We start from the raw sequence: 461,373 nt of genomic DNA on the forward strand, positions 1-461,373 counted from the left end.
GTCCCCCATATGTATCAATATAGGCATAAGCATATTGTAATACAAATGTGCAGAATTTGTCATCAATCGAGTATTTCTTTTACAAAGAGGCGAATTTTTACCTGTTACGATCACATTATGTTATCATTCGAAAGTAATGTTTATGTTTAAGAGGAAATGGTACAAAAATCATGGTAAACTAAATAATGCTAAAATAATAGTAAATAAAATAATAATAAAATAGAATGGATACAGGGAGGGAATCCGTTGCGCAGCAGGGCACTAGGCATCATGATGATGTTGGTTCTTCTGTTTTTATTGCCTTATGAAAAACAGGCGTCCGTGAATCAAAAAATATTTATTCGAACCACCGGTCCATCTATTCAAACCATCGGTCCATCGGCCCCCGTGTATGCATATGTGGCAGATGAGCTTCAGGAGGTAGGAAAAATATATCATGGACAAGCCTTTGAAGTAGTCGGAGAAAACGAAACCTATTATTTCATTCAATACGGCTTTGTAAAAGGGATGGTGAAAAAGCAAGACGTAAAACTTGGTCCGCCATCGGAGTTTACGAAACTAGCAGACCGCTTAAAAAGAAGCGTGATTGGAACGAAAGATTTGCAAGTGTATATGTTCCAAAATGGAAATAAACAGTCGATTGGGGAGATTCATGCAGGCGTTCGTTATCCAGTAAAGGAGGAGACGAAACAGTTTTATGTTGTGGAGTTGGGAGGACGAGACGGGTATATTTATAAACATATAACGGAGAAAGACCCAGGAGTTCCGGTTTTGTTATATCATCATATTTTGGAAGATAAAGATGAGCGGATTTTCCGGGCTACGACAACCGTCCCGTTAAGCCAATTTACGAATGAAATGAATTACTTAAAGGAGCAGCATTATACGACGATTACTCCGCAGCAACTGTTGGCGTACGTCAAGAAGGAGCAGCTGCTTCCGCCAAAATCGGTATTGATTACATTTGATGATGGGTTGAAATCGAATGATGTGTACGCATATCCGGTATTGAAACGGTTGAATTTTAAAGCGACGATCTTTATGATTACAGGGCGGATGCGACCGGCTCCGCAGCCGTTTGACCCGAGCGGCTTGCAGTTTTTAAGCAAGCAGGAAGTAGCAAAAATGCAGGATGTGTTTACATTTGAAAGCCACACGAATCATTTTCATTTATTTGATAAAAAGAACGGGCCTTATTTATTGTTTAAACCGTATCACGAAATTATGGACGATTTAAAAGCGAGCATCGCCAAAGTAAATGCGACGGCTATCGCGTATCCGTTCGGTGCGTACGACAAACGGACGATTCAAATCGTGAAAGATGCGGGGTTTACGATGGCGTTTACGACGAAAAAAGGCACGGTTTATCCAGGTGATCCGGTTTTTGAGTTAAAACGGCAATGGGTATATCCTCACATTACATTGCAGCAGTTTGAGCAGTTATTATCTCCATAATACAAAACATCTCCTTTCATGTTTGGATTGACCCGCTTATTTGGGACATTGCCTGTTTCCGAAACTTAACAGGAGGCAGGCAATTTCATTTTGCCTTTTTACAGTTGCGCTAGGGAAATAACTATTTTTCTTGGGAATACAATGTTTTAAAAAAATTCTATTTACGGCATGATGATGACAGTTCTCTTTCATTTTGTGCCTGTCACGCTTCACTACACGAAAGCAACGTATTATATGGATGCCGTTCATGTTGGTGAAAAAAGTGTTTCGCAAGCGAAGAGCGAATCACAAAACCCCCACGGAAACTCCGTGGGGGTTGTATAAAAAGGATTGGTGACTGAAACAACTATGTTTTTATGAAATTCATAGAGAGTAAAGGGATAAAGCAGGCATCAATGCCTTGCCGCCACTAAGTTAGCGACGAGGATATACCGCTTTGGTGCCGCACCAATGTAGTGAAACGGATAGCAGGTGGAGACGGTTAATGTAGCTTTTGGCTTGGGCACAATCACGGTTCTGTCATCGGCATCTACAATTCGCACTTTGCGGACTTTATAGGTAAACTCTCCAGCGATCGTTTTGACAATCAGCAAGTCTCCTTTTCCCACCTCGCCCAGTCTGCGAAAGACGGTGTCGCGATGTCCTGCAAGGACGCAGTTATCTGGCTCTCCTGGCAGGACGCTTCCAGCGTAATGACCGACTCCTTTTTCTAACTCCTCTTCATTGGTGCCATGATAAATCGGAAGACTGGCGTTCAGTTTCGGAATGATGAGCTCCCCAATATTTTCGCCCACTTTTGGTTGGCGCGGGTAAATCGCTGCTGCAGTCTTTGGCGGTGTAGAGGCTGCTTTCGTTGCTGTTTCCGTTGGCGCCGGTTTTGCGGCGTTGATCCCCTTTGCGTATTGGTAGCCGTTGAGCAAGACGAGAGCGAAGCCAACTACCATCAAGCTAATGCCAAGAAAGCGAACGATTCGTTGTTTTTGCATTTTATTTTGCTCCTAATCCTTTTCTCACACGGAATAGGAACGCTCCCAAAGCGATGAATACAACGCCCATAAGCACATTCGATACATATGGGGAAGCTGTTTTTGGAAGTTTTGCTCCTTTTACCGTTCTTTTTACCGGTTTTAGTTTTACCTTTTTCTCAATCTTTTTCTCTATCTTTGCGACTTTTCCAGCTTTCTCTAAATCTTTGCCTACGTTTTCAAATAAATCAGAGTTGAACATGTCCGCTGTCAATATGAAGTCGGCAAGCAGTTCGCCTTGTTTGTTATAAATTTCGATCAAGAGGTCATAGCCGTTGGTGGATTCCATCGTTAGCAGCGTGGCTAGGCTTAATGGCTTTTTCTCCCCGTTTTTCGTCAAATAAAATTTCACATCCAATTGGAAAATGTCAAGCATGTCGTGTATCACATCGGCAATTTCCGCTATTTGTGCCGGGGACAACTCTGTTACCCCTTCAAAATCGTACGAACTAATGGCTTCCAGCCGCCGGCCGAGTTCTTCCATTTGGCTCGCAAATTGCGGATCTTCCATATTCAGTGATTGGAAGTGATGATACAATTTTTCGAGTTCAGCGTTCGTCAGACCAAGCTCTTCTAAATCAGGAAGCATATAATCGACAATGGCTTCTGATAGTTCTTCCACTGTCGTATAGTTATCTAACGAATCGTGGTTTGCCGCAAGCAACTCTTCCAATTGTTGTCGTGTAAGTCCGAGTGTGTCTAAAAGTTCGTTCAATGTTTCTTCCGTAAGCGGAGTTAAGCTTTGATAATAATCAATCGCATCAGCCAATTCGCCGATGGAGCTGTAATCTTTTAATGATTCATGATGGCTGCTAAGGAGTGCAAGTAATTGTTCTTTCGTCATATTCCGCTGTTGCAAGAAATCGGCAAGCGTTTCTTCGGTAATCGGTGTTGAATAGGATTGTTCAAAAAGGAGGAACTCTTCTAAGTCGTTATAAAACTTAAACGCTTCCGTAATTTCTTCGTTTGGTTCTAGTTCACCGTTATCGATAAGAAGTTGTTTTAATTCCTCTTTCGTTAAGCCGTAATCTTCAAGCAATTGTTCTAAATTTTCTTCTGTCAATACATCGCCAAGCTCGTTGCGAAGATCGTTGACATCTTTAAAATCTTCTAATGTGTAGCCATCGTAGCTTAAATATTCTTCTAGTTCTTCTTGTGTCATACCGATCTCATTTAAGTAGGTTTGAAGCTCAGGATCATTAGGACTAATCGCAAAAGCAGAAGCAGGCAATGTTGCGATTGCAAGAGATGCCGCGATAGTAAAAATAATCAATTTTTTCATAAAATAACCCCCATAGTAAAATAATACTTGTTTATACTTGTTTAGTATAAATCAAAACGAAAGATAAAGAAAATACTAAATTTATGGAATTAGTGTAATAAAAGTGAAAGAGGAACATTGGGAACAAAGTAGACATTTCTTCCAAAAGATCATTGAAGCGGAAAAAGTATTTCTAGATTTGGGAAGGGATCAAAGTGGAGAACGATCAAAAAATTAGCCGGCCGCAAAGAAAAACACAATTTAGACAGGAGGGGAAGGCGGCGAACCGAAATCAAATTCTCGCTGCATCCCATCAAGGTTCGGACGCTGTTCATCCATTAGTGGAAATATGATGTTGCCGAATCGAAGAGCAAGAGAAACAGATTCCGTAGCTTTAATCGCGGATTCGACAACTAGAAATTTGCCTGAAAACAAGTGATCTACGGTTGGAGTTAAAGCGGCAATCGGTGTACTCCAGCATGACGTTGCGGATGTTCCAACCATGATGAACACCAGGACAAAATAAGGACAAAACCTCCCCTTAAACAATGAGGTTTAAGAGGAGGTTGCTTTTTTGCGGAAAAACATGCGTGCAATGGCTGAAACGAGCAGGCCGATATATAAAAACAAAAGCGGCATTAACGGAAGGTTGTATCTCGGGTAGGCAAAAAACACGTTGTTTAAAATGGTAAAGTACGCGATGATGAAAGTAAAAAACAACAGTTCTTTTCGGTGGCGCTTGAACAAAAACAAGGTGAGCGCCACGGATGCAAACGCCAGTGATACGATCCATTGGTGTAAGGAAACCACGGCGGCTTTCGGTACGCCTAGGATTTCAATCCAGTAAAAAGGTTGTTCCCATTGTGTTTTTGCCTTTTTTGTTGTGTAGCTTTCGATGAATTGTTTCGGATTTGCATGATACCATTTTTTTATTCGCTCTATCGCTATTTGTTTTTCCAGTTTTTGTTTTTCGTAATTGCTTATATGTGGGTATTGTTCATTGATTTTTTGAATGACTTCTTTATAAGGCTCGCCATATCGGTATCCATATCCTTGATAAGTGCCTAACAGAAGCGGATCACCGGAACCGCCGGTTAATGGAATGAATTCTTTATAGTGAACATAGTTGCGCACCCACCATGGTCCAAGTACGATCAGCACGAGCAGGACAGCTACTCCTAGTTGCTTCCATGCGAGGCGAAGCGGATATTGGATAAGCAGCAAGTAGCCAAGAAGCGCGAATGGAATCAACGCAAAGGTAGCTCGAAACAACAGGCAGAACAAGTAGGAAAACATCAGCCAATAGAAAGTAGACATGTTATGATTTCGTCCAAGTTGGATAGCGAAATGAATGAAAAGAAGAAATCCGAATAGAAAAGGCGGTTCGGTTAACGTTAAATTGTCCGTTTCGATAAGCGGAACAAATAGCGCAGTGAAAAATCCAGCGATGATGCCAGCCCATTCTTGGTGGATATCTTTTCCGATTACATAGATGAGATAGACGCTGGCTGTGCCGAATAAAATCATCACCACTTTTGCGGCGTACAATCCGACGCTACCGGTGCCAAAAATAAAAAAAACAGCTGCCAGCAATACCGGCATCCCCGGCATGATATGAACGGTCGGTTCATTCATATTATGGTAAATGAGCATGCCTTTCTCTAAAAGAATTTTGCCGCTTCTTACATATCCCATGTCATCACTGTGCAGGGTAAGGGACAATCCGTATTTCCATAAAACAAAAAGGCGGAAGACAAGCGCGGTTAACAGCATGCTGGCAATGATGATGTTTCTCTTTTTATTGGACAGCACCATGATATTCACTCCAATATTTTATTGAGTATTAGGTGATATTCCGATGAGGGAAACACCCAATATAATGAGAATGACCCCGATGATTTTTGTCGGCGAAAGGGGCTCATGAAAGACAAAATAGGCGCCAAATACGGCGAGCACATACGCAATGCTTTGCACAGGATAGGCGACGCTTAATGGAACGCGCGATAAAATAAAAAGCCATAAAATGGTGGCGAAACCGTACATCACTAATCCGGAAAAAATGAACGGTGAAAACAATATTTTGATAATAGAAAGAGGATCCAGTTTAAACGTTGTTTTCATCATGCCATATTTCCACAAAAACTGACCTGCGACGAGAATGACCGTATTTAATAAAATCAATACAAAATTAACAAGACTCATCTTTCTCTTCCTTACGTTGATCATTTTGTAATTCGTGTTTGATATAAGCGATTTCTTGGACGAGCGTTTTTATTTTTTCTTGGTGATCGGAAAGCGTAATCGATTGGTAAATGAGCGCGTTTAGGACGACTAAAAACGCGATGGTAAAGATGAGGGTAGGCATGTAAGAAACACCGAGCACCGCGGCAACTTTATTCAGCGGTTCGAGAAAGATGGCGATAAAAAGACCGATTACCGCCAGCAAAAACCAAAGAAATGCCTGCTTGTCCCTCAATTTATTGCGAGTCGAATAATAAATGACTTGGATGAGGAAAAGAGAAGCGAACATAATGGTTATTAGCTGTACTTTGTTCATCCGAACCCTTCCCCCCCTTTTTTAAAAAATAGACCGAATCAAAGAAGTAAAGGTTACTTTGGTCATATAGTATAGCGATTTTAACGGGGTGATCGATGATCTTCCGCCTTGTCTTGCGTTCATTTCCACCTTGATTTCTTTAATTTTATACCCTTTTTTCGCTAATTTCGCGATGACTTCGACTTCAGGATAATCGACAGGGTAATAATTCGCGAATTCGCGCATCACGTTTCTGTTTACGATGCGGTATCCCGAGGTCGGATCGGTGATTTTCACTCCAGAAAGAAAATAGAGCAGATAGTAAAAATAAAGAATCCCCATTCTTCGAAAAGGGCTGCCTTTGTAATTCGTTTTCTCTACGAATCGAGAGCCAATGACCATATCGCAGCCAGATTGTTTGATTTCCGCAACAAGCTTTTCTAGGTCTTTTGGATCGTGCTGACCGTCCGCGTCTAATTGAATCGCGTATTGATATCCCTTTCTAAGTGCGTAACGATAGCCCGTCTGCATCGCGCCGCCGATTCCTAAATTAACCGGTAAATCTAAATAATGAAATCGGTTCTCTTTTAAAATATCCAATGTTCGGTCGGTGGAGCCATCGTTGATCACAATATAATCATATGGACACGTTTGGATTAAATTCATGACCGTCTTTTTTATGGTCGCTTCTTCATTATAAGCAGGGATAATGACGAGAATATCCACTACCGATCCTCCCTTGATATACTCCATCCTAAAAATGAAATGTCTTTCAAATGGTTAGTATAGCACTTTTCCCAAGTAATGTCACTTTGTTGTCTATGGATTATATCCCTGTGGAGATGGATTTCGAAGATGTGATTGCGGTAACGATGTGGAAGTTCTGTTGATACAAATATTTGGTCCCATCTGCATGAGTAAGAAAGCATGGTGCCATCAAGAGGTGGCATCATGTTTCTTTTTTCTTTTTCAATAGTTTCTGCAGACAAAAAAAGCGCCAGCCACGGAAACCGTGGACTGGCTTATCAACCTAAATCCTATCGATGTCATTCTATAATATTCGACAAAGTTTGTCGACAAGTAATTTTTTCACATAAAGTGTCATATTTGAAATAGGAGTTAAGCAAGGGATGATTTTCAAAAAAATAACAAAACATCCTATAATAGATTCACATTTCATAACAATGGCTAATTTGGTATACTATATTAGAATTAGTCATAAAGGAGCGTAATTCAGAATGCTTTCACTCTTAAAAAAAACAATCGGAGATGCCAGTGAACGGCGGTTAAGAAAATATAGACAGCTGGTTGAACAAATCAATCAGCTCGAACCACAAATGGAAAAGCTCACGAATGAGGAACTGCGGGCAAAAACAGAATATTTTAAAGAACAATTGGCTTTGGGAAAGTCCGTTGACGATATTAAGGTGGAAGCGTTCGCGGTGGTGAGAGAAGCAGCGAAACGGGTGCTTGGCATGCGGCATTTCGACGTCCAGCTTATGGGCGGGCTTGTCCTTGCTGAAGGAAATATCGCTGAAATGGCCACTGGGGAAGGGAAAACGCTTGTCGCGTCGCTTCCAAGCTATTTGCGCGCGCTGGAAGGAAAAGGCGTGCATGTGATCACGGTCAATGACTACTTAGCAAAACGCGACAGAAATTTAATCGGCCAAATTCATGAATTTCTTGGTCTTACCGTCGGCTTGAATCTTCCAATGATGTCTCCTTCGGAAAAGAAAAAAGCGTATCAAGCCGATATTACATACGGAATTGGCACAGAGTTTGGATTCGACTATTTACGGGATAACATGGTGTACGATCTTTCCGATAAAGTGCAACGCCCTTATCATTACGCCATTATCGATGAAATCGACAGCGTCTTAATCGATGAAGCGAAAACGCCTCTCATTATTGCGGGAAAAACGAGATCAAGCTCGGAACTTCATTATATCGCGGCACGTTTAGTCAAGAGGTTTGAGCGTGACGTTGACTATATATATGATGAAGAAATGAAAACAACGAATTTAACGGAAAAAGGAATCGAAAAAGTGGAAAAAGCGTTCGGCATTGACAACTTGTATGACTTGCAGCACCAAATTTTATACCATTACGTCATTCAGGCGTTGCGGGCGCATGTGATTTTCAAGAGAGATGTTGACTACATCGTCCGGGACGGAAAAGTAATGCTGGTCGATATGTTTACAGGCCGCGTAATGGAAGGGCGTTCGTTAAGCGATGGGCTTCATCAAGCCATTGAAGCGAAAGAGGGTTTGGAAATTACCGAAGAAAACAAAACGCAAGCTTCTATTACGATTCAAAACTATTTCCGTATGTATCCGATTTTATCAGGGATGACAGGAACAGCGAAAACGGAAGAAAAAGAATTCCAGCACGTTTACGGAATGGATGTCATCCCGATTCCGACGAACCGGCCGAAAATTCGTGTGGATATGCCGGATAACGTGTACATGACAAGACATGACAAATATGTGGCAGTTGCGAAAGAAGTAAAACGCCGTCATGAAAAAGGACAGCCGGTTTTAATAGGGACGACTTCGATTTTGCAGTCAGAGGAAGTAGCTAAATATTTAGATAAAGAAAATTTGCCGTATGAGCTGTTGAACGCGAAAACGGTCGAGCAGGAAGCGGAGGTCATTGCCAAAGCCGGGCAGCGCGGCCGCATCACGATTGCTACGAATATTGCCGGCCGGGGAACAGACATTTTGTTAGGCGAAGGAGTTGCTGAACTTGGCGGTTTGCACGTCATCGGAACAGAGCGGCATGAAAGCCGAAGAATTGACAACCAGCTGAAAGGAAGAGCGGGCCGCCAAGGGGATCCGGGTTCGAGTCAGTTTTTCATTTCCCTTGAAGATGATATGTTTCGCCGCTTTGCGAAGGAAGAAACGGAAAAATTAAAACCGAAACTAAAAACAGATGAAACAGGACGAATTATAAACAGCAACATTCATGAGTTTGTGGATAAAGTACAACGAATTATAGAAGGCCTTAATTTCTCGATTAGGGAATACAATTTAAAGCTGGATGACGTCATTAATGAGCAGCGAAACGTTGTTTACCATATACGTGATAAAGTATTAAAAGTAGAAGACAGGATTTCTCTTATCGTTCCGATGGTTCAATCCGCGTGCAACAACATTGTCGAAAAATACTGTCTGCCAGAGCTTATTCCAGAAGAATGGGATGTTAAAACGATGACCGAGGAGTTAAACCGTCTTCTCTACCCGCAGCAAGTTTCCTTTGAACATTCATTAGAAGATATGGAAGATGTGAAACAGAAAGTGAAGGAAGCGGTAGATTCCTATATTCAGTATCTTGAAACATGGAAAAACAACCTATCGCTTCAGACAGCATTAAAAAATATCATGTTAACGGTGATTGATCAAAATTGGATGAAGCATTTAGAAAATATGGCGCTTTTAAAAGAAGGAATCGGGCTGCGCCATTACCAGCAAGAAGATCCAATGCGATTATATCAAAAGGACGGATTCGAATTATTCACGATGATGTACGCAACGATCGAAAAAGAAATGAGTTTGCATCTTTCCCAGTTGTTGCAATCATTCCAACATACTTCGGACGAATAAGGAGGAATAAACGTTGTTTCCCTTTTTAAAGAAAAAGAAAAAAAGCGGCGGAGATACCGCCGTTTCTGCGCAAGATGTCATTCAAGAAACGGATGATGCCGGCGACGAAGACGTTTATACAGAGCTTTCCTTGCATCCATCGTGGAATTTACCGCTTGAAGAGCAATATGTGCTGCGCTTTTTAAACAATGAACTACCGCCGTTAAAACCAAACCAAATTTCCCTATCTGGCATTAGTTTAAGAAGGGAAGCTGATGGCGTGGTTGTATCCGCGTTCGTGCGCCATAGTTTATCCAAGCCGATTCAAATTGGAAAAGCAACGCTTTTATTGTTAAGCGCAGACGATGGGATCATTGCGCGGAAAGAGTTCGATTTAGAGGAGATGGGGGAACTTCCGGCAAAAAGCAGCCGGCCATGGCACTTTCTTTTCGAAAACGCGACATTAAAAATGGATGATATTCCAAGCGAAGGATGGAAGCTTGCTTTCGAATTAAAATCAAAGCATCGCTTGGAATTGGAGGAAAGCTGGGAAAAAGCGCTTCCTGAAGAAGAAAAGGAAAAATTACGGCAATTCGTGGATCAACTTGAGCCGCCAAAGCCAGGGGAAGTCAATTTCTTTGGTCTTCAGGCAAAACTAACGGAGGAACATGGATTGCACATCACCGTGTTAATTCGTAACGGCAGCGACCGAACTATTTATCTTGAGCAGCTTCCGCTTCAAGTAGAAGACGCGGCAGGTGAGGTGGTCGCACGCGGAGGATTCGTCCTTGACCGTTTGGAAGTAAAAGCAAACACGACAAAACCGTGGACATTTATTTTTCCGAAAGAGCTCATCCAAAAGTCTGCGCCAGATTTGAGTAAATGGAAAATATCCACTGTAAAATAAGAAAATATTCACTGTTAAAATCATCATAGATCGTCTGTCTGTTTAAGCTAATATTCAACGTTTCAACAACGTTGAATATTAGCTTTTTTAAATAAAAAAAGATATCCACCTATTCGTGGATATCTTTCCTGGCCTCAACCCGTCCATCGCACTCTCGATCTATATCCTGATACAAAACGGAAGACGGTCCTTACTTTTATTGTACCATAACCCACATGGTAGACAAGCAAAAATGTGAAAATATTATACAAAATGCATGAATTATCCTACATAACCATTACCTACCTCAAAAATTTGACATCCATCCATAGCAAACATTTTTTCAACATATCTATCCGTTTATGCAAAGTAAAAGACTAGTATAAACGATAGCGTTGTTCTGATTACTTCTAAACCATTTTTGTCCTCATTCCCCTTATAGGAATTGCTTTTTTCGAATGATATATAAAGAAACAAGTTATGAAACAAGTAGTGTGTAAAATTAATTGTTTAATAGTTTGTATGTCTATGTTATAATCCTCATTGGTAGTCAAAATGTCTTTTTTTATACTATGTCCGGATTGACACCAATGATACATAGTGATTTTATGTTATTTTTCCCAATATTTTGATGGGAATGCAAAATCATGATGACAAGAAAAAAGAATGAGTGGTTATGATAAAGTTAAGGAGGATTTTTTATGGCTTATTTTATTACCTTGTTGATTTGCTTTATGACCTCCGTGCTTATAACACCGCTTGTCAAAAAGTTGGCGTTTAAAATTGGCGCAACTGATCGTCCAAATCAACGGAAAGTGCATCAGAAAATAATGCCGCGTTTAGGCGGATTGGCGATATATATCGCGTTTATGGTAGGAGTTGTGTTTTTAGATCCGGATAATGTGTTTGAGGTCCCGATTTTATTAGGAAGCGTCATCATTATTATTACCGGATTTTTGGATGATTTATTTGAACTTTCTCCAAAAGTGAAATTAGCGGGACAGCTGTTAGCTGCCTTTGTCGTTGTTGTATTTGGTGGAGTGCAAGTGGAATACATTAATTTGCCGTTTGGCTCGCAATTGCATTTCGGCTTTTTAAGCATTCCATTAACGATTCTTTGGATTGTAGGGATTACCAATGCCATTAATTTGATTGACGGGCTGGATGGGCTAGCTGCTGGAGTTTCTGCCATTGCGCTAGTAACCATTTCCTGGATGGCCATTTTAAAAGGTGACATGTTTGTCACAGGCATGGGTTTTATTTTGCTCGGCAGCATTTTAGGGTTTTTGATTTATAATTTTCATCCTGCTAAAATTTTCATGGGAGATACAGGAGCTCTGTTTTTAGGATATATGATTTCTGTTCTCTCCTTGCTTGGGTTTAAAAACGTCACAGCGATTTCGTTTATTATTCCTGTTATTATTTTGGGTGTGCCAATTTCAGATACGTTTTTTGCGATTATTCGCCGTCTTCTTAAAAGACAGCCATTGTCAGCGCCAGATAAGTCGCATCTGCACCATTGTTTGCTTCGGCTTGGATATAGCCATCGCCAAACCGTTCTCATTATTTACGGCATGAGCGCTTTGTTTGGACTGGTGGCCATCATTTTGTCCAAAGCTGCCGCATGGGTATCTATGGTTATATTGGCCATTGTCGTGCTCGCGCTGGAGTTAGTCGCTGAAAAAATCGGATTAGTTGGTCACAATTACCGTCCAATTTTAAAAATTGTGCGAGGCATTCGCTATGCAAATGAGAAAATGAAATAAAAAGGTCATCTCGTCTGTATCGAGATGACCTTTTTTATCCATCCGCTATTCATCCGATGACTCTAACTGTTTTCGAAGCGTATTTGCTACTTCTTGCACAGACTCCTCATCTAACTGGTAGTAATAAACCCCGTCATTTTGGTCTGTCCCTTTGAGTTGGAGTGATTCGATATGGATATTTTTTCTGCTTGTGACATAATAAATTAATGACTTAATGTCATCAAATGTGAGGTTTGTTTTCATATTGTTTCCAACCGCTTCGATGACATCGTCGTATTTTGTAATGGAGCTGGCCTTGCTTGCTTTTTTCAAAATGGCTTTTAAAATTTCTTGCTGGCGTTTCCCGCGTTCGATATCGTTATCTTTTTTTCGGGTCCTCGCAAGGGCGAGCGCTTCTTCGCCGTTTAACGTATGCACTCCTTTTTTCAGTACAATCGCGTTACGATGGTCTTCGGAATCTTTTTCCTTAATGTCATAAGGCACTTCGACCTTGATTCCCCCTAGTGCATCCACCACATCCATGAAGGCATAGAAATTCATTTTGACGTAATAATCGATATGAATATCAAACAAATCTTCAATGGATTCGACCGTACATTTTACGCCTCCATAAGCATGTGCGTGTGTAATTTTATCGTATTTGTCTTTGCACGGAATATATACGTACGAATCCCGCGGAATGCTCACCATTTTCACCGACTTGTCTTTCGCGTTAAACGTGGCAAGGAGAAGCGCATCGGATCGGGTATCGCTTTTAAAATTGCGGGACTTGCTATCGTCAATGCCGATAAACAGTACAGAGAAATTATCCTTTTTTGGGTCCAGATGCTTTCCATTATCGTTTCTGATCTCTTCATACGATTTGTTAATCACCGATTCGGCTTTATGCATTAAAAATGAAGCATATCCTAAGCAGCTAACTAACAATAATAAACTGAAAACAAATAGCCCAAATAATATGCGTCTTCTTCGTTTTTTCTTTTTTATCTTTTTAAGCCGTTTTCTTTCATTTACCATCATAAAAACTCCTTTTCATCGTTTTGACTGTGCGCCCGCTTTAAGAGACGTCCGTTTCGAGATATTCCGTTTCCCCTTCGGCGATTTCCGCCCTTCCATTGGTAAGTTCCGTCATCCATTCGATGAATGTTTGTTTTTTTGTTTCATCAACGAAAATTTCCAGCTCGACATTTTCTGAATAATGGATGTCCTTAATTATATATATCGAAGAGCGCAACTCATTTTCGACTTTTCCAAGCCATGTGTAGTCAATGGTAACATGCATGACGCGCGCAAGGCGGCGTTCGACAATGCCCGCGGCTTTCAACCCTTCGGATACCGCTTTGCCATAAGCGCGGACAAGACCGCCAGCGCCAAGCTTGATGCCGCCAAAATAGCGGGTGACGACGGCAACCGTGTCTTTTAGCCCTTTTTTCTTCAGCACCTCGAGCATAGGAATGCCTGCCGTTCCGCTCGGTTCGCCGTCATCGTTTGCTTTTTGAATTTGATCGTGCTCGCCGATGATATAAGCGGAACAGTTGTGGGTCGCATCCCAATGCTTCTTTTTGATTTTTTGAATAAACTGAACGGCCTCTTCTTCCGTTGTGGCTCTATTGATATAACAGATAAAACGGGATTTTTCGATAATAATCTCGTTTTCTCCGTACCCCTTTACGGTATAATACTTTTGCAACAAAACAAAAATCACCTCGCTGGAAGAGAAAAGAGCTGTAATTTTCGATAAAAGTTTGCCTAATTTCTAACAAAAACATGTTATACTAATTTTAAATAGATTGATAAAGTAGATGCTTTTCTTATTATAAATCGACAACATTTTTCCTTCAAATAAATTTTTTTGGCGCTGGAATATAAAACCTGGCAGCGACAGAACCAGGAGTTTACGGGGGATTTGGCATGTCTGCAGACAAACATTTCGATACAAAACAATTGGATCAAATTGTCGAAAAAATGATCAACACGGTTCAACATAGCAAGAATGAAATTTTCCAAATTGGCGAACAATCGCGCCAGGAACACGAGCGGCTGCTGCGGGAGCTTATCGAAATTAAACGGCTGACGAAGCAGACGATTGACGAAGCGGACGAGCTTGAAGTAAAAGCGCGCCTTTCCCGCCGCCACCTTTCCGAAGTGAGCCAGAATTTTTCCTCCCATTCCGAAGAACAGATTCGCGAGGCATACGAAAAGGCGCATGCATTGCACATGGAATTGGCGATGGTTCGCGAACGGGAAAAACAGCTGCGGCTGCGGCGCGATGAGCTTGAGCGGCGCTTAGCCGGATTGAAAGAGATCATTGAACGCGCGGAGCATTTAGTCGGGCAAATTACCGTTGTGCTTCATTACTTGGACAGCGATTTCCGCCAAGTTGGAGAATTTATTGAAGGAGCGAAACAAAAGCAAGAGTTTGGTCTTAAAATTATTGAAGCGCAAGAAGAGGAGCGAAAACGATTGTCGCGCGAGATTCATGACGGTCCCGCACAAACGCTGGCCCATGTCATGATTCGTTCCGACCTGCTAGAGAAAGTATTAAAAGACCGCGGCATCGACGCAGCGATTGCCGAAATCCGCGATTTTAAAAAAATGGTTCGTTCCGCCCTTTCCGAAGTGCGCAGGATTATTTATGATTTAAGACCAATGGCTCTTGACGATTTAGGTTTAGTGCCTACACTTAAAAAATACCTACAAACTATCGAAGACTATAGTAAAGGGGTTACCGTCTCCTTTGTGCACGTCGGCGAAGAAATGAGACTGCCGTCCCGTATGGAAGCAGCCGTGTTTCGACTCGTTCAAGAATCAGTACAAAATGCCCTTAAACACGCGGAAGCGACGCACATTGAAGTAAAGATGGAGATCAATAGCGATCAGCTGCTTGTGATGGTAAAAGATAACGGCAAAGGATTTGACACCACTGTCAAAAAAGAAAATGCCTTTGGGCTGATCGGCATGAAAGAACGAGTCGAATTGCTGGAAGGAACGTTAACGATTCGTTCCAAAGTGGGATTCGGTACGGCGGTGTTTATTCGCATTCCACTGAACATTCCAATGCAGGATGAAAAAGGGAGGAGAGGCATAAATGAAAACTCGCATTGCAATCATTGATGATCATCAACTATTTCGGGAAGGGATTAAACGCATTTTAGAATTTGAGGAAGAATTTGAAGTCGTCGCCGATGGCGCGGATGGCAGTGAAGTGCTTTCCATTGTCGAACAATATCGTCCAGACATCGTTTTGATGGATATTAACATGCCAAATATAAACGGGGTCGAGGCGACGAAACAGTTGGTGGAAACGTATCCTGAGACGAAAGTTGTCGTGCTTTCCATTCATGATGATGAAAATTATGTGATGCGCGCGCTGCAAACAGGGGCGACAGGCTATTTATTAAAAGAGATGGACGCCGATACATTAATTGAAGCGGTAAAAGTCGTCGCAGAAGGCGGGTCGTACTTGCATCCGAAAGTGGCCCATAATTTAATTCGCGAATACCGGCGTTTGGCCTCGGGCAAAGACGAAAGCAAAATCAGAAAACAGGAAGTGCGCCGGCCGCTCCATCTGTTAACTCGCCGCGAATGCGAGGTATTGCAGCTGCTAGCGGATGGAAAAAGTAACCGTGGAATTGGCGAAGCGCTGTACATCAGCGAAAAAACGGTGAAAAATCATGTAAGCAATATTTTGCAAAAACTAAATGTCAACGATCGTACACAAGCGGTTGTCGTAGCGATTAAAAACGGATGGGTCGAAGTGCGCTGATACATTCATTCTTGGCATTGTCGGCGCCTGTCGGATTTGGTAAGCATTCGGCAAAGATGGCCTCGTATTTGTTGCCAAACAATTAATGAAATTCGTTCCATTTTTCGCTATAATAGGTATTAAAGACTATATAGGCGAGGAAGGTAGGAACGAATGAAAACTGCTGTTGTCACCGATAGCACGGCTTATATTCCGAAAGAAGTACGAGATAGGTACAAGATTCATATGATTCCGCTCAGCGTTACGTTTGGCGCAGAGACGTACCGCGAGGAAATCGATATTACGGCCGAGCAGTTTTATGAAGAAGTGAGGCAACAAAAAGAGCTGCCGACCACGTCCCAGCCCCCGGTTGGCGAGTTTGTCGAATTATTTACATCACTCCGTGATGAAGGCTACGACGCGGTCGTAAGCATCCATCTCTCAAGCGGCATTAGCGGCACGTATCAAGGAGCGCTGACGGCGGCGAATATGGTCGATGGCCTGAAGGTGTATGCGTACGATTCGGAAATCAGCTGCATGGCCCAAGGTTTTTACACGATCGAAGCGGCGAAAATGGCGCTTGATGGGAAGACGCCGGAAGAGATCATCGCACGAATGGATGAAATGAAAAAAACGCTGCGCGCTTACTTTATGGTGGACGATTTATCGCATTTGCAGCGCGGCGGCAGGCTGACGGGAGCGCAGGCGTTTATCGGCGGGCTTTTGCAAATTAAGCCGCTGCTTTGCTTTGAAAACAAAGTGATTGTTCCGCTTGAAAAAATTCGCACGCGCAAAAAAGCAGTAAAACGCATTGAAGAATTGTTTGCCGAAGACGCTGCCAAAGGAGTGCCGCTCAAAGCGGCGATTATTCACGCCAACCGCCCTGATGATGCCAAACAGTGGAAACAAGAGCTGGCAAGCCAGTATCCGCATGTCGATTTTATGATCAGCTACTTCGGCCCTGTCATCGGCACCCATCTTGGCGAAGGCGCGTTAGGACTAACATGGTATCAGCCATAGTGTTGCTTTCCCTATGCCGCAAGCCTTATGCGGCATAGGGATGGACCATCTGAAAATGGAGGGAACGTATGCGTTTTATCGTGAGTGAAGGAAGATTGATCCCAGAAGTATTGGCAAAAGCCAATGATCCAGCTGCTAAACCGATTAGCCATATCGATTCCATGCCTTCTATCCCGATGCACCCCGAGTTTCCTTACTCCCCAGAACTCCTTTCTTTTCTTGAAGGAAAACAGCTTCTCCTTGAGGAACTTCCATTTCCTCTCGATCTCATTCAAGCGCACTACGAACACGGCTATCTTTCTTACGAAAAAGGGATGATGAAAACAAAGCATGGATGGCGCTGCATGAGGTGCGGAAACGAGGAGCATCATTTTTTCGCATCGTTTCCTTGTGCCCGCTGCCAAACCGTTTGTACGTATTGCCGCAAATGCATCATGATGGGACGTGTCAGCGCATGCACCCCGCTCGTCGTATCCCGCTTTTCTTTCCCCCAGGACCGCTATCTTTCCCCGCTCTCTTGGAACGGAACGTTATCCGAAGGCCAGCAGCGGGCCGCCGATGCGGTAACGGACGCGATCGTGCACAATGGCGAATTGCTCGTATGGGCGGTGTGCGGCGCCGGCAAAACAGAGGTATTGTTTCCGGGTATCGCGCGGGCGCTGGAAATGGGAAAGCGCGTATGCATCGCCACACCAAGAACCGACGTTGTGCGCGAGCTTTTCCCTCGTTTGCAACAAGCATTTCCAAGCGTCCCATTGATCGCCTTGTACGGCGGCAGCGACGACCGCGGCAAATTCGCCCCGCTTGTCCTTTCTACCACCCATCAGCTTTTACGGTTTTCCCGCGCTTTTGATGTGATGGTGATTGACGAAGTTGACGCCTTCCCGTATTCGGTCGAACCGATGCTGGAATATGCCGCCGCCAAAGCGCGCAAAGAGGCATCGAGTCTGATTTATTTAACCGCCACTCCTCATCCAGCCTGGCAAAAGGAAATCAAGCACGGCAAACGAAAAGGGGTCACCATTCCCGCCCGCTACCACGGTTTTCCCCTTCCTGTCCCATCTTTCGAATGGTGCGGCAACTGGCGCAGGCAGTTAAAGCATAGACGCCTTCCCCGCAATGTCCTCGCCTGGGTCCAATCCCGCATCAACACGGCAAAACAAGCGTTTTTATTCGTTCCCCATATTGATGTGCTCGAACAAGTTGTTTGCATCCTCAAGCAATGGGATCAGCGGATCGAAGGCGTTCACGCGGAAGATCCGCAGCGCGCCGAGAAAGTGCAGGCGTTTCGCGACGGACGCATTCCGCTTCTTGTCACTACGACGATTTTGGAACGCGGCGTGACCGTTCCAAACATCGATGTCGCCGTGCTTGGCGCCGAAGACGGCATTTTTACGGAAAGCGCGCTCGTGCAAATCGCCGGCCGCGTCGGCCGAAGCGCCCAATATCCAAGCGGTGACATCCGTTTTTTCCATTACGGAAAAACGCGGCAAATGATCGCGGCAAAACGGCAGATGGAGAGAATGAATAAGGAAGCGTACGAACGGGGGATGATCCGCCGATGAAATGTTTGCTTTGTCATGAAACATTTTATCCGCCGTTTACGTTTCGCTATTTTTTAACTTTGCAACAGGAAGATCCCGTCTGCCCGCGCTGCCGCCAGCGCTTTTCGCTCATCGAAGAACCAATTTGCGAGCGTTGCGGCCGTCCATATCGAGAGCCATTGTGCGAGGATTGCAAAACATGGAAGACGATTGGCAATGCGTTAGAGAAAAATCGTTCTGTTTACCAGTACAATGAGTGGATGCAAGAAGTATTTGCCCGCTTTAAATTTCGCGGTGATTACGTGATTGCTGAAGCGTTCCGAGCGGACTTTACAAACGCGTTTTTTCGCCATTTTTCCCGAAATGTCTTGCTTGTTCCGATTCCTTTAAGCAAGGAGCGCCTCATCGAACGAGGGTTTAACCAAGCCGAAGCGCTTGCATCGTTTCTTCCGCTCCCTTTATGGAACGCGCTTGAGCGTCGCGATCATGAAAAACAGTCGAAAAAACAGAAAAGAGAACGGCTTACCGCTCCGCAATTTTATGTCAAAGATAGCAAACAAATTGAGGGAAAAGACATTGTCTTAATCGATGACATTTACACCACAGGCGCAACCGTTTATCATGCCGCAACGCAGCTTCGTCGGTATGGAGCGAGTTCTGTATCGTCTTTTACGTTAATTCGCGCGTGACTGGTAAGAAAGTCCAATTTATAGATTGACGATTCGTGTCGATATATAAAGTAGAAGATAAAGAGCGGAGTGAGAAACGATGGAGATTAAAGGCTATAGCAGCAGTCAAGGAATGGTGTTTCCAACAGGCAATCCAGCAGTGTTGAAACAAGGAGACATTTATGAAGCAGCGATAAAAGAAAAAATAAATGAACACGAAGCCATCATGCAGGTACGCGGGATGGAGGTGCATGTGCGCGTCGATCAACGCATTCCAAACGAAGGAAAAATCATGTTGGAAATCCATCATGTGCAAGACGGCGTGGTAGAGGGGCGCATCGTCGCGAAACCGCCAAGCGCATCATCTCCAAAGCCAGAAACGCCAGAGCTTCGTCAAGCCGTAGCGGTGCTCGCGGCAAAAAACATTCCGTTAACCGAAGAAACGCTTGAAGCGTTGCGGACATTTTTCCAGAAAGGAACAGGAACGATCGAGCAAAAATTTGAAACGATTCAAGCGGCGGCAAATAAACGAATCGCCATCCGCCTCCCAGAGTTAACCGCGATCCATGAAGCGCTGCACGGAAAACCAATCGGCGCGGTGCTAGAAGATATTGCAAAACGACTAAATTTACCTGTTTCACAAACGGTAAACCAAGGCCGCGCTCCTATGATGCAGGAAGTTGTTTCGCTTGAGCGGATGAGTGAGCATCAGGAACGGAATGAAGTGCAGGAAAGAAGCAATCTAGGGAATCTGCTTTCCTATATCCGCCGTCAAGTAGAGAGTGCACCAAATGTGCGTCAAGTGCAAGAAGCTGTGCGTGCAGCGGCGCAAGAACTTCCCGCTGAGCTGGGCGAAAAGGTATTGCAAGCATTAGATCAAGCTTTGCGGTTAGAAACGTTAGGGTTGGCTCAATCGGCCCGCCTGCGGCTCATGCAAGCATTATCCTCGCTCGAAAAGGATTTGGAGCAGTTTATTCATCGTTTCAAACCATCCTTGCAAACAGGCGGCACAGATACAGGGATGAACTCAGTAGCAGCCGCTGTATCGATTGATGCATTAGAGGCGTTTTCGGACCAAGGGACAACAGAGCAGTCAATGATGAATGGCAAAGAAGAAATTGCTTTGCTTCGCGACCTCATTCAGCGTGTTCTGAAAGCCATACAGCGAGAGCCTGATCTCATGAAGGCACTTGATATGGTAGAAACAGAAATCGTTCCGCATCTAAAAGACGATGATCAAAAACAACACCTAATGCAAGTGCTTTCGGAAGCTAAACAGCTTTCCGAAAAAGGACACGAAATAAAGGCGCGGCAAAGGGCATTTGCGGAGCTGGAAAGCATCGAAGCTGCGCTGCCAAAAGACGCGCCAGCGATGGACATTGACGGAATGATGTCGATACAACTCAACTCGAAAGATATCATGGTGCAAACGGTAACGAAACGAATGGCCGAAGCAGCGCTTGAGTTTCAGCGAGCGAAGCGGGATATGCTGCGCAATTTGAATACAGCAGAATATTTGATTGAACAGTACCGCCAGTCCGCCCGCCCGCAGGCAAAACAGCTGCTGGAATCAACGATCAAAATGCTGGATCAAACGATATTAAAAAGCGATATGATGCTGTTTGCTGACATGATGACAGAGAAACGGCTTCTGCAAGCAAGTTCGCAGCTTTCGGAGGCGAAAAAACTTCTCGATAAAGGAGATTACGAACAAGCGAGAAAAATCGTGCAAGAAGTGAAAGAGATGCTCGCAAAGCTGCAATGGAAACCGTCCGATGTAAAAGTCAAGCATTTTGTTTCTCAAGAAAACTTGAAGCTTCATGATCCAGTGCAAGCCTTTTTCAGCGAATGGAACAAAACGATTCAGCCGGAGCCGTCCGCACGCCACGTATTGGAAATGCTTCGCCGCCTAGGGCTTACATATGAATCAGATGTAGCCAATTCGCTTGTATTTAAAAATGGACAACAGGGAGAGGCAAAGCAAACGGTGAAAGAATGGTTGTTGAAATTGACGCAGACGGAAGGAAATCCTGTCGCGAAACAAGCGGAGCAGGCAGCGATGAGCGTAACGGGGCAGCAGCTGTTAAACAAATGGGACGGGGCAAGTGCCATGCAGACGCTCTTTTTTACGATTCCGATTTTGTTTCATCAGGAAGTGAAAGATGTTAAAATCCACGTCAACGCGCGCAACGACGGAAAACGAATGGACTGGGAAAATTGCAGTTTATACTTTTTGTTGGAAACGCGGAAATTAGGCGACATCGGTATTTTATTAAGTGCCAATGAAAGGAATTTATCCATTACGTTCCGCAATGACCACCAAGATTTTTCTGAAAAGGTATCTCCGTTTTTAGAAACGGTGAAGCAAAATATGGAAGAGATCGGATACCACATTCAATCGATTCAATTTACGACATGGAACGAAGCAAAAGAAGAAAAACAGACGATGAAAGCGAAACGAGCAACATTTACAGAGGAAGGGTATGATTTTATCATATGATGTACTTTAATCAAAAACGACGGAAAGAACTGAACGGACCATCGGCGGCTGTCATTCGCTATGAAGAAGGGAGTCGCGCCCCAACGGTAGTGGCCCATGGACGTGGGTACATCGCTGAAAAAATTATTGAACTAGCAAAGCAAAATCATATTCCGATTGAAGAAGACGTTTCCCTCGTCCAACATTTATTAGATGTCGATTTAGGAGACAACGTTCCACCGCAGTTGTATGCGGTAATTGCCGAGATTTTGATTTTAATAGAAAAAATAGAAAAAAACTATTAAACCATAACAAAAATATGTCGATAAATAAAATAGGTAAACGTTGGAGGAGAGGGAAAAATGGATTTTCTTACCGAAGAATTGGTATATCAAAAAACACCGCAACAGTTAACATCGCTTTTATATGAAGCATTAATAGATAGCATCCAATTAGCGATTACCTATACACAACAAAAAGATTATGCGCGGGCAAATAAACGATTACAGAAGGCAAACGATATTTTACACCGCCTTGGTGCCGGCTTGAAATATGATGCAGGAATTATCGCACACCAGTTGGACGCTCTATATAACTATATGGCGGAACAATTAATTGAAGCAAACATAAAAAAAGACGTGTTGATCATGGAAACGGTGTTAAAGATTGCGACGGAAATCGCCAATGCTTGGAATGAAGCGATGAAAAAACAAACTTCTGCCCAGCCTTCTTCGACATGGATGAAAAAGGTATCAGTGTATGAACAATTTATTGCGGCTTACGAAGAATAATAGAAAGGGAGAGGCAGTAAATGAAAATCAATCATAATATTCAGGCTTTAAACGCCTATCGCAACTTAGCGGCAAACCAATTAAGCATCTCTAAAAACTTAGAAAGATTATCATCTGGTTTGCGCATTAACCGCGCGGCAGACGATGCGGCGGGACTCGCGATTTCTGAGAAAATGCGTTCGCAAATCCGCGGGTTGGAAATGGCGGAGCGCAATGCGTTAGACGCCATCTCCTTGATCCAAACGGCGGAAGGGGCTTTAAACGAAGTTCACAGCATTTTGCAGCGCATGCGGGAATTGGCGGTGCAGGCATCGAATGGTACGAATCAAGATACGGACCGTGAAGCTCTTGACAGTGAGTTTCAACAGTTGATAGAAGAAATAGATCGTATTGGTAAAGACACTCAGTTTAATAAAACGAATGTGCTTGCTGCTGATCAAACGATCAATATTCAACTCGGGGCGAATAATGGACAAACATTGACATTGTCGTGGAAAAAGCAATTAAAAGATTCTCTTGGAGAAGACGGTACAAACATAAGTACTTTAAATATTAAAGATGTTGCCAATGCGCAGAACGCTATTAGTACATTAGACAGTGCAATTATTTCTGTTTCTAAATCCCGCTCCAAGATGGGTGCCTATCAAAACCGCCTCGAACACACCATTAACAACTTAAAAACGGCAAACGAAAACTTAACGTCTGCGGAATCGCGTATTCGCGATACCGACATGGCGATGGAGATGACCGAGTTTACGAAAAACAACATCTTAACCCAAGCAGCACAGGCGATGCTCGCGCAATCGAACCAGCTGCCGCAAGGAATTTTGCAACTGTTGAAAAGCTAATACGCTTCGTTGATGAAGGGGTGGGTCAACAAGACCTCGCCCTTTTTTTGTAGTTGTGCGATAATGGTGGTAACAAGGGGTGACCGCGATGGAAGTGCAAAAAGTAACAAGGGCAAGCGTATCGAACGTCGGCCGTAAAGAAGAAGCGGCGATGGAATCGGTGTCATTTACCGAAGTGATGGCGAAAAAGCGGAATGACATTGTCTGGGAACGCGTGCAGCAACAAGTCCAGCAAATCGAAGAACAAGGGAAAAAGCTCGCCGAATCGCGCACGGTCGAGGACTTGAAAAAATATAAACGGCTTGTAAAACAATTTTTGGATGACGCCGTCAAAAACGGGCTGCAGCTCGAGGAACAGCGTGGATTCAGCCGCGGCGGGCGGGCGCGCATTTATAAAATTGTTAAAGAAGTAGATCGGAAATTAATTGAATTAACGAATGAAGTGCTGCAAAAAGAACAAAAAAGTTTGGACATCTTGCGGCTTGTCGGCGAAATTCAAGGGCTGATCATTAACATTTACACATAAGCGGCAGGGGGGAGAATTCGGTGGCGGAACTTGCCAATTGCCCAAAATGCGGGCGGCTGTTTGTCAAGCAGTCGTCTATTCGTGACGTGTGTGACCAGTGTTACAAGGAAGAAGAGAAATTGTTTGAAAAAGTATATTCGTTTCTCCGTAAACGCGAAAACCGCACCGCGACAATGGCGCAAGTGGTTGAAGCGACGGGAGTAAGCGAGTCGCTGATCACGAAGTGGATTAAAATGGGGCGGATCCAGCTCGTTCTTTTTCCGAATCTTGGCTATCCGTGTGAATCATGCGGCACCATGATCCGCGAAGGGCATCTTTGCCCGAAATGCCGAACGAAGCTGCAAACAGAGTTGAATTGGCTTGAGAAAGAAAAACAGCGGGAGCGGTCAAAATTTACGACTTATTATACACAAAAAGAGGAAGAACGCTAAACATTCACGATCCTGTTCCGATATAAAAAATAGGCAAAGGCAGAACGTTGGCTTGAAAAAGCGAGGTGAAAGCGATGAAAGTTCATCATGTCGGTCCGATGAACGTCAATCCGTATGAGCGGCAGTTCAATAAAGTGGAGCGGCAAGTTTCGTCCGCACGGAAAAAAGATCGGGTTGAAATTTCCGAAGCGGCGAAAGAACTGCAGGAAGCGGCCAAATGGGAGAGCGCGCGCCAGGAAAAAGTGGAAAAGCTAAAGCAGCAAGTGCAAAACGGCACCTATACGATTGATCCAAAAGCAATCGCCAAAAGCATGATTCAGTATTATCGAAACCGATAAATATGGAGCGAACGATGATGAGATTCGCGGAGCTTATTTCGATCTTGCAGGCGCACGTCAAGCTGCACGAAAGTTTATACAAGCTTGCCGAGCGGAAAACGGAAGCGTTGAAAAAAAACGATATCGATGCATTGTCGACGTTAATGAAGGATGAACAAAAACACATTTTCGCCATTCGGCAATTGGAAGAACAGCGCATCGGCTGGCTGAAAAAAACATTTCCAAACGAAACGGTGACAATCACACGCTGTTTGGAGCTGGCTGATGAAACGGAGCGGGAACAACTTCGCCAATGGCACGGGCGGCTGACCGAGGCGATTACGCGACTAAAGCAAGTCAATGAGCTAAATAAGCAGCTGCTCGAGCAGTCTTTGCAGTTTGTCACCGCAATGCTCGATGTCATGATGCCATCGGCCCAGCCGATTGCTTACAATAAAGCGAACGAATATGAAGCGCCGCCAAACCGTTCGATCTTTGAGTCCAAGGCGTAAGGAGGTATAAGCAGTTTGATAAACATCTATAAAAATGGATGAAATCATGTAAATATCTCCTGTTATTGGACGTAAAGAGGTGGATGTTCTCCATCTTTTCCATCGTCTCCGGTCTTAGGATAAAAAATCATCTCCCCCTTCCCTCATGTAAAAAGGAAAGGAAGACGATTTAGCGAATATATGTTCTTAAGGATTCAAACAAGGGGGAAGGCAAGGGGATGAAAACGGTTCGAGTGATGAAAATCGTTTCTCCTGATGAATCACAACTTCGTTCATTAGATGAGTTGATGCGCGTCTTTTGTTCCGCGAAGCGCTACGCGTTCCACCGTTTGCTGGAGGGAAGGAACGCAAAAGACATCATCAAGCACCTTCCGCGCCAATTTCGGCTCAACAAACGGTATGCCGAAGACGCGGTCCTGCTTGCTCAATCGCTGATTTCTTTCCAACGTGAGTTGCTTCCAATAAGGCTGGAGGATGTGCAAGCGAAAATCGAAAAAACCGAAAAGAAAATCGATGAGTACCAACATGGAAGAAAAACACCGAAGAACGTCGATCTTCCAACATGTCTAGGTGGATTGCACCAACGGTTAGAGAAGCTCAAAGCGAAAGAAGCCGAGCTAAAGCACCATCTCGACCATGGGACGATTCCACGTGTGATTTTTGGCGGAAAACAAAACTTTTACAAGCGCTTGAAAGGAAAAATTACGAACGAAGAATGGAAAGACTTACGCTCGAATCAGTTGTACGCCAGAGGCGATAAAAGCAAAAAAGGAAATTTAAATATTCGCCTCCTGTATGACGATCACACTGATGAATGTTATGTAGAAATTGCGAATCCACTTGGACAACAAGAAGGAAAACACGCTCCCCGTTTACGATTTCCTGTGTCTGTTCCTGAAAAATATGAAGAGGAAATCATCGATGTCGTCATGGGAGAACAAGTCGGAGTAAGCGCAAAAGGCAAGCCGATAATCGAATATCAACCATACACCGTCGAAATCCAACGCAAAAACGGGGAATATTATGTCCAACTCATCTATGAAGAAGAGGTATATGGCCGTAAGCATTGTTTCGAAACAAGGAAACTTCATCCAATCGAAAGTATTTTACTGTCATGAACTCGAATATGTGCGGGCGAATAAACGAAACAACATCGTTGGAGAAACCGTACGAGATGTATATGATTGGCTGCTTCAAGAGAATGTTGGGGCAGTGGTCATCGAAAACATCCAACTCAGACAGCGGCACGATACGGACAAACGATTCAATCGCTTGGCACACCATTTCAAAAAGAAAAAACTGACTGACACCATCCTTCGCCGGGGGATGCGGCTTGGGTTTCGCGTCAAAAAAGTGAATCCGGCGTACACAAGTGTCATCGGGCGTTTTAAGTATATGAAGAAATACGGTTTATCCGTTCATGAAAGCGCCGCTTTGGTGATTGGCAGACGGGGATTAGGGTATCAGGAACGATTGCCAAAAGAACTCATGGACACCATAAAAACGAAAGTGAAACGCCATTTGGTTGCTGTGTTAGGGTCGATGGAAGAATCCTACAAGCAATCAAAAAGTGGAACAAAACAACGACAATATCTAGGTATGATGTTAAAAAAGATAGAGAACTTCAAAGAGGAACATGAATGGTCATTATGGAACATTCTGCACAAATTCTGCTGGCTGAACCAGTACCAAATTCAACTGAGGGAGGTGTAAACCTGGTTACTAAAATCGTTGTCGTGTACTGACCGATGGAAGGAATGGTGCACGGCAGGCGCCGTCGCTAACAGCGATCCACGGGGTGTCTTTCACAGCAGGTGAATGACAAGGGAAATTCCCTTCCCGATGGAACTCGGTTAGAATCCGAGCGGCAAGCGGTGTTTCCTGGTTCCATCGCGATGAGTCGATTTTTATAGATTTTAGTAACCAGGAGAACGATGCTTTCGACATTTCACGGACTAGAAGCCGCCAAGCGCGGCATGATGACCCAGCAGGCCGCACTTTATGTGACTGGGCATAACGTCGCGAACGCGAACACGCCTGGATATACAAGACAGCGCGTCAATTTTGTGACAACGGAGCCATTTCCCGCCCCTGGTCTGAATCGCCCGCAAATCCCTGGGCAAATGGGGACAGGGGTGACCGCAGGATCCATTGAACGTGTACGTGAATATTTTTTAGACATACAATATCGCGGGGAAAACAACAAGCTCGGTTATTGGGAAGCGCGCGCGGACGCGGTCGCGAAGATGGAGGACATTATGAATGAGCCGTCGGACAGCGGATTGGCGAAAACGATGGATCAGTTTTGGCAAGCGTTGCAGGATTTAAGCGTCAATCCTGAAAATGAAGGAGCGCGGTCTGTCGTACGCCAGCGCGGGCTTGCGGTGGTGGAAACATTTCATTATTTAGCAAACTCGCTATCGCAAATTCAAACGGACATTGGCACGCAAATCGGTGTAACGGTGACGCAAATCAACTCGCTTGCCAAGCAAATTAGCGAACTTAACCAACAAATTGCGAGCGTCGAACCGAACGGCTATTTGCCAAATGATCTGTATGATGAGCGCGACCGTCTGATCGACGAGCTTTCCAAGCTGATTAACGTGCAAGTCGAAAAACACCAAACCGGCGGCAACGCGCCAGCAACGGCGGAAGGGACGTATGATATTTATTTCCTCAATGGAAACGAAAAAGTATATCTTGTCCAAGGCGGGAATTTTCAATCCATTTCATTTCCAGATGGTCAAGATGTGGACGGGGACAAAGACCACATTCAGGAAATGCCCCCGGCTGCGGGAGTGACAATATTGCAAGCGGGCGGCACGTCCGTTTCCTTTACCAGCAACAATCAAGCCACGTTTCCGATGGGCAAACTGCGCGGGCTCATCGAAGCGTATGGCTACGTCGTGCAAGACAGCAACAATCAGCCAATCGTGACCGGCATTTATCCAGATATGTTAAATAACTTGGATAAGCTTGCTTATACGTTTGGCAAATTGTTTAATGCCGTTCACGAAAAAGGATACGGGCTCAACGGCGAAACGGGTGTTTCCTTTTTCGATGGGCTTGACCAAGTGAAAGGTGCGGCAAAAACGATCGATCTATCCGATGATATTATTAACGACCTTGCCAACATCGCCGCATCTATGGAAAAGGATAAGCCAGGCAACGGAAACAATGCGATCAACCTTGCTAATGTCGGCGGCATGCCGCTTTCCGCGGATACGGTCAGTTTAATTGGTACAGCCAACACGATCCAGATCAGCACGCTTAATCTGCCGTTAACCTCTGGCACGGTCCAGACGAATTACCAAGGCTGGATCGGGAAACTCGGCGTTGATGGCGAACAAGCGAACCGAATGAAAAACAATAGCGACGTCCTGCGCCAATCGGTAGAGGAGCGCCGCCAATCAGTGAGTTCCGTATCCCTTGATGAAGAAATGATGAACATGATTAAATTCCAGCACGCCTATAACGCGGCGGCACGGCAAATTACCGTCGTCGATGAAATGCTCGATAAAATCATCAACGGAATGGGTATCGTCGGAAGGTAGGTGAGAAAACATGCGCGTGACACAAAGCATGCTGGCAAATAATATGCTAAAACATTTAAGCGCCAGCTATGCGAACTTAGGAAAATATCAAGAACAGCTTTCCACAGGGAAGAAAATTAACCGCCCATCGGACGACCCCGTCGTGGCGATGAAAGGAATCGCGTATCGCACGAATTTAACGGAAGTCGAGCAGTTTAAACGCAACTTTTCCGAAGCGTACAACTGGATTGAAAATTCGGATGCGGCGCTCGATAAAGCGACACAGGCGTTGCAGCGCATTCGCGAACTTGTCGTGCAGGCGAGCAATGACACGTACGAAGCGACGCAGCGCCAAGCGATCTCGCAAGAAATTAAGCAGCTGACCGACCAGTTGGTGATGATCGCCAATACGAAAGTCGGCGACAAATATATTTTTAACGGCACCAACACGCTCGAGCCGCCTGTGCAAATGGTGAACGGCTCCATTACCACGTCGAGCAATGCAGAAGAAGTAAAAATCGAATTGGCGAAAGGCATTTATATTGCCGTCAACGTCAATCCGACGAAAGTGTTCCATTATGACGCTTCACAAAAAGGAAAAGGGTTGTTCAGTGATTTGCAGTCGCTTGCTAACGATTTGGACGACCCGACCAAGACGGGAAAAGATATTAACGAATACCTTGGCTATATTGATCAGCATATTACGAACTTACTAGGCGTCCGCGCCGAGTTAGGGGCACGCATGAACCGCATCGAATTAATGGAAGACCGCATCGATTCCCAACAAGTCATTGCGGAAAAAATGCTGGCCGATAATGAAGACGTCGATATGGAAAAGGTCATCACCGACTTAAAAACGCAAGAAAGCGTGCATCGCGCCGCGCTGGCGGTCGGCGCGCGCATCATCCAGCCGACGCTGGTCGACTTTTTGCGATAAGCTAGCTTTTTAGCTGGCTTTTTTCTTATCATGTTCCGATTCCGCCCGCCATGACGCGGCGGTTTCGTCAAGGAGGAGCTGTTGATGCGCATTCCGCAGCTTCGTATGGAAGCGACATTCGCGAAATTGGCGATTTCGACTGAACCCGCGCAACTGGAAATCACCCAGCCGCCAGCTGAGGTGACGATCGAACAGCCACATCCAGAATTGGAGATCAACGTCATTCGTCCGCGGCTGACGATCGACCAGTCGCAGGCGTGGGCAGAGATGAATTTAAAACATGTGTTTCGGCTGATCGAGGATGCGGCAAAAGATGGATATGAAACATGGCTGGCGTACGTAGAGACCGTTTCTGCGCAGGGAGACGAACTGATGAAAATCGAAAACGGCGGCGACGTGATTGCCGAGCAGGCACAAGCAAACAGCGAAGGTCCGCCGTTGGAGTTTAACGTCGGCCTGGTGCCGTCGCCGTTCAGTGTGAAAATCGACTACGAACCGGGCAAGCTAATGATCGATTGGAAAATTCATAAGCCGATGATTGACGTAAAACCGCACCAGCCAATTATCCGTTATAAACAAGGAGCGGTGCACATCGATTTGGCGCAGCGCAACTCGCTGCGTATCGACGTTGTCACGTAAATACGAATCGAGGGATGAACAAATGAAAATCGCGACAAAATATCATGGAGACATCGAAATTCAAGAGAAGGACATCGTTCGTTTTGAACAAGGAATTCCAGGATTTTTAGAGGAAAAACAGTTTGTCTTATTGCCGCTCGAAGACACGCCGTTTGTTATTTTACAATCGGTGAACACACCCGTGCTTGGTTTTGTTCTAATTGAGCCGTTTTTGTATTTTCCAACGTACGAAATCGAGCTTGATGACAACACGCTCGAGCAGTTGCAAATTACTGGCGAGCAAGACGTGGCCTTATACGTCATTTTAACCGTCGCCGATCCGTTCGATGACACGACGGCGAACTTGCAGGCGCCGATTGTCATTAACGTAAACAAGCGCCTCGGCAAACAAGTCATTTTAACCAACACCAACTACAAAACAAAACATCGCCTCTTTCCCGAAAAAGTGGCGAAATAAAGGAGGCGGCAAACATGCTTGTACTCACGCGCAAACTAAAAGAAGCGATTCAAATCGGCGATGACATCGAAATCACCATCCTTGCCATCCAAGGCGATCAAGTGAAACTTGGTATCACTGCACCGAAACATGTCGAAATTCATCGGAAAGAAGTCTATCTCGCCATCCAAGCTGAAAACAGCGCCGCCTCCCTCGCCTCGAAAACATCGCTGGAGCGGTTGAACGAGCAATTGAAACACTGGAAAGGGGGGAAACAAGCATGAGCGTTAGCATCGGCGGAGTGCCAGTTCAAGGCATTGTCGCCCGCATTGTGCAAGATAATAAGGCCATTGCCGAACAAGCCTTAAACGAAATCATTAACAAACATAAAGACGACCCAGCCCATATCATCAAAGAAATCCAGCAGCCTTCGCCATTTTCCCAATTTCTCGACATCAAAATCTAAAAAATTTGTGCCAACCTATTAAACTTCCAAAAAACAAACCGATATAAAAAATGAACGCGGCATAGCGAAGAAAGGCGGCCGACTTTCTTCCTATCCGCAAATCATCATTCCACAAGGATGTGGAAGAAAAAATTTCAAGGAGGAAGGGAAGAATATGAGAATTAACCACAACATTGCGGCGTTGAATACGTATCGCCAATTAACTGCTGGTACGAACGCTGCATCCAAATCAATGGAGAAATTATCTTCTGGTCTTCGCATCAACCGCGCTGGTGACGATGCAGCTGGTCTTGCGATTTCTGAGAAAATGCGCGGGCAAATTCGTGGTTTAGAGCAAGCTTCTCGAAATTCCCAGGACGCAATCTCGCTCATTCAGACGGCGGAGGGAGCTTTGAACGAAACGCATGCGATTCTTCAACGTATGAAAGAGCTTGCAACACAAGCTGCTAACGGTACTAATACAGATTCTGACCGTGCTGAAATTCAAAAAGAAATTAACCAATTGACTTCTGAAATTAACCGTATTGGTAATACAACTGAGTTTAACACTCAGAAACTATTAGATGGTGGAGCATCTGCAAATGGGATTAGTGCAGGTACTACTGATGCAAAGGGAGTAGCTGCTACAGGTGCACAAATTAGGGGATTACAGGCGATAGATTTAACAGCTGATTTTACCTCAGGCGGTACAGAAACACTTTCTGTTATTATAGGCGGTTCAACTTATTCCATTTCGCAAGACACTATGAAAGTGCTTTGGGGAAACGGTACAGGCAAAACTAAAGATGATTTAATCAATATTTTAAGCAACTATATGGTTGATAGTAGTAATAGTAAACTTGGAGATGTTGCTACAATTTCTATCTCTGACTCAGGGATTTTTACAATTACAAATAAAACTGCTGGTACAGGTCAAACTATTCAACTCCAAACGTCAAACAGTAATACAGGTTTTGGACAATTAATAGGAATTTCTGATACAACAGCAGCTGTAGATATTACTGCTGATGGAACTGACCAAATTGAAGCAGTAATTACGGGTTCAAAAACAGTTGCACTTACTGACTCTATTAATGCATCAGATTGGGCAGGTAAATCGTTTACAGTTGAAGTGAATGGTAGAACAGCAACTGTAACAATTGCAAATGATTTTACAGGTACACAATTATCAGATTTGGTAAATGCGTTCAATGCTGCTTTTGATGCAACTTTTGAAGATGGAGCAGTAGTAGCAGCAGTTACTGGCGGTAAATTTACTTTTACAACGGATTCTACTGCGTTTACTTCTGACGTAGGAGATGGGGTACAGCCTTCATTAAGAATTTCAGGAGATAACTTAGATAAAATTTTAGGTTCAGTAGCTGCAGGTTCTTCTGAAGTTGGTGGAACTTATACTCAACGGTTCCAAATTGGCGCAAACCAAGGTCAAAGTTTTGAAATCCAAATCGAAGATATGCGTGCGCAAGCATTAGGTATTTCAGGAACAGTTGCAGGCGGAAACCAAGGTACAGTAGATGGTGCGAAATTTACAACCGTTAAAGGTGCTACAAACGGTACTGACAGCGTTGGTACAGAGTATGCGTTAGATGTATCTACTTTTGAAACTGCATCTGCAGCAATCAAGGTCTTAGACAATGCTATTCAAAAAGTTTCTGCTCAACGTTCACAACTTGGTGCATACCAAAATCGTTTAGAGCACACTATCAATAACCTTGGAACTGCAGCTGAGAATTTAACAGCAGCAGAATCCCGCATCCGCGACGTAGATTATGCCTTAGCCGCTTAATGGCGACAGGCACAGTCGTCCTAGCTGGAAACGGCTAGGATTATCACCGGGTGAATTGCTGGAAACCCCTTAGAGCCTTTGGCGCCACAACGTAGCTGGAAACGGCAAGCGTGATGGCTAGAAAAGTCAAAGGATTGGGCAACCAGCAGCCAAGCTCCTGTCCTGAAAGGGTGGAGAAGGTTCAACGACTAGGGCATACCGCCTAAGGCGAGAAGCTATGGCGATGAAGTCCGTAGGGTGAACAGGATTCCTCCATCGTCCTGTATCATCTGAAGCGCCCGGCCCCTAACAGGTGAAGCTGAGGGTGAAGATGTAGTCTTGTCCCGTCACGAAAGTGAGGGTGGCACGATGGCCAAAGAAATGATGGAGTTCACAAAGAACAATATCCTAACACAAGCAGCACAAGCAATGTTGGCTCAATCTAGTCAAATTCCGCAAGCGGTGTTGCAACTGCTTCGGTAATTTGATTGGAAGGGCGTCTTAGCTGGAAACGGCTAAGAGGATCACTGGGTGAATTGCTGGGAAGCCCTAAAGCTTTCCTTGCCACAACGTAGCTGGAAACGGCAGGCGTGACGGCTGGAAAAAAGGAAAGATGTAACAATGGGCAATCAGCAGCCAAGCTCCTGTCCCGAAAGGGTGGAGAAGGTTCAACGACTAGGACATACCACCTAAGGCAAAATGCTATGGTGATGAAGTCCGTAGGGGAGGCAAGATCGCCGAACCGAAGTGCCCAGCCCCTAACAGGTGAAGCTGAGGGTGAAGAGATAGTCTACACAACGGTCGAAAGACGTTGCGGCATGGCAAGCCAACCAACAACCACAAGCAGTATTGCAATTGCTTCGTTAATCATAACGAAACGCAAAGAGACCTTAGGTTACCTAGGGTCTCTTTTTCATGAACACCTTATTTATTTTTTATCTCTCTCCATTTATACACAACGGACCAATAGCTTCTTTGCAACGAGTCGGCGATTTCTTGAATCGTAGCTCCTTCTTGCTTCATTTTTTTCAGTAGCCGTATTTCTTCAGTGGAATACGGTTTCACGCGCTCGGAGTTGCTTGTCAACAATTCAAAATCAGGAAATCTATTTTTCCATTTCTGCTTTTCTATGTTGAATCGCTCGTTCCAGTTAGTTTTATAATACATTGACGGACAGGTATAGGTGACAGGGACGATAGTGTCTAAGAAAAGAAATGTATCTTTGACTGATGTCGTTTTTAAAATATTGCCTTGACCATCGGGGTGTTTGCTTAAGCGAAACGTAATGCCAAAATGAGTAAAAATGTGGTTCTGTAATTGTTGCAGTTCGTGGGGTGGGTAACATTGCAAGTAGAGATAAATATGAGGAGTTAAATAAATACGTTTCTTTCGCCGATTTACTTGGGAAGAAATGCAGAGTGAGCCATCGTCCATATACAAAACGGAAAGAAAATGCGGCAGCGTACAATATGGTAACAAGGAAAGCGGTATGTGCTTAGAACCGTCATCGTGATAAAAATGAGGATATAACTTTGTAAACAATGGCAGTGATGGTGAACGGACGCATTGACTTTTACGTGTAATATATAAAAGGTCGTTAAAAAATGAAACTTTCCATCTTCGATATTTCTCTTGATCGATGCCGAAATGTTCCCGATAACTATGATTTTTCCTTCTACTATTTTTATAGAGTTTTGTAATTTCTCCATCGCCAATAATGCTGGCAATCAAGATGTTTTGCTGTACGGGAGTTAACTGTAAGAAATCGTGCATTTATTTCACCTCTTTATGGAACGTATGTTCGATATATATTTATTATAATGTATCCCACATGTTTTTGAAAGGTTTAGATGGCATTTTGACTAATTTTATGGAGTAGCGTTTTAGTCGTTATATAAGCTATGTGTAACGGAATGATAGATTTTTTAAGGAAAGTCGAGCAATTTTTAAAAAATTTACGAATATAATAAGATTGCTCTAAAATGTCTATGGGGATAGCTACTATTTATCAGTAACTAAAAATAAGAATATTTTACAAATTAATTGATGACTATTTACAATAAGGATGGTGTTGCAAAACTAGAGTAAAAACTCGAAGTTATGCATAAGGATGCAACATAACACATGCAGTAAATATCGATGAAATCCATACCATCGTGGCTGTTCCACCCCGTCACTTTTTAACGCATTAAATACCCGTTCAATCTCGCGGCAAAGCCTAAACAGCCATTGACCAAACCTCGTTTTCAAAAAGACAGGGAGAACCCGGCCATAGGCATCTTTTCGTTCCTTGCTATTGCGGCGGTTGATGGGGGGAGATCCCTGCTTGCTCAGCAGTTTGTCGAATCTTTTCGCTGTCATACGCGGCATCCCCTAACATGAACTCAATATCCCATTGCCCCAAAGAAGCAAGCAATTCTGGTGCCACTGCCGCATTATTTCGATTCGCTGTGGTCAACACGTGAGATAAGATGATTCCCTCGGTAGTGGTGCAGAGATGGAGTTTATATCTTTTAAACCAGTGGTATCGGGTGGACACTCCCCACTTTGCCTGTGAATCGTAAAGACTGCTTCGAAGGGCCGTGCTGTCGATCAGCACGATTTGGGGATACCGTACTTCTAGATCTTGGAGCAGCTGTGCGTGAAAAACAGGAAATCCCTGTTCCCGAAACCACTTTGCCGCACGGGAAAACGTAGATAGATGTGGGACTTCATCAAGCCCACAAGCCCGTTGAAAACAGCGAAAACGCTGCAGAATACGTACTAATTTTCGCAAGGAATCAATGGAAAAATAGGTTTTCAAAAAGAAACATTTCAATAAAGATTTTTTCGACACCGGCGGTCTTCCTGTCACATACGGTGTTTCTGGCAATGATAGCGAGTCAATATACCGAAATAATGCTTCTAAAATTGGATCAATTTCATAAGTCCATGCATGTTGGCTGCTCAAATTGGAAATCATGATAGTGTCCACCCCTTGGTAGTTGGTTTTGGTCACTGTATATGATTTCCAAGGTGGTGGATTTTTTATGTGCATTTATGCATCTATGCGTTTTGCAACATGTTCTTAATCATAAAGAAATTGAGAAATTTAATAAAAAATTTAGTAAAAAACGTCCATGAGCAAGTTTTGCTCGCCACCCAGCATGAAAATAACCGTTCATGGATCCGTTATTTTCACAGAAAAGAATGCCAAAATTGATAGGGAAGGAGATTATAAATGAATGATACTCGATATGTCGCATTTATCGATATTCTTGGATTTAAAAATATTGTAAATAACTTTAATGATCCCAAAGCTTTAGGTGCTCAATTATTAATTAATTTTAATAGCGCTTTAGCTGTGGCTATTAATGAAAAAAGTACAAGTATCGATATTAGTCAAAATAAATTTCCTAAAGTACAAAGCAAAGAAATTTCTTTTTATCAATTTTCTGATTCAATAATTCTTTATTCAAATGATAATAAGATACACTCATTAGAGAAAATGGTAAGAACGCTAAATATATTCATGGCAAAATCACTTTTGAAGGGTTTTCCTTTGAGGGGAGCGTTAGTGAAAGATTCATTATTTTCGAATCCTCCTATTATTGTTGGTAAGTCCATTATTCGAGCAGTAAAATTAGAATCTGCACAGGAATGGTCTGGTATAGTTATTGATTCGTCATGCTTCGATAATTCAGAGGAAAAGGAATTGTTACAATTTTTGTTAACAAAAAAGCTAGTTTGTGAAACAGATGTTCCTATCAAAGGCAAAGATAGAAATGAAATAGAGTTTCAGAAACATATAGTAATTAATTGGCCACAATTTATAGGTATGTATATATCTTCCTTTACAGAAGTGGAGCAATGTTTTACTAAATATTCTGGAAAACCAGATAAAAATGCTTTATCGAAAATTAAATTTACAATAGATTTTCTAAAAAATAATCTTGGGACGAAACGATTACCACCATTTGTGTACTCAGCAACAATTATAGATAATTTTACCTCTAACTTTAAAGAAAATATTGAATTTGAATTATATCATGACGAGTAGTTTGATGATGTATAAAATTTTGTGTAAAGCATTTTACTAGATCAAAAGAAAAAAGGTAGGGTATTCTCTGATTTGGACCACAACACATTCCAGAGAAAGGAGAACCCTACCCATGTCTAAAAGTATATCGAATGTCGACTGGGCAAATCAACTGGAAAGTGTTATTCGTCAGTTTGTGAAAGAAAAATTAGAACTGATCATGCGGGAAGAAATCAAACATTTCCTCGAAATCGAACGGGCGGAAACATCCAATATGAGAAACGGCTACTATCAACGAAATCTAGATACACAATATGGTCGTATTGAAGGGCTTTTGGTGTAAATTAGCACATTGTTTCAGAATCCCTTTTGCAAATTATTTCGGACGAATTCGGAAATAATGTGCAAAATATTTGCGAATTATCCCGAATTTTGCAGATTATTTCCGAACGTTTGCACATTATTTCAGATGATCCATCGAGATGAGGATGGAACACGGAAGGGGCCGGTCGCCCCCTTCCATGTCAGTATCCCATTTCCTCCGCTGCCATTCGCACGATTTCTTCGTCAATGGCGTCTTTTTTCAACTGATAACCGTATAACAGGCAGGTAGTGGCCAACGTGTTGATGATCCGCGGCCACCCTTGGGACTGCAGGGCGATGGCTTCCAAGGCGGCCGGGGTGAATATCGTGTGTTTAGCCCCGGCCTGCTTCAGGCGGTGTTCGATATACCGAGCCACCTCTTCCTTGGCCAGCGGCCCCATCCGGTATCGCATGATGATCCGCTGATGGAGTGGGCGATGGTGATTCAAACGAAGCCGCGTCTGTAAATGGGGCAACCCCGCCAAAATCAAGACAAACGGATTCGTTGAGTCCATGTGAAAGTTGAACAGGATCGTGATATCCTGCAGAAAGGCATCCTTCGCTAAATGCATTTCATCGAGGATGAATACTGACGTTACCCGCTGTTCATGATACAAGCGCTCGATCCCTTGTTGGATCTGATGAAACAAGTCGACCTTGCGGTACTTCGGCTCTTCCCCGAGTCCGAAGGCAAGCCCGCAATAAAAGTCCATCACGCTTCCCGTTGACAGTGGAAAATAAACGACGTGATACAGTGACGGATTCAGGGATTCCTTAAACGCCCGAAGGGCGAATGTCTTGCCGGCTCCAGGTTCGCCAATCAAAAGACCGATCCCTCTCGTTCGTTTCACGTAATCCAAAGCGGCGAGGGCCTCTTGATACGAGGCTCCTCGATAAGCCTCTGGTGGATTCGTTTCCTTCGAAAACGGCTCCCGGGAGAGGGAATAAAATGTTTTATACATCGTTTTCACCTCCCTCTACCGGAACCGTCGCAAACGGTGACCGATGGCGTTTCACATAGGCATTGTCCTCGAGGCGGACAAGGACCGCTTCGGCGACCCGTTGGCCGTCTTCGTACACATACACGCCTTGTTCATCATAACGGAGTTCGATCGATTGTCCGATGAACCGGGGCGGCACTTCATACAGCTGCTTGTTCAACGTGATCGTACCATCTGCCTTCACTTTACGATATTCGCGTTTCAAAAAGATCGCGTCGAGCCAATCGGAATCCTCGACGAACGACACCAAATGCACTTGTGATTGAAACACCTCATGTGGCGTCTTCCCGTTCAACGAGGCATGCGGTTTTCGATGGTAATCTTTCTCCAACCACTTCCAAAATCGCTCGTTTAGCTCTTCGAGCGACTTCGGTGGATTCATCTTGAGCAACGGATAAAACCGCGTCTGTACGGTGCGGAAAAATCGTTCGATTTTTCCTTTGCTTTGCGGGTCGTACGGCTGGGTATGGATCAAAGTGATCCCTAACTCCGCGCAGGCGTACTGCAAGGGTTCCGCCCGATAAATCTTGCCGTTGTCCGAATAAATTCGTTTTGGCTTCCCATATCGAAGCAGCGCTTCTTTGGTCACGATCCGCAACCCGTCAAATTTCTCGGAAGAGAAAAACTGAGCGTACGGCACGACCTGCGAGCAGTCATCGATGTAGGCAATCAAAAATGTTTTTTGCGTTTTGCCATTCACGCGAATCAACGGGCCATGGGACAAATCCCCTTGCCAGAGCTCATTGACCTGATCGTACGCGAATCGTTTTCGTTCAGGAATGGGTAAAATTTCTTTCCCCACAAGGTTGTATTTTTTTAAAAGTCGGTATATAGTGAAATAAGAGATGGATTGGATTTCCCCCTGCTCGATAAGGTGTTGGTAAAACACCGTCACGGGCATGTGGGGATATTTTTTTTCTTAGGGACAAAATGTGATCTTCGTCTTCGGGTGACAGCCTCCGGGAATGGCCACGGTCCGACCGTCGTTTCGGCTTCAGCGCCTCAAAGCCTCCTTTTTTGTACTGCGTGCACCAGTCGAGAATCGTTTTGGCAGCGATGCGTTTCTCTCCATGGTGGGGAACTGGATGGATCCGTTCCGCTACTTCCTTCAGGTACGTTTTGGGATCGACTTGTCCATTCACCAATGGAGCGATCAATCCATACCGAAATAAAGCGATCTCCTGTCTCATCGACTCATCCATTTAGATCTCCTCCTTCCTTCATCCCATTCTAGGACCTTATCGGTCCATCCTGTCTCTATCCTATCGGATCATTCCTCCGACCGTCGAGATGAAAGGTTTGTGGAATCTATAAATGATTCCATGTAAGGGAATATAAGTAAAATTAGGAACTGAATATACGTGCAAAAAGATGTGTCGATCGGTGCTCCCATATTTCTTGGATGACGGAAAAGAGGCCAAGCTTCTCGATGGCCTGAACCCACCATAGGGCTCGTTCTCTCGCTTGGACGATGGCAGGGCCAATTTTCCTCCACCGTTCCGCAAAAAACCAATGGAGGTGATTCAAATTTCGGAATAAACGTCGGACATAAAATAAAACCCCTTCTTCTGTAGGAAAGAGTGAAACCTCCCCCATCCCCGCTTCAGAGCCAAACCCAACCGTTCTTTCATCACTTTCCATATGGTGGGCAACGTGTACTGAAAATAGGGGAGAAGAAATGAAGGCAACACAGTCACCGTCCCCCAGCACTCCGGGCAGCGATACCGAGCGATCCAAATGCGATAAGACTGATGCGGCGTCACGGCATTTCGTTCGTAGTACCCATGGCGATAAAGAGGTCGTTTGGCCTGGCAATGAGGGCAACGCTTAAGAAGGGGAAAGTCGTTTTGTTTTCCCCGCTGGGCATATGTCTGGACATCGACCTGAAAGTCATGAAACCGAATCACGCCCTCGTCCCCCTCTGAAAATCAACCATGCCCCATTCCGAAATAATTCACAAAAAATTTAGCACATTCTTTCGGAAAAGAGGAGAGGGATATTCCGAAGGAATGTGCAAAAAAGAGTCTTTTTTGAGCGGAAATAAAGTGAAAATTTACAACAGAATGGGAAAAATATTGTAAGAATGCTGGGTACATTAAACAAGAGTTAAGAAATTTAGCGGATAAAGCAAGTGCCAAGTAGGAAAACGAATCCATCATCACTATCATGATTTCGAGTTTTAATAGCGAAAACGAGGAGTCTACTGATTAGTAGGCTCTATTTCTTTAAATTTTATAGAACATATGTTTGTATTTATGTTATAATAAACGTAGAGGTGATCATATGGATTATCCAGATTACTATAGAAGTGTTAGACACTCCGAGTTGTCACAATTACCAGTTGTGAACCTCTATAAGGAGCTCATCAGCGGAAAAAGAAAGGCACTTCCTTCAGGTACATGGGAAAAAGACGAAAATGTGATTATTATTGTTCGTTATGCATTAGAAGTGCATCTTGGCTTGAAAAAGGAACAAATCCCTAAGATCAACCGAGCCGTCATAAAGGAACAGAAGCTTTGGGGAGCTTTAAACCGTTTTAAATCTATTCGTAAATTAATTCAATTTGTATATCTTGGCCGATACAATGAATTTGATTTCAGTCGGGTGCCGGTTAATTACTGGAACAATATTCAAAATATACGTGATCGATTAGAATGGCATTTGCGCAGGGAAGGAATAAGGATTGCGGAGATACCGCGAAAGGTGAATTACGATTTGCTCGTTGAGTGGGGATTTTCCAACCCTTTGAAGCGACACGGCCATTCTCCATACCGCTTCATGAATGCCCTATACCCTGGCCGTTTTAAAGAAACGGATTTTAAAAAAATTCCTCAAGGTTATGCAACGAACCGCGAATTTTTAAAAGAGCAATTTATGGACATGCTTCGTCAGGAAAAGATTCGGTTTGAAGACGTGCCGAAGAAAGTGACGCTGCAAATGCTGATGAAGCATCGTTTTAGTGCGGCTTTAAAACATCACCGTAATTCGCCTCTAGAGTTTATACAATACCTTTTCCCCAATCAGTTTTCACTCGATGATTTTCGTACCAAACCAAATGGCTACTGGAAAGATATTGACAATGTGAAACGGGAGATTATGGATTTGATTAACAGGGAGAAAGTAGCCGAGCAGGATGTCCCGCGCTTTATGACGAAACAGCGGCTGGTGGAGGAAGGGTTGACAGGTTTGTTGCATGAATATCACGGTTCGCCGATTGAGATTATAGAGGCGGTGTTTCCGGGTAAGTATGATGTGACAGAGTTTCAGCGTGTGCCGAACCAACATTGGCATTCTCCGCAAAACCGGGTGCAGGCGCTGCGGACGTTTTGTGCCAAGCGGGGGATCGGCCGCGAGGAGTTGCCGCGGTTAAACCGGGCGTATTTTCGCAAGCATTTCCCGCGGTTTATCAGCATGGTCGATCGCCATTACGACAGCAAATTTTACCGTTGGATTATGGAATCCTATCCGGAATACACGTTTTCCCCCGAGGAGTTTCGCTTGCTTGTAGGCGTAGACGGACAATTGTGCGATTCAAAAGAAGAACTAGAAATCCATAACTTTTTGATTCGCGCGGTCGTTGATGGGAAAGTGGAAAGAGAAGGATGTCGTTTTGTGAACCACGAATATGACGAAGTATACATCCCTGACTGGGTGATCGAGCAAAACGACAGAAAGTGGATTGTCGAGTATTTCGGACTATATAGTTCGACGCGTCACAAGTGGTATACGGAGAAGGCAGGCCGAAAAATGCAGTTTTACCATTCGCTCGCCGATTATACGTTGATTGCGATCATGCCTGATGATTTTCGGGAAAAAGGGTTTCGCAAAATTGTGTCCCTTTTGATTAGTAATGGGATACAGCTTCATGTTCATTGCTCCCATTGTTACTGAAGGAGATGATGCAATGATCATTCTAAAACAAGGAAAATATTGGAAGGTGAAGCAGAAGCTTTGGTGAACACGGTCAATTGTGTCGATGTGCTGAGGAAAGGAATTACCTTGCAATTTATAGAAATCGCTTTCATATTGATTCATTCACACTTTGGAAAGTTCTTGTATATGTTATCTCCTATATGCCATAATTAAGTCAACAATATTTTTTGTTATCGGAGGTTTTTACCTATGAGTAGCAGTAAGAAAACGGTAAATTTCAAATATGTGTTTGCTGATGATTACAATCCTGTATATGTTAATGGGGCACATGGTGGTATATCTCCCCAAGGGGAAATTGTGATTAATTTTTATTTTGAACGTAGACCCCTCCCATACGAGGAAATTTATAAATTTGATGAAAAAGGACAGCCAACGGGTGAAATCGAGGTAAAACCGTCCAATCACAATGAAAACATTATTCGATACGTTTCAACGGGCATTGTCATGAATCTAGAATCAGCTAAAATATTCCATGAATGGCTTCGTGAACATATTATTATGTTAGAGCAAATAAGAAATGAGGGGGCGAAGTCATGATATTAAATATAACTCCCTCTTCATATGGTGGGGTAGGTGAATACTTTAACATACCTATACAAAAATCTGTTAGTATCGGCAAATTTGTCACAAAAATATATAATTCAGAAGCGGATGTAGTAAACAGATTCAAAGAATTTGGATTATTTAAAGAAAATGCGACACAAATTTATAAATCCTTAAAAATGTTGAATGCAGGTGAATATTCTGTACGAAGAATAACCCCTTTTATCCATGAAAACATGAGAAAAGCACAAAACATTGAAAAGCTGAAGATTATCAGTAAACTTGATGCAGATTGGAATGGAAACGGCGCTGCCCCTTTTTCATCTGAATTAATCGCAAAGGCTTTTGGAGTTATAAATAAAATTATTAAACAACCAAAGATATTTCCAACAGCAAGGGATAGTATTCAGCTGGAGTTTGAAAACGAAAATGGAGATTATTTAGAATTCGAACTCTTTATTGATGGAGTAAAAATATTCATTCTATATGAAGATGGACGGGAAAGCGAGAAATTCATCCCATACAATATAGAGCTGATTAACAAAAAAATTGCTGAGTTTTATGAATCCAAATATTGAACCGAGTGAAAAATTATTTAGAGCTGTATTTCCTAGTATTGTATGGGATGATGAAAACAATCGTCCATCCTCTGCCTTATTTAAGGATAAAAGGGGTGTTTCTGTAGATCGAGATGGCGGGAGAACAGTAGACTCCATTATTTCCACTTTTAAAAACAGGTTTGGCGATGATAAACTAAAAGGTGTAGTATATGTCAATGCAGGATTTTGCATGGATATAGGCACTCATTTGGTTTATTGTCCGTCTAGGAATAATAAATATCATTCTGAAATACACGATTCTCAAAGCAAAGTCCTTTTGTCGAGTGCTAAGGCAAGAAAATTGGCATTGAACTGTATAGTGGTTTATCATGTGTGAATACGCCCCGTAATAGATCGGGGCTTTTACTTTTTAACTTACTTCCCTATTTATATAATATCCGTAGCCCATTATGTTTCCACTTGCTGGTTAATGTGCAGACACATGAGGAAATAGTATGGAACATGTCTATCACCTTATCATGCAGAAAATTTCATCGTTGTCCCCTTCACAATCCCCTCCCGCCATCCGATATAAAACATAGATAGTATCCATGCAAAGGAGCGGGCGTTTATGTCGGTGGAACGGGTTTCTTCACATTCTCTATCTTCTTTCTATGAACGTATTCGCAATGAAAAGGAAACCAGTGTGATAGAATCGCAAAAACAGAACCAAGCCAGCACTTTAGAAACACCGCAGCAAGACCTCCCGAAAGAAAAACTGGAAGAAGTCGTAAAAGGCTTAAACGAATTCTTGCAGCCAAGCCATACATCCATTAAGTTTGAGCTGCATGACGAGCTGAAGGAGTATTACGTGCAAATTGTTGATGAACAGACACATGAAGTGATTCGCGAAATTCCGCCGAAAAAGCTGTTGGATATGTACGCGGCGATGATGGAATTTGTCGGTTTGATTGTCGATAAAAAAATTTAACGGTGGTGAGTGAAATTGGCAAGCAACATGCGCATTGGCGGTTTGGCAAGCGGCATGGATATCGACCAAATCGTCAGCGATTTAATGAAAGCGGAACGGATGCCGCTGGATAAGTTAAAGCAAAAGAAACAAATATTAGAATGGCAGCGCGATGATTACCGCGAGATGAACAAATTACTGCAAGATCTTGATACGCTTGTTTTCGATGGAATCTATCGTCAAAGCACTTTTATGAAAAAAACGGTGACGAGTTCGGACGAAAGTGTAGTGACCGCTGTTGCGACGAGTGTGACAGCGAACCAAACCGTCGAAATTGGAAATATTACTCAGTTGGCGTCGGCGGCACGTTGGACGTCAGCAACGATTACTACGACTAGCGGCAGCGTCGATCCAAACGCAAAGTTACAAGATGTAACGTTTACGACTGGTGGAGGAAATTTTCAATTTACCAGTCCTATTACGTTAACATTAAATGTGACAAAGCCGGGAAGCACGACAGCGGAAACGGTAGACATTTCGATTGATCCGCAAAATGACAGTTTAAATTCCATTATTACAAAGCTGAATCAAAACACGAATCTAGGAGTCAGCGTGTTTTATGATGAGTTTACGAAAAAAATGGTCATGACGAAAAATGAGACAGGAAGCGGGGCGTCTATTGAAGTCGTATCTGGCGGCGACCTGCTTAAGGCGCTTGGTTTTGCGATCGATAGCGGCACCAACATGCTTCAGCAAGACCCTGGTTCAGGGACAAACGCAAAATTTACAATTAACGGGCTAGAGACAGAACGTACGACGAACACGTTTACGATCAACGGCATGACTTATACGCTCAAAAATACAACCGCAGACAAGGTGACGATTTCTACCGCCACCGATACGGATGCGATTTTCAATTCCATTAAAGCATTCGTCGACAAATACAACGAAACCATCGACAAAATCAACGCCGAGCTGAAAGAAGAACGCTACCGCGATTATCCGCCGCTTACCGATGAACAAAAGCAAGCGATGACGGACAAGCAAATCGAGCTTTGGGAAGAAAAAGCGCGGAGCGGGATGCTGCGCGGCGATTCGATTTTGTCAAGCGGTTTAAGCAAGATGCGGATGGACCTTTATACGAAAGTAGAAGGCTCTAATATTACGAGCGGGTTTTCCCAGCTTGCGGAAATCGGCATTACTACCTCTCCTAACTATCTGGATGGCGGCAAACTCATTATTGACGAAACGAAGCTTCGCGAGAAAATTCAAGAAAATCCGGATGCGGTTTATCGCTTATTTAATAATGATAGCACCAATTACTCCGAAAAAGGCATTGCCCGCCGGTTAAGAGATACGATTAAAGATACGATCGGCAAAATCGAGCAGAAGGCGGGAAAAACGATTTGGACGAACCAGCAGTTTGCGATTGGCCGTGATTTAAATGATATAAACGACCAAATTAAACGTTTTGAAGACCATCTCAAAGAAGTCGAGGACCGCTATTGGCGACAGTTTACGGCGATGGAGGAAGCGATCCAGCGCGCCAATCAGCAAAGCATGTACTTAATGAACGCCTTTGGCGGGGGAATGCAGGGATAACGAAAAAAGCTGGATGAATGCTTGCGCTGCATAATGCCTCGCTTCTTGAAGCGTGTGATTCCATCATGACCGAAAAAGGAGTGACCGAGATGACCATGAACAATCCGTATCAAAACTATCAGATGAACGCCGTGCAGACAGCGTCGCCAGGAGAGCTGACGCTGATGCTGTATAACGGCTGCTTAAAGTTTATTAAACTGGCGCGCAAGGCAATCGAAGAAAACAATATTCCCGCAAGGAACGAAAACTTGATCAAGGTGCAAAACATTATTCGCGAGCTGATGGTGACGCTGAATATGGAATATGACGTAGCGAAGTCGATGATGACGATGTACGATTACATTTACCGCCGCCTTGTCGAGGCGAACGTGAAAAACGATGCGGCGATTTTGGATGAAGTCGAAGGGTATGTGACCGAGTTTCGCGATACGTGGAAGCAAGTAATCCAAATCAACCGGCAGCGGCAGTACGCGCAAGGCGGGCAGGCGTAATGAGAGTCGTTCGCGAGATATGGGCGGTGACAAAAGGGCTTCGGGACCTTGTCGCTATGCCGATAACAGCGGAAGCGCGCGACGAAAAGATCGCCGCCATCGAGCGGCTGCTTGCCGAGCGGGAAAAGCTCATGGCCGAGCTTCGCCCGCCGTATAGCGAGGAAGAACAGCGGCTTGGGCGGCAAATTGTTGCATGGAATCGGGAGATTGAAGAACACTTGCAGGCGATCAAGCGGCAAATTCAGCACGATTTAGCAATGATGCGTCAGAAGAAAATAGCGAATCATCATTACATCCATCCATATGAGCATTCTTTGGTAATGGACGGAATGTTTTACGATAAAAAACGATAGGTTGTGATAAGATGACTGTGTTAACGACTCCGCAAATTGAAATGGTGCAAAAATACGTGGAGCTTCTTGATACGATCGAGGAAGGGTTTGCCTATGTCGAAGAAAGCTTTGTCAATTACGAGCGGACGCAAGGGGATGTTGTGCTAGCCGATATTTTTGCGGCGTTTGCCCAGATTGGCAAGACGAACGTCCATTTATGCCAGCTGTTTGCTGAGGAAACGGACATCGTCTATCACTTGCGGCTGTTTTCCGATGTGCTGGAAGAAGCGTATCAATTAGATGGAAATCTTGGCGATACGAACATCAAGCAGCGTATTATCGAGCAGCATCTTTCCCCCGCGTTTCAAGCGTGGAAGATGACCACCACCCAGCTGTTAAAACGGTATGTGGAGCAATGAAAACACCGGGCTCCATGGCGTGGGGCCTGGTGTTTTTATTTCTTTTATTCTTTTCTTTGCCCTTTCACAAAATTTTCAAAAAAACATTTTTCCGATTCAGGCAGGGGTTTTATGGGTATTGTAGAATATAGAAACCATAGTTTAATTTAAAGGGGGATCAGCAATGATCTATAACGTTCGCGGGGAAAACATCGAAGTAACTCCGGCATTGCGTGAGTATGTAGAGAAAAAAATCGGGAAATTGGAAAGATATTTAGATCACACGGAAGATGTACATGTCCATGTGAATTTAAAAGTATATAATGATAAACAAGGAAAAATTGAAGTGACGATTCCAATGACGAATTTGTTATTGCGGGCGGAAGAACGCCATGACGATATGTATGCGGCCATTGATTTAGTTGCCGATAAATTAGAAAGACAAATCCGCAAGCATAAAACGAAAGTAAACCGCAAATTGCGCGATCGCGATAAAGAGGCAAAACAAGCAGTTGCCGCGCCTAACCATGCGGCCGCGGAGAATGAAGAAGAATTTGAAATTGTCCGCACCAAACATTTCAGCTTAAAACCAATGAACAGCGAAGAAGCGATTTTGCAAATGAACTTGCTTGGGCATAACTTCTTCATCTTTACAAATGCGGAAACAAACCGTACGAACATCGTGTATCGCCGCAAAGACGGGAAATACGGCTTAATTGAAGCGAACTGACCCCCTCCCCTGCCAACTTTTGGCAGGGGATGTTCCATCCGCTAACGACATAGTTTGATTTCATGTTTCTGTTTCCTCGGTTTCCCTGTCCGCTTTCCCCGCGTCTTAGTTGTCACCCATTCGTGTACATGATATGATGTAAATTAGTGACTCTATCGAATAAGGAGCGTTTTTCTATGCTTGGAGTATTAAAAAAGGTGTTTGATCCAAACAAACGCCAACTGAATCGTTTAGAAAAAATCGCCGATCAGGTCGATGCGCTCGGCCCGGAGATGGCAAAATTGTCGGATGAGCAGCTGCGGCAAAAAACCGAAGAGTTTAAAGCCCGCTATCAACAAGGAGAGTCGCTCGATGATCTTCTTGTTGAGGCGTTTGCCGTCGTGCGCGAAGGGGCGAAGCGCGTCCTTGGCTTATATCCATATAAAGTGCAAATCATGGGCGGCATTGTCCTCCATGAAGGAAATATCGCCGAAATGAAAACAGGGGAAGGGAAAACGCTGACGGCGACGATGCCGGTTTATTTAAACGCCTTGACAGGACGGGGCGTGCATGTGGTGACGGTCAACGAATATTTGGCGACCCGCGATGCGACGGAGATGGGCAAGCTGTACGAGTTTTTAGGATTGACCGTCGGTTTGAACTTAAGCGGCATGTCGCGCGAAGAAAAGCAGGCGGCGTATAATGCCGATATTACGTATGGAACCAACAACGAATTTGGCTTTGACTATTTGCGCGATAACATGGTGCTTTATAAAGAGCACATTGTGCAGCGGCCGCTTCACTACGCAATCATTGACGAGGTTGACTCGATTTTGATTGACGAAGCGCGGACGCCGCTGATTATTTCCGGTACGGCGAAAAAATCGACGAAGCTGTATATTCAGGCCAATGCGTTTGTGCGCACGCTGAAAAAAGATGTCGACTATACGTACGATGAAAAAACGAAAAGCGTGCAGCTGACCGAAGAAGGCATTAACAAAGCGGAAAAAGCGTTTGGCATTGATAACCTGTTCGACTTAAAGCATGTGACGCTAAATCATCATATTAACTTGGCGCTAAGAGCGCATGTCACGATGCATCGCGATGTCGATTATGTCGTCGAAGACGGAAAAGTCATTATCGTCGACCCGTTTACCGGCCGCTTAATGCATGGCCGCCGCTACAGCGACGGGCTGCATCAGGCGATCGAGGCAAAAGAAGGACTGGAAATTCAAAACGAATCGATGACGCTCGCGACGATCACGTTCCAAAACTATTTCCGCATGTACGAAAAGCTGGCGGGAATGACAGGGACGGCGAAAACGGAAGAAGAAGAATTCCGCAATATTTATAACATGCAAGTCGTCGTCATTCCGACAAACAAGCCGGTGATCCGCGAAGACCGTCCAGACTTGATTTTCCGGACGATGGAAGGCAAATTCCGCGCCGTGGTGGAAGATATCGCCCAGCGCCATGCAAAAGGGCAGCCGGTGCTCGTTGGGACGGTGGCGATTGAAACGTCGGAATTGCTTTCGAATATGTTAAAAAAACGGGGCATTCCGCATAATGTATTGAACGCGAAAAACCATGCGAAAGAAGCGGAGATCATCGCCCAAGCCGGCCAAAAAGGCGCCGTTACGATCGCAACGAACATGGCTGGACGCGGTACCGACATTAAGCTCGGTGAAGGAGTGAAAGAGCTCGGCGGGTTGGCGGTCATTGGTACGGAGCGCCATGAAAGCCGGCGGATCGATAACCAGTTGCGCGGCCGTGCCGGACGTCAAGGCGACCCGGGGGTATCGCAATTTTATCTGTCGCTTGAAGACGAACTTATGCGCCGCTTTGGTTCGGAAAGCTTAATGGCGATGATGGACCGCTTAGGCATGGATGACTCGCAGCCGATCCAAAGCAAAATGGTGACCAAAGCGGTGGAATCGGCGCAAAAACGGGTCGAAGGCAACAACTTCGATGCGCGCAAACAGCTGCTTCAATATGATGATGTATTGCGCGAGCAGCGCGAAATTATTTATCGCCAGCGTTATGAAGTGCTCGATTCCGACAACCTCCGCGGCATTATCGAAAAAATGATTCAGTCGGTCATTGAGCGCGTGGTGAACACGCATACGCCGAAAGAGGAACTTCCGGAAGAGTGGAACTTAAAAGGAATTATCGATTACGTGAACGCAAACTTGTTGCCGGAAGGCGATGTGACCGTTAACGATCTGCGCGGAAAAGAGCCGGAAGAAATGATCGAGCTCATTTGGGAAAAGGTCAAAGCGCGCTATGATGAAAAAGAGCAGCAAATTCCGCCGGAACACATGCGCGAATTTGAACGCGTCATCGTCCTTCGCGCCGTCGATATGAAATGGATGGATCATATCGATGCGATGGAGCAGCTGCGCCAGGGCATCCATTTGCGCGCGTACGGACAAATCGATCCGCTTCGCGAATATCAAATGGAAGGATATGTGATGTTTGAAAACATGATCGCTTCCATTGAAGAAGAAGTGGCAAGATATATTATGAAAGCGGAAATCCATAGCAATCTCGAACGCCAGGAAGTGGCGAAAGGCGAAGCGGTTCATCCAAAAGAGGGAGAAGGAGAAACGAAGCGCAAACCGTACCGCAAGGCGGTGCATATCGGCCGCAACGACCCTTGCATTTGCGGCAGCGGTAAGAAGTATAAGCATTGCTGCGGGAAAAACGCATAATTGAAATGGCAAAGTGGGGGGATTTCCTCTCACTTTGTTTTGCGAGAAAACGGGGCATGACCCCATTGGCGAAGATGAAAAATTTCAGTACAATAAAGTAACGAGGTGAAGGCATCATGATTGATTTAATTGAAATTAAACACGAACTGGAAAAAATGGCTAAGCGATTAGCGGAAATAAGGGGGTCTCTTTGACCTCGAAGCAAAGCAGGCGCGCATTCGTGAGCTAGAAGAACAAATGGCCGCGCCAAACTTTTGGGACGATCAAAAAGCAGCGCAAACGGTGATTGCGGAGGCCAATGCGCTGAAAGACTTAGTGAGCGAATTTGAAACATTGCAAGAGCGCTTTGAAAACTTAGAAGTGACGTACGAATTAATCAAAGAAGAGCCGGATGAAGATTTGCAGGAGGAGCTGATCGCGGAAGCGAAAAAATTGACGAAAGACTTTAGCGAATTTGAACTTCAGCTCTTATTAAACGAGCCGTATGATAAAAACAATGCGATTTTAGAGCTCCATCCGGGCGCAGGCGGTACGGAATCGCAAGACTGGGCTTCGATGCTGCTGAGAATGTATACGCGCTGGGCGGAGAAAAAAGGGTTTAAAGTCGAAACGCTGGACTACTTGCCTGGGGAAGAAGCAGGCATTAAAAGCGTCACGCTTTTAATTAAAGGGCATAACGCCTACGGCTATTTAAAAGCGGAAAAAGGCGTGCACCGGCTCGTGCGGATTTCGCCGTTTGACGCGTCGGGGCGCCGCCACACGTCGTTCGTTTCTTGTGAAGTCATGCCGGAGTTGGATGATGATATTGAAATTGAAATCCGCCCGGAAGAGATTAAAGTCGACACGTACCGCTCCAGCGGCGCCGGAGGGCAGCACGTCAATACGACCGATTCGGCGGTGCGCATCACCCACCTTCCGACCGGTATTGTCGTGACATGTCAATCGGAGCGCTCGCAGATTAAAAACCGCGAAAAAGCGATGAACATGCTAAAAGCGAAGCTTTATCAGAAGAAACTCGAAGAACAGCAAGCCGAGCTTGCCGAAATTCGCGGCGAACAAAAAGAAATCGGCTGGGGGAACCAAATTCGTTCGTATGTGTTCCATCCTTACTCGCTGGTCAAAGACCATCGCACCAACGTCGAGGTCGGAAACGTGCAAGCGGTGATGGATGGCGAGATCGATATCTTTATTGATGCGTATTTGCGTTCGAAACTAAAATAAGATAAAAAGGCATCTATTATCGCTCGTTCGATAGTAGATGCCTTTTTTTTGTGCAAACTAACTTTACTGCGTTACTGCTTTATTTCGCTGTCATTTACTTGCAGGAATGGTCGTGCTATACTCTCATGGGAGGTTTGGCGAATGGGAAGAAGAAATCGGTCTAGACATCCAAAAATAGAACTTGTCATGGAATATGTGTACATATTGATTGGCTCTGCCATCGTCGCGGTAGCGTTCAACGTCTTTTTATTGCCAAACCGCGTCGCTTCTGGCGGGGTAAGCGGCATTAGCACGATCATGTATGCGCTGTTTGGCTGGCAGCCGGCGTATGTCCAGTGGGCGCTCAACATTCCGTTATTTATTGCCGGCGTCGTGCTGCTGGGCCGGCAGTTTGGCATCAAAACGCTTGTCGGAACGGTGTTTTTGCCATTTGTCGTGTATGTAACGAAAGGAATTGAACCAGCCACTCATAACCCGTTATTGGGCGCGCTGTTTGGCGGCATTGGCGTTGGCCTTGGTCTTGGCATTGTCTTTCGCGGCCGGGCATCGACAGGCGGAACGGATTTAGCGGCGCAAATTATCCATAAATATACAGGGCTGTCGCTTGGAATGTGCGTCATTTTGATTGATGGGCTGATCGTTTTAACGGCGGCGTTTGTGTTTGATATTGAACGGGCGCTTTATGCGCTCATCGGTCTTTATGTGACAAGCAAAACGATCGATTTGGTCCAAGTCGGCCTCGGCTATTCAAAAATGGCGCTGATTATTACGAACGAGGAAGAAAAGGTGCGCCAGGCGATTTTACATGAAATTGACCGCGGGGTGACAAAGCTGCCGGCCTATGGAGGCTATACGGATCACGAGCGCCCGATGCTGATGTGCGTCGTGCAGCAATCGGAGTTCACAAAATTGAAACAATTGGTCAAAAGCATTGATCCATCAGCGTTTGTCGTGGTGACGAATGCGTCGGAAGTACTCGGCGAGGGATTTAGGCGTACATAATTTTTGGTGAAATCGGTTATAATAAACATGCATTATTTTTAATAGGGGGAGTTCATCAATGAAATGGAAACTTGCTACTGTATTTCTTGGCGCTTCGTTAGCGCTCGCGGCCTGTGGCGGCAACAACAATGCAACGGATAACAACAATGGCAATAATGGTGGAGGGGATACTGCCGCAGCAGCAGAGCAAATTTTCCAACAAAACTGCTCTTCTTGTCACGGAAAAGATTTATCAGGCGGCGTCGGTCCAAACTTGCAAAAAGTCGGAAGCAAATATTCGAAAGATGAGATTAAAAAGATTATTGAAAATGGACGCGGGGGCATGCCAGCCGGTGTGATTAAAGGCGAAGATGCAGACAAAGTCGCACAATGGCTTGCGTCCAAAAAATAATGACCAAAGTCCGGTTCCCTGTCGGGGCCGGGCTTTAGTTTGTGTAATGTATTTGAAATATAAATGTAAAATTACAGCTTTCGAAATAATGTTATAATAAACCTTGCAGAATTTTGTATAATATGTTCGAATTGGCACGAAACACCTCGAGGCATGGCAACAAAGACAATGAGACTAGGTGATTAAAAATGATTGAAATGCAGAATGTATATAAAACATATCCGAATGGGGTAGTAGCCCTAAATGACGTTAGTGTCCGCATAAAACAGGGGGAATTTGTCTATGTCGTTGGACCTAGCGGCGCAGGAAAATCAACGTTTATCAAAATGATGTACCGCGAAGAAAAACCGACAAGCGGCACGATTATGGTCCATGGGGTTAATCTGGAAAAATTAAAAGACAGCAAAGTTCCATTATTGCGCCGGAACATTGGCGTCGTATTCCAGGACTTCAAATTGCTTCCTAAGCTAACGGTATATGAAAATGTAGCGTTCGCTTTGGAAGTAATTGAGGAGTCGCCGAAAGTGATCCGCCAAAAAGTGATGGAAGTACTGGAATTAGTCGGCTTAAAGCATAAAGTCCGCTCCTATCCAAGCGAGCTTTCCGGCGGGGAGCAGCAGCGCGTTTCCATCGCACGCTCGATTGTCAACTCGCCGAAAATTGTCATTGCCGATGAGCCAACTGGGAATTTAGACCCAGAAACATCATGGGGGATTATGGAACTATTCGAGAAAATTAACAGCCGCGGCACGACGATCGTTATGGCGACGCACAATCGCGAAATTGTGAATACGATTCGCCGACGTGTTATCGCGATGGAAAATGGAAAAATTGTCCGTGACGAGGCGAAAGGGGAATACGGCTATGAGGCTTAGTACCCTGCAGCGCCATATGCGCGAGAGTGTGAAAAGCCTTGGCCGCAATGGCTGGATGACGTTTGCTTCCATCAGTGCGGTGACGGTCACATTATTGCTAGTCGGCGTGTTTTTAGTAGTCATGTTTAACATGAATCATTTTGCGAAAAAAATCGAAAACGATGTCGAAATCCGCGTTCATATTGATGTCACGGCGAACAATCAAGATAAACAAGCGCTTCGCGCGCAGATCGAGAAGATTCCTCAAGTGAAGGAAATCCGTTATTCCTCGAAGGACGAAGAACTGAAACGATTAATTAAAAGCTTCGGTGAGGAAGGATCCTCATTCCGTTTGTTTGAGCAGGACAATCCGTTAAGCGACGTATATGTAGTGAAAACGGCAAATCCGGTCGATACGATCAAAGCAGCGAAGAAAATTGAAAAATTTCCGTTTGTCCATAAAGTGAATTACGGCCAAGGCCAAGTGGAAAAATTATTCAGCACGTTGAAGATAGCGCGCAATATTGGGCTTGTGCTGATCATCGGCCTGTTGTTTACCGCGATGTTTCTCATTTCCAATACCATTAAAATCACGATTTTTGCGCGGCGGCGCGAGATTGAGATTATGAGATTAGTAGGAGCGACGAACGGGTTTATCCGCTGGCCATTCTTTTTGGAAGGGCTATGGCTTGGGGTCATCGGTGCGATTTTTCCGATCGCTGCCGTTTCTGTCGTTTATTATAATATTTACAAATTTTTTGAGCCGAAAATTACGATTCCATTTTTCGAGCTTCTTCCGTTTAACCCGTTTATGTGGCAGATTAGTTTGCTTTTATTGCTTATTGGGGCATGCATCGGCGTTTGGGGAAGCATGATGTCGGTCCGCAAGTTTTTGAAAATCTAATAGAAAAAAAGATTTATGGGAGAGGGGAATGAATTAATGAAAAACAAGAAAGTGCTGGCGCTTGTTGCGGCAACGGCGCTGAGTTTCAGTGCTTTTCCGCATTTTGCAGGTGCGGTAAGCGATCGCGCTATTCAAGAAAAACGGAATGAGATCTACGACATTCGTGCAAAGCAGTCTACCGTTCAAGAAAAAATCAATCATGCCGATCAAGCAATTAAAAAACTGCAATCCCAACAAAAAGAGCTTTCCGAAGAAATTAAAAAGCTGGATTTAGCGGTCGAAGAAACGAGCGGGAAAATCCGCAATGTAACAGCGGATATTGACCAAACGGAACAAGATATCGAGCAGTTGAAAAAGGAGATTGCCGAAGTACAAGCGCGTATTGAAAAACGAAATGAGATTTTAAAAGAACGCGTCCGCTCTTTGCAGGAAAGCGGCGGAGTGATCAGCTATTTAGAAGTGTTGCTTGGATCGCAAAGCTTCAGCGACTTTATTGACCGCATGAGCGCGGTGACGACGCTTTTCGAAGCCGATAAGCAAATTATTCGCGAACAGCAGGCGGATAAAGCGTTAAAAGAGAAAAAAGAGAACGAACTTACGGAAAAACGGAATCGTCTGCAAAAAAATTTAGAAGAACTAAAACAGCTGCAACAACAATTAAATAAACAGATGGATGAGAAAAACCGCTTAATGGCTAATTTGAAGCAAAAAGAAGAAGAACATCATAGTCACAAAATGGCGCTCAAAGAAGAACAGGAATTGTTGAAAAAGCAGGAAGCAGCCGTAAAAATGCAGCTCCAGCAGCTGGAGGAGCAAAAACGTGCTGAAGAAGAAGCGAGACGAAGAGCAGCCGTTCAGCCAAAACATACATCTCAGCCACAACGTACATATTCTGCTCCTGCATCTGTCAGAAGCACGCATGATGATGGCGGCGATTCCGCTAGTTCGAACGTCCCGCCAGCTACAAGCGGTGCGTTTATGAGACCGGCAAACGGTCCGATTACATCCGGATTCGGCTATCGTAGTTTTGATCACGAGTTCCATCCGGGAATCGATATTGGTAAAACTGCTCCTGTTGTTCCTGTGGTGGCAGCGGCAGACGGATATGTGTTCCGTTCCTATTTCTCTAGCAGCTACGGAAATGTGATTTTCATTACGCATGTCATCAACGGCCAAGTATACACAACGGTATATGCGCACCTCGACGCACGCCTCGTCGGTGAAGGGCAACGTGTTCATAAAGGACAAGTCATCGGCTATATGGGCAATACTGGTGAGTCGACAGGACCGCACCTTCACTTCGAACTGCATCGTGGACAATGGAATCCGGCAAAATCCAATGCGGTCAATCCGCTTAATTATATTAATTAATGGTTATACGCCGAGCAGTGAAACACTGCTCGGTTTTTTTGTTGACAGTAAATACATCACTATTTTATAATTATCTTGAATTCGAGAATTATTAAATAGAGATAAAAAAGAAAGGGGTATGTGATATGATGGCAAGTATCGGATTATTATTAATCCGTTTCGTTTTCGGACTTACATTTGCAGGGCATGGTGCGCAAAAGTTGTTTGGCTGGTTTGGCGGACATGGGCTGCAAGGAACGGCAGGCTGGATGGAATCCATCGGATTAAAACCAGGAAAGGCGATGGCGTTTGCGGCAGGGGCAAGCGAACTAGTCGGCGGTATTTTATTTGCCCTTGGTTTATGGACTCCGCTTGCTGCTTTATTCATGGTTGTGCCGATGATGGTGGCTATTGTCAAAGTGCATGGTCCAAACGGATATTGGATGACCCAAAATGGCTATGAGTATAATCTTGCCATTATTGCGGTGGCTATTGGCGTTGCGCTGATCGGTCCAGGACAATATGCGCTAGATGCCATCCTTTTCGGTAAATGATCCATGAAAGGAGAGATGGCTGAATGATCAAGGTTTATCCTGCCGAATCCCGTTATCATGCCGATTACGGGTGGCTAAAAACGTATCATAGCTTTTCTTTTGGTGAATATTACGATCCAAACAATATTCAGTTTGGGCCATTGCGTGTCTTAAATGACGATTTTGTAGCGCCGCTGCGCGGATTTGGTGCGCACCCTCATCAGGAAATGGAAATTGTTTCGATTGTACTGAAAGGACATTTGAAACATGAAGACAGCGCAGGACATACTGCGACGACAACGTTTGGCGGCGTGCAGCGGATGTCGGCGGGCACGGGCATTATTCATTCGGAAGTGAATCCGTCGGCAACAGAAGAGGTGAACTTTTTGCAGCTTTGGTTTTTGCCGGAGGTAAACGGGTTAACCCCTTCTTATGAGCGGACGACATTTGATGTGACGAAAATGAAAAACGCGCTGCTTCCGATTGTGGCAAACCGCCCTTCTTCACGGGAAATTGCCCATATCCATCAAGATTTAACGATTTACCTTTCTGACTTGGAAGCAGGAAAAGAGATTACATTTACACAGCCGGAAGGGAGAAGAATTTTTCTATTTGTCATTGAAGGCGAGCTGACATTGAACGGGGAAACAACATTGCATCGGCGCGATTCCGCACGCATTACCGAAACTCCTACCCTTGGCATCGCGTCCAAGCAAGGAACGCGTTTTATGCTGATTGATTTGCCGTGATTCAACAGGCATCACCTGCCATTTGGCGGGTGGTGCCTGTTTTTCTGCACCCATATGAGTTGAGAAAATGACGGTGAGCGTGTAAACTAGTAGCAGAGAACGCAAATATAATCATACTAGGTACAAGCCTGTCATATGATGAAAATAAAAGGCATCGCACGGCCTACTGTGTGGTGCCTTTCCTGTATGGCATAGGGTGAGGAGGAGACAATGTGAAGAAACAAACAACGGCAATATTAATGGTTTTATCAATGCTGGTTGGTGCTGGCGGAACATACGCGGGGATGCAGCTTGCCCAGCCGGATGCGAAAAGCGATGTTTCTCTCGTGATTCCTAATAAAGAAACAGCGTCTGCAAGCGACGAAGAGATGAAAAAAGTGCAGCAAGCGTATGAGCTCATTAAAAGCCGCTACGTTGAAAAAGTCGATGGCGATAAATTAATTGAAGGCGCGATTCAAGGAATGATTAGCACCCTAAACGACCCGTATTCCGTCTATATGGACGAAGAAACAAGCCAGCAATTTACGCAGTCGCTTGACTCTTCGTTTGAAGGAATCGGCGCCGAAGTCAGCATGATTGATGGAAAAGTGACGATTGTCGCACCGATTAAAAACTCGCCAGCGGAAAAGGCAGGATTAAAGCCAAATGATCAAATTTTAAAAGTAAATGGAGAAAGTTTAGAGGGGCTTGATTTATATGAAGCCGTGCTGAAAATCCGCGGCAAAAAAGGAACGACCGTACAATTGGATATTCTTCGTCCCGGCGTAAAAGAAGTGATTAAAGTGAAAGTGGTCCGCGACGAAATTCCGATTGAAACGGTGTATGATTCTGTCGAAGCGTATAACGGCAAAAAAGTCGGCTATTTGGAAGTAACGTCGTTCTCCGAAAATACGGCGCAAGATTTTAAAAAGAAATTGGCGAAATTAGAAGCAGAGCATATTGATGGATTAATTATTGATGTGCGCGGCAATCCGGGCGGCTATTTGCAAAGCGTGGAGGAAATTTTAAAACAATTCATCCCGAAAGATAAACCATATGTGCAAATTGAAGAACGCGATGGCGATAAGCAGCGTTTTTATTCCGATTTAACCAAGAAAAAACCGTATCCTATCGCTGTGTTAATTGATAAAGGCAGCGCCTCCGCCTCGGAAATTTTAGCCGGCGCCATGAAAGAAGCGGGAGGATATAAGCTCGTCGGCGAAACATCGTTCGGGAAAGGAACGGTGCAGCAGGCGATTCCAATGGGCGATGGCAGCAACATTAAATTAACGCTGTATAAATGGCTGACGCCAGATGGCCACTGGATTCATAAAAAAGGAATTAAGCCGGATGTTGAAGTCAAGCAGCCAGATTATTTCCATGTCAGTCCGCTTCATATTGAAAAAACGCTGGCGTTTGATATGAACAATGAGCAAATCAAAAATGCCCAGCAAATGTTAAAAGGGCTTGGCTTTGATCCAGGCCGCACGGACGGGTATTTCAGCAAAAAAACAGAGGCGGCAGTCAAAGCGTTCCAAAAAGCGAATAAACTTCCACAAACCGGAAAAATCGATAAAAACACCGCCGAAGTGCTGCAAGCCAAAGTAATGGATGCCATCCGCAACAAAGATCATGATGTACAATTAAAAACGGCGATGAAAGTGTTATTTCAATAAAACAAAGCGGGCAACGCCAAGGGCGCTGCCCGCTTTGTTTTGCATGAAACATCATATAAAATCCCGTACCAGGCAACCGATAAGGAAAAATCGGTTTATAACTGCACCTTTTCTTTTTTCGGTAGCGTCGAAACTGACGGGGAGCGCAACACTTTTTCAATCGTAAACCGCGGCCGCCGCTTTACTTCTTGATAAATTTTGCCGATATACTCCCCGATGAGGCCGATTCCGATCAGCAGCAAGCCCCCGATAAACCAAACGGAAATCATCAGCGACGTCCAGCCCAATTCAGCATGGCCGAGCAACTTCACGATGAGCGCGTATATGCCGGCGGCGCTGCTGAGAAGGAAGGAGAGAAAACCGATGAACGTGATCCAGCGAATCGGCGCGATGCTAAATGACGTAATGCCATCAAAAGCAAACGCCAGCATTTTCTTTAATGGATATTTCGATTCTCCCGCAAAACGTTTTTTACGGTCATAAAATACTTGCGTCGACCGAAAACCAAGCATCGGCACCATTCCGCGCAAGAAAATATTGACTTCCGTATAGCGGCTTAATTCTTCGAGCGCCCGCTTGCTCATTAAGCGGAAATCCGCATGGTTGTATACTAGCTGGACGCCTAACTTTTGCATGAAACGATAAAACCATTGTGCGGTTGCCCGTTTAAACCATGTATCGGTATCCCGGCTGCGCCGCACACCGTAAACGATGTCATATCCTTCTTGGTATTTTATGACAAATTCGCGAATGACGGAAATATCATCTTGCAGATCGGCGTCGATGGAAATGACGCAGTCGGAGTCTTGTTTTGCTGTTTCCAGTCCGGCGAGCAGCGCTTTTTGATGGCCAAAGTTGCGCGACAGCTTAATGCCGGTGACAAACGGGTTCCGTTTGCTTTCTTGTTCAATCAACTCCCACGTACGGTCACTGCTGCCATCATCGACAAACATGATTTTGCTTCCGAGTGCGATTAACTCGTCTTCCAATAAATTTTCCAGCACGTTTGTCAACTCTTTTGCCGTTTCCGGCAAGACTTCTTCTTCGTTATAACAAGGAACGACAATCGTCAAAATCGGCTTGTTCATCGTCTCTTCCTCCTCTCATTCCACTTCGTATAAATAAATTTTCCAAGCGGATTGTTTGTCGCTAAACGTTTTTAATAAACGAAGATGAATTTGTTTCGCGTTCATGATCGGGACGGAAGAGAAAATATAGCGTCCTCCCATCTGCTTAAACACTTTCGTATTGATATCGAAATGATGAATTTTTTTATGAGACGTTTTGCGGAACATATAATGTTTCCCAAGTTCCGCAGAAAACAGATAGACGCGGTTGCCCCAATGGTCAAAGTAATCTTTTAGGACAGGACTTTTATCGAGCTCTTTGGCGATGATTTTACGAAATTGATATTTGTAAGATAACGGATAAAAATTGTTATACGTATCGAGCGTGTAAAACCCGTTATATTGCGCGATCGCCGGATGAAGTCCGACACTGGCGACACGGTAGGACGACGGCGGTTTCCCGATATAGTCTTTGATTTGTTGAAACAAATGTTCCGCGTAAAATTCTTTAAACGACGGTGTCCCAATGAGGCGGTAGCGAATCTCTTCGTTAAAACCGCCAAGAATCAATAGCTGCAGCGCCAGGGCGACGGGGACAACGCGCCGCCACTTTATTCCCCGCTGCCAAAGAATTTGCAGCGCTAACGCAAAATCTAAATAGATCACCATTGGCCGCAAAAAGTGAAACCGGGCGAAATTAAACGTATTTAATAGAGAAAAGCGCTCTTTTAGCGGCTGCCATCCTTTGTAAAACCAAAACGCATACCATGTCGACAAGACAAAATTGAGCACGAATAGGAAAAGAAATTGTTTTTCCAGCGTTTCGTTTCGTTTAGCCAAAGCAAAAAAGAAAGCGATCCATAAGATAGGCAGAATGACAAAGGTATGAACGGTCATCACATGCGTATGGCCAAGCAAGTAGTTTTTGAACGTCAGCCGCACGCAATGGAAGAAACTCAGCCTCGAAGAAAGAAATTCGTTTCGGCTCGTTGGTTCTTCGCCAAATACAAGCGAGTAAACGAGCCGGTATTCAATCGCCAAGAAGATGCTTGTCATCAATGCGATCGCGCCAAAAAACGGCCAGTTCCATTGTTTGCGGACGAGAACGTCACGCAACCACAGCAGCGCCATGGCGGTAAGGAAAAAGAAAAAGCCAAGCACGAAACTCGCGTAAAACGGCAAGAGCACAAGGACAAGCCATTCTTTCCATGTCGCTTCGCCTTTGCGGATCGTTAAAAATGCCCATAGCGCCAGCGGCATGCCAAGAGTGCTTAACATTCCGGACGGCCAAAACGGAGTGAGCGCGAATGTCAATGATGCACCGACGCGAATGAGATAGGACTCTTTCGCAGGCAGGAAATGCCTCTTTAACAATAAATACATGCCAATGAAAGCAAAAACGCGGGTAATCGTCTGGCTAAGCGCATACGCTACCATCGAAGGAAACAGCGCATGAAGCCAAACGATGCCGCTGAATTCGGTGCCAAACGCGTTGCGCGGAAGGCCGTTAATCACTTGAGGAATGGTTGCGTTAATCGGGCCGAACAGCTCTCCGCTTCGCGTCAGCACTTTATACCAGGCGATGTTCGAATCCATGTTGTCATGAACTCGGATATGCGCATTTTCTCCTAGCACATAAAGCGGGGAAAGGTAAATAGCTAAAAGAAGCATAGCAATTCCTATAGCAACTCGCTCGTTCCTCTCCATGTTCTTCCGCTCCTTTTTGATGTAAAGCATCGTTCATTATAAATCACTATCATTAAAAAATAATAAAAAACAAGTGAAGAAGATGTTAAGGAAGTTTTTTCAAAAAAAAGCTCCTTCTCTCTTTTTACTTGGAAAAGGGAAAAGAGAGAAGGAGGGGGATCATGCAAATAGACTCATAATGCGGCTGAGACCACGGCGTTTCTTTTTTTGCGCTGCATTTTCCGTTTTACTCGCTTGTTCCTTATTCGTTCTTTCCTCTAAGCGGGCAATGCGTTGTTCGAGTGAGCGAAGATGGGTGACTAGTTCTTCAATTTCTCGGCGATGATGCAAAAGCTGCACGGAAACGATATCGTCGGCTTTTTGGTCGAGTTTGTTCTCGATTTTTTGGAGGCGGGAGGCGAACTGGTCAAGATGCGGTTCGACATATGCTTGAAACAACGCGTCGGCGGAGAACTCATTATTTTGCAGCTTTTCGTTTTGCTCACGTCGAGCATCCGCTTCTAGTGTGGCACTTTGTTCAAATTTAATCCGTTCGAGCAAGGCGATGGCTTCAGCATCGAAGACGTAATGGCCTGATTCATTTTTGCGGTATGGAACATTATATTTACGGACCCAGCGCTGAATCGTTTTTGGCGATACGCCAAGACGTGCGGCGACGCTACTTGTTTTTAATTCCATTTTCACGATTCCTCCTTTTTCGTCTTGTTATATATTTTTTCCATTGCAAAACAAATTCCTTTCTCCTTGACAAAACTAGTGTCGATTCGGCAAAGAAAGTGGTTATACGGAAGAATCCGCCAGTGGTCGGCAAAAGATATTGAAAAAAATATGCATGTCAGCATAGGATTTATCCAGGCGATTTGGTAGAATAGTAGATAAAAGAATTGCGAGCATAGCGAGGTGATGGCGGCATGTCAGTATGGGCATGGGAGGCGCTCCGCGGCATTGGGAGTCTATTGATGCAGCCGTTGTTTTACTACGGGATCGCGCTGGCGCTTGTTGTCGGATGGCGTCGAGTAAAACGGGAAAGAAGCCATTTTTATATTCGCGTCTATGACATGTTTCAGGAAAGCAAATTTTTTTGGCGAAACGGCCCCGCCGCCGGAGCGGTGTTGTCGCTGGCAGCAGTGATAGCCGGCATGGCGGTTCCGCGCGACACGATTTTGCTCGTTGCGCTTGTGACGATCGTCATTGGCTTGACGATGCAAATGCGGCTGCTTTCCCCGGCGTATACGATCGGGATTTCCTTTTTCATCATCAGCCTGTTTGGCCATCATTCCACTTTACAGCGGTTTTTTCCGGAGCTAGGCCGGACAAATATGGCGGCGCTTGTGATTTTGCTTGCGTTATTGCTGTTGGTAGAGGGATGGCTTATTTTACGCAACGGTGCGGCGAAAACATCGCCGCAGCTGGCAACAAGCAAACGCGGGTTAGTGGTTGGAGAACATTGGGCTCAGCGGCTTTGGTTTGTTCCGGTGCTGCTGCCGGTGACGGGGGAGCTTCCGTCTCCGCTTTCCTGGTGGCCGTTGTTTCCAGCAGGAGATGATGCTTATTCGTTTATGCTTGTTCCGTTTTTGCTCGGATTTTCCCAGCGCATGCAAGGGATGCTGCCGCATGCGTCGGTGCGCCTGGCCGGGCAGAGGGTGCTGCTTTTGGCTGCTGTGGTTGGTGTATTGGCCATCATTAGCTGCTGGTATGCACCGTTTTCTTGGATAGCGGCTGCGCTTGCGTTGCTGGGAAGGGAATGGCTGGCGTTTCTCCAGCACCGCCAAGACCGTTCGCAGCCTCCATATTTTGCGAAACGGGAACAAGGGCTTGTCATTTTAGGCATTCTTCCGCAATCGAAGGCCGAAAAAATGGGGCTGCAAATCGGTGAAGTGATTGTGAAAGCAAATGGAATACCGGTAAAAACAGAAAACGAGTTTTACGAAGCGGTGCAACGAAACCGCGCGTTTTGTAAATTAGAAGTAGCCGATGAAGAGGGAGAAGTCCGCTTCGTCCAAGGAGCGCTCTATGAGGATGAACATCATGAACTTGGCTTGCTGTTTGTGAAAGAACGAGAAAATCGGGCATCGAAAGCCGTCTAATAAGGGGTTCTTCATATGTGGTTTATTGTCGCGTTAATCGTACCATGTTTACTTGTCTTATTATTCACCCGCGTGACGTACAACCATTATATTGGAACGTTATTGACCGTCGCCCTGCTTGTTGCCTCCTATTTTAAAGGGTATACCGATGAGCTGCATGAAATTTTAGCTGATATTGTTTCAACGACGGTTGGTTTTTTATACGCGGAGAAAATGGTGAAACGGTTAAAAAATAGGCATAAGGGAGATGGCGAATGGCATTAGTGCTGTTCGCCATTTTCTGTTGGAAATGGTTTGTTTTTTTGGAACGAATATAGGTTCGCATTTTTTATGCATCTTTGTTGGCAATATGCTACAATGGAATAAGATGAAAGAAACAGGAGGTCTAGTCGGTGGGAGACCGTTTTGAGTTGGTATCAGCATATCAGCCGCAAGGAGATCAGCCGCAGGCGATTGCCAAACTGGTCGAAGGCATTCGCAAAGGAGTAAAGCACCAAACGCTGTTAGGGGCAACGGGAACGGGAAAGACGTTTACGATTTCGAACGTGATTAAAGAGGTAAACAAACCGACGCTTGTCATTGCCCATAATAAAACGCTGGCAGGGCAATTGTACAGCGAGTTGAAGGAATTTTTCCCGAACAACGCCGTTGAATATTTTGTCAGCTATTATGATTATTATCAGCCGGAAGCGTATGTGCCGCAGACGGATACGTATATTGAAAAAGACGCGAAGATTAATGATGAAATTGATAAATTGCGGCACTCGGCCACATCGGCGCTGTTTGAGCGGCGCGACGTTATTATTGTCGCCAGCGTGTCATGCATTTACGGCCTAGGTTCGCCGGAAGAATACCGCGAGCTTGTCGTATCGCTGCGCGTCGGCATGGAAATCGAGCGAAATACTTTGCTGCGCCGCTTAGTCGACATCCAATATGAGCGAAACGACATTGATTTTCAACGCGGAACGTTCCGCGTCCGCGGCGATGTCGTCGAAATTTTTCCAGCTTCACGGGACGAGCATTGCATCCGTGTCGAGTTTTTTGGCGATGAAATTGACCGCATTCGCGAGGTGGACGCCCTAACAGGCGAAGTGATCGCCGAGAGGGAGCATGTCGCTATTTTTCCGGCATCCCACTTCGTCACGCGGGAAGAAAAAATGCGCATTGCCATTGAAAATATTGAAAAAGAGTTAGAAGAACGGCTGCGCGAATTGAGAGAGCAGGGGAAATTGCTGGAAGCGCAGCGGCTCGAGCAGCGGACGCGCTATGATTTGGAAATGATGCGGGAAATGGGCTTTTGCTCAGGAATTGAAAACTACTCCCGCCATTTGGCGCTCCGTCCGCCAGGTTCGACGCCATATACGCTGCTTGATTACTTTCCTGACGATTTTTTGATTATTGTGGATGAGTCCCATGTGACCTTGCCGCAACTCCGCGGCATGTATAACGGGGACCGGGCGCGCAAGCAAGTGCTTGTCGACCACGGCTTTCGTCTGCCGTCTGCGCTCGATAACCGCCCGTTAACGTTTGAGGAGTTTGAACAAAAAATCAATCAAATTATTTATGTTTCCGCCACTCCTGGTCCGTATGAGCTCGAACATAGCCCGGAAGTCGTCGAGCAAATTATTCGCCCGACCGGGCTTTTGGATCCGACAATTGACGTCCGCCCGATCAAAGGGCAAATCGACGATTTAATCGGTGAAATTCAGGAGCGCGTGAAGCGAAATGAACGGACGCTTGTGACGACGCTGACGAAAAAAATGGCCGAAGATTTAACAGATTACTTGAAAGAAGTCGGCATTAAAGTGGCGTATTTGCATTCGGAAATTAAAACGCTCGAGCGCATTGAAATCATTCGTGATTTGCGGCTCGGCAAATATGATGTGCTTGTTGGAATTAACTTGTTAAGAGAAGGGCTGGATATTCCGGAAGTATCGCTTGTCGCCATTTTGGATGCGGACAAAGAAGGCTTTTTGCGCTCCGAACGTTCGCTGATCCAAACGATTGGCCGCGCGGCAAGAAACGCGAATGGCCATGTTATTATGTACGCCGATACGATTACGAAATCGATGGAAATTGCGATTAATGAAACCAAACGGCGCCGTGCGATTCAAGAGGCGTATAACCGTGAGCACGGCATCGTACCGCAGACGGTGAAGAAAGAAATTCGCGATGTCATCCGCGCGACATACGCTGCGGAAGAAAAAGAAACATACGACGCGAAACCGTCTTACAGCAAGATGACGAAGAAAGAGCGGGAAAAACTGATTGCCGATTTGGAGAAAGAAATGAAAGAGGCGGCCAAAGCGTTGGATTTCGAACGGGCTGCCCAACTTCGCGACATTATTTTCGAGTTAAAAGCGGAAGGATGATTATCTGTCTATGGCAACCGATAAAATCATCGTCAAAGGAGCAAGAGCTCATAATTTAAAAAATATTGACGTCGAAATTCCCCGTGACAAGCTCGTCGTTTTGACGGGGCTTTCCGGTTCGGGGAAATCGTCGCTTGCCTTTGATACGATTTACGCGGAAGGCCAGCGGCGCTATGTCGAATCGCTGTCGGCGTATGCCCGGCAATTTTTAGGGCAAATGGATAAGCCGGATGTTGACGCGATTGAAGGGCTGTCGCCGGCGATTTCGATCGACCAGAAAACGACAAGCCGCAATCCGCGTTCGACTGTCGGAACGGTGACGGAAATTTACGATTATTTGCGGCTTTTGTTTGCCCGCATCGGCCGCCCGGTTTGTCCGGAGCACGGCATTGAAATTACGTCACAAACGATCGAACAGATGGTCGACCGCCTTCTTGCCTATCCGGAGCGGACAAAAATGCAAATTCTCGCTCCGATTGTTTCCGGACGCAAAGGGACGCACGCTAAAACGCTGGAAGATATCCGCAAACAAGGATATGTACGCGTGCGCGTCGACGGAGAAATGCGGGAGCTGACCGAAAACATTGAGTTGGAAAAAAACAAAAAGCATTCGATTGAAGTGGTAGTAGACCGCATCGTGATGAAAGAAGGCATTGCTCCGCGGCTGGCCGATTCGTTGGAGACTGCGCTAAAGCTGGCTGATGGAAAGGTGCTGATCGATGTCATTGGGCAGGAGGAACTGCTATTTAGCGAAAAACACGCCTGCCCATACTGCGGTTTTTCGATTGGCGAACTCGAGCCGCGCCTGTTTTCGTTTAACAGTCCGTATGGCGCCTGCCCGGACTGTGACGGTCTCGGTGCCAAACTTGAAGTTGACCCGGATTTGGTCATCCCTAATGACGAATTGACACTGCGTGAACATGCGATTGCCCCGTGGGAGCCGCAAAGCTCGCAATATTATCCGCAGCTGTTAGAGGCGGTGTGCCACCATTACGGCATTGACATGGATGTGCCAGTAAAAGATTTGCCGAAAGAGCAGCTTGATAAAATTTTATACGGAAGCGACGGCGAGACGATCTACTTCCGCTACCAGACCGATTTCGGGCAAATCCGCGAGCAATATATCGTTTTTGAAGGCGTTATTCCGAACATTGAGCGCCGTTACCGCGAAACAAGCTCCGAGTACATCCGCGAGCAAATGGAAAAATATATGGCACAGCAGCCATGTCCGACGTGCAAAGGCAACCGCTTGAAAAAAGAAAGCCTCGCCGTGCTCGTTGGCGGCAAACATATCGGCGAAGTGACGGCGTTGTCGGTTACGGAGGCGCTCGAGTTTTTCGCTAATTTGAAGCTGAGCGAAAAAGAACAAAAAATCGCCCATCTCATTTTGCGCGAAATTACCGAGCGGCTCGGCTTTTTAAAAAACGTCGGCCTCGATTACTTGACGCTGAATCGTTCCGCCGGGACGCTTTCCGGCGGAGAGGCGCAGCGCATTCGCTTGGCGACGCAGATCGGCTCGCGGCTAACAGGGGTGCTGTATGTGTTGGACGAACCGTCGATCGGCCTGCATCAGCGCGACAACGACCGCCTGATCGCGACGCTCAAAAGCATGCGCGATCTTGGCAATACGCTGATCGTCGTCGAGCATGACGAAGATACGATGCTGGCTGCCGATTATTTAATCGATATCGGGCCGGGCGCGGGCATTCACGGCGGCAAAGTCGTCGCCGCCGGGACGCCGCAAGAGGTGATGAATAATCCAAATTCGCTGACCGGACAATATTTGTCAGGGAAAAAGTTTATTCCGGTTCCGACCGAACGGCGCAAGCCGGATGGACGATGGTTAGAGATTGTCGGTGCGAAAGAAAATAATTTAAAAAACGTGTCGGTGAAAATTCCGCTTGGCACGTTTGTCGCGGTCACCGGCGTGTCCGGTTCGGGAAAAAGCACGCTCGTCAACGAAATTTTGTACAAGGCGCTGGCGCAAAAACTGCAGCGCGCCAAAGCAAAACCGGGTGAACATAAAGCGATCAAAGGACTGGAGCATTTAGAAAAAGTGATCGACATCGACCAGTCGCCGATCGGACGGACGCCGCGCTCGAACCCGGCGACCTATACCGGCGTGTTTGACGATATCCGCGAAGTATTTGCCGCCACGAACGAAGCAAAAGTGCGCGGCTACAAAAAAGGCCGCTTCAGCTTTAACGTGAAAGGCGGGCGATGTGAAGCGTGCCATGGCGACGGCATTATTAAAATTGAAATGCACTTTCTGCCGGATGTGTACGTCCCGTGCGAAGTATGCCATGGCAAGCGGTACAATCGCGAAACGCTTGAAGTGACGTACAAAGGCAAAAATATTGCCGAAGTGCTGGAGATGACGGTGGAAGATGCGCTCGAGTTTTTCGCCAATATCCCGAGAATTAAACGGAAACTGCAGACGCTCTACGATGTCGGGCTCGGATATATGAAGCTTGGACAGCCGGCGACGACATTATCCGGCGGGGAAGCGCAGCGCGTCAAATTGGCGGCGGAGCTGCATCGCCGCTCGAACGGGCGCACGCTTTATATTTTGGACGAGCCGACGACCGGCCTTCACGTCGATGACATTGCCCGTTTATTGAAAGTATTGCAGCGTTTGGTTGATAACGGAGATACCGTTCTTGTCATTGAACACAATCTCGATGTCATTAAAACAGCGGACTACATTATCGACCTTGGCCCGGAAGGCGGCGAGCATGGCGGGCAGATTGTTGCAACGGGAACGCCGGAAGAGGTGGCGGAAGCAGAAAACTCCTACACCGGCCGCTATTTAAAACCGATATTGGAACGCGACCGCGAGCGTATGCGGGCGCTGTATGAAACGGCAAGGGCATAAGCCTTTGCCGTTTTTTTTACCATATGCCCGGCGAAACTTTTCTGCATGGCTGCCGTATATAAATTATATAGAACAAAAGGAGGAATTTGTTGGTGAATTCCAATAAAGTGCTTGCATCCTTATGTTACTTCAGCATTTTCTTTGCCGGATTCATCTTTCCGATTGTCGTTTACTTTGTCACCGATCATCCGGAAGTAAAACGCCATGCAAAAAAAGCGTTGCTTTCCCATTTGATTCCAGCTCTGACCATTTTGTTGTTTATCGTCAGCGCTATTTTTGCTGGATGGACAGGGAGAGGCAGCGACGTGTCATTTTGGGTTGGCGGCGGCCTAGTATGGATTGGTTTTATTGCGGCAGGGATCGTTAACTTGGTTGTGGTCATTTGGAATATTATTAGGGGGATTCAAGTGTTAAAATAAATAATGAAAGGAGAGCGCCCCATGGAGGAAAAAAAGCGCATACTTAACATGGTCAAAGAAGGAAAACTGACGGTGGAAGAAGCGTTGATGCTGCTGGAACAGTTAGACCAAAAAAAGAGCGATAACGGTTTTTCATCATCGTCTTATGCGTCCGGACCGTATGCGGACGCCAAGCAGCATTCGGTCAAAATGGCCTCTCTCAAAGAAAAACTGGTGGACTTTTTCGATATGGCTGTCAAAAAGGTAAAAGAATTTGATTTCCAATTTGCCAACGCATTTGAAATAAAACATGTTTTCCATCAAAGCGATGCAAAGCTGCAAGAAATGGATGTATATATTGCCAATGGAAATATAAAGATGATACCATGGGACCAAGCGGATGTCCGCATTGAATGCGAAGCAAAAGTGTACCGTTCGGAATCGGCGGATGCAGCGCGCCGCGCCTTTACCGAAGAGGCGGTATTTTCCGCGCGGGATGGTTGTTTGCACTTTTCCGTTTCCAAGCCGTTTATGAAAACCGATGCCGTTATTTATATTCCGAAAACATCGCTTCAAGACGCAAAATTTCGCTTGCTTAATGGCAATATAAATATAGAAGACGTCCACATGGATAAGCTGCACATTAAAAACGTGAATGGGAGTATGATGCTGCACCGTCTTGTCGGTAAAGAGGCGGAGTTGGAAACGGCCAATGGGTCGATCGTGCTTGAACACAGCACATTCGAGGAAGTCGAAGCGGAAACGATTCATGGAGAAGTCAAGCTCGATGGCCATTATCGTTATGCGCGGCTGCGGACGTTTAGCGGCGGAATTACGTACGCGACGGAAAGAGAAGATGGAGTCGTGACGGGAAAAACGGTGACGGGAAACATTACGTTGCTTTTGCCGCGCGATATATGCTTGGAAGGAGAAATGAGAACGAACCTAGGTGGATTAGTGTACCGTCATCCGAATGCATTTTTAGTGGAAGAAAAGCAAGAAACCGCGCAAAAAGCAATTCGTTTTCAATGTCAAAATAGCGCAAAGCCGCCGTTTCATATTTATGTGGATTCCAAAGCGGGCTCTGTTTCCCTACATGTGGCTGAAGACGGCGACAAGTAGCCGAAAGTGATCATAAAAAGATGGTGATAAGATGCTCAACTGGTTAATTGGCGTATTTGTGAATACGGTATTATTGGTGGCGATTGATGGATATTTTGATTCCATTCGATTCAGCGGCATCGGCGCCGCTTTTATCGCCAGCATGATTTTAGCGATATTAAATGCGGTAGTGCGTCCGATTTTAATTTTGCTTACGCTGCCGGTGACGATTTTAACGCTCGGATTATTTTTGTTCGTGATTAATGCGATTACATTGAAGATGACCGCGGCGCTGATGGGAGATGCGTTTGAAATCAACGGGTTTGGCACCGCGCTGTTGGCTTCGATCGTTCTTTCCTTTTTCCATTTGCTTATTCAAAAAGCGATTATTGAGCCGCTGCGGCAAAAATAGGCGATTAGGGGCGGAACAAAGAGAGGTTTCCGCCTCTTTTTGTTTGCAGCGATGTTTTTCATTCAATGAAATTAAGAAAAGTGCTAAAATGGAAAAAGACAAGGAAAGGGGAGAAATGCCGACATGCCGAAAGTGCGTACGAAAGACATTATCGAAAAATTTCAGTTAGAGTTAGTCAGCGGTGCGGAAGGCATTTACCGCCCGATTACGACAAGTGACCTATCCCGTCCTGGCATTGAAATGGCAGGCTATTTTGCTTATTATCCGGCTGAGCGCATTCAGTTGTTGGGCAAAACAGAACTGTCATTTTATGAAACGTTAAGTCCGGAAGAGAAAAGAACGAGAATGGAGAGACTTTGCACCGATATTACTCCTGGAATTATTATTTCCCGCGGATTGGAAGTGCCGCCGGAACTGATCGAAGCTTCCGAGCGGCAGTCGGTGCCGGTGATGCGTTCGACAATGAAAACGACCCGTCTTTCGAGCCGGTTGACGAATTATTTGGAGAGCAAACTCGCCCCGACAACGGCGGTGCACGGCGTGTTGGTCGACGTTTACGGTGTCGGGGTATTAATTACTGGGAAAAGCGGGGTCGGCAAAAGTGAAACGGCTCTGGAACTAGTCAAGCGCGGCCATCGCCTTGTCGCGGACGACTGTGTCGAAATCCGCCAGGAAGATGAAGATATGTTGGTTGGCAGCGCGCCGGAGTTAATTGAGCATTTGCTGGAGATTCGCGGGTTAGGCATTATTAATATGATGACATTATTTGGCGCCGGTGCGGTGCGGACGCATAAACGCATTTCACTAGTGATTGATTTGGAACTTTGGGATCCGAATAAACAATATGATCGTCTTGGCCTCGAAGAAGAAAAAGTAAAAATTTTGGATACGGAATTGCCGAAATTGACAATACCGGTTCGTCCAGGAAGAAACCTTGCCGTCATTGTCGAGGTCGCTGCGATGAATTTTCGTTTGAAGAGGATGGGAGTCAACGCCGCAGAGGAGTTTTCCGCGCGTTTGACCGATGCAATTGAAGACGGGGAGCACGATTACGAATAATAGTTAGGAGGAGAATGGATGGAGTCGACGATTCAGCCGCTAGACCGTGTCTTTTTGCATCTTGGTCCGATCACCATTTACTGGTACGGGGTGATTATCGGAACGGGAGTATTAATCGGGCTATGGCTTGCGACAAGAGAAGGAGTGCGGCGCGGACTGCCGAAAGAAACGTTTGTCGATCTTGTTTTGTTCGCCGTGCCCATTGCGATTTTGTGTGCGCGCGCCTATTACGTGATTTTTGAGTGGAATTATTATTCGAAACATATATCGGAAATCCCGAAAATTTGGGAAGGCGGCCTTGCCATTCATGGAGGATTGATCGGCGCAGTCGCGACAGGGATCGTCTTTGCGAAGGCGCGGGGGCTTTCGTTTTGGAAGCTGGCGGATATTGCGGCGCCAAGCATTATTTTAGGACAGGCGATCGGGCGCTGGGGCAATTTTATGAACCAAGAGGCACATGGCGGTCCGGTGACGCGGGAGTTTCTTGAAAGCTTGCATTTACCGGATTTTATTATTAACCAAATGTACATTAACGGCCAATATTACCATCCGACGTTTTTATATGAATCACTTTGGGATTTTGCCGGCTTTTTGCTGCTATTGTGGCTGCGGCGCGTCAATTTGCGGCGCGGAGAACTATTTCTCAGCTATTTAATTTGGTATTCGATCGGCCGGTTTTACATTGAAGGGATGCGCACCGATAGTTTGATGCTGACAAGTCATCTTCGCATCGCGCAAGTCGTTTCCGTTGCGCTCATTATACTTTCGGTATGTTTATGGGTATACCGCAGAATGAAAGGGTTAGCCAAGGAACGTTATCGAGATTAGCAAAGGAGAGAAGAGAGATGGCTGGCATATTGCGGCGCGGGTTTTTCGTCGGTTTGCAAACGACGTGGACGCTTGGAAAAGTGATTTTTCCGATTACGTTAATCGTATCGATTTTGCAGCATACACCGGTATTGCAATGGGTTATTCAGCTTGTCACTCCGTTCATGAAATGGATTGGCTTGCCGGGGGATGCGGCGATACCGCTTGTGCTTGGCAACTTATTAAACTTGTACGCCGGAATTGGCGCGATTTTAACATTGGACTTAACGGTAAAAGAAGTATTAATTTTGGCGATCATGCTTTCGTTTTCTCATAACTTGCTCATCGAGTCGACCGTCGCGTCGCGCACCGGCATGAGCATTGCGCTAATGATTATTGTTCGCATCGGGCTCGCGCTTGTTTCCGCTCTATTGATTCATTATCTTTGGCATGGGGGGAGCGAAACAGCACAATACGGTTTTGTTTCGAATTCTCCAGAGCAGTTGACAAGCTGGGGCGCGATTTTGTTTGACGGGGTGAAAAAAGCGTGTCTTGGGATCGTGCAGTTGGCGGTGATCGTGATTCCACTTATGCTTGGAATTCAAATATTAAAAGAGTTAAAATGGATCCATATTTTTTCGCGTTGGATGGCGCCGGTGACAAAAGTGCTTGGCATGAAAGAAAACACCTCTTTGACATTGGCAGCTGGGCTCGTGTTCGGTTTAGCGTACGGCGCGGGGGTGATGATTCAGGCGGTAAAAGAAGACGGCGTATCGAAACGTGATTTAACATTGGCCTTTATTTTTCTTGTGTCATGTCACGCCGTTGTGGAAGATACGCTCGTATTTGTTCCACTTGGAATTCCGGTATGGCCGCTGCTTCTCATCCGGCTGGCCACCGCTATTTTATTAACTATGCTTATCAGTTTTATTTGGAATCGTGTTGGAGAAACAAAAAGAAAGGAAGCCGCATAATGACGATTCGCACCATTTTATTTGATCTCGATGGAACCTTAATTGATACGAATGAACTCATTATTCAATCCTTTTTGCATACGTTGGAAATCTACTATCCCGGCAAATACAAACGTGAGGATGTATTGCCATTTATCGGCCCATCGCTGCATGAAACGTTCAGCGCATTGGATCCGTTGCGCACGCAAGAAATGGTTGATACGTATCGCTCATTCAATCTTGCGCATCATGACGCGCTCATCCGCGAATTTGAAACGGTGTATGAAACGATCGAAACGTTGCACCAGCACGGGTTCCGTCTCGGCGTTGTGACGACAAAAATTCATCAGACGGCAGTGATGGGACTGCAAAAAACGCGGCTTGCGCCGTTTTTTGATTGCGTCATCGGCCTCGATGATGTCAAGCGCCCGAAACCGGATCCGGAGCCGATTTATAAAGCGCTGGACTTGCTGCAATCAACGCCGGATGAAGCGTTAATGGTCGGTGATAATTATCACGATATTTTGGCAGGAAAAAACGCTGGCACAAAAACAGCGGGAGTAGCGTGGACGATTAAAGGTCGGGAGTATTTGGAACAATATGAACCGGATTTTATGCTGGAAAAAATGAGCGACTTATTGGCGATTGTAGGAGTGGAATAATAGGTGAGACGGACGACAAAATATCCGGTATCAGGAGCAAATTCTCTATGGCAAATTTATAAAACCGTGTCGTTTTGGAAAGTGCTCAAAAACGTGATCGTCATTCAAATCGGCCGCTACACGCCGTTTTTAGCGGTGAAAAACTGGCTGTACCGCACGTTTTTGCGCATGAAAATCGGCGAAAAAACGGCGCTTGCCTTTATGGTCATGCCGGATATTATGTTTCCGGAAAAAATTCAAATCGGCCGCAATTGCATCATTGGCTACAATACGACGATTTTGGCGCATGAATACTTAATTGATGAATACCGCCTTGGCGATGTGATTATCGGAGATGAAGTGATGATTGGCGCCAACTCGACGGTGCTTCCCGGAGTGGTCATCGGCGACCGCGCCGTCGTCGCCGCCGGCACGGTCGTCCATAAAGATGTCCCAGCCGGAGCGTTTGTCGCCGGCAATCCGATGCGAATCATTTATACAAAAGAAGAGATGGAGCGAAGAAAAGGTCATTCCAATGAATGAGTCTCCCACCTGCATTTATGTAGAGGCGGGAGACCGGTTTCTCCTTCATCCAGCGAGCTTGGCAGTTCCCAAGGTTCATTTGGCAGATTTTTAGCACTCAGATTCCTTCTTCACATCCATTCCTTTCTCACTTTCGTCCAATTTGCAAAGGAACTCTAATCTCTTTATTTTTGAGATAGATTTGTACGTTTTGGCTTCCGCTGTTTCTGTACATACGCCGTTCGGAAATGAGACTTATTCCAGCTTGCCCATAATTCGAATCATTTTGGTGATCGCATAGTCCAAGTCCATCAAGTCATCCTCGCTGAGTTTCCCTAACTTGTCACAAAATAGATGATAAATTTCCTCCCAGCGCTTTTTTACGATGTCTTTCCCTTTTTCCGTCAGCATGAGTATAACAACTCGCCGATCAGTAGAATCTTGCGCTTTTATTACATAGTCTTTCTCCTCCAATTTTCGAATTAGAGGGGTCAACTGCTGTTTGGAAATTCTTAAGTGTTGGGCCAACTCCGTCATCGAGATCCCTGTCTTTGCATGGAACAAAGTTTCCAAAATGTGAAACTGCAAATGAGTTAAATCCGATTTTTTTTTCGGAATCGGGGTAGCCTGGATGATCGGTTTGAAAACTTTGTTATCAAACAGAGGAAGAAGTTGAGCAAAGCTTTCGGCGATTTTTTGAATCCTTGTCATTTGCATGCATCCTTTCCTTTTTTCAAAAGTGCATTGATATAGTAAATAATTATTTGTTTATTTATTTGGGTTTTAGGTGATTTATTTGTGATTTTTATTAAATTCCCGGAGATAAAGGTAAATATTTATTAAATACTTTTGGGGTTATAGAAAATATTTATTTACTAAAGTTAGTTTATCGTGATGCGAATTCCAATGCAATTTCATTTGTCGCCAAGGCAAGTTGCAAAATAATACAAACCTAACCGGTTGGTTGTATGATTTCTCAAAAATAAGGAAGAGAGGGTTTTATGATTCCGTTTGGTTTAATCTATTAATGATCTGTTCCATCAATTTGGTATTATGCGGGATGATTATACTTCGAAACCGGCGTTTTATACATTTCAGCGTTTCATACAGGAGTTTGGTATTTAATAGGAGGATAGATAGAATCATCTGTGGGGGTTCTTTTTGCCGTATTCATCTCATTTTTTCAAGCTGGGTGAACTTCCAAAAAATATAAGCATAAAATACAATCCTGCAAGTAAAATTACAATCCCTATCATTAAATAAGGCAATCCCTCCATTTTTATTATTCCGGATTTTGTATTATTATGTTATTTCTCTCTATTTCCTCTGTGGTCAATAGCAACAATTTTTTTAGAAAAAAGAGTTGTCAAACCGCGTCCTTTCCCCGATGTTTCAGCGGGGAAAGGACGTTTCGTTTTTCTTAACAGTGGCTGTGATAGTGAAAAAGTCTGCATCCATAGCGAAATCTGCTTTATCTTCTGTTGTTGATGTGAGGTTGGGCAGTTATATAATTTGTAAATAAGGTAAAATTTGGTTGGTTCTTTGTCGAAATTTGTTTGTCAAAATATGTTGTTTACACTCCCCCCATCCCATAAAATTTTTTTAATCAAGAAAAAAGGGTGATTATATGAAACAAGCTTGTTGGAAAAAGTGGTTTGTCTGGATTTTGGTTTGTTTACTAGTTTTCTCTAGTGTTCCTCTCGAAGGACTTGCGGAAACGTTTCCTTCTCAGGAGACGAACCATGAGGAAAAGAATCAACGCTCATTAGAAGTGCCGGAAGCACCATCTATGAATCTGCAGAAAGGGGAAATCATAGAAGAAAGGACCGAGAATACAAAGGTTTACTACAACGGCGATGGCACGTTTACCAAGAAGATCTACTTTGAGCCTATTCATGTGAAGAAAAAGGGACAAAAAATATTTGAGGAAGTATCTTCTAGTTTAACGGATAGTACCAATAATACGAATTACGTTGAAACAGAGAATACCATTTTGGAGACAAACTTTTATAAAAAGATGGTCGATGGAGAATACGCCACTTTCCATTACAATGGATATTCGATTTCCTACTCTATTTTGGAGGCATCAGGTAATGACGTACAACCGATAAAGGCGAAGGATGTTGCCGCTACCTATAAGAAAAAAGACAACAAAATTCTTCATAAAAACATTTTTCCGAGCATAGACCTACAAAATATTACATTTAACGAGTCGACGAAAGAAGATTTAGTTCTTCATTCTTTTACTGGCTATCATATTTTCAAATTCCGTCTGAAAACGGATTTACATGCAGAGATTCAAGACGATGGCTCCATTTTATTTACAAATAAAGAAAATGAAAAGGTTTTTGAACTGCCGAAGCCGTTTATGGTGGATTCGAATGTCGATGAACACTCTGGTGAAGTGCAACGCTCAGAGAATGTAACGTATGAATTACAACATGGTGACCAGGGATATATTTTAACGGTCAAAGCCGACCCGGAGTGGCTGAAGGATCCTAAACGTGTATACCCTGTTTATATTGATCCGAGTACTTCTATTAATGTGTCTAACGACGCATTTGTCATGAGTGCCTATCCGACAACGAACTATAGTTCTTCATCAAGTAAATGGGATGCTGGGCAAGGGCAATACGTGTTAAAAGTGGGCTATTACGACGGAACGACCGGCACATGTTACGGTTTTTTAAACCCGGATCTATCCGCCATCCGGAATATGAATGTGACGAGTGCGACATTCCATGTCTATGTCACCCATTCGTACTATGCAACGACACCAACAGGGTTATGGCTAGATGCTGTCAACGGCCCATGGTCAGCGAGTACGTTAACATGGAATAATAAACCTTCCTCCACCAACATTGGCAAGGTCGATGTCGCAAGAGACCAATGGGCGCAATTTGATGTAACGAATACGGTAAAAGAATGGGCATCCGGCACAAAACCGAATTACGGATTTAAACTTCATACGAATGGCAATGGACAAACGTATTGGAAAAAAGTTGTTTCCACTACTAATAGTAATTATAAACCATATTTGTCTGTTACGTATACGATACCAGTTCCAAATACGCCGACAGGAACGGCCTTTAGTAATGGGGATGGTACAGGATATATAAATTTATCATGGGATCCGGTTCCCGGCGCTACGGGTTATAAAGTTTGGATTTATAACGGGAAATCGTATGAAGCGTTTGATGTAGGAAATGTCACTTCCTGGAGTACAAAAGGGAAAAAAATCTGGCCGACCCCTTCTGAAATTAGTGCCGGAAGATATGACCTGCACCAAGATCAGTTAGGGACGGAACTTGCTGTCGATCCTTCCCCGGTCTATCGAAATTCAGGCGGAAGTTATCCGAATAGCAAGAACTACTGGTTTCGAGTCAGCGCCATTTTCCCCCAAGGCGAAAGCGCCATGTCCGGTGCCTACATGCCAACCATTCCGAATTTGGCAAAACCATCTGCTCCGACGGGGGTAAGTTATACAAACGGAAATGGAACAGGATATATCGATTTCAAATGGAATCCTGTGAGTGGAGCGACGGGATATAAAATCTGGATTTTTAATGGCTCCTACTATGAATCGCTAGATGTCGGGAACGTCACTTCTTGGACAACGAAAAACAAAAAGTATTGGCCAACATCCACGGAAATTAGTGCAGGTAGATATAAGTTGCATTTAAACGATGGTCTTGGCGCAGAATTAGCCGTTGACCCGTCTCCGGTCTATGCCAATGCAGGAACAAAATACGCAACGGCTACCAACTACTGGATTCGAGTAAGTGCCTATAACTCTCAAGGGGAAACCGTCTTTTCGGATGCGTATATGCCTAGTATTCCGGATTTGCCAGTGCCGCCAGCGCCTTCGGGGTTTGCTTACAGCAACCAATTAGGAAGCAACTCGGGTTATGTCATGTTAGACTGGGGGAAAATCCCTGGTGCAACAGGATACAAAGTATGGATTTTCAATGGACTTTACTATGAAGCATTTGATGTAGGAGACGTGGACCATTGGACCACACAAAACAAAGGAATTTGGCCAACTCCGGAGGAAATCCAACAAGGGAACTCTAGTACCTTAACGTTGCATCATGATGGACAAGGATTGGAACTCCCGAAAGATCCTTCCCCAATGTATGCGAAAATGGGGACAAAATACGCCACAAGCACCAATTACTACTTCCGACTCAGCGCATACAACGCGGATGGAGAAACGGTATTTTCCAGCAATGCATTGACAGTGAAAATTCCGGGGGCGAATGAATATTTAGGAAAAGAGGAGTACTGGTCCATCATTGATGTTCCGTATGGCAGCGTGAATGCCGCCACCGGTAATCTCATTATAGACGAAGACGATGTGTCCATTTCCGGAAGAGGACCGGGGCTTGAAATTACGAGAACCTACAATAGTTTATCCACATCAGTTGGATTGTTTGGAAAAGGATGGCATAGCGATGCGGAAATGAACATCGTTGCTCAAGGAAATGAAGCGAGATTTACGGATGAAGATGGCACGCTCCATATATTCACGAAATTATCCGATGGAACTTATAAAGCCCCGACAGGTGTTTACCTGGAGTTAAGCGAAACAGCCGATGAATATATACTGACGACAAAAGATCAAACGAAAATCCACTTTCAAAAAAGTGATGGCAAGTTAACGAAAATCGTGGATGGACATGGGAATGCCACTACCTATAGTTATTCTAACGGAAAGCTAGTGTCCATTACCGATGCATCAGGCAGAAAACTGAGTATTGAGTATAACGCAAGCGGAAGAATCCAGAAAATTACCGACCCAATGAATCGGATGATCCAGTATGAATATGACAATGATTTATTAACCAAAGTGACTCAGACGGGCGGGGAAGTAACGAGATACGAATATAATGAACTTGGTCGGTTAGAGAAAGTATTTGAACCGACACATACGGAAGAAAAACCGGTCGTTAATCAGTTCATTTATAATGGCGACAGGCTAAGCCAAGCGATTGATCCTGAAAACCGCATCTATACGATGAACTATGACCAAACAAAACGACAACTCGTCGTAACGCAACCGAATGGCCGTAAAATTCAGTATACCTTTAATGAAGCGGCGAATCCTATTCAAATCATTGAGGACGTAGATGGCTTAAACATTAAGACAAGCTACGTTTATGAGGGAAATAATTTAGTAGAATCCAGAGATCCGAATGATCAAAATGCAGCGAATCCTACTGAATCATATACGTATGATGCCAATGGGAATGTGTTAACGGCGAAAGATAGTTATGGTACGGAAACATACGAGTATAACAAAAATAATGATGTCATCTCCATGACAGATACGGAAGGCGATACAACCACGATTGCCTACGATGGCTTAAATCCTGTATCTGAAACCGATCAATCGGGAAAAACGTCTTCTGTATCGAAGTACGATGCCTATGGGAATATCATTGAAGAAAGCGATACATTAGGCAGTGCCACGAATTTATTATCCAATAGCGGCTTTGAACAAGGAATCACAGCTTGGAATCTGCTCAGTCATTATGATACTGGGCAATTACAGGAAGACACGAATGTCTATAATGGATTGACAGGGAGAAAAACATTAAAAATTGTCGCTGACTCTACTTCGCCTAGCACGGAACTTGGCTATGTGGCGGCTACCCAAGAAATCGCGGTGAAATCAAATACCACGTACACGTTAAGTGGGAAGATCAAAACGAATTTAACTAAAGCCAATGCCTTTTTCAATGTTCAATTCATGAATAGTCAAAATCAAACGATTTCTTGGGCGGATAATCGTTATAGCCAACTCACAGGCACAAGACCTTGGACAGAACGACAATTAACGTTTACCACTCCTGATAATACAGCCAAAATTCGCGTCTATTTGGAGGTAGATCATAAGTCTCCAGATGCTTCGGGAGAAGCTTGGTTTGATAATGTTCAATTGGAAGAAGCGCAGGTTTCTTCTAGCTATAACCCGGTGTTAAATAGCAGTTTTGAAGGAAACGTTGCGAATTGGAGCGGAACAGGCGGAAGCGTAGATAATGCAGAATCGTTTGATGGGGCTTACTCTCTCAAAGTATCGAGAACAAGTACCACGCAGTCGGCTAGTGAATATAAGCAGACCATCATCGTTGGCCAAACATCTGGTGATGCACCAATTAACCTTACGCTTACTGGGGTTTCGAAAGCTGAAAATGTAAAAGCCAATGGCACAGTGAGCGCAAGCGATTATTCCATTACGGCTAAAGTATACTTTGTGGATGGAACGACCCAAACGTATACCGCCGATTTCCCTACTGGCAATCAAGATTGGAACCGTGCCGCCGTTTCGATTCAACCTTCCAAGCCAATTGATAAAATCGACATATCCGCTGTCTTCCGTGGCAATTACACGGGAACGGTATGGTTTGACGCGATCCGTTTAATGGAAGGAAACGTGGTGACGAAAAACAAGTATGATGCAAGCGGAAATTATGTCACGGAAGAAGTGGATGAAGAAGGCTATGTGGCGAAAAAGAATTATGATGCCGTAGGAAATCTGTTAAGCGAATACGATAAGAAAGGAAATAAGAAAGAGTACAAGTATGACGCATCAAATCGTTTAAAACAGCTCCTATTGGCGAATGGAACGTCCGTCAACTATGATTATGACTTGAACGGCAACATGACTTCCAAAGTCATTCAAACTAGTGGCGGTCAGTCACAAGGATTTAGTTATTCTTATGATAAGACTGGAAAACTCATTAAAACGGTTGGTCCGCTCAATGATGTGACAACAAATGAATATGACGCGAACGGCAATAAAATTAAAACCGTCTTGCCGAAAGGAAACACGATTCAATGGACGTATGACGGAACGGAAAGGGTCAAAACGATTTCTTACAACAACGTTCCGTATTACGAATTTAGTTACGACAAAAACGGAAACGAACTTTCTGTACAATATTTAAAAGACGGTACGACCAAGACAAGAAAATTTGATTCCGCGAATCGTGTCATTGAACAATCCGACCGCGGAGGATTACAAAAGTGGACCTATCCGACGACATCGGATAAATTACAACAGTTTATGTTCTCCCATGGATCGTTTAGCCAAACAGTCACATACCAATACAATGCCTTGGATCAAAATACGGCCGTCCAAGATGGAACGTATACGTACCGCTTTGACTATGACGAGAGAGGAAACGTTCGCACCTTCACGACAGGAAATGGAGCTGGTTCGACCTTTACGTATGATGACCGTGGCTTAGTGGAAAGCGTTTCGGTCGGTACGGCGGACGGAAAAGAAATTTTATCGGAAACATACCGTTACGATGAAAACGGCAACCGGACGAAAGTGTCATCCCCAACGGGGGAAACGACCGTCTACCGTTACGATGACTTAGACCAATTATTGGAAGAGCAGCTTCCAGATGGCACGAAAATCGAGTATGCCTATGACGGATTCGGAAACCGGAAGCAAATCGTGAAAACGAAAGATGGGCAGTCGACGACGACAAATGCCGATTATAATGCCGCCAATCAGTTGGTTCGTTTTGGAACAGAGACAATCTCTTATGATGCCAACGGCAACCGTCTCGAAGATGGAAAGTATCAATACGAATGGAATGAAGCGGACCAATTGGTTTCTATTACGAGAAAAGGAGAAAGCACGCCGTTTGTCACATACAAATATGATGAAGACGGCCGACGCATCCAAAAGAATGTGAATGGGGTTATTACGAACTACCATTACCAAGGCGACGGCCTAAATGTTCTGTACGAAACCGATGCGAGCGGAAATGTGGTAAGATCGTATATATACGGAGAAAACGGTCAGCTTCTTGCCATGAAAAAAGGCAATGCAACGTACTTTTATCACTATAACGCCCATGGAGATGTCATCGCCCTGACGGATGCGTAAGGAAACATCGTCGCGCGCTATCAATACGATGCGTGGGGGAACATTCTTTCCCAATCCGGCCAGATGGCAGCCGAAAACCCATACCGATATGCGGGATACCAATATGACCAAGAAACGGGTCTCTATTACCTAATTGCCCGGTACTATCATCCAACGCATGGCGTGTTCCTTTCTTTGGATCCAGACCCAGGGGATGCGGACGATATCCTCACACAAAACGGCTATACGTACGCGAACAACAATCCAGTGATGTTGGTGGATCCAGATGGGCATTGGGTCTGGCTGGCCATCAATGCGGGGTTTGCGGTTTATGATGGATATAAGGCATTTAAAAAAGGTGGATGGAAGGCTGCGGCAATTGCTGTAGGTGTAGGGATTGTTGGCGGTGTTGCATTCAAAGGTGTGAAAATCGCTTATGGTGCCTATAAATTAGGTAAGTTTTCAAGAACTTATAGGCTGGCGAAAAAAGTGTCAAAAAAATTTGGGGGAACTTTAGGAAGAACTAAAGGCGATGGATGGAAGGTAACTATTCCAGACGGTAAAAAACCCCTAGTTGTAAGAGTTATGAATAAAGGCGGAATACGTAATAAACCGTACTTTAGAATAAGTAAAGATGGACGCGGCTCTTTGACGTTAGATGGTGAATGGTCTAATCGTCGGGAGCTCACACATATTAATGTATCGAGAAGATCCTATAAACAAATTGTGAGAATGATTAATAAATACAGAGGAGAGATTAGGTGAGTGATTAGTATGAATCAAAAAAAATTAGTTGCTTTATTAAATGAAATGTGGGCTACCGTAGTCAAAAGTTTTCATATTGATATTTTATCTCATACGATTAGTCTAAATGTGAAAGTAGTTGATAATGAGAAATATTATAAGATTGTGTTCAAAGGTGTTTCCTCTTTTTATTTCGTAGAAAACTCTGGAGATTCCCGCTTGAACCCAGTTGATCCAGAAGATGGAGATTACATTGAGCTAACTTCAATTGATTATTATAAGAATGGTATAGGTAAAATTCATATCAGTTCGTCAAAAGAAATTTGGGTTGGTGAATACTTTTCTTCAGCTAACTTTGTACTTGAGTTTTGGGAGGCACTATTATTTATTGAAGCTAAAAGTATAGTGATCAATGGAGAGGAGTTTCTAGTAGATTATCCAGTTAAAGTGCAAAGTTAAAAAATTTTTGATTGATTAATATTGCAAAATGGGCTGTCACATCTATATAGGCAGCCCTTTGAAAATGCATAAAAGAATTTCCTGAAAATTAAGATATAGGTACTTTTACCACTATAATACACATGGAGATGTCATCGCCCTAACGGATGAGCAAGGAAATATGTGAGTTCCGGAAATTACAAGTATAAAGAATATCAGTTAACAGTTGTATATAATAAGAGAACCAAACGGGTACGTCATTTCCACTATGAGCCATATAAGTAACCAATATAACTGGTAGAAAGGATGCAAAGCATGAAAGTATTTGTATGTGAGGAAGACGCAGATCGAAGCCTAGAGCTAATTATCACGGACTTTGAAAATGAAGGGGATCCGTTTTTTGGTGGATGCTACTTTACAGGAAAAGTAAAGCTAAAAGGTAGTGGCTTTATAGCTGAAACGGTTCACTTTCATTTTGACAATCATGATATCTTTCATTTCTATGAAAGTTTAAAGAAAATATACAGAGAACAAGAAGGTAAAGCAGTTTTTCATTCAGAATCTAAGGAACTAAATGTTGTAGTGCAAATCTACAATAGTGGAGGAGGAATTGTTCAGGTTCAGTTTAAGGATTTACACAGCGAGGATTTTTTTAGTAGCAGTCTGCATATATACATTTCTACATTACCGTATATGCTTGACCAACTGCGGCACCATCTAGATATTTTTAAATACTGCTCATAGTTACTTATGTCATATAGACTCAAAATCAGTTAAGATGGTTTGAGTATCAGACTGTTGTAGACAAAACAGAATTCAGACACCCAGCTTGAAACCTATTTTGCTTTAATGGCACGTACTGTATTAAATTATTTCAAATTTAACAAGTAAAGGGGGGGATCTTTATATTATCTAATAAGGATAAAATGGTCGGTGCTTTAAAGAAAATAGTAGTCCCAGAATTAAGAAACAGGGGATTTAAAGGGGCTTTTCCTCATTTTAGGAAGCAAGAAGGTCAGTTAGGTTATTTGCTATCGTTTCAATTTGATAAATGGGGAGGAGGATTTATAATAGAAGCTGGAGTAGCAAGGGTTAATGAGGAAGAAAACGTGGTAGTTGATGGTATCGTTCGACCATTTCAAAAGATGAACGCTTTTCACTTAAACAATCGTTTTAGAATAATGAATAATAAAAATGGAGATAAGGATTGGTTTAAATTCGATAACGAAAACGAAAATTTAGAGGAAGCAGAATTTATTCGAATAGCTAAGAATGTTTTACCATATTTGGATATTGCAGAAAATTGGTTTGAAAAAATAAAGCAAAAGCAAACAGTACGATAGAACCAATCTAGGCGACCTGCTTGCTTTATAGCAGTGTCGTCTTTTTTATAACAATTTAGATAAGCTATTGACTCAAGAAAAAGTAGTAATAAGATGGTATGGTTGGTGATACAATGTCATTTTGGGAAAGCATAAAGAACAAGGAAACAGTTGTTTTAAGTGATGATGCAATCGATTTGTTCAGTGATACGCTCTTAGAAATCAAAAAAATTTATCAAGAAGATTTAGAAAGAATGCCAACGGTAGCTGAATTAGAAGCATTAATTTTGAAGGCTTTACAACTTGATTCAAATATTAATGAACAATTAGGGGAAATGGAAATCGTCGATGTAAATTTTAAATTGAAAAAGAAAAGAAAGACGCCTAATATTGAACCAGGTATTGTATTCGCAATCCCGCTTAAAGAAATTGAAAAATATGCTTATGGTTTAGTAGTAAAAGGAAAAGGATTAAAGGATGACATCTATATACAATATTTCGATATCTTTACTAATGAAATATTAGATATAAAAAACTTTAGTAATCAATTTGAAAAACTTTCTGTTCTATATACTATTAACAGTGGAATATATGGAATCGTTAATAAAGAATGGAAAATTATTGGGAAATTGTCTAAAGGGAAATTCAACCCTGCAAAATATGAGTTACCTGATTTTGTGTTTTACAATGGCAAGGAATATTTTGTGAGTCGAGGGGATGCGAATACACCAATAGCAGAATTAGAGCCTATTTCTAAAGAGGAAGGGGAAAAAATAAAAAATCCAATTGGTCTGATTGGTAGTAATAATATAGTGGAAATGCTTATTAATTCTTACTACGAGAAACAAAATCAAAAATGTATTTAGCCTTTTTAAGGTTATCCCGTGATTTAAGGGATAACCTTTTTATTGTACAGTGAAGACAGCGGGCGCATCCAAAAGAATGTGAATGACGTCATTACGAATTACCATTACTAAGGCGACAGCTTAAACGTCCTGTATGAAACGGACGCAAGTGGAAATGTGGTAAGATCGTATATATACGGAGAAAACGGGCAACTCCTCGCCATGAAAAAAGGCAATGCGACGTATTTTTACCACTATAACGCGCATGGGGATGTCATCGCCCTGACGGATGAACAAGGAAACATCGTGGCCCGTTACCAATACGATGCGTGGGGCAACCTTCTGTCAAAATCGGGCGCTGTGGCGGATGAAAATCCATACCGCTATGCGGGATACCAATATGACAACGAAACGGGTTTCTATTACTTAATTGCCCGGTACTATCATCCAACGCATGGCGTGTTCCTATCTTTAGACCCAGACCTAGGGGATGTGGACGATATCCTCACGCAGAATGGGTATGCGTATGCGAACAACAATCCGGTGATGTTAACCGACCCAGATGGAGAGAATCCTTATATAATTATCTTGGTCTCCGTTGGTGGAAGGATTGTTGCTAAAAAAGTAGCCAAATCCTTAATAAAAAAAGCAGTAAAACGAACCGTTAAGAAAGCTGCTAAACGATATACAAAGTCAAATTTAAAATTAGGACGACAAATGCATAAATCATATAAAGCTAATAAGGTACTTAAAGGGGTAAGAGAAAAGGAATTTCGTTTACCAAGTGGAAAAAGAATTGATTTTATTGATTTCGAGAAGAAAATTATATATGAACTTAAACCAAATAACCCACGAGCAATAAAAAAAGGCCTAAAACAATTAAAAGCTTATAAAAAAAATTTATGGTAAAGGCTGGAGAACAGTATTAGAAGTTTATTGAGGAGGTAGAGCGATGGAAAGGAAAGAGTTTAAAAAGATTGTTAGTGACTGTTTATTAGCAAACGGTTTCTCGAAAAAAGGCAAATATTATTATAAGGAAAGCCCTGAGGTAATATGTTGCCTTGGATTGCAGAAATCAAATTACTCTAATTGTTATTATGTAAATGTAGGTATAGTGATTAAGGAAATAAATAAAAGGCTAGAGCTTCCACGAGATGTTGACGGTGATATTAGATGTAGGTTCTATTTCAAAGTTGAAGGTAAGGAAGTTGACTGTCTTGACCTTGATAGAATAAATGAAAGTAGTGTTATTGTTTCATCATTAGAAGCGAACATTTCAGAAATAATAAATCCATCATTAGAACTCGAAGGTCTTAAAGAACTATTAAAGAAGAAACCCGTTCTCTTATACCAAACAACAATTAATGCGAAACAATATTTAGGTATAGATGAATAAGATTTAGCCATAGGGGAGATCTCCTCTATGGCTATTTTGGTTTGGGAGCGTAGTGCCGAATTGTTTAATGCAAAATAAAACTTTAGCAAAATGCAAGATAAAAATTAAGCACTAAATTGGAAACAAAACAGGTCAGTTTTCTCACAAAATATAATTTCAGAGACACGGCTTTACATGGAGTGGCGTGCATGGTAGGCTGGTTGCCTCTGCGAACTCCTTTTGTGCTGCGGCCTTCGCAAAAGAATCCATGCACGTAGAGGCTCCATGTCAAGCCTTATAGGGTAAGATAATTTATATTGGTATATGGATTATATTTACTTTTATGGAACATAGGGTGCTAAACTTTTTCATTGCATTTCACTTAAATTTTTAGTTGCAGAAAACATGCCGAATAAACACAGCTTTTAGTACAATCTATATAAATTCAGTTTGAAATTCCGACATGTTTAATCAACATCTATTCTTGTCTATACTGCTCCTAAACGGGTTAATCAAAGGAGCGTATGAATGATGAAAAAAAAAGGATTACAAATTACGAACGACCAAGGTTGGACCATCGAACGTCTTCAAGAATAGGAACGCCGAATGAAAAAGGCGAACATGGCGAAACGAATTGCGGTGATTCGTCTTATTATGCAAGGCTACTTAGGAATCCAAGTCGCTGAGCTTTTGAACATCCATCGTGAAACTGTAATGCATATTTATCATAGACTAAGTTCTTCGGATAAGAAAGAAAATGCAAGAATCATGGAGTTATTAGATTTTGATCTTTCTATACCTGACGAAGATAGAAAGAATGAACTAAAAAAGTTTATTGAAAGAGAGATATTTGGAATGTTCAACAAGATTCATACTGAAGAGGATCTGTTAATGGAATTAAAGAAACGTGATCATTTAAATGACATTCCATTATGCGTGAAAAAATATTTTAAGTTAGAAGATGTCGATGAATGTTAAGAGTGTTTTATTTCGAGTTAGAACGAAGTAACAGATGTATTTTAGCTTCCCAACCTTAGGAGAGTATATGCCTCTCTTAAGGTTTTTTTCTTTTTAGGAGAGGCTTTCCAAAACCGAGCTTAAGAAAGAAAATCTGCGGGTGGCAAACAATCGCATTGTTGTTAAAAATGAAATTTATAATTTAGAAGAAGTGGAAAAGAGTTGATTCGACGATTTCGGATCAATGACAACAGTTCATGTTCTCTCACGGATCCTTTAGCCAAACGATCAATTACCAATACAATGCCTTGGATCAAAATACGGCCGTCCAAGATGGAACGTATACGTACCGCTTTGACTATGACGAGAGAGGAAACGTTCGCACCTTCACGACAGGAAATGGAGCCGGCTCAACCTTTACGTATGATGACCGCGGTCTCGTGGAAAGTCTTTCGGTCGGTACGGCGGACGGAAAAGAAATTTTAACGGAAACGTACCGTTACGATGAAAACGGCAACCGGACGAAAGTGGAATCCCCAACGGGGGAAACGACCGTCTACCGTTACGATGACTTAGACCAATTATTGGAAGAGCAGCTTCCAGATGGCACGAAAATCGAGTATGCCTATGACGGATTCGGAAACCGGAAGCAAATCGTGAAAACGAAGGATGGGCAGTCGACGACGACCAATGCCGATTATAACGCTGCCAATCAGCTCATTCGTTTTGGAAACGAATCGATCACATATGATGCCAACGGCAACCGTCTCGAAGATGGAAAATATCAATACGAATGGAACGAAGCGGACCAATTGGTTTCCATTACGAGAAAAGGAGAAAGCACTCCTTTTGTGACGTACAAATATGATGAAGACGGCCGGCGCATCCAAAAGAATGTAAATGGCGTCATTACGAACTACCATTACCAAGGGGATAGCCTAAACGTTCTGTATGAAACCGATGCGAGCGGAAATGTGGTAAGATCGTATATATACGGAGAAAACGGGCAACTCCTTGCTATGAAAAAAGGCAATGCGACGTACTTTTATCACTATAACGCGCATGGAGATGTCATTGCCCTGACGGATGAGCAAGGAAACATTGTTGCCCGCTATCAATACGATGCGTGGGGGAATATTCTTTCCCAATCCGGTGCCTTGGCGGACGAAAACCCATACCGATATGCGGGGTACCAATATGACAACGAAACGGGTCTCTATTACTTAATTGCCCGGTACTATCATCCAACGCATGGCGTGTTCCTTTCTTTGGATCCAGACCCAGGGGATGCGGACGATATCCTCACACAAAACGGCTATACGTACGCGAACAACAATCCAGTGATGTTGGTGGATCCAGATGGGCATTGGGTCTGGCTGGCCATCAATGCAGGGGTTGCGGCTTATAGTGCGTATAAGGCATACAAGTCAGGAAAAGGATGGAAAGGTGCCGCAGCTGCGGCGGCTATCAATTTTGTTGGTTTTGGTGGCAAGTTCAAAGCTGCTAGTAAAATTATTAAAGCTGTGCATGGTAATAGTCGATTCTCAAAGAGGATTCATCATGGGTATGAAATTTATGAAATAGTTAACGGTAAAAAACGTATAGTTAAAGTAGGTATTAGTGGTGCTAAGCTAAACAAAAACGGTACATCACCTAGGGCTAACCGTCAGGTCAATAAGTGGAATAAAAAAGCGGGGTATCAAAGATACTATGCTCGGATTGTTAAGAGAAATATTTATGGAAGAGAGAAAGCTCTAAAGTGGGAGAGAGGAAGAGCTTATGCAGTGAGAAAAGCTGGGGGTAATATGTATCTTCATGTCAGACCGTGATAACATAAAGAAAGGGGTAAGCTATGTTACTGAAAACATTTCTATTATTAGGAGAAGAAGGGATATCCGACGTTAAAAAAAGTTTTTCTTTTCAAACTAGATGTATTACCAAATTGTATGAACGGGTCTTTGATAAAAAATATAAAACCGCTGATTGTAGGCAGTTAAATTTCCATTGTGGTAATTACTCCGAGATGAAACTATTAGGATGTTTTGATGGTTTTTGTCAAGTCTTAGTGCCATATAATATTCAAGAATTTCTAGAGTATCCAGATAACAAAAAAAAAATAGAGATCCTAGAACTGTTGAAAAATAGCCTCGATTTTGTTATTAGAGAAAAAAATTGGGATCCTAATCCTTTTCAAGAAGCTTATGAGAGAGTAAAGGAGTTAAACTATATTAATGAGTTTATTTGGAACAAGCCTAAATTAAGTCCAAATAAAAAATACAAAGCTGAGGTACATTGTAATCACGATCTGTATGATTTTACAATAAAGATGGTGATTAAAGATAGAAAAGATAAAGTATTACTTGAAAAAAAAATAGTGTCAACTGAACCCGATGAACTTATTTACGATAGGTTTTTAGGTCATTTAATGTGGATAAGTGATGATGAAATAGCGCTTTACGAGAAAAATTCAAAGCGTTATACCTCTGTAAAATTAAGAGAGGCATAATGAATAGCTCTAAAATATTATCAAAGTTGAATCATTTTTCACCAGATTGACAGTTTAAAATTTTTCTTCAGAAGGACGCAAATTCGTCCTTCTGTTTTTTTATCCTATGGGGTTCCGTTAAGCAGCTTTCTTATTGTCTAGGGCACGGTGTGTTCCCTTCCTTGGATCCAGACTCAGGGGATGCGGGTGATATTCCCACGCAGAATGGGTATGCGTATGCGAACAACAATCTGGTGATGTTGGTGGATCCGGATGGGCATTGGGTATGGCTGGCCATCAATGCAGGGTTTGCAGCTTATGATGCGTATAAGGCATACAAAGTCGGGAAAGGGATGGAAAGGTGTCGCAGCTGCTGCGGCGTTAGGACTTATAGGTGGGGGACGGATTAAAGTTGCTAAGAAAATATCACATAGTGTTTATGTATTGACTAAGAACGGGAAGGTTGTATATGTGGGAAGAACAAAAAATATTGTTAGTCGGAGAAACGCACATAAATGGGGGAAACATCGCGATGCAACGTTTAATGTTGTAAAAACGAATCTGACTTATGCAGAAGCTAGAGGATTAGAACACAAGTTATATCTAAAATATGGTGGGAAAAAGAAACTAAGAAATATTATTAGGCCGATAAGTCGTAAGAATAAGAAGTATAAATATTATATGAGTGTATCTAGAAATGCGTATAGGTCATTAAAGTAAGCTGGGGGTATTACAATGAATGAAAAAATACTTAAATTACATGAATTGCTTACTTCTAATTTTAAAGAAATTAACGATGTTGCGTTAAAAGAAATTGAGGATAGAATAATGAAGGCTATAAATTTTGACCAAAGAAAAATACGTGATATAACAATATTAGAAGTAAAAATAAAGTTTAAAAAAAACAGGTTAAAATATTTTAAAGAAATCAGTCAAGGGGATATTTTTGAAATTTATTTGCGAGATATTGGTAAATATGCATATGGTATTGTTGTATCTGGAGAAATAAAAGGAAATAAAGATGAAGAAATTTTAATTGGTTATCTGAACAAATTCTCTTCCACGGCACTTCCAATAGATGAAATTTTTCAGTTAGTAAAACAAAAACAATTTCTATTCATCGCAAACACAGGAATAACCGGTATAAAAAAACTTAAGTGGAGATTCATTACTAATTATTCTGATAAAGTATTTAGTGATGAAAACCTAAGCCAGATACCATATAAAGTCTATTTTATGGGTAAGTATTATAAAAGTGTCGGAGACAGTGTAAAAGAAATTGCAGAATGTGAAGTTATTTCTAAAGAAGAAGCAGATAAGATTCCTAATCCTCTTGGAATCGTCGGTGAGGAAGAAATTGAGAATTTATTAATTGAAAAATTCCAAAATAATATTTGAGCATTTTTGACTAGTCACTTTTAATAAGCAATGGGATAGAGTGTGTGAACATTATTTCTAGGAAAAGAAAAAATCATATTCAAATACAAAGGAGAAGCCATATTATGGGTTTCTCCTTTGTATTTTAGGAGAACTGGGTGGCCCAAACGTATATTGCAGAATTCAATAGGTATTCAAGATTGGAACAATGCACTGTTTTGATACAACATTCTAAGCCGGTCGATAAAATCTGCATATCCAATATTTTCAACAATGGTGTGGTTTGACGAAATCTGGCTCATGGAAGGAAATCTGCGGGTGACAAACAATCACATTGTTGTTGAAAATGAAATTTATAATTTAGAAAAAGTGGAAAAGAATTTATCTGACGACATCGGATAAATTACAGCAATTGATACTCTCACATGGGTCGTTTAGCCAAACGATCAATCACCAATATAATGCATTGGACCAAAATACGGTCATCAAAGATGGAATGTATACGTACCGCTTTGACTATGACGAAAGAGGAAACGTTCGCACCTTCACGACAGGAAACGGAGCCGGCTCGACCTTTACGTACGATGACTGCGGCTTAGCGGAAAGCGTTTCGGTCGGTACGGCGGACGGAAAAGAAATTTTATCGGAAACGTACCGTTACGATGAAAACGGCAACCGGACGAAAGTGGTGAAAACAAAGGATGGGCAGTCAACCACGACAAATGCCGATTATAATGCCGCCAATCAGTTGGTTCGTTTCGGTGACGAAACAATCACGTACGATGCGAACGGTAACCGATTGGAAGACGGTCAGTATCGATATGAATGGAACGAAGCGGACCAGCTCGTTTCGGTTACGAGAAAAGGCGAAAGCACGCCGTTTGTGACGTACAAATACGATGAAGACGGCCGACGCATCCAAAAGAATGTGAATGGCGTCGTTACGAACTATCATTACCAAGGCGACAGCCTCAACGTTCTGTATGAAACCGATGCGGATGGAAATGTGGTAAGATCATATATATACGGAGAAAACGGCCAGCTGTTGGCGATGAAAAAAGGTGGTGCCACGTACTTCTACCACTATAACGCGCATGGCGATGTCATCGCCCTGACGGATGAACAAGGAAACATCGTTGCCCGTTATCAATATGATGCATGGGGGAATATTCTCTCTCAATCCGGTGCCTTGGCGGATGAAAACCCATACCGATATGCGGGATACCAATATGACCAAGAAACGGGTCTTTATTACCTGATTGCCCGGTACTACCGCCCAGAACAAGGTGTGTTCCTATCCTTGGATCCAGACCCAGGTGATGAGGACGATATCCTCACACAAAACGGCTATACGTACGCGAACAACAATCCGGTGATGTTGGTGGATTTGGATGGGCATTATGCTCATATTGTTATTATAGCTGGAGTGGGGGCTTATAGAGTTTATAAGATTTATAAGGTCTACAAGAAATATAGAAAGATTTCAAAAAAATATCATTCGAATAGTAAAAGAAATCCTGCGATACATCATGGATATGAAATTTATGATAAAAAAACTAATAAAGTAGTCAAAGTTGGTATTAGTGATGGAAGGATTTCTAAAAAGGGAAAATCATATCGCGCTGAAAGGCAAGTTAGAAAGTGGCATAAGCGATACAAGACAGATCGGTATGCTTCACGAATAGTAAAAACTAACATACGTGGTAGGTATAATGCACTGAGATGGAAAAAAAGGCATACGGAATACATTAATAGAATCCAGCCTAACAACAAATTATCACCTCCATTTCACTATCGCCCATAAATTTAATAAAAGGAAGTGAAAAAATGACTGTTATAAGGGATATTCAACTTTCTATTCCAAGTGATATAAACTATTTTGATCATACTGTAATAGTTGACTATGATACTGGTGAGACAAGCCCCTTTACCGATTATAGGCAAAGCAAGTCCGCCATCTTTCATTATGAAACAAGATGTATTACATCACTTTATACTCGTCTTTTGCCCGAAATTCATACAGATGGGGAAAAGGGAGTTATCATTCAATGCGTACCGGATCTATCTAAATTAAGCGAGAAAGAAATTGAAATGGAAATGGTACCCGATTTTATTACTGTTTATGTTGAAATGGATTATAATCAATACTTCTCTCTTACGGATGACTTGGAAAAAAAGAAAATGGCATTAGAAGTGTTACAAAAGGGTATGGAAAAACTTGCTGATGAGCGAGGATGGGATAAGCAAATTTTTCGTGAAATATACAACAAGATAAAAGAATTAAATTACAAAAATACATTTATCTATAAGAAAAAGAGCAGTTCTAATCGTAGATATATATGTAGCATTATATGTGAACACGAAGTCTCTTATGTAGATATATATTTAGAAATAAAACGTCAAAAAGGAAATAAGGTTTTAAAGAAAGAAAGATTAGTAAGAGTAGACAGACCACACGAATCTTTTTATTGGAGATATTTAGGTGATTTAACATGGACACTAAATCATAAGGTGACATTTACTGATCGTTTACATCATTTCGGGTGGGTTGTAACTTTTTTAGAAAAAGAAAACGAAACACAGATTATATGGAAAGTAAATAAAGTGTCTTATCTTTCTTCATAAACTCAATGAAAAACAGGAAAACATTGTGATAAAATATTGATTAAGGTGAAGGAAATCAGACATATTAAATAAAATATTGATTAGATAGGTCGGATTATTTTTGTAATTGTAGAACCTTAGGAGAAACGCTCTCTCCTAAGGCATTTTTTTATAATTAAAACTTTGAAAACCCTTATTAATATTAAGGGTTTTGTCTTACTTTCTGTAAGAATAAATCAGACAAGCTCGACTGTTAAGGGATGAGGCAGCGTATTTCCCTGCTCCGGTTGGAAGTAAGGCAACTCATGCATGTATATTTTTGAACTTCTATTAAGCGGATATTTCTCATTACCCGGTACTATCACCCGGAGCATGGCGTGTCCCTTTTCTTGGATCCAGACTCAGGGGATGCGGATGATATTCCCACGCAGAATGGGTATGCGTATGCGAACAACAACCCAGTGATGTTGGTGAATCCGGATGGGAACCTTCCTTGGTTGTTAATTAATGCAGGGTTTGCGGCGTATGATGGGTATAAAGCCTTTAAAAAAGGCGGTTGGAAGGCCGCAGTGATTGCTGTAGGTGTAGGGCTTGTTGGCGGTGCGGCTTTTAAAGCGTATAGAATTTATAAAGCGGGAGAAACAGCCAAGATTATGAAGATTTTATTGGCGGCTAAGCATGGAAAAGGTAACACTACTATAGAAGTAGGGAGAGTAAGTAAGAGACTAGCAAAAAAGGCTGGGAAAGCATGGGTTGGATCAGGGGCTAAGCCACTCTACAAAAATGGTAAATGGATAGGATATAGAAGTAAAGATAAATCTAAAGTATTTAGAATGCAGTATAAGAAAACAAGAAGGGTATATCAAGTGAATTTTGAGGAATTTTATAAGAGTCCTATCAACAAAAAGACATATAAGTTACGAAATGCACACCTGAATTTTTAGCATGGAGGGAGCCATATAAATGATAATTCCTGAATTATTTTGTTTAACGATAATGGATGAAGACTGGGGAGAGGAGACTGATGATTTTTGGATAGAAATTGAAGCGGATATTGGTATCAAGGGGGACTCAGATTCTGCTGAAGTATTTACTATTTATGTTACAAGTCCAAAAAGGTTAGGGAATATGGTGGAAAAGTCAGGATTGGAGATAGCTAGGGGATTGTTTATAATGAAAGACTTTAATATAAAAAGTGTAGAGGATCGTCTCAAAAAAATACTTGCCCATTGTTCAAGAAAAACCTGGAACGAAACAGCTTTAGCTATTAGTCGGTACGCTATTTGGGAGTATGAAAACTAAATCAAAGTATACACGACAGGAAATGGAGCCGGTTCGACCTTTACGTATGATGACCGCGGCTTAGTGGAAAGCGTTTCGGTCGGTACGGCGGACGGAAAAGAAATTTTAGACGTTGAATTAAAACCAAAAGATTCTTGGAAAAGAAGCAATGTAAAAAGGCAACTCAAGAATTATAAGAAAGCCGGCGCATGGATTATAATTAGGGCAAGTTATTAAAGATATTTTGGGCCACACACTCAGAGTGTGTCCCTCTTTGATAGTTTTAGGGGTGAAAAATATGAATCAATATGAGGGGACGGTTAGAAATTTAGTTAATAATTTCAATGAGCATAATATAGATATAGTTGCTCAAGATTTAGCTAAGATGGGAAGAGACATAATTACTATCCTACAAAAATACTTTTATAAAGTAGATCCTACTGGCAAGATTGGTATATTAGAAACATTGAAATTATTAAATGACAGTAGTGTAATCCCTTTTCTGAAAACTATTCTTGAAGATGAGACAGAGATATTTTTTGTTAAAGCTTATGCAGAAAGTGTATTGGATTTTTTAGAGGGTAAGGAAACTCAATTAAAAAGAAAGATTCACAATTTATCTAAAAAAAGTGGCACGGATTTAATCGCAGATATAGCTATGATAGGAGTAATTGGCGATTATAACGCTATAAGAGAATTAGACAAAATCAAGACGGATAACAAAGAGGTACTGGAACAAATCAAGGTAGCAAAATTACAAATAATGTGTGGAATAGAAGAAATAATCAAGGAGTACAGAAAACCAGATTCCCGTTATTCTCATAAAGCATTAGCAGAGGCTATTTATCATTCATTTGATTATCCAGAAGCATCAAAAGTTATAATAGAAGATCTCTTTAGTGAGGAATTTGAGCGTATTTTTAGTGCCGTTACTCTACTTGCTTTCGCGGAAAAATTTCCTAAGGACAAAGTTACCAGGGATGTAGTAAATAAGTTCTTTGAAATTTTAACGGGTGATTTTAATACAACACTAAAGAATCATGCCATACTTGCAATAGGTAGATATGGAAATACTGATGATGCATCAAGGCTTGAAAGAATTGTTGAGGAAAAAAAGTATTTAACAAAAAAGAAATTTTGGAAATGGCTAAGTGAAAGCGCACTATTAGACGATATCAAAATCACAATAAAGAAATTGAAACGAAAGAAATAGACGATTCACACTCTAAATGAGCAACAAGGAAACATTGTGTTCCGTTACCAATATGATGCGTGGGGGAACATTCTTTCCCAGTTTGGCGCCTTGGCGGATGAAAACCCATACCGATATGCGGGGTACCAATATGACCAAGAAACGGGTCTTTATTACCTGATTGCCCGGTACTACCACCCAGAGCATGGAGTGTTCCTTTCCTTGGATCCAGACCCAGGGGATGCGGATGATATCCTTACACAAAACGGATATACGTATGCGAACAACAACCCAGTGATGTTGGTGGATCCGGATGGGAAGTTTGCGTATGCTGTAGGGCTTTATTTTGTTCCTGGTGTTGGACAAGTAATGTTAATTGGTACTGCTGCTGTTGTCGGGGCCTATGGAGCGTGGTATTTAGGAAAGAAAGTAAAAAGTTTGACTAGTAAAGGTTCTTTACCTCTAACAGGCCCTAGAAAAGGAAGCTTAACTTTAAGGGATGAGAGAGGAAAAGTAATACAACGAAGATATTATGATAGTGCGGGAAGAGCGAAAAAAGACATGGACTATAGCGATCACGGAAATCCGAAACATCATCCTTGGGGACCACATCGACATAAATGGAAATGGGATGGGAAAAAACCTAAAAGAGGGAAAGCAGAACCAATGAATAAAGGTAGAAGAAAGTAGGAAGATAAAATATGAGTTTAGAAAAATTAATAGAGCTTATAGAGATTGGACATGATATAGAATTTATCTATAAGGGTGAACGTTATTCAATAACTAATACTCAAGTAGGCATTTGCCTTACAAAGTACTATAATTTAAATCATCAAGAATATACAAATGTAAGTGACTTTATAAATAATGCGTTGATTGGTGAAGAAAAATTAAAAGACATTGTATCTCAAATTCAAATTACCGGTATTTTTTAAATATCGAACATTCATATCTCATATGATGATAAAAATGCCTGTATACAGTGTTTCTGAAGATGCTCTGCATACTTTGGAAGTACAAATGTTTAATAGAGGCATACGCAAAAAGAGGATGTCTCAAAAGTGTTCGCATAGCGTTCGCTTTTGGGACACTTTTTTGGATAAAAAAGAAGAAAACCGTTCCTCTTTTGGTATAATAGAGTCACCACAACCCTACCAAAGAAAGGACGGTTTTCTTATGTACATTTATTATAACCGAGATCAACTCATTTTGCCAATGGATCTTGAAATTTTCATTCCCAAACATCATCTTTGCCGGATTGTGGATCTGGCAGTGGAAAAAATGGATCCGGCTCTGTTCGTTTCCCTCTATCCTGGCGGAGGCCGCCCAGCCTATCATCCGAAAATGATGTTGAAAGTCATCCTGTATGCCTACGCCAATCGGATCTACTCCTCTCGCCAAATCGCCAAGCAGTTGAAAGAAAACATTTACTTTATGTGGCTATCCGGCCATCAAACACCGGATTTTCGCACGATCAACCGATTTCGGGTCGGAACGGATGAAGGATGTCATTTACGAAACGTTTTTCTCTATTGTCGATCTTCTGCGTCAAGAAGGGCTGGTCAAGTTAGAGGATTATTTTCTGGATGGAACGAAAATCGAAGCCAATGCCAACCGATATACATTCGTTTGGCGCAAATCAGCGGAAAAGTACGATCAGAAACTGGAGGACAAATTCCGGAAAATCGTTGCCTCGATCGAAAAGGTGACGAAAGAAGATGAAGAGGCGGAACAAGAGGGGGATTTTCAAGAAAAGCTGGAAGCTTCACCGATCACGTCCGAAAGGATCGAAGCCGTCATCGAACAAGTGGAGGAGCGCCTCAAGAAAGATCCGAAGAACCGTACGTTAAAGAAAGCCAAACGGCAATTGGGACAAGATCTTCTCCCCCGTAAGAAAAAATATGAAGAATACAAAGAAAGATTAGGCGAACGGAACAGTTTTTCGAAAATGGATCCGGATGCCACGTTTATGCGGATGAAGGACGACCATATGAAAAACGGCCAGCTCAAACCGGGGTACAATGTGCAGATTGGGACAGAGAACCAATTCATCACTGGATTTAGCGTGCATCAACGGGCAGGGGATGCCGGATGTTTCATTCCGCATTTGGAGCAATTGGCCGCCTATGGACGCCCCATGCCTAAACAAGCCATTGCGGATTCCGCCTATGGGAGTGAGGAGAACTACACGTACTGTGAGAAAAAGGAGATAGTCGCCCTGATCAAGTACAACACGTTGGATCGGGAACAAACGAAAGCGTGGGCGAAGGAGATCGGCCGAATCGAGAACATGACGTATGATGAGGAGCTGGATGAGTGGATTTGCGCCAAAGGGGAACGGTTGGTGTTTGTGTATGAACGGAAGGAAACGACCGACAACGGGTACGTTACCGTCAAACGGACGTATCGTTGTACGGCTTGTGCCGGATGCCCGTTTCAAACGGCATGTGCCAAAGGCAAAGACACGAAAACCATCCGCGTTTCCTTGAGAAATCAACAACAACGGCAAGAGATCCGTAAACGGCTGTCCACGGAAGAAGGGGCGGCGACGTACCGAAAACGACAAATCGGAAACGAGCCGGTGTTTGGGCAAATCAAGCATAACCAGCAATTCCAGCGCTTTTTGTTAAGGGGGCTCCCAAAAATTACCTTGGAATGGGGGCTTATTTGTGCTGCTCACAATTTGAGAAAGTGGGCGGCCACAACCGATCCAACAAAGAAAAAACAGGATAAAATTCAGAAATAAGGAGAAATTCTCGTTTCAAAAAAGGAATAAATAACCAAATAGTAAAGAAAAGAAACAGAGGCTGTCCCCAAAAGGTCGGTTTAACGACCTTTTGGTATTATCCCCTTATAGTAGACAGTGCAAAAAAAGGCTATACTGTCTAACTATGGAGGGGATTTTTTATGGAAAAAAAGAGAAAAACGTATTCTGCAGAATTTAAAATGGACATTGTTCATAAGTACCTTCATGAAGGTTGGAGTCAAAGTGAACTTTTAAAACACTTTCGTATTCATAACTCGATGTTACAGAGATGGGTGAATCAGTACCAAAGAGAAGGAATAGAGGGCCTGAAAGAAAAACGAGGAAAAACGATAGGAACGAATAAGGGAAGACTGCGTAAAAATCCGTCAAGTCCAGAGGAGAAAATGAAACGCTTAGAAGCAGAAAATGCCTACTTAAAAAAGCTCTTGGCAGTGAGAAAGGAGTTGATACGACAAAAGAAAAATCTTTAGTGTTTACGATCATTCATGAATTAAGAACTCAATTTCCGGTTGTCCTATTATGTGAGATTGCAGGGGTTTCTACAGCTGGATATTACAAATGGGTGAAACGTCAGACAGAACCATCGAAAAAACAATTAGAAGATCAATGGATTATGGATAAAATAATGGAGTGTGAAACAGACAAGGAAATCAATTGGAGTTATGGCTATCTAAGGGTGAAAACGTGGTTCCAACGTGAGTACAACATAAACATCAATCATAAGCGTATCTATCGATTAATGAAAAAGATGGGAATCCAAGCCAAAATCAGAAGGAAAAAGTGGAAGTATTTCGGCAGAAAAGAAGCGTATGTGGTTTCAAAAAATCATTTAAACCGAGAGTTTACAGCTGAAAGACCGAACCAAAAATGGGTGACTGATATTACATATCTAATTTTCCATGGACAACGCTTATATTTATCTGCCATTTTAGACCTCTACAATAATGAGATCGTAGGGTATGAAATCAGTGAAAGAAATGATCTTTCACTTGTAATAAACACGGTAAAAAAAGCCATAAAAAAACGAGATGTAAATGGTCTCCTCCTCCATAGTGATCAAGGATACCAATACATCTCCCAAAAATATCACCAATTATTACAAGAATACAACATAAAAGCAAGCATGTCTAGAAAAGGGAATTGTTTCGATAATGCCTGTATCGAAAGCTTTTTTAGCCACTTTAAGACCGAGTGTTTTTATCGCTATCGCTTTCAAACCCCAATGGAGGTACGGAAAGCTGTAGAACGGTATATCACGTTTTATAATCATAAACGATTTCAAAAGAAACTAAACAACCTTACCCCGATCGAATTTAGGGGTAAGGCTGCTTAGTGAATCATTCTTTTTTATTACTGTCTACTTGACAGGGGTAAGACCATTTTGAGTCAGCCTCTTTTTATTTTTATATGAAAAAATGAATAGAAAACAAAGAAAAAATTAGGTATATAGGTTGTAATAAAGAATTTCCGATCTCCATGTCCCGTCTTTATCACCTGACAAGCTGGCACGGTGACAAGAAGAGCGAACAGTGCCATGTAAAACAAAATTGCAACTTATATAGTTTCTCATCACAAAAAAGTACTTCCATGTATTTTTATCACTATAACGCCCATGGCGATGTCATCGCCCTGACGGATGAACAAGGAAACATCGTTGCCCGTTATCAATATGATGCATGGGGGAACATTCTTTCCTAATCTGGCGACTTGGCTGACGAAAACTCATATCGATACGCAGGATACCAATATGACCAAGAAACGGGTCTCTATTACCTAATTACCCAGTACTACCATCCAACGCATGGAGTGTTCCTTTCCTTGGATCCAGATCCGGGGGATGCGAATGACATTCTTACGCAGAATGGCTATGCGTATGTGAACAAACAGCCCGATGATAGTCCGGATGGGGGATTCGTGTATACTGTAGGGCTTTATTTTGTTCGTATGAGTAAAAGGTTTGTTAGGGAAAATCCGTTCCCTTCTTCATCGGAGGAGATGGGGGAAAAGCGAATCACATAAAAAGGACTCCCTTCTTGTAAGATGGCAAAAAACAAACAGGGGGTAACAGATGCCTATGCAAAAAGATAATACCGTTCTCCGCCTGTCGCCAAGCCTAAAAGAATTAAGAAGGGGAATTGTTCCGGTTATTGCGGAAATGCTTCGCAAAATGAATGGAGATGGGGATCATTTGGCGTGGTTTAGCGTGGTACTGGTGAGGGAAAACGCTTGACTAAATCTGTAAATAACATTTCCTTCAAAAATTTTCCTCCAACATTTTGAATCAGTCGGCATAAAGTTTATGGTTGACTCACGGACAAATGAGGAGTAAACTACTAGTAACTTCACTTCTCTACCATATTAGCAAACTAAAGCATTTATCATAAAGGACGTGTGAACATGTCAAAAAAGTTGTTTATGTTTGAAAAACCGTTAGGCATGCGCGATACGTTGCCGTTCTTATATGAAATGAAAAAACGTGTCCGCCAAGCGATGGCGGATGAAATCGAAAAGTGGGGATATGAGTTTATTGAAACGCCGACGCTGGAGTATTACGAAACAGTCGGTTCGGTTTCGGCGATCGCGGACCATCGGCTGTTTAAACTGCTCGATCAGCAAGGGCATACGCTGGTGCTTCGCCCGGATATGACGGCGCCGATCGCAAGGCTGGCCGCTTCCCGGCTTTACAAAGATGGCAATCCGCTCCGCCTTGCGTATAACGCCAACGTGTTCCGCGCCCAGCAGCACGAGGGAGGGCGTCCGGCGGAGTTTGAACAAATCGGTGTTGAATGCATCGGGGATGGGACGATCGCGGCCGATGCGGAAGTGATTAGCTTAATGATTGCCATGCTTAAACGCGCCGGACTGCAGCATTTTACTGTTACGATCGGCCATATTGGCTATGTCAACGCTTTATTTTTAGAGATTTTAGGAAATGAAGAGCGGGCTAGCGTGTTGCGACGCTTCTTATATGAAAAAAATTATGTTGGCTATCGCGAACACGTCCAATCACTGCCGCTTTCCTCGATTGATCAAAAACGCCTGCTTCAGCTTCTTTCGCTGCGTGGCAGCGGCATGATGCTGGAAGAGGCGAAAGAAGTGATCCATTGCGAAGAAGGGAAGCGCGCCGCCGAAGAGCTCGCTGCGCTGCTTCGCGCGCTGGACATGTACAGAGTCGCCGATGTGGTGAAATTCGATTTGACGCTCGTCAGCCATATGAGCTATTACACGGGTATTTTATTTGAAGTGTACGCCGAACAGGTCGGCTTTCCGATCGGAAATGGCGGCCGCTATGACGACCTGTTGGAGAAGTTTGCCCGCAAAGCTCCGGCGACTGGATTCGGCATTCGCGTCGATCGACTAATCGAAGCACTTGGGGAATCAGAAGCGGAGCCGAACATCGAGTGCATTGTATTTAGCCAGGAGCGGTTTGCTGAGGCGATTGAATTGGCTGACGCCAAGCGCCGTGAGGGAAAACGCGTCGTTTTGCAGCACATTTCCGGGATTCGGGATATTGATGCCTACAGCAAACGGTATCCGTCGATGACGTATTTGCTTGGCAGCAAAGAAAAAGAGTAATCCGGCGCGCTGATTGCCAACAAAAACAGTTGCCATTGGTCGATACTAGCTTTTCTGCCGGAGTCGGCAAGCATTGGCTTGCCGACTGGGCATGCGAAGCATGCCCATCCCCAACGGTGAACGCCTTGCGGACAAATTTGATTTGTCCGCCAGCGTTTCCGTTGGGGAATTACGGCAGAAAAGCTGAGTTCATTCTTTGTTAGGCTTATTGCTACACTATTATACCTTCATAATGGATAATCAACACTCATGAGGAGTGACAAACGATGCTCACTGTTGCGATGCCGAAAGGGCGTATTTTTGAAGAAGCGGTCGAGCTGCTGCGTAAAGCGGACTACACGCTTCCGCAGGAATTTGCCGAATCAAGAAAGCTCGTGATTGAGGTGCCGGAAGAACAGATGCGTTTTATTCTCGCCAAGCCGATGGATGTCGTCACCTATGTTGAGCACGGGGTGGCGGATTTAGGCATTGCGGGCAAAGACGTGATGATGGAAGAAGAGCGCGATGTGTATGAGCTGCTCGATTTAAAGATCAGCAAATGCCATTTAGCGGTGGCAGGGCTGCCGGGTGTGCGCATGAACCAAATCGCCCCGCGCGTGGCGACGAAATACCCGAATATTGCCTCGAGCTATTTTCGCGAACAAGGCGAGCAAGTCGAGATCATCCGGCTTAACGGCTCCATCGAGCTGGCGCCGTTAATCGGGCTTGCGGACCGTATTGTCGATATTGTTTCGACCGGACGGACGCTGAAAGAAAATGGATTGGTGGAATTCGAGAAAATTGCGGATGTAACGTCGCGTTTAATCGTCAACCCGGTCAGCTACCGCATGAAAGATGAAGCGATTGATCGCCTTGTCGAGCGATTATCCGCAGTCATTCCACAATAAAGGGGAGAGCCGATGTGAAAATCGAACGAGTGACAAAACACTTGTCGCTGCGCCGCACGATTGAATCGGGAACGGAAGAGCAGCGCCGGGCGGTGCTAGAAATCATCGCCGATGTGCGCACACGCGGTGACGAAGCGCTGAAAGAGTATACGGAAAAATTTGATCAGGTGCGCCTTGCGTCGCTGCGTATAACAGAAAAGGAAATGGAACAGGCGTATCAACAAGTCAGCGCAGAGATGCTGGCGATTATCCGCGAAGCGGCGGCAAACATTCGCGATTATCATGAGCGGCAAAAGCGGGAATCGTGGATTACCGCCAAAGAGGATGGTACGATCCTCGGTCAAAAAATAACGCCGCTCGATGCGGTCGGGCTTTATGTTCCTGGAGGGACAGCCGCCTACCCATCCTCTGTATTGATGAACGTCATTCCTGCTCAAGTCGCAGGGGTGAAGCGAATTGTGATCGTATCTCCACCAAATCAAGACGGGACGCTTCCGGCAGGCGTGTTAGTGGCGGCGAACGAATTAGGGGTAAGCGAAATCTATAAAGTCGGCGGCGCACAGGCGATTGCCGCGCTGGCGTACGGAACGGAGACGATTCAGCCCGTCGATAAAATTTTCGGGCCAGGCAATATTTATGTAGCGCTTGCTAAACGCGAGGTGTTTGGACAAGTGGCGATTGACATGATTGCCGGGCCGAGCGAAATCGTTGTGCTGGCCGATGAAACAGCCAATGCGGATGAAATTGCCGCTGATTTGTTGTCACAAGCCGAGCACGATGAGCGCGCTTCCGCGATTCTCGTCACGCCATCGATGAAATTGGCGCTTGCCGTTGCCAGCGAAGTCGAAAAACAGCTTGAAACGCTGCCGCGCAAAGCGATTGCCGCTTCGTCACTGGAAAACTATGGAGCGATTTACGTGACGGAAACGCTGGACGAAGCAGTGAGAGTCGTCAATGAATTGGCGCCGGAACATTTGGAAGTGATGACGGCTGAGCCGCTGCAACTCCTTGGCCAAATCCGTCATGCAGGAGCGATTTTTTTAGGTCGATTTAGCTCGGAGCCGGTCGGCGATTATTTCGCCGGCCCAAACCACGTGCTGCCGACCAATGGCACGGCGCGGTTTTCGAGCGGGCTAAGCGTCGACGAGTTTGTGAAAAAATCGAGCATCATTGTTTACAGCGAAACGGCGTTGAAACAAAATGCTGAAAAAATTGCTGCGTTTGCCCGCCTCGAAGGGCTCGAAGCGCATGCGCGCGCGGTAGAGGCGCGTTTCAAAAAATAAGGAGGATCTGGTCATGGCAAGACATGCATCGATTTCGCGAACGACAAAGGAGACGGATATTCAGCTGGAGTTTGTCATTGACGGGGAAGGAAAGGCGGAATTGGATACGGGCGTGCCGTTTTTGACCCATATGCTTGATTTATTTACGAAGCACGGACATTTTAATTTAACGGTCAAGGCGAAAGGCGACACGGAAGTGGATGACCATCATACGACCGAAGATATTGGGATTTGCCTCGGGCAAGCGCTGCGCGAGGCCCTTGGCGATAAAAAAGGGATTAAACGTTACGGAAACGCGTTTGTCCCGATGGACGAGGCGCTTGCCCAAGTCGTTGTCGATTTAAGCAACCGTCCGCATTTTGAGTTCCGCGGACAGTTTCCAAGCCAAAAAGTCGGAACGTTTGATGTCGAGCTCGTGCATGAATTTTTATGGAAATTGGCGCTTGAAGCGCGCATGAATTTGCATGTTATCGTCCATTACGGGCGCAACACGCATCATATGATTGAAGCGGTATTTAAAGCGTTAGGGCGCGCGCTCGATGAAGCAACGATGATCGACCCGCGCGTCAAAGGCGTTCCATCAACGAAAGGGATGTTGTGACGATGATTGGCATTATTGACTATGGAATGGGAAACTTATACAGCGTCAGCAAAGCGCTGGAGCGTCTTGATTATCCGTATATGATTTCTGGTCATCCGAATGAATTAAAACAGGCGCGGGGGCTCATTTTGCCAGGTGTCGGTTCGTTTAAAGACGCGATGCATATTTTGCAGGAAACCGGTTTGGCCGGCTTCATCCGCACTGCTGCGGAGAACGGCACCCCGCTGCTTGGCATTTGCCTTGGCATGCAGCTGCTGTTTGAAGAGAGCGAAGAAAACGGATTAACAAAAGGATTGGGACTGTTGTCTGGCCGCGTCGTCCGCATCCCTGGGGAGGCGGCAAGCAGCGAACGCTATAAAGTGCCGCATATGGGCTGGAACCGGCTAAAGTTTCATCATCCTTCGCCGCTGCTTGACAATATAGAAGAAGGGCATGTTTATTTTGTTCATTCCTACTATGTCGTGACAGACGATGCAAAGACGGTGCTGGCAAGCAGTTCGTATAATGTCGAAGTACCGGCCGTGGTCGGCAAAGAAAACGTATTCGGCACCCAGTTTCATCCGGAAAAAAGCGGCGAGGTAGGCATGAAAATATTGCAAAACTATTTGGCGATCGTAGAAGGAAAGGGGAACGGATGATGGCGGGGTTTACGGTTTATCCAGCGGTTGATATGCGCGGCGGCAAATGTGTCCGCCTTTTGCAAGGCGATTATGGGAAAGAGACGGTATACGGTGATTCGCCGGTTGAAATGGCGGCGTTGTTCGCCGCGCAAGGCGCCGAATGGATTCATATGGTCGATCTTGACGGCGCAAAAGAAGGGAAGCGTGTCAATGATCGTTTCGTCGTCGAAGTGGCAAAACAGCTGCCGGTGAAAGTGCAAATTGGCGGCGGCATCCGGACGGAAGAGGATATTGTGTATTATTTAGAAAACGGTGTGGCGCGCGTCATTTTAGGGAGCGCTGCCATTGCTGATCCGCCGTTTGTCAGAGAAATGTTGAAAAAATACGGCGAGCGCATTGCCATCGGCATTGATGCGAGAGACGGGTTTGTCGCGACGGAAGGATGGCTTCACACTTCCAATGTCAAAGCGGCAGACCTTGGAAAAGAGCTCGCTGCAGCCGGGGCGCAAACGTTTATTTTTACCGATATCGCTACCGACGGAACGCTGTCAGGCCCAAATGTCGCGGCAGTCGTTGAAATGGCGCGGGCAACCGGAAAACAGGTCATTGCTTCCGGTGGCGTCAGCTCGCTCGCCGATCTTTTATCGCTGCGAACATACGCCAAGGAAGGCGTGGTCGGTGCGATTGTCGGCAAAGCGCTCTATACGAAGCAATTTACCGTCGCTGAGGCGCTTGAGGCGGTGAAAGACGAATGATTACGAAACGGATTATTCCCTGCTTGGATGTCAAAGACGGGCGCGTTGTGAAAGGCGTGCAGTTCGTTCAGCTTCGCGACGCCGGCGATCCGGTCGAGCTGGCGAAGTTTTATGATGAACAAGGAGCGGATGAGCTTGTCTTTTTAGATATTTCCGCTTCGCACGAGGGACGGAAAACGATGGTCGAAGTTGTCGAGAAAGTTGCTGCACAATTAGCGATTCCGTTTACGGTCGGCGGCGGCATTCATTCGTTGGAGGATATGAAAACGATCTTGCGCGCTGGTGCCGATAAAGTGTCGCTGAATACGGCCGCCGTCCGCAATCCGCAGCTGATTACGGAAGGCGCGGACTTTTTTGGTTCGCAATGCATCGTCGTGGCGATTGATGCGAAATACGACGAAGCGATCGGTTCGTGGCGCGTTTATACGCATGGCGGGCGCAACGCAACCGATTTTGAAGTTGTCGAATGGGCAAAAGAAGCGGTCCGCCGCGGCGCGGGAGAAATTTTATTGACCAGCATGGATTGCGATGGCGAAAAAAATGGATTTGATATCGAATTGACGAGGAAAGTAAGCGAAGCGGTGTCGGTTCCGGTCATTGCTTCCGGTGGAGCCGGGAAGGCGGAGCATTTCCTTGAAGTGTTTGAAAAAGGGAAAGCAGACGCCGCACTTGCCGCTTCGATTTTCCACTATAAAGAAACATCGGTGAAAGAAGTAAAAGCGTATTTAAAAGAAAGAGGGGTAAATGTACGATGAACCTCGCAAATATCCGCTTTGATGAAAAAGGGCTCGTTCCCGCGATTGTCCAAGATGCGCAAAGCAAAGAAGTATTGATGCTGGCCTATATGAATAGAGAGTCGCTACAAAAATCGCTAGAAACGGGGGAAACCTGGTTTTACAGCCGCTCGCGCCAGGAGCTTTGGCATAAAGGCGCTACTTCTGGCCATACGCAGCGCATCGTCGATATGCGCTATGACTGTGACAGCGATGCGCTTTTGGTGCTTGTCGAGCCCGCCGGGCCCGCTTGCCATACAGGAAGCTATTCGTGTTTTTCAAACCGTATGAACGGAGAAAAACATGAAGCTTCGCCAAATCGGTTTGCGATTATTAATAAGTTAGAGGAAATCATCGCCAAGAGGGATGCGGAACGTCCGGAGGGCGCATATACGACGTATTTGTTCGAAAAAGGCATCGATAAAATTTTAAAGAAAGTCGGAGAAGAAGCGGCGGAGGTTATTATCGCCGCAAAAAACCGCAGCCATGATGAGTTGAAATGGGAAGTGGCCGATTTATTGTATCATTTGCTGGTGCTGCTTCGCGAGCAAAAGCTGCCGCTTGATGCGGTGCTGGAAGTGCTGACGGAGCGGCATGACGCGAAATCATGATTACGGGCTGGCTTTTTTGCGCCGCCCGCTTATTTTTTGTCCGTTTTCCCGAAGAATATGGTATACTTTTTTCGGTCAACTACCTAACGGCTAAAGCCGTGGGCTTCCGGCAGATGTTTTCGTGAATTCAACAAAAGATGGAGGGTTCAATGAAAAAACAACTAAAGCCAACGCGGCAAAAAGCAACGATTGTGCCATTTATCCAAAGCGGAGAATACTTTTTTAAAAAAGGAATGAAGGCGTATCAGCTCGGCGATTTATATAAAGCGAAAAAATATTTCGAACGCGCCGTCCAATACGATGAAAAAGATGCTTCCTTTGCCCTGCAGCTTGCCTTGGTGCTGGCGGAGCTTGGGGAGTATCAGTTCTCCAATCAATGGCTGTTTAAAATTATCCATGAATTGGACGAAACGATGTATGAATGTTTTTATTTTTTAGCGAATAACTTTGCCTATCTCGGTTTATTCCGCGAAGCCATAAAATATGCAGAGCTATATTTAAAGCATGAACCAAACGGCGATTTTGCTGAAGATCTAGCCGATTTATTGGAATTGTTAAAAATGGACCACGAAGAAGAGGCGGATGAACACGAAAATTTAATTGCCATGCAGGAACGGGCTCGCTATTTATTGGAAAAAGAAAAATTTGACGAAGCGATCGTTTTATTAGAAACGATGGTCGACAGCTACCCTGAATTTTGGTCCGCTTATAACAACTTAGCGCTCGCCTATTTTTACAATGGAAATGTACAAAAAGCCCAGGAGATCGTCACACAAGTACTGGAGCGCAATCCAGGCAATCTGCATGCACTTTGCAATCAGCTGGCTTTCCACTATTATTTGCGTGATGGACGCCAGGTCAATGAGCTTTGTGAAACGTTGTCGCGCGTATATCCATTTTTTATCGAACACCGCTATAAGCTTGGGGCGACATTTGCCCTTGTCGGTCGTTTTGATCTTGCGTTTCGCTGGCTATACCATTTATATAAAATCGGTTACGACGGCGATGAAGCTTTTTATTATTGGCTTGCGCATGCCGCTTATTATACTGGGCATGAGCCGTTCGCAAAACACATTTGGGAAAAAGTCGTCACTTTAAATCCGGATAAACAAGGGGAGGAACCGTGGGTTTTCTCCGCTCCGCCGCTTGATGAAGAACTTCAACGCATTATCCGCTGGTTTTATCGCAAAAACACGGCTGAAATATTATATGGGCTGTATTTGTTTAGTCAATCGCCGTATAAAAGCGATATTGCGGTTTCGTTAGTGCTTCGCCGCTATTTGCCTGCCCATCCGCTCCTTCGCCCATTTATTGATTATTTTCTATTTCGTATGGAAGAAATGTTGCCTCCTTATGTCGCCAATATCGACCGGATTGCAAAGACGCTCATGGCGAACAATGAGGAAATGGAGGAAACATTATATATTTCATGGTTTTCTGTAGCCATTAACGCCATTAGAGACAATGAGCCGTTTACGAACCATCCGGCTTGGGCGGCAGCCATGGAATATGTATGGCGCAAGCAGCAAGGAATGAGCGTCACGCAAAAATCGGTAGCTGCAAAATATCATGTTTCGCTGTCAACTGTGCAAAAATATGTAAAAAGAGTGAGAAGCTTATTGTCTTGAGCAAATCAATAGACGCTAATTTAGAACTTCTATACGATAATGGTGGAAAGATTAATCGATGAAGGAGTGGAAACAACGTGTCAGAAGAAAAAATTTATGACGTCATTATCGCGGGGGCCGGACCAGCAGGAATGACTGCTGCTGTCTATACATCTCGCGCTAATTTGTCAACGCTGATGATTGAACGTGGTGTTCCGGGCGGGCAAATGGTCAACACAGAAGATGTCGAGAACTATCCAGGCTTTGAAAATATTTTAGGTCCGGAACTGGCGACAAAAATGTTTGAACACGCCAAAAAATTTGGCGCCGAATATGCGTATGGCGATGTGAAAGAAATTATCGATGGCGAAGAATATAAAACGGTCGTCGTTGGCGATAAGCAATATAAAGCGCGTGCGGTCATCATTGCGACCGGAGCGGAATATAAGAAGCTTGGCGTACCTGGTGAAGCGGAACTTGGCGGCCGCGGTGTTTCTTATTGTGCTGTCTGTGATGGGGCGTTCTTTAAAGGAAAAGACCTTGTTGTCGTCGGCGGCGGCGATTCTGCGGTTGAAGAAGGAGTATATTTAACCCGCTTTGCCAATAAAGTGACGATCGTTCACCGCCGCGATCAGCTGCGTGCGCAAAAAATATTGCAAGACCGCGCGTTTGCGAACGAAAAAATCGACTTTATCTGGAATCATACGGTGAAGCGTATTAATGAGAAAGACGGGAAAGTCGGCAGTGTGACGCTCGTTCATACGCAGACGGGAGAAGAGCGCGAGTTTCCGTGCGACGGCGTATTTATTTACATCGGCATGCTTCCGTTATCGAAGCCGTTTGCAAACCTTGGTATTACGAACGAAAACGGGTATATTGAGACCAACGAACGGATGGAAACAAAAGTACCAGGCATTTTTGCCGCCGGCGATGTCCGTGAAAAATCGCTGCGGCAAATCGTAACGGCAACCGGCGACGGAAGCATTGCCGCACAAAGCGCACAACATTATGTGGAAGAGCTAAAAGAAAGATTAAACATAAAGTAATCAAATCGTAACGGATGTTTAATCCGCCTGTAACACATATGAAACATTTTTTTTGTATGCTAAAGGTAAGTAATTGACCCCCTTTTATATAGATCTTTTTTCATTAGCACGGGCACCCTTTCCCGTGCTCTTTTTTTGTAAATACGTGAAGATGGGACGATCGTCTCTTTGTTTGGGAAATATATGAATTTTTGGGGCAAAAGAACTTTGGATGGGAAAGGGGCAGTTTCTGCAGCCCAAAAAGGACCGTTCGGCTGCGTGCCCTCCCGCTGCTTTTCTTCATTGTAGCGAATTGGGAGAAATAGTATAATAAATATAGATGGAATTGCAACAACTTTTGCATGAAGCAATGTTGAGGTGAGCGTGTTGCAGCGCGTAACGAACTGCGTTTTGCTAAAAGACGGAAAAGTACTGTTATTGCAAAAGCCAAAGCGGGGATGGTGGGTAGCCCCGGGCGGAAAGATGGAACAAGGAGAATCAGTCCGTGAAGCGTGTATTCGCGAATATCGTGAAGAAACGGGGATTTACTTAAAAAACCCAAAGCTTAAAGGGGTTTTTACGATTGTGATGAAAGCCGGGGAACAAATCGTCTCCGAATGGATGATGTTTACGTTTTTTGCTGAACAATTCGATGGGGAAAACGTTCCGTATTGCGAAGAAGGCAAGTTAGAGTGGCACCCGGTGGAAGCCATCCATGAACTGCCGATGGCACCGGGGGATTATCATATTTTAGAATATGCTTTAAAGGGATCGGGCGTGATGTACGGGACGTTTATATATACGGAAGACTTCGAGCTGCTTTCCTACCGGTTAGATCCCAGTTGACAGAAAGGAGGGGGGAAAGGATGGAACAAGGTTCGGCAAATAACCAAATTCAAATGGTGATTATTACCGGAATGTCCGGAGCGGGGAAAACGGTTGCGATTCAAAGCTTTGAAGATTTAGGTTTTTTTTGTGTCGATAATTTGCCGCCGACGCTGCTTCCAAAATTTTTGGAGCTAATGAAAGAGTCAGGGAATAAAATGAATAAAGTAGCATTAGTGATGGATTTGCGGAGCCGCGACTTTTTCGACAGCCTGTTTACGGCGCTAGACGAGCTGGCCGAGCAATCATGGGTGACGCCGCAAATTTTATTTTTAGACGCCAAAGACTCGACGCTGGTGGCGCGCTATAAAGAAACGAGACGGACGCATCCGCTCGCGCCAAACGGCCTGCCGCTGGAAGGGATTCGCTTGGAGCGGGAATTGCTCGAGGAACTGAAGGGGCGCGCGCAAATTATTTATGATACATCTGATTTAAAGCCGCGGGAGCTGCGCGAAAAAATTTTACAGCAATTTTCTTCCCACGCGCAACAAACATTTACGGTCAATGTCATGTCGTTTGGTTTTAAATACGGCATTCCGATTGACGCCGATCTAGTGTTTGACGTGCGCTTTTTGCCGAATCCGCACTATATTGATCATATGCGGCCGAAAACGGGATTGGATGAAGAAGTGGCTTCGTATGTGCTAAAGTGGGGAGAAACGCAAAAATTTCTTGAAAAATTGATCGATTTATTGACCTTTATGCTTCCGCATTACAAACGGGAGGGTAAAAGCCAGCTTGTCATCGCCATCGGCTGCACGGGAGGACAGCACCGTTCGGTGGCGATCGCTGAATATATCGCTCGTCATTTTTCCGCTGATTATAAAACGATTGTGTCCCACCGTGACATGGAGAGGAGAAAGGAAAAGCATAAATGAAAGAGAAAATGCAACCAAAAATGGTCATCATTGGCGGCGGCACAGGGCTCCCTGTATTATTGCGCGGGTTGAAGCATCATGATATTGATATTACGGCGATTGTCACTGTCGCCGATGATGGGGGCAGTTCAGGGAGATTGCGCGATGAATTGCGAATTCCGCCGCCGGGGGATGTGCGCAACGTGTTGGCGGCGCTGTCAGATGTCGAACCGCTTATCGTTGAATTGTTCCAGCATCGTTTTCAAAACGGCAATGGATTGTCAGGTCATTCATTGGGAAATTTAATCTTGGCAGCGCTGACGTCGATTACGGGAGATTTTGTCAAGGCGATCCGTGAGATGAGCAAGGTGTTGAACGTACACGGGCAAGTGTTGCCGGCAGCGAATAAAAGCGTTGTCCTTCATGCGGAAATGGAAGACGGCGCCATTGTTTCTGGGGAGTCAAAAATCCCTTATTCCGGAAAAAAAATTAAAAGAGTGTTTTTGACCCCGGAAGATATTGAACCGCTTCCGGAAACGATTGAAGCGATTCGTCAGGCCGATTTAATCGTTGTTGGCCCGGGGAGTTTATATACGAGCATTTTGCCGAACTTGCTCGTGCCGAAAATTGGCCAGGAAGTTTGCCAGGCGAAGGCAAAAAAAGTGTATATATGCAACATTATGACCCAGGCGGGAGAAACGCTGCATTATACGGTCAGCGATCATGTCAAAGCCCTGCATGACCATATGGGATGTTTCTTTCTTGATGTGGTCGTTGTCAATAACGGCCAAATTCCGGAAGACATTCAACAACGCTATGCACAAGAGCTGGCGGAACCGGTGCAAGATGACAGCGACCGGCTTGCGGAATTAGGGATTCGCGTGATCCGCGATCATATCGTCAGCTATGAGGATCAAGTCATCCGTCATGATACGAAAAAAGTGGCGTCATTGCTTCTTTCGCTGATTACAGCACCTCCTTCTTCCTAATGGCGCGCGTTGAACTAATGGAGGTGACGATACATGTCGTTTGCGTCAGAGACAAAAAAAGAGCTGACCAATTTAGAAGTCAAGCCGTGCTGCTTAAAGGCAGAATTGTCCGCCCTTCTCCGCATGAACGGCTCCTTGTCGTTTTCCAACCGGAAAATGATTGTCGATGTACAAACGGAAAACGCTGCCATTGCGCGGAGAATTTACACTTTGCTAAAGAAAGGGTATAACGTCACGGTAGAACTATTCGTCCGCAAAAAAATGCGCTTGAAAAAAAATAATGTGTACATTGTCCGCGTTATTGATGGCGCGCATGAGCTTTTAAAAGATTTGAAAATATTGAAGGAGGATTTTTCACTAATTCACGCGATTTCGCCGGAATTAGTGAAAAAAAAGTGCTGTAAGCGTTCTTATTTGCGAGGCGCGTTTCTTGCCGGCGGATCGGTCAACAATCCAGAAACGTCCTCGTACCATTTAGAGATTTTTTCCCTTTATGAAGAACATAACAATTCATTATGTGAATTAATGAACAGTCATTTTTTTCTGAATGCGAAAACGTTGGAACGAAAAAAAGGGTTTATTACTTATTTAAAAGAGGCAGAAAAAATTGCCGAGTTTTTAAATATTATCGGCGCCCATCAAGCGCTGCTGCGCTTTGAAGATATTCGCATTGTGCGCGATATGAGAAATTCGGTCAACCGGCTTGTCAACTGCGAAACGGCCAATCTCAATAAAACGATTGGCGCTGCGCTCCGTCAAGTCGAAAACATTCGCTACATTGACGAAACGATCGGATTAAGCTCCCTCCCGGATAAGCTGAGGGAAATTGCCGAATTGCGGATGAAGCATCAAGATGTGACGCTAAAAGAATTAGGCGAATTAGTATCCGGGGGCAAGATCAGCAAATCGGGGATTAACCACCGCTTGCGCAAAATCGATGAAATTGCCGAACGGCTGCGGGCTGGAAAGCCTGTTGATTTTCATAAATCATTATAAATAAAAGGGGAGATGGAGAATGATCGAGAAACAAGTAGAAGTCAAATTAAAAACGGGGTTGCAGGCGCGCCCTGCTGCGTTGTTTGTGCAAGAAGCGAATCGCTTTTCTTCTGATATTTTTGTGGAAAAGGACGGAAAGCGAGTAAACGCCAAAAGCATTATGGGACTAATGAGTCTAGCGATTAGCAGCGGTTCTGTCATTACGTTGATCGCGGACGGACCCGACGAAAAGGCAGCGATTGAAAAGCTGGCCAGCTATGTGCAAAAAGAGAAATAAAAAAGCGGCTGCTTCACACGATAGCGAAGCAGCCTTTTTATTTTACTTTTCATCCGAGCGCGTTAATACGCGGTCAATGATTCCGTATTCTTGCGCTTTTTGCGCCGTCATAAAGTTGTCACGATCGGTATCGCGTTCAATCACTTCAATCGGCTGACCCGTATTTTCAGAGAGAATGCGATTTAACTTATCACGCAAGAAAAGGATGCGTTTAGCGGCAATTTCGATTTCCGTTGCTTGACCTTGAGCGCCGCCAAGCGGTTGATGGATCATGATTTCGCTGTTTGGCAAAGCGAATCGTTTTCCTTTGGCGCCGCCAGCGAGCAAAAATGCTCCCATAGATGCAGCCATGCCGATGCAGATCGTCGAAACGTCCGGCTTAATAAATTGCATCGTATCGTAAATCGCTAAGCCGGCCGTAATCGAACCGCCTGGGCTGTTAATATAAAGCGAAATGTCTTTTTCCGGATCTTCCGCGGCTAAAAATAACAGCTGAGAGACGATCGAGTTCGCTACTTGATCATCAATCGGAGTGCCGAGAAAAATGATGCGGTCCTTTAATAAGCGGGAATAAATGTCATACGCACGTTCTCCGCGGTTGGTTTGTTCGATAACGGTAGGGATTAAATACATGAAGTTTCCTCCTTTGCCATTGACTAATCATATGTATTTTTATCATACCTTAATGGTCAATGAAGGTCAAACGAAACACCTTCGACCTTACATTTATAATTATTCGTGAACGATGTCAAACATCCCTCTTTTCATCATAACCTCTTTTCCATTTTTTAAACACATTTTCCCTCTTGCAATTTAGAGAAGTTTCTACTATAATTGAACATGCAACTGAACATGATGCCCTCGTAGTGTAGTGGATAGCACGAGAGATTCCGGTTCTCTTAGCGTGGGTTCGAATCCTGCCGAGGGCGTATCAATGCAAAACCTGCCGCAATTGCGGCAGGTTTTAGTCTGTTGACCAAATCGCTTTTCAACGGTTTGAAACAACCTTCAAGCTTATAGAGTTGTTTTTTCAGATAGACCTCCATATCGTGCTTACGGCACCAGCAAATGATGAAATACTAATTTTCGGGATAGTTCAACAAACTTTTGGATTGCTTATTATTACTCCAACTTTTTCTAGTTTCATGGTACTTCCTTCTATTTTCCATGCTCATCACTTTATGGAAAAGTAAACAGAAAAAGGGTTAGTCTTGGGAAGCTTATATTTTTTACAAGGAATACTATTTTCTCTTTGTGTAAAACACTCAATTAAGGTAAAAACCCTTTTTGGCTCAAATAGACTTGTTCATCGGGGAATACTTTTTTTAGTCTGTCATACACGATACGATATGCTGAAGGATCATACCATTCTTCCAAACCCAATTTTTCGTACATAGAAAAAATACTAAAGTTCTTTGCACAGTAAATCTGCCGATTTCTTTTTTATGTCTACCCAGGTCCCCCATTCCTCCTTACGGAACATCGAAACAGGCATTTGACGCACATAGCAGTATGAACAACCAAATGCACAACCAGCATACGGATTTAAAGAATAGCTATATCCAGAAAGAAACCCTGTTCCTTTATTTAGCAGTGTCTTCGGGTATTTGTAAAAAAATTCGACTTTCATGTGAAATCCTCCAAAGGTTCTACAGTAACATTAATCCAATGAAGCAATGTGCTTCGTGATACTATTAGGCATGCAGGTATCTCTCTCCTATAAGCGAACTTTCATTTTCTAACTGTAACAGTTGTTTCTTCATTTCCAAACCGCCCCGATATCCTGTCAGTGTTCCATTTTTACCGATCACACGATGGCAAGGTACGATAATTAAAACTGGATTGGCGCCAATAGCGGCTCCAACTGCACGTACCGAAAACGGTTTTTGAATATGATTCGCAATTTCCGAGTAAGACCGCGTGTGCCCGTACGGAATTTTGCGCAATGCGTTCCACACGGATAATTGAAATGGTGTACCGTATAAATCAAGAGGCTGTACAAAGGTCTTGCGCTGCCCCCAGAAATACTCTGTTAATTCGGCTGTATAAGGCTGCAATTTTTCATCATCTTGCATTAAAACGCTATTCGGTAAGTGTTTCTTTACCCAATTGGACAGCTCGTCAAATGGCTTATTCGGAGAACCCACGTAACAAAGCCCATTTGATGTCGCAGCTATATACATTTTCCATTGTTCATACACAAACAAAGTCCAATAAACCGTTAGATTATTTTTTGACACCATTATTTAACGCCTCCATCGTTATTTTATTGCTAATTAATTGGCGATAATCTGCCGGCGTATAACCCGTTTCTTTTTTAAACAAAGTGATAAAGTATGCTGTATTAGGAATGCCAACTGCCAAAGAAATTTCTGTAATGGTTTTATCCGAAGTGGCAAGATATTGAATTGTTTTGGAAATTCTTACCTTTCGGATATATTCGGCTGGGGTAATCCCCTTGATCCGTTTAAACGTACGGTGCAAATGGTAAGGGCTTCCATGGCACATATCCGCCAATATTTTTAAATTTAAAGGTTCGCTGTAATTCGTTTCAATGCATTGTGTGATTTGGTCCACCCAATCTTCATCTGGCAAACGCTCTCCAGTTGGTTTGCATCGTTTGCTTGGGCGAAAGTTTTCCGATAGGGCTTGCTGGGCACTGCGAAAAATGAGAATGTTTTCTTTTTTTGGAGCACGGGATTTGCAAGAAGGCCGGCAAAAGATACCCGTACTCTTTACAGCATAGAAAAATTTATCGTCATAGGATGAATCGTTTGAAACAATGGCTTGCCATATTTCATCTGTCAAATTTTCCACAATGGCACCTGTTTCATTCGCGTGATGAGGTACACGTTGAATATCCCCTTGTTTTCGTTGTGTTTTCATTTTCATTTCGTTTACCTCCATCGATGGTAGATTACCTATAGTATACCTTGAAACCAGATCGTATGTACGGTTTTACAATATAAAAGCAAGATTTCAAAATCAAACTGTAAAAGCGATATTTTGCTGCAAAAAGCAGTCAGTGAATTTTATGGACTTCGTCTTATCGGAATTCCCGATTTATTTGAGGCTCTGTGCTGGGGGATCATTGGACAGCAAATTAATCTTACCTTTGCGTATACATTAAAAAGGCGTTTTGTGGAAACCTTCGGTCGACACGTAGAGTGGGATGGAGAACAATATTGGATATTTCCATCCCCCATGAAATCGCGGCATTGAAGGTCAGTGATTTAACGGCATTACAAATGACAGCCAAGAAAAGCGAATATCTAATTGGAGTGGCGAAACTCATATCGGAAGGAAAATTGACGAAAGAGCTTTTGATGGGCGCGGGGAACTATAAAAAAGCGGAAAAGATGTTAGTAAATATCCGGGGAATTGGGCCTTGGACGGCAAACTATGTTTTGATGCGCTGCCTGAGAATTCCTTCTGCTTTTCCCATTGATGATGTCGGACTGCACAACGACATTAAACATTTGATGGGCTCGGAGAATAAACCTTCTAAAGATGAAATTTTAAAGCTATTTTCAAGATGGACAAACTGGGAAGCCTATGCAACTTTTTATTTATGGAGATTCCTTTATTAATTCTATAAACGGAATATTGAGCTATTCATAATCATTTCACATTAAATAATTTCTAAAAAAGAAAAGATCTTTACAGCTTGCCGAAAAAGTCACCTGTCGTAATTTGCGGCAGGTTTTTTACATTTATTGAATATATATATTGCTATAGACTGTGTTCGGCTAAAGCAGGCATTGGAAATGTCCATCACTGCGTTGTTAAATTATTTCTATACCATTCCGTGGGGGCAGTAGTGTACAATAGAAGAAAAGGGGGATGGATGATGAGGGCGGAATTATTGCAAGAGCAGCGGCTGAAGCTGGCGCTGACAAAAGAACTGACGCAGGCAATTGAATTATTGCAGTACTCTGCTGCAGAGCTGCAGTCTTTTTTATACGAACAGTCGCTCGACAATCCTTTTTTGGAAATTCGCGATCATCGCTGGAAGCAAAGCGGGCGCCGCTTATCGGAGAAAGACAAACAGCAATGGTTGGAAAATATGAGCACACGTTCAGAAACGCTTTCGGCGCATTTAATGGCGCAGCTGCCGGCGCTTTCGCTTGCAAAACAGGAAGAACGCGTCGTGCGTTACCTCATCGCTTCCCTTGATGAAGACGGCTATTTGCGGATCGAGCTGGAGGAAATTGCTGATCAATTAGCTATTTCAAGGGAGAAAGCGGAAAAGGCGCTTGAAATCGTGCAGTCATTAGAGCCGGCTGGCGTGGGCGCACGCAGCTTGGAAGAATGTTTATATTTGCAGCTGCAGCGTTTGCCAGAGCGGGATGAATTCGCCGAACAAATCATCAAGCATCATTTTTCTTTATTTGCTGAAAAATCATGGAAAACGCTGGCGAAGCAGCTTGGGGTCGATATCGCTTCGTTGCAGCGTGTTTGGGATTTAATCCGCACGCTCGAACCGCGTCCTGGCATTCATTATACAAAGGAGATGCCGCATTTTATCATCCCCGATCTGATTGTCGAACGCGGCCCGGAAGGCCAATGGTGCATTTTCTTTAACGACGATGTGCATCCGGAACTGGTCTGGAATCGGACGTATGAACAGCAAATGACCCATTATCGCGACAGTCAAGTCCACGGCTTCGTCAAAGATAAATATCGGCAGTTTTTATGGCTTGCCAAAAGCTTAGAGCAGCGCAAACGAACGTTGTTAAATATTATGGCCGTTATTGTCGATAAACAGCTGCCATGTTTGGAAGCGGGATTTGCTGCGTTAAAGCCCCTTACGATGCGTGAAGTGGCTGAGGAACTAGGCATTCATGAATCTACTGTCAGCCGTGCGGTGAAAAATAAATATGTGCAGACACCGTTTGGCACCGTGGAACTGCGCCGCTTTTTCTCCAGTTCTGTTTCTTCCGCTTACACAGAGGAGGATGCTGCTTCTTCGGTAAAAGTAAAAATGATGATTAAGCAATTCATAGAGGCGGAAGACAAAAAAAAGCCTCTCTCTGACCAAAAGCTTGCTGATTTGTTACAGGAGCAATATGGCATCGCCGTTTCGCGGAGAACGGTCGCCAAATACCGTGAGCAGCTGCATATTCCACCATCGGCAAAGCGAAAGCAGTATGGATAAGGAAGGGACAAACAATGAAGATCAATTTATATTCCAAAACGAACTGTCCGTTATGCGATAAAGCGAAACAAGTCTTGCAAGAGCTGCAAAACGAATTCTCCTTTCAAATCAATGAAATCGACATTTATCATGACGACAAGCTACTCGAAAAATATCAATTAATGATTCCTGTAGTCGAGATCGATGGGGAAGAAATAGATTTTGGGATGGTTCAAAAAGATGTCATAAGAAAGCGCTTACTGGAGGTGAAAAGAAGTTGAACAATCGTATTCCTCCTGTTACAATAGAATTGACGCGGGAGGAATTTTTTTGCCATGGTGGGACATAATAAGTCACACTGGGACAATTAATGTCCATATAATATCCATAGCTAAGGAGAAGGGTTCGATGCAATCGTTAATCGAAGCGCAAAAGAAATTATTACCCGATCTTCTGGAAGTGATGCAAAAACGTTATCAAATATTGCACTATATTTCCCTCATGCAGCCGGTTGGGCGCCGGGTACTGGCGAACAGTTTGGGAATGAGCGAGCGTGTGCTTCGTTCCGAGGTGCAGTTTTTAAAAGAGCAAAACTTGTTGGCAGTAGGTTCAATCGGCACGAGCTTAACGCCTGAAGGCAAGGAATTGCTGCATACGCTCGAGGATGTCATGAGGGAAGTGCTGGGGCTAAAAGATTTAGAAGCAGCGATAAAACAAAAGCTGCATATTGAAAAAGCCATCGTTGTGGCTGGGGATAGCGACCTTTCTCCTTGGGTAAAAAAAGAAATGGGAAGAGCTTGCGTCACCTGCATGAAAAAGCGGCTGAAAAATGGCGACATTGTGGCGGTAACAGGAGGCACCACAATGGCTGCGGTGGCCGAGATGATGACACCGGATGCGAAGTTAAACGATCTTTTATTTGTTCCCGCACGAGGCGGCTTAGGGGAAAATGTGGAAAACCAGGCCAATACCATTTGCGCGAAAATGGCGGAAAAAGCGCTAGGGAATTACCGCCTTCTTCACGTTCCGGACCATCTCAGCCGCGAAGCGTATGAATCGTTAATTGAAGAGCCGGCTGTGAAAGAAATGCTAGAACTCATTAAGTCGTGCCGCATGGTTGTGCATGGAATAGGAGATGCTATTACTATGGCGGAGCGCCGGAAAACGAGAAAAGAGGATATGGAGAAAATAAAAGCACGTCATGCGGTTGCAGAAGCGTTTGGCTATTACTTTAACGAAAAAGGGGAAGTTGTTCATAAAGTGAAAACGGTCGGCATCCAGCTTGAAGACCTCCCGCATGTCGAACACGTCATTGCAGTCGCTGGAGGGGCGTCGAAGGCGAAAGCGATTCAAGCGTATATGAAAAGGGCCCCGCATTCGATTTTAATCACTGATGAAGGTGCGGCAAAAGCGTTGTTAGGGGAGTAATATCCCTTTATCATATAAACTATTTTTTAAGGAGGAGCTATTCATGGCAGTAAAAATTGGTATTAACGGTTTTGGCCGTATCGGCCGCAACGTATTTCGCGCTGCATTAAAAAATCCAAACATTGAAGTTGTCGCCGTCAATGACCTAACGGATGCAAACACATTGGCTCATCTGTTGAAATATGACTCGGTTCATGGAAAGCTAGACGCAGAAGTATCGGTGAATGGCAATAACATCGTTGTAAACGGAAAAGAGATTGTTGTCAAAGCGGAACGCGATCCAGCTCAACTAGCATGGAACGAATTAGGGGTTGATATTGTTGTCGAATCGACAGGCCGTTTCACAAAACGTGAGGATGCGGCAAAACATTTAGAAGCTGGAGCGAAAAAAGTCATTATCTCTGCACCGGCAAAAAATGAAGACATTACGATTGTTATGGGCGTAAACCAAGACAAATACGATCCGGCAAACCATCACATTATTTCTAACGCTTCTTGTACAACAAACTGCTTGGCGCCGTTTGCTAAAGTGCTTCATGAAAAATTTGGCATTGTCCGCGGCATGATGACGACGGTTCACTCGTATACGAACGACCAACAAATTTTGGATTTGCCTCATAAAGATTTGCGTCGCGCCCGTGCTGCTGCAGAATCGATTATTCCGACAACTACTGGTGCGGCAAAAGCAGTTGCGCTTGTACTGCCTGAACTAAAAGGTAAACTAAACGGTATGGCAATGCGTGTACCGACACCTAACGTGTCAGTTGTCGACCTTGTTGCGGAGCTTGAAAAAGAAGTAACGGTGGAAGAAGTCAACGCGGCATTGAAAGAAGCTGCGGAAGGCGAATTGAAAGGCATCCTGGCTTACAGTGAAGAGCCGCTCGTATCGCGCGATTATAACGGTTCTACCGCATCTTCGACGATCGATGCGCTTTCCACAATGGTTATTGAAGGAAAAATGGTGAAAGTAGTATCTTGGTACGATAACGAAACAGGCTACTCTCATCGCGTTGTGGATCTTGCTGAATATATTGCGTCAAAAGGTCTATAAGGATAATCGTTGTTTTTCACGCTCGGTCAAGTCTATAATAGGATGGTGGAGGGGGAGCGGGGGAATGATCCCCACTCCTCTTCGTTTGTGGGAATGATATCATCAAAAAGGGGGCATAGGGCCATGAACAAAAAGACGGTTCGGGACGTCGATGTAAAAGGAAAACGAGTGTTTTGCCGCGTTGACTTTAACGTGCCGATGGAAAATGGTGTGATTACGGATGATACACGTATTCGCGCCGCACTTCCGACGATTCGTTATTTAATTGAACAAGGTGCAAAAGTGATTTTGGCGAGCCACCTTGGCCGTCCAAAAGGAAAAGTTGTCGAAGAGCTGCGCTTAAATGCGGTGGCTAAACGGTTAAGCGAGCTGCTCGGCAAACAGGTAGTAAAAACAGATGAAGCATACGGGGATGCGGTAAAAGCAGCGATCGCCAGCATGAAGGAAGGCGATGTATTGCTTCTGGAAAACGTCCGCTTTTATCCAGGAGAAGAGAAAAACGATCCAGAGCTGGCGAAAGCTTTTGCTGAATTAGCGGACATTTATGTGAACGATGCGTTTGGTGCTGCCCACCGCGCCCATGCGTCTACCGAAGGAATTGCCCATTATTTGCCAGCCGTTGCGGGGTTTTTAATGGAAAAAGAAATTGAAGTGTTAGGAAAGGCGCTGTCCAATCCAGACCGTCCATTTACGGCGATTATTGGCGGTGCGAAAGTAAAAGATAAAATCGGTGTCATCGAAAACTTGCTTAACAAAGTGGACAATTTGATTATCGGCGGCGGGTTAGCGTATACGTTCGTGAAAGCGCTAGGCCACGAAGTTGGCAAATCGCTGCTGGAAGAAGATAAAATTGAATTGGCCAAATCATTTATGGAAAAAGCCAAAGAAAAAGGAGTTAACTTCTATATGCCGGTTGATGTCGTTGTAGCCGATCGGTTTGCAAACGACGCCAATACGAAAGTCGTTGCGATTGATGCGATTCCAAGCGATTGGGAAGCGCTGGATATCGGTCCAAAAACACGCGAACTATATCGCGATGTCATTATGAAATCGAAGCTGGTTGTATGGAACGGCCCAATGGGCGTGTTTGAAATGGATGCCTTTGCCGAAGGAACGAAAGCAGTGGCCCAAGCGTTAGCGGATGCTGTCGATACATATTCGGTCATCGGCGGCGGCGATTCGGCAGCGGCGGTAGAAAAATTCGGCTTAGCGGAAAAAATGGACCACATTTCTACCGGCGGCGGCGCATCGCTTGAATTTATGGAAGGAAAACAACTTCCTGGAGTGGTGGCGTTAAACGATAAATAACACGCTCACTCCTTTCTTAGAAAGGAAGGGACAGATGATGAGAAAACGCATTATCGCTGGAAACTGGAAAATGCATAAAACATTGCCGGAGGCAGTAAGCTTCGTGGAAGAAGTAAAACAGCTTGTTCCACCGGCAGAACAAATAGACTCTGTCATTTGTGCGCCATTTTTGTTTTTGGACCGGCTTGTTCAAAACGTACAAGGATCTGATTTAAAAATCGGCGCGCAAAATATGCATTTTGAAGACAAAGGAGCGTTTACTGGCGAAATTAGTCCAGTTGCGCTGAAAGATATCGGTGTGACTTACGTGATTATCGGTCATTCCGAGCGCCGTGAAATGTTTGCGGAGACGGATGAAACAGTCAATAAAAAAGTACATGCTGCCTTTAAGCATGGATTAATTCCGATCGTTTGCTGCGGTGAAACGTTAGAACAACGGGAAAGCGGCAAAACGAATGACATTGTTGGCGCGCAAGTAGAAAAAGCGCTTGCTGGTTTAACCGCGGAACAAGCAAAACAAGTGGTGATCGCCTATGAACCAATTTGGGCGATTGGCACTGGCAAATCATCGACGGCGGAAGATGCCAATGAAGTGTGCGGTCATATCCGTTCGGTCATTGCCAAAATCTTTTCGCCGGAAGTGGCCGAAGCAGTACGCATTCAGTACGGCGGCAGCGTCAAACCGGAAAACATTCGCGAATTTTTAGCGCAGGAACATATTGATGGCGCCCTTGTCGGCGGCGCAAGCCTCGATCCGAAATCATTTTTACAACTAGTGGAGGCTGGACAACATGAGTAAAAAACCAGTAGCGTTAATTATTTTAGACGGATTTGCACTTCGCGAAGAAACGTATGGCAATGCGATCGCACAAGCAAAAAAACCGAACTTTGACCGTTATTGGAATGAATATCCGCACGCTACATTAACTGCATGCGGCGAGGCGGTCGGTCTTCCAGAAGGACAAATGGGAAACTCGGAAGTCGGCCACTTAAATATCGGTGCCGGCCGCATTGTCTACCAAAGCTTAACGCGCGTCAACATCGCGATTCGCGAGGGAGAGTTTGACCGCAACGAAACGTTTTTAGCGGCGATGAATCATGTCAAAGAAAAAGGAACGAATTTGCACATTTTTGGTCTTCTCTCTGACGGCGGTGTTCATAGCCATATTAACCATCTATATGCGCTATTAAAATTAGCCGCTAAAGAAGGCGTAAAAAACGTCTACATCCACGGCTTTTTAGATGGCCGCGATGTCGGACCGCAAACGGCACCGAAATATATCAAAGAATTGCAAGCAAAAATAAAAGAGTATGGCGTCGGGGAAATCGCGACATTATCCGGCCGTTATTACTCGATGGACCGCGACAAACGGTGGGAGCGCGTCGAAAAAGCATATCGCGCGATGGTTTATGGTGAAGGACCAACCTATCGCGATCCGCTTGAATGTATCGAAGACTCTTATAAACATGGCATTTACGATGAATTCGTGCTTCCATCGGTCATCGTGCGCGAAGACGGCTCGCCGGTGGCAACGATTAAGGACGAAGATGCGATCATTTTCTACAACTTCCGTCCAGACCGGGCGATCCAAATTTCCAACACGTTTACAAACGAAGACTTCCGCGAGTTCGACCGCGGTCCGAAACATCCGAAAAACTTGTTCTTTGTATGCTTAACCCACTTTAGCGAAACGGTAAAAGGCTATGTCGCGTTTAAACCGACGAATTTAGATAATACGCTTGGTGAAGTCCTATCGCAACACGGATTGCGCCAGCTTCGCATCGCGGAAACGGAAAAATATCCGCATGTGACGTTTTTTATGAACGGCGGACGAGAAGAGAAGTTTCCAGGCGAAGACCGCATTTTAATCAACTCGCCAAAAGTTGCCACATATGACTTAAAACCGGAAATGAGCGCTTACGAAGTAACGGATGCGCTCCTAAAAGAAATTGAAGCGGATAAATATGACGCGATCATTTTAAACTATGCGAACCCGGACATGGTCGGCCACTCAGGAAAATTAGAACCGACGATTAAAGCGATCGAAGCGGTTGATGAGTGTCTTGGCAAAGTCGTGGATGCGATTATTGCAAAAGGCGGCATCGCCATTATTACGGCAGACCACGGAAACGCGGATGAAGTATTGACGCCGGACGGCAAACCGCAAACTGCGCATACGACAAATCCGGTTCCGGTCATCGTCACGAAAAAAGGAATCGAACTTCGCAAAGACGGCATTTTAGGAGATTTAGCCCCAACCATGCTTGATTTGCTTGGCTTGCCACAGCCAAAAGAAATGACAGGAAAAACATTAATTATGAAATAATAAAGGAGAGTGTGAACATGTCTGCAATTGTAGATGTATATGCACGTGAAGTATTGGACTCACGCGGCAACCCAACGGTAGAAGTCGAAGTATATACGGAAGACGGCGGCTTTGGCCGTGCATTAGTGCCAAGCGGTGCATCAACAGGAGAATACGAAGCAGTGGAATTGCGAGACGGCGATAAAAGCCGTTATCTTGGCAAAGGCGTATTAAAAGCGGTGGAAAACGTCAATGAAATTATCGCTCCAGCGATTATCGGCTTTGAAGTGACAGACCAAGTCGGCGTTGACAAAACGCTCATTGAATTAGACGGCACGGAAAACAAAAGCAAATTAGGCGCCAACGCGATTTTAGGGGTATCACTGGCAGTCGCGCGCGCAGCAGCAGATGAATTAGACATGCCATTATATCAATACCTTGGCGGATTTAACGCCAAAACATTGCCAGTGCCAATGATGAACATTTTAAACGGCGGCGCGCATGCCGATAACAACGTGGACATTCAAGAATTTATGATTATGCCTGTCGGCGCGAAAAGCTTCCGTGAAGCGCTTCGCATGGGCGCAGAAATTTTCCATAGCTTAAAAGCCGTATTAAAAGCAAAAGGCTACAATACTGCGGTTGGTGACGAAGGCGGTTTCGCGCCAAACTTAAAATCGAACGAAGAAGCGCTGCAAACGATTATCGAAGCGATTGAAAAAGCCGGTTACAAACCAGGCGAAGAAGTTATGCTGGCGATGGACGTTGCTTCTTCTGAGCTTTACAATAAAGAAGATGGCAAATACCATCTGGAAGGCGAAGGCGTTGTAAGAACGTCCGAAGAAATGGTTGCCTGGTATGAAGAACTTGTTTCGAAATACCCAATCATTTCCATCGAAGACGGCTTAGATGAAAACGACTGGGAAGGCCATAAACTATTAACCGAACGTCTTGGCAAAAAAGTACAGCTTGTCGGCGACGACTTGTTTGTAACGAATACGAAAAAGCTGGCCGAAGGAATCGAAAAAGGAGTCGGCAACTCGATTCTGATTAAAGTCAACCAAATCGGCACGTTAACCGAAACATTCGATGCGATTGAAATGGCAAAACGCGCAGGATATACGGCGGTTGTTTCCCACCGTTCCGGTGAAACGGAAGACAGCACGATCGCTGACATCGCCGTAGCGACAAACGCCGGCCAAATTAAAACAGGGGCGCCTTCCCGCACCGACCGCGTCGCGAAATACAATCAATTGCTCCGCATCGAAGATCAGCTTGGCGATACAGCGATCTACAACGGGATCAAATCGTTCTATAACTTAAAAAAATAATGAAGTAAGACCTAACCGGTGAGCGGTTAGGTCTTTTTTCGATAGAAAATAGCAAAGAACGGCTTCCATATGAGTGGATGCAGTACGTATAATAAACGTAGACAGCGTAAAAACACAGTCCCAGTTGGTAGTCCGGGCGCACTCGGAAACGAGTGTCAGTAACCTTCCCCTCCTTGGGATGTCCATCGCTGTTGGCAATTTCTAAAGGAGGGACCTTTCATGAAGCTGACGGTTTTTTACGATGGCCAATTTTGGGTTGGGGTGGTGGAACAGAAGGAAAATGAGACCCTAAAAGCGGTCCGCTACGTGTTTGGTTCTGAACCGAAACCGGAAGAAGTGTTGGCGTTTGTCAATGGACCGATGCTCGCGTTATTGAACCAATGCCATACAGCCGCTGTTATCCCTGCACAACTGCAACGGCGTAAAAACCCGAAACGGATACAGCGAGAAGCGGCAAAAGAAATAAAAGAGCGGCCGTTTTCCACCTACGCACAAACCGCCCTTAAGCTAGAATTGGAACATCGTAAAAAAGAGAGAAAGGTATTGCGAAAGGAACAACGCCAAGCTCTTATGGAGCGAAAAAGAGAGCTTAAGCGCCTTAAAGCAAAAGCGAAACACCGCGGAAAATAATCAAATCAAACAGACATCTGTTTGCCAAGATGGCAAACCAAGCACCTAACCGAGTGATCGCTAGGTGCTTTTTTATATGAAGAAAGCAGAAAATTTGACGGCCATGTCTTGCTTCGTTTATATTTTTTAAGAACATTCTAATAATTGGGAAAAGAGGTGGATCGTTGATGAACACCATAGTCGAAACGCGCTATGGAAAATTGCAAGGGGGCAAAAATGAAAGCGTTTACTATTGGAAGGGAGTTCCGTACGCAAAAGCGCCTGTAGGAGAACTTCGCTTCCAGCCGCCGCAGCCGCCTGAGCCTTGGACGGGAGTGCGCGATGTCACAACGTTTGGTGCAGTTGCGATGCAGCCAGCTGGTTTGCTGTTTGGCGGAGTATTAGGACGCACCACGGAACCTAGAAGCGAAGATTGTTTGTTCCTTAACATTTGGTCTCCGGGAGCCGACGGCAAGAAACGTCCTGTAATGGTTTGGATTCACGGTGGGGCTTTTTTGTTTGGTTCAGGGTCGACTCCTTGGTATGACGGGACGGCTTTTGCCGCTAATGGCGATGTCGTTGTCGTGACGATCAATTACCGGCTGAATGTATTTGGCTTTCTCCATTTAGCGGATTTATTTGGTGAAGATTACGCTGCTTCAGGAAATTGCGGCATTCTTGACCAAATAGCGGCATTGCGATGGGTGCAGGAAAATATTGAGGCGTTTGGTGGCGATCCGAAACAAGTTACGATTTTTGGCGAATCGGCAGGAGCTGCAAGCGTTGGAACGTTGTTAGCCATGCCTGAGGCAAAAGGCTTATTTCAACAAGCGATTTTACAAAGCGGTTCGGGCGCGCTTTTGTTGAAGTCTGCTGCTAAAGCGACCGCGATGGCAGAAAAGATACTGCACCAAGCTGGCATTCGTCCCGGAGATCGTGACCGATTGCTAACGATTCCGGCAGAAAAGCTGCTTCAAGCCGCGCTGTCGCTTGGCCCGCAAGTGTCTTACGGACCGGTGATAGACGGAAAAACATTGCCAAATCATCCGATTGAAGCGCTGAAAGAAGGAGCGGCACGCGATATTTCGATGATTATCGGCGTTACGAAAGACGAATATAACTTGTTTACGCTGACAGACCCTTCATGGACCGCGCTTAGCGAACAAGAACTTCTCAAGCGGATTAACAAAGAAGTCGGTCCCGTTCCACGCGAGGTTGTCGATTATTATCTGCATCAAGGAGATGAAGCGGAGCCAATATGGCAAAAACTGCTGCGCATCATGACTTACCGCGTATTTACCAATGGCATGTTACGCACTGCTGATTATCAAGTGGAACAAGGGGCAAACGTCTGGATGTATCGCTTTGATTATGAGACGCCGATTATGGGCGGCAAATTGAAAGCATGCCATGCGCTTGAACTGCCATTTGTGTTCGGTAACCTTCATCAGCCGGGAATTACGAATTTTACAGGAGATTTGCCGGAACGAGAACAGATCAGCAAACAGATTCATGATGCATGGATTTCGTTTGCGCGCAATGGAAATCCTAATCATGATCAGCTGACGGAAGAATGGCCGGTTTATGACTTGAACAAGAGAGCAGCGATGATTTTTGGCGCGTCAAGCCGCGTCGAAGCCGATCCGTTCGGCAAAGAAAGAGATGTTTGGGAGAAAGGAAAGCAACATTTATTTTCATGACCAAAAAACCGTCCTATATGAGGGATAAAGGAAGGCTATATTTTTTTGGTTTAAGGACAAATTTGCTATAATAAATAATGCGTGCTCCTTATCCCTATTGTGCAAGTCCCGCATTTGTGTTAAACTGGAAGCATTGTAGGGCGTGTTTTAAAGGAGGAGTAGGCATGCATGCGTTGCTTGTCACGTTGTTAGTCATTGTTTCGATTGCGCTTATCGTGATCGTTTTGTTGCAATCGGGAAGAAGTGCGGGGCTTTCCGGCGCGATTACTGGTGGTGCGGAACAGCTGTTCGGAAAACAAAAAGCGCGCGGACTGGATGCGGTGTTTCAGCGCATTACCGTAGTATTGGCAGTATTGTTTTTTGCCTTGACGATTGCTGTAACGTATGTGCAACTTTAATGGAAAAACAATGGGGCGGTCCATCAATTGATTCGGGCTGCCTTTTCTATTTGTTATAAAATGAAAGGAGTTATGCATCATGAAGATTGTTCCACCAAAGCCATTTTTCTTTGAAGCAGGGGAGCGTGCCGTGTTATTGCTGCACGGTTTTACCGGAAATTCAGCGGATGTCAGAATGTTAGGCCGTTTTCTGGAATCAAAAGGATATACATGCCATGCGCCGATTTATAAAGGACACGGCGTGCCGCCGGAAGAGCTCGTATATACCGGGCCGGACGATTGGTGGCAAGATGTGATGAATGCCTATGAATTTTTAAAAAATAAAGGGTACGAAAAAATTGCGGTCGCAGGATTATCGCTTGGCGGCGTATTTTCCCTGAAATTAGGTTACACTGTACCTGTAGTGGGAATTATTTCAATGTGCGCGCCGATGTATATAAAAAGTGAGGAAAGGATGTATCAAGGCGTGTTGGAGTATGCGCGCGAATATAAAAAGCGGGAAGGAAAAACAGCGGAGCAAATTGAAAAAGAAATGGAAGAGTTTAAAAAGACGCCGATGCGTACATTGAAAGCACTACAGGAGCTGATTGCCGACGTCCGCGATCATATTGATTTAATTTATGCGCCGACATTTGTCGTGCAGGCGCGGCATGATGACATGATTAATCCCGATAGTGCAAATATTATTTATAACGGCATTGAATCACCAGTGAAAAAAATCAAATGGTATGAAGAGTCGGGCCATGTCATTACGCTAGATAAAGAAAAAGAACAGCTGCATGAGGATATTTATGAGTTTTTGGAATCGTTAGATTGGTAACCGTTGAAAGGAGGGAGAATGATGGATTCATCATTAGCGGAACGAATTTTAACATTTATGAGGGACGAGGCATACAAACCGTTGACCGTCCAGGAGCTGGAAACCGCTTTTGCCATTACCGATGCCGCACAATTTAAAGAGTTTGTCAAAACGCTGGTGGCGATGGAAGAACAAGGACTAGTCGTACGCACGAGAAGCAATCGTTACGGTGTACCGGAAAAAATGAACTTAGTGCGCGGAAAAGTGTCCGGACACGCGAAAGGGTTCGCTTTCGTCGTGCCGGAAGATCCGACGCTGGATGACATCTTCATCCCGCCGTCGGAAATGAAAAATGCGATGCATGGGGATACCGTATTAGTGCGCGTGCATGCCGACTCCTCCGGTGCGCGCAGAGAAGGAACGATTGTAAGGATTTTAGAGCGCGGCGTCACCGAAGTGGTCGGAACTTATACGGAAAGCAAGTATTTCGGTTTTGTCATACCCGATGATAAGAAAATTGTCAACGATATTTTCATCCCGAAACATGCGGCAAACGGCGCCGTGGAAGGCCACAAAGTAGTCGTGCGGCTCACCTCGTACCCGCAAGGGCGAATGAGCGCCGAAGGAGAAGTCATTAAAATTCTTGGCCATAAAAATGACCCTGGTGTCGATATTTTATCGATCATCCATAAATACGGCCTTCCTTTGCAATTTCCAGAAGAAGTTATCGAACACGCCAACCGTATTTCCGATACGATTACGGAAAAGGACCTGCAAGGCCGCCGCGATTTGCGCGACGAGATGATTGTCACGATTGACGGCGAAGACGCGAAAGACTTAGATGACGCTGTAACGGTCACCAAGCTCGAGAATGGAAATTACAAGCTTGGCGTCCACATCGCTGATGTCAGCTACTATGTGGAAGAAGGATCGCCGATTGATCGTGAGGCATATGAACGCGGGACAAGCGTCTATTTGGTCGACCGTGTCATTCCGATGATTCCGCACCGTTTATCGAATGGCATTTGCTCCTTAAATCCGAAAGTGGACCGCTTGACACTTTCGTGTGAAATGGAAATTAACGAACGCGGAGAAGTCGTCAGCTACGAAATTTTCCCAAGCGTCATTCGCACAACGGAACGGATGACGTATTCGGATGTGAACAAAATTCTCGTCGATAAAGACGAAGAATTACGAAAAAAATACGAACCGCTTGTGCCTATGTTTGAATTGATGGCGGAACTGGCGGAAATTTTGCGCAATAAACGGATGAAACGCGGTGCGATTGATTTCGATTTTAAAGAAGCAAAAGTGCTGGTCGATGAAAACGGGAAGCCGTATGATGTCGTGCTGCGCGAACGTTCGGTGGCGGAACGGCTTATTGAAGAATTTATGCTCGTGGCGAACGAAACGGTCGCTGAACATTTCCACTGGCTGAACGTTCCGTTTATTTATCGCGTGCACGAAGATCCAAAACCGGAAAAGCTGCAGCGCTTTCTGGAGTTTATTACGAATTTCGGCTATGTCGTGAAAGGAACAGGAAACCAAATTCATCCGCGCGCGCTCCAAGAAATTTTAGAGGCGGTGCGCGGCGAGCCGGAAGAAATGGTCATCTCGACGGTCATGCTTCGTTCGATGAAGCAGGCTCGCTATGATGCGGAAAGTCTCGGCCACTATGGATTATCAACCGATTTTTATACGCACTTTACCTCTCCAATCCGCCGTTATCCGGACTTGATCGTGCATCGTCTCATCCGCACGTACTTGATCAACGGGCAAATGGATGAAAAGACGCAACAAAAATGGGCGGAAAAACTTCCGGATATTGCCGAACATGCCTCCAATATGGAACGGCGTGCGGTGGAAGCCGAGCGGGAAACAGACGATTTGAAGAAAACGGAGTTTATGGAAGATAAGATTGGCATGGAGTTTGACGGAATTATTAGCTCCGTTACGAATTTCGGCCTATTTGTCGAGCTGCCGAACACCATCGAAGGGCTCGTGCATGTCAGCTACTTAACGGATGACTATTACCGTTATGATGAGCGGCATTACGCCATGGTCGGCGAACGAACGGGAAAAGTATACCGTATCGGCGACGAGATTACCGTCCGCGTCATTAACGTGAATAAAGACGAGCGGATCGTCGACTTTGAAATTGTCGGAATGAAAGACCGTCGCCGTAAAGAACCGAAAAGTGCCCCTGTTGTCATTGAAGGAAAAAGAAGAAAAAAAGCAAATAAACAAAATGGAAAAGAGAAAAAATCAAAGAAATTTTATGAAGATGTTCCGCGGCTGAAAGCAAAAAAGAAGAAAAAGAAAAAACGATGAGGAAAAGTCTCAATAAGAGGAGACTTTTCCTTCTTATCGTTTTTTGCTAAAATTATAGTTGTCGCTATAAGAGGAGGAAGAGCGCGGTATGCCGAAAGGTGAAGGGAAACTGATTGCGCAAAACAAAAAAGCGCATCACGATTATTTTATCGAAGAAACGTATGAAGCAGGGATTGTCCTGCAAGGAACGGAAATTAAATCGATTCGCGCTGGAAAAGTAAATTTAAAGGATTCGTTTGCGAAAGTCGAAAAAGGAGAAGTATTTCTTCATAATATGCATATTAGCCCATATGAACAAGGGAACCGTTATAACCATGACCCATTGCGGACAAGAAAGCTGCTTCTTCATCGCCGTGAAATTAATAAGCTGATTGGCTACACCAAGGAACAAGGTTATACGCTCGTTCCGTTGAAGCTATATATTAAGAACGGTTTTGCCAAAGTGTTGTTAGGTGTTGGCAAAGGAAAGAAAAAATATGATAAACGTGAAGATATGAAACGAAGAGAAGCACAACGGGAAATCGAACGCGCGTTTCGCGAACGGCAAAAACTCTAATTCCAAAACTTCACAATTGAATTTTATATGCATTATGCTATAATAAATAATGCCGATGGCCAGTTATCCAAAGCTTAAGCTTATTCGTCATCGTTTCTCCATCACGGGGACGATACGGATTCGACAGGGATAGATCGAGCTTAAGCTGCGAGCCGAGGGGACCGTCCTCGTAAAAAACGTCACCTAAAGATAACTGGCAAAGAAAACTACGCTTTAGCTGCCTAATTAAACGCAGCTAGCTCCTCCCGCCATCGCCCACGTGGCGGTTCAGGGGCTCATAGCGAGTGGGCTACGCCCGAGTCCGCCGCCTGAGGACGAGGGAAGAGACCAATCAGGCTAGCTGCTCGGAGGCCTGTCGGTAGGCGGAAGATGCAGCGAAACCAAATATACCGACTACGCTCGTAGATGCTTAAGCGGCGATATCTCTGGACGTGGGTTCGACTCCCACCGTCTCCATTCTACATTATGTTTTGGATAGGTTAAACATAAATCAACGGACTTGCCGGTAATGGCAAGTCCGTTTTTTCATTGGTTCTATGTCAATGGTTGGGGTGCACTTGATAGGAAGTGCACCTTTTTTATATGAAAGTTAGAGCAATGAACATATTTAAATAAACTTTGGTTTTCCATACTGATCACACGCCTTTTTTAGAGTAGCAGTATCCGCATGTCGAAATTTGATAGATTTTTTGCACCAGAACTCGGTAACTGGGGTAGAAAAAAGCGAAAACAAGATACTTTAGTCAATAAAAGGATCATTCACTACAATCATTTTTCTCTAAAAAATTAGATCGAAGTATGATATTTAGCTATGTCATTTTATGAAATGGACTCATAGCATAATTAAATCTAGGGAGAAGGAGGTTAAAGGAAATGGTAGGTTTAAGTCAGCTTTATTGGATCGCCATAGGTGCTTTCCTGGTGCTTATCGTTGAAACACTGGCATGGTTTTATTGGCGGTATTGGGGTGCTGGTTCCATCCGGGATTATGTATCGGAGGAAGAGGAGCCCGATGGGGATTACACTATAGTCCGTCGGATCAAAACTCCTTTCCAGCGAATCGCCTTGGTCGAACATCAAGGACAATTGTTGATTTATGGTAACGGCGATGTGATGTTTGGCACAACTGAGGACGATGATATATATGCTGAAGCGCTGATCCATGTACCCATGTCCGTTGCTGGTAAACGGGAACACATTCTCATTATCGGTGGGGGTGGAGGAATTACAACGAGAGAAGCGCTTCGGTATCCTGAAGTAAAGGAGATCACCACTGTAGACATCGACCCTATGATGATGGATTTTGGCAAGAATTTAGAGGCATTGGTCAAATTCAATGAAGGATCTTTGCATCACCCTAAAGTACGCACGGTGGTAGAAGACGGTCGGAAGTATATCGAGAACACCACTATGAAGTGGGATGTCATCTTCGTGGACATTCCGGAGCCAAGCGAAGAATGCCCTGAACTCAGCAAGCTTTTCAGTTGGGAATTTTACAGGTTTCTAAAGGAGCGGTTGGAACCAGACGGAGTTATTAACATCTCTTGCCCCTCGTTAGCTCAGATACCGGAATACTTCTGGAGCGTCCAGGCGACCTTGATGGCGGCAGGTTTTTATGTATTGCCCTATCATTTTGACGCAATCGTGGAATATGGAGATGACTATGGATTTTGTATGGCGACAAACAGGCCGGTATCGCCCGACGATATTTCCATTCCAATCCCAACCCGTTTCCTATCGCAGGAGAGGCTGAAGGATATGTTCCATATCCCCTATAATTATTCCAAATATTGGTCGAATTACAAAATTCAAACCGATAGCAACTTGGTTCTTGCTAAAATTGTAGATGATGCCTGGGGTGACGAGTAAGGTTACAGCCAAAATGAGGTTCCTTTTCATATAAAAATAAGGAGTTATCTCTAATCTCTTGAGCTTGCTCTTCACTTGCTCAATAAAAGAATAGAGATATACTCCTTTTTTGTTGTATACGCTGTTCGTTTCACCTAAAAAAGCAGCAATTCATCGGCGGATAAAAAAATCATGATAACGGTGTTAATCGCTTTGTATTTCTTGAAAATAAAATTGATGTAATTTTAAGTTAGACAATGTGTTCATGTGCGAATTCGCCCAAATCGACCGAATCTTCTCTGGGAAATCAAACCAGGAAGACAGATCTTCGGGGAGTGTGTGGTGTGGCACGGCTATTTCTCTCTTCCCCCAGAGCAGCGGCTTTTTTGCTGCCAGGTGAAATCCCCAATCCCCAAATGAGGGAACATCGACATGGTAGCTGAGGATATGAAATCCTGCCCCCTTAAGTGTTAATCCGATACTCCAGAACACCAATGGGGCATACTCCGGCGAATGGGATTGACACACTAGGATGCCATCTTCGTGTAAAAGGTTGGACAATTCGCCGAAAAATTCCACGGTATACAAGCGGCTTATTATTTCATCTCCCGGATCTGGCAGATCCACAATAATAACGTCGTATGGCTCTCTCTTCATCTCTTTAAACACCAGGATATCTTGCTGATGGATCGATACGCGTTCATCGTGGAGAGCACCGTTGTTGAGAGTAACGAACTCGGGGACATTTCTGGCTATGTGGAGCATCAATGGATCGAGATCCACAAGGTCGATGTGCTTTACATCGGGATATTTGAGGATTTCACGAATCGCAAGTCCATCCCCACCTCCGGCGATGAGGATACGATCCCGTTTTTGGACCATCGCCAGTGCGGGATGAACAAGGGCCTCATGATAAATTTGCTCATCCAAAGAACTAAATTGCAGCTGCTTATCGAGATACAGCCGCACATCGGTTGTCTCTAGCATTAACACGTGATCCCCTTTGGGTCCACCTTGATATAGGACTCGATGCGGACCGGAAAGGAGCTGTTGAATCTCTATCAAATCTTCCGTATCATTGTCCTGCTCCAAAACACTATGTTGGAGGTTATAAAATACGCTAAGCCCTTTTTCAGGAACGGTTTCCACTTCACTTGCTTCATAAAACTTGTGCAAGATCAGGCAGTCCAAGGTGTTAGGAACCGCTTGATCCCGGATGTTCAGAACCTTTGGTGAAAATGTAAACAATGAGATCAAATCGTCAGAGAGTGAACGGTTGGAGACAGCAACTTTCTTTTCTTCTCCCCAGACAAGCGCTCCCTTTCCTGCTAGGTGAAATCCCCAGTCGCCAAACCAGGGGACTAAGACATGATAGCTTAACGTGTGAAGCGATGCCTGCTCGAGTGTTCGAGCAATGCTCCAGAATACCAATGGAGTATGTTCTGGCGATGTAGACTGGCAGACCAAGATGCCGTCATCGGTTAAAAAGTTGGACAATTGGTGAAAAAATTCCATGGTATAGAAGCGGCTCGTTGCTTCAGTCTCAGGGTCAGGCAGATCGACGATAATCACATGAAACAGTTGCTGCCCGCTGCTTAAAAATTCATGAATATCACTTTCGTGAATATGCACACGCTTATCAAAGAGTGATCCTTCGTTAAGTTCAGTGATCTCGGGAATATTCTGTGCTGCATGCAGCGTCTCCGGGGAAACAGCGATCAGACTGACATGGTTGACATTAGGATATTTTAGGACTTCACGTATTGCACAACCATCTTCCCCGCCTATGACTAAGACACGGTCGTGTTGAGCAGCCAACGTCATAGCGGGGTGAACTAGAGCCTCGTGATAAATCCGTTCATCTAAAGAATTTAATTCTAATTGATTATTCCAGTACAATCGTATATTCTTTGATTCTATCAAAAGGATATCTTGGTATTGGCTGCTTCCCTCATAGATTATGCGATGTGGTCCTGCCAATAATTGCTCCATCTCAATCAGATCGTAAACATCTCCACGGGTGGAGTTTGGTTGGAGACTATCGTTCAACTTGATCACCTCTGCTAAAAAAATTTACAGACATTATATGATGAAGCATAGAATTGCGTGTATGCAATCCAAGACAGCCTTGTTTAAATACAATCGAATCAAGCAATGAAAGAGAAAAGACAAAAGTCATTTTTATGATGATGGGGGATTAAATTAGTCATCTTGCTTATGCACTCATCCAATATTACGAGTTAACTGAAAAAGAGAGATTATCGAGACTTTAAAAGATTCTGGTGCAAAAATAAAAAATCATAATTATTGTAGGTAAGTAAAATTAGGCAATAACCCTTGTAGCACTTTATAGAAATGTGAATATAGTATATTAACTCTTATGCATGCAAGAGGACCCTTGCGTGTATAAGAACCTACATAAGTATAAATTTTAAGCGCCTAATTAAAGTGCCTTAGATTGTGTAGAGAATCGCTCTCATCTTTGTGGTGTCCAGTAAAGCAAGAGACATGATGTTATCAAAAAATTACCGAACGCCCTTGCCTTTAGGCTATCACAGCCAGGTGAAGGGCGATCTTTTTATGTTTTGGACCGTGGCCTTCTATTTATATGTGTTAATAACGAATTTATCCAATCTATAAAAAAATGGAGAAACTGTCATAGGGTAAGAGACTATTCAACTCTATTGTTAGCGCATAGAATATTGCAATCTAACCATGAGGTGAAGGGAGGAGCGAGTGTGGGAGAGAAGAGTATTGAACAACAGATGCACAAAAAAATCCTTATCCTTGATGGGGCCATGGGGACGATGATCCAGCAATTGAATCTAGCAGCGGAGGATTTTGGTGGAGAGAGTTTTGATGGGTGCAACGAGATATTGAATCTTACACGTCCCGACTTAATAAAGCAAATCCACGAGGAATATCTTAAAGCGGGTGCCGACATCATAGAAACCAATACGTTTGGGGCGACAAGTATCGTTTTGGCGGAATATGGGTTACAAAAACGTACCGAAGAAATTAATTTAGCAGCAGTCCGTTTGGCTAGAGAAGCAGTAAACGCCTATTCAACTCCGGAGTGGCCTCGATTTGTCGCGGGATCTATGGGACCTACAACGAAGACATTGTCCGTAACAGGGGGAATAACCTTTGATGATTTGGCGGAATCTTATTATGAGCAAGCACGCGCTCTGATTAAAGGTGGAGTCGATATCCTGCTTTTAGAGACTGCTCAGGATACGCTCAATGTCAAGGCGGCAAGCATTGGAATTAGAAGGGCATTTGAGGAATTGCAAAAGGAAATCCCGCTTATGGTTTCTGGAACTATTGAACCAATGGGAACAACGTTGGCTGGTCAAAATATTGAGGCTTTCTATATGTCGCTTGAACATTTGAAGCCTATTTCTGTAGGCATTAATTGCGCTGCTGGGCCGGAGTTCATGAGGGACCATATCCGTACGCTGTCAGGGTTGGCTCAATGTGCCGTCAGCTGCTACCCCAATGCCGGCTTGCCGGATGAAAATGGGCACTATCATGAATCACCGCAAGGGTTAGCCGAAAAGTTGGCCGGTTTTGCGGAGAAAGGATGGCTGAACATAGCGGGGGGCTGTTGTGGAACGACGGCTGAGCATATTCGTGCAATTGCTGAAAGGTTAAAAGAATATCAGCCGAGAATGAAAGCAAAACCGCACGGTCACGTCGTTTCCGGCATTGAGCCTGTCTATCTGGAAAAGGACAATAGACCTTTATTTGTTGGGGAAAGAACCAATGTGATCGGGTCAAGAAAGTTCCGCGATTTAATTGCTGCCGGCAAGTATGAAGAGGCTTCGGAGATTGCCAGAGCGCAGGTGAAAAAGGGCGCCCATATTATTGATATCTGTTTGGCTGATCCAGATCGGGATGAAGCTGAGGATATGAGAAGATTCCTTGAACATGTGGTAAAGAAAGTTAAAGTGCCGCTTATGATCGATTCGACGGATGCCTCAGTCATTGAACTCAGCTTGAAATATTCGCAAGGGAAGGCCATAATAAACTCGATTAATTTGGAAGACGGGTTAAAGCGTTTTGAAGAAGTAGCACCGCTTATATCCAAGTATGGCGCAGCTATTGTGGTAGGGACGATTGATGAAAACGGGATGGCTGTTGCCAGGGAGAAGAAATTAGAGATAGCAAAGCGTTCCTATGATTTGTTGGTTCAAAAATATGGAGTTAGTCCTCAGGATATTATTTTTGATCCGCTTGTCTTTCCGATTGGTACGGGAGATAAAGCCTATATTGGCTCCGCCCTAGAAACTGTAGAGGGGATCCGACTAATTAAAGAGACCTTACCGGAATGCCAAACGATTCTCGGAATAAGCAATGTTTCGTTCGGATTACCGCCAGCTGGTCGGGAAGTATTAAATTCAGTATTCCTATATCACTGTACGAAGGCTGGCTTGGATTATGCAATTATAAATACGGAAAAACTGGAACGCTTCGTTTCGATTCCGGATGAGGAACGAAAGATGGCAGAGGACGTATTATTCCGTAATACTGGTGAAGCGTTGTCTTTGTTTACAAATTTTTATCGGGAGAAGAAAGTGGCAAAGCAGGAAGCAGCTTTGAATCAATCCTTAGAAGAACGATTGGCACATTATATCATTGAGGGCTCTAAGGATGGTTTGTTTCAGGATCTGGAAGAGGCACTTAAGAAATATCCTCCATTGGACATTATCAATGGCCCATTGATGGAAGGGATGACAGAGGTAGGCAGGCTCTTTAATAACAACGAATTGATTGTAGCGGAAGTTTTGCAGAGTGCGGAGATTATGAAAGCGGCAGTCTCCTTCCTGGAACCCTATATGGAACGGAAAGAGGCATCTGTAAAAGGGAAAATCCTGTTGGCTACGGTCAAAGGTGATGTCCATGATATAGGAAAGAATTTGGTAGACATCATTTTATCGAATAATGGGTATGACGTTGTAAACCTAGGCATCAAGGTTCCACCTGAAAAATTGATTCAAGCGTACCGGGAAGAAAAGCCGGATGCGATTGGACTATCCGGTTTGCTGGTGAAGTCAGCCCAACAGATGGTTATAACAGCTCAAGATTTAAAAGCGGCCGGGATCGATATCCCTTTGCTGGTAGGAGGGGCAGCGTTAACCCGCAAATTTACAGAAACGAAGATTGCACAGGAGTATGACGGCCTTGTTCTTTATGCAAAGGATGCGATGAATGGATTGGAGCTGGTCAATCAGCTGATGGATAGTGAGAAGCAAGAAAAGTTGGTGAAAGAGTTAAGAAAAAACAGGCAGGCCCGCATGCAGCAGAAGGAGGAACCTACCGTTGGAGGAATGCAAGTTCCCGAGGGATCTCAGGTATCCAATATTAGTCGTACCACACCTGTTTATCTGCCCCCTGATTTTGAACCTCATATTTTTTGCCACTATCCGCTTTCTTATCTGCAGCCTTATATAAATTGGCGCATGCTTTTAGGAAAACATCTGGGGGTCAGAGGGAACGTAAACAAACTGATCAAAGAAGGGGATCCAAAGGTTTTGGAGTTAAAGGGAGTCATAGAGCAGATGATTCAAGAAGGCGTGCAGAACGGCTTGGTCAAAGCACATGGAATGTACAGGTTCTTTCCCGCCCAGTCATCCGGCAATGATATTTTGATTTATGACCCTGCGGATCATTTCCGTGTTCTGGAGAAGTTTACGTTTCCTCGCCAAACGCACCAACCATATCTATGTCTGTCTGATTTTCTTCGTCCGGTAGAAAGCGGAGAAATGGATTACGTAGGATTTCTGATAGTTACGGCGGGCGAAGGGATTCGCGAAATTTCTGCGGAATGGAAAGAAAAAGGAGAGTTTCTCCGCTCTTATGCCATTCAAGCCCTTGCCTTGGAATTAGCGGAAGCTTTCGCTGAACGTTTGCACCATGTTATGCGTAATTGTTGGGGCTTCCCCGATCCAGCGGAGATGACCATGCAAGAGCGGTTTGGCGCACGGTATCAAGGAATTCGCGTTTCCTTTGGCTATCCTGCATGTCCGGAGTTGGAAGATCAGAAAAAGCTATTTCGTCTATTAAATCCGGGACAAGTTGGTGTGACCCTTACAGAAGGGTGTATGATGGAGCCAGAAGCTTCAGTCTCGGCCATGGTCTTTGCTCATCCGGAAGCAAAGTATTTTAATGCAGATTAATGTTAAAATGTAAAGGATGTGGTAAGTTGAAACAAGGCTTACTGGACTATATACAGGGAAATCTGTTGATTGGTGACGGAGCAATGGGGACATTACTTTATAGCCAAGGCATTCCCATCGGAAGCTGTGTAGAGTGGTTAAATCTTAAAAATCCGGAGATGATCCGGGACATTCATTTGAGTTATCGACGAGCAGGAGCTAATCTCATTGAAACGAATACGTATGGAGCTAATGCTGAAAAACTCTCCAAGTTTGGATTGCAGGATAAGGTGGACGAGATTAACCGTGCTGCGGTAATGATTGCTAGAGAAGCAGCGGGGAATGATACCTTTGTTGTGGGAGCAGTAGGGGGGATTATGGGGGAGATAAAAAAGGATATTAACCGTAAGAAATTGGAGATGGTATATGGTCAACAAATTGATAGTTTAGTAGCTGCAGGCATTGACGGATTGATGTTGGAGACATTCTGCTCAGTAGATGAGGCATTATTGGCCATTTCTCTAGCACGTAAATATCAAGACTTGCCAATTGTCTGTCAATTAACCGTTCAGGATATTCATAGGACCCAGGATGGTTATCTATTGGAGGACGCCTTTCTCCAATTGTATCATGCAGGTGCCCATATTGTTGGCCTTAACTGTTATAATGGCCCAGCCAATCTCATTCGTTCATTAGAGACGATCCCCTTAGATAAAGGTTTTATTTTATCCGCATATCCTAACGCAGGAATCCCAAGTTATGAGGATGGGAAATATATTTATTCCCCTTCTCCGGATTATTTTGGATGGGCAGCCAAGACCTTATATGAGCTTGGAGTTAGAATCATCGGAGGCTGTTGCGGAACAACCCCGGAACATATTGCAGCCGTATCCGCCGCGCTGAAAGGAAAAACACCAATTACGAAGCGTGCTGTTAGCGGAATAGAGGAAAAACAAGAAAAGGAAACCATTCATATATCAGGCCCGCCTCAGCAAAAAACATTACCGGAATTGGTTCGAGAAAAGACTACCATTATTGTGGAATTAGATCCTCCCCGAGACTTAGATTACCTTCCTTTTCTAGAAGGAGCTAAAGCGTTGAAGGAGGCAGGCGCAGATGCAATTACTCTAGCCGATAACTCGCTGGCGATAACACGAATGAGTAATATGGCGTTAGGAAGACTTGTAAAAGAACAAGAAGGAATTCGACCTCTTCTTCACTTGACTTGCCGAGATAGAAATTTGATTGGTCAACAGGCTCATTTGATGGGCCTCTATGCTTTAGGAATTGATCATGTTTTGGTCATAACTGGTGACCCATCGCGTTACGGCGACCTGCCGGGAGCTTCCTCAGTTTACGATGTGAGTTCAATTGAAATGATTCGTATGATCAAGAAGCTAAATCAAGGTATTTCCTTCTCTGGTCGTCCCCTTAAAAATCGCTCCTCTTTTACTGTAGGCGCAGCATTTAACCCCAATACACGGCACCTACAAAAGGCTGTTGAACGTCTAGAAAAAAAGATTGAGGCCGGTGCAGATTTTATCATGACCCAACCCCTCTTTTGCCGTGAACAAATTGAACAAGTAGCAAAAGCTACCCAGCATTTGTCCGTCCCCATCTTTGTTGGAATTATGCCTTTAACGAACCATAGAAATGCTGAATTTCTTCATAACGAAGTACCCGGGATTCGAATTCCGGATGACGTACGAGCAAGAATGAATGGCTATAAAGGTGAGGATGCAAGAAAACAAGGAATGGAAATTGCGAAGGAACTCGCGGACAAAGTTCTTGAATATTTTCAAGGGATTTATCTAATTACTCCGTTTATGCGTTATGAAATGACAACAGAATTGACGAGGTATGTAAGAAATAGGAATTCCCTTTCGTGAAGGAGGAGGGTCGGATGTCATCTGTAGTTGTCGTAGGGACACTATGGGGGCTAGTGCAAGAAATCTAGCAAACTTGGACATACTGATTGATACTATCAATCTAAAAAAGGATGGTTATTCGGTGTAAAGAATCAAAATGTATTCAAATGGAGTTCTGGGTGCAAAAATAATTCACTGGAAACATAGAACAGCAATATCCTGTTAACAAACCGCCTATGAATGAATTCGACCTTATTTTGGACAGACTTCACCCTTTGGTGAAGTTGTCCTTTTTCATTATGTGCATTCTTAAAAGTGCCTGGCACTCCTATTTAATGCTCTAAGGTTTTTGTACTTCCAAGAAAATTCGTTTCTTACGTGAGGCTAAGATAATATAAGCTGTAAGGGCAACTAATTCATATCACAAAAAAGGTAGATCAAAGCGATCTGCCTTTTTTGTTGTTCTCTAGAGAGAGTATCTTCTTAGATTATTGGGCTGGATAGTTCAAAAGTGTGCTTAGTGTTATCCTGAAACAAGTTTGTTCAGCTACTCACAGTGGTTTCAAAAATTGCCAGAGTGGAAATTACCAGCAAATTTAATAAAGTCTATCTGATGATGGAAGAACTAAAAGTCAAGAAAAAACAAGAAGATACAATTATGTCTTCATTTTGTAACATAATTAATAATTCTATGAAACATAATTGTTATATTTTGTTGATATTCTATTGTTACGAGTTTAAGCAAAGGGGAGTAGTATTTTGAAAAAATTACCACAAGGGGGAGTAGTATCTTGAAAAAATTACTATTATATATTACTTCATCAATCTTTCTAGCATTCGGATTTTCAGGAGCTGCATCGGCAGCCGGTACATATCAGGTAAAAAGTGGTGACACTCTTTGGGGCATAGCGAAAAAGTATAAAGTGACTGTCAGCCAGCTAAAGAGATGGAATAACCTTAAAAGCGATTTGATCAAACCAAAGCAGGTTTTAAAGATTTCAGGACCAGTAACCAAAGCGGCTGCTAAAACTACAGTAAAAAAAGCAGCAGCCAAAACAGCAGCGTACAAAACAATCACCGTTAAAGCATATGCTTATACAGTAAACTGCAAAGGTTGCCGCGGAATAACGGCTACAGGCTTAAATTTAAAGAAAAACCCTTCGATGAAAGTAATTGCCGTTGATCCAAAGGTAATTCCGTTAGGTTCAAAAGTTTATGTGGAAGGTTACGGCTATGCGGTTGCAGCTGATAAAGGAAGCGGAATCAGAGGCTATAAAATTGACGTACTCATGCCTACAAAAGCAAAAGCTATCCAATGGGGCGTCAGAACAGTAAAAGTTAAAGTATATAAATAATCAAGGAGCCGGCGTGATGCCGGCCTTTTTTCGCAATATAGCACCTTTCTTTCCAATAAAAAACCTTTATCATTATTTATATAATACTTGATATCTTTAAATTTTATAAATTCGTCTTGATATTAAATAAAGTAAGTTTTGTATTCTCTTACTGATTTTATCTTCCCGCAGAGGAAATCAAAAGAAGCAGGCAGCGAGCCTTCAGCCTAGATCAGCGTGTACCACTCCTCAACAAGCATACAGAACCAATCTCCTCGTTATTTTCCATTTTTCCAATTCATCAATTAAGGTCTAAAGTCATAAGTCGCCTACATTTCCTCTTAAAGCTATAGTTCTTTTTTCTTGAATTTGGATATGATTACATTTTTTATTGATCACACCGTGATCATATGATACGTATAGAGAGAATGGAGATAATTGGGAAAGGAGACCGTCCTTTGCGTAAGATATGGAGGAACTTGCTGCTATTGATGTTGATATGGATCGGAGGGTGTGAGATGGATTCCAAGGCTCAACCGGAGAAGTTGCCGGATACGGTGGCATTTCAAGACAAGTTTACTCGGGAATTTATGGTCTCGCCAAAAGAAGTGAAAGAAGGGTATTACTTATTCAAATCGAAAACCGGCGGATATACGATGCTGTATCCGAAAAATGCAAAAATAGACCGCATGTTTTATGAAAAGCATAAAAAATATTATGAATCTATACATTTGGGAGGGGGAAGAGAAAAAGAAAATATTTCTAACTATATCAGAATGACATATGAAAATGCAAAAATAACGGAAAACATTGACGTAAACCTTGATTTATTATCTACCTATGTCCACTATAATGGCAAATATACAAAATTTGAATCTAATAACAACACGATTTACTTTGGTAAGAATGAACAACATATTTCCAATAATGATATTATTTATTATTTTTTCAGCTATGTAAAGTCGAATCACAGCTATCAAGCAGTCCGATTTATATATGCAGTCACTTGTAAGGACGCAAACCAGAAGTGTAACATGGATGTACAGAAAGAAGAAGAACGGGCAAAAATGTTTATGAAATCGATAAAATTTCAGTATTGATGGAGAGAGGGAGGTGAAGATTTTGTGTCAAATGAAGAAGTGCTAAATACGGATATATTGCGTGCGCGGATTATGAATGTAGAATATCAAAATCTGGCCATTGATGAAATCAAAAGAGAAATCAAAAGAATTTATATCGAAGAAACAGGAAAAGAGCCGCCCGCTCACATTACGATTTATCGCTCTGATGATTTTAAAGATTTCAGTCATATTGATTCTGGTTTTGATGGAACAGCAATTCATTTTTATGACGAGGAAAAGGGAATCAATCAATTATATACCATTACAAGGGGAAGCGAAGCGTCGGAAAAAGACACTTGGAAGCCCCTTGATTGGACTTACAATGTTTTCGGGATTTTCGTTGGACAAAATAGGAGTCAATACGATGCTGCATTGCGATTTGACCAGATTGTGACACAGAAAATTAATGAAAAAGTTGGACGCAGTGATAACAAAATCAAACTAAAGAAAATCGGACTGGGACATTCATTGGGTGGGAACTTAAACGAGACAATACAACTCACTGAAAAGAGATATGAAAAAGTATATGTTATTAACGATGCACCGCCCAGTTTTTATCAATTAGCAACGATTGATGAGTACTTCTGGGGCCAATTAGTAAAAAAATTCAATTTAAATTTTGATCATTATGAAGAAATTTACTCCATCCCCCCTTCCGAGCTCAAGGCCTTTGCGGAAGAATACTATAAAAAGCAAATCGACGAGCGTTCGATTCATCATCTGACCGCTCAAGAGGATCTATTGTATGCGGTGAGCGGGGTGCGGGGATTCATCGATATCGGAAGCCGCCAGGTCATTGATACGAACAAGGATTTTACTAGTATCAAAGATTTGATTGCGAAAATATCCGATAAAGATGTAAAAGCCATTCAATTGTATTTGTCGCAATATTCAGATTTTTATAATGAAAAAGGATTTGATGGGGTCGTTCAGGCGATGACGGGGGTCGATATCGCCTTTATTGAGTCGCTTCAGGGCTATGATGCCATAGACTATGTGATGCATGCAAAAGACATTCTTTCTAAAATCGATCATATGTACGATGAAATGAGTGAGAAGATTCCAGTGCTGCTCAAGCACATCGGAATACTGTATAAAAATCTGGACCCGATGTTGAGTGTATTCGTGCAATTAGGCTACATGACGGTAGAGGAAAAGAACACAGTGTTGAGAGAAGTCAAGGGAATTGAAAAAGATGTCACATTGATACAACAGCTGCTTCATGAACTATGGAATGGGATCGTTCTCTTAAATCCTGTTGATATTCTTCAATGCATTGAGACGTTATTCCAAATTCGGGATAAGGTATTGGACATTGAAAAACGTCTTCAAATCATCCAAGAAAATACGAAGAATCTTCAAAATGCTATCACCACAAGCGTGAATGCCCATTCCTTGAACGAAGTCATCAATGCTCTCGCCCGTTCGAAAGGCAGAACGTATGATGAGTATGGAAATTTAATTTTAATCAAGAAGGTGGGAGAACACGAAATCCGGATGAATCTTTCCTCCGCCGTAAGAATATATCAAAAGGGACTGCAAATTATGGAAGAAAAAGAAGCGGTATTGCATAAGATGAAGCAGTATTATTTCGATGAATATGTAGAGGATTTTGAAATACAAAAACGAGAACTGATGAAGAAAATCGAGGACATGGAACAAAATCCCTGGGCTTATCAGCATTTATTGGGGCATTTTACCGATGATGCAAAACAAGTGTATGTGTTACGCCGCATTGATGTCCATGAGTCTATTCCACCGTTGGATCGGAGGATTCCGTATATCTTTGAAGAATCGATGTTTTCGTATTATGAACATGAAATTTCTAGAGGAAAAGAACTCATTGAAACCATTAAAAAATCGTTTGAGGAGTTTTTTAAGCAGGACCAAAATCTGTCCAAAATATTTGATTTGCGGTATTGATAAGGGGAGGTATTCTGTATGGGACAACTGAATATGCTCTATAATTTTGGTCTAGAGCAGGATTTTACGTATAAAGCGAACACTTTTATTCAACAATTAAATAGAATGAGTGAATTGGATGAGGAATTGGTTCATTTGATTCATGATGAAATGAAATATGGCAGTGGGCAAATCATCGACAAAACCAATGAAGCGATAAAACAGTATCAAGAAAATAACCTATCGATTAATTATACGTTCAGGGACGACATGAGATACGTCGCTTCGCTATACACAGACATGATTAATGAGATGAGAGGACAAAATATCATCTTGTATTATGATGTCGTTATTCGGGAAAAGAAAAGATAAATGAGGAGGTTAATGAACATCAGCCCCGCCTATCCACATACATTCCTCCTATACTCCGTCTTCTTTTAATTCCATGTATAGTAAGAAAGTATCTAGCGTAATGAGAAAAATGGCACAAAATCGTTGGACAATCAGGTAAAAAATACTACTTTTTCCTTATTTTAAAGGAAATGGTTATATATTGTTGACCGCTGCTTGTCATCTTCATTAAAATAAAAGGGAAAATATGGCTATAGGGGGAGAAACTATGTCAGGCGTTATTCGTTTAACACCGGAAGAATTGCGTGGAGTCGCAAGACAATATAATACAGAAAGCTCTAATGTCACGGAATTGGTTTCACGATTGGATCAAATGAGCAATATGCTGCAAGGAATTTGGGAAGGTGCTTCCAGTCAAGCATTTATCCAGCAGTATCACGAGTTGCGCCCATCGTTTGAAAAAATGGCTGTACTATTAAACGAAATTGCGCAACAATTGCACAATTCCGCTACGATTTTGGAAGAAACAGATCAGCAAATCGCCAGCCAAATCCGTGGATAAAGAGTGACATGTTCGAAAAAAGCGCTACAAATCTAAGAAAGATTATGGCGCTTTTTTCTATATTGGGGGCTTATCTCATGTACATTCAAGTCACAATCGATCTCCGGCATTATACAGAGGATGTATTTGATCTTCGTCTGTCCAATTTTTATTCGATCAAAAAACTCATCGATATTGTTTGGCAGTTAAAAAACATATCGGCGCCGCCAAGAGAAGGCTACTGGGTGCGGGTAGACAATAAACAAATGGTCTGCCCGGGCTATTTTACATTAAAGGACAGCGGAATTACGGATGGAGACCGCATCGTTATATTGTAGCCATCGAGAAAGAGAAAAGGAGTTCTATTTTATTATGGAAGAGAAAAAGACCTATTTGGAAACGCAAATCGATGCCGTAATGACCAAAGATAAACATTACACGATTGTCTTCCAGCGTGCGAAATTAAAAATGCAGCATCCGCTAGAATTACAGATCATAAAGGAAATCGATCCTTATTTGTTACGGGATATTGACGTGTCTGAGGATGAAGTGAAGATCACCATCACTCCACCCGCATCGTTTTTTTCGTTTCCAGCTGTACGGAAAAAATCGCTGCTTTCCCGGCTAAGAGCGGCATATCAACTCGTCACAAAAGTGAAAAATCACTCTCTTCGTCGGTTTATCCTTATTATATGCCCGGAAAACCTTGTGTTTGATCATGGATTGGAACCTTTTTTCCTTCATGTCGGAATAAAGGAGAGCCTGCCGCCGTATGAACCGGATGAAGCACGTCTCCTTCAAGAAGTAAAAGCGACGGTGCTAGCATTGACAGACGGGCAACACCGTTTTGAAGAATACTTTAAATTTCATGAAACATTAAAATGTTCCGATATCGCTAAGGAAATGTTGCAAGCAGAAAACCTAGAAGCGCTTTTGTCCATTTTAGAACGATGGATGGATGAGGAAGAAGCAAAAGAACGAGCGTCTGTACATATTCCAAAACGAAAATGGACTATGCAACGATATATATTCTTTTCGACAGTTGGTTTGTTAATTCCTGCTATGATTTATACGTTTTATTCCTTCTTTTTTTTGCAGCCAAAACAAGAAGCATATATCCAAAGTACCGAGCTGTTTTTACAAAATAAATATAGCGACGTGATTACGACATTAGAAAATTATCCTCCAGAAAAAATGCCGTATGTAGTGCAATATGAACTTGCTTCTTCCTATGTCATGACAGAGTCGCTTACGGAAGAGCAGCAGAAAGTGGTATTAAATAATATTACGTTGAAAACAGACCCGCAGTATTTGCTGTATTGGATTTATATCGGCCGGGGAAGAAGCGAGGACGCGCTTGAATTGGCGAGAGCGATGGAAGATAGGGAGCTGATTATGTACGGTTTGTTAAAATACCGTGAAGAAATAAAGGCGGACGAAGAGTTGTCCGGAGAGGAAAAGCAGCAAAAATTAGAAGAGATTGATAGAGAGATAGAAGAATATGAGAAAGAAAGAGAGGAGCAGGAAAAGCAATTGAAAGAAAAGCAGCAAGAGGAGACAAGCCAGCAGCAACCCCCGGCACAGCAGCCGGCAACCAGCCCTCCGGCTTCGACGGCGCCAAAACAACAGTCCAACACACCGGCGCCTAATCATAAGCCGCCTGCATCTAATAGCGCGAAGCCAAACAATACGGAAACGAAAAAATAAATGGAAGAAAGCGCAGCAACGAGCATCATAGGAGAGGATTATATGAGTCAATTATGGATTTTTTATAAGGATACTTGCCAGCTATTCCCACTGACAGGACAAGAGGGTTGTATTTCTATCGGAAATAAACTGGAGCATCATATCACCATCCCATCCTTTTTATTTCGTAACGGATATATAGAAATCAAACAAACAGATGCTTCCGCCATGACGGTGCTGCAAGGAGATAAACCAATTGGGGAATTGAAGCCGTATACTCCCTTTACGGTGGATGACGATGGACAAACGATTACGGTCGTGTGGATGGACAAGGAAATAAAAACGCACATTTATTACGTCGGCAATAAAACCGAACTGATGGTGGCGCCTGATCTACAAGCAGACATTCAAACCAAAACAGCGAGGGCATCGTTTGTTAAGCAGCAAGGAGAATGGTTGGTTGCTCCAAACCATGAATCACCTCTGTTTCTCAATGGAACGAAAATATCTAACATGGCACCTTTACAAAGCGGGGACGTGATCCTATGTCCGTATGTACAATTTGTTTTTTTAGAGGATGATTTATTAGCGGTCACGAGCAGCCAAGAGATAACATCTTTGCTGACGGAAACATTGCCGCCGGTTTCAGAAATGAAAAAAAAATATCCTGTTTATCACCGGACACCGCGCATGATTTATGAACCGCCAAGAGAAAAGGTCACGGTTTCATTTCCAAGCCAAGAAGGAGATGGGGATCAGCGCGGTTTATGGCTAATGATTTTACCGCCGTTGATGATGCTTCTTGTTATGGGGGTTATTGCTTTAATTCAACCACGGGGCATCTTTATCCTCATTTCGATCGTGATGTTTGCGACCACGTTAGTGACATCGACCGCGCAATATTTTCGGGAAAGAAAGAATCGCAAAGCACGGAAAGAGAAACGACGGCGCATTTATACGAATTACTTGGAACAAAAACGGGAAGAGCTTCACGCACTATACGAGAAACAAAGAAACGTGCTATATTACCACTTTCCATCATTTGAAAAGATGAAATCGTTCGCACTGCAAATTAGCGACCGTATTTGGGAACGAACGATGGAAAGCGACGATTTCCTCCATCTTCGGATCGGAAAAGCGGATGTTCCGTCTACCTATGAAGTGTCGGTGAGTATGAGTGATTTAGCCAATCGGGAAATCGATGATTTATTGGAGCAAGCTCAACAGATGGCGCAAGTTTATCAAACCGTAAAAAATGTGCCGCTTACGATTGATTTGTCAAGCGGGGCAATGGGAATGATCGGGAAAGCTTCGATCGTCAATCATGAAATTCAGCAGCTTGTAGGGCAAATCGCCTTTTTCCACAGTTACCACGATGTACGGTTTGTTGCCATCTTTGCTGAAAAGGATTATAAGGATTGGGAATGGATGAAATGGCTCCCGCATTTTCAACTGCCCAATTCTTTCGCGAAAGGATTTATTTATAACGAACAGACACGTGACCAATTGTTGTCGTCCATTTACGAGATATTGCGGGAACGCGATCTCGATGAGGAAAAAGAGAAAAAACGGTTTTCCCCGCATTTTGTGTTTATCGTTGCCAACCGCTCTTTAATCGCCGAACATGTGATTTTAGAATATTTGGAGGAAAAAAACGAAGATATCGGCATTTCCGTTATTTTTGCTTCCGATACAAAGGAAAGTTTAACAGAAAACATTCATACACTTGTGCAATATATCAACGAACGGGATGGAGAAATTTTAATTCAGCACCGGAAAGCGGCGCATATTCCGTTTACGCTCGATGAACATACTCGGGAAGGAAACGAGCGGTTCGCCCGCCTATTGCGCTCTTTAGATCATCAAAGGGGAATGCACAACTCTATTCCAGAAAAAGTAACGTTTTTTGAATTACTTCAGGTGAAGAATGCGGAAGAGATAAATATTAAGGAAAATTGGATGACACATCAGTCTTCGCGCTCGCTGGCCGTTCCAATTGGACTAAAAGGCAAAAAAGACGTCGTGGAGCTGAACCTGCATGAAAAAGCGCACGGTCCGCACGGGCTTGTCGCGGGAACGACGGGGTCCGGGAAGAGTGAACTGCTGCAAACGTATATTTTGTCATTGGCAGCGCATTTTCACCCTCATGAAGTTGCGTTTTTGCTCATTGACTATAAGGGAGGCGGCATGGCGCAGCCGTTTAAAAACATTCCGCATTTATTAGGCACCATTACGAATATTCACGGCAGCAAAAACTTCAGCGCACGCGCGTTGGCTTCCATTAATAGTGAGCTGAAAAAGCGGCAGCGTTTGTTTGACCGCTACGAAGTCAATCATATCAATGATTACATGGATTTATATAAACAAGGCAAAGCGAAACAGCCTCTGCCTCATCTATTCTTAATCGCCGATGAATTTGCCGAATTAAAAAGCGAAGAACCGGACTTTATTCGCGAATTAGTGAGCGCGGCGCGGATTGGCCGCAGCTTAGGAGTTCATCTTATTTTAGCAACACAAAAGCCACGAGGAGTCATCGACGAGCAAATTTGGAGCAATGCCCGCTTTCGTATCTGCTTGAAAGTGCAAGATGCCAGCGACAGCAAGGAAATATTGAAAAACGGAGATGCGGCTACCATTACCGTAACAGGCCGCGCTTATCTTCAAGTCGGAAATAATGAAGTATACGAACTGTTTCAATCGGCATGGAGCGGTGCGCCGTATAAGGAAGAAGGCTTTGAATCAGAAGATGATATTTATATTGTCACCGACTTAGGACTTGTTCCCGTTTCGAATATTGATGCGAAAATGAAGAAAAACAAGAAAACACAAAAAACAGAAATTGAAATGGTTGTTCAAGAAATTATCAAGGCGCAGCAGCAACTCGGGATCGAAAAGCTGCCGAGCCCATGGCTGCCGCCGCTATCTACGCGCTTGCATCGCCCTGCCTTGCTAGAACGAGACACCGTTCATTTTCCGATTGGTCTAAAAGATGAACCTGAACTGCAGCGGCAATCGGACTACTTATATCAATGGCTTGAAGACGGAAATATCGGCATTTTTGGTTCTGCGGGATATGGGAAATCGACAACGGCGATGACATTGTTAATGAGCTTTGCGTCCGTCTATAGTCCGGAACAGCTTCATTATTACATTTTCGACTTTGGCAACAGCGCGCTGCTGCCGTTGCGGCAATTGCCGCATACCGCCGATTATTTCCGTTTTGACGATGGAAAGAAAATAGAAAAATTCATCAAGTTCATGAAAGAGGAAATGGAGCGGCGGAAACAACGGTTTATGGAAAAAGAAGTAAGCACCATCAAATTATATAACACGCTTTCTGAAGAAAAACTTCCGATTATTTTTATTGCAATTGACAATTTTGACCTTGTCAAAGAGGAAATGCCGGATTTGGAAACACAGCTTATTCAATATGCTCGAGACGGGCAGTCGCTTGGAATATTTTTGATAATGACGGCAACAAGAATTAGCGGAATTCGCCCTCCGCTTATGAACAATTTAAAAACAAAAATCGTTCATTATTTCCTTGATAGTTCGGAACGGTTTTCCATCATTGGACGAACTCCGTACGAGGTCGAACCCATTCCGGGGCGAGCGCTGGTAAAAAAAGAACAAGCGGTCTTAACGCAAATATATCTTCCGGCTGATGGAGATCATGACATCGCCGTGCACGAAAACGTAAAGCAAGAGATAGCGAGATTAAAAGAGCGATATAAGGAAATGAAGACGCCAGAGCCTATTCCAATGCTTCCAGCGCAATTGCCATTTGCGGTCTTTGCCAAAACGTATGTGGGCGAGCCGCAGCCTGGCTTGATTCCGATTGGACTCGATGAGGAGACGGTTCGCCCGGTCTCCCTTCGTATACAAACCAATCCGCATTGTCTTGTAGTAGGACAGTCGCGCAAAGGAAAGACGAATGTGATCAAAGTGATATTGGAATCATTGCTCGTCCAGCCGACGGCAGGCATCGGGCTGTTTGATGGAGTTGACCGTGGACTTGCTTTATACGCTAATAAAGAAAACGTCGTCTATATAGAAACAAAGGAGCAAATGCACCATTGGCTTGATGAAGTAAACGGAATATTGCAAAAGAGAGAGGAAGAGTATTTAGCGGCAATTGGGAAAGTGAATGTTCATGGGCAATCCTTTTCACCGGTTGTTTTTGTCGCGGATAGCCTTTCCCGGTTTCAGCAGTTTGTGGATAGTAAAACTCACGAGAGAATCGCGATGATGATGAAGCGATACAGCCATCTTGGATTTAGTGTCATTGTCGCAGGAAACGCGAATGAATTTATAAAGGGCTTTGATGCGCTGACAACGGAACTGAAACAAATTCGGCAAGCAATCCTCGTCATGAAAAAATCGGAACAAAGCTTGTTTGCACTGCCATTTACACGACACGAACCAGAAGTGGATCCGGGGTTTGGCTACTTTGTCTTAAATGGAAAAGAACAAAAAATACAAATCCCAAAAGTAGAATAAAGGAAATCAGGTGAATTATATGACGGAAAAAGGGAAAATCGTCCAGTTGATTGCGAAGATTGTGTTTATTGTTGCTCTTCCTGTACTATTCTTTACGTTCATTGGCCATAACCCAATGAAGGTAACGGAGAAGACAACGAACCGAATCGCGGTAGTCAACGAAGATTTAGGAGCCACTTACGATAAGAAAACATACGAATTCGGCAAAGAAATGATACCAGCCCTTGATGATGCTTCTACTTATCAATGGTCTGTCGTCAACCGCAGTCAGGCGGAAAAGGGGCTGGCGGACGGCCAATATGACGCTGTCGTTTATCTGCCATCCGATTTTTCCAGAAACATTTTAACGTTTAATGAAAAACAGCCGCTAAAGGCAACCGTTCAATATAAAATCCAGCCGAATCTTGAGGCGAAAAATCGGGAGCGGGTACAGAGAGAGTTAGAGGCAGCCAAAAATACGATCAATCAAAAGATGTCTACACTGTATTGGAGCTATGTCGGTCAAGCGATAGAAGATATTCGCAAAAAATTCAGCGCTATTTTGGAAAAAGAAATCGCTTTTCAAAAGACGATGTATGATTTTTACACCCCTAGTTCTACAAAATTAACAAAAGAGATCGAGAGTCAAAGGAAGATGCTTGAACAGCTGCTTTCGTCTTCGAAAAACGCCGAAAGCTCCTCCAACGATACGTTAAAAGGTTTGGAGCGGGCGAAAACGGAGATTGCTTCGTTTATCGAGGATATTCAGGAGTATAAAGAATATCAGCAACGGCAGCATGATCTCATCCAAGAAGGAATTCATCAGTATGAAATGATGGTGAGTCAAGGAATACGTTCCGTCGTAGAACGGCCATGGAATGTCAAACCGGAGTTGGAATTAAATGGCCAAACCTTGCTCAAATCTGTGTCCACACTGCGCAATACGGTTGCGAACAGCCATACGGCATTGACGAATCTCTATGACCAGCTGGAAAATGCCAACGTTGATGAACGACTGTTGGAGTCGCAAAAAGATCTCATCCGTCAGTATCAACAACAAACAGATACAAAGACATTGGACGAAGTGCAGCAAAAACTCATTTCGCTACGGCAGCAGCTGCAATCCGCCGCCACTCCATCAGCACCGAATGAACCGCCGGTACCGGGAGAGTTGCCGCAGCCGGCAGGGAACGGAGAGTGGCTGAATGCGCTCGAGCAGCAGCTGGCGTCTTTAAAGACCGAGCTGCAAACGGTAAAACCACAACTCCCGCAAGAGGCGCAGGAAGGGCAAGGTACATCGGAAAGCTGGGGGAATATTGACAATGTCATGAATCAGCTGGAAATAGAAATGCAAAAGGCAAAAGAAGCATGGCAAAAGCAGTTATCCCTCGAGCAGCAATGGCAGAAAAAATATGCGCAATTGGCCGCGCAGGCAAATGACGCCAATGGGCAATCGGAAGAAACAGTGGTTCAGCAAATTATTGCAAAAGAACAAGCTATTCTTCAGTCTCCGTCGTTATCTGAAGGGAGAAAGCAACAATTATCAGCCTGCTTTCAGCCGGCTATCCAAAGCAGAAACATGAATGATCTTCTCGCCTATTTTGCTTGGTTATCGATTTTTGAGGATGCATTAAAGCGAACGGGGAATGTTGATGAAGCACTTGTGGATCAGCTGATTTTAAATTGGAAGGAAAAAGCGGAGATTTTCCAAACTTTATCGAAGATTCATAGCGGAATTCAGCAGTTGCAGGGCGACTCAGCCGCTTCTTTGCAAGGTGCAGAAACGGCTGAAAATAACGTTCATTCTTTTGTTGAAGCAACGCTTGAATATATACGGCAATATGATGAAAATGTGGAAAAAGTGCAGGCAGAGCTGATGGAACAACTGCAAGCGCTAAACGACGCTGCGAATGAAGTAACAGCACAGCTTCAGCAAACCGTAGATGAAGAAGGAACAATACAATCGACGCTAGGAGCCAACGATGGCGAATTTGTTATTACCATGCAGCAAAACACGCTGCAAGACGTTGCACAAATTTCTGATTTGGTCACCTCCATTGCTAAAGGGCAAGACCGGATGATCGATTATACAAATAATCTGCATGACAAAGTGGCATCGGTCCAAGATCGGGCGGATGAGTTAAACAACAAATGGGCAGCCAATGTTAATACAACCAAACAAATTAAAAATGATGTATATCATCTGCTAGACAATGCGATGGTAGACCAACAAACAAACGGATATGTGTATGATTACTTAACCAATCCGGTACAAGTAAAAGGAGATATCCCGGAAGAGAAAACAACGTACACGCCGCCTGTCGTGATGTTTATCATTATTTTGCTCTGCGGCATGCTCATCGGGTTCTTCCTGCATTATCATTCTTCCGTTCCGCTTATGATGCAGGCTGCATTGCTGGTCATGATGAACTTGCTTGTTGGCTTCATCATCAGCACATATGGATTGCGAATTTATCCGATGCAAGATGTGCAGGCCCTCAAGTGGAGCATCTTTACCATCATCTTATTATTTTTCTGTTCTGCCATTGTTCGTTTGGCCTTTTTCATCGGACCGTTTACCGGCTGGGTGCTCGGAGTCGGCTTAATCCTGTTTTTCATTACTCCATTACTCGACTTAGTATTGCCAAACTTTAGCTTTGACCATCCGATCTCAAAGACGTACATGTCGATTCAATATGGAGACCAGCAAGCATTTTATCCAGCTGTCCTTACGTTAGGAGTTGTCACGCTGCTCATGTCCGCTGTTCCGTTTTTAAAACAGCGCCTGGCCGTTTTGCAGAAGGAGGAGGAAACATATGAAGGGTAGAGGACGCCTTGTGATGTTCTTTTTCCCCTTCCTCTGCTCTGTATTGGCTGCGATGGGGGGGACGGTTTACGCGGAAACGGACAAGTGGCCGGAAATTGAACCAAATCAATATCAACGGCAGGACATCGAATTACGTATGGATTACATTCATGAAGAGTCGCTGCTCGATGAAAAAAGAGATTTACCGGAGGTGCAAACATCGCTGACATTTCAAAGACCGACATCTTCTTTCTTTGAGCAAACAAAAGCACAGTTATTTTTATCGGGTGAAAAAGAAACGAATACGATTGCTGTCAAAGCGGAGAAACTAGGATTGTTTTCTGCCGTCGAAGAACAAACGGTTCCGTCTCATCGGCCATTGGATGAGGCGGAACAAACATCATCATCGTTTCTGCCATGGCTGTTCGGCTTTTTCATTTTCGGCTTTCTTATCGTCCTCTTCACGGTAATCGTTCCGCGCATGAAAAAGTTTGTTTCGTAAACCCGTTATCTGCCGAAGGAACGTTTTATTTAGTATGGAAGAATAGATGAATAAGGAAAAAATCCCGATGGTCATCTAGAAAAATAGGAATATATCATGATTTATCCTTGTGTTACCATTTAATAGTGTGTAAATGAGGGGGAGGAATCAAGATGGCGTCTTTATTGGAATCGGCTGAAAAAGAATTGAGACGTTGGGCCTGCGAGACGATGATCGATTGCCTCGAGTCCTATCAGGGGCAAGTCAAAGAAGCGATAGAGGAGTTTCATCAAGGCACTCATGCCTTTTATCGCGCAAATGAGGAGTATGTTCCGTATTGGCAGGGAGAGTCGAGGGAAGCGTATGAATTGGTATACGGGGACTTGCGGCAAATTGAGGCACGCATTTATGCGACCGCAGATGATCTTTTGCATGAAATAAGCAGGGAAATCGCCCGCCTTCGGCGAAAGATAGAGGAGCTGCAATGACGACGATACGAATCAAGCCAGAAGAGCTGGAAGCCGTAGCCGAGCATGTCCCTGACGCGGAAGACGCCTGCTGTCGTGCGCGGACCTCGCTTTCCTGGGAACTACCCTCTTTAGTGATAGAGATTACCGGCCTCGGTTCTGATGCCATCCATGAGCTCAAAGATGAGCTGATTCATTGGCTCGACCGCTATGAAGAAAAGCTGAATGAAGCGGAAGAACTGCTGTACCGGACGGCCGCGGCAATAAGACAGGCAGACCAAACGCTTGCGGATAACATGAAAGAATTCGGTTTGGAGCTTCTTGGCTGGTATGATGTGCAGCGGGTGTTTGGGGAATATGATCCGGTGACAGGGGAACGGCTTTCATTTGGAGACCGCCTGCTAGCGGGGGGAATGTTATTGTTGTCCGTCATTCCTCCAGCCAAAGGAGCAGGCATCGCCGGCAAAGTGGGGATTAAAGGAGTGAAAGCGGCCGGAACCGCAGCGGATGTTTCGAAATGGATTTCGAAAACAAAAAACGTCCTGAATGTTGATAAAATCAAAGGGGCTTTACAAACGATCTATCACCAGGTCATCAAAGGGCCTATCACCGCAACGATCCGCTCGTTCAAACAGCAATTGGATAACTTTTTTAAAAATGTTGGTTCTGTCCTGATGGGGCCGGAGCCGGCCTTGGCAGGAGTCGGTGGCCCGACATCCCGCATGTGGATGAGCGGGGTCGAGAGGGGAACAAAAGAAACGACGATGAATATCGTCGGCAGAACGGGAGATGAGGTAGGTAAGGGTGCAGGTAAAACAGTTGATGATTTAATTAAAGATGCTAAGCCTGGAAGGGCAACAAAAGGAAGAACTACTCAGTATGAGTTATCAGGTGGATTTAATCAGGCAGTAAACGACTTTTATTCACTCAACCCTAAAATTACGAAGAATACTCCTGACCTCAAAGTCGGTATTTTACAGGATGGGAGAACGGTTATTGTTAGAACCAAAAGTAGTGATGGCCGTCCTACACTTGAAATTCAAGACGGCAAGAAGAAAATAAAGTTTCGTTACTAGAAAACAAACATGGAGGAAAGTTTTATGGAACAATGGGAAAGATGGGTACCGCTAGATGATATACCTTCAACAATTTATAATGATATGTTTTTAGATGGCAAAGATGGTGTGATTTTAGAATTTAGCGATGAAAATTGTGAAAAAAAAGTGGTAGTGAATTTTGAAGAGGGAGTATTATCGTATAGAAATACTGATGAAGGTTCATTATTAGAAACGCTAAATTATTTAGACCAGCATTATGGTACAGATTTTTATAGTAATTGGTCTTTATTTAAAGTAAAAAACTCAGAATACTTGAATTGGTTTCATAAAGAAAGTTGTGGTATATACGAGTCAGGAGAGGTAGAACACTATGTATTTTTAACACCTAATGATGTAATTGAAATCCTATCGATATCCCCTCCTAGTATTACGGTAAAGTAATTTTGTTATAGTGAGTAAAGCAAGACCTTTGATACATCGATCAATTAACAATCCCCTTGAACTTGATTAAGGGGATTTCTAGTATTATGTCAAGGATAAAAGAAACTGGCAATATGAGTAATATGAAGCCTCAAAGGAGATATGAACTCTCTTTTGAGGCATTTTATGATAGAATTTCTGGATTATTACCGTTGACTTGAAGATTCGGCCACATTGATGAATTTGAAGCTCGTCACATACTTTTCTAACGATGAATTGGATAGTTCTGCTTGGAGAAAAGCGATTTGATCAGGAAAAATGGAAAATGCGTCCATTTTATTCCCGAAGCAAATTCGGAAATTCATTGAGAGAGACAAATTTTCTTCTGATTTTTGGAAAAAGAGAGCGTTAAATTGGGCCGCACAAGACAATGAATATTTGATAAGAGGAGAAATACCTAGCAAATTCATAAAAATTTCTCCTAAGGAGTGAGTATATTATGTTTTTATTATATTTCCAAGATGAATGTCTGGGTGAAATACAAGATATCAACACTGAAGGCATGTGGATGTGTGGTAAACTTATACCTAATCAAAATATAGTAAAGTTTAAAGATTTTTTTAAGGCTCTTACGAGTGAAGAAAATGATTTTAAAGAAAGTGAATATAATGAAGAATGGTTGAAAGATGATAATTGGTTTATTGTGGATGATCATCAAAATAAAAGAGGAATTTATTTGCCGGCTGTGTATGAAGACGGGGAAATAAATTGGAGATGGAGGTAACTTGATTTAAAACAAAGACCTTGATAGGCTATATGCCTTCAAGGTTTTCTTTATATTTAAAACGAATTGTTGTTTAAAATAAAGATTTTATAAAGTAAAGTGAAATTGAGCCAAGCTACTCATTGAAAAATACCTGGTATTATGTCAAGAAAACGGACACGTGATGATGTATAAAATTTTGTGTAAAGCATTTTGCTAGATCAAAAGAAAAAAGGTAGGGTATTCTCTGATTTGGACCAAAACATTCCAGAGAAAGGAGAACCCTACCTAGTCTAAAAGTATATCGAATGTAGACTGGGCTCATCAACTGGAAAGTGCGATTCGCCAGTTTATAAAGGAAAAATTAGAGCTGACTATGCGTGAAGAAATAAAAAATTTCCTCGAAATAGAACAGGCTGGAACGTCGAATATGAGAAACGGCTACTATCAACGAAATCTAGATACGCAATATGGCCGGATTGAAGGTCTTTTGGTCCCAAGAGGCCGAAACGGAGAATTTCAAACGCAACTGTTTGCCCCTTACCAACGCCACACCGGCTGGCTCGAGGAAGCAATCATTAAGATGTATCAAAGTGGCATGAGTACGCGTGAAATTGGCAAGTTTATCGAACGAATTCTAGGAAATGCCTACTCCCCAACAACGATTAGTCATATCACGGATGTGGTAAAGGAAGACATTGTGAAATGGCATACACGTCCCCTACCCAAGCGATATTCGGTCTTATATTTGGATGGTTTATACGTAAAATTTCGTCGTGAAACCGTGGAGAAAGAAGTCATTTATATGGTGTTAGGGGTGAATGAAGAAGGATATCGCGAAATTCTTGATTTCTTTGTGGGAGGACAAGAAAGCGCCTATGTATGGCAGAGGAAATTCTTCAAGGCCTCTACCAAAGAGGCGTCCAGGAAGTGCTTCTGGGCGTATTCGATGGATTACCGGGATTGGAGGAGGCCTTTAAGGCGGTTTATCCGAAAGCCCATGTGCAGCGTTGTGTCGTTCACAGAGTCCGCAACACCCTCCGTCGTGTTCGGAAAAAAGATCAGTTCGAAATGGCGGAGGATCTGAAACTCATTTATCGATCTCCGAATAAAAAATTGCACTGGAGATGTTTCGGCAGTTTGAGTCAAAATGGTCCAGCAAGTACCCAAGAGAAGTCCAATCTTGGGCCAATGAGTTGGATGTCCTCCTTACATTTATGGATTATCCAAGCAGTATTCGAAGTGTGATTTACACGACGAATGCCATTGAACGAACGATCAAGGAGATTCGGAAACGTCTAAAGCCGATGAACAGTTTGAGCAGTTTAGAAGCCGCGGAAAAAGTCGTGGTATTTGACCATCCAAGACTTTAATGAGAAATGGGCAGGACGAAAGTTACGAGGATTTGCCGAAGCGTATGAAGCCCTCGAGCGAATGTTTGAAGAACGTTACAATTAACCATATATTGTAAATAAACAAAATAAGGGGATTCACCCTTTCCACACAGGAGACTTGAATATTCAGAGTCTCCTGTGTGGAGGAAACTAGTTCCCTATTCATTCTAAATCCATTTCAGAGAAACCCTAACTCCCATTATATTACACAAAATTCTTGACGGTACCCTCACCTATAAGGTCTTTAATAAGAAAATTGTAAAGCCTACCGAAATTGATGTAATTTATCCAATTAAGAATAAGTCCATGGTTACGTTAGTTACGTGTCATCCCAAATACTCAGATAAACAGAGGCTGATTGTTTTTACTGAACTGGAGACAGAACAAATAAAGGATGGACGGGATAAATTTTAATGGGGATGTATGCCTGTCACCGTCCGAATTAATTATTACTATTTGCTTCACACATTCATGTGACTGTTCTACATTTGCAAAAGATGGTTTCACATTGTATTCGGTACCTGTGGTCAATCTTCAAAAAACAGGCAATCACAATTTCGATATTAAGATGCAATATGCTCCCTACATTCTAAAAAGATAAGGAAAAAGTCCTGATTGCCATTTGGCAAAACAGGAATATATCATGATTTATCCTTATTTTACTTATGTTACCATTTAAATAGTGTGTAAATGGGGGGAGGAAATCAACGTGTCGTCTTTATGGGAATCCACCGAAAAAGAATTGGAACGTTGGGCCTACGGGACGATGATCGATTGCCTCGAGTCCTATCAGGGGCAAGTCAAAGAAGCGATAGAGGAGTTTCATCAAGGCACTCATGCCTTTTATCGTGCAAACGAGGAGTATGTTCCGTATTGGCAGGGAGAGTCGAGGGAAGCGTATGAATTGGTATACGGGGACTTGCGGCAAATTGGGGCACGCATTTATGCGACCGCAGATGATCTTTTGCATGAAATAAGCAGGGAAATCGCCCGCCTTCGGCGAAAGATAGAGGAGCTGCAATGACGACGATACGAATCAAGCCAGAAGAGCTGGAAGCCGTAGCCGAGCATGTCCCTGACGCGGAAGACGCCTGCTGTCGTGCGCGGACCTCGCTTTCCTGGGAACTACCCTCTTTAGTGATAGAGATTACCGGCCTCGGTTCTGATGTCATCCATGAGCTCAAAGATGAGCTGATTCATTGGCTCGACCGCTATGAAGAAAAGCTGAATGAAGCGGAAGAACTGCTGTACCGGACGGCCGCGGCAATAAGACAGGCAGACCAAACGCTTGCGGACAACATGAAAGAATTCGGTTTGGAGCTTCTTGGCTGGTATGATGTGCAGCGATTGTTTGGAGAATACGATCCAATCACCGGAGAACGGATTACAGCAGGAGACCGCCTGCTAGCGGGGGGAATGCTATTATTGACCGTCATTCCTCCAGCCAAAGGAGCAGGCATCGCCGGCAAAGCAGGGATCAAAGGATTGAAAGCGGCGGAAACAGCGGTGGATGTTTCCAAATTGGTCTCGCAAACGAGACATGTTCTCCGCTATGATAAAATCGTGCCTGCCCTTCAAGCGGTATACCACCAAGTCGTAAAGGCACCGATTACCCAAACGATCCGTTCGTTCAAAAAGAAATGGGACGATCTTCTTGACAGCGTTCGATCTGTCCAACTGCAGCCGGCATTTGCCGGGATAGGGCCGGTATCTAGGGCAGGGGTGCGGGAGACCGCGGAAGAAGCCACTAACACGTTTAGACATTTCATGATTAAAAAATCTGACGAAGTTATTGAAGGGATGGTGAAAGCTGAACCTAGTAAGGTAGTAAACGTACTCGCTAATTTCCAAAGCAAAAAATTTGTAGTTGGGAATCAAACATTCCTGCTAGATAAACGAGGAATGAAGCACATTCTTGAAAGGCATCATCCTGAGTATTGGGATGGGTCAATAAAAGCAAAACAGACTTTTCTAAGGAAAGATATGTCCATTGATGAGATAGTGAATGCTATAGAAACTATTATAATGCAAAATCGAGATACCCTATTGAAAAATGGAACGACCTTTAGTTATCAAATAAAAGGAACCTATAATGGAATAGAATATGTAGTTGGTTTTAACAGAGGACGAGTTGGTCAATTTTATCCACTTGAATAGTAGGTGAGAAAATTGTTTTATGTAAATACTTTCATTTGTAGACCAGATAAAAAAATAAATGACCTATCACTTTTGAAGAATAATATTGAAAGTTATTTCGTGCCAATTACTGATACTAGAGAATTATTGAATATCGAAGAATTATTGGATTTTGAATATTTAAGTGGGGCAATTCTATTCAAATATGGTGAACAAATTTTGCTTGATGTTACATTATGGGATTTAGTTGATCAATTATGGGTGTATATATTAAATGTCCTTGAGAGTTTGTTACGTACAGGAAAAGGCGAGACTTACTTTCCAGATCAACCTGTCAAGCTCCAAATAAACTCAATATCTGAAGATTTAGTGCTTTATGAAATAGAGGCGAATGACCATATAAAAGTTGTATTGCCGAAAAGAGAGTTGGTTGAGGCTTTATTGCGGGGGGCCGATGACTTTTTTCAAAGTATGGAGAAGTGTTTCAAAAAGAAGTGTAATTATGAATATGAAATAGAGAAGATAAAAACTTTGAGAAGAACTCTTTTGAATCAATAGATTAGCGTGTTTCTATCTTCCAAGCGGAATCCATACACTTACCAGCTAAACAAACTCACCAGATAAATTTTGTAGGCTTATTCCCATTTACCATTTTAGAAGGAATAAGCCTTTTTTGCATGCTAGTTAGTAGATGAAAAACAGGGTTTAATTACTAGAACAGATATAGCATGAATAAAAAACTTTCGAGCAATGCGACAGGCAGACCAAACGCTTGCCGATAACATGAAAGAATTCGGTTTGGAGCTTCTTGGCTGGTATGATGTGCAGCGGGTGTTTGGGGAATATGATCCGGTGACAGGGGAACGGCTTTCATTTGGAGACCGCCTGCTAGCGGGGGGAATGTTATTGTTGTCCGTCATTCCTCCAGCCAAAGGAGCAGGCATCGCCGGCAAAGCAGGGATCAAAGGATTGAAAGCGGCAGAAACAGCAGCGGATGTTTCGAAATGGATTTCGAAAACGAAAAACGTCCTGAATGTTGATAAAATCAAAGGGGCTTTACAAACGATCTATCACCAGGTCATCAAAGGGCCTATCACCGCAACGATCCGCTCGTTCAAACAGCAATTGGATAACTTTTTTAAAAATGTTGGTTCTGTCCTGATGGGGCCGGAGCCGGCCTTGGCAGGAGTCGGTGGCCCGACATCCCGCATGTGGGTGAGCGGGGCTGAGAGGGAAGCCAAAGGAACAATGATGAATATCGTCGGCAGAACGAGGGATCAGGTGATTGGCAAGGGTATTGGCAAAGGTGAACAAATACTTGATAAGGTAAGAACGTATGAACAAGCTAGAAATAAAGCACTTAAATTAGTAGGGGATTTAGGTCCAAATTCAAAGCCATATATAGGTACTCTTAAATCTAGTGCAGGGTACGGAAAAGTTGTGGGTAGGCAATCTGCTGATGGAAAGGTTAGATGGAGATTAGACTACGACCCTAATAAAGGGCCACATATTAATGTAGAAGATTTTCGTGAGGGTAAAGGGCTTAAAGCTAAAAAATATGTAATACCTTTTGAAGGTAATGAAAGTACTTTTAAAGCTTATTTAAAACACTTGAATAGATAAGGGTGAATTTGAATGACTTTATTAGATGAATGTATTGAAGCCTTAGGTGAAGATGCTGAAATTTTAATGAATAGTGAAAAAGAGAAAGTTCTTGATGCTTTGGAAAGCTCTTTTCCATTTGCTGAATGGGGGCGTATTGATTGGGACAAGGTTAGTAAAAAAGAAAATGTAAATACTGTAGATGATATAATAGCTTATCTAGAAAATTGTTACCAAAATTTTGATCCAGTTGTCTATATAATTTGGGACGAGGGGACTTTGCCCATTATCAAGTCTGATTTAAAAAAGGTTTTAGAAGTTATTGATGATGTTACGGCGGTTAGTTTTGATACTTGGATCTTTTCGCCAACTTCAGGATATGTAATAGAAATATATCATGAAGGGGAAGTGTGGGTTGGTATAAGATAGAAACTTGTAATATGGTAATATAGAGCCTCAAAGGAGATATTAAATCTCTTTTGAGGTATTTTTTTAGCATATCTCGAATTATTTTATATACACTGTAACAATCATATATACAATAAATAACATTTGGGTCTTCACCATTTTCTGTGATTTCTACTCAATCCTAGAAGTTAAGTCCATATAATTGTGTAAAAAGGGAAATAGAAAAAGAGCCATGTTGCTTCCCCTTTGGTAGAATAAACAGTGGACCAAAAACACCAAACATAAGGAGGAATGCAACCATGGCTCAATATCATATTACCCTAAATGATGAACTTTTGCACGGGTTATTCACCAGAGATGAGGGATTAGCTAAGCTATTGGAACAAGTCCTCAATCAAATCCTCGAGGCACAAGTAGAAGAACAGCTGGGAGCTCGCCGTTATGAACGAACGGAAGAACGAAAAGGCTATCGAAACGGTTCGTATCCACGCCAGCTGACGACCCGGGTGGGACGGTTGACCTTGCGCGTTCCACGGACAAGAGATGGGGAGTTCTCTACGGAACTGTTCCAACGGTATCAACGGAGCGAACAAGCACTGGTACTGGCACTAATGGAAATGGTGGTAAACGGGGTGTCTACCCGAAAAATCACTCAAATCACGGAGGAATTATGCGGCACTTCGTTTTCCAAGTCCACGGTCTCCTCACTGTGCAAGGGACTGGATCCGATTATCCAAGACTGGAATTACCGTTCCCTTCATGAACACGTGTATCCGTTTGTGCTAGTAGATGCTATTTATACGAAAGTCCGGGAGGATGGACGAGTACGCTCTAGAGCCGTGTTGATCGCTACAGGAGTGAATGAGGAAGGATATCGGGAAATTCTTGGCCTGCAAATCGGAAACAGTGAATCGGAGTCCAGCTGGAGCGAGTTCTTCGGATGGCTGAAAGACCGGGGACTCCGGGGAGTGGACTTGATCATCTCGGATCAGCACGGTGGGCTGGTGCAAGCCATTGAAAAGCATTTCCAAGGCGCTACATGGCAACGATGCCAGACACATTTTATTCGCAATATCCTCGATGCCGCACCAAAGTATATGCAGGATGCCTTGCTCGAGGAGATTCGTGGGATTCTTCATGCTCCAAATAAGCAAACGGCCCGGCTGTTATTGGAACAAGTGCTGGCCAAATGGGAAGAAAAAGCCCCAAAAGCCATGCAAATCCTCGAAGAGGGATTCGAAGAAGCCACCGCCGTATTGGACTATCCGGACCGTTATCGTCGGCGTCTGCGCACGACCAACGGAGTGGAACGGCTGAACGAAGAAATTCGCCGCAGAGAACGGGTCATCCGCATCTTTCCGAACCGGGAATCGGTGTATCGCCTCGTTGGTGCCGTGTTGATCGAAATCGATGAAAAATGGATGTCAGGGCGCAAATACTTGGATATGGCTGAATATTGGCAGTGGCGGAAAACGAAAGAGCAAGGAGTCCGATCGGTGAATCAGGAGGCTTCGGCGATCAAGAAAGTGGGATAACCTCTACGCCGTGTCAAGGAGAACGTGGAATACCGGAGCGAAGCGAGGATATGCCGCGAAAGTTCCTTGACACGCCTGTTCCTTGACAACATGATCATTTGTCCGGGAAGGCGACCGGCAGGGAGACTTGCCGGTCTTACCTACCATACGTCAAGTCATCAGGTCCATGTTGTCTATCAAAGGGGAATTTACACAATAATTTGGACTTGACCAATCCTAGAAATATGTTAGCTGGATGAAATAGGTTCATTAATCAGGATCCTTCTTCCGCATACAGACCATGAAGTTGGTAGAATGGAAACAGTCAAGTGCTTTCCTTGACGGGTTCCATTCTACCAACTATCATACCGATAGCGGAAGAAGGGAGCGCTTAAGCAGCCTGACTACCTGTAGTGTTCCCTGTACACTCCAGAAATACACGCAAACGAAACCGTTCTAGATTTCGATAGCTATATGCCCGGCGTTTGATGTTTTTGATCTTGTGATTCGTCCCCTCGATTCGGGCATTCGTATATGGGCACAAAAAGTAGGAAAGAATAGGCTCCTTCCACCTTTCAAGAGTGTTGGCTGCTTCCTGAAAAGAAGCAAAAGGGCTCTGTTTGGCTAACTTAATCCATTCTTCCAAGCGTTCCTTTGCTTCGTTATATCCATCGGTTCGGTAAAAAGCCCGAAACAACTCTTTCAGATAATAAGCAATGGAAAGTACCGGATACTTCTCCAAGATATCGTCTAATCGAAGCCGTTGGTCCTTACGAAGCTTTTCACAGCCTTTTAAGAGAAGATATCGAGCCTTTTTCAATGGAGAAAATTCCTTTCTTGCTTGATCTAAGACTTGTATCACTTTTTGAACCACATGGTACTTATCGATGACAATCGAAGCAGATGGAAACAGGGCACGAACCGCCTTATGATAAGGTTCCCACATGTCAAGAATCACCGTTTGGACCATTTCTTTCGACAGGACATTTTGGCTCAACAAGTTGATGGCGGAATCACATTGGCGATCAGCATGCATTCCCATGACCGATCCGGCTTTGGCATCCATCAATACGGTTTCATACTGATGTCCCTTTTTTACAGCGATTAAGCACCATCTCTTCTTGAGAAGATGCTTCTATCGCTGTTTGACGCTCTTTTGCTTTTTTCGATGCAATGAAGTAATAGATGCGCTCCAATGTCGTATATGGAATACGGTGCTTTCGGCTAACCTCTTGAATGGTGGAGCCTTCACAAAGTTCATACAAGTACTCACAAAATCGATTGGTGTAGTGTTGATTGGGTTGAATCGATTCCAAAGAGGCGGAAAACACTTGGGAACAATTCCAGCACCGATAGCGCTTTACCTTTACGAACTTTACGAACAAGTACACCGGCTGATGGAAAATCGCCAAATCCCGTACTTTTCTTGTCCGTCTGTCGTGGACAGAGGAAGTGGAAAACCCACAATGAGGGCAACGTTCCTGTGTCTCTGTTTTCTCTACATGAATCGCATAACCATAGGAAAGAAGTTCTTGTTTAATAACTTTAAATTCTGGCAATCCTAGTGGTATAGAAAGCACTTACGAGACCTCCTTAATGTTTATTTCACTGCTAACATTATTGCCAGGATCTCGTTAGTGCTTTCTCTTTTTTGCCACTAAATCACAAAATTTGGTGATGAACCTTAAATATTAAATTAAAAATATCAAACTAAAATATTGAGGTGACTTATTAATGGGAGATGCACAAAATATATTTAATCATTTTAAATTAGAAGAGAAAGTCCCCATATCAACAGTTGAGAAGTATAAAGAGAGAATTCCTGCAGAAGTTGTTGATATTTGGAAACAATACGGTTTTGGTAGTGTATTACAAGGTTATCTAAAAATAGTGAACCCTGATAAATTTCAAGATCTTTTAGAAGACGTATATATACGATATCAAGAAGCCATTCCGTTGTTCGCTACATCAATGGGAGATATAATCGTTTGGGAAAAGGGCAGATATTTAAACCTGTTGAATTTTAGAAAAAATGAGGTACATGTTATTTCAGCTGGATTTGATTTTTTCTTTGAGGATTTCAACGATGAGGCCTTTTTAGATGAGGAATTAAATTGGTTTCCTTATCCAGAGGCGGTTAGGAGATATGGGGAACCAGAGTTTGATGAATGTTTTGGCTATGTACCTCTTCTTGGATTAGGTGGGCCAGAAAAAGTAGAGAACTTGAAAAAGGTTAAACTGATTGAGCATATTTATTTAATCACCCAATTTATGGGACCTATAGAATAAGTATTAGAATCTCTTAACTTGGTCAATCAATATTCAGCAAAACATTATCATTAGTTATTAGATTACTTCTATTTTCAGCCTTGATGGGTTTTATGCCTTTCAAGGTTTCTTTTTTGGCGGAGGATACCCAGTGCCGAATAAGCCACTTTCTTCGTTACTAACAAAATATAACCCTAATTGTAAATTAGCATATTAATTTCGTTATCTTTTTTCAGATTTTTTGGGGCTGTTTTCTGAAATCGCGCCAATCTTCATATTTATCCTGTGCAGGTACTCTTTTTTATGAAATGAGAAAGGAAATTACCTAAATTTAGCGAAAGATAGAGGAGCTGCAATGACGACGATTCGAGTCAATCCGTAAGAGCTGGAAGCTGTAGCCGAGCATGTCCCTGATGCGGAAGACGCCTGCTGTCGTGCTCGGACCTCGCTTTCGTGGGAATTTCCATCGTTGGTGATGAAGATTCCCGGCATTAGCACTGATGCGATCGATAGTCTCAGAGATGATCTGATTCATTAGCTCGACCGTAATGAAGAAAAGCTAAATGAAGCGGAGGAATTACTGTATCGAACAGCTGCGGTCATCAGACAGGCAGACCAAACGCTCGCTGACAACATGAAAGAATTTGGTCTGGAGCTTAGTGGCTGGTATGATGTGCAGCGATTGTTTGGAGAATACGACCCTATCACCGGAGAACGGATTTCAGGATGGGACTGCTTGGTTGCGGGAGGAATGTTATTGGCTTCTTTTGTTCCTCCGGTCAAAGGAGCAGGCATCGCCGGTAAAGTGGGGATTAAAGGAGTGAAAGCGGCCGGAACCACAGCGGATGTTTCGAAATGGATTTCGAAAACGAAAAACGTCCTGAATGTTAATAAAATCAAAGGGGTCTTACAAACGATCTATCACCAAGTCATCAAAGGACCCATCAATGCAACGATCCGCTCGTTCAAACAGCAATGGGAGCAACTTCCCGAAAATGTTGGCTCTGTCCTAATGGAACCACAGCCGGCCTTGGCAGGAGTCGGCGGTCCGACATCCCGCATGTGGATGAGCGGGGCCGAGAGGGGAACAAAAGGAACGACGATGAATATCGTCGGCAGAACGGGAGCTAGTAAGGGTATAGGCAAAGCAGATCCAGATTTAATACGGAAGATCGATGTTGATTTTCTTGATAGGATGGAAGCTGCTGGCGGACATACTATAGATAGACGTGTGTCAAAAACAAACGAAGAACTTATTAAAAGAGCCATTCAAGAAGATGCAGAAGCAGCTACTACGTTTACCAATAAGCAGATAGCCATTAAAGCTATTCAGGAAAACTTGCGCAAGAATGCCGATGATATTGCGAAATGGCTAAATGAATCTGATACGGGAAGAAAAATATTCGATGTATCACACAATCATCCAATAGGAAAAGGGGTTCTTAGAGATAAAAAACATGTCGTTTATAACCTAACCAATTCTAGAGTAGTATTGATTAGGGATTCAACACAGGAGCTAGGATTCAGAATATTAACTGCATTTCCTATTGTTAAATAAAAATAGAGGGTGATATCATTGAACGAGGATCTGAAGTACGATACTTTTTAAATATTTTCTTGAATGTTATTTTAACCCAAGTGTATATGCCTTCAAGATTTTCTTATTTATCGCATGCGTTGAACGATGTCAAAGACCGTATTGGAACATCTAAAGATGGTCAAGGAACTGGATAAAGATAATAAAAAAGGATAGGCGCCCAAAGCATTGGCACCTATCCTTTCGTTTTGCTCGGCATTACGCCTTTGTCGTCACGTCATCCGGAACTTGCAAGCCAAGCCCTTCGGCAACGCGGCGGCCATAGTCAGGATCGGCTTTATAGAAGTGGCGGATTTGCCGCAATTTAATTTCTTCTTTCGTGACTTGTTTCATCGATTCGACGATGTTTTTCACTAAGCGGGCTTTTTCTTCTTCGCTCATGAGACGGTACAAGTCGCCGGCTTGTGTATAATGGTCATCGTCATCATACGGCACGCTTTCCGCCAAACCGGATACCGGGAACGGCGTTGTTTTATGCTCCGGCACTTCTGTCGGCCCGCCAAAGCTGTTCGGTTCATAGTAGACGGAACCGCCGCCGTTATTGTCAAAGCGCATAAAGCCATCGCGTTGGTAGTTGTTGACTTCAACACGCGGACGGTTGATCGGCAGCAAGTTATGGTTGACGCCGACGCGGTAGCGGTGTGCGTCCGCATAGGCGAACAAGCGCGCTTGCAGCATTTTATCCGGCGATGGTTCTACGCCAGGGACTAGGTTTCCAGGCGAGAATGTTGCTTGTTCGACTTCGGCAAAGTAGTTTTCCGGATTGCGGTTTAATACCATGCGGCCGACTTCGATTAACGGATAATCTTTATGCGACCAAACTTTTGTGACATCAAATGGATTGAAACGGTATGTTTTTGCGTCTTCTAGAGGCATGATTTGCACATATAATGTCCAGGATGGATAATCGCCGTTTTCAATCGCATTAAATAGATCTTCTGTATGGTAATCTGGATTTTCGCCGGCGATTTTTGCCGCTAGTTCCGGGTCCATGTTTTTGACGCCTTGATTGGTTTTAAAATGATATTTCACCCAAACCGCTTCACCGTCTTTATTCACCCATTTGAACGTATGGCTGCCGTAGCCGTTCATATGGCGGTATGTTAGCGGAATGCCGCGGTCGCCGAACAAATACGTTACTTGGTGCAGCGATTCTGGTGACAAGGACCAGAAATCCCACATCGCTGTTGGGTTTTTCAAATGGGTGCGCGGATCGCGTTTTTGCGTATGGATAAAATCAGGAAATTTAATCGCATCACGAATGAAGAAAATCGGTGTGTTGTTGCCGACGATGTCATAGTTTCCTTCTTCGGTATAAAATTTCACAGCAAAGCCGCGCGGGTCGCGGACAGTATCAGCGGAACCAAGCTCGCCAGCGACGGTAGAGAAGCGGACGAACACAGGCGTGCGTTTGCCGACGCCGTTAAACACTTTCGCTTTTGTGTATTTGGACATATCGTTTGTTACTTCAAAATAGCCGTGTGCACCTGCGCCTTTCGCGTGAACGACGCGTTCTGGAATTCTCTCTCTATTGAAGTGTGCTAGTTTTTCAAGAAGATGCACGTCTTGGATTAATGTCGGGCCAGGAGAACCGGCCGTAATCGAGTTTTGGTTATCGCCGACAGGAGCTCCCCAGCTGGTCGTCAGTTTTTTTTGCTCTGCCATTCTTCATTCTCCCTCCGTTCGATTTTCCTTTCACCAATAAATGATAACATTTCTCAAACAAAAGTCAATACTTTTTTATAATTATTTTAAATAGATATATATACTAAAAAGAAAATAAGTAGTATAAAATATTAATTTTCCATTTTGTCACTAAATTTTTCTTGCAAAATCGCTAAAAAGTGATGAACGCTTTTGGCAACATAGCGATCTTTTTCAATGATTGCCGCTGCTTCTGCCTCAATGGAAGAATCGATGATATCAAGCACGCAAATGTCTGGAAGGCGGAAAAAAGAAACGGTCGATTTGGGGACGATGGTTGCGCCGACCCCTTTGGAAACGAGAGAAAGCAAAATCGTCGCATCAGGGCACTCGCAAATGACTTTTGGTTCGAAACCGTGGCGCCGGCATTCATGAATGACGAGTTCGTATTGTCCTTTTCCTTGGATGCGGTGAAGAAGAAGGAGAGGAACGTCGACAAACTCTTTCATATGCATATAACGTCTAGAAACGTTCCATTGCTTCGGGAGGACGGCGACATAAGGGTCGCTTGGCAAGCGAATCATTTCATAATGATACGAATCAATAGGAAGACGGACGATCCCAATGTCAATTTCCCGCTTCTTCAATAACTCACAGATAAAAAAACTATCTCCTTCACGCAGATGAAATTTCACATTTGGAAACGACTGATGAAAAGGCTGAATGATTTCCGATAAATAGAAAAAGCACGATTTGACACAGCCGATGGATAACACTCCATTTGTTCCTGCTTCGATTTCGCGGACTTCTAAAATGGCATCCTCTAACTGCTGAAGCAGCTGTTTTGCTTTTTCATATAAAATTTTTCCTGGCTGCGTTAACTCCAGCTTTTTTGCGTTTCGGTCCAATAATGTAACCCCTAACGTTTCCTCAAGCTGTTTGAGCTGCTGGCTTAATGGAGGCTGTGCCATATGCAGCTTTTTTGCCGCTTTTGTAATTTGGCCTTCCTCGACGATCGTCGTAAAATATTTTAAATGCCTGATATCGACCATCTTTCTCCCCCCATTAACATATATTTTTTATATGGCAAAGCAATATTTTTTATATTTTTCATATATGAAATCATATGTTATATTAATTTCAAAGATTCAGGAAATATACGATTAGAAAGAGAGGTGGGCAAGCCGATCGGTTTAGAAAGCGCTTACTATTGCAATTATACATGAACTTGGAAAAAGAATGTAGGAGGGAGCCAACAATGCCTGCAAAAACAGGGAAGGAATATATCGAACGGCTAAAAAAGGCGAAAAGCAGCGTTTATATTCACGGCGAAAAAGTAGAAGACGTAACTGAACATCCCGCGTTTAAAAACGTCATCCAGTCAATGGCCCGTCTATATGACCTCCAATATGAAAAGCCGGACAAAATGCTTTATACGTCGCCAACGACAGGGAATCCAGTCGGCATGACGTATATCCAGCCGAAGACAAAAGAGGAGTTGATCGCCAGACGGGAAGCGACGCAGGAATGGGCGCGCACTTCGGCGGGCATGATGGGCCGTTCGCCAGACTACTTAAACGCGGAAGTGATGGCGATGGGCATCGCCAATGATCTTTTCGCCGAAGATGATCCGCTGTTTGCCGAGAATGCGAAAAACTATTACGAATACGCGCGCGAAAACGACATCAGCCTGACACATACGTTAATTCACCCGCAAATGAACCGCTCGAAAGCCCTTCACGAACAAAAAGACGCCAACGTTCCATTGCACTTAGTAGAAAAAAGAAAAGACGGCATTATCGTCAGCGGCATTCGCTTGCTGGCAACGCAAGGTGGCATTACCGATGAAATTTTAGTCTTCCCGTCTACGGTCAAAAAATCGGGCTCAGGGGAAGATCCATATTCGCTGGCCTTTGCAATCCCAAATAATACGCCAGGGGTTAAATTTATTTGCCGCGAAGCGTTTGATTACGGCAGAAACCATTGGGATCACCCTTTAGCTTCACGCTTTGAAGAGGGGGATGCGATCGTTTCCTTTGAAAACGTATTCGTGCCGTGGGAGCGCGTGTTTATCTGTGGAAATTCATCTATTTGCAACCGGACATTCCGCGAAACGAACGCGGTCGTTCATATGTCCCACCAAGTGGTGGCGAAAAATATCGTCAAAACCGAATTTATTCTTGGTGTAACGCTTTGCATCATGGATGCGATCGGCATCGACCAGTTCCAGCATGTCAAAGACAAGGGAACGGAAATTATGCTCGTGCTCGAGACCATGCGCAGCCATTTGTATCGCGCCGAACATAATGCGAAACCGGACCGCTGGGGAACCATGACGCCGGATTTTGCCGCTCTTGATGCGGCGAGAAACTGGTATCCGCGCATTTATCCGCGTCTTGCTGAAATTGTCCGCATTCTAGGCGCTTCCGGAATGATGGCGATTCCGACGGAGGCGGATTTCCAACATGAAGAGATTGGCGATATCGTGCGGCGCGCTATGCAGGGAGCGAATATCGATGGATATGAGCGCGTGCAATTGTTCCGCCTTGCCTGGGACATGACGATGAGCGCGTTTGGCAGCCGCCAGACACATTATGAATATTACTTTTTCGGCGATCCGATCCGCATGGGGATGGCTTATTTCGACGGTTACGAGAAAGATTACTATAAAAATTTAATTTATGAATTTTTAGGAACACCAAAAAGCGTCCATATTCCAGCCAATACCCATTTAAATCCGTAAAGAGTAAGGGGGAGAGATGACATGACATTTTCCATTATCCGCTGTGCAAGAGCCGTATTGCATGTGACCGATTTAAACGCTTCCCGCGATTTTTATGAACGCGCATTGGGATTTGTCGTGACGGAAGCGGACGATATGCATCTATATTTGCGGGGATTAGAAGAGTATCATCATCATAGTTTGGTGCTCAAAAAAGCCAAGCAGCCCGGGGTGGAAGCGATCAGCTATAAAGTTTATTCCGAAGCGGACTTGGAAGAGTTATATCAATTTTTTGCCGAAAAACAAATGAACCCGAAATGGGTGGAAGCTGGTGAGCAACGCGCCGTCGGAAGGGCTTTCCGCGTTCGGGACGTATCAGGGCTGCCGCTGGAGTTTTTTGCGAACATGGAGACAGTGGAGCGCTTGTTGCAGCGCTATGATGTATATCGAGGGGCTCGGGTGCAGCGCATTGACCATTTTAACTGCGCAGTGACGGATGTGCAAAAAGCGTACGATTTTTATGTAAACGAGCTTGGCTTTGCCTGCTCGGAATATACGGAAACGGAAGACAAAAAATTATGGGCTGCCTGGCTGCACCGCAAGCAAAATGTGCACGATGTGGCATTTATGAATGGAAAAGGACCGCGTTTGCATCATATCGGCTTTTGGCTTTCCGACCAGCTTAGTCTGATTCACGCATGCGATGTGCTTGCGGCGATGGGATATGCGTCAAGCATTGAGCGCGGGCCGGGGCGCCACGGGCTTTCGAACGCCTTTTTCCTTTATTTGCGCGACCCAGACGGTCATCGGATTGAATTATACAATGGCGATTATTTAACGAGCGACCCGGATTTTAAGCCGATTCGCTGGGATATTAATGATCCGCGCCGACAAACGTTCTGGGGTCATCAGGCGCCGGACAGCTGGTTCGAGGAAGCATCGATCGTGCTGGATGTGCATAGCGGCAAGCCGGTTGAAGTAGGGGAGCCTGCGCTCGAGCAAATGAAACCAACTTTTATCATCTAAGAGAGAACGATGGTTACCATTGTTGCTATATGGATAGCCTGTCTACAGTGAAAAGTATGAAACGAATATCATATATGATTAATAGTTGAAAACATATATAATTTTATATATAATATAAACAAAATTCTGACAATGAAGCAGTGAGCGTGAATCGCTAGGAGGTTATGGCTTATGACCTATGAAGAAGTAAAACAAAGACTGCGGGGATCGATCACCCCCGTTATTACGCCTTTTGACAGCGAAGGGAATATCGATTTTGAAACGTTGAAAAAATTGATTAACTGGCAGATTGAAAGCGGAAGCCACGGCATTTCCGTCACGGGTACATCCGGAGAGCCGAGCTCACTGACGCTGGAAGAGAGAAAAAAAGTGATGGAAACGGCCAAAAAGGCGATTAATGGAAGGGTGCCGTTTGTGCCGGCAACCGGTTCGACCAATCATGACGAAACGCTGGAACTGACGAAATTCGCGCAGGAAATCGGGGCGGATGCAGCGATGGTCATTGTTCCTTACTACAACCGCCCGTCCCAGCACGCGCTTTATAAACATTTTAAAGCGATTGCCGATGCGGTCGATATCCCGATTATTATTTATAACATTCCCGGCAGAACAGCCGTTAATTTAGAAGTGCGCACGATGGCGCGCTTGGTTGAGGATTGCCCAAATATCATCGGCGCGAAAGAGTCGAATAAAGATTTTGAACATGTCAACCGCGTTCTTTTGTATTGCGGCAGAGATTTTCTCTTATTCTCGGGCATTGAGCTATTATGCTATCCGATGCTGGCGATTGGCGGTGCGGGATCGATCAGCGCCACGGCCAACGTCGTTCCGGAAAAAGTGGCGCAAATGCATAACGCCTGGTTCGAAGGTGATGTAAAGCGAGCACAAGACCTTCATTTTGAACTGATGGAACTAAATGATGTGCTATTTATTGAAACAAATCCGGGTCCGGTGAAAGCGGCGCTTGGAATGATGGGAAAAATTACACCGAAACTGCGCTTGCCGCTGGATTTGCCGAGTGAAGAAAATCAAGAAAAAATCCGGAAAACATTGGTGAAATACGGGCTGTTAACCGAAGTAACGTCGTAACGGCGAAAGCGTGGTGAAACAAGATGGCTAAGGCGTTTTTTCGCCTAACCGGCATTCCTCATACGATGGAATCCGAAGTAAATGTCCAAAAGAATACGGTTATGATTCATGGAAAAGAATACGATGCGTGCCGGCTAAAATGGGAAGCACCGGAAATCGGCGCGATTTACGGTGTGCTTTTAAACTATAAAGACGAATGGAAAAAATTCCGCGAACAAATGACCAAACCGCCATATCATCAACCGCCTAAAGCTCCCATTTTGTATATGAAACCGGCCAATACGATCAACGTGCATGGCGGATGCGTGCCGCTCCCAAAAGGGGTGTATCAGCTGCAAGTCGGAGGAGCGCTCGGAGTGGTCATCGGCCGAACCGCCACAAAAGTCCGTAAAGGAGAGGCTTTCGATTATATTGCCGGATATACGATCGTCAACGATGTCGCGATCCCGCATGAAGCGATTTACCGTCCAGCTGTCAAAGAGCGAGCAAGGGACGGTTTTGCCCCGATCGGACCATGGATTATCGAAAAAAATGAGATAGATCATCCAGATGAACTGGATATCCGTGTTTTTGTCAATGGACAGTTAGTCCAGCGGGATAATACGAAAAACTTGTTGCGCCCGATCGCTACCCTTTTAGAAGAGATTACAGAATTTATGACGTTGTACAAAGGCGATGTGCTGCTTGTCGGCGTGCCGGATGATGCGCCGCTTGTGCAGGCGGGCGACCATGTGCGCATTGAAATCGAAGGAGTTGGAAGTTTGGAAAATATCATTGTTCCGGAAGGAGACTGGGTAAAGGAGACAGGATATGATGAAACGTGCACGCATAGCGTTTAACGGAGCGGTTTGTGAAGCGGTCGTTGAAGAAAACGGGCAGCTTCGTTTGCCTAACGGCTGGGTTGTAAAAGAGGAGGAAGTAGTGTGGCTTCCTCCTGTAGAACCGCGCACCATTTTTGCGCTCGGGCTAAATTATGCCGATCATGCCAGCGAATTGTCGTTTTCTGCTCCAAAAGAGCCGCTTCTTTTCTTCAAAGGAAGAAATACGTTAATCGGCCATCGCAGCAAGACGCCAAGACCCGCCGATGCGACGTTTATGCATTACGAATGCGAGCTCGCCGTTGTGATTGGCAAAACGGCGCGCAATGTGAAGGCCGAAGAGGCGTACGACTACGTGCTCGGCTATACCGTTGCCAATGATTATGCGGTTCGCGATTATTTAGAAAATTATTATCGACCCAATTTCCGCGTGAAAAACCGCGATGCTTCGACGCCGCTTGGACCATGGATCGTGGATAAAGCTGATGTGGACGATCCCATGAACTTGATGCTGCGGACATATGTGAACGGAAACATCGTGCAGGAAGGAAATACGCGCGACATGATTTTTACGATTCCGTTTTTGATTGAATATATTAGCAGCTTTATGACATTGCAAGCAGGAGATATCATTCTGACGGGCACTCCGAAAGGAGCGGTGAACGTAGAGAGTGGCGATGAGGTGGTAACGGAAATTGAGCGAATCGGCCGTTTAATCAATTACGTTGTCTAGCAAAGGAGACGGATCGATGCCTCATTTCATTTTAGAGTATACCGATAATCTTAGCGAAGAAGCGAATATTCGCGAGCTATTGCGGAAAATTCATGAAGTATTGATTTCACGTAGCGATTTGTTTCCGATCGGCGGCATTCGCTCACGGGCGATACCATTAAAAGAATATTACGTTGCCGACGGCACGGAGGATGACGCGTTTGTGCATGGTACGCTGAAAATCGGCGCCGGCCGCTCGGAGGAAGATAAACGGGCGGTATGCGAAGAAATATTCCGCGTGATGAAAGAACATTTCGCTCCATTGTTCGAAAAGCGTTATTTGGCTTTGTCTCTAGAATTATATGAATTTAGTGAAGCAGGGACTTACAAGCATAATAATATTCATCAGCGCTACCGAAAGCGATAATGGCCAGGAGGGGAATATATGGCAAGCAAAATAAGCAATGTGCTTCATTATATTAACGGTGAGTTTGTCGAAGGAACCGCAGGAAAATGCTTCGAAAATATCAATCCTTTTACGAATGAGCCGATTAACCAAGTCGCAGAAGGATTCAAAGAGGATATTGACGCGGCGGTCCGTGCGGCGAAAGCAGCGTTTGAACATGGGCCGTGGCGGACGATGTCCGTTCATGAAAGAATGAAATACGTTTTACGCATCGCTGATCTTATCGAGAAATACGCGGATGACATTTCTTACTTGGAATCGCTAGATACGGGGATTCCGATCAGCCAGGCGCAAAAACAGGCAGCCCGCGCGGCGGAAAACTTTCGCTTTTACGCCGAAATGGTAAAAACCCGCATGGTCGGGGAGGCGTATCATGTCGATGGACAATTTCTTAACTATACGATTTATAAACCAGTTGGTGTCGCCGGGCTGATTACGCCATGGAACACGCCGTTTATGCTCGAGACGTGGAAGGTGGCGCCGGCGCTCGCGACCGGCAATACGGTGGTGCTGAAGCCGGCGGAATGGTCACCGCTTACGGCCAACAAGCTGGCGGAAATCATCCACGAAGCGGGGCTGCCAAAGGGAGTGTTTAACGTCGTCCACGGCTTTGGCGAAACGGCAGGTGCCGCGCTTGTCGCCCATCCTGATGTCCGCCTCATTTCCTTCACCGGCGAAACGAAAACAGGGGCGGAAATTATTAAAAACAGTGCCGATACATTGAAAAAGACATCGATGGAGCTTGGCGGAAAATCGCCGCTAATTGTGTTTGCGGATGCCAATTTGGAGCGGGCGCTTGATGCGGCAGTTTGGGGCATTTTCTCCCTCAACGGCGAACGATGCACCGCCAACTCCCGCCTGTTTGTCGAACAATCGATTTACGATTCGTTTGTCGAGAAGCTAAAAGAAAGGGTAAACAATATTGTGATCGGCGACCCGATGGATCCAGCGACCGAACTCGGACCGCTGATTCACCGCGATCATTGGGAACGGGTTGTCAACTACATCGAGATCGCCAAGCAGGAAGGTGCGGAAGTGTATGCGGCAAGCGTGCCAGAGGAGCTGAAAAAAGGAAACTTTGTTCCGCCTACGCTGCTGCTAAACTGCCGCAATGACATGAAAGTGGCGCAGGAAGAAATTTTCGGTCCGGTAATGGCAGTCATGTCTTTTGAAACGGAAGAAGAAGTAATCCGCATGGCGAATGATGTGAAATACGGACTGGCGGCATACGTGTGGACGAACGATATGAAACGCGGCCATCGTATCGCCCAGGCGCTCGAAAGCGGCATGGCATGGATCAATTCACAAAACGTCAGAGATTTACGCATCCCGTTTGGCGGCACGAAGTACAGCGGGCTTGGCCGAGAAGGCGGGCATTACAGCTTTGATTTTTACACGGAAGTGCAAGTCGTTCATGTGGCGATCGGCGACCATCCAATTCCGAAATTCGGGAAAGCGAAGCAGCCTTCCACCGCTTCTGTCGAACGGCGATGAAAAGGCGTGCTTGTAAGCATATCACATATAGTATTATGATGATAGTATGGAAGCAAAAGTAAAAAACAAAACGAAGATTGCCTATGAATATATTCTTTCTCGGATCGAAAGCGGCGTCTACGGACCGGGATACCGGATTGTCATTGATCAAATTGCCAGAGAGCTGAATTTAAGCAGCATTCCGGTTCGCGAAGCGATCCGCCAGCTCGAAGCAGAGGGATGGATCCAGTATAAACCTTACACTGGCGCCGTCGTCAGCAATATTAACGAGAAAGAATATGTAGAAACGTTATCGGTTCTCGCGGTATTGGAAGGATACGCCACAGCGCTGAGCTCAAGCAATATGAAGGAGGGGACGATTCAGCAGCTAACCAAATTAAACGAAAAAATGGAGCAGGCGCTGCACGAATTTGAGTTTGAGCTATTTAGCGAACTGAATTACGAGTTTCATTCCCTTATTTACGAACATTGTGGCAATGCGTATTTAGAGGAGCAAATTAAGCAAATTTGGCAGCGGATGAGACGAATCCGCGCCTATGGTTTCACCTTTGTGCCGCAACGGGCGAAAGAATCGATTAAAGAGCATACGGAAATTGTTCGTTTATTAAAAGAAAAAGCGCCGCCGAATGAGATTGAACACTTTGTCCGCCAACATAAGTTAAATACGGCTGAAGCCTTTAAACAACGCTAGCCTCTTCTTCATTCCACTAAAGCAGATCATGCTTTAGTGGAATGAGGAGTGAAAAGTTTTGTTTGCATTCATTCATATATCATTTCCTATATAAAAAGTTGAATCTTTCTGCCATGTTCGTTTTTACCTCTCTGTTCATGCAGAATTGGTGTCAACCGGCTGTGCATAAGTTTTTTTGAAAGCGTTGTCAAAAATTATTTCAAGGGGGGATTGGAGAAAAGATGAGAAAATTTTTCTCCGTTGCGGTATTTCTTTTATTCGCTGTTATTCTTGTTGCGTGTGGGAAGGAACCTTCGAGCGGTTCTGAAGCGAAAGTGATTAAAATTGGCGGCATCTTCTCTGCTTCCGGGGGCGCTGCGCCATTAGGCAAGCCGGAGATGGAAACGATCAAGATGCTCGTCAAAGAATGGAATGAAAAGGGCGGCATTGACGGCAAAAAAATAGAGCTCATTGCATACGATGATAAGTCCGATCAAAATGAGGCGGTATTATCGACGAAGAAATTGATTGAACAAGAGAAAGTCACAGCTATTATTGGTGGCACGATTAGCGGCAATTCACTGGCGATGATTCCTCAAATTGAAAAAGCAGGCATTCCGTACATTTCCCTCGCTGCTAGCAAGCAAATTGTCAATCCGAATGATCATTCTCCGCGAAACTGGACGTTTAAAACCGCCCAAGGTGATGATATCGTCATTAATAAATTATTAAGCTATTTGAAAGAACAAGGCTTGACCAAAGTGGCATGGCTGAATGTTGCTAATGCCTATGGAACAAGCGGACATGATGAATTTAAACGGTTTGCTCCGGATTATGGCGTCGAAGCGGTCATCGAAGAAGAATTTGAGGCGACCGTAGACGATGCAAAAGCGATGCTGACGAGAGTGAAAAAAGCCAACCCGCAAGCGATTATCGTATGGGGAACCGCGCAAGAATCGGCAGTTGTTACAAAAAATATTCATCAATTAGGCATTACTACACCGATTATTGAAAGCCACGGCATTGGCACGAAGAGTTTTATCGATTTAGCAAGGGAAGCAGCGAACGGAGTAATCTTTCCAGTCGGACGTATTTTAGTTGCAGAACAGCTTCCGGATAGTGACCCGCAAAAAGAAACGCTGCTGAAGTATAAGAAAGATTTTGAGAAAACGTATAACTATGAACCAACTACATTTGGCGGACATGCGTGGGATGCGTTCCATCTATTAGTGAATGCCATTAAAGAAGGAGGAACAGATAAAGAAAAAATAAGAAAAGCATTGGAAAATACGAAAAAATTTGTCGGGATATCGGGAGTCTTTAATATGGAGAAAGACGATCATACGGGATTAACTGCGGATAGTTTAGTAATGGTGCAGATCAAAGACGGAAAGTTTGTGCTTGCGGAGTAAATGTGCGCAATAGGGGGAATTAGACAGCTAATTCCCTTTCTTTTACCTTTGATGAAAGGGAGGGAGCGGGACATGGATGGATGGAGCCAGTTCGTGCAGCTGCTTTTTTCCGGTTTGACAGTAGGCAGCATCTACGCTTTAGTGGCGCTTGGGTTTGTCATTACCTACAGCGTTACCGGCATTTTAAACCTCGCTCAGGGCGATTTTGCGATGCTTGGTGCGCTTCTTTGCATCACGTTTGTCAACAGCGGTATTCCCTTTGTCATCGCTATATTGCTTAGCGTTGTTGCCGTAATGGCGGTAGGGGGATTATTTGAACGATTAGCGATTCATCCAGCGAGAAACTCATCGATTGCAACGTTAATCATCATTACTATTGGAGCGGCCTTTGTTTTTCGGGGAATTGCCATTTTTATCTGGGGCACGCAGCCATATGCCTTGCGTCCGTTTACGGGAAATCACTCCTTAAACGTCGTTGGCGCCGTTATTCAAACGCAAAATCTATGGGCGATTGCCATTTCTTTAGTCAGTTTCATCGCTTTATATATTTTCTTTAATAAAACCTATATAGGAAAAGCGGTAACCGCCTGTGTGGTGAATCCATTCGCCGCTCGCCTGATGGGGATCGAGCCGCACAAAATGTCATTGGGGGCCGTGGCGGTCAGCGCGGGTCTCGGGGCGTTGGCCGGAATTGTGATTGCGCCTGTTTCCGGTGCTTCGTATGACATGGGAGTAATGATCGGGCTAAAGGCGTTTATCGCCGCGGTGATTGGCGGGCTGACCAATGCGCCTGCCGCTATTGCCGGTGCTTTTATCATCGGCATTTTAGAGGCGTTTACAGAAGGATATTTGTCCTCGGGATATAAAGATGCCATCAGCTTCGGATTGCTTTTGCTTGTGCTGTTCTTCATGCCAAACGGCATTTTCGCCAAGATGTCGGGAAAACGGGTATAGGGGGAAAGCGGTATGAAACTAGATGTAAAGAGAATCCACACCGGAAATGCAAAATGGTCACTGCTGTTTACGGTCTTATTGCTTGGTCTTCCCCTTATCTTTTCAACGAATAATTATTTGTTAAGCACGCTTATTATGGTCGGGTTTTATACGATTGTAAGCACTGGCCTGACATTGCTCATGGGATATGCCGGACAAATATCGCTAGGGCAGGCGGCTTTTTATGGAATCGGTGCTTATACGTCCGCTTATTTAACAGCACATGCGGGTGTTTCGTCATGGCTTGCCATGGCGGCAGGAGCAGCCATCGCGGCGATGGTGGCGCTTATTGTCGGCATCCCTGCTTTCCGGCTGCGCGAACATTATTTAGCGTTAGCTACGTTAGGGTTTGGTATCATTGTATTTACTTTTTTTAAAGAGTGGAAAGGTATTACAGGGGGATTAAACGGATTTTTTGGCATTCCGCCCATTCAGCTATTTGGATTCCCTTTGCAAACAGATTTTCAGTTTTATTACCTTGTATGGATTTTCGCTTTGATTGGCGTTCTTTTTGCCCGTAATATCGTTCGCTCAAGGGTAGGAAGGGCGCTGCTATCGATTCATGGAAGCGAGATAGCGGCCAATTCTCTGGGGGTGAACATTACAAAATATAAGCTGCAAATCTTTATGATCAGCGCTGTTTACGCGTCTGTTGCCGGCAGTTTATATGCACATTATGTTACATTTATTAACCCGGATCTATTTGGAATTGTTCCCTCTATTTATTTTTTAATTATGGTTGTCATCGGAGGGACCGGGAACGTCTGGGGCGGTTTGATCGGCGCAGCGGTGTATGTATGTTTGGGGGAGCTGCTAAAGGAAATGGTTCCAATGTTTATTCCCAATGCAGGCGGCGAATTTGAAATTGTCTTTTTCGGACTTTTGCTTGTTATTATTCTTATTTACATGCCAAATGGGCTATCTCATTCTTTATCAAAGGTGTTGAAACGAGCATCGTCGACATCAAGGCACAGAAAGGAGCCGATGTTGGTGGCGGAAAATGAAAATGCTGGCTCGGTGGGAGGCGAGCATTGATGAAAAAAAGTGTACTGTTGGAAATCGAGCAATTGTCGAAATCGTTTGGTGGGGTTCATGCGGTACAAAATGTGTCCTTTTGCGTCCGTGACCAAGAAATCGTCGCAATCATTGGGCCGAACGGAGCGGGAAAAACCACATTGTTTAACATTGTTACCGGCATTCTTCCGCCAACAAGCGGTTCTGTTCTTTTCAAAGGGATGTCCGTCACCGGTAAAAAGCCATATCAGCTTGCAGCATTAGGCATAACGCGAACATTTCAAAATCTTCAGGTGTTTATGAACATGACCGTCATCGAAAATGTGATGGTCGGAATGCACACGCGTCTGAAAACAGGAATATTCAGTGCTGGATTTCGTTTGCCACAGGTGTTCAAAGAAGAAAAACAAGCATTGAAACAGGCGATGGCTTGCCTTGAACAAGTTGGCATCGCCCATCTTGCTTTTGAAAAAGCGGACATCTTGCCATACGGAACCCAGCGGTTAGTGGAAATTGCCAGAGCAGCCGCCTCCCAACCTTCTCTTATTTTATTAGATGAACCGATGGCCGGATTAAACCCGCAAGAGTCCAAAAAGCTAGTGGACGTTTTATTAGCGATGAGAAACAACGGCATGACCTTTCTCTTTGTTGAACACGATATGGAAATAGTGATGGCGATTGCCGACCGCGTCATTGTATTAGACTATGGAAAGAAAATAGCGGAGGGATGCCCGGAAGAAATTGCCCAACATCCGGATGTCATTAAAGCGTATTTGGGGGAAGAGGAGGGGGCTTCATGCTGACGTTGAATCATTTACATGTATACCATGGCCATTTGCATGTGCTAAAGGGGATTTGCTTGCAAATCGGCAAAGGTGAAATAGTAGCGATTGTAGGAGCCAACGGAGCGGGAAAGAGCACGTTGCTGGGAACGATTGCAGGAGTATATTCGCCAAAAGCAGGAGAAATTATTTTTGAAAATGAACCACTCCCTTATGGAAAAGTCGAACAAATTGTGAAAAAAGGGATTTGTCTGGTCCCGGAACGCCGGCAAATTTTTGGTGATTTATCCGTCAAAGATAATTTACTGCTGGGTGCGTATCATCGATATCGGAATGATTTTCAACAAGTGATGAGAGATTATGAACATGTGCTTGAAGTTTTTCCAAAGCTAAAAACGATGCTGGACCGGCCGGGCGGATTGCTAAGCGGCGGGGAACAGCAGATGCTTGCCATCGGCCGGGGATTAATGGCGAAACCAAAATTACTGATGTTGGATGAGCCGTCTTTAGGTCTCGCTCCTCTGATTGTAAAAGAGATAATGAAACTATTAAGACAATTGCGCGATCAATTTAGCACTACCATTTTGTTGGTGGAACAAAACGTACGCGCGGCGTTGCAAATTGCCGACTATGCTTGTGTGCTAGACCGCGGCGAAATTATGATGCAAGGAAAAGCGGTTGAACTTCTCGACGATGAACGAGTGAAAAAAGCTTATTTAGGCATGCAAAACAAAAAGGAATATAACATTGCTAAATAGCGTAGATGAATCATCCGTTTTTTCAACCCGCTTCTGTGGAGAAAAGGACGTTTCCTTTTAAACATATCAGGAATGATCTTTACAAAACAGATCAAATCAGTGTTAATATAGTAATAATTATTATTGTGAAAGAACCATTCTATTGGTGCTTGCCGTATCGTGCCGTTTATCATTTATTCTGTTTTAAGTTTAATAATTAAAGAGAAAGGAAGTAAAAAATGGACGATCGTACATTTCGCAACGCGATGGGGAAATTTGCCACGGGTGTGACGGTGGTGACTACGGAATTTCAAGGGGAAGTCAAAGGGATGACAGCCAACGCCTTTATGTCCGTTTCCTTAAACCCAAAGTTAGTGGTGGTTTCCATCGGGGAAAAGGCACGGATGAATCCGATTGTCAAGCAAACGGGCAAATTTGCCGTCAACATTTTGGCGAGAGAGCAAGAAGATCTTTCCCGCCTGTTTGCCGGACAGCTAAAAGAAGATAGAAAAGTAGATTTCCAATGGGTAAACGGGCATCCGATTTTGCCTGATGCCTTAGCCAATATTTTATGTAATGTGCATAGCTCCTATGTAGCGGGGGATCATACATTGTACTTTGGCGAAGTGACAGACATCTTGATGAAGGATGAAGCGGGAGATCCGCTATTATTCTTTGAAGGTAAATACCGAAGCGTTGCCAAAGAATAAGAAGCAAAAACTGCCCGGAAAGGGGCAGTTTTTATTTTTTTTAATATTTATTTTTATCAGCCAATTTGATAAATAATGCGTTAGGTTCATTTTATGATTCAGTTGCGAATATATAATATTATAACCATCTTTTTCTATTGACCAACTGAGGTGAGGATTCGTGGATGAATTCACCAATAACGAACATATACTAGGGAACAGGTTATTGAACATATATCAGTCAATGACCGAATGGATCAAACAAAAAAGAACACAGTTTCCGCTTTCGTCACATGAAGAAAGTAGGGATAATTTGCTGGCATATTTATACGTAAAAGAAATGATGTCCCATGATCTCATTCAAGCCATTGAAGAGGAAGGATTATCGTCCATCTATGGACACGAGTCCCATATCATTTCAAGTATTGAACTTTTATTGAGACGTTTGCAGGCGCCTGCATTTCAGGATATAGATATAAGAAAAATTACTCGACAGCAGGCAAAACAGCTGATCGCTGAGCGAGCACGAACGGTGTTGGGAGAAGACCGGCGCTCTCGACGAACGCGCATCATGGTGACACTGGATGAGCAACTAATCGATGAGCCCGAAGTGATGGAACAGTTGTTGCTGCATGGCATGGATGTTGCCAGAATCAACTGCGCTCATGGTTCACCGGAAATATGGAAAAAAATCATTGAGGGTGTTCGTCAAGCAGAAGAACGGCTTCAAAAAAAACAACAATGGGAAAAGAGATGCCGCATTTATATGGATTTGCCGGGTCCAAAAGTTCGGGTAGATAGCATTGTATCGAATACCTATCCGGTAAAACTGTCAGTTCGAAAAGATGAATACGGCCAGCCAATCCAGCCCGTTACGGGGTTCCTATATCTTCACCCCCCGTTATCTTTTCCGTCAGAGCAAAGTGATGTGTCGTTTGTTTTAGAAGTAGCAACGAATGAGAGTATTACGATGGTAAGCGGAGATGAACTAGTGTTTATCGATGTTCGCGGGCGAAAGAGAAGGCTGAAGGTAATTGATGTCATTGCACCTTCTTGTTTTAAAGTCGAGCTTTCAAACACGGCATATATTCAAAAAGGGATTTGGTTCAAACATAAACGTTTTTCTTTGTTGCTGCAGTCGGTCACACCGATTCCCATGAAAGCGATTGTCAAAAAAGGAACCCGCCTTCAAATTTACTTCGATCGCACACATTTCGGGGCTGCGAAAATGGATGATGCGGTAAAGCTGACGACAACGCTTCCCAAAGCATTACGTAATGTGCGAGTAGGGCATCGGCTTTACTTTAATGACGGAAAAATTTTCGCTATGATCCAAAACGTAACAAATAAATATATAGAAGCCAAAGTTATTTCAACTGGAAGAAAAAACAAAATGATAAAAAAAGGGATGGGGATCAATCTTCCGGATTCATTGATGCATTTAACTGTTTCATCACTGACAGACCGAGATTTGCAGTATATTCCTTTTATTTGTAAATATGCAGATATGATTGGCTTATCATTCGTTCATACTCCCCATGATGTAGCAAAGCTGTATCGCATTTTGATAGAACAAGGTTCATCACATCTGACCATCATTGCTAAAATTGAAACAAGAGCAGCACTCCACAACCTTACTCGTATTTTGATGGAAGGGTTAACGCTTCCATCGTTTGGAGTGATGATTGCCCGCGGAGATTTAGCGATTGAGGTTGGATTTGAAAACATGTCTATCGTACAGCATGATATTCTCGCATTATGTCAAGCCGCCCATGTTCCGGTGATTTGGGCAACACAAGTGCTTGAAAATCTAGCGAAGAAAGGAGTGCCTGCCCGCGCCGAAATATCAGACGTATCGCTAGGACAAAAAGCGCAGTGTGTCATGCTGAACAAAGGACCGTATATTGTAGAAGCGGTAAAAATGCTAGCTAACGTCTTAGAAAAGGAAGAATCCCATCCACAAAAACGTGCAAAAATGATTGCCCGTTATATGGATCAACAGGGAGTTTTTCGATGAATCCCTCCCACCTTCATTCCATGAAAAGGTGGGAGTTTCTTACTGTCTCCATCAAAGAAGCTTCTGCGTAGAAGGAGGATGGCTCCTTCTGCTCGATGAATTCATCGGAAGTCTTTTTGATAGATCTGATTTTACCTGATAATTAGCGAATGTTTTTAATATAGCTTGTATGTAGCGGGTGATCTATAACATTGGGGAAGTGAAGGGGCAAGGGGATTCGTTATTGCCGAAGGGGAGCATCGCAGAGAAATAACAAAGAACTGCCCACATTTGTGGGCAGCTTTTTATTTTGATTTTAACACATCATGATCGACATAACGTTCGCCGTTTAATTCGCTAATGACGTTAATGGCCACTTTCGCTCCATCGCCGGCGGTGATGATCGTATGTACGCTGACGCCAGCTACTGTTCCCGCTGCCCAAATTCCTTCAATGTTGGTGCGTCCAGCGGCATCCACGTCGATAACCGTTTTAATACGCGGCTCTGTTCCTGGTTTTGTTTTCACGCCAATTGTTTCAGCGAGGTCGGTTGCCACGCCAGTTGCTAAAATAACATGTTTAGCTTCAAATGTTTGATTTTCGGTTTCTACACGAAAGCCCGTTTCTGATTTTTGGATGTTGACGACTTGATCATTCACAAGTTCCGCCCCAAATTTGACCGCTTGTTTTTTTCCTGTTTCCACTAAATCTGGACCTGTGGCTTCCATGACCCCATAGTGGTTTTCAATCCAAGCTCGTTTTGTAATGCTTTTGTCGTTGTCAATCAGTACCGTCTTCTTTCCCGCTTTTGCGGTAAAAATGGCCGCACTTGCCCCGGCAGGTCCAGCACCGATAATGGCAATGTCGTACATCGTTTCACCTGGTTACTAAAATCTATAAAAATCGACTCATCGCGATGGAACCAGGAAACACCGCTTGCCGCTCAGGAAACCCCTGAGTTCCATCAGGAAGGGAATTTCCCTTGTCATTCACCTGCTGTGAAAGACACCTCCGTGGCTCGCTGTCAGCGACGGCGCCTGTCGTGCACCATTCCCTCCATCGGTCCGTACACGACAACGATTTTAGCAACCAGGTCTACACCTCCTTTTTGTTAGAATATTTGTTCATTTTTATTATAACATTATCACCGTTTCCATCCAATTAATGTGTTTTATAAAATTAAAATTATTATTATTTAATATTGATTATTTATAAATAATATATATAATAAATGATAGCAATAATCATTTCATAGCAGTGAAAAGGAGAGTATAAACATGCGTAAACAAATCATTTGCGAACAATGTCATCAGCCGATCCGCCGGTTAAAACATTCGATTCTTTGTCAATGTGGGATGAAGATTATTCAACATAAGTAAGGGAATAGGGATCAATGGCACTCGAATCATAAACGCGACCAGCAAAGTTTCTGGCGTGGTTTCATTTCTTTGACAGAAAGGATAAACGGAGCGGAAAAAGGAATTTATAATATGACTTCGACTCGACGGCTAGGATTAGCCGTTTTATTTTTTATAACCATTCCTATCACGGCGATTTCGCCCCATTTGTAGGAAAATCTATCTATATGTTAACCTGTATATAAAATTTGGTTGACATTAAATAGATTGTCAGGCAAAATAAGAGAAAAAATATGGGATTGGAGGGAGAGAGATGAAAACGAAATCGCTTTTGTTAGCAGCGCTGTTTGCCGCGCTTACGGCCATTGGCGGGTTTATCAAAGTTCCGGTTCCATATGTGCCGTTTACATTGCAAATCGCTTCCGTTTATTTGGCGGGATGTTTATTAGGGCCGAAGCTTGGAATGCTGAGCCAGCTTGTCTATGTGCTTATCGGCCTTGCAGGAGCGCCTGTGTTCGCGGAAGGAGGAGGGCCTAGCTATGTGTTTCAGCCGACGTTTGGTTATTTGATTGGTTTTGTTGTGGGGGCCTATGTCAACGGATGGATGATGCAAGTCTTTCAATTTCGCCGGCCAGTAACGATATTTTTAGCAAATTTATCTACTCTTCTTGTTGTTTATTTCTTTGGATGCGCCTGGTTATACATGGCGATGAAATGGATCATGGAAAAGCCGCTTACCATTGGCCAAACGTTATGGTTTGGCTTTGTGCTTCCTGTACCTGGTGATCTACTGTTATGTGCTGCTTGTTCCGTGCTTGTTGCACGTATATTACCGCGTATTCACATTGTCATACGCAATCAGGAGGCGGTTTCCTAATGGGAAAAGCAATATTTATAACCGGAACAGGAACAGAGATTGGCAAGACGGTGGCAACCTCTTTTCTTGCCTTTGTTTTCCAAAAATTAGGGTTGAATGTAAAAATATTTAAGCCCATTCAAACCGGCTTAGCGGAAGATGGAGTTTCGTTTGCCGATCAATATTGGTACGAGAAGGTTGTGGGACTGCCGCAATCAGAAGGTCTATATTATATGGAACCTGCCGTTTCGCCGCATTTAGCAGCAACATTAACGAATACCACTATTGACCCGGCATTGATAGCGGAAAAAATCGAACAATGGAAACGTCAATATGATATCGTTCTTGTCGAGGGGGCGGGAGGCTTAGCGGTCCCGTTAATAGAGAAAGAACAAGGATTTTATATGACAAACGATTTGATTAGAGAATACAACATTCCAATTATCATTGTTTCCTTAGCAGGACTTGGCGCGATTCATCATACGGTGACAACTGTATCTTACGCACAGCAGCAGGACATTCGTATTCTTGGATTAATTTTTAATCAATTTAATGCCGAAAGCATCATTCATGTGAATAATATTGAAACAATAAAAAGAATGTTAGGTTTGCCGGTCATCGCCACATTGCCATCCCTTGCGAAGGTGACGAAGTATACGATGATGGCGATGGCGGAACGTTGGCTAAAGAATAACGAGCAAAAGCAGTTGTTACAGGAGGTGCTTTCCGTTGAGGTATAGTTATGAACGGTTAGAACAATGGGATAAAGAGTATGTGTGGCACCCGTTTACCCAAATGAAAACATATGTGCAAGAACATCCGCTGATTATTGAGCGAGGGAATGGAAGCTACTTATTTGATGTCAATGGAAACAAATATTTAGACGGATATGCCTCATTATGGGTAAACGTCCATGGCCATAATGATCCTGAACTAAATGAAGCCTTGCACATGCAAATCGAAACGATCGCGCATTCGACATTGCTCGGGTCGGCCAATGTGCCTTCGATTTTATTGGCGAAAAAGCTGATTGAGCTTTGGCCGGGGCTTTCGAAAGTGTTTTATTCCGACACGGGTGCCGCCGCAGTGGAAATCGCGTTAAAAATGGCGTACCAATATTGGAAAAACATCGATCCAGTTAAATATGCAAAAAAGAATAAATTTGTTTCTTTAAAAGAAGCGTATCATGGGGATACGGTCGGCGCTGTGAGTGTCGGCGGAATGGATTTATTCCATCGCATTTTTAAGCCGCTGTTGTTTGAACGAATCGAAGTTCCTTCTCCGTATGTGTATCGCATGGACGAATACGGCGGTGAAGAGGAGATTGTCAGCTATTGTTTACAACAGCTTGAAGATGTGCTGGCCCGCCATCATGAGGAAATTGCCGGCATGATTGTGGAGCCGCTCGTTCAAGGGGCTGCGGGCATCATTACACATCCAAAAGGATTTTTAAAAGGCGTTGAAACACTTTGCCGACAATATGGCGTGTTGCTTATTTGCGATGAGGTCGCCGTCGGATTCGGAAGGACAGGAACGCTGTTTGCGTGCGAGCAAGAGGATGTCCATCCGGATATTGTTTGCTTAGGAAAAGGCATTACCGGAGGATATCTCCCTTTAGCCGCCACATTGACAACAGAAGATGTTTATGCTGCGTTTTTAGGAGACGTTGATGAAGATAAGACGTTCTATCACGGGCATACATATACGGGGAATCAGCTATCTTGTTCTGTCGCTTTAAAAAATATTGAGCTCATCGAAAAACGGCATCTTGTCGAAAATGTAAGGAAAAAAGCAGAAATATTGGCAAAGAAGCTAGAGAAGCTTTATGAAATTCCAATTGTTGGGGATATTCGCCAAAAAGGATTAATGGTAGGAATTGAAATTGTTCAAGATCGAAACACGAAACAAATTTTTCCGCGCTCCGAAATGATCGAACATCGCATTATTCTGGAAGCACGAAAGCGCGGATTGATCATTCGCCCGCTCGGACCGGTGATCACGTTCATTCCCGTGTTAGCGATGGCAGAGGATCAGATGGAAACAGCAGTCCATATCCTCTTCGATTCGATCGCGGAAATGGCCAAAGTCGTTCGGTAATTGTTTTCACTGCTGCCTAGCGAGTCTAGGCGCCTATTTTTTTTGCCCAAAAGGTCAATCGCCCATGCCCTTGGCGTTTGTCCTACATATGTTGGAAGGGAAGAAGCAAAATAATCGGCAAAGGAGAGACGAACATGAACGATATAAGCTTACAAGATACAAGAATCTGGGGATTTGGCCGTCCGTGGGGATTTGGTTTTGGCCGCCCATTCTTTGGTGGTCCGTTCTTTGGTGGTTTTGGTCGCCCATGGGGATGGGGATTTGGTTTTGGCAGCCCGTTCTTTGGCGGCCTTTTAGGCGGACTGTTGGGTGGAGCGCTAACAGCCCCGTTCTATGGCGGTTTTGGTTATCCTTACTATGGCTACGGATTCCCTTATGGCGGAATATGGTGGTAATAAACATTGCTTAAGCCTGCCGGTTACATGGCAGGCTTTAATTTTTTACAAAAGTGATGGCTATCCGTATTATTCATATGAAAAACTTATGAAAAAGTAGGCTGATTCCTTGCTCCATTTGTCCTTCATTAACATAGCATAATGGTGTCCAGTTCTATTTTGTAAAGGGGGAATCGTGATGGTATATCCACCAGCATTTTTCGGCGGTCCGTTTTTAGGCAGCTTTCTAGGCGGATTGCTCGGTAGTGCGCTAGCATTTCCGCTTTTCTTCCGTCCAAGACCGTATTATCTATACCCTCCGTATGTTGTATTTTGGTATTAACAAACAGCGTCTCCCGCACCATGCGGGACGCTTTGTAATAAAAAATGGCAATATGAGCTTTTTATGTCATCGAATCGGTCTATCACAGGCATGGTTTCATGAAGCATTTCTATTTGATGTGGAGGGGTTTTTGTTTACGAGCATATTGACTTATCCTTTCAATTACAACTTAACTTTCTAATTTTTTACAAATGTTGTTGGGAGTATCATGCCGATTTATTTGGTTTTCCATGCTGAATGGGGCAATCATTTTTATAGTTGGGAGGTCGGAGCTCTGAGAAATTTCATACATAATCGCGAATTTACGGTGACGAATATCATTTTCTGTCAGGGCAATTGTTTCACCTGTTGTTTGGAGGAATGCACCTGTTTTATTATAATGTAAGAAGTTTGAAAAAAGTATGGAGGAAAAGGGCATGGATGAAACGTTTTTCCGGCAGTTTGAGGCGCTCATGGACAAATATACAGAGCTGTTGCTTGGTCAAACGAATGAAAAGTTAAAAGAAAAAGTAAAAGCATGGGCGTTATATTCTCATGTGGCAAAATCGATGCCGGCTCTTGCGAAACATTGGAATGAGCTTTACCCGGAGGCAAAGGAACAAATGAAGCAGCTCATCGCTGAAATCAAACGATTGAATGATGAAGCACGTGCGAACGCGAAAAAGCCATGATGTGTGCAATCATGGCTTTTTTGTTGCAAAAGGACGAGCGAGTATTACTGAACGGTATTTTGATATGGGAATTGATTGGTGTATCCTTGGAATTGCTGATATGATTGCTGCAGTTTTTGTGGATCGGCAGCTTCAAGTTTGTACCAGCCTTTTTTGAACATTAAGTTAAACAGCTCACGTTGACAATTTTGCGTTTCGGTAAAAATGTTCATCATGTCTTGATATAATTGTTGGTTGCTTGCTTCATTTAAAAATATGCCATATGAAGAAGCCATATATTTTTCCGTCGTTAACATATCATTTAGAAAATCACGGTCGTTCATTTGCGGTGTTTTTGGTATTTGCGTTTCTGGATTTTGAATTTGGTTTTGGTTCATGATCATTCCTCCTGATTGTTATTGCATTGTCATTTTAGGCTGGCTTGGACTTTGTAGGTGGCTTAAAATTTTTTGATAGTGACGTTGGTGCATTTGTCCTGCTTTTTCAAGCGCTTGCGCCACTTCTTTGTCTTGGCATTGGGCTGCAAAAAAATGTGCTTTTTTCATGGCGAGTAAATTCCAAGACATCATGTCGTTAAAATACATCGCGTCCTTTGCTGAGATCATTTGCGGCGGTTGCGGCATCACGTTTTGCTGTTGCATGCTCATCTGTTGTTGCATACATCATGCTCCCTTCCAAAATGAATGTTTCAGTTGTAGATTGTTCATTTTGTGGAAAACTATACACAGCGAGAATGTTGTCGAAAAAGATATTCAACAATAAGAAAACATGTTACAATAAAAATATGAATGCGTTTACGAAATAAGGGGGTACAATGATGGAGCAGTTGATGCGCGACTTTTTTTTGTTTTTATCGAAAAATAAGACATTAACCAAATTAGCGAAAAAATATGGTCTTCGCTTTGGTGCCTCCCGGTTTGTTGCAGGAGAAACGATCGAACAGGCTGTCGAAGTGATTAAACAATTAAATAAAAAAGGGTTGGCTGTGACGGTCGACTACTTAGGAGAATTTGTCGACAATGAGCAAGAAGCAAACGAAATGGCGAACCACTGCCTTGAGGCGATTAAGGCGATCGGGAGAGAAAAGCTGAATTCGCAGCTGTCGCTAAAAATGACATCGATGGGTTTGGATATCTCGGACGAGCTTGTGATGCGCAATATGCGGCGCATTTTGGATACGGCGAAACAATACGGCGTGTTTGTTACGATTGATATGGAAGATTATTCCCGTTGTCAAAAAACGCTCGATATTTTTAAACAGTTGAAAAAGGAATACGATAATGTCGGAACGGTATTGCAAGCGTACCTATACCGTACGGCAGCGGATATTGAAGACTTGAAGGAATACCATCCGAATTTGCGCCTTGTCAAAGGGGCATATAAGGAATCGCCGGAAGTGGCGTTTCCGGACAAAAAAGACGTCGATGAAAACTTTAAAAAAATCATTAAAATGCATTTATTAAATGGTAACTATACGGCAGTGGCGACCCATGACGATGCCATCATTGAATACACGAAGCAGCTTGTCAAAGAATATAACATCCCTAATAACCAGTTTGAATTCCAAATGTTATACGGAATTCGTCCGGAGCGCCAAGAACAGCTTGCACGCGAAGGGTATACGATGCGCGTCTATGTTCCATACGGCACAGACTGGTACGGCTACTTTATGCGCCGTCTCGCCGAGCGGCCGGCCAACGTCGCCTTTGTGTTAAAAGGGATTTTCCGCAAATAAGCTGTCCAAAAGAGTTGTGTGAAAGTTCCCCTCTCCAACTTGCCTGAAGGAAAAGCAAAACGCATCACGGTGTGTCTAGGTACGTGATGCGTTTTTTCATTGTATCGAGAAGGTTATTCTCCTTGCATATTATGCCGCTTATATTGCTGATTTTGGCTCGTGCGTTTGCCGCCGCCGTCCATTTCCACCGTCGGACCAGCGTTGCCTTTGACGCTTGCCGCGCTAATTCCGCGTTGCGAAGGATTTTTTTTCAGCCTTGCCATCGTATCACCCCCTGTTTATAGCGTCACCAAAAAAAGAAGGTGTCATAAATGAAAAAATTGTTAAGTTTATATATTGCGAAAATTATTAACATATTTTATATTTAGTATAGAAATCATTTTCATGGCGCATTTTTTTTCGCGATAAAATGAATGATGATTCATTCAATATGGGTAAGGGGGAAAAGGAATGGTGAAACGCATTCGACGTGCTGCGGTGCTGGGATCCGGCGTAATGGGATCAGGAATCGCGGCCCATTTGGCGAACGTAGGCATACCGACATTGCTTCTTGATATCGTGCCGCGTGAGTTGACGAAGGAAGAGGAAGCGAAAGGGTTAACGCTCGAACATAAAGAAGTGCGCAACCGCCTTGTAAATCAGGCGCTGCAAAAGCTGTTGAAACAAAAGCCGGCTCCGCTTATGTCCAAGGCGAATTTGTCGCTGATTGAAGTCGGCAATTTCGAAGACGATTTCCACCGCCTCGCCGAAGCAGACTGGATTATCGAAGTCGTTGTCGAAAATTTAGACATCAAAAAAGGCGTGTTCGCGAGAGTGGATGAAGTAAGAAAACCGGGAACGATCGTCAGTTCGAACACTTCCGGCATTTCCATTGAGGCGATGGCGGAAGGACGCTCGGAAGACTTTAAAAAGCACTTTTTAGGAACGCATTTCTTTAACCCGCCGCGCTATTTGAAACTGTTAGAAATTATTCCGACAAAAGATACCGATCCGAAAGTTGTTTCTTACATGAAAACATTTGGTGAAGAAGTGCTCGGCAAAGGCGTGGTCATGGCGAAAGATACGCCAAACTTCATTGCCAACCGTATCGGCACCTACGGCTTATTAGTTACGGTCAGAGAAATGATGAAAGGCGGATATAGCGTCGGGGAAGTGGATTCGATTACTGGACCGCTGATCGGCCGGCCAAAAAGCGCGACATTCCGCACGCTTGATGTCGTTGGCTTGGATACGTTTATTCATGTTGCCAACAACGTTTTCGAAAAAGTCGAGGGGGAAGAAAAAGAAGCGTTCCGCGTTCCGGACTTTATGAAAGCAATGCTGGAAAAAGGCTGGCTTGGCAGCAAATCCGGACAAGGCTTTTTTGTCAAACAAGGAAAAGAGATTTTCGAGCTCAATTATGAAACGTTGGAATATGAGCCGCGCAAAAAATTAACGACTCCGGCGGTGGAAATGAGTAAGCAAGCAAAAGGATTAGCCAATAAGTTGAAAGCGCTTGTATATGCCGATGACCGCGCTGGAACGTTCCTTTGGAACATCACCGCCCCAGCTCTGCTTTACTCGGCGAAATTGCTCGGTGAAATTGCCGATGACATCGTAGCCATCGACCGGGCGATGAAATGGGGGTTCGGCTGGGAGCTTGGGCCATTTGAAATGTGGGATGCGATTGGCGTTGAGCCATCCGTTCGCAAAATGCAAGCGGAAGGCATGGAAATTCCTTCATGGGTAACCGATATGCTTGCCAACGGATTTACATCTTTTTATCAATTGGAAAAAGGGCAAGTGTTCTATTATGACCGGGGAGAGTATAAACCTATTGAAGAGAATCCAAAAACCGTTCACATTAAGCGCATAAAAGAGCAAAAAGGCGTCATTAAGAAAAACAGCGGCGCCAGCTTGATCGATCTTGGCGATGACGTCGCCTTATTAGAGTTCCATTCGCCAAATAACGCAATCGGCACGGATATTGTACAAATGATTAATTATGCGTTGGAAGAAGTGGATCGTAATTATAAAGGGCTTGTCATTGGCAACCAAGGCAAAAACTTCTGCGTCGGCGCTAATCTCGCGATGATGCTGATGGAAGCGCAAGATGAGAACTACTTTGAACTTGAGCTTGCTGTCCGCCAGTTCCAGCAAGCGATGATGAACATTAAATACAGCCCGAAGCCAGTTGTAGCGGCACCGTTCGCGATGACACTCGGCGGCGGCACGGAAGTATGTCTTGCCACTGCGCACATTCAAGCAGCGGCAGAAACGTATATGGGGCTGGTGGAAGTCGGTGTCGGCCTCATTCCTGGCGGCGGAGGAAATAAAGAGCTGTATATTAAACATTTAAACAGCCTGCCAAACGGCATTGATTTCGATTTGCAAAAAATCGCCAATAAAGTATTTGAAACGATTGCGATGGCAAAAGTATCCGGTTCGGCAGCAGAAGCGCGTGAACTGAACTTTTTAAACCAGCGCGATGGCATTACGATGAACAGCGACCATTTGATTTATGAAGCGAAACAAGCGGTCATTTCCTTGTATGACCAAGGTTATCGCCCGCCGATGCGCAAAAAAGTGCCGGTCGTCGGGGAAACAGGATATGCGGCATTGCTTTTAGGAGCGCAATCGATGTTCCACTCCGGCTATATTAGCGAGCATGATTTGAAAATCGCGAAAAAACTCGCCTATGTCATTGCCGGCGGAAAAGTTCCGTACGGAACGGAAGTAGACGAACAATACCTGCTCGATTTAGAGCGGGAAGCGTTTTTAAGCTTGATCGGCGAGCCGAAAACACAAGCGAGAATGCAGCATATGCTTGTGAAAGGCAAACCGCTCCGCAATTAATGCTGGGGGAGGCTTGGAAATAACCGCTGAGAAAAATAGTGTTGTCGATGAAAGCGTCATCGCTGGCGAACTGCGCTTGGAAATAAACGCTTGAGAAAAATAGGGGGGAAGATTGTGAGAGAAGCGGTGATTGTAGCTGGAGCGCGCACACCGGTCGGAAAAGCGAAAAAAGGTACGCTCGCCCATGTACGACCGGATGACTTAGGAGCGCTTGTTGTGAAAGAAACGTTGAAACGCGCAGGAAATTATGAAGGAAATATCGATGACTTAATTATTGGCTGCGCGATGCCGGAAGCGGAGCAAGGTTTGAACATTGCGCGGAACATTGGAGCGCTTGCCGGGCTTCCATATACGGTTCCGGCGATTACGATTAATCGTTATTGTTCTTCTGGACTGCAAGCAATCGCGTATGCGGCAGAGCGCGTCATGCTTGGCCATTCCGACACGGTGATTGCCGGCGGAGTCGAATCGATGAGCTTAGTGCCGATGATGGGGCATGTCATTCGCCCAAACGCCAAGCTGGCCGAAGAAGCGCCAGAATATTACATGTCGATGGGGCATACGGCAGAGCAAGTCGCGATGAAATATGGCGTCAGCCGCGAAGACCAGGATGCGTTTGCGGTGCGCAGCCATCAGCGCGCGGCCAAAGCGATTCGCGAAGGCAAGTTTAAAGAGGAAATTGTACCCGTCGAAGTGACAGTAAGCAAAATTGAAAATAACAAACTAGTCGAGAAAACGATTCTTTTTGAAGAGGACGAAGGAGTCCGTCCGGATACGAATATGGAAGCACTAGCCAAGCTTCGTCCGGCATTTTCCATCAATGGAACGGTAACGGCCGGAAATGCGTCGCAAATGAGCGATGGCGCGGCGGCGGTGATGGTGATGGACCGCGAAAAAGCAGAATCGCTCGGCTTAAAACCGCTTGGAAAATTCCGTTCGTTTGCCGTTGCCGGAGTGCCGCCGGAAGTAATGGGAATCGGCCCGGTGGCGGCGATTCCGAAAGCGTTGAAACTAGCTGGCTTGGAGCTTTCCGACATCGGATTAATCGAGTTGAACGAAGCATTTGCTTCGCAATCGATCCAAGTCATTCGTGAGCTTGGATTGGATGAAGACAAAGTCAACGTCAACGGCGGAGCGATTGCGCTAGGCCATCCGCTTGGCTGCACGGGAGCCAAACTGACGCTGTCGCTACTTTATGAAATGCGCCGTCGCAACGTGCAATTTGGCATCGTGACGATGTGCATTGGCGGCGGTATGGGAGCAGCGGGAGTATTTGAATTAATCTAATTGGATCTAGCGGGCGGCGTAGTTCGCCGCTCGACGATATAAAATTTAGGGGAGGAGTACAAAAATGGCAAAAACATTGGAAAACGCGATTAAAGGTGGGAGCTTCCTTATCGAAGATATTCCTTGCGAACGCGTATTTACGCCGGAGGATTTTACCGATGAGCATAAAATGATTGCGAAAACGACGGAAGATTATGTCGTCAATGAGGTGCTTCCGCAATTAGAGCATTTAGAAAATCATGAATTTGACCGCTCTGTAAAATTATTAAGAAAAGCGGGCGAGCTCGGATTGCTTAGCGCCGACATTCCGGAAGAGTACGGCGGGTTAGGGCTGGATAAAATCAGCTCCGCGTTGATTGGGGAAAAAATGGCGCGCGCTGGCGGTTTCTCGATTTCCCACGGCGCCCATGTCGGAATCGGGTCGCTTCCAATCGTTCTGTTCGGAACGGAAGAACAAAAGAAAAAATACTTGCCGTCGCTTGCGACCGGTGAAAAAATCGCCGCCTATGCGCTGACAGAACCTGGTTCTGGTTCCGACGCATTAGGAGCAAAAACGACGGCGAAATTAAACGCCGAAGGGACTCATTATATTTTAAACGGGGAAAAACAATGGATTACGAACGCTGGATTTGCGGATATCTTTGTCGTATATGCGAAAGTAGACGGCGAACATTTCTCCGCATTCATCGTGGAACGGGACTTCCCGGGCGTATCGACCGGTGCGGAAGAAAAGAAAATGGGAATTAAAAGCTCGTCGACGCGGACGTTGATTTTACAGGATGTTCCTGTTCCGAAAGAAAACTTGCTTGGCGAAGTCGGCAAGGGACATGTGATTGCGTTTAACATTCTTAATATCGGGCGTTATAAACTTGGCGTCGGCGCGGTTGGCGGCGCGAAACGGGCGCTTGAAATTACGCTTCAATACGCAAATCAGCGCCAGCAATTTAAACGGCCAATTTCGCAATTTACGTTAACGCAAGAAAAATTCGCGACGATGGCTTCCCGTTTGTACGCAACCGAAAGCTCTGTTTATCGTACAGTCGGTCTATTTGATGAGCGGATGAGTCTTTTGGATAAAGAAAAAGCAAAAGACGGAAAAGAAATCGCCAAATCGATTGCCGAATATGCGATTGAATGTTCGCTGAATAAATTCTTTGCGACGGAAACATTGGATTATATCGTGGACGAAGGCGTACAAATCCACGGCGGCTACGGATTTATGCAAGAATATGAAATTGAACGCGCCTATCGCGATTCCCGCATTAACCGCATTTTCGAAGGGACAAATGAAATCAACCGTCTGCTCGTTCCAGGAATGTATTTGAAAAAAGCGATGAAAGGCGAGTTGCCGCTTTTGCAAAAAGCGCAGCAGCTGCAGGAAGAATTAATGATGCTCGCGCCAGAAGAAGTCGGCGACGGCGTGCTTGAACAAGAAAAATATTTAGTGCGCAACGCGAAAAAAATTGCGCTCATGGCGGCAGGATTGGCAGCACAAAAATTCGGCCCGAAACTCGAAGAAGAGCAAGAAATTTTAGTCAATATTGCGGATATTGTTGCGAATATTTACGCGATGGAATCGGCGGTGCTTCGCACGGAAAAAGCGATCAAAAACTCTGGAGAAGAGAAAAACAAACAAAAAATCCTTTATACGCAAATCTTTTGCCAAGAAGCGTTCAATGAAATCGAAGCCCATGCAAAAGAAACGCTCATTGCCGTGGAAGAAGGCGACGCATTGCGCATGATGCTGTCCGCTTTGCGAAAGTTGACACGCTACATGCCAATCAACATCATTGCGAAAAAACGCGAAGCCGCAGCCGCGCTCATTGAAGCCGAACGTTATATTGTGTAATAATGGAAAGTACCAGGCTTGTCCTGGTACTTTGCATATAAAGGATGGGTGAAGATGGCGTTCACGTTTTATTGGTATCCAAAATGCGGCACGTGCCGGAAAGCAAAAAAATGGCTTGACGAACATGGAATCGACGTACAAGCAGTGCATATCGTCGAAAATCCCCCGACAAAAGCGGAATTGACAGAGCTTTATCGCAAAAGCGGGCTGCCGTTGAAAAAATTTTTCAATACAAGTGGTATGAAATACCGGCAGTTAGGGTTAAAAGAAAAAGTGAATACCGCTTCCGAGGAAGAGCTTCTTGAAATACTTGCCTCAGATGGCATGTTGATCAAACGGCCGATTTTAACCGATGGGAATCATGTCCTTGTCGGGTTCCAAGAGGAACAATATGAAAAATTTTTCAACGAATGAGACGAATTCAGTGAGTTTTTTGGTAAAATTGGTTATGATGAAAAAGAGCATATTTTTTGTCAATATGGAGGGATGCGAGCATGAATACACCGAAAGAATTACGCTATTCAGAAGAACATGAGTGGGTGCGTGTAGAAGGAGACAAAGTGCGCATCGGCATTACGGATTTTGCGCAATCCGAACTAGGAGATATCGTGTTTGTCGAACTTCCGGAAGTAGGAACGGAAATTACCGCCAATGAGCCATTTGGCAGCGTGGAATCGGTCAAAACGGTGTCCGAGCTTTATGCGCCGATCAGCGGCAAAGTCGTTGAAGTCAATGAAGAATTAAACGACAATCCAGAGTATGTCAATGAATCCCCATATGAAAAAGCATGGATGATTGTCGTCGAGCCGAAAGATATGAGCGAGATCGATAATTTATTAACAGCAGAGCAATATGAAGCAATGGTAAAAGAAGGTTAAACCTTCCTGCCATGAATCATAAAAAGGATGGACACCCTATACATAACTGAATGGACAAAAAGGGGTGCTCCTATGGCATTAGAAACAAGACAAGTCAACATCACCGATCGCGTGATAGGCAAAATAAACGGTGATTCGGTTGAACTATATGTGGGGAATGAGCAAATTGGCCATCTTCCTTTTTCACAAGCAAGCCATTTGTTGCAGTTAAAAAGTGGATATGAACAGAAAAATGGACAAATTTATAAGGAAATGACCGTCACCGTTGAGCCAGATCAAAAGTATGTCGATTGCGACGGTGAGGCTGGTTGGTGCTAAAAGCAACGGTGTGCTGCCGTTGCTTTCTTCTTGTTTTTATAAGATGCGGTTCATGAAGCGGCGCCCGCCCGTTTCTGCGACGGAAACCATGGCCGCCGTTGTCATATAAATAATAGTACAACGACATTTACTTTTGGGTGATTGTTTATGACGGAAATCGAAAAAGTGATTATTGTCGAAGGACGCTCTGACAAACAAAAAATCGCCAATATTCTAAATGAGCCGGTGGAAATTATTTGCACCAACGGGACAATCAGCGATGCCAGGCTGGAGGAGCTGATTGACGAGCTTTATTATAAAGACGTTTATATATTAGTCGATGCCGATGAAGCAGGCGAAAAATTACGCAAGCAGTTTCGCCGCGAGTTTCCAGAAGCGGAACATATTTATATTGACCGTGCCTACCGCGAAGTGGCAGCCGCGCCAAATTGGCATATTGCGCAAGTATTATTGCGTGCGAATTTTGATGTGCATATGAATTATTTATTGAAAAGGTGAATAGGCAATGAAAAAAATAGAGCCGTTTGAAATCGATGAAGTCATTCGCAACGAAGAGGTAGTTTGCCTTTATTTATATACGCCGATGTGCGGCACTTGTCAGCTTGCCAAACGGATGCTGGAAGTAGTCGAGGAATTGTTTCCGTTTCTTCCGTTTTACCAGACGGATATTAATTATATACCGAAGCGGGCGGTTGCATGGAAAATTGAAAGCGTTCCATGCCTTCTTTTATTTCAACGTGGTAATATCGTCAAAAAGTGGTATGCGTTTCATTCTGTTCCTTATTTGCATGAAACAATAAAAGAGATGTTGCCGAACAGCCATTAGATTTTTTGAATCCAAAGATAGACTAGTTCATCGACGATTTGTGAACGATTCCCCTCCCCCATGATGTGTTTGGCGCTCGCGTTGAAAACAGCAGTTATTTTGCCTCCATTTGACATATTTCTTGGGAAATGACGGGAATTTTGTTCTTTTTCTAAATGATTTGTCGAGCTTTTTCTAAAGGATTATTTTCGCTCATATGGAAATAAATGAAACAAAGGGGAGGCGGATAAAATGAATATGCGTGAACTAGTCAGCCAACTTGCCGAACGAATGCAAACATTAAATCATCTATTGCCGATTTTACCGGAAGAAGAGCTGTACGTTCGCTTTGAGTGCGAAACGGAAACAGCAGTCGTGGCCATTTCAAAACATCAAATCAGCCCAAAAGCGGAAGTAGACGAGCGTCGGGTATTAACGGTGCGCGGGTCAAAAGAAGCATTGGAATCGCTATTAAGCGGAAGGATGAAATTGCAGCAGCAAATTCGCCTGAAAGAAGTGTGTATTTCCGGAAGTTTCCGGCATATGTTATTGTTGGAGTCATTGCTTCACTTAGCCAAGCCATATCGATATGTTTGTTAAATAATGTTTCACATAATTTCCTATGCAAAAAATTCATAGGCGCAGAAAATAGTGCTGCCATTCAGAAAAAACTTTGATTACAAGAAGCGGAGAGGCTGCCCAGTGCAATCCCGCAATTGATTTTCCTAACACGGTGCTAATTCCAGGAACCTAGACGGCTCGAAAAGATCAAAAACATGTCCCCCTTCTCTCCCTGACAAGAGAGAGTTTTTATTACAAATCAAGGGGGGAACAGAGGATTTGGTCGTCTGTTGGGATTGGAAAACATCAATGAATGAATTGAGGATTTAGGGCAGACCATTGCCGCTGCGACGTGGATTACTTTGAATATTTCCGTTTCATCATAAAAGTAAGATTGCCGAAAAATATGGGAGAAAAATTTTTTTTGTTGACATGATTCGACATAAGATGATACAATCACATTCGTAAATTAATTTGTAATTAATTGAAGATTTGTAATTGAATAATATGATTGTTGCGCTCTTATCAAGAGAGGTGGAGGGATGTGCCCAATGAAGCCCGGCAACCGTCAGCATATACGCTGAAATGGTGCCAATTCACACAAAGCATCTGCTTTGGGAGATAAGAGACGGAATGGTAATGATTACCTTTCTGTTCTCTTCGAGCAGAAAGGTTTTCTTTTTGGAACGAGCCGCCTGCTAGATGAAGGAAGGTGAAAATGTGCATGATTACGTTGGAAAATGTGACAAAAATATATGAAGCGGCAAGCGGGTCGATCACCGCAGTCGACAATGTTTCTTTGCAAATTAAGGAAGGGGAAATTTTTGGAATTATCGGATATAGCGGCGCGGGGAAAAGCTCGCTCATCCGTCTTCTTAACGGATTGGAAAAACCGACAAGCGGTAAAGTCATTGTTGCCGGACGGGATATGGCTAATATTAAAGGAAAAGAATTGCGAAAGGCTCGCCAGGAAATCGGGATGATTTTCCAGCATTTTAATTTATTATGGTCAAGAACCGTTCATGAAAATATTGCATTTCCTTTAGAAATTGCTGGTATTCCGAAAGAAACGCGGAAAAAGCGGGTCGATGAGCTAATTCAGCTTGTCGGGCTGCAAGGAAGAGAACATGCTTACCCGTCACAGCTGAGCGGCGGGCAAAAGCAGCGCGTTGGCATCGCGCGTGCGTTAGCAAACAATCCAAAAGTGTTATTGTGCGATGAGGCGACATCCGCGCTAGACCCGCAGACAACCGATTCCATTTTGGAGCTTTTGGTGGATATTAATAAACGTTTAGGATTGACGATCGTATTAATTACCCATGAAATGCATGTGATTCGTAAAATTTGCGATCGCGTCGCAGTGATGGAGAACGGAAAAATTGTCGAGCAAGGCGAAGTGCTGCAAGTGTTCCGGCAGCCAAAACAAGAGATTACGAAACGGTTTGTGCAACAGGTTGTTGAACCGGAGGAAACAAAAGAAACGATTACCCATCTGCTCGATAAATATCCGAACGGAACGGTTATCCAATTGACGTTCGTCGGAGAGGCTGCGGAACAGCCGCTGATTGCCAATGTTGTGCGTCAGTTTCAAGTGGATGCAAATATTTTACAAGGGAAAATTTCACAAACTCATCAAGGCGCCTACGGTGTGCTGTTTGTTCATATGGATGGGGAAAAAGAGGAAGTGGCCCGCGCGATCGATTATATTCGCCAGCAGCAAGTGGCAGTGGAGGTGATTACGGATGCTCGCTAACCTCTTGCCGAACGTAGAATGGGATATGATTTGGGCGGCTACGGTTGAGACGCTTTATATGACAGGCGTCGCCGTTGTGGCGACATTTATATTGGGAACGATTCTTGGACTGCTTTTATTTTTAACGTCAAAGGGAAACCTCTGGGAGAACCGCCTGGTGAATATGATCATTGCTGCTATTGTTAATGTTTTCCGTTCCATTCCATTTATTATCTTAATTATTTTGTTAATCCCGTTTACGAAATTCGTTGTCGGAACAATGCTTGGCGCCAACGCGGCATTGCCGGCTTTGATTATCGGAGCAGCGCCATTTTACGCGAGAATGGTGGAAATTGCGCTCCGTGAAATTGATAAAGGCGTCATTGAAGCCGCGAAAGCGATGGGGGCATCGACGGCAACGATTATTTGGAAAGTGCTGCTTCCAGAGTCACTGCCTGCGCTTGTGTCTGGAATTACTGTAACGGCGATTGCTTTAGTCGGATATACGGCGATGGCAGGGGTTGTTGGTGCCGGCGGTCTTGGAAACTTAGCCTATTTAGAAGGATTCCAGCGCAGTCATAACGATGTCACGTTTGTCGCTACCGTTCTAGTTTTAGTAATTGTCTTTGTCATTCAGTTTATTGGTGACTTTGTCACTTCCAAAATAGATAAACGATAAAAAGGGGGAAATCGATATGAAAAAATGGATTAGTGCATTATTTGCCGTCGTTCTTGTGTTGGCATTGGCAGCATGCGGAGGCAATAACAACGCTGATGGTGGCAAAAAAGAAGGGAAATTAACAAAATTAGTCGTTGGAGCTTCCAATGTTCCGCATGCCGAAATTTTAGAAAAAGCAAAACCAATTTTAAAAGAAAAAGGCATTGATTTAAAAATTGTTACATTCCAAGATTATGTATTGCCAAACAAAGCGTTGGCGGATAAAGAAATTGACGCGAACTATTTCCAACACATTCCGTATTTAGAAGCGCAGAAAAAAGAACACGGATATGACTTTGTCAACGCTGGCGGCATTCATATTGAGCCAATCGGCGTTTATTCGAAAAAATATAAAAGCCTTGAAGAATTGCCAGACGGTGCGACGATCATCATGAGCAACTCGGTTGCCGACCATGGCCGCATTTTATCGATGCTGCAAGAAAAAGGATTGATTAAGTTAAAAGACGGCGTGGACAAAACAAAAGCAACAGTGAAAGACATTGTCGAGAATCCGAAACATTTAAAATTTAAAACAGATGTTGATGCGGGAATGCTGCCGCAAATTTATAAAAACGGCGAAGGCGATGCGGTCGTGATTAACGCGAACTATGCGCTAGATGCTGGCTTGGACCCTGCAAAAGACCCGATTGCTGTCGAGTCGCCGAAAAACAACCCATATGTCAATATTATCGCTGTACGTAAAGGCGATGAAAACCGCAAAGAAATTAAAACGCTTGTCGAAGTGTTGCAGTCGAAAGAAATTCAAGACTTTATTAAAAAAGAATATAAAGGCGCTGTCATTCCAGCGGCACAATAAAATAACGGAAGCGATTCGCTTCCGTTATTTCTTTTTTGGCAGCTTTTCGAGAATGGCGATCAGCAGCGTAATGATCAAAGAGCATTGAAGCGAAATAACGATGGTAACAATATCGGTTGGTTGAGCGTCTTCCAACAATGCCCCTACCAAGAAAAATAACAAGATAGAGATGATAATCATCATGAGGAACATGGAAATCCATTTTCCCATTTGTTTCCCTTCCATTCGTCTATATTTTAATTCCTTTTTCCTTCATGAGAACACCCGCCGGAAGCCCACGGCTTTAGCTGTGGGAGGAAGGCGGATTTTTCTTATTTTCAATATATACTGAATTATTTATTCAATATAAGTATAATGAATTTAGAAAAGCAGGTGAATGAAGAATGCTCTGCACTCTCAAGATAAAATTAGCGCCAACCCCTGAACAATTTCCATGCGTTGCTGGAAACGATGAAACGGTTTAACCAAGCTTGCAACTATATTAGCGAGATTGCTTTTCGCTCCAGAACCTTTTCCAAAACGAAAATCCATCGGCTTTGCTACTAGCAACAGCGTCGTCAACACTCTTCTCGGTCTTTTTATCAGTTGAGAAAGTTTATGGAGTATAAAGCAGCGATCGCTGACGTTCGGGTGGTATTGGTTCATCCGAAGAATACTTCCCGCACCTGTCCGATTTGCGGACATGTTGCCAAAGAAACAGGCCGTCAAGGGATCAGTTTTGTTGTCGCGCTTGTGGGTACGCTGCCCCTGCCGACAACGTGGCTGCGGAAAATATCCGCAGGGCTGCGGTCAACCAGCCGAACGCGGCAGCCAATTAGGCTAGCTGCAAGCCCAAGGTTTAGCCGTTGGGTAGTTGACGCATACTAACACCGATATAATTATGGAAAGAGGTGTTAAGGAGTGAACCAGCAACAACATACGTCGGTTGAAGCGGCTCTTCGCCATTATAAAGAGGGAATTGGCGTGTTTACGCAGAAACTCCCCGAAATTGCTAGCAGCTTCAATGCTTTCACCGAAGCTTGTTTTGAAGCCGGCGCGTTATCAAAAAAAGAAAAACAGCTTATTGCTTTGGGAATCAGCCTTGCTACGCAAGATGAATATTGCACGATTTACCATACGAAAGGCTGTTTAGACGAAGGGGCTTCGGAACAAGAAATTTTAGAAGCGTGTGGGGTAGCGGCTGCATTTGCCGGCGGCGCGGCGATGAGCCAAGCGGTAACGCTAGTACAAGAATGCATTCGTGAATTATCTCAAACCCATTAAAAGACTCCGACATAGGAGTCTTTTTTATAGCGTCTGAAAAATTTGTTAGTGACGTAAATTTTTCCGATCTAAGTTGATGGCACGCAAATAATACGCTGTTCGTGTAAAATAATACGCAATTGCCATTATAATAATTTTCACTATGAACATAGTGAGATTGTGCCCAAAAGGTTGCTAATACTTTTCATTTGTTATAAGATTGTAATGAGAATAAAATGAGAATGAAAGGCAAGAAAATCAGTGGTACACTGATATATACAATTTTCAGCGAAAATTGGAGGTATTCTGCATGGCAGTGTTGACGATCAAAGATCTTCACGTATCGGTAGAAGGAAAAGAAATTTTAAAAGGCGTGAATCTGGAAGTAAAAGGCGGAGAAATTCACGCAATCATGGGTCCGAACGGGACAGGAAAATCGACGTTATCGTCCGCGATTATGGGACATCCAAAATATGAAGTAACACAAGGCAGCATTACATTGGACGGGCAAAACGTGCTAGAAATGGAAGTGGATGAAAGAGCGCGCGCTGGGCTGTTTTTGGCGATGCAATATCCAAGCGAAATTAGCGGGGTAACGAACGCTGATTTTCTGCGTGCCGCCATTAATGCCCGTCTTGGCGAAGGCAATGAAATTTCATTAATGAAGTTTATCCGCAAGTTGGATGAAAAAATGGCGTTCTTGGAAATGAATCCAGATATGGCGCATCGTTATTTGAACGAAGGATTCTCGGGCGGGGAGAAAAAACGCAACGAAATTTTACAATTAATGATGCTCGAGCCGAAAATCGCGATTTTGGACGAGATTGACTCCGGTCTTGACATTGACGCGTTAAAAATTGTTGCCAAAGGCATTAATGAAATGCGCAGCAGCGAATTTGGCTGTCTGATCATTACGCACTATCAGCGCTTATTAAACTACATTACACCGGATTATGTGCATGTCATGATGCAAGGGCGCATTGTGAAATCCGGCGGCCCAGAACTGGCACAACGTCTTGAGGCGGAAGGATACGATTGGATTAAAAAAGAACTTGGCATCGAAGACGAAACGGTTGAGCAAGAAGCGTAAGCGTTAGGAGGAGTATTATGACGACAGAAACAAAAATACCATTCGACCAACAATATGTGCGCGCGTTTTCTAGCGGGCGCGGTGAACCGGACTGGCTGTTACAGCTTCGCTTACAAGCTCTTGCCAAAGCAGAAGAGCTGCCGCTGCCGAATCCGGATAAAACGAAAATCGACAAATGGAATTTCACCCAATTTGCCAATCATGTTGTTGAAAGCGCGCCATATGCTTCGTTAGACGAATTGCCTGAGCCGGTAAAAGCGCTGATTGAAGCAGGAGAGGAAACAAAAAACCTATATGTGCAGCGCGACCATACTCCTGCGTATCTATCTTTATCGGATGACTTGAGAGCAAAAGGAGTCATTTTCACCGATATTTTCACCGCGGCGCGCGAACATGGAGAGCTGCTGCAAAAATATTTGATGAAAGACGGCGTCAAAGTAGACGAACATCGTTTAACAGCATTGCATGCGGCGTTGTTAAATGGAGGCGTGTTTGTCTACGTGCCGAAAAATGTCGAAGTCGATGTTCCGCTGCAAACGGTATATATTCAAGAAAACGATGATATCGCGTTATTTAATCATGTCATTGTCGTTGCGGAAGATAATAGCCGTGTTATTTATGTGGAAAACTATATTTCCACGAAAGAAACGAGCAGAGCGGTTGTCAATATTGTCGCTGAAGTGTTTGCCAATACAAACGCCCGCGTATTTTTTGCTGCTGTCGATAACTTGGCAAAAGGAGTTACAACGTACGTCAATCGCCGTGGCACTGCGGCACGCGATGGCCGCATTGAATGGGCGCTCGGTTTAATGAACGACGGCGATACAGTTTCCGAAAACATCACCCGCCTAATTGGCGACGGTTCATTTGGCGATACGAAAACGGTTGTTGTCAGCCGCGGGGAGCAAGTGCAAAACTTTACGACGAGCGTCGTGCACTACGGAAAACATACGGAAGGCTACATTTTAAAACACGGAGTGGTGAGAGACAGCGCGACATCGATTTTTAACGGCATTGGAAAAATTGAACACGGCGCTTCGAAATCGAACGCCCAACAAGAATCGCGCGTCTTGATGCTAAGTGAAAAAGCGCGCGGCGATGCCAACCCGATTTTATTGATCGATGAAGATGATGTAATGGCAGGTCACGCGGCATCAGTCGGCCGAGTGGATCCAATACAGTTATACTATTTAATGAGCCGCGGTATTCCAAGACATGAAGCAGAACGCCTCATTATTCACGGATTTTTAGCTCCGGTTGTTGAGGCGATCCCAATTGAAAGCGTGAAAAAACAATTGATTGAAGTTATTGAAAGGAAAGTTCAATCATGAATGTAAAAGAGATACGGAAACTGTTTCCTATTTTAGACCAAGAAGTGAACGGCAAGCCGCTCGTATACCTTGACAATGCCGCGACGTCGCAAAAACCGCTTCCTGTCATTGAGGCGCTCGATCAATATTACCGTCAGTACAATTCCAATGTCCATCGCGGCGTGCATACGCTTGGTACAAAGGCGACAGATGCGTACGAAGGGGCGCGGGAAAAAGTGCGGCGATTTATTAACGCGAAGTCCACACAAGAAATCATTTTTACAAGAGGGACGACAGCGGCGTTAAATATCGTTGCCGCCAGCTATGGCCGCGCCAATTTGCAGGAAGGCGATGAAATTGTCATTACGTATATGGAGCACCATAGCAATTTGATTCCGTGGCAGCAGGCAGCCAAACAGACAGGGGCCACATTAAAATACATTCCGCTTCAAGCGGATGGAACCATCGATATAAAAAATGTAGAAGCAACGGTGACGGCAAACACGAAAATCGTTGCTGTTGCCCACGTGTCCAACGTGTTAGGAACGATTAACCCAATCAAAGATATTGCGCGAATCGCCCATCAACATGGGGCGGTTGTTGTGGTGGACGCCGCGCAAAGCGCCCCGCATATGAAAATTGACGTTCAAGATCTTGATTGTGATTTTCTAGCGTTTTCTGGGCATAAAATGTGCGGTCCGACCGGAATTGGCGTATTATATGGTAAAAGAGATTTATTAGAGCGGATGGAGCCGGTGGAATTTGGCGGGGAAATGATTGATTTTGTTGAATTGTATGATTCGACATGGAAAGAGCTTCCTTGGAAATTCGAAGGAGGCACGCCGATTATTGCCGGAGCAATCGGCTTAGGCGCGGCGATTGATTTCCTTGAAGATGTCGGATTAGATCATATTGCCGCCCATGAGCATGAACTGGCGCAATATGCGTTAGAACGAATGTCTGCTATAGACGGGCTGACCATTTATGGTCCGAAACAACGCGGCGGATTGGTTACGTTTAATATAGACGGCGTTCATCCGCACGATGTAGCAACCGTTCTTGATGCGGAAGGCATCGCTGTCCGCGCCGGCCACCATTGCGCGCAGCCGTTGATGAAATGGCTGAATGTAACCGCGACAGCGCGGGCAAGTTTTTACCTCTACAATACAAAAGAGGAAATTGATCAGCTTGTCGTTGCATTACAGAAAACGAAGGAGTATTTTGGTCATGTCTTTTAATAATCCTTTAGATCAGCTTTATCGCCAAGTCATTATGGATCATTATAAAAATCCGAGAAATCGTGGTGTTCTAGAAGGAAACAGCGTCGATATCAATATGAATAACCCGACCTGCGGTGACCGTATTCATTTAACGATGAAAGTAGAAGACGGGAAAATTGCCGATGTGAAATTTGAGGGAGAAGGCTGTTCGATTTCGATGTCGTCGGCGTCGATGATGACACAGGCGATTAAAGGAAAAACAGTGGAAGAAGCATTAAAGCTAGCCCATATCTTTTCCAATATGATGCAGGGGAAAGAATATGATGGCTCGGTCGACTTGGGCGATATCGAAGCGCTGCAAGGCGTTTCCAAGTTTCCGGCCCGCATTAAATGCGCTACGTTAGCGTGGAAGGCAATGGAAAAAGGATTGCATCAGCATCATTAATGGCAAGGAAAAAAGGAGGGTGAAAGCGCATGGCAAAGAAAGCGCCAGAAATCGGCGAATATAAGTATGGGTTCGTCGATAAAGACGTATCGGTATTCCGTGCGGAGCGCGGATTGACACGGGAAGTGGTCGAAGAAATCTCCCGTATGAAAAATGAACCGCAATGGATGCTGGAATTCCGCTTAAAAGCGTTAGATATTTTCTATAGCAAACCAATGCCGCAATGGGGTGGCGATTTATCGAGCTTAGATTTTGACGAAATTACGTATTACGTAAAACCAACAGAAAAATCGGGCCGTTCTTGGGATGAAGTGCCGGCGGAAATTAAAGCAACGTTCGATAAGCTGGGGATTCCTGAAGCTGAACAAAAATATTTAGCCGGCGTATCGGCGCAATATGAATCAGAAGTGGTATACCACAATATGAAAGAAGATTTGGAAAAACTGGGAGTCATCTTTAAAGATACGGACTCGGCATTGAAAGAAAATGAAGATTTATTCCGTGAATATTTTGCCAAAGTTGTGCCTCCTACTGACAATAAATTTGCTGCGTTAAACTCAGCCGTATGGTCGGGCGGCTCGTTCATTTACGTCCCGAAAGGAGTCAAAGTGGAAACGCCGCTGCAAGCGTACTTCCGCATTAACTCGGAAAATATGGGGCAATTTGAACGCACGCTGATTATCGTCGATGAAGGGGCGCACGTTCACTACGTTGAAGGATGCACGGCGCCGATTTATACCACAAATTCGCTTCATAGCGCAGTCGTTGAAATTATTGTTAAAAAAGGCGCATATTGCCGTTACACGACGATTCAAAACTGGGCGAACAACGTATTTAATCTGGTTACCAAACGGGCTGTCTGTGAGGAAAATGCGACGATGGAATGGATTGACGGCAATATCGGTTCGAAATTAACAATGAAATATCCAGCTGTCATCCTGAAAGGAGAAGGCGCCCGTGGTTTAACGCTATCGATCGCAATTGCCGGAAAAGGACAGCACCAAGACGCAGGGGCGAAAATGATTCACCTTGCTCCAAACACCTCGTCGACAATCGTATCAAAATCGATTTCGAAACAAGGCGGAAAAGTAACATATCGTGGAATGGTGCACTTTGGCCGCAAAGCGTCGGGGTCGCGCTCGAACATTGAGTGCGATACGCTGATTCTTGATAACCAATCGACATCGGATACGATCCCGTATAACGAAATTTTAAATGACAATATTTCGCTTGAGCATGAAGCGAAAGTATCAAAAGTATCGGAGGAGCAACTGTTCTATCTCATGAGCCGCGGCATTTCCGAGCAGGAAGCGACAGAAATGATTGTCATGGGCTTCATTGAGCCGTTTACAAGAGAGCTTCCGATGGAATATGCGGTCGAAATGAACCGACTCATTAAGTTCGAAATGGAAGGTTCTATCGGTTAATGCCGTTTAGCGAAACCATCCATTTGCCTATGGCGAATGGATGGTTTTCTCTATTTCTTGCTGTAATAATATTCCGTTGTTCTCAAATTTTTTGCCATTGTGATATAGTTAAAATAAAAAATAAATATAAGTGTTAAAGCCAAAAAATAATCGGTCTTGACAGTAGCGTATGATCTAAGGTGATACATATGATTTATATAGGATTGACAGGCTGGGGAGATCATGACAGTCTATATCCTCCTGGACTTGCCGCAAAAGATAAGCTGCAAGAATATGCGGCGCATTTCCCAACGGTAGAAGTCGATTCTTACTTTTATGCGATTCAGCCACGGCAAAATGTCGAAAAGTGGATTCGCGAAACACCTTCTTCGTTCCAATTTGTCGTAAAGGCGTATCAGGGGATGACAGGGCATGAACGCGGCCCGATTCCATATGTCGACAAAGAAGAGATGTTTGCCGCGTTTTTGGATTCGATTGAGCCGTTTATCCAGTCGGGAAAACTAGCGATGGTGTTGTTTCAATTCCCGCCTTGGTTTGATTGCCGCCGCGAGCATGTCGCGTATTTACGCTGGTGCAAGGCGAAAATGAAAAACATCCCGGCAGCACTGGAGTTTCGCCACCGTTCCTGGTTTTCTCCCCGTTATTATGCAAAGACGCTGCAATTTATGAAAGAGGAAGGATGGATTCATAGCATTTGTGACGAACCGCAGGCGGGGGAAGGATCGATTCCGACCGTTCTCTATCCGACGGATGCGGAAAAAACGCTCATTCGTTTCCATGGCCGCAACATCCATGGGTGGAATAAGGCGACAAGCGGGGAAAACTGGCGCGCTGTTCGATATTTGTACCGATATCGTGAAGAAGAGCTGCGCGAGTGGGTCAGCCACATCGAAATGTTAAAAACGAAGACGAAAAATATTTATGTGCTGTTTAACAACAACTCTGGCGGAGATGCGGCGGATAATGCGAAACAATTGATCCGTTTGCTTGGCATTGAATATACGGATTTAGCACCACGACAGCTTGATTTATTTTAATATTGGGGATGAACGATATGGAATATGCGCTGTTAGTCATTGTCGGTTTTTTGGCAGGAACGATCGGTAGCTTAGTCGGTTTAGGCGGCGGCGTGATTATTGTGCCATCGCTGTTGTTTTTAAGCGCGATGCATTGGCTGCCGCACGTGACTCCGCAGTTGGCGGTCGGCACTTCGCTCGTTGTTATTATTTTCAATGGGCTGTCGTCGACCTTGTCGTATATGAAGGAAAAAATGGTCGATTATCAAAGCGGGCTTTTATTTTTTATTGGAAGCGGCCCGGGGGCGATCATTGGCGCATGGGTAAATAATATATTAAGCTTGCAGCACTTTTCTTTATATTTTGGCCTTTTTTTAGTGGCTGTATCGTTCTTTTTATCTTTTAACAAAAATAATGCGAGGAGTTCAGAGCGGAAGGCGTTTCCCATTACCCGCACGTATGTAACGAATGAAGGAGAAACGGTGACGTATGGGTATCATCCGTTTGTCGCTATTGCCATCTCCTTTGTCGTTGGCTTTTTCGGCGGCATGTTTGGTATTGGCGGCGGTTCGCTAATGGTGCCGGCAATGATGATATTGTTTCTCTTCCCGCCTCACGTTGCCGTTGCGACTTCGATGTTTATGATCTTTTTATCTTCATTGGTTAGCTCGCTTACACATGTGTTTATGGGAAACGTACAATGGTTATTTGCGCTCGCCTTAATTCCGGGGGTTTGGTTTGGAGCGAAAACGGGTGCATTTATTAATAAGCGGCTGCGCAGCAAAACTGTCGTCATCGTTTTGCGGATTGTGCTTGTTCTTTTAGGAATCCGCCTTATTTACGAAAGCTTTTCATAAGAGGAGGACGCCCATTGAAACGGACAGTATATGTATATCATACGAATGATGTGCATAGCCATTTTGAGCATTGGCCGCAAATTTCCTATTTTTTGGCTGAGCAAAGACGGAAACATCAGCAACGGAATGAGACGATGTTGTTGTTTGACATCGGCGATTTTATCGACCGTTTCCACCCAATTACCGAGGCGACAAGGGGAAAAGCGAATGTCGATTTACTTAATGCACTTCAGTATGATGCGGTAACAATCGGAAATAATGAAGGAATTACCCTTGATTACGAAGATTTAAACACGCTGTATGAAAACGCTCGTTTCTCCGTGCTTGTCGCCAATTTATTTCACAAAGACGGCACCCGCCCTTCATGGGTGCGCCCCTATTCGATCATTCCGATTTCCGATGCATTTCGCATCGGCGTTATTGGTGTCACGGCTTGTTTCGCCGAATCTTATGAGCTGCTTGGCTGGAAAGTGGCACCGCCGCTTGAAATGCTCGAGAGCATTGCGGCAGAAGTCAAAAAACAAGCCGATCTTGTCATTTTATTATCGCATTTAGGCATCCATGAGGATGAAAAAATTGCAAAGACCATGCCGGACATTGACATTATTCTGGGTGGCCATACGCACCACTTGTTTCCAGAAGGAAAAAGAATTAATAATACGTTGCTATGTGCAGCTGGAAAATATGGGAAATATATTGGAATAGTAAAGCTGGAAATCGAGGAAAACTGCCATACATATGAAACGTTAGCGACCGTAGTAGATGTGGAGGATTTGCCGGATTGGGAGCAAATGCAGCGCACTTTATTCATATTAGAGCAGCAAAGTCTAGAAAAGCTGGAAGCAGAACAAATTGCTGAGCTAAAGGAAGACTTGCCGTTGCAATGGTTTTCGCCGTCTCCGTTTGCAAAATTGCTCGCTTCAGCATTAAAAGAATGGTGCGATGCGGAAATTGGCATGGTGAATGCGGGAGTTCTGTTAGAGCCGCTTCCGAAAGGAATAGTCACTAGAAAAGATTTGCACCGCATTTGCCCACATCCGATCAACCCTTGCAAAGTTCAGCTGCGTGGCGCGGAATTAAAGGAGATTATTTTACAAGCAAATACCGAAAGAATGAAATACTTACAATTTAAAGGATTTGGTTTTCGCGGCAAAGTGATGGGGCAAATGGTTTATGACGGGGTTGAGCTCGAGACGGAAAGAGAAGAAGATGGTGCGGAACATATCCGGCGCATTACGATCAATGGCGAGCCGTTACATCCGGAACAATTATATGAGGTGGCCACGATTGACATGTTTACGATCGGCCATTTTTATCCGCAAATCCAGCACGCGCCGAAAAAGAAATATTACATGCCCGAGTTTTTGCGGGACGTGCTGGCATGGAAATTGGCGAAAGAGAAATAGGCACACATCTTTCTCTGCTTCATACATTGAAGTAGGGAAAGGAGCGTGATGTTATCATGATTCACGTAACACCGATGATGATCGACGGTTATCCATTTATCGCTATTTCTGTCCAATTGCCGAAAACCAATTTGCTTGCCGTAGCGAGTGAAAAAGGGTACATTATGTGTGGAGCGCTTGATGTGGCGTTACTGAACGAGAAATTGCGCGACCGCGGAATTGTGGCTGGAAGGGCTGTCGGGGTCCGCACGATTGAACAATTGCTTGAAGCGCCTTTAGAATCGGTGACGGTGGCTGCCGAAGAGCTGGGAATTACGGTCGGTATGAAAGGAAAAGATGCTTTGTTGAAGATGCGGTAAAAAATTATATAACAATTGGCTTTATCCCCTTCCTTTCAAGCATACATATAGCTTGTAAAGGAGGGATTTTATTTTGCCTAGATTTTCCGCTCGTCCCCGTTTGTTAAGAAGAGGACCGCTTCCGTTTCGCTATGTGTTTTTGCTGACGTTTGTGTTTTTTATGTTTTCTACCGCTCTTAGTCTTTGGATTGTCAATAAAAGCATTGAACCGGTTTTAATGGAAATTGCCGAAACGGAAACGAAACGGATTGCTAATTTAGTGATTAATAATGCGATCGAACAGCAATTTTTAAAAGAAAATAAAGAGATAAACGATTTGGTCGTCGTACAAAAAGATGCCAATGGCAAAATTGCTTCTGTCGATTTTAACACTGCTGTTATAAACCGAATTTTGGCAAAGACGGACGATTACGTGATGGAAAGCTTAAAAGCGGCAACAGAAGGGAGAATTGAAAGGCTTGTGCTTCCTGAGGTGGAATCCGGAAAAGGAGAAAGCAGAGGGATTATTTACTATATTCCTTTTGGCCAAGTCACGAACAATTCGCTTCTTGGCAATCTCGGCCCGCGTATTCCCGTGCAGTTTCAAGTCATTGGCAATGTAGCATCCGAGGTAACGAAGGAAATCAAACCATTTGGTATCAACAGCGCATTAATTGAAGTCGATATTCACGTTTCCGTTGATATTCAAGTAGTGATTCCGTTTGCCTCTAAAGTCGCAACGGTTACCACGGACATTCCGATCGCGATGCATGTGCTTCCAGGAGAGGTTCCGCAATTTTATAATAACGGCGGAAATGTTGGTCCTTCTTTACATGTGCCATCCCATTAATCACTATTGGCCGTGGATATGGAGATTGATTTGTTGTTTTTTGCAGCAATAACGAAAAATTATATATAAAAAACGTTATTGTTTGCCGTTTTTATTAAGCTGTTTTGCTGATAGACAATTCATCTGCAAAACAGCTTTTCAATTTACAGAAGAAAACACCTAGACGGGGAACAAAAAATTTTGTAATATTATATTAAATTGGGAATAGTTTTATTATTATGTTATTTGGAAAAACATTTAGAAAGGATGTGGGGGAAGAAGAGGAGACATATGCTCATCCAAAACTGAATTTTCCGAAAAATTATTGTGGGGGGACAAAGAATGAAGAAAAAAAGATTAGCAAGTATTTTTCTATCACTGGCATTAACTGCTGGCGTCATGGCAGGATGTGGAGGAGAGAAGGAGACGAGCGGCACCTCTGGCGGCAGCGGAGGAGGCGGCGATACGATTAAAATCGGCGCCAATCTTGAATTGTCTGGCGGGGTAGCTTCATATGGGCAATCGATCGCCGAAGGATTAGAACTTGCTTTTGAAGAAATCAACAAAGAAGGGATTAATGGCAAAAAACTGAAGCTTGTGAAAGTAGATAACAAATCGGATGCAGCCGAAGCGACGAACGGCGCGATCAAGCTCGTCAGCCAGGACAAGGTAGCAGCGATTATCGGCGCCGCAACGAGCACCAATACGCTAGCGCAAGTCCAAGTGGCCCAAGACAACAAAGTTCCGTTAATTACGCCAACGGGAACAAACCCTACGATTACGAATAAAGATGGCAAAGTAAACGATTTTGTATTCCGGACATGTTTTATTGATCCTTTCCAAGGGACAGTTGCCGCAAAATTCGCGATCAATGATTTAAAAGTGAAAACTGCAGCGGTGCTGATTGATAGTTCCAGCGACTATTCGAAGGGTCTTTCCGCAGCGTTTAAAGAAGCGTTTGAAAAAGAAGGCGGCAAAATTGTAGCGGAAGAAGCTTACGTTGCTAAAGACACGGACTTCCGTGCCACGCTTACCCGCATTAAATCGGCTAATCCGGAATTCATTTTCTTGCCTGGTTATTACGAAGAAGTAGGTCTTATCGTAAAACAGGCGCGTGAACTTGGCATTAATGTACCGATTATGGGCGGCGACGGATGGGATTCGCCTAAATTAGTGGAAATCGCCGGCAAGGATCCATTGAACAATACGTTTATTACGAACCACTATTCTTCCAATGACCCAGATCAAAAAATTCAAGATTTTGTAAAAGCATTCAAGGCGAAATACAATAAATCTCCAGATGCCTTCAGCGCGCTTGGATATGACACAGCATATTTCCTCGCTGATGCCATCAAACGTGCTGGAAGCACAGATCCAGAAAAAATTAAAGACGCGCTTGCGAAAACGAAAGACCTTGCTCTTGTTTCGGGAACATTGACGCTAGATAAAAACCACGATCCAGTGAAGTCAGCTACGATTCTCGAATATAAGGACGGCCAGCAACAATTTAAAACAAAAGTGAATCCATAATCTCACGCGGTGGATAGGGGGCATGTCCCCCTATTCCGAATTTTTCTAGATAAAAGAAACAGTCTTCTTTAAGGAGAGTGCAAATATGGAACTCATTCAGCAACTAGTTAACGGGATCTCCCTTGGAAGCATCTACGCACTGATTGCTCTTGGCTATACGATGGTATACGGAATTGTGCGCCTCATCAATTTTGCGCACGGCGATGTATTTATGATTGGTTCTTTTGTTGGATTTTACGCTGTCACCAGTTTTCATGTAGGTTTTTTTTCAGCGTTGCTCCTCGCAATGGTTTCCTGCGCGATCTTAGGGGTATGTATTGAGCGAATCGCTTATAAACCATTGCGAAACGCTACGCGAATAGCAGTACTGATCACTGCCATCGGGGTTTCGCTTTTAATTGAGTATGGAACCATTTATCTGCGCGGCGCTCAGCCAGAAGCGTATCCTAGCACAGTGCTTCCGGATAAAAAAATTGAAGTATTGGGCGTAACCGTTAATAGCCAGTCATTATTGATTCTTGGTGTTTCCATTGTATTGATGATTCTTCTTCAATTTATCGTCCATAAAACAAAAGTCGGAAAAGCGATGCGGGCCGTTTCTCATGACGCAGAAGCAGCTCGGTTGATGGGAATTAATGTAGATAATACTATATCAGCGACTTTTGCCATTGGCTCGGCTTTGGCGGGGGCAGCAGGCGTTATTTTCGGGATTTACTATACTAAAATCGACCCGCTGATGGGAATTATTCCAGGTTTAAAAGCGTTCGTAGCTGCAGTATTAGGAGGAATCGGCATTATCCCTGGCGCGATGGTTGGCGGTCTGATGCTTGGCGTCATTGAATCGCTCGTAAGCGGTCTTGGTTATTCGCTTTGGCGGGATGGGGTCGCTTTTATCATTCTTATTTTGATTCTCATTTTCCGACCAGCTGGATTATTTGGTAAAAACGTAAGAGAAAAAGTGTAAAGGATGGTAGGGAGCGATGGCAACTTTGAAGCGGACGATAGGATTTTGGATCTCCATTGTACTGGCGCTGATCCTTTTTGTTGTGGTTCAGGTGCTAATATCGGGAGAAATACTTAATCCCTTTTATGTTAATACGTTATTTTTTATGGTGATTAACATTATACTAGCTGTCAGCCTTCATTTAATCATCGGGATTACCGGACAGTTTTCCATTGGCCATGCCGGGTTTTTTGCCGTGGGAGCTTATGCATCAGCAATTATGACGATGAAATTGCAGATGCCGTTTGCGCTTGCATTGCTTGTTGGCGGTATCGCTGCAGCGGTTGCAGGCCTCCTCATCGGCATTCCTAGCCTGCGGTTAAAGGGAGATTATTTAGCGATTGCTACGCTTGGTTTTGGGGAAATCGTACGAATCAGCCTGCTAAACATTGAGTATGTTGGCGGCGCCAGCGGTATGACGGTAACCCACCTCACCACTTGGCCATGGGTGTTTGCCTGCCTGCTTATCACCATTATTGTCATTGCTAATTTTACTAACTCTACCCATGGACGTGCCTGCATCTCGATTCGAGAGGATGAAATCGCAGCGGATTCTATGGGAATTAACACGACGTATTATAAAGTGGTCGCTTTTGTCATAGGTTCTTTCTTTGCCGGAATTGCCGGGGGGCTTTATGCTCATCATTTTTATATCATTCAGCCGACTAACTTTGGCTTTTTGAAATCATTTGATATTTTGATTTTTGTTGTGCTTGGCGGACTAGGAAGCATGTCTGGCGCGGTGATCGCTGCTATCCTATTAACCATTGTTTCGACATTCCTTCAGGATTATCCAGAAACGCGAATGATTATATATAGCATCATTCTTATTTTGGTTATGCTGTATCGTCCAAAAGGATTGTTAGGCACAAAAGAAGTAACATCTTTCTTTAAGCTGCGCAGAGCGGTGCAAGGGGGAATTGGAAATGACAACAAGAACACCGTTGCTTAAAGCGGAACACGTTGGCATTCAATTTGGTGGCCTGAAAGCTTTATCTGACGTCAATATGGAGTTGAATAAGGGAGAATTAGTAGGGCTTATTGGACCGAACGGGGCAGGGAAAACCACCTTTTTTAACTTGCTGACCGGCGTCTATGAGCCAACCGAAGGAAGCATTGTGCTCGACAATGAGAAGCTAAACGGCCTGCCGCCATATAAAATTACGCGCAAAGGAATCAGCCGCACATTCCAAAATATTCGGCTGTTTGGTGAGCTTTCGGTGCTGGACAATGTAAAAGTTGCCTATCACTCTCTCGCCCGTCATTCTATTCTTAGCTCCATCTTTCGCCTTCCTTCCCATTTTTCTGGCGAAAAAGAAATAGAAGAAAAAGCGGTCGAATTTTTAAAGATTTTTAAGCTCGAACATGTGATGGATGAGAAAGCGAAAAATTTGCCATATGGACAGCAGCGCCGTTTAGAAATCGCCAGAGCTCTCGCCGCGCATCCGAAACTATTGCTGCTTGACGAGCCTGCAGCAGGGATGAATCCACAGGAAACGAAAGAATTAATGAGCTTGATTGCCTTTATACGCGAGAAGTTTGATTTAACGATTTTGCTGATTGAGCACGATATGTCTCTCGTGATGGGAATATGCGAACGGATTTATGTGCTTGACCACGGGCAGTTGATTGCGCATGGCACACCGGAAGAAGTAAGAAATAATCCTAAAGTGATCGAGGCATATCTTGGCGAGGAGGTTTCTTAACGTGCTAAAAGTGGAAAGCATCGATGTATTTTACGGAAATATTCAAGCGTTAAAAGGTGTTTCACTGGAAGTAAAAAACGGCGAAATCGTCACCTTAATCGGCGCTAATGGCGCCGGCAAAAGCACGTTACTAAAAACGATTTCTGGGCTGTTAAAACCGAAGCAGGGCGATATTCTATACGAAGGGACATCCATTGCAGGCAAAGCGGCGCAAACGATTGTGAAACAAGGAATTTCCCATGTTCCCGAAGGCCGCCGAATTTTTGCTAATATGACTGTAGAAGAAAACTTGGAATTAGGTGCTTTTTTAAGAAAGGATAAACAGGAAATTCAGCAAGACTTCGAGAAAGTGTACCATCTGTTTCCTCGCCTTTACGAGCGGAGAAAACAGCTCGCCGGAACTTTGTCGGGGGGTGAGCAGCAGATGCTGGCGATCGGCCGTTCCCTAATGGCCCGGCCTCGCCTTCTATTGCTCGATGAGCCATCGATGGGGTTGGCGCCATTATTGGTGAAAACCATTTTTCGCATCATTGAAGAAATTAACTCCTTTGGGACGACTATTTTATTAGTCGAGCAAAACGCGCATATGGCGTTGTCTGTAGCCGATCGGGCTTATGTGATCGAATCCGGACGGGTCGTCTTGTCAGGAACAGCACAGGAACTAAATGCAAGCGAACAGGTGAAGAAAGCGTATTTAGGAGGACATTAAAAGAAAAATATACTGCACGGGAGATAGAAAAAGGAGGCTCATTTCTGTTGGGCCTCCTTATTTTTCTTCCGTTTTTGTTTTTCCGAGCGTTCCCAAGCTTTTAAGTGCGGATATGGGTCGAACGACCATTCCGTATAGCCATTATCTTTGTACATTCCGTAATGAAGGTGAGGCGGGAATTTTCCCGCTGTTCCCGGCGGACCGTAGCCGGAGCTGCCGACCGAGCCGATCACGGTTCCCGGCTCAACGATCTGCCCTTCGCGCAAATTAGGGGCAAATCCGTTTAAGTGGCCAAAATAATGGTACGTATTATTAATATCGCGAATACCGATGCGCCAGCCGCCATATTTGTTCCAGCCCTTTAATTCGACGATTCCGTAGCACGTCGATCGCACTGGGACACCGTAGTCGGCAAAAATGTCCGTGCCTTCATGGATGCGGCGTCCGCCCCAGCCTCTTGCATCTCCCCACGTATCGCGATAGCTGTAGTTAGCATGCAGAGGAAGTGGAAATACATGGTCATCTAATTTTAACGTTTGGTACTTTTTATATATTTTTGCTTTGCCTAAAATGAGGTCAACCGTTTTGCTGCGCTGGTAATAATTCCATAGCGCTATTTTAATATGCTGATGATCGATTCCGTACGTTTGCAAATAGCGAGCAATCGCGAAAATCACATCTTCATCATCCTCGCGATTGGCAAGGCCGTCACCATTGCCGTCGATGCCCAGACCGCCAAATTGTGAAATCGTAAACGGATTGGTATCATGAGGGTTTTTGTTTAGCGGGCCGGCCCAAATTTCCGGTTTGATATAGATCCCAAGCACTCCGGTAGGTTTCGGCAAATCACGGCGCACTTGCTGGACGTTTCGTTCGTATTGGTCGATTGCCGCAAAGTAATACCAAGGGATAAGAGAGACCGCTTCCGCTTTTTTATACAGCTCCATTCGTTTTTCGTATATCGTGTCCTCATCCATTTTTTCTTCGGCAAATGTTGCTTTTGGCACCGTTAATACAATAGCAGCAATCCATACAATAAATATCCATCGGCACACGCGTTTCTACTCCTTTCCGTCCATTTCATATATTTAGTTTGGGGAGATTTGCTTGTTTCATAAATGTTAAAAAGCGGTAAGTGGTGGGAAATGGCTAATTTCTTTGTGTTTGGCAGCTGTTTTTTTTATAATGAAAGATGTAAATAAAAACTTATTGGAGTGAGAACAATGTCGACAAAAGAAGAACATCTTCGCAAGCCGGAGTGGTTAAAAATAAAGTTAAATACAAATGAAAATTATACTGAACTAAAGAAATTGATGCGTGAAAACCGATTACATACGGTATGTGAGGAAGCAAAATGTCCAAACATTCATGAATGCTGGGCAGTTCGGAGAACGGCGACATTTATGATTTTAGGAAATGTATGCACTCGCGCCTGCCGTTTTTGTGCGGTCAAAACGGGGCTGCCGACCGAACTGGACTGGCAGGAACCGGAACGCGTTGCAGAGTCTGTCCGCATTATGAACTTAAAACACGTTGTCGTCACTGCTGTTGCCCGCGATGACTTAAAGGACGGCGGGGCAGCCGTGTTTGCGGAAACCGTTCGGGCCATCCGCCGCAAAAACCCGTTTACGACGATTGAAGTTCTGCCTTCCGATATGGGCGGAGTATATGAAAACTTAAAAATATTGATGGATGCCCGCCCAGATATTTTAAACCATAATATCGAGACGGTGCGCCGCTTGACGCCGAGAGTGCGCGCACGTGCCACCTATGAACGCTCGCTGGAATTTTTGCGTCGCGCCAAAGAACTGCAGCCGGATATTCCGACAAAATCGAGCATCATGGTCGGACTTGGGGAAACGAAAGAAGAAATTATTGAAGCGATGGATGATTTGCGCGCCAATCATGTCGATATTTTAACGATCGGCCAATATTTACAGCCGACGAAAAAACATTTGAAAGTAGTAAAATATTACCATCCAGATGAATTTAAAGAGTTAAAAGAAATTGCCTTGAGCAAAGGGTTTACCCATTGCGAAGCCGGCCCGCTTGTTCGGTCTTCGTATCATGCCGATGAACAAGTCAATGCGGCTTCGGCAGCGCGGCAAATGAAAGCATAAAGGCGTCGAAAAAACGGTCTTGCCTTCTGTATGATGAAGACAGACCGTTTTTTCTTCACATTAGCGTGTTGTTTTGGCTGATCTTGGCGTTCCGTCATGAAAATCGCGGTCAAGACGGTCGTTTGTTTCATTGATCATTTCACCGTTTTCATTTTCTCCGTCACTTAGCTTCCGACCTTGCGGATATTTTAGCATTTGTTGAATCGTAGCATCGATCATTTGATCGATGTTTCGGCTGTTCGAATCCAAACGTCCGAAACGTTCGATGTCTCTCATCAGCTGTGGATTGTCGGCCACATATACATGGTAATAGCGGGGAACGACAGAAAGCGCGGTCTTTTTCACTTGGTCTGCCGTTTCGTTCCGGTTTTTTGTATCGGCATCATAGACGACTAACACTTCCTCATCGGTTACCAATGTAGCGACATCTTTCACGTTTGGAAGCTGTGTACAGAGCTTGCTGATTAAATCGGCAGCTTGCTCGCGGTTAAAGGTCGGCATGTTGTTATAAATATTGACATCGCCATGAACAGGGCTTTTTTGGTGGCGGACATAGCCAAAGTTGTTCATTGGCGTATCGTCGCCGTTCGGCACTCCATTTTCGTTATATAAATCATTACGGTCGGTGACATTCATCGTATTGCCGCTCCGTTTATATACATCGGTATTGTCATCCCGCGCCATCTGCGCACAGCCTGCTAATGTGACAGCTGTACCCAACGCGACGGCAAGCAATGGTTTTCTCATTGTCAATTCCCCCCTTTCACCTTTAGGATGATTCTCTTGCTGAACTTCAATAACAGTAATTGATTGGGAACGTTTCATCGTTTATGATGAAAGTGGAAAGGCAAGGTGAAAAGGATGATATGTATTAACAATATCTGTTACGAACTGGTGGAAAACGTGAAAAATGCGTTTAATGAAGAGGCGTTTCGCGCCCGATATGCCGATATTTTAAGCAAGTATGACTATATTGTCGGGGATTGGGGATATAATCAGCTCCGTTTACGCGGCTTTTTTGATGATTATAACCAAAAAGCGACATATGATACTAAAATCAGCACTTTGTCTGAATATTTGTATGAATATTGCAATTTTGGCTGCGCCTATTTTGTGCTTCGCAAAATAAAGCGGTAAAGCGAGATGCGGCTATCCTTTTTCATGAGGATAGCCGCTCGTTCATTAATCCTGGCCGTATGGAAATTGCTCGTTTTCCCGCGGATCGTCATGCAACGGGTGTGCGCCAGGATCTCGCCTTGGAATATTTTGATGGAATGATTTGAATTCATAGTTAAACGCGCTGTAATGGCGCTGTCCTTTTTTCCATGGGGTGCTTTTATTTTCGACCGGCACGTCGGCACGGCGCGGCGATCCATACGGTCCTTCGGGAAATTCTTCCGCCGTTAAAAAATTTTTCTGCTTTTCCACGGTGGAAAAGTCGCTATATTTTTCCTTCTCCTGCATTTGTTTCACCTTCCTCGTTTCCGGGGATTGTTTATAATGTTCCCGAATGAGAAGGCGACTATGAAATACATTCGTACAAAAATGCCCGCAAATCATTCGCGTCTTTTTCACTGAGATGATACGCATGTTCTAAGTATCCCGGTTCCTCTAGATCGTCTTGTCCGATGATGGCAAAACGGTTGCTTTGCAAGTCGAGAACTAAATATTTCCCGTAGAAGCGATCTGTCTCGATGATCGCCAAATCGAACCGCTGCCGTTCTCCTAAAAAGCTGACGAAGCGCGTTTTTGTTTCAATGGTATCATCGTATAAGTAAAAACGATCACTCATTGGCCACGACCTGGTTACTAAAATCTATAAAAATCGACTCCTCGCGATGGAACCAGGAAACATCGCTTGCCGCTCAGGAAACACCTGAGTTCCATCAGGAAGGGAATTCCCTTGTCATTCACCTGCTGTGAAAGACACCCCGTGGCTCGCTGTCAGCGACGGCACCTGTCGTGCACCATTCCTTCCATTGGTTCGTACACGACAACGATTTTAGCAACCAGGTCTACACCTCCCTTAGTTGAATTTGGTACTGGTTCAGCCAACAACATTTGTGCAAGATATTCCATAGTGACCATTCATGTGCCTCTTTGAAGTTCTCGATCTTTTTTAACATCCTACCTAGATATTGCCGTTGTTTCGTTCCGCTTTTCGATTGCTTGTAGGATTCTTCCATCGACCCTAACACAGCAATCAAATGGCGTTTCACTTTCGTTTTTATGGTGTCCATGAGTTCTTTTGGCAATCGTTCCTGATACCCTAATCCCCGTCTGCCAATCACCAAAGCGGCGCTTTCATGGACGGATAACCCATACTTTCTATTTTCTTCGCTGTTTTTTCGATTTTCGCCCTCACATCCTCCAAGCGCATTGGACGCAGCTCACGTTTAGAAGAAATCAACGCTTGGACAAGCAGGACCGCGTCTTCGGCATACCGTTTGTTGAGCCGAAATTGGTGCGGAAGGTGCTGGATGATGTCTTTGGCGTTCCTTCCTTCCAGCAAACGGTGAAACGCGTATCGCTTCGCGGAACAAAAGACACGCATCAACTCATCTAATGAGTGAAGTTGTGATGCATCATTGGAAACGATTTTCATCACTCGAACCGTTTTCATCCCCTTGCCTTCCCCCTTGTTTGGATCCTTCAGAACATATATTCGCCAACTCTTCTTCATTTCCTTTTTCCATGAGGAAAGGGGAGATGATTTTTTATCCTCAGACAGGAGACGATGGAAAAGATAGAGAACATCCGCCTCTTCACGGCCAATAACAGGAGATATTTACATGATTTGATACATTTTTATAGATGTTTAACAAACTGCTTATACCCCAAATCAGAATTGAAGTTATTTTTATCATAGCAGACAATAGGGGAAATGTCCTGTTGATTATGGTACAATAAAAAAAGAACTATATGGGAGGAAACTGCGATGTATTTTGTCGATCGTAATAAAATCGAGGAAACATTACGTTATATGGAAAAAATGCTGCATATTTATAAGGAAAAAGCGGAGTGGGATGACGAATTATCCCGGCTTGCTTTAGAGCGGATTGCCCATTTAGTGATTGAGGCCATTTTAGATGTCGGAAATGCCATGATTGACGGATTTATTATGAGAGATCCGGGCAGTTACGAAGATATTATCGATATTTTAACGGACGAAAAGGTAATAACAGAAGAGGATGCCAAAGCATTAAAAGCGATCATTGCCCATCGGAAAATGCTGGTGCACCATTATACGAACGTCGATCATAAGAAATTGCGGGAAGATATGCAAAAATATTTTGCGGCTCTTCAAGCGTATCCAATAGCCGTGCGCACGTATTTAGAAAACGAGCTCGGTCCGGTGTCGGCGTTTCGCAATTAAGCCACAGCATTTTCATCGTATCGTAAGCACGCTTCTGTAGTTTGCTGAAGCGTGTTTACTTTTTGACATTTTTCGCTTGTTTTTATAAAGTTGGGTATATGTGCAAGATGAAAAAGGGGTGAAAACGTTGAAAAAGTATAACGGTTATTTAATCGATTTGGACGGAACGATGTACCGCGGAACCGAATGCATTGCGGAAGCCCGCGACTTTGTAAAGGAATTGCACCGGAAAGGCATTCCGTATTTGTTTGTGACCAATAACTCGTCGCGCACGCCGGCGCAAGTAGCGGAGAAATTGCAGTCATTCGGCGTTCCGGCGGCAGCAGAACATGTATTTACGACCAGCCAGGCAACCGCTAATTATATTTTTGAAAGAAAGCCAGATGCTTCCGTTTATGTCATTGGGGAAGAAGGAATCCGCACCGCGCTCGAGGAAAAAGGATTCACGTTCGCGAAAGAAGACGCGGACTTTGTGGTGATGGGAATTGACCGCAGCATTACATATGAAAAACTGGCAATTGCCTGTTTAGCCGTGCGCAACGGGGCGACATTTATTTCAACCAATGCTGATATCGCCATTCCGACCGAGCGGGGGTTGCTGCCGGGTAATGGCGCACTTACAGCCGTTGTCGCGGTATCCACACAAGTACAGCCGATTTTTATTGGCAAACCGGAGAAAGTGATTATGGAACAGGCGTTAAAAGTGTTAGGAGTTCCAAGAGAGGAAACACTGATGATCGGTGATTATTACGATACCGATATTATGGCGGGGATGAACGCCGGAATCGATACGCTGCTTGTCCATACCGGGGTAACGACAAAAGAGCTGCTGCAACAATATGAAAAACAGCCGACTTATACTGCCGATTCATTACGGGAATGGATGGACCGCATATGAACTTCTCCCTCTTTCACTCCGTTTAGAGGAAGGGAGACTTCTCGGGAAAAATGCTAAAAGAGCCGCCGCTCTTCCGCGAAAGAGCGGCGGCTTTTTTGCTATAAAGCCATGTTTATTCCGTATTCGCAGCCCGGTGCGCTAAGCGGCTTGAAGCAGCGGCCGCAATGGCGCCGACGATATCATCTAAAAACGTATTGCATTTTCCGGTTGATTTATCATTTAAGTATTGCAAAATGCCTGGCTTTTGTTTATCAATGTATCCATAGTTCGTAAGGCCAATCGATCCGTACACGTTAACGATCGACAGCGCTAAAATTTCGTCCACCCCGTAGAGCCCTTCATCGCGATGAATAATGGACTGCAGCGGTTCGTCTAATTTGCCCTCTTCCGCTAATTTATCAAGCTGAATGCCGGTTAGGATCGCGTTTTGCACTTCGCGTTTCGAAATGACACGGTTTACGTTTTCAATACATTCTTCCAGTTTCAAATCAGGATGGTACTTCGATTGTAGGTAATATACAAGTTCGGCAATATCTTTGATGGTCACCCCTCGCTCTTCCAGCCATTGGCGAGCGGTTTGTTCAAGATTGTTCATAATTGGTTCCTTCATGAGCGTCACCTATTTCTTCAAGGAATTGTTTTCTTATTATATATGTTTATGATGACATAAATGTGTCGCTTCTGTAAACATAGATGCTCGTGATGAAGAAATGCAGATTTTTTGGCAAAACTCCTCATATATTACTGTTAAAAGGAGGGAACAGCAATGGAATCATGGATTCGCCAGGAATATGATATCGAAGCAGAGCGGATGAAAAAAAACGGTCGGTATTACACGTTTCTCTATAAACATCAGTATTATACCGTTATCCCTGTCTACGGGCGCAGCGAAGCGGAGCTTGAGGAACTGCAAAAAATGAGCAATTATTTAATATCCAAAGGGGATATGACGGTCGCATCATTTGTGCAAACGAAATCAGGTAAGCTCGTTGCTTATAGGAATGAACAACCCATTGTTATTGTTCGTACACCGCTTCTGCCGTATGCAAGAAATATTTCCGTTGGGCGGGAGTTAGCAAAATTTCATCAACGTGGCCGCACATGTCCGCTTCCGCTCGTTCATTGCCGGCGGATCGGCCAATGGAAAGAACTTTGGGGAAAACGAGTCGATCAAATGGAGGAATTTTGGAAAAATAAAATAGCCATGGGGATGGAAACGATGTTTGATCGACTCTTGATTGAATCGTTTCCATATTATCTTGCGCTTGCTGAAAACGCGATTCAATATGTTGCCGATACGGAGTTGGATGAGGAGCCGTTCGGCATTGATTACGCCACTTTTTGCCATGAGCGGATTCCGAATTCTGGATGGGTGGAGGGAAAAGAGCAGAAGTTGCCTACCGATTGGGTATACGATCATTGCGCGCGAGATTTAGCGGAATGGGTTCGTTATTTATACGTCAAAAAGGGGCATCATTCCGTCGGCGAGATAAGGCAATTTTTCCGCGATTATGAGCGCCAAACCCCTTTATCTCCGTTTGCCTGGCGTCTTGTATACGCTCGTCTTCTGTTTCCGCTTCATTATTTTGAATGTGTCGAAGGATATTATATGTCAGACGATGAACGGGAAAAACAGCAATATGTGCATATGCTGCAGAGCATCATCGCCCGTTCACGCGAGCATGAGCAATTTCTTGCTTCATTTATGGACATTGTCGGTTTATCAAGCCGCCACCTTTCTCTTCCGAAAGTAGAATGGCTGTCTTATTCGTTATCACGTTGAGAAATGAAATCATCATTTTTTTTGCCAGCAAGTTATGTTAAGATAAGGAAAAAACATAGAGGAGGGAAGGTGGCGGTATGAAGCGGCCGTATGTGTTTATTACGAGAAAGTTGCCGGAGGAGATTATCGCGCCGGTGAAAGAAATTGCGGAAGTAGCGACGTGGCCGCATGATGACGTGCCCGTTCCGCGCGATGTCCTAATGAACGAAGCGAAGAAAGCCGATGCGTTGTTGACGATGGTGGCAGATATGGTGGATGAGGCCATATTGGATGCCGGAAAGCAGCTAAAAGTCGTGGCGAACATGGGTGTCGGCTTTGACAATATCGATGTGCAGGCGGCAACGAAACGAGGCATCGCCGTTTGCAATACTCCTGATGTATTGACCGATACAACCGCTGACTTGACGTTTGCATTATTGCTGGCTACTGCCCGCCGCATGGTGGAAGCGGCGCAGTTTATCAAAGAGGGAAAGTGGAAAAGTTGGAGTCCGTTTCTGCTGGCTGGGGTCGATGTTCACCATAAAACGATTGGTATTGTCGGTATGGGTAATATTGGCAAAGCGGTTGCCAAACGAGCCATCGGTTTTGATATGAATGTGTTGTATCACAATCGTTCTCGCAACATCGAAGCGGAAAAGCGGCTTGGAGCTACATATTGTTCTTTTGAGGAGCTGTTGGAAAGAGCGGATTTTGTTGTTTGTTTGACACCGCTGACAAATGAAACACGTCATATGTTTAACAAAGAGGCATTCCGCAAAATGAAGCGGTCCGCAATCTTTGTCAATGCGGCAAGAGGAGCGGTCGTCGATGAACAGGCGTTATATGAGGCGCTTGTCAGTGGAGAAATCGCGGGAGCAGGATTAGATGTGTTTGAGCAGGAGCCGATTGATGCATCACATCCATTGCTGGCACTTCCAAATGTGATAGCACTTCCGCATATTGGGAGTGCAACAAAAGAAACGCGGACAAAGATGATGGAGCTATGCTGCCGCAATATTATTGCTATATTAACTGGAAGCCAGCCTGAAACGCTTGTCAATAAAGAATGGAGTATGCGGTCCTAGGCAGCAGGGCTGCTTGTTTTTTACAAAAAAATTATCTGAATTTCCTTGATATTAATCATTTTCTATATTAAATAGTAAAATTAACGATTGTCAAAAAAAGCAATATCTTTTATAATGTCTACTATAAAAATACAAATGTCTACTACTGAAAAACAGAAAGGGCGGGGGAATATGGAAAAGCCAATCTTAGTCGGATTATTAGGATTAGGTACCGTTGGAAGCGGGGTTGTAAAAATTATTGAGAACCATCAAGAGCGGCTGATGCATCAAGTAGGATGTCCGGTGCAAATCAAAAAAATCCTTGTTCGGGATATATATAAAAAGCGGGATGTTCAGGTCGATCCAGCGATGTTGACCACAAACGCAACAGACGTCATTGATGATCCGGAGATTGACGTCATTATTGAAGTGATGGGCGGAATTGAAGAAACGCGGCAATATTTGCTGCGGGCGCTGCGGCAAGGAAAGCATGTCGTGACGGCGAATAAAGATTTAATGGCTCTATATGGCTCAGAGTTATTAACCGTAGCGGCGGAACACCATTGCGATTTGTTCTATGAAGCAAGTGTTGCCGGGGGCATTCCGATTTTGCGCAGTCTTGTTGACGGGCTTGCCTCCGATCACATCACGAAGCTGATGGGAATTGTCAACGGAACAACGAACTATATTTTGACGAAAATGTGCAAATACGGGGCTTCTTATGAAGACGTGCTGGCAGAAGCGCAAGCACTCGGGTATGCAGAAGCGGATCCAACCGCGGATGTCGAAGGATTAGACGCAGCGCGGAAAATGGCGATTTTGGCGCGGCTTGGCTTTTCGATGAACATTGATCTAGAAGACGTGCAAGTAAAGGGAATTACATCGATTACGGAAGAAGACCTTAATTACGCAAAGCGCCTCGGCTATACGATGAAACTAATCGGCATTGCCCATCGGAATGGAAACAAAGTAGAAGTCAGCGTCCAGCCGACCTTGCTTCCGGACTCTCATCCGCTTGCTTCGGTCAATGATGAATACAATGCTGTTTATGTATATGGCGAAGCGGTCGGTGAAACGATGTTTTACGGACCGGGAGCGGGAAGCTTGCCGACAGCGACGGCGGTTGTGTCTGACTTAGTGGCTGTCATGAAAAACATGCGCTTAGGGGTAAATGGACATTATGCCGTTGCTCCGCAATATGAAAAACAATTAAAATCCCCAGCGGAAATTTTCTCGAAATATTTTTTGCGTATTCACGTCAAAGACCAAGTCGGCGCATTTGCCAAAATTACGACCCTATTTTCCGAACGTGGCGTCAGTTTCGAGAAAATTTTGCAGTTGCCGTTAAAGGACAACAACCTTGCGGAAATTGTTATTGTGACGCACCGCGCCTCGCAGCAAGATTATGAGGAAATTTTACAGCAATTGCGCGACTTGGAAATCGTTCAGGAAGTGAAAAGTTCGTATCGCGTTGAAGGAGAGGGAAAATAATGGCATGGAAAGGACTGTTACAAGCGTACCGTGAATTTTTGCCAATCAACGAAAATACACCGCTGCTTTCTTTAAATGAGGGGAACACGCCGCTTATCCCGCTCCCGCGTTTATCGGAAGAGCTGGGGATTGAACTGTACGTCAAAGTTGAAGGAGCCAACCCGACGGGCTCGTTCAAGGATCGAGGAATGGTAATGGCGGTGGCAAAGGCGAAAGAATCCGGCAGCCATACGATTATTTGCGCTTCGACAGGCAATACGTCCGCCTCCGCCGCCGCCTATGCGGCAAGAGCAGGATTACGCTGCATTGTCGTCATCCCAAATGGCAAAATTGCGATGGGGAAACTGGCACAGGCGGTCATGTATGGCGCCGAGATTTTCGCTATTGACGGCAACTTTGATGAAGCGCTGAAAATGGTGCGCCGTCTTAGCGATATTGCCCCGATCACCCTTGTCAATTCGGTTAACCCATACCGCATTGAAGGACAGAAAACGGCGGCGTTTGAAATTTGCGACCAGCTCGGCAAGGCGCCGGATGTGCTGGCGATTCCTGTCGGCAACGCCGGCAATATCACGGCGTATTGGAAAGGATTTAAAGAGTATCATGCGCTGAAGCAAACCGGGCTTCCGCAAATGCGCGGATTTGAGGCCGAAGGAGCGGCAGCGATTGTCCGCAATCAAGTCATTGAAAATCCGGAAACGGTGGCAACAGCGATCCGCATCGGCAATCCGGCCAGCTGGGAAAAAGCAGTTCAGGCGGCGGCAGAGTCGCAAGGAAAAATTGATGAAGTTTCCGATGCAGAAATTTTAGCAGCGTATAAGCTGCTGGCAAGAAAAGAAGGGATTTTTGCGGAGCCTGCCTCCTGCGCAGCGGTTGCGGGAGTAATCAAACAGCGGAAGCGCAATGAAATTGAAAAAGGCAGCACCGTTGTTGCGGTACTAACCGGAAACGGTTTAAAAGATCCGGCCATTGCGATGGAAACAGCGGAAATCGAGCCTGTTGTACTCCCAAATGACGAAACGATCGTGTTCGAGCATCTCCAAGGAGTTGTCCATTCATGAAAGAAGATGAGATGTTAAAAATTATCGTGCCCGCGAGCACAGCAAATTTAGGCCCCGGCTTTGATTCCGTCGGGCTTGCTGTATCTTGTTATTTGACTTTAGAAGTCAGGCCCGCAGGGGAATGGAAGTTTATCCCCTGCTCTCCGGAAGTAAGGGGAATTCCAACAGGAACGGAAAATTTAATTTATCAAGTGGCAGAGCAAGTGGCGGCCACGTATGGATATACGCTGCCAAACTGTTCGGTTGATGTATACAGCAATATTCCGTTGACGCGTGGTTTGGGCAGTAGCGCGGCGGCGGTTGTCGCCGGAATTGAACTGGCTGATGCGCTTGTTGGCTTGGAGCTGACGCGCGAGCAAAAAATGCGGCTGGCCAGCTGCTATGAGGGGCATCCCGATAATGTCGGCGCTTCTTTATACGGGGGGCTTGTCATCGGCTGTCACCGCAAGCAAGGGACGGATATCGTCCATATTCCCGATATCCAGTTGGACTTGGTCGCTGTCATTCCAGACTATGAATTAGAAACAAAAAAAGCACGCAGTGTGCTGCCACAGCTGCTTGCACGGGAAGAAGCCGTAGAGGCAAGCGCGGTCAGCAACGTGTTGGTTGCGGCGCTATTAACGAAAAACTGGGAGCTTGCCGGCAAAATGATGGCCGCCGATTTATTTCATCAGCCGTATCGGAAAGAACTTGTTCCACAGCTGCCATTGGCGCAGGAGTTGGCTTTGGAATACGGGGCGTTCGGCGTGGCGCTAAGCGGAGCGGGGCCTACCGTTTTAGCCTTTATCGAACCTGGGAAGGGAAAGTATGTAAAAGAAAAGCTGCTCCCTCATTTTTCGAATTGTTCCGTCGAATTATTAACGGTAGAACAAAAAGGAAGCCGGGTATACAAACTAGCTCTAGAAAAATAACAGCGGTCTCCTCAGGGAAACCGCTGTTATTTGTTGAATTAAAATACTTGCTCTACTTCGACGATGCCTGGTACTTCTTCTAAAAGAGCGCGCTCGATTCCGGCTTTTAATGTGATCGTGGAGCTTGGGCAGCTTCCGCATGCGCCAAGGAGACGCAATTTGACAACACCGTCTTCGACGTCAATTAATTCGCAGTCCCCGCCATCACGAAGTAAAAACGGACGGAGTTTATCTAAAACTTCTTGCACTTGTTCTTTAATTTCCTGGTCCGTCATTTTTATCGACTCCTTTCTGTAATTTTATTATAATCATGCTAAAGAAAAAAATCTAATGATAAATTTTGTTTTTATCATATGAAAGGTGGAAATATATGACGTTTAGGCAGGTAGAAATATGCGTATATGGTGCGGATATCGTTTGTCCATCTTGCGTGCAGCTGCCTTCTTCGAAAGAAACATATGAGTGGCTGGAAGCGGCGATTAAACGGAAATATCCAGATCAGCCGTTTTCAATGACATATGTCGATATTTTCAACCCGCCGGAAGAGGATGAAGAGAAAAGAGAATTTGCACAAAAAGTAATTGAAGAAGATTTGTTTTACCCCGTTGTTGTTATTGAAGGCGTTATTGTCGGGGAAGGAAATCCAAAGCTAAAGGCCATTTATGCGGAAATGGAAAAGTACGGCTATCGCTAGGAAAAAGGGATCTTTGCTGAAAAGATCCCTTTTTTCCATTAATAGCCGTTATGGTATTTGTACATCCACAATACTCCCGATTTTAGCAGCCGAGGCACCCTGCCGGTAATCGGGCGGTCGGCAACCAGTCCGAATCCGTGTTTTTTGCCGAGCGAACCGAGAACTCCTTTCAGTTTAATCGGCGGGAATTCGCTTGGTGGCTCTTCCCCGTTCCAGCGCTTTTGCAATACTTGAACGATTTGTTCCGCCTGAGCTTCGGCAAGCTGCGCGCTCGGAGAATGCGGCAAGCTCGCGCAATCGCCAACAACGTATACGTTTTCATATTCAGGAATATGATGCTGTTTCGTTAAAATAATGCGCCCTTGTTTGTCTTTTTCCACCGGAAGTTCGCGGACCACGCGATTTGGCTGAATTCCGGCTGTCCAAACGATAACATCACAATGAATAGGTTGATCGTGGTTGTACAGCGTATGCTCTTCCACTTTTGTCACGTTCGAACAGCGGACGATTTCAATATCATGTTCGGCAAACCAGCTTTCCACATAGTCGCTGAGCCGTTTCGGAAACATTGGCAAAATGCGTTCGCCACGGTCAAACAGCTTAATGTGTAAATCCGGTCGGCTTTCCGCTAGTTCGCTCGCTAATTCAACGCCGCTTAATCCGGCCCCGACAATGCCAACGACAGCGCCAGGCGGCAGATTATTTAACGCTTCATAGGCTGCGCGCGCCTTCTCGATCGATTGAATGCTGTGAGTGAACATGTCCGCCCCCGGGACGCCATGGTACTTATCTTCACAACCTAATCCAATGACCAAATCATCATAGGAAATATTGCTTCCGTCTTTCAATTGCACACTCTGCTTGTCGAGATCAATGTGCACGACTTCGCCGAAAAGGTAGGTAAGACGCGGATGCTCCGGAAACGGGACACGAATATGATGGTCGCTGATCGTGCCTGCTGCGAGTGCATAATATTCCGTTTTTAAACAATGATATGGAACACGGTCGACGAGGGTAATATGAACATCTTCCGGTAAAGAATTTGGGAGGAGACGGTGCAAAATCCGCATGTTTCCATATCCTCCGCCAAGCAATACAAGATGTCTCATCGTAAAAATCCCCTTTGATGATTTTCTCAAACGCAAAATGCCATAAAAAAGTATAGCGGAATTGTGGCAAAATAACAACAATTTTATGATAACCGTTGACAAAAGAAAAAATATATCGTGTCTCCTAAAAACAAATGAAGTGTTTCAATTGACGTTTGCGGAAAAAATCGCTACGATGAAAGGCAGTAGGAAGGTGAGAAAAGCAATGATAAAGCCAATTATTGAATTTTGCATTAGCAATTTGGCAAGCGGATCGCAAAAAGCGTTAGAAATATTAGAAAAAGATCCTAATTTGGATATTATCGAGTACAACTGCCTCAGTTACTGCACCCGGTGTGCAGAAACGCTGTTCGCTTTAGTAAATGGGGAGTTTGTCAGCGGAGAAACTCCTGAACAATTAGTGGAAAACATTTATCGCTACTTAGAGGAAAACCTGATGTTTTAACGATAAATGCTGGTAAGAAAAAGAGGATGTCTCACGCGACATCCTCTTTTAAGGTGTATATGAAAAAACGGGGGATATTCTCATTGTGTCCCATTTATTTTTTCTTTATACTTATAGATAAAAAAATTTTTTGAGGAGGACGCAATGAATCAATTTTCGTTTACGAAAATGCATGGACTGGGTAATAGTTATATATATGTCAATATGTTTGAAGAGACGATTCCGGAATCGTTATTGTCATCGCTGGCGGTGAAAGTATCAAACGTAAATACAGGAATCGGGGCAGACGGCATGATTCTTATTTGTCCATCGAATATCGCTCCCGTAAAGATGCGGATTTTCAACAGCGACGGCTCGGAAGGAAAAAATTGCGGCAACGGCTTGCGCTGCGTTGCCAAATATGTCTATGAGCATGGAATCGTTCAGGAACCATCCTTTTTTATTGAAACGTTATCCGGACTCGTGAAGGCAGACGTAACGGTAGAAAATGGAGCGGTGACAAGCGTGACCGTGGATATGGGAAAACCGCGTTTAAAGCGAAGCCAAATCCCGATGGTCGGTCCGGAGGCGGAACAAGTAGTGGCCGAACCGTTTGAAGTCGATGGGCAACGGTATGAAATTACAGCCGTTTCGATGGGAAATCCTCATGTTATTTTTTACGTGGATGATATCACAACAGCACCGGTAACGACGCTCGGTCCGATGGTTGAAAAAGATAAGCGCTTTCCGGAAGGAGTAAATGTCGAATTTGTGGAAGTGATTAACGACCATGAGCTCCATTTCCGTGTGTGGGAGCGCGGCTCTGGCGTGACACAGGCATGCGGTACGGGCGCATGCGCTGCGGTCGTTGCCTCCGTTTTAAATGGAAAGACAGCACGGGATAAAGAAACGATCGTCCATTTGGCGGGAGGAGATTTAATCATTACGTGGACGGAGGAAGGAAATATACGGATGACAGGACCGGCCGAAACGATTTGTACGGGTGTGTATTATTATTAAATATTTGAGCGGCCGTGCCAAAAAGCGATATACTATTAATTAAGCAAGGAGGGATACGAATGACAGATATTATTACATTGACGGAAGCAGCGGCGTTTCAAATTAAAGATATGATGAAAGAGCAGGAGGAAGAAGGTGCATACCTTCGCGTTGGCGTCAAAGGCGGAGGCTGCAGCGGGCTATCGTACGGAATGGGATTTGACCACGAGCGTCACGAGGATGATTATGAATTTGAGCAACATGGCATTAAAATTCTCGTTGATAAAGAAAGCGCCCCGATTTTGCAAGGAACGGTCATTGACTATAAACAATCGTTGCTCGGCGGCGGTTTTACGATTAATAATCCAAATGCCATCGCTACCTGCGGTTGCGGTTCATCGTTTAGAACAGCGACCAATGCGGGCACGCCGGAACAGTGCTAAACAGTTCAACGGCGATATATCAAGGGTTTGGAAAAATTGTATATGGGTTCAAAAAGGGGAGCCGAAATATTTGGGCTCCCTTTTTAATTATCCATTCATTATTTGCCGATAAACATTTGTGTCCAGACATTTCCAGATTGCTCAAAACCTACTCCAATGTGAGTAAACTGTCTATTCAAAATGTTTGCTCTGTGACCAGGGCTATTCATCCAAGCTGTAACAACCTCTTGTGGAGTACGTTGACCTTTAGCAATGTTTTCACCAGCTGTGTTGTAAGTAACACCAAAATCCCTCATCATGTCAAAAGGAGAACCATAAGTCGGACTTGTATGTGAGAAATAATGGTTTTGTTGCATATCCTGTGATTTCTTCTGAGCTACAGCACTTAGCTGAGCATCCACTTTTAAAGCAGGAAGGCCTGCTCGAGCTCTTTCTTTGTTCGTTAATTCAATTACTTGTTGAGCATATTGACTGATTCCTGCAGGAACCTGAGCTTGTTGTTGCTGAGTTGGTGTCTGTTGTTCAGGTTGAGTTTGTTGTTGTGTTGACGTTTGATTTGGTGATGGTGCATATTGTCTCCTTTGCTGATTCCATTGTTGCTGAAGCCTTGCATGCAACTCGGCTGCTTGTTTAGGGTCCACCTCAACAAATTTGTACTTTGCTTCTTGGATCAATATCGATCTTGTATGAGGATATTGGTTACTTGGTATTGATGTGTACGAAGCTGAAATATTCATGTTTTGATGATCGTGATTGTCATTACGGTCTGTATCCATTGCGTTACACGCTGCAAGTCCCATTACTAGGGCAGAAGTTGCGAAAAAGCCAGTCAATTTCTTTATCAATCATAACGCCTCCTAAAGGTATTATTTTTGCACCTTTAGTTTTTATATCTTTGACAGAAAGTAAAGATGAGAATAACTGTGATAAATGGAAGGTGGGGGAATAAAAGCGAGTTATGCGAATCTCAACATTCACGATTTTGATGTTAACCAACGAATAAATTTGAGGTGCCATATGAGCATTCCATAAAGAAACGGATATAATATGGCAGAATACCATAAATTCCATGTATTGTGATGCAAAAAGTTTGCCTTCAGCGCTATCCATTCGTAAAAGGTAGAGAAGATGGACCAAAAAGCAAATAGAAAATTTTTGCTTTTTTTGAACCGTGATAAGGATACCAGTTTATGATAAGCATAGTAGCAGCGGGATATATTCCAAAAAGCACTAATAAAGTTTTTCCTTCAATGAAATAAGGTTCAAAAAAGTAATACCAATTATATTTATCAGTAAATCGATCGGCAATTTCTGAAACCAATAAACCAAATAAAATGGAAGCGTAATATTCATATGGAAGCAATTTCTTTTTCATGAGAAAAGCAACAAGATTAAAGATGAAAATGGAAATAACAAGAGTAATCACCTATTATTCACCTCAAGTTTATTATTGAGTTGGCGGGATATATTGATGCTTGCAAAAACAAAAGAGGGTGTCCCAAAAACGATCACTTTTGGGACGCCCTCTTTCATTCGCGAACATGCTGGGCAAACTAGAACAACGAAGTGGAATGGGCCGGCTGCATTCTTGCCGTTGGGTCGATATATGTTTTAGCGCTGCTGATCGCAATCGGTGCTTCGCCGAAGCCGCAAGCGATCAGTTTGATTTTGCCCTCATATGTGCAAATGTCGCCAGCTGCGTAAACACCAGGAATATTCGTTTCCATTTTCGAATTGACTTTAATCGAGTTTTTCTCAATTTCGAGTCCCCAATTTTTAATCGGTCCAAGCGAAGAGATAAAACCATAGTTGACAATGACTGCATCTATCTCGACTGTTTCCTTTGTGCCGTCTTTTACATGCTCCAATACGACTTGACGAATGCCATTTTCATCACCGATTAATTCTACAGGGACGAATGGAGTTTTGACATTCACTTTTGACTTCATTAATAATTCCACACTATGTTCATGGGCGCGGAATTTATCGCGGCGATGGACAATGGTAACACTTTCCGCGATCGGCTCAAGCATAAGCGACCAGTCAACCGCCGAATCCCCGCCGCCGCAGACGAGCACGCGTTTTCCTTGAAATTGATTTAAGTCGCTAATAAAGTAATGCAAATTTTTCCCCTCATATTTTGCAGCGTTTTCTAGCTCGAGGCGCCGAGGCTGAAACGCACCGTTTCCTGCTGTAATAATTACCGTTTTGGAGTAATGTATTTCTTTATTTGTCGCTAATTTAAAAGTCCCGTCTTCCAATTTTTCTAACGTTTCTACCGATTGTTCGAGGCAGACGGTCGGTGAGAACATTTCCATCTGCTCTTTTAACTGATTCACTAGTTCCTGAGCGCGAATTTTTGGAAATCCAGCGACATCATATATGTATTTTTCAGGATAAAGAGCAGCCAACTGCCCGCCTAATTGCGGCAAACTTTCGATAATTTTGACACTCATTTGCCGCAATCCGCCGTAAAAAGCCGCAAACAATCCGATCGGTCCGCCACCTATAATAGTGACATCATATACTTTTTGGTCCTCTTTCATAATTGGTGATTCCTCCCCACAAATAAAATGGCATTAACCATTTCTATCATACCATAAAAGACTTTGGTTATTACGGTGATTTTAAAAACATAAAAAAAACGCTTGAAAAGATTGAAAAAAAGGTCTAATATGTTTTTTGGACGTGTTGTTAATTTTTTTTGACAATTATTCGACATTTTTTTGTCGGATAACGTGAATAATTTCACAAACTTTATTCGATAAAAATGTACACGGCGGTAAAAGCTATAAAAAACAAACGGTAAAAAATTAAAAAGGGTGGAAGTGATTCAGTTGAAAAAACCAAATGTAGTTATTTTAGGTGCTGGTTATGGCGGATTAATGACAACGGTGCGTTTGCAAAAGCTTGTCGGGGTAAATGAAGCGAACATTACATTAGTAAACAAAAACGACTATCATTACGAAACGACATGGCTTCACGAAGCTTCAGCCGGGACGCTGCATCATGATCGTGTTCGCTACCCAATTAGCGACGTCATCAATCGCAGCAAAGTCAATTTCATTCAAGACACGGTTGTCAAAATACTTCCGGATGAAAAGAAAGTGTTGATGAAAAACGGAGAACTTACTTATGACTATTTAGTGGTTGCGCTCGGTTTTGAATCTGAAACATTTGGTATTAAAGGGTTAAAAGAATACGCTTTTTCCATTTCCAATGTCGATTCAGCAAGACAAATCCGTGAACATATTGAGTATCAGTTTGCAACATATAATGCGGAAGAAGAAAAGAAAGACGAACGCCTTACGATTGTCGTCGGGGGTGCTGGATTTACCGGCATTGAATTTTTGGGAGAGTTGGTCAACCGCATGCCGCAGCTATGCCGAGAATATGATATCGACCCGCATAAAGTCCGCATTATTTGCGTCGAGGCGGCACCGACGGCGCTCCCTGGCTTTGATCCGGAACTGGTGGAATATGCAGTCAGCCAATTGGAGCGCAAAGGGGTTGAATTTAAAATCGGCACGGCAATTAAAGAATGTACGCCAGACGGCATTATTGTCGCCAAAGGGGATGACGTCGAGGAAATTAAAGCCGGCACGGTTGTATGGGCAGCCGGTGTGCGCGGAAGCCGCGTTATCGATGAATCCGGTTTTGAAGCGATGCGAGGTCGCGTGAAGGTAGATCCGTTTTTGCGCGTTCCTGGACACGAAGAAATCTTTATTATCGGTGACTGTTCTCTCGTCATTAATGAAGAAACAAATCGTCCATATCCGCCGACCGCGCAAATTGCCATTCAACAAGGCGAGCTATGTGCGAAAAACTTGGCTGCGCTGATTCGCGGACAAGGAGAACTGGAGCCGTTTAAGCCGGATATTAAAGGAACTGTCTGCTCCCTCGGCCATGACGATGCAATCGGGGTTGTATTCGGCAAGAAAATGTGGGGAACAAAAGCAAGCTTCATGAAAAAAATGGTCGACAACCGTGCTCTTTATTTAATTGGTGGTTCTTCCCTTGTTATGAAAAAAGGAAAATTTAAATTCTTCTGATTCCATGGGCAAACATCACTGTTTGCCCTTTTTGCATGGATAGAAATTTGTAGTACATAAATGAATGAACTTTGGCAAAAAGGATTATGCCATCACGTCTGTAGAAATATAATATAAGCAACAAATAGAAAAGGGATGTGAAAAGATGGGAGAAAAGCGTGGCAACGTATGGATTGCAGCCGCGGGATTGGTGGTCAATGAAGCGGGTGAATGGCTGGTAGTAAAGAAAAAATATGGAGGATTGAAAGGAAAATGGTCGTTGCCGGCAGGGTTCGTGCAGCAAGGGGAAATGCTCGATGAGGCGGCCGTTCGCGAAATCAAGGAAGAAACAGGCATTGATGCGGAAGTCATCGGTTTTCTCGGGATGCGCACCGGCGTCATCCGCGATGAAGTGAGTGACAATATGGCGATCTTTTTACTTCGTCCCTGTTCGCATAGCATTACGGTGCAAACAGACGAATTGTTCGACGCTGCCTTTTTAAGCAAGCAAAGCTTGCAGAAAGACCCGCATACATCTGGCCTGTTGCGTTATTTATTAAAGCTGGAGCCGTTTTCTTCTTTTCCTCCTCATGACGGTCTAAATCCGGGGGAACCGTTTGGATATACGAAATACCGATTATATTTTAAAAATTCAAAATATTAGGTAACATAGAGAAAAAAGAAGCATGCGGGTGATGTATTCGCTTACATTGCGATAAATGAAGAAAATCTCCTTTTTTCTTTTGCAGAAAATTTTGATATATTATCAAAAAATGATAAGGAAAATGGGGGATGAACAATGAAACATACAGAACAAACAGCATGTCCATATTGCGAAGGGCACGGATATGTTCAACTGCTATTAGGAGGCTCGGAAACCTGCTACGGGTGTTTAGGAACAGGAGCCGTGCAAAAAGAGCAGGCTGTTTCTAAAAATTGACTCCCTTAAGCGGATTCAGTACACTTAAAAAGGGTGTACTGGAGGTGAGATAGGGATGCAAATGAGTCTGCCGGTTGTCCTAATTTCCATGCTTTTATTTTTTGTATTGTTTTTCGGCATTGGCTTTTTGCTGAATATGTTATTGCGCATGACTTGGATTATGGCGATTTTATGCCCGATTGTATTTATATTTATTATTGACGATGTTCCATGGACGAGTTATTTTTCAAATCCAGCGGCTTCATTCTCCGCGCTAAAACATAAAATATTGTCGCTCGCTCTGGCTGATATTTTAATTTTAAGCAGCGGATTTATCGGTGCGCTTTGCGCGGGATTTGCCATTCGCACGTTACGAGCGAAGGGATATCAAATGTTTTAACAAAAAACAATAAGAAGCTTTGTTTTAAGCGGGAAAATGAATGGCGGCAAGCATATGTTCCATAATAACAGTAGAACGAACGCCTTCGGAACAAGGACAGCGTAAAGGGCTTCTTTATAGGCTGAAAACATGTAATTCGCTGCAAAGTCCCCACTTCAAAAGAAGTTAAGCGGAAGGGAGTTTACGGCTTTCATCTCAGGGTGAAAGTCTGTTTTTTTTCCTCACTTTTCTCACAATGAATATTTCTATTTTTTCTGGAGATAAATAGAAATGTGAGAGGAGTGAGGAAATGGTTCTTTTAAAAAATATAATAAGAAGAATAATAATGACATTATTGTTCGTCATAGCGTTGCTAACCACATTTCAATCGATTTCAGGAGTGGAAGCAAAAACGGTTTTAAGTGAATTTTCTGGCGATTCGTCATTATATCCGACAGGCCGCCACTTTTTCGGCAGATGGGATCACAGACAGTATGTTGCGATAGATCAACAGTGGAAGCATTACGAGAAACGAAGAAATCCGAAAATTTCGTCTGAACAGATCGTGAATCATTCGCTTCGTCTAGAAGAAGCGGTTGATTGGTCGAAATATCCGTCCGTGGAGGTAGTTGCGACGGGATATACAGCGGGTGTAGAATCAACGGGGAAAACTCCGGACCATCCGGAATATGGGATTACCTATTCCGGCGTGCGGGTAAAGCGGGATTTATATTCGACGATTGCCGCCGATTTGAATATTTTTCCAATCGGTACGATTTTGTTCATTCCTGGATATGGGTATGGAGTCGTCGCGGACAAAGGCGGAGCGATTAAAGGGAATCGCATTGACTTATATTATGATACGGTAGAAGATGTATACAAATATTGGGGCAAAAAGAAAATACAAGTGTATATTGTCAAAAAAGGTAATGGAAAGCTTTCGGAAGAAGAGTTAAAACGGCTGAATGAGGATGAAACGATGCAAGTGTTTCGGCAGCAATATTTGCAATCGAAAAGCTAAGGGCGGACAAGCACCGCCCTTTATTTTGCCAGCAATGGATCTTGCCCGTCGTCCGCAGGAAAAACGGATGGATGCAGCAAAGCTGACAGTTTTTTAAGACCGACTAAAAGACGCGGAGAAGGGCGGCAATATAGCGATTCCTCCAGTATGTAAATGCGTTCGGCGCAGACGGCATCGACGTTTTCTGCCCCTATTCTCTTTTTTACCGCCTCTTTATTCATTTTCTTTGTCTGCACGCCGACCCAAACGAGACAAATATGCGAAGGATTGCGCTTTACTACTTCGTTCCAGTCCGTTTGCACGTTGGCCTGCGGCATGTCGGCAAAAATATTGCTTCCTCCCGCCAGCCGGCTTATTTCGCTGAGCCAGTTGGCGTTGCCGGGAGTAAAAATCGGCTTCGGCCACCATTCCCAATACAGTCTTGCCGGCTGTATGACGCTGTCTGCAAGTTGACGGTATTTCTCTATGAAAGAACGGTAGCGGTGAACGACTTTGATTGCTTTGGCTTGTCGGCCAAGCGCTTCGCCGAGCCGAAGCAAATCATTAGCTATATCTTCCAACGAATTTGGTGCAAAAACAAGATGGGGAATGTTTCGTTTTTGTAGTTCCTCGACGTTTCTTTCCATCCCGGGAACGCTTAAAGAAGCGAGCACTAAATCCGGCTTCAGCTCCGCCACTTTTTCCATATTGATATGCAAGTCGGGGCCGACTTTCGGCAAATGAGCAATCGAGGACGGCCAGTCCGAGCAGTTGTCGATTGCGATCAAATGATCAAGCATATTCAAGTAAGCGAGCAATTCCGTGTTGCTCGGGCAAATCGAAATTATCCTCATCTTCATTCTCCTTCCATTTCTGCGATCAACATCCCTATGGACTTTCCTTCTTTTTTCATTCCACATGTTCTTTACGGTTTCCTTGTCATAGGAAAAAGTATTTTTTAGCATATCGAAATAATGGCAACATTTCGATATAATGAGGGAGAAGATGTATACAAACAAGGAGAGATGACGATGTTTACAGTGAAATCGCAACTGTCTCTAGATACGGCGCATGAAGCGCTGGTGATTGGCGTTTTTGAAAAAAACCAGCCGCTAGACGGCATTGCTGCCGAATATGACCGTTGCCTTGGCGGCCAGCTGTCTGTGTTGTTCAAAGAAGGAGACATTTCCGCAAAGAAAAAACAAATTTCCCATGTACATACGTTGAATCAAGCAGGAGCAAAGCGGCTGTATTTTGTTGGGTTGGGCAAAAAGGATGCATTGACGTTTGAGGGGCTGCGCGAAGCGTTTGGCAAGCTGTGGAAAACGTTGAAACAAGCAAAGCGGACGGAAGCGGCTGTCGCTTTGGATACGTTTGTAACGGACGATATCGATGCAAACGAAGCAGCTCATGCACTCTCCGAAGCGTATTATCTTGCCACTTACGAATTTCCTGGATATAAGCAAAAAAAGAACGAACCGGAAAAACGGATAGAAACAATAACGATTTACACGGAAGCGGACGCAGCTGAAATCGAAGCAAGTCTCTTTGTCGGTTCGGTATATGGCAAAGCGACCAATTCGGCGCGCACGCTTGTCAATACGCCAGGCAATTTGATGACGGCGGCGGATTTAGCGGGATATGCGGTAGAACTGGCGAAAAAGTATGAGTTTGAATATGAAATTCTCGAAAAAGAAGAGATGGAACAGCTCGGAATGGGGGCGATCCTCGCCGTCAATCAAGGATCGAAAAACCCGCCAAAAATGATTGTCTTAAAGTATCAAGGGAGAGAACAATGGGACAACGTTATCGGACTTGTCGGAAAAGGAGTGACGTTTGATACGGGCGGCTACTCCCTTAAACCGCGCGAAAGCATGGTTGATATGAAAACCGATATGGCTGGCGCCGCCGCGGTGCTTGGCGCGATGGAAATTATCGGAGAGCTGCGCCCGGAACAAAATGTTATTGCCGTCATCCCAGCTACCGACAATATGATCAGTGGGGAAGCGTTTAAACCGGATGACGTCATTACATCGATGAGCGGAAAAACGATCGAAGTGAAAAATACGGACGCGGAAGGTCGTCTCATTTTAGCCGATGCAATTACTTATGCGAAGCATCACGGCGCTAACTATTTAATCGATGTAGCGACGCTGACCGGTGGCGTGATCGTCGCGCTCGGCGTGCATACGACAGGGGCGATGACAAACAATGAAGCGTTATTTGAGCAGCTGCTTGAAGCGTCGGCGGAAACAGGGGAATTTATTTGGCGCCTGCCGATTACCGAAAAAGATAAAGAACGCGTGCGCAGCAGCAAAATTGCTGATCTCAACAACTCGCCGGGACGGGAAGGACATGCGATTATGGGCGGCGCGTTCCTCGGTGAATTTGCCGAAGATACACCATGGGTGCATCTCGATATTGCCGGAACGTCGGTGGCGGCGAAAGATTATGATCTCGGGCCATCGGGGGCGACCGGGGTCATGGTGCGCACGCTGGCGACGTTCGTAGAACGGTTTGAATAAGAATACTGGAAACCGAAGCCTCTTTTGTATGGCTTCGGTTTGTTTTTGGAATGCTATATGTACGTAATGTAAAGATAATGTAAATTTAATGTAAATTTTTTTTATCTTTTCTTGTCGATTCGACATTTATTGATAAAATAGAACAGGTAGCATAAATTCCATTAGTTCATAAAATAAAACAAGTGGCATCCATTTCTATCAGTTCAAAATCAATGGGGGTTTTCACAATGATCTTTTCGCCAAAAAAAGATGTCTTCTTTGATTTATTATTTACGATTTCGGAAAACGTGAAAGAGGCGGCACAATACTTTGTAGAATATAAAATTAACAACGTCAGCGATTTAAAAGAATTCGCCCGCGTGATGAAAGAGTATGAGCGCAAGGGAGACTCTTATATTCATGAACTCGTTGTTGAATTAAATAAAACATTTATTACGCCAATTGAACGCGAGGATATTCATCAACTGGCGATGAAAATGGACGATGTATTAGACGGATTGGAGCAATGTTCAGCCCGTTTTGAGATGTTTTCGTTTACTGAAATTGATGACCATATGGTGAAGTTTTTCAATAACATTTATCAAAGCACGATTGAAATCGCCCAAGCCCTGAAGTTGCTATCGCATAAAAAACTTCTTGAGATGCGGAAACATGCCATAAAAATTAAGGATTATGAAACGAAGTGCGATGAAATTTTGCGGGCTTCGATTAAAAATTTATTTGTGGAGCAAAAAGATCCGGTGAAAATCATTCAATATAAAGAACTATATGAAATGCTTGAAGAAATTGCCGATAGCTGTGAGGATGTAGCGAATACGATTGAAACGATCATCATGCGCAACGCATAAAAGGAGACATCGTCTTTATGGATACGGTATTGGTACTTACGGCTCTGATTGTTTTTTTCGCATTGGCGTTTGATTTTATCAACGGATTTCATGACACTGCCAATGCCATTGCCACATCGGTATCCACACGGGCGCTTTCGCCGCGAAAAGCGATTATTTTGGCGGCGTCGATGAACTTTATCGGTGCGCTGACCTTTACCGGGGTGGCGAAAACGATCACCAAAGACATCGTCGATCCATTCGCTTTGGAAAATGGTTCTATCGTCATTTTAGCAGCGTTAATCGCTGCGATCGTGTGGAATTTAATCACTTGGTATTATGGTATTCCAAGCAGTTCTTCGCATGCATTAATCGGTTCGGTGGCGGGAGCTGCGGTTTCGGCCGCCGGGTTCGATGTGTTGCATTATAAAGGGTTTCTTAAAATTTTGGAATCGTTGATTATCTCGCCATTTTTAGCGCTGGCGGTAGGCTTTGTCATTATGAGCCTGTTCCGTTTCATCTTTAAAAACGCCAATTTAACCCGTACGACGAAAGGATTTCGTATGTTTCAAGTCGTAACGGCAGCGCTGCAGTCCTTTACACATGGAACGAACGATGCGCAAAAGACGATGGGAATTATTACGATGGCGCTGATCGCCGCCAATTACCATACATCAGACAATGTGCCGGAATGGGTGCGGATCGCCGCCGCGCTTGCAATGGGAATCGGGACATCAGTCGGTGGTTGGAAAATTATTAAAACGGTCGGCGGCAAGATTATGAAAATCCGTCCGGTCAATGGCGCCGCTGCCGATTTATCGTCTGCGCTCGTCATTTTCTCGGCTACCCTTCTTCATTTGCCGGTTAGTACGACCCATGTCATTTCGTCGGCGATCATGGGAGTCGGTGCGGCGCAGCGCGTGAGGGGCGTAAAATGGGGAGTCGCACAGCGCATTGTGTTGACATGGATCATTACGTTGCCTGTTTCGGCGTTGATTTCGGGATTTGTATTTCAAATTTTAAAACTATTTTTCTAATAAAGAAGCGCGCATTCCTTTTTGGATATGCGCGCTTTATTTATAGAGAAAGAAGAGCATTCATGAACAGGGAATTAGGCAACGTGCCGATAATAGGAAGCCGATTTACGGATGGCGCGATACATACGTGGCGCCATTACTCCAGCTACGATCGATAAAATAATGTCTTTCGGAAGCGGCACCATCATCCAACTCCATGCCATGCCATAGGAAAATCCTTGTGGCGCTGCCGCCCACCATTTATAAGCGGCATACATCCAGTTTGTACCGATGACATAGTTAATGGCCATGCCGACGAGTGATGCGGCGACAAAGCGGACAGTAGACGGATTGTCCTTGCTGCGCTCAATGATCCAGCCTGTAGCATATGCAGCAAAAATGAAAGAGACGATAAAGCCGAATGTTGGGCCGACAATGCTGCCAAATCCGCCGCCAAACTTGGCAAACACCGGGGCGCCAAATAAACCGACTAACATATAAACCATCATCGCCGCGGCGCCAAGCCTTCGTCCTAAAACAGCTCCAGCGAGCACGCAGAAAAATGTTTGCAAGGTAATTGGAACGCCGCCGATGACCAAAAATGGCGCCCATGATGTGATATTGGCACCGATCGCCATCAAGGCCACGAACATGCCGATCAATGTAATATCAATGGCACGCCATTTCGGATGTTGTGCCTCCATATGTAAACCCCCTTCTTTTGTGTGTTAACAAAATCGTATCGAACAATAAGAGGGATGTCAACTATATTTTTCGGACATGTGCATAATAAAAAGAAAGCGGTATGCTGATTTTTATTCGCTAAGAAAGGAGAAATGGCATGAAATTTGCTGAGCAAGAACGGGAGATCAAACAGGCGAGCAAAAAAGGGGCAAACGAAGATATTATTCATGTAAGCAAAAACGATGATGGATACGATTTGCGCGATGCCGCAGAAATCGGGAAAAAACAGCCGTTTGATGAAAATGGAAATGCGTAATGTTATGAATTGGGTGAGGAAAGGGCTCACCTCTGTGGAAGGTGCAGCCCGATCGCGTTCGCAAGCGATTAGGTGGGCGGAAACGTATTCCAGCGTAAGCCAATAACAAGCTGACAACATAAAAACGCACCTGGCGGAGGAGATAAAGTCAAGCGGATGCCGTCGGGATTAAAATAAAGATCGACTTTCGATTTAATTCCAAGCGATTGAATCATCCGGCTGACTTCCTTTGTTTTTCCCTCCTGTGCCGCTGCCATGACGCTGGTTGCGAACGATTTTGATTCCGCTAGTTTTTTTAAAATCGTGCTGGCGTCGTTCATCAATGTTTGTGCGGTCGCCGCCGATTGGGAAAAAAGAGCAGGATTCACCGGCGGATATTGCCTGACCATATATGGGGGAGGGAATGCAGGATACAATATCACAGGTTATTCCTCCTTGTTAATTATTTCTATACTACTATATGTACAAAATGAGAAAAGGAGCGAATTTCTGTTGAACTTCGCTCCTTTAACATTCTGCTCTTATTACATTAAATAACGAACGAACAAATAGGCGTGGGAAAGCAGCAGAGCAATCAGCGTCAACGGCGCGCCAATTTTTAAAAAGTCCATATAGCTGAACCCATGCCCTTCGCGCGAAGCGATGCCGGCGACGATGACGTTCGCAGAGGCACCGATTAATGTGCCGTTTCCGCCAAGGCAGGCGCCTAGTGACAATGCCCACCATAATACTTCAATTTGCGCGGCATCCGGCGATAATCCCATGCCAACAGCCATGTCTTTAATCAGTGGAATCATGGTGGCGACAAACGGAATGTTATCGATCGTGGCAGAGGCAATGCCCGATAGCCAAAGGATAAAATACGCCGCGACGGAAATATCGCCGCCGGTGATTTCGAGCACTTTTTCCGCTAAACTTTTTATAAGGCCGATGTCCACCAGTCCGCCCACTAAGATGAATAGACCAGCAAAAAAGAAAATGGTTACCCATTCCACCGAGGCAAATACATCCTCGATTTCATGTTCCGGCACCGCGACCAACATTAAAATGACAGCGCCTGTCATCGCGATGACGGCCGCATCAACATGGATGACCGAATGAAGGATAAAGCCCAAAATCGTCAGCGCTAATATGGATACGGATTTTTTTAGTAGTTTGGCGTCCTTAATATAGTCGGCGTCATTTACATTCATCAGCTTGCTGATAAGTTTTTCATCCGTTTTCAGCTGCTTGCGATAAATCCATGCCAAAAGGGCGATGGTCACTGCAGCAATGAGGAGCACGATTGGTGTTAAGTTGAGCAAAAATGCGTTAAAATCAAGATGTTTATTGGCCGACCCAATCATAATGTTTGGCGGGTCGCCGATTAATGTCGCCGTTCCTCCGATATTGGACAGCAGCACTTCCGAGATTAAATAAGGAACCGGATTTACTTGCAGCATGCGCGTAATCGAAAACGTAACAGGAACAACGAGCAGTACGGTTGTGACATTATCCAAAAAGGCGGATAAGATACCGGTTAATGACGAAAGCATCACTAAAATGCGGATAGGACGCCCTTTTGCTAACTTGGCCGCTTTAATCGCCATGTATTGGAAGAAACCAGATTTACTTGTAATGTCGACCAAAATCATCATACCGATAAGCAAGGTGATCGTTCCCCATTCGATATGATGGGTAAAAGCTTTATGCAGGTCGACGATGCCAAAAATAATCATTACCGCTGCGCCAAACAGTGCAATCACGGCGCGGTTGATTTTTTCGGAGATGATAATGGCGTATGTAATCAAGAAAATAGCGATGGCAAAATAATATTGAAAATTGGATATTTCCGTTGCTGCGGTATGAGACATGACTTGTAAACGCTCCTTTCCTTTGTTTTAGACGGAGGTATGAAAGGCATTTCCGCATGCAGGGCATGTCCAGTCGCTACGGGTTGGATGAGCGTTACGCAAATAGAAAGAAAATGAGCAGTGCGGGCATTGTATTTCTGTCATGCGGTCAATAAACAATTTCTTCGTCGGCTCGGTTGGCACGGACGTATCGACAATTTCGATATGAATATCCTCGCGCGATTCATCTTCGGCAAGCACAAGACCGTTTGCTTCTTCCTCGGTTCGCCATCCTTTGTCAATCAGGTGCTGCTCGAGCTGGCTATGCGAAGAATGGTTCAGCATATCTTCGGCGAGTTCCATATATTGTTCATTTGTTAATGAGGCAAATGGAATATGCGATTTTTGCTTGTCCCAGTATGCTTTTAGTTGTTCTTCCGTGAAAATAAAAGTGACAATTTTGTGTATGACCACATTTTTCATGGCAGCGCCCCCTTTTTACTATATAAAATCAGTATAGTCTTTCTCTTCAGTGTTTTCAAACAAATATCTACTTGCCAGGGACAATAAATCCGTATTTTTGAAAGAATGATGCGGCTTGCTTCGAATATAAGTAGGCCACCCATTGTTTTGCTGCTTTTTGTTGTTTCGATTGAACCACCACTCCTGCCTTATAGACGATCTGCTTGTTGAGCGGAGGCGGAGCAACCGCGGCGATATGAACGTGCTTCGATGCAAGGGCATCAGTGCGATAGACGATTCCTCCATCGACATTTTGTGATTCGACATAAGTCAGCACTTGGCGGACATCTTTAGTAAAAATATATTTTGTTTTTAGTTTTTCCCATAATCCGGCCGACTGCAGCCATTGTCTAGCGTAAGCGCCGGCTGGCACCGTTTCCGGAATGCCGATCGCCACTGAACGGATGGACTGGTTCGTTAAATCAGATAGGGAATGCACCAAGCTTGAACGATCTTTTGGTACGATCAAAACAAGCTCGTTGTAAACGAGGGGACGGTCGTGCTCGGCGATAACCGTCTTGTTTTGCTGCAGCTGTTCAAACGTACGGGCATCGGCGGAAACAAATATATCAATCGGCGCCCCTTGTTCAATTTGTTTTTGCAACGTTCCCGTTGAGGCAAAGGTAAAGCGAAGCGTGACATCATGGTGCTCTTTTTCATATTGCTTGCCAATCGCTTCAAGAACGTCTTTCATGCTAGCGGCCGCCCCTACTGTAAGGACGGTATTTTTCTCGTTGGCGTGGGAGCAGCCTGCTAGAAGAATTATCAAGCATAGACATATCACGAGCTTCTTCACCGCATTTTTTCTCCTTTCCAATTATTCATCCATTATACCTAACTTTTCCGGCTTTCGCCCTTTTTTTGATATTTTCTGAAAAAGGAAATAAACTGTCGCTTCCTCATGATATAATAATAATAGCAAGATCATTCGTGATAATGCATAAGAAGGGAGGGAAAGATATGTCGACCGCACAACAATATTTGTTCCTCGATTTTGAATTTACGATGCCAGAGACAAAAACGAAGCCGCACGGGTTTCTTCCAGAAATTATTGAAGTCGGTCTTGTCGCGGTGGTCAATGGCGAAGTATGTGACCAGTTTTCGGCATATGTGAAACCGCTGCGCTTCCCGCAGCTTACAGACCGGTGCAAATCTTTTTTAAAGATTACACAAGAACAAATCGATCAAGGAATCAGCTTTTATGAACTTGTTACGCTGCTAAGCAAGTATGATCGGGCGCGGCCGAGCACGGTAGTGACATGGGGCAGCATGGATATGAAAGTATTGCGGGAAAATTGTATGTCGGCGAATGTGCCGTTCCCATTTAGCGGAGAACATCGCGATTTGGCAATGGAATATAAACGGTTTTTCGGCAATAAAAGTCAGACCGGACTGCGAAAGGCAATACAGGAGTATGGAAATGAAGGAGTTGGAAAAGCGCACTGTGCGTTGGATGACGCGTTCACTACCTATACTATCTTCCGGTTAGTGGAAAATGATAAAAAATATTTGACGAAAACAAAGCCGCCGACGCTCGGGGAGCGGATCGATTTCACCCAGCTGAGGAAAAAATTCGCGCTTTAGTGAGCCGCACCGACAGCGGTCTTTTTTTTGTTTGTTTATGCTATAATAGCGATTGAAATATTCTGGAGAAAGGTTGTTGAATGATGATTCTTCCAAATATATTAAACTTATTTTTATACTTTCCGGAAGATAAACGCGAATATATTCCGGCTGCCATTACATGCACCATTTTCTTGATTGCGGCGCTTTTAACGATGCGGCTGATCATAAAAATTTCCAAATGGCAGGAAGAAGAGGCAAAGAAATTAGAAGAACAGTTAAAGAAAAAAAATGTAATCCGCGATGAAAAATAGAATGTTTAATATGCCTTCTCTCTGGCAATACTAACAGATAAAAACGTATTGCCTGGAGGGGTTTTGTGCTTCAACGAGCAAGCTGGTTGTTAGCTGCAACGGTTTTATTCCTTGCCGGCTGCCAAAATGAAGATGCTACTAATTTAAAAGTCCATATGATTAATAGCGATGGTGATTCCGTCGGCACGATCCAATTGATGGAACAGGCAAAAGGAGTCAAATTGAAGCTGGATTTGGAGGGGCTTCCGCCTGGGGAACATGCGATTCATATCCACGAAAAAGGCGTTTGCAAAAAACCGGATTTCCAATCGGCTGGGAATCACTATAATCCGGACGGGAAAAAACATGGATTGCTCCATCCGGAAGGTGCGCATGCCGGCGACTTGCCTAATATTATTGTCAAAGAAGACGGAACGGTTAACGTCGAATTGACGGCGCCGAATGTGACGTTAAAAGAAGGAACGAAAGGGTCGCTATTGACCAAAGACGGGACGGCGATTGTCATTCACGCGGGAAAAGATGATGGAATGACACAGCCGGCTGGAGATGCTGGTGGACGAATTGCTTGTGGTGAAATTAAAAAATAGAAGGGGTAGGAAAGGCTCTTGCCGGTGAAACGGGAAGAGCCTTTTTGTGTTTTTTGCGAAAGTTTTTCAGCGCCAGCAGTGGAGGCTGCCGCGTCATTTTATGTCGTTATTTCAAGCATCATGAACAATCTTATTGCAAAGCAATAGATAGGCGGTGAAGAGCCTCTTTCAGCGTTTGGCGCGGGCAGGCGACATTCATGCGTATAAACCCTTTTCCTTCTTCGCCGAATTTGCTGCCAAACTCAACCGCGATTTTTCCTTTTTCCAAAAGAAGCTGTTTCAGCTGCTGCTCTGTTAGGCCAAGATGCCGGCAGTCGATCCAAACGAGATACGTCGCTTCCGGGCGGATGATGCGAAGCGCTGGTAAATGTGTCTGTATGTAAGAGGATACGCAATCGATATTCTCCTGCAAATATGCAAGCAGTGCATCGAGCCATTCCCCTCCATGACGGTAGGCTGCCTCTGTGCCGACGACGGCAAACGTATTCAGCGTAAAAAATCCTTGCCGCTGCTGGACTTTGCGGAATTGCCGTCGCAGTGATTCGTTGGCAATGATCGCTGCCGCTGCCTGCAGACCGGCAAGGTTAAATGTTTTCGTCGGCGCCATGCATGTGATGCTTTTTTCGGCAAACTCAGGACGAATCGAGGCAAACGGCACATGTTTGTTTGGCGGAAAGGTAAGATCGGCATGGATTTCATCGGAGATGACGATCACATCGTGTTCCATGCATAACTCCCCGATTTTTTCCAATTCTTCTTTTGTCCATACTCGCCCCCCAGGGTTATGAGGGCTGCACAGAAGCAACAGTTTCGCGCCTTGAATCTTTTCCGTAAAATCCTCCCAGTCGATTTCATATCGCGTTTCCTTGAGCTGCAGCGGGCTGGTGACGAGCATGCGGCGATGCTGGCGAACAAGCTGAAATAGCGGCGGATAAACGGGAGTAAACACAACAACGCGATCTCCCTCCTCGGAAAACGCCTCGATTGCCGTCGCTAGTGCGGGCACGACACCGGTTGAAAAGACGAGCCATGATCGGTCTATATCCCATTGATGCCGCGTTTGCAGCCAATGTTGCACCGCTTCTTTTAATGAATCAGGAATGACAGTATAGCCAAAAATGCCGTGCTTGACCCGTTTGTGCAAGGCCTCGATCACTGCGGGCGGAGCCGGAAAGTCCATATCGGCCACCCACATCGGCAATGCGTCTTTGACACCAAAAACCCGCTCTGTGTCATCCCATTTTACCGAAAGGGTATGGCGGCGGTTGATAACATCGTCAAACCGATACATAAAAAACATCCTCTCCCTTCTTTTTTTATCCATTATCGCTTATAATTTTTGTATATGCACCCATTTTCGCCGAAAAGGTGACAGGCATATGATGGATGCGCAACAATTGTATGTTTCATAATAAACGCGAATATGATTTAGCTGGATTGTTTGTCCGTTTGTCCGGGGTGCGTCCATCCTTCTTCACCTCTTGCTGTTTATTTTAAATTTTTATCGTTTTTTCATGCAAATAGAGAGAATGTATGCGAAAATAGTTGCTGGGGGGATCTACATGAAACTGAGCGAAAAAGAGGTTGAAATTATCGAAATATTGGAAAAAGACGCTCGCATTCCAATGGAAACACTAGCGAAAATGGTGGAGCTGACGGTCGAAGAAACAGAGGCGATCGTGAAAAAGCTCGAAGAAACAAAAGTGATTGTCCAATATGCCGCGCTTGTCGATTGGCGGAAAGTGGACGGCCATGAAGGCGTCACAGCGATGATCGATGTGAAAGTGACGCCAAAGAGGGGAGTCGGATTTGATGAAGTGGCGGAGCGCATTTATCGCTTTCCGGAAGTAAAATCCGTTTATTTAATGTCAGGGGCATATGATTTATCGGTCGTTATTGAAGGGCGTTCGATGTCTGAGGTGGCGCAATTTGTTTCCGAGAAATTATCGACGCTCGATTCCGTGATTTCGACGACGACTCATTTTATTTTGAAAAAGTATAAACATGATGGCACTGTATTTGACCAAGGAGATCAAGATCGCCGCATCGTGGTGTCGCCATGAGACAGCAAACGAAAAAGTCATACGTGTCGGAAACCGTTTCCCGTTTAAAACCATCGGGAATTCGCCGCTTTTTTGATCTTGCTTCTGGCATGGAAGGGGTGATTTCCCTTGGAGTTGGCGAACCGGATTTCGTCACCTCTTGGAACATCCGGGAAGCAAGTATTTTATCGCTTGAACAAGGATATACATCCTACACGGCGAATGCCGGGTTGCTGGAGCTTCGCCAAGAAATCGCCGCTTATTTAATGCGCAAATTTCATGTCGAGTACAATCCGGAAACAGAAATTTTGGTGACGGTCGGAGCGAGCCAAGCGCTGGATTTGGCCATGCGGGCGATTATCAATCCTGGCGATGAAGTAATTGTCGTTGAACCTTGTTTTGTCGCATATGAACCGCTTGTGGCGCTTGCTGGGGGGACGACCGTTTTAGTGGAAACGCACGGGGACGACCATTTTAAACTGCGTCCGGAACAAATCGAGCAAGTCATTACCGACCGCACGAAAGCTCTCATCATTTGCTCGCCAAACAATCCGACAGGCACCGTGTTGCAAAAAGAAGAACTGGAAGCTATTGGGCGCATCGTAAAAAAATATGATTTGCTTGTCGTTGCCGATGAAATTTATGCGGAACTTACATATGACGGTACGTATACAAGCGTTGCCGCTGTCGACGGTATGTGGGAGCGGACGATCTTAATTTCCGGTTTCTCGAAAGGGTTTGCGATGACAGGATGGCGGCTTGGCTTCGCTGCCGCGCCGAATGAAATTTTGCAGGCGATGTTAAAGATCCACCAGTATGCGATGATGTGCGCGCCGACGATGGCGCAATACGGCGCACTAGAGGCATTGCGCAACGGCGGGCAAGATGTCGAGTATATGAGAAAAAGCTACCGGCGGCGGCGCAATTATTTTGTTCAATCATTAAATGAAATCGGCCTTTACTGTCACATGCCTGGCGGCGCGTTTTACGCGTTTCCATCGATTCAATCTACCGGCTTGACATCGGAACAATTTGCTGAAAGATTATTGTTCGAAGAAAAAGTGGCGGTCGTTCCGGGCAATGTGTTCGGCGCAAGCGGGGAAGGATATATCCGCTGTTCTTACGCGTCTTCTCTCGAGCAGCTGCAGGAAGCGATCAAACGGATGAAACGTTTTTTAGAGCGATTGTAGTTTCCATGTTCTGCTGTCCCGCTGCGGGATGGCAGAACATATTTTTTTGGGATTCATCAAAAATTTATGTTATAATACAAAAACACATATGAAATAAAAAATAGGAGTGTTTTGTTTGTCAACGATAGAAGCAGGAGATATCGTGAAAGGAAAGGTAACAGGCATTCAGCCATATGGCGTTTTTGTCGAATTAGACGGAGGAATACAAGGACTTGTTCACATTTCGGAAATTTCCCATAAATTTGTAAAAGATGTTAGGGATTATGTCCATATCGGCGATGAAGTAATGGTAAAAGTATTGTCGATCGACCGGCAAACGAAACGGGCTAGCCTATCAATGAAGGCACTGGAGAATCGAAACAAAGACGAAAAACGTCACGTGAAAGTAAAAATGTCGTTAAACCCAGGATTTAATACGTTAAAAGAAAAGCTGCAAGAGTGGATCGAGCAATCCAAAAAAGAAGATTTACGAAAGTAAAACACCCACCTTTTTTGAGGTGGGTGTTTTACTTTACATTTTATGTGTGAGACGTTTTTGGTTCCGTTCGTCCTAATTCTTCGGCAGGCTTGAATAGAAGCGCAAGGTTAATCAATCCTGCAATGCCGATGATTCCATAGATGATGCGCGACAATGCGGCATCTTGCCCGCCGAAAATCGCTGCTACTAAATCGAATTGAAAGAAACCGATTAATCCCCAGTTAATGGCGCCGATAATCGTAAGTAATAGTGCAATGCGCTGAAGTACACTCATTCATCTATTCCTCCTTTACATTTTTCCATCATTCGCTTATAGAATGCATAACATGGACGAAAAATATGCATCATTTGCGAAAGAAGTAAATCACTTTACAAGCGGAGATCATACTGTCCATAATAGAGACAAGAAGGAGGGGAAATACATATGCAAAATTTTACTTTTCAAAATCCTACGAAATTGATTTTCGGAAAAGGGCAAATTGAGCAGCTGAAAAAAGAACTGCCGCGTTATGGAAAAAAAGTATTGCTTGTCTATGGCGGCGGCAGTATTAAACGAAACGGGCTGTATGACGAAGTAATGAACATATTGAATGAGCTGAACGTAAAAGTGACAGAGCTTCCGGGAGTGGAACCGAATCCGCGCGTATCGACGGTAAGAAAAGGCGTAGATATTTGCAAAAGAGAAGGCATCGAATTTTTGCTTGCGGTCGGAGGCGGCAGTGTCATCGACTGTACGAAAGCGATTGCTGCCGGGGCCAAATATGACGGCGATCCGTGGGATTTTATTACGAAAAAAGTGACGGTGACGGAAGCGCTTCCGTTTGGAACGGTATTGACGCTGGCCGCAACCGGTTCGGAAATGAACTCCGGCTCGGTCATTACCAACTGGGAGACAAAAGAAAAATACGGCTGGGGCAGCCCAGCGACGTTCCCGCAATTTTCGATTCTTGACCCGACGTATACGCTCACGGTGCCGAAAGACCATACCGTCTACGGAATTGTCGATATGATGTCGCATGTGTTTGAACAATATTTCCATCACACGCCAAACACTCCGCTGCAAGACCGGATGTGTGAAGCCGTATTAAAAACAGTGATGGAAGCGGCGCCAAAACTAGTGAATGACTTGCAAAACTACGAGTTGCGCGAGACCATTTTATACAGCGGAACGATTGCGTTAAACGGCTTTTTGCAAATGGGAGTCCGCGGCGACTGGGCGACGCATAACATCGAACACGCTGTATCGGCGGTATACGACATCCCGCATGCCGGCGGTCTTGCGATACTGTTCCCGAACTGGATGAAGCACGTGCTTGATGAAAATGTCAGCCGTTTTGCCCAACTAGCGGTGCGCGTGTTTGACGTCAATCCGGAAGGGAAATCGGAACGAGAGGTGGCGCTAGAAGGCATTGAAAAACTGCGTGAGTTTTGGTCGAGTCTTGGCGCGCCGTCTCGGCTTGCCGATTATGGCATCGGCGAAGAAAATCTTGAATTAATGGCGGACAAAGCGATGGCGTTTGGCGAATTTGGCAAGTTCAAAAAATTAAATCGCGATGATGTGCTCGCCATTTTGCGTGCATCGCTATAATGCAGAAAAGAGGCAGTTCCGGCTGCCTCTTTCTTGTTTTTTTATTCATATAAATGTTAAAAATGAATCCGTTTACATAGCGAGGCAACGACTTGATTCCTTTTTGTTGTTTCGTTAAAGTGAAAGAAGGTAAAAACATTTTGGTTTGGAGGATCGAACATATGACACATATTCGTTTTGATTATTCAAAAGCCTTGGCGTTTTTTGGCGAACATGAGCTTACCTATTTGCGTGATGCAGTGAAAGTGGCGCATCATTCCCTCCATGAAAAAACAGGAACAGGCAGTGATTTTTTAGGATGGCTCGATTTGCCTGTTGACTATGACAAAGAAGAATTTGCCCGCATTCAAAAAGCAGCGGCGAAAATTCAAGCTGATTCCGATGTGTTGCTGGTGATCGGTATTGGCGGCTCGTATTTAGGAGCGCGCGCTGCGATTGAAATGCTTCATCATTCATTTTACAATGCGTTGCCAAAAGACAAACGGAAAACGCCGCAAATTCTTTTCGTCGGCAATAACATTAGCTCGACTTATATGAAAGATGTCATCGACTTATTAGAAGGAAAAGATTTTTCGATTAACGTCATTTCCAAATCGGGCACGACAACAGAGCCGGCAATTGCCTTCCGCATTTTCCGCAAGCTGTTGGAAGAAAAATACGGAAAAGAAGAAGCGCGCAAACGAATCTATGCAACGACCGACCGGGCGCGCGGCGCGCTAAGAACATTGGCGACGGAAGAAGGCTATGAAACATTTGTCATTCCAGATGATGTCGGCGGCCGCTACTCCGTATTGACGGCAGTAGGACTGCTTCCGATTGCTGTCAGCGGCGCAAACATCGAAGAAATGATGAAAGGTGCAGCGCAAGCGCGCGAAGACTTCAGCAGTTCGGAACTGGAAGAAAATGCGGCATACCAATACGCGGCCATCCGCAACATTCTATACAACAAAGGAAAAACGATCGAGCTGTTGGTCAACTACGAGCCAGCGCTGCAATATTTCGCGGAATGGTGGAAACAGCTGTTTGGCGAAAGCGAAGGAAAAGACCAAAAAGGAATTTTCCCAGCTTCGGCAAACTTCTCGACCGACCTTCATTCCTTAGGGCAATATATTCAAGAAGGACGCCGCGATTTGTTTGAAACGGTGTTGAAAGTGGAAACGCCGCGTCATGAGTTGGTTATTGAAGAAGAGGAAAGCGATTTGGACGGGCTGAACTATTTGGCAGGCAAAACGGTCGATTTTGTGAACACCAAGGCGTTTGAAGGAACGCTCCTTGCCCATACGGATGGCGGTGTGCCAAATTTAGTGATCACCCTGCCGAAATTAGACGAATATACATTCGGCTATCTTGTCTATTTCTTTGAAAAAGCGTGCGCGATGAGCGGCTATTTATTAGGCGTTAACCCATTTGACCAGCCTGGAGTGGAAGCTTATAAAGTGAACATGTTCGCCCTCCTTGGCAAACCGGGCTATGAAGAGAAGAAGGCGGAGCTTGAAAAACGCTTGAAATAACGGCATTTTTTAACATATTCACCGATTCATCTTCCACCTCTAAACGGAGTGTAGGTGGGAGAGGTTCATGGGAATCGAGAAAAACAGCCGATTTTCGGGGTACAAAAATGGTGCTTGACCACATTTTTCAAAAGTGATTGGTCGACTGTACTCCGAAAATCTTTTTCTCGATTCTTTTTTCATTTTCTCCGTGATATAAGTGTACGTATCTGCCTTGATGGAAATACTTTCATGCTCCAGATCGTGCTAGATTTGTTCGGGAGCTATGCCAGCCGCTAAAATGTGCACAATCCAAATATGGCGTAAATCATGAGGCTTTTTTTGATTTGCTCGAATTGCTGTATGAAACGTTCTATCCCTTCACTTAGTCCCGTCAGGTTTATAAAAAAACAAAGTTTTGAATTCAGCAATGAAAAACGAACCGCCATGAGCTTTCAAATAGTCGAGTAAAGGATTAGGACGGTCATCTGCGATCACTGGCTTGGTTATTTCTAAATAATCAGCTAACTGACAGCATGGTTAAACAAGAAAAATTCACAGTTTTTTCATAGTTTAAATTACTGTATTCATGAAAAATGAATTACAATTATTGATAATGTTCTTCCAAAACTAAAATAATCTGGAAGAGAGCGCAATGAAGATTTTATTAATATTAGTAATACTTGTAATGGCAGCGGGATTAATTGGAACCTTATCCCTATCTGGAAAAGGTGATGAAGATTATAGTTCTTCCACCAAAAGCCACATAGCACGTCTTACACTTATATATGTTGGACTTGCCGTCGCATTAATGGTCGGAATTGGATTGTATGTTGCATTATAGAGCAGGATCTTCTTCAACTGCCGTAACAAAAAGAACATTTATCTTTAAATAGGTGCGTCTGTCCCTATGACAGGCGTTTTTATTTTATCGGAGCGATGGAGATGTATGAATTTCCATTTCCAAACAAACTGTGAGTGCGTTCCTCTTTGTAGCCGTTTACCTGTCTACGCATGTTTTTAACGATAAATCAAGCGGTTGTGCGGTTTCAGTGATGATTTTTCCTAAATTTTCGGTTTTTAAAATGTTTTCCTACGCTGGCCGCTTCTTAACGTAGACTAACTTCAGCAGGAATCGCTTTTTTTATCACGTCATTATAGCCAAAGAAACATCATGTTTCAGACTATGGTTCAAATCAAAACAAACGAACAAATAATTGTACCCAAATAGGAAAACATAAAAGAAAAAGGAGGCATGTTTAAAATGATTGAAATTCCATCGCGTCTGGAAGGAAAAGCATTTCAGCTGTATAAGCTAGAACAGCAGTTAAAACCGCTCGGTTATACGATTGGCGGCAATTGGGATTATGATCATGGTTATTTTGACTATAAAATTGCCGATGAATCCGGATATCAATTTTTACGTATTCCGTTTAAAGCAGTGGATGGACAGCTTGATTCGCATGGAACAACGGTGGAGATCGGCAGGCCGTTTTTATTATCGCATCAATATCAAAGCGGCTTAGATGACCATGCCGATGTCGGCAATCTAGGCGCCGCTTTTAACCAATTTTCCGAGCCGCAAGACTCCGATGCGACATTTCCGGAAACATATGTTAGCGTCGGAAAGGTGCTTGTGCAAGAGCTGGAACGCCGCCTGCTTGACTAAGGGCTCAGAACAAACAGGTGATCGCCTCTTTCAATGATGAAGTGCGGAGAAGGGTTCATATATCCTTCTTCCCCTCTCACGACACCGATTAATATCATTCGCTTTTCCAATAGCAACTGGCTGCTTTCAGAAAATGTTTTGCCGATGCACCATTCTTCGGCATGGATCAGCTGCAGTTTTCTATCGTGAAGCTGACGAAGCAGCGCTTCAATCGCTCTAGATATGCCTGGTGACTGAAGGCTGTTTGCCATTGTGAAGCTGGAGAGCAAGTTGGTTTGAATCACTTCATCAGCGCCCGCCCGTCTTGCGTTGTTGACGTGCTGCCCGGTTAATATTTCGACAATCGCATAGATGGAAGGGTTTAAGCTTTTCATGGCCAAAAGCGTTAAAATCGAATCTTTGTCCGCCTCCACTTCGTTTTTATGCTGGTCGGCGGTAATTAAAACCATTTGCGCTTCAGTGACGTTTGCTTTCTGCAGCACATCATCGTAGCTGGCGTTTCCTTTGATAAAATGAACATTTTTATAGGAAATCGGCAGCGCGTTTAACGTCGAATCAATGAGCACGCAGCGAAAAGATGGCTGGGATTTCGTTAATTGTGCCAGCACTTCGCGCACCCGCTCATTCCAGCCGACGATGATCACATGTCCCTTTTTTCCATAGCGCAGCTGCCCGTTCGATAATGCCGTCTCTTTTGCCACGGCAGCTGCTGATACGGACGCGAAATACGTCGTAATCACCCCTGTTCCTAACAAAATAAGGAGAATGGCGACGAGTTTTCCCGCCGTCGTTTTTGGAACGATGTCGCCGTAGCCGATCGTCGCCGCGGTAACAATCGCCCACCATATGCCATCGAATACGTTATGGAATGTAGACGGCTCGACGAGATGAATAAGCAGGCCGAAAAGAATTAGCAGCGCGCTTCCCACCAGCAGCAATCGTATAAAGACAGGAAGGCGCAAATACGATATGAGTATATCCCAGTTTTTCATCGGTTTCCTCCGTTTGGTCCATTGTTTTTACAAAGTTAGTGTTGACTGTTTTGCTCCTTTTTTTGCATAAAAATTCCTTTTCGCTTTCATACTACATGATGAATATGTGAAAGGAGAGGAATGGCTTCATGGATATGAATCGTGTCAAACAAATTGTTTCGTCCCCGGCGGATATTCCTGTCTATTATAATGGTGTATCTGTCTGGATTGACGGTTATGATGAAGAAAAGCAAACGGCTACGGTCCATTTGCGGGATGGCCACCTTCGTGAGCAGCGTGACGTGCCGGTAGCCGAATTAAGTGAAGAACGATAAGGCAATAAGGAAAAACGCCGTGTTTCGGCGTTTTTTGTTTGCGTCTTTTGGAAAAACCGATACTGACAGTGAAAGAAAATAACGCGGGAAGGAGCATGTAAAGTGACGGGTGGACAGATAAAGGAAATGTTTGCAGATTACGGATATGAACGCTGGTGGGAAGAAATTTATTATCCGCTCTTGTCATCGCGTCTATTGGAGGAAGTAGACGAAGAGGTGCTGGCGGCATTTTTTGAGAGCTACGCGTTTCCGGAAGGCGAAGCATATTCGTTTACAGAGTTTGTCGTTCATTTTTCCATTTTCCAGCGTTTGTATGATAGCGGGATTTCTGCAATATGAAGGTAAGAAAAGGGACTGCTTCGGCACGGAGCAGTTCCTTTCACTGATGATTTTATACCGAAGACGCTTGTTTGCCTAGATGCACAACACGCATGGTCAATAACAGCGAGCAGGCAAGAAAGACAGCATCCGCAAATCCGTATACGAGTCTGTACCTGCCTAACGAGAATAACAAGCTCCCGACCATTGGTCCGAATGCCATTCCCATGTAGCGGAAGAAATTGTAGACGCCAATGGCGGTGGAACGGTTTGCTTGAAACACATACGTAAGCAGCGTCATTTGCACCGGCAAGGACGTTCCTAAAAACAGGCCAAACAACGCGATCGCAAGGATTAAGAGCGGAATGGATATATAGGAAACAAGAAGAAAAAGGAAAATGGATAGCACGGTGCAATACGATGTTGCTAAAATAATGTGTCTATCTTTCCAATAGCCTTGGATGCGTCCGCCGATAAAGCTGCCGACGACAATCATGCACGACAACGCTAAATAAACAAGCCCTTTTTCCTCTGCCGATAGTCCATAGCGCTCCGTCAAAATGCCAGGCAAAAAAACGAGAAAATTATAGAGCGCGTAATATTGGATAAACCCTAATAAAATAATCGAGGAACCGGCCCGGTGGCGAAGGATCGTGACAAAATCACGAATCTGAAAGGTTTTCGATGTTTGGTTTTCCGGTTTTGTTTCTTTTAGAAAAACAAAATTGCCGAGCCATATAAGCACCCCGACGAAAACAAGAACAAGGAATACGACATGAAAGTTAAATCGGCCGCCAAGAAATCCGCCAACGATCGGTCCGACGACTGGACCAAGCGATAGCATCATTTGGAAAGTACCCATCGCTTTTCCCCGTTCTTTTCCTTCAAATAAATCGCCGATAACGGTAGCGGCGACGACCGAACCAGCTGCGATGCCGATTGCCTGCAATGCTCGGAAGGCGAGAAGAACGTAAATAGAGTTCGAAAAAAAGCAGCCGAGCGATGCTGTGATATAAAGAAGGATGCCAGCTAAGAGAACATTACGGCGTCCTTTTATGCCTGTCAACGGTCCGTATACCATTTGCATCATGGCTAAGAAAAACGTGAAAATGGAAATGGTTAAATTCACTAAAAACGAAGAAGTAGCAAAATCGGTTGTTACTTCTGGTAAAATAGGGGTGTAAATGTTTTGTGTAAATGGACCAAGAAACGCGGCCAGCGAGACGAGATAAACGATTACCGTCCGGTTCATAGCTACCCTCCTTTCTCATCACATATGTATAATTATACTCCTTCTTAACCAATTTTCGTTAACGAAATGCATATGAAAAAAGGTGGAGATACGATGATCAGGGATGCGAAAAAAGAAGACTTGCCAGCAATCGTGCAAATATATAATGAAACGATTCCGACCAGAATGGTTACCGCGGACCTCGAGCCGGTGTCGGTAGAAAGCAGGGAGGCGTGGTTTTTTGCTCATGACTCGCATACACGGCCGCTATGGGTGATGGAACAAGATGGCCGCGTGTGCGCCTGGCTCAGTTTCCAATCGTTTTATGGACGACCGGCCTATCGTCATACAGCGGAAATCAGCATTTACATTTCCGAAGCATATCGCGGGAAAGGAATCGGAAAGCAGCTGCTTCAAAAAGCAGTGGAGGAAGCGCCAAATTTGCAGATTAAAACGCTGTTAGGCTTTATATTTGCCCATAATGAACCAAGCTTGCGCCTATTCTCGCGCTTCGGTTTTGAAACATGGGGGCGCCTTCCGCGGGTCGCGGAATTGGATGGAATCGAGCGCGATTTAATCATCGTTGGAAAAAGAATTGTATAGAACGTAAAAAAATAGGACAGTCATAATAACAGATACCAGCAGAAAGAGGGAAGTATATGAACGTCATGCCGGTTCGTTTATTTACGATTCAAGATGGCGAAGGCTTTGTTGCCGATGCGTTTCAATGTCCAGTGACAGGCAATTTAATTTACAAATCGTCCGGTACGCCTTCGGTGATTGCTTATGCTGACCTGACGGAAGAGCAAATACAGCGGTTGGAGAAATATGGCTTTAAGCGGCTAAACGGTGCTTCTTTCTCTACAGCGGCGCCATCGTCCGGGCAGTCGGTGATTGAAGAGTTGCTGCCGGAGCAGTAACAGATCTCAGATCCGCCATGATAGAATAAAAAAGGAGCTAGTCGTTAGCTCCTTTTGTTTGTTCGGCGCGGCCGTTGCAGGCAGCCGCTTATGTTATTTGCGTACAACAGCGTAAATGATGATAGCTAAGACCAGTCCAATCAACAAGTAAAGAAATGGGTGCTTAGTGTTCGATTGTTTATCGGACTGTTTTGGTTGGTTGTCTTGTTTCGCTGTGTCTTCTTTCTCTTTCGCCGTTTGCTGCTGACGGGAAGAATCAGGTTTTTGCGTGGATGAACGGCTATACATTCCCGCGCCGTTTCGTTTCGCCTCTGCCATGGCGGCGCGGACTCGGCCTTCGTATTTATAATCCCCGTAATCGTAAAAATCTTCGACCAGTCCTGCTTTGCTCACTTCTTCTTGCAGCAATTTGTTTCCTACCCACACCCAGGCGAGCAAGCGATGATACTTATCAAACAGCGTGCTTCCGTCGGTTTCTAATGTAATATTTCCTTGTTTTAAGCGGGAGCAAGTAAACTGGCTTGCTTCTTTTCCGTACGGTTCGACTTCGATCGTGCTTTCCGGCGTATCAATGAATAGAAAGCGGGTCGTATATTCGCGGCCGTTGACCATAAACTTTGCCGTATCTCCATCAATGCACTTCACTAGTGTTGCGGCATATTTTTTTCCTAATTGCAATGTGGCGGACGAATCTGATTTCGCTGCAGAGATTCCGCCTAGACTATGCCCTTCTAGGTCAATTTTATCCGCCGTCAGCTGCCGGGTGCACTTGGCGTTGTTGTTGTATTTTTTGATCAATTGGACAAGCGCTGCTTTATTTTTGGCCTGCATGGCAAGTGCGGTCGGCTCATGCAACAAATACATGCAGTCCGAGTTACGGAAATGTCCGCCTAGTTCGTCCAACGTGCCAGGATGGGCGAAACTGCTGGTTGAAAAAAAGAAAGTGAATAAGGCTGCTACCAGCAAACTTGCTAACTTTCTCATTTGTTTCTTTCCTGGTTACTAAAATCTATAAAAATTGACTCATCGCGATGAAACTAGCAAAACTGCTTGCCGCTCATGAAATACCTGAGTTCCACCAGGAAGGGAATCCCTCATGTCTCACCTGCTGTGAAAGCCCCCGTGGTTCGCTGTCAGCGACGGCATCTGTCGTGCACCATTCCTTCCATCGGTCCGTACACGACAACGATTTTAGTAACCAGGTCTACACCTCCTTCAATATGAATCAGCGCGCAATTTTTATATGATCGCCCTTTTGCATATGTAGTGCAAAAAAGAAAACCCTTGCCACGCAAGGGTTTTTCCAATGGAGCATACCGGGCTCGAACCGGTGACCTTCGCGCTGCCAGCACGACGCTCTCCCAACTGAGCTAATGCCCCACTTCATCAATTATTTTCTGTCCGTTTTTAATTATATATATGCTTTTTTGGAAATGCAATAGTATTTTATGCAGCATTTTATTGGAAAAGGTGAAACAGATCAGCCGCTCTCAATATCAATATGGACGATTGAATCGATGCTGCGGATCGCATAATAGATGTCGGCAGCAGCCCGCTTTTGATCGATAACGGCTTTTAATTTAATTAAATGCTGGTTGTCCTCTAAATCTTTAATGCGCATAGTCTTGATATCGATGTGCTGCAGCTTTATTTTTTCGATGACATCGGCAATATTTTTTGTATCTGCCACGGTGATTTGCAACAGAATTTCTTTTTCCCGCAGTTGTTTCGGTCCGAAAAAGTTGATGAGAAAAGGAATAAGTTCTACGCTTACAATTAATAATGCCACCCCAAAGGCCGACTCCCAATAAAATCCGGCACCGACGGCAACTCCGATGCCAGCCGCTCCCCAAATGATTGCGGCTGTAGTTAATCCTGTAATACTATCATTTCCCCGGCGCAAGATAACCCCAGCTCCTAAAAAACCAACGCCTGATACAATTTGCGCGGCAAGACGGAGCGGATCCATCGTAATATGGTCTTTTAGCGGGAATACATAGGCAGATTCGATCGAGACAATCGTCAACAAACAGCTGGAAATGGAAATAACTAAGCAAGTTTTTAAGCCGACAGGTTTTCGTTTTAATTCTCTTTCCAATCCGATGATTAATCCTAATACAGCAGATATCCCTAATTTAATGAATGGGTCGAACATCACGGCAATCACCTCTTTTGTTTCGATATTGGTATAATAATGATAAAACATTGGTTAAGGGGATGAATAATGAAGCCATCAAGCATGTTCAAACCATATTTAGCCCTATTTGTAGGAGCGCTTTCCGTTTCTACTTCCGCTATTCTTGTGAAATGGGCGCATGCTCCTGCTTCCGTTATCGCCTTTTATCGGCTTTTTTTTACGGTACTATTGATGACACCATTTTTTATCAGATATATTAGCGAATTAAAAGAAATCTCCTGCCGCGATTGGGCGTTTTCAATCTTCTCTGGAGTTTTATTAGCACTTCATTTTATTCTTTGGTTTGAGTCGCTGAACTATACTTCCGTAACCAGTTCGGTTGTACTTGTAACATTGCAGCCGTTATTTGCGTTTGCTGGCGGATATGTGTTTTTTAAAGAACATCTTACTGCAGGAGCATTGTGTAGCGCGCTATTAGCAATCACCGGAAGCGTGATCATCAGCTGGGGCGATTTTCAAGTCAGCGGCAAAGCATTATTCGGTGATATGTTGGCACTGCTAGCATGTGCCATGGTAACAGGATATTGGCTATTTGGTCAAGAATTACGCAAACGTCTATCATTGATGACATATACATATATTGTCTACGGAATTAGTTCTTTCGTCCTTTTTCTTTACGTAATTGCGTTTCGGCTTCCGTTGCTTTCCTATAGAAAAATAGACTGGCTCTGCTTTGTCTTATTGGCCATTGTGCCGACCCTGCTAGGCCATTCCTTAATGAATTGGTCGGTAAAATGGGTAAGCGCGGCAACCGTTTCGATGAGCATTTTATTTGAACCAGTGGGAGCGTCTATATTAGCCTACTTTTTGCTTGGGGAGCTGATTCAGCCGTCCCAATGGATCGGAGGAATCTTCATTTTAACAGGAATCGGGGCTTATTTATGGGGAGAAAATCGAAAAGGGTCGCTACCAATACAAGAAAGTAGCTGACCCAAGCGTCCCTGTAATTAAGTATTCATTGTTCATTGGAAGACGATGATGTTCTAAATTGCTGGCAAACTTCGATAAGTAAGCAAAATCAACTCTTGTAGTTTGCGGAACTAGATACGCTGATTTGGTCGCAAATTTTTTTCTCTTTCTATTCAGAGCGGCGATGATTCCTGCCGTTGTTGTAACACCAATCCCATGTCCGTAATGAAGGTCGTCGCCTAAATAGATTGTATTTTCTCCTTGCCATTGTGGCGTTTGCGGATCGAATTCAGGATTTTTAAAATAAAGACAGTCACCAGGAAGATAATCTTCTCCCTTTTTTGTTTTTATCCCTAAATCTCGATCAACATGCCAATCGTATAATAAAAGATTGGAAAATAACGTATTAAACGTCTGCTGATCAATAACATCCAGCACTGCCTTGTAAAATACAATAACGATGGCGGTCGCGCACTCAAAGGCGTACAAATGGCTGTTGACGAAAATATCGTTTATTGCATCTGCAGGAAGTACTTCTTTTCTTAATTGAAATCCGCCTAATTCATTTCGTATCCAAAATTGTTCATTGCATTTGGAAAAACGGAAAATGGCGAATCTTACTTTGCTTTTGGCGAGAGCAACAGCGGAATGAATGATGCGGTCGCGAAGGACGATCTCGAATAAAAGCTGATGTTTATTTTGGTATACATACGTTTCCGGTGATTTTAATAACGCTTCAAATATTTTTTCTTGACTTTTGGAAAGAGAAGAGGGGCCGAATAAACTGCTGTCGACAGCTGATTGCTGAATTCGAATCATATTTTCCTCCTTTAAAATAAATGATCCGCTTATTGGCGTAATTGAATTTTAAATTTAGAAAGCGGTTATTCAGATTTATTTGTTTTTGAGGATAAGTATATTTAATATGTATGTAGTGTGTCATTTTATTATTCTGGCATCTGTGGGAATATAGCGTGGTTGTTTTCTAACACATACTTGATTAAATTGTAAGTGTAGTTGGTGAAAGGCGCTCTGTAGCGGTTATGCTGATGATTTGTACAAAGCTTTCGTGGATGGACAAAAAAATTTAAAAAAGGGGGTTGCATTTTTAAAAAGAAGGTGTTATATTAAATAGCGTCGCTAATCGATCGATAAATTTCGATCGCTAAGCAACGTAAATGATAAATGATAATAAAAAACATAGTTGACAACAAAAAAACACTATGTTATCATTAAAGAGCTGTTTTGAAGAGGAAATGTTCCTTGAAAACTGAACAAAACGAAGCGTCCACATAGAAAAGCGAAGGCGAGCGTTTAACGCCGGAAGGAAAATGTTCTTCCGACGAGACATGTTTGCATGTCGACGGAGGAAGGTTATTTTCCGCAAGGCGTTGCGAGCCGGAGCTGGACAATAAGAAAAGCGGAAGCACCGGAACACCTTGCGGTGTCGGTGCTGAAGCTGAAAACAAGCCAATCAACTTTCTATGGAGAGTTTGATCCTGGCTCAGGACGAACGCTGGCGGCGTGCCTAATACATGCAAGTCGAGCGGACCGAACAGGAGCTTGCTCTTGTTTGGTTAGCGGCGGACGGGTGAGTAACACGTGGGTAACCTACCCGTAAGACCGGGATAACTCCGGGAAACCGGAGCTAATACCGGATAACACCAAAGACCGCATGGTCTTTGGTTGAAAGGCGGCTTCGGCTGTCACTTACGGATGGGCCCGCGGCGCATTAGCTAGTTGGTGAGGTAACGGCTCACCAAGGCGACGATGCGTAGCCGGCCTGAGAGGGTGACCGGCCACACTGGGACTGAGACACGGCCCAGACTCCTACGGGAGGCAGCAGTAGGGAATCTTCCGCAATGGACGAAAGTCTGACGGAGCGACGCCGCGTGAGCGAAGAAGGTCTTCGGATCGTAAAGCTCTGTTGTTAGGGAAGAAGAAGTACCGTTCGAATAGGGCGGTACGGTGACGGTACCTAACGAGAAAGCCCCGGCTAACTACGTGCCAGCAGCCGCGGTAATACGTAGGGGGCGAGCGTTGTCCGGAATTATTGGGCGTAAAGCGCGCGCAGGCGGTCCCTTAAGTCTGATGTGAAAGCCCACGGCTCAACCGTGGAGGGTCATTGGAAACTGGGGGACTTGAGTGCAGAAGAGGAGAGCGGAATTCCACGTGTAGCGGTGAAATGCGTAGAGATGTGGAGGAACACCAGTGGCGAAGGCGGCTCTCTGGTCTGTAACTGACGCTGAGGCGCGAAAGCGTGGGGAGCAAACAGGATTAGATACCCTGGTAGTCCACGCCGTAAACGATGAGTGCTAAGTGTTAGAGGGGTCAAACCCTTTAGTGCTGTAGCTAACGCGTTAAGCACTCCGCCTGGGGAGTACGGCCGCAAGGCTGAAACTCAAAGGAATTGACGGGGGCCCGCACAAGCGGTGGAGCATGTGGTTTAATTCGAAGCAACGCGAAGAACCTTACCAGGTCTTGACATCCCCTGACAACCCTGGAGACAGGGCGTTCCCCCTTCGGGGGGACAGGGTGACAGGTGGTGCATGGTTGTCGTCAGCTCGTGTCGTGAGATGTTGGGTTAAGTCCCGCAACGAGCGCAACCCTCGCCCCTAGTTGCCAGCATTCAGTTGGGCACTCTAGGGGGACTGCCGGTGACAAACCGGAGGAAGGTGGGGATGACGTCAAATCATCATGCCCCTTATGACCTGGGCTACACACGTGCTACAATGGGCGGTACAAAGGGCTGCGAACCCGCGAGGGGGAGCCAATCCCAAAAAGCCGCTCTCAGTTCGGATTGCAGGCTGCAACTCGCCTGCATGAAGCCGGAATCGCTAGTAATCGCGGATCAGCATGCCGCGGTGAATACGTTCCCGGGCCTTGTACACACCGCCCGTCACACCACGAGAGCTTGCAACACCCGAAGTCGGTGAGGTAACCCGCAAGGGAGCCAGCCGCCGAAGGTGGGGCAAGTGATTGGGGTGAAGTCGTAACAAGGTAGCCGTACCGGAAGGTGCGGCTGGATCACCTCCTTTCTAAGGATAACACGAAAAGCGAAGGCGACTGCCCTTATGGGCTAGTCGGAAGTGGGCGCTTACGTTTTGTTCAGTTTTGAAGGAATATAACTATTCCTTCAAGAGTTTTGCGCCTGCGTCTTCCAGTGAATTCAAAGAAGCTGGATTCCTCGGCGCAAGGCAGCAAAGAAGTGAATTCAAGGCAGTAGCCTTGTTCAGTTTTGAAGGAATATTAGTTATTCCTTCAATGGTTTAGGTCTGTATCTATAAGCAGATGCGGAAAATAAGTTCGTTCCTTGAAAACTAGATAACCGAAAGGAAGAAGCCGAGAAGCGCTGATGTTGGTTAAGTTAGAAAGGGCGCACGGTGGATGCCTTGGCACTAGGAGCCGATGAAGGACGGGGCAAACGCCGAAACGCTTCGGGGAGCTGTAAGCAAGCGTTGATCCGGAGATGTCCGAATGGGGGAACCCACTGCCCGTAATGGGGCAGTATCCATACCTGAATCCATAGGGTATGGAGGGCACACCCGGGGAACTGAAACATCTTAGTACCCGGAGGAGAAGAAAGCAAACGCGATTCCCTGAGTAGCGGCGAGCGAAACGGGAACAGCCCAAACCAAGAGGCTTGCCTCTTGGGGTTGTAGGACCACTCAGATGGGAGTGACAAAGGAACGGGGTAGACGAAGCGGTCTGGAAAGGCCCGCCAGAGAAGGTGACAGCCCTGTAGTCGAAACTTCGTTCCCTCCCGAGTGGCTCCTGAGTACGGCGGGACACGGGGAATCCCGTCGGAAGCAGGGAGGACCATCTCCCAAGGCTAAATACTCCCTAGTGACCGATAGTGAACCAGTACCGTGAGGGAAAGGTGAAAAGCACCCCGGAAGGGGAGTGAAAGAGAACCTGAAACCGTGTGCCTACAAGTAGTCAGAGCCCGTTAATGGGTGATGGCGTGCCTTTTGTAGAATGAACCGGCGAGTTACGATGGCGTGCGAGGTTAAGTCGAAAAGACGGAGCCGCAGCGAAAGCGAGTCTGAATAGGGCGTATAGTACGTCGTCGTAGACCCGAAACCAGGTGATCTACCCATGTCCAGGGTGAAGGTAGGGTAACACCTACTGGAGGCCCGAACCCACGCACGTTGAAAAGTGCGGGGATGAGGTGTGGGTAGGGGTGAAATGCCAATCGAACCTGGAGATAGCTGGTTCTCCCCGAAATAGCTTTAGGGCTAGCCTCAAGGGAAGAGTCTTGGAGGTAGAGCACTGATTGAGCTAGGGGCCCTCATCGGGTTACCGAACTCAGTCAAACTCCGAATGCCAACGACTTATCCTTGGGAGTCAGACTACGAGTGATAAGATCCGTGGTCGAGAGGGAAACAGCCCAGATCACCAGCTAAGGTCCCAAAGTGCACGTTAAGTGGAAAAGGATGTGGAGTTGCCCAGACAACCAGGATGTTGGCTTAGAAGCAGCCATCATTTAAAGAGTGCGTAATAGCTCACTGGTCGAGTGACTCTGCGCCGAAAATGTACCGGGGCTAAACGTGCCACCGAAGCTGTGGGATGACCGCTGGTCATCGGTAGGGGAGCGTTCTAAGTGCACCGAAGCGAGACCGGAAGGACTCGTGGAGCGCTTAGAAGTGAGAATGCCGGTGTGAGTAGCGAAAACAGAGGTGAGAATCCTCTGCACCGAAAGCCTAAGGGTTCCTGAGGAAGGTTCGTCCGCTCAGGGTTAGTCGGGACCTAAGCCGAGGCCGAAAGGCGTAGGTGATGGGCAACAGGTAGAGATTCCTGTACCACCTCCTCACCGTTTGAGCGATGGGGGGACGCAGGAAGGTAGGGCGAGCAGGCTGCTGGAATAGCCTGTCCAAGCGGTTAGGCTGCCAGATAGGCAAATCCGTCTGGCATAAAGGCTGAGCCGTGATGGCGAAGGGACCATCGGTCCCGAAGTCCCCGATCCTACACTGCCAAGAAAAGCCTCTAGCGAGGTGAGAGGTGCCCGTACCGCAAACCGACACAGGTAGGCGAGGAGAGAATCCTAAGGTGCGCGGGAGAACTCTCGTTAAGGAACTCGGCAAAATGACCCCGTAACTTCGGGAGAAGGGGTGCTCTCTTGGGTGATGAGCCCGAGGGAGCCGCAGTGAAAAGGCCCAAGCGACTGTTTATCAAAAACACAGGTCTCTGCGAAGCCGAAAGGCGAAGTATAGGGGCTGACACCTGCCCGGTGCTGGAAGGTTAAGGGGAGCGCTTAGCGAAAGCGAAGGTGCGAACCGAAGCCCCAGTAAACGGCGGCCGTAACTATAACGGTCCTAAGGTAGCGAAATTCCTTGTCGGGTAAGTTCCGACCCGCACGAAAGGTGTAACGACTTGGGCACTGTCTCAACGAGAGACCCGGTGAAATCATACTACCTGTGAAGATGCAGGTTACCCGCGACAGGACGGAAAGACCCCGTGGAGCTTTACTGCAGCCTGATATGGAATTTTGGTATCGCTTGTACAGGATAGGTGGGAGCCTGGGAAGCCGGAGCGCCAGCTTCGGTGGAGGCGCCGGTGGGATACCACCCTGGCGGTATTGAAATTCTAACCCGCACCCCTTATCGGGGTGGGAGACAGTGTCAGGTGGGCAGTTTGACTGGGGCGGTCGCCTCCCAAAAGGTAACGGAGGCGCCCAAAGGTTCCCTCAGAATGGTTGGAAATCATTCGGAGAGTGCAAAGGCACAAGGGAGCTTGACTGCGAGACGGACAGGTCGAGCAGGGACGAAAGTCGGGCTTAGTGATCCGGTGGTTCCGTATGGAAGGGCCATCGCTCAACGGATAAAAGCTACCCCGGGGATAACAGGCTGATCTCCCCCAAGAGTCCACATCGACGGGGAGGTTTGGCACCTCGATGTCGGCTCATCGCATCCTGGGGCTGTAGTCGGTCCCAAGGGTTGGGCTGTTCGCCCATTAAAGCGGTACGCGAGCTGGGTTCAGAACGTCGTGAGACAGTTCGGTCCCTATCCGTCGCGGGCGCAGGAAATTTGAGAGGAGCTGTCCTTAGTACGAGAGGACCGGGATGGACGCACCGCTGGTGTACCAGTTGTCCCGCCAGGGGCACCGCTGGGTAGCTATGTGCGGAAGGGATAAGCGCTGAAAGCATCTAAGCGTGAAGCCCCCCTCAAGATGAGATTTCCCATCGCGTCAAGCGAGTAAGATCCCTCGAAGATGACGAGGTCGATAGGTCCGAGGTGGAAGCGTGGCGACACGTGGAGCTGACGGATACTAATCGATCGAGGACTTAACCAATCAGAAAAGCGGAGGACGCCCGCCTATCGGCGACACGCGCTGGAGGGCCCGTGAGGAGGCTGTTGCCGCCGCAACGGGACCGAAGCGTCGCGAGCCGATGGCGTCCGGAGCTAGACAGCGCGAAAAGCGGAGGCGCTTGGCTTCTTCCAAGCAGACGGTTATCTAGTTTTGAAGGAATGAAATAAAAAAACTCTTGACACAGCAGCATTGGTCATTATAATAATACTTGTCCAAATTATTCCGCAGTAACTCAGTGGGGAGCAACGAGCTTATGCTTCCATGAATCCGCTGCGAGTTGCCTCGACGCATCAAGCATCTTTGGATTTGCTGGAAGAGGAAGAGGCAATATAAAATAAAAGTGAGTATAGCTTAATCTTTATCTCGTTCCGCAGTAGCTCAGTGGTAGAGCAATCGGCTGTTAACCGATTGGTCGCAGGTTCGAATCCTGCCTGCGGAGCCATCTTGGAGAGCTGTCCGAGTGGTCGAAGGAGCACGATTGGAAATCGTGTAGGCGTGAATAGCGCCTCAAGGGTTCGAATCCCTTGCTCTCCGCCACTACTTAATTACACATGGCCCGTTGGTCAAGTGGTTAAGACACCGCCCTTTCACGGCGGTAACACGGGTTCGAATCCCGTACGGGTCACTTTCTTTTTGCTGGAGGATTAGCTCAGCTGGGAGAGCACTTGCCTTACAAGCAAGGGGTCGGCGGTTCGATCCCGTCATCCTCCACCACATATCGTCGCGGGGTGGAGCAGTCTGGTAGCTCGTCGGGCTCATAACCCGAAGGTCGCAGGTTCAAATCCTGCCCCCGCAATCCGTATAGGTCCCGTAGTGTAGTGGTTAACATGCCTGCCTGTCACGCAGGAGATCGCGGGTTCGAGTCCCGTCGGGACCGCCACTCATAAATATATCGGCTCGGTAGCTCAGTCGGTAGAGCAAAGGACTGAAAATCCTTGTGTCGGCGGTTCGATTCCGTCCCGAGCCACCATCTACTTTTTACTTCAATATGTCAAGAGTGTATATTAATCCTTATATGCCGACTTAGCTCAATTGGTAGAGCAACTGAATCGTAATCAGTAGGTTGCGGGTTCAAGTCCTGCAGTCGGCACCATCAATTACGGAGGGGTAGCGAAGTGGCCAAACGCGGCGGACTGTAAATCCGCTCCCTTTGGGTTCGGCGGTTCGAATCCGTCCCCCTCCATTTTCACGCAGGGGCATAGTTTAATGGTAGAACAGAGGTCTCCAAAACCTCCGGTGTGGGTTCGATTCCTACTGCCCCTGCCATAAAAGAATAACAGTTTGTGGCGACTATGGCGAAGTGGTTAACGCACCAGATTGTGGCTCTGGCATGCGTGGGTTCGATTCCCACTAGTCGCCCTTTCCTTCTATTGTTGGGGTATAGCCAAGCGGTAAGGCAACGGACTTTGACTCCGTGATGCGTTGGTTCGAATCCAGCTACCCCAGCCATAATGCGGAAGTAGTTCAGTGGTAGAACACCACCTTGCCAAGGTGGGGGTCGCGGGTTCGAGTCCCGTCTTCCGCTTTCTGTGGCGGCATAGCCAAGTGGTAAGGCAGAGGTCTGCAAAACCTTTATCCCCGGTTCGAATCCGGGTGCCGCCTCCACTGATGTGGCGCCGGGGTGGCGGAATTGGCAGACGCACAGGACTTAAAATCCTGGGGTAGGTAACTACCGTGCCGGTTCGAGTCCGGCCCTCGGCATGAAAGAAGTTGTTGACTTTCTATTGTTGCTATTGTATAATCAGATATGTGTTTTACGCCGATGTGGCGGAATTGGCAGACGCGCACGACTCAAAATCGTGTGGGGTAGCCCCCCGTGTGGGTTCGACTCCCACCATCGGCACCATACATAATATTTTACAGTAATTTAAACGTGAATAGTACCGAAATATCAACGTTCTTCACAGTATTGTGGAGAACGTTTTTTTTGTTTATTTAACTGTAATTTGTTTTTACTGAATTGCTTCAAATCGTGTGAACAAATCGTGTTCATAGATAGGGGGTGTTCAGTTATGACTAGACGTAAGAATGTTTTAAGTGATGCTGAACTTTCTATTGTTCGCCAAAAAAGTAATTCGTATGTTGAAACATTTAAAGATGCATTAGAACTTTTTGAAAAAGATTGCGAAATACGTAATTTAAGGCCATACACAATCAAGTATTATCGAAATGAGATTTCTGCTTTTCTGAATCAGCTTAGCGAACAAGGAATTGATGTAACTTTACTTAAACCTTCCAATATAACTGAAGAACATATTAAAGAAAATGTCATTTTATACATGCGTAACTATAAGGGTGCAAAGGTTGTTTCAATCAATACAAGGTTGCGTGCTTTACGTGCGTTCTTTAACTTCCTTCATAAGCAAAAGTACATTCCCAATAATCCAATGGAAAATATAAAGTTACTTAAAGATAGAAAACGTGTTATTCCTACGTTTTCAAAAGAACAATTAAACAAGTTATTTCGTCAGCCTGATTTAAAAACATTTACTGGATTTCGTGATTACACCATTATGATGCTACTCTTAGAAACTGGTATTCGTGTCAATGAATTAATTGGATTAACTTTAGCTGATATACGCTGGGAAGATAATCTTATCTGTATTAGAAATGCAAAGAGTTATAGGGAACGATTAGTTCCTATACAGAAAGAAATGAAGAATCAATTAAAAAAGTATATCGCAATTCGTGGATATGTAGAGAATGATGCCTTATTTGTAACAATAGATGGTAAACCTATGACAAAACGTGGAGTACAGAACAGAATCGAAAAATATGGAGTTCTTGCTGGAATAAAAGGGGTTCGTTGTAGTTGTCACACCTTTAGACACACATTTGCAAAGTTAAGTGTTCAGCAAGGTGCAAACATCTTTGAACTTCAGACTATTCTTGGTCATACAAGCATGGAAATAGTAAAAACTTATGTAAATCTATTTGGTACTGATGTAAGAGATAGTCATAAGAGATTTTCACCTGTTAAGGTACTAGAAAAGCGAGATATATAAGTATTTAGGGGGAAAATTAATATGGAACTTAGATATAAAACATATGATACAGAAGAAAAAGGACTATACATTGGCGTTAATAGCCATTATTTCAATCTTTCAGATGCAAGACAAGTATATAGGGAGTCAAAATACAATGAAAAGAATAAAGACGACACCATTTTAATTGAGATAGCTAAAGATGGTGCAAAGGAAGTAGAAGCAGTTGTTAGGATAGGTGTTGAAGAAGGCGAAAGGTTTGCACTAACATTATTAAATTTATGTGATGCCATAAAGAGATAATTAAAGATAAAAGAAAAAGCCACGTGTTACCAGCACGTGACCACAAATATGAACTGTTTAAAACTGAATACGGAAAACCGTACAGTCACCTTCATTTTATCGAAAAAAAATCGATGATGCAAGGTTTCTTTAGTATTGCCTTTTTTAGAATGAAGAGTTGACTGTGGTGTTCCGTTACATATATGGGGGAACAGAAAATGCAGTCAGGAAACATAGAAAACTTTAAATATCTATCACAATTTAGAGATATAAAAGATTTTAACAACAACATTGAACAGTGGATGATTGACATTAAAAATAAATTTACAAAATCAGAACTTGTTGCATTAAAACGATTAATTCGTTTTTCTGCAAAGGTTGCAGGGGTTTGTAATGCTAAAATTGGAACGATTGTATCATCGACACATGAAAAAGATGAAGTTGGTATTTCACGTTCGACTTTTAAACGTATGGTTGCAAAAGCAAAAAAATTGGGTTTGTTAGTGGTATATGGTACAGTACGTAAAAACGGTTCTAAATCCAGTAATGTATATGTGTTCAATCGTTATTACCCAAGTGTTGAACCATCTAAAAACGAAAAATTGAACCAACCACAAACTGACAACCTTTCTGAAACTAACAACCAAAATAATAATAATATACGTAACACTGAAGTAAATTATTCTGAACAAAGGGATACAACTTTAGATGCATCATTCGTAAGTGAACGAGTTCCAAAACAATTTGTAAATTTAGTGAAGTGTTTCTTTAATGATGCTAAAAAGATTGAAGAATATTGGAAGTTGGTGGAGATTTCAGCAAGAAAAAACAGTTTAACTAGTGATATTCTAGAAACAGCTATTCAAGCATTTAAAATTCTTGTGAGAAAGATAAAATTCAGCAGGGTAACAAATACATATGGCTTCTTTTACGGAGTCTTAAATAAGAAATTTAAAGCTATATACTGGAAGGAATTATTTAATTACTGGTGGGAATCAGATACGCATTAATTAACTTCAAATGTGAATCACTCTTAGCAGTTAGCAAAATTTGTTATATAATTGGGGTGAATATAGGTAAGAAAGTAGGGTGGGGAATGGACAAGTTTAAAGGAATTTCTAACTTAAAAATCAATATACCTGAGATTCAAAAGCCAGTTCTAAAAATGCCTGAAATTGATATCAGTGCTATTACAAAGGTAACTAAAGAAATTGAACAGAAGCACAGAGAAATAGCGATAAAACAACAAGAGAAAGAGGAACGTGAAAAACAACTGTTATTACTAGTTGAACAGATAATGAAAAATACTGCTTATTTGCCTGAAATGGTCGGTTTGATAAGAAAAAATAATGAAATCAATGAAGAAATGCTTGAATTATTTAAGGAAATGACAAATGTTTTAAAGGCACAAACTGAAGAAGAAGCAAAAGGAATTGTTATGGATATTATTGAAAAGGCTAAAAATACAAATGATGCACTAGATGCAATTTCAGGTTTAATAAATTATGGGAAGTTGCTGATTAAATTAATGTTCCCAGAAAGTAACGGTTAGATGGATAACTATAATTAGCAAAGCGTTTAATATAGATTTATTTTAACAAGTGCTTTTATAGTATATCAGTGATAACTAATAGCCTGAAATGTTGGAGTGGTAGACATGGCTATTGATTTTAGAACGCGATTACTAAATGAACTAGAAGAATTGCTTAGTGGAAAGACTATGAAACGTTTAAGTGGAATTCCAAAAAAATGTTATAAGTATGCATTAACAGCAGTTTTTATAAATATTTGTTTTGGTAGGCAGCTTACAAAAGGACAAGAAGAAAATTTTGAGTGGGTTTATAGCATAAAAAGAGAACCACAAAAATTTAAAAACCAAAAGGTATTAGATTATTTAAAGGGTACAGTAGAAAAAAGTTTGAAGGATAATTTTTTTCATAATTATAATGATTATCAAACAATAGATAATATTATTAAGTTTTTCAGAGAATTAGTTTCAGAAACAAAAAAACATGGAACTTTCTTGGTTAACGTAAGTGAAGTCCAAAAATTACTTGATGTAAAAAAGCTTTATGAAGCTACACATAAAAATATACAACTCCACCATTGGATTGAATTCAATTTATTTGATGGAATGATTCTTACTGTACCAGAATTTTTTGCATACACCGATATTGTTAATAATTGGAATATTTTGGTTGATAAGATAGAACAATACAAGTCTGCAATGGCTGATGATAGTGTTCCATTTATCGAGAGAAAAAACAACATTGAAAATCGTAGAATAAGATATGAAATAAGTTCTCTATCCAGAATACTATGGGTATCTTCAGTTACTTTTGTTGAATCATACTTATATTATTTATTCTATAATTTAAAACAAATTAATTATCAGCCAAACAGTGAATCAGGAAAAAGTATTTTACAACTTCAAAAAGTAGAAGATGAAGAAATTATAAAAAGCCTAGTGTTACCAGAGTTTATTAAAAATAAAAATAATGAATTGGATAGATTGATAAAAAAGTATATAGAAATAAATAAAATACGTAACCGTTTTATACATCCTTCTGCTTTTCATAGTTCTTCTAATTTATCTGAACTCTTACCACTATTAACGACTACAGTTAATCAAGTTATTAATACATTAGAAGTTTGTACAAAACTAGTGAAAATGATAGATGACTATTTACCTGAAAATCTGAAAATACTTGTATGGTGGGATAGGGTGTCGCACCCTGTTTTTAAAGAGTATAAAAAAGGGGACATTACAAATCCCGAAAGTCCATTATCGAAAATAAAATATACAGATTACCTATGATTCTTCAGTAAAGAAGGAAACAAATTCAATATCAGTGGAAGAAAAGGATTAGAATAAATTAATTGCGATGCATTGTTATTTATTAAGTGTTACGCTTTTTTGCAGTTTTATCAATCATATCAAATTCAGCAACCAGTATTTTTATTAGGAGAAGTTTCTTTCAAATTTCTGAATTCACTTTATAAAATGTTTTACCGCTTTAATTTTTTATTGTTTCTTTACAACCCTGAAGCAACAGAAGGTATAAGTTCAGACATATAAACATCGGGACTATTCGACAATATAATCAAAGAATTTACTTAACAAAAATGATAATATTTAGTATATTAATACCCGTGGTGCTAGTTGAGTCTTAACGCTCAACTAGCCTAAGAACAACAAGCGAGTAAGCCAGTAAAATACCATCCAGTGCCGTTTCAAATCCAGAAATTGAGTTCGCTCGAATCTCGGTGATCCGATATGAATCGACTAAAATCGAAAACACGGTTTCAATCACTTTGCGTTTTCGTTTCATCCACTGTTTCCATGCGTCTGATTGGCGAATTCGCTGATTTTTTCGAACAGGCGTCCAAAAAGCAACTCGATGCTCTTCGTACAGCTTCTTTTGCAGTTTTTGGCTGATGTACCCTTTGTCACCTAGGTTATACGAATGTGGAATTTGTGTCATGACGGTTTCAGCGGCCACCCGGTCGTGACAAGACGCTTCGGTGACGACATATCCCATCGGAAGCCCTTGATCGGTGACCTGCAGATGAAGTTTTAACCCATAGAAAGCAATCCTTTTGGAAGCACAATAGCCAATATCGGCGATTCCACGAAACCGTTTGACGCGATACATTCGGGATGAATGACACAACTCGATCGGCAAGCTGTCCACAACCGCATACGCATGGTGCTGCCCGCGCTTGGCCAGCTGGTGCCGCATCCACTTGATCGCAAAGCCAAGCGCCCGGCAGCGACGGTTGTACCGAGAACGCTCAGGGAACAAGGCCTTGGGAAACAAATTCCCAATCACAAACCGGTGCCAAGCCCGTTCGGAAGTGAAGCCCAACAACTTTCCAAGGACATGGATGGCGATGATGACTTCGTCTTTCTGTTTCAACAAATGACGATTTCGACGTTGAAGAGGAATCTGGATACTCGATAGTTGAGCCGATACAAAGAACAAAATCGCTTCATATTGTTTTTGAAGTTTGGCTCGATCTGTTGTAAAATGAAAGTGCTCTTGCATGTGAATTCTCCTTTTAAATGTTTGGTCGCACTTTCATTTTAAGGAGATCCTCATGCAAGGGCTATTTTTATGCTTGTCTGATTTTATCTAGCACCACGGGTATATTAATTTAAATTTAGAAGAAAGAATAAAAAGCAAGGTGAATTTATGTTTCGAAGAGGGGCAGATGCAAGATTTTATCTGATGGTTTTACATCCTTTAAGAGATTATATAGATTACTTAGATGAAGCAGAAGCAAATCTGGAAAAGCAAAAGTTAAAATTAATTGAGATGTCAAAAGAACTGGATGATGAAGAACAAGATGAATTTTGGGATTGGTACATAGATGATTATTATACATATAGTGAACTTTATCCTTCAATTTTAAGAACTTCAGTGTTTATTAGTATTTACAGTTTTTTTGAATATCAATTACTTAAACAATGTACTAATAAAGAAATTTTATCAAGTATTAAAGATAAAGGAATAGACAAAGGAAAAGAATATTTCAAAAAAGTATTTGGTATTCATTCACCTTTTCAATCTGAGAATTGGAAATTTATCAAAGATTGTAATAAAATTAGAAATGTTATTGTACATAACGGTGGGAATGTGGATACAATTTTAGATGAAAATAAACAGCAAGAAATAAGGAATATTATCTCACGTGTACCCGGGTTAAACATTTCGAAGCATGGAAATATTTTGATAGAAAATGAATTTTGTAAAAGATTTTATGAGGCAGTAAGAGATTTATTAATAGACCTATATAATGAAAAAAAGGGTACTAGAAATAAATAAAACAGATTTCAATTAAAATGAAAATGGTTATTTCAACTGGCAATTAGGGGAATTATAGAATATGAATTAGGTGAAATGCGATGAAGATAAAGACTACTTTGTTAGAAAATGCGTATGCTTTTTTAAATAATTCATTGTATTTTTATCATTTAGCTACTCATGAAGATTATCCTGAAGAATATAAACGATATTGGATGTTTTCATTGGTAGATATTGTCCAAGCAATGGAGTTAATGTTTAAAGAAGTGCTAAGAAGAGAAAATGAATTTTTTATATATGAAAATATTGATAAACCAGATAAAACTGTTTCAATTTCAAAGGCTTTGCACAGGTTAAAGAATATTTTAAGAATAGAATTAAACCAAAGCGATGAAATCAAAATTAAACAGGCAATTGAATTACGTAACAAAATCGTTCATTTTGAATCAGAACTTGATATTAAGGAATGTTCTAGAATCTACGCTATTCTCTTTGAGTTTCTTCAATCTTTTCATTACCGATTTTTAGGAGAAGAATTACATGACAAAATTTCTCCTGAATATTGGGAAGAAGAAGCACTTTTAATTGAACAATTTAAAAATGAATTTGTTTTATATAATGGAATTAAGGTACCTAAACATTATCCAATTGAATTTGTTGAATCACAGTTAATTACTTCTTTAAAAAATATAGATGGTAAAGAGTTTAAACGAATAAAGTTTGGGGATGAACAAAGTCAATATGATGTTTATAAACAATCTCATTGTGGGGATTGTGGAGTAAAAGAAGGTTATTATCATGTACTTGGATGTGATTTAGAAATCTGTCCGAAGTGTGGTGGACAAATGATTAGTTGTTCATGTAATTTAGATGAAAACTTTATTATACAAGAAGAATGAATGATTTTACTTCTTTTAAATAAAATAATCCCCCCTATTGAGTAATATAAATACTATTCAACGGGGGAGTTTTTTTAGTAAAGGAACTGTTTACCTATTAGTACGTACGTCAGAAATCATAAAATTAAATTTCTATTTCCATTTCTTACGATTGTTATCAATCATATCAAATTCAGCAACCAGTTTTTTATCAGGTGCAACTGTTCCCCGCCAAAAAATACGTGGATTCAGTTTTAAATATGTTTCGTTTCTGCATTCCACCTTAACAAATACTGTTTGCCCGTTTAAAAGCAGTGAAGATAACCCTGAAGATACTTTTTTGGTTTGGTTTAAATCTAGTAATTCAGCGATTTCTTTAATGTTGAAGTACTCAATATCTTCAATGTTTTTTACATCAGGATTTTTACAAATAATGTTTGTGGAATGGTGTAAATATGGAATAAGTGCAAACACTGGATAAAGCTTAATAGCTGAATAAAGCTTTTTACCCTTACGGTTTTTTGCTTCATACAAATAACGAATTTGATTTACATAAGAACGCACCAACATTGTAGGGCTTGCCTTGCCTTTTGTAGAACCATAAAAATTATACTCATCATTCCACATGAAATTTTTGCCTGAAGGAATCAGAATTTTATGGTCAATTAACTTGTTAAAGAATTTTGAAAAAGCGTTTCTGCTTATTTCAAGCTTTTCCTGAATATCTTTTTTGCTGAACTTCACACCATTATCATGGGATAAGTAACCAGCACTATTTACAAAGGTAGCAAGGTAAAAAATCATTGTTATATCTGATTTTGTAAATTCTTCTGATTTAATTAACTGCCGAATCTTTTCAGGATATGACCATATGAATTTACCAGCGTCTTTGTTAAATTCTTCAAATTCTTTTTTTGCCTTTTCGTTTTGCTTCATAAAATCATCTTGTTTTCTGTTTCTGATATATTGAGTATCAGGGTTAAATTCCCCTACTATTTCACCGTCACTAGAAACCAGCTTTAACGTGCGTTCTTTTGTTGTGTTCACTGTATTCATTGCAGTCATTGTCAAACACCTTCCCCTTTCGTTACTTGGATTAAAACCGTTACAACCCTAAAACAGTTTTTTAAACTGCTTCAGACGTGTTAAAACTGTTTTAATCTGTACATACAGAGAAGGTATTTAACAGCAGTATTAAAAAGTAAGACAAAGTTTTAAAAATGTCATGGTGCCTTTTTTTGTGCATTTTTGGGCTGGTTGGTGCCTTTTTTTGTGCATTTCAAAAATCGCTGAAACCCTTGTGGCTGTAAGGTTGAAGACACTTCAATCCACTCAATGCCCCTATTATATATAATGGATTTTGCTTTTAAAGAATCCGGTACACCAACACAAAAAATGGATAAATTAACAGATTAAATAACCGTTATTATTTATCGCTAACGCGAGGGGAAAGACAAGCTTTCCCCACTTTTTAAATAAAACTATTAATTAAATTTAAAAGGTGCTGGGTAATATACCATTATCACCAGCATTATTAATAAAAATGTTTTATTGTTTAATTTAAAAAGTTCTTCGAGAAGCTTCGAGAGTATTCGAGAAGCTTCGAGAAGATGCGAAGCGAAGTGCAACGAAGCGAAGCATATATATAACGGTTAAACTGTTTTATTTAGTCTTTATTTCATTCTTCCAGTAAATAACCGTAAAAGTATGTCTGAATTCCTTCCTAATGTTGTTTATGGGTTGTAGCAACATTAAAAGGAAGGGTGTTAACAGATATGGAAACATTATCGGGGGAAGTACTATCAGATATAGATTTAGAAATTTGTACAGCAGTACTTATGAAAGAATGGGTTAAACGATATAAAAGGGTATTTAAGATTGATTTTAATTTCAGGGAACATGATGTAGACCGTATAAAAGATATGGTAAGAAAATGGGGATATGAAAAAACTTATATTTGTATGGCTGGTGCTATCCGGTTCTATCCTGAAAAGTGGAGAACAAAACAGTTTAAATGGCTTACAGTAAATCAGGTTTATACGTGGATAGGTGAAGAAGTTTGGAAGATGTATCAGAATAATGAATTTAAAGTACGGATTGTAAAACCGAAACTGTAATGGGAAAGGAAGAGGAATACTGTTTAAATACGGTGTTTCTTTTTTTATTTGCCATATATACAGTTATATATTGGTTGGAAGGGTACCGTCAAGAATTTTGTGTAATGTAATGGGGTAGGGTTTCTCTGAAATGGATTTGAATTGATAGGGGACTGATTTTCTCCACACAGGAGACTGAATATTCAGTCTCCTGTGTGGAAAGGGAGAATCCCCCTATTTTGTTTATTTACAGTATTTGGTTAATGATAACGTTCTTCAAACATTCGTTGAAGGGCTTCATGCGCTTCGGCAAATCCTCGCAACTTTCGCCCTGCCCATTTCTCATTAAAATCTTGAATGGTCAAATACACGACTTTTTCAGCGGCTTCTAAACTATTCAAACTGTTCATCGGTTTTAGGCGTTTCCGAATCTCCTTGATCGTTCGTTCGATGGCATTGGTCGTGTAAATCACACTTCGAATACTGCTTGGATAATCCATAAATGTAAGGAGGACATCCAACTCATTGGCCCAAGATTGAACTTCTCTTGGATATTTGCTGGACCATTTCGACTCAAACTGTTGAAACATTTGTAACGCCATCTCCTTATTCGGCGCGCGATAAATCAGCTTGAGATCCTCGGCCACTTCGAATTGGTCTTTTTTCCGAACACGATGGAGCGTGTTGCGGACTTTGTGAACGACACAACGCTGCACATCGGCTTTCGGATAAACCGCCTTAAAGGCTTCCTCCAACCCCGGTAGTCCATCGAATACGCCCAGAAGCACTTCCTTGACGCCCCTGTTGTATAGTTGTTGAAGAATCTCCTGCCATACATAGGCGCTTTCCTGTCCTCCCACAAAGAAATCAAGAATTTCGCGATATCCTTCTTCATTCACCCCTAACACCACATAAATGGCTTCTTTCTCCACGGTTTCGCGACGAAGTTTTACGTATAAACCATCCAAATATAAGACAGAATAACGCTTGTGCAGTGGACGAGTGTGCCATTTCTCGATGTCTTCCTTCACTACATCGGTAATACGGCTGATCGTTGCAGGAGAATAGGCATTGCCTAAAATTCGTTCAATAAACTTGCCAATTTCACGTGTGCTCATGCCACTTTGATACATCCTGATGATGGCTTCCTCCAGCCAGCCCGTGTGGCGTTGGTAAGGGGCAAACAGCTGCGTTTGAAATTCTCCGTTTCGGTCTCTAGGGACCAAAAGACCTTCAATCCGGCCATATTGCGTATCTAGATTTCGTTGATAGTAGCCGTTTCTCATATTCGATGTTCCGGCTTGTTCTATTTCGAGGAAATTCTTGATTTCTTCCCGCATGATCAGTTCTAATTTTTCCTTTACAAACTGACGAATGACGCTTTCCAGTTGATTTGTCCAGTCGACATTCGGTATACTTTTAGACATAGGTAGGGTTCTCCTTTCTCTGGAATGTGTTGGTCCAAATCAGAGAATACCCTACCTTTTTTCTTTTGTTCTAGCAAAATGCTTTACACAAAATTTTATACATCATCGTTGGAAGAATGAAGGGAAGAATAATTTATTTTTGTCAGACGAAAATTTATTTGTAGCATAGCTGCAATACTGTTTGTTCACAAATTTGTCACATTTACAGTTATGGAAGCTTGTGATGCCGAAACTACACAAAACACACCTGAAGCGTGTGAAATAAAATCGCTACGTTTATTTTCCAGTTCAAATATATTTAAACCGCTTATTTTGTTTTCTGCTGGTTTTAACGCTGGCTAATATTCGGGTATTCCCTTCAGTTAAAACACTGCTAGAATGGCAAAAATAAAGCGTCTGAAGGAAAGTTTTAAGCAATAAAAAAGAACCAGCTTATTCAACTGATTCTTTCAGTTCCCTTTTTGCACGTATTAAAGTGCTTTTTGATATTCCGGTCATTTCTTCAACTTGTTTATATGAATGAGTTTCCAGCAGTTTTAAAGCATGTTCTATTTGCTTTTTACTGTATTTTTTTGGTCTGCCTTCCCTAAAATCAGGTTTTTGTTTTGCAATAGCTTTTCCTTCTTGGGTGCGTTCGACAATCATATCACGTTCAAATTCTGCAAATGCACTCAATATATTAAAAATCAATCTTCCAGTAGGTGTATTTTCAACTATTCCCATGTTCAGTACATGAACCTTTACACCACGTTTAAATAAATCTTTTACAATTATCATTGCATCTGAAGCTGAACGTGCAAACCTATCAAGTTTTGTAACTACCAGTGTATCACCTTCTTTTAAACGTTCCAGCAATGCTTTAAATTGCGGTCTATCCGCTTTTGTTCCAGTGAACTTTTCTGAATAAATTACTTCACATCCTTCAGCTTTTAAAGTTTGTATTTGTGCTTCTAAATCTTGTGAAACTGTACTTACACGTGCATATCCGTATTTCATTATGTAACTTCCCCTTTTGATAGCATATTTATGACACTATGTTTTGACACCATATGACACCTTGATATTACAACACCTATAAAACGGTGTCAATTCTTTTAAGTTATGACACGTTTAAATTTTTTAAACATGTAGGGGATATGCTGAAAAATAAAGAAGGGCGTATAACGCTTTAAATCGCTTCTATTGCGTTTATCTTGGTAGGGGTTAACTTTCCTGAACCGTTACCAGCGTTTATAGGAGAATCTGAAGCTTCTGATAGGGTGTTAAGTATCTTTATTTGATTCAAAAACAAAACACCCTACCATATGGGGTATCAGGGTGTTTTGCTGGTGGATTTATAAAACCATACACGTGAACACAGATTTTAGATTATGGAAATTTATAACAGTTCCTTATTAACGTCTATTTTTCCGAAATGCTTTATATAGAATATAAGCTAAACCAAATAATATAAAAACAAAACCCATAAATCTTGCAGCGTATATATCTTCAGTTGGATATCCTAATTTTTCAAATATACTTCTAAACCAACTTGTATAACCCAATAACAATAATAGTAATCCTGTAACTATTTGCAAAATTCCAGTAAAAAATTTTATAAAGAACACTCCTTTACTTACTCCTTTTCAGTAAATAGGGGGGATTTTGGGGTAGTACCCTGTAGGTTATGGTGGGTTTGGGTTTAAAATTTACATACACTAATTTTTAAATGATGGTATTTTATGGATTGTGTGTTAAATTCCTGTTTATCTTCTCGATAAGTTCCAGTGTTTCATTCTTCTCCTTCTCAAACCGTTCGCTAATAGAATCTAATCGGTCATTCACTTTTTTAACTTCGGATTGAAAAGAATTTCTAAAATCGCTAATACGTTCAGTAAACTCGTTAAAGTAATCTTTAAATTCCCTGAACATTTCATTAATTTCTTCAATCGTTTTTTCAGTCATTTTTTCATCAGTTTGTTTACTCATTAGATTTATTACTCCTTTTTTCATTTGGTTCTGTTAAAGTTGAATGTTGATTTTTAATCAGAGAAAAATACCCATAAAGCGAAAACACCGAATACAACTGGAATAAGTGCGAAAAACAGAAGGATTACCTTTGTTAGAATGTAGGATTTACTTCCTATTCGATGGAGAAGACTTATATCCGATTCTACCCACGAGAAAAACTTATCGTCTCGCACCCATTGCCAATCTTCAAGTTCCTTTTTGTGTGCATCTTTCGTGTATTTAAACAAGAACCAAAAGAAACAAGCTAGTCCCAAAATGAGAAATGACAACCCAATAAACAATGCTTCCATATCCCAATTCCTTTTTACTTATTCTGTCCGTAGTTTTAAGAAAAACAACAATAAACAATTACACAGCCTTTCATTTAGTAGGGGGTATCTTGAAAAACAATTTTTATTTTATTATATCTTGTCTTATTTTTGGCTTCAATGAAGTATCTATATATGCGATGGTGCTGGCTTGTTCCAGTGCCTTTTTATTTTTTGGTCAATCAGTCAGATTATTTGACCTATAAAGGGGGGAATGAAGTGAATAAAGACGTTCTGAAGCTTGTAAGGAAACTTGCAGGAATGACGCAAAAAGAACTTGCCCAAAAAATCGGGGTTCATGATTCGTTTATTAGTAAGCTTGAAACTGGAACTAAAAAGCTTATACCAGCAACGGAACGAAAAATAAAAGAAGCTTTTCACGATGCAGGGATTACTGAAAGCGACATTGCTTTATTAATAGCAGTCATTCATAGCCGAAAGGATGATAAATGATGATGCCGATGAAGCAAGCTATGCAGAACCTTTTGTACGTTGAAAAAGCTTTACGGAACGGAACATATAAAGCTGAAGCACCAATGCTTACAGTGTTACTTGAAGAAGCACTTGAAGAAATAAAAAACACTTCTTTTCAATTTGAAGTGCCTTGTTCTAGTGATACAAACATTGAACATCTAAAAACTTATGAAAATCTTGCATTGAAATATAAAGCAAAACTGCTGGTTGACATTCGGAAGCTTCAGCATGAAATCAATAAGAAAAATGTTAATGGAAAATATTGTTTAAATCTTGTTCAGAAGATAATCGAAAGCAACCTTTATATGAACCATGTGAAAGCAATGATTCAGAATACCAGCCAAAAAACAAAGTTTCTAAAGCTGAAATCTTAACTGTATGTTAAAGGGGTGGGGAATAGTGAACGGACTGGAACAAAATTTTAAAAAGGTGGAAGTACCAGCTTCTTTATCAGAAAAACAAGTTAAAATTGCCCAAGCATATGCGAAAGGGCAGTTTTTAGATAACTTCACCATTGCCGACTTCTGCAAAGAACAAGGTATCTCAACCAAAACCTTTTATTCGGATGAATACAAAGGTAATCCAGTTTTCATGGACTATGTAACAAAGCTGATTAATAGCATTGTTCCGCAGGAAGAACTGGAAGCTTACAAACAAATGAAGAAGCATGTTCTGAAGTTGGCTTATAAAGAGAATCCAAGCGTTAAAGAGATTCTGCTTTTCTTTGACGCTTTAAATTATCTTAAAGAACTCGACCAGCGTCAGCAAATGGAACGGTTAGGTTTATTAAATACACATAATACAACTGGTTCAAATAAAACTCTTGATGAAAAGAAAGCAATACTGGTAGGTCGATTAAAGGGGGATGTTGAATAATGGCAAAAGAAAAATATTTAAAACAGATGGAAGAACTGCTTGAAAAAGCTGAAAAAATTAAAGAAGGATATAAAAGAACGTCAGAAGAAACAGTAAAGCAATATAAAGAAGCTGAAAAAGCGTATAATGAAGCTTATGAGAACTTCAGAACAGCTTATAAAAGCTATGTTATGAATGAGATAACAAGGGAAGCTATGAAAGAAATTGAAGCTGAAATGAAGGAAAAAGAAGAAGTTGTACGTGATTTAGGTCATAAGCTGGATGTAATTAACGAGTATCAAAAAGAAGATTTACTTGAAGTTACTGCTAAAATGTCAGAAATCGTGCAGGATTTTAACAAAGAAAAGATGGGGAAATATGCGGAGATTAAAGCAAAAATGAACAAGGCAAAGCTGGACTATTTAAAAGCATTATATGAAGCTTCAAAGGAATATGGCAGAATTTATAAAGTTGAATATAAACATGCTAAACTTCTTGTAGAATTGGGATTAAAGAAAGATGTTTACCTTTCTGCACCATCAGATATGTTTAATGATGGTGATAATTTAATTAGCAGATGGGAAATCTATGAAGCGTTAAGGGGTAAATTCCCACATGAACTTGTTCAGAAAGTAAAAGAAGCCGAGAAAATGGGAATGATTTAATAATAATTAAACCCACTGTTTACAGTTCATTTACTGGTTCTGTATTCAGTGGGTTCTTTTTTTATATTCTATTTATAAAAAATATAAAGGAAATAATAGGTGTAAGTATATTGGTGATATAATTGAAATGGGAAAAATATTATTCGGAGGGATTTATTTGAAACCGTGGTTTAAAGAATATGTAAAACTTTTTTTTGAAGATAGAGAAGCGAGTTATAAATTGAAACATCAAAATATACCGAAAAAGCTATATAAATATCAGCCAATTAGTGATAATAATAGAGAATCAAGGTTGAAAGCTTTAAAGGATAATAAGCTTTGGTTCTCTAAAGCAGTTGCATTGAATGACCCATTTGATTGTCAGCCTACATGCTACAACGAAGAAGAATTAAGACAATTCATAAAACAAAAAGAAATACACAAGGAAAATGGAAAAACTGTCGATGAATTATTGAATCATTGAATCAAACATTAACAATGTTTAGGAATCACGTAAAAGTAGTTTGTTTTACCGAAAGTCTATATAATATGCCGATGTGGGGAAATTACGCTGATAACCATAAAGGTATATGTATTGAGTACGATTTTAGCCAGTTAGAAGCGAATCATGATTTTATTAAGATGTTACATCCAGTTGGATATGATATTAAGAGGTACGATATAACTAATGTGTTGAAAAGTCTAATAAGTGGCGAATTTTATTCTAATCCATACGTGCTTTTCTTTCTGATGTTGCTGAAACATAAAAGCTGGGAATATGAAAAAGAGTGGAGAGTATTAGACTTTGATTCTAAAGAAACTTCAGGAAATGGTGCTTTGGTGGATTGTCCAGTAAAACCTTCAGCAATTTATTTTGGGATGAATTGTAGTCAGAAAGATATTGAAGAAATAGCTTCAATTGTTGATAAAGATATTAAGTTATACAAGTTGGAAATGACAAACCATGAATTCTTTCATTTAGATACAGTTGATTTATTATAATTCAAAAAAGATAAAAAGCAACATGGATTGTTAAAGGTTATTATTTAGATTGTGAAACTTGGTATGTAATATTTATAGAATCTCTAGAAGGTAACTGAAAAGCTATTGCATTTTTTGTCAAGTGTTATTAAAATGTTAATTGATAATTAGTCGTATGAAGTGATTCAGTATTAACCACAATTTACTGTTGAATAAACGTTAATATCTCGGTACTTCACAGTTTTATTACTGATTTTATTAACCGAATGCACGACTCAAAATCGTGTTCCCGTGAGGGAGTGTGGGTTCGACTCCCACCATCGGCACCATACATAACGAAAAGCCTGTAAAGCCAATGCTTTGAGCGACTCAGAGCATTGGTTTTTTTGTTTTTTAACGAACTAAAGCAAAAGGCTAATCGTGTGAACAAAAAAGATGACATTTCCATCGTATTGTTAAGCACCTTTTAGGATCATGTCTAGTTGAAATAATCTTAAAGGTGAGGTATTAAATTAGCAAAAGTACGGGTTATGCAAAGGCAGAGTTATAAAAATTTTGCAGGAATGTACGATGAAATCATATAATTGACGTAATTTCATATAAAGAACCTAAAATAAGAGAATAAAAAGAGGTTAACTCTCGACTAACGGTAACGATGCTTGAAATAAGGCATAGTTATCTTTGTTCGATTAACGGGGAAGGTTGAATAAACGTTATAAAAATGAGGCGGGATTTTTATGATTGAAGAGAGTTATGGACATTGGCATTTAGATTATTATCAAGAACAGACAGGCTTTTATACTTCTGCTACGGGTTTCTGGAATGATGATGAAGGAAACTGGGAGGTGTTTTTTAATGAATTTGACAATAATAAGCTGGCGGAATTATTCGGTACAACATATGAAATAGATAAAGATTTTGGTGCTTTAATATTCAAAGCGAGGAATTATGATGAGGCACATAAAAAATTTATACAGTGGGTCGAAGACATACTACTGCCATTATTAGATATTTAGTAGCAAAATACAAAGAACTCAACTCCCATGGAAGAACAAATTAACTTCCATCATCTGTGGTGAAGCTAGCTTTATGGTTGGTTAAGGGGGTAGAAAAGTTGAAGGAGCAAGGAATTCATTATCTTATAAAACGTGAGATTAAACAAAAAGGAAGGATATGGGGAAATGTTTGTTCTTGAAACACAAAGGCTGATATTAAGACAGTATAAAGATGAAGATATTACTTCTCTACATCATATTTTTTCTGACCCAGAAACCATAAAGTTTTATCCAGCCCCTTTTAGCATTCAACAAACCCAAGACTGGATGAAACGAAATCAAGATAGATATCGGAATGATGGTTATGGATTATGGATGGATTGTTTGAAGGAAACGAATGAATTGATAGGTGATTGTGGTCTTGTGAAACAAAAAATAAATGACAGTATAGAAGTGGAGATTGGATACCACATGAATAAAAAATATTGGTCCAAGGGGTTCGCAACAGAAGCAGCCAAAGCGTGCAAGGAATATGCGTTTGATAAATTGGGTTTAAATAAGCTGATAAGTATTATTGACCCAAAAAATGTTCCATCCATTCGTGTGGCAGAGAAGATTGGTTTCACTAAGGAAAAAGAAGTATTTATTTTCGGTAAAAACCATTATATATACTCGGGGGTTAAAGAAAGTAACGAAGGGTTTTTGAACTAAGAGTGCTATAGTTGAATAAAATATGTACAAAAAAGCTACCTTATCATCATAAGATGGCTTTAGTTTATAGAAAAGGGTGAAAATGTAGATGAAGAAAGTCATTCTTTCTATATTTTTATTGGTCAATCTTGTCTTTATAATAGGTTACCTCATAGATACTGGATTCCCCTTCGGTACGTTATGGACGGCATGGCTTCTTTTTTCATTGTTGGCATCATCCTATCTATTACGTTTTTGGTCCGTTATAGAAGTGAAGCCAATGCTAACCTGTTGTTATCTCTTGCTGTTCTATTAAGTAGTCTTAGTTCTTTAGGTGTCTGGAGTTTTTATTATTATTTAGCTCGTATTATGGGAGGATAAGCACACAAATTTTGTAATGCTGATTATTGGAGGAGTTAAGTCCATATAATTGTGTAAAAAGGGAAATAGAAAAAGAGCCATGTTGCTTCCCCTTTGGTAGAATAAACAGTGGACCAAAAACACCAAACATAAGGGGGAATGCAACCATGGCTCAATATCATATTACCCTAAATGATGAACTTTTGCACGGGTTATTCACCAGAGATGAAGGATTAGCTAAGCTATTGGAACAAGTCCTCAATCAAATCCTCGAGGCACAAGTAGAAGAACAGCTGGGAGCTCGCCGTTATGAACGAACGGAAGAACGAAAAGGCTATCGAAACGGTTCGTATCCACGCCAGCTGACGACCCGGGTGGGACGGTTGACCTTGCGCGTTCCACGGACAAGAGATGGGGAGTTCTCTACGGAACTGTTCCAACGGTATCAACGGAGCGAACAAGCACTGGTACTGGCACTAATGGAAATGGTGGTAAACGGGGTGTCTACCCGAAAAATCACTCAAATCACGGAGGAATTATGCGGCACTTCGTTTTCCAAGTCCACGGTCTCCTCGCTGTGCAAGGGACTGGATCCGATTGTCCAAGACTGGAATTACCGTTCCCTTCATGAACACGTGTATCCGTTTGTGCTAGTAGATGCTATTTATACGAAAGTCCGGGAGGATGGACGAGTACGCTCCAGAGCCGTGTTGATCGCTACAGGAGTGAATGAGGAAGGATATCGGGAAATTCTTGGCCTGCAAATCGGAAACAGTGAATCGGAGTCCAGCTGGAGCGAGTTCTTCGGATGGCTGAAAGACCGAGGACTCCGGGGAGTGGACTTGATCATCTCGGATCAGCACGGTGGGCTGGTGCAAGCCATTGAAAAGCATTTCCAAGGCGCTACATGGCAACGATGCCAGACACATTTTATTCGCAATATCCTCGATGCCGCACCAAAGTATATGCAGGATGCCTTGCTCGAGGAGATTCGTGGGATTCTTCATGCTCCAAATAAGCAAACGGCCCGGCTGTTATTGGAACAAGTGCTGGCCAAATGGGAAGAAAAAGCCCCAAAAGCCATGCAAATCCTCGAAGAGGGATTCGAAGACGCCACCGCCGTATTGGACTATCCGGACCGTTATCGTCGGCGTCTGCGTACGACAAACGGAGTGGAACGGCTGAACGAAGAAATTCGCCGCAGAGAACGGGTCATCCGCATCTTTCCGAACCGGGAATCGGTGTATCGCCTCGTTGGTGCCGTGTTGATCGAAATCGATGAAAAATGGATGTCGGGACGTAAATACTTAGATATGTCCGAATATTGGCAGTGGCGGAAAACGAAAGAGCAAGAAGCTCGATCGGTGAATCAGGAGGCTCCGGCGATCAAGAGAGTGGGATAACCTCTACGCCGTGTCAAGGAGAACGTGGAATACCGGAGCGAAGCGAGGATATGCCGCGAAAGCTCCTTGACACGCCTGTTCCTTGACAACATGATGTTTTGTCCGGAAGGCGACTGGCAGGGAGACTTGCCGGACTTACCTACTATACGTCAAGTCATCAGGTCCATGTTGTCTATCAAAGGGGAATTTACACAATAATTTGGACTTGACCTATTGGAGGGGAGAAGATGAAAAAATATTTTAGGGATTATTTCATTCGTTTTAATTATATTGGCAATTGTTTTTTTGGGGATGACTTTAACATCAATCATTAATCCCGAAGTGTCAACGTTTCGTGCTTTAATGATAACGGAAATTATTTTATCTTTGTTTTTCGCCATACTTAGCGAAAAAGGACTTTGGAAAAGAATATCTATAGTTCTTGGCATTTTGATTGGTTTATTTTACTTTTTTGGAATTGAAGTAATGAGGATTTTGTTTCAAGGGAATGGTTTTTAAATCGAATTTAATTAATGGAGTCAGTTAGTTAAAGAAGACATATAAAAGAACCTAAAAGCAGGTCTTTTTTTGGAAAAATGTTAACAATAATGTTTAACAAATCCTTATGATAACGTGAAAGAGAAAAATCTGCTTTAATGATGAGGAGGTATTTAATGGAATTTCTTTATAATCATCTTTTAAGTACGGCAACAATACTTGGTATATTGTTCTTATTAACCATTAAGTTGAAAAAAAGAATATTTTCAATATTTATTTCTCTAATAGTTATCTTACTGGGCATCTCTTTTTTTCTTTACGGATTAAACACCGTTAAAGGGTTTAGGGGAATGGGAGCTTCTTTAGTCGGTTTGATTTTTACAGGTATTGGACTAATCCTTGTCTTTTCCTCTATTTTGGTTATTTTTTTTGAAGAAAGAAGAAAAGAATCTTCTTAGAACCTACCTTTTTACTTCTAAATATACACAATCCTTCTTGAGCTAACGGATGAATTAGTTTAATTACAAGGAAGGTTTTTGTATTGGGTAAATTTATTTCAATTTTATAACAAAATATGTAAAAATAATTGGAGGGAAATCAGAAATGTACATACCAAAAGCTTTTGAGGTTAATGATAAAAAAAAATTAGTAAATTTTATTAGAGACAACAGTTTTGGAATTTTATTTTCCCAGGAAGAAAGGGGACCGTTGGCAACACATTTGCCTTTCTTCATGGATGAAAAAACGGGAGATAGCGGTGTGTTGATTAGTCATATGGCAAAACGGAATCCTCACTGGAATAAATTAAATGGTAAAGAAGTTCTTGTAGTCTTTCCAGGTCCCCACGCTTATATCTCCGCTTCCTGGTATAACGAGCCAAACACTGTACCTACCTGGAATTATGTAGCAGTTCATGTATATGGAACAGTTAGAATCATAGAGAAAAAAGAAGAAATGGTTGAACGGATGGAAAAGACGGTTAATTTTTATGAATCATCTATGCCCAACCCCTGGAATGCTAAATTTGATGATGAATTCATAGATGGCTTAATGAACGGTATAGTTGTATTTGAAATCTCAATAAATAGGATGGAAGGGAAATGGAAGTTAAGCCAGAATCACTCAATAGAAAGACAACAAAACCTTATTAATGGTTTAAAAACAAGCAACAAATATAATTCAGCAGAAATTGCAAAAATGATGGAACAGAATATTAAAAAAGATAATACATAATGGATCATACAATAGTACGTTAAACACTTTCCCTTTAAGTTTTTCAATATTTTATTTACATCACCTCATAATGTGAATGAAACAGGTTATGTTAGTGTTAACAACTGGCAAGAGGTAAGGGATTATTTTCTCAAATAAACGAAATTTTGATGTTCGACAAACGGATAGTGAGTGTTAAATAAACAATATTGGTTTACTTGCTTCCGATAAGTTGATTATGTCGCCACCGTCATTGATGTGGGCTTTTCGCTTGAAATGGAAAAGAACTGGCATTTTGCCAGTTTAGTTTTCTTCTGTTAACCCTGTAGCAATGAAAAGAGCTGAAGAAAGAAAAAGGATGTCCGTAGACATCCAAATAAGGCAAGTGAAATATCTCAATAAAAAAGCGAATTCATTCTATGTTAGGGTTGGAATCTTTTCGTACAGCAAATTCCATTATTTCTGGAATAAAAGCCATGCATATGGTTAAAAACGGCAGCTTGTTTTACGGGATAAGTCTGTCCAAAATCCAGTGAAGTTCATCCATCAATTATTTCAAATTACTACGTAAACCTCGATTTCGTTAGGAATCTGTATAAATCTTTCAAGATCGTGCTTATTTGCACCAGAACCCCGTGAAAAACCTATAAGCGAATATGAATGTGATACTCTTGAAGCCAACTATTAATTTGTAATAAATAATCTAGTAAACTTCGAGCTTTCGTTCCGGAAATGACTTCATCTTTTCCTTCGGCGATTGCCCGTACACGATCCACGTCAATTAATGGCAAGATAGGTGAGTTTGAATCGTTCAGTACATCTAACATCCAGTTGCTGATGCCTTGTAAGTAAGCAGCATCTTTTGTACTTGGATACGCACTTTTTCTGCGATTACGTACATCGTCTGGAAGTACATGTTGAAAGGCGCGGCGTAAAATTCCTTTTTCGATATTGTCAATGCTCTTCAGTTCAAATGGAACATTCCATAAATATTCTACAAGACGATAATCACAAAACGGAACACGCACTTCAAAACCAGTCATCATGCTCGCGCGATCTTTACGATCAAGCATAAATGGCAAGAAGCGTGTAATAAACATATAGGACATTTGACGTTGTTTTGCTTGCAGGCTGTTTTCTCCATCCAGAAAAGGAACCTCACTGACAGCTTCCTGGAATCGTTGCTTCTGGTACTGTTCCGGTTGAATTTTTGCTTTAAGATCCTCTGATAAAATATCTAACATAAAATTCATATTCACAAGCCATGGAAAAACATCCGCATTTAAAAACTGTTCTTGATGAAACCATGGATAACCGGAAAATACTTCATCAGCAGATTCTCCTGAAAGGGCTACTGTTGCATCCTTTTTCATCTCTTTAAATAGAAGGTAAAGAGATGTTTCAAGCTCTCCTATGCCTGGCAGGTCACGTGCCCGCATCGGAACAAGTAAATTTTCTACTAATTGATCTGCGCTAAATACAACAGTATGATGATGGGTGCCGATATACTCAGCTACACGCTTCACCCAAGGCTCATCTAGGTCACGGCGAAGAAAATCTTGTTCAAAATCTCGCTCATTATTCACAAAGTCGATAGAGTAAGTATGCAGAGTTTTTCCGTTTTTTGCAAATTCTTTCGCTGCCAGAGCTGTTAAACCGCTAGAATCAAGCCCCCCAGAGAGCATAGATACTACAGGCACATCTGCAATTAATTGTCGTTTCACAGTATCTTCCAGGATGGAGCGAATCGTTTCAACAGTTGTATTTACATCGTCAAGATGTTCTTTACTTTCAAGCGTCCAGTAGCGCTTAACGTTTACCTTATTAGGGGTAAATGTTATGTAATGACTCGCACGCACTTCCTTTATATCCTTAAAAACACCATGACCCGGTGTACGGATCGGTCCAAGACTAAATACTTCAGCAAGACCTTCACGGTCAATTTCAGCTTTCACCAGTGGATGGGAAAGAAGAACTTTTAATTCAGAACCAAAGAGAATAGCGCTGCCACGTTGAGTAAAAAATAATGGTTTAACACCTAAATGATCTCGGCCAAGCATGAGCTGGCAGCGTCTTTCATCCCAAATGCCAAAAGCAAAAATGCCGTTAAAGTGCTCAATACAATCTTCTTGCCATTCTAGATAAGCATGAAGCAATACTTCTGTGTCTGACTTTGTCCGGAATACATGACCCTTTTCTTCAAGTTCTTTACGTAATTCTTGATAGTTATAGATTTCTCCATTATAAGTCAAAGCAATGGTGTAGTCTCCATCTTTATAAACCATAGGTTGGAGACCACCCTCTGGGTCAATTACGATAAGGCGTCGATGACCGAATGCGGCTTGTTTTGAGGTCCAAAATCCTTCTGCATCTGGTCCTCGATGCGCAATAGCGTCTGTCATCTTTTTTAAAATTGGCTGTTGATCAGACAAATCTCTGGACCAATCTACCCATCCTGCGATTCCGCACATATCATCCACCTTCTTTTTCTATAGAGTAGTATTTCAAGTTACATCTGTTTTAACGTTTTTAACGTTGACGTTAACGTTAAATCCATTACACAACTATACCATTATTTAACGTTAACGTCAATGTTATATTTACATGGAAACAAAAGTAAGACTTCACATGTGAAATGAAGGAATTCACCATTCAATGCAGTATTTATTAAGAATATGGCTACATTAAGTTAAAAAAGATTATTCCATAAGACATAGATTGGTTTTATTTCGTTGTTCCGCTTAAATGGAGTAGGGTTATCCTTATCAGCCGACCACCAGGAGGGTTCGATATCTGTTAGTTAGATAGAAGGGAGAGAACTAAATGCAATCATTTGCCGATAAGGTTGCTTTAGTTACAGGTGGGGGGTCAGGAATCGGTAGAGCAATTGCTTTACGTTTTGCACAACGAGGAGCAAAAGTCGTTGTGGCTGGCCGAACACGAAAGACCATTGCAGAGACTCAAGAGATGATTCGGCATATGGGCGGTGAAGCATTTTCACTTCAAGTGGATGTGATTTCGGATGAACAAGTTAGACAGATGGTACAAAGCGTGGTAAGGCGATTCGGGCGTCTGGACTTTGCGTGTAATGCGGCAGGAATAGGAGGACCATTAGCACCTACTGCAGATATTTCAGAGAATGACTTTGACTCCATTATTGCAGTCAACCTCAAAGGCGTATGGCTCTGTATGAAATATCAACTTCAACAAATGGTGGCGCAAGGTTCTGGGGTGATTGTGAATATTTCATCCATCAATGGTTTGGTTGGTACTCCCAATGCAGCCGTTTACTCCGCAAGCAAATCTGGAGTAATCAGTCTAACCAAAGCTGCTGCACTGGAATACGCCAAATCAAACATACGTATCAATGCCATTTGCCCAGGCGCAATTCGAACTCCAATGCTGGAAAAAATGTTCAGTGAAACAGGGATTGCAGAAAGTCACTATGAGTCTCAAATTCCGCAAGGGAGAATCGGAGACCCGAACGATATTGCCAACGCTGCCATTTGGTTGTGCTCGGACGAGGCTTCATACATAACTGGGCATATAATGGTTATTGATGGCGGCGTAACTGCCAGAGGATGAGTGCGATAGATAACGGTGTGGACTTCCTTGCTATGGACTTCCCCACTCATTTATGTTTTTAAAGACACCCTAAAGATATGAACCTAATAGTATAGGCAATATAGCTTGTTTTAATGTATCGTTGTACTAAAAAATTAGCATGAGTGTCTCTGTTAAAGACTGTTGTTGATTTTCTTGTTTAACCATCCTGAAAATGAATATTTTCATCCTTCTGATGGTGCTGCATAGATGCGATATGGTTGTCTCCCATGGAAGAACGAATTACCTTCCATCATCTGTGGTGAAGCTCGTTTCGTGATTGGCTAACGAGCGGTATAACGCATTTAACTAAAGAGCTATTTGATGTGTGCTAAATTGTGTATATTTGGTATATGTATTTACAGAGCTTAGTTTAGATTAGTTAAGAAAGGTGAGTAGAGATGAGTAAATCTGAGGCAGTGAACAAGTGGGATTTGAATCGCATTGTCTTTATTGGTAGGACTTGGGATGAATACATGCGAATGTTCGGCCTTGTCAAAGAAGATTTAGTGAGGCGTAAGATTCTTGATTGCCCTGCTGGGGCATGTTCCTTTACGGCAGTATCCAATCAACTTGGAATGGATGTTACAGCATGTGATATGGCTTATTATCTTCCTATTGAACAATTAGAGCAAAAAGGTTTACAAGATATTGAAACCACCATGTCTAACATGGAAAGGGCTGATATTCAAAAAAATTTTTTGTGGGATTATTTTCAATCAGTTGATGAGTTGAAACAGATAAGAACACAAGTATTGAATCAATGTATCTCAGACATGAAACGAAATAAGAATCGCTATATTCCTGCCGTTTTACCGACCTTACCGTTTGATGATAAGCAGTTTGACTTGACACTTTCAGCAAACTTTCTATTTCTTTATGAAGATAAACTGGACTATAACTTTCATTTACAGACTATAAAAGAACTTATGCGTGTAACCAAAGATGAAATAAGGATTTTTCCTACAACTAACTTTGCTTGTGAGAGATATAAATACTTGGATGAACTAATCCGTGATATACACCATTTAGGATGGATTACAGAAGAAATGAAAGTTCCTTATGAATTTCAAAAGAACACCAATACTATGCTAAAAATTATGAGGAAAAAATAATCAAAAGGATGCTTACTAATTGTAAGCGGGAAATGTCTCTTCTACATTCCCCGCTTTTTTATGGGGGATTAGGACTGAAAGATAGTTTTTGGCAAGTCATTGACTTCATATGCAACACGTATTCCGGATTCGATGGCACCTTGGATCCAACCGTGGGTAGAGGAGGTATGTTCGCCCGCAAAATGAACTCTTCCTTCGGGAGTGGAAATATAAGGAGATAGTTCTGTCGCCTGTTCTGGTTTAAACATGGTGAAAGCTCCGGCAGAATAAGGATATCGAACCCAACTGTGGCTCACTCCTGTTTCAAACTCACGATATACTTGTTTACCATGAATAGTGGCCAAGTTTTTTAATGCATATTCCAAACGATTTTCATTGCTCAAACTATCCCAAGGTATAGTGTCATCCTCCCATGTATAACTAGCCAAAACAACTCCTGATCCTGTTGTACCGAGGTCATGGCTTGGGTATTGAGTATACGTAATAGGAAGATCAGAAATGGCCTTCCCGCCATATATGCCTTCCTTTTCCCAAAACCTGCTTTTAAATTGGATGCCGGTCTTCGTAGATCCCACATAGTGAAGTTCCCGAATCGCCTTCCATTTGTTATAAGAAAAAGAGTCATGTGGTTCGACCTCTACAAATTGCAAGACGGAAAAAGGAATGGTCACAATCGCAAGATCACCGGTGATTTGAAATGGTTCCAAGATTTTTGTATGGACAGAATGAATCGTTATTTGGTTGTCGTGCTGCACAATTTTCTGTACCTTTTGCCCGAAGATGATATTCTCTTTTAATTGAGGGACAAATGCTTTAGGAAGTTGGTCGTTCCCGCCCGTGATTTCATAGAAGACAATATTAGGAGTAAACAAGATCATTAGTTCACGTAACGCTTCCAGGAAAGAAAGCTCCGGAAATCCTTCTAGTGTAAGAAGTACTTTGATCATATCGATAGCACCCGAAGATAATCTGACTCCAAACGGGTTATATCTCAAATAAGCGTCCATCGAGTATTTATCGAACTCTCTTATGACCAAAGGCCAATTTCTCCGCGGGTTTTGGTTAATAAAATCGGTTACGGGCTTTATTGCTGATTGAAGCAATTGTGTCGCGGTTTTTCCCCTTTCATGCGGGGCTACCGGAAAGCCCAAAATATCTGGGTTCCTTTCATATATCTTTAAACGGGTTTTAATTCCTCTAACATAGATAATGTCGTTAGGAGTCGTGTTGATAAACCGATTAACCGGGAGGCGGAATTTTCTTATATATTCCAAAGTCAAAGAATGAATATGAGGAATGCGCATCGCACCCGCTTCAAGATACTGCTCATCCCTAAAATCGGATCGCAACGTATAGACTCGCCCTCCCACCCTTTCCGAAGCTTCAAGGATTGTTACCTGGTGTCCAGCTTGCTTAAGCAAGGAGGCCGAGACTAGTCCTGCCATACCCGCGCCAACAATGATGATCTTCTTGGGAATTTTGGTTTTTGGAAGTCCGTTTCTGATGATCGAAATCATTTGATCGGATGATAGCTTAGGAAATACATAATCTGACATGCTTTCCCTCCTCAACAATACTCACCAGGCCATGAGCTGATAAAAAGATGGCTTACTGTCATCTTATTCAGCTAGAAAGTACAGTTATGCCAAAAAAGGAGCCGCGTGTATGCTGCTTCTTTGGTTCTGGGACAACCCTGCAATTTGAATGGTAAAAGAAGGAGTAGATACATGGGTGGCAGCAGAGGCCATCGTTGCTGTTACGGAACGGCTGGTAAATAGTTATTTATTTACAGGGGAAAAAACAAAAAAAGAATTGGGTGAGCAAGTAGCACAGGTGTTTTTGAGCGGCAAATGATTCGAAAAGTGGTGATGAAGTGATATGAGAATGGTTAGATTCTCAATTTCATATAATCAGTATTCTATGAGCAGCGAGCTGGAACCGCCGTGATGGTATGGATTTTCATGAATGTGTGGTCCTGCATCCTTATGCTTTTACTCTAGTTTTGCAATACTACCGCTTTTTAGAAAGTTTAGAAAAATAAATTGACATTTATAGATTTTAGGAGTAAATTTTTTGTATATAGAACTAAACCTATTAGTTTAGTAGGTAAAATAAAATCTGGCATACTTCAATTAAAGATATCTTCATCTTTATTCTTATGCCAAGAAGATAGATGTCTCTTTTGAAAAATTTATCAAAATTACATTTAGAAGGGAGAAAATGATTATGTCAAATGAAAGAAAGCTTCAGCCTGAAACGTTAGCGGTGCATGCAGGGCAAGTGCCAGATCCTACAACTTTATCAAGAGCAGTACCAATTTATCAAACAAGTTCGTTTGTATTTAATGACAGTCAACATGCTGCTGATTTGTTTAGCTTGAAAGAAGAAGGGTATATTTATACGAGAATTATTAATCCAACAAACGATGTGTTTGAAAAACGGGTTGCTGCTCTTGAAGGCGGCGTGGGGGCGCTTGCGCTTTCATCCGGTCAAGCAGCTGTTTTTTATTCCATTATCAATATTGCTTCAGCTGGAGATGAAATTGTTTCTTCGTCAAGCATTTATGGCGGAACGTATAATTTGTTTGCTCACACGCTGCCTAAATTCGGAATTACCGTTAAATTTGTGGATTCCACCGATCCGAAAAACTTTGAACGGGCGATTACAAGCAAAACAAAAGCCCTGTTTGCTGAAACGATCGGAAATCCAAAATGTGACGTCTTAGATATTGAAGCCGTTGCGGAAATTGCTCATAATCACTCTATTCCGCTAATTGTTGATAACACCATTCCTAGCCCATATTTGCTTCGTCCAATTGACTTTGGCGCCGATATTGTTGTGCATTCTGCAACAAAGTTTATTGGAGGACATGGAACTTCAATCGGTGGAATTATTGTCGATAGTGGAAAGTTTGACTGGAAGAAGAGCGGAAAGTTCCCGGAATTCACCGAGCCAGATCCAAGCTATCATGGCCTCATTTATACAGAAGCTGCTGGAGAAGCGGCCTATATTACGAAAGCACGCGTCCAGCTGCTTAGAGATCTTGGTGCAGCATTGTCACCATTCAATGCATTCTTATTTTTACAGGGGCTTGAAACTTTACATTTACGTTTAGAACGTCATAGCCAAAATGCTTTAGAGGTAGCGAAGTTTTTAGAAAAAGAGGCAGCCGTTGAATCAGTAAGCTACCCTGGTTTAGAAAGCCATCCTTCTTATGAGTTGGCGAAAAAGTATTTGCCAAAAGGGCAAGGTGCCATCGTAACCTTTGAAATTAAAGGCGGCGTTGAAGCAGGGAAAAAATTAATTAATTCTGTTCAGCTATTCTCTCACTTAGCCAATATTGGCGATTCTAAATCATTAATTATTCATCCTGCAAGCACTACGCATCAGCAATTAAGCAGTGAAGAACAATTAGCTGCTGGCGTTACGCCAGGACTTATTCGTTTATCGGTTGGCACAGAGGCAATTGATGATATTCTATATGATCTAAAACAGGCAATCAAAGCTAGCCAAACTGTAACTTCCATTGTGAAGTAAGCGATAAATATGGAGCTTATCGAATGACGATTAGACCGCCTTTGCCGTTGGCATTGGCGGTCTTTGTCATTGTCCGTGGTTCTTTTTATGAAGAAACGCCTTTCCGTAGCTGCCGTGGTCATGAATCATGGCATGTTCGACTTGGATGGTGGTATGCTTAATGCCGTATTTTTCGTTTAGCATCTCGTTGATGGCTAAGATGACGCAAAACGGCTGGATATGCTCGTTAATAAATACGTGTGCGGTTAACGAATAATGGTCGGTGGAAACGGCCCATAAATGCATGTCGTGCACATCCTCGACGCCTTCAATTTGGTGAATATCCTTGCGAATTTGGTCAAGATCAAACTGTTCGGGAACGGCTTCCATTAAAATGAGATAAGATTCGCGAATAATTTTCGCCCCGCCGGTAAAAATGATGCCGGCGATAATAATGCTGATGAGCGGATCAAAAAAGTAGAAGCCGGTCAAGTAGATCAGTACCGCTGAAATAATTACGCCGATCGAGCTGAGCAAATCGCCGATAAAATGCCATAAGGCGCTTTTAATATTTAAATTTTCCTCTTCTTTTGTGCTTCGGCTCAGGACGATGGTCAATATGAGATTCACGACGAAACCAATGGAAGAAATCATCAACATTAAGCGAAAGTTAATAGGTTCAGGAGAAATAAACCGTTGAATTCCTTCCCAAAGAATTCCAATGGCAATAATGGCTAACGTAAGCCCGTTTAAAAACGATGTAATAATCTCAAAGCGCAAATAGCCAAAGGTAAAGCGTCGGTTGGGAGGACGTGTCGCAAGGTAAAGAGCAACCATGCTAAGCCCGAGCGCCAATACATCGGATGCCATATGAGCGGAATCGGAAAGCAGCGCTAAAGAATTGGACAGCAATCCCCCGACAATTTCCACAATCGTAAAAAACAATGTTAATGCAAGGGTAATCCAAAGCGCTTTTTTCGATTGGGTTTGTGTTTTGACATGCGGAAGATGATGGTAATCGTATTGAATTGGCGACATAGTACACCTCTTTTTTATAATAATTATTAATTTATATATATTATAATATAGTTCCTGGAAAAGGTGCAAAAAAATTTTTGTCGAAGGGAAAATAGCAAATGTTGAATATTGTCAAAAAATATAAAATTCCTTATCAAGGAATTTATCTATGTTTATAGAATATAAGTAACATACTGTAAGAATCTTTAGGAAAGGATGCGATACTAATTGATTGCCGTCAGCCCTACTGATTTCGAAATTTACTTGTTTCATGAAGGCAGCTTGTATAAAAGCTATGAACTGTTTGGCGCTCATGTCATTAAACAGGATGGAATGGTTGGAACGCGTTTTTGCGTATGGGCTCCGCATGCACGCGAAGTGCGATTAGTCGGCAGTTTTAACGAATGGAACGGAACTAATTTTCATCTTATCAAAGTCAGCGATCAAGGCGTATGGACGATTTTTATTCCGGAAAATTTAGAAGGGCATTTATATAAATATGAGATTGTTACGAAGGATGGAAATGTTTTGTTAAAATCCGACCCTTATGCATTTTACTCCGAGTTGCGTCCTCATACTGCCTCCATTGTCTACAATATGAAAGGATATCGATGGAAAGATCAGGCCTGGAAGCGGAAGAAGCAGCGGAAGCGGATTTATGAAAATCCCTTGTTCATTTATGAGCTCCACTTTGGTTCGTGGAAAAAGAAAGCGGACGGCAGTTTTTATACATATCAAGAGATGGCAGATGAGTTAATTCCGTATGTGTTGGAACACGGGTTTACTCATATTGAGTTGCTCCCGCTTGTCGAGCATCCGCTCGACCGATCTTGGGGATACCAAGGAACGGGATATTACTCCGCGACGAGCCGCTACGGGACACCGCACGATTTGATGCACTTTATCGACCGCTGTCATCAAGCGGGGATCGGTGTCATTCTTGATTGGGTTCCGGGGCATTTTTGCAAAGATGCCCACGGTCTATATATGTTTGACGGCGCTCCTACCTATGAATATGCCAACATACAGGATCGAGAAAACTACATATGGGGAACGGCAAACTTTGACCTTGGCAGGCCGGAAGTACGCAGCTTTTTGATTTCCAATGCGTTATTTTGGATGGAATATTTCCATGTGGACGGATTTCGCGTAGATGCCGTCGCCAATATGTTATATTGGCCAAACAGTGACGTGCCGTACAAAAATACGTATGCAGTCGAGTTTTTTCAAAAATTAAACGAAACGGTGTTCGCCTATGATCCGAACATATTAATGATTGCCGAAGATTCAACAGACTGGCCGCGCGTGACGGCGCCGACGTATGACGGTGGATTAGGGTTCAACTATAAATGGAACATGGGCTGGATGAACGACATTTTGACGTATATGGAAACTCCGCCGGAACAGCGCAAATATGTGCACCATAAAGTAACGTTTTCCCTCTTGTACGCGTATTCGGAAAATTTCATTTTGCCTTTTTCTCACGATGAAGTGGTGCACGGCAAGAAGTCGCTATTAAATAAAATGCCCGGATCCTATGAGGAAAAGTTTGCGCAGCTGCGGTTATTGTATGGGTATTTGTTGGCGCACCCCGGCAAGAAGCTGCTGTTTATGGGAGGGGAATTCGCGCAATTCGATGAATGGAAAGACCTGGAACAGCTTGATTGGATGCTTTTTGATTTTGACATGCACCACAATATGAATCATTATATGAAGCAATTATTAAAATGCTATAAGCGTTATAGTCCTCTCTATGAACTAGATCATTCTCCAGAAGGATTCGAGTGGATTGATGTGCATAATGCCGAACAGAGCGTTTTTTCTTTCATTCGCCGCGGAAAAAAAGAAAATGATTTGCTTGTTATTGTTTGCAATTTCACAAACAAAACGTATCACAATTATAAAGTTGGTGTCCCGCTGTTTACGACATATCGGGAAATTCTCAACAGCGATGCCGCCGAGTTTGGGGGATGGGGAAACGTCAATACAAAACGGGTTGCAGCGATCAACGAGCCGTTTCATGGAAAACCGTATCACGTTCGGATGACGATTCCGCCGTTTGGCATTTCTATTTTACGACCAGTGAAAAAACGAGGGGAGAGAAAAAAGAATGAGGAAGAAAAAATGCATCGCCATGTTATTGGCCGGAGGGCAAGGTAGCCGTTTATGTTCTTTGACGAAAAACATTGCGAAACCAGCCGTTCCGTTTGGCGGCAAATATCGGATTATTGATTTTACCTTGAGCAACTGTACCAATTCAGGCATTGATACGGTCGGAGTGTTAACACAGTACCAGCCGCTTCTTCTCCACTCTTATATCGGCATCGGCAGCGCTTGGGATTTGGACCGGAGAAATGGCGGCGTTACCGTTCTTCCACCGTACTCGGTATCATCCGGTGTGAAGTGGTATGAGGGAACGGCAAATGCGATCTATCAAAATATCAATTATATTGAACAATATGATCCTGATTACGTGCTAGTGTTATCAGGCGACCATATTTATAAAATGAATTATCGCAAAATGCTGGACTATCATATTGCGAAACAAGCGGATGTAACCATTTCCGTCATCGAAGTACCGTGGTCGGAAGCAAGCCGGTTTGGCATTATGAATACAAACGAACAAATGGAAATTATCGAATTTGAGGAAAAGCCAGCGAATCCAAAAAACAACCTCGCTTCGATGGGAATTTATATTTTTAATTGGCCGATTTTAAAGGAATATTTGCAAATTGACAACGCCGATCCGCATTCGAGCCATGATTTCGGCAAAGATGTGATTCCGTTGCTGCTCCGCGAGAAAAAGCGGCTCGTTGCTTATCCGTTTAAAGGCTACTGGAAAGATGTCGGCACAGTGAAAAGCTTATGGGAAGCGAATATGGATTTGTTGGACGAGGGAAATCAATTAAATTTATTTGATCGCTCATGGCGGATTTATTCTGTCAATCCGAATCAGCCGCCACAATACATTTCCGATGAAGCTATCGTCATTCATTCGCTTGTGAATGAGGGATGTGTGGTAGAAGGGAATGTCGAGCACTCCGTATTGTTTCAAGGTGTTCATATTTGCAAGGGAGCGGTGGTGAAAGATTGCGTCATTATGCCGGATGCAGTGATTGGCGAAGGGGTATATATCGAACGGGCGATCGTGCCGCCGAATATCGAAATTCCGCCATATGCAGTGATTCGCTCTGATGATGTTCTTCTTGTCACAAAAGAATGGCTGCAGGAGCAGAGCAGAGAAGATAGTTGGAAAGGATGAGCAGCAATGAGTAATAAATGGATGCTAGGAGTTATTGATGCAACGATGTATATCGAACCGCTTCAGCCGTTAACGTTGCATCGTTCTGTTGCGGCAGTGCCGTTTGCGGGGAGGTACCGATTGATAGATTTTGTATTGTCGAGCATGGTGAACTCCGGGATCGAGAGTGTGGCCATTTTTCCAAAATATCAATACCGTTCGTTAATGGATCATCTAGGTTCGGGGAAAAACTGGGATTTAAACCGCAAACGTGACGGATTATTTTTCTTCCCATCTCCGGATTTATCGATTCCAAAGCCTCACGTTGGCGCATTTGCGCATTTTGAACAACATATTGACTATTTTTTGCGCAGCAAACAAAAATATGCCGTTATTTGTAATAGCTATACGATTTGCAATATCGATTATGAAGCGGTGTTAGAGCGCCATATTGCGAACGAATGCGATATTACCGAAGTTCGCCATCAAGGGCGTTCGCTTGAAATGTTTGTGCTAGAAACGTCATTGTTGCTCGATTTAATCGCTAATCACCGACAAACCGGCTATTACAGTATTGTTGATGTTGTCCGAGATCATCGTCATTCCTTGAAAATTTGTGACTATGAATATGATGGATATGCAGCTGTCATTGATTCGATCGAAAGTTATTTTCGGCATAGCATGGAATTGCTAAATAGAGATATTTGGCAGCAATTATTTATGAAGTCGCGCCCGGTTTACACAAAAGTAAAGGATGAGCCGCCGACGAAATATACGGAAAAAGCGGTTGTAAAAAATTCGATGATTGCCAACGGCTGCATTGTTGAAGGACATATAGAAAACAGCATTATTTTCCGTTCTGTTAAAATTGGAAAGGGAGCAGTGATCAAAAACAGCATCATTATGCAAAAAAGTCAAATTGGCGAACAGTGCTATCTTGATTCGGTCATTGTGGATAAAGATGCAAAAATTGAAAACGGAGTTTCTTTACGAGGAACAGAGCGGCATCCGTTTGTGATTCGCAAAGGAATCGTACAAGGAGAGTTGATGAATCAGTGAAGGTGCTATTTGTTGTATCAGAATGCGTCCCATTTGCCAAATCGGGAGGTCTGGCGGATGTCGCGGGAGCGCTGCCGAAACAATTGCGGAAATTAGGGACGGATGTCGGCGTCATCATGCCTAAATATGAAACAATTCCGCTGGAATTTAAAAAAGCGATGAAAAAAATTGCCGAGATTGTCGTCAGAGTCGGGTGGCGCCGGCAGTATTGCGGAATCGAAATGCTGGAGCATCAAGGGGTTGTTTACTATTTTATCGATAATGAATACTACTTTAAGCGCCATCAGTTATACGGCCATTATGACGATGGGGAACGGTTTTCTTATTTTTGCCGCGCGGTTTTAGACGCTCTCCCTGTCATTCCGTTCCGTCCCGACATTATTCATTGCCATGACTGGCATACAGGCATGATTCCGTTTTTATTGCGGGAAGAATATCGGCAGGATTCTTTTTATGCGCCGATCCGCACGGTGTTTACGATTCATAATTTGCAGTTTCAAGGCATTTTCCCACGCGAAATTTTAGGAGATCTATTAAATTTAAGCGACCGTTATTTTACAATAGAACACTTGGAATTTTACGGGAATGTCAGCTTTATGAAAGGAGCGCTTGTTTCTGCTGATGTCATTACAACGGTCAGTCCTACATATAAAGAAGAAATTCAGACCGAATATTATGGGGAGCGGCTTGATGGGCTGCTGCGGGCGAGGCAGCGTGATTTCATCGGGATTTTAAACGGTATTGATGAGGACATATATAACCCGCAAACCGACCCCTTTATTGCAATGAAATATGACGCACGGACACTTTCGAAAAAACGATTCAACAAACATGCGCTTCAACAATATTTTGGCTTGCCTGTGCAGGAAGACGTCCCGATCATTGCCATGGTCACTAGACTGGCAACGCAAAAAGGACTTGATTTAGTCAAATGTGTTTTTCATGAAATAATGGCCGAGAACGTTCAATTTATTTTGCTTGGGACAGGGGATTGGCATTTTGAACAGTTTTTCTCCCAGATGGCAGCCGCATATCCCGATAAAGTAAAAGCATATATTGGGTTCAACGAACCATTGGCTCATCAAATTTACGCGGGGGCGGATCTGTTTTTAATGCCTTCCCTGTTCGAACCGTGCGGTCTCAGCCAGATGATTGCGCTCCGCTATGGAACGATCCCGATCGTGCGGGAAACAGGAGGACTAAACGATACGGTGCAATCGTATAATGAGTTTACGGGAGAAGGAAACGGATTTAGTTTTACAAACTTTAACGCCCACGATATGTTATATACGATTCGTCGCGCGCTTTCGTTTTATAACGATAAGACGATATGGGAAAAGCTGATGAAGGAGGCGATGAGCCGCGATTATAGCTGGGCTCAATCGGCGGCTAAGTACAACGAAGTATATATGGATTTAGTAAACAGGGGGTAGCGCCATGTTCTCGAATAAAGACGAGTTTAAAAAAGCGTTTTTAAAACGGCTGGAGACGTTGTGCGGCAAACGGTTTGAAGAGTCGACATCGCGCGATCAATACAACACGCTAGGGAACATGGTCCGCGAATATATCAGCAAAAACTGGATTCAGACGAACGAGCAAAATCGGGCGCGCAAGCAGAAACAAGTCTATTATTTGTCGATTGAATTTTTATTAGGGCGTCTTCTCGGCAGCAACTTGTTGAATCTCGGCATTCGCGATGTCGTCGAAGAAGGATTGCGCGATTTAGGTATTTGCCTTGAGGATATCGAGGAATGCGAGGCGGACGCGGGGTTAGGCAATGGCGGTCTCGGCCGCCTTGCCGCCTGTTTTTTAGATTCGCTTGCTTCGCTCGATTTGCCTGGACATGGCTGCGGGATTCGGTATAAACATGGATTGTTTGACCAAAAAATTGTCGACGGATATCAAGTGGAACTCCCAGAACAATGGCTGCGCCATGGCAATGTATGGGAGATCCGCAAAGAAGAATTAGCAGTAGAAGTGAACTTTTGGGGGAAAGTGGAAATATCGCAGCAAAACGGCAGGCTGACGTTCCGCCATGTCGACAGCGAAAAGGTTATGGCTGTTCCTTATGACATGCCAATCATCGGCTACCATACAAAAACGGTCAATACATTGCGGCTTTGGAGCGCGGAGCCGGCGAAAACATTTCCGGTCCATAAAGATGTGATGCAATATAAACGGGAAACGGAGGCGATTTCTGAGTTTTTGTATCCCGATGATACCCATGAAGAAGGGAAGATTTTGCGGCTAAAACAACAATATTTTCTCGTCGCCGCCAGCATTGGAAGCATCGTTCGCGCCCATCGCCGCCAGCACGGGCATCTGTATGAACTGCATAAATATGTCGCCATTCATGTCAACGATACGCATCCGGCCTTAGCGATTCCGGAGTTGATGAGGATTTTATTAGATGAGGAAGGAATGAGCTGGGAAGACGCTTGGCATATTACAACAAACACGATTTCGTATACAAACCATACGACGCTATCCGAGGCGCTGGAGAAATGGCCGATTCACATTTTTCAGCCGCTGTTGCCGCGCATTTACATGATTGTCGAGGAGATTAACGAACGGTTTTGCCGCGACCTTTGGAATTATTATCCTGGTGATTGGAAACGAATTGAAGAAATGGCGATCATCGCCCACGGACTTGTTAAAATGGCGCATTTGGCGATTGTCGGCAGCCATAGCGTCAACGGCGTTGCCAAACTGCACACCGAGATTTTAAAAAAACGGGAAATGAGGCTGTTTTACGAATTCGAACCGCAAAAATTTAATAACAAGACAAACGGAGTGACCCATCGCCGCTGGCTGTTAAAGGCTAATCCCGAGCTTTCTGCATTAATTACCGATACCATTGGCGGACGATGGATAAAAGAGCCGCAGGCGTTGATCGAGTTAAAACCGTACGCCTCCGATTCTGTGTTTCAGCAGGCGCTCGCGAAAGTCAAACAGCAGCGCAAAGCAAAATTAGCCAAGCTCATTTATGAAAAGACGGGGATCGTCGTGAATGAATCATCGATTTTTGATGTGCAAGTGAAGCGTCTTCATGCTTATAAGCGGCAGTTGTTAAATGTTCTTCACATTATGTATTTGTATAATCGGCTGAAAGAAGATGCAAGCTTTTCCATTTATCCGCGCACTTTTATTTTCGGCGCCAAAGCTTCGCCGGGATATTATTATGCGAAGCGCATTATTAAGCTGATCCATTCTATCGCCGAAAAAGTCAATAAGGACAAACAGACAAACGAACAGCTGAAAGTTATTTTTTTGGAAAACTATCGTGTTTCGCTAGCGGAAGAAATTTTTCCTGCCGCGGATGTAAGCGAGCAAATTTCCACGGCCAGCAAAGAAGCGTCCGGCACTGGCAATATGAAGTTTATGATGAATGGAGCGATTACGCTTGGCACGCTAGACGGCGCCAACGTCGAGATTTTGGAAGCGGTTGGAGAAGAAAACATGTTTCTGTTTGGGCTTACGGCGGATGAAGTGCTAAGCTACTATGAAAACGGGGGTTATCGCTCCCATGAATATTACCATCATGACAAGCGGATTAAACAAGTTGTCGATCAGCTTATCAACGGGTTTTTCCCAGATGCCCACGACCATTTCGAGCCGATTTACGATTCGCTTTTAGCACAGAACGATGAATATTTTGTTTTGCGCGATTTCGCCGCTTATGTCGAGGCGCAGGAAAAAGTAGAACAAGTGTATCAAGAGCGGGAACGGTGGCTGAAAATGAGCGCGACCAATATCGCCCATTCTGGTTATTTTGCAAGCGACCGGACAGTTCAGGAGTATGCGAATGAAATATGGGACATTCATCCAGTTAAATAAAAAAGAGAGAGGTTTTGTCCTCTCTCTTAATCATCACCATCCAACCAGTCGCCGATGCTTCCGAGGATGCTGCCTTCTCCAACAGAACGGCTCCCCGTGCTTGGCGCGGCGGCGATAATTCGGTCAGCAAGCCGGCTGAACGGAAGCGACTGCACCCAGACGGTTCCCGGTCCGGTTAATGTTGCGAAAAACAAGCCTTCGCCGCCAAAAAAGGCGGTTTTAATTTTGCCGACATATTCGATATCGTAATCAACTTCTTTTGTCATCGCTACAAGGCAGCCGGTGTCAATGCGCAATTTCTCGCCGGGCTGCAGCTCGCGCTTATAAATGGTTCCGCCTGCATGTAAAAAGGCGAGTCCGTCCCCTTCGAGTTTTTGCATAATAAATCCTTCGCCACCGAAAAAGCCGGTGCCAAGTTTGCGCTGAAAATCGATGCCGACCGAAACGCCTTTGGCTGCACAAAGAAAGGCATCTTTTTGACAAATCACTTTGCCGCCAAGCTCGCTCAAGTCCATTGGAATAATTTTTCCAGGGTATGGGGCGGCAAACGAAATGCGGCGTTTTCCGGTGCTGTTGTTCGTAAACACCGTCATAAATAAACTTTCTCCTGTCAATAATCGTTTCCCTGCACCAACCAATTTGTTCAAAAATCCTTTTTCGGACTGAGATCCGTCTCCAAATACGGTTTCCATCGTGATCCCGTCTTCCATCATCATCATTCCGCCTGCTTCGGCGATGACGCTTTCCTGCGGATCTAGTTCAATTTCTACAAATTGCATGTCATCGCCATATAATTTGTAGTCAATTTCATGTGCGTTCATATTTTTCTCCTCCATCTCATCATTTCTATGCTATATATTCTTTATACGGACGGGAACCTCTTTTTGTTTCAAAAAAAGACCATCAACGTCGATGGTCTTCTTTTTCCGTATATGGGTCTTTTTCATAGGCGGGCAAATCACCGATATTCGACATAATTCCTTCATCATCCAAAATGTTTTCTAACAGTTCGTGTTCCCTTGTTGGATATACTTTCACATTTTTTCCGTGTAAATCGACTGCCGCGAAATTTTCCAAATCTTCGACATATCCGACATTTTCCTCTGATTCGGCATACACTTCACCATAATAATCAACATTTTTTCCTAAATCGGAAGGGGTATCGGAGGAGCCGTAGCGCGCGACTTCCTGCCAGGCATCTTCTGCGTCATATGCCACCGATTCATCGCGGTCATCCAAATCAAACTTTCCAAACGGGGGCATCAACACACCTTCTTCCAGCGGCCGCTTTTGCGAAACGGTGTGGTCAAGGCTGTGCTCTTTACAAAAGGTGGTCGTTGGGAGAGCTTGCAGCCGCTCATAGGGAATCGGTCTGCCGCAAACTTCACAGATGCCGTATGTGCCGTTGTCCATCGCCTCAAGTGCATGTTCAATCTCTTTTAATTCCCGTTCCGTATGTTCATTCAGTGCGATATCTTTTTCCCGTTCATACAGCTCGGTTGCATCGTCTGCAGGGTGGTTGTCATAGCTTGCAAGTTCGCCGACCGCATCATGCGCATGGCTCCGCAGCTTGCCAAAGTGATCGTTGTTTTGCAGTCGTTCTTGAATTTCCTGTTTTGCCTGAAGAAGTTGTTTGCGGAAGGCGGCTAGTTGTTCATTCGTTAACATCATGATTAACTCCTTCCTAAAATAAACCGTTTACCTTGTAGTATGAACCAAAAATAAAAAAAAACACGGCTTATTTCCAACCGTGTTATAGCCAATGGCTGATCAGCAGGCCGACAGCTAATAAAAACCCGAATTGTGTATTTGTTTGTGCCGTTGCTTTCATCGCTGGCATCATTTCAATTGGTTTCGTCTTGCCGATAAACCCTTTCGCTGCTGCTACCGCTTTCGGGACGCTGAAAAAGACAAGCATCGTCCAGAAAGAAACGATATGAGAGAAAGCCAGCACCGTCATCCAAATAAACGAAACGGCAAACATACCGGCAAGAATGCGGACCGCATTGTTCCGGCCGACTAAAATCGCCAGCGTTTTTCTCCCTTTCTCTTTGTCTCGATCAAGGTCACGGATATTATTGGCTAGTAAAATCGCCCCAACTAAAATGGCAATCGGAATTGCGATGAGAATTGCTGTTTTTGTTACTTCGCCCGTTTGAATGAAAAAGGAAATTAAAATAATTACCAGTCCCATAAAAAATCCGGCTGCAAGTTCGCCAAACGGGGTATAGGCAATCGGCACCGGGCCGCCTGTATAGAAATATCCCGCTGCCATGCAGATGGAACCGATCAATGCAAGCCACCAGCTGCTATTCATGCAAATATAGGCACCGATCAGCGTCGCAACAGCAAACAAAGCAACGGCTAAATATAAAACGGTTTTTGGATGTATTCCTTCACGGACAATCGCCCCGCCAATTCCTACCGATTCCGGGGAGTCGAGCCCGCGCTTGTAGTCATAATATTCATTGAACATATTGGTTGCTGCCTGAATCAACAAAGAAGCGATAAGCATGGCGATAAATAAAGAGATGTGAATGGCTGTTTCATGAAGTGCTAATACAGTGCCGATACAAACAGGCACAAATGCAGCAGTCAATGTATGTGGACGGGTAAGCCTCCACCAAACTCGCCAATCGCGGCGGCGGTGGATCGATGAATAGCGATCTGTTTGTAATGATGGTTGCATAATCATACCCCTCATATTCGGATAGAATAATGTTCGATAAACATTCACAATAAGTGTAGGAAAACGTTTATAAGGTGTCAACCCCTTTCGAATAGATAAATTATTTCCTATTATATATAATGGAAGATAGGAAATAGGTAATAAACTTAATGAAGAAAGCGGGATTACAGTGGCAATTTTATACCAGCATAAAATTCGCGAACGATTGCATCTCATCGAGAAAAGAACAAAGCGGCCGTTTATTAGTTGGACGGAGGAATTGAACGATGTAGATCCGGTTTATTTTTTTTCATTAGGACCAATATGCTCTTTCCGTGAGCGCTTTTTTTGGGGGACCGCACCAATGAGACCGTTTATGTTGGACTTGGTTGCACGTATGTGATCGAAACAGAAGAAAAAGAAGAGCGGTTTCATACGGTGGAAACACAGTGGAAGCAATGGGTAGAACAGACAGATCATTATTCCAACGGAATAAAGATGGGGCCCATCCTATTTGGAGGCTTTTCGTTTGATCCTTACAAACCGCACACGGAAAAATGGCGCGCTTTTCCGCATGCGAAAATGCTGGTGCCAGCTGTTCTTTTAGCGAGCAAGGGTGGAAAAGCGACATTAACCGTGACAGTGCGTTCCGGACAGAGTGAGGAAACCATGGAAAAAATAGAAACGTTGTTTCGGCTGTTACATGAAGGGCGGGCGCCGATCCATTCTTTGCCTTCCGTGAGGAAATATGAAGAAAAACAAACGGAACAGTGGTTCGATGCGGTGAAACAAACGATCGCCAACATTCATAGCGGGAAGTTTGATAAAGTGGTGCTGGCGAGGGAGGCGCGCTTATCGTTTGCGGATCGGGTGGAGGCAAGCGTGGTGCTCCGGCAACTACGCGAACAGCAGCCGTTTAGCTATCTGTTTGCGTTTGAACAAGAAGGGCAATGCTTTATTGGCGCTTCTCCGGAGCAGCTGGTAAAAAAGGAAGGCGATGCATGTTACTCTACTTGTTTAGCGGGATCGATCCGTCGCGGAAAAACCGTTCAGGAAGACGAACAGCTTGGCGAGTGGCTGCTGCATGATGAAAAAAATCTTCACGAACATCACTTTGTTGTCCAAATGATCAAAGAAGCGATGGAAGCGGTTTGCGAACGCGTCTACATGCCGCCTTCTCCACAGCTGTTAAAATTGCCAAACATTCAACACTTATATACGCCGGTTATTGGGGAGCATTGCCGCGCTTCCTCTATTTTATCGATGGTGGCGAAGATGCACCCAACCCCTGCGTTAGGTGGAACACCGCGAGAAGCAGCAGTCAAAGAAATCCGCGAGGTGGAGCCGTTAGACAGAGGATGGTATGCCGGTCCAATCGGATGGATGGATACGGAGGGGAACGGGGAATTCGCCGTCGCCATCCGTTCGGGTCTGTTGCAAGGACAAGAGGTATCGATTTTTGCCGGCTGCGGTATCGTCGGTGATTCCGATCCAATCAGCGAGTATGAGGAGACGAAAGTGAAATTTATTCCAATGTTATCGGCGCTAGGAGTGGGACAAGATGAATGAGTCACTAACCTTATATATTGCTGCGTTTGTGGATGAATTAGCAAAAACGGGAGTACGAGACGTTGTTGTCAGTCCAGGATCACGCTCGACCCCACTGGCGATCATGATGGCGGAGCATCCGGAAATGCGCATACATATGAACTTAGATGAACGTTCTGCTGCCTTTTTTGCCCTTGGTATGGCAAAAGCAAAACGGCATCCGGTCGCCCTTCTTTGTACGTCAGGAACGGCGGCTGCCAATTATTTTCCGGCGCTAGTGGAAGCGTATTACTCACGGATCCCGCTTGTCGTCGTTACGGCGGACCGTCCGCACGAATTGCGCGATGTTGGCGCGCCGCAGGCCATTGATCAATTAAACATATATGGAAAGTATGCCAAATGGTTTGTCGAAATGGCTCTTCCGGAAAGAACACCAGAGATGCTTCGCTATGCACGGACGATGGCAGCAAGGGCAGCGAGCATAGCAATGAGTGCTCCGGCGGGGCCGGTTCATCTAAACTTTCCGCTTCGTGAACCGCTTATGCCGGTGATTCAGAAAGAAACATGGCAACAGATCGAAGCGAAAGAACCGTCTTATACAAAGGTTATTGCCGGAAAAGCAACCGTTGATAGAAAACAGCTTGGTGAATTATATCACCAACTCGTTTCCGTCAAAAACGGATTAATCGTCTGCGGGCCAATGGACTATCCGGAATTTGCCGAGGCGGTTACCGAGTTAGCGGAAATGTTGGACTATCCGATTTTAGCGGATCCGCTTTCCCAGTTGCGCAGTGGATCTCATTCCAAAGAGTATATTATTGATTGCTATGATGCGATATTAAAAGATGAAATGATTGCTGCTTCATTGGTGCCGGATGTCGTGATCCGTTTTGGCGCCATGCCGGTTTCCAAACCGTTATTTCTGCTACTGAAACGATATCCATCCATCCGGCAAATTGTAGTAGATGGCGGCGGAGGATGGCGGGAACCGACATTGATGGCATCATATATGGTACACTGCGATGAAGTAGAATTTTGCCGCCAACTCATTGAAATGGCGGGACGAAAATTGAGAAAAAGCGAATGGTCCGCAACTTGGAAAGCGATCAACGATATTGCGAAATCCGTTCTCCTAGAGGAACAAGCGGAAAGCGAATTATTTGAAGGAAAAGTGTTTACTGAACTTTCACAACTGCTGCCAAGCGGCGCTACTTTATTTGTCGGCAACAGCATGCCGATTCGCGATGCCGATACCTTTTTCTTTACGACAGACAAGCAAATTCGCATTTTGGCGAACCGCGGCGCCAACGGGATTGATGGTGTCGTGTCGAGCGCGCTGGGGGCCAGCGCCGTTACCGAACCGCTCGTGCTTGTCATCGGTGATCTTTCCTTTTATCATGACTTAAACGGGCTGTTGGCGGCAAAAATGCATGGATTACATGCGACAATTATCGTTCTCAATAATAATGGCGGCGGAATTTTCTCGTTCCTGCCGCAAGCAAACCATAAAAAACATTTCGAAATGCTGTTTGGCACGCCGACCGATTTGCAATTTATGCACGCTGTTCGCATGTACGAAGGGAATTACCAAAACAGCAAAACATGGGACGAATTTCGTCATCATGTTGCCCGTTCGCTCACCACAGATGGCCTTCATGTGATTGAGGTATGTACATCCAGGGAGACGAATGTAAAAATCCATCGTCTTTTGTGGGAAAGGGTTTCCCAGGAAATAGCAGAATTTCTCGGAAAAAGGAGAATGGCATGAACATTTTGGTGAACGGTGTTTCCTATCATGTCGAACAATATGGGAGTGGCGAGCCGCTTTTGCTCTTGCATGGATTTACTGGGAGCATGGAAACGTGGAAACCGTTTCTTCCATATTGGCGGGAATTTCGGTTGATTCTGGTCGATATCGTCGGCCATGGTCTTACCGATTCGCCGCATGACCCGGCGCGGTATGAAATCGAGCGAGCGGCTGCTGATCTGGATGAACTATTGCGCCATCTTCATGTAGAGGACGTCCATGTGTTAGGGTATTCGATGGGAGGAAGGCTTGCCTTAACGTTTGCGATCCTTTATCCTCACCGTGTTCGCAAGTTGGTGCTTGAGAGCAGTTCCCCAGGTTTAAAGACAGAGCAAGAAAGATGGAAGCGGCGAGAGAACGATGAGGTGTTGGCGCGGGAAATTGAACAATATGGAATTGCTGCATTTGTCGATAAGTGGGAAAAGCTGCCGCTGTTTGCGTCGCAAAAGCAGCTGCCGTCTAGCGTTCAGGAGGAAATACGTAAGGAACGGTTAAAAAATAATAAAATCGGGCTGGCCAATAGCCTGCGCGGAATGGGGACAGGGAAACAGCCTTCATGGTGGAATCGGTTGTCAGAAGTGAACACGCCGACGTTACTGATATGCGGAGAGTGGGATGAAAAGTTTTGTCGAATTGCCGAAGAAATGAAAGAGCATCTGCCAGATTGCAAAATGGTCACAGTTTCCCAAGCGGGGCATGCAATTCATGTGGAACAACGAGAGATTTTTGCTAAAATAGTAAGTGAGTTCATTAGAGGAGGAGAGTAAAATGGCTATTGAATGGGTGAAGGAACGCGAGTACGAGGATATTATATATGAAACGTATAACGGCATTGCCAAAATCACCATTAATCGCCCGGAAGTACATAACGCGTTCCGTCCAAAAACGGTTGCTGAAATGATCGACGCCTTTTCGTATGCACGTGATGACTCCAAAATCGGTGTCATTATTTTAACGGGAGCAGGCGGAAAAGCGTTTTGTTCTGGCGGGGACCAAAAGGTTCGCGGTCACGGCGGCTATGTCGGCGAGGATCAAATTCCACGCTTAAATGTGTTGGATTTGCAACGGTTGATTCGCGTGATCCCAAAACCAGTCATCGCGATGGTGGCGGGATATGCAATCGGCGGCGGTCATGTATTGCATGTCGTATGTGATTTAACGATTGCGGCAGACAACGCAATTTTTGGACAAACTGGTCCAAAAGTAGGAAGCTTTGACGGCGGATATGGCGCTGGCTATTTAGCGCGGATTGTCGGCCATAAAAAAGCTCGTGAAATTTGGTATTTATGCCGCCAATATACGGCGCAGGAAGCGCTGGAAATGGGGCTCGTCAATAAAGTAGTACCGCTCGAGCAATTGGAAGAAGAAACCGTCAAGTGGGCGCAGGAAATTTTAGAAAAAAGCCCGACGGCGATCCGCTTCTTAAAAGCAGCGTTTAACGCCGATTCCGATGGGTTAGCCGGCATTCAGCAGCTGGCCGGTGACGCGACATTATTGTTCTATACGACCGATGAAGCGAAAGAAGGACGAGATGCGTTTAAAGAAAAACGCAAACCAAACTTTCAACAATTTCCGCGTTTTCCGTGAGAAAAGCGGAAACATATCATTGCTAATGCAGCTTGATGTATTCCATCAAGCTGTTTCTTTATGGAAAAAAGGAGAGTGTCATCATGCAAACAGTCATACCAAACTGGTTGATACAACGCGCTTTTTTAACGCCACAACGCCCTGCTGTCGATGATGGATGGCAGAAAAAGACGTTTGGCGAACTTCACGAGTCTGTAGTAAAACGGGCGCGGCAATTAGCAGGCATAGGGGTGCGCCAAGGGGATATCATCGCGGTGCTGATGAGAAACAGCATCGCGATGGTGGAAACGATTCATGCGCTTCATTATATCGGAGCCATCGCGCTATTGCAAAATATACGTTTAACATCCCATGAGCTTGTGTGGCAATTAAACGATAGCGGTGCCGTATGCGTGATTGCCGATGAGAAGCTGGCAGATCTTGTTAAGTCAGACATTCGCGTGGTGACAATAAACGAATTGGCGGCATTGCCGGAGACAGACGTGGAGTTTCAATCGCATTATCATTTCGATGATGTCGCCACCATTATGTATACGTCAGGAACGACGGGAAAGCCAAAAGGAGTATTGCAAACGTACGGCAATCATTGGTGGAGCGCCATCGGCTCGGCCTTAAATTTAGGGTTGCATGAAAATGATTGCTGGCTAGCCGCTGTTCCGCTGTTTCATATCAGCGGTTTGTCGATTATGATGAGAAGCGTCATATACGGGATGGGCATGTATGTGATGCCTTCCTTTGATGCGCAAAAAGCAAATGATTTAATCATGGATGGGAAAGTAACGATCATGTCCGTCGTCACAGCGATGCTGCAAAAAATGCTTGCCGATCTTGGCAAAAGACGGTATCCAGAAACGTTTCGCTGCATGCTGCTTGGCGGTGGGCCTGCCCCAAAGCCGCTGCTAGAGGCATGCAAAGAAAAGGGGATTCCTGTTTATCAGACATATGGCATGACGGAAACAGCATCACAAATTGTCACATTGGCGCCGGAATATAGTTTAACGAAGCTCGGTTCCGCAGGAAAACCTCTTTTTCCTGCGCAGCTTCGTATTGAAAAAGATGGGCAACCGGCCCGTCCGTATGAAGCGGGGGAAATTGTCGTAAAAGGACCAAATGTGACGAAAGGATATTTGCATCGGGAAGAGGCGACAAAAGAAGCGATTCGGGACGGCTGGTTTTACACCGGAGATATCGGGTATGTTGATGAAGACGGGTTTCTATACGTATTAGACCGCCGTTCTGATTTGATTATTTCCGGTGGGGAGAATGTGTATCCGGCGGAAGTCGAAGCGGTGCTTCTTTCCCATGAGGCGGTGGAAGAAGCAGGAGTAACCGGAATCGACGATGAAACATGGGGACAAGTGCCATGTGCGTTTGTCAAACAAAAAAGCGGCTATTCTGTCACTGCTGAACAGCTAAAACAGTTTTGCCAGGAACGTTTAGCCAAGTATAAAGTTCCAAAGCAAATTTATTTTGTCGACCAGCTTCCACGCAACGCGTCGCAAAAATTGTTGCGCCGTCAGTTAAAATCGCTTATACCTAACGATGACAACGGGGCTTGATTAGAACAAGCCCCGTTGTTAAAATCTGTCTTCGTCCATTAAACCTAATTCGATTGCTCGGTGGGCAATCAATTTTTCCACTTCCGGCGGTAGATCTTCCAAGGATCCGAATTCATATTGCCATAAATTTGTAAATGAGTCGACACAGATCGGAAATGTCATTGGATTCGTCCGTTTTACTTCTTCTTTGAATGCTTTAATTAAGCTGTCTCTTTTTGCCATAATACGTCGCCTCTCTTTTTAAATAAACTATGTAAGCGCTGTCTTTTAGCGCTAAAAAGCCAAAAAGACAGCGCATCCAATCAAAATGGTTATGCGTTGTTCGCAGGGACAAATGTTTTGCAATCCGTTTCCGTCGAATCGGCCGCCATTTTCCCCGCATGGCTTACGACATAAATCGATTCCGCACTGCACCGGTTTCCTTCGGCCCAATAATGGCAGTTTCTTACTTCACAAAGAACATCTTTTGCCATCTCTATTCCTCCCCGTTAGTAAGAAAATAAACTACGTTTTTAGTTTGGGTGTTTGCAAAAAATTTATGAAGGAAATAATCAACAGTTTTATTGAAATATTTCATTTATACGGACAAAAAAGAAGCGTCCTGCCTCATTCAGAAAGGCAGGATAACTCCTTATCGCAACGCTTTTTTTAGTACAGAAATATTTTCCTTCATTAAGTCAAAATAATCTTTATTTCCTTTTATGTCCTCATCTGTGCGTGACTCTAAATTATTGAAACGCAATGCATCCGCACCGATTTCCTTTTTGACGATTTCTGCTATTTTGGATGTGACGTTTTGCTCAAAAATGACATATTTGATGTGATGTTGTTTGGCTGTTTTAATCAATTCAGCTAGTTCTTTTTGAGATGGTTCGTTTGTCGGTGAAAGCCCGGAAACGCTCAATTGTTTAATGCCATAGCGGTCTTCCCAATATCCGTAAGCTGCGTGTGCTACAAGAATTTCTTTTTTTGGCGATTCTTTTATGACCGTTTGGAATTGCTGATCAAGATTTTCCAGTTTGGATTTCAATATTTCAAAGTTTTTCATAAATGTTTCTTTCTTTTCTGGTTTTAGTTCAATGAGCAAATCACGGATATTTTCCGCTATAGTGATGGAACGAATCGGATCAAGCCAGACGTGTGGGTCTTTATCGCCGTGATGCGCATGTTCATCTTCGTGCTCTTCATGAGTAGAATCTAGCAAGTCGATCCCTTTAGTAGCAGCGAGAAAATGAACCTGTTCATTCTTTAATGTTTCTTTTACTTTATCGGCGAAGCTTTCCATCCCTTGTCCAATATAAATAAATGCGTCGGCATCAGCTAATTGCTTCATCGTTTTGGTTGTGGGTTCGAAGGTATGTGCTTCGACACCTGGAGGATAAATACTTTGTACATGTACATATTTTCCGCCAATTTTTTCTGTAAAGTCTTGAAGCGGATAAACGGTCGTATAAATCGTTAAAACGTCTTTTTTGCCTTGCTGCTCCTTTGTTTCTCCGCTGCAGCCATATAAAAGGCCAGATATAACGAGCAGTAGCGATAAAAGTAGTGATTTTATTTTCATAACAATTCCCTTCCTCATTAGAATGATGTAGGCGGCGCAATAAGGCCATTTGCTATTATATCGTAATCATTACGATTTGAGAACTAAAATAATAAATTTATTGGGCAACAGTAAATTCAGGAAGAGGATCCAAAAATGTTGCCCAATCTTGTTTCATTTCTTCATCTGTCAGCAAACACTCATCTAAAGACGTTTCAATTTCCTGGCGATTCATGTCAATGCCGATAAAGACGAGTTCCGTCATGCGATCTCCATATGTCTCATCCCACTTAGCGAGCAACTCAGGGTCCTCTTTCAGAATTTGTTGACGTTCAGTTTCCGGATAAACAGCGACCCATTCACCAGCTCCTTGAATCATAATGGATGTTCCTGCCTGTGATAAAAGACCGCACATGTCATTTCTTGAAGCAAGCCAGAAAAAGCCTTTTGCGCGAACAACTTCAACCGGCCAATTCTCAAGCCAATTCATGAAACGTTCTGGATGAAACGGACGTCTTCTGCGATAAACAAACGAAGAGATGCCATACTCTTCTGTTTCTGGAGTATGTTCTTCATTCAATTCTTTAATCCATCCTGCAGCTTGACTAGCTTTTTCAAAGTCGAATAAATGGGTATTTAAAATTTCGTCCAGTGGCACTTGACCGAATGTCGTTTGTATAATTTTCGCTTCCGGGTTTAACTTTTTTAACACACCTTCAAGTTCTTTCGCATCTTCAGGACTAATAAGGTCAACTTTATTTAGTATAATAACGTTGGCAAATTCGATTTGATCAATCAGCAAGTCCGCCACTTCACGTGTATCCGTTTCATCAACAGCTTGTTTGCGGTCAAGCAAGCTTTCACCTGATACAAAATCAGCCCAAAAGCGATTCGCGTCGAGAACTGTAACCATTGTATCCAAGCGACATTTTTTTGTTAGGTCAATTCCTAGCTCTTCGTCAATGTACGTAAATGTTTGCGCTACTGGAATTGGCTCACTAATTCCTGAGGATTCGATGACAATATAATCAATGTTTCCAGCGTCTACTAGTTTTTCCACCTCTTTGATTAAATCTTCACGTAATGTACAACAGATGCAGCCGTTTTGAATTTGCACCAGCTTTTCTTCGGTGCGAGAAAAACCGCCTTGTCGAATCAGTTCAGCATCAATATTTATTTCGCTCATATCATTCACAATAACTGCGATTTTCTTTCCTTCTCTATTTTGCAAGATATGATTGAGCAGCGTCGTTTTCCCTGAACCAAGATAACCGCTTAATACAGTAACAGGTATTCTTTTCATTGTTATTTTCTCCTCTCCGATAAATAATCGTAATCATTACGATTTTATATGGTTAATCATACAAGAAAATGGGCCAAACAGCAACAGTGATGCTGACCTTATAGGTGATAATACTTCTATTTTATAACATATATGTAATAAAATAGGGGAGTGGGCGTTCATGAACGGCCCAAACTCTGTTATGTGCATTCAAAATAATTCTATTTTGACGGAATTAAACGAAAAACAGATCAGGCATAATAGCGTTATGAGATGTTTTTCCCGTTCTCGTAGACGGTGAAAGGGAGCGCTATGAAAGGCAAAGATTTTATTGCTATGCCATATCATCCATTACCGCTTACGATTTCTTGCTATTTTGCTGTTTTTCCGGAACAGGATCAAATCCGCCCGGGTGGAATGGATGGCACTTTAAAATTCGTTTGATCGTCAGCCAGCCGCCTTTAATGGCGCCAAACCGTTTCACCGCCTCTAGGCCGTATTGCGAGCAGGTCGGATAAAATCGGCATGTCGGCGGTTTTAGCGGAGAAATAAAAATTTGATAAAAACGGATGAACAAAATCAATAATTTTTTTGCCATTTGCCACACACCTAACGAATAAATGATTCTATTCATAATGTATCATAAATATGAAACAAATACCGTATAATAGTATCCTGTGACAATCTATACAAAAAGGATGAAAAAAATCGGATTTCGGTGTATGATGAAAAGAGAAAACAGAGTAGGAGTGATATACATGCCTTCGGTGGAAAGTTTTGAGTTGGATCACTGCGCAGTAAAAGCGCCATATGTGAGACATTGCGGTGTCCATAAAGTTGGAAGCGATGGTGTCGTCAATAAATTCGATATTCGCTTTTGCCAGCCAAATAAACAAGCGATGCAGCCAGCTGCGATTCATACTCTTGAGCATTTGCTCGCTTATACGATGCGTAAACATGCAGAAAAGTACGATCATTTTGATATCATCGATATTTCGCCGATGGGCTGCCAAACAGGATTTTATCTTGTTGTGAGCGGATCACCGACAGTGGATGAAATCATTGATTTGCTTGAGGAAACGATGAAAGATGCGCTAAACGCAACGGAAGTCCCAGCGGCGACAGAGCGGCAATGCGGGCAAGCGAAGCTGCACGACCTGGAAGGGGCAAAGCGGCTCATGCGCTTCTGGTTGGAGCAAGATAAGGAAGAGTTAAAGAAAGTATTTGGATAATTGGTAAGGCTATCATCAACATGATGATAGCCTTACTTATTTTGCGAATGATCCTCTTCAGGTGGCGGGTCGATCGTATGCTTGTATTCGTCTGCTTTTGATGTCGTAATCACCGCCAAAGCAAGAATGAGTGCGACAATGATCAATGAAACCGCTAAAGTGAGATACATCGCGGATTCACCATTTTTCTTTTCATTGTAACATATTGCCATCGCATTGGTGTGATGACGCTTTGCACGATGAATGAACAAATGGTACAAATTTGAAAATTATTGGTAAGAAATATACATTAGGCAATTAGGAAATAATATAGTTCGATTATGAATATATCTCGAGGTTATCCAAATTGGGTACATCCATATTAGAGGAGGAATGGGATATGTCAAAACAATTAACGGATATTGTAAATAAGCAAATTGCCAACTGGAGCGTTCTTTACATTAAATTGCATAATTATCATTGGTATGTGAAGGGTTCGCAATTTTTTACACTCCATGAAAAATTTGAACAGCTATATGATGAAGCGGCACATCATATTGATGATCTCGCCGAACACCTTCTTGCTCTTGGCGAAGCGCCGGTGGCGACGATGAAGGAATGCCTGGAACAAGCTTCTGTCAAAGAGGCGACTGGGCAAGAATCGGCGGAACAAATGGTGGCGACTATTGTGAGTGATTTTGAAACAATGATCGGCGAATTAAAAGAAGGAATGCAGGTTGCTGATGAAGTAGGTGATAAGGCGACAGAAGATATGCTGCTTGGCATTTATAAAAGTTTGGAAAAACATGTATGGATGCTAAAATCATTTCTTGGACGTTAAAAAATGGATACTGACCGATCACTCCTTCGTGGATGAAGGATTGGTTTTTTAGAGAGTTGTCTATACTCCTTCCCTCTTTTCTGCATACGATAGTAGTGCTCACTTGTTTAAGGGGGGAGGAGCATGCACAAATATACGTCAATGCTGGGATTTTCGCTGGCAGGCTCCGTTGTTTCGTTTTTCATCGGAGGAGTGGATTCATTAGTTGTTATTTTGCTTTGTTTTGTCGCTGTCGATTATGTCACAGGAATGATTGCAAGTGCGATGGAGGGGAAGCTATCCAGTCAAGTCGGTTTCCGTGGCATTGTTCGCAAGCTGCTTATTTTTGTTTTAGTTGCTGTTTCGCATTTATTAGATACCGCCATTGGCTGGGGCAGCCATTTTATTCGCGATATCATCATTTTTTTCTATATTGCGAATGAATTTATTTCTATTGTGGAAAATGCCGGGCGTGCGGGTGTTCCGATTCCTACGGTTTTGCGAAAGGCGATTGAATTGTTCAAAGATGAAGTAAAATGATTTTTTGAGCATAATTTTTTTTGCCTTCACCCACACTAAACAATAAAGGAAAGATCATAAGGAGATGACAACTGTGGCGGAGCAGCAAAAAAAGACGTATTATGTGTCCATGGAAACGGGAGAAATCTCGCAAGTAAAAACCGCTTCTCCATGGGATTTTCAAATTGAAGCGACAGATGATGAAATTATTCAATTGCGGGAGTATTTTGACCAAAACTATTCTACAGACTGGCAAGCGTTTTTTCGCACCCACGTTCCGTATGTGCAATACCATTACGACCGTGAGAATGATGCCTACGACAGAACATTAATGAAAATCTATCAGCTGATTTACAAGCTTGGAAATGAAGAAGCAAAAGCGCATATTCGTTCGCTTGGCATTATTCCGGAAGAGGAGCTCGATTCATAAAAAGTCGCCATTCATATTGGCGGCTTTTTTGATGAATATTTTGTCGTATAATGAAAAGAGAGACAAACAGGAACGGGGTTGTTGGAAATCATGTATACGTTTTTCGACTATTATGGCAATCGAGTGAGGCTGTCGTTTACGGATCATCCGTTTTCTGCGCATCCGGGCCACGTATGGATTATTTGCCGCTACCATGGACAATGGCTTTTAACGGATCATCCAAGACGCGGATTAGAATTTCCAGGCGGGAAAGTAGAAAAGGGAGAAACACCGGAGCAAGCGGCGATTCGGGAAGTGAAGGAAGAAACAGGAGGGCTGATTCGTTCGCTTACTTATATCGGCCAATATCAAGTCGAACCGGATATGGTAAAAAACATCTATTTTGCGGAAATCGCCGCGATGGTGAAGCAGCCGTCCTATTTAGAAACAAACGGTCCGGTACTGCTTCCGACACTGCCGGAAAACATCCGTACAGATAAACGGTTTAGTTTTATTATGAAAGATGAGGTGCTTCCGCGGGCATTAGAAGAAATAAAGAGACGTTCTTTATCTTGCCATGAACGTCTCTAGCGATGTTTTATCAATTTCTTTTCGATGAAGGTGACGACCTGATACATCACGGTTGACAGCAGGGCAATGACAAGCAGGCTCATTAACACTAATGTAAAGTTAAACACTTGGAATCCGTAAATAATCAAATAGCCGAGCCCTTGTTTAGAAACGAGAAATTCGCCGGTAATGACGCCGACCCAGGACAAGCCGACATTGACTTTTAGCGTCGAAATAATCGTCGGGAACGAGGATGGCAGCACCGCTTCCTTGAAGCATTGGCAGCGGGTGGCGCCGAATGTTTGCAATACTTTCAAATAGTTCGCATCCACTTCCTGGAAGGAAGAATAAACAACAATCGTGGTGATGATGACAGAGATAATCACCCCCATCGCAATGATAGAAGTGAATCCCGGACCGAGTGCGACGATAAGAATAGGACCAAGCGCCACTTTTGGCATGGCGTTAAAGACGACTAAATATGGATCGAGCGTTTTCGATAGGCGCGGGAACCACCAGAGCAACGCTCCTAACAATGCTCCGGCTACCGTGCCGATAATAAATCCCAATATGGTTTCGAACAGTGTAACGAACGTATGGGTCAAAAGCGAGTGATCGCCGAGCTTTTCTACAAATAGGTTCCAAATTGCCGATGGGGAGCTAAACAAGAGCGGATCGACCCAATGAAAGCGGCTGGCTGCCTCCCATAAGATGAAAAAGGCGATAAAGATCACGATCTGAAACAGGCGAATAACTCGTTTTTCTTTTTTCAGTGAAGCGATGTATTGCTGATGGAGAGACCGGATACGTTCACTGGTTTGTTTCAAGTTCATCCAGCTCCTTCCAAATGGATTGGAATAGCGCGGAAAAGGAAGGGTGCTGACGGGCGGCAAATGGCGATAAGCGCCGCAATTCATCAGGAACCATAAAAGTATGCATAATGCGTCCCGGCTTTGCCGAGAATAGAAAAATACGGTCGCTCATCGCAATCGCTTCCCCGATGTCATGAGTGACAAGCACCGCTGTCTTTCCGTATTCTTTTAATGTTTTCCATACTAACTCTTCCAGTTTTAATTTTGTTTGCTGGTCAAGGGCGGAAAATGGCTCATCTAACAGGAGCATTTTTGGGTCTGTCGCCAACGTGCGCACAAGTGCGGCCCGCTGGCGCATGCCGCCGGACAGTTGGCTTGGATAATGCGATTCGACGCCTTTTAGCCCGATGTAGGCAAGCAAGTCAAGGGCTCGTCTTTTTGTTTCTTCCGTTAATCTCCCCATGATTTTTAAACCGAGCAAAATATTTTCTTCGATGGTTTTCCAAGGAAACAAATAATCTTGCTGCAGCATATACCCTGCGGTTGGACGGAAGCGGTCTAATTCTTTCCCTTCAATAAATACCGCTCCTTCCGTCGGTTCAATTAAGGCGGCAATAATGGAAAGCAACGTCGTTTTGCCGCAGCCGCTAGGGCCGAGAAAGGAGACAATTTCTCCTTTCTCTACGGTCAGAGAGATATTTTCAAGGGCCGTCACGGCAGTTTTTTCGGTAAAATAAGTGTGGGAAACGCGGTCGACGACTAAAAAGCTCATCCTTTCACCCGCTTTCGTTATTTAGCCATCGCTTTTTCAGCAAATGAATTATCGACAAGTGTTTTATGATCGATATGTTTCGGCAGTTCGCCTGCTTCGTCCATAATATTTTGCAAGTTATTCCATTCTTTTTCATCGAGAATCGGATTCGTAGCATAGGTGCCTTGACTTTTATAGCGGTCAACGACTTTTTCAATGATGGAAAGATCCGTATCTTTAAAGTAAGGCTGAATCACTTTTGCTACTTCCGCCGCGCTGTGCGACTCTACCCATTGCTGCGCTTTATAGATAGCGCGTGTAAATTTTTCAACCGCATCTTTATTTTTATGGATAAAGCTTTGTTTTGCCATATAAGTGGTATATGGCACATGGCCGGATTCCGTGCCAAATGAGGCGACAATATATCCTTTTCCTTCCCGTTCAAAAATGCTTGCCGTTGGTTCAAAAAGCTGGACGAAATCGCCCGTGCCGCTGGCAAAAGCGTTGGCGATATTAGCAAAATCAACATTTTGAATAAGGTTTAAATCTTTATGTGGATCAATGCCGTGTTTTTTCAGCACAAATTCGCCGACCATTTGCGGCATGCCGCCCTTGCGCTGGCCGAGAAAGGTGCTTCCTTTCAGCTGATCCCAACTGAAGTTGTCAATTTTATGGCGGGAAACGAGGAATGTCCCGTCTGTCTGTGTGAGTTGCGCGAAGTTAATGACTGGATCGTTTGTGCCTTGGCTGTAGACATAAATCGATGTTTCCGATCCGACAAGGGCAATATCGGCTCCGCCGGAAAGAAGGGTAGTCATCGTTTTATCGCCGCCCCACGTGGTGGTGAGTTCTATGTCTAATCCTTCTTCTTTAAAAAATCCTTTTGCCAGGGCGACATATTGCGGGGCATAGAATATGGAGCGAGTCACTTCCGCAAGCCGTATCTTTTTTACTTCCTCCTCTTTTTGTTGTCCGCAAGCGGCTAGAGGAATAATAAGGAGAAAGAGAAAAAGCGACATTATGGCCATTTTTTTCATGCAGGCAGCCTCCTTAACAAGTAACTTACTTCCACCTTATCGTATGCAAGCAAAAAAAATGTGTGAATGCCTAATGGAAAGGAGGAAATGGTGATGGATGGATATATTGTCGAGCAATATCGCTTTCCTTCCCCCAATCCGCATATTGATGTATTTCTTGTCACCTATTTATGCCAAGGATTAAAAATAAAAGGCTTTTTGGCCATACCGAAAGCGTCTGAAGTGTATGACGGTTTTTTATATTTGCGCGGCGGCATTAAAAATGTCGGGAAAGTACGTCTGGCGCGCATTACCCAGTTTGCCGCGTACGGATTTGTCGTGATGGCGCCGTTTTACCGCGGCAACCAAGGTGGGGAAGGAAATGAAGATTTTGCCGGGGAAGACCGCTATGATGCGCTTGCCGCGTTTCGGCTGCTGCAGCAGCATCCAAACGTGAATGAAAAGCGGATTCATGTCTTTGGTTTTTCCCGCGGGGGAGCGATGGCGCTGCATACGGCGATTTTAGAGCCGCGGGTTTGTTCTGTTGCGGTATGGGGCGGAGTATCCGATGTAGCGCTTACCTATTGGGAGCGGGAAGATTTGCGGAGAATGATGAAGCGGGTCATCGGCGGCACACCTGCAAAATATCCAGAGCGATACCGCTGGCGGACGCCATTATACGAAATGGAGAAAATTCATGCTCCTGTCTTAATCATTCATGGGGAAAAAGACCGCAATGTTTCGATTGAGCATGCGTATCGTCTGGAGAAAAGACTGAAAGAATTAAATAAGCAAGTGACAACATGGTATTTTCCACATTTTACGCATTATTTTCCACCAAAAGAAAATCGCGAGACCGTCCGGCGGTTGACAGAATGGATGAAAAGTCAGCCGAATGTATGATACGATAAAAAGAAAAGGGGTGTGTTGCAATGGGCATGCCGCTGGAGCTGCAAACGCTGATTGTCACAAAAGGAAAAGAAAGGCGCGTAAAAGATAATTTGTTTATTTTAGAAAAAGAAGGATATCGCCTTTATCCTCTTGATATTCCGCTAGAGGTTAGAAGAACGCTGCAAAGCGAAGCGAGCGGTCAAGCGGTGGTGAAAAAACTGGAACTTGCCGATAATCGGACGATTGTCACGTATGAGCTTGTCGCCTTGCATTCAACGAATTAAAAAAGGAGGGAATTGCTCCCTCCTTTTCGATTATACAAGCGGACCTCCAAGTGCTTCAATTTCCGGTGCAATATGCTTGAATTTTTGGAAGTTTGCGCGGAATTTTGCGGCCAGCTCTTTTGCTTTTTGTTCATATGCATTTTTATCCGCCCATGTATTTTGCGGCTGCAGCACTTCATCTGGCACTCCTGGAATATGAAGCGGAATGGCCAAGCCGAAAATAGGGTCTTTCACTGTTTCGACATTGTCCAGTTCTCCTTCGACTGCTGCTTGCACCATTGCGCGCGTGTAGGCCAGCTTCATGCGGCTGCCGACTCCGTACTCCCCGCCGGTCCAACCAGTGTTGACGAGGAATACCCGCACGTTATGTTCAACGATTTTTTTGCCGAGCATTTCCGCATAGCGCACGGCCGGGAGCGGCAAAAATGGAGCGCCGAAGCAAGTAGAGAACGTAGCTTGCGGAGAAGTGATTCCCCGTTCGGTGCCGGCGAGCTTGCTCGTATAGCCGCTTAAGAAATGGTACATTGCTTGCTCGCGCGTCAGTTTGCTAATTGGCGGCAATACGCCAAACGCGTCTGCGGTTAAGAAAATAATCGTTGATGGGTGGCCGGCGACGCTTGGATCCACGATATTGGCAATGGCCTGAATCGGATAAGCAGCTCGCGTATTTTCCGTTAATGTCGCATCATCGTAATCTGGCATTCTTGTCTGTTCGTCAACCACCACGTTTTCAAGCACTGCTCCGAACCCAATGGCGTCAAAAATTTGCGGTTCTTTTTCGCGGGATAGGTTGATGCATTTCGCATAGCATCCGCCTTCGATATTAAAGATGCCGCGGTTTGACCAGCCGTGTTCGTCATCACCGATTAAGCGGCGGTTTGGATCAGCGGAAAGCGTCGTTTTTCCCGTTCCCGACAGCCCGAAAAATAATGCAACATCTCCTTCTTTGCCGACGTTGGCCGAGCAATGCATAGAAAGAATCCCTTGTTCCGGAAGCAAATAGTTCATCACCGAGAAAATCGATTTTTTCATTTCGCCAGCATATTCTGTGCCGCCAATTAATACGATGCGGCGTTCAAAAGAAATGATAATAAACGCTTCTGATCTTGTTCCGTCCACCGCAGGATCTGCTTTGAAATTTGGAGCAGAGATCACCGTAAATTGCGCTTCGTGTGTTTGTAATTCCTCTGCACTTGGGCGAATAAATAATTGATGGGCAAATAAATTGTGCCAAGCAAATTCGTTGATAACTTGAATCGGCAAACGATATTTAGAATCAGCGCCGGCAAATCCTTTAAAGACAAAAATCTCATCTTGTTTCATTAAATAATCAAGCACTTTATTATATAAGTTTTCAAACACTTCTTCCGAAATTGGCTGATTGACGGTTCCCCAATCGATTTTTTCTTTCGTTGCGGCTTCTTCGACAATGTATTTATCTTTCGGCGAGCGTCCTGTATACTTTCCTGTTGTTACCGCTACCGCCCCAGTAGCTGTTAACTGGCCTTCCTTTCGCTGCAACACTTTTTCCACCAGCTGGGCTACCGATAAATTATGAAATACGTTTGGTTGTTGCAATAATAATGAAAGTTTATTGGTCATTTTTGCGATCCCCATGTTCAAAACCTGCCTTTTTTTATTTAAATAATCTCTGCAAATAGTATAACACATTTTTGTTATTAGTCCATACTATTTATGACGATTTATTTTATTTATTTTTCCTTTTTTTTTCAAAAAAAATTCGTCATATTTTGTTGACTTTTCCCGTTTCATTACGATAAGATAAGTCATTGAACGGATACTCTTATCCCGAGTTGGTGGAGGGACAGGCCCAATGAAGCCCAGCAACCGTCACAACTGGAAACATGTGAAATGGTGCTAACCTGTGGCAAGGCGATGTCCTTGAACGATAAGAGTGAAAGGAGCAATACGATTGCAATGACCTTTCCTCACCGTTACAGGAAAGGTTTTTTTATATGAGAAAATGAAATAAGGGAAATGAGTACCGTATCGCCCGCCGTTTGCGGCATCATCATTTTTTGATGTTTGATTAAGGAAAGAGGAGGAAAATGCCGAATGTCAAAAAAAAGACGTTTATTTACTTCAGAGTCTGTAACAGAAGGTCATCCGGATAAAATTTGCGACCAAATTTCCGATGCGATTTTAGATGCGATTTTAGAAAAAGATCCGAATGCTCGTGTCGCCTGCGAAACGAGCGTGACAACAGGGCTTGTGCTCGTAAGCGGAGAAATTACGACATCGACATATGTGGATATTCCAAGAATTGTTCGCGATACGGTTCGCGAAATCGGCTATACGCGCGCCAAATTCGGTTTTGACGCGGATACATGCGCCGTGTTGACATCGATTGACGAGCAGTCGCCGGATATCGCGATGGGGGTCGATCGAGCGTTAGAAGCTCGTGAAGGTCAGATGACTGACGAGGAAATCGAAGCGATCGGTGCCGGAGACCAAGGGCTGATGTTTGGATTTGCCTGCAATGAAACGAAAGAATTAATGCCGCTTCCGATTTCTTTGGCGCATCGTTTAGCCCGTCGTTTGGCTGAAGTACGGAAAAAGGATATTTTGCCATATTTACGTCCAGATGGCAAAACACAAGTAACGGTAGAATATGACGAAAACGGCAAACCAGTACGCGTGGATACGATTGTCGTATCCGCACAGCATCATCCGGAAATTACGCAAGAGCAAATTGAACGCGATATTAAAGAACATGTCATTAAGCCGGTTGTGCCAAACGAGCTCATCGATGAAAACACAAAATACTTTATTAACCCGACAGGACGATTTGTCATCGGCGGACCTCAAGGGGATGCAGGTTTAACAGGACGGAAAATTATTGTAGACACGTACGGCGGCTATGCCCGTCACGGCGGCGGCGCGTTCTCTGGAAAAGATCCGACAAAAGTAGACCGTTCTGCAGCATATGCGGCCCGTTATGTCGCGAAAAATATCGTGGCGGCAGGACTTGCCGATAAGTGCGAAGTGCAGCTAGCCTATGCGATCGGGGTAGCAAGACCGGTTTCGATTTCCATTGACACATTTGGCACAGGAAAAGTATCGGAAGACATTTTAATTGAAGTCGTGCGCAACAACTTTGATCTGCGCCCGGCAGGCATTATTAAAATGTTAGATTTGCGCCGTCCGATTTACAAGCAAACGGCTGCTTACGGCCATTTTGGACGCACGGATATCGACCTGCCGTGGGAGCGCACGGATAAAGCAGAAACATTGAAAGAGCAAGCTTTTTCCTTGGCGAAGCAACAATAAATTAATGAATATGGAAAGGAGAGTTACAGCAACTGTAGCTCTCTTTTTTTGTTCAAAAAAGCAGATTAAGTTATTTCAATGGTTTTGCAATCGATATGTTAACGGTTTATTTAAAAAAAGGAAATTTTATAGTTTTATTGCTTCAAATCTATGATATAATCAGCATGCTGAATGAATATAAAGAAATGGGTGAAATACACATGTGCGGGTTTATTGGATGTGTTTATGATCATCCAAAAATGCTAGACGAGCAATGGAAGAAAACGTTTGAAGAAATGAATAATATGATCACGCACCGTGGTCCAGACGACGAGGGGTATTTTTTCGATGACTATGTCCATTTTGGCTTTCGTCGGTTGAGCATCATCGACTTAGAAGGGGGTCATCAACCGTTATCGTACGCAAACGAGCGATATTGGATTATTTTTAATGGAGAAATTTATAACTATATTGAGCTACGCGAAGAGTTGTGTGCGAAGGGATACGAATTTGCCACACATTCTGATACGGAAGTGATTATTGCGCTATATAGTCATGAAAGAGAAAAAGCGGTAGAGAAGCTTCGCGGCATGTTTGCATTTGTCATTTGGGATAAAGAAGAAAAAACGATTTTTGCCGCACGTGATCCATTTGGCATTAAACCATTTTTCTATCTTGAAGAAGAAGGGCGGACGTTTTTTGCATCGGAAAAGAAAAGCATCTTGCATGCGATGGAAAACAATGTTCTCGATTATGACGCGCTTCAGCATTACCTAACATATCAATACGTGCCTGAGCCAATGACAATGTCCGTTGGCATTAATAAATTAGAGCCGGGTCATTACATCAAAAAGAAAGTCGGTGAACCATTAACGGTACACCGTTATTGGAAAGCGCGGTTTCAGCCAGTATGGAAATCGGAAGATGAATTCGTCAAAGAGATTCGCGATGTTTTGTTTGATTCCGTGCGGGTACATATGCGCAGCGATGTGCCGGTTGGCTCTTTTTTATCCGGCGGAATCGATTCTTCGCTCATTGCTTCGATTGCCAAACAATTTCATCCAAACTTTAAAACTTTTTCGGTCGGCTTTGAAAGAGAAGGATTTAGCGAAATTGAGGTAGCGAAAGAAACGGCTGAGAAATTAGGGGTGGAAAACATCAGCTACGTTATTTCGCCAGAAGAATACATGGAAGAGCTGCCGAAAATCATTTGGCATCTGGATGATCCGCTTGCCGATCCAGCGGCTGTTCCGCTTTATTTCGTCGCCCGCGAAGCAAGAAAGCATGTAACGGTTGTTCTTTCTGGAGAAGGAGCGGATGAGCTGTTTGGAGGGTATAACATTTATCGTGAACCACAGTCATTAAAAATGTTTGAGTGGATGCCTGGCGCGGCAAAATCGGCATTGCGCATCATCGCCCGCATTCTTCCAGAAGGGGTAAAAGGGAAAAGCTTTATCGAGCGCGGGTTAACGCCGATGGAAGAACGCTATATAGGAAACGCAAAAATGTATAGCGAAGAAGAAAAAGAGAACTTGCTAAAAGCATACAAGCGCGGACTGGAATATACAATCATTACCCGTCCATTTTATGAGGAAACCACTCATTATCCTCCTGTCAACCGTATGCAATATATTGATATTCATACATGGTTGCGCGGGGATATTTTGCTAAAGGCCGATAAAATGACAATGGCACATTCGTTGGAATTGCGCGTTCCGTTTTTAGATAAAGCCGTCTTTGAAGTGGCAGCAAAAATTCCACCGGAAATGAAAACGGCTAATAATACAACGAAATACATTTTACGCAAAGCGGCAGAAGGCATTGTTCCCGATCATGTTCTTCACCGCAAGAAGCTTGGTTTTCCAGTACCAATTCGCCATTGGCTGAAAAATGAAATGTACGATTGGGCGAAAACCGTTATCAAAGAAAGTGAAACGGATCACTTGTTCCATAAAGATGTGCTATATCGCCTGTTAGAGGAGCACTGCGCCAATAAAGCGGATCATAGCCGGAAAATCTGGACTGTGCTAGTCTTTATGATTTGGCACCAAGTATATATCGAAAAAAAATATGATTTTTCCAACCTATATAAAAAAGCATATAAAGAAGACAAGCACCTCCTATTAAGCTAATCAGGTTGATAGGTGATGGCTTGTCTTCCCATTTGCACCCAAGCAGCCAAAAAATCGGTCTTGGGTGCTTTTTTATTTTTTTCGCCTGTAAGTGGATCGTTGAAATAAATAAAATCTTGGTCATATCCTGTAATTACAACGGAGTGCTCGTAATACGTAATTTTAATTGGTCCGCTCGGCGTTTCCCATTCGCGAAAAGCGGATTCCGGCAGTTTTTTATACGTGCTGTTGGTAATGATCCAAATCGGTACTCCTTTCGAAAGATATTGCTGCAACACGGAAAAGTCGCTTCCTGTTAAGTCAATGATTCTATCGGGTAGATACGTTTCAGCAAGTTGCTTAATTGGCTTATGATACACACCTAAGCCTGGTGTGGTGAGTGAGTACATATCGCCAACAAAGCCATTGTTTGGATTGCCAAAATACACTTTGCCATTTTTTCGCTGAAACGGAGTGGGGTCTTTTCTTATTTGTTTAGCAAGCGTCAGTTTATCGGCTTGTACACCGGCGTCCTCAAGAAGCATTGCCAAGCTCGTTACTTCGCAACCGCGCGGCAATTCGGGAAGTTGGCGAATGACTGGCACATCAAGCAGCACAGAAGGTTTGATTTTCTTTTCAGCAGAAGGAGAAATAACATTCTCTATCAGTGCTTCTTCCCTTGCTAAATAAGATTGTTTTAAATGTGCGATCGCTGCTCTCATTTCTTGATTGAGCAACAGTGCTGCGAGAAGACAAAACATAAAAAGAGAAACAAGTGCCGATTTCGATAATGCTTTTGTTCGGAAAAATATAATAAACAATGCGATAGCAATGATGAAAAGAAGTAAGACGGTAGACATAACGTTACTCCTTCATTAATCGGAATTACAATGAATAAGGAACGATTATCCTTGTTTTAGCTGCAAAGCCTTATAGTATTGTCCCTTTTCTACATACTCGCGGCGGATTCGCTGCATTTCACGGACATCTTCATCGGTCAGTTCGCGAATGACTTTAGCGGGGCGGCCAAATGCAAGGGTATGTGGCGGGATCTTTTTTCCTGGCGGAACAAGGCTGCCGGCGCCGATAAACGCCCCTTCGCCAATTTCCGCCCCATCAAGGATAATCGAGCCCATGCCGATTAGCGCGTTTTTACGGACGATGGCGCTATGTAAAATGACTTGATGTCCGACGGTGACATCATCTTCAATGATAAGCGGATTATTTGGACTTTGATGCAAAATTGAGTTATCTTGAATATTGACGCGATTGCCGATGATCGTAGGGGCGACATCGCCGCGAATGACGGTATTGAACCAAATGCTTGTTTCTTCCCCGATCACAACGTCGCCGGTGATGGTGACATAATCGGCAATAAAGGCAGATTCGGCGATTTTTGGAATTTTTCCTTTATACGGGTAAATCATACGCTTCTTTCCTTTCCTAAAATGGTTCGGTATTATTATTGTACAAGTATTGGCACGATTCGTAAATGGAGGAGATTTGGCCATGTGGAAATGGGAGGCAAATGATGGAAAAGGAACGGTGGTCATTGTCCACGGAGCGGTTGAACATCACGGACGGTATCAATGGCTGATCGAGCAGTTGGTCCAAAGCGGCTATCATGTCGTCGCCGGAGACTTGCCGGGCCAGGGAAGGACAACGCGGCGAAAACGTGGACATATTCAATCGTTTGACGAATATATTAATGAAGTGGCAGAGTGGGTTGAAGAAGCACAACAATTTCATGTGCCAATATTTTTGCTTGGACACAGCATGGGAGGGCTTGTAGTAATCCGCACCTTGCAGGAAAAACGTCTTCCGATCCGTGGAGTTATTTTATCTTCTCCTTGTTTGGGGCTTGTGTCGCATCCGTCCAAGGGGATTGATCTGCTCTCTAGAGTATTGAATCATATCGCTCCTTCCCTTTTATTTGACTCAGGTTTGTCTGTTGAACTAGTAACAAGAAATAAAGAAGTGCACAAGACCGCTCAACAGGATGAGCTGTATGTGACGAAAGTATCTGTCCGCTGGTATCGCGAACTGGTGAAAGCGATGGAATTGGCGTTTCACCATATTGCGAAATTTCCTGATATTCCGTTGCTGCTTATGCAGGGCGGTGACGATAAAATTGTCGATAAAAAGGCAGTAAAAGAATGGTTTGATCGTTTATCCATTTCGGAAAAAATGTATAAAGAATGGAGTCAATTATACCATGAAATTTTTAATGAACCGGAGCGGGAAGATGTTTTTTTCTACGCCAAATCATTTTTAGATACACAATGCCAGCTATATCGTTAAATCATGTCATTCCTGCATCTGAGGTGAGCCTGTTGAAAATACCGACGCATCCGATCACATTAATGAAAAAAGTATATTGTGACGTTTTTCCCGTTGTACACCGCGAATTGGCTTATTGGAAACAAAAAGCGGAGCGTATTCCCGACCCGGAGCTGCGTAGACAAGCATTGGCCAGCATTGCAACAAAAACGTTTCATTGCGAGGGCGGTGCCATTTTATCGCTGCTTGCCGGAGAGGACATGGAAGAGTGCATTCGCTTTATTGTCGCGTATCAAACGATCAGCGATTACTTGGATAATTTATGTGACCGAAGCACGTCGCTAGATCCGCTTGATTTCCGCGCCCTTCATGAATCGATGCCGGCTGCCCTATCGCTTGATGCCGACGTGGCGAATTATTACCGCCACCGCCAAGAACAAGATGATGGCGGCTATTTGCACGACCTTGTCCGCACGTGCCAAAACGTTTTGAAAAAAGCAGTCCATTACGATAAAATTGTGCCATTTTTGCACGAACTGGCGGGATATTATTGCGATTTGCAGGTGCATAAACATGTGCACGTCGAGGAGCGCGTGCCGCGCCTGGAAAAATGGTTTAAACAATATAAAGATCAGCTTCCGCCGATGGAATGGTATGAGTTTTCCGCCTGCTCCGGCTCTACGTTAGGTATTTTTTGTTTAGTTGCTTACGCCTTCAGCGAAACATTTCAAGCGGAAATGGCCAAACAAATACGCGATGGTTATTTTCCGTATATACAAGGGCTGCATATTTTGCTTGATTATTTGATTGACCAGGAAGAAGACCGGTTAGGCGGAGATTTGAATTTCTGTTTTTATTATCCAAGCCAGTCTGTTTTATTGGAACGGTTATGCCATTTTATTAAAGAAGCCGACCGCCATGTGAATGCATTGCCGCACGGAGAGTTCCACCGCCTTATTCACCGCGGCCTTCTCGGTCTATATTTATCGGATGAAAAAGTGAAAAAACAGCGGGAGCTTCGCCGTCTTGCAAGGAAGCTTGTCCGTGCAGGCGGGGCCGTTTCTTGGTTTTTTTACTGGAACGGAAGAGCGTATCGCTTATGGCAAAACAAGCTTTCATCGTCTTTGAAGCAAAAGAGGCTGTCTCTTTCCTAAAGGGGGACAGCCTCTTTACCGTTTTTCGATGGCAAGAATAAACGGGGGATTGTTTTTTTGATTGATGAATTCATATTTTAATACGTGAGCATGCTGTTGATCCATTGCCTTGACGTAATGCAGAAGCGCATCCCGTTCGATGGCGCCTTCCGGATGACCGTGGTAAACGACGAGGACGATGATTCCTTCTTTTTTCATGATCTGCAGCAATTGTTCGATGGCGCGGATCGTTGACTCCGGTTTTGTCACAATCCGTTTGTCACCGCCGGGAAGGTAGCCGAGGTTAAATATCGCGCCGGCGATGTGCCCGTGATAGACATCAGGGATTTTTTCGATCAATTGATCGTGGCTTGCCTGAAACAACGTTACCCTCTCGAGCAAATGATGCTCCTGAAGACGAGCGGATGTCGATGCAATCGCTTCCTGTTGAATGTCAAAACCGAATACGTGGCCTTTCTCCCCTACGCGCTCTGCCAAATAAAGTGTGTCATGTCCGTTTCCGACCGTGGCATCGACGGCGATGTCTCCTTCTTTTACCGCCATGTCCATTAATACCCGTGTAAATGGAAGAATTTTCACCAATTTCATCGCCCGACCACTTCTTTTTCTTCTTTTTTGTAATACTTCCCTTGATAGCTGTTGCGGCGCTCGAGTTCGGCGTCAATGGCGTTTAATACTTCCCATTTATTGACGCTCCACATCGGACCGATCATGAGATCGATCGGGCCATCGCCCGTGATGCGGTGCACGATCATTTCCGGCGGCAATACTTCCAATTGGTCGCAGACAAGGTTTACATATTCTTCAAAGGATAGAAATTGCACCAATCCTTTTTCATATTGCTTTACCATCGGCGTTCCTTTTAATAAATGAAGCAAATGGATTTTGATTCCTTGTATATCCATGCTGGCTACCGTTTTTGCCGTTTCCATCATCATCTCGTAATCTTCAAGCGGCAGTCCGTTAATAATATGCACACAGACGCGGATTCCGTGCTTGCGCAGTTTTTCAACACCGTCGACAAAGCATTGAAAATCGTGAGCGCGGTTAATCAGCAGGGCAGTCCGTTCATGAACAGTCTGCAAACCGAGCTCGACCCATAAATACGTACGCTCGTTCAGCTCCGCCAAATATTCCACAACATCGTCAGGAAGGCAGTCCGGGCGCGTGGCAATGGACAATCCGACTACCCCGTCTAAGTTTAAGACGGTTTCATATTTTTCCCGCAATACTTCTACCGGTGCGTGCGTGTTTGTGAATGCCTGAAAATAGGCCAAATATTTCCCTTCTTTCCATTTTTGGTGCATTTTTTTCTTAATTGTATGAAACTGTGTCACCAAATCATCAGCGCGATTGCCGGCAAAATCACCCGATCCAGCCGCACTGCAAAACGTGCAGCCGCCATACGCCACCGTTCCGTCACGGTTCGGGCAGTCAAAGCCGCCGTCAAGCGCGACTTTAAACACTTTATGCCCGAACGTTTGTCGCAGATGATAATTCCACGTATGGTAACGCTTATGGTCGTTTGTATATGGAAATGGGTTGAACTGTGCCAACACAGTTCCCTCCTTGTTTGTAAAATCGTATCATTTCAGCATTGTATCACGATTGGCGGAAAAAATCGACTATTACCAATCATTAACGTGATAGGCGGAAAATAAAATGCACAGACTAAACAATGAGGCAAACGATCATACGGTTGGAGGGAAAAGAAATGGCAACGCGGCAATCGGTTGAAGAATTTTTGCAGCATTGCGAAGATGTCATTCGTTATGCGAAAGAGCAATACACGGAAGCACAAAAGCAAGAGCATTATAACATAACGGAATATACAGAGGCGCAGCAAATGCTGGAGAGCACCGTCAACGATTTGGCTCATTTAGCGCGCAGCTGCAACGCCCAACAGCGCGAACAATTGCATCGGATGCGCCTGCAGCTTGAGCAGCTGCAAAATCAAATGATTTTACTTGATCGTTAAGGGGAGGGTATGTCGTGAAAAAACGGTCGAAACAAAACAACCCGGAACAAAAAACGAGAAACGGAATAAATAATAACGATCTCGAATTCGGCCAAGATTTTGATCCGGTAAAGCAGGCGAAAAAAGCATATGAACAAACAGGCGGACAGCCGCAAAAATCAAAGCAGCATGTCGAAGAGTAAAAAGCTTGTCGAATCTTCGGCAAGCTCATTTTTATTGCCTTTTTTCGTAGAATCCATACAATTGTTTTGGCACTCGAAATATTGAAGGAGGATGTACGTATGCATATGCCCCGTGTGCTTTGGGTATTAATGGTAGGCATGGCCATGAATGTGACAGGGGCTTCTTTTTTGTGGCCGCTGAATACGATTTACGTTCATGAACAGCTTGGCAAATCACTCTCTGTCGCTGGAATGGTGCTCATGCTCAACTCCGGGGCAAGTGTAGCTGGGAACTTAGTCGGAGGGTTATTGTTTGATAAAATTGGCGGTTTTAAATCGATGATGATCGGAATTGTCGCGACGATGGCTGTGCTCGTTGGCCTTGTTTTCTTTCATGGCTGGCCGCATTACGTCATCTTTTTAACGATCATCGGGATGGGAAGCGGGATTGTATTCCCAGTAGCGGCTGCGTATGCGGGAGCGATTTGGCCGGAGGGGGATTTGTCAACAGCACGGCCACGGCAGGCAGAACGATCGGACCTGTGCTCGGCGGCTTGATCGCTGATTACGCTGGCATGAAACCGCTGTTCGCCGTGCTTGTTTTCTTTTCTGTGCTTTCGCTTGTCACGACGTTCTTCTATGATCGGAACTTGCCAAAGAAGCAAAACAAGGAGAAACAGACGGTTATAGTGGAGTAGACATGTTTTCTACTCCATTTTTTTATTTTATGTATGAAAAATATGGGAGATTGACAACAAACATCTAATTTGATATAAATCTAATTAGATAACCATCAAATATAGAGGTGTAGTCATGCAGCTTCATCGTTTAGTGACATTTTTTAAGACGATTGGTGACCCAACGCGTCTTCGCATTATAAAAATGCTTTCGCAAGGACCGCTGCACGGTCAAGCAATCGCTGGGAAACTCGGATTGACTCCGGCAACGATTACCCACCATCTAAAAAAACTTCGCGACATGAACGTTGTTTGTGAACGGCGCGATGGAAACATCATTTATTTTTATTTACAGCCGTCTGTCGTAAAGCATTACGCGTATGCATTGCTTGATTTGGCTGAACAAAATGAGGTGAAAAAAGAGATGAAAGAGAAAGCAGCTGAGCGTCAAAAAGTCATCGAAAACTTTTTTACAAGCGATGGCCGTTTAAAAAATATTCCAGCGCAAAGAAAGAAAAAATTGATTGTGCTTGAGCATATGCTGAAAGGGCTTCAGCCGGGAAAACAGTATACAGAAAAAGAAATCAATGAGCATATTAAAAAGTTCCATGAGGATTACGCAACCATTCGCCGCGAATGGATCATGAATAACTATATGTATCGCGAAAACGGCATCTATGAGCTGAATCCGCGGGAAATGTGGCATAAAATAGATGGATGACACCGTTACGTGAGGATATGAACGGCATATAAGCTCCATTTTCCCCACTTGCAATAAACCGACAAATTTTTTAAAATATTATACACGAACAATATTGGTAAATAACGGTGAAGAGGAGTAGTAGTGAACCAAACGGACGGCAGAGAGTTGACGGTCGGTGCGAGTCAACCGAAGTTTGTTCACGAACTCGCCTCGGAGTTGCGGGCATGAGCGGCTTTCGCCTCGTAATGTCCGCCGTGAATCTGCGTTAATGATGAGAGTGGGCATGCAGTTTTGCATGCTAAGAAGGGTGGTACCGCGGGAATGGCACCTCTCGTCCCTTTTGGGCTGAGAGGTTTTTTTATTTTCGCTTTTGTTAACAATGTTTACTAGAAAAAAGATAGGAGGTGTAGACCTGGTTACTAAAATCGCTGTCGTGTACTAACCGATGGAAGGAATGGTGCACGACAGGAGCCGTCGCTAACAGCGATCCACGGGATGTCTTTCACAGCAGGTGAGACATGAGGGATTCCCTTCCTGATGGAACTCGGTGAGAATCCGAGCGGCAAGCAGTTTTGCTGGTTCCATCGCGATGTGTCGATTTTTATAGATTTTAGTAACCAGGAAAGGCAATGAGCTTCAACCATCGAGAAATAGAGAAAAAATGGCAGGATTATTGGGAAAAAAATAAAACGTTTAAAACGGTCGATGACGATGACAAGCCGAAATTTTACGTGCTAGATATGTTCCCGTATCCGTCAGGAGCAGGGCTGCACGTCGGCCATCCGGAAGGCTACACCGCCACTGATATTTTGGCGCGCATGAAGCGGATGCAAGGCTATAACGTGCTTCATCCGATGGGATGGGACGCGTTCGGCTTGCCGGCGGAGCAATATGCGCTTGATACCGGAAACGATCCGGCGGAGTTTACCGAAAAAAACATTAATACGTTCCGACGCCAAATTAAATCGCTAGGGTTTTCGTACGACTGGGACCGGGAAATCAACACGACCGATCCGAATTACTATAAATGGACGCAATGGATTTTCTTAAAGCTGTATGAGAAAGGGCTCGCTTATATGGATGAAGTCCCGGTCAACTGGTGCCCGGCGTTAGGCACGGTGCTTGCCAATGAAGAAGTTATTAACGGCAGAAGCGAACGCGGCGGCCACCCGGTGATCCGCAAGCCGATGCGGCAATGGATGCTCCGCATTACCGCCTACGCGGACCGTTTACTCGAAGACTTGGAAGAGTTAGATTGGCCGGAAAGCATTAAAGAAATGCAGCGCAACTGGATTGGCCGCTCAGAAGGCGCGGAAATCCGGTTTGAAGTCGATGGCCATGAAGAAACGTTCACCGTCTTTACCACTCGTCCAGATACGCTATTTGGTGCGACGTATACTGTATTAGCTCCAGAGCATCCGCTTGTTGAAAAAATTACGACTCCAGAGCAAAAAGCGGCAGTGGAAGCGTATTTAGATGCGATTAAAAGCAAGAGCGACCTTGAGCGCACTGATTTGGCGAAAGAAAAAACGGGAGTATTCACCGGCGCATATGCGATTCACCCAGTCACTGGCGAGAAGCTGCCAATTTGGATTGCCGATTATGTGCTGATGAGCTACGGCACTGGTGCAATTATGGCCGTGCCAGCACACGATGAGCGCGACTATGAATTTGCGAAAAAATTTAATTTGCCAATCAAAGAAGTTGTCGCCGGCGGCGATATTGCGAAAGAAGCATATACGGGCGACGGAGAGCATATTAACTCTGATTTCTTAAACGGTCTAAACAAAGAAGAAGCGATCAAGAAAATGATTGAATGGCTAGAAGCCAATGGAAAAGGACAAAAGAAAGTTTCATACCGTCTCCGCGACTGGCTGTTCAGCCGCCAGCGCTACTGGGGCGAGCCGATCCCGATCATTCATTGGGAAGATGGAACGATGACGCCGGTGCCGGAAGAAGAGCTGCCATTAAAGCTGCCAAAAACCGATCAAATTAAACCGTCCGGTACAGGAGAATCACCGCTTGCCAATATCAAGGAATGGGTGAACGTCGTCGATCCGAAAACAGGCAAAAAAGGGCGCCGCGAAACGAACACGATGCCGCAATGGGCAGGAAGCTGCTGGTATTATTTGCGTTATATCGATCCGCATAATGACAAGCAGCTGGCCGATCCGGAAAAATTGAAAAAATGGCTGCCGGTTGATGTGTATATCGGCGGTGCGGAGCATGCTGTGCTTCACTTATTGTATGCGCGTTTCTGGCATAAATTTTTATATGACATCGGCGTCGTGCCGACAAAAGAGCCGTTCCAAAAATTGTTTAACCAAGGCATGATTCTTGGCGAAAACCATGAAAAAATGAGCAAATCAAAAGGAAATGTCGTCAATCCGGACGATATTATCGAAAGCCACGGTGCCGATACGCTGCGCTTATACGAAATGTTTATGGGACCGCTGGAAGCGTCGATCGCCTGGTCGACTAAGGGGCTGGACGGAGCGCGCCGCTTCCTAGACCGCGTCTGGCGCTTATTTGTCGAAGAAAATGGAGAGCTGAACCCGAAAATCGTCGACAATCCGGAAACGGATACACTTGAGCGCGTATACCATCAAACGGTGAAAAAAGTGACCGAAGATTATGAAGCGCTTCGCTTTAATACAGCGATTTCGCAATTGATGGTGTTTATTAACGAAGCATACAAAGCGCCGCAGCTGCCAAAAGCCTATATGGAAGGATTTGTGAAACTATTATCGCCGGTTTGCCCGCATATCGGGGAAGAACTATGGCAAAAACTCGGCCATAACGATACGATCGCATACGAGCCATGGCCAACGTATGATGAATCAAAACTAGTGGAAGAGGAAGTTGAAATCGTTGTGCAAGTGAATGGAAAAGTAAGAGCGAAACTGCATGTGCGCGCGGATTTATCGAAAGAGGAGCTTGAACAAATGGCATTGCAGGACGAAAAAATTAAAGAGCATATCGCCGGCAAAACGGTGCGCAAAGTCATTACCGTTCCTGGGAAATTGGTGAATATTGTAGCGAACTAATCTAGTGCCCCTCCTTTGCGAGGGGCATACGATAGAAAGGAGACGAAGTGATGGACGAAATTAAAGAAATCACTGCGGCGGAAGTAAAAGAAAGACTTGATCGTGGCGAAAAACTGAACATTGTCGACGTACGCGAAGATGAGGAAGTCGCACTTGGCATGATCCCTGGAGCGAAACATATCAAAATGGGAGAAATTCCAAGCCGGCTCGATGAATTCAATAAAGAGGAGGAGTATATTTTCGTTTGCCGCTCCGGCCGGCGCAGCGAAAACGTTTGCCGTTATTTGCAGGAATTAGGCTACCGCGTCTGCAATATGGTCGGCGGGATGCTCGAATGGGAAGGAGATACGGTGCCAAAAAAATAGCCTATTGTTTTGGCTGAATCCTATTCTTTTTGATACAGTAAAGAAAAAAGCGTTCGGTTGTTTCTTTACGAGAAGCGACCGAGCGTTTTTTCAAGAAGGTAACCGCTTTTGTCGCAACTCGTTTTTCGTCGACACGGCGATATTTTCCTAATGATTGCACTTATAACCCGTTGATTTTCCCAATAAACGAAAGAGCGTGATTTAGTACAATAAAAGACATAAAAGAGCGATACCGGTTTCTTTTTCTATCCCTTTAGTACCAATGGGTGATTCCTAACCCGATAAAAAGATTGTATAATTTTCGTTAAATTTAAACTATTCGCACACATGGGCAAAGGGGTAGATATTCATTGAAGATTGGCGATCGCTTAAAGTTCACCCGTCTCAAAAAAGAAATGACTCAAGAAGAAGTGGCGGAAGGAATTATTTCCGTATCGTATTTGTCGAAAATTGAAAACAACCAAGTAACGCCGAGTAAAGAAGTGTTGCACTTACTTTGTCAGCGGCTTGGGATTGACAACTTATTTCACGAACGGATGAATGAACTGATGAAGCAAATAATGTTATGGTATAAGGCAATAACAGATAAAAATGAATGGAAAGCAGCGGAAATGTATGAAAAAATAAAGAAAATGATAGAGTATTTTAACGATGCGGAAGCAAATATTTATTTTCTACTAATGGAGATGCGCTATTATTTGTTCATGAAAAATATTTCCGCCGCTGAAGCCGCAATGATGCAGATTCGCGAATTGTACAATGCATTTGACCATGAAATGAAATACTACTATTACAAATTTTTCGGGCTTTTATATTATTGCAAAGAAAAATATGAAGAAGCGCTGGAGTATTACAAAAAGGCAGAGGAGCTGTTTCGGCTTCAATCGTTTCCAAAGTGGGAAGAAGCAGACTTGTATTATTTGTTAGCGCTTGCATACAGCCGGTTATGGAAAATGTTAAGCTGCATCAACTATGTGCAGTGCGCGCTAGCCATTTACCAAGCAGATTATAACTTAAAGCGAAGCGCGGAATGTCATGTGCTGCTAGGAATTTGCTATCGAAGGTACGGCGAGTTGGACAAGGCGGTCGAATGTTACTCCCTTGCGCAAAAGGCGGCGCAAATGGTCAACGATATTGAACTGCTGGGCATTATTGAGCATAATTTGGGCTACTTGAAATCGATGAAGAAGGAGCATCGGGAAGCGATTCGACACTACGAAAATAGTTTAGTATATAAAAAACACGCTACGCTTGCCGATCGCTTTATTACGTTATTTTCTCTTATTCGCGAATATTATGTTTCGCAAAATTATCGCAAGGCGCTGGCAAGCGTGGAAGAAAGCCTGCAGCTTTTAAAACAGCATTCCGAACCTATTTCCTATGAATATTACCTTCATTTTACCGTCTATCAATATTTATTATCCCGCGATGTTTCTGAACAGGAATTCGAAATGTTTATGAAAAATGAAGTTATCCCTTATTTTCAAAAACACAAAAAATATGAAGATGTGGCGCAATACGCCGAGTATTTAGCAGACTACTACGAGCGCTGCCACAAGTATAAGCTAGCAAGCAAATATTATAAAATGAGCTATGATTTTCTAAAAAAAATTATACCTATTTAGGAGGAATCGTTTTAAAAAGAGCGATGATCAGCGTGTTATTGTTAATGGTGTTAGGAGTGCCAGTTTTTTCGGCCATGTCCAAGCGCCGAAAGAAGTCGCCAAAGATCAATTTCCACCGCCAACCGCTATGGTAAAATAGCCAAAAAGTCAGCCGGCGATATAGGTGACGGCTGTTTTTTGTTTGGACAGCCAGCGTTTTATTTATAGGCAATTAGTCTTGTATGAAGAAAGTGCGTATGATTTACAAAAACGTGCCTAACCGACTCAGTTATGGTGGAAACATGCGATGATCCGCTTCACCATCCATTATAGCCGCGAGTATCATAACGTGTTTTGGAACGGTCCACAGATGGTGTACGGGGATAGAGGCGGACAAACATTCCTTGCATTTTTTGAAAAAAGGGCGTGAAGGAATTTCTGCATAGTTGGTGAAAATGATGAAATAAAAGAAAAAACCGGAGGGAGAAGAAAAATGTACAAAGTCAAAGTATTCGATAAAGAGCATGAAAAGGATTTGGAAGCAGCGGTCAACGATTTTTTATCACGATTAAAAGACGGACAGTTAATCGACGTCAAATACAGCGTGGCGGCGATGGAGTCGGAAGGAGAACAAATTTACTGCTTTTCGGCAATGATTATTTACCGGACCTAACGTTGCCTATTAGGTCCGGTGGGAAATGGCGTATGCGGCGGCATTGACGCCGGCGAGCCGGCCGGTCACCAATGCTGCGGTGATGTTATAACCGCCTGTGTAGCCGTGAATATCTAAAATTTCCCCGCAAAAATAAAGACCTTCCATGAATTTGGAAGCCATCGTTTTCGGTTGGATTTCTTTCACCGAAACACCTCCGCCGGTGACAAACGCTTTTTCTAACGGCAATGTGCCATGAACGTGAAAGGTAAACTGTTTGCACTGATGGACAAACGTCCGAATCATTTCGTGCGACACTGTTGCGGCCGGCGCCTGCGGGTCGATGCCGCTTTGTTCTAGCAAAAATAAGACATATCGCTCCGGCAGCAAGCCTTTTAACACGTTTTTGACCGCTTTTTTGGGCTCTTCTTTACATAGATGGGCAATGTGCTGAAACAGTTCTTCCTTATTGTGGTCAGGAAGCGCATCAATGCTCATCATAACCGCATCTTTGCCATACTTTTTCAGTGCTTTGACGACGAATTGGCTGCAGCGAAGGGCGGCCGGGCCGGAAATGCCGAAATGGGTAAACAGCATGTCCATTCGATGGGTAATGATCGGTTTTCCGTTTGGTTTCAGGACGCTTAAAGCGACATCGCGCAGCGACAAGCCTTGCAAAATCCGTTCTTGAATGAACGGTTCCTTTGATGTAATCGGAACTTCGGTTGGAAACAACTCGGTAATCGTATGCCCCGCTTTTTCTGCCCAAGCATAGCCGTCACCGGTAGAGCCGGTCTGTGGGACTGATTTGCCGCCTACAGCGACGACGACTGCCTTGGCTTCGATAAATTCGCCGGTTTTTAGCGTGACGCCTATCGTTTTTCCATGCTCGTACCCAACATCAGCAACCGGCGTGTTGAGCCAAACATCTACATGCAGCCGTCTTAACTCGTTCACTAACGCTTGTACAACCGATTGCGCGTTATCGGTCACCGGAAACATGCGACCATGATCTTCTTCTTTTAGCTGTACGCCTAACCGTTCAAAAAAGCGAATAATATCTTCATTATTAAATTCGGAGAAAGCGCTGTATAAAAATCTTCCGTTTCCAGGAATATGTTTAATAATTTCTTCGACAGGGAGACGGTTTGTTACGTTACATCGTCCGCCGCCGGAAATGGCAAGTTTCCGCCCTAGCTTGTTCCCTTTTTCAATAAGAAGCACTTTTGCCCCTTGTTCCGCAGCGCCAATTGCCGCCATTAATCCCGATGGCCCTCCCCCAATAACAACAACTTCATATGTCATTTTCTTCACTATCCTTTCCTTCTTGATTATAATGGAGCGGGGGAAAATTTCTCGACATGATCAAAAATATGATAAAATATCATAGTTATCATTTTCAATGTGATCAAATTAGGGAAGGGATCGTATGTCTACCTCAAAATTATTGCGCGGAACGTTTATTCTGACAGCTGGTGTTATGATTTCCCGGATTCTCGGCTTAATTTATGTCATTCCTTTTTATCATCTTGTAGGGGAACAAGGCGGTGCGCTTTACGGGTATGGATATGTGCCGTACCAAATTTTCATTAGTCTCGCTACAGGAGGACTGCCGCTGGCGGTTTCCAAGTTTGTGTCGAAATATAATGCTTTGGAAGAGTATCGTGTCGGTTATGTGTTATTTCAATCGGGATTACGATTAATGATGGTTACCGGCATCGTTTCTTGCGTTGTTTTATATGCCATTGCCCCATGGCTTGCTCCGTTTGTTATTGATGAACGTGCAAACGTCAATTCTATTAATGACGTCGTAACCGTTATTCGCGCGGTGAGTTTTGCGCTTATTATCGTTCCTGTCATGAGCTTAATCCGCGGTTTTTTCCAGGGGCATGAATCGATGGGGCCGACAGCGCTATCACAAGTGGTCGAACAAATCGTCCGCATCGCCTTTTTGTTGATCGGTTGTTACGTCGTTTTGCGCGTACTTGAAGGCTCTCTCGTTACAGCAGTCAGCGTGGCAACGTTTGCCGCTTTTGTCGGCGCACTCGGTGGGCTCGCTATTCTCATTTGGTATTGGTGGAAGCGAAAGAAGTATCTGGATGATTTATTAGAAAGAGATCGTGGACAAGTTAAGCTTTCTTTGAAAGAAATGTACAAAGAATTATTTCTGTATGCAGCGCCGTTCGTTTTTGTTGGACTAGCGATGCCGCTTTACCAGTTAGTTGATCAGTTTACGTTTAACCATGCGATGGCGAACATAGGACTTGGGAAAATTTCTGAACATGCTTATTCTATTTTTAATATGTGGGCGCAAAAAATTGTCATTATTCCGGTAACGCTGGCGACATCATTTAGTTTGACGCTAATTCCAACGATTACAAAGGCGTATGTGGAAAGAGACCGACAATCATTGCGAAAATATTTAAACCAAACGTTTCAAGTAGTAATGTTTTTAACATTGCCTGCTGTTGTCGGCATGGCGCTTCTTGCAGGACCGGTTTATGCAGCGTTTTATAGTTATGATCCGCTTGGAGAGCAAGTGTTGCGCTGGTATGCGCCAACTGCGATTTTGTTCGCATTGTTTTCCGTGACAGCGGCGATGCTGCAAGGCATTAATCAACAACGTTTTTCGGTCGTCAGCTTAACGATGGGACTTTTCGTGAAACTTTTACTCAATACGTTTCTTATTACAAAATTTGCGACGATTGGCGCGATACTTGCGACTATGTCTGGTTATTTGGTTTCGGTTATATTTAATTTATGGATTATTAAAAAATACACAAAATACCGATATCAGTTTGTCATACGCCGCACGATTTTTATTGGAATATTAACGGCGCTTATGTCCATATTTGTTGCGATTGTACAGCTGCTTTTGAAATCGATGCTTCATTATCGTGGCGGAACAGTGGAATCGATCGTGATCGTCGCGATTGGTGCAATTATCGGCGCAGGAGTGTATTTCTTTTTCAGCGATCGGTTTGGTCTGCTTGCCTCACTGTTTGGCGATCGCTTTGCATTTTTGCGGCGCAGAAAGGAAAAGAAGGCGGTCTCTTAGCCGCCTTCTTTTCTAAAAGATTAAAATTCTTCAAAAGGAAGCCCAAGCCGGCGCTCGACGCGTTGCAAGCGACGGTTAAGACGATTGAGACGATCTTCATGACGCTGTAACGTCCGTTCGATCCGATTCAGTTGCTGCTGAATGTTTCCGAGACCTCCTGGGAAACCTCCTGGGAAGCCAGGGCCAAAAGGTTGAGTAGGTTGTTGACGATAATCATCTGTCATTGGAAGATAATAATTCATTATGGGCCAATCTCCTTTCTTCTTTTTTCTTTCATAGTGTATGGAAATAGGAAGAATGCGGACTAGACAAACGCCTAATTGAAGCAAATTTTTTAAAAGGTGGTGAAAACATTGGGGTTGCGTATTGATAAAATGCTGGCCAACATGGGGTACGGAACAAGAAAAGAAGTAAAAAAAATGCTGAAATCAGGGGTTGTCAAAATTGACGGTGTTGTGGTAAAAGATCCGAAAACACAAGTCAACCCGACTGAGCAGGTCATTACTGTCTGGGGAGAAGAAGTGGAGTATAAAGAGTTTATTTATTTAATGATGAACAAGCCGCCGGGAGTGATTTCGGCAACAGAAGATATGGTGGAAGAAACGGTCATTGACCTGCTAGAAGAGGAAGACCGAGTGTTTTTGCCATTCCCGGTTGGGAGGCTGGATAAAGATACAGAGGGGCTTTTATTGCTGACGAATGACGGACAGTTGGCCCACCAATTACTTTCGCCGAAAAAACATGTGCCAAAAACGTATTTTGCTGTCATCGATGGAGCAGTAACAGAGGAAGATGTGGCGGCATTCCGCCGCGGCGTGGTGTTAGATGACGGTTACAAAACGAAGCCAGCGGAGCTCGTTATTTTAAAATCTGGGCTTCGTTCCGATGTAGAGGTAACGATCACAGAAGGAAAGTTCCACCAAATAAAGCGGATGTTCCGGGCGGTAGGTAAACGGGTCGTTTACTTAAAGCGGATTCAAATGGGGCCCCTTGTTCTCGATCCTTCACTGGATGTCGGGCAATATCGCGAATTAACCGATGAAGAGGTGGAAATGTTAAAACAGTTTCGCGCATGAATCTTTCCCCCTTTCATTCCGTTTAGAGGAAGGAAGACTTCTCAGGAAAAATGTGAAAGAGGAAAAAAAAGGAACCTCGGTTGGGTTCCTTTTTATATGCAAACTAAATACATATTCTGCTTTTGGCATGTTGAGGCTTATTCTTATTTCGCTATAACCTCTCACCTTTTTCTCTCTTCTCCACATCCGTTAAGAAGATATACGCACCTTCTTGTTGGTTGTCGTCCATTTGCCCTTGCTAGGGCTGCGAACTAGGTCGTTATACGCTAACACATTTAAATCGCGCTGAATCGTCCTTGGGGTGGTGCCAAACTCATCAACAAGTTCCTGCGTCGTTACGGTTCCCTTCTCGCTAATGTACATGTACACCGATTTAATTCGTGTTAGCATACGATGTGTTGAAGGTTTCAAAAGACCACTCCCTATCTTTGCATAATTCGCATGGCACAACATCACTTTTTCCAAGATGAGAGATTATATCTTTTTGTCTTTTTACTATCATTTTACACGAAAATAGATGAAAAATGCTACCCATTTGCCGATATTAACGAAATATTTAAACATTTTGTGAAGAAGTTGTAATATCACTGCAAAAAAAGAAAACTTTGACTTTCTTGATTCATTTGTGTTACGTTGACAACAAAGAGCAATGAAAAAGAAAGGAAGAGTAGGTGTGGGCATCAACTGGCTAGAAGAAGTATTAAAGCGGAAAGAAGAGTTGATTCAAGATACGCAGGCGCTTTTACGCATTCCGAGCGTTCTTGACGAAGAAAGTGCCACAGAGGAAGCACCGCTTGGCCGAGGAGTATATGAAGCATTGCAATTTTTGTTGCGGCGTGGACAGGAGGAAGGTTTTACAGCCAAAAATCTCGATGGACTGGCTGGACATTTGGAAATGGGACAAGGTGATGAGCTCATCGGTATATTATGCCATGTCGATGTCGTGCCGCCTGGGGACGGCTGGTCGAGTGATCCGTTTGCGGCGGAAATTCGCGATGGGAAAATCTATGCCCGCGGCGCCATTGATGATAAAGGGCCGACAATGGCGGCGCTTTATGCGATGAAAATAGTAAAAGAACTCGGTTTGCCGCTTCGAAAACGGGTGCGCATGATTATCGGAACGGATGAAGAGAGCAACTGGCGCTGTGTCGACCATTATTTCAAGCATGAAGAAATGCCGACGATGGGATTTGCTCCGGATGCTGATTTTCCGATTATTTATGCAGAAAAAGGAATTGTCGACCTCGATTTGTGTCAGCCGCTTACCGAAATGAGTGAACAAGGCGGAATTCAGCTGTATTCGTTCCGCTCCGGCCGCCGTTACAATATGGTGCCTGATTTTGCCGAAGCGGTATTGGCTGTAAATGATGAACAAAAAGAAAAAATAGAGAAGCATTATCATCATTTTTTGCGTGAGGCAAACATGAAAGGAAATGCCATTGTCAAAGAGGAGACAATCACTTTTCAACTAGAAGGGGTTTCCGCGCACGCGATGGAGCCGGACAATGGAAAAAATGCCGGCTTATGGCTGGCGAAATGGCTTTCGAGTGTCGAGCTGGATGCGCCGGCAGCGTCATTTATCCGTTTTGTGACCGACTATTTCTTTGCTGATTCACGCGGAAACAAGCTAGGTATTGCCTACCATGATGAGATTACCGGAGATTTAACGGTGAACGTCGGCATCTTATCGTATGACCGGCAAGGCGGTGCAAAAATCGGCTTAAACATCCGCTATCCGGTTACGAATGAAATAGAACAAACAAAACAAAAACTAGAAGCCGTTGCCGCACAGCATGGCTTTACGGTCGGGCATTTCAGTGACTCCAAACCGCATTATGTCGACCAAAATCATGAATTAGTACGGACGCTGCAGCGTGTATACGAAGAACAAACCGGTGAGCGCGCTACGCTGCTTTCCATCGGCGGCGGCACCTATGCCCGCTCCTTAAAAGCGGGAGTCGCGTTTGGGCCGCTGTTCCCAGGCCGTCCGGACGTAGCACACCAAAAAGATGAATACATCATCATTGATGATTTGCTAAAAGCAACGGCTATTTATGCTCAAGCTATTTATGAATTAGCAAAGTGAAAAATTGCCAAATTTATGTTACGATAAAGATAACCGCTCTTTGTTGAGCGGTGCTTTTTTGCAAAAGGATGGGAGAGGCGGCATGGAAGTAACGCTGAAACGAGGGGAATCGACCAGCAAGAGTGTATTTCCGCTTTTTTATTTTTTCGTATTTTTCGCCTTTGGGGCGCTATTTCCGCTTTTATCTGTCTATTTGCAAGAAGAGGTTGGACTTTCCGGGACAGAGATCGGGGCAATTATGTCCATTAGCCCGGTAGTGATGATGTTGATCCAGCCGCTTTGGGGAATGGTTACCGATTATACGCGTAAACCCGTTTTCGTACTAACCGTTGCATTATGGGCCACTGCAGTCACCGGATTTGTTTATTCATTGGCCGCGGAATATCGCTGGCTTATGGTAATCGCGGTTTTGCTTGCGGCGATGCAAAGCGCCATCGTGCCGATTTCGGACAGCATTGCCCTTCATCACGTACAACAAGATGGCGGCAGCTACGGCTCGATTCGCTTATGGGGGTCGCTCGGTTTTGCGGTCGCCGTATTAGCCGGCGGCTGGTTATCTGACCATTTTGCCTTTATGACTATTTTTTATTTGTTTTCGTTGATGCTCATATTAGCTTCTTTTCTTGCTTGGCGGCTTCCCAAACAGAGTCAGACGATGAATTCGGGAACGCTTCGCGGTGTCAGACAGCTGCTTGCCATTCCGCATTTTTTGCTATTGCTGCTCTCTACGTTTCTCATTTTTGGTCCGATTTTAGCCAATAATTCTTATTTTGGCATCTTCATTAAGCAGCTTGGCGGAACATTGACGGGAATTGGATTTGCCTTTCTACTGGCAGCGGGAAGTGAAGCGCCGTTTATGAAAATGACGGATAGGCTGATCCGCCGCTTTGGGCTGATTCCGCTCTTCATTTTTGCCACGGCAGTATCAGGCTTGCGCTGGTTCCTGTATTTTTGGGAACCACCGCTTGTTTTCGTATATATCACAACGATTGCGCAAGGTTTTTCCGTCGGTTTGTCGATCCCAGCGGCGCTTCAATATGCACGCGATATCGCTCCGAAGCATGTGCAGGCGACAGCCGTATCTCTTTATTCTGCTGCCGGGAACGGATTTGGAGCCTGGTTTTGCACTTTTATCGGCGGATATCTTCTTGATCGCTATCATATTGGAGCGGTATACTTATTTTTTAGTGTATGTACATTTATCGGCATGTTGTCATTAATCGCGATCCATTGGCTAAATAAAAAAAATCATTCTGCAGGTGAAGAAAGATGAAACAAACACATTATTTTATCGCGGTTCCAATGGCTGCGGAAGTAAAAAAGCAAATTGCCCAATGGAAAGAGCAAATCGCCTTTGCTTTTCCGTTCCGGACATGGGTGCACGAAGAAGATTATCATATTACATTAGCGTTTTTAGGACATGTTCCGCAGGCCAAAGTGGAAGAAGTGCGGGAAAAAATGGCCGAAGTGGCGGTACGCCACACTCCTTTTTCTTTATCTTTATCGGAAATCCGTACATTTGGCGACCGGACCGCACCGCGCATTTTATGGCAAGGGGTGGAAAAAGAAGAGAAACTGTGGGTGCTGCAGCGTGATGTGTATACGGCTTGCACCGACATCGGCTTTTCTTTAGACAAACGGCCATTTACCCCACATATTACCATTGCCCGCAAATGGCAAGGAAGCGAGGCGTTTCGTCTGGAGGAGCTGAAACAGAAACCAAGGATAGCGGCGACTTTTTCTGTTCGTGAAATCGTGTTGTATCAAACCCATTTAGACAGAACGCCGAAGTATGAGGCGATCGCTTCATTTCCGTTTTCTGAAAAAGCAACTTCTTAAAAAGGAAGTGTGCAAGTGTGGGGCAATTAATTAAGCTGCAAGATTATATTTCTCGGTATGAAACCGATGTATATCACTATGCTCCTGAATTTATTCGCCTAAAGAAAAAGCAATGGGAGCAAACGAAAGAACAATGGGAGACTGGCCGAAGAAACAATGCTGCTCCCGTCCAGGAGGAAACGTGGGAATGGCTGCTGGAAAAGCCGTCGTTGTTGGAGAGGATGAAAAAATGGGTGCGGCGTTCTTCCGTATCGGAAGATGATGAGGACGTTCCAAGCGCTGATAAGAACGATATTGCAATAAAGGCCGCCAATATCGATGAGCTAAAAATGTTATTTTTAGAAGAACTATTTCATATGCAGCTAAAGTGGGCAAGTTCTACCGCTTGGTATGAATCCAATGTAGAATCAAAATTTTACTACGATGAAACATTAAAGTATTTTTTGCAGCGTTTTCCCGATACGTACCTATGTTTATATAAGCCAGTATTTTTAGTAAAAAACGCCCGAGTCGAATTAGATGTCCTTTTGCTGAGCCCGACCACAACATGGTGCATCACTTTTGTCGAGGGAGAAAAAGATAATATTATTATCGCTTCTTCCGACCGCTTTTGGACGGAGATGACGAAGCGGGGGGAAAGAAGGAGAATCAATCCGGTTATTGCACTGCAACGAATGGAGAAAATTGTTGTTGATATATATAAACGGTATCATATCGATTTCCCTGTGAGAAAAGCGGTAATCAATCGCTACGGCTATATCGATGACCGCCATTCTCTTAGCGGTGTCCAATACATTGATAAACGAAATTATGCGCGCTGGTTTTCAGCGTTAAGGGAATTAACACTCCCGCTAAAGCATGTCCAGTTAAAAGCAGCTTCTTCGCTGTTGAGTCACTGCTATAGCCATTATGATATCCGAACCGCTTGGAATACGGATGAGGAGAAGGTGTAAAGCTAATTACACCTTTTTTATTTATTGTTTATATTTTGCTTACATATCAATTTCTCCGATATACAAGATGGCTACAGTTGTCATCCGTTTCCTTGGCACTGCATTTCTTCTTTCACGTATGATAATAACACAGCCTGCACCAAAAGAGAGGTGAGCAGATTTGCTTCAGATAAATCGGAATTTTGCTGCATATTTAGATGCGATGAATGTGGTGACGGTGTTAGTGCCGAAGTCGTATTTCAATGGAGAAATGCAAACATTTACGCTAGGAATGCCATACGGGGAGCGACATCCTTTAACCATAGAGCGAAAAACGGATTTAGGGGAAAGCGTGAAATACGAATGTTTATGTCCGATTCCGATTGAAATAGGAAGGGAATATCTTCTTTATGATCATCAAGGAGAAGCGACCGATTTGCAAATTGGCGCGGTCGTGCGGACAGCGGCATTTGATGAGCAATTTTTTTATGACGGCGATTTAGGCGTCGTGTATACAAAGAAGGAAACGACTTTTCGCGTTTGGGCGCCGACGGCGACAGAGGCAAAAGTAAAGCTGGTTCAACCGCAAACGAACGAAGTGGATTATATACCGCTAAAACGGCTGGAAAAAGGGGTATGGACGGCAACTGTATGCGGCGATTTGGAAGGAATGTATTACACTTACGTCGTATGTGTAAACAAAATTTGGCGCGAAGCGGTGGATCCGTATGCGGTGGCCGTCTCTGTCAACGGGGAGTATGGAGTGATTGTCGATTTAGCGAAGACACGAACGGAAAAGCCGCCTCTCCCTCCGCTTTCTTCACCGACTGACGCGATTATTTACGAAATGCATATCCGCGATTTTACGATTCATCCGGACAGCGGCGTAGTCCATAAAGGAAAATATTTAGGATTGACCGAACTCGATACAAAGGGGCCAAATCATACGACAACCGGGCTTTCTTATTTAAAAGAGTTGGGTATCACACATGTCGAACTGCTTCCATTTAACGATTTTGCCGGAATCGACGAACGCGACCCGCTACGGCAATATAACTGGGGCTACAATCCGGTTCATTATAATGCACCAGAAGGAAGCTATGCGACCGATCCAACGGACCCTTATGCGCGCATCTGCGAGTTGAAACGCGCGATTCATACGCTGCAGGAATACGGCATCCACGTCATTATGGATGTGGTCTACAACCATGTTTATATACGGGAACAGTCTTCCTTCGAGAAAATCGTTCCAGGATATTACTTCCGTTATGATGAGTACGGCAATCCCGCTAATGGCACTGGAGTTGGAAATGATATTGCTTCCGAACGGAAAATGGTGCGAAAATGGATCGTGGACTCGGTTCGTTTTTGGGCAGAGGAGTACCATGTCGATGGATTCCGTTTTGATTTAATGGGAATTTTAGATATAGAAACAATGAAAGCGGTTCGCGAAACGCTCGATGCGCTAGACCCGTTCATTCTTGTATTTGGAGAAGGATGGGATTTGCCGACACCGCTTCCGTCCAAGCAAAAAGCAACAATGCATAATGCCGAACAGCTGCCGCGCATCGGCTATTTTAACGATTATTTTCGCGATAGTGTCAAAGGGAGCACATTTCAGCTGCTTGACAGAGGATTCGCCCTTGGCAATTGCGATCATCGGGAAAAGGTGAAAGTGGCAATTAGCGGAAGCATCCGCAAAAAAGGAGGAATGTTTCTTCATCCGCTGCAAACCGTTAATTATGTCGAATGTCATGATAACCATACATTTTGGGATAAAATGGAGGCAGCAAACGGTCATGAAAATGAACAAACGCGGAAGAAACGGCAAAAATTAGCAACCGCGATCGTTCTGCTCTCGCAAGGAATTCCATTTTTGCATAGCGGGCAGGAGTTTTACCGAACAAAACAAGGAATAGACAACAGCTATAATGCTCCTGATTCGATTAATCAAATTGACTGGATCCGAAAGAGCGAGCATGAAGATGATATCCGCTACATTCAAGGGCTGATTGAACTGCGGAAATCCCATCGCGCTTTTCGATTTTCTACTGACGAGGAAATAAATCATTACCTTTTTTTTCTTGAACCAATGCCTTCATCTATAATCGCTTATCATCTTCGCGGTGTGGAGCAATATGGGCCGTGGCGTGATATTGTCGTCATTCACCATAATCAAGAGGAAAAGCAAGATGTGTTTCTTCCCGATGAAGATAAATGGTATGTGCTTTGCGACGAGGTTCGCAGCGGAACGGCGCCGCTGTTTTCTGTGCAGAAAAAAATAAGCGTCGATGGAATCGGAACGTGGGTGCTTGTGAAACAAATGTGATTTTCCTGTTTTTTACAATTGACATAAAATATTTGCAAGAAGTGACCATATTTCAGTATAATACAAGTAAAATGAACGGATAAGGACGTGATTCAGCCGTCCTTTTTATTTACAGAAACTGTATGAAAACTAGTAGGACAGCTATTGTCTGAAATACGGAATCAGGTGATCGCTGTCTCTTATTTTTTTAAGTCGAAGGTGAACATGCTTTGGAACAGTTACTAGGGAAGGAGTGGGACATCACTCCGGCTGGCGGTGCAACAGGAGATGCATATTTTGCGGAATATGAAGGGAGAAAGTTGTTTTTAAAACGGAATTCTTCCCCATTTCTTGCGGTTTTGTCAGCGGAGGGAATCGTCCCGAAATTAGTTTGGACGAAACGATTGGAAAATGGGGATGTATTTACCGCTCAACAGTGGCTGAACGGGAGAGAATTAAAGCCGCATGAGATGGGAAGTGAACAAGTGGCGAGTTTACTGAGCAAAATTCACCGTTCCAAAGACTTAGTGATCATGCTGAAGCGGCTCGGCAAAACTCCGTTGCGGCCAGAAATGATGTTGCAAACACTCAAAGGATCCTTTGCTCGTTATGCGTTGGCCAGTCCATTCATCGATCAAGCGTTCCACTGGCTCGAACAGCACCTATCTTCCTTGCAATGTGATGAGCATGTTGTCTGTCACTGCGATATTAACCATAACAATTGGTTGCTTGCTGAAGACGGCAAACTGTATTTAATTGATTGGGACGGTGCAATGATCGCCGATCCCGCCATTGATATAGGCATGCTTCTTTACTCCTATATTCCGGAAGAAAAATGGGAAGAATGGCTGGAACTTTACGGGTTGGAACTAACCGACAGCCTACGTCTGCGCATGAAATGGTATACGATCGCGCAAACGCTTTATTCGCTTGTATGGCAAAAGGAAAAAAATGCAAAAAAGGAAATGCAACAATCGCTGCATTTCCTACGTAAGCTGGTTGACCCAGTCTGATAATTGCTGCTGGTGGGATAAAATGTGCGAGTTTAAATCAGCGCTGTATTTCCCGTTCTGCCCATATGCGTAGATATCGGGAAGGATGCTTTTGACTTGCGGATGCACTTGTTCATTTCCCAGCAATGATTTGACAAGCCGCTCAATTTGTTCGCATTCGGAAACGGTGCCGCAGCAGTCGGCTTGGTGTTCCGATAAAATGTCTTTTAATATGGTGATTTGATGATGATGATCTAGTGGCAATTGGTACCACCATCCTTTAAAAAATATGCGGTACATTTTATAATATGCACTTATACAGCAGAGTTTATGATTGCCACCTTTTGCAGTCGTATGTGCGGCTGTGTTTTTTTATGCTTTCCGATTATTGACTTGCATAGGAATGTGTATTCGTGGTATTGTTGACAACGATGAACAAAAAACAGAGGTGTCAGTATGCGTCTACGTAACAAACCATGGGCCAAAGAAAAAATTGCTTCTTATCCACATTATGTGATTCCTCATCCAGAACAATATAAAGGAAGATGGAAAGAAGTATTTGGAAATGATCATCCCATCCATATTGAAATTGGTACTGGCAAAGGGAAGTTTATCACTGAGATGGCCAAACTACATCCCCATATTAATTACATCGGCATTGAACTATATCCGAGCGTGCTTGTCTCCGCACTCGATAAACTCATTGAAAATGAACTGCCGAATGTACGGTTATTAAATGTCAATGCGAAAGATCTGACCAATTTTTTTGCCGAAGGGGAAATCGAGCGCATTTATTTAAACTTTTCCGATCCGTGGCCGAAAAAACGGCATGAGAAACGACGCTTGACTTATCGGGCTTTTTTGGAACTGTATGAAAAAGTATTGGTGGACGAGGGCGAAATTCATTTAAAAACGGACAATCAAGGCTTTTTTGAATATTCGCTTGTAAGCTTTTCCCAATACGGCTTAGTGCTGACGTATGTCAGTTTAGATTTACATCATAGCGATTTTGCCGGAAATGTGATGACCGAATACGAGGAAAAATTTGCGGCAAAAGGGAACCGGATTTATCGGTGTGAGGCAAAATATCCGCCGAAACATCGCTTTGCGTAAAAGGCTGTCTAAGCCTTTTATTTTTTGTTTTCGAAATATTTGCGGAAGTGTTACACTAAATGGTGAGGTGATGGGAAATGGAGCAATTAAAAGTAGGAAAAATCACATTGACATGGTTAAACGGAGGGGTAACTCATTTAGATGGCGGCGCGATGTTCGGGGTCGTTCCCAAGCCACTTTGGTCGAAAAAATATCCGTGCAACGACAACAATCAAATTGAATTGCGCACCGATCCTATTCTTGTGCAGGCGGATGGAAAAAATATGCTGATTGAGTCCGGCATCGGCAATGGCAAATTGTCGGATAAACAAAAGCGCAATTTCGGCGTTACGGAAGAATCATCGCTCGAGCAATCACTTGACCAGCTCGGTTTAACAACCGATGATATTGATATCGTGATGATGACGCACATGCATTTTGACCACGCATGCGGTTTGACCAAATGGGAAGGAGACCGGCTCGTTTCGACGTTTCCGCGCGCGCAAATTATTACGTCGCAAGCAGAATGGGATGAAATGAGACAGCCAAACATCCGCTCACGCAATACATATTGGAAGGAAAACTGGGAGCCGATTGCCGAGCAAGTTGTTCCGTTTGAAAAAGAAAAGGAAGTCGTTGGTGGCATCAAAATGATACATACAGGCGGGCATAGCGACGGACATTCGATTATCGTGATGGAGTCGGACGGGGAAATGGCAATTCATATGGCTGATTTGTTAGGGACACACGCCCACCAAAACGTACTATGGGTGATGGCATACGACGATTATCCGATGACATCTATTTTTGCCAAACAAAAATGGATTCCATATGCTATTGAAAAGCAGGCTTGGTTTACGTTTTATCATGATGCGTACTATCGCGCCTTAAAATGGGATGAAAACGGGAACATCGTCGAACATGTAAAGCGTAACCAGTCCGTAAGGCTTGTGTAGGCGGATGCCTTGCCAAAAGCATCCGCTCATCTACAGCTGTTTTACGTCGATCATCGTTCCTGTATAGGCGTCGATGACAAATTCATACTGCGCGCCATCGCGGCAAACACCGCCTTTATAAATAGTATAGCGGATGTTGTTTTTTTCGTACGTTTCTGGTGTGATTTGAATCCAGGAGCCGCTGATCGGCGCAGATTGCCCAAATGCCGCCTTTGCTAAAGAAAGTGCTTTTTTTGCAGAAATCATCTGCCGGTCCAATTGTGCCTTGACGGCGTAGGCGGCGGCAAATCCAAGAGCGGCGCCGGTGATAAACTTTTTCCAACTCATGACGTAAAACCTCCTCTGTGCATTTGATACCGTTTAGTATATCGTATTTTGGCGGAAAATGTAAGAAAAGTGGAAAACCATTTCACGATTCGCTACAATAAAATCAAGAAGAAAAAGGGGTTAGTGGAGATGAATGTGGAGACACTTCAATTGTTTCAAACACTAACGGAATTGCCGGGAGCGTCGGGAAATGAACATGCCGTGCGCCACTTTATGAGGAAGGAACTGGAAAAATACGCTGATGAAGTGGTGCAGGACCGGCTTGGCAGCATTTTTGGCGTTAAGCGCGGCGATGAAAACGGCCCTACCGTGATGGTGGCGGGGCATATGGATGAAGTCGGATTTATGGTCACCGCCATTACCGATAATGGCATGATCCGCTTTCAACCGCTCGGCGGCTGGTGGAATCAAGTATTATTGGCGCAGCGTGTACAAATTATTACCGACCACGGCCCGGTCATCGGCGTCATCAGTTCGATTCCGCCGCATTTGCTAAACGAAGAACAGCGCAACAAACCGATGGAGATCAAAAACATGCTGATTGACGTCGGCGCCGACGATCGCGAAGACGCGAAAAAAATGGGCATTAAACCAGGACAGCAAATCGTGCCGATTTGTCCGTTCACCCCAATGGCCAATCCAAAAAAAATTTTGGCCAAAGCGTGGGACAACCGCTACGGATGCGGGCTGGCCATTGAATTGCTGAAAGAGCTAAAAAACGAGAAGCTGCCAAACGTATTATACTCCGGGGCTACGGTTCAGGAAGAAGTCGGACTTCGCGGGGCGCAGACGGCAGCGGCAATGATTCAGCCAGATATCTTTTTTGCGCTGGATGCAAGCCCTGCCAACGATATGACGGGTGATGAAAAGGGATTTGGCCACCTTGGCAAAGGGGCGCTTGTCCGCATTTATGACCGCTCGATGGTCACCCATCGCGGCATGCGCGAATTTGTGCTAGATACGGCAGAAACACATGGCATTCCATATCAATTTTTCGTTTCACCAGGAGGCGGAACGGACGCCGGACGCGTACATATCGCAAACAGCGGCGTGCCATCGGCTGTCATCGGCATTTGTTCCCGCTATATTCATACACATGCATCCATTATTCATGTGGATGACTATGCAGCCGCAAAAAAACTGCTGGTCGAACTGGTCAAGCGCTGCGATCGGGCAACGGTGAATGCGATTAAGAAAAATAGCTAAACATGGTGAGAAGTCTTGCGCGACAAGACTTCTCTTTTTCCGTGCAAAGGAGTGAAATGCGTTGCAAACCATTGCAATCGGCACAACCAATCAAGCGAAAGTAGCAGCGGTTCGAGAAGTTTTTGGTCCAGATCGTTATACGCTCATCCCAACGAATGTGCCATCGGGTGTTTCCGCCCAACCGCTTTCCGATGAGGAAACGCGTCAAGGTGCGATCAATCGCGCCAAACATGCGCTCGAAAAAGAGCAGGCCGATATCGGCATCGGGTTGGAGGGCGGTGTAATGGAGATCGATGGAGAGCTATGGCTGTGCAATTGGGGAGCGCTTGTCGACCGGGACGGTGCAGTCATTGCCGCCAGCGGGGCACGCATTCTCCTCCCTGCCGAAGTGGCAGAAGGAATTCGCAGCGGCAGAGAGCTTGGCGACGTCATGGCGGAATATACAGGAAAATGCAACATTCGCCATCAGGAAGGAGCCATCGGCGTGTTTACGAATGGCCATGTCGACAGAGCCAGCATGTTTCGCCACATTGTCCAGCTTCTTGCCGGCCAATATGAATTTTTTTGTCAAAACCGCTGATTCGCGATATGATAAAAGGGTACAGAAGGGGGTTTCACGGATGAAAACCATTGAAACAGCAACACAATATGAAAAGGTGAAAAATACAGCGAAAGCGATTTTTGTATTTTCGGCGGATTGGTGTCCGGATTGCCGCTTTATTCAGCCGTTTCTACCGGAAATCGAAAAAACGTTTTCCGATTATGAGTTTTATTATGTCGATCGTGACCAATTGCTCGAAGTATGCCAGCAAGAAAATGTATTTGGTATTCCAAGCTTTATTGCCTATGACCATGGAAAAGAACTCGGCAGATTTGTCAGCAAAGACCGCAAAACGAAAGAGGAAGTCGAGCAGTTTATCCGCAGCCTGTCATAGCTAGGGGGCGCAGCGATGGACAGCAAACAAATGTATGAGGAAATCAAAAAACGGCTTGCCCATCATCACGATTGGGTTTTCCAATTGGACCGGAAAAACGATACGCTCCGCATTGAAGCAAAAGAAACGAAAAAAGGAGTCACCATTTCGCTTCCCGGCGTCATTGCGAAATGGCACGAACAAAAAGAGGAAGCGATTAACGAAATGGTATATTATGTAGAACAAACGTTAAATACGATGCATGAGGAGCATTCGCTTTCCGGCAAAGAAAAAGATATTTATCCGGTGATTCGTTCCACCTCGTTTCCGACGAAAACGAAAGAAGGAATTTCCCTTCTTTATGACGACCATACGGCGGAAACGCGCATTTATTATGCGCTCGATTTAGGCAATACGTATCGTCTCATTGATGAAAAGATGGTGGAACAGGAACAATGGGACAAGGAACAAATAAAACAAATCGCCCGTTTTAACGTTCGTTCGCTCGATGTAAGCGTCAAAGAAGACAAAGTTGCCGGAAACACGTTTTATTTTGTAAATACCAATGACGGCTATGACGCAAGCCGGATTTTGAATGATGCTTTTTTGGCGAAAATGAGCAAGAAAATTACAGGAACAATGGCGCTCGCTGTGCCTCATCAAGATGTGCTCATTATTGCCGATTTGCAAAATGAAGTCGGATATGATGTGCTGGCGCAAATGACGATGAGCTTTTTTGCCAACGGGCGAGTGCCGATTACTGCATTATCATTTCTATACGAAGAAGGAAAATTAGAGCCGATTTTTATTTTAGGGAAAAATTATCGCAAAAAATAATAGAAAGAGGGTGGCTTACAGTGAATGTATTTTACAATCGAGAAGGTGTCGGCGATGTATTGCTTGTTTCTGTAAAACCGACTCAGCCGGAGCAGAGGGCGTTTGAAAAAAAGGGCGATGTTGTCCGCATCTTTGATGAACAAACGGGAGAAACGGCAGGCTATAATATTTTCCGGGCTTCCACCTATCATCCTTTTGCCGGCAACGGCTTGTTGGAGCTGAATGAAGAGCTTGTTGCTGTCATTAACGAGATATTGAAAAAAAATGGATGGGACGAAACGATCGAAGCCGATCTTTCGCCAAAGTTTGTCGTCGGTTATGTCAAAGAGAAAAAGAAACATCCAAATGCCGATAAACTGAGTGTATGCCAAGTGGATGTCGGAACAGAAGTATTGCAAATTGTATGCGGGGCGCCAAATGTGGCAGAAGGGCAAAAAGTTGTGGTCGCCAAAATCGGCGCCGTCATGCCGAGCGGGCTGATCATTCAGGAAACGGAATTGCGCGGAGTCCCGTCATACGGAATGATTTGTTCGGCGAGGGAATTGGAATTGCCAAACGCTCCACAAGAAAAAGGCATTTTAGTATTATCCGATGAGTACGAAGTAGGACAACCATTTACTTGGCAATAATAAGATAGTCACTAGACTGGTTTCTAGTGACTTTTTTTCCGAAAACGAATGGAACAGAAAGAGTGATTTAACAATGAAATGGCTTAAACGGATGATCCGCTACTGGCTGGATTCAGACGAAGAACCAACAGCTTCCTCCGGTCAGCAGCACCGTGACCGGTCGGCGGCTTCACAACTGAATGCGAAAGTAGTGTATCAATACCCAAAAGGAAACTTTCGTTTTCCGCTTATTCCGGATGAGCGACCAGCAAGACGATGTTTTTCATCATTTGAGCAGGAATATGAGGAAAACGGTCAAGCTGTTTCGCGCCGCCGCAATGTACCGAAATACGACCAAAGCGAGCAGGACAATGACAAAAAACCATTCCGTCCTTCCGAGGTGTTGTCGCCTGTTTATGGGTATAATAGAAAAACAGCGAAAAAGAACGATCCTGTCGTTGAATGGGAGCTGCCATCTCATTCCAAAGATGATGCGATGGATCTAGTAGATTCATCTGTATCGGAAAAAGCGGAAACAGGTGGGCATTTGATGTCGCCGGAATGCTTAAATAATGAAAAGGAGATAAGCGCTGGTGCGGTTCAAGAAGAGAAAGAAGAAACGGATTTGCCAAACAGCGGCGACGAACAACAAGAAATGATAGATGGGGAAAAAGAGGCTTCTATCCAAGAAGCAGAGCAGCCTAAAAAGGCAGAGGAAGAAACTGAGCCAAAACACGGCGATGAAACAAAACAGCGACCTTCTCCGTCGCGTTCTCGCATTCCTTACAATGTCATCATGCTAAAGCAAGACAGGAAAAAGCGGGAAGAAAAAAGGAAATCTGTTAGCAGCGGATATCAGTTTCCGTCTTTATCGTTGCTAGAGAGTCCACAACAGCGCCACGAAAGCGATGAGCAATGGATTCGCGAGCAATGTGAGCGGCTGAACCGGACGTTTGCCAGTTTTCATATCGGCGCGAAAGTCGTCAATACGACACAAGGGCCGACGGTGACGCGCTTTGAAGTGCAGCCCGATTTAGGAGTGAAAGTGAGCAAAATTACAAATTTAGCCGATGATATTAAATTGAACTTGGCGGCAAAAGATATTCGCATCGAAGCGCCGATTCCGGGAAAGCGTACGATCGGCATTGAAGTTCCAAACGTAAAAAGCCGTCCCGTTCTGATTCGCGAGATTTTAGAAAGCGGGGCGTTCCGCAATAATCCATCGCCGCTGACGGTTGCGCTTGGACTCGATATATCAGGGGCGCCGGCAGTCACCGATTTAAAAAAGATGCCGCACGGATTAATTGCCGGAGCGACCGGTTCAGGGAAAAGTGTGTGCATCAATGCGATCATTGTCAGTTTGCTGTACAAAGCCGTCCCACATGAAGTGAAATTGCTGCTGATTGATCCGAAAATGGTCGAGCTTGCCCCGTATAACGGCATTCCACATCTTGTCAGCCCGGTTATTACCGATGCCAAAGCGGCGACAGGAGCATTAAAATGGGCAGTGGAAGAAATGGAGCGGCGCTATGAGCTGTTTGCTCATGCAGGCGTCAGGGATATTGAAAAATACAACGAGCTCGTGAAACAAAAAGGCAGCCTAGAGCACCATCTTCCGTATATCGTCATTATCATCGATGAACTGGCTGATTTAATGATGGTGGCCCCGGCTGATGTCGAGGAGGCGATTTGCCGCCTCGCTCAAAAAGCAAGGGCGTGCGGCATTCATTTAATCGTCGCCACCCAGCGTCCGTCCGTCGATGTGATTACTGGTTTAATTAAAGCAAATATTCCGACGCGAATCGCTTTTTCTGTTTCTTCGCAAGTGGATTCGCGTACGATTATTGACACAAACGGCGCGGAAAAATTGCTTGGGCGCGGCGATATGCTGTTTTTGGAAAACGGCTCATCCAAAGCAGTTCGGCTGCAAGGAAGTTTCGTATCAGATGAAGAAATTGAACGGGTCGTCGCCCATGTAAAAGCGCAGATGGGGCCTTCCTATTTGTTTCAACAGGACGATTTTGTAAAAAAGACGGCGATCGGACAGGAAGAAGACGAACTTTTTTATGAAGCATGCCAATTTGTCGTTCAGCAAGGTGGAGCTTCCACGTCCAGTTTGCAGCGGCATTTCCGCATCGGCTACAACCGCGCCGCCCGTTTAATTGAAATGATGGAGCAGCAAGGCATTATTTCCGAAGCGCGCGGCAGCAAACCGCGAGAGGTGTTAATTAGTGAAGACGAATTGGCGAATTGGCAAGAAAATAGTATGATATGATCATTAATGGATTGATCCTATTGTGTACAATATAGAAGGAAAGTTTCGCCTCACTTCCGATACGCGATAGTTTTTAGGAACGGGCCATGTTATAATGGTGTAATGTGAGCATGCATATCGTAAAATGAAATAAATGGCAAAACTAGATGAATATCATATACTGTCTTACAGATAGATGATTGTTGGAGGGCTTAGCGATGACAGTTTATCATTTTGTTGGCATTAAAGGAACGGGGATGAGCGCGTTGGCGCAAATTCTTCACGATATGAATTATACGGTACAAGGTTCGGATGTTGAGAAGCGCTTTTTTACGCAAAAAGCATTAGAGGAGCGGGGAATTCCTATTTTGCCCTTTAGCAAGGAAAATATTAAGCCAGGCTATACGGTGATTGCAGGCAACGCCTTTCCGGATACACATGAGGAAATACAAGCTGCGCATGAATTAGGGGTGCCTGTCATCCGGTACCATCGTTTTTTAGGAGAATTTATTCGCAAGTTTACCAGCGTTGCAGTTACCGGTTCACACGGAAAAACAACAACGACCGGTTTACTTGCCCATGTGATGCAAGGTGCGCATCCAACGTCGTATTTAATTGGGGATGGAACGGGAAAAGGGATAGAAGGAAGCAAATATTTTGTATTTGAGGCGTGCGAATATCGCCGCCATTTCTTATCCTACTTTCCAGATTATGCAATTATGACAAACATTGATTTTGATCATCCCGACTATTTTGCCAATATCGACGATGTATTTTCAGCGTTTCAAGAAATGGCCCTGCAAGTAAAAAAAGGAATTATCGCCTGTGGGGATGATGAATACTTACAAAAAATCCAAGCGAAAGTGCCTGTTCTGTTTTACGGATTTGGCGATGATAATGATTTCCAAGCGCGTAACGTGGTGAAAACGACAGAAGGTACATCGTTTGACGTGTTTGTCCGCAATACGTTTTTTGCTTCGTTCGAAATTCCGCGTTTTGGCGACCATAACGTCTTAAACGCGCTTGCCGTCATTGCCCTTTGCCATTATGAAGAGATAGACGTCCGCATTATTCAAGAAAAGCTAAAAACGTTTCAAGGAGTAAAGCGGCGTTTTACTGAAAAGGTGTTTGGCGACCAAATTTTAATCGATGACTACGCCCATCACCCGCGGGAAATTATTGCAACGATTGAGGCGGCAAGACAAAAATATCCAGGTCGCGAAATCGTGGCGATTTTTCAACCGCATACGTACACGCGGACGCAAGCGTTTTTGCGAGAGTTTGCCGAAAGCTTGCAACGGGCCGATCAAGTGTATTTATGCGACATATTCGGCTCAGCGCGTGAGCATCACGGCAAACTGTCGATTCACGACTTGCAGGCGCAAATTCCAAACTCCCGCCTCCTTCAAGAGGATGATACATCCGTATTAAAGCAACATGCCAACGCTGTACTTATTTTTATGGGTGCGGGCGATATTCAAAAGTTTCAGGAAGCGTATGAGCGCACGGTTCATTTATAATATGGCAAGGATGACTGGAAAAAGAACAAGCGAGCTAGGCATTCTATCGGCCGGCTCGTTTTTTGTCCACATTGATGTCGAATTTGCAGGAATTTACCGCATTAGCGTCGAACGTTTGAAAAGAATGCAGATGTAGGGAGATAAAGCGAAACTAGCAAGGAGGAAGTTTGGTGAAAATTATTTTATACGCCAGCATCGCGCTTATTGCCGTCTCTTTTTTCATATTAGTCATTTATATTGCCAGAACATTGACGGTATTGCAAGAAACAATCCGCCGTTTGGCGGCGACCATCGACCATTTAGACAAGGAAGTGCAGGGCATTACGACGGAGACAACGCAGCTTTTGAAGAAAACGAACGCACTTGCTGATGATGTGCAGAAAAAAGTAGAGGGATTGAATTCGCTCGTCCATGCCGTCAGTGATGTCGGTGCCACCGTCCAGTCGTTCAACCGTTCCCTGCGGCAATTTTCGTCCGCGGTGACGACGAAAGTAGAAACCCATCGCGAAAAAATGGTAAAAGTTATGCAGTGGGGAAATGCTTTTATCGAAATATGGGAAAAATGGAGAGAAAGGAAACAAAAAAAGACGAAGGAGGTTGTACTGGATGGCAAAAAATAATGGAGGATTTTGGTTAGGTGCAATCGTCGGCGGGATTGCCGGTGCGATGACGGCGATGTTTTTAACAAGTGAAAAAGGAAAGCAATGGCTTGCGGAAATGAATGAAACAGGAAAACTGGAGCCGGTGAAAACGACGGCGACGGAGTGGCTCGAAGTAGCAAAAGAAAAAACCAAAGAGGTAACAAAATTTATTCCGCTTGGAAAAACGGACGAAAAGATGTCTTCGACAACCGCAGAAACGACGACGGAAGCACCGTCAATTCCAATTCCGCCATCGGCAAGTGAAAAGGATAAAGAAAATATCGAGAAGCTGCTGAAAGAGGCAGAGGAAGCCTTTAATGATGCCGAACAAAAAATGCAAAAACAAAACGATGCGGAGTGATGGCCATGGGAATGGAGAAACTGGAGACGATTGAGCAATTCGAAAAAGTGATGAAAGCGGGGAAACGGTTTCTATTCATCAAGCATAGCCTCACCTGTCCAATCAGCCAGGCGGCGTTTCGGGAATATGAGAAGTTTGTTTCCAATCATCCAGAAGTGGATACCTATTATTTGTATGTGCAAGAAGCGCGCCCACTTTCGAACTATATTGCCGAAACGTTTGGCGTCAAACACGAATCGCCACAAGCGCTATTGTTTGAAAATGGAACTGTCGTATGGCACACATCACACTGGAATATTACGTATGATGCATTGAAAGAACAAGTAATTCAAGCATCATAAGCAGGCATTCCATGGCGGGATGCCTGCTTTATAGTAGTTTTCGGTAAACGAAAAGGAAAGAGCGATGGTGGAGTTAGGAATATCGTTAATAGTGGTTGGCATCGCCATGTTGTTCCTTTCATTTCCTGGAATGTTGGGAGATTGGAAAGAACTGTAGTAACATCAACGAAAAATGCTTCTTTTATTGAGGAAAGTTACTGGTTCGGCAGCAGCGATTGCGGCGTTTGTATTTCTTTCGCATTTGTTATTATTTTCGGTGGAGCATTGATTTACATGCATGTACATTTAATGAACCGGATGCGAATAATAAAAAGGACATGGACCTCCTCACATTTTCTTAAGGATGTTCATGTCTTTTTTCATGTGTTTCCGCGCGATTGGACATCCATTCCCCGGTCGCTTTCACGTTCCTACAGCGTTTCTCATAAAATGCTTTATTGCTTAAAAGCGTTTAATAAATAAAGCGATTTTTGGTGACAATTGCTCCTCTATCTATTATAATAATGACTAATTACAAAAACTGTACTACATTTGACGAAAGGATGAGAAAGCATGAGCAATGAGAGATTAGATGAGCTACGGGCAAAGGTAGATGAGATTAACTTACAAATTTTAAAATTAATTAATGAACGCGGGAGACTTGTTCAAGAGATTGGAAAAATCAAGGAAACGCAAGGGACCTATCGCTACGATCCTGTGCGTGAACGGAAGATGCTTGATTTAATTTCCGAGCATAACGACGGACCGTTTGAAACATCAACGCTGCAGCATATTTTTAAAGAAATTTTTAAAGCCGGCCTTGAACTGCAAGAAGATGATCACCGTAAAGCCTTGCTTGTATCGCGCAAAAAACATCCGGAAAACACGATTGTCGAGGTAAAAGGAGAAAGAATCGGCGACGGCAAACAATATTTTGTTATGGGACCGTGCGCGGTGGAAAGCTATGAACAAGTTGCGGCGGTTGCAGAAGCGGTGAAAAAACAAGGACTAAAACTGCTCCGCGGCGGCGCCTACAAACCGAGAACATCGCCATATGATTTCCAAGGGCTAGGCGTCGAAGGACTAAAAATTTTAAAACGTATTGCCGATGAGTTTGACTTGGCAGTGATCAGCGAAATTGTCACCCCTGCCGATATCGAAATCGCGCTTGACTATATTGATGTCATTCAAATCGGCGCGCGCAACATGCAAAACTTTGAACTGTTAAAAGCGGCCGGTCAAGTGAATAAGCCGATTTTATTAAAACGCGGGCTGGCAGCGACCATCGAAGAGTTCATTAATGCGGCGGAATACATTATGTCGCAAGGAAACGGGCAAATTATCCTATGTGAGCGCGGCATTCGCACGTATGAACGGGCAACAAGAAATACGCTGGACATTTCGGCGGTGCCGATCTTGAAGAAAGAAACCCACTTGCCTGTATTTGTCGATGTTACACATTCGACGGGACGCCGCGACTTGCTCATCCCTTGTGCTAAAGCTGCATTGGCGATCGGAGCCGACGGGGTGATGGCCGAAGTGCATCCAGATCCGGCGGTGGCGCTGTCCGACTCGGCGCAGCAAATGGATATTGCCCAATTTAACGAATTTATGGAAGAGGTAAGAGCGTTCCAGCGGCAAATGGTAAGAGCGTAATATTGGTCCCCCCTCCGGCAATCTGCCGGAGGGGGAAGTTTTTTGCTTTCAGAAAAAATTGAGCTACATATGAAAATAGAAAGCAGGCAGAGGGTAACATATACATAGTATCATTCATGAATTGTTTGTGAACACAGTAGCAAAATAGTTGCCAATTCGTTGCGATTTAGCGATAATGTATCGTATGATATTTTTACATACGGTGGGAAAATACCAATCGATGTGGATGTTGATTTATAAAAAAGAGGAGTGAAGCCAATGAACGTAACGATTTACGATGTGGCACGGGAAGCAAACGTATCGATGGCGACGGTTTCCCGTGTCGTAAACGGAAACCCAAACGTAAAGCCATCCACAAGAAAAAAGGTATTGGAAGCGATCGAACGTTTAGGCTATCGTCCAAATGCGGTGGCGCGCGGGCTGGCCAGCAAAAAAACGACAACAGTCGGAGTGATTATTCCTGATATTTCTAGCATCTTTTTTGCTGAACTGGCGCGCGGCATCGAAGATATTGCAACGATGTACAAATACAACATCATTTTAAGCAACTCCGATCAAAATAAGGAAAAAGAGCTGCATTTGCTTAATACGATGTTGGCCAAACAAGTCGATGGCATTTTGTTTATGGGCGGAACGATTACGGAAGAGCATGTCAATGAATTTCAAAAATCGCCGGTGCCAATCGTGCTGGCGGCTACGATTGAATCGAACAATACGATTCCATCAGTGAACATCGATTATGAACAAGCTGCCTTTGAAGCGGTTACTTATCTTGTAGAAAAAGGTAACAAACGGGTCGCCTATGTGACAGGACCGACGGATGATCCGATTAACCAAAAGAAACTGGCAGGATACCGGCGCGCTCTAGAAACGCATGGAATAGCCTATGACGAAGAGCTTGTAATTGAAGGCGATAACTCTTATGATTCCGGCATTGAAGCGTATGAAAAAATCGCCGAGTTAGCGGAGAAGCCAACCGCTGTGTTCGCCGGAACCGACGAGATGGCGCTTGGCATTATCCATAGCGCACAAGACCATGGCGTGCGCGTTCCTGATCAATTAGAGGTAGTTGGTTTTGACAATACGCGGCTGGCGACGATGGTGCGCCCTCGTTTAACAACGGTAGTGCAGCCGATGTATGATATCGGTGCAGTAGCGATGCGGTTATTGACCAAATATATGAACAAAGAACAGGTGGAAAACCATATTGTCGTGTTGCCGCATCGCATCGAATATCGTGAATCCACAAAATAAAGAAAAGGGGCTCAACCAAATTGGTCAAGCCCCTTTTCTTTATGTGGACTGATTCGCTTTTTGCCTCTGGCTTCGAATCGGATATAATGCCTTTTCCACCGTTTGTGCATTTTTTTCCGTAATTTCTGCTTTGCGCGGAATTGGCGGGTATAGGGATTCTGGATCATCCCATTGTTGCGGCAGTGGGACTGGCGAAAGCGCTTGCCATTTGTCAAGCCATGATTTTGGCAAGTTGTCGGAAACGTTTGATTGTTCTGTCATTTCCAGCCAAATAAGCGCCCATGCCCGCGGAACGACGCGCCAAATATCATAACCGCCGCCGCCAACTGCAATCCAACGCCCGTCGCAATATTCATGGGCGATTTGGTGAGCAAGCTTCGGAATCACGCGGTACGTTTTCATCGTTACGGATAAATGAGTAAGTGGATCGTAATAATGGGCGTCCGCGCCATTTTGCGTCAAAATGACATCAGGACGGAAAAAGTCGGCAATTTCCCGCAACGCTTGCGTATAGGCGTCAATCCAAGATTCATCTTCGGTGAATGCGTCAACAGGAATGTTAAACGAATACCCATATCCTGCCCCGTGTCCGCGCTCATTTACATTTCCCGTCCCTGGAAATAAGTAGCGCCCCGTTTCATGAATCGAAAATGTACACACATTTGGGTCGTCATAAAAAGCCCATTGAACACCGTCTCCATGATGGGCATCGGTGTCAACATACAGCACACGCAGCCCATATTTTTCTTGAATGTATTTGATTGCGACAGCGCTGTCATTGTAAATGCAAAAGCCCGATGCTTTGCCGCGGAAGCCGTGGTGAAGCCCGCCGCCGAGGCTTAGCGCATGTGTTGCTTTTCCTGATAGCACAAAGTCGACCGCCGTTAAGGTGCTCCCGACTAATAGAGCGCTTGCTTCATGCATATTCGGAAAAATGGGGGTATCTTCTGTCCCTAGCCCATAGTTTAGGGCGATTTGTTCCGAAAGTTCTCCTCTGCCGGCAGCCTTGACTGCTTCGATATAGGAGTGGTCATGAATTAAAGCGAGTTCTTCGTCCATTGCGATTCTAGGCGCTACAATTTGTTCATCGTCTAAAGCGTTCATCGCGCGCAACAAATCGTACGTAAGTTTAACCCGCAGCTGGTTAAATGGGTGCTCGTCATGAAATTTATATTGAAGAAAATCGTCGCTGTAAACAAATACACAGTCTTTTTTCATGATGAAACCCCCGGCAAGTTCGGCCATAATACGGTGTAGCCGGCATTTCTTAAATCGTTGATAATTCCGATTGGGTTCATTGTTTGCACGCGAAACACAAGGATTTTGTAATTTTCATCTTGATCGGGATATAAAAGAACGCTGGCGATATTGATATGCCGCTTGGCGATAATCGCTGCTGCTTTGCTTAACATCCCGCTTTCATTGGGCACTTTAATTTCAATGTGCGAGCCCGGCTGATGCGCGCCCGTGAGCTGAATGAGAGTGTATAATAAATCGGTTTCCGTCACGATGCCGACGAGTTTGCGGTCTTTGACGATCGGCAGACAGCTGATTTTATGCTCGTAAAACAGCGCCGCCACTTCCTCGACAAAATCGAGAGGATGTCCGACGATAACGTCTGTTTTCATAATCATGCTGACTGGTTTTTGTAAGTCTTCGAGGTGTTCATGAATTCGGAAAATGGAAGGGCTTACATCGCGGATATCGCGATCGGTCACAATGCCGACAACATGGTTTTCGGCATCCACAATCGGAATATGACGAATGCGGAGTTGCCGTACTAACTGAATCGCTTCGGCAATCGTATTAGTCGGCTGCAGAGTGATGACAGGCGTTTTCATAATTTGTTCGACAATCATTTATTCCTCTCCCCTTTGTTGTCAAGAACGATTTTTAATACATATACCGATTCATAAAACGAAGGCGGTCGAATTTTTGAATAGACTCTTGATCGACCCGTTTGCCGATGCGGGCCATTAAGCAGTTGGCCGGATGGGAACAAATTTCTGGATCATCGGTAGCATACCAAACAAGCCCGCCGGCGTTCATCATTTTCTCCATCACTTTCCGGTATTCCCATACGGTTAGCCCTGTCCCTTTTAAATCCCAATGCCAGTAATATTCGGTAGTAATGATAATATAATCTTCCATTGCGTCATCCATCATCGATACAATCAGTAAATTTTTCCCTACTCCATAACCGCGGAACTCCGGAATGACTTCAATCGCGCCCAGCTCGATTAAATTTTCCATGTTTCCTTCTGACCAACGTTCAAGCGGATCGGGGTACAGAAACGTTACGTAGCCAATAATCGTGTGATGATGACGGGCGATAATGATTCTTCCTTCTGGCAGCTTCGCAATTTCGATCAATGCTTGATGCTGCTGAGGAGGCTGGCGGAAGGATGTCAGGTCATGGTGAAATTCATAACTTGCTAGTTTCTCAGCCGATATCGGGCCTTCAATAATCAGCGTTCCTTTTGGTGTTTTTAATTCTTTGGCATTATACGTTTTTTTATGTTCCATTCGGTCACCACCTGGATAGGTCTTTCTTCTTTCATTATACATAAAAAGTAAATAGATAAACGGATTTCAAAAAAATTTCAAAAAAAATGTCATGCAAATATTTAAAAAATTGAGAATTCAACTTTTGTATACTATAATAGAATTGTAACCACTTACATAAGGGGGATTAGGAGAATGAAAACAGAAGTGCTACCGGTCGTACAAGGGGATTATAATTTAAAAAGTTACGAGGACACATATAAACATTTTGATTGGAAAGAAGTAGAGAAAGAGTTTTCCTGGTTTGAAACCGGCAGAGTCAATATGGCGTATGAAGCGATTGACCGCCATGCGGAATCGTTCCGCAAAAATAAAGTAGCGCTTTATTACCGCGATGCATCGAGAAACGAAAAATATACCTTTAAAGAAATGAAGGAAATGTCCAATAAAGTAGCCAACGTGCTGAAACAAGTGGCGGAAATTGAAAAAGGAGACCGTGTATTTGTATTTATGCCGCGTTCTCCGGAATTGTACTTCGCCGTACTCGGAATCATTAAGACAGGAGCCATTGTCGGTCCGCTGTTTGAGGCGTTTATGGAAGGAGCGGTGCGCGACCGCCTCGAAGATAGCGGGGCAAAGGCGATCGTCACGACGCCGGAACTGCTGCCGCGCGTTCCAGTCAACGATCTTCCGGAATTAAAATATGTTTTCCTCGTCGGGGATAACATTGTTGAAGAAGGTCCGTATATCGACTTAAAGAAACGGATGAATGAGGCGAGCAAGCACTTTGATATCGAATGGGTCGACCGCCAAGACGGCTTGATTTTGCATTATACTTCTGGCTCTACCGGAAAGCCAAAAGGAGTTTTGCACGTTCATAACGCGATGATTCAGCACTATCAAACGGCAAAATGGGTGCTGGATTTAAAAGAAGACGATATTTATTGGTGCACAGCAGATCCAGGATGGGTGACAGGCACTTCTTACGGTATTTTCGGTCCATGGTTATGCGGAGCATCGAATGTGATTGTCGGCGGCCGTTTCAGTCCGGATGCCTGGTATCAGACGATTCAAGATTTCGGCGTGACAGTATGGTATAGTGCACCGACGGCGTTTCGCATGTTAATGGGAGCTGGGGATGAAATTGTTAAAAAATATGATTTAAGCTCTCTTCGCCACATCCTTAGCGTTGGCGAGCCGTTAAACCCAGAGGTGATTCGCTGGGGAATGAAAGTATTCCAGCGCCGCATTCATGATACATGGTGGATGACGGAAACGGGCGCGCATCTTATCTGTAACTATCCATGTATGGAAATCAAGCCAGGTTCGATGGGCAAACCGATTCCTGGTGTCAAAGCAGCTATCATTGATGATCAAGGAAACGAACTGCCGCCATACCGGATGGGGAACTTAGCGATCAAAAAAGGCTGGCCGTCGATGATGAAAACGATTTGGAACAACCCGCAAAAATATGAATCGTATTTCATCGGCGACTGGTATGTTTCCGGCGACTCCGCTTATATGGACGAAGACGGCTACTTCTGGTTCCAAGGACGTGTCGATGACGTTATTAATACGTCAGGGGAACGCGTCGGTCCGTTTGAAGTCGAAAGCAAGCTAGTCGAACATCCAGCGGTAGCGGAAGCAGGTGTCATCGGTAAGCCGGATCCAGTGCGCGGGGAAATCATTAAAGCATTTATTTCGCTTCGGGAAGGATATGAACCATCCGAGGAATTGAAAGAAGACATTCGCCAGTTTGTCAAAAAAGGATTGGCGGCACATGCAGCGCCGCGGGAAATTGAATTCCGCGACAAACTTCCAAAAACGCGAAGCGGGAAAATTATGCGCCGCGTCTTAAAAGCGTGGGAGCTTAACTTGCCGACAGGCGATTTATCGACGATGGAAGATTAAGAAAAAGCTGATCGGTTTCGATCAGCTTTTTCGCTATTTTAATCTTTTTGTTTTTCAGGCGTTTGTGTTTTTTCTTTGGCTTGGTTCGCGGCGCCAGGCAATGGAGCTGCAACCGTATTGGACGGCGCCGACTCCTTGCCGCTGATATCCACAGCTGTGACGTAATAGGTCGCTCCAGGCTGCAGCTTGGCAAAGGACAGCGTTTTTCCAGCTTTGACGACCGCGACAACTTGGGGCGGCGCGCCGCCTTGTCCAGTGCGATATACGCGATAGCCAATCACATCGTGTTCCGAATGCGGCTGCCAAGTGATGGTGGTTCCATTTGCTAGATGGATGGCCGGTGGTGCCGGGATTTTTCCATTTTCTTTTAACTCATTAACAAACAGCATCCCATTCCATTCACTAGCGCTTGAACGATTCATTCCCCATCTTTTCAATACTTCCCTATTTAAAATAACTCCACTGGAAACAAACTCGCTCGGTGTTGTATCAAGCGCGGCGTACCGCTTGCCGTTTACTTCAACGAAGCGTCCTTCAATCAAATACTGTTCTTTTCCTTGTTTTGGCGTAAATTTTGTGTTGTACAAGTCATAGCTAACTAATCCGGCTTTTTGGCACGCATTGGACGGAGTAAGCCCTGAAACGGTACAATAGGCTCTCCGCACGATGCCGCCGGGCATGTTGAAGCGATTGTTTGGCGCGATGAGCTGCGGATTAACATCGTAGGCGGAATTCATTAATTGCGCCCATAACAGCTGAGTTCGTTTGCTATAAGATAGTCCTCTGTACGTAGATTGCAATGGTGCAGGTGTATCGTATCCCATCCACACTCCAAATGTCACGTTTGGGTTTGTTGCCACAAACCATGAGTCTTGTTGATTTTCGCTTGTCCCTGTTTTTCCAGCCCAATCCGCTTGGAATTTTAAATAAGACCGGAGAGAAGATGCTGTACCGCCGCGAATGACATCCCTCATCATATCAATCATTAAATAGGACGTCTGCGGAGAAAAAACAGGAACGGGATCGCTCTGATGTTCATAAATGACTTGTCCATCATTTGATACGATTTTTTCGATTAAATAAGCGTCTACAAACGTTCCGTAATTAGCAAAAGTAACATAGGCGTTGACATTTTCCTCGACGGTTACCCCTGTGGAAGTTCCGCCAATCGCTAAGGCGATGTGGTTTTCCTCTGTTTTTGCCACGCTGGTAATGCCCATTTTATGCAGATATTCTACTGGATGTTGGTTCATGATCTTCATATAAGTGCGGATCGCAGGGATGTTATAGGAATACTGTAAAGCGCGCCGCGCCGAAACGAGGCCGTGCGTTTTTCCATCTGCATTTTTTGGTGTATAACCATTAACCCTCAATGGCATATCTGGAATGACGGAACCGGGCTGGACGATGCCCATCTCCATTGCCGGTGCGTATACAAGCAGCGGCTTCATCGTCGAGCCGTTCGACCGATATGCTTGTGTCGCGTGATTGAGTTGCTCCCGTTTGTAATCTCTGCCGCCGACAAAGCTAATGATTTTTCCAGTTGAATTTTCAATCAAAATCGCACCGACTTCGACAGGCTCGCGCTTGGCAACCATTTTTCCCGTCTCTTTGTCTTTTACATATTGAATTTTGTCATCGCCGTAATAGCGGTAATCGGCCACTACTTTTTGCATGCGGTCGTAAATCGTTTTGTCGATCGTTGTGTAAATATTGTATCCGTTTTGGCGCAGCTGTTTTTCCGCTTTTGCTACATATCGTTCGTGAAGGGATGCATTTTGCAACAGCTGCTCTTTTGTATACCCATCTTTTTTGGCTAATACCTCGGCCAATACTTCTTTAGCGCGTTTTTCGATTTCCATCGTCAGCCACGGATATTTTTCAAACGGTGACGGTTTTGGCGGTGCAAAATGTTTGGCGACATTGTATTGCAACGCTTCTTGATATTGTTTTTCGGAAATATATCCCGCCTGCTTCATTCGATTCAATACCGTCTTCATCCGGTGCAGCGCCGGAGATAAGTCTTTTTTCACATTGCCGTCGCTTGTAAACGGAGTATACACAAACGGGCTTTGCGGGAGGCCGGCTAAGAATGCTGCTTGGGCTAGATTTAAATCTTTGGCGTCTACGCCAAATACTCCCTGAGCAGCCGCCTGGATGCCGGCGATATTGCGTCCTGATGCGTTTCGGCCGAATGGGACGACATTTAAATAAGCTTCTAAAATTTCATTTTTACTAAAAAACTTTTCAAGGCGAAGGGCGAGCAATATTTCTTTTGCCTTTCGTTCAAATGATACTTCATTCGTCAATATTTGATTTTTGACAAGCTGCTGTGTCAGCGTGCTTCCGCCTGTTTGTAGCGGCGAGTTCGTCGCTTCCTGAAACAGCGCGCGAATGATCGCTTTTGGAACAACTCCGTGATGTTCGTAAAAGTATTCGTCTTCCGTTGCTGTAATCGCTTTAATTACATACGGAGAAACATCTTGTAATTTGACTTCCTCCCTTTCTAGATCAGAGCGGAAATTGCCGAGATAAACGTTATTGGCAAAGTAAATATGCGACGTTTCTTCGTAGTCGTAAATATCCCTTTTCATCTCCTTATAGGAAGGGATGGGCATGTCTTTTACCAAAGAAGCGAAATACCCAGCGCCAAGACCGACGGCAAAGCATATGAGGCAAAGAATAAGAATGAAAAAAATAAGGAAAAGATTCCAAACGACTTCATATGTAATAAAAAAATAGCGCCATGCCTTCTCTAGGGAAAATGTTTGCTTTTTATGCTCCATGAGCACCCCCCTATACAACGAATAATATAAATAATTATATCATATTTTTGTTGAATATTGCGGCATTTTGTCATTTTTTCACCTATTTTGTATACGAGAAAAACTCGATTTGACAAACCAAGAAAAGTTGTGGTAAAAAAGTGTATAGCATAAATGACATAGGACAAAGCGATGACAGGAACAAGTAGTGTTTATCTCCCTGTTTCAGAGAGCTAGTGGTCGGTGCGAACTAGCACATAGATAAACGCGAATTACCTCCTCGAGCAGCTTTTGCGAACGGCAGTAGCCAAGTAGCAAAAGACGGCGTGCGCCGTTATCCAAATGAGGTGAGAAAGCGCGAAGCTTTCTAAGTAGGGTGGTACCGCGGTTGTCACTCGTCCCTTCACTTGGGGGCGAGTTTTTTATTTTATAAAAAAGAGGTGGGGTAAAGATGGATTTACTGCAAGAGCTTGAGTGGCGCGGACTCATTAACCAAGCTACCGATATGGAAGGGCTGCGCCAGCTGTTAAATGAGGGAAAGGTAACATTATATTGTGGATTTGATCCAACGGCTGACAGTTTGCATATCGGGAGTTTATTACCGATTTTGACGCTACGGCGATTTCAGCTAGCCGGCCATCGTCCAATTGCGCTTGTCGGCGGCGCAACGGGATTAATTGGAGACCCAAGCGGAAAAAAAAGCGAGCGTACATTAAATCCAAAAGAAACGGTGCAACAGTGGAGCAATCGGATTAAAGAGCAATTGGCAAGATTTTTAGATTTTGATGCGAAAGAAAATCCGGCGAAAATCGCCAACAACTATGACTGGATTGGCTCGCTCGATGTGATTACTTTTTTGCGCGATGTTGGAAAGAACTTCGGGCTAAACTACATGCTGGCCAAAGAATCAGTACAATCGCGCATCGAAACTGGTATTTCGTTCACCGAATTTAGCTATATGATTTTACAAGCTTTTGATTTTCTTAAATTGTATCAAACAGAAAATTGCCGCTTGCAAATCGGCGGCAGTGACCAATGGGGAAATATTACGGCCGGGTTGGAATTGATTCGCAAAACCGAAGGAGAGGCAAAAGCGTTCGGATTGACAATTCCGCTCGTGACGAAAGCCGACGGGACGAAATTCGGAAAAACAGAGAGCGGAACGATTTGGCTTGATAAAGAAAAAACATCCCCATATGAGTTTTACCAATTTTGGATTAACACCGATGACCGCGATGTCATTAAATACTTGAAGTATTTTACTTTCTTATCCAAAGACGAAATCGAGGAACTTGAGCGAAAACTGCAGGAAGCTCCTGAACAGCGGGCAGCGCAAAAAGCGCTCGCGGAAGAAATGACAAAACTGGTCCATGGCGAAGATGCGCTCAAGCAAGCGATTCGTATTTCCGAGGCGCTCTTTAGCGGCAGTGTGTCGGAGTTGTCCGCAGAGGAAATTGAACAAGGGTTTAAAGATGTCCCTTCTTTTGAATATGAAGGGGAAGAAGTTCCGTTAGTAGAACTGCTTGTCATGGCGAAAATTGTGCCATCGAAACGGCAAGCGCGGGAAGACATTGCCAATGGCGCGATTTATGTCAACGGCAAGCGCGTGCAAGACATCAATGCCGTCATCGCCAAAGAAAACCGCATCGAAGGGCGCTTTACGGTCATTCGCCGCGGGAAGAAAAAATATTACTTAATCCGTTACAAATAAATCCTGGCAATGCCAGGATTTATTTATGAAAAAAATATCCCTTCAGAGCCTTCTCTGAAGGGATATCGTTCATTAACGAGAGTAGAACTCAACGATTAATGCTTCGTTAATTTCCGCCGGTAATTCGGAGCGTTCAGGTAAACGAGTATACGTGCCTTCCATTTTGTCTGCATCTAATGTTAAATAATCAGGAACAAAGTTGTTTGCTTCCAATGCTTCTTTAATGACTTGAAGGTTACGCGATTTTTCACGAACCGCAATCGTTTGGCCAGGTTTTACGCGATAGGACGGGATGTCAACACGATTTCCATCGACTAAAATGTGACCGTGCGTGACAAGCTGGCGTGCTTGACGGCGAGTGCGCGCAAAGCCTAAACGGTAAACGAGGTTATCTAAGCGGGACTCTAACAAAATCATAAAGTTTTCCCCGTGTTTACCAGGCATTTTGCCAGCTTCCTCAAACGTTTTGCGGAATTGGCGTTCGTTTACGCCATACATATGACGAAGTTTTTGTTTTTCTTGCAATTGCAGACCATATTCGGAAAGCTTTCTGCGTTGACCTGGGCCATGCTGGCCTGGCGGATAAGGACGTTTTTGCAACTCTTTACCTGTACCGCTTAACGAGATTCCAAGGCGGCGGGAAATTTTCCACGTTGGACCTGTATAACGAGCCATTTATTGCTCCTCCTTTTGCTTTTATTCGGGTAAAATAAAAGCAGACGTGCATCAACAATTATGGCCATTTTGTTTTCATGTATCCTCGCTCTAGCAGCTAAGAGTTACACGATACACCTCGATATTCGAGGAACAAAATGGAACCATAAAGGTGAGCACTAAGGCTGCTATATTTTACACAAAGGGTATTATATGATTTTTATCAGATAAAGTCAACATTTTATTTCCCTTATTTCGAGATAATATGCTATAATAAAAGATGTAATTTTTAGAAAAGTCTTGTTATCACTCCATTCTAACTGGAATGAGAACGTCAGTCTAGGTGAAAAGGGCGATGAAACTAGAAGAAGAGAAAGTATATGAGGCCTTTAAGCAAAAATTTTTTCATTGGTTTTTAACATATGAGGGTTATGATAATTTTTCCAGCGTGATAAAAGAGTTGCTGCTGCTGCTGAAACGAGAACTTATGATGGAACAAGTCTCTTTTTTTATGTTTGATCCTTTAAGCAAAACATTTTATCCGGAAGCGATGACAGAGCTGGAAACAAGCCGCTCTCCTTTCGTTCCCTCTGACTTGCCGGTTGATATAGCGGCGATCGCAGATGATGAACAACGAGCGATTCAATTTTGTGAGGATGGAGAATATACCACCGCGCGCATTTTTCTTCACCTTTCGGAAGAAACAATCGGAATGTTGCAATTTGTGTATCCTCGCCACTTACCTATAAGCGAGCAACTATTAAAGAAAATCAGGCAAGATTTTTCTATGCTGTTCCAAAAACTTCGCATCATCTCCCAAGGACTTAGTAATGAAAAACGTTATGAACGGTTGCATCAGTTTGCGGCAAAAATTCATTCTTCCATGCAAATTGATAACGTATTAGAAGAAATTGTTAATACGCTTAAGCAAGTATATCCATCTTTTACATACCGCTTGCTTTTGTCGCACGATAATCAGCACTGCGATTATTTGCCGATCAAAACACTTGAATTTGATGAAAGTGCGGAAAATATGGCGGCATTGCAAGCATTTTTGACAGGAAGAATTCAGCTTGAAGACTCCATTTCGCTGCGTCGCTCCATTTTATATGCACCAATTAAAGGAGGACAAGGTGTTTACGGTGTGATTCAAATTACGGCTCCGTACATTATGAAATTTCCAAAAAAGGAAATTAATTTTATTTCGCTGTTAGCGAATACAGCTGGGAGCGCTCTCGAAAATGCCAGGCTGTATGAACAGTCACGCCGTCTTGTTGCTGATTTGCAACTGATTAACGAATCGATGCATCAGCTTAATACGAATTTGCGTCTGCAAGATGCAATTGAATTTATGGTAAAGCAAATTAAGCAGTCTTTTTGCGCCGATGAAGTCGGTTTTTTCTTGTTTGAGGGAAAAAAGCGGAAACTGCTGCCTGGAAGCACTCCATTTTTTCAGTCTCGGCAAGCGAAGAAGTATGTGGAATTTGTCGAAAGAAAACTGAAAGCAGAAATGGATATTATTTTTGTTGGGGATGCGGATGTTCAAGCTTCTCCGGCTGTTCCTGTTTATCGCTCTTTAATGGCTGTGCCGATGGTGCAAAATGGGGCGATGAAAGGGATTTGTATTGTGTTGCATCATAAACCGTACCATTTTACATTTGAAATGTTTAAATTGCTGCAGTCCCTTATTCAACATTCTACCCTTGCATTTATGAATGCGATTTTAAGAGAAGAGCTGGAAAAGCTGGTGGTCACCGATTATTTGACGAAGTTATATACACGGCGGTACTTAGATGAACAACTAAAACAATCGATGCGCCATCATACATTTGGCACGCTTATTTTAGTGGATATTGACAATTTTAAGCAAATTAATGACACATACGGGCATCAAGCGGGAGATGAGGTGCTCGTGCAAGTGGCCAATATTATTCGCACCAATATTCGTTCGAGCGACATCGGCGCCCGCTGGGGCGGGGAAGAGCTCGCCGTTTATTTGCCGAAAGTGTCATTGGCTACCGGCATTTCAGTCGCCCATCGTCTTGCCGAAAAGGTAAGGACGGGGACACATCCTCCCGTAACGATTTCGTGCGGTATTTCCTATTGGAAAAAAAATCGCCTGGAAGAAGTAGACGATTTATTTAAACGGGCGGATGAGGCGCTTTATATGGCAAAAAGGACAGGAAAAAACTGCATCTTCGTCAAGGATTATGTCCATCAATATAGAGCATAGAAAGGAATCCGAATAGGCGGATTCCTTTCTTCACACTTGTTGTTTCCTCGTCTATAACGTGGAAATAATTGTCTCAACGAATTTCTCTAAATATTGCCCATCTGTTTCATCAAAGCGGTTTTTGATCGGGCTGTCAATATCCAGAACGCCGATGACGTTTCCATCTTTCGTCATTGGTACGACGATCTCTGACTGGGATGCGGCGTCACACGCGATATGCCCCGGAAAAAGGTGAACATCTGGAACGATGATGGTTTTTTTGTTTTTGGCAGCAGTGCCGCATACACCTTTGCCGAACGGAATGCGCACGCAGGCGGGAAGTCCTTGGAACGGTCCTAGCACAAGCTCGTCGCCTTCGGTCAAATAAAAGCCGACCCAATTAATTTCGTGCAAAAAATGATTCAATAAGGCCGCAGCATTGGCCAAATTGGCGATGAAGTTTGTTTCTCCGTCGATTAATGAGCGCAGCTGCTGAATAACCAACTCATAATTTTCTTCCCGGGTTCCGTTGTAAGCAGTAACGTGAAACAATATTGTTCCGCCTCCTTTATTTTATGGAGTTAATTTTATGGCGATGATGAAAACTTGTCAAACGAAAACGCTTCTTTGATCATCTCGTCTGCACCCTGGTGCAAATCATCCGCACGGTGCGCGTCTGAACCATAAATGATGCGGATGTTTCGCTTCATTGCCTCACGAATAAATTCATTTGGCGGATAAGGCTGTAAACAGAGCGGCTTTGTGACTCCCGCACCGTTGTAGTCGATTTCATAGCCGCGTTCTTTTATTTCATCGAGGATCTGCAACACTAGCCCGTCCATCGAAACCGGGCATGGAAACTGTCTTTGGAACTTGCGGACGAGTGTAAGATGGCCAATGCGTTTCGGCTTATATCGGCCAAGATTGGCGCGGATGGACTGTAAAACGGTATGGTAATATGTTTTATATACGTTGTCGATGGTGCTAAATAACTGGACGATATCGCCAAACATTTCCGGACTGTAATCGATGCAGACATACTGACCTTTACAGTAAAGAAAATGGACAGACAAAATGCTGTCATCTAAGAAAGAACCGACCTCTTCTAAAAACCGTGCTGTTTTTTCTTCAAATCCAGGGATAAAGTCGACTTCAAGTCCGGTATGAATGATAATATCATTTCGATAACGGGCTTTTATATCGTCAAGTGCTGTGAAATATTGATCGAGCTGTTCGCGGCGCATCGCGCTATCTTGATATGGCGTCGGATCGGTAAATCCTTCTGGAAGCGGTGCATGTTCGGTAAAGGAAATTTCTTTGTAACCAAGCGCAATGGCCCTTTCCACATAGCGTTCTAATGGATCGCTGCTTCCATGCGGACAAAATGGGGTATGAATGTGTCCGTCGCGCACAACGGCTCCCTCCTAAATTGTATAATAGAAAGAAAAATGAGGATTTCTGTAAAAAAAATAAAAATTTTGGTCAAAAAAATGTCGATAACATGGTATCATAAAAACATTGAAAAAACATTATGTAAATATGTTTGCCTGCTCGATTCATCTCATTTTTCGTTTATGAGTAACTCGAGTGCAAGGAGGCTAGTGATTTGATGAAAATTATAGTTATTGTTTTGCTCTTTCTTGCGGGAGCAATAATATATAACCATATGTACCGGAAAAAAATGTATCGCGAAATTGACCGCTTGGACGCATGGAAAATAGCGCTGATGAACCGGCCGGTGCCCGATGAACTTTCGAAAGTGAAGCAGTTGAACATGACAGGGGAAACAGAGCGTCTGTTTGAACAGTGGCGGCAAAAATGGGATGATATTGTCGCTGTTCAACTGCCGGATGTGGAAGAAAAATTATTCGATGCGGAGACGCTGCTTGATAAATACCGCTATACGCAGGCGAAAGCGCTGCTGCGTGACATCGACCAATGGCTGCGTCAGATCGAAGAAGAAGTGCAATTAATGATTGATGAAGTACATGAATTAATTGGCAGTAAAGAACAAAACCGCGTTGAAATAGAAGAATTGCGTGCGATGTATCGGGAGGCGAAGAAAACGCTGCTCGCTTACCGGTATACGTTTGGCGTTGCAGCAGCAAAGCTCGATGAAAAATTGGAAGAAGCGGAGACTTTATTTAAAAAATTTGAAGAATTAACCGCAACGGGAAACTATTTGGCTGCAAGGGAAGTGGTTCATTCCTTAAAAAAAGAGCTAAGTGAAATGAAAGCGATGATGAACGAGATTCCAGAATTGCTGACAGAGTGCCAGACAACGATTCCGGCACAGCTGGAAGAGCTTTTTGACGGATATCAGGAAATGGAGCAAGGAGGCTATATTCTTGACCATTTACAAATGGAGCAACAAATCAAGGAAAAGCGGGAAAAAATCGAACAATACGTACAGATGATTCGCGATTTGCGGATTGAAGAAGCAAAACAAGGGATTACTGAATTAAAAGAAGAAATTGATGCTTTATATGATTTGCTGGAAAAAGAAGTGCTTGCTCATCAATATATAAAGACAGAAGTGCCCCGTATCGAAGAAATGTTACATATGCTGAATGAAGAAGCGAAGGAAACGAGTGAAGAAACGTTATTTGTGCAGCAAAGCTACTGTTTACCTGCAAAAGATATAGAAAAATATCGCAGCATTGAAAAGCAAATACACCAGTTAAGAAAGCGGTTTGACATCATTCAGACCCGCATTTTCGAAGCGAAAACGGCATATTCGCTTTTAAAAGAAGAACTGGAACAGCTTGTAGCGCAAATAGAAATAATGAAAGAGGAGCATGAACAGTTTCGTGAAACGTTGCAAGCGTTGCGCAAAGATGAGTTGGTTGCCCGCGAAAAATTAGAGGAAATGAAGAAAAAATTGTCCGAGGCGCTGCGGCTTGTGCAAAAAAGCCGATTGCCAGGGCTTCCGGAGTCGTATACGCTGCAGTTGTCCGAGGCAAAAGGCCGTTTGGAAGAAGTGATGTTGCGGCTTGAAGAGAAACCGCTCAATATGCCTGCTGTCAACGAAGCGCTCGAAGAGGCAAAAACAACCGTTCAGCGCCTATACGAATGGACGGAGGAAATGATTGAGCAAGCTTCGCTCGTGGAAAAAGTAATTCAGTACGGAAATCGTTATCGCCGCCGTTACCCGGCTGTGCAGGAGGGGCTGGAGGAAGCAGAATCTTTATTTCGCCATTACGATTATGAGCAGGCGTTAGAGCAAGCGGTAGCCACTTTAGAAAAGGTGGAGCCTGGCGCATTTCAACGTGTTCAGCAAATGTTTCAGGAAGAGCGCTCGAGTGAGAAATAGTAAAGAGAACCGATGAATATCGCTGTATGCAAATAGATATTTATCGGTTTTTTTGTGAATAATGTAAATAAAATATATTTTGGTTGATGTTTCATTGCTTTCTTTATTATATTTACTAATGTATCATGGTGGACGATAATCGGAGGATGGACGTGATGATTTATTTAGATAATAGCGCAACAACAAAACCGTTTCCTGAGGTGATCGATTCGTTTGTCACTGTCGCAACAAAATATTTTGGCAATCCGTCCTCGCTGCATGAGTTAGGGATGAAGTCGGAGCGTCTCTTAACGCAGGCGCGCGAACAAATTGCCGCCGCTTTAAAGGTAAAGCCTAGTGAAATCGTTTTTACATCTGGAGGAACAGAAGCGAATAACTTTGCAATCAAAGGGGTGGCGTTTCAATATCGCCATCGCGGCAAGCATATTATCACGACGGCCATAGAGCACCCATCCGTATCGGAGCCTTGTCAGCAGCTGGAACAACTAGGATTTGAAGTGACGTATTTGCCGGTAAACGAACATGGGATGGTCACGGCCGAGCAAGTGAAAAAGGCGCTTCGCGAAGATACGATTCTCGTTTCCGTCATGCATGTCAACAACGAGGTTGGCGCGATTCAGCCTGTCGAGGAAATCGGAGCATTGCTGGCGCATTATCCGAAAACAATTTTCCATGTCGACCGTGTGCAAGGCATTAGCAAAGTGCCGCTTGATATGAAAAAAGCACGGATTGATCTGTGCACGATGTCAGCCCATAAGTTTCATGGATTGCGTGGGGCAGGCATTTTATACGTTCGTCAAGGCATTCGGCTCTCGCCGCTGCTCGCCGGCGGGGGGCAGGAAATGCAGCTCCGCTCTGGAACGGAAAATGTCCCGGCTATCGTGGCCATGGCAAAAGCGCTGCGAATCGCGCTGGAAAAATACGATAAACAAATCGATTATCTACATGAAGTAAAGCAAGCATGGCTGAATGAACTAAAAGCAATTCCAGAGATTCAAATCAATACCCCGGTGGAGCACTCCGCTCCTCATATCATTAATTTTTCATTAAAACACGGCATGAAGCCGGAAGTGTTTGTCCATGAGTTAGCGAAAAGCGATATTTTTGTTTCGACGACATCGGCATGTTCCTCAAAAAAGAAAGCGCCAAGCAAAACGTTGTTGGCGATGGGAGTGGGGGAAGAACGGGCAGAAAGCGGAATTCGCATCAGCCTTTCTTTTGAAAATACGCTCGAGGAAATTCCGATTGCCGTTGCTGCGATGAAAAAAGCTATTGAAAAATTAAGTGAGGTAACGAGGTAATTGCTATGAAATATGACCGCATTTTAATCCGCTATGGTGAAATGACGACAAAAGGCCGAAATCGCAACGTGTTTGTTCGCCGTCTAAAAAATAATGTTTCCAAAAAACTTCATATGTTTCCTAATATTCAAATCGAATACATGCGAGATCGCATGTACATTTTATTAAACGGAGAACCGCACGAACCAATTATTGAAAAGCTAAAAACTGTATTTGGCATTCATTCCTTTAGTTTGGCGATGAAGTGCCATAATGAATTAAACGAAATAAAAGAAACAGCGCTGGCAGCAGTGAAACAGCTTCCATACGAAGGAAAAACGTTTAAAGTAAGCGCGCGAAGAGTAGACAAACGATTTCCATATGGAAGTGACGAATTAAATCATGAAATCGGCGCTTATATTTTACGTAATACAGATGGATTAACCGTTGATGTCCATGATCCTGATATTAACGTCCGCGTCGAGGTTCGCCAAGATGGTACTTATGTGACATGCCGCGATATTTTCGGCGCCGGCGGTCTGCCGGTCGGGACAAGCGGCAAGGCGATGCTGATGCTTTCCGGCGGAATTGATAGCCCTGTTGCCGGATACTTGGCGATGAAGCGCGGCCTCGAGATTGAAGCGGTTCACTTTTTCAGCCCTCCGTTTACAAGCGAGCGGGCAAAACAAAAAGTGATTGATTTGGTAAAAAAATTAACGACGTACGGCGGGAAAATCAAACTTCATATCGTCCCATTTACCGAAGTGCAGCAGGAAATTTACAAACAAGTGCCAGATGAATATTCACTTATTTCGACAAGAAGGGCGATGTTAAAAATTACGGATGCTTTGCGCCGGCGCCAGCGAGCGCTAGCGATTGTCACAGGGGAAAGCCTTGGCCAAGTGGCAAGCCAAACGCTGGAAAGCATGTTTGTCATCAATGAGGTGACAACAACTCCGATTCTCCGCCCGCTTGTGTCGATGGATAAAGTTGAAATTATCGAGATCGCGAAAAAAATTGATACACACGATATTTCCATTCTTCCATATGAAGATTGCTGCACCATTTTTACGCCAAAATCGCCAAAAACCAAACCGAAAAAAGAGAAAGTGCTTCGTTATGAAAGTGCTGTCGACTTAGATCCATTGATAGAAAAGGCGATTGCCAATACGGAAACGATAGTCATTGATGAAGATTTCGAAGCGGAAGACGAGTTTGAGCAGTTATTCTAAATCTCAAAATTTACCAAAATGATGGATGCATGAAGCCATATGTTTTCACACATTCTATAGGTACAAGGAGGTGAAAGCATATGGCACGCAGCAACAATTCGAATCAATTACTTGTTCCAGGTGCGCAACAAGCTCTTGAACAAATGAAATATGAAATTGCCCAAGAATTTGGCGTCAAATTAGGCGCTGACACTACTTCTCGCGCTAACGGTTCTGTTGGTGGTGAAATTACAAAACGCCTTGTTGCGATGGCACAACAACAATTAGGCGGTACTCAACAAACATTCTAATTGAATATCATGGCTACAGAGGCGGGTTTTCCCCGCCTTTTATTATTTTAAAAAAATATTCAAAATATAATAATTATTTTGTATAATTGGAATAGCAAGCAATGAGATGGCGCCTGTTCATTGCTGAACGATTATGGCAAAGGGAGTGGGGAAAGCGCATGAAGCGGGAAGATTTCATCGCTCCGGAACGTTATAATTTAACGTCCGAGATCGAAAAACATGCGGTGGCTAATCCGAATAAGCTTGCTTTAAAGTGGGAAAATGAGCAAGGGGAAACACGAGAAATTACATATGGCGATTTAATCAAACGCGCCAATCAAATTGGAAGCGCTTTATTAAACCGCGGCCTTGAAAAAGGCGACAAAGTGCTCATTATGATGCCGCGCTTAATCGAAGCATATGCAGTATATTTAGGAACGTTAAAAGCGGGGCTGGTAGTCATTCCGAGTTCGGAAATGCTTCGCACCAAAGATTTGCAATACCGCATTTCTCACGGCGAGGTCAAAGCGATTATCACTTATGAGCCGTATGTCGATCAATTTGAACCGATCGAAAACATCGATCATATCGTGAAATTCGTCGTGGGACAAACAGAGCCAAACGGCTGGATCAATTTAGAGAAAGCGATGCAGGCGGAAAGCGATGTGCTTGCGGCAGCCGGCACATTCCGCGATGATATGGCGTTTTTATCATATACGTCGGGAACGACCGGAAATCCGAAAGGGGTCGTTCATTCGCACGGGTGGGGGTATGCGCATTTGCGCATTGCTGCGAAAAACTGGTTATGTATTGAAGAAAATGATCTTGTTTGGGCGACTGCCGGCCCAGGCTGGCAAAAATGGATTTGGAGCCCGTTTTTATCGACGCTCGGTTCAGGTGCCACGGGATTCGTCTATTATGGCCGGTTTGACCCGGAAAAATATTTGCAGCTGTTAAGCAAATACGAAGTAAATGTGCTTTGCTGCACGCCGACGGAGTATCGGCTGATGGCAAAAGTGCCAAACATCGGCGATTATCAGCTTCCTCATCTCCGCAGCGCCGTATCAGCCGGAGAGCCGCTTAACCGAGAAGTGATTGATACGTTTGAGAAATATTTCAACATTCAAGTCCGCGATGGGTATGGACAAACGGAAAATACATTGCTTGTCGGTGTGATGAAAGGAATGAAGATAAAGCCAGGCTCCATGGGCAAACCGACGCCAGGAAACATCGTTGAGATTATCAACGAAAACGGAGAGCCATGTGCGGTCGGTGAAGTTGGCGATATCGCCGTCCATGTCGACACACCAACACTGTTTAAGTGTTACTATAAAGATCCGGAAAGAACGGCGATGCAGTTCCGCGGAGATTATTACATTACAGGGGATAAAGCGAGAAAGGATGAAGACGGCTACTTCTGGTTTGAAGGGCGTGGGGATGATATTATCATCAGCTCCGGCTATACGATCGGACCGTTTGAAGTAGAGGATGCCCTTATCAAGCATCCGGCTGTCAAAGAATGTGCGGTGGTAGCGAGCCCAGATGAAATTCGCGGTCACGTCGTGAAGGCATTTGTCGTTCTCCGCGAAGGAGTCGACAAAAATGATCCGACGCTGATTCCAAAGCTGCAGGAGCATGTCAAGCAGCTGACCGCACCGTATAAATACCCGCGTAAAATTGAATTTGTCGACGATTTGCCAAAAACACCGTCGGGAAAAATCCGCCGCGTCGAACTGCGCGAGCGGGAATTGCGCCTTGCGCAGCAATAATCAAACAAAAAAGACTGTTTCGTGCACGAAACAGTCTTTTTATATTTAGGCAGCACATTTTTCGCGCTTAGCATGAATCTCTTATAAAAACATTCGTTTGACTTTGTCCCAGAATGAATTGTCTTTCAGGCGGACGGTCTTGATTACTCGGTCGCTTAGTTTAATATCGATTTTCTCTATATGTTGAATGCTTAATGCTTCGTTATCAAGGCCGATAATTGGAAAGTGGCTGGTTTCTTCCAAAATTTTTAATGTTAACTTTCTCGACCCACTTAAAATAAACGATGAGCCGAGCGTCCGGTAGCGGTTGTTGTTCAGCGACGCCAACTCGCTTACTTGAAAGCAGGGAAGAAGCGGATCAACGACCGCTCCATTTACCGATTTATTATATGCTGTACTTCCTGTCGGAGTCGAAACGATGATTCCGTCGCCTCGGAACGTTTCAAAATGCAAATCATCAATAAATACTTCCATCGCCATTGTTTTGATAATTTGCGAACGGATCGAACATTCATTTAAACAGAAAAACGAGGCCGCATCGTCAATGGTGACTTCAATCGTCGGATATTTTCTTACTTCGAGCTGCAAGTTTTTCGTTGCTTCTACCATATGATCGATGTCATCAATTTGAAAATCGCAGTAAAATCCACGTGAAGGAAGCGTAGAAATGCCGACGTATAAACAATCACTGCGAAACCCTGTCTGCCGCACCGCCTGCAAAAACGCGCCGTCGTCCCCAATGCTGATGATAATATTCGCTTCCTGATGATTGTCGACAACGATGAACGGACCTTGTTTGGCGAGTGCAATGAGCGGCTCTACCCGCTTGATTAGCTGTTCATCCCGCTTATAAAAAAAATAAAGATGATTTTGTCCGTCTGCCATGGCGGAGACCTCCTGTTGGTGTATTTTAGTGAATATGTAATTATGGTACAATAAAGGGAGTATACATTATTTAGTGTAACACTTTTGCAGTCAATCTAAAAATATCGTTGTTTTCGTAGGGGGAAAAAGAATGAACCGAAAGCGATGGATCGCTCTGGCAATCGCCGCTGCATTATTTGTCATTTCTGTGCTTGTTAATGTCATCACTACACTATTAACCAATGATGCGGAAAAATGGTCGGAAAACTGGCTGGCGCTGGCAGAGCAGGAATTTGGCGAAGAAGTCATCGAAGACGGAGATGCATTGCAAAAAATTGTCGTTCTTGAAGTGAACGGGGTGATTCAAGATACAGGGGATACCGAAACGCTATTTTCCGCATCGGGATATAACCATCCATCTTTTTTGCGAATGATTGAGCAAGCGAAAAAGGATGATACGGTCAAAGCGATTGTTCTAAGGGTGAATTCTCCGGGCGGCGGTGTGGTCGAAAGTGCGGAGATACACGACCAGCTGGTAAAGCTGAAAAAAGAAACAAAAAAGCCGATTTATGTTTCCATGGGAGCGATGGCTGCTTCGGGAGGATATTATATTTCAACGGCAGGAGATAAAATTTTTGCGAGCCCGGAAACGATTACCGGATCGCTCGGCGTCATTATGCAAAGCTTAAACTACGAAGGGCTTGCCAAAAAATACGGCGTCGAGCTCGTTACGATAAAAAGCGGGCCGTATAAAGATATAATGAATCCGGCAAGAAAAATGACGGAAGCAGAAAAGAAAATATTGCAGCGACTAATTCAAAATTCTTATGAGGGATTTGTGAAAGTGATTTCCGAAGGTCGACATCTCCCGGAAAGCGAAGTGCGGAAAATTGCCGATGGGCGTATTTACGACGGAAGACAGGCCAAGCAACTGCGTTTGATTGACGAGTTTGGTTATTTGGATGATACTATCGCTGCGCTGAAAAAAGACCATCATTTAGAGGATGCGCAAGTGGTGAAGTATACGGATGATTTTTCATTTGGTTCCCTGTTTCAAATGGCGCTAAATCGAAATGCGATGCCGAAGCATGAGGCAAGTGAATTAATTCGGTTGCTTTCAAAGCCGTCTTCGCCGCGTTTGATGTACTTATATGCGGAGTAAAGGAAGTGGAAAAATGACTGGAGAATATTTGCCTGTTCCTGTAGAAATCAGAAAAGAGGCATGCACGAACACGCATTCCCATATAAGGTATGCCGGGTTTTGGATGCGCCTCTGGGCGTATTTGCTTGATTTGCTCGTTGTCGGAAGCCTTAATCGGCTCTTGGTGTTTCCACTTTTTCATCTGCTCGGCATTCCAACGGAGAGAACGAATATGTTTGCGCCGGCGACGATTGTGACGACAGTGGTATTTTATACGTATTTTGTACTTATGACAAAGTTTTTTCAGCAGACGCTGGGAAAAATGGTGTTTGGTCTAAAGGTCGCCGATGAGTCGGGGAAGCCGTTGACATGGTCGACGGTGCTGTTTCGCGAAGTAATCGGGAAGTTTATTGCGAAAACAATTTTATTTATTGGTTTTTTGTTTGTTGCATTTTCGGAAAAGAAAAAAGGAATGCATGACCAGTTTGCTGATACGATTGTCGTTCATGAATAAATCTGCCTTTGCGGCAGGTTTATTTTTTTTGTACATGGTGACAATGGTATGTTGAAGGGGAGTGCGAAGGTTGAAAATCGTAGCAGCGGCCATTGTGGTTTTGTTATTATTCTTGTTTATGTTGGCGATGATGAAATTATCGGTGACTATTTTTTTTCAACATGCTCAAGATGATGATGAATGGAAAATTACGTTTCGCACATTGTTCGGAATCGTTCGCTATACCGTCCATATCCCTCTAGTAAAAGTAGAAACAACGTCAACGTCTCCAGGTATCGTTATTGCCCATAAGAAAAGTATGGAGAATACAGCGAACAGCAAGGAAAAACGAAGCAAATATACACCAAAGGAAATCATGAATATTCTTCGCAAAGCAAGAGAATTTACAGAACGAGTTGTGCACTTGAATGACATTATGAAAAACTTTTTCCGTCATGTATCGATTACAAAATTTGAATGGCAGACGAAAATCGGAACAGGGGACGCGGCAACGACAGGGATGATGGTCGGGTTAGGGTGGTCGTTAAAATATAGCGTGCTGGCGGTATGCAGCAAATATATGAAATTAAAAACAACTCCTATGATCACGATCATTCCATCTTTTCACCAAGCAGTTTCGGAAACAAAATTTATATGTATGATTCATTTTCGAATCGGGCATGCTATATTAGCAGGAATACGAGTGATCAAACATTGGCGTGGCAACCGTTTGTCGGAAATAAAAGCGTTTGCTACCCAGCAAACAAATGAAGGATACTAGCAAACAAATGAAGGATACTAGGAGGAATTTGGCATGAGCAATCATCCGATTCAGGGGCTTATGACAACCGCAATGGAAAACTTAAAACAAATGATTGACGTCAATACGATTATCGGCGACCCTGTGGAAACACCGGACGGGAGCGTTATTTTAACCGTTTCGAAAGTAGGATTTGGATTTGCGGCAGGCGGAAGCGAATTTATGATCGACGGAAAAAGTAATGGCGCTAGAGCGCAACAAGGAGCAAGTCAAAATCAAACAGATGAACATCCGTTTGGCGGCGGAAGCGGCGGCGGTGTGTCTATTACTCCGATTGCGTTTTTAGTGGTAAACTCATCCGGGGTCAAGCTGCTTCATCTTGACGAGAGCACGCATTTATATGAAAAAATTCTTGATGTCGCACCGCAGGCGATTGAAAAAATTCAAGCAATGTTAAAGAAAAATAAAAATGGTGCAGAAAGATCATCGCCAACTAATGATTTTGACATTTAAATAAATCAAAATCATTGAAATTTTTTGGTATCCCCTTTATGATGACAGTAGTACATAATATTTTAAGGGGGAAAGCCAATGGCACAAGTGACATTTAAAGGAAAACCGGTAACATTGGTCGGCAATGAAGTAAAAGTGGGAGATAAAGCACCTGACTTTACCGTATTGGATCAAAATTTATCCGAAGTGACGCTTGCGGATACGAAAGGGCATGTTCGCTTGATCAGCGTGGTGCCGTCGCTCGATACAGGAGTTTGTGATACGCAAACACGCCGGTTTAACGAAGAAGCAGCGAAATTAGACAACGTAAAAGTATTAACGATTAGCGTGGATTTGCCGTTTGCGCAAAAACGCTGGTGCGGGGCAGCCGGGGTGGAAAACGTGCAAGTGCTTTCTGACCATCGCGATGTTTCGTTTGGACAAGCGTACGGCGTACTCATTAAAGAATTGCGTTTATTGGCGCGCGCAGTATTTGTCATTGACAGCAATGACATCGTCACTTACGTCGAGTATGTGCCGGAAGTAACGAACCATCCAAATTACGAAGCAGCAATTGAAGCAGCAAAATCAGCAAAATAAAGAAAAGACCTCGACTCGTTCGAGGTCTTTTCGTGTTTTATCCACGCATGTTTGTATATCCTTCTTGCTATTGGATTGTGCGCATCGTACAATAAAATATTGGACACTTACGGAAAGGTGGAGGAACAATGGCAACTCCAGTAGAGCGCTTGTTTACCTTATTCGACGAAACGGCCAAAATCTTGCAAGATGAATTACAATGCACTTATTTAGAAGCAGTGGCGGAAACGGGAGAAAACGTGTTTCACGGCGATGTTCTTCAAGAAGAAGTGAGCGAAGTAAACGCGAAACGTCTAAAAAAACAATATACAGACATACAGCTAGAGCGTTTTACAAATGAAGAAATTCGCAAATCTTTTCAGCTAGCGGTGTTAAAAGGAATGAAAGAGTATACACAACCGCATCATCAGATGACCCCGGATGCGGTTAGTTTATTTATGAGCTATTTAGTCAATCAATTTACCCGCAAACATCTTGCCCTTACTATTCTTGATCCTGCCGTCGGCACCGCAAATTTGCTGACAACGGTGCTTAACCACCTTAAAGGAAAGCAAACGAAAAGTTACGGTGTGGATGTGGATGATGTATTAATTAAGCTAGCATATGTGAACGCGAATTTGCAAAAACACGCGATTCAGCTTTTTAATCAAGATGGTTTGCAGCCGCTATTTGTAGAGCTTGCTGATGTAGTCGTGTGCGATTTGCCTGTTGGTTATTATCCGAATAAAGAAAACGCTTCTCGCTTTGTATTAAAAGCAGAAGAAGGGCATTCATACGCCCACCATTTGTTCATTGAGCAAAGCTTGTATTATACCAAAGAAGGCGGTTACTTATTTTTCTTAATTCCAAATACATTATTTTCAAGCGACCAGGCGGCAAAATTGCATGAATTTATTAAAGAGCATGCGGTGATTCAAGGGCTGTTGCAACTACCGCTATCGATGTTCAAAACAGAACAAGCAGCAAAAAGCATTTTTATTTTGCAAAAGAAAGGAGAAAACGTAAAAGCACCGAAAAAAGCGTTATTAGTGGAACTTCCTCGTTTCTCCAATAAACAGGCGATGCAGGCGATGATGAAAAAAATCGATGAATGGATTACAGAAGAAAAAGGAAAATAAAAACAGTTCCCGGTACATGACGGGAACTGTTTTTATTTTCGAAAGATAGTAACTATTTATATTTTCGAAAGATAAAAACATAAATTTGCAACCGATTACAGCAAAGAACTTGCTTGAAAAGAAAGGGCGAACAAGCATACAATGAAAAAGGTATAGTGAAATAATACAAAACCGAATAAACTAATGGTAACAACATGTTAAGTATAAAAGGAGCTGTTAAAAAATGGCAAAGGTGTTAGCAATTAACGCCGGTAGTTCGTCATTAAAGTTTCAATTGTTTGAGATGCCGAGTGAAACGGTGTTAACGAAAGGAATTGTCGAACGAATCGGCTTTGATGATGCGATTTTTACGATTACGGTAAACGGAGAGAAAATTCAGGAAGTAACAGCGATTCCAAACCACGCTGTAGCGGTGAAGATGCTGCTTGATAAGCTCATCCGCTATGGCATTATCCGTTCGTTTGATGAAATTGATGGAATCGGCCACCGCGTCGTTCACGGCGGTGAGAAATTCAGCGATTCAGTGCTGATTACGGATGAAGTGCTCAAGCAAATTGAAGAAGTATCGGAGCTTGCTCCCCTTCATAATCCGGCAAACATTGTCGGCATTAAAGCGTTTCAAGAAGTGCTTCCAAATGTGCCGGCTGTGGCCGTGTTTGATACGGCGTTCCATCAAACCATGCCAGAACAATCATTTTTATATAGTCTACCGTACGAATACTATACAAAGTTCGGTATTCGCAAATATGGATTTCACGGCACGTCTCATAAATATGTAACACAACGAGCCGCTGAATTGCTTGGCCGGCCGATTGAACAGCTTCGTCTCATTTCCTGCCATCTTGGCAACGGCGCCAGCATCGCGGCGGTCGAAGGCGGAAAATCGATCGATACGTCGATGGGCTTTACGCCGCTTGCCGGTGTTGCGATGGGTACCCGTTCCGGAAATATTGACCCAGCCCTAATCCCATATATTATGGAAAAAACAGGAATGACTGCCGAAGAAGTGATTGAAGTGTTAAATAAGAAGAGCGGCATGCTTGGTATTTCCGGACTGTCGAGCGATTTGCGCGACCTCGAAAAAGCGGCGGCCGAAGGAAACGAACGCGCGGAACTGGCGCTCGAAGTGTTCGCTAACCGCATTCATAAATATATCGGCTCTTATGCGGCGCGCATGTGCGGCGTCGATGCGATCATCTTCACCGCCGGCATCGGTGAAAACAGTGAGGTCATCCGTGCGAAAGTGCTGCGAGGCCTCGAATTTATGGGCGTATATTGGGATCCAGTGTTGAATAAAGTGCGCGGCAAGGAAGCGTTCATTAGCTATCCGCACTCCCCGGTCAAAGTATTAGTCATCCCAACGAACGAAGAAGTCATGATCGCACGGGACGTTGTAAGATTAGCAAATATTTCTTGATATGGAATATATTTAAAAAACGTGACCTAAATCTAACGATAACCTAAATTTTTAAAGCAACCTTTTTTCATGTTCTAAATACATGAAAAAAGGTTGCTTTTTTCTTTGCCACTAAAAAAGCGAAAACATGCCAATAGGGTAAAAGCGAAAGCTACCCGCTGTCCTTGCTGCGTATTTAGTTGTTTTAGGAAATAGGTTAAGAAAACGAAGGCTTTATTTTCTAAATCTAATATTGTATGTACGTACAGATTAGAAAAACGATTACAATCCGAAACGTGCTCACTTCATTTTCGGTGACCGAAATATCAAATGCAGCACAGTCTCACTACGCCAAAGTGAGGGGATCATCCCAATTGATCTTGATAATCCCTTCAATCCACGGGTTGCAAAGGCACCATTTTTAAAATAGTTTAATAGGTACGTAAAGATGCTTTCATACTGTCTATTACGATTTAATCCATTGAAGGAGTTGGAAAAGACATGCCGGTTTTTCAGGATGCGGAACATTTTTATCGGGTAGTGGGCGAGTTTATGAAGATCCCTTCCCGTCCAAGAACGATTCAGGAATTGAGGCAATGGTGGGGACATAGCCCAGCATATTACGAAAATGGTGATGAGGTCGATCAAATGAATCAAATCGGCGAAAAAATTCGAAAATCTAGGATAGCCATTGAATTTGAAATTACTCAACCGAATGCTCTTATTTGTATTGATGCCAGACAGCCGAAAAAGGGGGGAAATTATACGGTTTACCTTGGTGAATCGATCAAATCACTGGATGTATCCGTCAAAACAACGGGAGATATAGCGCATCAATTTTGGGGAGGAAATGTAAATGTCCCCCTAGCGTTAATGACGGGAAAAATAAAGGTGAATGGGTCGAAAAAGAAAGCGTTACAAATGCTGCAGAGTATTATGCCCGCTTTTGCTTTATATCCCCGCTACTTGGAACTTATCGGCGAACAACGGCTGCTTTCCCTCTTGTTTTCATCGCGGAAGAGATAACATGGCCACAAAGGAAAAATACGTATAAATATCGGGGGGAAACGGGAGTTTGCGAAAAAAAACTCCGACTTTTTTCGGAATACTAGTATTATTCTAAATATTTTACACTATAACCAACATGAAAATAATTTAAATAATTTAGGAGGGAATCCAATGACAACCGTTAAAGAAATTTTTCAAATGATCGATTCGCAGCTCAAGGAGGATCCTTCTCGAGCTGATGGGATTGTCGCTGTCTATCAGTTCAACTTAAGCGGGGAAGAAGCTGGCGTTTACCAAGTGATTCTTCGCCCTGATGCAGGTTCTGTCGTCGAAGGCGAACAGGAAGCGTCCGATTGTACGCTCACCATCGATTCGAGTGATTTTAAAAAATTGGTGGAAGGAGAATTGAACGGGACTGAAGCCTTTATGAGCGGAAAGCTCAAAATCGACGGAGACATGGGCCTTGCTTTACGGCTTCAAGAAGTGTTGTCAGCCTACAACCACGCCAAACAGTAAACGGTGAAAGGGCAGAACCAGAAGCCGGGAAGAAGCTGATGGCTTGAGCTTCAAAGCATATTAAATGTCCGGCATCTGGTTTCTTATACATGAATCTCATTGAGGAGAGACGTGGAATGAATTTAAGAAACATTTGGTCTAATAATATCGAAAAATTCGGCATGTATCCCGTTCTCATTTTTGAGGGTGAAGAATATACGAATACGTACTGCGATGAGCTTTCCTCCCAGTTAGCGCATACGTTGATCGAGTTAGGGGTGGAACGCGGGGACCGCGTGGTTGTCACGATGCCGAACTGTCCTGAAGTCGTCATCGCGTTTAGCGGGATTATTAAGGCAGGCGCCGTAGTCGTTCCCGTGATGCCTCTTTTGCAAGCGCAGGAAATTCATTATATTTTGCAAGATTGCCAGCCAAAAATTGTTTTGACCACCGATCTGCTTTTGGCGAAGGTGAAGGAGGCGGTTTATAATTTATCGGCACCGCCAAAAATCTTCACATTGGATCGGCACGATTCCCCCTACTCTTTATGGAAGGGAATGGAAAATGCCTCGACGTCTGCGCCAAATGTACCTATCTGTGAAGAAGATGAGGCGGCCTTGCTGTATACAGCAGGGACAACAGGGAATCCAAAAGGGGTGGTGTTGACGCATAAAAACTTGTATTCCAATGCAGAAGCGGCATCGAAAACAGCGCAAATTTTACAATTGAGAGAAGAACGTGTGGCGCTTGGGGTGTTGCCGTTTTCCCACGCTTTCGGTTTCACGATGATGAATGTCGCGCTTTTATTAGGTGATAAAATTGTACTTTTGCCTTATTTTGATCCCGTGAAAGTGCTAGAAGCCATTGAAAAATATAAAGTGACGCATTCAGCGATGGTGCCGGCGATGTTTCACGCCTTGTATCATCATCCTGATGCCGACGAGTATGATACGTCGAGCTTTATTGTCTGTGTTTCAGGTTCGGCGTCTCTTCCGAAACAGCTGGCTTACGATTTCCAACGAAAATTCGGCTGTATCATCTTAGAAGGATACGGGCTGTCCGAGGCAGCTCCGATCGTTACAGCCACCGATCCATCGAAACCGATAAAGCCAGGTTCCGTCGGATTGCCGTTGCCGGGAATTGAAGTCGCCGTCGTCGATGAAAACGGCTATCGCCTTCCGCCCAATGAAGTTGGGGAATTGATTGTTTCCGGCCCGAATGTTTTTAAAGGTTACTACGGCAAGGAAGAAGAAAGCCGGGAAATTCTTCGGGATGGGTGGCTTTACACCGGCGATATGGCCCGGATCGACGAGGAAGGCTATGTATTTATCGTTGACCGGAAAAAGGATGTGATTATTCGCGGCGGATTTAATATTTATCCACGCGATCTCGAGGAATTGCTCATGGTTCATCCTGACGTCGTCGAAGCCGGCGTTGTCGGCGTACCGTCTCCTAGAATGGGCGAAGAAGTGGCCGCTTATGTCGTGCTCCGCCAGGGTGCACAAACGACAAAAGAAGAATTAATTGAGTTTTGCCAAAAGAAAGTCGCGAAACATAAAAGTCCGCGATTCATCAAAATCGTCGGATACTTACCGAAAAATTTAATCGGAAAAATCGATAAAAAGAAACTTCGCGAATGGGCAAAGGAATTTGAGACAGCTACGCAAACATAAAAAGGCATTTTTGGCCTGATAATTTCTGAATATTAACAATATTATTCGGGAACGTCGGAAGTTAAGGAGGAGAATGATTTGATCTCGTTTCATCCTACCGATGAAGAACAAGCGTTTTATGATTTAGCAAGAAACTTCGCTGTTGAACATATTCGTCCAGCGGCAAGAGAGTGTGAAGCGAACCGTTCTGTAAGCGCTTCTATTATAAAAATGGTTGGGGAATTAGGATTTTCGACCCTTGAACTTCCGGAAATCTGGGGAGGACTTGAACTGCCGTTAATTTCTCAAGTGCAAATTTTACAGGCATTGAGTTACGGGGATTTAGGGATTGTTCAAGGACTGTCGGGACCAGGAGATACGGCGTCATTTATCCGCCTTCAACCGGATCATCCGTTGCTTCAATCGTACAAATCATCCGGTCGGAACGGTTGTTGGCCGAGCGTGGCTTTCATTGATGCAACGGATAGGAACGCCACTTGGGCGTCGGAACTCGACATTCGTGCAAATGGCAGCGGATACATTGTCAAAGGGACATCGCAGCCGGTTCGTTTGGCCACATCCGCTGAATACGTCCTTATTGCTGCTGTCGATTCGAAAGGTGAATGCGTTGTTTTATGGTTGGAAAATAAACATTGGGAAGTGTTAAAAGGAGACTTTCGTTTAGGATTACTCGCAGCTGGACTTGGCCGGTTGCACTTTCCTGATGTCCATGTTGGCGCGGAACAAGTCATTGCTCGCGGAAAGGAAGCAAGCGAACTGATTGCAAACGTTCAACAGCGCCTTCGTGTACTCGAAGCCGCCAAAGAAGTTGGATTAATGGAAGCATCATTAAATTACGCCATCGAATATACCGCAGGACGCCAAGCGTTTGGCCAGGAAATTGCCAAATTTCAAGGGGTTTCCTTCACGATTGCCGAAATGGCTTTTGAATTTAAGGCGGCGAAGCACCTCGTCTGGCAGGCGGCGATCAAAGTGGATGAACAAGCAAGCGACGCGGAAGGCCATGCCTTGCGAGCATTATCTCGTGCTCATCGTTCTCTTCGGCATGTGACCGATTGTGCCGTACAAATGCTCGGCGGGCATGGGTATGTGCAAGAGTATCCGGTGGAAAAGTGGATGAGGGACGCACAAGCGCAAGTGGCTTTATATGGTAGGGAAAGAGATTTGTTAGTCCGCCGCGGTGAACAAATCATGAACAGACAGAAAGAGAGGGTCGCCCAATGATTTCATTCGAACTGTCGCCACAGCAAAAGCAAATCAAAGAATTGGTCCACTGGTTCGCCAAACATGAAATTCGCCCGATCGCCATGGAAGCGGATCGGTTAGGGAAAGTGCCCGATGAGTGGTTGAATAAAGTGAACAAAATGGGTATCCATCTCAACACTTCTTCCTTTAGCGGCGGGGGAAGAACGGCGAAAACGGGAGAAAAAAACGGCAAGAAATCGGAAAAGGAAGCAAATCGGATGGCGGTCATCGCCACTGAGGAGTTGGCGTGGGGATGCCCGGCGATTACATTATCTCTTCCGGGAGCAGGCCTTGGCGGTCCCCCGATCCAAAGCAGCGGTACACCCGAACAAAAGGAGCGGTTTCTGTCCATATTTACGAAAGACGAGCCGCGCTGGGGAGCTTACGCACTGACGGAACCCGAAGCCGGTTCCGACGTATCGGGGATCCGTACCACCGCCCGAAAGGTGGATGGGGGGTACGTGTTGAACGGTCAAAAAATTTTTATTACAAACGGTGCCCGTGCCTCTTGGACCGTGGTGTTTGCGACGATCGACCCCAACATGGGACGTGCCGGACATAGAGCCTTTGTGGTCGAAAAAGGCACACCTGGATTCAGCTGCACCCGTCTTGTTCATAAAATGGGCTTGCGCGCGAATGAGACGGCGGAATTGTTGTTTGAAAATTGTTTTGTCCCTCAGGAAAACTTGCTCGGTGGCGAAGAACTGTACAGCACAAGCGGCAATAAGCCGTCCGGGTTCCAAGTGGCCATGAAAACATTTGACAGCACGCGTCCAATCGTGGCTGCGATGGCGATTGGCATTGCCCGCGCCGCGTATGAATATACCGTTGATTTAGTCAGAAAAGAATATCCGAAGCAAGGACGGCTCTATTACGAAGCGGCGGAACTGTTGGCCGAAGCGGAGCAAGATATTGATGCGGCGCGCCTTCTCACTTGGGAGGCGGCTTGGAAAGCGGATATCGGCCAGCCGAACGCCATGGAAGCGGCGATATGCAAGGCGGTAGCTGGCAAAATGGCGCTCGATGTTTGTTCGAAATGTCTGGAATTACTCGGCCCGATCGGTCTCGACGGGCATCTCGTGGAAAAATTGTACCGGGACGTCAAAGTATTCGATATTTTCGAAGGGACGCAGCAAATCCAACGTTTAGTGACAGCACGCCGTCTTTATGCTCCTTATGGAGTACACGTTTAAACGTAGAGGGAGCAGGCGAACCAATTCATTGAAGCAGGATGGCCGGGCTTTTGCTGTTCGAACCTGTTATTTTGAAAAGGAGGAAAAAAGTTGTCTTACGAAACGATTCACATTGATCGAAGAGAGAAAGGAGTCGCCTGGGTTGTCATCGACAATCCTCCGGCTAATGCCGTCAGCGAACAATTGATGCGCGATTTGGAACGTGCAGCAGATGAGCTTGAGGCGGACCCTTCTGTACGTGTGGTTGTCATTACATCTGCCCACGAAAAGACATTTGTGGCTGGGGCGGACTTAAAAGCGATGATCCAAAGCGGTAGCCGATACGCTGGGAATGAAGCTGGCATTGCCGAGCAAAGTGCGCGCATGCAACGATGTTTCGACCGTTTGGCTACCTTGCCGAAACCGGTTATTGCCGCGATCAACGGCCATGCGTTAGGCGGAGGCTGCGAACTGGCATTAGCTTGCGATTTCCGCATCATGTCAAAAGGGAAAATTGGCCTGACAGAAGTGTCGCTCGGTTTGATTCCGGGAGCGGGTGGTACACAGCGAATGACGCGATTGTTAGGACGCGCGAAAGCCACCGAACTCATTTTTACGGCGAAAAGGTTGGATCCTGAAGAAGCGTTGCAAATCGGATTAATTAACAAGGTGACAACTCCAGAGAAGCTCGTGGAAGAAACGACGGCGTTTGCGGAGCAGCTCGCTGAAGGAGCAGTCAAAGCCATGGGGTTCGCCAAACGGGCCATTCATGCGGCAGAAGGGCTGTCTGAGGACGGGTTTAGCGTGGAAGCGCGTGCCTTTGCCGAAACATTCAAGACGGGAGAACCCGCTATTGGGCTGGCGGCGTTTTTCCAAAAGAAAAAACCTCAATTTCTCCGCTAATCATTGAAAAGAGGTGGGATGAAGATGTCTTCTTGGGCTGAGTTATTGAAAGGAAAAGTCGCGGTAGTGACGGGAGCCTCCCGCGGGATCGGCCGTGCGGACGCCTTAGCGCTAGCCGAAGCGGGAGCCGATGTCGTCATTACCGACATACTTATTGAATCTGATGAGGAAAGCCGAGCCATGGCACAAAAATACGGGCCGTTGTCGCAAGTGATGCACAGCACGAAAGTCGTGTATGCCGAGAAAACTGCAAAAGAAATTCAAGCCATGGGCCGCCGTTCCTTAGCGATCAAGATGGATGTGACGGACCGCGAACAAGTGAAAGAAGTATTTGCGAGAGTGAAAGAAGAGTTCGGATCGATTGATATTCTTGTTAACAATGCCGGGACACTCGACCATATTTCCCAAATTGAAAAGCAAAACGATGATTTATGGGAACGCGATTTAAAGGTAAATTTAACCGGGGCGTATAACTGTACGAAAGCGGTGTGGCCGTACATGAAAGAACAAGGGTGGGGCCGGATTATCAATATGTCTTCGGTCGCCGGAACGCTTGGCGGATTCGGCCAAGCCAGCTATTCCGCGACAAAAGGTGCGTTGCTCAGCTTTACGAAAAGTATGGCGTTGGAAGGAGCGCGCTACGGGATTACGGTCAATGCCATTGTCCCCGGGATCATTAATACAGAAGCGTTCCGCATGGGCAATCCAAAAATGAACGAACGAATGATTCAACGGACGGCGTTTAAGCGTCCCGGAGAACCGGAGGATATTGCCAATGCCATCACCTTCCTCTGTTCCGACAAAGCGAAATATATCACGGGGATTGGATTGAATGTGTCTGGGGGCATCGAGCTGTTTACATTTTAACAGGAGAAAGGAGGAGGATATGATGCCAGAAGTCGTGATTGTCGACGCTGTACGTACGGCCATCGGCCGCCGCAAAGGCTCCTTATCGAACATGCATCCGGTTGATTTGCTTGTTCCAGTTCTTCAGGCACTCGTACAACGAAACGGAATTGAAGCGGGTTCCGTGGAAGATGTAGTCGTCGGATGTGTCACGATGACGGGGGAGCAAGGCGGAAACATTGGGCGGCAAGCCGTACTTGCAGCCGGGTTTCCAGTGGAAGTGCCGTCTTTTTCGCTAAATCGCATGTGCGGCTCGAGCCAGCAAGCCATTCATACAGCGGCACAAGCCATTCTCGCTGGCGATATCGATATTGCAATCGCTTGCGGTGTGGAAAGCATGACAAGAGTACCGATGGGAAGCGATATGGGAAGATTTAGCAAAAACTTAACGAGTAAGTACAACATTGTCCCACAAGGGATATCCGCTGAAATGATCGCGAAAAAATGGAACCTCTCCCGCGAGGAATTGGATGAATTTTCGCTTCAAAGCCATCAAAAAGCGGCAGAGGCGACCGATAAAGGGTGGTTTCAACGGGAAATTATCCCGATCGAGGTGAAAGGGGAAGACGGACCGTTCATTTTTGATAAAGATGAAGGGATTCGCAGAGATACGTCAATGGAGAAATTAGCCGGACTGACGCCGTCGTTCCAGCCGAACAGCGGTGTAGTGACAGCAGGAAATTCCAGCCAAGTAAGCGACGGGGCAGCGGGGCTGCTGCTCATGTCAGAAGAAAAAGCAAAAGCGCTCGGTCTTAAGCCGCGGGCGCGCATCGTCGCCCGGGCGGTGGTCGGCGAAGATCCAGTGATGATGTTAACGGGGATTATTCCCGCTACACGGAAAGTATTACATAAAGCGGGGCTCACTTTGGAGCAAATGGACGTCATCGAAGTGAACGAAGCGTTCGCTTCCGTCGTCAAAGCGTGGGAACGTGAACTTGAGCCAGACATGAGAAAGGTCAATCCGCGGGGCGGAGCTATTGCGCTTGGGCATCCGCTCGGCGCGAGTGGGGCGCGCATTCAGACGACATTACTTCATCAATTGGAAGATATGGACGGGAAATACGGGCTGCAAGTGATGTGCATCGGTTTTGGCATGGCGACGGCAACGATCATTGAGAGATTGTAACGGTCGAGGACGCATGAATAGACAGGAAGGGAGGGATACGGTTTGAACGCTTCCGTCGAAAAGACAGGTCCAGAGTGTCTCTCGGCCTTATCGGCAGTCGGCGAAGCCATTGAGAAGGAAATTGCGGAGATTACAATAGGAAAGCGGAGTCGGAAAATTATTTCCGTCTTTGCCAAAAACGGCTTAGGTATGCTCATCAAAGATGTAATGGCCAAAAAATTGGCCGGGAAACGAAAGCTCAGCCAACACGAAAACGAATACTTGTGGAAAATCGGGAAACGATTGAGGTTGGCTTTTGAAGAGTTAGGACCAACGTTTATCAAGCTCGGCCAAGTGTTAGTGACCCGCCAAGATTTATTGCCCGAACCGATTACCCTTGAATTGGAGAAATTATTAGATAAAGTGCCGCCAATCGAGTTTTCCAAGATTCAATATATCATCGAGAAGGAACTTCCCGACGGGGCGAACACGTTTGAATGGATTGACGAAGAGCCTCTCGGTTCGGCTTCGCTCGCCCAAGTGTATAAGGCCAAATTGAAAGGCGGGCCAATGGTGGCGTTGAAAGTTGTGCGCCCCACTGTAGAGAAACTGTTTCAAACCGACATTATTGTCATTAAGAAGATGGCGTCGTGGCTGCAAAAACGTTTACCGCCCGAACTGCAAGCGGCGCTCGATTTCAGAGAATTGGTTCAAGACTATTACAGCAGTGCGATGGATGAGTTGGACATGATGGAAGAAGCCCGAAAAATGAGGGAGATGAAGAAAAAATACGGGAAAAAATCAGAATATGTTGACGTTCCTGAAGTGTATGAGGCGACGAAAAACGTTCTAATCATGGAATACATTGATGGATGGCTTATTAAAGATTTCCCGGTTGACTTTTTCACCTTTGAAGAACGGGTAAAAATTATGATCGACCTCGTCCATCATTACGTTCAAACGATGCTAGACGGCCATTACCATGCCGATGCCCACGGATCGAACATCATGATCAATAAACATACGAAAAAAGCGGTCATCATTGACTGGGGAATGACCGGACGCATAGACAGCATTATGACGCAAATTTTGATGCGGGTGATTATGCATATCCAGTTAAACCAAGCCGAAGATGCCGCTGAAGTGTTTATGGAGCTCGTGACCCCGACGATTTATACCGATGTCGTCAAAGTAAAAGACGAATTAAGGACACTTGTTTTGAATTACGTCTCCGCCCATCAAGGAAGCTCTCGTTATAATTATGGCCGTCTCGTACTCGAAGCGATATCCATCGGAATCAAAAACTATTGCAAAATTCCGAATGGTTTGGCGCTATGGGCAAAAGGGTTTTCCGCGACAGAAGGAACAGCGCGCTGGATTTGCCCGGAAATCTCTTACGGCCAAGTCGTCGAGGCTTATGAAATCCCTATTTTGAAAAGTATACTTAGCAAGCGATTTAATTTTCGAGCCAACGCCAGTTTGTTAGCTGAGTCGTCTGAAATGGTGGCGACATTCCCACGCCGCTTCAATAAAGTGATGGAAATTTTGGCGGATAATAAATTGCGGCTCAATATGCAAATCCAACCTGATCCGGTGATCCGCAATATATTAAACCAAATAGCGAATCGGTTGGCATTGGCGCTTGTCACGTTTGCCATTATTGTTGCAAGCGGTTTCATTATCTCGAGCATTCCGAACGGGACATTTCTATGGATGAGTAAGGAAACGATTGCCAACGTCGGATTGACCGTCTCAATCATTCTCGTTATCTTCCTGATTTGGCGCTTGTTCCGTACAAGAAAACATCGATCGTTGTTTTAACGTCCATCTTTTCATAGAAGGAGGTGGAGCGACATTGAAAGAAGACCGGAAAATGGCCACGATGTCGCAACGAATTTCAGCGTTTTATCGGCAAAGCGGCGGCCCTGGAAATCCGCAAATTCAACGGATTTTAGAAGAGCATTTGTTATACGGCAGAGATCACGGCATTCCGGGAAAGAAAGAAGACATTAACGATGTGTTGAGAGAAGTATTTTTGAATGATCATTCGACACGGCCGCTTGTTATCGGGCTTTTAAGAATGAGAGCGGCTTTGAAAGAACAGTGGGAAGCGTATTTGAACGCCTTGCGCCATGAGGACAGACGAAAAGTGGAGGAGTTAGAAAAACTGTAAAACAACCGTGATGACAACGAGAAAGCAATCGATTGTTTTTCATGACGGAAAAAAGGGGGGAAAGGATTGAAAGCAGCTGTCCTACACCATTATGGTGAACAACTGCGAATTGAACATGTCGAACTTGAACCGCCCCGCAAAGGCGAAGTTCGGGTGAAAATGAAAGCGGCCGGCATTTGCCATAGCGATTTGCATGTTGTTAATGCACATTTGCCATTGCCGGTGCCGATCGTTCTCGGCCATGAAGGGGCCGGAGTGGTCGATGCTGTTGGTGAAGGAGTTATGAGTGTGAAAGCTGGCGATCACGTTGTGCTAAACTGGGTGCCATCGTGCGGGACGTGCTACTATTGTCAAATCGGGCGGCCCGACATGTGTGATGAAGCGGCTAAATTAACAGCAATGGGAACGATGCCTGATGGAACGACGCGTTTTTCGCTTGGTGGGAAGCCGGTCTACCAATTCCTTTCCATAGGAACGTTCAGTGAGTATACGGTCGTTCCTGAACGAGCAGCGATCCCGATTCGAGCCGACGTTCCGTTTGAATTGGCGGCGCTTGTCGGCTGTAGCGTCATGACTGGTGTCGGCGCGGTCATCAAGACGGCGAAAGTGGAGCCGGGAAGCACGGTGGCGGTGATCGGTGCCGGCGGCGTTGGATTTAATGTCATTCAAGGAGCCGCCTTGTCCGGGGCTAAGCAAATTATTGCCATTGACATTGTGCCAGAAAAGTTAGCCATGACGAAAAAGTTTGGGGCGACGCATACGATCAATGCCGGTGAAGAAGATGTTGTCAGCGCCGTACTAGATTTAACGGATGGCCATGGTGTGGATTATGCGTTTGAAGCCATCGGTCGGCCAGAGACGATGGCTGAAGCGTATAACATCACGAGAAAAACCGGAACAACGGTGATCGTCGGCATTGCCGCGCCAAACGAAAACGTTGCCGTCAATGCGTTTTCCTTGCCTTCTCAATCGAAAACATTGACCGGATCTTGGCTTGGGCAAGGGAATCCTCCGGTCGATTATCCAAAACTGCTCGATTTATATGCGGCCGGAAAATTACAACTGGAACCGTTAGTGAGCCAAATTTATTCATTGGATCAAATTAATGAAGGATTTGAAGCGTTGAAGGCGGGAAAAAACATCCGCGGCGTCATTCGGTTTGCTGAATGATCGGTTATGAAATGGGGGTTGAACATATGCCGTTATTTAAAGATGAAAAAGAATTGTATGCCATACTCGGAGGATTTTTTGAAGAGGTTGCTGAAAGGGAAGAATCAAAGGAAATGATTTCCTCTACCGAAATATCCGAAGGGTACGACGCCTTTGTCCAGTACGTGTTTCACCAGCCGGAAGGCAAGATTACGTGGGCGGAAGAAAACGGCCGATTGAAAGTGATTTGCGGGGATCATGATTTACGTCCGGAGCTTGTTTTTGAACAAACCGCCGATGTCGGCCATAAATTTTGGCTAGGAAAGTTGGATTTGCAGCAGGCTCTAGCTCGCCAACAAATTAAAGTGCAAGGCCCGTTGGCCAACGCGTTGAGAGTGTTGCCGCAATTGGATGCGATTTATCCGGCATACCGCGAGTATTTAAAGAAATTAGGCCGGGAAGACTTGTTGGCCTAAAACGAAATGAGGGTAGGTCCTCTGCACAAATTTGATCCCATGGGAAGCGAAAAGTGCGTTGCTCGTTCATACGAAATTAATCATTGGGGGTGGAACATTGCAATGATTTCGATGGAAACGACAGAAGCCGGGGTGTTTTTGAATGGAGAATGGAGGCCGGCCGCGACCGATGAAACGTTTGATGTCATCGATCCGGCAACAGGAAAAGTCACGGCGCGTGTCGCCAATGCGGGGGAGAGAGATGTCGATGAGGCGGTGAAAAGCGCTGAGGCGGCGTTTCATGACAGAAGGTGGCTGTCCATGCCTCCGCTTGAACGGGGAAGAATTTTACGGAACGTGGCTGACTTAATCCGTAAGCACCACATGGAGTTGGCGCACATAATGACACGCGAAAACGGAATGCCGCTAAATATGGCGTTGTTCGTGGAAATTCCGATGGCCGCCGATTGTTTCGACTTTTTTGCTTCACTTGTCATTCAGCCCCAAGGAGACGTGCTGCCGTTTTCGTTAAACGGAGCACCACCGAATTATATGGCATGGACGATGAAAGAACCGATTGGTGTTGCCGGGTTAATTACCCCATGGAATTTCCCGCTGCTCATGCCAACATGGAAGGTGGCACCAGCCCTTGCGGCAGGGTGTACGATGATTTTGAAGCCGGCGCCGGAAACCCCGTTAACGGCATTAAAACTGGCCGAGTTGTGTCAGAAAGCAGGCGTTCCCGAAGGGGTGCTGAACGTCCTCCCGGGGAAGGATGAGGCGGGAAAGGCGATCGTCAAACATCCGAGGATTCCGAAAATTGCCTTTACCGGAGAAACAGCGACCGGCCGGCATATTTTACAAGCGGCCGCTCCGTATATTAAGCGCGTATCTTTAGAACTTGGCGGCAAGTCACCGAACATTATATTCGACGATGCCGATATCGAAGATGCAGCGAAAAGTGCGCTGTTTGGAGTTTTTTATAATTCCGGGCAAGTGTGTCAGGCGGGAAGCCGCATTTTGGTTCATCATTCGGTCTATGATTCATTCGTTGAAAAGTTGGTAGAAAAGGCGAAAAAGTTAAAAGTCGGGCCTGGCACTGACATGCGAAACGACCTTGGTCCCGTCATCAGCAAAACTCAACATGAGAAAATCTTACAATATATTGAAATCGGCCAAGAAGAAGGGGCGACGTTATTAACAGGAGGCCGTGTGCCCGAAGGACTCACTGATGGTTATTTTATCGAACCGACGGTCTTTGCCGACGTTACTCCGACTATGCGGATTGCCTGTGAAGAAATTTTCGGCCCCGTTGTGAGCGTCATTCCGTTTAAAGACGATGATGAAGCCGTACAAATTGCCAATGAAACGATTTACGGCTTAGCGGCGGCGGTTTGGACACGGGATATTAAAAGGGGACTCAACATGGCGCGGCGGATCAAAAGTGGAACATTATGGATTAATACTTATCAAGTGCTTTCTCCGACCTTGCCATTTGGCGGCTATAAACAGAGCGGCATTGGCCGCGAGTTAGGCGTTCAGGCACTCGATAGTTACTTGGAAACGAAATCGGTCATTTGCGACTTGAACGATCGACCGATGACGTTTTTCTAAACATATACAAGGTTAAGGTTTAAATGGGAAGTTTACACTGGACAGACAAACGATTGGAATGTACTTTATCGCTTCTATTCAAAATGATAGGAGGGGGAAAAATGTTTTACCACGAAAGTTTTCAAACGGTGAAAGGAACGATTCAGTGGGATCATCCAATGTATAAATTGTATGAAAAGGCGAAAAAACAAGGAAAGTGGAATCCGGCTGATATTGACTTCAGCCAAGACCAAGAAGATTTTCAACGTTTAAGTGATGGAGAAAAAATCGCTTCATTGCCGCTTGTCGCCGGTTTTTCAGCTGGCGAAGAAGCGGTGACGCTAGATATTTTGCCGATGATTAACGCGATGGCACGCCAAGGCCGTTTAGAAGACACGATGTTTTTGACTACCTTTTTGCATGACGAGGCGAAACATGCGGAAATGTTTTCCCGCTGGCAGCAAGCGGTCGGCGTCGGTGATATGGACCTTTCGGTTTTCCATAATGACAGTTACAAACGGATTTTTTACGAAGCGCTGCCGGAGTCGATGAACCGCTTGAATACAGATGATTCTCCAGAAGCGGTCATTCGGGCGGCCACCGTGTATAACATGATTGTCGAAGGGACCCTTGCGGAATCAGGGTACTATGCGTTCCGGCAAATTTTTAAAAAAGCGGGATTGTTTCCAGGGATTTTGCAAGGGATTGATTACTTGAATATGGACGAAGGGCGTCATATCCAATTTGGCATTTACACGATTCAGCGGCTTGTTGCCGGCAATGATGTCCATTATAAGGTGTTCATTGATTATATGGATGAACTGTGGGAACATGCCTTCGGCTATGTCGAATATTTAGTGTCGTTAGGAGAACAACAAAAAAGGATGTTAGCGTCGAAACGGATGCTAGAAGTAGACTACGACATGTTAAAGAACTATGCGGTGAAACAGTTCCATATCCGGAAAAAACAAATCGACCGGGCGAAGAAATATGACAGTATTGATGAGCTTGAAAAAGCGCTGACAGAGGTAGAGAGCTAGAACGTTTTGGAAAACAAAGATTAGGATGATATGGAAATGTGTGGAAAGAGAACCGATGATATCGATTTCCGGACGTCTAGTATTACTTCGTTGATTCAAGATTTCGAAGAGTCATGCCAAATCAGGTGAAAGGGGGAGGTGGCGGTTTTTCCCAACCTCCCGACTCCATCATTTCCAAAGTTCGCGATTCGAAGGGACGTTTCCGTGAATGGCCCGATTTTCCAAACATTTAGTCGATTCATGCGTTGGAGATGGAAAAACGGCTTGACAATATTCTGAATAATAAATATATTCTTAAAAATAAAAGGTATTTATTTTGGGGGAAATAGGGATTTTGTAAAAAAGGGGGTTAAATTATGATGGAAAACGCATTAAATGTGAACAAGAAGCGCCTTGGGATCATTGGCGGAGCAGGAATGTTAGGGCTGATTGCGTTACTTTTGGTTCTGTTCATGTCGGGCACGGTCTTTGCCGCTTTCCCACTGTCTGGAGTAGGCGGTTTTATCATCAGTGCCGACAAAATTACAGGAACAAATTTCAAATTATATCCATCACTTGGCGAAACAGAAAATAAACCGGTATGGGCACAAGCGGCGATTGACTTAGAATCAGCCACTATTAACGGGTTGATGCTCTCGAAAAATATTAACACAGAGAGTGCCCTCGGAAGTTATAACGTCAAAAGTGTGGATGTTATCGTGACGGGCGGTGATGTTGTTGGAAAAAATTTGAAATTAAGGGTATCTGGCATTGAATCTGACAATACATTATTTAAAAACTTGCAAGTGAAAGAATATTATACAGATAATCCGCTCAATGTCATTGACTTGCAAGCGCCCAATTTAACTCTTGATCATCCTAAATTAAATACGCATTTCTTATCTGCAGGGGACATTTCCATTCCTGGCATGAAACTAAAAATCGTTGCGAATATGAAGGATGGCAGCAAACTCGGGGATTTCTAATTCGAAGTGCATCATCATTCATATATCGCCTATTTCCCCCAAAATGAGTAGAGGGAAACCTCTATCACCTTAAGTTTTAATGAAAGTAGTCACGAATGGATCGAAAGGTGTTGGCTATATCGTTAGGAGGTGGGCCGGATGATCAAGTTATTTTTTGAAACTTTGAGTATGATCGTCATCGGTTTGGTTACCGGAGCTTTTGCGGGCGGGCTTGTTTTTGGAAAAGGGATGGGAGGTGCGATGATTGGCGGAGGAACGGGAGCGGCTCTTCTTGCTTTGCTGACGATGTTGTTTCACTTTATGAAGTGGGATAAAGCGAAAATGAAATATGCGAGTACCAGTCTTTTGCCAGGCGCACTAATTGGCGGAAGCCAGTTGCTCGGTTTCGGTGCAAAGGGGGCGGTCATCTTTGGCTTTTGCAATGCTATCATTTATTCAACGCTCATTCATAAGATGGTCGAAAACCATGTAAATAAAGAACGATACGTATTATATCATGGCCACTATTTGATCCTTTTTTTACTCGGTTCAATTGGGACATTTGTAGCGATTAATGTAATAGGTATTATTGATCATTTGGTAAATTTTAATAAGGCCGCAATGGAGCTGCCGTTTTATTTAACGAATCTGGCCGTTGTGGTTGTTGCTCTGTTAATTTATGCCACTGGGGTGTTAATAAAGAAACGAAAACAAGAAACGTGGCCACAAGCGGTCCAAGCGAGCAGAAATATGTCTTTTATATTAGCGGCAATCATCGCCGTATTAATGGTAGTCTTTACATGCACTCATCTAGGAATGGTCTCGCTCGATGGTGTTGTTCGTCGCGTGGCCGGACTCGTTCTGCCTTATGGTGTAGGGGTGTTTTTACCGCTTTCTTTTGGATATTTGCTTGCGTCCAATAAACATCGTCCGGTTATGGGCGCGGTTTTTTCTCTCGTTGGCGGGAGCTTGATTTTACTCGTCGGAATTAGCGTTGCTCCGATGTTATTATTGCCCGGAAGCGGATTAATGTGGGCTGGGCTCGTCATCGGAATGGTCATGATGATGTTATCGATTTTGAGTATGGCCAAACCCGAAACTCATTTATTTACAGGCTGTTTGATCATTATTTGTTCCATTTTGTCATTTATCGGGGCGGCAGGAGGATTAGTGGTTGGCGGATTGCTTGGCTTAATTGGCGGTACATTCATTGCCGCTTGGAATGGCGTTCTTTCAAAAACGGGCTCCAATGACCATGATCTTTCGAAACGTCCAAAAGACATTCCAACTGTAAATTCAAATACGATAACCGGTTAACAATCGCTGAAATCATTTGAAGGGGACATCCGTTATGATCGTATGGAAAAAAGCGAAAATCATTAGTCTTTTGCTTGTCCTTATCATTAGTTTTTGCTTTCCGCTAGGAGGTACGAGCCGAGCAGCGGCAACGGCGGCCGGTGAGGATTCCGGCTTTATCATTCATGCCGATAAAGTCGTGGGCACTCTCGATTTAGGAGGGATCATCATTGGAGCGCCTGGAGTGATCATCGGTGAACTGCCGATTGCATTTCTACAGGCGAAAATATATGGGCTGACTTTAAGGAAATTAGTGAGAACAGACTATGGGACAATGGTGTTGTCCATCCAATCTAACGATATAGCCAATGCCAAGCTAATGAATATGAAAGTAACGAAGCTGCATATTGGCGGCCTCTGTTTCGATGGAATCCCTGTCGTTGAGCAGTGCTTGAGGGATGTGACCCTTGTAGCTACAAAATTAACTACGAACCATATTCAAACTCCAAATATGTCAGTCGAGACAAGTTTTGATCCAAAAGAAGTATCTGAAGCGCAATCGATCGCACAATCATTGTTAAAGCAAGATTTGGAGAAGGAAGCGGAACATCTAATATTAGCGATTCATGAGCACGAAAGTGGAAAGGCGAGCAACGAAATCGTGGCTTTCAACGAAGTGAAGAAAGATATGGCAAAGTTTCAAGAACAAGCCGATCAAATGGATCGACTCCTCAACGATGCGGAACAACGAAGGAAGCAAATAGAGAATGAAGCGGACCGTTTGGAAAAAGAAATAAAACAAGGAAACGAACGGATTGGAAATCTAGATGTGTTGAAAGAAACGGTACAACATTTAAGTAAGCAATACAACGATTTTACCATTCAATTAAAAAGTTTCACACTCACTTTACAGAAAATAGATGAGCTGTTGCAACAGGCAAAAGAATCGCTAGAAGCCAAACAAAAAACGGTCCAAAACGTGTCCGAAACCTTAAAGAAACTCAAACTCGGCGAAAAGTCGGAGATCGGCCAAGAGGTCGCAGAGACAAAGAAGAAGCTTCACTCCATCGAAGAAAAAGTCCGCCAAGCCGATGAGCAAATTAACGAGCTGAAAAACGAGATACATATATGGAGCGATCGCATCAATCAGATGAACAAATCTATTGAAGCTTTAAAACAATATATTGACCAACAACACGAACAGGAGGAAAAATCGGACAATGGGAGTGAGTGAGGCGAAAGAAAAAATTGGAATGGCGAAAGGAGCTCCATTCCAATTTCCACTATTTTTTCGAGTGCCGCCGCAAATGAATTAAATGATTCCATCTCGTATTGCTTTGACAATGGCCTCCGTACGGTTTTTCGCATTCATTTTTTGTAAAATGGTCGACACATAGTCGCGAACAGTATATTCGCTTAAATGCAATCTCTTAGCCGCTTCATAGGTGGAAGCTCCTTCTGCGACTAATTTCAATACTTCAATTTCGCGAGGAGACAAATGGGGCGTTGCAGCGGCTTGTGGAAATTCCGGGCGATCGCCGCCGAATTTTGCTAAAATTTCCCCGGCGCTTTGGCCGAATTTCATAACGGCGGTAAAAATGTCACTCGAAATGTTAAATGGTTTTCCTGGTCCTTGATCTAAAATGGCTGCTCCGATGAGTTTGCTTTCCGAAGGAACGTAAATCGGGGCAATGACAATAGATTCGAGTTGAAACTGTTTGACATATTTGATCGGCAGGCCTTCCGCTGCTTCTGACACATAAATGGGCGGCAAATTCGTGATGTGTCCGCCAAGCAGCTGTAATCGCTGCATATAATTTTTAATTAGCGGGAGGCCATTGATATTCTCGTGAATGTTTTTTATCTCTTCGTTGTTCAGCTGGTACCCATAAAGTCCAAACCCGCTTTCATTCGCGCTAGAATAAGCAAACAATGCACACCGTTCAAACGGCAAGTAGTTCACAAAACCAGACGAAATATATTCAAACGCTTGATGTAACGTTTTAGCACGCATAATCCATTGATCGAATAAAATGACCGCATCCTTCCATAATTGCTCCTGTTTCGTCTTTTCTAGCGCCTTTTCCCCTGTATTGAACATTTGCAAGGAATGCATGATAAATGGAAGAGCTTGGTGTTCCGTTTCGTTTGTACAAAACAATAAAATTTTTTCTTCCCACGGGATCGGAAAAACCCGCATTTTTTCCCCTGTTTTCGGCATGAATTCAAGCAGAGACTCCGATAACGCAAATAATGTATCCGCTTTCAATTGGCGGTCGATCGTTGAAGGCAAGAAGTTTGTTTGGCTGTACATTTTTTTTACATAAAACCCCTCCTCCGATTTTGTCAATTCAGCAATCCAATGAATGGGAAGCTGCCTTGAGGAGGCGAGTTGTTCGAGGAAGTGGTCTATGCTGTGCTTTTCATCATTGCATTCTTTAAAAATGACTTCATGGATTTTAGAAAACAAATATTGAACCGCTTGATGTTCTTGAAATGAATCACCGATGTTGGATTGAATTGCCTCATGGGCGGCATTTTCCAATAACGTAAAGATAAAAGTCATTTTGTTAGAAGGGAACAAACTTGAATTGTGTTTCCATCCCTCTTCGATATCCTGCAAAAGTTCTTCGATGTCTCCTCTTTTTGTGAATAGCCTTTCGGAAAAAAAGCCGATGGCGGTTTCCAATGGCTGCGCCGCGATGTTTTGCTTTTTCTGTAATTCAGATAATTTCCCTTTCCACTTGGCAAGAATCAGTTCGTGGTGCTCTTGAATCATATCAATACCGTTTTGCAAGATGTTGTTCATTTTTTCTTTTAACATCAGGCACATCGCATCGTTTCCTCCTTTTGATGACCTAATCGTTATTGGAGAAATCTGTACCGCCGTTTGGTGATCAACGGAAAAGAAGTATTGCCTGAATCCGTGATAGAAACTTGAATAAACGACTCAGATAGCCTTATGATTGAACGAATTTTTTCTTTGCCTCTTTACTTATTTAGGTGAAGTGGCAAAAATGAACGAAATCAGTGATATTATTGGGATTTTGAAAGATGAAGAAATGAAGCTGTTACGGATTCAGGTATTAGCGATTTACCCTTTCGATTGGCTGGCAGTGATTATAATAATGTAACAATATTATAACAATTCTGTCTATTTCATAACAAGATGGAGATCTGGCATTTGTCTGTTTGGCAAAATAGGGGATAACCATTCGCACCGTCATAGAAAAGTAATAACAAATGCTCACCTTACATATAGAAATTTATCCAACCCCGTTTAAACCTCCCTTGTTTTTCGTCCAAATTGATAAAGGCTTGAAAGGAAGTGATGGACGCAATCGGCCTGCTTTCCCAGTAAGAGCTTTTCAGACATATATTGCAGGGAGTCCGTCCATTCATTGGAACAAAAAAGTGCTGATGGAGGAGAAAAACAATTTGTATTTCGATGGAGGAGGAAATCGAAAATGTTCAATTATTGCTCGCTATTGGGGAATTAGAGAAACATCATTCAAGCAGAATGTATGATCATACACGGGAGCTGGCAAAGGAGGTGAGGAGGTTTAGGCGACAAGGGATTTCACGTACAATTTAAAGAAGAAGGGAACGTATCCATTTTACCAGCTTTAATTAGCTATGGGCTCGCTTTTGCTTTGAAAAAGATACAGTGAGTCCTTTATACTTGTAAAGGAGGATATCGTCAAATGAGAGGATGGAATGATGCCCATGAGCGTTGCCGAACATAAACAAGAAGCTCCGCTTGCCGTTCGCTGCAAAGTTGTCACCGTAAGCGACACAAGAACGGCGGAGACGGACAAAAGCGGGAAACTGATGATCGAGTTGTTAAGAGAAGCCGGACATGACGTTGTTGCATATGAAATCGTGAAAGATGAAAAAGAGGCGATCCGCCAGACCGTGCTTGACGGCTGCCGGCGGCCGGACGTCGACGTTGTGCTGACGAATGGCGGCACCGGTATCGCAAAAAGAGATGTGACGATTGAAACGGTCAAGGAAATCATCGAAAAAGAGATCGTTGGCTTTGGTGAGCTGTTTCGGATGTTAAGCTATACGGAAGATATCGGTTCAGCGGCGATATTGTCGCGGGCGATTGCCGGGGTGGCGAACGACACAGCCATTTTTTCTACACCTGGGTCGTCGGGCGCAGTGCGCCTTGCGATGACAAAATTGATTTTGCCAGAGCTTGGCCATGTCGTGCGGGAAATAAGGAAAGATTTACGATAAAAGCAAAAAGTGTCCGTTCAAGGAATCGGACACTTTCTTTCTGATTAGGCATTTTTCTGCTTTTCGATTTCGTGGTTGCGAAGAATAAAGCGCTGAATTTTCCCACTAGGCGTTTTTGGAAGTTCTGATACGAATTCTACTTCACGAGGATATTCGTGTTTGGATAAATGGTTTTTGACAAACAAAGACAGTTCTTGCGCCAGTTCTTCTGATGGAGTATAGCCATCCGCCAGCACGACGAAAGCTTTCACGATTTCCCCTTTTAATGGATCAGGCTTTCCAACGGCTGCTGCTTCCACTACGGCTGGATGTTCAATGAGGCAGCTTTCAATTTCAAAAGGCCCAATGCGGTATCCGGCGCTGGAGATAATATCATCGGCCCTGCCTTGGAACCAAAAGTATCCGTCCACGTCTTTCGTTGCCAGATCTCCAGTGAGAAACCAGCTTCCCATCAATCTCTCCGCCGTTTTTTCAGGCTCTTTCCAATAACCTTTAAATACATTTGGAATGGAATTGGTGTTGAAAGCAATTTGTCCAACTTCTCCGTCTGCTACCGGAGTTCCTTCATCGTCCAGCAATGCGACTTCAAATCCCGGCAATACCCATCCCATGGAGCCTGGTCGTATTTCCATATTTACCGCGTTGAAATTGCCAATCAGCATTAATGTTTCCGACAGACCGTAGTGGTCATGGACAGTTACCCCTAAATGCTGTTGGAAAAAGCGAATGACTTCCGGGTTAAGCGGTTCTCCTGCGGAGCTCATAGCCCGTACGCCGATCTGGTATTTACCGATTAATTCCGCACCTGCCGCAGCCATCGCGCGATAAGCAGTTGGGGCATACGTAAAGTTGGTTACGTGATATTTTTCCATCAGTGAGTAATAGGTTTCCGGTTTAAATGGCCCTTCATAAAAGACGATTGGCACACCAAAGCACATTGGAGCAAAGGTGCAAAAAATCAATCCATAAGCCCATCCCGGGTCAGCTCCTCCTAAAAAGACATCGTCATCCCGCAAACCGATCGCATATCGCATATAAGGATAAATGTTAATAAGCAAGTTGTGCGACCACATTGCCCCTTTCGGCATCCCCGTTGAACCTGATGTATATTGGATTGCCAGTAAATCGTTTACCGTTGTTTCTTCTGTTTTATGGTCAGCCGGTTCTTTTGAAAGCGTTTCCCAAAAAGGCAAATCGTTATCGTTATCCGCCCCATCAATGATAAAAATATGTTCTAATGTTGGCGTTTTTTCTCTTGAAGGCAGTTTGGAACGTTGTTCTTTATTCGTCAATATCACTTTTGCTTCGGAATGGTTAATCCGATATTCGATCGCTTGCGGGCCAAACGCTGTAAATAGCGGCACATAAACGGCGCCGACTTTCCAAGCAGCCAGAATATAGACGATCAGCGCAGGATTTTTAGGCAGAAGAGCACAAACTCTATCCCCTTTTTTCACCCCAAGTTTGCGAAATACATTGGCCATTTGATTCGACCAGTCCCGTAATTCTCGATAGGTAATGGTTCTCTTTTCTCCTAAATGGTTTTCATAAAATATGGCAATGCGTTGCGGATCGTCTGCATAACGGTCGCACACTTCATGGGCAACATTGAAACGATCATGCGGATTCCAATCATAATGTGCGAATACGTTATTCCACGAAAAAGAATCAATGATCGAAGTATAGGATGCTGCTTTTGTCATGCGTATCCCTCCGCTTACATAAAGTAGAATCAATATAAATAATAATGTTAATAGATAAAATATTCAATATATTTTATAAAAATAAAAATTGGAATATAAAAGAAGGAGAGTTTCACCGCTTCTGTCTCTCCTTCTTTTTATTGAGGCATACGCAATGATACTGTTTGATTCATCCGATACCAAATCCATAAATCATTAATGATCGAAGCGAGTTCAGCGATCTCTGCATTTAATCGGCAGGAGCGTTCGAAATCATTTTCGTTTCCGAGCTCGTCTTGTTTTTTGTTAATGGTTTTCTCCAATTCGGCAATGCGGTCGGGGATGGCACCACGAATGGTTTCCCAGCGCAGCAAAATGGCGTTTTGTTCTTTCTCGCTATAATCCTCCCAATCTTTTTCTAACTTTGGCAAAGAAATGCCAAGCCGCTGATCATAAACAAAATATTGCTCCATTCTTTTCTCACCCTTTCCCTTACCGTTTATTGTACAAAAAAAGGGAAGGAGCTAACAATTAGTATTTTTATACTTTCTGATGAATAACTATTGAAAAACGGCGAAAAAGCTGATAAAGTGATAATAGATTGTTATGAATATTTATTTATATAAGGGTATATTTATGTAAAAAGAAAGGGGAATAAAAAATGGCTAATCCGAAACTGGTGCTGGCATATTCTGGGGGTTTAGATACATCGGTTGCAATTAAATGGCTGCAGGAGCGGGGCTATGATGTCATCGCCTGCTGTTTAGATCTTGGCGAAGGAAAAGATCTCGATTTCGTAAAGGAAAAAGCATTAAAAGTTGGGGCCATTAAATCATATGTCATTGATGTGAAGGAAGAATTCGCGAATGAATACGCGCTGATTGCCTTGCAGGCGCATGCGCTTTATGAAGGAAAATACCCGCTCGTATCCGCCTTGTCGCGTCCGCTGATCGCGAAAAAATTGGTGGAAATCGCGGAACTGGAAGGCGCAGTTGCCGTTGCCCACGGCTGCACCGGAAAAGGAAATGACCAAGTCCGTTTTGAAGTGTCGATTAAAGCGTTAAATCCAAACTTGGATGTTATCGCCCCAGTACGGGAATGGAGCTGGTCGCGCGAAGAAGAAATCGAATATGCGAAAAAACACGGCATTCCGATCCCAGTGGATCTTGACAGCCCGTTTTCCATCGATCAAAACTTATGGGGCAGAAGCAATGAGTGCGGCATTTTAGAAGACCCGTGGGCGGCTCCGCCGGAGGAGGCGTATGAACTGACGGCGGCGCTCGAGGATACGCCGGACGAGCCGGAAATCATTGAAATCGGTTTTGAACAAGGCGTGCCGACAACGCTAAACGGTCAGCCGTATTCGCTTGCGCAGTTAATTTTGAAACTGAACGCGCTTGCCGGAAAACATGGCGTCGGGCGCATTGACCATGTCGAAAACCGCCTTGTCGGCATTAAGTCGCGGGAAGTATATGAATGTCCAGGAGCGATGACGCTGATTAAGGCGCACAAAGAGCTGGAAGATTTGACGCTCGTCAAAGAAGTCGCGCATTTTAAACCGATTATCGAACAAAAATTGGCGGAAGTCATTTATAACGGCTTATGGTTCTCGCCAATTAAAGATGCGCTTGTCGCTTTCTTAAAAGAAACGCAAAAAAACGTAACCGGCGTCGTGCGTGTGAAATTGTTTAAGGGGCATGCCATTATCGAAGGGCGCAAATCGGAATTCTCTCTATATGATGAAAAGCTGGCAACCTATACAGTGGAAGACCAATTTGACCATCAAGCGGCTGTCGGGTTTATTTCCTTATACGGATTGCCAACGAAAGTATACAGCATCGTAAACAACCAAAAGAAGGTGACCATGTGAAAAAACTTTGGGGAGGACGGTTTACGAAAACAGCGGAAGAATGGGTAGACGAGTTTGGCGCGTCGATCCCGTTCGACCAAGAGCTGGTGGAAGAAGATATCGAAGGCAGCATCGCCCACGTGACGATGCTCGGGAAATGCGGAATTTTGCCAAATGAAGACGTAGAGAAAATCAAAAATGGTCTGTATACCTTGCTGGAAAAGGCGAAACAAGGCAAGCTTGAATTTTCCGTTGCCTACGAAGATATTCATTTAAACATTGAAAAAATGCTTATCGATGAAATCGGTTCTGTCGGTGGGAAGCTGCACACGGGAAGAAGCCGCAACGACCAAGTGGCGACCGATATGCATTTATATTTGCGCAAGCGCGTGACCGAAATTATCGCGCTGATCAGACAATTGCAGAAAGCACTTGTGGAAAAAGCCGAGGGGCATGTGGAAACGATTGTGCCGGGATATACGCATTTGCAGCGGGCGCAGCCGATCTCGTTCGCCCATCATTTGCTCGCCTATTTTTGGATGTTAGAACGCGATCGCGAGCGATTCCGCGAGTCATTAAAGCGCATTAACAAGTCGCCGCTTGGCGCAGGAGCGCTTGCCGGAACGACGTTTCCGATCGACCGCCATATGACCGCGGAGCTGCTTGGATTTGATGGCATCTATGAAAATAGTATCGATGCGGTAAGCGACCGTGATTTCATCATTGAGTTTTTAAGCAACAGCGCCATGTTGATGATGCACTTATCCCGTTTTTGCGAGGAGCTCATTCTTTGGTCGAGCCAGGAATTTCAATTTATCGAAATCGATGATGCGTTTGCGACAGGAAGCAGCATTATGCCGCAAAAGAAAAATCCCGATATGGCCGAGTTAATCCGCGGCAAAACGGGACGGGTATACGGCAATTTATTCGGGCTGTTGACCGTGATGAAAGGAACGCCGCTCGCGTACAACAAAGATATGCAGGAAGATAAAGAAGGCATGTTTGACACAGTAAAAACGGTGATTGGTTCGCTGAAAATTTTCGCCGGCATGATTGAAACGATGAAAGTCAATGTAGACGTGATGGAAAAAGCGACAAAACAAGATTTTTCCAACGCGACCGAGCTGGCCGACTATTTAGCCAATAAAGGAGTACCGTTCCGTGAAGCGCATGAAATCGTGGGAAAGCTTGTGTTGGCATGCATTGAAAAAGGCGTATTTTTAGCCGATTTGCCGCTTGATGTCTATAAAGAAGCGTCACCGTTCTTTGAAGAAGACATATATGAAGCGCTTAAGCCATACACCGCTGTTAACCGCCGCAATAGCGCGGGCGGAACAGGATTTTCCGAAGTAAGAAAAGCGTTGGAAAAAGCCAAAGAAATAGTGAACACTCCGTAGCGGATGCTTCGGAGTGTTTTTCTTTTATTCTTTTTCGGTTCGCACGACAAGCACATCGCATTTCGCATAGCGGGTGATATGTTCGGAAACGCTTCCAATGAGGAGACGTTCCATCGCGTTTAACCCGGTTGCTCCGCAAATAATTAAATCGGCTTTATATTTTGGCGCCACCTCTTTTGCGATTTTGACTTTTGGCGAACCGAACTCAATATCGATGACCACGTCGTTTAACCCGGCGGCAAGCGCTTGCTGCTGGTAGCCGCTAAGCAGCTCTTTCGCATATTGTTCCGATCGTTCTACGACAGTGTGATCATGTATTTCTACTGTTGCAAATCCACGCAAGTCAATGATATGGGACAAAATTAATTTTGCATTGTTGCGTTTGGCAATTTGAATCGCTTTTTTAAATGCCCATTCCGCTTCTTTCGAACCGTCTACCGCAACGACAATCGTTTTGTACGTCATTGTCATGGGTCTCCACTCCCTTTGGATAAAAATGCTATCCCTATGATTAGTATACCCCCATGCAAGCAATGAGAAACTACCGTATATATGACACTTTGATGAAAAAAGGGGTGGAAGAAGTGGAAAAAAAGTACAACGAAAATTGGTATTATGATGAAGAGGAAGTCAAAATCATTAGTGAACAAATCATGGATGCGTATCATAGCGGCGTGGTGGATCATGATGAGCTCTACTACGATCCAAAGCGAGAAGTCGGCGAATAGAATAAATGTAATTTCATCATGGTGATGTCTCACCATGATGATTTTTTGAAGCGGGATGGATGCGCGGCCACATAATTTATAGTAAATTAAAGTAAAGACAGGAAGTAGTGAAGGTGAGGAGGAGTAGTTGTGCGACATGCCCTCATCACAGCCGGAGCGAAAGGGCTGGGGAGAAAAGTAACGGAATTGTTATTAGAAAGAGGATATTCGGTAACGGTCAACTATCGGAGTGACGAGGCAGCAGTGCGGTCGCTGCAAGAAAAGTACGCCCATTTAAAAGACCGGCTTCAGTTTGTCCGCGGGGACGTCACGAAAAAAGAGGATTTATCGGTGCTTGTCGAGTCGGCATTGCAGCGATTCGGCCGGATTGATTGTTTGATCAATAATGCTGGTCCGTATATTTTTGAGAGGAAAAAATTAGCCGATTACACGGAAGAGGAATGGTATGAAATGATTGAAGGAAACTTAAGCGCCGTTTTCCATTTAGTAAAGAAAACGATTCCGTTGATGAGAAAACAACGGTTTGGGCGCATTATTACATACGGATTCCAAGGGGCGGCGGATGCTCCGGGATGGGTGCATCGATCCGCGTTTAGCGCGGCAAAAGTTGGTTTAGTATCGTTGACGAAAACGATCGCTCTCGAGGAAGCGGAGTATGGCATTACCGCAAATATGGTTTGCCCAGGCAATATTGTTGGAGAAATGAAAGAAGCAACCATTGCTTATGCGCGGACGAAAAAAGATGAGGAAACTCCCATCGGTCGCTCAGGGACAGGCGAGGATATTGCCCGTGTGATCGCTTTCTTATGTGAAGAAGATTCGGATATGATTACAGGAGCAGTGATTGATGTCACCGGGGGAGTCAATGTCCTTCACCGTTATCGGACGTAAGTTGTTTCTTGAGAAAAATCACCTCCTTGCATTAGTGAGGTGATTTTTCTATTGGAAAAAACTCGATCGAAATTACTTTCATTCTTATTGTAGGAGGGTGTGAAGCGCATCGGGAAACGAGCGAAAAAAGCCGTTTATTTTATAGAAAAAAGGAGAAACATAAATAATGATGGTTTCATATTTGCAGGTAAAAGGATATGGTATAGTAAGCAAATCAACTAGGAAGAATTCATAGCAATGGAGTGCCTGATCCAACGGTTTTCTCCATAAGTTAATGATAGCATATTAGAAGAGAAAGGAGGAAGGCGCATTCCTCCCCCACTTACTCATTGGGCTCCGCCCTTCTCATTCGTTGAAGTGGGGGTCCCCTGCGCTAAAACGATGAAAATTGGTATTCCAAAAGAGATTAAAAACAATGAGAACCGGGTGGCGATTACACCGGCAGGAGTAATGACATTAGTAAAAGCTGGGCATGAAGTATATGTGGAAAAAGGAGCGGGCCTTGGTTCCGGTTTTTTCGATGAAGAGTATGAAAAAGCCGGTGCAACGATCGTCCCATCTGCTCAAGATGCATGGGCGGCGGAAATGGTGTTAAAAGTAAAAGAGCCGCTTCCAGAAGAGTACGCTTATTTCCGCGAAGGCCTTATTTTGTTTACTTATTTGCATTTAGCGGCCGCGGAATCGCTGACGAAAGAATTAATGGACAAAAAAGTAATCGGCATTGCTTATGAAACGGTACAATTGGCAAACGGTGCGCTCCCGTTGTTAACGCCAATGAGCGAAGTAGCAGGAAGAATGTCTGTGCAAGTAGGCGCGCAGTTTCTTGAAAAGCCGCACGGAGGAAAAGGGATTTTATTGGGAGGCGTGCCGGGGGTGAACCGCGGAAGAGTAACGATTATCGGCGGCGGGACGGCTGGAACGAATGCGGCAAAAATAGCAGTGGGGCTTGGAGCGAAAGTGACGATTTTAGATATTAATGCTGAGCGGCTGCGCGAGCTTGACGATCTGTTTGGCGAGCATGTAACGACGTTAATGTCCAACCCGTATAACATCGCTGAAGCGGTGCAGCAGTCTGATCTTGTCATCGGCGCCGTATTAATCCCTGGCGCGAAAGCACCGAAGCTGGTGACGGAAGAAATGGTGCGCTCGATGTCACCGGGTTCCGTGCTTGTCGATATCGCCATCGATCAAGGCGGAATTTTTGAAACGACCGACCGTGTTACGACTCATGATGATCCGATCTATGTCAAGCATGGAGTTGTTCATTATGCGGTAGCAAACATGCCGGGCGCGGTGCCGCGAACATCCACGTTTGCGCTTACTAACGTCACCATCCCTTATGCGCTGCAAATCGCGAATAAAGGGTATCGCGACGCCTGCCTGCAAAATGAAGCATTGCTAAAAGGGATAAATACGCTAAATGGTTCGGTTACGTATGAAGCGGTAGCAAAGGCGCACGGATTGTCGTATACCGATGCGAGAACATTGCTCGAACAATCGTGAGAACATTCATTGTTGTGAAAAAGAGCGGCATTGTTTTTTAGCCGCTCTTTTTACCGTTAAATAACAATAAGCTCTTTTGGATAGGAAGTTAAAATGCCAACGCCATCGTCAGCAATAAATACGTCGTCTTCAATACGAACTCCGCCAACTGAAGGGACGTAGATGCCCGGTTCAATCGTGAACGTCATGCCGCGCTCTAATGGCATCGTATTGGCGGCATTCATGGACGGATACTCGTGTATTTCAATGCCTAAACCGTGTCCGACGCGGTGTGTAAAATATGGGCCATATCCTGCCTGTTCAATCACCGCTCTGGCCGCCCGGTCGACAGCGCCGATTGCTGCGCCTGGCTTGCACGCGTCAATTGCGGCCAGCTGAGCGCGCAAAACGGTATCATAAATCGTTTTTTGCTCTTCCGTTGCCGAACCAAAAACGACGGTTCTGGTAATATCGGAACAGTAGCCGTCGACGATGACGCCCAAATCAAACAAAACAAAATCGCCGCGCTGAATAGGCGTCTGTCCTGGCACGCCGTGAGGATTGGCGGTGTTTTGGCCGGTGAGAACCATGGTGGCAAACGACATTTCCCGTACGCCTTTCCGTTTCATTTCGTATTCGATCGTCGCGATAATATCTAATTCTGTTTTTCCTTCACGGATGGCGCTTACACCGACTTCAACGGCATAATCGGCAAGCTGCGCTGCTTCCCGCAGTATGGCAATTTCTTTTTCATCTTTGATCATCCGCAATTGCCGTAATTTTTCTTCGGCGTTGAGCCATGTATTGGCTTGGAAATAGGTATGAAGCTGTTCGTAGCGTTCTAAAGAAAGATGGCTTTTTTCGACCGCGATTTGTTCGACCGCGATATTTCTCGCCTGGATATGCCGTGCGATCAATTCCCATGGGTTGGATGTATCATCATAATCGATAATTTCATAGCCCCAGCCAGATTGGCGGGCGCGCGCCGTTTCCATTTGCGGGCAAATCAACACTGGCTCTCCTTCAGGAAAAACAAGCAATGCTAACAGCCGTTCATGCGGATCGCACCAAAACCCACTTAAATAGAAAACGTTTGGACTTGACGTAATGAACGCCAATGAAATATGTTGTTCTTGAAGCCAATCGGAAAATAATTGAAGCCGTTTGTTCATTGTGCATCTTTCCTTTCTTGTTTCTCTCTATTTGAGAGTAGCAGGAATAAATCGAAATGTAAATGTTTATAACGGATGCAGCAGGGAAATGAAAAACCATCACGAAATAATACTATGAAAGGGGAGGATTATCGTGAAAATTACTTACCATGGCCATTCCGTCGTAAAAATCGAAACAAATGGGAAAACGATTTTGATTGATCCATTTATTACTGGAAACAGCACCACCGATTTAAAACTAGAAGAAGTAAAAGCAGATGCCATTTTGCTTACCCATGGCCACGGCGATCATGTCGGCGATACGGTGCAATTGGCGAAGAAAAACAATGCGCTTGTGGTCGCCACCTTTGAGCTGGCTACATATTTAGGATGGCAGGGAGTTAATACTTACGGCATGAATATCGGCGGCGCGCATGAATTTGATTTTGGAAAAGTGAAATTGACGCAGGCATTCCACAGCTCCGGTTATGTCACGGAAGACAATCAAATTATTTACCTAGGGATGCCGACAGGGATTTTATTTACGGCTGAAGGAAAAACGATTTACCATGCCGGAGATACCGGATTGTTCTCCGATATGAAGCTCATTGGTGAACGCAATCAAATTGATGTGGCGTTTTTACCGATTGGGGACAGCTTTACGATGGGGCCGGAAGATGCCGCCCTTGCCGCTGAGTGGCTGCGTGCGAAAACGGTAGTGCCGATTCATTATAATACATTCCCGCCGATTGCCCAAGACCCTGAGAAATTTGTCGCGTTGCTTCCTGACGGGGTCGGCCGCGCTTTAAAACCTGGAGAAAGCATTGAATTATAAAATGAAAAAAGCGTCTCAATATGAGACGCTTTTTTTGGGAACAAATGTGCCAGACCCTTCATTGAATTGAATTTGTTTCGCCCGTATAATGAAAATAAGACATTGGTAAAGGGTGAAGAAACTTGGTGACAAAACATGAACAAATTTTGCAATACATTAATAGTTTGCCGATCGGTGAAAAAATTTCCGTACGGCAAATTGCCAAAGAAATGGGCGTCAGCGAAGGTACTGCGTATCGCGCCATTAAAGATGCGGAAAACAAAGGCTATGTCAGCACAATTGAACGCGTCGGCACGATTCGCATTGAGAAGAAGCGAAAAGAAAATATTGAAAAACTGACATATGCGGAAGTGGTAAACATTGTCGATGGGCAAGTGCTCGGCGGGCGCGAGGGATTGCATAAAACGCTGAACCGATTTGTGATTGGCGCCATGCAGTTAGAGGCGATGATGCGCTATACCGGGGCAGGCGACTTATTAATTGTCGGAAACCGCACGAAAGCGCACGAACTCGCACTCGAAGCTGGGGCAGCCGTGTTGATCACCGGTGGGTTTGATACGGAAGATCACGTAAAAAAATTGGCGGATGAACTGCAGCTTCCGATTATTTCGACCAGCTATGACACGTTTACCGTCGCGACAATGATCAACCGCGCGATTTATGACCAGTTAATCAAAAAGGAAATCGTTCTTGTCGAAGACATTTTGATTCCGCTCGAAAAAACCGTCTATTTATATACAACGGATCCAATTGAACGTTGGTATACGTTAAATCGCGAAACACGGCATAGCCGCTTTCCGGTTGTCGATGAACAACTAAAAGTGCAAGGGATGGTAACGGCAAAAGACGTGCTTGATTTTGATCGGCAATTGCCAATTGAAAAGGCGATGACAAAGCAGCCGATTACCGTAAAAGGAAAGACATCGGTCGCTTTCGCATCCCATGTCATGGTGTGGGAAGGCATTGAATTGCTGCCGGTCGTGGATGAACATAATCGGCTTCAGGGAATTATTAGCCGCCAGGATGTATTAAAAGCACTGCAAATGATTCAACGACAGCCGCAAGTCGGCGAAACGATCGATGATATTATTACAAGTCAGTTCCGGGAAGTGGATAACAATGGAAAAGAAGAAGCGTTTCGCTGCACAATTACACCGCAAATGACGAATCACTTAGGAACGTTGTCATATGGAGTGTTTACAACAATTGTCACCGAAGCGGCTACACGAGCACTTCGTTCCTATAAACGTGGGGATTTGGTCGTTGAAAATATTACCATTTATTTTATTAAACCAGTGCAAATTGACAGCACGGTGGAGGTAAAAGCGAAACTGCTAGAAATCGGGCGGAAGTTCGGAAAAGTGGATGTAGAAGTATATAACGAAGGCGCTGTCGTCGGCAAGGCAATGATGATGTGCCAGCTTATGGATCGCTAGCCAAAAAACGGGACGCGTGCTACGCCCCGTTTTTTGCTGTTTGTTTTGCTTCTTCAATAACGAGCGGCAAATAATATTTGTAGGCGCGGTAGCCCGCCCATGCGCTTCCGGCGCCAATTAACAAGAAAACGGTCCCGACAATATAGGTGACAGTAGAAGGGTGAAGAAAAAACTGATTGAGGCCAAACAGAAAGACGAACAACCCGAGTGCAATGCTCGATTTGGCGGAAAGCCAGCGCCGTTCCAGCGGGCGGCGGGAACGAAAATATTTGATTTTATAATAGACGTAAAACGAAAAGGAAAATATAATGAAAATTACAAGTGTTGGCATAAATCAAACCTCCACGATGTTTTTCTATCTTATTGTACATAGAAATGAGCAAGAATTCTAGCAAGGATCTTGCTTGTTTACGTATAATGAAAAAATATAGGGGCAAAAGGGGAAGAAAAATGAAAGAAAAATGTTTGGAAATTTTAAAAGCAGTACAACAGTTTGATACGATTGTCATTCACCGCCATGTACGTCCAGATCCCGATGCGTACGGGTCACAAGGGGGATTAGCGGAGATTTTGCAAGCATCGTTTCCGGAAAAAACGGTGTATACGGTAGGAAATGATGAAGAGTCATTGCAATTTTTACGGCGGATGGATATCATCGATGACGCTGTTTATCGCAATGCGCTTGTGATCGTTTGCGACACGGCGAATCAGGAGCGGATTTGCGATGAACGTTACCGTCTTGGCAAAAAGCTGATTAAGATTGACCATCATCCGAACGAGGATCCATATGGAGATATAGTATGGGTCGATACAAACGCCAGTTCCACGAGTGAAATGATTTATGAGTTTTATTTGGCCGGTAAAGAAGATGGACTGGTGATGACAAAAGAAGCGGCGCGTTTAATTTATGCAGGCATTGTCGGCGATACCGGACGCTTTCTTTTTCCGCGCACGAGCGAAAAAACATTCCGTTACGCAAGCGAGCTCATTCAATATGGTTTCTCTTTGACGGAGCTATATGACGGGTTATATCGCACGAAGTTGAATGTAGCGCATTTAAGCGGATACGTGCTGCAGAACTTTACCGTATCAGAAGAAGGGGTGGCGGCGGTAAAAATGCCAAAAACCCTGCTCGAACAATACGGCGTTACCGCTTCTGAGGCTTCGCAGCTTGTCAGCCTTCTTGGCAATATCGAAGGAATTGTCGCATGGGTATTTTTTATTGAGGAAGAAAAGGAAATTCGCGTCCGCTTCCGTTCTAAAGGCCCAATTGTCAATGAAGTGGCGAAAAAATACCGCGGCGGCGGCCATCCGCTTGCAGCAGGGGCTTCCATTTACTCTTGGGAAGATGCGGACCGTGTTATTGCCGATTTGAAAGCGGCGTGCCGATCCCGATAAAACGCGGAAATGTCCCGGTAAAGTCCGGGACATTTCTTTTTATGAGGAAGGCAGCGGCTTTAATTTTAGTTCAATCGACAAGGTGGTAAAGACAAACAGCTGATGAATTTCCAACTTATACAATTGTTCATTAATCGTGTATGTTTTGTTTTCAATAGCCCGCTTTAGCAACTCCCGGCTGTTATAAACGGTTTCGATGTCTTTTGCCTTCAGGTGGGAAATATCTTCCTTTACGCTTTCTTCAATGCGAAATGTCGTATAAGAGTCGAGTTTATATTGCTCCGCGTTAACGAGATGGACAGAAATTTCTTGTACCATCAATTTTTTTTTGTTCATTTTATTTTGTTTGACGTAGTCTTCTTGCCAAATGCGAACTTCGTTTTCCAAATCGGCAATTTTATCTTGCAGCTCGGTTATTTGTCGGACTTGTTTTTCCTGCAGAACGCCGAATAAATGCAAAAAAACGACCCAGCTGATGATCGCACCGATCGCAACGCCGGCAAAAAAGCGCTGCCACGTGGGATAGCGATAATAAGACGGGATTCTCATGAAGAAATATGCTCCTGTGTCAGCCAAGTAATGATGGTAACTCCCGTCTGCGCTCCTCCCATCGCCGAAAGAATAAGAAGGAACTGTCTCACAATGTCGCGCGTCTCCCCAAAAAAGAATCCCCGTTCCACCATATAAAACGTATCAAACGTTCCACCGATGGCAGCGACAACAGCCCAAATCCGCAAATCACCAGCAAAACGATACATGGCGGTGAGCGGCTGCTCTCCGCTTAAAAACGCGCCAAGCGCCCCGATCATCGCTCCGCCTAACAGCACGCCGGCCGCGATAAAATAACTTTGAATAAAAGCAGGCAAAAATGCAATTTTTTCATTCATGCTTCTCCCACCCTTTCCTTTACTACATGTATATGGACGAGTAGGGAGGAGTATGTTTTGCCAAGGGAAAGTTTTGTCTTCTATAATGAAGGAAAAGGAGGGAGAAGAGCGTTGTCGTTTGTCCACCTTCAAGTCCGCAGCTGCTACAGTTTGCTGACGAGCCCGACGAAAATCAGCGATTTAATCAAAAAGGCGAAGGAGTTGCAATTTCCCGCTCTTGCGCTAACGGATGAAAATGTATTGTATGGCGCGATTCCTTTTTATATCGAATGCAAACGCTTCGGTATTCAGCCGATTATCGGGATGATCACAGACATTGCGCTGGAGGGAGAAAAGGCGTATCCGCTCGTTTTGTTAGCGAAAAACGAAACAGGTTATCGTCATTTAATGAAAATAAGCAGCGCGATTCAGACGACGGCAAGTGAAGAAGGCATTCCGGAAAAGTGGCTATGGCGCTACCGCGATGGACTGATCGCTCTAACTCCGGGAAAAAAAGGGCAGGTAGAAACATTGCTTGCCCATGGGGAAATCGAAAAAGCAAAACAGGTGTTAGAGAGGTATAAGCAAATATTCGGGGCGGATGCATATCTTTCCGTGCAGCGCGGGGAACAGGCGCGCGAATCGTATGAAGCGGAGCTAATTCGCTTAGGGGAAGAAACCAATACTCCGCTTGTGGCAACGAACGATGTCCAATATATCGAAAAAGAAGACGTGTTTGTGCAGCGTTGTTTATTGGCAATTAAACATGGAACGGAAATGAAAGAAGAAAAAAACGTTATCGGAGAACGATATTTCACACCGCCGCAGGAAATGGAAAGACGTTTTGCCGATCTGCCGGAAGCGGTAGAAAACAGCAGGAGAATTGCTGAGCAATGCCAGCTGCATCTAGAGTTCGATACATTAAAGCTGCCAAAATACCCGGTCCCGGAAAAGGAAAGCGCTGGTCGCTATCTGCGCCGGCTTTGCCTAAAAGGGCTATATGAACGGATTTCGTCTCCTTCCGCTGTTTACAGGGAACGGCTGGAGTATGAGCTTCATGTGATTGAGCAAATGCATTTCAGCGACTATTTTTTGATCGTGTGGGATTTAATGAATTTTGCCCGCAAAAAAGGGATCATGACAGGACCGGGAAGAGGATCGGCAGCTGGGTCGCTTGTGGCATATACCCTTTATATTACCGATGTGGATCCGATCCAGTACGGTCTTCTTTTTGAGCGGTTTTTAAACCCGGAACGGGTATCGCTGCCTGATATTGATATTGATTTTCCCGATGACCGCCGGGAAGAAGTCATCCAATATGTCGCCGCCAAATACGGGCAACAACATGTTGCGCAAATCATCACTTTCGGTACGTTCGGCGCCAAAGCGGCTCTTCGCGACGCAGGCAAAGCGATGGGGATGAATGTAAAAGAAATAGAACATATCGTCCAATCGATTCCGAATAAGCCGGGAGTAACGATTCAGGAAGCCTATGAGCAGACCCCTGCCTTTCGCCAAGCGGTGCAAGCTTCTTCTTTATTCCAAAAGTGGGTGGCAACGGCTATGAAAATAGAGGGGTTGCCGCGTCATACATCTACTCATGCGGCCGGCGTCATTATTAGCAGCGAACCGCTGGCGGAAATGGTTCCGCTGCAACAAGGACATGGCGAATGGTATTTGACGCAATATCCGATGGATGTGTTGGAGCGGCTCGGCCTGCTGAAAATGGATTTTCTCGGTTTGCGCACGTTAACATTGCTGGAGCATATATGCCGCCTTGTCGAGCAGCAAACCGGAAAAACGCTCGACATCCGCTCGCTCCCATTAGATGACCGGAAAACATACGAATTATTAAGCAATGGGGATACGAACGGCATTTTCCAATTGGAGTCCGACGGGATGAAGCACGTATTAAAGCAGCTGAAACCGTCCCAATTTGAAGATATCGTCGCTGTCAACGCGCTCTATCGTCCCGGTCCGATGAGCTACATTCCTGTTTATATAAAAAGAAAGCATGGCAAAGAACATGTTTCCTATCTTCATCCTGATTTGGAGCCCATTTTGGCGCCTACATACGGCGTTCTTATTTACCAAGAGCAAATTATGCAAATCGCCGCCAACATTGCTGGCTTTTCATTAGGAAAGGCGGATTTGCTGCGCCGTGCCGTTGCCAAGAAGAACAAGGAGCTGCTTGATGAGCAGCGCCATGAGTTCGTGCAAGGGTGCCTTAAAAACGGCTATGGGGAAACATTTTCCAATGAACTTTATGATATGATTGTCCGTTTTGCCAATTACGGGTTTAACCGCAGCCATGCGGTCAGCTATGCCTTGCTTTCTTACCAGCTTGCTTATTTAAAAGCCCATTATCCACTCTGCTTTTACGCCGCGCTATTAACGAGCGTCATCGGAGATGAAGAAAAACTGTCTTTGTATATTTATGAAGCAAAACAAAAACAGATTGCGCTGCTGCCGCCTTCCATTAATCAAAGCCGCTATGACTTTTCAGTAGAGCGGGCAAAAATCCGCTATAGTTTAGCCGCCATTAAGCATGTCGGGGCAGTCGCGGTAAGGGCGATTGTCCAAGAACGGCAAAAAGGGCCGTTTGCCGACTTTTTTGATTTTTCTGTGCGCCTATTCGGAAAAGGCATCAACCGAAAAACGATCGAGTCGCTTATTTTGTCAGGCTGTTTTGATGAGTTCGGAGTGGAAAGAGCCTCTTTATTGGCAAGTGTGGATGTCGCGCTAGAGCACGCTCAGCTTATCGGTCCGTATGTGAAAGAAGGTTTGTTTACCGATTTGTCCTTAAAGCCAAAATATGTGGAAGCCCCTGCACTGTCGTTGGAAGAGAAGCTGAAGCATGAAAAAGAATTGCTCGGTGTGTATGTTTCCCCGCACCCGACAACGGAGTATCAAAAGGCATTTCGCTTGGCTGGCGCCAAACCCATTTTCAGCGTATGCAATGGAGCGACGAATTCTTTCGTTAAAGTAGGCGTATATATTGCAGAAAAAAGAAAAACGCGGACGAAAAAAGGAGAGGAGATGGCCTTTTTCACCATTAGCGATGAGAGCGGGGAAATGGATGCGGTGGCGTTTCCTAGTGTATATTCCCGTTATTCCGCAGCGTTGGAGAAAGGAAATATACAGCTGTTGGAAGGAAAAATAGATGTCCGCGCCGGGAAACCACAGCTGGTGATTCGCCAAGTGCTTTCTCTTTTTACGAAAGCACTTTATATAAAAATTCGTCCAGAACATATGGCCGCTGGAAAATTGTTTACACTAAAAGAGTTATTGCGAAAATATCATGGAAATACTCCTGTTTTTCTTTATTATGAACAAGAGCAAAAGATGGTCAAATTGGCCGAAGAATACAATGCTGCCGTAACCGATGAATGTATAGCGGCACTAAAGGAGCTCCTTGGCGGTGAACATATTGTAGTCAAATGATTATTTCTTTACTATTTTGCAATTTTGTTATATCGTATAGACATTAGGTGGTCAGACCAGTGATGGAAATAGAAGGAAAGTATAGTTGCGATGGCATGCTAGGGAGGGATCACCGGTAAAAGACGCAAAAGTATACATCGAAACGCTCGAACAAATCCGCCGAATCATCCGCGAAGACGGACTGGTCGCCGGCGATAAACTTCCTTCTGAACGCGAATTATCAGAGCGTCTGCAAGTCGGCCGCTCTTCGGTGCGCGAGGCGCTAAGGGCGCTCGAATTTCTTGGCATAATTGAAACGCGGCGCGGTGAAGGAACTTACATTAAAGATATAGGGAACCACCAGCTTATTAACTTGCTCGGAATGTTTATTTTGCAAGATAAGCGCGCCAAAGCAGATTTGGCAGAAACGAAGTGGCTCATAGAGCAGCTTTGCTTGCAGCTTGCCTGCCAACGGTGGCAAGAAAAAGATTTGGCGTGGCTTGAAAAAAACGTTCGACAAAAATCAATGAATTATGATGTTTTTTTTCAATGGGTGACGATGGCGACGCACAACTATTTGCTAGAGCGAATTTGGCGGGTGCTGCACAACTTTTCCGCTACGATCAGCGGCACCGGTTCATTGCCTGATGTATTTTATGAGAAGATGCTAGAAGCATTGGCGAAGCGGGATGAGGCTGTTGTGACGGAAATATGGAAAACATATGTGCGTCCTCCTTTGTCGAAAGAGAAATGACATCGTTTTACAAAAAATATGATGAATTTTCGATACAGTAGTAGATAGAGCCAAAAAGTGAAGGAGGGAATACCTCATGTGGAAAGACATATTTATCAAAAAGAAGAAATATGCGTCGATTCCTTCCCAGCAAGTGAGATACGAAGTTCCCGAGGGAATTATGACGAAGTGCCCAAAGTGCAAAAAAATTATGTATACAAAAGAATTGATAAAAAATTTGCGCGTTTGCATGAGCTGCGGCTATCACCATACGATGCCGTCGCGGGAGCGAATTGACAGTTTGCTAGATGAAGGCAGTTTTCGCGAATACGACGCCGATATGATTTCTGTCAATCCGTTGCAGTTCCCAGGATATATGGAAAAGCTCGAAGAAGATCGCCGTAAATCGAACTTAAATGAAGCGGTTGTCACCGGCGAAGGGACGTTAAATGGATATCCGCTGGTAATCGCCGTAATGGATTCGGCGTTCCGGATGGGGAGCATGGGCTCTGTCGTCGGGGAAAAAATTACAAGGGCAATTGAAAAAGCGAGGGAACTTCATGTCCCATTTCTTATTTTTACCGCTTCCGGCGGCGCTCGCATGCAAGAAGGGGTATTAAGTTTAATGCAGATGGCAAAAACGAGTGCTGCTTTAAAATTGTTTAGCGATGAAGGCGGTCTGATTATTTCGGTGATGACGCACCCGACTACCGGGGGGTGTCGGCAAGCTTTGCTTCGCTCGGGGATTATAATTTTGCCGAACCGGGGGCGCTCATTGGCTTTGCCGGCCGCCGCGTGATTGAGCAAACGGTGCGCGAGGAGCTTCCCGAAGATTTCCAAACAGCGGAATTTTTGCTGAAACACGGTCAGCTGGATGCCGTCATCCATCGCCACGACTTAAAGGAGACGCTGACGACGGTGCTGGATATTCATCAAGGAGGAGGAGAACACGGATGGTGGCAGAGTTAGATTTCGAAAAGCCGCTCATTGAATTGCGTCGAAAAATTATCGAGTTAAAAGAGTTTATGAAAACCGCCGAGGTCGACCTTTCGGCAGAAATTGAAAAATTGGAAGCGCGTCTTGCCAAATTGGAAAACGATATATATTCGAACTTAACTCCATGGGATCGCGTGCAAATCGCCCGTCATCCCCAGCGACCGACAACACTAGATTACATAACTCGGCTGTTTACGCATTTTTTAGAATGCCATGGGGACCGCTGTTTTGGCGATGACGAGGCGATTGTCGGCGGAATTGCCAAATACGACGGCTTGCCTGTGACTGTGATTGGCCACCAACGCGGAAAAGATACGAAAGAAAACATTCGCCGCAATTTCGGCATGCCGCATCCGGAAGGATATCGCAAGGCATTGCGGCTCATGAAACAGGCGGAAAAATTCCAGCGCCCCATCATCTGTTTTATTGATACAAAAGGAGCTTATCCGGGAAAAGCAGCGGAGGAGCGAGGACAAAGCGAGGCGATTGCTAGAAATTTATTTGAAATGTCAGGACTTACCGTGCCGATTGTTTGCATTGTAATCGGCGAAGGCGGAAGCGGCGGTGCGCTGGCGCTTGGGGTTGGCAACCATATTCATATGCTCGAAAACTCCACGTATTCTGTCATTTCCCCGGAAGGAGCGGCGGCGATTTTGTGGAAAGATGCAGCACTGGCACAGCGTGCGGCGGAAACGATGAAAATTACTGCGCATGACCTAAAAGAGCTCGGGGTGATTGATGAAATTATTCCAGAGGTTCGCGGCGGCGCTCATCGCGATGTCGATCAACAGGCGGCAGAAATCGATAAGGTGTTGAAGCGCTCGCTGCAGCAGCTTCTAAAGCTGGATGGCGAAACATTAGTCCAGCAACGATATGAAAAATTTAAACAAATCGGGCAATTTACGTTTTCCCACGATGACCTTCGGGTAAGATAAAAACAAGGCTGTCTCCATCTACGAGACAGCTTTGTTATATTGCAAGCCGTGTTAACAAATATTTAACAGCTTCTCTATTGTGTTCTTCTAGGCTTCGTGTTATTTTATAGAATGTTAAAGAGTTGCAGAGGTATGAGGTCGGACGTTTTTTCATAATGGGTTATCAAACAATGAATAAACGAGGTGACAACATGAAACGTATTGGTGTGTTAACAAGCGGCGGCGATTCGCCAGGCATGAATGCGGCCATTCGTGCTGTTGTCCGCAAAGCGATTTACCATGGTGTAGAAGTATTTGGGGTTTATCATGGCTATGCTGGCTTAATTGCTGGAAACATTAAAAAATTGGAAGTCGGAGACGTTGGGGATATTATTCATCGTGGGGGTACAATACTATATACGGCACGCTGTCCGGAATTTAAAACAGAAGAAGGCCAGCGAAAAGGAATTGAACAATTGAAAAAGCACGGGATTGAAGGGCTGGTCGTCATCGGCGGAGACGGTTCGTATCAAGGGGCCAAAAAATTAACGGAGCATGGATTTCCTTGTGTCGGAGTGCCGGGAACAATCGATAATGACATTCCTGGAACGGATTTTACAATTGGATTTGATACAGCATTAAACACGGTGATTGACGCCATTGACAAAATCCGCGACACTGCCACATCGCACGAACGGACATATGTCATTGAGGTAATGGGACGCCATGCCGGGGATATTGCGTTATGGTCAGGGCTTGCCGGAGGAGCGGAAACGATTTTGATTCCGGAAGCAGAGTATGACATGGACGATATTATTGCACGGCTGAAGCGTGGACATGAGCGCGGCAAAAAACATAGCATTATTATCGTTGCCGAAGGGGTTGGAAGCGGCGTCGAGTTCGGCAAGAAAATTCAAGAAGCAACCGGATTTGAAACGCGCGTCACGGTGTTGGGGCATGTGCAGCGCGGCGGTTCTCCAACTGCGTTTGACCGTGTGCTTGCCAGCCGTTTAGGTGCCCGGGCTGTTGAATTATTGCTAGAAGGAAAAGGCGGCCGCTGCGTCGGCATTCAAAACAATCAGCTCGTCGATCATGATATTGCCGAAGCGTTGGCAAACAAGCATACTGTGGATCAAAGAATGTATTTGTTGTCAAAAGAGCTATCCATTTAATTCCCTAGCGGAAAGGAAGAAGAAATGATGATGAGGAAAACAAAAATCGTCTGTACGATCGGTCCTGCCAGTGAGAGTGTGGATAAGCTCGTGCAATTGATCGAAGCGGGGATGAATGTCGCGCGTTTAAATTTTTCGCACGGCGACCATATGGAACATGGACGGCGCATTCAAAACATTCGTGAAGCAGCGAAGCGAACGGGAAAAAAGGTGGCGATTTTGTTAGATACGAAGGGGCCGGAAATTCGCACGCATGACATGGAAAATGGTTCCATCGAATTAAAAGAAGGATCGCAGCTTGTTATTTCGATGAAGGAAGTCCTCGGAACGCCGGAGAAAATCTCGGTGACCTATGAAGGGCTTATTGACGATGTCGTTCCTGGCTCCAAAATTCTTTTAGATGATGGGTTAATTGGCTTGGAAGTTGTTTCTATTGATAAACAAGCGCGCGAAATTGTCACGAGAGTGCTAAATGGAGGCGTCTTGAAAAATAAAAAAGGAGTTAATGTACCGGGCGTTCGCGTCAACCTGCCAGGGATTACAGCCAAAGACCGCCAAGATATTTTATTCGGCATCGAACAAGGAATTGATTTTATCGCCGCTTCTTTCGTTCGGAGAGCTTCCGACGTATTGGAGATTCGCGAGGTGCTCGAAGAAAATGACGCGCTACATATTCAAATCATCGCCAAAATCGAAAATCAAGAAGGCGTAGATAATATTGATGAAATTTTGGAAGTTGCCGATGGCCTGATGGTGGCGCGCGGCGACCTTGGCGTTGAAATCCCGGCAGAAGAAGTGCCATTGATCCAAAAAGTGCTCATTAAAAAATGCAACATGCTTGGCAAACCGGTTATTACGGCGACACAAATGCTCGATTCGATGCAGCGCAACCCGAGACCTACGAGAGCAGAAGCAAGCGATGTCGCCAACGCGATTTTTGACGGTACCGATGCGGTGATGCTATCTGGGGAAACGGCGGCAGGGCATTATCCAGTCGAAGCGGTAAAAACGATGCATCGAATTGCGCTGCGCACCGAACAAGCCCTGCAATACCGCGACATATTAGGACAGCGGACAAGAGAAAGCGCGACGACGATTACCGATGCGATCGGGCAATCGGTGGCGCATACGGCGCTAAACTTAGACGTGGCGGCGATTGTCACGCCAACTGTCAGCGGAAAAACGGCGTATATGATATCGAAGTATCGTCCGAAAGCCCCGATTGTCGCTGTTACTTCCAGTGAATCCGTATCACGCAAATTAGCGCTTGTCTGGGGAGTATATTCGCAAGTGGCGCCACAAGCGAAAACAACGGACGAAATGCTTGATATTGCCGTTGATGCTGCAATAGAATCAGGAGTAGTCAAACACGGTGATTTAGTCGTCATCACCGCGGGAGTTCCAGTTGGAGAAACAGGGTCGACGAACTTGATGAAAGTGCATGTGATCGGCGACATTATTGCAAAAGGGCAAGGCATTGGCCGCAAATCGGCTTTCGGAAAAGCGGTAATTGCAAAAACGGCAGAAGAAGCGACCCGAAAAATGGTAGAAGGCGGGATTTTAGTAACGAACAGTACCGATGCAGACATGATGGCGGCGCTAGAAAAAGCGGCGGCCATCATTACCGAAGAAGGCGGATTAACGAGCCATGCCGCCGTCGTTGGTCTAAGCCTTGGCATTCCGGTCATTGTCGGTGTAGAAAATGCAACAGCGATTTTAAAAGATGGGCAGGAAATTACGGTGGACGCAGGATTCGGTGCGGTTTATCAAGGACATGCGAGCGTGTTATAAGATATGTTATAAGATATAATAAAAACAGAGAAATCATTTCTCTGTTTTTATTTTTCTTTCGAAAGGCAGATGGAGAAGCATGAAATGGGTCATCGGGATATTTATCGTGATTCCGGTCTTGGAGATCGCTCTGTTTATTCTTTCCGGCAAATTGATCGGGATATGGTCTACACTTGTCTTAATTATGCTGACGGGAATGATAGGAATATGGCTTGTGAAACAACAAGGACTGGCAGTGATCGAAAAAGCAAGACGGGAGATGTCATACGGACGCCTTCCGAGCGGCGCGATTCTTGATGGGATTTGCGTGTTCATTGGCGGAGTGCTGTTGTTAACACCAGGTTTTTTTACCGATATACTTGGGGTGTTTCTTCTTCTTCCTTTTACGCGCGCGCTGATGAAACCGTATATCGCCCGCTGGCTGAAATCGCTCTTTCACACGAAAATGTTTTTCTATTTATATCGATAAAGGAAAGAGCCTTTCCGCTATATTTGAAAGGCTCTTTCTCTTTCGCGTTCATTTTGGCGGTTATGGCGTAGATTTTCCGATAATAAAATTCCAAATATCGCGAAATACGTTGGCGCTGTGCAGCGTTCGGATGATGACAAGCACAACTGGCCCTGCAATTAATCCGAGAAAGCCAATTAATTTAAATCCGACAAATAATGCTACTAACGTAGCGAGCGGATCAAGGCCGATCGATGAGGAAAGCACTTTTGGCTCCATAATTTGCCGCTGGACAAGAACGACGATATAAAGCACGCCTAGACCGATAGCAAACGGAATATTGCCGCTTACGGCCGTATAAATAATCCACGGAACGAAGACAATACCCGTTCCTAAATACGGTAAAATATCGACAAGCCCGATAATAAGAGCGATCGTAATTGCATAATCGACGCGGAGAATAAGCAAGCCGATTAAAACAATGACCGTTGTGATGGAAATCAGTGTTGCTTGCGCTTTAATAAAGCCGAACAAGGCCTTCTTTAAATCGCGAAATACCGTTTTTCCGCTTTTGTGCGCTTTTGCCGGCAAAATCGTTTGGACGATGCCTGTAAGCCGACGCCAGTCTTTGCTAATAAAAAACGTAGCCAGCAGTGAAAAAATAAAAACGGTAGCCGCATTTGGAAGCCAAGCGAGCAGCTGCGGGATGTTTTGCAGCACGTGCTGAATAAACTGTCCAACGGTGGTGGCGATTTGTGTGCCTACGGCTTGGATATTATTCATAATTGTATCCTGCTGATCAGCGTCCAAATTTTTAAATAAGACCGCCAAATCTTGATAAAGAGGAATAATTTGCTGGGCAAAAAACATTTCGATATAGGAAACTAATGCTTGGAATTTTTCCGGTACGATATTGGCTAAGTACTGCGTTCCCGAAACGATTTCGGCAATCAAAAGCGTCACCAAACCGGCCACGACCGCAAACAATACGACCAATGTCACGATCACCGCCAGCCATCTTGGCATCTTGGCTTTTCGTTCTAGAAAGTCGACGAGCGGGTTAATTAAAAAGGCAATAAAAAACGCGATGATAAACGGATATGTAACGGTGGATACATAATAAAGAGCAGTCGCTCCGAGAATGGTGACGGCGATGACAAACAAAAAGCGAAGAAAGCTATATAAGTGATGGCGGGACAATGTTTCACCTCCATAAATTTTTCCATATTTATATATTACATGTTTGCTTACGTATAAGCAAAGGGCAAGGTTTCGTGTTGGAAAGTGTGAAATGAATGAAGAAAGGAAGAACCAATGATGAGCGAGTCAGTATTGTTTTTGCTTATTTTATTTTTTATCGGTTTTATTGCAAAAAATCAATCGTTAATGATTGCGGTGGCGGTACTGCTTATTATTAAAATGATTGGGATGGAAGAAAAATGGATTCCTGCGATCCACGCCAAAGGGATTAATTGGGGGATAACCATCATTACAATTGCCGTGTTGGCTCCAATTGCCACAGGGGAGATCGGCTTTAAGCAACTCACTGCTTCTTTGCAGTCATTGTCGGCCTGGATTGCACTTTTATCGGGAATTTTTGTAGCCTTAATTGCAAAAGGAGGGGTTACGCTGTTATCGACCGATCCCCATATGACTGCCGCGCTTGTATTAGGAACGATTATTGCTGTATCGCTCTTTCACGGTGTTGCCGTCGGCCCGCTTATTGGTGCTGGAATTGCTTATATGATTATGAAAATGATAGAATATTTTTGACAGTAATGATTTGAAGGAATAAGCGGTTTTTGACGGATAAAGACCGATGCGGGGTTTCGCGGCTTTCGTCATTATAGATGACAAAAGTCAGATAATTGTTTATAATATAAACAGTTATTTCAATTGTCACCTTCTATTCTAGCGGAAAGGTGGCAATACATAATGCAGTAGAATGTAAGCACTTTCGGCGTCATTTTTTGTCCCGGTTTCGAGCAAGCGCTCACTCTCTTGCCGCATACCGCGGGGGAAGGTAATCATTTTAAAGAAAAGGGGAGATTACGATGACAGTTACGCGCGGTCTGGAAGGGGTTGTCGCCACTACATCAAACATCAGTTCGATTATTGATGACACCCTAGCCTATGTAGGCTACAATATCGATGATTTGGCAGAAAACGCTTCCTTTGAAGAAGTAGTTTATTTGCTTTGGCATCGTGAACTTCCGACAAAGGAACAGTTGGAAGAACTAAAGCAACAGTTAGCCGAAAATGCTGCCATTCCAAAAGAGATTATTGAACATTTTAAAATGTATCCAATCGATAAAGTCCATCCGATGGCGGCATTGAGGACGGCAATTTCGATGTTGGGGCTTTACGATGAAGAAGCCGATGTGATGACAAAGGAAGCAAATTATCGTAAAGCGATTCGTCTGCAAGCGAAAATTCCTACCATTGTAACAGCGTTTGCCCGCGTCCGTAAAGGACTAGAACCTGTCGAACCAAGAAAAGATTTAGGATTTGCAGCCAACTTCCTTTACATGTTAACTGGGGAAGAGCCAAATGAAATTGCAGTGGAAGCGTTTAATAAAGCGCTTGTATTGCATGCTGACCATGAATTAAACGCCTCTACTTTTACGGCGCGCGTTTGTGTGGCAACATTATCTGACATCTACTCCGGCATTACAGCAGCGATCGGCGCGCTCAAAGGGCCGCTTCATGGCGGGGCAAACGAAGCAGTGATGAAAATGCTAACGGAAATCGGAACAGTGGAGAATGTTGAACCGTATATTCGCCGGAAACTGGAAAATAAAGAAAAAATCATGGGCTTTGGCCATCGCGTTTACCGTAAAGGCGATCCGCGCGCGAAGCATTTGAAAAAAATGTCAGAAAAATTAACGAAACTAGTGGGCGAGCCGCATTGGTATGAAATGTCGACAAAAATCGAAGACATTGTGACTTCCGAGAAATCGCTGCCGCCAAACGTTGACTTCTATTCGGCATCGGTTTACCATTGCTTAGGTATTGACCATGATTTATTTACGCCTATCTTTGCGGTAAGCCGGATGTCGGGATGGCTTGCACATATTTTAGAACAATACGATAATAACCGTCTCATTCGCCCGCGGGCGGAATATACCGGCCCGTCAAAACGGGTATACGTGCCGATAGAACAGCGCGGCTAATGATGTTGGCAATAAGGTGAGAAACAAGTTGCCTTTCTCACCTTTTTCATAAAAAACTATAGTTGGAGGTTTTGACCGTGACGCAAGGGGAAAAAATTACGGTAACAAATGGTGTGTTGAATGTACCAAACAATCCGATTATTCCATTCATTGAAGGGGATGGGACAGGCCCGGACATTTGGGCAGCGGCATCCCGCGTGTTAGAAGCCGCGGTAGAAAAAGCGTACAAAGGCGAGAAAAAAATTGTTTGGAAAGAAGTGCTTGCCGGGGAAAAAGCGTATAAGCTGACTGGGGAGTGGCTCCCGCAAGAAACGCTCGATACGATTCGTGAATACATAATTGCGATTAAAGGTCCGTTAACGACTCCGGTCGGTGGAGGAATTCGCTCTTTAAATGTGGCGCTTCGCCAAGAGTTGGATTTATTTGTGTGCTTGCGCCCTGTCCGTTATTTTAAAGGCGTGCCTTCTCCGGTCAAACGCCCGGAAGATACGGACATGGTGATTTTCCGTGAAAACACCGAAGATATTTACGCAGGGATCGAATATGCCAAAGGAACGCCGGAAGTGAAAAAAGTGATTGATTTCTTGCAAAATGAAATGGGCGTCCGTAAAATTCGCTTCCCGGAAACATCGGGCATCGGCATCAAGCCAATTTCCGAACAAGGAACAAAACGGTTAGTGCGCGCTGCGATCAATTATGCGATTAAGCATGGACGGAAATCGGTGACGCTTGTCCATAAAGGAAACATTATGAAATTTACGGAAGGTGCATTTAAAAACTGGGGCTATGAATTAGCGGAAGAAGAATTTGGCGACAAAGTATTTACATGGGCGCAATATGACCGCATTGTCGAAGCGGAAGGAAAAGAAGCGGCAAACCAAGCGCTTGCCGAAGCGGAACAATCCGGAAAAATCATTATTAAAGACGTCATTGCCGACATTTTCTTGCAGCAAATTTTAACGCGCCCGCGTGAATTTGATGTGATTGCAACGATGAACTTAAACGGCGACTACATCTCCGACGCGTTAGCGGCACAAGTCGGCGGCATCGGCATCGCGCCAGGGGCAAACATCAACTATGAAACAGGACATGCCATTTTTGAAGCGACGCACGGAACAGCTCCAAAATATGCCGGTTTGGATAAAGTGAATCCGTCATCGGTCATTTTATCCGGCGTGATGATGTTTGAACATCTCGGCTGGAATGAAGCGGCCAAATTGATTGTTGAGGCGATGGAAAAAACGATCGCGGCCAAAATCGTCACCTATGATTTTGCCCGTCTCATGGACGATGCAACGGAAGTAAAATGTTCTGAATTTGCTGATGCGCTTATTCGCAATATGGAATAACAATAACACATAAGAGAGAGGATGGGGGAATATGACAATGAGACGTAAAAAAATCTCAGTGATCGGTGCAGGATTTACAGGTGCAACGACTGCATTTATTTTAGCCCAAAAAGAATTAGGAGATATCGTCCTTGTCGATATTCCGCAGTTGGAAAATCCGACAAAAGGAAAAGCGCTCGATATGCTCGAATCAAGCCCGGTGCTAGGGTTTGACGCAAACATTATCGGCACTTCCAACTA

The 461,373-nt window shown here is 44.0% G+C and carries 441 protein-coding genes, 18 tRNA genes, 2 rRNA genes, 1 other RNA gene, 25 pseudogenes, 2 riboswitches and 2 other annotated features (1 of these 491 running past the window's edge); of the genes and pseudogenes, 383 read left to right on the forward strand and 104 right to left on the reverse strand.

What is annotated here, in order from left to right:
* The first annotated feature begins 246 nt into the window (after window positions 1–246).
* Window positions 247–1,455 (forward strand): polysaccharide deacetylase family protein, encoded by a 1,209-nt coding sequence (locus BV455_RS10405; RefSeq protein WP_017436423.1) that lies wholly within the window; start codon window positions 247–249, stop codon window positions 1,453–1,455.
* A gap of 392 nt (window positions 1,456–1,847) precedes the next feature.
* Here BV455_RS10405 and BV455_RS10410 read toward each other — a convergent pair whose 3' ends face one another.
* The 7 genes from BV455_RS10410 to BV455_RS10440 all read right to left on the reverse strand — a co-directional run bounded on the left by BV455_RS10410 (window position 1,848) and on the right by BV455_RS10440 (window position 7,030).
* Window positions 1,848–2,441, reverse strand: a complete 594-nt coding sequence (locus tag BV455_RS10410) for a class D sortase (RefSeq protein WP_017436422.1) — start codon at window positions 2,439–2,441, stop codon at window positions 1,848–1,850.
* Window position 2,442: 1 nt separating this feature from the next.
* The gene (locus BV455_RS10415) at window positions 2,443–3,762 is read right to left on the reverse strand and encodes a processed acidic surface protein (RefSeq protein WP_017436421.1); all 1,320 of its coding nucleotides are present in this window, start codon (window positions 3,760–3,762) and stop codon (window positions 2,443–2,445) included.
* Window positions 3,763–4,002: 240 nt separating this feature from the next.
* Window positions 4,003–4,245, reverse strand: a complete 243-nt coding sequence (locus tag BV455_RS10420; protein ID WP_042408168.1) for a hypothetical protein — start codon at window positions 4,243–4,245, stop codon at window positions 4,003–4,005.
* Window positions 4,246–4,296: 51 nt separating this feature from the next.
* Entirely contained in the window at window positions 4,297–5,556 is a 1,260-nt protein-coding gene (locus BV455_RS10425) for an ArnT family glycosyltransferase (RefSeq protein ID WP_218687174.1), read from the reverse strand.
* 18 nt (window positions 5,557–5,574) lie between these two features.
* Complete coding sequence (locus tag BV455_RS10430) at window positions 5,575–5,943, reverse strand: EamA family transporter (RefSeq protein ID WP_017436418.1); 369 nt, start codon at window positions 5,941–5,943, stop codon at window positions 5,575–5,577.
* Complete coding sequence (locus BV455_RS10435; RefSeq protein WP_017436417.1) at window positions 5,930–6,298, reverse strand: DUF2304 domain-containing protein; 369 nt, start codon at window positions 6,296–6,298, stop codon at window positions 5,930–5,932. Before BV455_RS10435 ends, BV455_RS10430 begins: the two co-directional genes overlap by 14 nt.
* Before the next feature lie 21 nt (window positions 6,299–6,319).
* A complete protein-coding gene (locus BV455_RS10440; RefSeq protein ID WP_217994787.1) occupies window positions 6,320–7,030 on the reverse strand; it encodes a glycosyltransferase family 2 protein in 711 nt (236 codons plus the stop codon).
* 485 nt (window positions 7,031–7,515) lie between these two features.
* Here BV455_RS10440 and secA2 point away from each other — a divergent pair, with 485 nt between their 5' ends.
* The 3 genes from secA2 to BV455_RS10455 all read left to right on the forward strand — a co-directional run bounded on the left by secA2 (window position 7,516) and on the right by BV455_RS10455 (window position 12,510).
* A complete protein-coding gene (gene secA2 / locus BV455_RS10445) occupies window positions 7,516–9,879 on the forward strand; it encodes an accessory Sec system translocase SecA2 (RefSeq protein ID WP_042408161.1) in 2,364 nt (787 codons plus the stop codon).
* 13 nt (window positions 9,880–9,892) lie between these two features.
* Entirely contained in the window at window positions 9,893–10,765 is an 873-nt protein-coding gene (locus tag BV455_RS10450) for an accessory Sec system S-layer assembly protein (protein ID WP_042408159.1), read from the forward strand.
* Window positions 10,766–11,445: 680 nt separating this feature from the next.
* Window positions 11,446–12,510 carry a glycosyltransferase family 4 protein gene (locus BV455_RS10455; RefSeq protein WP_017436413.1) on the forward strand — a complete coding sequence of 355 codons (1,065 nt, stop codon included), beginning with the start codon at window positions 11,446–11,448 and terminating at the stop codon, window positions 12,508–12,510.
* A 45-nt stretch (window positions 12,511–12,555) separates the two neighbouring features.
* On the opposite strand, the gene BV455_RS10460 is transcribed toward BV455_RS10455, so the two are convergent.
* Window positions 12,556–13,527, reverse strand: coding sequence for an LCP family protein (locus BV455_RS10460; protein ID WP_218688036.1), 972 nt, complete (start codon window positions 13,525–13,527; stop codon window positions 12,556–12,558).
* Window positions 13,528–13,567: 40 nt separating this feature from the next.
* Window positions 13,568–14,203 (reverse strand): YigZ family protein, encoded by a 636-nt coding sequence (locus BV455_RS10465; protein ID WP_218687175.1) that lies wholly within the window; start codon window positions 14,201–14,203, stop codon window positions 13,568–13,570.
* A gap of 218 nt (window positions 14,204–14,421) precedes the next feature.
* On the opposite strand from BV455_RS10465, the gene BV455_RS10470 reads away from it, so the two are divergent.
* The 23 genes and pseudogenes from BV455_RS10470 to BV455_RS10580 all read left to right on the forward strand — a co-directional run.
* Complete coding sequence (locus BV455_RS10470; RefSeq protein WP_061579109.1) at window positions 14,422–15,624, forward strand: sensor histidine kinase; 1,203 nt, start codon at window positions 14,422–14,424, stop codon at window positions 15,622–15,624.
* Window positions 15,599–16,276 (forward strand): response regulator, encoded by a 678-nt coding sequence (locus BV455_RS10475; protein WP_017436409.1) that lies wholly within the window; start codon window positions 15,599–15,601, stop codon window positions 16,274–16,276. Before BV455_RS10470 ends, BV455_RS10475 begins: the two co-directional genes overlap by 26 nt.
* Before the next feature lie 153 nt (window positions 16,277–16,429).
* The gene (locus tag BV455_RS10480; protein ID WP_042408151.1) at window positions 16,430–17,275 is read left to right on the forward strand and encodes a DegV family protein; all 846 of its coding nucleotides are present in this window, start codon (window positions 16,430–16,432) and stop codon (window positions 17,273–17,275) included.
* Window positions 17,276–17,343: 68 nt separating this feature from the next.
* The gene (locus BV455_RS10485) at window positions 17,344–18,840 is read left to right on the forward strand and encodes an ATP-dependent helicase ComFA (protein ID WP_280638345.1); all 1,497 of its coding nucleotides are present in this window, start codon (window positions 17,344–17,346) and stop codon (window positions 18,838–18,840) included.
* Window positions 18,837–19,508 carry a ComF family protein gene (locus BV455_RS10490; protein WP_061579106.1) on the forward strand — a complete coding sequence of 224 codons (672 nt, stop codon included), beginning with the start codon at window positions 18,837–18,839 and terminating at the stop codon, window positions 19,506–19,508. The genes BV455_RS10485 and BV455_RS10490 overlap by 4 nt, the downstream gene beginning before the upstream one ends.
* Window positions 19,509–19,587: 79 nt before the next feature.
* Window positions 19,588–21,987: a hypothetical protein gene (locus BV455_RS10495; protein WP_245005273.1), complete on the forward strand. Its 2,400-nt coding sequence runs from the start codon at window positions 19,588–19,590 to the stop codon at window positions 21,985–21,987.
* Window positions 21,984–22,271, forward strand: coding sequence for an EscU/YscU/HrcU family type III secretion system export apparatus switch protein (locus tag BV455_RS10500; RefSeq protein ID WP_061579104.1), 288 nt, complete (start codon window positions 21,984–21,986; stop codon window positions 22,269–22,271). The genes BV455_RS10495 and BV455_RS10500 overlap by 4 nt, the downstream gene beginning before the upstream one ends.
* Before the next feature lie 57 nt (window positions 22,272–22,328).
* A complete protein-coding gene (fliS, locus tag BV455_RS10505) occupies window positions 22,329–22,757 on the forward strand; it encodes a flagellar export chaperone FliS (protein WP_061579103.1) in 429 nt (142 codons plus the stop codon).
* Window positions 22,758–22,777: 20 nt separating this feature from the next.
* On the forward strand, window positions 22,778–23,605 hold the full coding sequence (locus BV455_RS10510) for a flagellin N-terminal helical domain-containing protein (RefSeq protein ID WP_061579102.1): 828 nt from the start codon (window positions 22,778–22,780) through the stop codon (window positions 23,603–23,605).
* Window positions 23,606–23,693: 88 nt separating this feature from the next.
* On the forward strand, window positions 23,694–24,131 hold the full coding sequence (locus tag BV455_RS10515) for a YaaR family protein (RefSeq protein ID WP_061579101.1): 438 nt from the start codon (window positions 23,694–23,696) through the stop codon (window positions 24,129–24,131).
* A 20-nt stretch (window positions 24,132–24,151) separates the two neighbouring features.
* Complete coding sequence (locus tag BV455_RS10520) at window positions 24,152–24,562, forward strand: TIGR03826 family flagellar region protein (RefSeq protein WP_061579100.1); 411 nt, start codon at window positions 24,152–24,154, stop codon at window positions 24,560–24,562.
* A gap of 74 nt (window positions 24,563–24,636) precedes the next feature.
* Window positions 24,637–24,900: a flagellar biosynthesis anti-sigma factor FlgM gene (gene flgM / locus BV455_RS10525; RefSeq protein WP_061579099.1), complete on the forward strand. Its 264-nt coding sequence runs from the start codon at window positions 24,637–24,639 to the stop codon at window positions 24,898–24,900.
* Between the two features lie 14 nt (window positions 24,901–24,914).
* Window positions 24,915–25,391, forward strand: a complete 477-nt coding sequence (locus BV455_RS10530; RefSeq protein WP_235605537.1) for a flagellar protein FlgN — start codon at window positions 24,915–24,917, stop codon at window positions 25,389–25,391.
* 218 nt (window positions 25,392–25,609) lie between these two features.
* Window positions 25,610–26,509, forward strand: coding sequence for a hypothetical protein (locus BV455_RS20930; RefSeq protein WP_409991343.1), 900 nt, complete (start codon window positions 25,610–25,612; stop codon window positions 26,507–26,509).
* Complete coding sequence (locus tag BV455_RS20935; RefSeq protein ID WP_409991342.1) at window positions 26,445–27,104, forward strand: IS200/IS605 family accessory protein TnpB-related protein; 660 nt, start codon at window positions 26,445–26,447, stop codon at window positions 27,102–27,104. Before BV455_RS20930 ends, BV455_RS20935 begins: the two co-directional genes overlap by 65 nt.
* A gap of 221 nt (window positions 27,105–27,325) precedes the next feature.
* The gene (gene flgK / locus BV455_RS10540; RefSeq protein WP_218687176.1) at window positions 27,326–28,945 is read left to right on the forward strand and encodes a flagellar hook-associated protein FlgK; all 1,620 of its coding nucleotides are present in this window, start codon (window positions 27,326–27,328) and stop codon (window positions 28,943–28,945) included.
* Window positions 28,946–28,955: 10 nt separating this feature from the next.
* A complete protein-coding gene (flgL, locus tag BV455_RS10545; protein ID WP_218687177.1) occupies window positions 28,956–29,861 on the forward strand; it encodes a flagellar hook-associated protein FlgL in 906 nt (301 codons plus the stop codon).
* A gap of 84 nt (window positions 29,862–29,945) precedes the next feature.
* Window positions 29,946–30,500 carry a DUF6470 family protein gene (locus BV455_RS10550; protein WP_218688039.1) on the forward strand — a complete coding sequence of 185 codons (555 nt, stop codon included), beginning with the start codon at window positions 29,946–29,948 and terminating at the stop codon, window positions 30,498–30,500.
* Between the two features lie 22 nt (window positions 30,501–30,522).
* Complete coding sequence (gene fliW / locus BV455_RS10555; protein WP_218687178.1) at window positions 30,523–30,957, forward strand: flagellar assembly protein FliW; 435 nt, start codon at window positions 30,523–30,525, stop codon at window positions 30,955–30,957.
* A 14-nt stretch (window positions 30,958–30,971) separates the two neighbouring features.
* A complete protein-coding gene (csrA, locus tag BV455_RS10560) occupies window positions 30,972–31,220 on the forward strand; it encodes a carbon storage regulator CsrA (RefSeq protein WP_218687179.1) in 249 nt (82 codons plus the stop codon).
* The gene (locus BV455_RS10565) at window positions 31,217–31,402 is read left to right on the forward strand and encodes a hypothetical protein (protein WP_218687180.1); all 186 of its coding nucleotides are present in this window, start codon (window positions 31,217–31,219) and stop codon (window positions 31,400–31,402) included. The genes csrA and BV455_RS10565 overlap by 4 nt, the downstream gene beginning before the upstream one ends.
* 154 nt (window positions 31,403–31,556) lie before the next feature.
* The gene (locus BV455_RS20805) at window positions 31,557–33,188 is read left to right on the forward strand and encodes a flagellin N-terminal helical domain-containing protein (RefSeq protein WP_342393753.1); all 1,632 of its coding nucleotides are present in this window, start codon (window positions 31,557–31,559) and stop codon (window positions 33,186–33,188) included.
* A gap of 345 nt (window positions 33,189–33,533) precedes the next feature.
* Window positions 33,534–33,650, forward strand: a pseudogene (locus BV455_RS10580) (flagellin); the annotation flags it as partial.
* A 441-nt stretch (window positions 33,651–34,091) separates the two neighbouring features.
* On the opposite strand, the gene BV455_RS10585 reads toward BV455_RS10580, so the two are convergent.
* Together BV455_RS10585 and BV455_RS10590 are read right to left on the reverse strand one after the other, a co-directional pair.
* Window positions 34,092–34,940 (reverse strand): DNA endonuclease, encoded by an 849-nt coding sequence (locus BV455_RS10585; protein WP_218687181.1) that lies wholly within the window; start codon window positions 34,938–34,940, stop codon window positions 34,092–34,094.
* Window positions 34,941–35,246: 306 nt separating this feature from the next.
* Window positions 35,247–36,129, reverse strand: a pseudogene (locus tag BV455_RS10590) (transposase).
* Between the two features lie 258 nt (window positions 36,130–36,387).
* On the opposite strand from BV455_RS10590, the gene BV455_RS10595 reads away from it, so the two are divergent.
* Both BV455_RS10595 and BV455_RS10600 read left to right on the forward strand, forming a co-directional pair.
* Window positions 36,388–37,206, forward strand: coding sequence for a hypothetical protein (locus BV455_RS10595; RefSeq protein ID WP_218687182.1), 819 nt, complete (start codon window positions 36,388–36,390; stop codon window positions 37,204–37,206).
* Between the two features lie 112 nt (window positions 37,207–37,318).
* Window positions 37,319–37,525, forward strand: a pseudogene (locus BV455_RS10600) (transposase); the annotation flags it as partial.
* Between the two features lie 184 nt (window positions 37,526–37,709).
* On the opposite strand, the gene BV455_RS10605 reads toward BV455_RS10600, so the two are convergent.
* From BV455_RS10605 to BV455_RS10615, 3 genes and pseudogenes are all read right to left on the reverse strand, one after another.
* The gene (locus tag BV455_RS10605; protein WP_218687183.1) at window positions 37,710–38,510 is read right to left on the reverse strand and encodes an ExeA family protein; all 801 of its coding nucleotides are present in this window, start codon (window positions 38,508–38,510) and stop codon (window positions 37,710–37,712) included.
* A pseudogene (locus tag BV455_RS10610) lies at window positions 38,503–39,751 on the reverse strand (IS481 family transposase). Before BV455_RS10610 ends, BV455_RS10605 begins: the two are co-directional and overlap by 8 nt.
* A gap of 142 nt (window positions 39,752–39,893) precedes the next feature.
* A pseudogene (locus BV455_RS10615) lies at window positions 39,894–40,456 on the reverse strand (DUF6431 domain-containing protein).
* 376 nt (window positions 40,457–40,832) lie between these two features.
* Between BV455_RS10615 and BV455_RS10620 the strand changes: the two are divergent.
* The 20 genes from BV455_RS10620 to BV455_RS10715 all read left to right on the forward strand — a co-directional run bounded on the left by BV455_RS10620 (window position 40,833) and on the right by BV455_RS10715 (window position 59,436).
* Window positions 40,833–42,440, forward strand: coding sequence for a DUF4046 domain-containing protein (locus BV455_RS10620; RefSeq protein ID WP_218687184.1), 1,608 nt, complete (start codon window positions 40,833–40,835; stop codon window positions 42,438–42,440).
* A gap of 231 nt (window positions 42,441–42,671) precedes the next feature.
* The gene (locus tag BV455_RS10625) at window positions 42,672–43,019 is read left to right on the forward strand and encodes a hypothetical protein (protein WP_061578818.1); all 348 of its coding nucleotides are present in this window, start codon (window positions 42,672–42,674) and stop codon (window positions 43,017–43,019) included.
* On the forward strand, window positions 43,016–43,603 hold the full coding sequence (locus tag BV455_RS10630; RefSeq protein WP_061578817.1) for a hypothetical protein: 588 nt from the start codon (window positions 43,016–43,018) through the stop codon (window positions 43,601–43,603). Before BV455_RS10625 ends, BV455_RS10630 begins: the two co-directional genes overlap by 4 nt.
* Window positions 43,587–43,961: a hypothetical protein gene (locus tag BV455_RS10635; protein WP_061578816.1), complete on the forward strand. Its 375-nt coding sequence runs from the start codon at window positions 43,587–43,589 to the stop codon at window positions 43,959–43,961. The genes BV455_RS10630 and BV455_RS10635 overlap by 17 nt, the downstream gene beginning before the upstream one ends.
* A 234-nt stretch (window positions 43,962–44,195) precedes the next feature.
* Window positions 44,196–44,555 (forward strand): flagellar protein FlaG, encoded by a 360-nt coding sequence (gene flaG, locus BV455_RS10640; RefSeq protein WP_218687185.1) that lies wholly within the window; start codon window positions 44,196–44,198, stop codon window positions 44,553–44,555.
* 15 nt (window positions 44,556–44,570) lie between these two features.
* The gene (locus BV455_RS10645; protein WP_218687186.1) at window positions 44,571–46,136 is read left to right on the forward strand and encodes a flagellar hook-associated protein 2; all 1,566 of its coding nucleotides are present in this window, start codon (window positions 44,571–44,573) and stop codon (window positions 46,134–46,136) included.
* An 89-nt stretch (window positions 46,137–46,225) separates the two neighbouring features.
* Window positions 46,226–46,627, forward strand: a complete 402-nt coding sequence (gene fliS, locus BV455_RS10650) for a flagellar export chaperone FliS (protein ID WP_218687187.1) — start codon at window positions 46,226–46,228, stop codon at window positions 46,625–46,627.
* Window positions 46,627–46,980 carry a flagellar protein FliT gene (locus tag BV455_RS10655; protein ID WP_218687188.1) on the forward strand — a complete coding sequence of 118 codons (354 nt, stop codon included), beginning with the start codon at window positions 46,627–46,629 and terminating at the stop codon, window positions 46,978–46,980. Before fliS (BV455_RS10650) ends, BV455_RS10655 begins: the two co-directional genes overlap by 1 nt.
* Window positions 46,981–46,991: 11 nt before the next feature.
* Window positions 46,992–47,378 (forward strand): DUF8042 domain-containing protein, encoded by a 387-nt coding sequence (locus BV455_RS10660; RefSeq protein WP_218687189.1) that lies wholly within the window; start codon window positions 46,992–46,994, stop codon window positions 47,376–47,378.
* Window positions 47,379–47,541: 163 nt separating this feature from the next.
* Complete coding sequence (gene hpf, locus BV455_RS10665) at window positions 47,542–48,087, forward strand: ribosome hibernation-promoting factor, HPF/YfiA family (protein WP_218687190.1); 546 nt, start codon at window positions 47,542–47,544, stop codon at window positions 48,085–48,087.
* Between the two features lie 176 nt (window positions 48,088–48,263).
* Window positions 48,264–50,777: a preprotein translocase subunit SecA gene (gene secA / locus BV455_RS10670; RefSeq protein WP_017435665.1), complete on the forward strand. Its 2,514-nt coding sequence runs from the start codon at window positions 48,264–48,266 to the stop codon at window positions 50,775–50,777.
* Between the two features lie 119 nt (window positions 50,778–50,896).
* Window positions 50,897–51,998, forward strand: a protein-coding gene (prfB, locus tag BV455_RS10675; protein WP_143420805.1) for a peptide chain release factor 2 whose coding sequence is annotated in 2 segments (ribosomal slippage) — window positions 50,897–50,968 and window positions 50,970–51,998 — 1,101 coding nt in all. Because the reading frame shifts where the segments join, the coding sequence is not laid out codon by codon here.
* Between the two features lie 141 nt (window positions 51,999–52,139).
* Entirely contained in the window at window positions 52,140–53,000 is an 861-nt protein-coding gene (locus BV455_RS10680; protein WP_061578811.1) for a YitT family protein, read from the forward strand.
* A 58-nt stretch (window positions 53,001–53,058) separates the two neighbouring features.
* On the forward strand, window positions 53,059–53,391 hold the full coding sequence (gene cccB, locus BV455_RS10685) for a cytochrome c551 (RefSeq protein WP_017435669.1): 333 nt from the start codon (window positions 53,059–53,061) through the stop codon (window positions 53,389–53,391).
* A gap of 188 nt (window positions 53,392–53,579) precedes the next feature.
* Window positions 53,580–54,266, forward strand: coding sequence for a cell division ATP-binding protein FtsE (gene ftsE, locus BV455_RS10690; protein WP_017435670.1), 687 nt, complete (start codon window positions 53,580–53,582; stop codon window positions 54,264–54,266).
* Window positions 54,256–55,149: a permease-like cell division protein FtsX gene (gene ftsX, locus BV455_RS10695; protein WP_017435671.1), complete on the forward strand. Its 894-nt coding sequence runs from the start codon at window positions 54,256–54,258 to the stop codon at window positions 55,147–55,149. The genes ftsE and ftsX overlap by 11 nt, the downstream gene beginning before the upstream one ends.
* Window positions 55,150–55,185: 36 nt before the next feature.
* Window positions 55,186–56,520 carry a murein hydrolase activator EnvC family protein gene (locus BV455_RS10700; protein ID WP_218687191.1) on the forward strand — a complete coding sequence of 445 codons (1,335 nt, stop codon included), beginning with the start codon at window positions 55,186–55,188 and terminating at the stop codon, window positions 56,518–56,520.
* A gap of 128 nt (window positions 56,521–56,648) precedes the next feature.
* Window positions 56,649–57,053: a DoxX family protein gene (locus tag BV455_RS10705; protein ID WP_026078501.1), complete on the forward strand. Its 405-nt coding sequence runs from the start codon at window positions 56,649–56,651 to the stop codon at window positions 57,051–57,053.
* A gap of 23 nt (window positions 57,054–57,076) precedes the next feature.
* A complete protein-coding gene (locus tag BV455_RS10710; protein ID WP_017435674.1) occupies window positions 57,077–57,781 on the forward strand; it encodes a pirin family protein in 705 nt (234 codons plus the stop codon).
* A gap of 212 nt (window positions 57,782–57,993) precedes the next feature.
* On the forward strand, window positions 57,994–59,436 hold the full coding sequence (locus tag BV455_RS10715; RefSeq protein ID WP_218687192.1) for a S41 family peptidase: 1,443 nt from the start codon (window positions 57,994–57,996) through the stop codon (window positions 59,434–59,436).
* 95 nt (window positions 59,437–59,531) lie between these two features.
* Here the strand turns inward: BV455_RS10715 and BV455_RS10720 are convergent, their stop codons facing one another.
* The 3 genes from BV455_RS10720 to BV455_RS10730 all read right to left on the reverse strand — a co-directional run bounded on the left by BV455_RS10720 (window position 59,532) and on the right by BV455_RS10730 (window position 62,888).
* Window positions 59,532–60,524 carry a glycosyltransferase family 2 protein gene (locus BV455_RS10720; RefSeq protein WP_017435676.1) on the reverse strand — a complete coding sequence of 331 codons (993 nt, stop codon included), beginning with the start codon at window positions 60,522–60,524 and terminating at the stop codon, window positions 59,532–59,534.
* Between the two features lie 15 nt (window positions 60,525–60,539).
* Window positions 60,540–62,210 carry a DUF6044 family protein gene (locus BV455_RS10725; protein ID WP_042411027.1) on the reverse strand — a complete coding sequence of 557 codons (1,671 nt, stop codon included), beginning with the start codon at window positions 62,208–62,210 and terminating at the stop codon, window positions 60,540–60,542.
* Between the two features lie 159 nt (window positions 62,211–62,369).
* Window positions 62,370–62,888, reverse strand: a complete 519-nt coding sequence (locus BV455_RS10730; RefSeq protein WP_081160976.1) for a MerR family transcriptional regulator — start codon at window positions 62,886–62,888, stop codon at window positions 62,370–62,372.
* 233 nt (window positions 62,889–63,121) lie between these two features.
* On the opposite strand from BV455_RS10730, the gene BV455_RS10735 reads away from it, so the two are divergent.
* The 12 genes from BV455_RS10735 to BV455_RS10790 all read left to right on the forward strand — a co-directional run bounded on the left by BV455_RS10735 (window position 63,122) and on the right by BV455_RS10790 (window position 75,458).
* Window positions 63,122–64,297, forward strand: coding sequence for a PDZ domain-containing protein (locus BV455_RS10735; protein ID WP_081160974.1), 1,176 nt, complete (start codon window positions 63,122–63,124; stop codon window positions 64,295–64,297).
* 15 nt (window positions 64,298–64,312) lie between these two features.
* On the forward strand, window positions 64,313–64,561 hold the full coding sequence (locus tag BV455_RS10740; protein WP_017435680.1) for a CsbA family protein: 249 nt from the start codon (window positions 64,313–64,315) through the stop codon (window positions 64,559–64,561).
* Window positions 64,562–64,689: 128 nt separating this feature from the next.
* Window positions 64,690–66,669 carry an excinuclease ABC subunit UvrB gene (gene uvrB, locus BV455_RS10745; RefSeq protein WP_081160971.1) on the forward strand — a complete coding sequence of 660 codons (1,980 nt, stop codon included), beginning with the start codon at window positions 64,690–64,692 and terminating at the stop codon, window positions 66,667–66,669.
* Between the two features lie 10 nt (window positions 66,670–66,679).
* Window positions 66,680–69,544, forward strand: a complete 2,865-nt coding sequence (uvrA, locus tag BV455_RS10750) for an excinuclease ABC subunit UvrA (protein ID WP_042411018.1) — start codon at window positions 66,680–66,682, stop codon at window positions 69,542–69,544.
* Window positions 69,545–69,636: 92 nt separating this feature from the next.
* A complete protein-coding gene (locus BV455_RS10755) occupies window positions 69,637–69,963 on the forward strand; it encodes a magnetosome magnetite crystal formation protein family (protein ID WP_175243932.1) in 327 nt (108 codons plus the stop codon).
* Window positions 69,964–69,984: 21 nt separating this feature from the next.
* Entirely contained in the window at window positions 69,985–71,064 is a 1,080-nt protein-coding gene (locus BV455_RS10760; RefSeq protein ID WP_042411016.1) for a DUF4097 family beta strand repeat-containing protein, read from the forward strand.
* 31 nt (window positions 71,065–71,095) lie between these two features.
* Window positions 71,096–71,455 carry a phage holin family protein gene (locus BV455_RS10765; protein WP_042411015.1) on the forward strand — a complete coding sequence of 120 codons (360 nt, stop codon included), beginning with the start codon at window positions 71,096–71,098 and terminating at the stop codon, window positions 71,453–71,455.
* 123 nt (window positions 71,456–71,578) lie between these two features.
* Window positions 71,579–72,514, forward strand: a complete 936-nt coding sequence (gene hprK, locus BV455_RS10770) for an HPr(Ser) kinase/phosphatase (protein WP_017435686.1) — start codon at window positions 71,579–71,581, stop codon at window positions 72,512–72,514.
* Between the two features lie 18 nt (window positions 72,515–72,532).
* Window positions 72,533–73,342: a prolipoprotein diacylglyceryl transferase gene (lgt, locus tag BV455_RS10775; protein WP_042411014.1), complete on the forward strand. Its 810-nt coding sequence runs from the start codon at window positions 72,533–72,535 to the stop codon at window positions 73,340–73,342.
* Window positions 73,343–73,359: 17 nt separating this feature from the next.
* Entirely contained in the window at window positions 73,360–74,295 is a 936-nt protein-coding gene (locus BV455_RS10780) for a nucleoside recognition domain-containing protein (protein WP_042411013.1), read from the forward strand.
* Window positions 74,295–74,936, forward strand: coding sequence for a pyrophosphatase PpaX (ppaX, locus tag BV455_RS10785; protein WP_042411012.1), 642 nt, complete (start codon window positions 74,295–74,297; stop codon window positions 74,934–74,936). Before BV455_RS10780 ends, ppaX begins: the two co-directional genes overlap by 1 nt.
* 3 nt (window positions 74,937–74,939) lie before the next feature.
* A complete protein-coding gene (locus BV455_RS10790; RefSeq protein WP_042411010.1) occupies window positions 74,940–75,458 on the forward strand; it encodes an acyltransferase in 519 nt (172 codons plus the stop codon).
* Window positions 75,459–75,692: 234 nt separating this feature from the next.
* Here the strand turns inward: BV455_RS10790 and BV455_RS10795 are convergent, their stop codons facing one another.
* Window positions 75,693–76,148 carry a MarR family winged helix-turn-helix transcriptional regulator gene (locus tag BV455_RS10795; protein WP_081162344.1) on the reverse strand — a complete coding sequence of 152 codons (456 nt, stop codon included), beginning with the start codon at window positions 76,146–76,148 and terminating at the stop codon, window positions 75,693–75,695.
* 916 nt (window positions 76,149–77,064) lie between these two features.
* Here BV455_RS10795 and BV455_RS20350 point away from each other — a divergent pair.
* The 41 genes and pseudogenes from BV455_RS20350 to BV455_RS11010 all read left to right on the forward strand — a co-directional run bounded on the left by BV455_RS20350 (window position 77,065) and on the right by BV455_RS11010 (window position 116,451).
* The gene (locus BV455_RS20350) at window positions 77,065–83,343 is read left to right on the forward strand and encodes a DNRLRE domain-containing protein (RefSeq protein WP_409993878.1); all 6,279 of its coding nucleotides are present in this window, start codon (window positions 77,065–77,067) and stop codon (window positions 83,341–83,343) included.
* Window positions 83,344–83,859: pseudogene (locus BV455_RS20940) on the forward strand (RHS repeat-associated core domain-containing protein); the annotation flags it as partial.
* 237 nt (window positions 83,860–84,096) lie between these two features.
* On the forward strand, window positions 84,097–84,525 hold the full coding sequence (locus tag BV455_RS10820) for a YxiG family protein (RefSeq protein ID WP_221198441.1): 429 nt from the start codon (window positions 84,097–84,099) through the stop codon (window positions 84,523–84,525).
* 294 nt (window positions 84,526–84,819) lie between these two features.
* On the forward strand, window positions 84,820–85,248 hold the full coding sequence (locus BV455_RS10825) for a WapI family immunity protein (protein WP_218687193.1): 429 nt from the start codon (window positions 84,820–84,822) through the stop codon (window positions 85,246–85,248).
* Window positions 85,249–85,430: 182 nt separating this feature from the next.
* Window positions 85,431–85,847 (forward strand): DUF4304 domain-containing protein, encoded by a 417-nt coding sequence (locus tag BV455_RS10830; protein WP_042412506.1) that lies wholly within the window; start codon window positions 85,431–85,433, stop codon window positions 85,845–85,847.
* A gap of 113 nt (window positions 85,848–85,960) precedes the next feature.
* Window positions 85,961–86,692: an immunity 26/phosphotriesterase HocA family protein gene (locus BV455_RS10835; protein WP_052510077.1), complete on the forward strand. Its 732-nt coding sequence runs from the start codon at window positions 85,961–85,963 to the stop codon at window positions 86,690–86,692.
* A 45-nt stretch (window positions 86,693–86,737) separates the two neighbouring features.
* Window positions 86,738–87,259: pseudogene (locus tag BV455_RS10840) on the forward strand (RHS repeat-associated core domain-containing protein); the annotation flags it as partial.
* 129 nt (window positions 87,260–87,388) lie between these two features.
* Entirely contained in the window at window positions 87,389–87,580 is a 192-nt protein-coding gene (locus tag BV455_RS20355) for a hypothetical protein (RefSeq protein ID WP_075261907.1), read from the forward strand.
* Window positions 87,581–87,623: 43 nt separating this feature from the next.
* Entirely contained in the window at window positions 87,624–88,067 is a 444-nt protein-coding gene (locus tag BV455_RS10850) for a DUF4304 domain-containing protein (protein WP_218687194.1), read from the forward strand.
* Window positions 88,068–88,667: 600 nt separating this feature from the next.
* The gene (locus BV455_RS10855) at window positions 88,668–89,024 is read left to right on the forward strand and encodes a helix-turn-helix domain-containing protein (RefSeq protein WP_190977575.1); all 357 of its coding nucleotides are present in this window, start codon (window positions 88,668–88,670) and stop codon (window positions 89,022–89,024) included.
* Between the two features lie 233 nt (window positions 89,025–89,257).
* Window positions 89,258–90,832: pseudogene (locus BV455_RS10860) on the forward strand (RHS repeat-associated core domain-containing protein); the annotation flags it as partial.
* A gap of 23 nt (window positions 90,833–90,855) precedes the next feature.
* Window positions 90,856–91,509 carry a hypothetical protein gene (locus tag BV455_RS10865; RefSeq protein ID WP_014195316.1) on the forward strand — a complete coding sequence of 218 codons (654 nt, stop codon included), beginning with the start codon at window positions 90,856–90,858 and terminating at the stop codon, window positions 91,507–91,509.
* A 143-nt stretch (window positions 91,510–91,652) separates the two neighbouring features.
* Window positions 91,653–91,873: pseudogene (locus BV455_RS20945) on the forward strand (RHS repeat domain-containing protein); the annotation flags it as partial.
* A 350-nt stretch (window positions 91,874–92,223) separates the two neighbouring features.
* Entirely contained in the window at window positions 92,224–92,886 is a 663-nt protein-coding gene (locus tag BV455_RS10875; protein ID WP_218687196.1) for an Imm26 family immunity protein, read from the forward strand.
* A 343-nt stretch (window positions 92,887–93,229) separates the two neighbouring features.
* Window positions 93,230–94,669 (forward strand): annotated as a pseudogene (locus tag BV455_RS10880) (RHS repeat-associated core domain-containing protein); the annotation flags it as partial.
* 23 nt (window positions 94,670–94,692) lie between these two features.
* Entirely contained in the window at window positions 94,693–95,490 is a 798-nt protein-coding gene (locus BV455_RS10885; protein ID WP_052510074.1) for a hypothetical protein, read from the forward strand.
* Window positions 95,491–95,810: 320 nt separating this feature from the next.
* Window positions 95,811–96,413: pseudogene (locus tag BV455_RS10890) on the forward strand (RHS repeat domain-containing protein); the annotation flags it as partial.
* Window positions 96,414–96,432: 19 nt separating this feature from the next.
* Window positions 96,433–96,771, forward strand: a complete 339-nt coding sequence (locus BV455_RS10895) for an Imm8 family immunity protein (RefSeq protein ID WP_042412356.1) — start codon at window positions 96,433–96,435, stop codon at window positions 96,769–96,771.
* Window positions 96,772–97,048: 277 nt separating this feature from the next.
* Entirely contained in the window at window positions 97,049–97,963 is a 915-nt protein-coding gene (locus tag BV455_RS10900; protein ID WP_042412360.1) for a hypothetical protein, read from the forward strand.
* 12 nt (window positions 97,964–97,975) lie between these two features.
* A pseudogene (locus BV455_RS20370) lies at window positions 97,976–98,632 on the forward strand (RHS repeat-associated core domain-containing protein); the annotation flags it as partial.
* 11 nt (window positions 98,633–98,643) lie between these two features.
* Window positions 98,644–98,877 carry a hypothetical protein gene (locus tag BV455_RS10910; protein WP_033843279.1) on the forward strand — a complete coding sequence of 78 codons (234 nt, stop codon included), beginning with the start codon at window positions 98,644–98,646 and terminating at the stop codon, window positions 98,875–98,877.
* Window positions 98,878–99,118: 241 nt separating this feature from the next.
* A pseudogene (locus BV455_RS10915) lies at window positions 99,119–100,688 on the forward strand (IS1182 family transposase).
* A gap of 161 nt (window positions 100,689–100,849) precedes the next feature.
* A complete protein-coding gene (locus tag BV455_RS10920; RefSeq protein ID WP_061579764.1) occupies window positions 100,850–101,179 on the forward strand; it encodes a helix-turn-helix domain-containing protein in 330 nt (109 codons plus the stop codon).
* Window positions 101,146–102,042: pseudogene (locus BV455_RS10925) on the forward strand (IS3 family transposase); the annotation flags it as partial. The gene BV455_RS10920 and the pseudogene BV455_RS10925, both read left to right, overlap by 34 nt.
* Before the next feature lie 251 nt (window positions 102,043–102,293).
* Window positions 102,294–102,629 (forward strand): annotated as a pseudogene (locus BV455_RS10930) (RHS repeat-associated core domain-containing protein); the annotation flags it as partial.
* A 148-nt stretch (window positions 102,630–102,777) separates the two neighbouring features.
* Entirely contained in the window at window positions 102,778–102,939 is a 162-nt protein-coding gene (locus BV455_RS10935) for a hypothetical protein (RefSeq protein ID WP_155835576.1), read from the forward strand.
* A gap of 167 nt (window positions 102,940–103,106) precedes the next feature.
* The gene (locus BV455_RS10940) at window positions 103,107–104,285 is read left to right on the forward strand and encodes an ATP phosphoribosyltransferase regulatory subunit (RefSeq protein WP_218687197.1); all 1,179 of its coding nucleotides are present in this window, start codon (window positions 103,107–103,109) and stop codon (window positions 104,283–104,285) included.
* A gap of 266 nt (window positions 104,286–104,551) precedes the next feature.
* Complete coding sequence (gene hisG / locus BV455_RS10945; protein WP_061580150.1) at window positions 104,552–105,172, forward strand: ATP phosphoribosyltransferase; 621 nt, start codon at window positions 104,552–104,554, stop codon at window positions 105,170–105,172.
* 14 nt (window positions 105,173–105,186) lie between these two features.
* A complete protein-coding gene (gene hisD, locus BV455_RS10950; protein ID WP_042410578.1) occupies window positions 105,187–106,455 on the forward strand; it encodes a histidinol dehydrogenase in 1,269 nt (422 codons plus the stop codon).
* A 13-nt stretch (window positions 106,456–106,468) separates the two neighbouring features.
* A complete protein-coding gene (hisB, locus tag BV455_RS10955) occupies window positions 106,469–107,056 on the forward strand; it encodes an imidazoleglycerol-phosphate dehydratase HisB (RefSeq protein WP_061580148.1) in 588 nt (195 codons plus the stop codon).
* Window positions 107,053–107,694, forward strand: a complete 642-nt coding sequence (gene hisH, locus BV455_RS10960) for an imidazole glycerol phosphate synthase subunit HisH (RefSeq protein WP_218687198.1) — start codon at window positions 107,053–107,055, stop codon at window positions 107,692–107,694. The genes hisB and hisH overlap by 4 nt, the downstream gene beginning before the upstream one ends.
* A complete protein-coding gene (hisA, locus tag BV455_RS10965; protein WP_017435697.1) occupies window positions 107,694–108,431 on the forward strand; it encodes a 1-(5-phosphoribosyl)-5-[(5-phosphoribosylamino)methylideneamino]imidazole-4-carboxamide isomerase in 738 nt (245 codons plus the stop codon). Before hisH ends, hisA begins: the two co-directional genes overlap by 1 nt.
* Window positions 108,428–109,186, forward strand: coding sequence for an imidazole glycerol phosphate synthase subunit HisF (gene hisF, locus BV455_RS10970; protein WP_017435698.1), 759 nt, complete (start codon window positions 108,428–108,430; stop codon window positions 109,184–109,186). The genes hisA and hisF overlap by 4 nt, the downstream gene beginning before the upstream one ends.
* Complete coding sequence (hisIE, locus tag BV455_RS10975) at window positions 109,183–109,815, forward strand: bifunctional phosphoribosyl-AMP cyclohydrolase/phosphoribosyl-ATP diphosphatase HisIE (RefSeq protein WP_061580144.1); 633 nt, start codon at window positions 109,183–109,185, stop codon at window positions 109,813–109,815. Before hisF ends, hisIE begins: the two co-directional genes overlap by 4 nt.
* 149 nt (window positions 109,816–109,964) lie before the next feature.
* Complete coding sequence (locus tag BV455_RS10980) at window positions 109,965–111,443, forward strand: tetratricopeptide repeat protein (RefSeq protein WP_218687199.1); 1,479 nt, start codon at window positions 109,965–109,967, stop codon at window positions 111,441–111,443.
* 77 nt (window positions 111,444–111,520) lie between these two features.
* Window positions 111,521–112,468: a thioredoxin-disulfide reductase gene (gene trxB / locus BV455_RS10985; RefSeq protein ID WP_061580142.1), complete on the forward strand. Its 948-nt coding sequence runs from the start codon at window positions 111,521–111,523 to the stop codon at window positions 112,466–112,468.
* A 366-nt stretch (window positions 112,469–112,834) separates the two neighbouring features.
* Entirely contained in the window at window positions 112,835–113,293 is a 459-nt protein-coding gene (locus BV455_RS10990; protein WP_017435703.1) for an NUDIX hydrolase, read from the forward strand.
* Window positions 113,294–113,313: 20 nt separating this feature from the next.
* Window positions 113,314–114,210, forward strand: coding sequence for an RNase adapter RapZ (gene rapZ, locus BV455_RS10995; protein WP_017435704.1), 897 nt, complete (start codon window positions 113,314–113,316; stop codon window positions 114,208–114,210).
* Window positions 114,207–115,178 carry a gluconeogenesis factor YvcK family protein gene (locus BV455_RS11000; protein ID WP_061580141.1) on the forward strand — a complete coding sequence of 324 codons (972 nt, stop codon included), beginning with the start codon at window positions 114,207–114,209 and terminating at the stop codon, window positions 115,176–115,178. Before rapZ ends, BV455_RS11000 begins: the two co-directional genes overlap by 4 nt.
* Before the next feature lie 33 nt (window positions 115,179–115,211).
* Window positions 115,212–116,174 (forward strand): DNA-binding protein WhiA, encoded by a 963-nt coding sequence (whiA, locus tag BV455_RS11005; RefSeq protein WP_218687200.1) that lies wholly within the window; start codon window positions 115,212–115,214, stop codon window positions 116,172–116,174.
* A gap of 19 nt (window positions 116,175–116,193) precedes the next feature.
* Window positions 116,194–116,451 (forward strand): HPr family phosphocarrier protein, encoded by a 258-nt coding sequence (locus tag BV455_RS11010; RefSeq protein WP_017435707.1) that lies wholly within the window; start codon window positions 116,194–116,196, stop codon window positions 116,449–116,451.
* Window positions 116,452–116,493: 42 nt separating this feature from the next.
* Here BV455_RS11010 and clpP read toward each other — a convergent pair whose 3' ends face one another.
* The gene (gene clpP, locus BV455_RS11015) at window positions 116,494–117,084 is read right to left on the reverse strand and encodes an ATP-dependent Clp endopeptidase proteolytic subunit ClpP (RefSeq protein WP_017435708.1); all 591 of its coding nucleotides are present in this window, start codon (window positions 117,082–117,084) and stop codon (window positions 116,494–116,496) included.
* 224 nt (window positions 117,085–117,308) lie between these two features.
* Between clpP and BV455_RS11020 the strand changes: the two genes are divergently transcribed.
* Window positions 117,309–117,380 (forward strand) — tRNA-Arg (locus BV455_RS11020).
* Window positions 117,381–117,859: 479 nt separating this feature from the next.
* Here BV455_RS11020 and BV455_RS20950 read toward each other — a convergent pair.
* The 3 genes and pseudogenes from BV455_RS20950 to BV455_RS11035 form a co-directional block, all read right to left on the reverse strand.
* Window positions 117,860–118,081 (reverse strand): annotated as a pseudogene (locus BV455_RS20950) (radical SAM protein); the annotation flags it as partial.
* 64 nt (window positions 118,082–118,145) lie between these two features.
* Window positions 118,146–118,694, reverse strand: coding sequence for a methylated-DNA--[protein]-cysteine S-methyltransferase (locus tag BV455_RS11030; RefSeq protein WP_061580139.1), 549 nt, complete (start codon window positions 118,692–118,694; stop codon window positions 118,146–118,148).
* Window positions 118,678–119,343: a bifunctional transcriptional activator/DNA repair enzyme AdaA gene (locus BV455_RS11035; protein WP_245005274.1), complete on the reverse strand. Its 666-nt coding sequence runs from the start codon at window positions 119,341–119,343 to the stop codon at window positions 118,678–118,680. Before BV455_RS11035 ends, BV455_RS11030 begins: the two co-directional genes overlap by 17 nt.
* A gap of 102 nt (window positions 119,344–119,445) precedes the next feature.
* Between BV455_RS11035 and BV455_RS20375 the strand changes: the two are divergent.
* From BV455_RS20375 to BV455_RS11120, 17 genes and pseudogenes are all read left to right on the forward strand, one after another.
* Window positions 119,446–120,041: pseudogene (locus BV455_RS20375) on the forward strand (DNA-3-methyladenine glycosylase family protein); the annotation flags it as partial.
* A gap of 260 nt (window positions 120,042–120,301) precedes the next feature.
* A complete protein-coding gene (gene rpoN / locus BV455_RS11045; RefSeq protein ID WP_061580137.1) occupies window positions 120,302–121,609 on the forward strand; it encodes an RNA polymerase factor sigma-54 in 1,308 nt (435 codons plus the stop codon).
* A gap of 14 nt (window positions 121,610–121,623) precedes the next feature.
* A complete protein-coding gene (locus tag BV455_RS11050; protein ID WP_061580136.1) occupies window positions 121,624–121,869 on the forward strand; it encodes a glutaredoxin family protein in 246 nt (81 codons plus the stop codon).
* 127 nt (window positions 121,870–121,996) lie between these two features.
* Window positions 121,997–123,016 (forward strand): sugar-binding transcriptional regulator, encoded by a 1,020-nt coding sequence (locus BV455_RS11055; protein WP_017435716.1) that lies wholly within the window; start codon window positions 121,997–121,999, stop codon window positions 123,014–123,016.
* A gap of 43 nt (window positions 123,017–123,059) precedes the next feature.
* On the forward strand, window positions 123,060–124,067 hold the full coding sequence (gene gap / locus BV455_RS11060) for a type I glyceraldehyde-3-phosphate dehydrogenase (protein WP_017435717.1): 1,008 nt from the start codon (window positions 123,060–123,062) through the stop codon (window positions 124,065–124,067).
* 123 nt (window positions 124,068–124,190) lie between these two features.
* Entirely contained in the window at window positions 124,191–125,375 is a 1,185-nt protein-coding gene (locus BV455_RS11065) for a phosphoglycerate kinase (RefSeq protein WP_061580135.1), read from the forward strand.
* A gap of 37 nt (window positions 125,376–125,412) precedes the next feature.
* Window positions 125,413–126,174 (forward strand): triose-phosphate isomerase, encoded by a 762-nt coding sequence (tpiA, locus tag BV455_RS11070; protein ID WP_042410586.1) that lies wholly within the window; start codon window positions 125,413–125,415, stop codon window positions 126,172–126,174.
* Window positions 126,167–127,702: a 2,3-bisphosphoglycerate-independent phosphoglycerate mutase gene (gene gpmI, locus BV455_RS11075; RefSeq protein ID WP_042410553.1), complete on the forward strand. Its 1,536-nt coding sequence runs from the start codon at window positions 126,167–126,169 to the stop codon at window positions 127,700–127,702. Before tpiA ends, gpmI begins: the two co-directional genes overlap by 8 nt.
* Before the next feature lie 17 nt (window positions 127,703–127,719).
* Window positions 127,720–129,012 carry a phosphopyruvate hydratase gene (eno, locus tag BV455_RS11080; protein ID WP_061580134.1) on the forward strand — a complete coding sequence of 431 codons (1,293 nt, stop codon included), beginning with the start codon at window positions 127,720–127,722 and terminating at the stop codon, window positions 129,010–129,012.
* A 219-nt stretch (window positions 129,013–129,231) separates the two neighbouring features.
* Complete coding sequence (locus tag BV455_RS11085) at window positions 129,232–129,642, forward strand: YjdF family protein (RefSeq protein WP_061580133.1); 411 nt, start codon at window positions 129,232–129,234, stop codon at window positions 129,640–129,642.
* Between the two features lie 167 nt (window positions 129,643–129,809).
* Window positions 129,810–131,321, forward strand: coding sequence for a carboxylesterase/lipase family protein (locus tag BV455_RS11090; protein ID WP_409993879.1), 1,512 nt, complete (start codon window positions 129,810–129,812; stop codon window positions 131,319–131,321).
* Window positions 131,322–131,485: 164 nt separating this feature from the next.
* Entirely contained in the window at window positions 131,486–131,719 is a 234-nt protein-coding gene (gene secG / locus BV455_RS11095; protein ID WP_061580131.1) for a preprotein translocase subunit SecG, read from the forward strand.
* Window positions 131,720–131,798: 79 nt separating this feature from the next.
* Complete coding sequence (locus BV455_RS11100) at window positions 131,799–132,539, forward strand: alpha/beta hydrolase (protein WP_081160827.1); 741 nt, start codon at window positions 131,799–131,801, stop codon at window positions 132,537–132,539.
* A 21-nt stretch (window positions 132,540–132,560) separates the two neighbouring features.
* Window positions 132,561–134,849, forward strand: coding sequence for a ribonuclease R (rnr, locus tag BV455_RS11105; protein ID WP_218688043.1), 2,289 nt, complete (start codon window positions 132,561–132,563; stop codon window positions 134,847–134,849).
* Window positions 134,850–134,937: 88 nt separating this feature from the next.
* Window positions 134,938–135,405, forward strand: a complete 468-nt coding sequence (gene smpB, locus BV455_RS11110; protein WP_015865015.1) for an SsrA-binding protein SmpB — start codon at window positions 134,938–134,940, stop codon at window positions 135,403–135,405.
* Between the two features lie 105 nt (window positions 135,406–135,510).
* Window positions 135,511–135,864, forward strand: a transfer-messenger RNA (tmRNA) gene (gene ssrA / locus BV455_RS11115).
* A 414-nt stretch (window positions 135,865–136,278) separates the two neighbouring features.
* Window positions 136,279–137,274, forward strand: coding sequence for a spermidine synthase (locus BV455_RS11120; protein WP_218687202.1), 996 nt, complete (start codon window positions 136,279–136,281; stop codon window positions 137,272–137,274).
* A 183-nt stretch (window positions 137,275–137,457) separates the two neighbouring features.
* Here BV455_RS11120 and BV455_RS11125 read toward each other — a convergent pair whose 3' ends face one another.
* Window positions 137,458–139,302 (reverse strand): spermine/spermidine synthase domain-containing protein, encoded by a 1,845-nt coding sequence (locus BV455_RS11125; protein ID WP_218687203.1) that lies wholly within the window; start codon window positions 139,300–139,302, stop codon window positions 137,458–137,460.
* A gap of 716 nt (window positions 139,303–140,018) precedes the next feature.
* Here BV455_RS11125 and metH point away from each other — a divergent pair.
* From metH to BV455_RS11250, 24 genes and pseudogenes are all read left to right on the forward strand, one after another.
* Window positions 140,019–143,432 (forward strand): methionine synthase, encoded by a 3,414-nt coding sequence (gene metH, locus BV455_RS11130; RefSeq protein ID WP_218688044.1) that lies wholly within the window; start codon window positions 140,019–140,021, stop codon window positions 143,430–143,432.
* 26 nt (window positions 143,433–143,458) lie between these two features.
* Window positions 143,459–145,300: a bifunctional homocysteine S-methyltransferase/methylenetetrahydrofolate reductase gene (locus BV455_RS11135; RefSeq protein ID WP_061580126.1), complete on the forward strand. Its 1,842-nt coding sequence runs from the start codon at window positions 143,459–143,461 to the stop codon at window positions 145,298–145,300.
* 770 nt (window positions 145,301–146,070) lie between these two features.
* Window positions 146,071–146,634 carry a 3D domain-containing protein gene (locus BV455_RS11140; RefSeq protein ID WP_017435731.1) on the forward strand — a complete coding sequence of 188 codons (564 nt, stop codon included), beginning with the start codon at window positions 146,071–146,073 and terminating at the stop codon, window positions 146,632–146,634.
* A gap of 497 nt (window positions 146,635–147,131) precedes the next feature.
* On the forward strand, window positions 147,132–147,713 hold the full coding sequence (locus BV455_RS11145) for a hypothetical protein (RefSeq protein WP_201028948.1): 582 nt from the start codon (window positions 147,132–147,134) through the stop codon (window positions 147,711–147,713).
* A 24-nt stretch (window positions 147,714–147,737) separates the two neighbouring features.
* The gene (locus BV455_RS11150; RefSeq protein ID WP_218687204.1) at window positions 147,738–149,657 is read left to right on the forward strand and encodes a DUF6792 domain-containing protein; all 1,920 of its coding nucleotides are present in this window, start codon (window positions 147,738–147,740) and stop codon (window positions 149,655–149,657) included.
* 18 nt (window positions 149,658–149,675) lie between these two features.
* Window positions 149,676–150,008 carry a hypothetical protein gene (locus tag BV455_RS11155; RefSeq protein ID WP_061580124.1) on the forward strand — a complete coding sequence of 111 codons (333 nt, stop codon included), beginning with the start codon at window positions 149,676–149,678 and terminating at the stop codon, window positions 150,006–150,008.
* Window positions 150,009–150,255: 247 nt separating this feature from the next.
* Window positions 150,256–150,549, forward strand: coding sequence for a WXG100 family type VII secretion target (locus BV455_RS11160; protein ID WP_017435736.1), 294 nt, complete (start codon window positions 150,256–150,258; stop codon window positions 150,547–150,549).
* A 77-nt stretch (window positions 150,550–150,626) separates the two neighbouring features.
* Window positions 150,627–150,866 carry an ESX secretion system protein YukD gene (locus BV455_RS11165; RefSeq protein ID WP_017435737.1) on the forward strand — a complete coding sequence of 80 codons (240 nt, stop codon included), beginning with the start codon at window positions 150,627–150,629 and terminating at the stop codon, window positions 150,864–150,866.
* 34 nt (window positions 150,867–150,900) lie between these two features.
* Window positions 150,901–152,235: a type VII secretion protein EssB gene (gene essB / locus BV455_RS11170; RefSeq protein ID WP_218687205.1), complete on the forward strand. Its 1,335-nt coding sequence runs from the start codon at window positions 150,901–150,903 to the stop codon at window positions 152,233–152,235.
* A 42-nt stretch (window positions 152,236–152,277) separates the two neighbouring features.
* Entirely contained in the window at window positions 152,278–156,714 is a 4,437-nt protein-coding gene (gene essC, locus BV455_RS11175; RefSeq protein WP_218687206.1) for a type VII secretion protein EssC, read from the forward strand.
* Between the two features lie 19 nt (window positions 156,715–156,733).
* Entirely contained in the window at window positions 156,734–159,520 is a 2,787-nt protein-coding gene (esaA, locus tag BV455_RS11180; protein WP_218687207.1) for a type VII secretion protein EsaA, read from the forward strand.
* Window positions 159,510–160,001, forward strand: coding sequence for a type VII secretion protein EssA (gene essA / locus BV455_RS11185; protein WP_042410528.1), 492 nt, complete (start codon window positions 159,510–159,512; stop codon window positions 159,999–160,001). Before esaA ends, essA begins: the two co-directional genes overlap by 11 nt.
* Before the next feature lie 152 nt (window positions 160,002–160,153).
* Window positions 160,154–160,468, forward strand: coding sequence for a hypothetical protein (locus tag BV455_RS11190; RefSeq protein WP_042410527.1), 315 nt, complete (start codon window positions 160,154–160,156; stop codon window positions 160,466–160,468).
* Window positions 160,465–161,523, forward strand: a complete 1,059-nt coding sequence (locus BV455_RS11195) for a pre-toxin TG domain-containing protein (protein ID WP_218687208.1) — start codon at window positions 160,465–160,467, stop codon at window positions 161,521–161,523. The genes BV455_RS11190 and BV455_RS11195 overlap by 4 nt, the downstream gene beginning before the upstream one ends.
* A gap of 24 nt (window positions 161,524–161,547) precedes the next feature.
* Window positions 161,548–161,946 (forward strand): hypothetical protein, encoded by a 399-nt coding sequence (locus BV455_RS11200; RefSeq protein WP_042412452.1) that lies wholly within the window; start codon window positions 161,548–161,550, stop codon window positions 161,944–161,946.
* Window positions 161,947–162,424: 478 nt separating this feature from the next.
* Entirely contained in the window at window positions 162,425–162,709 is a 285-nt protein-coding gene (locus tag BV455_RS11205; RefSeq protein WP_042412460.1) for a hypothetical protein, read from the forward strand.
* Window positions 162,710–162,989: 280 nt separating this feature from the next.
* A pseudogene (locus tag BV455_RS11210) lies at window positions 162,990–164,146 on the forward strand (IS256 family transposase).
* Window positions 164,147–164,337: 191 nt separating this feature from the next.
* A complete protein-coding gene (locus BV455_RS20955; protein ID WP_409993899.1) occupies window positions 164,338–164,496 on the forward strand; it encodes a sortase domain-containing protein in 159 nt (52 codons plus the stop codon).
* 295 nt (window positions 164,497–164,791) lie between these two features.
* Window positions 164,792–165,106, forward strand: coding sequence for a DUF5082 domain-containing protein (locus BV455_RS11220; RefSeq protein ID WP_183363818.1), 315 nt, complete (start codon window positions 164,792–164,794; stop codon window positions 165,104–165,106).
* Window positions 165,103–166,239, forward strand: a complete 1,137-nt coding sequence (locus tag BV455_RS20380) for a pre-toxin TG domain-containing protein (protein ID WP_245005275.1) — start codon at window positions 165,103–165,105, stop codon at window positions 166,237–166,239. Before BV455_RS11220 ends, BV455_RS20380 begins: the two co-directional genes overlap by 4 nt.
* A 12-nt stretch (window positions 166,240–166,251) precedes the next feature.
* Window positions 166,252–166,776 carry a hypothetical protein gene (locus tag BV455_RS11230; RefSeq protein WP_081162520.1) on the forward strand — a complete coding sequence of 175 codons (525 nt, stop codon included), beginning with the start codon at window positions 166,252–166,254 and terminating at the stop codon, window positions 166,774–166,776.
* 189 nt (window positions 166,777–166,965) lie between these two features.
* Window positions 166,966–167,841 (forward strand): annotated as a pseudogene (locus BV455_RS20960) (pre-toxin TG domain-containing protein); the annotation flags it as partial.
* Between the two features lie 12 nt (window positions 167,842–167,853).
* Window positions 167,854–168,249 (forward strand): CDI toxin immunity protein, encoded by a 396-nt coding sequence (locus BV455_RS11245; RefSeq protein ID WP_042412403.1) that lies wholly within the window; start codon window positions 167,854–167,856, stop codon window positions 168,247–168,249.
* Window positions 168,250–168,527: 278 nt separating this feature from the next.
* The gene (locus BV455_RS11250; protein ID WP_218687209.1) at window positions 168,528–169,763 is read left to right on the forward strand and encodes an IS256 family transposase; all 1,236 of its coding nucleotides are present in this window, start codon (window positions 168,528–168,530) and stop codon (window positions 169,761–169,763) included.
* A gap of 370 nt (window positions 169,764–170,133) precedes the next feature.
* On the opposite strand, the pseudogene BV455_RS20810 reads toward BV455_RS11250, so the two are convergent.
* Window positions 170,134–171,322 (reverse strand): annotated as a pseudogene (locus BV455_RS20810) (ISL3 family transposase).
* 154 nt (window positions 171,323–171,476) lie between these two features.
* Here BV455_RS20810 and BV455_RS11260 point away from each other — a divergent pair.
* A complete protein-coding gene (locus BV455_RS11260; protein ID WP_042412400.1) occupies window positions 171,477–172,031 on the forward strand; it encodes a T6SS immunity protein Tdi1 domain-containing protein in 555 nt (184 codons plus the stop codon).
* 364 nt (window positions 172,032–172,395) lie between these two features.
* Window positions 172,396–173,568 (forward strand): annotated as a pseudogene (locus BV455_RS11265) (RNase A-like domain-containing protein).
* Between the two features lie 237 nt (window positions 173,569–173,805).
* Here BV455_RS11265 and katA read toward each other — a convergent pair.
* Both katA and BV455_RS11275 read right to left on the reverse strand, forming a co-directional pair.
* Complete coding sequence (katA, locus tag BV455_RS11270; RefSeq protein WP_017434727.1) at window positions 173,806–175,272, reverse strand: catalase KatA; 1,467 nt, start codon at window positions 175,270–175,272, stop codon at window positions 173,806–173,808.
* Window positions 175,273–175,403: 131 nt separating this feature from the next.
* Window positions 175,404–176,303, reverse strand: coding sequence for a LysR family transcriptional regulator (locus BV455_RS11275; protein WP_042409114.1), 900 nt, complete (start codon window positions 176,301–176,303; stop codon window positions 175,404–175,406).
* Window positions 176,304–176,509: 206 nt separating this feature from the next.
* Between BV455_RS11275 and hpaB the strand changes: the two genes are divergently transcribed.
* The 15 genes from hpaB (at window position 176,510) to BV455_RS11350 (ending at window position 191,892) form a co-directional block, all read left to right on the forward strand.
* Window positions 176,510–177,994 (forward strand): 4-hydroxyphenylacetate 3-monooxygenase, oxygenase component, encoded by a 1,485-nt coding sequence (gene hpaB, locus BV455_RS11280; protein ID WP_042409112.1) that lies wholly within the window; start codon window positions 176,510–176,512, stop codon window positions 177,992–177,994.
* Between the two features lie 21 nt (window positions 177,995–178,015).
* Complete coding sequence (gene hpaD, locus BV455_RS11285) at window positions 178,016–178,999, forward strand: 3,4-dihydroxyphenylacetate 2,3-dioxygenase (protein WP_042409109.1); 984 nt, start codon at window positions 178,016–178,018, stop codon at window positions 178,997–178,999.
* Window positions 179,000–179,170: 171 nt separating this feature from the next.
* Complete coding sequence (gene hpaI, locus BV455_RS11290; RefSeq protein ID WP_218687210.1) at window positions 179,171–180,088, forward strand: 2,4-dihydroxyhept-2-ene-1,7-dioic acid aldolase; 918 nt, start codon at window positions 179,171–179,173, stop codon at window positions 180,086–180,088.
* A 23-nt stretch (window positions 180,089–180,111) separates the two neighbouring features.
* Entirely contained in the window at window positions 180,112–180,927 is an 816-nt protein-coding gene (locus tag BV455_RS11295; RefSeq protein WP_017434732.1) for a fumarylacetoacetate hydrolase family protein, read from the forward strand.
* Window positions 180,902–181,639 (forward strand): fumarylacetoacetate hydrolase family protein, encoded by a 738-nt coding sequence (locus BV455_RS11300; protein WP_026078429.1) that lies wholly within the window; start codon window positions 180,902–180,904, stop codon window positions 181,637–181,639. Before BV455_RS11295 ends, BV455_RS11300 begins: the two co-directional genes overlap by 26 nt.
* Window positions 181,640–181,655: 16 nt before the next feature.
* The gene (locus BV455_RS11305; RefSeq protein WP_017434734.1) at window positions 181,656–182,045 is read left to right on the forward strand and encodes a 5-carboxymethyl-2-hydroxymuconate Delta-isomerase; all 390 of its coding nucleotides are present in this window, start codon (window positions 181,656–181,658) and stop codon (window positions 182,043–182,045) included.
* Between the two features lie 18 nt (window positions 182,046–182,063).
* Entirely contained in the window at window positions 182,064–183,578 is a 1,515-nt protein-coding gene (gene hpaE / locus BV455_RS11310) for a 5-carboxymethyl-2-hydroxymuconate semialdehyde dehydrogenase (RefSeq protein ID WP_017434735.1), read from the forward strand.
* A 46-nt stretch (window positions 183,579–183,624) separates the two neighbouring features.
* Window positions 183,625–184,269, forward strand: a complete 645-nt coding sequence (locus BV455_RS11315; protein WP_017434736.1) for a GntR family transcriptional regulator — start codon at window positions 183,625–183,627, stop codon at window positions 184,267–184,269.
* Window positions 184,270–184,490: 221 nt separating this feature from the next.
* The gene (locus tag BV455_RS11320; RefSeq protein ID WP_042409094.1) at window positions 184,491–185,660 is read left to right on the forward strand and encodes an ABC transporter substrate-binding protein; all 1,170 of its coding nucleotides are present in this window, start codon (window positions 184,491–184,493) and stop codon (window positions 185,658–185,660) included.
* Window positions 185,661–185,732: 72 nt separating this feature from the next.
* Entirely contained in the window at window positions 185,733–186,614 is an 882-nt protein-coding gene (locus BV455_RS11325) for a branched-chain amino acid ABC transporter permease (RefSeq protein ID WP_218687211.1), read from the forward strand.
* Window positions 186,615–186,626: 12 nt separating this feature from the next.
* A complete protein-coding gene (locus BV455_RS11330) occupies window positions 186,627–187,688 on the forward strand; it encodes a branched-chain amino acid ABC transporter permease (RefSeq protein ID WP_218687212.1) in 1,062 nt (353 codons plus the stop codon).
* Window positions 187,688–188,470 carry an ABC transporter ATP-binding protein gene (locus BV455_RS11335; protein ID WP_218687213.1) on the forward strand — a complete coding sequence of 261 codons (783 nt, stop codon included), beginning with the start codon at window positions 187,688–187,690 and terminating at the stop codon, window positions 188,468–188,470. Before BV455_RS11330 ends, BV455_RS11335 begins: the two co-directional genes overlap by 1 nt.
* The gene (locus BV455_RS11340; RefSeq protein ID WP_042409085.1) at window positions 188,464–189,207 is read left to right on the forward strand and encodes an ABC transporter ATP-binding protein; all 744 of its coding nucleotides are present in this window, start codon (window positions 188,464–188,466) and stop codon (window positions 189,205–189,207) included. The genes BV455_RS11335 and BV455_RS11340 overlap by 7 nt, the downstream gene beginning before the upstream one ends.
* Window positions 189,208–189,425: 218 nt before the next feature.
* Window positions 189,426–189,896 carry a flavin reductase family protein gene (locus BV455_RS11345; RefSeq protein ID WP_042409083.1) on the forward strand — a complete coding sequence of 157 codons (471 nt, stop codon included), beginning with the start codon at window positions 189,426–189,428 and terminating at the stop codon, window positions 189,894–189,896.
* A gap of 205 nt (window positions 189,897–190,101) precedes the next feature.
* The gene (locus tag BV455_RS11350) at window positions 190,102–191,892 is read left to right on the forward strand and encodes a pyruvate kinase (protein WP_245005278.1); all 1,791 of its coding nucleotides are present in this window, start codon (window positions 190,102–190,104) and stop codon (window positions 191,890–191,892) included.
* A gap of 284 nt (window positions 191,893–192,176) precedes the next feature.
* Here BV455_RS11350 and BV455_RS11355 read toward each other — a convergent pair whose 3' ends face one another.
* The gene (locus BV455_RS11355; RefSeq protein ID WP_061580106.1) at window positions 192,177–192,743 is read right to left on the reverse strand and encodes an FAD-dependent oxidoreductase; all 567 of its coding nucleotides are present in this window, start codon (window positions 192,741–192,743) and stop codon (window positions 192,177–192,179) included.
* Window positions 192,744–193,542: 799 nt separating this feature from the next.
* Here BV455_RS11355 and BV455_RS11360 point away from each other — a divergent pair.
* The 6 genes from BV455_RS11360 (at window position 193,543) to BV455_RS11385 (ending at window position 197,570) form a co-directional block, all read left to right on the forward strand.
* Entirely contained in the window at window positions 193,543–194,106 is a 564-nt protein-coding gene (locus BV455_RS11360) for a biotin transporter BioY (RefSeq protein ID WP_061580105.1), read from the forward strand.
* Window positions 194,106–194,825 (forward strand): dethiobiotin synthase, encoded by a 720-nt coding sequence (bioD, locus tag BV455_RS11365; protein WP_017434747.1) that lies wholly within the window; start codon window positions 194,106–194,108, stop codon window positions 194,823–194,825. Before BV455_RS11360 ends, bioD begins: the two co-directional genes overlap by 1 nt.
* The gene (gene bioA / locus BV455_RS11370) at window positions 194,815–196,182 is read left to right on the forward strand and encodes an adenosylmethionine--8-amino-7-oxononanoate transaminase (protein WP_042409076.1); all 1,368 of its coding nucleotides are present in this window, start codon (window positions 194,815–194,817) and stop codon (window positions 196,180–196,182) included. The genes bioD and bioA overlap by 11 nt, the downstream gene beginning before the upstream one ends.
* A gap of 134 nt (window positions 196,183–196,316) precedes the next feature.
* Window positions 196,317–196,577 (forward strand): hypothetical protein, encoded by a 261-nt coding sequence (locus BV455_RS11375; protein WP_042409073.1) that lies wholly within the window; start codon window positions 196,317–196,319, stop codon window positions 196,575–196,577.
* Window positions 196,578–196,755: 178 nt separating this feature from the next.
* Window positions 196,756–196,899, forward strand: a complete 144-nt coding sequence (locus BV455_RS11380) for a hypothetical protein (protein WP_169735605.1) — start codon at window positions 196,756–196,758, stop codon at window positions 196,897–196,899.
* A 416-nt stretch (window positions 196,900–197,315) separates the two neighbouring features.
* A complete protein-coding gene (locus BV455_RS11385; RefSeq protein WP_042409071.1) occupies window positions 197,316–197,570 on the forward strand; it encodes a DUF2573 family protein in 255 nt (84 codons plus the stop codon).
* A 44-nt stretch (window positions 197,571–197,614) separates the two neighbouring features.
* On the opposite strand, the gene BV455_RS11390 is transcribed toward BV455_RS11385, so the two are convergent.
* On the reverse strand, window positions 197,615–197,947 hold the full coding sequence (locus tag BV455_RS11390; RefSeq protein ID WP_042409069.1) for a spore coat protein: 333 nt from the start codon (window positions 197,945–197,947) through the stop codon (window positions 197,615–197,617).
* Window positions 197,948–197,965: 18 nt separating this feature from the next.
* On the reverse strand, window positions 197,966–198,229 hold the full coding sequence (locus BV455_RS11395; protein ID WP_042409067.1) for a hypothetical protein: 264 nt from the start codon (window positions 198,227–198,229) through the stop codon (window positions 197,966–197,968).
* A 158-nt stretch (window positions 198,230–198,387) separates the two neighbouring features.
* Between BV455_RS11395 and BV455_RS11400 the strand changes: the two genes are divergently transcribed.
* Complete coding sequence (locus tag BV455_RS11400; protein ID WP_042409066.1) at window positions 198,388–199,305, forward strand: proline dehydrogenase family protein; 918 nt, start codon at window positions 198,388–198,390, stop codon at window positions 199,303–199,305.
* 113 nt (window positions 199,306–199,418) lie between these two features.
* Here the strand turns inward: BV455_RS11400 and BV455_RS11405 are convergent, their stop codons facing one another.
* Entirely contained in the window at window positions 199,419–199,568 is a 150-nt protein-coding gene (locus BV455_RS11405; RefSeq protein WP_017434755.1) for a YuzL family protein, read from the reverse strand.
* 187 nt (window positions 199,569–199,755) lie between these two features.
* Here BV455_RS11405 and BV455_RS11410 point away from each other — a divergent pair, with 187 nt between their 5' ends.
* From BV455_RS11410 to BV455_RS11465, 12 genes are all read left to right on the forward strand, one after another.
* Complete coding sequence (locus BV455_RS11410) at window positions 199,756–202,140, forward strand: 3-hydroxyacyl-CoA dehydrogenase/enoyl-CoA hydratase family protein (protein ID WP_061580103.1); 2,385 nt, start codon at window positions 199,756–199,758, stop codon at window positions 202,138–202,140.
* 114 nt (window positions 202,141–202,254) lie between these two features.
* Entirely contained in the window at window positions 202,255–203,427 is a 1,173-nt protein-coding gene (locus BV455_RS11415) for an acetyl-CoA C-acetyltransferase (protein WP_042409064.1), read from the forward strand.
* Window positions 203,428–203,491: 64 nt separating this feature from the next.
* A complete protein-coding gene (locus tag BV455_RS11420) occupies window positions 203,492–205,276 on the forward strand; it encodes an acyl-CoA dehydrogenase family protein (RefSeq protein WP_017434758.1) in 1,785 nt (594 codons plus the stop codon).
* Between the two features lie 54 nt (window positions 205,277–205,330).
* Entirely contained in the window at window positions 205,331–205,690 is a 360-nt protein-coding gene (locus BV455_RS11425; protein ID WP_017434759.1) for an arsenate reductase family protein, read from the forward strand.
* A gap of 80 nt (window positions 205,691–205,770) precedes the next feature.
* Window positions 205,771–206,154, forward strand: a complete 384-nt coding sequence (gcvH, locus tag BV455_RS11430) for a glycine cleavage system protein GcvH (RefSeq protein ID WP_017434760.1) — start codon at window positions 205,771–205,773, stop codon at window positions 206,152–206,154.
* A 72-nt stretch (window positions 206,155–206,226) separates the two neighbouring features.
* A complete protein-coding gene (locus BV455_RS11435) occupies window positions 206,227–206,472 on the forward strand; it encodes a YusG family protein (protein WP_061580102.1) in 246 nt (81 codons plus the stop codon).
* 147 nt (window positions 206,473–206,619) lie between these two features.
* Entirely contained in the window at window positions 206,620–206,970 is a 351-nt protein-coding gene (locus BV455_RS11440; RefSeq protein WP_017434762.1) for a toprim domain-containing protein, read from the forward strand.
* A 7-nt stretch (window positions 206,971–206,977) separates the two neighbouring features.
* Window positions 206,978–207,298 (forward strand): thioredoxin family protein, encoded by a 321-nt coding sequence (locus BV455_RS11445; RefSeq protein WP_042409056.1) that lies wholly within the window; start codon window positions 206,978–206,980, stop codon window positions 207,296–207,298.
* 231 nt (window positions 207,299–207,529) lie between these two features.
* Window positions 207,530–207,877: an SCP2 sterol-binding domain-containing protein gene (locus tag BV455_RS11450; RefSeq protein ID WP_017434764.1), complete on the forward strand. Its 348-nt coding sequence runs from the start codon at window positions 207,530–207,532 to the stop codon at window positions 207,875–207,877.
* Window positions 207,878–208,357: 480 nt separating this feature from the next.
* Window positions 208,358–208,466: riboswitch (SAM riboswitch) on the forward strand.
* Between the two features lie 96 nt (window positions 208,467–208,562).
* A complete protein-coding gene (locus BV455_RS11455) occupies window positions 208,563–209,591 on the forward strand; it encodes a methionine ABC transporter ATP-binding protein (RefSeq protein ID WP_042409053.1) in 1,029 nt (342 codons plus the stop codon).
* A complete protein-coding gene (locus BV455_RS11460; RefSeq protein ID WP_218687215.1) occupies window positions 209,581–210,249 on the forward strand; it encodes a methionine ABC transporter permease in 669 nt (222 codons plus the stop codon). The genes BV455_RS11455 and BV455_RS11460 overlap by 11 nt, the downstream gene beginning before the upstream one ends.
* 16 nt (window positions 210,250–210,265) lie before the next feature.
* Window positions 210,266–211,105, forward strand: a complete 840-nt coding sequence (locus tag BV455_RS11465) for a MetQ/NlpA family ABC transporter substrate-binding protein (protein ID WP_042409047.1) — start codon at window positions 210,266–210,268, stop codon at window positions 211,103–211,105.
* Between the two features lie 24 nt (window positions 211,106–211,129).
* Here BV455_RS11465 and BV455_RS11470 read toward each other — a convergent pair whose 3' ends face one another.
* Window positions 211,130–211,315: a hypothetical protein gene (locus BV455_RS11470; protein ID WP_017434768.1), complete on the reverse strand. Its 186-nt coding sequence runs from the start codon at window positions 211,313–211,315 to the stop codon at window positions 211,130–211,132.
* Window positions 211,316–211,702: 387 nt separating this feature from the next.
* On the opposite strand from BV455_RS11470, the gene BV455_RS20395 reads away from it, so the two are divergent.
* The 17 genes from BV455_RS20395 (at window position 211,703) to BV455_RS11555 (ending at window position 227,233) form a co-directional block, all read left to right on the forward strand.
* Window positions 211,703–211,972, forward strand: a complete 270-nt coding sequence (locus tag BV455_RS20395; protein WP_071997941.1) for a zinc ribbon domain-containing protein — start codon at window positions 211,703–211,705, stop codon at window positions 211,970–211,972.
* Window positions 211,973–212,005: 33 nt separating this feature from the next.
* On the forward strand, window positions 212,006–212,368 hold the full coding sequence (locus tag BV455_RS11480; RefSeq protein ID WP_017434771.1) for a carboxymuconolactone decarboxylase family protein: 363 nt from the start codon (window positions 212,006–212,008) through the stop codon (window positions 212,366–212,368).
* 289 nt (window positions 212,369–212,657) lie between these two features.
* The gene (sufC, locus tag BV455_RS11485) at window positions 212,658–213,437 is read left to right on the forward strand and encodes a Fe-S cluster assembly ATPase SufC (protein WP_017434772.1); all 780 of its coding nucleotides are present in this window, start codon (window positions 212,658–212,660) and stop codon (window positions 213,435–213,437) included.
* Window positions 213,438–213,454: 17 nt separating this feature from the next.
* Complete coding sequence (gene sufD / locus BV455_RS11490) at window positions 213,455–214,768, forward strand: Fe-S cluster assembly protein SufD (protein ID WP_218687216.1); 1,314 nt, start codon at window positions 213,455–213,457, stop codon at window positions 214,766–214,768.
* Window positions 214,765–215,985, forward strand: coding sequence for a cysteine desulfurase (locus BV455_RS11495; RefSeq protein ID WP_061580098.1), 1,221 nt, complete (start codon window positions 214,765–214,767; stop codon window positions 215,983–215,985). The genes sufD and BV455_RS11495 overlap by 4 nt, the downstream gene beginning before the upstream one ends.
* Window positions 215,975–216,412, forward strand: coding sequence for a Fe-S cluster assembly sulfur transfer protein SufU (gene sufU / locus BV455_RS11500; RefSeq protein WP_042409038.1), 438 nt, complete (start codon window positions 215,975–215,977; stop codon window positions 216,410–216,412). Before BV455_RS11495 ends, sufU begins: the two co-directional genes overlap by 11 nt.
* Window positions 216,413–216,441: 29 nt before the next feature.
* Complete coding sequence (gene sufB, locus BV455_RS11505) at window positions 216,442–217,839, forward strand: Fe-S cluster assembly protein SufB (protein ID WP_017434776.1); 1,398 nt, start codon at window positions 216,442–216,444, stop codon at window positions 217,837–217,839.
* A 188-nt stretch (window positions 217,840–218,027) separates the two neighbouring features.
* On the forward strand, window positions 218,028–218,876 hold the full coding sequence (locus tag BV455_RS11510; protein WP_061580388.1) for a DUF72 domain-containing protein: 849 nt from the start codon (window positions 218,028–218,030) through the stop codon (window positions 218,874–218,876).
* A 17-nt stretch (window positions 218,877–218,893) separates the two neighbouring features.
* The gene (locus BV455_RS11515) at window positions 218,894–219,712 is read left to right on the forward strand and encodes a sulfite exporter TauE/SafE family protein (RefSeq protein ID WP_061580389.1); all 819 of its coding nucleotides are present in this window, start codon (window positions 218,894–218,896) and stop codon (window positions 219,710–219,712) included.
* 14 nt (window positions 219,713–219,726) lie between these two features.
* On the forward strand, window positions 219,727–221,118 hold the full coding sequence (locus BV455_RS11520) for a bifunctional metallophosphatase/5'-nucleotidase (RefSeq protein WP_218687217.1): 1,392 nt from the start codon (window positions 219,727–219,729) through the stop codon (window positions 221,116–221,118).
* Between the two features lie 56 nt (window positions 221,119–221,174).
* A complete protein-coding gene (locus tag BV455_RS11525; RefSeq protein ID WP_017434780.1) occupies window positions 221,175–221,477 on the forward strand; it encodes a YunC family protein in 303 nt (100 codons plus the stop codon).
* A gap of 73 nt (window positions 221,478–221,550) precedes the next feature.
* Complete coding sequence (gene yunB / locus BV455_RS11530; protein WP_061580391.1) at window positions 221,551–222,306, forward strand: sporulation protein YunB; 756 nt, start codon at window positions 221,551–221,553, stop codon at window positions 222,304–222,306.
* Between the two features lie 321 nt (window positions 222,307–222,627).
* A complete protein-coding gene (locus BV455_RS11535; protein ID WP_061580392.1) occupies window positions 222,628–223,815 on the forward strand; it encodes an ABC transporter substrate-binding protein in 1,188 nt (395 codons plus the stop codon).
* A gap of 85 nt (window positions 223,816–223,900) precedes the next feature.
* Window positions 223,901–224,779, forward strand: coding sequence for a branched-chain amino acid ABC transporter permease (locus tag BV455_RS11540; protein ID WP_061580393.1), 879 nt, complete (start codon window positions 223,901–223,903; stop codon window positions 224,777–224,779).
* Between the two features lie 16 nt (window positions 224,780–224,795).
* Entirely contained in the window at window positions 224,796–225,770 is a 975-nt protein-coding gene (locus tag BV455_RS11545; protein ID WP_061580394.1) for a branched-chain amino acid ABC transporter permease, read from the forward strand.
* Window positions 225,745–226,524 carry an ABC transporter ATP-binding protein gene (locus BV455_RS11550; protein ID WP_017434785.1) on the forward strand — a complete coding sequence of 260 codons (780 nt, stop codon included), beginning with the start codon at window positions 225,745–225,747 and terminating at the stop codon, window positions 226,522–226,524. Before BV455_RS11545 ends, BV455_RS11550 begins: the two co-directional genes overlap by 26 nt.
* A 1-nt stretch (window position 226,525) precedes the next feature.
* Window positions 226,526–227,233, forward strand: coding sequence for an ABC transporter ATP-binding protein (locus BV455_RS11555; RefSeq protein WP_017434786.1), 708 nt, complete (start codon window positions 226,526–226,528; stop codon window positions 227,231–227,233).
* Window positions 227,234–227,271: 38 nt separating this feature from the next.
* Here BV455_RS11555 and BV455_RS11560 read toward each other — a convergent pair whose 3' ends face one another.
* Window positions 227,272–228,288, reverse strand: a complete 1,017-nt coding sequence (locus BV455_RS11560; RefSeq protein WP_042409018.1) for a M23 family metallopeptidase — start codon at window positions 228,286–228,288, stop codon at window positions 227,272–227,274.
* A 168-nt stretch (window positions 228,289–228,456) separates the two neighbouring features.
* On the opposite strand from BV455_RS11560, the gene lipA reads away from it, so the two are divergent.
* Window positions 228,457–229,353 (forward strand): lipoyl synthase, encoded by an 897-nt coding sequence (lipA, locus tag BV455_RS11565; RefSeq protein WP_042409015.1) that lies wholly within the window; start codon window positions 228,457–228,459, stop codon window positions 229,351–229,353.
* Window positions 229,354–229,413: 60 nt separating this feature from the next.
* On the opposite strand, the gene BV455_RS11570 is transcribed toward lipA, so the two are convergent.
* Window positions 229,414–230,100: a YhcN/YlaJ family sporulation lipoprotein gene (locus BV455_RS11570; protein WP_061580396.1), complete on the reverse strand. Its 687-nt coding sequence runs from the start codon at window positions 230,098–230,100 to the stop codon at window positions 229,414–229,416.
* Between the two features lie 114 nt (window positions 230,101–230,214).
* Between BV455_RS11570 and BV455_RS11575 the strand changes: the two genes are divergently transcribed.
* The gene (locus tag BV455_RS11575; protein ID WP_017434790.1) at window positions 230,215–230,490 is read left to right on the forward strand and encodes a YutD family protein; all 276 of its coding nucleotides are present in this window, start codon (window positions 230,215–230,217) and stop codon (window positions 230,488–230,490) included.
* A gap of 45 nt (window positions 230,491–230,535) precedes the next feature.
* On the opposite strand, the gene BV455_RS11580 is transcribed toward BV455_RS11575, so the two are convergent.
* The 4 genes from BV455_RS11580 to BV455_RS11595 form a co-directional block, all read right to left on the reverse strand.
* Window positions 230,536–230,817: a hypothetical protein gene (locus BV455_RS11580; RefSeq protein ID WP_017434791.1), complete on the reverse strand. Its 282-nt coding sequence runs from the start codon at window positions 230,815–230,817 to the stop codon at window positions 230,536–230,538.
* A gap of 58 nt (window positions 230,818–230,875) precedes the next feature.
* Window positions 230,876–231,145, reverse strand: a complete 270-nt coding sequence (locus BV455_RS11585) for a DUF3055 domain-containing protein (RefSeq protein ID WP_218687218.1) — start codon at window positions 231,143–231,145, stop codon at window positions 230,876–230,878.
* Between the two features lie 223 nt (window positions 231,146–231,368).
* A complete protein-coding gene (locus BV455_RS11590) occupies window positions 231,369–231,644 on the reverse strand; it encodes a hypothetical protein (RefSeq protein WP_232620805.1) in 276 nt (91 codons plus the stop codon).
* Window positions 231,641–231,976, reverse strand: a complete 336-nt coding sequence (locus BV455_RS11595; RefSeq protein WP_017434794.1) for a hypothetical protein — start codon at window positions 231,974–231,976, stop codon at window positions 231,641–231,643. Before BV455_RS11595 ends, BV455_RS11590 begins: the two co-directional genes overlap by 4 nt.
* 315 nt (window positions 231,977–232,291) lie before the next feature.
* On the opposite strand from BV455_RS11595, the gene BV455_RS11600 reads away from it, so the two are divergent.
* Window positions 232,292–232,729: a DUF86 domain-containing protein gene (locus BV455_RS11600; protein WP_017434795.1), complete on the forward strand. Its 438-nt coding sequence runs from the start codon at window positions 232,292–232,294 to the stop codon at window positions 232,727–232,729.
* A gap of 127 nt (window positions 232,730–232,856) precedes the next feature.
* On the forward strand, window positions 232,857–233,627 hold the full coding sequence (locus BV455_RS11605) for a TIGR01457 family HAD-type hydrolase (RefSeq protein ID WP_026078431.1): 771 nt from the start codon (window positions 232,857–232,859) through the stop codon (window positions 233,625–233,627).
* A 112-nt stretch (window positions 233,628–233,739) separates the two neighbouring features.
* On the opposite strand, the gene BV455_RS11610 is transcribed toward BV455_RS11605, so the two are convergent.
* Window positions 233,740–234,237 carry a phosphatidylglycerophosphatase A family protein gene (locus BV455_RS11610; RefSeq protein WP_017434797.1) on the reverse strand — a complete coding sequence of 166 codons (498 nt, stop codon included), beginning with the start codon at window positions 234,235–234,237 and terminating at the stop codon, window positions 233,740–233,742.
* A 156-nt stretch (window positions 234,238–234,393) separates the two neighbouring features.
* Here BV455_RS11610 and yutH point away from each other — a divergent pair, with 156 nt between their 5' ends.
* From yutH to thrB, 5 genes are all read left to right on the forward strand, one after another.
* Complete coding sequence (yutH, locus tag BV455_RS11615) at window positions 234,394–235,410, forward strand: spore coat putative kinase YutH (protein WP_042408994.1); 1,017 nt, start codon at window positions 234,394–234,396, stop codon at window positions 235,408–235,410.
* 77 nt (window positions 235,411–235,487) lie between these two features.
* Window positions 235,488–236,474, forward strand: a complete 987-nt coding sequence (locus BV455_RS11620; RefSeq protein WP_017434799.1) for a 2-hydroxyacid dehydrogenase — start codon at window positions 235,488–235,490, stop codon at window positions 236,472–236,474.
* 171 nt (window positions 236,475–236,645) lie between these two features.
* The gene (locus tag BV455_RS11625; protein WP_017434800.1) at window positions 236,646–237,944 is read left to right on the forward strand and encodes a homoserine dehydrogenase; all 1,299 of its coding nucleotides are present in this window, start codon (window positions 236,646–236,648) and stop codon (window positions 237,942–237,944) included.
* Entirely contained in the window at window positions 237,944–239,005 is a 1,062-nt protein-coding gene (gene thrC, locus BV455_RS11630) for a threonine synthase (protein ID WP_017434801.1), read from the forward strand. Before BV455_RS11625 ends, thrC begins: the two co-directional genes overlap by 1 nt.
* Window positions 239,002–239,916 carry a homoserine kinase gene (gene thrB, locus BV455_RS11635; protein ID WP_042408990.1) on the forward strand — a complete coding sequence of 305 codons (915 nt, stop codon included), beginning with the start codon at window positions 239,002–239,004 and terminating at the stop codon, window positions 239,914–239,916. Before thrC ends, thrB begins: the two co-directional genes overlap by 4 nt.
* Window positions 239,917–239,954: 38 nt before the next feature.
* Here thrB and BV455_RS11640 read toward each other — a convergent pair whose 3' ends face one another.
* A complete protein-coding gene (locus tag BV455_RS11640; protein WP_017434803.1) occupies window positions 239,955–240,191 on the reverse strand; it encodes a NifU family protein in 237 nt (78 codons plus the stop codon).
* 95 nt (window positions 240,192–240,286) lie between these two features.
* Between BV455_RS11640 and BV455_RS11645 the strand changes: the two genes are divergently transcribed.
* Window positions 240,287–240,610, forward strand: coding sequence for a YuzD family protein (locus BV455_RS11645; protein ID WP_017434804.1), 324 nt, complete (start codon window positions 240,287–240,289; stop codon window positions 240,608–240,610).
* A 38-nt stretch (window positions 240,611–240,648) separates the two neighbouring features.
* Here the strand turns inward: BV455_RS11645 and BV455_RS11650 are convergent, their stop codons facing one another.
* Complete coding sequence (locus BV455_RS11650) at window positions 240,649–241,719, reverse strand: NAD(P)/FAD-dependent oxidoreductase (protein WP_061580405.1); 1,071 nt, start codon at window positions 241,717–241,719, stop codon at window positions 240,649–240,651.
* Window positions 241,720–241,924: 205 nt separating this feature from the next.
* Here BV455_RS11650 and BV455_RS11655 point away from each other — a divergent pair, with 205 nt between their 5' ends.
* From BV455_RS11655 to erpA, 3 genes are all read left to right on the forward strand, one after another.
* The gene (locus tag BV455_RS11655; protein WP_061580406.1) at window positions 241,925–242,164 is read left to right on the forward strand and encodes a YuzB family protein; all 240 of its coding nucleotides are present in this window, start codon (window positions 241,925–241,927) and stop codon (window positions 242,162–242,164) included.
* 144 nt (window positions 242,165–242,308) lie between these two features.
* Entirely contained in the window at window positions 242,309–243,163 is an 855-nt protein-coding gene (gene dapF, locus BV455_RS11660) for a diaminopimelate epimerase (RefSeq protein WP_061580407.1), read from the forward strand.
* 59 nt (window positions 243,164–243,222) lie between these two features.
* Complete coding sequence (gene erpA, locus BV455_RS11665) at window positions 243,223–243,585, forward strand: iron-sulfur cluster insertion protein ErpA (protein WP_017434808.1); 363 nt, start codon at window positions 243,223–243,225, stop codon at window positions 243,583–243,585.
* Between the two features lie 98 nt (window positions 243,586–243,683).
* Here erpA and BV455_RS11670 read toward each other — a convergent pair whose 3' ends face one another.
* The 3 genes from BV455_RS11670 to BV455_RS11680 all read right to left on the reverse strand — a co-directional run bounded on the left by BV455_RS11670 (window position 243,684) and on the right by BV455_RS11680 (window position 246,131).
* Window positions 243,684–244,430, reverse strand: coding sequence for a CAP domain-containing protein (locus BV455_RS11670; RefSeq protein WP_218687219.1), 747 nt, complete (start codon window positions 244,428–244,430; stop codon window positions 243,684–243,686).
* A 257-nt stretch (window positions 244,431–244,687) separates the two neighbouring features.
* Window positions 244,688–245,011 (reverse strand): hypothetical protein, encoded by a 324-nt coding sequence (locus BV455_RS11675; RefSeq protein WP_061579704.1) that lies wholly within the window; start codon window positions 245,009–245,011, stop codon window positions 244,688–244,690.
* Window positions 245,012–245,138: 127 nt separating this feature from the next.
* Complete coding sequence (locus BV455_RS11680) at window positions 245,139–246,131, reverse strand: NAD(P)/FAD-dependent oxidoreductase (RefSeq protein ID WP_042408982.1); 993 nt, start codon at window positions 246,129–246,131, stop codon at window positions 245,139–245,141.
* Between the two features lie 282 nt (window positions 246,132–246,413).
* On the opposite strand from BV455_RS11680, the gene BV455_RS11685 reads away from it, so the two are divergent.
* From BV455_RS11685 to BV455_RS11705, 5 genes are all read left to right on the forward strand, one after another.
* Window positions 246,414–247,637, forward strand: a complete 1,224-nt coding sequence (locus tag BV455_RS11685; RefSeq protein WP_026078433.1) for an NAD(P)/FAD-dependent oxidoreductase — start codon at window positions 246,414–246,416, stop codon at window positions 247,635–247,637.
* A 145-nt stretch (window positions 247,638–247,782) separates the two neighbouring features.
* Window positions 247,783–248,280: an NUDIX domain-containing protein gene (locus BV455_RS11690; RefSeq protein WP_042408978.1), complete on the forward strand. Its 498-nt coding sequence runs from the start codon at window positions 247,783–247,785 to the stop codon at window positions 248,278–248,280.
* A gap of 135 nt (window positions 248,281–248,415) precedes the next feature.
* Entirely contained in the window at window positions 248,416–248,556 is a 141-nt protein-coding gene (locus BV455_RS11695) for a YuiA family protein (RefSeq protein ID WP_017434813.1), read from the forward strand.
* Window positions 248,557–248,611: 55 nt separating this feature from the next.
* The gene (locus tag BV455_RS11700; protein ID WP_017434814.1) at window positions 248,612–248,935 is read left to right on the forward strand and encodes a YuiB family protein; all 324 of its coding nucleotides are present in this window, start codon (window positions 248,612–248,614) and stop codon (window positions 248,933–248,935) included.
* 289 nt (window positions 248,936–249,224) lie between these two features.
* Window positions 249,225–249,935, forward strand: coding sequence for a 3D domain-containing protein (locus BV455_RS11705; RefSeq protein WP_061579705.1), 711 nt, complete (start codon window positions 249,225–249,227; stop codon window positions 249,933–249,935).
* A gap of 20 nt (window positions 249,936–249,955) precedes the next feature.
* Here the strand turns inward: BV455_RS11705 and BV455_RS11710 are convergent, their stop codons facing one another.
* A complete protein-coding gene (locus tag BV455_RS11710; protein ID WP_061579706.1) occupies window positions 249,956–250,768 on the reverse strand; it encodes a cobalamin-binding protein in 813 nt (270 codons plus the stop codon).
* Between the two features lie 177 nt (window positions 250,769–250,945).
* Here BV455_RS11710 and BV455_RS11715 point away from each other — a divergent pair, with 177 nt between their 5' ends.
* The 3 genes from BV455_RS11715 (at window position 250,946) to BV455_RS11725 (ending at window position 254,303) form a co-directional block, all read left to right on the forward strand.
* Window positions 250,946–252,439 carry a leucyl aminopeptidase gene (locus BV455_RS11715; protein WP_061579707.1) on the forward strand — a complete coding sequence of 498 codons (1,494 nt, stop codon included), beginning with the start codon at window positions 250,946–250,948 and terminating at the stop codon, window positions 252,437–252,439.
* 227 nt (window positions 252,440–252,666) lie between these two features.
* Complete coding sequence (locus BV455_RS11720; protein WP_017434818.1) at window positions 252,667–253,287, forward strand: DUF47 domain-containing protein; 621 nt, start codon at window positions 252,667–252,669, stop codon at window positions 253,285–253,287.
* A gap of 17 nt (window positions 253,288–253,304) precedes the next feature.
* On the forward strand, window positions 253,305–254,303 hold the full coding sequence (locus BV455_RS11725; RefSeq protein WP_042408969.1) for an inorganic phosphate transporter: 999 nt from the start codon (window positions 253,305–253,307) through the stop codon (window positions 254,301–254,303).
* A 74-nt stretch (window positions 254,304–254,377) separates the two neighbouring features.
* Here BV455_RS11725 and BV455_RS11730 read toward each other — a convergent pair whose 3' ends face one another.
* Window positions 254,378–254,986, reverse strand: a complete 609-nt coding sequence (locus BV455_RS11730) for a biotin transporter BioY (RefSeq protein WP_017434820.1) — start codon at window positions 254,984–254,986, stop codon at window positions 254,378–254,380.
* Between the two features lie 137 nt (window positions 254,987–255,123).
* Here BV455_RS11730 and BV455_RS11735 point away from each other — a divergent pair, with 137 nt between their 5' ends.
* Window positions 255,124–255,282, forward strand: a complete 159-nt coding sequence (locus BV455_RS11735) for a hypothetical protein (RefSeq protein WP_017434821.1) — start codon at window positions 255,124–255,126, stop codon at window positions 255,280–255,282.
* Window positions 255,283–255,350: 68 nt separating this feature from the next.
* Here BV455_RS11735 and BV455_RS11740 read toward each other — a convergent pair whose 3' ends face one another.
* From BV455_RS11740 to modA, 4 genes are all read right to left on the reverse strand, one after another.
* A complete protein-coding gene (locus tag BV455_RS11740; protein ID WP_026078436.1) occupies window positions 255,351–255,671 on the reverse strand; it encodes a YuzC family spore coat inner layer protein in 321 nt (106 codons plus the stop codon).
* A 135-nt stretch (window positions 255,672–255,806) separates the two neighbouring features.
* Window positions 255,807–257,135, reverse strand: a complete 1,329-nt coding sequence (locus BV455_RS11745; RefSeq protein WP_042408964.1) for an ArsB/NhaD family transporter — start codon at window positions 257,133–257,135, stop codon at window positions 255,807–255,809.
* 27 nt (window positions 257,136–257,162) lie between these two features.
* A complete protein-coding gene (locus BV455_RS11750; protein ID WP_042408963.1) occupies window positions 257,163–257,597 on the reverse strand; it encodes a hypothetical protein in 435 nt (144 codons plus the stop codon).
* Window positions 257,598–257,664: 67 nt separating this feature from the next.
* Complete coding sequence (gene modA / locus BV455_RS11755; protein WP_042408962.1) at window positions 257,665–258,432, reverse strand: molybdate ABC transporter substrate-binding protein; 768 nt, start codon at window positions 258,430–258,432, stop codon at window positions 257,665–257,667.
* A gap of 164 nt (window positions 258,433–258,596) precedes the next feature.
* On the opposite strand from modA, the gene kapD reads away from it, so the two are divergent.
* From kapD to BV455_RS11770, 3 genes are all read left to right on the forward strand, one after another.
* Window positions 258,597–259,220 carry a 3'-5' exonuclease KapD gene (gene kapD, locus BV455_RS11760; RefSeq protein WP_042408960.1) on the forward strand — a complete coding sequence of 208 codons (624 nt, stop codon included), beginning with the start codon at window positions 258,597–258,599 and terminating at the stop codon, window positions 259,218–259,220.
* Between the two features lie 80 nt (window positions 259,221–259,300).
* Window positions 259,301–259,513: a hypothetical protein gene (locus BV455_RS11765; protein WP_017434827.1), complete on the forward strand. Its 213-nt coding sequence runs from the start codon at window positions 259,301–259,303 to the stop codon at window positions 259,511–259,513.
* A 65-nt stretch (window positions 259,514–259,578) separates the two neighbouring features.
* Window positions 259,579–260,100 (forward strand): superoxide dismutase family protein, encoded by a 522-nt coding sequence (locus BV455_RS11770; protein ID WP_042408957.1) that lies wholly within the window; start codon window positions 259,579–259,581, stop codon window positions 260,098–260,100.
* A gap of 130 nt (window positions 260,101–260,230) precedes the next feature.
* Here BV455_RS11770 and BV455_RS11775 read toward each other — a convergent pair whose 3' ends face one another.
* A complete protein-coding gene (locus tag BV455_RS11775) occupies window positions 260,231–261,391 on the reverse strand; it encodes a MalY/PatB family protein (protein WP_042409001.1) in 1,161 nt (386 codons plus the stop codon).
* A gap of 271 nt (window positions 261,392–261,662) precedes the next feature.
* Here BV455_RS11775 and BV455_RS11780 point away from each other — a divergent pair, with 271 nt between their 5' ends.
* From BV455_RS11780 to yugI, 3 genes are all read left to right on the forward strand, one after another.
* On the forward strand, window positions 261,663–262,163 hold the full coding sequence (locus BV455_RS11780) for an Lrp/AsnC family transcriptional regulator (protein ID WP_017434831.1): 501 nt from the start codon (window positions 261,663–261,665) through the stop codon (window positions 262,161–262,163).
* A complete protein-coding gene (locus tag BV455_RS11785) occupies window positions 262,160–263,332 on the forward strand; it encodes an aminotransferase (RefSeq protein ID WP_081159751.1) in 1,173 nt (390 codons plus the stop codon). Before BV455_RS11780 ends, BV455_RS11785 begins: the two co-directional genes overlap by 4 nt.
* Window positions 263,333–263,447: 115 nt before the next feature.
* The gene (gene yugI / locus BV455_RS11790; RefSeq protein ID WP_017434833.1) at window positions 263,448–263,810 is read left to right on the forward strand and encodes a S1 domain-containing post-transcriptional regulator GSP13; all 363 of its coding nucleotides are present in this window, start codon (window positions 263,448–263,450) and stop codon (window positions 263,808–263,810) included.
* Between the two features lie 40 nt (window positions 263,811–263,850).
* Here the strand turns inward: yugI and BV455_RS11795 are convergent, their stop codons facing one another.
* Complete coding sequence (locus BV455_RS11795) at window positions 263,851–264,084, reverse strand: DUF378 domain-containing protein (RefSeq protein WP_017434834.1); 234 nt, start codon at window positions 264,082–264,084, stop codon at window positions 263,851–263,853.
* A gap of 150 nt (window positions 264,085–264,234) precedes the next feature.
* Here BV455_RS11795 and BV455_RS11800 point away from each other — a divergent pair, with 150 nt between their 5' ends.
* The 4 genes from BV455_RS11800 (at window position 264,235) to BV455_RS11815 (ending at window position 268,557) form a co-directional block, all read left to right on the forward strand.
* On the forward strand, window positions 264,235–265,398 hold the full coding sequence (locus BV455_RS11800; protein WP_042408950.1) for an iron-containing alcohol dehydrogenase: 1,164 nt from the start codon (window positions 264,235–264,237) through the stop codon (window positions 265,396–265,398).
* Between the two features lie 161 nt (window positions 265,399–265,559).
* The gene (locus tag BV455_RS11805; protein ID WP_017434836.1) at window positions 265,560–266,909 is read left to right on the forward strand and encodes a glucose-6-phosphate isomerase; all 1,350 of its coding nucleotides are present in this window, start codon (window positions 265,560–265,562) and stop codon (window positions 266,907–266,909) included.
* Between the two features lie 634 nt (window positions 266,910–267,543).
* On the forward strand, window positions 267,544–267,732 hold the full coding sequence (locus BV455_RS11810; RefSeq protein ID WP_017434837.1) for a hypothetical protein: 189 nt from the start codon (window positions 267,544–267,546) through the stop codon (window positions 267,730–267,732).
* A 420-nt stretch (window positions 267,733–268,152) separates the two neighbouring features.
* Window positions 268,153–268,557 carry a YugN-like family protein gene (locus tag BV455_RS11815; RefSeq protein ID WP_017434838.1) on the forward strand — a complete coding sequence of 135 codons (405 nt, stop codon included), beginning with the start codon at window positions 268,153–268,155 and terminating at the stop codon, window positions 268,555–268,557.
* Here the strand turns inward: BV455_RS11815 and BV455_RS11820 are convergent.
* A complete protein-coding gene (locus tag BV455_RS11820; protein WP_218687220.1) occupies window positions 268,554–269,549 on the reverse strand; it encodes a potassium channel family protein in 996 nt (331 codons plus the stop codon). The genes BV455_RS11815 and BV455_RS11820 overlap by 4 nt on opposite strands.
* A gap of 128 nt (window positions 269,550–269,677) precedes the next feature.
* Here BV455_RS11820 and BV455_RS11825 point away from each other — a divergent pair, with 128 nt between their 5' ends.
* Together BV455_RS11825 and BV455_RS11830 are read left to right on the forward strand one after the other, a co-directional pair.
* Window positions 269,678–269,863 (forward strand): H-type small acid-soluble spore protein, encoded by a 186-nt coding sequence (locus tag BV455_RS11825; protein ID WP_017434840.1) that lies wholly within the window; start codon window positions 269,678–269,680, stop codon window positions 269,861–269,863.
* Window positions 269,864–269,965: 102 nt separating this feature from the next.
* Window positions 269,966–270,202 (forward strand): hypothetical protein, encoded by a 237-nt coding sequence (locus BV455_RS11830; RefSeq protein ID WP_017434841.1) that lies wholly within the window; start codon window positions 269,966–269,968, stop codon window positions 270,200–270,202.
* Between the two features lie 52 nt (window positions 270,203–270,254).
* Here the strand turns inward: BV455_RS11830 and BV455_RS11835 are convergent, their stop codons facing one another.
* Complete coding sequence (locus BV455_RS11835; RefSeq protein ID WP_218687221.1) at window positions 270,255–271,433, reverse strand: MFS transporter; 1,179 nt, start codon at window positions 271,431–271,433, stop codon at window positions 270,255–270,257.
* Between the two features lie 93 nt (window positions 271,434–271,526).
* On the opposite strand from BV455_RS11835, the gene BV455_RS11840 reads away from it, so the two are divergent.
* Together BV455_RS11840 and BV455_RS11845 are read left to right on the forward strand one after the other, a co-directional pair.
* The gene (locus BV455_RS11840; RefSeq protein WP_017434843.1) at window positions 271,527–272,015 is read left to right on the forward strand and encodes a GNAT family N-acetyltransferase; all 489 of its coding nucleotides are present in this window, start codon (window positions 271,527–271,529) and stop codon (window positions 272,013–272,015) included.
* A gap of 56 nt (window positions 272,016–272,071) precedes the next feature.
* Window positions 272,072–272,332: a hypothetical protein gene (locus BV455_RS11845; protein WP_017434844.1), complete on the forward strand. Its 261-nt coding sequence runs from the start codon at window positions 272,072–272,074 to the stop codon at window positions 272,330–272,332.
* 93 nt (window positions 272,333–272,425) lie between these two features.
* Here BV455_RS11845 and BV455_RS11850 read toward each other — a convergent pair whose 3' ends face one another.
* The 3 genes from BV455_RS11850 to BV455_RS11860 all read right to left on the reverse strand — a co-directional run bounded on the left by BV455_RS11850 (window position 272,426) and on the right by BV455_RS11860 (window position 274,490).
* Window positions 272,426–273,316, reverse strand: coding sequence for a thermonuclease family protein (locus BV455_RS11850; RefSeq protein ID WP_081159766.1), 891 nt, complete (start codon window positions 273,314–273,316; stop codon window positions 272,426–272,428).
* 323 nt (window positions 273,317–273,639) lie between these two features.
* Window positions 273,640–273,712: transfer RNA gene (locus tag BV455_RS11855), tRNA-Ala, on the reverse strand.
* Window positions 273,713–273,812: 100 nt separating this feature from the next.
* Entirely contained in the window at window positions 273,813–274,490 is a 678-nt protein-coding gene (locus tag BV455_RS11860) for an MgtC/SapB family protein (RefSeq protein ID WP_026078439.1), read from the reverse strand.
* 66 nt (window positions 274,491–274,556) lie between these two features.
* Between BV455_RS11860 and BV455_RS11865 the strand changes: the two genes are divergently transcribed.
* Window positions 274,557–275,459, forward strand: a complete 903-nt coding sequence (locus BV455_RS11865) for a DMT family transporter (RefSeq protein WP_061579712.1) — start codon at window positions 274,557–274,559, stop codon at window positions 275,457–275,459.
* Here the strand turns inward: BV455_RS11865 and BV455_RS11870 are convergent.
* Complete coding sequence (locus BV455_RS11870; protein ID WP_017434848.1) at window positions 275,436–276,257, reverse strand: protein-glutamine gamma-glutamyltransferase; 822 nt, start codon at window positions 276,255–276,257, stop codon at window positions 275,436–275,438. The two genes, BV455_RS11865 and BV455_RS11870, sit on opposite strands and share 24 nt — an antisense overlap.
* Window positions 276,258–276,919: 662 nt before the next feature.
* Between BV455_RS11870 and BV455_RS11875 the strand changes: the two genes are divergently transcribed.
* From BV455_RS11875 to BV455_RS11985, 24 genes are all read left to right on the forward strand, one after another.
* Window positions 276,920–278,476 (forward strand): 16S ribosomal RNA (locus BV455_RS11875).
* Between the two features lie 322 nt (window positions 278,477–278,798).
* Window positions 278,799–281,729: ribosomal RNA gene (locus tag BV455_RS11880) — 23S ribosomal RNA — on the forward strand.
* The 16S and 23S rRNA genes sit together here, the layout of an rRNA operon.
* Before the next feature lie 62 nt (window positions 281,730–281,791).
* On the forward strand, window positions 281,792–281,914 hold the full coding sequence (locus BV455_RS20675) for a hypothetical protein (RefSeq protein WP_275973705.1): 123 nt from the start codon (window positions 281,792–281,794) through the stop codon (window positions 281,912–281,914).
* Between the two features lie 200 nt (window positions 281,915–282,114).
* Window positions 282,115–282,189, forward strand: a tRNA-Asn gene (locus tag BV455_RS11885).
* A 4-nt stretch (window positions 282,190–282,193) separates the two neighbouring features.
* Window positions 282,194–282,284 (forward strand) — tRNA-Ser (locus BV455_RS11890).
* Window positions 282,285–282,300: 16 nt separating this feature from the next.
* Window positions 282,301–282,372, forward strand: a tRNA-Glu gene (locus BV455_RS11895).
* 13 nt (window positions 282,373–282,385) lie between these two features.
* A tRNA-Val gene (locus BV455_RS11900) sits at window positions 282,386–282,461 on the forward strand.
* Between the two features lie 8 nt (window positions 282,462–282,469).
* A tRNA-Met gene (locus BV455_RS11905) sits at window positions 282,470–282,543 on the forward strand.
* Between the two features lie 8 nt (window positions 282,544–282,551).
* Window positions 282,552–282,627 (forward strand) — tRNA-Asp (locus BV455_RS11910).
* A gap of 14 nt (window positions 282,628–282,641) precedes the next feature.
* Window positions 282,642–282,717 (forward strand) — tRNA-Phe (locus tag BV455_RS11915).
* A gap of 47 nt (window positions 282,718–282,764) precedes the next feature.
* Window positions 282,765–282,840: transfer RNA gene (locus BV455_RS11920), tRNA-Thr, on the forward strand.
* A gap of 8 nt (window positions 282,841–282,848) precedes the next feature.
* Window positions 282,849–282,930, forward strand: a tRNA-Tyr gene (locus tag BV455_RS11925).
* Between the two features lie 9 nt (window positions 282,931–282,939).
* A tRNA-Trp gene (locus tag BV455_RS11930) sits at window positions 282,940–283,013 on the forward strand.
* A 20-nt stretch (window positions 283,014–283,033) separates the two neighbouring features.
* A tRNA-His gene (locus BV455_RS11935) sits at window positions 283,034–283,106 on the forward strand.
* 15 nt (window positions 283,107–283,121) lie between these two features.
* Window positions 283,122–283,196, forward strand: a tRNA-Gln gene (locus tag BV455_RS11940).
* Window positions 283,197–283,200: 4 nt separating this feature from the next.
* Window positions 283,201–283,272: transfer RNA gene (locus BV455_RS11945), tRNA-Gly, on the forward strand.
* Between the two features lie 6 nt (window positions 283,273–283,278).
* Window positions 283,279–283,352 (forward strand) — tRNA-Cys (locus BV455_RS11950).
* A gap of 10 nt (window positions 283,353–283,362) precedes the next feature.
* A tRNA-Leu gene (locus BV455_RS11955) sits at window positions 283,363–283,448 on the forward strand.
* 57 nt (window positions 283,449–283,505) lie between these two features.
* Window positions 283,506–283,593, forward strand: a tRNA-Leu gene (locus tag BV455_RS11960).
* Window positions 283,594–283,759: 166 nt separating this feature from the next.
* Entirely contained in the window at window positions 283,760–284,752 is a 993-nt protein-coding gene (locus tag BV455_RS11965) for a tyrosine-type recombinase/integrase (protein WP_218687222.1), read from the forward strand.
* Window positions 284,753–284,773: 21 nt separating this feature from the next.
* Complete coding sequence (locus BV455_RS11970) at window positions 284,774–285,034, forward strand: hypothetical protein (protein WP_218687223.1); 261 nt, start codon at window positions 284,774–284,776, stop codon at window positions 285,032–285,034.
* Between the two features lie 197 nt (window positions 285,035–285,231).
* The gene (locus tag BV455_RS11975) at window positions 285,232–286,023 is read left to right on the forward strand and encodes a hypothetical protein (protein WP_218687224.1); all 792 of its coding nucleotides are present in this window, start codon (window positions 285,232–285,234) and stop codon (window positions 286,021–286,023) included.
* 86 nt (window positions 286,024–286,109) lie between these two features.
* A complete protein-coding gene (locus BV455_RS11980) occupies window positions 286,110–286,565 on the forward strand; it encodes a hypothetical protein (protein ID WP_218687225.1) in 456 nt (151 codons plus the stop codon).
* A 105-nt stretch (window positions 286,566–286,670) separates the two neighbouring features.
* On the forward strand, window positions 286,671–287,831 hold the full coding sequence (locus BV455_RS11985) for a hypothetical protein (RefSeq protein WP_218687226.1): 1,161 nt from the start codon (window positions 286,671–286,673) through the stop codon (window positions 287,829–287,831).
* A gap of 352 nt (window positions 287,832–288,183) precedes the next feature.
* Here the strand turns inward: BV455_RS11985 and BV455_RS11990 are convergent, their stop codons facing one another.
* Complete coding sequence (locus BV455_RS11990) at window positions 288,184–289,062, reverse strand: IS982 family transposase (protein ID WP_183363814.1); 879 nt, start codon at window positions 289,060–289,062, stop codon at window positions 288,184–288,186.
* 147 nt (window positions 289,063–289,209) lie between these two features.
* Here BV455_RS11990 and BV455_RS11995 point away from each other — a divergent pair, with 147 nt between their 5' ends.
* A complete protein-coding gene (locus tag BV455_RS11995; protein WP_218687227.1) occupies window positions 289,210–289,842 on the forward strand; it encodes a hypothetical protein in 633 nt (210 codons plus the stop codon).
* A gap of 80 nt (window positions 289,843–289,922) precedes the next feature.
* Entirely contained in the window at window positions 289,923–290,720 is a 798-nt protein-coding gene (locus tag BV455_RS12000; protein ID WP_218687228.1) for a DUF3644 domain-containing protein, read from the forward strand.
* A gap of 132 nt (window positions 290,721–290,852) precedes the next feature.
* Here BV455_RS12000 and BV455_RS12005 read toward each other — a convergent pair whose 3' ends face one another.
* The gene (locus BV455_RS12005) at window positions 290,853–291,770 is read right to left on the reverse strand and encodes a hypothetical protein (protein ID WP_218687229.1); all 918 of its coding nucleotides are present in this window, start codon (window positions 291,768–291,770) and stop codon (window positions 290,853–290,855) included.
* 704 nt (window positions 291,771–292,474) lie between these two features.
* Here BV455_RS12005 and BV455_RS12010 point away from each other — a divergent pair.
* Window positions 292,475–292,816 carry a hypothetical protein gene (locus BV455_RS12010; protein WP_218687230.1) on the forward strand — a complete coding sequence of 114 codons (342 nt, stop codon included), beginning with the start codon at window positions 292,475–292,477 and terminating at the stop codon, window positions 292,814–292,816.
* 239 nt (window positions 292,817–293,055) lie between these two features.
* Here the strand turns inward: BV455_RS12010 and BV455_RS12015 are convergent, their stop codons facing one another.
* From BV455_RS12015 to BV455_RS12025, 3 genes are all read right to left on the reverse strand, one after another.
* Complete coding sequence (locus BV455_RS12015) at window positions 293,056–294,222, reverse strand: IS256 family transposase (protein WP_218687231.1); 1,167 nt, start codon at window positions 294,220–294,222, stop codon at window positions 293,056–293,058.
* Between the two features lie 432 nt (window positions 294,223–294,654).
* Entirely contained in the window at window positions 294,655–295,218 is a 564-nt protein-coding gene (locus BV455_RS12020; protein ID WP_218687232.1) for a recombinase family protein, read from the reverse strand.
* Between the two features lie 723 nt (window positions 295,219–295,941).
* Window positions 295,942–296,190, reverse strand: a complete 249-nt coding sequence (locus tag BV455_RS12025; RefSeq protein WP_218687233.1) for a hypothetical protein — start codon at window positions 296,188–296,190, stop codon at window positions 295,942–295,944.
* 569 nt (window positions 296,191–296,759) lie between these two features.
* Between BV455_RS12025 and BV455_RS12030 the strand changes: the two genes are divergently transcribed.
* The 12 genes and pseudogenes from BV455_RS12030 to BV455_RS20400 all read left to right on the forward strand — a co-directional run.
* Window positions 296,760–296,993, forward strand: coding sequence for a helix-turn-helix domain-containing protein (locus BV455_RS12030; protein ID WP_218687234.1), 234 nt, complete (start codon window positions 296,760–296,762; stop codon window positions 296,991–296,993).
* On the forward strand, window positions 296,990–297,388 hold the full coding sequence (locus BV455_RS12035; RefSeq protein WP_218687235.1) for a hypothetical protein: 399 nt from the start codon (window positions 296,990–296,992) through the stop codon (window positions 297,386–297,388). The genes BV455_RS12030 and BV455_RS12035 overlap by 4 nt, the downstream gene beginning before the upstream one ends.
* A 25-nt stretch (window positions 297,389–297,413) precedes the next feature.
* Window positions 297,414–297,890 (forward strand): phBC6A51 family helix-turn-helix protein, encoded by a 477-nt coding sequence (locus BV455_RS12040; RefSeq protein ID WP_218687236.1) that lies wholly within the window; start codon window positions 297,414–297,416, stop codon window positions 297,888–297,890.
* Window positions 297,890–298,534: a hypothetical protein gene (locus BV455_RS12045; RefSeq protein WP_218687237.1), complete on the forward strand. Its 645-nt coding sequence runs from the start codon at window positions 297,890–297,892 to the stop codon at window positions 298,532–298,534. The genes BV455_RS12040 and BV455_RS12045 overlap by 1 nt, the downstream gene beginning before the upstream one ends.
* A 157-nt stretch (window positions 298,535–298,691) precedes the next feature.
* Window positions 298,692–298,997 carry a hypothetical protein gene (locus BV455_RS12050; protein ID WP_218687238.1) on the forward strand — a complete coding sequence of 102 codons (306 nt, stop codon included), beginning with the start codon at window positions 298,692–298,694 and terminating at the stop codon, window positions 298,995–298,997.
* Window positions 298,994–299,515 (forward strand): DUF2971 domain-containing protein, encoded by a 522-nt coding sequence (locus BV455_RS12055; RefSeq protein ID WP_218687239.1) that lies wholly within the window; start codon window positions 298,994–298,996, stop codon window positions 299,513–299,515. Before BV455_RS12050 ends, BV455_RS12055 begins: the two co-directional genes overlap by 4 nt.
* A 716-nt stretch (window positions 299,516–300,231) precedes the next feature.
* A complete protein-coding gene (locus tag BV455_RS12060; protein WP_017434849.1) occupies window positions 300,232–300,510 on the forward strand; it encodes a hypothetical protein in 279 nt (92 codons plus the stop codon).
* 165 nt (window positions 300,511–300,675) lie between these two features.
* On the forward strand, window positions 300,676–301,200 hold the full coding sequence (locus BV455_RS12065) for a GNAT family N-acetyltransferase (protein ID WP_017434850.1): 525 nt from the start codon (window positions 300,676–300,678) through the stop codon (window positions 301,198–301,200).
* A gap of 506 nt (window positions 301,201–301,706) precedes the next feature.
* Window positions 301,707–302,942, forward strand: coding sequence for an IS256 family transposase (locus BV455_RS12070; protein ID WP_218687240.1), 1,236 nt, complete (start codon window positions 301,707–301,709; stop codon window positions 302,940–302,942).
* Between the two features lie 653 nt (window positions 302,943–303,595).
* Window positions 303,596–303,877, forward strand: coding sequence for a hypothetical protein (locus BV455_RS12075; RefSeq protein ID WP_190977612.1), 282 nt, complete (start codon window positions 303,596–303,598; stop codon window positions 303,875–303,877).
* 145 nt (window positions 303,878–304,022) lie between these two features.
* Window positions 304,023–304,652 carry an FMN-binding negative transcriptional regulator gene (locus tag BV455_RS12080; RefSeq protein ID WP_218687241.1) on the forward strand — a complete coding sequence of 210 codons (630 nt, stop codon included), beginning with the start codon at window positions 304,023–304,025 and terminating at the stop codon, window positions 304,650–304,652.
* A gap of 301 nt (window positions 304,653–304,953) precedes the next feature.
* Window positions 304,954–305,202: pseudogene (locus BV455_RS20400) on the forward strand (IS6 family transposase); the annotation flags it as partial.
* Between the two features lie 73 nt (window positions 305,203–305,275).
* Here the strand turns inward: BV455_RS20400 and asnB (BV455_RS12085) are convergent.
* Window positions 305,276–307,102 (reverse strand): asparagine synthase (glutamine-hydrolyzing), encoded by a 1,827-nt coding sequence (asnB, locus tag BV455_RS12085; RefSeq protein WP_017434854.1) that lies wholly within the window; start codon window positions 307,100–307,102, stop codon window positions 305,276–305,278.
* A gap of 352 nt (window positions 307,103–307,454) precedes the next feature.
* Here asnB (BV455_RS12085) and BV455_RS12090 point away from each other — a divergent pair, with 352 nt between their 5' ends.
* Both BV455_RS12090 and BV455_RS12095 read left to right on the forward strand, forming a co-directional pair.
* Window positions 307,455–308,216 (forward strand): glucose 1-dehydrogenase, encoded by a 762-nt coding sequence (locus BV455_RS12090; protein ID WP_061579805.1) that lies wholly within the window; start codon window positions 307,455–307,457, stop codon window positions 308,214–308,216.
* Between the two features lie 419 nt (window positions 308,217–308,635).
* A complete protein-coding gene (locus BV455_RS12095) occupies window positions 308,636–309,349 on the forward strand; it encodes an SAM-dependent methyltransferase (RefSeq protein ID WP_042407800.1) in 714 nt (237 codons plus the stop codon).
* A 68-nt stretch (window positions 309,350–309,417) separates the two neighbouring features.
* Here BV455_RS12095 and BV455_RS12100 read toward each other — a convergent pair whose 3' ends face one another.
* Complete coding sequence (locus tag BV455_RS12100; RefSeq protein WP_061578779.1) at window positions 309,418–310,905, reverse strand: flavin monoamine oxidase family protein; 1,488 nt, start codon at window positions 310,903–310,905, stop codon at window positions 309,418–309,420.
* A gap of 175 nt (window positions 310,906–311,080) precedes the next feature.
* Between BV455_RS12100 and BV455_RS20680 the strand changes: the two genes are divergently transcribed.
* Both BV455_RS20680 and BV455_RS12105 read left to right on the forward strand, forming a co-directional pair.
* A complete protein-coding gene (locus BV455_RS20680; RefSeq protein WP_017434857.1) occupies window positions 311,081–311,203 on the forward strand; it encodes a hypothetical protein in 123 nt (40 codons plus the stop codon).
* Between the two features lie 372 nt (window positions 311,204–311,575).
* Window positions 311,576–312,886 carry a homocysteine synthase gene (locus BV455_RS12105; protein WP_042407797.1) on the forward strand — a complete coding sequence of 437 codons (1,311 nt, stop codon included), beginning with the start codon at window positions 311,576–311,578 and terminating at the stop codon, window positions 312,884–312,886.
* A gap of 66 nt (window positions 312,887–312,952) precedes the next feature.
* On the opposite strand, the gene BV455_RS12110 is transcribed toward BV455_RS12105, so the two are convergent.
* Entirely contained in the window at window positions 312,953–313,903 is a 951-nt protein-coding gene (locus BV455_RS12110) for a cation diffusion facilitator family transporter (protein ID WP_017434859.1), read from the reverse strand.
* A gap of 207 nt (window positions 313,904–314,110) precedes the next feature.
* Between BV455_RS12110 and glgB the strand changes: the two genes are divergently transcribed.
* The 5 genes from glgB to BV455_RS12135 are packed head-to-tail and all read left to right on the forward strand — an operon-like array spanning window position 314,111 to window position 322,019.
* On the forward strand, window positions 314,111–316,042 hold the full coding sequence (gene glgB / locus BV455_RS12115; RefSeq protein ID WP_218687242.1) for a 1,4-alpha-glucan branching enzyme: 1,932 nt from the start codon (window positions 314,111–314,113) through the stop codon (window positions 316,040–316,042).
* Entirely contained in the window at window positions 315,993–317,144 is a 1,152-nt protein-coding gene (locus tag BV455_RS12120) for a glucose-1-phosphate adenylyltransferase (protein ID WP_042407793.1), read from the forward strand. The genes glgB and BV455_RS12120 overlap by 50 nt, the downstream gene beginning before the upstream one ends.
* Before the next feature lie 6 nt (window positions 317,145–317,150).
* Window positions 317,151–318,182 carry a glucose-1-phosphate adenylyltransferase subunit GlgD gene (gene glgD, locus BV455_RS12125; protein ID WP_061578776.1) on the forward strand — a complete coding sequence of 344 codons (1,032 nt, stop codon included), beginning with the start codon at window positions 317,151–317,153 and terminating at the stop codon, window positions 318,180–318,182.
* The gene (glgA, locus tag BV455_RS12130; protein ID WP_017434863.1) at window positions 318,179–319,615 is read left to right on the forward strand and encodes a glycogen synthase GlgA; all 1,437 of its coding nucleotides are present in this window, start codon (window positions 318,179–318,181) and stop codon (window positions 319,613–319,615) included. The genes glgD and glgA overlap by 4 nt, the downstream gene beginning before the upstream one ends.
* A 4-nt stretch (window positions 319,616–319,619) precedes the next feature.
* The gene (locus BV455_RS12135) at window positions 319,620–322,019 is read left to right on the forward strand and encodes a glycogen/starch/alpha-glucan phosphorylase (RefSeq protein ID WP_218687243.1); all 2,400 of its coding nucleotides are present in this window, start codon (window positions 319,620–319,622) and stop codon (window positions 322,017–322,019) included.
* Window positions 322,020–322,045: 26 nt separating this feature from the next.
* Here BV455_RS12135 and BV455_RS12140 read toward each other — a convergent pair whose 3' ends face one another.
* The 3 genes from BV455_RS12140 to BV455_RS12150 all read right to left on the reverse strand — a co-directional run bounded on the left by BV455_RS12140 (window position 322,046) and on the right by BV455_RS12150 (window position 324,708).
* Window positions 322,046–322,840 carry a TIGR00266 family protein gene (locus BV455_RS12140; RefSeq protein WP_042407781.1) on the reverse strand — a complete coding sequence of 265 codons (795 nt, stop codon included), beginning with the start codon at window positions 322,838–322,840 and terminating at the stop codon, window positions 322,046–322,048.
* A gap of 82 nt (window positions 322,841–322,922) precedes the next feature.
* Entirely contained in the window at window positions 322,923–323,687 is a 765-nt protein-coding gene (locus BV455_RS12145; protein ID WP_218688045.1) for a yteA family sporulation protein, read from the reverse strand.
* A gap of 85 nt (window positions 323,688–323,772) precedes the next feature.
* Window positions 323,773–324,708: a 1,4-dihydroxy-2-naphthoate polyprenyltransferase gene (locus tag BV455_RS12150; RefSeq protein ID WP_218687244.1), complete on the reverse strand. Its 936-nt coding sequence runs from the start codon at window positions 324,706–324,708 to the stop codon at window positions 323,773–323,775.
* Window positions 324,709–324,877: 169 nt separating this feature from the next.
* Between BV455_RS12150 and BV455_RS12155 the strand changes: the two are divergent.
* The 5 genes and pseudogenes from BV455_RS12155 to BV455_RS12175 all read left to right on the forward strand — a co-directional run bounded on the left by BV455_RS12155 (window position 324,878) and on the right by BV455_RS12175 (window position 331,188).
* Window positions 324,878–326,256, forward strand: a pseudogene (locus BV455_RS12155) (isochorismate synthase).
* Window positions 326,249–328,003, forward strand: a complete 1,755-nt coding sequence (menD, locus tag BV455_RS12160; protein ID WP_017434869.1) for a 2-succinyl-5-enolpyruvyl-6-hydroxy-3-cyclohexene-1-carboxylic-acid synthase — start codon at window positions 326,249–326,251, stop codon at window positions 328,001–328,003. Before BV455_RS12155 ends, menD begins: the two are co-directional and overlap by 8 nt.
* Window positions 328,000–328,809, forward strand: a complete 810-nt coding sequence (gene menH / locus BV455_RS12165; RefSeq protein WP_017434870.1) for a 2-succinyl-6-hydroxy-2,4-cyclohexadiene-1-carboxylate synthase — start codon at window positions 328,000–328,002, stop codon at window positions 328,807–328,809. The genes menD and menH overlap by 4 nt, the downstream gene beginning before the upstream one ends.
* A gap of 1 nt (window position 328,810) precedes the next feature.
* Window positions 328,811–329,629, forward strand: coding sequence for a 1,4-dihydroxy-2-naphthoyl-CoA synthase (menB, locus tag BV455_RS12170; protein ID WP_017434871.1), 819 nt, complete (start codon window positions 328,811–328,813; stop codon window positions 329,627–329,629).
* A gap of 83 nt (window positions 329,630–329,712) precedes the next feature.
* Entirely contained in the window at window positions 329,713–331,188 is a 1,476-nt protein-coding gene (locus BV455_RS12175; RefSeq protein ID WP_061578772.1) for an o-succinylbenzoate--CoA ligase, read from the forward strand.
* A gap of 18 nt (window positions 331,189–331,206) precedes the next feature.
* Here the strand turns inward: BV455_RS12175 and BV455_RS12180 are convergent, their stop codons facing one another.
* The 5 genes from BV455_RS12180 to yidD all read right to left on the reverse strand — a co-directional run bounded on the left by BV455_RS12180 (window position 331,207) and on the right by yidD (window position 334,611).
* Window positions 331,207–331,410 (reverse strand): hypothetical protein, encoded by a 204-nt coding sequence (locus BV455_RS12180; protein WP_042407771.1) that lies wholly within the window; start codon window positions 331,408–331,410, stop codon window positions 331,207–331,209.
* Between the two features lie 89 nt (window positions 331,411–331,499).
* Window positions 331,500–331,661, reverse strand: a complete 162-nt coding sequence (locus BV455_RS12185; RefSeq protein WP_070104515.1) for a DUF1540 domain-containing protein — start codon at window positions 331,659–331,661, stop codon at window positions 331,500–331,502.
* Window positions 331,662–331,819: 158 nt separating this feature from the next.
* Window positions 331,820–332,752, reverse strand: coding sequence for a metal ABC transporter substrate-binding protein (locus tag BV455_RS12190; protein ID WP_017434875.1), 933 nt, complete (start codon window positions 332,750–332,752; stop codon window positions 331,820–331,822).
* Window positions 332,753–332,849: 97 nt separating this feature from the next.
* Window positions 332,850–334,034 carry a GTP-binding protein gene (locus tag BV455_RS12195; protein ID WP_061578770.1) on the reverse strand — a complete coding sequence of 395 codons (1,185 nt, stop codon included), beginning with the start codon at window positions 334,032–334,034 and terminating at the stop codon, window positions 332,850–332,852.
* 337 nt (window positions 334,035–334,371) lie between these two features.
* Window positions 334,372–334,611, reverse strand: coding sequence for a membrane protein insertion efficiency factor YidD (gene yidD / locus BV455_RS12200; protein ID WP_017434877.1), 240 nt, complete (start codon window positions 334,609–334,611; stop codon window positions 334,372–334,374).
* Between the two features lie 160 nt (window positions 334,612–334,771).
* Between yidD and BV455_RS12205 the strand changes: the two genes are divergently transcribed.
* A complete protein-coding gene (locus tag BV455_RS12205) occupies window positions 334,772–335,245 on the forward strand; it encodes an S-ribosylhomocysteine lyase (RefSeq protein WP_017434878.1) in 474 nt (157 codons plus the stop codon).
* Between the two features lie 32 nt (window positions 335,246–335,277).
* On the opposite strand, the gene ytzI is transcribed toward BV455_RS12205, so the two are convergent.
* Complete coding sequence (gene ytzI / locus BV455_RS12210; protein WP_081160488.1) at window positions 335,278–335,415, reverse strand: YtzI protein; 138 nt, start codon at window positions 335,413–335,415, stop codon at window positions 335,278–335,280.
* 209 nt (window positions 335,416–335,624) lie between these two features.
* Here ytzI and BV455_RS12215 point away from each other — a divergent pair, with 209 nt between their 5' ends.
* The 4 genes from BV455_RS12215 (at window position 335,625) to ytkD (ending at window position 337,563) form a co-directional block, all read left to right on the forward strand.
* Window positions 335,625–336,065, forward strand: coding sequence for a Dps family protein (locus BV455_RS12215; protein ID WP_017434879.1), 441 nt, complete (start codon window positions 335,625–335,627; stop codon window positions 336,063–336,065).
* 123 nt (window positions 336,066–336,188) lie between these two features.
* Complete coding sequence (locus BV455_RS12220) at window positions 336,189–336,584, forward strand: phage holin family protein (protein ID WP_175244610.1); 396 nt, start codon at window positions 336,189–336,191, stop codon at window positions 336,582–336,584.
* Between the two features lie 73 nt (window positions 336,585–336,657).
* On the forward strand, window positions 336,658–336,993 hold the full coding sequence (locus tag BV455_RS12225; RefSeq protein WP_042407760.1) for a hypothetical protein: 336 nt from the start codon (window positions 336,658–336,660) through the stop codon (window positions 336,991–336,993).
* Between the two features lie 90 nt (window positions 336,994–337,083).
* On the forward strand, window positions 337,084–337,563 hold the full coding sequence (gene ytkD / locus BV455_RS12230) for an RNA deprotection pyrophosphohydrolase (RefSeq protein ID WP_042407808.1): 480 nt from the start codon (window positions 337,084–337,086) through the stop codon (window positions 337,561–337,563).
* Here the strand turns inward: ytkD and BV455_RS12235 are convergent.
* Genes BV455_RS12235 through BV455_RS12245 form a run of 3 tightly spaced genes read right to left on the reverse strand, consistent with a single transcriptional unit; the run spans window position 337,560 to window position 340,142 of the window.
* Window positions 337,560–338,375 (reverse strand): ABC transporter permease, encoded by an 816-nt coding sequence (locus BV455_RS12235; RefSeq protein WP_375781793.1) that lies wholly within the window; start codon window positions 338,373–338,375, stop codon window positions 337,560–337,562. The genes ytkD and BV455_RS12235 overlap by 4 nt on opposite strands.
* Window positions 338,353–339,126 carry an ABC transporter ATP-binding protein gene (locus BV455_RS12240; protein WP_042407757.1) on the reverse strand — a complete coding sequence of 258 codons (774 nt, stop codon included), beginning with the start codon at window positions 339,124–339,126 and terminating at the stop codon, window positions 338,353–338,355. The genes BV455_RS12235 and BV455_RS12240 overlap by 23 nt, the downstream gene beginning before the upstream one ends.
* 17 nt (window positions 339,127–339,143) lie before the next feature.
* On the reverse strand, window positions 339,144–340,142 hold the full coding sequence (locus tag BV455_RS12245) for an ABC transporter substrate-binding protein (protein WP_017434885.1): 999 nt from the start codon (window positions 340,140–340,142) through the stop codon (window positions 339,144–339,146).
* Between the two features lie 93 nt (window positions 340,143–340,235).
* On the opposite strand from BV455_RS12245, the gene BV455_RS12250 reads away from it, so the two are divergent.
* Together BV455_RS12250 and BV455_RS12255 are read left to right on the forward strand one after the other, a co-directional pair.
* Complete coding sequence (locus BV455_RS12250; protein ID WP_017434886.1) at window positions 340,236–341,024, forward strand: alpha/beta hydrolase family protein; 789 nt, start codon at window positions 340,236–340,238, stop codon at window positions 341,022–341,024.
* 29 nt (window positions 341,025–341,053) lie between these two features.
* On the forward strand, window positions 341,054–341,296 hold the full coding sequence (locus BV455_RS12255) for a DUF2584 domain-containing protein (protein WP_017434887.1): 243 nt from the start codon (window positions 341,054–341,056) through the stop codon (window positions 341,294–341,296).
* A gap of 30 nt (window positions 341,297–341,326) precedes the next feature.
* Here BV455_RS12255 and pckA read toward each other — a convergent pair whose 3' ends face one another.
* Window positions 341,327–342,913 (reverse strand): phosphoenolpyruvate carboxykinase (ATP), encoded by a 1,587-nt coding sequence (gene pckA, locus BV455_RS12260; RefSeq protein ID WP_017434888.1) that lies wholly within the window; start codon window positions 342,911–342,913, stop codon window positions 341,327–341,329.
* A 184-nt stretch (window positions 342,914–343,097) separates the two neighbouring features.
* Window positions 343,098–343,212: riboswitch (SAM riboswitch) on the forward strand.
* 160 nt (window positions 343,213–343,372) lie between these two features.
* Here pckA and metK point away from each other — a divergent pair.
* Both metK and asnB (BV455_RS12270) read left to right on the forward strand, forming a co-directional pair.
* On the forward strand, window positions 343,373–344,587 hold the full coding sequence (gene metK / locus BV455_RS12265; RefSeq protein ID WP_017434890.1) for a methionine adenosyltransferase: 1,215 nt from the start codon (window positions 343,373–343,375) through the stop codon (window positions 344,585–344,587).
* A 200-nt stretch (window positions 344,588–344,787) separates the two neighbouring features.
* Entirely contained in the window at window positions 344,788–346,698 is a 1,911-nt protein-coding gene (gene asnB, locus BV455_RS12270; protein ID WP_042407803.1) for an asparagine synthase (glutamine-hydrolyzing), read from the forward strand.
* On the opposite strand, the gene BV455_RS12275 is transcribed toward asnB (BV455_RS12270), so the two are convergent.
* Both BV455_RS12275 and BV455_RS12280 read right to left on the reverse strand, forming a co-directional pair.
* The gene (locus BV455_RS12275) at window positions 346,695–347,537 is read right to left on the reverse strand and encodes a C39 family peptidase (RefSeq protein WP_061578769.1); all 843 of its coding nucleotides are present in this window, start codon (window positions 347,535–347,537) and stop codon (window positions 346,695–346,697) included. The genes asnB (BV455_RS12270) and BV455_RS12275 overlap by 4 nt on opposite strands.
* Before the next feature lie 45 nt (window positions 347,538–347,582).
* Window positions 347,583–348,104 (reverse strand): gamma carbonic anhydrase, encoded by a 522-nt coding sequence (locus BV455_RS12280; RefSeq protein WP_017434893.1) that lies wholly within the window; start codon window positions 348,102–348,104, stop codon window positions 347,583–347,585.
* 82 nt (window positions 348,105–348,186) lie between these two features.
* Here BV455_RS12280 and BV455_RS12285 point away from each other — a divergent pair, with 82 nt between their 5' ends.
* Window positions 348,187–348,978, forward strand: a complete 792-nt coding sequence (locus tag BV455_RS12285) for an alpha/beta hydrolase (RefSeq protein WP_017434894.1) — start codon at window positions 348,187–348,189, stop codon at window positions 348,976–348,978.
* A 32-nt stretch (window positions 348,979–349,010) separates the two neighbouring features.
* On the forward strand, window positions 349,011–350,111 hold the full coding sequence (locus BV455_RS12290; protein ID WP_042407751.1) for a tetraprenyl-beta-curcumene synthase family protein: 1,101 nt from the start codon (window positions 349,011–349,013) through the stop codon (window positions 350,109–350,111).
* Between the two features lie 15 nt (window positions 350,112–350,126).
* On the opposite strand, the gene BV455_RS12295 is transcribed toward BV455_RS12290, so the two are convergent.
* Window positions 350,127–350,699, reverse strand: coding sequence for a tRNA 5-(aminomethyl)-2-thiouridylate-methyltransferase MnmM (locus BV455_RS12295; RefSeq protein WP_017434896.1), 573 nt, complete (start codon window positions 350,697–350,699; stop codon window positions 350,127–350,129).
* On the reverse strand, window positions 350,696–351,667 hold the full coding sequence (locus BV455_RS12300; protein WP_017434897.1) for a tRNA modification radical SAM protein MnmL/YtqA: 972 nt from the start codon (window positions 351,665–351,667) through the stop codon (window positions 350,696–350,698). The genes BV455_RS12295 and BV455_RS12300 overlap by 4 nt, the downstream gene beginning before the upstream one ends.
* Window positions 351,668–351,825: 158 nt before the next feature.
* On the opposite strand from BV455_RS12300, the gene BV455_RS12305 reads away from it, so the two are divergent.
* The 10 genes and pseudogenes from BV455_RS12305 to BV455_RS12345 all read left to right on the forward strand — a co-directional run bounded on the left by BV455_RS12305 (window position 351,826) and on the right by BV455_RS12345 (window position 359,319).
* Window positions 351,826–352,089 carry a YtzC family protein gene (locus BV455_RS12305; protein ID WP_042407747.1) on the forward strand — a complete coding sequence of 88 codons (264 nt, stop codon included), beginning with the start codon at window positions 351,826–351,828 and terminating at the stop codon, window positions 352,087–352,089.
* Window positions 352,090–352,103: 14 nt separating this feature from the next.
* Window positions 352,104–352,271 carry a hypothetical protein gene (locus tag BV455_RS12310; RefSeq protein ID WP_042407744.1) on the forward strand — a complete coding sequence of 56 codons (168 nt, stop codon included), beginning with the start codon at window positions 352,104–352,106 and terminating at the stop codon, window positions 352,269–352,271.
* 99 nt (window positions 352,272–352,370) lie between these two features.
* Window positions 352,371–352,808: an MFS transporter gene (locus BV455_RS12315; RefSeq protein WP_409993880.1), complete on the forward strand. Its 438-nt coding sequence runs from the start codon at window positions 352,371–352,373 to the stop codon at window positions 352,806–352,808.
* Window positions 352,793–352,948: a hypothetical protein gene (locus tag BV455_RS20965; RefSeq protein ID WP_409993881.1), complete on the forward strand. Its 156-nt coding sequence runs from the start codon at window positions 352,793–352,795 to the stop codon at window positions 352,946–352,948. Before BV455_RS12315 ends, BV455_RS20965 begins: the two co-directional genes overlap by 16 nt.
* Window positions 352,949–353,063: 115 nt before the next feature.
* Window positions 353,064–353,648, forward strand: a complete 585-nt coding sequence (locus tag BV455_RS12320; protein WP_017434900.1) for a DUF2087 domain-containing protein — start codon at window positions 353,064–353,066, stop codon at window positions 353,646–353,648.
* A 98-nt stretch (window positions 353,649–353,746) separates the two neighbouring features.
* Window positions 353,747–353,972 (forward strand) — a binding site (T-box leader).
* Window positions 353,973–354,259: 287 nt separating this feature from the next.
* Entirely contained in the window at window positions 354,260–356,677 is a 2,418-nt protein-coding gene (leuS, locus tag BV455_RS12325) for a leucine--tRNA ligase (RefSeq protein ID WP_042407714.1), read from the forward strand.
* 50 nt (window positions 356,678–356,727) lie between these two features.
* Complete coding sequence (locus tag BV455_RS12330) at window positions 356,728–357,042, forward strand: rhodanese-like domain-containing protein (RefSeq protein ID WP_017434904.1); 315 nt, start codon at window positions 356,728–356,730, stop codon at window positions 357,040–357,042.
* A 350-nt stretch (window positions 357,043–357,392) separates the two neighbouring features.
* The gene (locus tag BV455_RS12335; protein WP_042407712.1) at window positions 357,393–358,667 is read left to right on the forward strand and encodes a helix-turn-helix domain-containing protein; all 1,275 of its coding nucleotides are present in this window, start codon (window positions 357,393–357,395) and stop codon (window positions 358,665–358,667) included.
* Between the two features lie 242 nt (window positions 358,668–358,909).
* A pseudogene (locus BV455_RS12340) lies at window positions 358,910–359,058 on the forward strand (peptidase M4 family protein); the annotation flags it as partial.
* Window positions 359,059–359,139: 81 nt separating this feature from the next.
* The gene (locus tag BV455_RS12345; RefSeq protein ID WP_017434907.1) at window positions 359,140–359,319 is read left to right on the forward strand and encodes a sporulation protein Cse60; all 180 of its coding nucleotides are present in this window, start codon (window positions 359,140–359,142) and stop codon (window positions 359,317–359,319) included.
* A gap of 9 nt (window positions 359,320–359,328) precedes the next feature.
* Here the strand turns inward: BV455_RS12345 and BV455_RS12350 are convergent, their stop codons facing one another.
* Window positions 359,329–360,603: a BaiN/RdsA family NAD(P)/FAD-dependent oxidoreductase gene (locus BV455_RS12350; RefSeq protein WP_017434908.1), complete on the reverse strand. Its 1,275-nt coding sequence runs from the start codon at window positions 360,601–360,603 to the stop codon at window positions 359,329–359,331.
* Window positions 360,604–360,727: 124 nt separating this feature from the next.
* On the opposite strand from BV455_RS12350, the gene BV455_RS12355 reads away from it, so the two are divergent.
* Complete coding sequence (locus tag BV455_RS12355) at window positions 360,728–362,356, forward strand: putative polysaccharide biosynthesis protein (protein ID WP_061578767.1); 1,629 nt, start codon at window positions 360,728–360,730, stop codon at window positions 362,354–362,356.
* A gap of 20 nt (window positions 362,357–362,376) precedes the next feature.
* Here the strand turns inward: BV455_RS12355 and BV455_RS12360 are convergent, their stop codons facing one another.
* A complete protein-coding gene (locus tag BV455_RS12360; RefSeq protein WP_017434910.1) occupies window positions 362,377–362,598 on the reverse strand; it encodes a hypothetical protein in 222 nt (73 codons plus the stop codon).
* A 111-nt stretch (window positions 362,599–362,709) separates the two neighbouring features.
* Here BV455_RS12360 and BV455_RS12365 point away from each other — a divergent pair, with 111 nt between their 5' ends.
* A complete protein-coding gene (locus BV455_RS12365) occupies window positions 362,710–363,432 on the forward strand; it encodes a pseudouridine synthase (RefSeq protein ID WP_017434911.1) in 723 nt (240 codons plus the stop codon).
* Between the two features lie 189 nt (window positions 363,433–363,621).
* Here the strand turns inward: BV455_RS12365 and BV455_RS12370 are convergent, their stop codons facing one another.
* Window positions 363,622–363,843 carry a DeoR family transcriptional regulator gene (locus BV455_RS12370; protein ID WP_015864852.1) on the reverse strand — a complete coding sequence of 74 codons (222 nt, stop codon included), beginning with the start codon at window positions 363,841–363,843 and terminating at the stop codon, window positions 363,622–363,624.
* 262 nt (window positions 363,844–364,105) lie between these two features.
* Between BV455_RS12370 and pepV the strand changes: the two genes are divergently transcribed.
* From pepV to BV455_RS12400, 6 genes are all read left to right on the forward strand, one after another.
* Window positions 364,106–365,518 carry a dipeptidase PepV gene (gene pepV, locus BV455_RS12375; protein WP_017434912.1) on the forward strand — a complete coding sequence of 471 codons (1,413 nt, stop codon included), beginning with the start codon at window positions 364,106–364,108 and terminating at the stop codon, window positions 365,516–365,518.
* Window positions 365,519–365,600: 82 nt separating this feature from the next.
* Window positions 365,601–366,791, forward strand: coding sequence for an MFS transporter (locus BV455_RS12380; RefSeq protein ID WP_081159891.1), 1,191 nt, complete (start codon window positions 365,601–365,603; stop codon window positions 366,789–366,791).
* The gene (gene thpR / locus BV455_RS12385) at window positions 366,788–367,357 is read left to right on the forward strand and encodes an RNA 2',3'-cyclic phosphodiesterase (protein WP_017434914.1); all 570 of its coding nucleotides are present in this window, start codon (window positions 366,788–366,790) and stop codon (window positions 367,355–367,357) included. The genes BV455_RS12380 and thpR overlap by 4 nt, the downstream gene beginning before the upstream one ends.
* A gap of 17 nt (window positions 367,358–367,374) precedes the next feature.
* Window positions 367,375–368,310, forward strand: coding sequence for an NERD domain-containing protein (locus tag BV455_RS12390; RefSeq protein WP_017434915.1), 936 nt, complete (start codon window positions 367,375–367,377; stop codon window positions 368,308–368,310).
* A gap of 160 nt (window positions 368,311–368,470) precedes the next feature.
* On the forward strand, window positions 368,471–370,618 hold the full coding sequence (pulA, locus tag BV455_RS12395; RefSeq protein WP_218687245.1) for a type I pullulanase: 2,148 nt from the start codon (window positions 368,471–368,473) through the stop codon (window positions 370,616–370,618).
* 209 nt (window positions 370,619–370,827) lie between these two features.
* Window positions 370,828–371,610: a phosphotransferase family protein gene (locus BV455_RS12400; protein WP_017434917.1), complete on the forward strand. Its 783-nt coding sequence runs from the start codon at window positions 370,828–370,830 to the stop codon at window positions 371,608–371,610.
* On the opposite strand, the gene BV455_RS12405 is transcribed toward BV455_RS12400, so the two are convergent.
* Window positions 371,584–371,853 carry a YtzH-like family protein gene (locus BV455_RS12405; RefSeq protein WP_017434918.1) on the reverse strand — a complete coding sequence of 90 codons (270 nt, stop codon included), beginning with the start codon at window positions 371,851–371,853 and terminating at the stop codon, window positions 371,584–371,586. The two genes, BV455_RS12400 and BV455_RS12405, sit on opposite strands and share 27 nt — an antisense overlap.
* Window positions 371,854–372,045: 192 nt before the next feature.
* Between BV455_RS12405 and trmB the strand changes: the two genes are divergently transcribed.
* Window positions 372,046–372,702, forward strand: coding sequence for a tRNA (guanosine(46)-N7)-methyltransferase TrmB (gene trmB / locus BV455_RS12410; protein ID WP_017434919.1), 657 nt, complete (start codon window positions 372,046–372,048; stop codon window positions 372,700–372,702).
* Window positions 372,703–372,779: 77 nt separating this feature from the next.
* Window positions 372,780–373,637, forward strand: a complete 858-nt coding sequence (locus BV455_RS12415) for a YtnP family quorum-quenching lactonase (protein ID WP_218687246.1) — start codon at window positions 372,780–372,782, stop codon at window positions 373,635–373,637.
* 30 nt (window positions 373,638–373,667) lie between these two features.
* Here BV455_RS12415 and BV455_RS12420 read toward each other — a convergent pair whose 3' ends face one another.
* Window positions 373,668–373,964 (reverse strand): PepSY domain-containing protein, encoded by a 297-nt coding sequence (locus BV455_RS12420; RefSeq protein ID WP_061578761.1) that lies wholly within the window; start codon window positions 373,962–373,964, stop codon window positions 373,668–373,670.
* 129 nt (window positions 373,965–374,093) lie between these two features.
* On the opposite strand from BV455_RS12420, the gene BV455_RS12425 reads away from it, so the two are divergent.
* The 13 genes from BV455_RS12425 (at window position 374,094) to ccpA (ending at window position 385,535) form a co-directional block, all read left to right on the forward strand.
* Entirely contained in the window at window positions 374,094–375,170 is a 1,077-nt protein-coding gene (locus BV455_RS12425) for a M42 family metallopeptidase (RefSeq protein WP_042407676.1), read from the forward strand.
* A gap of 61 nt (window positions 375,171–375,231) precedes the next feature.
* A complete protein-coding gene (locus BV455_RS12430) occupies window positions 375,232–375,750 on the forward strand; it encodes a DUF84 family protein (protein ID WP_081159883.1) in 519 nt (172 codons plus the stop codon).
* The gene (locus BV455_RS12435) at window positions 375,725–376,105 is read left to right on the forward strand and encodes a thioredoxin family protein (protein WP_223845349.1); all 381 of its coding nucleotides are present in this window, start codon (window positions 375,725–375,727) and stop codon (window positions 376,103–376,105) included. The genes BV455_RS12430 and BV455_RS12435 overlap by 26 nt, the downstream gene beginning before the upstream one ends.
* Window positions 376,106–376,120: 15 nt before the next feature.
* Window positions 376,121–376,921 (forward strand): DUF1444 domain-containing protein, encoded by an 801-nt coding sequence (locus tag BV455_RS12440; protein WP_081159881.1) that lies wholly within the window; start codon window positions 376,121–376,123, stop codon window positions 376,919–376,921.
* Between the two features lie 20 nt (window positions 376,922–376,941).
* Window positions 376,942–377,550 carry a YtpR family tRNA-binding protein gene (gene ytpR / locus BV455_RS12445; protein WP_042407670.1) on the forward strand — a complete coding sequence of 203 codons (609 nt, stop codon included), beginning with the start codon at window positions 376,942–376,944 and terminating at the stop codon, window positions 377,548–377,550.
* Window positions 377,551–377,623: 73 nt separating this feature from the next.
* On the forward strand, window positions 377,624–379,804 hold the full coding sequence (locus BV455_RS12450; protein ID WP_081159878.1) for a DNA translocase FtsK: 2,181 nt from the start codon (window positions 377,624–377,626) through the stop codon (window positions 379,802–379,804).
* Window positions 379,805–380,001: 197 nt separating this feature from the next.
* Window positions 380,002–381,303 carry a UDP-N-acetylmuramate--L-alanine ligase gene (murC, locus tag BV455_RS12455; protein ID WP_017434928.1) on the forward strand — a complete coding sequence of 434 codons (1,302 nt, stop codon included), beginning with the start codon at window positions 380,002–380,004 and terminating at the stop codon, window positions 381,301–381,303.
* Window positions 381,281–381,439: a hypothetical protein gene (locus BV455_RS12460; RefSeq protein ID WP_017434929.1), complete on the forward strand. Its 159-nt coding sequence runs from the start codon at window positions 381,281–381,283 to the stop codon at window positions 381,437–381,439. The genes murC and BV455_RS12460 overlap by 23 nt, the downstream gene beginning before the upstream one ends.
* A gap of 34 nt (window positions 381,440–381,473) precedes the next feature.
* Complete coding sequence (locus BV455_RS12465) at window positions 381,474–381,923, forward strand: DUF948 domain-containing protein (RefSeq protein WP_061578759.1); 450 nt, start codon at window positions 381,474–381,476, stop codon at window positions 381,921–381,923.
* Window positions 381,910–382,305: a YtxH domain-containing protein gene (locus tag BV455_RS12470; protein WP_017434931.1), complete on the forward strand. Its 396-nt coding sequence runs from the start codon at window positions 381,910–381,912 to the stop codon at window positions 382,303–382,305. Before BV455_RS12465 ends, BV455_RS12470 begins: the two co-directional genes overlap by 14 nt.
* A gap of 5 nt (window positions 382,306–382,310) precedes the next feature.
* A complete protein-coding gene (gene ytxJ, locus BV455_RS12475) occupies window positions 382,311–382,646 on the forward strand; it encodes a bacillithiol system redox-active protein YtxJ (RefSeq protein ID WP_017434932.1) in 336 nt (111 codons plus the stop codon).
* A gap of 552 nt (window positions 382,647–383,198) precedes the next feature.
* Complete coding sequence (locus BV455_RS12480; protein WP_017434934.1) at window positions 383,199–384,281, forward strand: bifunctional 3-deoxy-7-phosphoheptulonate synthase/chorismate mutase; 1,083 nt, start codon at window positions 383,199–383,201, stop codon at window positions 384,279–384,281.
* Window positions 384,282–384,539: 258 nt separating this feature from the next.
* Window positions 384,540–385,535 (forward strand): catabolite control protein A, encoded by a 996-nt coding sequence (gene ccpA, locus BV455_RS12485; protein WP_017434935.1) that lies wholly within the window; start codon window positions 384,540–384,542, stop codon window positions 385,533–385,535.
* Window positions 385,536–385,574: 39 nt separating this feature from the next.
* Here the strand turns inward: ccpA and BV455_RS12490 are convergent, their stop codons facing one another.
* From BV455_RS12490 to BV455_RS12500, 3 genes are read right to left on the reverse strand one after another with little or no spacing between them, the layout of a single operon-like run.
* Window positions 385,575–386,753, reverse strand: a complete 1,179-nt coding sequence (locus BV455_RS12490) for an acetoin utilization protein AcuC (RefSeq protein ID WP_042407665.1) — start codon at window positions 386,751–386,753, stop codon at window positions 385,575–385,577.
* Complete coding sequence (locus BV455_RS12495) at window positions 386,750–387,394, reverse strand: acetoin utilization AcuB family protein (protein WP_017434937.1); 645 nt, start codon at window positions 387,392–387,394, stop codon at window positions 386,750–386,752. Before BV455_RS12495 ends, BV455_RS12490 begins: the two co-directional genes overlap by 4 nt.
* 34 nt (window positions 387,395–387,428) lie before the next feature.
* On the reverse strand, window positions 387,429–388,061 hold the full coding sequence (locus BV455_RS12500; protein WP_017434938.1) for a GNAT family N-acetyltransferase: 633 nt from the start codon (window positions 388,059–388,061) through the stop codon (window positions 387,429–387,431).
* 174 nt (window positions 388,062–388,235) lie between these two features.
* On the opposite strand from BV455_RS12500, the gene acsA reads away from it, so the two are divergent.
* The gene (gene acsA / locus BV455_RS12505; protein ID WP_017434939.1) at window positions 388,236–389,951 is read left to right on the forward strand and encodes an acetate--CoA ligase; all 1,716 of its coding nucleotides are present in this window, start codon (window positions 388,236–388,238) and stop codon (window positions 389,949–389,951) included.
* Window positions 389,952–389,989: 38 nt separating this feature from the next.
* On the opposite strand, the gene BV455_RS12510 is transcribed toward acsA, so the two are convergent.
* Window positions 389,990–392,737: a transglycosylase domain-containing protein gene (locus BV455_RS12510; RefSeq protein ID WP_218687247.1), complete on the reverse strand. Its 2,748-nt coding sequence runs from the start codon at window positions 392,735–392,737 to the stop codon at window positions 389,990–389,992.
* Window positions 392,738–392,899: 162 nt separating this feature from the next.
* Window positions 392,900–393,122: a binding site (T-box leader), on the forward strand.
* 45 nt (window positions 393,123–393,167) lie between these two features.
* Between BV455_RS12510 and tyrS the strand changes: the two genes are divergently transcribed.
* Window positions 393,168–394,427: a tyrosine--tRNA ligase gene (tyrS, locus tag BV455_RS12515; RefSeq protein ID WP_042407658.1), complete on the forward strand. Its 1,260-nt coding sequence runs from the start codon at window positions 393,168–393,170 to the stop codon at window positions 394,425–394,427.
* Window positions 394,428–394,499: 72 nt separating this feature from the next.
* Here the strand turns inward: tyrS and rpsD are convergent, their stop codons facing one another.
* Window positions 394,500–395,102, reverse strand: a complete 603-nt coding sequence (rpsD, locus tag BV455_RS12520) for a 30S ribosomal protein S4 (protein WP_017434942.1) — start codon at window positions 395,100–395,102, stop codon at window positions 394,500–394,502.
* 334 nt (window positions 395,103–395,436) lie between these two features.
* Between rpsD and BV455_RS12525 the strand changes: the two genes are divergently transcribed.
* Window positions 395,437–397,314 (forward strand): sensor domain-containing diguanylate cyclase, encoded by a 1,878-nt coding sequence (locus tag BV455_RS12525; protein WP_042407652.1) that lies wholly within the window; start codon window positions 395,437–395,439, stop codon window positions 397,312–397,314.
* Between the two features lie 51 nt (window positions 397,315–397,365).
* Here BV455_RS12525 and BV455_RS12530 read toward each other — a convergent pair whose 3' ends face one another.
* Both BV455_RS12530 and hisJ read right to left on the reverse strand, forming a co-directional pair.
* The gene (locus tag BV455_RS12530; RefSeq protein ID WP_017434944.1) at window positions 397,366–397,845 is read right to left on the reverse strand and encodes a GAF domain-containing protein; all 480 of its coding nucleotides are present in this window, start codon (window positions 397,843–397,845) and stop codon (window positions 397,366–397,368) included.
* 35 nt (window positions 397,846–397,880) lie between these two features.
* Entirely contained in the window at window positions 397,881–398,705 is an 825-nt protein-coding gene (hisJ, locus tag BV455_RS12535) for a histidinol-phosphatase HisJ (RefSeq protein WP_017434945.1), read from the reverse strand.
* Between the two features lie 197 nt (window positions 398,706–398,902).
* Here hisJ and ezrA point away from each other — a divergent pair, with 197 nt between their 5' ends.
* The 5 genes from ezrA (at window position 398,903) to mbcS (ending at window position 405,156) form a co-directional block, all read left to right on the forward strand.
* The gene (gene ezrA, locus BV455_RS12540) at window positions 398,903–400,606 is read left to right on the forward strand and encodes a septation ring formation regulator EzrA (protein ID WP_042407648.1); all 1,704 of its coding nucleotides are present in this window, start codon (window positions 398,903–398,905) and stop codon (window positions 400,604–400,606) included.
* 155 nt (window positions 400,607–400,761) lie between these two features.
* Entirely contained in the window at window positions 400,762–401,907 is a 1,146-nt protein-coding gene (locus tag BV455_RS12545) for a cysteine desulfurase family protein (RefSeq protein WP_042407644.1), read from the forward strand.
* 5 nt (window positions 401,908–401,912) lie between these two features.
* Window positions 401,913–403,118 (forward strand): tRNA uracil 4-sulfurtransferase ThiI, encoded by a 1,206-nt coding sequence (gene thiI, locus BV455_RS12550; RefSeq protein WP_017434948.1) that lies wholly within the window; start codon window positions 401,913–401,915, stop codon window positions 403,116–403,118.
* Window positions 403,119–403,198: 80 nt separating this feature from the next.
* The gene (locus BV455_RS12555; protein ID WP_042407640.1) at window positions 403,199–403,408 is read left to right on the forward strand and encodes an alpha/beta-type small acid-soluble spore protein; all 210 of its coding nucleotides are present in this window, start codon (window positions 403,199–403,201) and stop codon (window positions 403,406–403,408) included.
* 158 nt (window positions 403,409–403,566) lie between these two features.
* Window positions 403,567–405,156: an acyl-CoA synthetase MbcS gene (gene mbcS, locus BV455_RS12560; RefSeq protein WP_218688046.1), complete on the forward strand. Its 1,590-nt coding sequence runs from the start codon at window positions 403,567–403,569 to the stop codon at window positions 405,154–405,156.
* Between the two features lie 81 nt (window positions 405,157–405,237).
* On the opposite strand, the gene BV455_RS12565 is transcribed toward mbcS, so the two are convergent.
* The gene (locus BV455_RS12565) at window positions 405,238–406,041 is read right to left on the reverse strand and encodes an NAD kinase (protein ID WP_042407635.1); all 804 of its coding nucleotides are present in this window, start codon (window positions 406,039–406,041) and stop codon (window positions 405,238–405,240) included.
* A 130-nt stretch (window positions 406,042–406,171) separates the two neighbouring features.
* On the opposite strand from BV455_RS12565, the gene sppA reads away from it, so the two are divergent.
* The 24 genes from sppA to BV455_RS12685 all read left to right on the forward strand — a co-directional run bounded on the left by sppA (window position 406,172) and on the right by BV455_RS12685 (window position 430,411).
* Window positions 406,172–407,182, forward strand: a complete 1,011-nt coding sequence (gene sppA / locus BV455_RS12570; RefSeq protein ID WP_061578751.1) for a signal peptide peptidase SppA — start codon at window positions 406,172–406,174, stop codon at window positions 407,180–407,182.
* A gap of 13 nt (window positions 407,183–407,195) precedes the next feature.
* Window positions 407,196–407,675, forward strand: a complete 480-nt coding sequence (locus BV455_RS12575; protein ID WP_042407631.1) for an RDD family protein — start codon at window positions 407,196–407,198, stop codon at window positions 407,673–407,675.
* Between the two features lie 70 nt (window positions 407,676–407,745).
* Window positions 407,746–408,435 carry a DUF2953 domain-containing protein gene (locus BV455_RS12580; RefSeq protein WP_042407630.1) on the forward strand — a complete coding sequence of 230 codons (690 nt, stop codon included), beginning with the start codon at window positions 407,746–407,748 and terminating at the stop codon, window positions 408,433–408,435.
* A gap of 33 nt (window positions 408,436–408,468) precedes the next feature.
* A complete protein-coding gene (gene ytfJ, locus BV455_RS12585; RefSeq protein WP_042407626.1) occupies window positions 408,469–408,927 on the forward strand; it encodes a GerW family sporulation protein in 459 nt (152 codons plus the stop codon).
* A 78-nt stretch (window positions 408,928–409,005) separates the two neighbouring features.
* Window positions 409,006–409,506 (forward strand): thiol peroxidase, encoded by a 501-nt coding sequence (tpx, locus tag BV455_RS12590; RefSeq protein ID WP_042407624.1) that lies wholly within the window; start codon window positions 409,006–409,008, stop codon window positions 409,504–409,506.
* 128 nt (window positions 409,507–409,634) lie between these two features.
* Window positions 409,635–410,624, forward strand: a complete 990-nt coding sequence (locus tag BV455_RS12595; protein WP_081159863.1) for a class I SAM-dependent methyltransferase — start codon at window positions 409,635–409,637, stop codon at window positions 410,622–410,624.
* Between the two features lie 223 nt (window positions 410,625–410,847).
* Complete coding sequence (locus tag BV455_RS12600; RefSeq protein ID WP_017434958.1) at window positions 410,848–412,041, forward strand: acetate kinase; 1,194 nt, start codon at window positions 410,848–410,850, stop codon at window positions 412,039–412,041.
* Between the two features lie 480 nt (window positions 412,042–412,521).
* On the forward strand, window positions 412,522–413,046 hold the full coding sequence (locus BV455_RS12605; protein WP_017434959.1) for a hypothetical protein: 525 nt from the start codon (window positions 412,522–412,524) through the stop codon (window positions 413,044–413,046).
* Between the two features lie 153 nt (window positions 413,047–413,199).
* On the forward strand, window positions 413,200–413,544 hold the full coding sequence (locus tag BV455_RS12610) for an SCP2 sterol-binding domain-containing protein (protein WP_017434960.1): 345 nt from the start codon (window positions 413,200–413,202) through the stop codon (window positions 413,542–413,544).
* Window positions 413,545–413,660: 116 nt separating this feature from the next.
* The gene (locus BV455_RS12615; RefSeq protein ID WP_017434961.1) at window positions 413,661–415,196 is read left to right on the forward strand and encodes a class I adenylate-forming enzyme family protein; all 1,536 of its coding nucleotides are present in this window, start codon (window positions 413,661–413,663) and stop codon (window positions 415,194–415,196) included.
* Window positions 415,197–415,274: 78 nt separating this feature from the next.
* Window positions 415,275–416,420, forward strand: a complete 1,146-nt coding sequence (locus tag BV455_RS12620) for an acyl-CoA dehydrogenase family protein (protein WP_218687248.1) — start codon at window positions 415,275–415,277, stop codon at window positions 416,418–416,420.
* Window positions 416,417–417,634: an acyl-CoA dehydrogenase family protein gene (locus BV455_RS12625; protein WP_017434963.1), complete on the forward strand. Its 1,218-nt coding sequence runs from the start codon at window positions 416,417–416,419 to the stop codon at window positions 417,632–417,634. The genes BV455_RS12620 and BV455_RS12625 overlap by 4 nt, the downstream gene beginning before the upstream one ends.
* 90 nt (window positions 417,635–417,724) lie before the next feature.
* Window positions 417,725–418,516 carry an enoyl-CoA hydratase/isomerase family protein gene (locus BV455_RS12630; RefSeq protein ID WP_017434964.1) on the forward strand — a complete coding sequence of 264 codons (792 nt, stop codon included), beginning with the start codon at window positions 417,725–417,727 and terminating at the stop codon, window positions 418,514–418,516.
* Between the two features lie 24 nt (window positions 418,517–418,540).
* A complete protein-coding gene (locus tag BV455_RS12635) occupies window positions 418,541–419,383 on the forward strand; it encodes an SDR family NAD(P)-dependent oxidoreductase (RefSeq protein WP_017434965.1) in 843 nt (280 codons plus the stop codon).
* A 22-nt stretch (window positions 419,384–419,405) separates the two neighbouring features.
* Window positions 419,406–420,548, forward strand: coding sequence for a thiolase family protein (locus tag BV455_RS12640; RefSeq protein WP_017434966.1), 1,143 nt, complete (start codon window positions 419,406–419,408; stop codon window positions 420,546–420,548).
* A gap of 42 nt (window positions 420,549–420,590) precedes the next feature.
* The gene (locus tag BV455_RS12645) at window positions 420,591–422,348 is read left to right on the forward strand and encodes an ABC1 kinase family protein (RefSeq protein WP_017434967.1); all 1,758 of its coding nucleotides are present in this window, start codon (window positions 420,591–420,593) and stop codon (window positions 422,346–422,348) included.
* A gap of 34 nt (window positions 422,349–422,382) precedes the next feature.
* On the forward strand, window positions 422,383–422,700 hold the full coding sequence (locus BV455_RS12650) for a hypothetical protein (protein ID WP_017434968.1): 318 nt from the start codon (window positions 422,383–422,385) through the stop codon (window positions 422,698–422,700).
* Window positions 422,701–422,766: 66 nt separating this feature from the next.
* Entirely contained in the window at window positions 422,767–423,870 is a 1,104-nt protein-coding gene (locus BV455_RS12655) for a Zn-dependent alcohol dehydrogenase (RefSeq protein ID WP_017434969.1), read from the forward strand.
* Window positions 423,871–423,896: 26 nt separating this feature from the next.
* Entirely contained in the window at window positions 423,897–424,325 is a 429-nt protein-coding gene (locus BV455_RS12660) for a hypothetical protein (RefSeq protein WP_042407617.1), read from the forward strand.
* A gap of 102 nt (window positions 424,326–424,427) precedes the next feature.
* Window positions 424,428–425,918: an aldehyde dehydrogenase family protein gene (locus tag BV455_RS12665; protein WP_042407615.1), complete on the forward strand. Its 1,491-nt coding sequence runs from the start codon at window positions 424,428–424,430 to the stop codon at window positions 425,916–425,918.
* A gap of 101 nt (window positions 425,919–426,019) precedes the next feature.
* The gene (locus BV455_RS12670) at window positions 426,020–426,937 is read left to right on the forward strand and encodes a R2-like ligand-binding oxidase (RefSeq protein WP_042407613.1); all 918 of its coding nucleotides are present in this window, start codon (window positions 426,020–426,022) and stop codon (window positions 426,935–426,937) included.
* Between the two features lie 356 nt (window positions 426,938–427,293).
* A complete protein-coding gene (locus tag BV455_RS12675) occupies window positions 427,294–427,902 on the forward strand; it encodes a DUF6230 family protein (protein ID WP_017434973.1) in 609 nt (202 codons plus the stop codon).
* Window positions 427,903–428,040: 138 nt separating this feature from the next.
* On the forward strand, window positions 428,041–429,198 hold the full coding sequence (locus BV455_RS12680) for a DUF6114 domain-containing protein (RefSeq protein WP_052510019.1): 1,158 nt from the start codon (window positions 428,041–428,043) through the stop codon (window positions 429,196–429,198).
* 34 nt (window positions 429,199–429,232) lie between these two features.
* Window positions 429,233–430,411, forward strand: coding sequence for a coiled-coil domain-containing protein (locus tag BV455_RS12685; RefSeq protein WP_042407610.1), 1,179 nt, complete (start codon window positions 429,233–429,235; stop codon window positions 430,409–430,411).
* Between the two features lie 78 nt (window positions 430,412–430,489).
* Here BV455_RS12685 and BV455_RS12690 read toward each other — a convergent pair whose 3' ends face one another.
* Complete coding sequence (locus tag BV455_RS12690; protein WP_218687249.1) at window positions 430,490–432,010, reverse strand: response regulator transcription factor; 1,521 nt, start codon at window positions 432,008–432,010, stop codon at window positions 430,490–430,492.
* An 893-nt stretch (window positions 432,011–432,903) separates the two neighbouring features.
* On the opposite strand from BV455_RS12690, the gene BV455_RS12695 reads away from it, so the two are divergent.
* A complete protein-coding gene (locus tag BV455_RS12695; RefSeq protein WP_017434979.1) occupies window positions 432,904–433,419 on the forward strand; it encodes a MogA/MoaB family molybdenum cofactor biosynthesis protein in 516 nt (171 codons plus the stop codon).
* A 44-nt stretch (window positions 433,420–433,463) separates the two neighbouring features.
* Here BV455_RS12695 and BV455_RS12700 read toward each other — a convergent pair whose 3' ends face one another.
* Together BV455_RS12700 and BV455_RS12705 are read right to left on the reverse strand one after the other, a co-directional pair.
* Window positions 433,464–435,122 (reverse strand): acetate--CoA ligase, encoded by a 1,659-nt coding sequence (locus BV455_RS12700; protein WP_218687250.1) that lies wholly within the window; start codon window positions 435,120–435,122, stop codon window positions 433,464–433,466.
* Between the two features lie 137 nt (window positions 435,123–435,259).
* The gene (locus BV455_RS12705; protein WP_042407601.1) at window positions 435,260–435,574 is read right to left on the reverse strand and encodes a hypothetical protein; all 315 of its coding nucleotides are present in this window, start codon (window positions 435,572–435,574) and stop codon (window positions 435,260–435,262) included.
* Window positions 435,575–435,762: 188 nt separating this feature from the next.
* On the opposite strand from BV455_RS12705, the gene BV455_RS12710 reads away from it, so the two are divergent.
* On the forward strand, window positions 435,763–436,971 hold the full coding sequence (locus BV455_RS12710) for an argininosuccinate synthase (RefSeq protein ID WP_017434982.1): 1,209 nt from the start codon (window positions 435,763–435,765) through the stop codon (window positions 436,969–436,971).
* The gene (gene argH, locus BV455_RS12715) at window positions 436,968–438,347 is read left to right on the forward strand and encodes an argininosuccinate lyase (protein ID WP_218687251.1); all 1,380 of its coding nucleotides are present in this window, start codon (window positions 436,968–436,970) and stop codon (window positions 438,345–438,347) included. The genes BV455_RS12710 and argH overlap by 4 nt, the downstream gene beginning before the upstream one ends.
* A 24-nt stretch (window positions 438,348–438,371) precedes the next feature.
* Here argH and BV455_RS12720 read toward each other — a convergent pair whose 3' ends face one another.
* A complete protein-coding gene (locus BV455_RS12720; protein WP_017434984.1) occupies window positions 438,372–438,818 on the reverse strand; it encodes a universal stress protein in 447 nt (148 codons plus the stop codon).
* Window positions 438,819–438,931: 113 nt separating this feature from the next.
* On the opposite strand from BV455_RS12720, the gene BV455_RS12725 reads away from it, so the two are divergent.
* From BV455_RS12725 to ald, 3 genes are all read left to right on the forward strand, one after another.
* Window positions 438,932–439,075, forward strand: a complete 144-nt coding sequence (locus tag BV455_RS12725) for a hypothetical protein (RefSeq protein WP_169735602.1) — start codon at window positions 438,932–438,934, stop codon at window positions 439,073–439,075.
* Window positions 439,076–439,204: 129 nt separating this feature from the next.
* Window positions 439,205–439,966: an SDR family oxidoreductase gene (locus BV455_RS12730; protein ID WP_017434986.1), complete on the forward strand. Its 762-nt coding sequence runs from the start codon at window positions 439,205–439,207 to the stop codon at window positions 439,964–439,966.
* Window positions 439,967–440,347: 381 nt separating this feature from the next.
* Window positions 440,348–441,469: an alanine dehydrogenase gene (gene ald / locus BV455_RS12735; protein ID WP_042407596.1), complete on the forward strand. Its 1,122-nt coding sequence runs from the start codon at window positions 440,348–440,350 to the stop codon at window positions 441,467–441,469.
* A 56-nt stretch (window positions 441,470–441,525) separates the two neighbouring features.
* Here the strand turns inward: ald and BV455_RS12740 are convergent, their stop codons facing one another.
* Entirely contained in the window at window positions 441,526–442,620 is a 1,095-nt protein-coding gene (locus BV455_RS12740) for a M24 family metallopeptidase (RefSeq protein WP_042407592.1), read from the reverse strand.
* A 133-nt stretch (window positions 442,621–442,753) separates the two neighbouring features.
* Here BV455_RS12740 and BV455_RS12745 point away from each other — a divergent pair, with 133 nt between their 5' ends.
* Complete coding sequence (locus BV455_RS12745; protein ID WP_017437264.1) at window positions 442,754–443,434, forward strand: metal-dependent hydrolase; 681 nt, start codon at window positions 442,754–442,756, stop codon at window positions 443,432–443,434.
* A 122-nt stretch (window positions 443,435–443,556) separates the two neighbouring features.
* Window positions 443,557–444,870, forward strand: coding sequence for a CBS domain-containing protein (locus BV455_RS12750; RefSeq protein ID WP_017437263.1), 1,314 nt, complete (start codon window positions 443,557–443,559; stop codon window positions 444,868–444,870).
* 19 nt (window positions 444,871–444,889) lie between these two features.
* Here the strand turns inward: BV455_RS12750 and BV455_RS12755 are convergent, their stop codons facing one another.
* Window positions 444,890–445,201 (reverse strand): YtpI family protein, encoded by a 312-nt coding sequence (locus BV455_RS12755; RefSeq protein ID WP_017437262.1) that lies wholly within the window; start codon window positions 445,199–445,201, stop codon window positions 444,890–444,892.
* 119 nt (window positions 445,202–445,320) lie between these two features.
* Here BV455_RS12755 and BV455_RS12760 point away from each other — a divergent pair, with 119 nt between their 5' ends.
* Window positions 445,321–446,268, forward strand: coding sequence for a DHH family phosphoesterase (locus tag BV455_RS12760; RefSeq protein WP_017437261.1), 948 nt, complete (start codon window positions 445,321–445,323; stop codon window positions 446,266–446,268).
* A gap of 39 nt (window positions 446,269–446,307) precedes the next feature.
* On the opposite strand, the gene ytrI is transcribed toward BV455_RS12760, so the two are convergent.
* Window positions 446,308–446,817 carry a sporulation membrane protein YtrI gene (gene ytrI / locus BV455_RS12765; protein WP_017437260.1) on the reverse strand — a complete coding sequence of 170 codons (510 nt, stop codon included), beginning with the start codon at window positions 446,815–446,817 and terminating at the stop codon, window positions 446,308–446,310.
* Window positions 446,814–447,155, reverse strand: coding sequence for a sporulation membrane protein YtrH (locus BV455_RS12770; protein ID WP_017437259.1), 342 nt, complete (start codon window positions 447,153–447,155; stop codon window positions 446,814–446,816). Before BV455_RS12770 ends, ytrI begins: the two co-directional genes overlap by 4 nt.
* A 111-nt stretch (window positions 447,156–447,266) precedes the next feature.
* Here BV455_RS12770 and dnaE point away from each other — a divergent pair, with 111 nt between their 5' ends.
* The 7 genes and pseudogenes from dnaE to BV455_RS12805 all read left to right on the forward strand — a co-directional run bounded on the left by dnaE (window position 447,267) and on the right by BV455_RS12805 (window position 456,632).
* A complete protein-coding gene (gene dnaE / locus BV455_RS12775; RefSeq protein WP_218688047.1) occupies window positions 447,267–450,578 on the forward strand; it encodes a DNA polymerase III subunit alpha in 3,312 nt (1,103 codons plus the stop codon).
* A gap of 85 nt (window positions 450,579–450,663) precedes the next feature.
* On the forward strand, window positions 450,664–451,311 hold the full coding sequence (locus BV455_RS12780) for a FadR/GntR family transcriptional regulator (protein ID WP_042407588.1): 648 nt from the start codon (window positions 450,664–450,666) through the stop codon (window positions 451,309–451,311).
* Between the two features lie 76 nt (window positions 451,312–451,387).
* A pseudogene (accD, locus tag BV455_RS12785) lies at window positions 451,388–452,259 on the forward strand (acetyl-CoA carboxylase, carboxyltransferase subunit beta).
* A complete protein-coding gene (accA, locus tag BV455_RS12790) occupies window positions 452,244–453,221 on the forward strand; it encodes an acetyl-CoA carboxylase carboxyl transferase subunit alpha (protein ID WP_042407584.1) in 978 nt (325 codons plus the stop codon). Before accD ends, accA begins: the two are co-directional and overlap by 16 nt.
* A gap of 191 nt (window positions 453,222–453,412) precedes the next feature.
* Entirely contained in the window at window positions 453,413–454,372 is a 960-nt protein-coding gene (gene pfkA, locus BV455_RS12795) for a 6-phosphofructokinase (RefSeq protein WP_017437254.1), read from the forward strand.
* Window positions 454,373–454,399: 27 nt separating this feature from the next.
* Complete coding sequence (gene pyk, locus BV455_RS12800; protein WP_017437253.1) at window positions 454,400–456,163, forward strand: pyruvate kinase; 1,764 nt, start codon at window positions 454,400–454,402, stop codon at window positions 456,161–456,163.
* A gap of 79 nt (window positions 456,164–456,242) precedes the next feature.
* Entirely contained in the window at window positions 456,243–456,632 is a 390-nt protein-coding gene (locus BV455_RS12805; RefSeq protein WP_042407581.1) for an FxsA family protein, read from the forward strand.
* Window positions 456,633–456,692: 60 nt separating this feature from the next.
* Here BV455_RS12805 and ytvI read toward each other — a convergent pair whose 3' ends face one another.
* Window positions 456,693–457,811 (reverse strand): sporulation integral membrane protein YtvI, encoded by a 1,119-nt coding sequence (gene ytvI, locus BV455_RS12810; RefSeq protein WP_081160146.1) that lies wholly within the window; start codon window positions 457,809–457,811, stop codon window positions 456,693–456,695.
* A 117-nt stretch (window positions 457,812–457,928) separates the two neighbouring features.
* On the opposite strand from ytvI, the gene BV455_RS12815 reads away from it, so the two are divergent.
* The 4 genes from BV455_RS12815 to mdh all read left to right on the forward strand — a co-directional run.
* Window positions 457,929–458,384: a DUF441 domain-containing protein gene (locus BV455_RS12815; RefSeq protein WP_017437250.1), complete on the forward strand. Its 456-nt coding sequence runs from the start codon at window positions 457,929–457,931 to the stop codon at window positions 458,382–458,384.
* 281 nt (window positions 458,385–458,665) lie between these two features.
* On the forward strand, window positions 458,666–459,784 hold the full coding sequence (gene citZ / locus BV455_RS12820; protein ID WP_042407576.1) for a citrate synthase: 1,119 nt from the start codon (window positions 458,666–458,668) through the stop codon (window positions 459,782–459,784).
* Window positions 459,785–459,861: 77 nt separating this feature from the next.
* Window positions 459,862–461,133: an NADP-dependent isocitrate dehydrogenase gene (gene icd, locus BV455_RS12825; RefSeq protein WP_017437248.1), complete on the forward strand. Its 1,272-nt coding sequence runs from the start codon at window positions 459,862–459,864 to the stop codon at window positions 461,131–461,133.
* A 31-nt stretch (window positions 461,134–461,164) separates the two neighbouring features.
* Window positions 461,165–461,373: the 5' end (the start) of a malate dehydrogenase gene (mdh, locus tag BV455_RS12830; RefSeq protein ID WP_026078647.1), read on the forward strand. It continues 730 nt past the right edge of the window; only the first 209 of its 939 coding nucleotides appear in the window; it begins with the start codon at window positions 461,165–461,167; its stop codon lies beyond the right edge, outside the window.

It is taken from the genome of Parageobacillus caldoxylosilyticus (assembly GCF_019272935.1).
GTDB lineage: Bacteria > Bacillota > Bacilli > Bacillales > Anoxybacillaceae > Saccharococcus > Saccharococcus caldoxylosilyticus.

Coding starts and splice junctions, on each gene's coding strand:
- BV455_RS11825 (WP_017434840.1), top strand. CDS start 269,678: ATGGATATGAATCGTGTCAAACAAATTGTTTCGTCCCCGGCGGATATT.
- BV455_RS12805 (WP_042407581.1), top strand. CDS start 456,243: ATGAAATGGGTCATCGGGATATTTATCGTGATTCCGGTCTTGGAGATC.
- BV455_RS12195 (WP_061578770.1), bottom strand. CDS start 334,034: ATGAAAAGAATACCTGTTACTGTATTAAGCGGTTATCTTGGTTCAGGG.
- BV455_RS10595 (WP_218687182.1), top strand. CDS start 36,388: ATGAATGATACTCGATATGTCGCATTTATCGATATTCTTGGATTTAAA.
- hprK (WP_017435686.1), top strand. CDS start 71,579: ATGCCGAAAGTGCGTACGAAAGACATTATCGAAAAATTTCAGTTAGAG.
- uvrA (WP_042411018.1), top strand. CDS start 66,680: ATGGCAACCGATAAAATCATCGTCAAAGGAGCAAGAGCTCATAATTTA.
- BV455_RS11805 (WP_017434836.1), top strand. CDS start 265,560: ATGACACATATTCGTTTTGATTATTCAAAAGCCTTGGCGTTTTTTGGC.
- BV455_RS12595 (WP_081159863.1), top strand. CDS start 409,635: ATGGCAACTCCAGTAGAGCGCTTGTTTACCTTATTCGACGAAACGGCC.
- BV455_RS10635 (WP_061578816.1), top strand. CDS start 43,587: ATGAATCCAAATATTGAACCGAGTGAAAAATTATTTAGAGCTGTATTT.
- pckA (WP_017434888.1), bottom strand. CDS start 342,913: ATGGGGATCGCAAAAATGACCAATAAACTTTCATTATTATTGCAACAA.
- lipA (WP_042409015.1), top strand. CDS start 228,457: ATGTCGACAAAAGAAGAACATCTTCGCAAGCCGGAGTGGTTAAAAATA.
- BV455_RS20805 (WP_342393753.1), top strand. CDS start 31,557: ATGAGAATTAACCACAACATTGCGGCGTTGAATACGTATCGCCAATTA.
- BV455_RS10515 (WP_061579101.1), top strand. CDS start 23,694: ATGGAAGTGCAAAAAGTAACAAGGGCAAGCGTATCGAACGTCGGCCGT.
- BV455_RS11355 (WP_061580106.1), bottom strand. CDS start 192,743: ATGTACGACATTGCCATTATCGGTGCTGGACCTGCCGGGGCAAGTGCG.
- BV455_RS11840 (WP_017434843.1), top strand. CDS start 271,527: ATGATCAGGGATGCGAAAAAAGAAGACTTGCCAGCAATCGTGCAAATA.
- BV455_RS10440 (WP_217994787.1), bottom strand. CDS start 7,030: ATGGAGTATATCAAGGGAGGATCGGTAGTGGATATTCTCGTCATTATC.
- BV455_RS11850 (WP_081159766.1), bottom strand. CDS start 273,316: ATGAGAAAGTTAGCAAGTTTGCTGGTAGCAGCCTTATTCACTTTCTTT.
- yutH (WP_042408994.1), top strand. CDS start 234,394: ATGGAATCATGGATTCGCCAGGAATATGATATCGAAGCAGAGCGGATG.
- BV455_RS10935 (WP_155835576.1), top strand. CDS start 102,778: ATGCCTATGCAAAAAGATAATACCGTTCTCCGCCTGTCGCCAAGCCTA.
- BV455_RS10425 (WP_218687174.1), bottom strand. CDS start 5,556: ATGGTGCTGTCCAATAAAAAGAGAAACATCATCATTGCCAGCATGCTG.
- BV455_RS12110 (WP_017434859.1), bottom strand. CDS start 313,903: ATGTCGCCAATTCAATACGATTACCATCATCTTCCGCATGTCAAAACA.
- BV455_RS10875 (WP_218687196.1), top strand. CDS start 92,224: ATGAATGAAAAAATACTTAAATTACATGAATTGCTTACTTCTAATTTT.
- rapZ (WP_017435704.1), top strand. CDS start 113,314: ATGGAACAAGGTTCGGCAAATAACCAAATTCAAATGGTGATTATTACC.
- BV455_RS11305 (WP_017434734.1), top strand. CDS start 181,656: ATGCCTCATTTCATTTTAGAGTATACCGATAATCTTAGCGAAGAAGCG.
- BV455_RS11820 (WP_218687220.1), bottom strand. CDS start 269,549: ATGAAAAACTGGGATATACTCATATCGTATTTGCGCCTTCCTGTCTTT.
- BV455_RS12760 (WP_017437261.1), top strand. CDS start 445,321: ATGAAAGAAAAATGTTTGGAAATTTTAAAAGCAGTACAACAGTTTGAT.
- fliS (WP_061579103.1), top strand. CDS start 22,329: ATGGATTTTCTTACCGAAGAATTGGTATATCAAAAAACACCGCAACAG.
- BV455_RS12000 (WP_218687228.1), top strand. CDS start 289,923: ATGAAGATAAAGACTACTTTGTTAGAAAATGCGTATGCTTTTTTAAAT.
- BV455_RS12190 (WP_017434875.1), bottom strand. CDS start 332,752: ATGAAAATAAAATCACTACTTTTATCGCTACTGCTCGTTATATCTGGC.
- BV455_RS12425 (WP_042407676.1), top strand. CDS start 374,094: ATGAATGTGGAGACACTTCAATTGTTTCAAACACTAACGGAATTGCCG.
- BV455_RS10825 (WP_218687193.1), top strand. CDS start 84,820: ATGAAAGTATTTGTATGTGAGGAAGACGCAGATCGAAGCCTAGAGCTA.
- BV455_RS11865 (WP_061579712.1), top strand. CDS start 274,557: ATGAAGCCATCAAGCATGTTCAAACCATATTTAGCCCTATTTGTAGGA.
- BV455_RS11655 (WP_061580406.1), top strand. CDS start 241,925: ATGATAAAGCCAATTATTGAATTTTGCATTAGCAATTTGGCAAGCGGA.
- BV455_RS12150 (WP_218687244.1), bottom strand. CDS start 324,708: ATGCAACCATCATTACAAACAGATCGCTATTCATCGATCCACCGCCGC.
- BV455_RS12060 (WP_017434849.1), top strand. CDS start 300,232: ATGATTGAAGAGAGTTATGGACATTGGCATTTAGATTATTATCAAGAA.
- BV455_RS11010 (WP_017435707.1), top strand. CDS start 116,194: ATGATCGAGAAACAAGTAGAAGTCAAATTAAAAACGGGGTTGCAGGCG.
- BV455_RS10630 (WP_061578817.1), top strand. CDS start 43,016: ATGATATTAAATATAACTCCCTCTTCATATGGTGGGGTAGGTGAATAC.
- flgK (WP_218687176.1), top strand. CDS start 27,326: ATGCTTTCGACATTTCACGGACTAGAAGCCGCCAAGCGCGGCATGATG.
- BV455_RS12025 (WP_218687233.1), bottom strand. CDS start 296,190: ATGAGTAAACAAACTGATGAAAAAATGACTGAAAAAACGATTGAAGAA.
- BV455_RS11410 (WP_061580103.1), top strand. CDS start 199,756: ATGGTGAAACGCATTCGACGTGCTGCGGTGCTGGGATCCGGCGTAATG.
- BV455_RS10735 (WP_081160974.1), top strand. CDS start 63,122: ATGTCAGTATGGGCATGGGAGGCGCTCCGCGGCATTGGGAGTCTATTG.
- BV455_RS12555 (WP_042407640.1), top strand. CDS start 403,199: ATGGCACGCAGCAACAATTCGAATCAATTACTTGTTCCAGGTGCGCAA.
- BV455_RS11810 (WP_017434837.1), top strand. CDS start 267,544: ATGAAGATTTTATTAATATTAGTAATACTTGTAATGGCAGCGGGATTA.
- ytxJ (WP_017434932.1), top strand. CDS start 382,311: ATGGGAATGGAGAAACTGGAGACGATTGAGCAATTCGAAAAAGTGATG.
- pyk (WP_017437253.1), top strand. CDS start 454,400: ATGATGAGGAAAACAAAAATCGTCTGTACGATCGGTCCTGCCAGTGAG.
- BV455_RS11550 (WP_017434785.1), top strand. CDS start 225,745: ATGACAACAAGAACACCGTTGCTTAAAGCGGAACACGTTGGCATTCAA.
- BV455_RS12500 (WP_017434938.1), bottom strand. CDS start 388,061: ATGGAACATAAAAAAACGTATAATGCCAAAGAATTAAAAACACCAAAA.
- BV455_RS12320 (WP_017434900.1), top strand. CDS start 353,064: ATGCAGCTTCATCGTTTAGTGACATTTTTTAAGACGATTGGTGACCCA.
- rpoN (WP_061580137.1), top strand. CDS start 120,302: ATGAGGGCGGAATTATTGCAAGAGCAGCGGCTGAAGCTGGCGCTGACA.
- BV455_RS11620 (WP_017434799.1), top strand. CDS start 235,488: ATGAAGCGGCCGTATGTGTTTATTACGAGAAAGTTGCCGGAGGAGATT.
- asnB (WP_017434854.1), bottom strand. CDS start 307,102: ATGTGCGGAATCGCAGGATGGGTAGATTGGTCCAGAGATTTGTCTGAT.
- BV455_RS12035 (WP_218687235.1), top strand. CDS start 296,990: ATGATGATGCCGATGAAGCAAGCTATGCAGAACCTTTTGTACGTTGAA.
- BV455_RS20380 (WP_245005275.1), top strand. CDS start 165,103: ATGACGACGATACGAATCAAGCCAGAAGAGCTGGAAGCCGTAGCCGAG.
- thiI (WP_017434948.1), top strand. CDS start 401,913: ATGAAATATGACCGCATTTTAATCCGCTATGGTGAAATGACGACAAAA.
- pfkA (WP_017437254.1), top strand. CDS start 453,413: ATGAAACGTATTGGTGTGTTAACAAGCGGCGGCGATTCGCCAGGCATG.
- BV455_RS12020 (WP_218687232.1), bottom strand. CDS start 295,218: ATGAAATACGGATATGCACGTGTAAGTACAGTTTCACAAGATTTAGAA.
- BV455_RS12495 (WP_017434937.1), bottom strand. CDS start 387,394: ATGATTGTCGAACAAATTATGAAAACGCCTGTCATCACTCTGCAGCCG.
- BV455_RS20395 (WP_071997941.1), top strand. CDS start 211,703: ATGGAGTATAAAGCAGCGATCGCTGACGTTCGGGTGGTATTGGTTCAT.
- BV455_RS20935 (WP_409991342.1), top strand. CDS start 26,445: ATGGCCGTAAGCATTGTTTCGAAACAAGGAAACTTCATCCAATCGAAA.
- BV455_RS10730 (WP_081160976.1), bottom strand. CDS start 62,888: ATGGAATTAAAAACAAGTAGCGTCGCCGCACGTCTTGGCGTATCGCCA.
- BV455_RS11385 (WP_042409071.1), top strand. CDS start 197,316: ATGGATGAAACGTTTTTCCGGCAGTTTGAGGCGCTCATGGACAAATAT.
- BV455_RS12315 (WP_409993880.1), top strand. CDS start 352,371: ATGCATATGCCCCGTGTGCTTTGGGTATTAATGGTAGGCATGGCCATG.
- BV455_RS12295 (WP_017434896.1), bottom strand. CDS start 350,699: ATGAAATTGGTGAAAATTCTTCCATTTACACGGGTATTAATGGACATG.
- BV455_RS10885 (WP_052510074.1), top strand. CDS start 94,693: ATGACTGTTATAAGGGATATTCAACTTTCTATTCCAAGTGATATAAAC.
- BV455_RS10510 (WP_061579102.1), top strand. CDS start 22,778: ATGAAAATCAATCATAATATTCAGGCTTTAAACGCCTATCGCAACTTA.
- hpaI (WP_218687210.1), top strand. CDS start 179,171: ATGACCTATGAAGAAGTAAAACAAAGACTGCGGGGATCGATCACCCCC.
- BV455_RS12640 (WP_017434966.1), top strand. CDS start 419,406: ATGCCAGAAGTCGTGATTGTCGACGCTGTACGTACGGCCATCGGCCGC.
- BV455_RS12045 (WP_218687237.1), top strand. CDS start 297,890: ATGGCAAAAGAAAAATATTTAAAACAGATGGAAGAACTGCTTGAAAAA.
- BV455_RS12070 (WP_218687240.1), top strand. CDS start 301,707: ATGGCTCAATATCATATTACCCTAAATGATGAACTTTTGCACGGGTTA.
- BV455_RS10700 (WP_218687191.1), top strand. CDS start 55,186: ATGAAAAACAAGAAAGTGCTGGCGCTTGTTGCGGCAACGGCGCTGAGT.
- BV455_RS11765 (WP_017434827.1), top strand. CDS start 259,301: ATGATGATTCTTCCAAATATATTAAACTTATTTTTATACTTTCCGGAA.
- BV455_RS10420 (WP_042408168.1), bottom strand. CDS start 4,245: ATGGTTGGAACATCCGCAACGTCATGCTGGAGTACACCGATTGCCGCT.
- kapD (WP_042408960.1), top strand. CDS start 258,597: ATGTCGACCGCACAACAATATTTGTTCCTCGATTTTGAATTTACGATG.
- ytrI (WP_017437260.1), bottom strand. CDS start 446,817: ATGAGAATCCCGTCTTATTATCGCTATCCCACGTGGCAGCGCTTTTTT.
- BV455_RS11640 (WP_017434803.1), bottom strand. CDS start 240,191: ATGACGGACCAGGAAATTAAAGAACAAGTGCAAGAAGTTTTAGATAAA.
- BV455_RS12345 (WP_017434907.1), top strand. CDS start 359,140: ATGTACAAAGTCAAAGTATTCGATAAAGAGCATGAAAAGGATTTGGAA.
- BV455_RS12275 (WP_061578769.1), bottom strand. CDS start 347,537: ATGTCTACCGTCTTACTTCTTTTCATCATTGCTATCGCATTGTTTATT.
- BV455_RS10740 (WP_017435680.1), top strand. CDS start 64,313: ATGTGGTTTATTGTCGCGTTAATCGTACCATGTTTACTTGTCTTATTA.
- BV455_RS11360 (WP_061580105.1), top strand. CDS start 193,543: ATGAAAACGAAATCGCTTTTGTTAGCAGCGCTGTTTGCCGCGCTTACG.
- BV455_RS12615 (WP_017434961.1), top strand. CDS start 413,661: ATGAATTTAAGAAACATTTGGTCTAATAATATCGAAAAATTCGGCATG.
- BV455_RS12100 (WP_061578779.1), bottom strand. CDS start 310,905: ATGTCAGATTATGTATTTCCTAAGCTATCATCCGATCAAATGATTTCG.
- BV455_RS12720 (WP_017434984.1), bottom strand. CDS start 438,818: ATGACAATGACGTACAAAACGATTGTCGTTGCGGTAGACGGTTCGAAA.
- BV455_RS12145 (WP_218688045.1), bottom strand. CDS start 323,687: ATGTTAACGAATGAACAACTAGCCGCCTTCCGCAAACAACTTCTTCAG.
- BV455_RS10625 (WP_061578818.1), top strand. CDS start 42,672: ATGAGTAGCAGTAAGAAAACGGTAAATTTCAAATATGTGTTTGCTGAT.
- BV455_RS12695 (WP_017434979.1), top strand. CDS start 432,904: ATGAGCGTTGCCGAACATAAACAAGAAGCTCCGCTTGCCGTTCGCTGC.
- BV455_RS12575 (WP_042407631.1), top strand. CDS start 407,196: ATGACTGGAGAATATTTGCCTGTTCCTGTAGAAATCAGAAAAGAGGCA.
- citZ (WP_042407576.1), top strand. CDS start 458,666: ATGACAGTTACGCGCGGTCTGGAAGGGGTTGTCGCCACTACATCAAAC.
- BV455_RS12095 (WP_042407800.1), top strand. CDS start 308,636: ATGAGTAAATCTGAGGCAGTGAACAAGTGGGATTTGAATCGCATTGTC.
- BV455_RS10725 (WP_042411027.1), bottom strand. CDS start 62,210: ATGGAGAGGAACGAGCGAGTTGCTATAGGAATTGCTATGCTTCTTTTA.
- ytfJ (WP_042407626.1), top strand. CDS start 408,469: ATGAGCAATCATCCGATTCAGGGGCTTATGACAACCGCAATGGAAAAC.
- BV455_RS12285 (WP_017434894.1), top strand. CDS start 348,187: ATGTGGAAATGGGAGGCAAATGATGGAAAAGGAACGGTGGTCATTGTC.
- gcvH (WP_017434760.1), top strand. CDS start 205,771: ATGAATACACCGAAAGAATTACGCTATTCAGAAGAACATGAGTGGGTG.
- ytzI (WP_081160488.1), bottom strand. CDS start 335,415: ATGTATCTCACTTTAGCGGTTTCATTGATCATTGTCGCACTCATTCTT.
- BV455_RS12090 (WP_061579805.1), top strand. CDS start 307,455: ATGCAATCATTTGCCGATAAGGTTGCTTTAGTTACAGGTGGGGGGTCA.
- BV455_RS11435 (WP_061580102.1), top strand. CDS start 206,227: ATGGCATTAGAAACAAGACAAGTCAACATCACCGATCGCGTGATAGGC.
- BV455_RS11160 (WP_017435736.1), top strand. CDS start 150,256: ATGTCAGGCGTTATTCGTTTAACACCGGAAGAATTGCGTGGAGTCGCA.
- BV455_RS11055 (WP_017435716.1), top strand. CDS start 121,997: ATGCAATCGTTAATCGAAGCGCAAAAGAAATTATTACCCGATCTTCTG.
- BV455_RS11035 (WP_245005274.1), bottom strand. CDS start 119,343: ATGAAAATGAAAACACAACGAAAACAAGGGGATATTCAACGTGTACCT.
- smpB (WP_015865015.1), top strand. CDS start 134,938: ATGCCGAAAGGTGAAGGGAAACTGATTGCGCAAAACAAAAAAGCGCAT.
- BV455_RS11440 (WP_017434762.1), top strand. CDS start 206,620: ATGACGGAAATCGAAAAAGTGATTATTGTCGAAGGACGCTCTGACAAA.
- yidD (WP_017434877.1), bottom strand. CDS start 334,611: ATGGCAAAAAAATTATTGATTTTGTTCATCCGTTTTTATCAAATTTTT.
- ppaX (WP_042411012.1), top strand. CDS start 74,295: ATGACGATTCGCACCATTTTATTTGATCTCGATGGAACCTTAATTGAT.
- BV455_RS11330 (WP_218687212.1), top strand. CDS start 186,627: ATGAAACTAGATGTAAAGAGAATCCACACCGGAAATGCAAAATGGTCA.
- sufU (WP_042409038.1), top strand. CDS start 215,975: ATGTCTTTTAATAATCCTTTAGATCAGCTTTATCGCCAAGTCATTATG.
- hisA (WP_017435697.1), top strand. CDS start 107,694: ATGGCGGGGTTTACGGTTTATCCAGCGGTTGATATGCGCGGCGGCAAA.
- BV455_RS12665 (WP_042407615.1), top strand. CDS start 424,428: ATGATTTCGATGGAAACGACAGAAGCCGGGGTGTTTTTGAATGGAGAA.
- cccB (WP_017435669.1), top strand. CDS start 53,059: ATGAAATGGAAACTTGCTACTGTATTTCTTGGCGCTTCGTTAGCGCTC.
- BV455_RS10565 (WP_218687180.1), top strand. CDS start 31,217: ATGAGCGTTAGCATCGGCGGAGTGCCAGTTCAAGGCATTGTCGCCCGC.
- BV455_RS12670 (WP_042407613.1), top strand. CDS start 426,020: ATGTTTTACCACGAAAGTTTTCAAACGGTGAAAGGAACGATTCAGTGG.
- BV455_RS11245 (WP_042412403.1), top strand. CDS start 167,854: ATGACTTTATTAGATGAATGTATTGAAGCCTTAGGTGAAGATGCTGAA.
- rpsD (WP_017434942.1), bottom strand. CDS start 395,102: ATGGCTCGTTATACAGGTCCAACGTGGAAAATTTCCCGCCGCCTTGGA.
- BV455_RS11495 (WP_061580098.1), top strand. CDS start 214,765: ATGAATGTAAAAGAGATACGGAAACTGTTTCCTATTTTAGACCAAGAA.
- BV455_RS10895 (WP_042412356.1), top strand. CDS start 96,433: ATGATAATTCCTGAATTATTTTGTTTAACGATAATGGATGAAGACTGG.
- BV455_RS12240 (WP_042407757.1), bottom strand. CDS start 339,126: ATGAGCTTTTTAGTCGTCGACCGCGTTTCCCACACTTATTTTACCGAA.
- BV455_RS11030 (WP_061580139.1), bottom strand. CDS start 118,694: ATGGTGTCAAAAAATAATCTAACGGTTTATTGGACTTTGTTTGTGTAT.
- sufB (WP_017434776.1), top strand. CDS start 216,442: ATGGCAAAGAAAGCGCCAGAAATCGGCGAATATAAGTATGGGTTCGTC.
- BV455_RS12660 (WP_042407617.1), top strand. CDS start 423,897: ATGCCGTTATTTAAAGATGAAAAAGAATTGTATGCCATACTCGGAGGA.
- hisF (WP_017435698.1), top strand. CDS start 108,428: ATGATTACGAAACGGATTATTCCCTGCTTGGATGTCAAAGACGGGCGC.
- ftsE (WP_017435670.1), top strand. CDS start 53,580: ATGATTGAAATGCAGAATGTATATAAAACATATCCGAATGGGGTAGTA.
- BV455_RS12600 (WP_017434958.1), top strand. CDS start 410,848: ATGGCAAAGGTGTTAGCAATTAACGCCGGTAGTTCGTCATTAAAGTTT.
- BV455_RS12280 (WP_017434893.1), bottom strand. CDS start 348,104: ATGATTTACCCGTATAAAGGAAAAATTCCAAAAATCGCCGAATCTGCC.
- BV455_RS12480 (WP_017434934.1), top strand. CDS start 383,199: ATGAGCAATGAGAGATTAGATGAGCTACGGGCAAAGGTAGATGAGATT.
- BV455_RS12705 (WP_042407601.1), bottom strand. CDS start 435,574: ATGGAGCAATATTTTGTTTATGATCAGCGGCTTGGCATTTCTTTGCCA.
- BV455_RS10980 (WP_218687199.1), top strand. CDS start 109,965: ATGAAAAAACAACTAAAGCCAACGCGGCAAAAAGCAACGATTGTGCCA.
- BV455_RS12250 (WP_017434886.1), top strand. CDS start 340,236: ATGGATGGATATATTGTCGAGCAATATCGCTTTCCTTCCCCCAATCCG.
- BV455_RS12470 (WP_017434931.1), top strand. CDS start 381,910: ATGGCAAAAAATAATGGAGGATTTTGGTTAGGTGCAATCGTCGGCGGG.
- BV455_RS10795 (WP_081162344.1), bottom strand. CDS start 76,148: ATGACAAGGATTCAAAAAATCGCCGAAAGCTTTGCTCAACTTCTTCCT.
- katA (WP_017434727.1), bottom strand. CDS start 175,272: ATGGCAGAGCAAAAAAAACTGACGACCAGCTGGGGAGCTCCTGTCGGC.
- BV455_RS11785 (WP_081159751.1), top strand. CDS start 262,160: ATGAGACAGCAAACGAAAAAGTCATACGTGTCGGAAACCGTTTCCCGT.
- tpx (WP_042407624.1), top strand. CDS start 409,006: ATGGCACAAGTGACATTTAAAGGAAAACCGGTAACATTGGTCGGCAAT.
- fliW (WP_218687178.1), top strand. CDS start 30,523: ATGAAAATCGCGACAAAATATCATGGAGACATCGAAATTCAAGAGAAG.
- BV455_RS12605 (WP_017434959.1), top strand. CDS start 412,522: ATGCCGGTTTTTCAGGATGCGGAACATTTTTATCGGGTAGTGGGCGAG.
- BV455_RS11275 (WP_042409114.1), bottom strand. CDS start 176,303: ATGGTCGATATCAGGCATTTAAAATATTTTACGACGATCGTCGAGGAA.
- BV455_RS12010 (WP_218687230.1), top strand. CDS start 292,475: ATGGAAACATTATCGGGGGAAGTACTATCAGATATAGATTTAGAAATT.
- BV455_RS20350 (WP_409993878.1), top strand. CDS start 77,065: ATGAAACAAGCTTGTTGGAAAAAGTGGTTTGTCTGGATTTTGGTTTGT.
- esaA (WP_218687207.1), top strand. CDS start 156,734: ATGACGGAAAAAGGGAAAATCGTCCAGTTGATTGCGAAGATTGTGTTT.
- essC (WP_218687206.1), top strand. CDS start 152,278: ATGAGTCAATTATGGATTTTTTATAAGGATACTTGCCAGCTATTCCCA.
- thrB (WP_042408990.1), top strand. CDS start 239,002: ATGAAAGAAGATGAGATGTTAAAAATTATCGTGCCCGCGAGCACAGCA.
- BV455_RS11165 (WP_017435737.1), top strand. CDS start 150,627: ATGTACATTCAAGTCACAATCGATCTCCGGCATTATACAGAGGATGTA.
- BV455_RS12545 (WP_042407644.1), top strand. CDS start 400,762: ATGATTTATTTAGATAATAGCGCAACAACAAAACCGTTTCCTGAGGTG.
- ccpA (WP_017434935.1), top strand. CDS start 384,540: ATGAACGTAACGATTTACGATGTGGCACGGGAAGCAAACGTATCGATG.
- BV455_RS12220 (WP_175244610.1), top strand. CDS start 336,189: ATGCACAAATATACGTCAATGCTGGGATTTTCGCTGGCAGGCTCCGTT.
- leuS (WP_042407714.1), top strand. CDS start 354,260: ATGAGCTTCAACCATCGAGAAATAGAGAAAAAATGGCAGGATTATTGG.
- BV455_RS12740 (WP_042407592.1), bottom strand. CDS start 442,620: ATGAACAAACGGCTTCAATTATTTTCCGATTGGCTTCAAGAACAACAT.
- BV455_RS11595 (WP_017434794.1), bottom strand. CDS start 231,976: ATGAAAACGGTTCGAGTGATGAAAATCGTTTCCAATGATGCATCACAA.
- BV455_RS12685 (WP_042407610.1), top strand. CDS start 429,233: ATGATCGTATGGAAAAAAGCGAAAATCATTAGTCTTTTGCTTGTCCTT.
- BV455_RS11815 (WP_017434838.1), top strand. CDS start 268,153: ATGATTGAAATTCCATCGCGTCTGGAAGGAAAAGCATTTCAGCTGTAT.
- BV455_RS11545 (WP_061580394.1), top strand. CDS start 224,796: ATGGCAACTTTGAAGCGGACGATAGGATTTTGGATCTCCATTGTACTG.
- BV455_RS11845 (WP_017434844.1), top strand. CDS start 272,072: ATGAACGTCATGCCGGTTCGTTTATTTACGATTCAAGATGGCGAAGGC.
- BV455_RS20355 (WP_075261907.1), top strand. CDS start 87,389: ATGCATAAATCATATAAAGCTAATAAGGTACTTAAAGGGGTAAGAGAA.
- BV455_RS10605 (WP_218687183.1), bottom strand. CDS start 38,510: ATGTATAAAACATTTTATTCCCTCTCCCGGGAGCCGTTTTCGAAGGAA.
- flgM (WP_061579099.1), top strand. CDS start 24,637: ATGAAAGTTCATCATGTCGGTCCGATGAACGTCAATCCGTATGAGCGG.
- BV455_RS10855 (WP_190977575.1), top strand. CDS start 88,668: ATGGCGAAACGAATTGCGGTGATTCGTCTTATTATGCAAGGCTACTTA.
- hpaB (WP_042409112.1), top strand. CDS start 176,510: ATGCCTGCAAAAACAGGGAAGGAATATATCGAACGGCTAAAAAAGGCG.
- essB (WP_218687205.1), top strand. CDS start 150,901: ATGGAAGAGAAAAAGACCTATTTGGAAACGCAAATCGATGCCGTAATG.
- BV455_RS11995 (WP_218687227.1), top strand. CDS start 289,210: ATGTTTCGAAGAGGGGCAGATGCAAGATTTTATCTGATGGTTTTACAT.
- BV455_RS12710 (WP_017434982.1), top strand. CDS start 435,763: ATGGCTAATCCGAAACTGGTGCTGGCATATTCTGGGGGTTTAGATACA.
- BV455_RS11445 (WP_042409056.1), top strand. CDS start 206,978: ATGAAAAAAATAGAGCCGTTTGAAATCGATGAAGTCATTCGCAACGAA.
- BV455_RS11580 (WP_017434791.1), bottom strand. CDS start 230,817: ATGCAGGAGAAGGAAAAATATAGCGACTTTTCCACCGTGGAAAAGCAG.
- essA (WP_042410528.1), top strand. CDS start 159,510: ATGAAGGGTAGAGGACGCCTTGTGATGTTCTTTTTCCCCTTCCTCTGC.
- BV455_RS10850 (WP_218687194.1), top strand. CDS start 87,624: ATGGAAAGGAAAGAGTTTAAAAAGATTGTTAGTGACTGTTTATTAGCA.
- BV455_RS11735 (WP_017434821.1), top strand. CDS start 255,124: ATGAAATTTGCTGAGCAAGAACGGGAGATCAAACAGGCGAGCAAAAAA.
- BV455_RS11295 (WP_017434732.1), top strand. CDS start 180,112: ATGGCTAAGGCGTTTTTTCGCCTAACCGGCATTCCTCATACGATGGAA.
- BV455_RS11205 (WP_042412460.1), top strand. CDS start 162,425: ATGTTTTTATTATATTTCCAAGATGAATGTCTGGGTGAAATACAAGAT.
- BV455_RS11535 (WP_061580392.1), top strand. CDS start 222,628: ATGAAGAAAAAAAGATTAGCAAGTATTTTTCTATCACTGGCATTAACT.
- BV455_RS12415 (WP_218687246.1), top strand. CDS start 372,780: ATGGAGCAATTAAAAGTAGGAAAAATCACATTGACATGGTTAAACGGA.
- BV455_RS11145 (WP_201028948.1), top strand. CDS start 147,132: ATGGATTCCAAGGCTCAACCGGAGAAGTTGCCGGATACGGTGGCATTT.
- BV455_RS11705 (WP_061579705.1), top strand. CDS start 249,225: ATGGTTCTTTTAAAAAATATAATAAGAAGAATAATAATGACATTATTG.
- metK (WP_017434890.1), top strand. CDS start 343,373: ATGTCAAAAAAAAGACGTTTATTTACTTCAGAGTCTGTAACAGAAGGT.
- thpR (WP_017434914.1), top strand. CDS start 366,788: ATGAAACAAACACATTATTTTATCGCGGTTCCAATGGCTGCGGAAGTA.
- BV455_RS12080 (WP_218687241.1), top strand. CDS start 304,023: ATGTACATACCAAAAGCTTTTGAGGTTAATGATAAAAAAAAATTAGTA.
- BV455_RS10720 (WP_017435676.1), bottom strand. CDS start 60,524: ATGAACAAGCCGATTTTGACGATTGTCGTTCCTTGTTATAACGAAGAA.
- BV455_RS11420 (WP_017434758.1), top strand. CDS start 203,492: ATGGCAAAAACATTGGAAAACGCGATTAAAGGTGGGAGCTTCCTTATC.
- tyrS (WP_042407658.1), top strand. CDS start 393,168: ATGGATTTACTGCAAGAGCTTGAGTGGCGCGGACTCATTAACCAAGCT.
- BV455_RS10480 (WP_042408151.1), top strand. CDS start 16,430: ATGAAAACTGCTGTTGTCACCGATAGCACGGCTTATATTCCGAAAGAA.
- BV455_RS11000 (WP_061580141.1), top strand. CDS start 114,207: ATGAAAGAGAAAATGCAACCAAAAATGGTCATCATTGGCGGCGGCACA.
- BV455_RS11570 (WP_061580396.1), bottom strand. CDS start 230,100: ATGAGAAAACCATTGCTTGCCGTCGCGTTGGGTACAGCTGTCACATTA.
- BV455_RS10620 (WP_218687184.1), top strand. CDS start 40,833: ATGGATTATCCAGATTACTATAGAAGTGTTAGACACTCCGAGTTGTCA.
- hpaE (WP_017434735.1), top strand. CDS start 182,064: ATGGCAAGCAAAATAAGCAATGTGCTTCATTATATTAACGGTGAGTTT.
- BV455_RS10920 (WP_061579764.1), top strand. CDS start 100,850: ATGGAAAAAAAGAGAAAAACGTATTCTGCAGAATTTAAAATGGACATT.
- csrA (WP_218687179.1), top strand. CDS start 30,972: ATGCTTGTACTCACGCGCAAACTAAAAGAAGCGATTCAAATCGGCGAT.
- tpiA (WP_042410586.1), top strand. CDS start 125,413: ATGAGAAAACGCATTATCGCTGGAAACTGGAAAATGCATAAAACATTG.
- BV455_RS11390 (WP_042409069.1), bottom strand. CDS start 197,947: ATGAACCAAAACCAAATTCAAAATCCAGAAACGCAAATACCAAAAACA.
- BV455_RS10485 (WP_280638345.1), top strand. CDS start 17,344: ATGCGTTTTATCGTGAGTGAAGGAAGATTGATCCCAGAAGTATTGGCA.
- BV455_RS10455 (WP_017436413.1), top strand. CDS start 11,446: ATGGCTTATTTTATTACCTTGTTGATTTGCTTTATGACCTCCGTGCTT.
- BV455_RS12680 (WP_052510019.1), top strand. CDS start 428,041: ATGATCAAGTTATTTTTTGAAACTTTGAGTATGATCGTCATCGGTTTG.
- glgD (WP_061578776.1), top strand. CDS start 317,151: ATGAGTAATAAATGGATGCTAGGAGTTATTGATGCAACGATGTATATC.
- BV455_RS12350 (WP_017434908.1), bottom strand. CDS start 360,603: ATGACATATGAAGTTGTTGTTATTGGGGGAGGGCCATCGGGATTAATG.
- trmB (WP_017434919.1), top strand. CDS start 372,046: ATGCGTCTACGTAACAAACCATGGGCCAAAGAAAAAATTGCTTCTTAT.
- ald (WP_042407596.1), top strand. CDS start 440,348: ATGAAAATTGGTATTCCAAAAGAGATTAAAAACAATGAGAACCGGGTG.
- BV455_RS11465 (WP_042409047.1), top strand. CDS start 210,266: ATGAAAAAATGGATTAGTGCATTATTTGCCGTCGTTCTTGTGTTGGCA.
- BV455_RS20930 (WP_409991343.1), top strand. CDS start 25,610: ATGAAAACGGTTCGAGTGATGAAAATCGTTTCTCCTGATGAATCACAA.
- BV455_RS11380 (WP_169735605.1), top strand. CDS start 196,756: ATGGTATATCCACCAGCATTTTTCGGCGGTCCGTTTTTAGGCAGCTTT.
- BV455_RS12525 (WP_042407652.1), top strand. CDS start 395,437: ATGAAACTAGAAGAAGAGAAAGTATATGAGGCCTTTAAGCAAAAATTT.
- eno (WP_061580134.1), top strand. CDS start 127,720: ATGTCTGCAATTGTAGATGTATATGCACGTGAAGTATTGGACTCACGC.
- BV455_RS11460 (WP_218687215.1), top strand. CDS start 209,581: ATGCTCGCTAACCTCTTGCCGAACGTAGAATGGGATATGATTTGGGCG.
- BV455_RS11450 (WP_017434764.1), top strand. CDS start 207,530: ATGAATATGCGTGAACTAGTCAGCCAACTTGCCGAACGAATGCAAACA.
- BV455_RS12135 (WP_218687243.1), top strand. CDS start 319,620: ATGTTCTCGAATAAAGACGAGTTTAAAAAAGCGTTTTTAAAACGGCTG.
- BV455_RS11795 (WP_017434834.1), bottom strand. CDS start 264,084: ATGAGTGTACTTCAGCGCATTGCACTATTACTTACGATTATCGGCGCC.
- BV455_RS11250 (WP_218687209.1), top strand. CDS start 168,528: ATGGCTCAATATCATATTACCCTAAATGATGAACTTTTGCACGGGTTA.
- BV455_RS11780 (WP_017434831.1), top strand. CDS start 261,663: ATGAAACTGAGCGAAAAAGAGGTTGAAATTATCGAAATATTGGAAAAA.
- BV455_RS11980 (WP_218687225.1), top strand. CDS start 286,110: ATGGACAAGTTTAAAGGAATTTCTAACTTAAAAATCAATATACCTGAG.
- BV455_RS10660 (WP_218687189.1), top strand. CDS start 46,992: ATGACTGTGTTAACGACTCCGCAAATTGAAATGGTGCAAAAATACGTG.
- BV455_RS11065 (WP_061580135.1), top strand. CDS start 124,191: ATGAACAAAAAGACGGTTCGGGACGTCGATGTAAAAGGAAAACGAGTG.
- murC (WP_017434928.1), top strand. CDS start 380,002: ATGACAGTTTATCATTTTGTTGGCATTAAAGGAACGGGGATGAGCGCG.
- mbcS (WP_218688046.1), top strand. CDS start 403,567: ATGAAGCGGGAAGATTTCATCGCTCCGGAACGTTATAATTTAACGTCC.
- BV455_RS11425 (WP_017434759.1), top strand. CDS start 205,331: ATGGCGTTCACGTTTTATTGGTATCCAAAATGCGGCACGTGCCGGAAA.
- BV455_RS12235 (WP_375781793.1), bottom strand. CDS start 338,375: ATGAACTTGAAACAAACCAGTGAACGTATCCGGTCTCTCCATCAGCAA.
- BV455_RS11200 (WP_042412452.1), top strand. CDS start 161,548: ATGGAACAATGGGAAAGATGGGTACCGCTAGATGATATACCTTCAACA.
- secA (WP_017435665.1), top strand. CDS start 48,264: ATGCTTGGAGTATTAAAAAAGGTGTTTGATCCAAACAAACGCCAACTG.
- secA2 (WP_042408161.1), top strand. CDS start 7,516: ATGCTTTCACTCTTAAAAAAAACAATCGGAGATGCCAGTGAACGGCGG.
- BV455_RS11190 (WP_042410527.1), top strand. CDS start 160,154: ATGGCGTCTTTATTGGAATCGGCTGAAAAAGAATTGAGACGTTGGGCC.
- BV455_RS11645 (WP_017434804.1), top strand. CDS start 240,287: ATGACGTTTAGGCAGGTAGAAATATGCGTATATGGTGCGGATATCGTT.
- menD (WP_017434869.1), top strand. CDS start 326,249: ATGAATGAGTCACTAACCTTATATATTGCTGCGTTTGTGGATGAATTA.
- BV455_RS12460 (WP_017434929.1), top strand. CDS start 381,281: ATGAGCGCACGGTTCATTTATAATATGGCAAGGATGACTGGAAAAAGA.
- BV455_RS11510 (WP_061580388.1), top strand. CDS start 218,028: ATGATTTATATAGGATTGACAGGCTGGGGAGATCATGACAGTCTATAT.
- BV455_RS11300 (WP_026078429.1), top strand. CDS start 180,902: ATGAAACGTGCACGCATAGCGTTTAACGGAGCGGTTTGTGAAGCGGTC.
- ezrA (WP_042407648.1), top strand. CDS start 398,903: ATGAAAATTATAGTTATTGTTTTGCTCTTTCTTGCGGGAGCAATAATA.
- BV455_RS11985 (WP_218687226.1), top strand. CDS start 286,671: ATGGCTATTGATTTTAGAACGCGATTACTAAATGAACTAGAAGAATTG.
- BV455_RS12675 (WP_017434973.1), top strand. CDS start 427,294: ATGATGGAAAACGCATTAAATGTGAACAAGAAGCGCCTTGGGATCATT.
- BV455_RS10415 (WP_017436421.1), bottom strand. CDS start 3,762: ATGAAAAAATTGATTATTTTTACTATCGCGGCATCTCTTGCAATCGCA.
- BV455_RS10490 (WP_061579106.1), top strand. CDS start 18,837: ATGAAATGTTTGCTTTGTCATGAAACATTTTATCCGCCGTTTACGTTT.
- BV455_RS12380 (WP_081159891.1), top strand. CDS start 365,601: ATGGAAGTAACGCTGAAACGAGGGGAATCGACCAGCAAGAGTGTATTT.
- BV455_RS10820 (WP_221198441.1), top strand. CDS start 84,097: ATGAATCAAAAAAAATTAGTTGCTTTATTAAATGAAATGTGGGCTACC.
- BV455_RS11155 (WP_061580124.1), top strand. CDS start 149,676: ATGGGACAACTGAATATGCTCTATAATTTTGGTCTAGAGCAGGATTTT.
- BV455_RS10830 (WP_042412506.1), top strand. CDS start 85,431: ATGGTCGGTGCTTTAAAGAAAATAGTAGTCCCAGAATTAAGAAACAGG.
- BV455_RS11320 (WP_042409094.1), top strand. CDS start 184,491: ATGAGAAAATTTTTCTCCGTTGCGGTATTTCTTTTATTCGCTGTTATT.
- BV455_RS11470 (WP_017434768.1), bottom strand. CDS start 211,315: ATGGGAAAATGGATTTCCATGTTCCTCATGATGATTATCATCTCTATC.
- BV455_RS10435 (WP_017436417.1), bottom strand. CDS start 6,298: ATGAACAAAGTACAGCTAATAACCATTATGTTCGCTTCTCTTTTCCTC.
- BV455_RS11835 (WP_218687221.1), bottom strand. CDS start 271,433: ATGAACCGGACGGTAATCGTTTATCTCGTCTCGCTGGCCGCGTTTCTT.
- BV455_RS11680 (WP_042408982.1), bottom strand. CDS start 246,131: ATGAAAGAGGACCAAAAAGTATATGATGTCACTATTATAGGTGGCGGA.
- BV455_RS12435 (WP_223845349.1), top strand. CDS start 375,725: ATGAATTTTTTTGTCAAAACCGCTGATTCGCGATATGATAAAAGGGTA.
- BV455_RS11745 (WP_042408964.1), bottom strand. CDS start 257,135: ATGTCTCATACCGCAGCAACGGAAATATCCAATTTTCAATATTATTTT.
- BV455_RS12625 (WP_017434963.1), top strand. CDS start 416,417: ATGATTTCATTCGAACTGTCGCCACAGCAAAAGCAAATCAAAGAATTG.
- BV455_RS12635 (WP_017434965.1), top strand. CDS start 418,541: ATGTCTTCTTGGGCTGAGTTATTGAAAGGAAAAGTCGCGGTAGTGACG.
- BV455_RS12215 (WP_017434879.1), top strand. CDS start 335,625: ATGTCAAAACAATTAACGGATATTGTAAATAAGCAAATTGCCAACTGG.
- BV455_RS11395 (WP_042409067.1), bottom strand. CDS start 198,229: ATGCAACAACAGATGAGCATGCAACAGCAAAACGTGATGCCGCAACCG.
- BV455_RS12360 (WP_017434910.1), bottom strand. CDS start 362,598: ATGAATTATTATCTTCCAATGACAGATGATTATCGTCAACAACCTACT.
- menH (WP_017434870.1), top strand. CDS start 328,000: ATGAACATTTTGGTGAACGGTGTTTCCTATCATGTCGAACAATATGGG.
- BV455_RS12205 (WP_017434878.1), top strand. CDS start 334,772: ATGCCTTCGGTGGAAAGTTTTGAGTTGGATCACTGCGCAGTAAAAGCG.
- BV455_RS12120 (WP_042407793.1), top strand. CDS start 315,993: ATGAGGAAGAAAAAATGCATCGCCATGTTATTGGCCGGAGGGCAAGGT.
- BV455_RS11345 (WP_042409083.1), top strand. CDS start 189,426: ATGGACGATCGTACATTTCGCAACGCGATGGGGAAATTTGCCACGGGT.
- BV455_RS12610 (WP_017434960.1), top strand. CDS start 413,200: ATGACAACCGTTAAAGAAATTTTTCAAATGATCGATTCGCAGCTCAAG.
- BV455_RS11405 (WP_017434755.1), bottom strand. CDS start 199,568: ATGGCAAGGCTGAAAAAAAATCCTTCGCAACGCGGAATTAGCGCGGCA.
- BV455_RS11625 (WP_017434800.1), top strand. CDS start 236,646: ATGGAAAAGCCAATCTTAGTCGGATTATTAGGATTAGGTACCGTTGGA.
- BV455_RS10710 (WP_017435674.1), top strand. CDS start 57,077: ATGATCAAGGTTTATCCTGCCGAATCCCGTTATCATGCCGATTACGGG.
- BV455_RS10460 (WP_218688036.1), bottom strand. CDS start 13,527: ATGGTAAATGAAAGAAAACGGCTTAAAAAGATAAAAAAGAAAAAACGA.
- BV455_RS10500 (WP_061579104.1), top strand. CDS start 21,984: ATGATGTACTTTAATCAAAAACGACGGAAAGAACTGAACGGACCATCG.
- BV455_RS11315 (WP_017434736.1), top strand. CDS start 183,625: ATGGAAGCAAAAGTAAAAAACAAAACGAAGATTGCCTATGAATATATT.
- BV455_RS11740 (WP_026078436.1), bottom strand. CDS start 255,671: ATGGTCAGGCAATATCCGCCGGTGAATCCTGCTCTTTTTTCCCAATCG.
- BV455_RS11990 (WP_183363814.1), bottom strand. CDS start 289,062: ATGCAAGAGCACTTTCATTTTACAACAGATCGAGCCAAACTTCAAAAA.
- hpaD (WP_042409109.1), top strand. CDS start 178,016: ATGACATTTTCCATTATCCGCTGTGCAAGAGCCGTATTGCATGTGACC.
- BV455_RS10410 (WP_017436422.1), bottom strand. CDS start 2,441: ATGCAAAAACAACGAATCGTTCGCTTTCTTGGCATTAGCTTGATGGTA.
- BV455_RS12015 (WP_218687231.1), bottom strand. CDS start 294,222: ATGTCTAAAAGTATACCGAATGTCGACTGGACAAATCAACTGGAAAGC.
- BV455_RS11525 (WP_017434780.1), top strand. CDS start 221,175: ATGATTCACGTAACACCGATGATGATCGACGGTTATCCATTTATCGCT.
- BV455_RS11090 (WP_409993879.1), top strand. CDS start 129,810: ATGAACACCATAGTCGAAACGCGCTATGGAAAATTGCAAGGGGGCAAA.
- BV455_RS10680 (WP_061578811.1), top strand. CDS start 52,140: ATGGGAAGAAGAAATCGGTCTAGACATCCAAAAATAGAACTTGTCATG.
- flgL (WP_218687177.1), top strand. CDS start 28,956: ATGCGCGTGACACAAAGCATGCTGGCAAATAATATGCTAAAACATTTA.
- BV455_RS11100 (WP_081160827.1), top strand. CDS start 131,799: ATGAAGATTGTTCCACCAAAGCCATTTTTCTTTGAAGCAGGGGAGCGT.
- dapF (WP_061580407.1), top strand. CDS start 242,309: ATGAATCAATTTTCGTTTACGAAAATGCATGGACTGGGTAATAGTTAT.
- BV455_RS12700 (WP_218687250.1), bottom strand. CDS start 435,122: ATGACAAAAGCAGCATCCTATACTTCGATCATTGATTCTTTTTCGTGG.
- BV455_RS11340 (WP_042409085.1), top strand. CDS start 188,464: ATGCTGACGTTGAATCATTTACATGTATACCATGGCCATTTGCATGTG.
- hisIE (WP_061580144.1), top strand. CDS start 109,183: ATGAACCTCGCAAATATCCGCTTTGATGAAAAAGGGCTCGTTCCCGCG.
- BV455_RS10780 (WP_042411013.1), top strand. CDS start 73,360: ATGGCTGGCATATTGCGGCGCGGGTTTTTCGTCGGTTTGCAAACGACG.
- flaG (WP_218687185.1), top strand. CDS start 44,196: ATGTCGGTGGAACGGGTTTCTTCACATTCTCTATCTTCTTTCTATGAA.
- hisG (WP_061580150.1), top strand. CDS start 104,552: ATGCTCACTGTTGCGATGCCGAAAGGGCGTATTTTTGAAGAAGCGGTC.
- accA (WP_042407584.1), top strand. CDS start 452,244: ATGGTGGCAGAGTTAGATTTCGAAAAGCCGCTCATTGAATTGCGTCGA.
- BV455_RS11690 (WP_042408978.1), top strand. CDS start 247,783: ATGGGAGAAAAGCGTGGCAACGTATGGATTGCAGCCGCGGGATTGGTG.
- BV455_RS12330 (WP_017434904.1), top strand. CDS start 356,728: ATGGACGAAATTAAAGAAATCACTGCGGCGGAAGTAAAAGAAAGACTT.
- BV455_RS10430 (WP_017436418.1), bottom strand. CDS start 5,943: ATGAGTCTTGTTAATTTTGTATTGATTTTATTAAATACGGTCATTCTC.
- gpmI (WP_042410553.1), top strand. CDS start 126,167: ATGAGTAAAAAACCAGTAGCGTTAATTATTTTAGACGGATTTGCACTT.
- BV455_RS11050 (WP_061580136.1), top strand. CDS start 121,624: ATGAAGATCAATTTATATTCCAAAACGAACTGTCCGTTATGCGATAAA.
- whiA (WP_218687200.1), top strand. CDS start 115,212: ATGTCGTTTGCGTCAGAGACAAAAAAAGAGCTGACCAATTTAGAAGTC.
- BV455_RS11970 (WP_218687223.1), top strand. CDS start 284,774: ATGGAACTTAGATATAAAACATATGATACAGAAGAAAAAGGACTATAC.
- secG (WP_061580131.1), top strand. CDS start 131,486: ATGCATGCGTTGCTTGTCACGTTGTTAGTCATTGTTTCGATTGCGCTT.
- BV455_RS10910 (WP_033843279.1), top strand. CDS start 98,644: ATGAGTTTAGAAAAATTAATAGAGCTTATAGAGATTGGACATGATATA.
- thrC (WP_017434801.1), top strand. CDS start 237,944: ATGGCATGGAAAGGACTGTTACAAGCGTACCGTGAATTTTTGCCAATC.
- rnr (WP_218688043.1), top strand. CDS start 132,561: ATGGATTCATCATTAGCGGAACGAATTTTAACATTTATGAGGGACGAG.
- BV455_RS10760 (WP_042411016.1), top strand. CDS start 69,985: ATGGAGGAAAAAAAGCGCATACTTAACATGGTCAAAGAAGGAAAACTG.
- BV455_RS10470 (WP_061579109.1), top strand. CDS start 14,422: ATGTCTGCAGACAAACATTTCGATACAAAACAATTGGATCAAATTGTC.
- BV455_RS12490 (WP_042407665.1), bottom strand. CDS start 386,753: ATGAAAAAAGACTGTGTATTTGTTTACAGCGACGATTTTCTTCAATAT.
- BV455_RS11975 (WP_218687224.1), top strand. CDS start 285,232: ATGCAGTCAGGAAACATAGAAAACTTTAAATATCTATCACAATTTAGA.
- asnB (WP_042407803.1), top strand. CDS start 344,788: ATGTGCGGGTTTATTGGATGTGTTTATGATCATCCAAAAATGCTAGAC.
- BV455_RS12180 (WP_042407771.1), bottom strand. CDS start 331,410: ATGGCAAAAAGAGACAGCTTAATTAAAGCATTCAAAGAAGAAGTAAAA.
- BV455_RS12755 (WP_017437262.1), bottom strand. CDS start 445,201: ATGCCAACACTTGTAATTTTCATTATATTTTCCTTTTCGTTTTACGTC.
- metH (WP_218688044.1), top strand. CDS start 140,019: ATGCACAAAAAAATCCTTATCCTTGATGGGGCCATGGGGACGATGATC.
- BV455_RS11585 (WP_218687218.1), bottom strand. CDS start 231,145: ATGAGTGATCGTTTTTACTTATACGATGATACCATTGAAACAAAAACG.
- BV455_RS11375 (WP_042409073.1), top strand. CDS start 196,317: ATGAACGATATAAGCTTACAAGATACAAGAATCTGGGGATTTGGCCGT.
- BV455_RS10495 (WP_245005273.1), top strand. CDS start 19,588: ATGGAGATTAAAGGCTATAGCAGCAGTCAAGGAATGGTGTTTCCAACA.
- ftsX (WP_017435671.1), top strand. CDS start 54,256: ATGAGGCTTAGTACCCTGCAGCGCCATATGCGCGAGAGTGTGAAAAGC.
- sufC (WP_017434772.1), top strand. CDS start 212,658: ATGGCAGTGTTGACGATCAAAGATCTTCACGTATCGGTAGAAGGAAAA.
- BV455_RS11195 (WP_218687208.1), top strand. CDS start 160,465: ATGACGACGATACGAATCAAGCCAGAAGAGCTGGAAGCCGTAGCCGAG.
- BV455_RS12185 (WP_070104515.1), bottom strand. CDS start 331,661: ATGGCAAAAGATGTTCTTTGTGAAGTAAGAAACTGCCATTATTGGGCC.
- BV455_RS12065 (WP_017434850.1), top strand. CDS start 300,676: ATGTTTGTTCTTGAAACACAAAGGCTGATATTAAGACAGTATAAAGAT.
- BV455_RS10585 (WP_218687181.1), bottom strand. CDS start 34,940: ATGCACGATTTCTTACAGTTAACTCCCGTACAGCAAAACATCTTGATT.
- BV455_RS10550 (WP_218688039.1), top strand. CDS start 29,946: ATGCGCATTCCGCAGCTTCGTATGGAAGCGACATTCGCGAAATTGGCG.
- BV455_RS10655 (WP_218687188.1), top strand. CDS start 46,627: ATGAGAGTCGTTCGCGAGATATGGGCGGTGACAAAAGGGCTTCGGGAC.
- BV455_RS11650 (WP_061580405.1), bottom strand. CDS start 241,719: ATGAGACATCTTGTATTGCTTGGCGGAGGATATGGAAACATGCGGATT.
- BV455_RS12075 (WP_190977612.1), top strand. CDS start 303,596: ATGGAATTTCTTTATAATCATCTTTTAAGTACGGCAACAATACTTGGT.
- BV455_RS12420 (WP_061578761.1), bottom strand. CDS start 373,964: ATGAGTTGGAAAAAGTTTATCACCGGCGCCGCTCTTGGATTTGCCGCC.
- BV455_RS11515 (WP_061580389.1), top strand. CDS start 218,894: ATGGAATATGCGCTGTTAGTCATTGTCGGTTTTTTGGCAGGAACGATC.
- BV455_RS10705 (WP_026078501.1), top strand. CDS start 56,649: ATGGCAAGTATCGGATTATTATTAATCCGTTTCGTTTTCGGACTTACA.
- BV455_RS11965 (WP_218687222.1), top strand. CDS start 283,760: ATGACTAGACGTAAGAATGTTTTAAGTGATGCTGAACTTTCTATTGTT.
- BV455_RS12140 (WP_042407781.1), bottom strand. CDS start 322,840: ATGAACGCACATGAAATTGACTACAAATTATATGGCGATGACATGCAA.
- BV455_RS10940 (WP_218687197.1), top strand. CDS start 103,107: ATGTCAAAAAAGTTGTTTATGTTTGAAAAACCGTTAGGCATGCGCGAT.
- BV455_RS10900 (WP_042412360.1), top strand. CDS start 97,049: ATGAATCAATATGAGGGGACGGTTAGAAATTTAGTTAATAATTTCAAT.
- BV455_RS12105 (WP_042407797.1), top strand. CDS start 311,576: ATGTCAAATGAAAGAAAGCTTCAGCCTGAAACGTTAGCGGTGCATGCA.
- BV455_RS10865 (WP_014195316.1), top strand. CDS start 90,856: ATGTTACTGAAAACATTTCTATTATTAGGAGAAGAAGGGATATCCGAC.
- BV455_RS11720 (WP_017434818.1), top strand. CDS start 252,667: ATGATCTTTTCGCCAAAAAAAGATGTCTTCTTTGATTTATTATTTACG.
- BV455_RS11325 (WP_218687211.1), top strand. CDS start 185,733: ATGGATGGATGGAGCCAGTTCGTGCAGCTGCTTTTTTCCGGTTTGACA.
- BV455_RS11725 (WP_042408969.1), top strand. CDS start 253,305: ATGGATACGGTATTGGTACTTACGGCTCTGATTGTTTTTTTCGCATTG.
- BV455_RS11260 (WP_042412400.1), top strand. CDS start 171,477: ATGGGAGATGCACAAAATATATTTAATCATTTTAAATTAGAAGAGAAA.
- BV455_RS11775 (WP_042409001.1), bottom strand. CDS start 261,391: ATGTATCGGTTTGACGATGTTATCAACCGCCGCCATACCCTTTCGGTA.
- hpf (WP_218687190.1), top strand. CDS start 47,542: ATGATCTATAACGTTCGCGGGGAAAACATCGAAGTAACTCCGGCATTG.
- BV455_RS12440 (WP_081159881.1), top strand. CDS start 376,121: ATGGACAGCAAACAAATGTATGAGGAAATCAAAAAACGGCTTGCCCAT.
- BV455_RS11695 (WP_017434813.1), top strand. CDS start 248,416: ATGAAACATACAGAACAAACAGCATGTCCATATTGCGAAGGGCACGGA.
- BV455_RS11610 (WP_017434797.1), bottom strand. CDS start 234,237: ATGAAGGAACCAATTATGAACAATCTTGAACAAACCGCTCGCCAATGG.
- BV455_RS11085 (WP_061580133.1), top strand. CDS start 129,232: ATGAAGCTGACGGTTTTTTACGATGGCCAATTTTGGGTTGGGGTGGTG.
- BV455_RS12255 (WP_017434887.1), top strand. CDS start 341,054: ATGGGCATGCCGCTGGAGCTGCAAACGCTGATTGTCACAAAAGGAAAA.
- BV455_RS11400 (WP_042409066.1), top strand. CDS start 198,388: ATGGAGCAGTTGATGCGCGACTTTTTTTTGTTTTTATCGAAAAATAAG.
- BV455_RS11715 (WP_061579707.1), top strand. CDS start 250,946: ATGTTTACAGTGAAATCGCAACTGTCTCTAGATACGGCGCATGAAGCG.
- BV455_RS11540 (WP_061580393.1), top strand. CDS start 223,901: ATGGAACTCATTCAGCAACTAGTTAACGGGATCTCCCTTGGAAGCATC.
- BV455_RS11120 (WP_218687202.1), top strand. CDS start 136,279: ATGGTAGGTTTAAGTCAGCTTTATTGGATCGCCATAGGTGCTTTCCTG.
- BV455_RS11750 (WP_042408963.1), bottom strand. CDS start 257,597: ATGAAAAATGTGGTCATACACAAAATTGTCACTTTTATTTTCACGGAA.
- BV455_RS11870 (WP_017434848.1), bottom strand. CDS start 276,257: ATGATTCGAATTCAGCAATCAGCTGTCGACAGCAGTTTATTCGGCCCC.
- BV455_RS11730 (WP_017434820.1), bottom strand. CDS start 254,986: ATGGAGGCACAACATCCGAAATGGCGTGCCATTGATATTACATTGATC.
- BV455_RS12305 (WP_042407747.1), top strand. CDS start 351,826: ATGGCAACGCGGCAATCGGTTGAAGAATTTTTGCAGCATTGCGAAGAT.
- hisB (WP_061580148.1), top strand. CDS start 106,469: ATGGCAAGACATGCATCGATTTCGCGAACGACAAAGGAGACGGATATT.
- BV455_RS11455 (WP_042409053.1), top strand. CDS start 208,563: ATGATTACGTTGGAAAATGTGACAAAAATATATGAAGCGGCAAGCGGG.
- BV455_RS10835 (WP_052510077.1), top strand. CDS start 85,961: ATGTCATTTTGGGAAAGCATAAAGAACAAGGAAACAGTTGTTTTAAGT.
- BV455_RS11700 (WP_017434814.1), top strand. CDS start 248,612: ATGCAAATGAGTCTGCCGGTTGTCCTAATTTCCATGCTTTTATTTTTT.
- BV455_RS12690 (WP_218687249.1), bottom strand. CDS start 432,010: ATGTGCCTGATGTTAAAAGAAAAAATGAACAACATCTTGCAAAACGGT.
- BV455_RS12355 (WP_061578767.1), top strand. CDS start 360,728: ATGTCTACCTCAAAATTATTGCGCGGAACGTTTATTCTGACAGCTGGT.
- clpP (WP_017435708.1), bottom strand. CDS start 117,084: ATGTATTTAATCCCTACCGTTATCGAACAAACCAACCGCGGAGAACGT.
- BV455_RS11335 (WP_218687213.1), top strand. CDS start 187,688: ATGAAAAAAAGTGTACTGTTGGAAATCGAGCAATTGTCGAAATCGTTT.
- BV455_RS12450 (WP_081159878.1), top strand. CDS start 377,624: ATGAAATGGCTTAAACGGATGATCCGCTACTGGCTGGATTCAGACGAA.
- acsA (WP_017434939.1), top strand. CDS start 388,236: ATGAAAACAGAAGTGCTACCGGTCGTACAAGGGGATTATAATTTAAAA.
- BV455_RS12510 (WP_218687247.1), bottom strand. CDS start 392,737: ATGGAGCATAAAAAGCAAACATTTTCCCTAGAGAAGGCATGGCGCTAT.
- erpA (WP_017434808.1), top strand. CDS start 243,223: ATGACAGATATTATTACATTGACGGAAGCAGCGGCGTTTCAAATTAAA.
- BV455_RS10475 (WP_017436409.1), top strand. CDS start 15,599: ATGAAAACTCGCATTGCAATCATTGATGATCATCAACTATTTCGGGAA.
- BV455_RS12245 (WP_017434885.1), bottom strand. CDS start 340,142: ATGAAAAAAATGGCCATAATGTCGCTTTTTCTCTTTCTCCTTATTATT.
- BV455_RS10765 (WP_042411015.1), top strand. CDS start 71,096: ATGCTCAACTGGTTAATTGGCGTATTTGTGAATACGGTATTATTGGTG.
- ytkD (WP_042407808.1), top strand. CDS start 337,084: ATGTATACGTTTTTCGACTATTATGGCAATCGAGTGAGGCTGTCGTTT.
- lgt (WP_042411014.1), top strand. CDS start 72,533: ATGGAGTCGACGATTCAGCCGCTAGACCGTGTCTTTTTGCATCTTGGT.
- BV455_RS12815 (WP_017437250.1), top strand. CDS start 457,929: ATGAGCGAGTCAGTATTGTTTTTGCTTATTTTATTTTTTATCGGTTTT.
- BV455_RS10530 (WP_235605537.1), top strand. CDS start 24,915: ATGATGAGATTCGCGGAGCTTATTTCGATCTTGCAGGCGCACGTCAAG.
- gap (WP_017435717.1), top strand. CDS start 123,060: ATGGCAGTAAAAATTGGTATTAACGGTTTTGGCCGTATCGGCCGCAAC.
- bioD (WP_017434747.1), top strand. CDS start 194,106: ATGGGAAAAGCAATATTTATAACCGGAACAGGAACAGAGATTGGCAAG.
- BV455_RS12175 (WP_061578772.1), top strand. CDS start 329,713: ATGCAAACAGTCATACCAAACTGGTTGATACAACGCGCTTTTTTAACG.
- menB (WP_017434871.1), top strand. CDS start 328,811: ATGGCTATTGAATGGGTGAAGGAACGCGAGTACGAGGATATTATATAT.
- BV455_RS11575 (WP_017434790.1), top strand. CDS start 230,215: ATGATATGTATTAACAATATCTGTTACGAACTGGTGGAAAACGTGAAA.
- fliS (WP_218687187.1), top strand. CDS start 46,226: ATGACCATGAACAATCCGTATCAAAACTATCAGATGAACGCCGTGCAG.
- sufD (WP_218687216.1), top strand. CDS start 213,455: ATGACGACAGAAACAAAAATACCATTCGACCAACAATATGTGCGCGCG.
- BV455_RS11800 (WP_042408950.1), top strand. CDS start 264,235: ATGCAAAATTTTACTTTTCAAAATCCTACGAAATTGATTTTCGGAAAA.
- BV455_RS12565 (WP_042407635.1), bottom strand. CDS start 406,041: ATGGCAGACGGACAAAATCATCTTTATTTTTTTTATAAGCGGGATGAA.
- BV455_RS11600 (WP_017434795.1), top strand. CDS start 232,292: ATGTATTTTGTCGATCGTAATAAAATCGAGGAAACATTACGTTATATG.
- sppA (WP_061578751.1), top strand. CDS start 406,172: ATGAACCGAAAGCGATGGATCGCTCTGGCAATCGCCGCTGCATTATTT.
- BV455_RS11710 (WP_061579706.1), bottom strand. CDS start 250,768: ATGAGGATAATTTCGATTTGCCCGAGCAACACGGAATTGCTCGCTTAC.
- BV455_RS12770 (WP_017437259.1), bottom strand. CDS start 447,155: ATGAATGAAAAAATTGCATTTTTGCCTGCTTTTATTCAAAGTTATTTT.